This window comes from Pseudomonas sp. SWI36, assembly GCF_002948105.1.
In the GTDB taxonomy this organism is placed as follows: domain Bacteria; phylum Pseudomonadota; class Gammaproteobacteria; order Pseudomonadales; family Pseudomonadaceae; genus Aquipseudomonas; species Aquipseudomonas alloputida.
In genome coordinates, this window is the sequence record NZ_CP026675.1 from 3,836,882 (window position 1) to 4,298,254 (window position 461,373).

371 protein-coding genes, 17 tRNA genes and 7 pseudogenes (2 of these 395 only partly in view) are annotated in these 461,373 nt (G+C 62.0%); 223 read left to right on the forward strand and 172 right to left on the reverse strand.

Translation table 11 applies throughout. The annotated features are described in order from the left end of the window. From C4Q27_RS18390 to nirD, 3 genes are all read left to right on the forward strand, one after another. On the forward strand, window positions 1–3,902 hold the 3' portion of the coding sequence (locus C4Q27_RS18390) for a bifunctional nitrate reductase/sulfite reductase flavoprotein subunit alpha (protein ID WP_104887162.1). It extends 124 nt beyond the left edge of the window; the window shows 3,902 of its 4,026 coding nt (coding positions 125–4,026); its start codon lies off the left edge, out of view; its stop codon occupies window positions 3,900–3,902. A 270-nt stretch (window positions 3,903–4,172) separates the two neighbouring features. Next, window positions 4,173–6,725, forward strand: coding sequence for a nitrite reductase large subunit NirB (gene nirB / locus C4Q27_RS18395; RefSeq protein ID WP_064493499.1), 2,553 nt, complete (start codon window positions 4,173–4,175; stop codon window positions 6,723–6,725). Then, window positions 6,725–7,087, forward strand: a complete 363-nt coding sequence (nirD, locus tag C4Q27_RS18400) for a nitrite reductase small subunit NirD (RefSeq protein ID WP_064493500.1) — start codon at window positions 6,725–6,727, stop codon at window positions 7,085–7,087. Before nirB ends, nirD begins: the two co-directional genes overlap by 1 nt. 127 nt (window positions 7,088–7,214) lie before the next feature. Here nirD and C4Q27_RS18410 read toward each other — a convergent pair whose 3' ends face one another. The 4 genes from C4Q27_RS18410 to C4Q27_RS18425 form a co-directional block, all read right to left on the reverse strand. Continuing rightward, window positions 7,215–8,165, reverse strand: coding sequence for a 2-hydroxyacid dehydrogenase (locus C4Q27_RS18410; RefSeq protein WP_064493501.1), 951 nt, complete (start codon window positions 8,163–8,165; stop codon window positions 7,215–7,217). 24 nt (window positions 8,166–8,189) lie between these two features. After that, the gene (locus C4Q27_RS18415) at window positions 8,190–8,948 is read right to left on the reverse strand and encodes an SDR family oxidoreductase (RefSeq protein ID WP_064493502.1); all 759 of its coding nucleotides are present in this window, start codon (window positions 8,946–8,948) and stop codon (window positions 8,190–8,192) included. 18 nt (window positions 8,949–8,966) lie between these two features. After that, the gene (locus tag C4Q27_RS18420; protein WP_064493503.1) at window positions 8,967–9,677 is read right to left on the reverse strand and encodes a fumarylacetoacetate hydrolase family protein; all 711 of its coding nucleotides are present in this window, start codon (window positions 9,675–9,677) and stop codon (window positions 8,967–8,969) included. Window positions 9,678–9,897: 220 nt separating this feature from the next. Further along, window positions 9,898–11,238, reverse strand: coding sequence for an MFS transporter (locus C4Q27_RS18425; protein ID WP_104887163.1), 1,341 nt, complete (start codon window positions 11,236–11,238; stop codon window positions 9,898–9,900). A gap of 295 nt (window positions 11,239–11,533) precedes the next feature. On the opposite strand from C4Q27_RS18425, the gene C4Q27_RS18430 reads away from it, so the two are divergent. Beyond that, complete coding sequence (locus C4Q27_RS18430) at window positions 11,534–12,463, forward strand: AraC family transcriptional regulator (protein WP_010952762.1); 930 nt, start codon at window positions 11,534–11,536, stop codon at window positions 12,461–12,463. A gap of 608 nt (window positions 12,464–13,071) precedes the next feature. Here the strand turns inward: C4Q27_RS18430 and C4Q27_RS18440 are convergent. Further along, on the reverse strand, window positions 13,072–14,400 hold the full coding sequence (locus C4Q27_RS18440; protein ID WP_231114236.1) for a hypothetical protein: 1,329 nt from the start codon (window positions 14,398–14,400) through the stop codon (window positions 13,072–13,074). A gap of 154 nt (window positions 14,401–14,554) precedes the next feature. On the opposite strand from C4Q27_RS18440, the gene pcaQ reads away from it, so the two are divergent. The 5 genes from pcaQ to C4Q27_RS18465 all read left to right on the forward strand — a co-directional run bounded on the left by pcaQ (window position 14,555) and on the right by C4Q27_RS18465 (window position 18,037). Next, window positions 14,555–15,487, forward strand: coding sequence for a pca operon transcription factor PcaQ (gene pcaQ, locus C4Q27_RS18445; RefSeq protein WP_064491337.1), 933 nt, complete (start codon window positions 14,555–14,557; stop codon window positions 15,485–15,487). A 253-nt stretch (window positions 15,488–15,740) separates the two neighbouring features. Then, window positions 15,741–16,493 (forward strand): FKBP-type peptidyl-prolyl cis-trans isomerase, encoded by a 753-nt coding sequence (locus C4Q27_RS18450; protein ID WP_010952765.1) that lies wholly within the window; start codon window positions 15,741–15,743, stop codon window positions 16,491–16,493. A 288-nt stretch (window positions 16,494–16,781) separates the two neighbouring features. After that, entirely contained in the window at window positions 16,782–17,219 is a 438-nt protein-coding gene (locus C4Q27_RS18455; RefSeq protein ID WP_054888718.1) for a YkvA family protein, read from the forward strand. A gap of 114 nt (window positions 17,220–17,333) precedes the next feature. Further along, the gene (locus C4Q27_RS18460) at window positions 17,334–17,672 is read left to right on the forward strand and encodes a helix-turn-helix transcriptional regulator (RefSeq protein WP_004577645.1); all 339 of its coding nucleotides are present in this window, start codon (window positions 17,334–17,336) and stop codon (window positions 17,670–17,672) included. Beyond that, the gene (locus C4Q27_RS18465; protein ID WP_003252539.1) at window positions 17,669–18,037 is read left to right on the forward strand and encodes a hypothetical protein; all 369 of its coding nucleotides are present in this window, start codon (window positions 17,669–17,671) and stop codon (window positions 18,035–18,037) included. The genes C4Q27_RS18460 and C4Q27_RS18465 overlap by 4 nt, the downstream gene beginning before the upstream one ends. A 280-nt stretch (window positions 18,038–18,317) precedes the next feature. Here the strand turns inward: C4Q27_RS18465 and C4Q27_RS18475 are convergent, their stop codons facing one another. Both C4Q27_RS18475 and C4Q27_RS18480 read right to left on the reverse strand, forming a co-directional pair. Then, window positions 18,318–19,319: an EAL domain-containing protein gene (locus C4Q27_RS18475; RefSeq protein WP_064491336.1), complete on the reverse strand. Its 1,002-nt coding sequence runs from the start codon at window positions 19,317–19,319 to the stop codon at window positions 18,318–18,320. Between the two features lie 117 nt (window positions 19,320–19,436). After that, window positions 19,437–21,518, reverse strand: a complete 2,082-nt coding sequence (locus C4Q27_RS18480; protein ID WP_162497229.1) for a carboxy terminal-processing peptidase — start codon at window positions 21,516–21,518, stop codon at window positions 19,437–19,439. 139 nt (window positions 21,519–21,657) lie between these two features. Between C4Q27_RS18480 and C4Q27_RS18485 the strand changes: the two genes are divergently transcribed. Continuing rightward, window positions 21,658–22,620, forward strand: coding sequence for an NAD(P)H-quinone oxidoreductase (locus C4Q27_RS18485; RefSeq protein ID WP_104887164.1), 963 nt, complete (start codon window positions 21,658–21,660; stop codon window positions 22,618–22,620). A 119-nt stretch (window positions 22,621–22,739) separates the two neighbouring features. Here C4Q27_RS18485 and C4Q27_RS18490 read toward each other — a convergent pair whose 3' ends face one another. The 6 genes from C4Q27_RS18490 to C4Q27_RS18515 all read right to left on the reverse strand — a co-directional run bounded on the left by C4Q27_RS18490 (window position 22,740) and on the right by C4Q27_RS18515 (window position 28,019). Next, window positions 22,740–23,393 (reverse strand): HAD family phosphatase, encoded by a 654-nt coding sequence (locus C4Q27_RS18490; protein WP_104887165.1) that lies wholly within the window; start codon window positions 23,391–23,393, stop codon window positions 22,740–22,742. 14 nt (window positions 23,394–23,407) lie between these two features. After that, window positions 23,408–24,397, reverse strand: a complete 990-nt coding sequence (locus tag C4Q27_RS18495; protein WP_064491332.1) for an ABC transporter ATP-binding protein — start codon at window positions 24,395–24,397, stop codon at window positions 23,408–23,410. Between the two features lies 1 nt (window position 24,398). Beyond that, complete coding sequence (locus tag C4Q27_RS18500; RefSeq protein WP_104887166.1) at window positions 24,399–25,193, reverse strand: ABC transporter permease; 795 nt, start codon at window positions 25,191–25,193, stop codon at window positions 24,399–24,401. Continuing rightward, entirely contained in the window at window positions 25,183–26,022 is an 840-nt protein-coding gene (locus C4Q27_RS18505; protein ID WP_010952772.1) for an ABC transporter permease subunit, read from the reverse strand. Before C4Q27_RS18505 ends, C4Q27_RS18500 begins: the two co-directional genes overlap by 11 nt. After that, on the reverse strand, window positions 26,019–26,825 hold the full coding sequence (locus tag C4Q27_RS18510; RefSeq protein WP_020191060.1) for an alkaline phosphatase family protein: 807 nt from the start codon (window positions 26,823–26,825) through the stop codon (window positions 26,019–26,021). Before C4Q27_RS18510 ends, C4Q27_RS18505 begins: the two co-directional genes overlap by 4 nt. 129 nt (window positions 26,826–26,954) lie before the next feature. After that, the gene (locus tag C4Q27_RS18515) at window positions 26,955–28,019 is read right to left on the reverse strand and encodes an ABC transporter substrate-binding protein (protein WP_064491331.1); all 1,065 of its coding nucleotides are present in this window, start codon (window positions 28,017–28,019) and stop codon (window positions 26,955–26,957) included. A gap of 327 nt (window positions 28,020–28,346) precedes the next feature. Between C4Q27_RS18515 and C4Q27_RS18520 the strand changes: the two genes are divergently transcribed. Further along, window positions 28,347–29,060: a UTRA domain-containing protein gene (locus C4Q27_RS18520; RefSeq protein WP_003252562.1), complete on the forward strand. Its 714-nt coding sequence runs from the start codon at window positions 28,347–28,349 to the stop codon at window positions 29,058–29,060. A 31-nt stretch (window positions 29,061–29,091) separates the two neighbouring features. Here the strand turns inward: C4Q27_RS18520 and C4Q27_RS18525 are convergent, their stop codons facing one another. From C4Q27_RS18525 to minC, 7 genes are all read right to left on the reverse strand, one after another. Continuing rightward, window positions 29,092–31,239, reverse strand: coding sequence for a mechanosensitive ion channel family protein (locus C4Q27_RS18525; RefSeq protein WP_104887868.1), 2,148 nt, complete (start codon window positions 31,237–31,239; stop codon window positions 29,092–29,094). Window positions 31,240–31,283: 44 nt separating this feature from the next. Then, on the reverse strand, window positions 31,284–31,451 hold the full coding sequence (locus C4Q27_RS29450; protein WP_003252566.1) for a hypothetical protein: 168 nt from the start codon (window positions 31,449–31,451) through the stop codon (window positions 31,284–31,286). A gap of 194 nt (window positions 31,452–31,645) precedes the next feature. Next, window positions 31,646–32,935 (reverse strand): M18 family aminopeptidase, encoded by a 1,290-nt coding sequence (locus C4Q27_RS18530; protein ID WP_104887167.1) that lies wholly within the window; start codon window positions 32,933–32,935, stop codon window positions 31,646–31,648. Window positions 32,936–33,104: 169 nt separating this feature from the next. Then, complete coding sequence (locus tag C4Q27_RS18535; RefSeq protein WP_019436776.1) at window positions 33,105–33,740, reverse strand: RluA family pseudouridine synthase; 636 nt, start codon at window positions 33,738–33,740, stop codon at window positions 33,105–33,107. Between the two features lie 151 nt (window positions 33,741–33,891). Next, window positions 33,892–34,146, reverse strand: a complete 255-nt coding sequence (minE, locus tag C4Q27_RS18540; protein WP_003252572.1) for a cell division topological specificity factor MinE — start codon at window positions 34,144–34,146, stop codon at window positions 33,892–33,894. A 3-nt stretch (window positions 34,147–34,149) separates the two neighbouring features. Beyond that, the gene (gene minD, locus C4Q27_RS18545) at window positions 34,150–34,962 is read right to left on the reverse strand and encodes a septum site-determining protein MinD (protein WP_003252574.1); all 813 of its coding nucleotides are present in this window, start codon (window positions 34,960–34,962) and stop codon (window positions 34,150–34,152) included. Between the two features lie 109 nt (window positions 34,963–35,071). Then, window positions 35,072–35,833 (reverse strand): septum site-determining protein MinC, encoded by a 762-nt coding sequence (gene minC, locus C4Q27_RS18550; RefSeq protein WP_020192896.1) that lies wholly within the window; start codon window positions 35,831–35,833, stop codon window positions 35,072–35,074. 111 nt (window positions 35,834–35,944) lie between these two features. On the opposite strand from minC, the gene C4Q27_RS18555 reads away from it, so the two are divergent. Together C4Q27_RS18555 and C4Q27_RS18560 are read left to right on the forward strand one after the other, a co-directional pair. Beyond that, a complete protein-coding gene (locus tag C4Q27_RS18555; RefSeq protein WP_064491552.1) occupies window positions 35,945–36,880 on the forward strand; it encodes a lipid A biosynthesis lauroyl acyltransferase in 936 nt (311 codons plus the stop codon). 27 nt (window positions 36,881–36,907) lie between these two features. Continuing rightward, window positions 36,908–38,056 carry a patatin-like phospholipase family protein gene (locus C4Q27_RS18560; protein ID WP_020193406.1) on the forward strand — a complete coding sequence of 383 codons (1,149 nt, stop codon included), beginning with the start codon at window positions 36,908–36,910 and terminating at the stop codon, window positions 38,054–38,056. An 87-nt stretch (window positions 38,057–38,143) separates the two neighbouring features. On the opposite strand, the gene C4Q27_RS18565 is transcribed toward C4Q27_RS18560, so the two are convergent. Beyond that, the gene (locus tag C4Q27_RS18565) at window positions 38,144–38,890 is read right to left on the reverse strand and encodes a VacJ family lipoprotein (protein WP_050545954.1); all 747 of its coding nucleotides are present in this window, start codon (window positions 38,888–38,890) and stop codon (window positions 38,144–38,146) included. 73 nt (window positions 38,891–38,963) lie between these two features. Next, entirely contained in the window at window positions 38,964–40,262 is a 1,299-nt protein-coding gene (locus tag C4Q27_RS18570) for a serine protein kinase PrkA (protein WP_020193404.1), read from the reverse strand. A gap of 190 nt (window positions 40,263–40,452) precedes the next feature. Between C4Q27_RS18570 and C4Q27_RS18575 the strand changes: the two genes are divergently transcribed. Next, window positions 40,453–40,818 (forward strand): hypothetical protein, encoded by a 366-nt coding sequence (locus C4Q27_RS18575; protein ID WP_014592050.1) that lies wholly within the window; start codon window positions 40,453–40,455, stop codon window positions 40,816–40,818. 179 nt (window positions 40,819–40,997) lie between these two features. On the opposite strand, the gene C4Q27_RS18585 is transcribed toward C4Q27_RS18575, so the two are convergent. After that, the gene (locus C4Q27_RS18585) at window positions 40,998–42,563 is read right to left on the reverse strand and encodes a beta (1-6) glucans synthase (RefSeq protein ID WP_104887168.1); all 1,566 of its coding nucleotides are present in this window, start codon (window positions 42,561–42,563) and stop codon (window positions 40,998–41,000) included. Window positions 42,564–42,760: 197 nt separating this feature from the next. On the opposite strand from C4Q27_RS18585, the gene C4Q27_RS18590 reads away from it, so the two are divergent. From C4Q27_RS18590 to C4Q27_RS18625, 8 genes are all read left to right on the forward strand, one after another. Further along, window positions 42,761–43,621, forward strand: a complete 861-nt coding sequence (locus C4Q27_RS18590; protein ID WP_064491541.1) for a glycine betaine ABC transporter substrate-binding protein — start codon at window positions 42,761–42,763, stop codon at window positions 43,619–43,621. A gap of 204 nt (window positions 43,622–43,825) precedes the next feature. Beyond that, the gene (locus tag C4Q27_RS18595; protein ID WP_010952786.1) at window positions 43,826–44,137 is read left to right on the forward strand and encodes a DUF485 domain-containing protein; all 312 of its coding nucleotides are present in this window, start codon (window positions 43,826–43,828) and stop codon (window positions 44,135–44,137) included. Then, complete coding sequence (locus C4Q27_RS18600; protein ID WP_012053405.1) at window positions 44,134–45,798, forward strand: cation acetate symporter; 1,665 nt, start codon at window positions 44,134–44,136, stop codon at window positions 45,796–45,798. The genes C4Q27_RS18595 and C4Q27_RS18600 overlap by 4 nt, the downstream gene beginning before the upstream one ends. A gap of 155 nt (window positions 45,799–45,953) precedes the next feature. After that, a complete protein-coding gene (locus tag C4Q27_RS18605; protein ID WP_014861130.1) occupies window positions 45,954–46,439 on the forward strand; it encodes a hypothetical protein in 486 nt (161 codons plus the stop codon). 68 nt (window positions 46,440–46,507) lie between these two features. After that, on the forward strand, window positions 46,508–46,999 hold the full coding sequence (locus tag C4Q27_RS18610) for a CS1 type fimbrial major subunit (RefSeq protein ID WP_064491540.1): 492 nt from the start codon (window positions 46,508–46,510) through the stop codon (window positions 46,997–46,999). Between the two features lie 74 nt (window positions 47,000–47,073). Further along, window positions 47,074–49,542, forward strand: coding sequence for a CS1-pili formation C-terminal domain-containing protein (locus tag C4Q27_RS18615; protein WP_104887169.1), 2,469 nt, complete (start codon window positions 47,074–47,076; stop codon window positions 49,540–49,542). A 54-nt stretch (window positions 49,543–49,596) separates the two neighbouring features. Further along, window positions 49,597–50,370 carry a hypothetical protein gene (locus C4Q27_RS18620; protein WP_064491538.1) on the forward strand — a complete coding sequence of 258 codons (774 nt, stop codon included), beginning with the start codon at window positions 49,597–49,599 and terminating at the stop codon, window positions 50,368–50,370. Window positions 50,371–50,381: 11 nt separating this feature from the next. Next, window positions 50,382–51,545 (forward strand): hypothetical protein, encoded by a 1,164-nt coding sequence (locus C4Q27_RS18625; RefSeq protein ID WP_104887170.1) that lies wholly within the window; start codon window positions 50,382–50,384, stop codon window positions 51,543–51,545. Window positions 51,546–51,618: 73 nt separating this feature from the next. On the opposite strand, the gene C4Q27_RS18630 is transcribed toward C4Q27_RS18625, so the two are convergent. Next, window positions 51,619–51,771, reverse strand: a complete 153-nt coding sequence (locus C4Q27_RS18630; RefSeq protein ID WP_003252624.1) for a DUF3309 family protein — start codon at window positions 51,769–51,771, stop codon at window positions 51,619–51,621. 206 nt (window positions 51,772–51,977) lie between these two features. On the opposite strand from C4Q27_RS18630, the gene C4Q27_RS18635 reads away from it, so the two are divergent. Beyond that, window positions 51,978–52,787 (forward strand): SDR family oxidoreductase, encoded by an 810-nt coding sequence (locus C4Q27_RS18635; protein WP_104887171.1) that lies wholly within the window; start codon window positions 51,978–51,980, stop codon window positions 52,785–52,787. 120 nt (window positions 52,788–52,907) lie between these two features. Then, a complete protein-coding gene (gene csrA, locus C4Q27_RS18640) occupies window positions 52,908–53,087 on the forward strand; it encodes a carbon storage regulator CsrA (protein ID WP_004575804.1) in 180 nt (59 codons plus the stop codon). A 14-nt stretch (window positions 53,088–53,101) separates the two neighbouring features. Here csrA and C4Q27_RS18645 read toward each other — a convergent pair whose 3' ends face one another. From C4Q27_RS18645 to mnmC, 5 genes are all read right to left on the reverse strand, one after another. Further along, complete coding sequence (locus C4Q27_RS18645) at window positions 53,102–53,329, reverse strand: YheU family protein (protein WP_004575803.1); 228 nt, start codon at window positions 53,327–53,329, stop codon at window positions 53,102–53,104. A gap of 83 nt (window positions 53,330–53,412) precedes the next feature. Then, on the reverse strand, window positions 53,413–54,597 hold the full coding sequence (locus tag C4Q27_RS18650; RefSeq protein WP_020193055.1) for an osmoprotectant NAGGN system M42 family peptidase: 1,185 nt from the start codon (window positions 54,595–54,597) through the stop codon (window positions 53,413–53,415). Window positions 54,598–54,841: 244 nt separating this feature from the next. Further along, window positions 54,842–56,587, reverse strand: coding sequence for an N-acetylglutaminylglutamine synthetase (gene ngg / locus C4Q27_RS18655; RefSeq protein ID WP_104887172.1), 1,746 nt, complete (start codon window positions 56,585–56,587; stop codon window positions 54,842–54,844). A gap of 3 nt (window positions 56,588–56,590) precedes the next feature. Beyond that, on the reverse strand, window positions 56,591–58,378 hold the full coding sequence (locus C4Q27_RS18660; RefSeq protein ID WP_064492646.1) for an N-acetylglutaminylglutamine amidotransferase: 1,788 nt from the start codon (window positions 58,376–58,378) through the stop codon (window positions 56,591–56,593). Window positions 58,379–58,508: 130 nt separating this feature from the next. Further along, window positions 58,509–60,473: a bifunctional tRNA (5-methylaminomethyl-2-thiouridine)(34)-methyltransferase MnmD/FAD-dependent 5-carboxymethylaminomethyl-2-thiouridine(34) oxidoreductase MnmC gene (gene mnmC, locus C4Q27_RS18665; protein ID WP_064492645.1), complete on the reverse strand. Its 1,965-nt coding sequence runs from the start codon at window positions 60,471–60,473 to the stop codon at window positions 58,509–58,511. A gap of 136 nt (window positions 60,474–60,609) precedes the next feature. On the opposite strand from mnmC, the gene pap reads away from it, so the two are divergent. After that, window positions 60,610–62,103, forward strand: a complete 1,494-nt coding sequence (gene pap / locus C4Q27_RS18670) for a polyphosphate:AMP phosphotransferase (RefSeq protein WP_064492644.1) — start codon at window positions 60,610–60,612, stop codon at window positions 62,101–62,103. 291 nt (window positions 62,104–62,394) lie between these two features. Next, entirely contained in the window at window positions 62,395–63,348 is a 954-nt protein-coding gene (locus tag C4Q27_RS18675; RefSeq protein WP_104887173.1) for a DMT family transporter, read from the forward strand. A 116-nt stretch (window positions 63,349–63,464) separates the two neighbouring features. Here the strand turns inward: C4Q27_RS18675 and C4Q27_RS18680 are convergent, their stop codons facing one another. Beyond that, window positions 63,465–64,859, reverse strand: coding sequence for a class II fumarate hydratase (locus C4Q27_RS18680; protein ID WP_010952795.1), 1,395 nt, complete (start codon window positions 64,857–64,859; stop codon window positions 63,465–63,467). 154 nt (window positions 64,860–65,013) lie between these two features. Between C4Q27_RS18680 and C4Q27_RS18685 the strand changes: the two genes are divergently transcribed. From C4Q27_RS18685 to C4Q27_RS18715, 7 genes are all read left to right on the forward strand, one after another. Further along, window positions 65,014–65,538 carry a DUF2059 domain-containing protein gene (locus C4Q27_RS18685; RefSeq protein WP_010952796.1) on the forward strand — a complete coding sequence of 175 codons (525 nt, stop codon included), beginning with the start codon at window positions 65,014–65,016 and terminating at the stop codon, window positions 65,536–65,538. Window positions 65,539–65,548: 10 nt separating this feature from the next. Next, window positions 65,549–65,845: a BolA family transcriptional regulator gene (locus C4Q27_RS18690; RefSeq protein ID WP_010952797.1), complete on the forward strand. Its 297-nt coding sequence runs from the start codon at window positions 65,549–65,551 to the stop codon at window positions 65,843–65,845. Between the two features lie 227 nt (window positions 65,846–66,072). Then, window positions 66,073–67,005 carry a rhodanese-related sulfurtransferase gene (locus C4Q27_RS18695; protein ID WP_064492641.1) on the forward strand — a complete coding sequence of 311 codons (933 nt, stop codon included), beginning with the start codon at window positions 66,073–66,075 and terminating at the stop codon, window positions 67,003–67,005. A 3-nt stretch (window positions 67,006–67,008) separates the two neighbouring features. Then, on the forward strand, window positions 67,009–67,641 hold the full coding sequence (locus tag C4Q27_RS18700; protein WP_049587258.1) for a DsbA family protein: 633 nt from the start codon (window positions 67,009–67,011) through the stop codon (window positions 67,639–67,641). Next, a complete protein-coding gene (locus C4Q27_RS18705; RefSeq protein WP_104887174.1) occupies window positions 67,634–69,466 on the forward strand; it encodes an ABC transporter ATP-binding protein in 1,833 nt (610 codons plus the stop codon). Before C4Q27_RS18700 ends, C4Q27_RS18705 begins: the two co-directional genes overlap by 8 nt. A gap of 286 nt (window positions 69,467–69,752) precedes the next feature. Then, on the forward strand, window positions 69,753–72,209 hold the full coding sequence (locus C4Q27_RS18710; RefSeq protein ID WP_020192572.1) for an EAL domain-containing protein: 2,457 nt from the start codon (window positions 69,753–69,755) through the stop codon (window positions 72,207–72,209). A gap of 30 nt (window positions 72,210–72,239) precedes the next feature. Beyond that, complete coding sequence (locus C4Q27_RS18715) at window positions 72,240–73,025, forward strand: TenA family transcriptional regulator (RefSeq protein WP_104887175.1); 786 nt, start codon at window positions 72,240–72,242, stop codon at window positions 73,023–73,025. Between the two features lie 118 nt (window positions 73,026–73,143). Here C4Q27_RS18715 and C4Q27_RS18720 read toward each other — a convergent pair whose 3' ends face one another. From C4Q27_RS18720 to ubiG, 3 genes are all read right to left on the reverse strand, one after another. Further along, window positions 73,144–73,884 carry a YciK family oxidoreductase gene (locus C4Q27_RS18720; RefSeq protein ID WP_003252656.1) on the reverse strand — a complete coding sequence of 247 codons (741 nt, stop codon included), beginning with the start codon at window positions 73,882–73,884 and terminating at the stop codon, window positions 73,144–73,146. Between the two features lie 157 nt (window positions 73,885–74,041). Beyond that, entirely contained in the window at window positions 74,042–74,713 is a 672-nt protein-coding gene (gene mupP, locus C4Q27_RS18725; protein WP_010952803.1) for an N-acetylmuramic acid 6-phosphate phosphatase MupP, read from the reverse strand. Between the two features lie 2 nt (window positions 74,714–74,715). Beyond that, complete coding sequence (gene ubiG / locus C4Q27_RS18730) at window positions 74,716–75,414, reverse strand: bifunctional 2-polyprenyl-6-hydroxyphenol methylase/3-demethylubiquinol 3-O-methyltransferase UbiG (protein ID WP_003252662.1); 699 nt, start codon at window positions 75,412–75,414, stop codon at window positions 74,716–74,718. Between the two features lie 110 nt (window positions 75,415–75,524). Here ubiG and mtnA point away from each other — a divergent pair, with 110 nt between their 5' ends. The 27 genes and pseudogenes from mtnA (at window position 75,525) to C4Q27_RS18885 (ending at window position 116,507) form a co-directional block, all read left to right on the forward strand. After that, the gene (mtnA, locus tag C4Q27_RS18735; protein WP_020192573.1) at window positions 75,525–76,601 is read left to right on the forward strand and encodes an S-methyl-5-thioribose-1-phosphate isomerase; all 1,077 of its coding nucleotides are present in this window, start codon (window positions 75,525–75,527) and stop codon (window positions 76,599–76,601) included. A gap of 365 nt (window positions 76,602–76,966) precedes the next feature. Beyond that, entirely contained in the window at window positions 76,967–79,738 is a 2,772-nt protein-coding gene (gene gyrA / locus C4Q27_RS18745; RefSeq protein ID WP_064492639.1) for a DNA gyrase subunit A, read from the forward strand. Between the two features lie 213 nt (window positions 79,739–79,951). Further along, on the forward strand, window positions 79,952–81,037 hold the full coding sequence (gene serC, locus C4Q27_RS18750) for a 3-phosphoserine/phosphohydroxythreonine transaminase (protein WP_010952806.1): 1,086 nt from the start codon (window positions 79,952–79,954) through the stop codon (window positions 81,035–81,037). A gap of 1 nt (window position 81,038) precedes the next feature. Continuing rightward, window positions 81,039–82,133, forward strand: a complete 1,095-nt coding sequence (gene pheA / locus C4Q27_RS18755; protein ID WP_003252669.1) for a prephenate dehydratase — start codon at window positions 81,039–81,041, stop codon at window positions 82,131–82,133. 197 nt (window positions 82,134–82,330) lie between these two features. Beyond that, window positions 82,331–84,538 (forward strand): bifunctional prephenate dehydrogenase/3-phosphoshikimate 1-carboxyvinyltransferase, encoded by a 2,208-nt coding sequence (locus tag C4Q27_RS18760; protein WP_231114300.1) that lies wholly within the window; start codon window positions 82,331–82,333, stop codon window positions 84,536–84,538. 5 nt (window positions 84,539–84,543) lie between these two features. Then, a complete protein-coding gene (cmk, locus tag C4Q27_RS18765; protein ID WP_232968887.1) occupies window positions 84,544–85,221 on the forward strand; it encodes a (d)CMP kinase in 678 nt (225 codons plus the stop codon). 124 nt (window positions 85,222–85,345) lie between these two features. After that, complete coding sequence (gene rpsA / locus C4Q27_RS18770) at window positions 85,346–87,022, forward strand: 30S ribosomal protein S1 (RefSeq protein ID WP_003252673.1); 1,677 nt, start codon at window positions 85,346–85,348, stop codon at window positions 87,020–87,022. A gap of 428 nt (window positions 87,023–87,450) precedes the next feature. Beyond that, a complete protein-coding gene (ihfB, locus tag C4Q27_RS18780; protein ID WP_010952810.1) occupies window positions 87,451–87,753 on the forward strand; it encodes an integration host factor subunit beta in 303 nt (100 codons plus the stop codon). A gap of 19 nt (window positions 87,754–87,772) precedes the next feature. Further along, entirely contained in the window at window positions 87,773–88,036 is a 264-nt protein-coding gene (locus C4Q27_RS18785; RefSeq protein ID WP_003260859.1) for a lipopolysaccharide assembly protein LapA domain-containing protein, read from the forward strand. Window positions 88,037–88,138: 102 nt separating this feature from the next. Next, entirely contained in the window at window positions 88,139–89,572 is a 1,434-nt protein-coding gene (locus C4Q27_RS18790; RefSeq protein ID WP_104887176.1) for an MBL fold metallo-hydrolase RNA specificity domain-containing protein, read from the forward strand. 246 nt (window positions 89,573–89,818) lie between these two features. Further along, window positions 89,819–90,871 carry a Wzz/FepE/Etk N-terminal domain-containing protein gene (locus C4Q27_RS18795; RefSeq protein ID WP_064492635.1) on the forward strand — a complete coding sequence of 351 codons (1,053 nt, stop codon included), beginning with the start codon at window positions 89,819–89,821 and terminating at the stop codon, window positions 90,869–90,871. Between the two features lie 181 nt (window positions 90,872–91,052). After that, on the forward strand, window positions 91,053–92,201 hold the full coding sequence (locus C4Q27_RS18800) for a glycosyltransferase (RefSeq protein ID WP_231114299.1): 1,149 nt from the start codon (window positions 91,053–91,055) through the stop codon (window positions 92,199–92,201). A gap of 10 nt (window positions 92,202–92,211) precedes the next feature. Further along, on the forward strand, window positions 92,212–93,696 hold the full coding sequence (locus C4Q27_RS18805) for an oligosaccharide flippase family protein (RefSeq protein ID WP_064492633.1): 1,485 nt from the start codon (window positions 92,212–92,214) through the stop codon (window positions 93,694–93,696). A 38-nt stretch (window positions 93,697–93,734) separates the two neighbouring features. Beyond that, window positions 93,735–94,592, forward strand: coding sequence for an SDR family oxidoreductase (locus C4Q27_RS18810; protein WP_064492632.1), 858 nt, complete (start codon window positions 93,735–93,737; stop codon window positions 94,590–94,592). Between the two features lie 18 nt (window positions 94,593–94,610). After that, window positions 94,611–95,624 carry a polysaccharide biosynthesis protein gene (locus C4Q27_RS18815; RefSeq protein ID WP_064492631.1) on the forward strand — a complete coding sequence of 338 codons (1,014 nt, stop codon included), beginning with the start codon at window positions 94,611–94,613 and terminating at the stop codon, window positions 95,622–95,624. A gap of 61 nt (window positions 95,625–95,685) precedes the next feature. Beyond that, window positions 95,686–96,477: a glycosyltransferase family 2 protein gene (locus tag C4Q27_RS18820; RefSeq protein ID WP_081273261.1), complete on the forward strand. Its 792-nt coding sequence runs from the start codon at window positions 95,686–95,688 to the stop codon at window positions 96,475–96,477. Next, window positions 96,477–97,529, forward strand: coding sequence for an EpsG family protein (locus C4Q27_RS18825; RefSeq protein ID WP_064492630.1), 1,053 nt, complete (start codon window positions 96,477–96,479; stop codon window positions 97,527–97,529). Before C4Q27_RS18820 ends, C4Q27_RS18825 begins: the two co-directional genes overlap by 1 nt. 34 nt (window positions 97,530–97,563) lie before the next feature. Next, window positions 97,564–98,529: an NAD(P)-dependent oxidoreductase gene (locus tag C4Q27_RS18830; RefSeq protein WP_064492629.1), complete on the forward strand. Its 966-nt coding sequence runs from the start codon at window positions 97,564–97,566 to the stop codon at window positions 98,527–98,529. Between the two features lie 49 nt (window positions 98,530–98,578). Then, window positions 98,579–99,736 (forward strand): glycosyltransferase family 4 protein, encoded by a 1,158-nt coding sequence (locus C4Q27_RS18835; protein ID WP_064492628.1) that lies wholly within the window; start codon window positions 98,579–98,581, stop codon window positions 99,734–99,736. Next, window positions 99,733–100,722 carry an SDR family oxidoreductase gene (locus C4Q27_RS18840; RefSeq protein WP_064492627.1) on the forward strand — a complete coding sequence of 330 codons (990 nt, stop codon included), beginning with the start codon at window positions 99,733–99,735 and terminating at the stop codon, window positions 100,720–100,722. Before C4Q27_RS18835 ends, C4Q27_RS18840 begins: the two co-directional genes overlap by 4 nt. Further along, window positions 100,719–101,731, forward strand: a pseudogene (locus tag C4Q27_RS18845) (glycosyltransferase family 4 protein). The gene C4Q27_RS18840 and the pseudogene C4Q27_RS18845 overlap by 4 nt, the downstream one beginning before the upstream one ends. Before the next feature lie 6 nt (window positions 101,732–101,737). Next, window positions 101,738–103,756, forward strand: a complete 2,019-nt coding sequence (locus tag C4Q27_RS18850; RefSeq protein WP_064492625.1) for a nucleoside-diphosphate sugar epimerase/dehydratase — start codon at window positions 101,738–101,740, stop codon at window positions 103,754–103,756. Between the two features lie 169 nt (window positions 103,757–103,925). After that, on the forward strand, window positions 103,926–104,996 hold the full coding sequence (rfbB, locus tag C4Q27_RS18855; RefSeq protein WP_064492624.1) for a dTDP-glucose 4,6-dehydratase: 1,071 nt from the start codon (window positions 103,926–103,928) through the stop codon (window positions 104,994–104,996). Next, complete coding sequence (rfbD, locus tag C4Q27_RS18860; protein ID WP_064492623.1) at window positions 104,993–105,898, forward strand: dTDP-4-dehydrorhamnose reductase; 906 nt, start codon at window positions 104,993–104,995, stop codon at window positions 105,896–105,898. Before rfbB ends, rfbD begins: the two co-directional genes overlap by 4 nt. Further along, a complete protein-coding gene (rfbA, locus tag C4Q27_RS18865; protein ID WP_014592009.1) occupies window positions 105,895–106,776 on the forward strand; it encodes a glucose-1-phosphate thymidylyltransferase RfbA in 882 nt (293 codons plus the stop codon). The genes rfbD and rfbA overlap by 4 nt, the downstream gene beginning before the upstream one ends. Before the next feature lie 869 nt (window positions 106,777–107,645). Further along, window positions 107,646–115,145, forward strand: coding sequence for a type I polyketide synthase (locus C4Q27_RS18880; RefSeq protein ID WP_104887179.1), 7,500 nt, complete (start codon window positions 107,646–107,648; stop codon window positions 115,143–115,145). Between the two features lie 9 nt (window positions 115,146–115,154). Next, window positions 115,155–116,507 carry an aminotransferase class I/II-fold pyridoxal phosphate-dependent enzyme gene (locus C4Q27_RS18885; protein WP_064492476.1) on the forward strand — a complete coding sequence of 451 codons (1,353 nt, stop codon included), beginning with the start codon at window positions 115,155–115,157 and terminating at the stop codon, window positions 116,505–116,507. Window positions 116,508–116,516: 9 nt separating this feature from the next. Here C4Q27_RS18885 and C4Q27_RS18890 read toward each other — a convergent pair whose 3' ends face one another. The 9 genes from C4Q27_RS18890 to C4Q27_RS18930 form a co-directional block, all read right to left on the reverse strand. Continuing rightward, window positions 116,517–116,972, reverse strand: a complete 456-nt coding sequence (locus tag C4Q27_RS18890; RefSeq protein ID WP_064492477.1) for a transposase — start codon at window positions 116,970–116,972, stop codon at window positions 116,517–116,519. Window positions 116,973–117,315: 343 nt separating this feature from the next. Further along, window positions 117,316–118,359 (reverse strand): phytanoyl-CoA dioxygenase family protein, encoded by a 1,044-nt coding sequence (locus C4Q27_RS18895; protein ID WP_064492478.1) that lies wholly within the window; start codon window positions 118,357–118,359, stop codon window positions 117,316–117,318. Between the two features lie 3 nt (window positions 118,360–118,362). Beyond that, window positions 118,363–120,507 carry a capsular polysaccharide biosynthesis protein gene (locus C4Q27_RS18900; protein ID WP_064492479.1) on the reverse strand — a complete coding sequence of 715 codons (2,145 nt, stop codon included), beginning with the start codon at window positions 120,505–120,507 and terminating at the stop codon, window positions 118,363–118,365. Then, window positions 120,507–121,073, reverse strand: a complete 567-nt coding sequence (locus C4Q27_RS18905) for an N-acetyltransferase (RefSeq protein WP_012053362.1) — start codon at window positions 121,071–121,073, stop codon at window positions 120,507–120,509. Before C4Q27_RS18905 ends, C4Q27_RS18900 begins: the two co-directional genes overlap by 1 nt. 4 nt (window positions 121,074–121,077) lie before the next feature. After that, window positions 121,078–122,613: an LTA synthase family protein gene (locus C4Q27_RS18910; RefSeq protein ID WP_081273245.1), complete on the reverse strand. Its 1,536-nt coding sequence runs from the start codon at window positions 122,611–122,613 to the stop codon at window positions 121,078–121,080. Between the two features lie 7 nt (window positions 122,614–122,620). After that, window positions 122,621–123,397, reverse strand: coding sequence for an SDR family oxidoreductase (locus C4Q27_RS18915; RefSeq protein ID WP_064492481.1), 777 nt, complete (start codon window positions 123,395–123,397; stop codon window positions 122,621–122,623). Next, the gene (locus C4Q27_RS18920; RefSeq protein ID WP_104887180.1) at window positions 123,394–124,713 is read right to left on the reverse strand and encodes a capsule biosynthesis protein; all 1,320 of its coding nucleotides are present in this window, start codon (window positions 124,711–124,713) and stop codon (window positions 123,394–123,396) included. Before C4Q27_RS18920 ends, C4Q27_RS18915 begins: the two co-directional genes overlap by 4 nt. Continuing rightward, on the reverse strand, window positions 124,653–126,674 hold the full coding sequence (locus C4Q27_RS18925) for a capsular polysaccharide biosynthesis protein (RefSeq protein ID WP_104887181.1): 2,022 nt from the start codon (window positions 126,672–126,674) through the stop codon (window positions 124,653–124,655). The genes C4Q27_RS18920 and C4Q27_RS18925 overlap by 61 nt, the downstream gene beginning before the upstream one ends. A gap of 301 nt (window positions 126,675–126,975) precedes the next feature. Beyond that, the gene (locus tag C4Q27_RS18930) at window positions 126,976–128,034 is read right to left on the reverse strand and encodes a phosphotransferase family protein (RefSeq protein WP_177410010.1); all 1,059 of its coding nucleotides are present in this window, start codon (window positions 128,032–128,034) and stop codon (window positions 126,976–126,978) included. A gap of 641 nt (window positions 128,035–128,675) precedes the next feature. Here C4Q27_RS18930 and C4Q27_RS18935 point away from each other — a divergent pair. Both C4Q27_RS18935 and C4Q27_RS18940 read left to right on the forward strand, forming a co-directional pair. Beyond that, window positions 128,676–129,608, forward strand: a complete 933-nt coding sequence (locus tag C4Q27_RS18935; RefSeq protein ID WP_104887182.1) for an SIS domain-containing protein — start codon at window positions 128,676–128,678, stop codon at window positions 129,606–129,608. 262 nt (window positions 129,609–129,870) lie between these two features. After that, window positions 129,871–130,620 (forward strand): alpha/beta fold hydrolase, encoded by a 750-nt coding sequence (locus C4Q27_RS18940; protein WP_104887183.1) that lies wholly within the window; start codon window positions 129,871–129,873, stop codon window positions 130,618–130,620. Between the two features lie 69 nt (window positions 130,621–130,689). Here C4Q27_RS18940 and kdsB (C4Q27_RS18945) read toward each other — a convergent pair whose 3' ends face one another. From kdsB (C4Q27_RS18945) to C4Q27_RS18990, 10 genes are all read right to left on the reverse strand, one after another. After that, the gene (gene kdsB, locus C4Q27_RS18945) at window positions 130,690–131,976 is read right to left on the reverse strand and encodes a 3-deoxy-manno-octulosonate cytidylyltransferase (RefSeq protein WP_104887184.1); all 1,287 of its coding nucleotides are present in this window, start codon (window positions 131,974–131,976) and stop codon (window positions 130,690–130,692) included. Between the two features lie 29 nt (window positions 131,977–132,005). Further along, window positions 132,006–132,848, reverse strand: a complete 843-nt coding sequence (kdsA, locus tag C4Q27_RS18950) for a 3-deoxy-8-phosphooctulonate synthase (RefSeq protein ID WP_070384202.1) — start codon at window positions 132,846–132,848, stop codon at window positions 132,006–132,008. A gap of 15 nt (window positions 132,849–132,863) precedes the next feature. Beyond that, complete coding sequence (locus C4Q27_RS18955; protein WP_104887185.1) at window positions 132,864–133,787, reverse strand: FkbM family methyltransferase; 924 nt, start codon at window positions 133,785–133,787, stop codon at window positions 132,864–132,866. Further along, entirely contained in the window at window positions 133,784–134,464 is a 681-nt protein-coding gene (locus C4Q27_RS18960) for a 6-hydroxymethylpterin diphosphokinase MptE-like protein (protein ID WP_104887186.1), read from the reverse strand. Before C4Q27_RS18960 ends, C4Q27_RS18955 begins: the two co-directional genes overlap by 4 nt. After that, complete coding sequence (locus C4Q27_RS18965; protein WP_104887187.1) at window positions 134,451–135,416, reverse strand: hypothetical protein; 966 nt, start codon at window positions 135,414–135,416, stop codon at window positions 134,451–134,453. Before C4Q27_RS18965 ends, C4Q27_RS18960 begins: the two co-directional genes overlap by 14 nt. Then, on the reverse strand, window positions 135,400–137,538 hold the full coding sequence (locus C4Q27_RS18970; protein ID WP_158666134.1) for a glycosyltransferase: 2,139 nt from the start codon (window positions 137,536–137,538) through the stop codon (window positions 135,400–135,402). The genes C4Q27_RS18965 and C4Q27_RS18970 overlap by 17 nt, the downstream gene beginning before the upstream one ends. Before the next feature lie 81 nt (window positions 137,539–137,619). Beyond that, window positions 137,620–138,708, reverse strand: a complete 1,089-nt coding sequence (locus tag C4Q27_RS18975) for a polysaccharide biosynthesis/export family protein (protein WP_177410011.1) — start codon at window positions 138,706–138,708, stop codon at window positions 137,620–137,622. Further along, the gene (locus tag C4Q27_RS18980; RefSeq protein ID WP_104887189.1) at window positions 138,701–139,807 is read right to left on the reverse strand and encodes an ABC transporter permease; all 1,107 of its coding nucleotides are present in this window, start codon (window positions 139,805–139,807) and stop codon (window positions 138,701–138,703) included. Before C4Q27_RS18980 ends, C4Q27_RS18975 begins: the two co-directional genes overlap by 8 nt. A gap of 54 nt (window positions 139,808–139,861) precedes the next feature. Next, window positions 139,862–140,515, reverse strand: a complete 654-nt coding sequence (locus tag C4Q27_RS18985; protein ID WP_070384196.1) for an ABC transporter ATP-binding protein — start codon at window positions 140,513–140,515, stop codon at window positions 139,862–139,864. 13 nt (window positions 140,516–140,528) lie between these two features. Continuing rightward, window positions 140,529–141,320 carry an ABC transporter permease gene (locus tag C4Q27_RS18990; RefSeq protein ID WP_104887190.1) on the reverse strand — a complete coding sequence of 264 codons (792 nt, stop codon included), beginning with the start codon at window positions 141,318–141,320 and terminating at the stop codon, window positions 140,529–140,531. 547 nt (window positions 141,321–141,867) lie between these two features. Here C4Q27_RS18990 and C4Q27_RS18995 point away from each other — a divergent pair. Then, entirely contained in the window at window positions 141,868–142,671 is an 804-nt protein-coding gene (locus tag C4Q27_RS18995; protein WP_104887191.1) for a hypothetical protein, read from the forward strand. A gap of 196 nt (window positions 142,672–142,867) precedes the next feature. On the opposite strand, the gene C4Q27_RS19000 is transcribed toward C4Q27_RS18995, so the two are convergent. Then, window positions 142,868–143,143, reverse strand: coding sequence for a DUF3077 domain-containing protein (locus C4Q27_RS19000; protein ID WP_020193848.1), 276 nt, complete (start codon window positions 143,141–143,143; stop codon window positions 142,868–142,870). Between the two features lie 670 nt (window positions 143,144–143,813). Continuing rightward, window positions 143,814–144,956: a non-hydrolyzing UDP-N-acetylglucosamine 2-epimerase gene (gene wecB, locus C4Q27_RS19010; protein ID WP_064491736.1), complete on the reverse strand. Its 1,143-nt coding sequence runs from the start codon at window positions 144,954–144,956 to the stop codon at window positions 143,814–143,816. Between the two features lie 428 nt (window positions 144,957–145,384). Between wecB and C4Q27_RS19015 the strand changes: the two genes are divergently transcribed. Further along, entirely contained in the window at window positions 145,385–145,720 is a 336-nt protein-coding gene (locus tag C4Q27_RS19015; protein ID WP_020193049.1) for a helix-hairpin-helix domain-containing protein, read from the forward strand. Window positions 145,721–145,756: 36 nt separating this feature from the next. Here C4Q27_RS19015 and C4Q27_RS19020 read toward each other — a convergent pair whose 3' ends face one another. After that, on the reverse strand, window positions 145,757–145,924 hold the full coding sequence (locus C4Q27_RS19020) for a DUF2897 family protein (RefSeq protein WP_010952850.1): 168 nt from the start codon (window positions 145,922–145,924) through the stop codon (window positions 145,757–145,759). A gap of 183 nt (window positions 145,925–146,107) precedes the next feature. Between C4Q27_RS19020 and pyrF the strand changes: the two genes are divergently transcribed. Then, complete coding sequence (gene pyrF, locus C4Q27_RS19025) at window positions 146,108–146,809, forward strand: orotidine-5'-phosphate decarboxylase (RefSeq protein ID WP_010952851.1); 702 nt, start codon at window positions 146,108–146,110, stop codon at window positions 146,807–146,809. Window positions 146,810–147,774: 965 nt separating this feature from the next. Here the strand turns inward: pyrF and C4Q27_RS19035 are convergent. Further along, window positions 147,775–148,776 (reverse strand): NADP-dependent oxidoreductase, encoded by a 1,002-nt coding sequence (locus tag C4Q27_RS19035; protein WP_014591984.1) that lies wholly within the window; start codon window positions 148,774–148,776, stop codon window positions 147,775–147,777. Window positions 148,777–148,954: 178 nt separating this feature from the next. Between C4Q27_RS19035 and C4Q27_RS19040 the strand changes: the two genes are divergently transcribed. Then, window positions 148,955–149,716 carry an SDR family oxidoreductase gene (locus tag C4Q27_RS19040; RefSeq protein WP_104887194.1) on the forward strand — a complete coding sequence of 254 codons (762 nt, stop codon included), beginning with the start codon at window positions 148,955–148,957 and terminating at the stop codon, window positions 149,714–149,716. Window positions 149,717–149,859: 143 nt separating this feature from the next. Here the strand turns inward: C4Q27_RS19040 and C4Q27_RS19045 are convergent, their stop codons facing one another. Continuing rightward, window positions 149,860–150,603: a hypothetical protein gene (locus tag C4Q27_RS19045; protein ID WP_104887195.1), complete on the reverse strand. Its 744-nt coding sequence runs from the start codon at window positions 150,601–150,603 to the stop codon at window positions 149,860–149,862. Between the two features lie 957 nt (window positions 150,604–151,560). Here C4Q27_RS19045 and C4Q27_RS30055 point away from each other — a divergent pair. Together C4Q27_RS30055 and C4Q27_RS30060 are read left to right on the forward strand one after the other, a co-directional pair. After that, a pseudogene (locus tag C4Q27_RS30055) lies at window positions 151,561–152,040 on the forward strand (methyl-accepting chemotaxis protein); the annotation flags it as partial. A 204-nt stretch (window positions 152,041–152,244) separates the two neighbouring features. Further along, a complete protein-coding gene (locus C4Q27_RS30060) occupies window positions 152,245–152,949 on the forward strand; it encodes a methyl-accepting chemotaxis protein (RefSeq protein WP_370688790.1) in 705 nt (234 codons plus the stop codon). Between the two features lie 96 nt (window positions 152,950–153,045). Here the strand turns inward: C4Q27_RS30060 and C4Q27_RS19055 are convergent, their stop codons facing one another. Then, the gene (locus C4Q27_RS19055) at window positions 153,046–154,236 is read right to left on the reverse strand and encodes a benzoate/H(+) symporter BenE family transporter (RefSeq protein WP_104887196.1); all 1,191 of its coding nucleotides are present in this window, start codon (window positions 154,234–154,236) and stop codon (window positions 153,046–153,048) included. A gap of 144 nt (window positions 154,237–154,380) precedes the next feature. Between C4Q27_RS19055 and C4Q27_RS19060 the strand changes: the two genes are divergently transcribed. Then, window positions 154,381–154,983, forward strand: a complete 603-nt coding sequence (locus tag C4Q27_RS19060) for a glutathione S-transferase family protein (RefSeq protein ID WP_104887197.1) — start codon at window positions 154,381–154,383, stop codon at window positions 154,981–154,983. A 364-nt stretch (window positions 154,984–155,347) separates the two neighbouring features. After that, window positions 155,348–155,413, forward strand: a pseudogene (locus C4Q27_RS19070) (glutathione S-transferase family protein); the annotation flags it as partial. A 125-nt stretch (window positions 155,414–155,538) separates the two neighbouring features. On the opposite strand, the gene C4Q27_RS19080 reads toward C4Q27_RS19070, so the two are convergent. The 5 genes from C4Q27_RS19080 to C4Q27_RS19100 all read right to left on the reverse strand — a co-directional run bounded on the left by C4Q27_RS19080 (window position 155,539) and on the right by C4Q27_RS19100 (window position 158,465). Then, window positions 155,539–155,910 (reverse strand): glutaredoxin, encoded by a 372-nt coding sequence (locus tag C4Q27_RS19080; protein ID WP_010952857.1) that lies wholly within the window; start codon window positions 155,908–155,910, stop codon window positions 155,539–155,541. A gap of 59 nt (window positions 155,911–155,969) precedes the next feature. Next, entirely contained in the window at window positions 155,970–156,515 is a 546-nt protein-coding gene (gene folE, locus C4Q27_RS19085; RefSeq protein WP_003252789.1) for a GTP cyclohydrolase I FolE, read from the reverse strand. Window positions 156,516–156,585: 70 nt separating this feature from the next. Beyond that, entirely contained in the window at window positions 156,586–157,146 is a 561-nt protein-coding gene (locus C4Q27_RS19090) for a Smr/MutS family protein (protein ID WP_104887198.1), read from the reverse strand. Window positions 157,147–157,468: 322 nt separating this feature from the next. Next, the gene (locus C4Q27_RS19095; RefSeq protein ID WP_020190529.1) at window positions 157,469–157,789 is read right to left on the reverse strand and encodes a hypothetical protein; all 321 of its coding nucleotides are present in this window, start codon (window positions 157,787–157,789) and stop codon (window positions 157,469–157,471) included. 85 nt (window positions 157,790–157,874) lie between these two features. Beyond that, complete coding sequence (locus C4Q27_RS19100; RefSeq protein ID WP_003252796.1) at window positions 157,875–158,465, reverse strand: cysteine hydrolase family protein; 591 nt, start codon at window positions 158,463–158,465, stop codon at window positions 157,875–157,877. Between the two features lie 181 nt (window positions 158,466–158,646). Here C4Q27_RS19100 and prmB point away from each other — a divergent pair, with 181 nt between their 5' ends. Further along, window positions 158,647–159,555, forward strand: a complete 909-nt coding sequence (prmB, locus tag C4Q27_RS19105; protein ID WP_020190530.1) for a 50S ribosomal protein L3 N(5)-glutamine methyltransferase — start codon at window positions 158,647–158,649, stop codon at window positions 159,553–159,555. A 213-nt stretch (window positions 159,556–159,768) separates the two neighbouring features. On the opposite strand, the gene C4Q27_RS19110 is transcribed toward prmB, so the two are convergent. Then, complete coding sequence (locus C4Q27_RS19110) at window positions 159,769–160,551, reverse strand: hypothetical protein (protein WP_020193726.1); 783 nt, start codon at window positions 160,549–160,551, stop codon at window positions 159,769–159,771. Window positions 160,552–160,616: 65 nt separating this feature from the next. Beyond that, a complete protein-coding gene (locus tag C4Q27_RS19115; RefSeq protein ID WP_064492980.1) occupies window positions 160,617–161,579 on the reverse strand; it encodes an alpha/beta hydrolase in 963 nt (320 codons plus the stop codon). Window positions 161,580–161,814: 235 nt separating this feature from the next. Between C4Q27_RS19115 and aroC the strand changes: the two genes are divergently transcribed. The 3 genes from aroC to C4Q27_RS19130 all read left to right on the forward strand — a co-directional run bounded on the left by aroC (window position 161,815) and on the right by C4Q27_RS19130 (window position 164,739). After that, window positions 161,815–162,906, forward strand: coding sequence for a chorismate synthase (gene aroC, locus C4Q27_RS19120; RefSeq protein ID WP_003252803.1), 1,092 nt, complete (start codon window positions 161,815–161,817; stop codon window positions 162,904–162,906). 142 nt (window positions 162,907–163,048) lie between these two features. Continuing rightward, a complete protein-coding gene (locus C4Q27_RS19125) occupies window positions 163,049–164,203 on the forward strand; it encodes an MFS transporter (protein WP_104887199.1) in 1,155 nt (384 codons plus the stop codon). Beyond that, window positions 164,203–164,739 carry an oxidase gene (locus C4Q27_RS19130; RefSeq protein WP_104887200.1) on the forward strand — a complete coding sequence of 179 codons (537 nt, stop codon included), beginning with the start codon at window positions 164,203–164,205 and terminating at the stop codon, window positions 164,737–164,739. Before C4Q27_RS19125 ends, C4Q27_RS19130 begins: the two co-directional genes overlap by 1 nt. 126 nt (window positions 164,740–164,865) lie before the next feature. On the opposite strand, the gene C4Q27_RS19135 is transcribed toward C4Q27_RS19130, so the two are convergent. Then, window positions 164,866–165,138 (reverse strand): DUF3509 domain-containing protein, encoded by a 273-nt coding sequence (locus C4Q27_RS19135; RefSeq protein WP_003252809.1) that lies wholly within the window; start codon window positions 165,136–165,138, stop codon window positions 164,866–164,868. A gap of 266 nt (window positions 165,139–165,404) precedes the next feature. Between C4Q27_RS19135 and C4Q27_RS19145 the strand changes: the two genes are divergently transcribed. Beyond that, entirely contained in the window at window positions 165,405–165,929 is a 525-nt protein-coding gene (locus tag C4Q27_RS19145; RefSeq protein WP_104887871.1) for an ankyrin repeat domain-containing protein, read from the forward strand. Between the two features lie 60 nt (window positions 165,930–165,989). Further along, window positions 165,990–166,520, forward strand: a complete 531-nt coding sequence (locus C4Q27_RS19150; protein ID WP_020192208.1) for a hypothetical protein — start codon at window positions 165,990–165,992, stop codon at window positions 166,518–166,520. A gap of 123 nt (window positions 166,521–166,643) precedes the next feature. Here C4Q27_RS19150 and C4Q27_RS19155 read toward each other — a convergent pair whose 3' ends face one another. After that, window positions 166,644–167,582, reverse strand: coding sequence for a ZIP family metal transporter (locus C4Q27_RS19155; RefSeq protein ID WP_064492977.1), 939 nt, complete (start codon window positions 167,580–167,582; stop codon window positions 166,644–166,646). Between the two features lie 126 nt (window positions 167,583–167,708). Between C4Q27_RS19155 and C4Q27_RS19160 the strand changes: the two genes are divergently transcribed. The 4 genes from C4Q27_RS19160 (at window position 167,709) to C4Q27_RS19175 (ending at window position 171,047) form a co-directional block, all read left to right on the forward strand. Next, on the forward strand, window positions 167,709–167,900 hold the full coding sequence (locus tag C4Q27_RS19160) for a PLDc N-terminal domain-containing protein (protein WP_003252818.1): 192 nt from the start codon (window positions 167,709–167,711) through the stop codon (window positions 167,898–167,900). 139 nt (window positions 167,901–168,039) lie between these two features. Next, the gene (locus C4Q27_RS19165; protein ID WP_104887202.1) at window positions 168,040–170,097 is read left to right on the forward strand and encodes an LTA synthase family protein; all 2,058 of its coding nucleotides are present in this window, start codon (window positions 168,040–168,042) and stop codon (window positions 170,095–170,097) included. A 206-nt stretch (window positions 170,098–170,303) separates the two neighbouring features. Next, on the forward strand, window positions 170,304–170,540 hold the full coding sequence (locus C4Q27_RS19170) for a hypothetical protein (RefSeq protein WP_020192211.1): 237 nt from the start codon (window positions 170,304–170,306) through the stop codon (window positions 170,538–170,540). Between the two features lie 174 nt (window positions 170,541–170,714). Next, a complete protein-coding gene (locus C4Q27_RS19175; RefSeq protein WP_003252824.1) occupies window positions 170,715–171,047 on the forward strand; it encodes a ribonuclease E inhibitor RraB in 333 nt (110 codons plus the stop codon). Between the two features lie 264 nt (window positions 171,048–171,311). On the opposite strand, the gene C4Q27_RS19180 is transcribed toward C4Q27_RS19175, so the two are convergent. Beyond that, a complete protein-coding gene (locus C4Q27_RS19180) occupies window positions 171,312–172,112 on the reverse strand; it encodes a cytochrome c (protein ID WP_104887203.1) in 801 nt (266 codons plus the stop codon). Between the two features lie 529 nt (window positions 172,113–172,641). Between C4Q27_RS19180 and C4Q27_RS19185 the strand changes: the two genes are divergently transcribed. Beyond that, window positions 172,642–173,376 (forward strand): amidotransferase, encoded by a 735-nt coding sequence (locus tag C4Q27_RS19185; RefSeq protein WP_010952873.1) that lies wholly within the window; start codon window positions 172,642–172,644, stop codon window positions 173,374–173,376. Between the two features lie 101 nt (window positions 173,377–173,477). Here the strand turns inward: C4Q27_RS19185 and C4Q27_RS19190 are convergent, their stop codons facing one another. From C4Q27_RS19190 to C4Q27_RS19200, 3 genes are all read right to left on the reverse strand, one after another. Further along, entirely contained in the window at window positions 173,478–174,449 is a 972-nt protein-coding gene (locus C4Q27_RS19190) for a magnesium and cobalt transport protein CorA (protein WP_010952874.1), read from the reverse strand. Between the two features lie 68 nt (window positions 174,450–174,517). After that, window positions 174,518–175,231: a 1-acyl-sn-glycerol-3-phosphate acyltransferase gene (locus C4Q27_RS19195; RefSeq protein WP_104887204.1), complete on the reverse strand. Its 714-nt coding sequence runs from the start codon at window positions 175,229–175,231 to the stop codon at window positions 174,518–174,520. Window positions 175,232–175,351: 120 nt separating this feature from the next. Further along, a complete protein-coding gene (locus tag C4Q27_RS19200; protein ID WP_076403568.1) occupies window positions 175,352–176,041 on the reverse strand; it encodes a crotonase/enoyl-CoA hydratase family protein in 690 nt (229 codons plus the stop codon). A 198-nt stretch (window positions 176,042–176,239) separates the two neighbouring features. Between C4Q27_RS19200 and C4Q27_RS19205 the strand changes: the two genes are divergently transcribed. After that, window positions 176,240–176,329, forward strand: a tRNA-Ser gene (locus C4Q27_RS19205). Window positions 176,330–176,530: 201 nt separating this feature from the next. On the opposite strand, the gene C4Q27_RS19215 is transcribed toward C4Q27_RS19205, so the two are convergent. From C4Q27_RS19215 to C4Q27_RS19230, 3 genes are all read right to left on the reverse strand, one after another. Beyond that, entirely contained in the window at window positions 176,531–178,663 is a 2,133-nt protein-coding gene (locus C4Q27_RS19215; RefSeq protein ID WP_104887205.1) for a TonB-dependent siderophore receptor, read from the reverse strand. Window positions 178,664–178,938: 275 nt separating this feature from the next. Continuing rightward, on the reverse strand, window positions 178,939–179,319 hold the full coding sequence (locus C4Q27_RS19220; protein WP_020190956.1) for a hypothetical protein: 381 nt from the start codon (window positions 179,317–179,319) through the stop codon (window positions 178,939–178,941). A gap of 207 nt (window positions 179,320–179,526) precedes the next feature. Beyond that, the gene (locus tag C4Q27_RS19230) at window positions 179,527–180,714 is read right to left on the reverse strand and encodes an MFS transporter (RefSeq protein WP_014754115.1); all 1,188 of its coding nucleotides are present in this window, start codon (window positions 180,712–180,714) and stop codon (window positions 179,527–179,529) included. A gap of 106 nt (window positions 180,715–180,820) precedes the next feature. On the opposite strand from C4Q27_RS19230, the gene C4Q27_RS19235 reads away from it, so the two are divergent. Continuing rightward, window positions 180,821–181,705 (forward strand): LysR family transcriptional regulator, encoded by an 885-nt coding sequence (locus tag C4Q27_RS19235; RefSeq protein ID WP_104887206.1) that lies wholly within the window; start codon window positions 180,821–180,823, stop codon window positions 181,703–181,705. A 39-nt stretch (window positions 181,706–181,744) separates the two neighbouring features. On the opposite strand, the gene C4Q27_RS19240 is transcribed toward C4Q27_RS19235, so the two are convergent. Beyond that, the gene (locus C4Q27_RS19240; protein WP_064490987.1) at window positions 181,745–182,494 is read right to left on the reverse strand and encodes a 3-oxoacyl-ACP reductase family protein; all 750 of its coding nucleotides are present in this window, start codon (window positions 182,492–182,494) and stop codon (window positions 181,745–181,747) included. Between the two features lie 118 nt (window positions 182,495–182,612). On the opposite strand from C4Q27_RS19240, the gene C4Q27_RS19245 reads away from it, so the two are divergent. Beyond that, window positions 182,613–183,551 carry a LysR family transcriptional regulator gene (locus tag C4Q27_RS19245; RefSeq protein ID WP_064490988.1) on the forward strand — a complete coding sequence of 313 codons (939 nt, stop codon included), beginning with the start codon at window positions 182,613–182,615 and terminating at the stop codon, window positions 183,549–183,551. A gap of 110 nt (window positions 183,552–183,661) precedes the next feature. Here C4Q27_RS19245 and C4Q27_RS19250 read toward each other — a convergent pair whose 3' ends face one another. Beyond that, window positions 183,662–184,132: a GreA/GreB family elongation factor gene (locus C4Q27_RS19250; RefSeq protein ID WP_064490989.1), complete on the reverse strand. Its 471-nt coding sequence runs from the start codon at window positions 184,130–184,132 to the stop codon at window positions 183,662–183,664. A 2-nt stretch (window positions 184,133–184,134) separates the two neighbouring features. After that, window positions 184,135–184,533, reverse strand: coding sequence for a hypothetical protein (locus C4Q27_RS19255; protein ID WP_020193656.1), 399 nt, complete (start codon window positions 184,531–184,533; stop codon window positions 184,135–184,137). A 129-nt stretch (window positions 184,534–184,662) separates the two neighbouring features. On the opposite strand from C4Q27_RS19255, the gene earP reads away from it, so the two are divergent. Together earP and efp are read left to right on the forward strand one after the other, a co-directional pair. Continuing rightward, complete coding sequence (gene earP, locus C4Q27_RS19260) at window positions 184,663–185,796, forward strand: elongation factor P maturation arginine rhamnosyltransferase EarP (RefSeq protein ID WP_104887207.1); 1,134 nt, start codon at window positions 184,663–184,665, stop codon at window positions 185,794–185,796. A 48-nt stretch (window positions 185,797–185,844) separates the two neighbouring features. After that, window positions 185,845–186,414, forward strand: a complete 570-nt coding sequence (gene efp / locus C4Q27_RS19265) for an elongation factor P (RefSeq protein WP_003252871.1) — start codon at window positions 185,845–185,847, stop codon at window positions 186,412–186,414. 220 nt (window positions 186,415–186,634) lie between these two features. Here efp and C4Q27_RS19275 read toward each other — a convergent pair whose 3' ends face one another. The 3 genes from C4Q27_RS19275 to C4Q27_RS19285 form a co-directional block, all read right to left on the reverse strand. Continuing rightward, window positions 186,635–187,063 carry an organic hydroperoxide resistance protein gene (locus C4Q27_RS19275; RefSeq protein WP_020192083.1) on the reverse strand — a complete coding sequence of 143 codons (429 nt, stop codon included), beginning with the start codon at window positions 187,061–187,063 and terminating at the stop codon, window positions 186,635–186,637. Between the two features lie 140 nt (window positions 187,064–187,203). Further along, entirely contained in the window at window positions 187,204–187,659 is a 456-nt protein-coding gene (locus C4Q27_RS19280) for a MarR family winged helix-turn-helix transcriptional regulator (RefSeq protein ID WP_020192084.1), read from the reverse strand. Between the two features lie 58 nt (window positions 187,660–187,717). Continuing rightward, window positions 187,718–188,671 carry a LysR family transcriptional regulator gene (locus C4Q27_RS19285; protein ID WP_064490991.1) on the reverse strand — a complete coding sequence of 318 codons (954 nt, stop codon included), beginning with the start codon at window positions 188,669–188,671 and terminating at the stop codon, window positions 187,718–187,720. 113 nt (window positions 188,672–188,784) lie between these two features. On the opposite strand from C4Q27_RS19285, the gene C4Q27_RS19290 reads away from it, so the two are divergent. Further along, a complete protein-coding gene (locus tag C4Q27_RS19290; protein WP_003252877.1) occupies window positions 188,785–189,534 on the forward strand; it encodes a sulfite exporter TauE/SafE family protein in 750 nt (249 codons plus the stop codon). Between the two features lie 28 nt (window positions 189,535–189,562). On the opposite strand, the gene C4Q27_RS19295 is transcribed toward C4Q27_RS19290, so the two are convergent. Next, window positions 189,563–190,414 carry a LysR substrate-binding domain-containing protein gene (locus C4Q27_RS19295; RefSeq protein ID WP_003252879.1) on the reverse strand — a complete coding sequence of 284 codons (852 nt, stop codon included), beginning with the start codon at window positions 190,412–190,414 and terminating at the stop codon, window positions 189,563–189,565. 96 nt (window positions 190,415–190,510) lie between these two features. Here C4Q27_RS19295 and C4Q27_RS19300 point away from each other — a divergent pair, with 96 nt between their 5' ends. Further along, a complete protein-coding gene (locus C4Q27_RS19300) occupies window positions 190,511–190,729 on the forward strand; it encodes a DUF1127 domain-containing protein (protein ID WP_014591954.1) in 219 nt (72 codons plus the stop codon). Between the two features lie 737 nt (window positions 190,730–191,466). On the opposite strand, the gene C4Q27_RS19310 is transcribed toward C4Q27_RS19300, so the two are convergent. Then, the gene (locus tag C4Q27_RS19310; RefSeq protein WP_010952895.1) at window positions 191,467–192,813 is read right to left on the reverse strand and encodes a class II 3-deoxy-7-phosphoheptulonate synthase; all 1,347 of its coding nucleotides are present in this window, start codon (window positions 192,811–192,813) and stop codon (window positions 191,467–191,469) included. A gap of 116 nt (window positions 192,814–192,929) precedes the next feature. On the opposite strand from C4Q27_RS19310, the gene C4Q27_RS19315 reads away from it, so the two are divergent. Next, window positions 192,930–193,685 carry a spermidine synthase gene (locus tag C4Q27_RS19315; RefSeq protein WP_010952896.1) on the forward strand — a complete coding sequence of 252 codons (756 nt, stop codon included), beginning with the start codon at window positions 192,930–192,932 and terminating at the stop codon, window positions 193,683–193,685. Between the two features lie 317 nt (window positions 193,686–194,002). Next, window positions 194,003–195,725, forward strand: a pseudogene (locus C4Q27_RS19320) (DEAD/DEAH box helicase). Window positions 195,726–195,866: 141 nt separating this feature from the next. Here C4Q27_RS19320 and C4Q27_RS19325 read toward each other — a convergent pair. Beyond that, on the reverse strand, window positions 195,867–196,634 hold the full coding sequence (locus tag C4Q27_RS19325; RefSeq protein ID WP_064491742.1) for a class III extradiol ring-cleavage dioxygenase: 768 nt from the start codon (window positions 196,632–196,634) through the stop codon (window positions 195,867–195,869). A 101-nt stretch (window positions 196,635–196,735) separates the two neighbouring features. On the opposite strand from C4Q27_RS19325, the gene C4Q27_RS19330 reads away from it, so the two are divergent. Continuing rightward, window positions 196,736–197,386 (forward strand): thiopurine S-methyltransferase, encoded by a 651-nt coding sequence (locus C4Q27_RS19330; RefSeq protein WP_064491743.1) that lies wholly within the window; start codon window positions 196,736–196,738, stop codon window positions 197,384–197,386. A gap of 95 nt (window positions 197,387–197,481) precedes the next feature. Here the strand turns inward: C4Q27_RS19330 and htpX are convergent, their stop codons facing one another. Both htpX and C4Q27_RS19350 read right to left on the reverse strand, forming a co-directional pair. After that, window positions 197,482–198,369 (reverse strand): protease HtpX, encoded by an 888-nt coding sequence (gene htpX / locus C4Q27_RS19335; protein ID WP_104887210.1) that lies wholly within the window; start codon window positions 198,367–198,369, stop codon window positions 197,482–197,484. Window positions 198,370–198,899: 530 nt separating this feature from the next. Beyond that, a complete protein-coding gene (locus tag C4Q27_RS19350; protein ID WP_012271123.1) occupies window positions 198,900–200,111 on the reverse strand; it encodes a pyridoxal phosphate-dependent aminotransferase in 1,212 nt (403 codons plus the stop codon). A 167-nt stretch (window positions 200,112–200,278) separates the two neighbouring features. Between C4Q27_RS19350 and msrB the strand changes: the two genes are divergently transcribed. Further along, window positions 200,279–200,674: a peptide-methionine (R)-S-oxide reductase MsrB gene (msrB, locus tag C4Q27_RS19355; RefSeq protein WP_010952901.1), complete on the forward strand. Its 396-nt coding sequence runs from the start codon at window positions 200,279–200,281 to the stop codon at window positions 200,672–200,674. 13 nt (window positions 200,675–200,687) lie between these two features. Then, complete coding sequence (locus tag C4Q27_RS19360; RefSeq protein ID WP_064491528.1) at window positions 200,688–201,176, forward strand: glutathione peroxidase; 489 nt, start codon at window positions 200,688–200,690, stop codon at window positions 201,174–201,176. Here C4Q27_RS19360 and C4Q27_RS19365 read toward each other — a convergent pair. Then, window positions 201,166–203,523, reverse strand: coding sequence for an ATP-binding protein (locus tag C4Q27_RS19365; RefSeq protein ID WP_064491527.1), 2,358 nt, complete (start codon window positions 203,521–203,523; stop codon window positions 201,166–201,168). The genes C4Q27_RS19360 and C4Q27_RS19365 overlap by 11 nt on opposite strands. A gap of 200 nt (window positions 203,524–203,723) precedes the next feature. On the opposite strand from C4Q27_RS19365, the gene C4Q27_RS19370 reads away from it, so the two are divergent. After that, window positions 203,724–204,611 (forward strand): ATP-binding protein, encoded by an 888-nt coding sequence (locus C4Q27_RS19370; protein WP_020191217.1) that lies wholly within the window; start codon window positions 203,724–203,726, stop codon window positions 204,609–204,611. Further along, window positions 204,612–205,094 (forward strand): GAF domain-containing protein, encoded by a 483-nt coding sequence (locus C4Q27_RS19375; protein WP_020191218.1) that lies wholly within the window; start codon window positions 204,612–204,614, stop codon window positions 205,092–205,094. It abuts the gene before it with no gap. 561 nt (window positions 205,095–205,655) lie between these two features. Here the strand turns inward: C4Q27_RS19375 and C4Q27_RS19380 are convergent. Then, window positions 205,656–206,423, reverse strand: coding sequence for a hypothetical protein (locus C4Q27_RS19380; RefSeq protein ID WP_020193184.1), 768 nt, complete (start codon window positions 206,421–206,423; stop codon window positions 205,656–205,658). Window positions 206,424–206,756: 333 nt separating this feature from the next. Here C4Q27_RS19380 and C4Q27_RS19390 point away from each other — a divergent pair. The 5 genes from C4Q27_RS19390 to C4Q27_RS19410 all read left to right on the forward strand — a co-directional run bounded on the left by C4Q27_RS19390 (window position 206,757) and on the right by C4Q27_RS19410 (window position 207,318). Further along, window positions 206,757–206,832 (forward strand) — tRNA-Glu (locus C4Q27_RS19390). 2 nt (window positions 206,833–206,834) lie between these two features. Beyond that, a tRNA-Gly gene (locus C4Q27_RS19395) sits at window positions 206,835–206,910 on the forward strand. A 92-nt stretch (window positions 206,911–207,002) separates the two neighbouring features. Continuing rightward, a tRNA-Glu gene (locus C4Q27_RS19400) sits at window positions 207,003–207,078 on the forward strand. Window positions 207,079–207,081: 3 nt separating this feature from the next. Continuing rightward, window positions 207,082–207,157, forward strand: a tRNA-Gly gene (locus C4Q27_RS19405). A gap of 85 nt (window positions 207,158–207,242) precedes the next feature. After that, window positions 207,243–207,318 (forward strand) — tRNA-Gly (locus C4Q27_RS19410). A gap of 230 nt (window positions 207,319–207,548) precedes the next feature. Here C4Q27_RS19410 and C4Q27_RS19415 read toward each other — a convergent pair. From C4Q27_RS19415 to C4Q27_RS19430, 4 genes are all read right to left on the reverse strand, one after another. After that, window positions 207,549–209,015, reverse strand: coding sequence for a hypothetical protein (locus C4Q27_RS19415; protein WP_104887211.1), 1,467 nt, complete (start codon window positions 209,013–209,015; stop codon window positions 207,549–207,551). 81 nt (window positions 209,016–209,096) lie between these two features. Beyond that, a complete protein-coding gene (locus C4Q27_RS19420; protein WP_104887212.1) occupies window positions 209,097–211,271 on the reverse strand; it encodes an autotransporter outer membrane beta-barrel domain-containing protein in 2,175 nt (724 codons plus the stop codon). Between the two features lie 177 nt (window positions 211,272–211,448). Beyond that, complete coding sequence (locus tag C4Q27_RS19425; RefSeq protein ID WP_104887213.1) at window positions 211,449–213,440, reverse strand: hypothetical protein; 1,992 nt, start codon at window positions 213,438–213,440, stop codon at window positions 211,449–211,451. A gap of 284 nt (window positions 213,441–213,724) precedes the next feature. Then, window positions 213,725–218,632 carry an RHS repeat domain-containing protein gene (locus tag C4Q27_RS19430; RefSeq protein ID WP_104887214.1) on the reverse strand — a complete coding sequence of 1,636 codons (4,908 nt, stop codon included), beginning with the start codon at window positions 218,630–218,632 and terminating at the stop codon, window positions 213,725–213,727. 186 nt (window positions 218,633–218,818) lie between these two features. On the opposite strand from C4Q27_RS19430, the gene C4Q27_RS19435 reads away from it, so the two are divergent. The 6 genes from C4Q27_RS19435 to C4Q27_RS19460 all read left to right on the forward strand — a co-directional run bounded on the left by C4Q27_RS19435 (window position 218,819) and on the right by C4Q27_RS19460 (window position 232,956). Then, entirely contained in the window at window positions 218,819–220,663 is a 1,845-nt protein-coding gene (locus C4Q27_RS19435) for a hypothetical protein (RefSeq protein WP_104887215.1), read from the forward strand. Window positions 220,664–220,747: 84 nt separating this feature from the next. Beyond that, window positions 220,748–223,252, forward strand: coding sequence for a hypothetical protein (locus tag C4Q27_RS19440; RefSeq protein ID WP_104887216.1), 2,505 nt, complete (start codon window positions 220,748–220,750; stop codon window positions 223,250–223,252). Between the two features lie 13 nt (window positions 223,253–223,265). Further along, window positions 223,266–225,557: a hypothetical protein gene (locus C4Q27_RS19445; RefSeq protein WP_104887217.1), complete on the forward strand. Its 2,292-nt coding sequence runs from the start codon at window positions 223,266–223,268 to the stop codon at window positions 225,555–225,557. A gap of 30 nt (window positions 225,558–225,587) precedes the next feature. Next, a complete protein-coding gene (locus C4Q27_RS19450) occupies window positions 225,588–228,485 on the forward strand; it encodes a hypothetical protein (protein WP_104887218.1) in 2,898 nt (965 codons plus the stop codon). 58 nt (window positions 228,486–228,543) lie between these two features. Further along, window positions 228,544–229,035 carry a hypothetical protein gene (locus C4Q27_RS19455; RefSeq protein ID WP_104887219.1) on the forward strand — a complete coding sequence of 164 codons (492 nt, stop codon included), beginning with the start codon at window positions 228,544–228,546 and terminating at the stop codon, window positions 229,033–229,035. A 27-nt stretch (window positions 229,036–229,062) separates the two neighbouring features. After that, a complete protein-coding gene (locus C4Q27_RS19460; RefSeq protein WP_104887220.1) occupies window positions 229,063–232,956 on the forward strand; it encodes an RHS repeat domain-containing protein in 3,894 nt (1,297 codons plus the stop codon). A gap of 75 nt (window positions 232,957–233,031) precedes the next feature. Here C4Q27_RS19460 and C4Q27_RS19465 read toward each other — a convergent pair whose 3' ends face one another. From C4Q27_RS19465 to C4Q27_RS19490, 6 genes are all read right to left on the reverse strand, one after another. After that, the gene (locus tag C4Q27_RS19465) at window positions 233,032–234,099 is read right to left on the reverse strand and encodes a fimbrial protein (protein ID WP_177410012.1); all 1,068 of its coding nucleotides are present in this window, start codon (window positions 234,097–234,099) and stop codon (window positions 233,032–233,034) included. 79 nt (window positions 234,100–234,178) lie between these two features. Further along, window positions 234,179–236,677, reverse strand: coding sequence for a fimbria/pilus outer membrane usher protein (locus C4Q27_RS19470; protein WP_104887222.1), 2,499 nt, complete (start codon window positions 236,675–236,677; stop codon window positions 234,179–234,181). 27 nt (window positions 236,678–236,704) lie between these two features. Beyond that, a complete protein-coding gene (locus C4Q27_RS19475; protein ID WP_064491461.1) occupies window positions 236,705–237,442 on the reverse strand; it encodes a molecular chaperone in 738 nt (245 codons plus the stop codon). 61 nt (window positions 237,443–237,503) lie between these two features. Next, a complete protein-coding gene (locus C4Q27_RS19480) occupies window positions 237,504–238,049 on the reverse strand; it encodes a fimbrial protein (RefSeq protein WP_064491462.1) in 546 nt (181 codons plus the stop codon). A gap of 188 nt (window positions 238,050–238,237) precedes the next feature. After that, on the reverse strand, window positions 238,238–238,648 hold the full coding sequence (locus C4Q27_RS19485; protein ID WP_064491463.1) for a PA2817 family protein: 411 nt from the start codon (window positions 238,646–238,648) through the stop codon (window positions 238,238–238,240). 79 nt (window positions 238,649–238,727) lie between these two features. Then, window positions 238,728–241,175 carry an acyl-CoA dehydrogenase gene (locus C4Q27_RS19490; protein ID WP_064491464.1) on the reverse strand — a complete coding sequence of 816 codons (2,448 nt, stop codon included), beginning with the start codon at window positions 241,173–241,175 and terminating at the stop codon, window positions 238,728–238,730. 404 nt (window positions 241,176–241,579) lie between these two features. Between C4Q27_RS19490 and C4Q27_RS19500 the strand changes: the two genes are divergently transcribed. The 3 genes from C4Q27_RS19500 to C4Q27_RS19510 all read left to right on the forward strand — a co-directional run bounded on the left by C4Q27_RS19500 (window position 241,580) and on the right by C4Q27_RS19510 (window position 244,045). Next, window positions 241,580–242,203, forward strand: a complete 624-nt coding sequence (locus tag C4Q27_RS19500; RefSeq protein WP_104887224.1) for a glutathione S-transferase — start codon at window positions 241,580–241,582, stop codon at window positions 242,201–242,203. A gap of 133 nt (window positions 242,204–242,336) precedes the next feature. Next, window positions 242,337–243,269: an ABC transporter ATP-binding protein gene (locus C4Q27_RS19505; protein ID WP_010952922.1), complete on the forward strand. Its 933-nt coding sequence runs from the start codon at window positions 242,337–242,339 to the stop codon at window positions 243,267–243,269. Beyond that, window positions 243,266–244,045, forward strand: coding sequence for an ABC transporter permease (locus C4Q27_RS19510; RefSeq protein ID WP_003247128.1), 780 nt, complete (start codon window positions 243,266–243,268; stop codon window positions 244,043–244,045). The genes C4Q27_RS19505 and C4Q27_RS19510 overlap by 4 nt, the downstream gene beginning before the upstream one ends. A gap of 3 nt (window positions 244,046–244,048) precedes the next feature. Here the strand turns inward: C4Q27_RS19510 and C4Q27_RS19515 are convergent. Then, window positions 244,049–244,561, reverse strand: a pseudogene (locus tag C4Q27_RS19515) (DUF2062 domain-containing protein); the annotation flags it as partial. Window positions 244,562–244,703: 142 nt separating this feature from the next. Here C4Q27_RS19515 and C4Q27_RS19520 point away from each other — a divergent pair. The 8 genes from C4Q27_RS19520 (at window position 244,704) to murB (ending at window position 251,566) form a co-directional block, all read left to right on the forward strand. Next, window positions 244,704–246,917, forward strand: a complete 2,214-nt coding sequence (locus tag C4Q27_RS19520; RefSeq protein ID WP_104887873.1) for a DNA internalization-related competence protein ComEC/Rec2 — start codon at window positions 244,704–244,706, stop codon at window positions 246,915–246,917. Window positions 246,918–247,027: 110 nt separating this feature from the next. Further along, window positions 247,028–247,663 carry a MotA/TolQ/ExbB proton channel family protein gene (locus C4Q27_RS19525; RefSeq protein ID WP_026031862.1) on the forward strand — a complete coding sequence of 212 codons (636 nt, stop codon included), beginning with the start codon at window positions 247,028–247,030 and terminating at the stop codon, window positions 247,661–247,663. After that, the gene (locus tag C4Q27_RS19530) at window positions 247,660–248,094 is read left to right on the forward strand and encodes a biopolymer transporter ExbD (protein WP_104887225.1); all 435 of its coding nucleotides are present in this window, start codon (window positions 247,660–247,662) and stop codon (window positions 248,092–248,094) included. The genes C4Q27_RS19525 and C4Q27_RS19530 overlap by 4 nt, the downstream gene beginning before the upstream one ends. Next, complete coding sequence (lpxK, locus tag C4Q27_RS19535; protein WP_014859650.1) at window positions 248,094–249,095, forward strand: tetraacyldisaccharide 4'-kinase; 1,002 nt, start codon at window positions 248,094–248,096, stop codon at window positions 249,093–249,095. The genes C4Q27_RS19530 and lpxK overlap by 1 nt, the downstream gene beginning before the upstream one ends. A 44-nt stretch (window positions 249,096–249,139) precedes the next feature. After that, window positions 249,140–249,325 (forward strand): Trm112 family protein, encoded by a 186-nt coding sequence (locus C4Q27_RS19540; protein ID WP_003247142.1) that lies wholly within the window; start codon window positions 249,140–249,142, stop codon window positions 249,323–249,325. Next, complete coding sequence (gene kdsB / locus C4Q27_RS19545) at window positions 249,322–250,086, forward strand: 3-deoxy-manno-octulosonate cytidylyltransferase (protein WP_003247143.1); 765 nt, start codon at window positions 249,322–249,324, stop codon at window positions 250,084–250,086. The genes C4Q27_RS19540 and kdsB (C4Q27_RS19545) overlap by 4 nt, the downstream gene beginning before the upstream one ends. Continuing rightward, a complete protein-coding gene (locus C4Q27_RS19550) occupies window positions 250,086–250,550 on the forward strand; it encodes a low molecular weight protein-tyrosine-phosphatase (RefSeq protein ID WP_064491353.1) in 465 nt (154 codons plus the stop codon). Before kdsB (C4Q27_RS19545) ends, C4Q27_RS19550 begins: the two co-directional genes overlap by 1 nt. After that, the gene (gene murB, locus C4Q27_RS19555; protein WP_064491352.1) at window positions 250,547–251,566 is read left to right on the forward strand and encodes a UDP-N-acetylmuramate dehydrogenase; all 1,020 of its coding nucleotides are present in this window, start codon (window positions 250,547–250,549) and stop codon (window positions 251,564–251,566) included. The genes C4Q27_RS19550 and murB overlap by 4 nt, the downstream gene beginning before the upstream one ends. Before the next feature lie 268 nt (window positions 251,567–251,834). Here the strand turns inward: murB and rne are convergent, their stop codons facing one another. Next, entirely contained in the window at window positions 251,835–255,095 is a 3,261-nt protein-coding gene (gene rne, locus C4Q27_RS19560; protein WP_104887226.1) for a ribonuclease E, read from the reverse strand. Window positions 255,096–255,892: 797 nt separating this feature from the next. Here rne and rluC point away from each other — a divergent pair. The 3 genes from rluC to C4Q27_RS19580 are packed head-to-tail and all read left to right on the forward strand — an operon-like array spanning window position 255,893 to window position 258,523. Beyond that, window positions 255,893–256,849, forward strand: coding sequence for a 23S rRNA pseudouridine(955/2504/2580) synthase RluC (gene rluC, locus C4Q27_RS19570; protein ID WP_003247149.1), 957 nt, complete (start codon window positions 255,893–255,895; stop codon window positions 256,847–256,849). Window positions 256,850–256,852: 3 nt separating this feature from the next. Next, window positions 256,853–257,527, forward strand: coding sequence for an HAD family hydrolase (locus tag C4Q27_RS19575; RefSeq protein ID WP_004576623.1), 675 nt, complete (start codon window positions 256,853–256,855; stop codon window positions 257,525–257,527). 6 nt (window positions 257,528–257,533) lie between these two features. Continuing rightward, window positions 257,534–258,523, forward strand: coding sequence for a S49 family peptidase (locus tag C4Q27_RS19580; protein ID WP_010952932.1), 990 nt, complete (start codon window positions 257,534–257,536; stop codon window positions 258,521–258,523). 208 nt (window positions 258,524–258,731) lie between these two features. Here C4Q27_RS19580 and C4Q27_RS19585 read toward each other — a convergent pair whose 3' ends face one another. Next, a complete protein-coding gene (locus tag C4Q27_RS19585; protein ID WP_020192645.1) occupies window positions 258,732–259,310 on the reverse strand; it encodes a nucleoside triphosphate pyrophosphatase in 579 nt (192 codons plus the stop codon). 96 nt (window positions 259,311–259,406) lie between these two features. Between C4Q27_RS19585 and C4Q27_RS19590 the strand changes: the two genes are divergently transcribed. From C4Q27_RS19590 to C4Q27_RS19685, 16 genes are all read left to right on the forward strand, one after another. Further along, window positions 259,407–259,934, forward strand: coding sequence for a YceD family protein (locus C4Q27_RS19590; protein ID WP_010952934.1), 528 nt, complete (start codon window positions 259,407–259,409; stop codon window positions 259,932–259,934). A 13-nt stretch (window positions 259,935–259,947) separates the two neighbouring features. Continuing rightward, window positions 259,948–260,130: a 50S ribosomal protein L32 gene (gene rpmF / locus C4Q27_RS19595; RefSeq protein ID WP_003247154.1), complete on the forward strand. Its 183-nt coding sequence runs from the start codon at window positions 259,948–259,950 to the stop codon at window positions 260,128–260,130. A gap of 3 nt (window positions 260,131–260,133) precedes the next feature. Further along, window positions 260,134–261,144 (forward strand): phosphate acyltransferase PlsX, encoded by a 1,011-nt coding sequence (gene plsX, locus C4Q27_RS19600; RefSeq protein WP_019437406.1) that lies wholly within the window; start codon window positions 260,134–260,136, stop codon window positions 261,142–261,144. A 127-nt stretch (window positions 261,145–261,271) separates the two neighbouring features. Beyond that, complete coding sequence (gene fabD, locus C4Q27_RS19605) at window positions 261,272–262,210, forward strand: ACP S-malonyltransferase (RefSeq protein WP_010952936.1); 939 nt, start codon at window positions 261,272–261,274, stop codon at window positions 262,208–262,210. A 15-nt stretch (window positions 262,211–262,225) separates the two neighbouring features. Then, window positions 262,226–262,966 carry a 3-oxoacyl-ACP reductase FabG gene (gene fabG / locus C4Q27_RS19610; RefSeq protein ID WP_003247160.1) on the forward strand — a complete coding sequence of 247 codons (741 nt, stop codon included), beginning with the start codon at window positions 262,226–262,228 and terminating at the stop codon, window positions 262,964–262,966. A 203-nt stretch (window positions 262,967–263,169) separates the two neighbouring features. Beyond that, entirely contained in the window at window positions 263,170–263,406 is a 237-nt protein-coding gene (acpP, locus tag C4Q27_RS19615; RefSeq protein WP_003247161.1) for an acyl carrier protein, read from the forward strand. 187 nt (window positions 263,407–263,593) lie between these two features. After that, complete coding sequence (fabF, locus tag C4Q27_RS19620; RefSeq protein ID WP_010952938.1) at window positions 263,594–264,838, forward strand: beta-ketoacyl-ACP synthase II; 1,245 nt, start codon at window positions 263,594–263,596, stop codon at window positions 264,836–264,838. Next, window positions 264,838–265,653, forward strand: coding sequence for an aminodeoxychorismate lyase (gene pabC, locus C4Q27_RS19625; protein ID WP_104887227.1), 816 nt, complete (start codon window positions 264,838–264,840; stop codon window positions 265,651–265,653). Before fabF ends, pabC begins: the two co-directional genes overlap by 1 nt. A gap of 4 nt (window positions 265,654–265,657) precedes the next feature. After that, window positions 265,658–266,893 (forward strand): endolytic transglycosylase MltG, encoded by a 1,236-nt coding sequence (mltG, locus tag C4Q27_RS19630; protein WP_104887228.1) that lies wholly within the window; start codon window positions 265,658–265,660, stop codon window positions 266,891–266,893. 9 nt (window positions 266,894–266,902) lie between these two features. After that, entirely contained in the window at window positions 266,903–267,535 is a 633-nt protein-coding gene (tmk, locus tag C4Q27_RS19635) for a dTMP kinase (protein WP_020192642.1), read from the forward strand. Further along, window positions 267,528–268,514, forward strand: coding sequence for a DNA polymerase III subunit delta' (locus tag C4Q27_RS19640; protein ID WP_104887229.1), 987 nt, complete (start codon window positions 267,528–267,530; stop codon window positions 268,512–268,514). Before tmk ends, C4Q27_RS19640 begins: the two co-directional genes overlap by 8 nt. 30 nt (window positions 268,515–268,544) lie before the next feature. Next, entirely contained in the window at window positions 268,545–269,327 is a 783-nt protein-coding gene (locus tag C4Q27_RS19645) for a TatD family hydrolase (RefSeq protein ID WP_064491346.1), read from the forward strand. A gap of 973 nt (window positions 269,328–270,300) precedes the next feature. Next, window positions 270,301–270,936 (forward strand): TetR/AcrR family transcriptional regulator, encoded by a 636-nt coding sequence (locus C4Q27_RS19670; RefSeq protein ID WP_003247170.1) that lies wholly within the window; start codon window positions 270,301–270,303, stop codon window positions 270,934–270,936. Between the two features lie 156 nt (window positions 270,937–271,092). After that, window positions 271,093–272,061 (forward strand): GTP 3',8-cyclase MoaA, encoded by a 969-nt coding sequence (locus C4Q27_RS19675; protein ID WP_104887230.1) that lies wholly within the window; start codon window positions 271,093–271,095, stop codon window positions 272,059–272,061. A gap of 66 nt (window positions 272,062–272,127) precedes the next feature. Further along, complete coding sequence (locus C4Q27_RS19680) at window positions 272,128–272,733, forward strand: DUF4823 domain-containing protein (protein WP_020193440.1); 606 nt, start codon at window positions 272,128–272,130, stop codon at window positions 272,731–272,733. 10 nt (window positions 272,734–272,743) lie between these two features. Beyond that, window positions 272,744–273,304, forward strand: a complete 561-nt coding sequence (locus tag C4Q27_RS19685; protein ID WP_020193441.1) for a DUF1285 domain-containing protein — start codon at window positions 272,744–272,746, stop codon at window positions 273,302–273,304. Window positions 273,305–273,534: 230 nt separating this feature from the next. Here C4Q27_RS19685 and C4Q27_RS19690 read toward each other — a convergent pair. Beyond that, window positions 273,535–273,610: transfer RNA gene (locus tag C4Q27_RS19690), tRNA-Asn, on the reverse strand. 62 nt (window positions 273,611–273,672) lie between these two features. After that, window positions 273,673–274,869 carry an amino acid aminotransferase gene (locus C4Q27_RS19695; RefSeq protein WP_010952990.1) on the reverse strand — a complete coding sequence of 399 codons (1,197 nt, stop codon included), beginning with the start codon at window positions 274,867–274,869 and terminating at the stop codon, window positions 273,673–273,675. 284 nt (window positions 274,870–275,153) lie between these two features. Between C4Q27_RS19695 and uvrB the strand changes: the two genes are divergently transcribed. Next, complete coding sequence (uvrB, locus tag C4Q27_RS19700) at window positions 275,154–277,169, forward strand: excinuclease ABC subunit UvrB (protein WP_010952992.1); 2,016 nt, start codon at window positions 275,154–275,156, stop codon at window positions 277,167–277,169. Window positions 277,170–277,296: 127 nt separating this feature from the next. Here the strand turns inward: uvrB and C4Q27_RS19710 are convergent, their stop codons facing one another. Together C4Q27_RS19710 and C4Q27_RS19715 are read right to left on the reverse strand one after the other, a co-directional pair. Beyond that, a complete protein-coding gene (locus tag C4Q27_RS19710; RefSeq protein ID WP_177410042.1) occupies window positions 277,297–278,787 on the reverse strand; it encodes an MDR family MFS transporter in 1,491 nt (496 codons plus the stop codon). Window positions 278,788–278,836: 49 nt separating this feature from the next. Then, a complete protein-coding gene (locus tag C4Q27_RS19715; protein ID WP_049586797.1) occupies window positions 278,837–279,892 on the reverse strand; it encodes an HlyD family secretion protein in 1,056 nt (351 codons plus the stop codon). Between the two features lie 143 nt (window positions 279,893–280,035). On the opposite strand from C4Q27_RS19715, the gene gltX reads away from it, so the two are divergent. From gltX to C4Q27_RS19785, 12 genes are all read left to right on the forward strand, one after another. Beyond that, a complete protein-coding gene (gltX, locus tag C4Q27_RS19720; RefSeq protein WP_010952995.1) occupies window positions 280,036–281,517 on the forward strand; it encodes a glutamate--tRNA ligase in 1,482 nt (493 codons plus the stop codon). A 280-nt stretch (window positions 281,518–281,797) separates the two neighbouring features. Next, a tRNA-Ala gene (locus tag C4Q27_RS19725) sits at window positions 281,798–281,873 on the forward strand. A 72-nt stretch (window positions 281,874–281,945) separates the two neighbouring features. Further along, window positions 281,946–282,021: transfer RNA gene (locus C4Q27_RS19730), tRNA-Glu, on the forward strand. A gap of 51 nt (window positions 282,022–282,072) precedes the next feature. Continuing rightward, window positions 282,073–282,148: transfer RNA gene (locus C4Q27_RS19735), tRNA-Ala, on the forward strand. A 42-nt stretch (window positions 282,149–282,190) separates the two neighbouring features. Beyond that, window positions 282,191–282,266: transfer RNA gene (locus C4Q27_RS19740), tRNA-Glu, on the forward strand. 61 nt (window positions 282,267–282,327) lie between these two features. Continuing rightward, a tRNA-Ala gene (locus C4Q27_RS19745) sits at window positions 282,328–282,403 on the forward strand. A 42-nt stretch (window positions 282,404–282,445) separates the two neighbouring features. Beyond that, window positions 282,446–282,521 (forward strand) — tRNA-Glu (locus C4Q27_RS19750). A 166-nt stretch (window positions 282,522–282,687) separates the two neighbouring features. Then, window positions 282,688–283,227, forward strand: a complete 540-nt coding sequence (locus C4Q27_RS19755) for a TetR/AcrR family transcriptional regulator (protein ID WP_104887233.1) — start codon at window positions 282,688–282,690, stop codon at window positions 283,225–283,227. A 15-nt stretch (window positions 283,228–283,242) separates the two neighbouring features. Beyond that, entirely contained in the window at window positions 283,243–284,124 is an 882-nt protein-coding gene (locus C4Q27_RS19760) for an alpha/beta fold hydrolase (RefSeq protein WP_020192857.1), read from the forward strand. Window positions 284,125–284,228: 104 nt separating this feature from the next. Further along, complete coding sequence (locus tag C4Q27_RS19765) at window positions 284,229–284,663, forward strand: thioesterase family protein (protein ID WP_003247186.1); 435 nt, start codon at window positions 284,229–284,231, stop codon at window positions 284,661–284,663. A gap of 51 nt (window positions 284,664–284,714) precedes the next feature. After that, window positions 284,715–285,686, forward strand: a complete 972-nt coding sequence (locus tag C4Q27_RS19770; protein WP_104887234.1) for a tRNA-dihydrouridine synthase — start codon at window positions 284,715–284,717, stop codon at window positions 285,684–285,686. Window positions 285,687–287,076: 1,390 nt separating this feature from the next. Next, a complete protein-coding gene (locus C4Q27_RS19785; RefSeq protein WP_064490839.1) occupies window positions 287,077–287,520 on the forward strand; it encodes an Hsp20 family protein in 444 nt (147 codons plus the stop codon). Window positions 287,521–287,597: 77 nt separating this feature from the next. On the opposite strand, the gene C4Q27_RS19790 is transcribed toward C4Q27_RS19785, so the two are convergent. Beyond that, window positions 287,598–290,894 (reverse strand): bifunctional diguanylate cyclase/phosphodiesterase, encoded by a 3,297-nt coding sequence (locus C4Q27_RS19790; protein ID WP_020192543.1) that lies wholly within the window; start codon window positions 290,892–290,894, stop codon window positions 287,598–287,600. A 61-nt stretch (window positions 290,895–290,955) separates the two neighbouring features. After that, window positions 290,956–291,834: a LysR family transcriptional regulator gene (locus C4Q27_RS19795; protein WP_010953001.1), complete on the reverse strand. Its 879-nt coding sequence runs from the start codon at window positions 291,832–291,834 to the stop codon at window positions 290,956–290,958. Between the two features lie 131 nt (window positions 291,835–291,965). Between C4Q27_RS19795 and leuC the strand changes: the two genes are divergently transcribed. The 5 genes from leuC (at window position 291,966) to asd (ending at window position 297,236) form a co-directional block, all read left to right on the forward strand. Beyond that, window positions 291,966–293,399 carry a 3-isopropylmalate dehydratase large subunit gene (leuC, locus tag C4Q27_RS19800; RefSeq protein WP_010953002.1) on the forward strand — a complete coding sequence of 478 codons (1,434 nt, stop codon included), beginning with the start codon at window positions 291,966–291,968 and terminating at the stop codon, window positions 293,397–293,399. Continuing rightward, entirely contained in the window at window positions 293,396–294,040 is a 645-nt protein-coding gene (leuD, locus tag C4Q27_RS19805) for a 3-isopropylmalate dehydratase small subunit (protein WP_020192544.1), read from the forward strand. The genes leuC and leuD overlap by 4 nt, the downstream gene beginning before the upstream one ends. Window positions 294,041–294,158: 118 nt before the next feature. Next, window positions 294,159–294,923, forward strand: coding sequence for a class I SAM-dependent methyltransferase (locus tag C4Q27_RS19810; protein WP_104887237.1), 765 nt, complete (start codon window positions 294,159–294,161; stop codon window positions 294,921–294,923). Window positions 294,924–294,977: 54 nt separating this feature from the next. Next, a complete protein-coding gene (leuB, locus tag C4Q27_RS19815; protein ID WP_020192546.1) occupies window positions 294,978–296,060 on the forward strand; it encodes a 3-isopropylmalate dehydrogenase in 1,083 nt (360 codons plus the stop codon). A 63-nt stretch (window positions 296,061–296,123) separates the two neighbouring features. Further along, window positions 296,124–297,236: an aspartate-semialdehyde dehydrogenase gene (asd, locus tag C4Q27_RS19820; RefSeq protein ID WP_003247195.1), complete on the forward strand. Its 1,113-nt coding sequence runs from the start codon at window positions 296,124–296,126 to the stop codon at window positions 297,234–297,236. Window positions 297,237–298,063: 827 nt separating this feature from the next. Here asd and C4Q27_RS29840 read toward each other — a convergent pair. Further along, window positions 298,064–298,170, reverse strand: a pseudogene (locus tag C4Q27_RS29840) (3-deoxy-7-phosphoheptulonate synthase); the annotation flags it as partial. Window positions 298,171–298,716: 546 nt separating this feature from the next. Here C4Q27_RS29840 and C4Q27_RS19825 point away from each other — a divergent pair. From C4Q27_RS19825 to C4Q27_RS19905, 16 genes are all read left to right on the forward strand, one after another. Continuing rightward, window positions 298,717–299,721 carry an aspartate-semialdehyde dehydrogenase gene (locus C4Q27_RS19825; protein ID WP_010953006.1) on the forward strand — a complete coding sequence of 335 codons (1,005 nt, stop codon included), beginning with the start codon at window positions 298,717–298,719 and terminating at the stop codon, window positions 299,719–299,721. A 71-nt stretch (window positions 299,722–299,792) separates the two neighbouring features. Then, window positions 299,793–302,528 (forward strand): FimV/HubP family polar landmark protein, encoded by a 2,736-nt coding sequence (locus C4Q27_RS19830; RefSeq protein ID WP_104887238.1) that lies wholly within the window; start codon window positions 299,793–299,795, stop codon window positions 302,526–302,528. 193 nt (window positions 302,529–302,721) lie between these two features. After that, window positions 302,722–303,582, forward strand: a complete 861-nt coding sequence (truA, locus tag C4Q27_RS19835) for a tRNA pseudouridine(38-40) synthase TruA (protein ID WP_014754042.1) — start codon at window positions 302,722–302,724, stop codon at window positions 303,580–303,582. A gap of 61 nt (window positions 303,583–303,643) precedes the next feature. Then, a complete protein-coding gene (locus C4Q27_RS19840; RefSeq protein WP_010953008.1) occupies window positions 303,644–304,264 on the forward strand; it encodes a phosphoribosylanthranilate isomerase in 621 nt (206 codons plus the stop codon). A gap of 222 nt (window positions 304,265–304,486) precedes the next feature. Then, window positions 304,487–305,380 carry an acetyl-CoA carboxylase, carboxyltransferase subunit beta gene (gene accD / locus C4Q27_RS19845; RefSeq protein WP_004574892.1) on the forward strand — a complete coding sequence of 298 codons (894 nt, stop codon included), beginning with the start codon at window positions 304,487–304,489 and terminating at the stop codon, window positions 305,378–305,380. Further along, a complete protein-coding gene (gene folC / locus C4Q27_RS19850; protein ID WP_104887239.1) occupies window positions 305,380–306,687 on the forward strand; it encodes a bifunctional tetrahydrofolate synthase/dihydrofolate synthase in 1,308 nt (435 codons plus the stop codon). The genes accD and folC overlap by 1 nt, the downstream gene beginning before the upstream one ends. Then, on the forward strand, window positions 306,671–307,315 hold the full coding sequence (locus C4Q27_RS19855; RefSeq protein WP_104887240.1) for an SPOR domain-containing protein: 645 nt from the start codon (window positions 306,671–306,673) through the stop codon (window positions 307,313–307,315). The genes folC and C4Q27_RS19855 overlap by 17 nt, the downstream gene beginning before the upstream one ends. 196 nt (window positions 307,316–307,511) lie before the next feature. Beyond that, window positions 307,512–308,069 (forward strand): CvpA family protein, encoded by a 558-nt coding sequence (locus C4Q27_RS19860; RefSeq protein WP_010953011.1) that lies wholly within the window; start codon window positions 307,512–307,514, stop codon window positions 308,067–308,069. Between the two features lie 42 nt (window positions 308,070–308,111). Then, window positions 308,112–309,617: an amidophosphoribosyltransferase gene (purF, locus tag C4Q27_RS19865; RefSeq protein WP_003247207.1), complete on the forward strand. Its 1,506-nt coding sequence runs from the start codon at window positions 308,112–308,114 to the stop codon at window positions 309,615–309,617. Window positions 309,618–309,633: 16 nt separating this feature from the next. Continuing rightward, the gene (locus C4Q27_RS19870; protein WP_010953012.1) at window positions 309,634–310,845 is read left to right on the forward strand and encodes an O-succinylhomoserine sulfhydrylase; all 1,212 of its coding nucleotides are present in this window, start codon (window positions 309,634–309,636) and stop codon (window positions 310,843–310,845) included. Continuing rightward, on the forward strand, window positions 310,842–311,615 hold the full coding sequence (locus tag C4Q27_RS19875) for an SDR family oxidoreductase (protein WP_010953013.1): 774 nt from the start codon (window positions 310,842–310,844) through the stop codon (window positions 311,613–311,615). The genes C4Q27_RS19870 and C4Q27_RS19875 overlap by 4 nt, the downstream gene beginning before the upstream one ends. A gap of 219 nt (window positions 311,616–311,834) precedes the next feature. Next, window positions 311,835–311,910, forward strand: a tRNA-Val gene (locus C4Q27_RS19885). A 65-nt stretch (window positions 311,911–311,975) separates the two neighbouring features. Next, a tRNA-Asp gene (locus C4Q27_RS19890) sits at window positions 311,976–312,052 on the forward strand. Window positions 312,053–312,151: 99 nt separating this feature from the next. Then, window positions 312,152–312,228, forward strand: a tRNA-Asp gene (locus tag C4Q27_RS19895). 141 nt (window positions 312,229–312,369) lie between these two features. Then, window positions 312,370–312,446, forward strand: a tRNA-Asp gene (locus tag C4Q27_RS19900). Between the two features lie 200 nt (window positions 312,447–312,646). After that, window positions 312,647–313,465, forward strand: a complete 819-nt coding sequence (locus C4Q27_RS19905) for a DUF2242 domain-containing protein (RefSeq protein WP_104887241.1) — start codon at window positions 312,647–312,649, stop codon at window positions 313,463–313,465. A 290-nt stretch (window positions 313,466–313,755) separates the two neighbouring features. On the opposite strand, the gene C4Q27_RS19910 is transcribed toward C4Q27_RS19905, so the two are convergent. From C4Q27_RS19910 to C4Q27_RS19960, 11 genes are all read right to left on the reverse strand, one after another. Next, a complete protein-coding gene (locus C4Q27_RS19910; protein ID WP_104887242.1) occupies window positions 313,756–314,796 on the reverse strand; it encodes an AraC family transcriptional regulator in 1,041 nt (346 codons plus the stop codon). 4 nt (window positions 314,797–314,800) lie between these two features. After that, complete coding sequence (locus C4Q27_RS19915; protein WP_104887243.1) at window positions 314,801–315,919, reverse strand: nitrilase-related carbon-nitrogen hydrolase; 1,119 nt, start codon at window positions 315,917–315,919, stop codon at window positions 314,801–314,803. Between the two features lie 172 nt (window positions 315,920–316,091). Beyond that, window positions 316,092–318,647, reverse strand: coding sequence for a fimbria/pilus outer membrane usher protein (locus C4Q27_RS19920; protein ID WP_104887244.1), 2,556 nt, complete (start codon window positions 318,645–318,647; stop codon window positions 316,092–316,094). Between the two features lie 83 nt (window positions 318,648–318,730). Beyond that, entirely contained in the window at window positions 318,731–319,477 is a 747-nt protein-coding gene (locus tag C4Q27_RS19925) for a molecular chaperone (RefSeq protein WP_104887245.1), read from the reverse strand. 72 nt (window positions 319,478–319,549) lie between these two features. Then, the gene (locus C4Q27_RS19930; protein WP_012053263.1) at window positions 319,550–320,149 is read right to left on the reverse strand and encodes a fimbrial protein; all 600 of its coding nucleotides are present in this window, start codon (window positions 320,147–320,149) and stop codon (window positions 319,550–319,552) included. A 117-nt stretch (window positions 320,150–320,266) separates the two neighbouring features. Beyond that, a complete protein-coding gene (locus C4Q27_RS19935) occupies window positions 320,267–320,914 on the reverse strand; it encodes a response regulator (protein WP_012053262.1) in 648 nt (215 codons plus the stop codon). A gap of 69 nt (window positions 320,915–320,983) precedes the next feature. Further along, on the reverse strand, window positions 320,984–324,196 hold the full coding sequence (locus C4Q27_RS19940) for a hybrid sensor histidine kinase/response regulator (protein ID WP_104887246.1): 3,213 nt from the start codon (window positions 324,194–324,196) through the stop codon (window positions 320,984–320,986). Window positions 324,197–324,280: 84 nt separating this feature from the next. After that, window positions 324,281–325,474: an EAL domain-containing protein gene (locus C4Q27_RS19945; RefSeq protein ID WP_104887247.1), complete on the reverse strand. Its 1,194-nt coding sequence runs from the start codon at window positions 325,472–325,474 to the stop codon at window positions 324,281–324,283. Beyond that, complete coding sequence (locus C4Q27_RS19950; RefSeq protein WP_104887248.1) at window positions 325,471–328,278, reverse strand: ATP-binding protein; 2,808 nt, start codon at window positions 328,276–328,278, stop codon at window positions 325,471–325,473. Before C4Q27_RS19950 ends, C4Q27_RS19945 begins: the two co-directional genes overlap by 4 nt. 70 nt (window positions 328,279–328,348) lie before the next feature. Beyond that, entirely contained in the window at window positions 328,349–329,338 is a 990-nt protein-coding gene (locus C4Q27_RS19955; RefSeq protein WP_012053258.1) for a fimbrial protein, read from the reverse strand. 25 nt (window positions 329,339–329,363) lie between these two features. Then, the gene (locus C4Q27_RS19960) at window positions 329,364–330,068 is read right to left on the reverse strand and encodes a molecular chaperone (protein ID WP_104887249.1); all 705 of its coding nucleotides are present in this window, start codon (window positions 330,066–330,068) and stop codon (window positions 329,364–329,366) included. 197 nt (window positions 330,069–330,265) lie between these two features. On the opposite strand from C4Q27_RS19960, the gene C4Q27_RS19965 reads away from it, so the two are divergent. After that, the gene (locus C4Q27_RS19965) at window positions 330,266–330,610 is read left to right on the forward strand and encodes a hypothetical protein (protein ID WP_104887250.1); all 345 of its coding nucleotides are present in this window, start codon (window positions 330,266–330,268) and stop codon (window positions 330,608–330,610) included. Window positions 330,611–330,738: 128 nt separating this feature from the next. Here C4Q27_RS19965 and C4Q27_RS19970 read toward each other — a convergent pair whose 3' ends face one another. From C4Q27_RS19970 to C4Q27_RS19980, 3 genes are read right to left on the reverse strand one after another with little or no spacing between them, the layout of a single operon-like run. Beyond that, window positions 330,739–331,578 carry an oxidoreductase gene (locus C4Q27_RS19970; protein ID WP_104887251.1) on the reverse strand — a complete coding sequence of 280 codons (840 nt, stop codon included), beginning with the start codon at window positions 331,576–331,578 and terminating at the stop codon, window positions 330,739–330,741. A 43-nt stretch (window positions 331,579–331,621) separates the two neighbouring features. Then, window positions 331,622–331,909: a putative quinol monooxygenase gene (locus C4Q27_RS19975; RefSeq protein ID WP_012053254.1), complete on the reverse strand. Its 288-nt coding sequence runs from the start codon at window positions 331,907–331,909 to the stop codon at window positions 331,622–331,624. 31 nt (window positions 331,910–331,940) lie between these two features. Beyond that, the gene (locus C4Q27_RS19980; RefSeq protein WP_014859533.1) at window positions 331,941–332,705 is read right to left on the reverse strand and encodes an SDR family NAD(P)-dependent oxidoreductase; all 765 of its coding nucleotides are present in this window, start codon (window positions 332,703–332,705) and stop codon (window positions 331,941–331,943) included. A 297-nt stretch (window positions 332,706–333,002) separates the two neighbouring features. Between C4Q27_RS19980 and C4Q27_RS19985 the strand changes: the two genes are divergently transcribed. Then, entirely contained in the window at window positions 333,003–333,908 is a 906-nt protein-coding gene (locus C4Q27_RS19985; protein WP_014859534.1) for a LysR family transcriptional regulator, read from the forward strand. 310 nt (window positions 333,909–334,218) lie between these two features. Here the strand turns inward: C4Q27_RS19985 and C4Q27_RS19990 are convergent, their stop codons facing one another. The 3 genes from C4Q27_RS19990 to C4Q27_RS20000 all read right to left on the reverse strand — a co-directional run bounded on the left by C4Q27_RS19990 (window position 334,219) and on the right by C4Q27_RS20000 (window position 336,358). Then, window positions 334,219–335,124: an AraC family transcriptional regulator gene (locus C4Q27_RS19990; protein WP_104887252.1), complete on the reverse strand. Its 906-nt coding sequence runs from the start codon at window positions 335,122–335,124 to the stop codon at window positions 334,219–334,221. 212 nt (window positions 335,125–335,336) lie between these two features. Continuing rightward, window positions 335,337–335,591, reverse strand: coding sequence for an Atu4866 domain-containing protein (locus tag C4Q27_RS19995; protein WP_014754027.1), 255 nt, complete (start codon window positions 335,589–335,591; stop codon window positions 335,337–335,339). Between the two features lie 29 nt (window positions 335,592–335,620). Beyond that, window positions 335,621–336,358, reverse strand: a complete 738-nt coding sequence (locus C4Q27_RS20000; protein WP_012053248.1) for an SDR family oxidoreductase — start codon at window positions 336,356–336,358, stop codon at window positions 335,621–335,623. Between the two features lie 511 nt (window positions 336,359–336,869). Here C4Q27_RS20000 and C4Q27_RS20005 point away from each other — a divergent pair. The 5 genes from C4Q27_RS20005 (at window position 336,870) to C4Q27_RS20030 (ending at window position 343,178) form a co-directional block, all read left to right on the forward strand. After that, entirely contained in the window at window positions 336,870–337,793 is a 924-nt protein-coding gene (locus C4Q27_RS20005; RefSeq protein WP_029611774.1) for an NADP-dependent oxidoreductase, read from the forward strand. 347 nt (window positions 337,794–338,140) lie between these two features. Beyond that, complete coding sequence (locus tag C4Q27_RS20010; RefSeq protein WP_371919359.1) at window positions 338,141–338,521, forward strand: hypothetical protein; 381 nt, start codon at window positions 338,141–338,143, stop codon at window positions 338,519–338,521. Window positions 338,522–338,656: 135 nt separating this feature from the next. Next, window positions 338,657–339,565, forward strand: a complete 909-nt coding sequence (locus C4Q27_RS20015; protein WP_019437475.1) for an AraC family transcriptional regulator — start codon at window positions 338,657–338,659, stop codon at window positions 339,563–339,565. Window positions 339,566–339,828: 263 nt separating this feature from the next. Further along, window positions 339,829–341,865, forward strand: a complete 2,037-nt coding sequence (locus C4Q27_RS20020) for an NADPH-dependent 2,4-dienoyl-CoA reductase (protein ID WP_104887254.1) — start codon at window positions 339,829–339,831, stop codon at window positions 341,863–341,865. A gap of 419 nt (window positions 341,866–342,284) precedes the next feature. After that, entirely contained in the window at window positions 342,285–343,178 is an 894-nt protein-coding gene (locus C4Q27_RS20030; protein ID WP_104887255.1) for a 1-aminocyclopropane-1-carboxylate deaminase/D-cysteine desulfhydrase, read from the forward strand. Here the strand turns inward: C4Q27_RS20030 and C4Q27_RS20035 are convergent. Then, window positions 343,169–343,714 (reverse strand): cytochrome b, encoded by a 546-nt coding sequence (locus tag C4Q27_RS20035; RefSeq protein WP_020193552.1) that lies wholly within the window; start codon window positions 343,712–343,714, stop codon window positions 343,169–343,171. The genes C4Q27_RS20030 and C4Q27_RS20035 overlap by 10 nt on opposite strands. Before the next feature lie 226 nt (window positions 343,715–343,940). Beyond that, window positions 343,941–344,963 carry a DUF1853 family protein gene (locus C4Q27_RS20040; RefSeq protein ID WP_104887256.1) on the reverse strand — a complete coding sequence of 341 codons (1,023 nt, stop codon included), beginning with the start codon at window positions 344,961–344,963 and terminating at the stop codon, window positions 343,941–343,943. On the opposite strand from C4Q27_RS20040, the gene C4Q27_RS20045 reads away from it, so the two are divergent. From C4Q27_RS20045 to C4Q27_RS20090, 10 genes are all read left to right on the forward strand, one after another. After that, window positions 344,962–345,852 (forward strand): NAD(+) kinase, encoded by an 891-nt coding sequence (locus tag C4Q27_RS20045; RefSeq protein ID WP_003247220.1) that lies wholly within the window; start codon window positions 344,962–344,964, stop codon window positions 345,850–345,852. The two genes, C4Q27_RS20040 and C4Q27_RS20045, sit on opposite strands and share 2 nt — an antisense overlap. After that, window positions 345,852–346,823 (forward strand): metallophosphoesterase, encoded by a 972-nt coding sequence (locus C4Q27_RS20050; protein WP_010953024.1) that lies wholly within the window; start codon window positions 345,852–345,854, stop codon window positions 346,821–346,823. Before C4Q27_RS20045 ends, C4Q27_RS20050 begins: the two co-directional genes overlap by 1 nt. Further along, window positions 346,820–347,707: a rhomboid family intramembrane serine protease gene (locus C4Q27_RS20055; protein WP_020193768.1), complete on the forward strand. Its 888-nt coding sequence runs from the start codon at window positions 346,820–346,822 to the stop codon at window positions 347,705–347,707. The genes C4Q27_RS20050 and C4Q27_RS20055 overlap by 4 nt, the downstream gene beginning before the upstream one ends. 13 nt (window positions 347,708–347,720) lie before the next feature. Further along, window positions 347,721–347,981, forward strand: coding sequence for a YeaC family protein (locus C4Q27_RS20060; RefSeq protein ID WP_003247224.1), 261 nt, complete (start codon window positions 347,721–347,723; stop codon window positions 347,979–347,981). Continuing rightward, a complete protein-coding gene (locus tag C4Q27_RS20065; RefSeq protein ID WP_064492366.1) occupies window positions 347,978–348,808 on the forward strand; it encodes a DUF2797 domain-containing protein in 831 nt (276 codons plus the stop codon). The genes C4Q27_RS20060 and C4Q27_RS20065 overlap by 4 nt, the downstream gene beginning before the upstream one ends. A 13-nt stretch (window positions 348,809–348,821) precedes the next feature. Beyond that, window positions 348,822–351,479, forward strand: coding sequence for an aminopeptidase N (gene pepN, locus C4Q27_RS20070; RefSeq protein WP_104887257.1), 2,658 nt, complete (start codon window positions 348,822–348,824; stop codon window positions 351,477–351,479). A gap of 272 nt (window positions 351,480–351,751) precedes the next feature. Next, the gene (locus tag C4Q27_RS20075) at window positions 351,752–352,792 is read left to right on the forward strand and encodes a YCF48-related protein (protein WP_104887258.1); all 1,041 of its coding nucleotides are present in this window, start codon (window positions 351,752–351,754) and stop codon (window positions 352,790–352,792) included. Between the two features lie 20 nt (window positions 352,793–352,812). After that, window positions 352,813–355,188 carry an RND family transporter gene (locus C4Q27_RS20080; RefSeq protein WP_104887875.1) on the forward strand — a complete coding sequence of 792 codons (2,376 nt, stop codon included), beginning with the start codon at window positions 352,813–352,815 and terminating at the stop codon, window positions 355,186–355,188. Window positions 355,189–355,250: 62 nt separating this feature from the next. Next, window positions 355,251–355,541 (forward strand): DUF5629 family protein, encoded by a 291-nt coding sequence (locus C4Q27_RS20085; RefSeq protein ID WP_020415640.1) that lies wholly within the window; start codon window positions 355,251–355,253, stop codon window positions 355,539–355,541. Then, window positions 355,507–356,637 (forward strand): lactonase family protein, encoded by a 1,131-nt coding sequence (locus tag C4Q27_RS20090; protein ID WP_256599681.1) that lies wholly within the window; start codon window positions 355,507–355,509, stop codon window positions 356,635–356,637. Before C4Q27_RS20085 ends, C4Q27_RS20090 begins: the two co-directional genes overlap by 35 nt. Before the next feature lie 955 nt (window positions 356,638–357,592). Here C4Q27_RS20090 and C4Q27_RS20115 read toward each other — a convergent pair. The 9 genes from C4Q27_RS20115 to C4Q27_RS20155 form a co-directional block, all read right to left on the reverse strand. Beyond that, entirely contained in the window at window positions 357,593–358,186 is a 594-nt protein-coding gene (locus C4Q27_RS20115; protein ID WP_064492362.1) for a glutathione S-transferase, read from the reverse strand. Then, the gene (locus tag C4Q27_RS20120) at window positions 358,183–361,827 is read right to left on the reverse strand and encodes an AAA family ATPase (RefSeq protein ID WP_104887262.1); all 3,645 of its coding nucleotides are present in this window, start codon (window positions 361,825–361,827) and stop codon (window positions 358,183–358,185) included. The genes C4Q27_RS20115 and C4Q27_RS20120 overlap by 4 nt, the downstream gene beginning before the upstream one ends. Next, complete coding sequence (locus C4Q27_RS20125; RefSeq protein ID WP_012053234.1) at window positions 361,824–363,062, reverse strand: exonuclease SbcCD subunit D C-terminal domain-containing protein; 1,239 nt, start codon at window positions 363,060–363,062, stop codon at window positions 361,824–361,826. Before C4Q27_RS20125 ends, C4Q27_RS20120 begins: the two co-directional genes overlap by 4 nt. Before the next feature lie 162 nt (window positions 363,063–363,224). Next, window positions 363,225–364,856, reverse strand: a complete 1,632-nt coding sequence (locus tag C4Q27_RS20130) for a BatD family protein (protein ID WP_064492360.1) — start codon at window positions 364,854–364,856, stop codon at window positions 363,225–363,227. Continuing rightward, window positions 364,853–366,571, reverse strand: coding sequence for a tetratricopeptide repeat protein (locus C4Q27_RS20135; RefSeq protein WP_104887263.1), 1,719 nt, complete (start codon window positions 366,569–366,571; stop codon window positions 364,853–364,855). The genes C4Q27_RS20130 and C4Q27_RS20135 overlap by 4 nt, the downstream gene beginning before the upstream one ends. Then, a complete protein-coding gene (locus tag C4Q27_RS20140) occupies window positions 366,568–367,644 on the reverse strand; it encodes a VWA domain-containing protein (protein ID WP_010953038.1) in 1,077 nt (358 codons plus the stop codon). Before C4Q27_RS20140 ends, C4Q27_RS20135 begins: the two co-directional genes overlap by 4 nt. Then, the gene (locus C4Q27_RS20145; RefSeq protein WP_010953039.1) at window positions 367,637–368,131 is read right to left on the reverse strand and encodes a DUF4381 domain-containing protein; all 495 of its coding nucleotides are present in this window, start codon (window positions 368,129–368,131) and stop codon (window positions 367,637–367,639) included. The genes C4Q27_RS20140 and C4Q27_RS20145 overlap by 8 nt, the downstream gene beginning before the upstream one ends. Beyond that, the gene (locus C4Q27_RS20150) at window positions 368,128–369,072 is read right to left on the reverse strand and encodes a DUF58 domain-containing protein (protein ID WP_020193144.1); all 945 of its coding nucleotides are present in this window, start codon (window positions 369,070–369,072) and stop codon (window positions 368,128–368,130) included. Before C4Q27_RS20150 ends, C4Q27_RS20145 begins: the two co-directional genes overlap by 4 nt. A 4-nt stretch (window positions 369,073–369,076) precedes the next feature. Next, on the reverse strand, window positions 369,077–370,036 hold the full coding sequence (locus C4Q27_RS20155; RefSeq protein ID WP_003247242.1) for a MoxR family ATPase: 960 nt from the start codon (window positions 370,034–370,036) through the stop codon (window positions 369,077–369,079). A 228-nt stretch (window positions 370,037–370,264) separates the two neighbouring features. Between C4Q27_RS20155 and C4Q27_RS20160 the strand changes: the two genes are divergently transcribed. Further along, entirely contained in the window at window positions 370,265–371,575 is a 1,311-nt protein-coding gene (locus C4Q27_RS20160; RefSeq protein WP_104887264.1) for a DUF2235 domain-containing protein, read from the forward strand. A gap of 35 nt (window positions 371,576–371,610) precedes the next feature. Here the strand turns inward: C4Q27_RS20160 and C4Q27_RS20165 are convergent, their stop codons facing one another. The 4 genes from C4Q27_RS20165 to C4Q27_RS20180 form a co-directional block, all read right to left on the reverse strand. After that, window positions 371,611–372,828, reverse strand: a complete 1,218-nt coding sequence (locus C4Q27_RS20165; protein ID WP_104887265.1) for an MFS transporter — start codon at window positions 372,826–372,828, stop codon at window positions 371,611–371,613. 59 nt (window positions 372,829–372,887) lie between these two features. Continuing rightward, the gene (locus C4Q27_RS20170; protein WP_104887266.1) at window positions 372,888–374,102 is read right to left on the reverse strand and encodes a benzoate/H(+) symporter BenE family transporter; all 1,215 of its coding nucleotides are present in this window, start codon (window positions 374,100–374,102) and stop codon (window positions 372,888–372,890) included. Between the two features lie 149 nt (window positions 374,103–374,251). Then, on the reverse strand, window positions 374,252–375,139 hold the full coding sequence (locus C4Q27_RS20175; protein ID WP_003247248.1) for a dihydrodipicolinate synthase family protein: 888 nt from the start codon (window positions 375,137–375,139) through the stop codon (window positions 374,252–374,254). Between the two features lie 44 nt (window positions 375,140–375,183). Next, window positions 375,184–375,966, reverse strand: a complete 783-nt coding sequence (locus C4Q27_RS20180; protein ID WP_003247249.1) for an aldolase — start codon at window positions 375,964–375,966, stop codon at window positions 375,184–375,186. A 246-nt stretch (window positions 375,967–376,212) separates the two neighbouring features. Between C4Q27_RS20180 and C4Q27_RS20185 the strand changes: the two genes are divergently transcribed. The 3 genes from C4Q27_RS20185 to C4Q27_RS20195 all read left to right on the forward strand — a co-directional run bounded on the left by C4Q27_RS20185 (window position 376,213) and on the right by C4Q27_RS20195 (window position 380,299). After that, window positions 376,213–377,760 (forward strand): AMP-binding protein, encoded by a 1,548-nt coding sequence (locus tag C4Q27_RS20185; RefSeq protein WP_033725201.1) that lies wholly within the window; start codon window positions 376,213–376,215, stop codon window positions 377,758–377,760. 14 nt (window positions 377,761–377,774) lie between these two features. After that, window positions 377,775–378,941, forward strand: coding sequence for an acyl-CoA dehydrogenase family protein (locus C4Q27_RS20190; RefSeq protein WP_020191767.1), 1,167 nt, complete (start codon window positions 377,775–377,777; stop codon window positions 378,939–378,941). A 104-nt stretch (window positions 378,942–379,045) separates the two neighbouring features. Next, window positions 379,046–380,299 (forward strand): MFS transporter, encoded by a 1,254-nt coding sequence (locus tag C4Q27_RS20195; protein WP_104887267.1) that lies wholly within the window; start codon window positions 379,046–379,048, stop codon window positions 380,297–380,299. A gap of 12 nt (window positions 380,300–380,311) precedes the next feature. On the opposite strand, the gene C4Q27_RS20200 is transcribed toward C4Q27_RS20195, so the two are convergent. Continuing rightward, a complete protein-coding gene (locus tag C4Q27_RS20200) occupies window positions 380,312–381,256 on the reverse strand; it encodes a LysR family transcriptional regulator (protein ID WP_003247253.1) in 945 nt (314 codons plus the stop codon). A 215-nt stretch (window positions 381,257–381,471) separates the two neighbouring features. Here C4Q27_RS20200 and C4Q27_RS20205 point away from each other — a divergent pair, with 215 nt between their 5' ends. From C4Q27_RS20205 to C4Q27_RS20220, 4 genes are read left to right on the forward strand one after another with little or no spacing between them, the layout of a single operon-like run. Then, on the forward strand, window positions 381,472–383,325 hold the full coding sequence (locus C4Q27_RS20205) for a DUF1302 domain-containing protein (RefSeq protein WP_064492354.1): 1,854 nt from the start codon (window positions 381,472–381,474) through the stop codon (window positions 383,323–383,325). 22 nt (window positions 383,326–383,347) lie between these two features. Then, entirely contained in the window at window positions 383,348–384,658 is a 1,311-nt protein-coding gene (locus C4Q27_RS20210) for a DUF1329 domain-containing protein (RefSeq protein WP_104887268.1), read from the forward strand. Beyond that, window positions 384,658–385,044, forward strand: a complete 387-nt coding sequence (locus C4Q27_RS20215; RefSeq protein WP_020191763.1) for a YidH family protein — start codon at window positions 384,658–384,660, stop codon at window positions 385,042–385,044. The genes C4Q27_RS20210 and C4Q27_RS20215 overlap by 1 nt, the downstream gene beginning before the upstream one ends. After that, window positions 385,037–385,330: a DUF202 domain-containing protein gene (locus tag C4Q27_RS20220; protein ID WP_049586660.1), complete on the forward strand. Its 294-nt coding sequence runs from the start codon at window positions 385,037–385,039 to the stop codon at window positions 385,328–385,330. Before C4Q27_RS20215 ends, C4Q27_RS20220 begins: the two co-directional genes overlap by 8 nt. 28 nt (window positions 385,331–385,358) lie before the next feature. Here the strand turns inward: C4Q27_RS20220 and C4Q27_RS20225 are convergent, their stop codons facing one another. Beyond that, on the reverse strand, window positions 385,359–387,320 hold the full coding sequence (locus C4Q27_RS20225) for an alkyl/aryl-sulfatase (RefSeq protein WP_064492352.1): 1,962 nt from the start codon (window positions 387,318–387,320) through the stop codon (window positions 385,359–385,361). Window positions 387,321–387,421: 101 nt separating this feature from the next. Beyond that, complete coding sequence (locus C4Q27_RS20230) at window positions 387,422–388,345, reverse strand: LysR family transcriptional regulator (RefSeq protein WP_104887269.1); 924 nt, start codon at window positions 388,343–388,345, stop codon at window positions 387,422–387,424. A gap of 84 nt (window positions 388,346–388,429) precedes the next feature. Here C4Q27_RS20230 and C4Q27_RS20235 point away from each other — a divergent pair, with 84 nt between their 5' ends. From C4Q27_RS20235 to C4Q27_RS20255, 5 genes are read left to right on the forward strand one after another with little or no spacing between them, the layout of a single operon-like run. Continuing rightward, window positions 388,430–389,668 carry a 3-hydroxyacyl-CoA dehydrogenase gene (locus C4Q27_RS20235; RefSeq protein ID WP_104887270.1) on the forward strand — a complete coding sequence of 413 codons (1,239 nt, stop codon included), beginning with the start codon at window positions 388,430–388,432 and terminating at the stop codon, window positions 389,666–389,668. Then, on the forward strand, window positions 389,665–391,440 hold the full coding sequence (locus C4Q27_RS20240; protein WP_104887271.1) for an acyl-CoA dehydrogenase C-terminal domain-containing protein: 1,776 nt from the start codon (window positions 389,665–389,667) through the stop codon (window positions 391,438–391,440). The genes C4Q27_RS20235 and C4Q27_RS20240 overlap by 4 nt, the downstream gene beginning before the upstream one ends. Before the next feature lie 33 nt (window positions 391,441–391,473). Continuing rightward, entirely contained in the window at window positions 391,474–392,637 is a 1,164-nt protein-coding gene (locus C4Q27_RS20245; RefSeq protein WP_020192317.1) for an iron-containing alcohol dehydrogenase, read from the forward strand. Continuing rightward, complete coding sequence (locus C4Q27_RS20250; RefSeq protein ID WP_104887272.1) at window positions 392,637–393,089, forward strand: thioesterase family protein; 453 nt, start codon at window positions 392,637–392,639, stop codon at window positions 393,087–393,089. Before C4Q27_RS20245 ends, C4Q27_RS20250 begins: the two co-directional genes overlap by 1 nt. Further along, window positions 393,086–394,270, forward strand: coding sequence for an acetyl-CoA C-acyltransferase (locus C4Q27_RS20255; protein ID WP_020192319.1), 1,185 nt, complete (start codon window positions 393,086–393,088; stop codon window positions 394,268–394,270). Before C4Q27_RS20250 ends, C4Q27_RS20255 begins: the two co-directional genes overlap by 4 nt. Before the next feature lie 79 nt (window positions 394,271–394,349). On the opposite strand, the gene mtlD is transcribed toward C4Q27_RS20255, so the two are convergent. Continuing rightward, window positions 394,350–396,473, reverse strand: a complete 2,124-nt coding sequence (mtlD, locus tag C4Q27_RS20260) for a bifunctional mannitol-1-phosphate dehydrogenase/phosphatase (RefSeq protein WP_104887273.1) — start codon at window positions 396,471–396,473, stop codon at window positions 394,350–394,352. Between the two features lie 396 nt (window positions 396,474–396,869). On the opposite strand from mtlD, the gene C4Q27_RS20265 reads away from it, so the two are divergent. After that, a complete protein-coding gene (locus tag C4Q27_RS20265) occupies window positions 396,870–397,166 on the forward strand; it encodes a DUF3144 domain-containing protein (RefSeq protein ID WP_020191613.1) in 297 nt (98 codons plus the stop codon). 19 nt (window positions 397,167–397,185) lie between these two features. On the opposite strand, the gene C4Q27_RS20270 is transcribed toward C4Q27_RS20265, so the two are convergent. Beyond that, entirely contained in the window at window positions 397,186–398,079 is an 894-nt protein-coding gene (locus C4Q27_RS20270) for a LysR family transcriptional regulator (protein ID WP_003247268.1), read from the reverse strand. Between the two features lie 146 nt (window positions 398,080–398,225). Here C4Q27_RS20270 and C4Q27_RS20275 point away from each other — a divergent pair, with 146 nt between their 5' ends. From C4Q27_RS20275 to C4Q27_RS20290, 4 genes are all read left to right on the forward strand, one after another. After that, window positions 398,226–399,305 (forward strand): 4-oxalomesaconate tautomerase, encoded by a 1,080-nt coding sequence (locus C4Q27_RS20275; RefSeq protein ID WP_020191614.1) that lies wholly within the window; start codon window positions 398,226–398,228, stop codon window positions 399,303–399,305. Between the two features lie 71 nt (window positions 399,306–399,376). Continuing rightward, a complete protein-coding gene (locus C4Q27_RS20280) occupies window positions 399,377–400,684 on the forward strand; it encodes a dicarboxylate/amino acid:cation symporter (RefSeq protein WP_104887876.1) in 1,308 nt (435 codons plus the stop codon). A 114-nt stretch (window positions 400,685–400,798) separates the two neighbouring features. Next, window positions 400,799–402,103, forward strand: coding sequence for a CitMHS family transporter (locus C4Q27_RS20285; RefSeq protein ID WP_104887274.1), 1,305 nt, complete (start codon window positions 400,799–400,801; stop codon window positions 402,101–402,103). A gap of 63 nt (window positions 402,104–402,166) precedes the next feature. Next, the gene (locus C4Q27_RS20290) at window positions 402,167–403,420 is read left to right on the forward strand and encodes an OprD family porin (RefSeq protein WP_020193320.1); all 1,254 of its coding nucleotides are present in this window, start codon (window positions 402,167–402,169) and stop codon (window positions 403,418–403,420) included. Between the two features lie 52 nt (window positions 403,421–403,472). Here C4Q27_RS20290 and C4Q27_RS20295 read toward each other — a convergent pair whose 3' ends face one another. After that, window positions 403,473–403,721 carry a CsbD family protein gene (locus C4Q27_RS20295; protein WP_003247275.1) on the reverse strand — a complete coding sequence of 83 codons (249 nt, stop codon included), beginning with the start codon at window positions 403,719–403,721 and terminating at the stop codon, window positions 403,473–403,475. Window positions 403,722–403,867: 146 nt separating this feature from the next. After that, the gene (gene soxR / locus C4Q27_RS20300; protein ID WP_003247276.1) at window positions 403,868–404,323 is read right to left on the reverse strand and encodes a redox-sensitive transcriptional activator SoxR; all 456 of its coding nucleotides are present in this window, start codon (window positions 404,321–404,323) and stop codon (window positions 403,868–403,870) included. 84 nt (window positions 404,324–404,407) lie between these two features. On the opposite strand from soxR, the gene C4Q27_RS20305 reads away from it, so the two are divergent. Both C4Q27_RS20305 and C4Q27_RS20310 read left to right on the forward strand, forming a co-directional pair. Further along, window positions 404,408–405,505, forward strand: coding sequence for an efflux RND transporter periplasmic adaptor subunit (locus tag C4Q27_RS20305; protein ID WP_104887275.1), 1,098 nt, complete (start codon window positions 404,408–404,410; stop codon window positions 405,503–405,505). Next, window positions 405,502–408,585, forward strand: a complete 3,084-nt coding sequence (locus C4Q27_RS20310) for a MexW/MexI family multidrug efflux RND transporter permease subunit (protein ID WP_104887276.1) — start codon at window positions 405,502–405,504, stop codon at window positions 408,583–408,585. Before C4Q27_RS20305 ends, C4Q27_RS20310 begins: the two co-directional genes overlap by 4 nt. A 53-nt stretch (window positions 408,586–408,638) precedes the next feature. Here C4Q27_RS20310 and C4Q27_RS20315 read toward each other — a convergent pair whose 3' ends face one another. The 8 genes from C4Q27_RS20315 to C4Q27_RS20355 form a co-directional block, all read right to left on the reverse strand. Further along, entirely contained in the window at window positions 408,639–409,376 is a 738-nt protein-coding gene (locus C4Q27_RS20315; protein ID WP_104887277.1) for a GntR family transcriptional regulator, read from the reverse strand. An 81-nt stretch (window positions 409,377–409,457) separates the two neighbouring features. Further along, a complete protein-coding gene (locus C4Q27_RS20320; protein ID WP_014591831.1) occupies window positions 409,458–410,972 on the reverse strand; it encodes a DHA2 family efflux MFS transporter permease subunit in 1,515 nt (504 codons plus the stop codon). Beyond that, entirely contained in the window at window positions 410,962–412,107 is a 1,146-nt protein-coding gene (locus C4Q27_RS20325; protein WP_104887278.1) for an HlyD family secretion protein, read from the reverse strand. Before C4Q27_RS20325 ends, C4Q27_RS20320 begins: the two co-directional genes overlap by 11 nt. A 206-nt stretch (window positions 412,108–412,313) precedes the next feature. Further along, window positions 412,314–413,732: an efflux transporter outer membrane subunit gene (locus tag C4Q27_RS20335; RefSeq protein ID WP_104887279.1), complete on the reverse strand. Its 1,419-nt coding sequence runs from the start codon at window positions 413,730–413,732 to the stop codon at window positions 412,314–412,316. 103 nt (window positions 413,733–413,835) lie between these two features. After that, window positions 413,836–414,546, reverse strand: coding sequence for a helix-turn-helix transcriptional regulator (locus C4Q27_RS20340; protein WP_064490996.1), 711 nt, complete (start codon window positions 414,544–414,546; stop codon window positions 413,836–413,838). 169 nt (window positions 414,547–414,715) lie between these two features. Then, the gene (locus tag C4Q27_RS20345) at window positions 414,716–415,102 is read right to left on the reverse strand and encodes a cupin domain-containing protein (protein WP_010953073.1); all 387 of its coding nucleotides are present in this window, start codon (window positions 415,100–415,102) and stop codon (window positions 414,716–414,718) included. 108 nt (window positions 415,103–415,210) lie between these two features. Then, window positions 415,211–416,035, reverse strand: coding sequence for an AraC family transcriptional regulator (locus tag C4Q27_RS20350; protein ID WP_104887280.1), 825 nt, complete (start codon window positions 416,033–416,035; stop codon window positions 415,211–415,213). A 19-nt stretch (window positions 416,036–416,054) separates the two neighbouring features. Next, window positions 416,055–416,498: an acetyltransferase gene (locus C4Q27_RS20355; protein WP_064490994.1), complete on the reverse strand. Its 444-nt coding sequence runs from the start codon at window positions 416,496–416,498 to the stop codon at window positions 416,055–416,057. Between the two features lie 224 nt (window positions 416,499–416,722). Here C4Q27_RS20355 and C4Q27_RS20360 point away from each other — a divergent pair, with 224 nt between their 5' ends. Next, window positions 416,723–417,691: a LysR family transcriptional regulator gene (locus tag C4Q27_RS20360; RefSeq protein ID WP_104887281.1), complete on the forward strand. Its 969-nt coding sequence runs from the start codon at window positions 416,723–416,725 to the stop codon at window positions 417,689–417,691. Window positions 417,692–417,770: 79 nt separating this feature from the next. Here C4Q27_RS20360 and C4Q27_RS20365 read toward each other — a convergent pair whose 3' ends face one another. Both C4Q27_RS20365 and C4Q27_RS20370 read right to left on the reverse strand, forming a co-directional pair. Further along, window positions 417,771–418,907: a DUF6708 domain-containing protein gene (locus C4Q27_RS20365; protein ID WP_104887282.1), complete on the reverse strand. Its 1,137-nt coding sequence runs from the start codon at window positions 418,905–418,907 to the stop codon at window positions 417,771–417,773. Next, window positions 418,907–419,224, reverse strand: a pseudogene (locus C4Q27_RS20370) (hypothetical protein); the annotation flags it as partial. The gene C4Q27_RS20365 and the pseudogene C4Q27_RS20370, both read right to left, overlap by 1 nt. Before the next feature lie 34 nt (window positions 419,225–419,258). Here C4Q27_RS20370 and C4Q27_RS20375 point away from each other — a divergent pair. Continuing rightward, on the forward strand, window positions 419,259–420,275 hold the full coding sequence (locus C4Q27_RS20375; protein WP_008435491.1) for an IS30 family transposase: 1,017 nt from the start codon (window positions 419,259–419,261) through the stop codon (window positions 420,273–420,275). Window positions 420,276–420,286: 11 nt separating this feature from the next. Here the strand turns inward: C4Q27_RS20375 and C4Q27_RS20380 are convergent, their stop codons facing one another. The 5 genes from C4Q27_RS20380 to lysA form a co-directional block, all read right to left on the reverse strand. Then, window positions 420,287–422,674, reverse strand: a complete 2,388-nt coding sequence (locus tag C4Q27_RS20380; RefSeq protein WP_256599695.1) for a T6SS effector BTH_I2691 family protein — start codon at window positions 422,672–422,674, stop codon at window positions 420,287–420,289. Between the two features lie 307 nt (window positions 422,675–422,981). Beyond that, window positions 422,982–425,468: a TonB-dependent receptor gene (locus C4Q27_RS20385; protein ID WP_104887283.1), complete on the reverse strand. Its 2,487-nt coding sequence runs from the start codon at window positions 425,466–425,468 to the stop codon at window positions 422,982–422,984. A gap of 110 nt (window positions 425,469–425,578) precedes the next feature. Further along, window positions 425,579–426,514, reverse strand: coding sequence for a FecR domain-containing protein (locus tag C4Q27_RS20390; RefSeq protein WP_014859058.1), 936 nt, complete (start codon window positions 426,512–426,514; stop codon window positions 425,579–425,581). Window positions 426,515–426,519: 5 nt separating this feature from the next. Further along, window positions 426,520–427,020, reverse strand: a complete 501-nt coding sequence (locus C4Q27_RS20395; protein WP_104887284.1) for a sigma-70 family RNA polymerase sigma factor — start codon at window positions 427,018–427,020, stop codon at window positions 426,520–426,522. Between the two features lie 227 nt (window positions 427,021–427,247). Beyond that, entirely contained in the window at window positions 427,248–428,480 is a 1,233-nt protein-coding gene (gene lysA, locus C4Q27_RS20400; protein ID WP_104887285.1) for a diaminopimelate decarboxylase, read from the reverse strand. Between the two features lie 123 nt (window positions 428,481–428,603). Between lysA and C4Q27_RS20405 the strand changes: the two genes are divergently transcribed. Next, on the forward strand, window positions 428,604–429,509 hold the full coding sequence (locus C4Q27_RS20405) for a LysR family transcriptional regulator (RefSeq protein WP_010953080.1): 906 nt from the start codon (window positions 428,604–428,606) through the stop codon (window positions 429,507–429,509). A gap of 156 nt (window positions 429,510–429,665) precedes the next feature. Here the strand turns inward: C4Q27_RS20405 and C4Q27_RS20410 are convergent, their stop codons facing one another. Next, entirely contained in the window at window positions 429,666–430,019 is a 354-nt protein-coding gene (locus tag C4Q27_RS20410) for a hypothetical protein (RefSeq protein WP_020192899.1), read from the reverse strand. Window positions 430,020–430,293: 274 nt separating this feature from the next. On the opposite strand from C4Q27_RS20410, the gene C4Q27_RS20415 reads away from it, so the two are divergent. After that, on the forward strand, window positions 430,294–435,159 hold the full coding sequence (locus C4Q27_RS20415; RefSeq protein ID WP_020192900.1) for an NAD-glutamate dehydrogenase: 4,866 nt from the start codon (window positions 430,294–430,296) through the stop codon (window positions 435,157–435,159). 267 nt (window positions 435,160–435,426) lie between these two features. Next, window positions 435,427–436,485: an IS110-like element ISPpu11 family transposase gene (locus C4Q27_RS20425; protein WP_098316384.1), complete on the forward strand. Its 1,059-nt coding sequence runs from the start codon at window positions 435,427–435,429 to the stop codon at window positions 436,483–436,485. A gap of 372 nt (window positions 436,486–436,857) precedes the next feature. On the opposite strand, the gene C4Q27_RS20430 is transcribed toward C4Q27_RS20425, so the two are convergent. Then, window positions 436,858–437,676, reverse strand: a complete 819-nt coding sequence (locus tag C4Q27_RS20430; protein WP_010953083.1) for a pyruvate, water dikinase regulatory protein — start codon at window positions 437,674–437,676, stop codon at window positions 436,858–436,860. A 191-nt stretch (window positions 437,677–437,867) separates the two neighbouring features. Between C4Q27_RS20430 and ppsA the strand changes: the two genes are divergently transcribed. The 8 genes from ppsA to C4Q27_RS20470 all read left to right on the forward strand — a co-directional run bounded on the left by ppsA (window position 437,868) and on the right by C4Q27_RS20470 (window position 446,137). After that, window positions 437,868–440,243: a phosphoenolpyruvate synthase gene (gene ppsA, locus C4Q27_RS20435; RefSeq protein WP_020193548.1), complete on the forward strand. Its 2,376-nt coding sequence runs from the start codon at window positions 437,868–437,870 to the stop codon at window positions 440,241–440,243. A gap of 101 nt (window positions 440,244–440,344) precedes the next feature. Continuing rightward, the gene (locus C4Q27_RS20440; RefSeq protein ID WP_232968829.1) at window positions 440,345–441,337 is read left to right on the forward strand and encodes an alpha/beta fold hydrolase; all 993 of its coding nucleotides are present in this window, start codon (window positions 440,345–440,347) and stop codon (window positions 441,335–441,337) included. A 272-nt stretch (window positions 441,338–441,609) separates the two neighbouring features. Next, window positions 441,610–442,101, forward strand: a complete 492-nt coding sequence (rraA, locus tag C4Q27_RS20445; protein WP_010953085.1) for a ribonuclease E activity regulator RraA — start codon at window positions 441,610–441,612, stop codon at window positions 442,099–442,101. A gap of 27 nt (window positions 442,102–442,128) precedes the next feature. Further along, on the forward strand, window positions 442,129–443,124 hold the full coding sequence (locus C4Q27_RS20450; protein WP_003248655.1) for a zinc transporter ZntB: 996 nt from the start codon (window positions 442,129–442,131) through the stop codon (window positions 443,122–443,124). A gap of 87 nt (window positions 443,125–443,211) precedes the next feature. Continuing rightward, window positions 443,212–443,484: a hypothetical protein gene (locus C4Q27_RS20455; RefSeq protein WP_014591816.1), complete on the forward strand. Its 273-nt coding sequence runs from the start codon at window positions 443,212–443,214 to the stop codon at window positions 443,482–443,484. Window positions 443,485–443,486: 2 nt separating this feature from the next. Continuing rightward, a complete protein-coding gene (locus tag C4Q27_RS20460; protein ID WP_010953088.1) occupies window positions 443,487–444,311 on the forward strand; it encodes a mechanosensitive ion channel domain-containing protein in 825 nt (274 codons plus the stop codon). A 113-nt stretch (window positions 444,312–444,424) separates the two neighbouring features. After that, window positions 444,425–444,991 carry an RNA polymerase sigma factor SigX gene (sigX, locus tag C4Q27_RS20465; RefSeq protein WP_003248665.1) on the forward strand — a complete coding sequence of 189 codons (567 nt, stop codon included), beginning with the start codon at window positions 444,425–444,427 and terminating at the stop codon, window positions 444,989–444,991. Between the two features lie 111 nt (window positions 444,992–445,102). Then, a complete protein-coding gene (locus C4Q27_RS20470) occupies window positions 445,103–446,137 on the forward strand; it encodes an OmpA family protein (protein WP_010953090.1) in 1,035 nt (344 codons plus the stop codon). A gap of 85 nt (window positions 446,138–446,222) precedes the next feature. Here C4Q27_RS20470 and cobA read toward each other — a convergent pair whose 3' ends face one another. The 5 genes from cobA to C4Q27_RS20495 form a co-directional block, all read right to left on the reverse strand. Further along, window positions 446,223–446,963, reverse strand: a complete 741-nt coding sequence (cobA, locus tag C4Q27_RS20475; protein WP_104887287.1) for a uroporphyrinogen-III C-methyltransferase — start codon at window positions 446,961–446,963, stop codon at window positions 446,223–446,225. A gap of 27 nt (window positions 446,964–446,990) precedes the next feature. Continuing rightward, window positions 446,991–448,661: a bifunctional protein-serine/threonine kinase/phosphatase gene (locus C4Q27_RS20480; RefSeq protein ID WP_104887288.1), complete on the reverse strand. Its 1,671-nt coding sequence runs from the start codon at window positions 448,659–448,661 to the stop codon at window positions 446,991–446,993. Between the two features lie 9 nt (window positions 448,662–448,670). Continuing rightward, window positions 448,671–449,882, reverse strand: a complete 1,212-nt coding sequence (locus C4Q27_RS20485) for a NarK/NasA family nitrate transporter (protein WP_012053187.1) — start codon at window positions 449,880–449,882, stop codon at window positions 448,671–448,673. A 184-nt stretch (window positions 449,883–450,066) separates the two neighbouring features. Beyond that, complete coding sequence (locus C4Q27_RS20490; protein ID WP_003248677.1) at window positions 450,067–450,642, reverse strand: ANTAR domain-containing response regulator; 576 nt, start codon at window positions 450,640–450,642, stop codon at window positions 450,067–450,069. An 11-nt stretch (window positions 450,643–450,653) separates the two neighbouring features. Next, window positions 450,654–451,868, reverse strand: coding sequence for a CmpA/NrtA family ABC transporter substrate-binding protein (locus tag C4Q27_RS20495; protein WP_104887289.1), 1,215 nt, complete (start codon window positions 451,866–451,868; stop codon window positions 450,654–450,656). A gap of 137 nt (window positions 451,869–452,005) precedes the next feature. On the opposite strand from C4Q27_RS20495, the gene C4Q27_RS20500 reads away from it, so the two are divergent. Further along, entirely contained in the window at window positions 452,006–453,028 is a 1,023-nt protein-coding gene (locus C4Q27_RS20500) for a quinone-dependent dihydroorotate dehydrogenase (RefSeq protein WP_064491091.1), read from the forward strand. Between the two features lie 142 nt (window positions 453,029–453,170). Here the strand turns inward: C4Q27_RS20500 and rmf are convergent, their stop codons facing one another. Then, window positions 453,171–453,386 (reverse strand): ribosome modulation factor, encoded by a 216-nt coding sequence (rmf, locus tag C4Q27_RS20505; protein WP_003248687.1) that lies wholly within the window; start codon window positions 453,384–453,386, stop codon window positions 453,171–453,173. A 562-nt stretch (window positions 453,387–453,948) separates the two neighbouring features. Between rmf and rlmKL the strand changes: the two genes are divergently transcribed. Both rlmKL and C4Q27_RS20515 read left to right on the forward strand, forming a co-directional pair. Next, window positions 453,949–456,141 (forward strand): bifunctional 23S rRNA (guanine(2069)-N(7))-methyltransferase RlmK/23S rRNA (guanine(2445)-N(2))-methyltransferase RlmL, encoded by a 2,193-nt coding sequence (gene rlmKL, locus C4Q27_RS20510; RefSeq protein ID WP_012053184.1) that lies wholly within the window; start codon window positions 453,949–453,951, stop codon window positions 456,139–456,141. A 94-nt stretch (window positions 456,142–456,235) separates the two neighbouring features. Continuing rightward, window positions 456,236–458,626, forward strand: coding sequence for a diguanylate cyclase (locus C4Q27_RS20515; protein ID WP_064491092.1), 2,391 nt, complete (start codon window positions 456,236–456,238; stop codon window positions 458,624–458,626). A 130-nt stretch (window positions 458,627–458,756) separates the two neighbouring features. Here the strand turns inward: C4Q27_RS20515 and dacB are convergent, their stop codons facing one another. The 3 genes from dacB to C4Q27_RS20530 form a co-directional block, all read right to left on the reverse strand. Next, entirely contained in the window at window positions 458,757–460,211 is a 1,455-nt protein-coding gene (gene dacB, locus C4Q27_RS20520; protein ID WP_049586694.1) for a D-alanyl-D-alanine carboxypeptidase/D-alanyl-D-alanine-endopeptidase, read from the reverse strand. A gap of 200 nt (window positions 460,212–460,411) precedes the next feature. Beyond that, on the reverse strand, window positions 460,412–460,756 hold the full coding sequence (locus C4Q27_RS20525) for a YggL family protein (RefSeq protein ID WP_003248695.1): 345 nt from the start codon (window positions 460,754–460,756) through the stop codon (window positions 460,412–460,414). Between the two features lie 41 nt (window positions 460,757–460,797). Beyond that, window positions 460,798–461,373, reverse strand: the end of a protein-coding gene (locus C4Q27_RS20530) for an ATP-binding protein (RefSeq protein WP_104887290.1). 3,057 nt of this gene lie beyond the right edge of the window; only the last 576 of its 3,633 coding nucleotides appear in the window; its start codon lies off the right edge, out of view; it ends in the stop codon at window positions 460,798–460,800.

Below are 461,373 nucleotides of genomic sequence, written 5' to 3' on the forward strand. Positions count from 1 at the left end.
GCCGCCTATGCACCAAAGGCCTCACCGCACACCAGCCACTGAGTGCCAGCGGGCGCATGGCCGACGCCTACCTGCGCCAGCAACGCAGCCAGCCGCCAGTGCGCACCAGCATGGACCTAGCCATCGCTGCCACTGCCGAGCGTCTGCGCAGCATCATCGACCAGCACGGCCCGGATGCCGTGGCGCTGTACGTGTCCGGGCAAATGTCGCTGGAGGCTCAGTACCTGGCCAACAAGTTGGCCAAGGGCTTTATCCGTACGCGCCACATCGAGTCCAACTCGCGCCTGTGCATGGCCAGCGCCAGCAGTGGCTACAAGCTGTCGCTTGGCGCCGATGGCCCACCTGGCAGTTACCAGGACTTCGAGCACGCCGACGTATTTCTGGTGATCGGCGCCAACATGGCCGACTGCCACCCGATCTTGTTCCTGCGCCTGCTTGATCGGGTCAAGGCCGGTGCGAAGCTGATCGTCGTCGACCCACGGCGCAGCGCCACCGCCGACAAGGCCGACCTGTTTCTGCAGGTGCGCCCCGGCAGTGACATGGCCTTGCTCAACGGCCTTTTGCACCTGCTGCATCGCAACGGCCACACCAACCCCGATTTCATCGCCCGCCACACTGAAGGCTGGGACGAACTGCCGGCCTTCCTCGACGACTATACCCCCGAGCGCGTCGCCGCCATCACCGGGCTGGCCGAGGCCGATATCATCAAGGCCGCCGAATGGATCGGCAGCGCCAACAACTGGATGAGCTGCTGGACCATGGGCTTGAACCAGAGCATACACGGCACCTGGCACAGCAACGCCATCTGTAACCTGCACTTGGCCACGGGTGCCATCTGCCGCTCCGGTAGCGGCCCGTTCTCGCTGACCGGCCAGCCCAATGCCATGGGCGGCCGCGACATGGGCTACATGGGCCCCGGCTTGCCAGGCCAGCGCTCAGCGTTGGTGGAAGATGACCGCGCGTTCGTCGAACGGCAGTGGCAACTGCCACCCGGCAGCCTGCGCAGCGAGGGCGGCGAGGGTACGGTGGCGCTGTTCGGGCAGATGAAAGCCGGTGAAGTGAAAGCCTGCTGGGTCATCTGCAGCAACCCGGTAGCCAGTGTCGCCAACCGCCAGCAAGTGATCGACGGCCTGCGCAAGGCCGAACTGGTCATTACCCAGGACGCCTTCCTCGACACCGAAACCAACCGCTACGCCGACATCCTGCTGCCGGCCGCGCTGTGGGCCGAAGGCGAGGGTGTGATGATCAACAGCGAGCGCAACCTGACCCTGATGCCACGCGCTGTCGAGCCCCCCGGGCAAAGTCTGCCGGACTGGCAGATCATTGCCCGCGTAGCGTGCGCCATGGGCTATGCCGACGCCTTCGACTACCCCAATGCCGAAGCGGTGTATGAGGAAATACGCCGCTTCCACAACCCTGTTACCGGTTATGACCTGCGCGGTATCGGCTATGCCGAATTGCGTACGCAGCCGCGCCAGTGGCCCTGTGCACCGGGAAGCGAACAGCATCGCAGCCCGCTGCGCTACCTCAACGACGGCAGCAGCCAGGCGCTACTGCTCGATGCCCGGGGTAGGCGGCCGGCACTGGCCTTCCCCACCGCCAGCGGCAAGGCGCGCTTCTTTGCGCGGCCCTGGTTGCCGGCAGCGGAATTGCCGGACGATGACTACCCCATGGTGCTGAATACTGGGCGTGTGCAGCACCAATGGCACACATTGACCAAGACCGGCAAGGTGCCGGCACTGAACAAGCTGGAGCCCGGCCCCTACCTTGAGATTCACCCTGAGGATGCCGCCCGGCTGGGTGTCGCTGAAAAGGACCAGGTAGCCGTTCGCTCACGCCGGGGGCACGCCGTGTTGCCGGCGCGCATCAGTGACCGGGTCATGCCGGGCAACTGCTTTGCGCCGTTTCACTGGAACGACCTGATCGGCGAGCAATTGGCGATCAATGCCGCGACCTGCGATGCGGTCGACCCGCTGTCGCTGCAGCCTGCCTTCAAACACTGTGCCGTAGCCCTGGAGCGGGTCGCAGGCGAGCGCATCGACGCCCTTGATCTGAACACTGCCACTGTAGAGCCTGTCCGCATGCCGACCGCCACCCTGTCCCGTCTGCTTGGCCTGCACACTTTGCCGGTTCCGGTGCTGGCCGAAGAAGAGCGTCATTACCTGCAAGGTTTCCTGCTGGGCCTGGACCAGGCCCGCGCCGAGGGCGTACCCCGCCTGCCGGCCAGTGCGCCGCTGGCTGCCAGCCGTCGTTTGTTTGTCGACGGCTTGCTGGCCGGGCTGTTCGCCCAGCCTGCAACTGCACCCATCGCGGCACAGGCCGCGCCATGGCATCAGGTGCTGTGGGCCTCGCAGACCGGCAATGGTGAGCAGCTGGCGGAACGCTGTGCCGCGCGCCTGCGCGGTGCCGGTCTGAACGTGCAACTCAGCTGCCTGGAGGCGGTCAGCCCAAGCCAGCTGCAGGGTGCTGCCAGTGTGGTGTTGATCGCCAGCACCTTTGGCGATGGCAACGCGCCCGACAGCGGCGCGGCCTTCTGGCAGGCTTTGCAGGGCGAGGAGGGCGCTTACTGCGCCGGGCTGCCCTATGCCGTACTGGCCCTGGGCGACTCCAGTTACGACCAGTTCTGCGGTTTTGGCCGCAAGCTCGACCAGCGCCTGGCCGAGCTGGGAGGGCATCGCCTGCTGCCGCGGGTGGACTGCGAGCCAGACTTCGACGAAGCCTTTACCGGCTGGCTCGAAGCGTTATTGCCTGCACTGGGCACTGCCACAGCGCCGCCTCCGGCGAGTGAACCTGCACCCGTATCGGCCTTCAGCAAGCAGCAACCCTGGATGGCCACCGTACTGGAAAACCGCCTGCTCAATGGCCCCGGCGCCAGCAAGGAAACCCGTCAGCTGGTCTTCGATCTGGGCGGCAGCGGCTTCAGTTACGCTGCCGGCGATGCCCTGGGCGTATGGCCGCGCAACTGCCCGGCCCTGGTAGAAGAGCTGCTGACACTGATGCAGCTCGATGGCCAGGCTATGGTCGAGCTTAAAGGTCATAGCGCCATGCCATTGGCCGAAGCCCTGCAAACACACCTGGAAATTGCCAAGGTCACTGCGCAACAACTGCAGGCATTTGCCAGCAACGCGCCTGACCTGCAGCGCTTGCTGCAGCCTGAATGCAAGGCCGAGCTGCAAGATTGGCTGTGGGGCCGGCAGTTGGTCGATGTGCTGCGCGCCTTCCCCCAGCAGTTGTCGCTGGCCAGCTGGCTGGAATTGCTCAAGCCATTGCAGCCGCGGCTCTATTCGATCAGCTCCAGCCCGCTGGCGCACCCAGGCCAGGTGCATCTGACGGTATCGACGGTGCGTTATGGCGAACGTAAAGGCGTGTGCTCAAGCTTTCTTGCCGACCGTGCGCAGGTGCAAAAGGTGGCGATCTTCCCGCAGGTGTCGAAGCACTTTCGCTTGCCCGAGGACGACAGCGTGCCGGTGATCATGGTGGGCCCTGGTACCGGCATTGCACCGTTCCGTGCGTTCCTCGAGGAGCGAGAGGCACGGGGCGCAAAAGGCGACAACTGGCTGTTCTTCGGCGAGCAGTATGCAGCGACCGATTTCTATTACCAGGAGCAGTTGCAGGCCTGGCAAGCGGCGGGGCATCTGCGGCTGGACACGGCGTTCTCGCGGGACCAGGTCGAGAAGATCTATGTGCAGCAGCGCATGCTCGAGCAGGGTGCGCTGTTGTGGCAATGGCTGGAGGCGGGGGCGTATTTCTATGTGTGTGGCGATGCGCAGCGCATGGCCAGGGATGTGGATGCGGCGTTGCGGGTGATCGTCGCCGAGCATGGCCGGATGGATGCGGCGGCGGCTGCGGCTTATGTCGAAGGCTTGAGCAAGGCCAGGCGTTATCGGCGCGATGTGTACTGAAGTGCTCCAAGATGGGGTGTTGTGCACCTTGAATGTGCATTGGCTGGGCGGGCCCAGCGCAAGTGTAGGAGCGGGTTTACCCGCGAAGAGGCCGACACAGGCAACCCACGCAACCCAGGCAACCCAATTGGCACGCTCCCTGCTTAACCTCGGATACAACAAAGCCCACTGATCAACGGCGATCAACCGGGCCCCCTACCGTGATGAATACAGGCAAAGGCGCCTGGAGCTTCGGCTCCAGGCGCTTTTTTTTTGATCGAGGATCGGCTTATGAAGGCAACAGCGAGCAGCGGGCAACGAGAGCGACTGGTCATCGTCGGCAACGGCATGGTCGGCCACCATTGCGTCGAACAACTGGTCAGTCGCGGCGCCCTGCAGCGCTTCGAGGTGCGGGTATTCGGCGAAGAGCGCCAACGCGCGTATGACCGCGTGCACCTGTCCGAATACTTCGGCGGCAGCTGTGCCGAAACCCTGGCCCTGTGTGAGCACGATTTCTACGAGGCCAATGGCGTGCACCTGCACCTGGGTGAGGCCGTGCTGGAGATCGACCGCGAGCGCCGCGAAGTCGTCACTGCCGAAAGTCGCTATGGCTACGACCAACTGGTGCTGGCCACCGGCTCCTATCCCTTCGTGCCGCCGATCGAAGGCTCCAGCGGCAATGCCCGTCTGGTCTACCGCACCCTGGACGACCTCGATGGCATTCGTGCTGCCGCAGCCGGTGCCCGCCGAGGGGTGGTGGTCGGCGGTGGCCTGCTTGGCCTGGAAGCGGCCAACGCCCTCAAGTCGCTGGGGCTGGAAGCCCACGTGGTGGAATTCGCCCCACGGCTGATGCCGGTACAGCTGGACGGCGAGGGCGGTGCCGCGTTGAAGGCGCAGATCGAAGCACTGGGTGTGGGGGTGCACCTGTCACGCGCCACCCAGTCGGTCAGTGCCGGTGAAACCTACCGCTACCGCATGAACTTCGACGGCGGTGAGCACCTGGAAACCGACCTGATCGTGTTCTCCGCCGGTATCCGCCCACAGGATGCACTGGGCCGGGGTTGCGGCCTGGACATCGCCGCGCGCGGTGGCGTGGTCATCGACAACCACTGCCGCAGCAGCGACCCACGCATCTTCGCCATCGGCGAGTGCGCCTCGTGGAACGGCAGCGTGTTCGGCCTGGTCGCCCCTGGCTACAGCATGGCGCGCAACCTGGCCGGGCTGCTGATGGGCGAGGCGGCAGTGGCGTTCACCGGCGCCGACATGTCGACCAAGCTCAAGCTGCTGGGTGTGGATGTCGGTTCGATCGGCGATGCCCACGGTGCCACGCCGGGCGCGCGCAGCTATCGCTTCATCGATGAAGCCAACAGCGCTTACCGCCGTTTGGTGGTGGATGCCAGCGGCAAGCACGTGCTCGGCGCGGTGCTGGTCGGCGACAACAGCTATTACGACACCCTGTTGCAGTACGCCCAGAACGGCATCGCCCTGCCGGCCGACCCGGCAGCGCTGATCTTGCCGCAAGGCGGTGGTGCGCCGGCCCTGGGCGCCGATGCGCTGCCCGACAGTGCGACCATCTGCTCCTGCCACAACGTCAGCAAGGGTGCGGTGTGCGCCGCGATCGACAGTGGCTGCAGTGACCTCGCTGCGGTCAAGGGCTGCACCAAGGCCGCGACCGGCTGCGGTGGTTGCGCGGCCCTGCTCAAGCAAGTCTTCGAGCACGAGCTGACGGCCCGCGGCGTGGCGGTGGACAAGAGCCTGTGCGAGCACTTTGCCTACACCCGGCAGGAGCTGTACGGGTTGGTGCGGGTGGAGGGTATCCGCACCTTCAGCGAACTGCTCGAACGCCATGGCAAGGGCCATCTGGGTTGTGACATCTGCAAGCCGGCGGTGGGCAACATTCTCGCCTCGTGCTGGAACCAGCCGATCATGGACCCGGCGTTGGTGCCGCTGCAGGACACCAACGACACCTTCATGGCCAACATGCAGAAAAACGGCACCTATTCGGTGGTGCCGCGCATTCCCGGTGGTGAAATAACCCCCGACAAACTCATCGTCATCGGCCAGGTGGCCAAGAAATACGACCTGTACACCAAGATCACCGGTGGCCAGCGCATCGACCTGTTCGGCGCCCAGTTGCACGAGCTGCCGCTGATCTGGGGCGAACTGATCGAGGCCGGTTTCGAAACCGGCCACGCCTACGGCAAGTCGACCCGCACGGTGAAGTCGTGCGTGGGCAGCACCTGGTGCCGTTACGGCGTGCAGGACAGTGTCGCCATGGCCCTGCGCCTGGAAGATCGCTACAAGGGCCTGCGCAGCCCCCACAAGCTCAAGTTCGCGGTATCGGGTTGCACCCGTGAATGCGCCGAGGCGCAGAGCAAGGATATCGGCGTTATCGCCACCGACAAGGGCTGGAACCTGTACGTGTGCGGCAACGGCGGCATGCGCCCGCGGCATGCCGAGTTGTTCGCCACCGACCTGGACGACGAAACCCTGGTACGCCTGATCGACCGCGTGCTGATGTTCTACATCCGCACGGCCGACAAGCTGCAGCGCACCTCAGTGTGGCGTGAAAACCTGGAAGGCGGGCTGGACTACCTGAAGCAGGTGATCATCGACGACAGCCTGGGCCTGGCCAACGAGCTGGAAGCGCAGATGCAGCATGTGGTCGACCAGTATGAATGCGAATGGGCCAATGCCCTCAACGACCCCGAGAAGCTCAAGCGCTTCCGTACCTTCGTCAACGACCGACGCGCCGACCCGGACGTGCACTTCGTGCGCGAACGCGAACAACGCCGGCCCGCTGCACCGCTGCACCTGATCCCAACTGTCGAGGAGGCTGTCTGATGAACCTGGCCAATGTTGCTGTGAACACGCAAGAAAACTGGCAGACGGTGTGCCAGGCGCAAGACCTGGTGGCCGATTCCGGGGTCGTGGTTTGGCTCGATGGGGCCCAGGTGGCGTTGTTCTACCTGCCGGGGCAGGCGCAGCCGTTATACGCGGTGGACAACCGTGACCCGCGCTCCGGCGCCAATATCATCGGCCGTGGGCTGGTGGGCAGTGTGCAGGGCGAGCTGGTGGTGGCGGCGCCGTTGTACAAGCAGCATTTCAGCCTGCTGAGTGGGGAGTGCCTGGAGGATGCCGGGCAGAGGTTGCGGGTGTGGCCGGTGCGGTTGAAGGGGGAGGCGGTGGAGCTGGCGGTGGCCTGATACCCCTTTGCTGCCTGTGCCGGCCTCTTCGCGGGCAAGCCCGCTCCTACGGAATCTGCACCGCCTTCAAATACGGCGCTGCACCTGTGGGAGCGGGCTTGCCCGCGAAGAGGCCAGCACAAGCCGACTAGATAACCAACCCCTGCGGCGTGCGCCCGGCAAACACATCCACCAGGCTGGCCACCACCATCTCGCCCATGCGCGTGCGTGTCTGTACCGTGGCACTGGCGCGATGGGGTTGCAGGACTACATCTTCACGCTCGAACAACGCCTCGGGCGCTCGCGGTTCATCGGCAAACACGTCCAGCGCCGCGCCAGCGATCTCGCCAGCCTGCAGCGCGGCGATCAACGCAGGCTCATCTACCAGCTTGCCGCGTGCGATGTTGATCAGGTACCCCTCGCTGCCCAACGCCCGCAGCACGTCGCGATTGATCAGCGCCTCGCCCTTGTCAGCCGCCGCCGCGAGGATCAGCGCATCGCTGTCCTTGGCCAACTGCAGCAGATCTGCCTCGAACCCGTAGGGCACATCCAGCGCCTGTAGATCGGTGTAGCGGATCGGGCAACCGAAGGCTGCCGCCCGCTGTGCTACCGCCCGACCGACCCGGCCCATGCCGACGATGCCCACGCGCATGCCCGACACCTGCCGGGCCAGTGGCAGCGGTGCCAGGGGCGTGGTGCTGGTGGCCCAACGGCCGGCGCGAACGAAGCGGTCACCGGTGCAGATACCCCGGCACAAGCCGATCAGCAGGCCGATGGCAAGATCGGCGACGTCCTCGGTGAGCGCACCGATGGTCGCCGTCACCTGGATGCCGCGATCGCGGGCATAGGCCAGGTCTACCGCGTCGGTGCCGACGCCATTGACGGCGATCACTTCGAGGTTGGGCAGGCGCGCCATCAGCGCCTGGCTGATGCCGGTGTGGCCGCCGGTGATCACGCCGCGAATATTGCCAGCATGCTGGCTGACGTAGGCCTCCTTGTCGGCCTGTTCGTAGTAGCGGTGTACGGTGAACAGCTGTTCCAGGCGCTCACGGATCTGCGGGATCAGGATAGGGCTCAGTTGCAGGACTTCTGGTTTCATCGGTCACTCCATCATAAACAGGGATCAGCCACGGCCAACGAATGGCATGTTGCTGGCCATCACGGTCATGTTCAGTACGTTGGCGTCGAGCGGCAGCGCTGCGATGTAGCGCACCGCATCGGCCACATGGCGCACGTCGAGCATCGGCTCGGCGGCGATCTCGCCATTGGCCTGGCGCACCCCCCGGGTCATGCGCTCGGACAACTCGGTCAGGGCGTTGCCGATGTCCACCTGGCTGCACACGATGTTGTAAGGCCGACCATCCAGCGCCAGCGCCTTGGTCAGGCCCAGTACCGCATGCTTGCTGGCGGTGTAAGGTGCGGTGAACGGGCGTGGGGTGTGCGCCGAGATCGAGCCGTTGTTGATGATCCGCCCGCCTTGCGGCTGCTGGCGGCGCATCAGGCCGAAGGCGGCGCGGGCGCACAGGAATACACCATCGACGTTGGTGGCGATGACGTTGCGCCAGTTCTCCAGCGGCAGCTCGTCGACGGGTACAGCGGGGGCGTTGATGCCGGCATTGTTGAACATCACGTCGAGGCGGCCATGCACCTCCTCGATGGTGGCGAACAACTGCGCAACGCTTTGCTCATCGCGCACGTCAGTGGGAACGGCCAAGGCCTCACCGCCCGCTGCTTGCGCTTGCTCGACGACGGCTTGTAGCGGTTCGGCGCGGCGCCCGGCGAGGACCAGGCTGAAGTTGTCCTCGAGCAGGGCGAGGGCGACGGCACGGCCGATGCCACTGCCAGCACCGGTGACCAGCGCGACTTTCTTGTTTTGGCTCATCGATAGGCTCCAACAGGTTTAGGCGGCGTTGGCGGTATGCCCGGCAGGGCGAGGACCGACGTGCAGGTGCAGCTCGCCAATACCGTCGATCCCGGCGTGTATCGTGTCGCCCGGGTTCAGCGGGGCCACGCCGGGCGGGCTGCCGGTCATGATCAGGTCGCCCGGGCGCAGTGGCAGTTGGCGAGACAGCCTGCTGATCACTTCGGCCAATGCCCAGGTCTGCTGGCTGAGGTGTGCCCGTTGGCGCTCCTGGCCATTGACCTGCAGCCATAGGGACGCATCCAGCGGCCAGTCGCATTCGCTGGCGGGGACGATGGCGGTCATCGGTGCCGAAGCCTCGAACACCTTGGCGCCTTCCCACGGCAGGCCCTCGGCCTTGGCCTTGCGCTGGTGATCGCGACGGGTCATGTCCAGACCGGCGGCAAAGCCGAACACGTGCTCCAGGGCATGCTCGCTGGCGATGTTGGCGCCGCCTTTGGCGATGGCCGCGACCAGCTCGATTTCATGGCAGAACTCGTCGGTCTGCGGCGGGAAGGGCAGTTCGCCCAGTGCCTCGACCACGTTGCTTGCCGGTTTCATGAAAAACACAGGCTCCTGCGGCGCCGCGCCGTAGGATTCCGGCCACGGGTAGTTGCGGCCGAGGCAGAACACCCGGCCGACCGGGAAGCGCGCATCGCTGCCGCGGATCGGCAGGCTGACGATGGCCGGCGGGTTGAACAGGTAGGTCATGGGTGGATCCTCCGTACTGGAGTGGACAGCGTATCCAGCGGCTGGCCGGCAAAGTTGGACGAAAACGGGGTTGGGTTGGACTATCCAAGGCACCTGTACCGGCCCTTTCGCGGCTAAAGCCGCTCCTACAGGGCTAGCGTCAAACCCAAGGCCAATACCGTCCCCCCGTAGGAGCGGCTTTAGCCGCGAAGAGGCCGGTACCGTCAATACACGCCTTGGCTCAGCCCGCAGTCTTCAGCTCGATGCGATAAAGCTTCCCAAGCAGCAGCGAGTAAGACAGTGTGCCCATCAACGCCACCCCACCGATGAACCAGAACGCCATGGCGAACGAGCCACTGGCGTGCACGATCGCGCCGATCACGATCGGTGTGACGATGCCACCGATGTTCGCCGCCAAACTTGTAATGCCGCCGGTCAGGCCGATCAGCTCTTTTGGCGCCACTTCCGACACGGCAGCCCACGACGACGAGGCGATGCCCTGGGCGAAGAACGCCAGGGTCAGCACGGCGATGCACAGCACATTGGAGTCGGTGAAGTTCACCAGCACGATCGACATCCCCAGCATCGAGCCCACCACCAGCGGCAGCTTGCGGGCAAACGACAGCGAGTAGCCCTTGCGGATCAGCAGGTCGGAGACGATGCCCGCCAGGAGGATGCCGACCGTGGCACCAATGAACGGCATGACCGCGAAGATGCCGACCTTGATCAGCGTCAGCTGGCGTTCTTCGATCAGGTAGGTGGGGAACCAGGTGAGGAAGAAGTACAGCGCCGAAGTGCTGGCGAACTTGCCCAGGCAGATCGCCCAGATCTGGCGATAGCGGAACAGTTCGGCAACCTGGCGCCAGTCGAAGCGGGTACGTTGCTGGCTGCTCTTCACCAGGCCACCGCCGTGCTCGATATAGGCCAGTTCCTCCTTGCTGACCTTCTTGCAGTTCAGCGGGTCGCGGTACATCACCAGCCACACGACGCCGAACAGGATTCCCACCAGACCGGTGCTGTAGAACACGTGGCGCCAGTCATAGGTGGTCGCCAGCCACAGGAGCGCGCCGGTGAACAGCGCGGTGCCCAGGTACTGGCCACATACGTAGATGCTGCTGGCCATGCCGCGCTCGCGAGCGGGGAACCATACCGTAACCGCACGGCTGTTGGCCGGGAAGGCCGGGGCCTCCATGGCGCCGACCGCCAGGCGCAGGCCGAACAGCGAGGCGAAGCCACTGGCCAGGCCCTGGGCCACGGTGACCGCCGACCAGCTGATCAGCGACACGCCATAGGTCAGGCGTGAGCCGAAGCGGTCGGCAATGAAGCCAGCCGGTACCAGGGCCAACGCGTAGGTCCAGGCGAAGGCGGAGAAAATCAGGCCCATCTCGACCTTGTCCAGGCCAAGGTCTTTGGCCATGAACGGCGCTGCGATGGAAATGTTCACCCGGTCGACGTAGTTGATGATGGTCGCCACCAGCAGCAGCGACAGCATGAACCAGCGGCGGCGGGTAGGCAGGCGCTGGGCGGGGGCCGCGTCCAGCGTGTACGACGACGCGGCGGGGGGGGTAGGCGTGCTCGACATGAGTCGACCTCGTTTGTTGTTGTTGGTAGAGGTTGGGCTGCAGTCCCTTTTCTAAGGTGGTCGTACAACGAGGTGAATGCAACGGGGTATTTAGACCGTTTTTTTCATTGGAGGCGGGGCAGTGCTGTGCTGTCCAAGAAATTTCTCAGCCGGGGTTTCGCCTGAAAAATTGGCTGAATAGCGCATTATCAGAGGGCTGCGTGGATTTTCGGTTGCGCAGGTTTTTGCATAAGGGGTTAAATTGCAGAGTTTGGACGTCGTACAACTTAAAGCGCCCGTATCCCGGAGATTGCCCATGCCCCCCAAGCGCGAGGTTCCGACCTATGTCATGCAGCAGCGCAGCGAGCTGATGGATTTCTATATCCGCGATCAGCGCGGGCGTCCCGCCGAGACCGCGCCGCATCGTCATGAGTACTTCCAGATCCAGGTCAATCTCGGCGGCGACACGGTGCAACACATCGGCAGCGTGCAACGCCCATTCAGACGCAACACCCTGGCCTTCATCCTGCCGCACCGGGTGCATGTAATACCGCATCCGGCGGACAGCGACTTCGTGGTGATCAATTTCTCCCAGACGTTCCTGCTGCCGCACCTGGCCTGCGACCCGATGGACCTGGAGGAAGTGTCGATCCTGCAGGCGCCGGAGCTGTCGCCGTTCCGCTTTCAGGAGCATCTCGACTTCCACCTGAGTGACCCGGACTTTGCCGAGGTACGGCAAACCCTCGAGCGCATGCGTGCGCTGGATGCCAACCGCCGTTTCGGCACCCGCGAAATCCTCAAAGGCCTGTTGCTGCAGCTGATCGGCCAAGTCTGTGGCCTGTATGCCGAGCCGCTGCGCGAACTGGCCGACAGCAACGCGGCCCAGCTCAGCCGCCGTGCCGCGCTGGGCCGCATGAGCGACTACCTGCGCCGGCATATCGACGACCCCGACCTGAACCTGCAGAAAGTCGCCGCCGCCACCTACCTGTCGCCGACCTACCTGACCCACTGGCTGCGCAAGGAAATCGGCAAGACCTTCAGCGAGCTGGTGCTGGAGCGGCGCATGCACGCCGCACGCAACTACCTGCTCAACGGCAGCCGCCCGGTGGGCGAGGTGGCGCGGCTTTGTGGCTTTGCGGACGAAGCTTACTTCTCTCGACGTTTCCGCCAGATCCACGGCCTGCCACCTGGCCAGTTCCGCCGCCAGCAACGTGACCCGGATACGCCGCAGGCGGCAATGCTTTAAGCCTGCCCGCTTCTGCCGTGGCGTACTACTGGTCCGGTTTCAGAGAGAGGGCGAGCAGGCAGGGGAGTCGGTAGCCCTGCTGTACGTCTTGCCTGCTCACCAGCATGCGCTGGTTGTCGGTATCGATTACCATCGAGTCGGTGTGAGTGATGAAGCCAAATTCCCCCGAAAACGCTCCAAACTGACCGTAGCCATATGGGGGGGGCAAAGCGAGTGTCCAGTTGGCCGCTTGAGTGGTAGCGCACCGCTATGTTGAAGGCATAGAAACCACCGTAACCGATCAGGCCACCCTCGGCATTCTTGATTCGGACCATGGTATTGAGCTCCACTCACAATAATCGCTGAACACCTATTGAGCGATGCTTCGCCAGGATCGGCTACTGGCAGAAGTGACAGGTGCGTCAACGATCTGGACATGCAGGGCAGCCTGGCCAGGGCGTCCGATATCCTGTCGAGCACTTAAGTCTTGATACTCGTTGATACTGCGTTGAAAACAGCCTCGGAATGTTGATTTACAGTCCGTAACGTCCGCTTCCTCGGCTGTTTTCGCCTTGCCTGAACTTCGCCTCAAGACTTTTATGCAGTCTCTGGTAAAGTGCCAGTTCGTCTCATTTTTGTTGCTTCAATGAGACAGCAATGACACAAGGGGTGGAACCCGTCCGTGCTTCCCGCCCCGCTACGAGGAGACGTTGGCTTTCTGGCATTACCGTTGCGGAATGGCTGTTACCATAGAATCCTGGTTCAGGCACCGTTGCCGTAAAAACACCGTAACCATTCGGCGGCACGAATGTAGTGTCGAGTTGGCCGTCCAGACGGTAACGCACCGCCATGCCGCGAGTGAAAAATGAACCATAACCTACCAGTTTTCCATCGGCCTCTGTCATATAGTCCCAGCCACCCTCAATTGGGAATAATAGGACACGACCCTCGTTGAATTCTTTAGCAGGTTTTCCTGTGTAGTCTAGCCGATAGATCATGGGATTAACGGTCCCTTCGGACCACATCGCGCCGTGGACGGTGATGCGCTGACTGGCGTTATTTAGCGTGAAACCATAAATGATAAGGCCAGGCTCTGGCCAATAGACCCCGTTGTCAGCGAAGCGCTGGTCGAGCTCTCCGGACACTGTCAGTGCTGCGATTCCGTTTACGCTCGCCGAATCGGTGTAATAGCGCGTGTAGATGATGATGCGCACCTTCTCACCAACCTCCAGCATCTTAGGCGCCCCAATGACATATCGGAGGTTCGGAATAAGATCTTGCATCTTGAGGATGCCTAGCTTACCAAAGCTCTCGCGTGGGACACCTTCATGGGTGAGCACGAAAAGGATTGGAGCGTCTTCGAGGGAACCTGAGAAGATATAGTCGTTCTTGTAAATGGTGAATTCGTAGAGCCTGATATCTTTAAAATTGAAAAAATTATTTAGGATGACGTAGCCGTTGTTGCTGCCGAAATCAGTATCTGGCTTTCCGTTTGGCTTAAGCTTCCACAGGTGGGTGAAGCCTTGGGTTAGATCATTCATAGTGAGCAGGATGTGACCCTCCGCATCCTCGGCCATGTGCAGGTAACTATGATAATCAAAAACTGTGCTCAGGTCAGTCAGATAGACAAGACCAGTTTTGTTGAAAGACGTATCCAGCTCGCCATCTTTCAAGGTCCGCGCAATGAAAGGTTTCGTGCCGTTGTGGACGCCTCTCAAGTAAATTCGCTCGGGATAGTAGTTGCTTTCCAGGATTTGCGAAACCTCGTTTCTATGACTCACGATAGGCTCGCCGATGTGAAGGTGACCTTTGTCGGCATAGGTTACGTCAATGGGCGCCTTGAGTTCCTGACTCTCGCCTTGGTAATCACGGGGGGTGTGTTGAGTCTGGGCAAAAAAAACCATATTTGGATGCATGATATGACCTGTCACTTGGGGAAGTGGTTTTTGCGATCTCATTTAATGCGATCCGGATGGTTGCGGGTACTGGCAAAAATGATAGGCGTTGGTGGTCGATGGATAACGATCCGGTCCTGGAGTTTGGGCTGCAACGGGGAGCACGGGGCGGCAGACCTGGATACGCCGCAGGTAGCGATGCGGTAAGCTTGCTGCCATGAACCTCGACACCCGCATCAAATACCGCCACTTGCTGTGCTTCCTGGAGATTGCCCGGCAGGGCAGCCTGGCCAGGGCGGCCGATATCCTGTCGATCAGCCAGCCGGCGATTTCCAAGACCCTCAAGGAGCTTGAGGACCTGCTCGAGGCGCGCCTGTTCGAGCGTAGCCGCCAGGGTGTCGAGCTGACTCCGGCCGGCACCCGCTTCATGCGTTACGCCGGGCCCAGTGTGCAGGCGCTGCGCGATGGCGTCAGCAGCCTGCGCGGTGAAGCGCGGGCGCCGTCGCAGGTGCGCATTGGCGTGCTGTCCACGGTCGAAGGCCTGCTCATGCCCGAGGTACTGTGCCGCCTCCACCAGCGCCATGAAGCGCTGGTGATCAGCGTGGTCACCGGGGTCAGCGCGCAGTTGCTTGGCCAACTTCACCTGGGGGAGCTGGAACTGGTGGTCGGGCGCATGACCGACAGCCCACAGATCCAGGGCCTGTCGTTCGAGCACCTGTACAGCGAGTCGATGAGCCTGGTGGTGCGCCCGGGTCACCCGCTGCTGGCCAGCACGCCCGTGGAGCGAGGGCAGGTGGGGCGTTACCCGCTGGTGCTGCCGCCGGCCGGCACCACCATCCGCCAGCATGCCGACAGCCTGTTCGTGCAATGCGGCATCCAGATGCCGGCCCAGCGCCTGGAAACCCTGTCGCTTGCCCTGAGCCGGCGCTACCTGCTGGGCAGCGATGGCCTGTGGGTGGCGCCGCGTGATGCCGTGCTGCTCGACCTGCGCCGTGGCGAACTGGTCGAGCTTGACCTGGGTGTGCGTGAGCCGGGAGGGTCGGTGGGGATTTGCCGCAATGCCGCCTTGCCGTTGAGTTTGCCGGGGCAGTGGGTGGGTGAGGTGCTGCGGGAGGTGGCGGGGGAATATCGAGAGGGTTGGTATCCTTGAGGTTTCGGGGGGCTGCCTGGCCTGATGTTCCCCTCCTCAGAACCCGCAGAAATAAAAGGCCACAAAAAATCGGCAAACCAGGCACAAAGGGTCAATACTGGCCAATGGCTGTAAAGCTTCGATGAAGAAGCTTTTAATGACTGAACTTCCTTACGAAAACCCGCTCCTATGCCGGTAGCCATTGGTCATGGCCGCCTGATAAGCTCGCGGCTTTACCCTGATTGCCCTCATGGCGCATGAACAAGGAAATAGCATGAAACAGCATCGTTTGGCGGCTGCGGTTGCCCTGGTAGGCCTGGTACTGGCTGGCTGCGATCAACAAGCCAGCAGCCCCGAGCTGAAGACTCCGGCGCAGAAAGCCTCCTACGGTATCGGCCTGAACATGGGCAAGAGCCTGGCTCAGGAAGGCATGGAAGACCTTGATTCGAAAGCAGTCGCCCTCGGTATCGAAGACGCCGTTAGCAAGAAAGAACAACGCATCAAGGACGAAGAGCTGGTAGAAGCTTTCACCGCGTTGCAGAAACGCGCCGAGGAGCGCCTGGCCAAGGCCAGCGAAGAAGCCGCCTCCGCCGGCAAGAAATTCCTCGAAGAAAACGCCAAGAAGCCAGGCGTGGTTACCACTGCCTCGGGCCTGCAGTACGAAGTGGTCAAGAAGGCCGACGGCCCGCAGCCCAAACCGACTGACGTGGTCACTGTCCACTACGAAGGCAAGCTGATCGATGGCAAGGTATTCGACAGCTCCGTCGAGCGTGGCAGCCCGATCGACCTGCCGGTCAGCGGTGTGATCCCAGGTTGGGTCGAAGGTTTGCAGCTGATGCACGTCGGCGAGAAGTACAAGTTGTTCATCCCGGCTGAGCTGGCCTACGGCGCACAAAGCCCAAGCCCGCTGATCCCGGCCAACTCGGTACTGGTGTTCGACCTGGAACTGATTGCCATCAAGGACCCGGCCCAGTTGCAAGGTGCCGAGCCGCAGGCCGAAGCCCCTGAAGAAGCACCTGCCAAGTAACATTGGCTGGTTGTCGGAAACGCCCCACATTGTTGGGGCGTTTTCGTTTGTGCCGATTGGACGAACCTGCAACAGCTGATACTGTCCGAGGAAATGCAGCGTGAAGAAGTAGGATGTTTCTGACGCAAATCGTTTGCGCCGCAGGTAGTCATGGCGTGAAACGACTGTGTAAAAAACGCCCGATCTGACCGGGCCCCTTGCCTGGCAGGCACCTGGGGTCGGAAACGTCGCCCTGTTCACAAGGTTATCCACAATAAATGTGGATAACCTTTTCCTCTCGGAGGCTCCATGAGCGCACCCTGGAATTTCGCCCGTTTCCTGCCATTGGCCGAGCGCCTGCTCAGCCGCGGTCGTTTGCCGGCCTTGTTGTTCGCGGTGGCGCGCAAAGGCCCGCGCCTCGGCCAACTGCGTGAAGATGTGAAGCTGCTGCAGTCGCTGTGCCTGGCCTGGTGGAGGGGTGAGTACCGTGCCATCAGCCCCAAGGCACTGGTCACTGTCGTGGCGGGCCTGCTGTATTTCGTCAGCCCCATCGATGCCATCCCGGACTGGTTGCTGGGGGTGGGTTTCCTCGATGACATCGCGGTGCTGGGCTGGGTGCTGAAAACCGTGGCCGACGAGTTGGCGCGCTTCAAGGCCTGGCGCGATAGCCAGGCACCCGAACGGCTGCGCGTGGTCGAGCGCCTGCCGGCTACCCCGGAAGCGTTGCAGCTGGAGCGCAACAAGTAATGAAACCGGCCTGAATCTCACCTCAACTGCACAGACCTCGGAGTTGGTAATATAATTGGCATAAGGGTTATGCCTACGGATTACATGCTGTAATCCTTTTTAAAGGGGTTTGTAATGGGTATTCAGGTCATCAGCCGGGACGGTCAACCCGAGTACGCCGTCGTTCCCTGGGAGCAATACCAGGCGTTGCTCAGCGCTGCAGGGCAGGCACCAGCCGAGGCGGTTTCCAGTGAGGCGCAGGGCGTTGCTGCCAGCGCGCCCCTGCCAGCCTTCAGCGAAGTCGCCCAGATTCGCCAGGCCAAGGGCATTGCCCCGGAGCAACTGGCGCGCAATGTCGGTGTGAGCCCGGCGTATCTGGCCATGATCGAATCGGGTGAACGCCAGCCAGATGCTGCCATCCGCCGCGCCCTGGCATGGCATCTGGGGGTGGCTGGCTGGAGCGAGCCATCATGAGCCAGGTCAGGATCAGCCGTCAGCACTGGGATAACCTGCTGGGCGAGCTTGACCTGGCCCGTCGTCAACGTCACTTGCTGACATACCGAGCGCTGATCGAGCGCTTGCAGCTACCCAGCCCGGCCATGCAGACGCTGACTGCCGCGCTGGAATACCTGGCGGTGCTGGATGCCCGTGCCGAGCAGCCATTGCGCAGTTCGCTGGTGATCAGCCAAGGCGCCAGCCGTTTGCCGCGTACTGGCTTCTTTGAGTGCGTCGAGCGCCTGGGGCGGTTTACCGGGCCGGTCGATGGCATGGAGGCCGCCTCGTGGCATGCCTCTGAGGTGGTTCGGGTGTTCGAGTACAGCTATCCCGAAACGGCCTGAAGCGTTGCCCGTTCCAGCCTATTCGCTACAGGTGGTGACCCTGAGCGAAAGGGCAGGGCCTGCTGGCCAATTTCCACCCGTCGGTCACCGTTGTCGCCGCTACCGTATTCGCGGGTAAACCCGCTCCTACACGCCTGATCGAGGGTGGACACATGTCTGTGGTTGCGCACAGGCCGCCGTGTAGGAGCGGGTTTACCCGCGAAAGGGCCGGGCCTGCTGGCCATTTACCACCCGCCGTTCACCGTTGTCGCCGCTACCGTATTCGCGGGTAAACCCGCTCTTACACGCCGGATCGGGGGTGGACACAGCTCGGTGGTTTGGCGCAGGCCGCGTGTAGGAGCGGGTTCACCCGCGAATAGGCCGGCACAGGCAGCGCATCCCTGTGAATCAACCCGCACCCCCTGCCATCGGCATCCACCACTTCCAATGCCTCCAGGTGCTGGTATCGGCCAAACAGCTCCAGCAGCTGCCCGATCGTGGCATTCAAGCGCACTGTCGGTTGGTCAGCCAGTGGCACCTGCGTCAGTGCTGGTAAAAGCCCGCTGTCGCGTACTCCCATCTCCTGTGGCCGCCCTAGCAAATAGCCCTGCACCAGGTCCACGCCCATCTCCACCAGCACCGCCAGCTCTTCCGCCAGCTCGATGCCCTCGGCAATCACCTGTGCCTTCGATGCCCGGGCGATCTGCAAGATAGAGCCTACAAACTCGCGCTTGAGCGGGTCACGGTGGATGCCGTCAATGAAGTGCCGGTCGATCTTCACGTACTCGGGGCGCAGCTCCGACCACAGGCGCAGGCTGGAATAGCCCGCGCCCAGATCGTCGATGGCAATCGAAAAGCCCATGTCGCGATAGTGGTGCACGGCATTGGACAGCAGCTGGAAGTCGTCGGTGGGCGTGTGCTCGGTCAACTCGATCACCACCCGGCTGGGCGGCAGGCCAACCTGTTCGAGCAGTTTCAGGGTCAGGCCGGAGGGGTAGTGCGGCTCCAGCAGCGATTCGGGTGAGATGTTGAGAAACAGTTTGCCCTGCAGTTGCTGCTCGCTGAAGCGTCGGCAGGCGCTTTCTCGGCAAGCGGCTTCCAGCTCGGTCAGGCGGCCGGCCTGGCGGGCGATGGTAAACAGGTTGAGCGGTGCATGCAGCGGGCTGTTGGACGGGCCACGGCTCAGCGCCTCATGGCCGAATACCCTGTGTTCACTCAGGCACATGATTGGCTGGAACAGACTGTGAATACTGCGCTGAGCCAGGATGGCACTCAAGGCACTGAGCTGTTCGGCAACGGTCATGATGGATTCCTGAAAAGTAAGGGCCGGGCATCTGCATGCCCGGCCCTCATATTTCACGACAGCACGATGACTGTTTGATGACAGGTCACATTATTCTGCCATCATTGCTGAGGTGCCCTACTTCTTGGCCACCTTGGTGCTGGCACTGAGGTAGTCGATCAGGATGCGACCGGTTTCCGCGAGGTAAGCGTCGTCTTCCGGCTTGGTATTTTCATCCTCGACCGGCAGAGCGTCTTCGTCCTCTTTCTTCAGCTCTTTCAGCGGTTCTTCACCCTTGGCCTTGCGGCGGGTGTTTTCCAGCGCCAGTTGCTTGCTCTCGATGCTGTCGTGGCGTGCGCGGCGTTCCTGCTCGTTGAGGCTGACGGTTTTCTCGTTCATCAGCTTCTGGGTCAGGGCCAGGCGGTCGCGGATGTAGGTGAACTCGGCATCCTTGTCGCTGCGCGCCTCATGTTGCGCCTTGAGCTGGGCCAGGAACGGCCTGAACGGATCGGCCGCAGGCTTGACCACCGGGCGGATGGTGTCCCACGGCATGGCCTCTGGCAGGGCGCTCTCGCCGATTTCCTTGGTGTCGATGATCGATGGGTAGTCGATGTCCGGCAGCACCCCCTGATGCTGGGTACTCTGCCCGGAAACCCGGTAGAACTTGGCCAGGGTCAGCTTCAGCTCGCCATGGTTGAGCGGCTGGATGGTCTGCACGGTGCCTTTGCCGAAGGTCTGGCCACCGATGATCAGCGCGCGGTGGTAGTCCTGCATGGCACCGGCGAAGATCTCCGATGCCGAGGCCGATAGGCGGTTGACCAGCAGTGCCAGCGGGCCCTTGTAGAAGGCCCCCGGATTTTCGTCTTCCAGCACGTCGACGCGGCCGTCGCTGTTGCGCACCAGCACGGTCGGGCCTTTCTCGATGAACAGGCTGGTCAGCTCGGTGGCTTCCTGCAGCGAGCCGCCGCCGTTGTTGCGCAGGTCGATGACCACGCCGTCGACTTTCTCTTTCTGCAGTTCGGTGAGCAGCTTCTTCACGTCACGCGTGGTGCTCTTGTACTCGGGGTCGCCAGCGCGGTAGGCCTTGAAGTCCAGGTAGAAGGCCGGGATCTCGATGATGCCCAGCTTGTAGTCACGCCCGTCCTGCTTGAGCTTGAGCACCGACTTCTTCGCCGCCTGCTCTTCAAGCTTCACCGCTTCACGGGTAATCGACACAATTTTGCTGGTCTGGTCGCTAGGCGCATTGCTGGCCGGGATGATTTCCAGGCGCACCACCGAACCTTTCGGGCCGCGGATCAGCTTGACCACTTCGTCCAGGCGCCAGCCCACCACGTCGACCATTTCCTTGTTGCCCTGGGCCACGCCGATGATCTTGTCAGCCGGGGCCACCTGCTTGGTCTTGGCTGCCGGGCCTGCTGGCACCAGGCGCACGATCTTGACCTGGTCGTTGTCGCTTTGCAGCACTGCACCAATGCCTTCGAGCGACAGGCTCATGTTGATGTCGAAGTTTTCGGCGTTGTCCGGCGACAGGTAGTTGGTGTGTGGGTCGTAGGACTGGGCGAAGGTGTTGATGTAGGCCTGGAAGATGTCCTCGGCACGGGTCTGGTCCAGGCGCGTGAGCTGGTTCTTGTAGCGCTTGATCAGGGTTTCCTGGATCTGCTTGGGTTCCTTGCCGGCGATCTTCTGGCGCAGCACTTCGTCTTTGACGCGTTTGCGCCACAAGTCGTCGAGCTCGGCCTGGTTCTTCATCCACGGCGCGTCCTTGCGGTCGATCAGCAAGGTTTCCCTGGTGGTGAAGTCAATCTTGTCCACGCCCTTGTTCAGCTCGGCCAGGGCGAAGTCCAGGCGTTGCTTGACGCGGTCGAGGTAGCGCTTGTAGATGGTGAAGCCCGGGTCCAGGTTGCCGCTCTTGAGAAAATCGTCGAATTGCGTTTTCCATTTATCGAATTCGGCAATGTCGGCAGCGGTGAAGTAGCTGCGCGCCGGGTCCAGCAGCTTGATGTAGCTGTCGTAGATAATGACCGAACGGGCATCGTCCAGGGGCGGCTTGCTGTAGTGGTGGCGCTTGAGCAATTCCACCACGTTGAGGCTGGCGACGATCTCGTCGCGGTCGGGCTGCAGGCTGTCCCACTTGTTGGCGGCCGCCGCATTGCCGCCGAGCGTGAGGCTGCCCAGGCCGATCATCACAGCCAGTGCGGTGCTTGGAAGGAAATGCTTCATGCTGATTCGACGTGGAGGCAATTGATCACGCATAGTAGGCCGTCTTTTCCGTTGCCGGTTCCATGGAGCCGGGCAAATACTGCAAAAGGCCTGAGGTAAGCGACCTCAGGCCCAGTCATGATTCAACTATGGAGGCACTGTGAAGGCATTGCAAGGCGTTGACGGACATGTGGAGTGGGTCGAGGCCGAACGCCCGACCTGTGACGCGGGCCAAGTGCGCATTCGCGTGGCCGCTGCGGGGCTGAACCGCGCCGACCTGCTGCAGATGAAAGGTTTGTACCCGCCACCACCAGGTGCCAGCCCATACATGGGGCTGGAGTGTTCCGGGGTGGTTGAAGAGGTGGGGGCTGGTGCCGCCTGGCGCGTGGGTGACCGCGTTTGCGCCCTGCTGGCCAGCGGCGCCATGGCCGAGGAAGTGGTGGTCGATGCCCGTCACGTATTGCCGGTACCCGAAGGCCTTGGCCTGCATGAGGCGGCAGCGTTGCCGGAGGTGTATGCCACCGCCTGGCTGAACATCTTCCAGCTCGGTGCAGTTAAGGCTGGCGAGAAGGTGCTGGTGCACGCCGGCGCCAGTGGCGTTGGCTCGGCCGCCATCCAGCTGTGCAAGGCGTTCGGCAGCCCGGTATGGGTCAGCGTCGGTTCGCAGGACCGCCTGGCCTACTGCCAGGCGCTGGGCGCTGCGGGGGGTGTGGTACGTAACGAGAACCTGGACGAGCTGGAAGCTTTCGGCCCGTTCGATGTGATTCTCGACCCGGTGGGCGCCAGCTACGGTGAGCTGAACCTCAAGCTGCTGGCCCGTGACGGGCGCTGGGTGATCATCGGGCTGATGGGCGGACGCAAGTTCGAGCTGGACCTGGCCCAAGTGCTGGGCAAGCGTCTGGAAATTACCGGTTCCACCCTGCGCAACCGTGATGACGGCTTCAAGGCCGAGTTGCTGCGCGAACTGCAGCAGCAAGTATGGCCGCTGTTCGCCGAGGGGCGGTTGTCGCCGCAGCTGGTCGACACCTATCCGGTGGAGTTTGCCCAAGCGGCGTATGCCGAGCTGGAGACCAACCAGGTGTCGGGCAAGCTGGTGATGGTGATCGACCCTAGCCTGGTGTAAGCAGGCCTGGCCCCTTCGCGGGTAAACCCGCTCCTACATCGGGATCGCCATAATTTGAACACTGTGCGATGTAGGAGCGGGTTTACCCGCGAAGGGGCCGGCACAGCCCATAAAAACCTTCAGCTCCAGCTCAGAATCGGCCACCCATTGATCTCGGCATGCTCGCGCAACACCGCATCCGGGTTCACCACATGCGGGTGATCCACTCTCAACAACAACGGCAAGTCATTCCTCGAATCGGAATAGAAACTCGCGCCCTCCAGGTTTTCCTGCTCCTGATCCAGCCACTCCAGCAACCGGGTGATCTTGCCCTCACGATAGGTCAGCACGCCGTGGGTCTTGCCGGTGTACACCCCGTTCACTGCCTCCAGCTCGATGGCCTGGTACTCATCCACGCCCAGTCTCGCGGCAATCGGCCCGACCAGGTGCGTACCCGAAGCGGAAATGATCAAAATGCGATCTCCACGCTTGCGGTGCTCGGCAATGCAGCGGCAGGCGTCACCGTAGATGATCGGTTCGATCACTTCTTCGACCCACGGTGTCACCAGGTGCTCGACTTCTTCCAGGGTACGCCCGGCAATCGGCTCCAGGCTGAAGGCCATGTAGTCCTCCATCTGCAGGTGGCCCCTGCCATAGGCTTCCATCAGTTCATGATCGCGGCGCAGGAAATCCTTGCCGTCGACCCAGCCCAGCCTGGCCATCTGCTCGCTCCACAGTGATGCGCAGTCGCCGTGGATCAGGGTTTCATCCAGATCGAAAATTGCCAGTGCCATTGTATTGAGTCTCCTTAAGCCACTTCCCGCAGCGCAGTGGGGTCGATCGACACGCTTACCCGTTTTCCGTCCGCATGCAAGTCGGCCGGCGAGCGGTTGAGCACATCGACCACCAGCTCCACTTCGCGCACCCGCACCCGGTAGCGGATCACGTTGCCCAGCAGGCTGTGGCTGCGCACCTCGGCGTCCAGCTCGCCGTGCTCGCCAAGGGTGATCGACTCCGGGCGGATCGCCAGGCGGCTGGCCACCGGGCGCTGCAGCAGGCGGCTGGCGCTGTCGGCGTCGAGCAGGTTGTAGTTGCCGATGAAGCCGGCGGCAAACAGGTCCACGGGTGCGGTGTAGAGGGTTTCGGCATCGCCACTCTGAACAATGCGCCCCTGGTTCATCAGGAAGATGCGGTCGGACATGGTCAGCGCTTCCTCCTGATCGTGAGTGACGAAGATGGTGGTCAGCCCCAGTTCGCGCTGGATGGCGCGGATCTGCTCGCGCAGGTGCTTGCGGATACGCGCATCCAGCGCCGACAACGGTTCGTCGAGCAGCAGCAGGCGCGGGCGGGTGACCAGTGAGCGTGCCAGGGCCACGCGCTGGCACTGGCCACCGGAAAGCTGGTGCGGGTAGCGCCCGGCGAACTTGCCCAGCTCCACCAGCTCCAGCACCTCGCGTATCCGCAGCTGGCTTTCATCGGCCTTGACCTTCTGCATGCGCAGGCCGAAGGCGACATTCTGCTCCACGGTCATGTTGGGGAACAGCGCGTAGCTCTGGAACACCATGCCGATGCCACGCTTTTGCGGGCTTAGCGGCACGATGTCGTGGCCGTCGAGCAGTATCTGCCCGCTGTCCACCGAGGTCAGCCCGGCAATGCAGCGCAGCAAGGTGGACTTGCCGCAGCCGGACGGGCCGAGCAGGGTGACGAATTCGCCGCGTTCGATGTGGCAGTCGATGCGCTCGAACACCGGGCTGCCGGCGTAGCTTTTCTGCAGTTTCTGTACGCTGACGAAGCTCATGTCAGGTCTTGTCCTTATTCAGGCGGTAGGCGACCCAGGTCAGTACCAGCACGAAGGCGAAGTAGGAGATGACCAGCGCGCTGTTGAAGTGGCCGCTGCTGTTGCGCATGTTGTTCAGGTACACCTGCAGGGTCTCGTAGCGGGTGCCGACCAGCAGGTTGGCAAACACGAATTCACCGAACAGGAACGAGAACGACAGCAGCACTGCCACCATCAGGCCCTGGCGCAGGTTCGGCAGCACCACCAGCAGTGCGGCCTGCCAGGTGCTGGCGCCGAGCAACTGCGCGGCGTCCATCAGGTCGCGCAGGTTGATGGCCTGCAGGTTGTTGGTGATGGCCCGGTACATGAACGGCAGGGCGATGGTGAAGTAGCAGCCGATCAGGATCCACGGTGTGCCGACCATGGCCATCGGCCCGCTGCCATACAGCTGCAGCAGCCCCACCGACGACACCACCGGCGGCACCGCGAATGGCAGCAGGATGAGGATGTTCATCAGCGCGTCGAGCCGCGGGAAGTGGTAATGCACCACGAACAGCAGTGGCAAGATCAGCACCACCGACAGCAGCAGCGCGCCTACGCACACCAGCAGCGACTGGCCGAAGGCCGCGAGGAAACGCGGCTCGCTCCACAGCGCCGCATACCACTTCAGGGTCAGGCCACTGGGCAGCAGGCTCGCCGACCAGCTGGTGGCCAGCGAGTAGAGGAGGGTGCCGGCCAGGGGCAGCAGCAGGATCAGGAACAGCAGGTAGACCACGAGGCGGTGGTACCAGCCGCCGGAACGGATGTCAGCGCGCATGGTAGCTCCTTTTCAGCAGCCATTGATGCACCACCGTGACCAGCGTCATCAGCCCCACCAGCACCATCGCCAGGGCGCTGGCCAGGTTCGGATCGAGGCTGATGTCGCCCGCCACCAGGCCGGCGATGCGGATCGGCAGTACGTTGAAGTTGCCGGTGGTCAGTGCGTACACCGTGGCGTAGGCGCCCAGGGCGTTGGCCAGCAGGATGACGAAGGTGCCCAGCAGTGCCGGGGCCAGCACCGGCAGGCCGATGTGTCGCCAGAACTGCCAGTGGTTGGCGCCCAGCAGTGCGGCTGACTCGCGCCAGTCTTCGCGCAGGGCGTCGAAGGCGGGGTACAGCAGCAAGACGCCCAGCGGGATCTGGAAGTAGGTGTACACCAGGATCAAGCCGCTTTTGGAATAGATACTGAAGTCTTCCAGCAGGCCGACCTGCTTCAGCAGCAGCGTCAGTGCGCCGTTGAAGCCAAGCAGGATGATGAAGGCAAAGGCCAGCGGTACGCCGGCAAAGTTGCTGGTCATGTTGGCGAAGGCGCTGACGAAGTCGCGCAGCTTCGAGTCCACCTGGCGCAGTGAATAGGCGCCGAGGGTAGCGATGACGATGCCGAACACGCTCGACCAGAAGCTGATTTCCAGGCTGCGTTGCAACGCCTGCCGGTAGAATTTGGAGGCGAACACCTTGCTGAAGTTGTCGATGCCCCAGCCGGCCTCCGATTGCAGGCTGTTGATCGCCACCCAGGCCAGCGGGGCGACCTGGAAGATGACGAAGAACACGGCGAACGGCAGCAGGCAGAGCAGGGCCAGGTAGCGGCCACGTATGCCGCCATTCACTTCAGCAGCTCCCGGCAAACAGTCTTGTCGTGCGCGGCACCCAGCAGCTCGCAGATGGTGCCGCACAGTTCGGTCTGCAGCGGTTGGGCGGCCGGGTCCAGGCTGAAGGCGTCGCCGAAGACGAACAGCGGCACTTCACGTTCTTCCGCCAGCAGGCCGTTGTGCGAGCGGTCGTTGTTCATGCCGTGGTCGGCGGTGACCAATACCTGGTAGCCCTCTTCGAGCCAGCCGGGCAGATAGTCGGCCAGCAGGATGTCGACGCTGCGCGCAGCGTTGCGATACTGGCTGCTGTCCAGGCCGTGGCGGTGACCCACGTCGTCAACGCTCATCGGGTGCACCAACAGGAAGTTGGGCGCGTGGCGGCGGCGCAGGTACTCGCCATCGGCCAGAAGGTGCGAATCGGGGTAACGGTCGTCCCAGTAGAACAGCCCATGCTGGATCGGCAGTTTCGGCGCGTGGGTATGGCGGTCGCGCTGCGGATCGAAGGGCGAGCGGTTGTACAGCTCGCTCATCCAGTGATAGGCCGCCGCCGCAGTGCCCAGGTTGGCCTCGCGGGCGTAGTGAAACACGCTGCGTTGGTTGGACAGGCGGTTGATGTTGTTGTGCACGATGCCGCTGTCGATCGGTGGCACGCCGGTGAGAATGCATTCGTACAGCGGCCGCGACAGCGAGGGCAGCTCGCATTCCACGCGGTACAGCGCGGCGCGGTCGGCCTCGACGTAGGCGTGCAGGTGGCCCATCGCATGATGGGCGACCTGGTAGTTGAGGCCGTCGAGCAGGACCAGGATGACGTTGTGTTGCATGTTTTCTCCAGTCATGAACCGCGTTGGCATCTTCGCGGGTAAACCCGCTCCTACATGTATCGCGTATCCCTGTGTAGGAGCGGGTTTACCCGCGAAAGGGCCGGATCAGGCACTACAAAGCCCAGCCCCTTACTCCATCTCGATGATCACCTGCTCCTGCCACATCTGCGGCAGTTTCTTCGAGGTGGCTTCCCAGGCTTCGGCATTCTTGATCGGCTGGGCGGCAGCGTACTGGTCGTTGGGCAGCAGCTTGGCCTGCACATCCGCCGGCAGCTTCAGGTGCTCGGCCCGGATCGGCCGCGCATGGCCCTTGGCCAGGTTGATCTGCCCGGCGTCGCTGAAGATGTATTCACGGGTCAGCTTGGCCGCGTTGGGGTGCTTGGCGTACTTGTTGATGACCGTGGTATAGCCGGAAATCACCGAGCCGTCCGAGGGGATAAGCACTTCAAAACGTTTTGGGTCGATCTGTTCACGGTAGCTCAGGCCGTTGAAGTCCCACACCACGCCAACTTCCACCTCGCCCTTCTCCAGTGTCTGGATGGTCGGGTTGGCCAGCGACAGGCGCTTCTGCTGCGCCAGCTTGGTGAACAGCTGCAGGCCCGGCGCCACGTTGCTTTCGTCACCCTTGTAGGCGATGGCCGCAGCCAGCACACCGTTGGCGGCCTGGGCGGCGGTGCCGACGTCACCGATGGCGACCTTGTATTTGCCTTTTTCCAGGTCATGCCAGGTTTTCGGCCGTTCCTCTTCCTTGACCAGGTCCTTGTTGATGATGAAAGCGATGGTGCCGGTATAGGCCAGCGCCCAGTGGCCGTCCTTGTCCTTGGCCCATTCCGGCACCTGGTCCCAGGTGCTTGGCTTGTAAGGCTGGCTGACGCCCTTGGTCACCGCGATCGGGCCGAAGGCGGCACCCACGTCACCGATGTCGGCGCTGGCGTTGTCCTTCTCGGCTTCGAACTTGGCCAGTTCCTGGGCCGAGCTCATGTCGGTGTCGCTGTGCTTGAGGCCGTACTTGCTGGCCAGGTCTTCCCAGGTGCCTTTCCAGTTTGCCCAGGCGTCGGGCATGCCCACGCTGTTGACAGTGCCTTCCTTGCGGGCGGCGTCTTCCAGGGCCTTGAGGTCAGTGCCGGCGGCCATGGCCGTGGTGCACAACGCGATGGCCGAACCAAGCAGTGACGCCATGAAGAACTTTTTCATCCGAAGCTCCTTTGGGTGGGTGCCTTTGCGATCGTTGTTCTGGGTAAAGCCGTTGCAAGCCTTTGACTGGCACCTTTGGTCTAGGTCAGCAAACCTTGAGCCAAAGTAGGCCGCTTGCGTGACAGTTTGATGTAGGGAGGGGGCCGGCAAGGGCCCTGAAGCTACAGCGTAGACCAGGTAATCGCCCCGGTTCTGCTGGCTTGGCGCGTTTCTGGCAGTGCCTGGCCCAAGCTTTGTCACAGGATGTTCATCAGCCCTGCCTAGGCTTGCACTATTCTCAACCTGCCCTGTGATGGGGCTGGACTAGTCCAGATAGGTAACCTTTCGATGCAGTCGACGCCCCCGCGTGCGGTAACAGCCATCTGCCATGCCCTGCAGGAGCAGATCGAGCATGGCCTGCTGGCGCCGGGCGGCAAGCTGCCGGCCGAGCGGCGGCTCAGCGAGGTGTTCGACACCACGCGCATTACCCTGCGTGAGGCGTTGGTGCAGCTGGAGGCCCAAGGCTTGATCTACCGAGAAGAGCGCCGAGGCTGGTTCGTTGCGCCGCAGCGCTTGACCTACGACCTGATCGAGCGCAGCCACTTCCATGCCATGGTACGCGATCAGGGGCGGGTGGCCAGTACCGAACTGCTGTCGGCGAGGCTGCAGCCGGCTTCGGCGGCCATCTGTGCACGCTTGCAGCTGCCGGCGTTGTCCAGTGTGGTGCGCGTCTGCCGGTTACGGCGGATTGACGGGCGGGCGGTGCTGTATGCCGAGCATTACCTCAACCCCCGTTACTTTCCAGGCATTCTCGAACACGACCTGGCGCAGTCACTGACCGAGATTTATGGGCGGGTGTATGGCATCGAGTACGGGCAGGTGTGCTTCGAGATCCTGCCGACAGCGTTGCCGGTGGAGGCGGCCAGTGCCTTGAAAGTGTCGGCGGGCAGCCCGGGGTTGCACATTACCCGGGTCAACAGCGACCAGCATGGGCACTTGATCGACTGTGACCTCGAGTATTGGCGGCATGATGCGATCCGCATTCGTGCCCAGGCTGGATGATGTGTTGCCTTCTTCGCGGGTAAACCCGCTCCTACGAGCCGGCCTCGGTCATTCCACCCCCACCGGCTGTCACCACCTGCACCGACAACCGCGGCGTCGCCAGGTCCAGCCCGGCTTCATCCAGCTGCCGCTTCAAGGCCAGGTTGAACGCCCGCGACACCTCCCACTGCTTGATCGGCGCGGTCTTGAACCGCGCCCGCAGGATCGCCGACCCTGACTCGAAGCTCTCCACCCCCTGTAGCTCGAGCGGCGACCAGATATTGCGGCGCATCAGCGGGTCGTTGCGCAGCTTCTGCCCCACTTCGCGAACCAGCGAGATCGCCTGGTCGATGTTCATGCTGTGCGGGATTGCCACGCGGAAGATCGCGTAGCCGAACTCCCGCGAGTAGTTCTTGATGCTCTTGATTTCGCTGAACGGGATGGTATGCACAATGCCGTCGATGTCGCGCAGGCGCACGGTACGAATGGTCAACCCTTCTACCGTGCCCAGGTGGCCGCCGACATCCACGTAATCGTCGATGGCCAGCGAATCTTCGATGATGATGAACAGGCCGGTGATCAGGTCGGCCACCAGCGACTGCGCGCCAAAACCGATGGCCAGGCCGATCACACCGGCACCGGCTAGCAGTGGGGTGACGTTCATGCCCATGTTGGCCAGGGCGACGATGACCGCGATGATGAAGATGACCACGAACATCACGTTGCGAATCAACGGCATCATGGTTTGCGCACGGGCGTTGGCCAGCCCCCGGCGCGAGCGCACCAGGGCATGGTGTACGGCGGTGTCGGCAAGGATCCACACCAGCCAGGCCACGATCAGCGTGCCGGCCAGGCCCAGCAGGCGCAGGCTGATGTCATGGCCGTCGCCCTCGGCGAAGCTGATCATCGACACGCCCCACACGCGCAGGCCCAACTCGATGAACACCAGCCAGATGAACAGGTGCACCAGCAGGTAGCCAAAGTTGCGCAGGCGTTCGGTGTACACCGCCTGGCGCTTGCTGGCCCGCTTGGGGTTGGCGGCATGGCGGCGCACCAGGCCGTTGAGCACCATGCACACCACCACCAGCACGGTGCACATCAGCGACTGGCGCAGGGCGGTGCTGGTGTCGCCGGCGGAGACGAAGGTGGCGAACAGCGAAATGGCCACCAGGATCAGCGCCGGAATGAACCAGAAGCTGCCGAGGATCTCGATGGTATCGCTGAGGGTACGTCGGGTCAGGCGTCGCGACAGTGGCTGGTTGCGGATCAGGTGGGCGATCGGCCGGCGGAAGCGCAGGATGAACAGCCCGGTACACAGTGCCGCAATCACATTGGCCAAGGTAGCCAGGGTGTGGGCCAGGTGGGTACCGAGGGCAACCAGCATGCGTGGATCGCTCATCGCCTCGCCAAACGCGGCGAAGCTGCCAATAAGCCACAACGGGCGAAACGCCTGGCGCCGCAGGATGTGCAGGGCGCGGTGGCGGTGTGGGCCGTCCAGCAAGGAAAAGGCGATGACGCAAATGGCCGAAAAGCAGGTACCGACCACCAGTGCGTAGGCCAGCACCATTGCCAGGGATTTGCCCAGTGATGGCGGCAGCACGAAACTCAGGTACACCGTGAACACCAGCGCCACCAGCCAGGGGCCGAGCTTGCGCAAGGCAAAGCGCACCAGGTCCCAGGTCCGCGGGTGCTGTGGCAGTTCCTCGCTCAGGCCAAAGCGCAGGCGGACCCGATGGCCGACCCAGTTGAAGGCATAGGCCAGCACGCTCCACACGGCAATCACTGCAGCAAAACCGAACAGGATCGCCGGCCACTGGTGCACGGGCACCACCAGTTCCGCCAGTTCGGCCTGGGCCTGTTCGATTTCCGCGGCCCAGCGGTGGAATGGGCTGGCATCGCCGCTGAACTGTTTTTCAAAGTCATGCAGGGCACCGCCGATCAGGCCGAGTACGCCCTGTTCAACGCTGGGTTGCGATTGCCGGGTGGCGTCGCGCAGTTTTTTCAGGTCGGCCAGCAGCTTGGCCCGTTGCTGGTCGTTTTCGAGGTTCTTGATCACCTCGTCCAGCGACTTGCCCAGCGGCTCGGTGGCCTCTGGTTGCGCGGGCGCACTGCCGCCCAGCAGGCTAGGCAAGCCCGCCGCTTGTACCGGGGCAATGAAAAGCAAGAGCAACAGGAACAGGTAACGCAGGAGGGCAGGCACTGGCAAATCTACCTCAGGTCAAACGATTGACCGAGTGTAGAGGTTTATGTCGGCAGTTTCTCGAGGATCTTCCAGCAGGTGAGGCCGAATATACCCAGGGTGCCGACCCACATCATCAGTACACCGATGTTGCGTTCGCGCATGCTGAAGCCGATGGTCAGCAGCATCAGGAACAGGAACACCGGTACGAACAGTGACAGGAACGGGGACATGGACAGCAATCCTTTTGCAGTGGGGCCATGTAACAAGCATAGCGCTTGGCCAACGAGGCGTGATTGACCTTGAGCACGTTTAAGCAGGCGCGGCCTGTTCGCGGCGGTTCGACGCCTCGATGAACCCGCTCCTACGGGGACCGCACAACCCCGTAGGAGCGGGTTCACCCGCGAATAGGCCGCGCCTGCTTACATCACGGCAGCTCGCGGCTACGGTAGAACGCGGTCAGTACCTTCACCAGGTGCGCCAGGTCATGGCTGCCACACAGCTCGCGAATGGAGTGCATGGCAAAGGTCGGCAAACCAATATCCACCGTGCGCACACCCAGGTGGCTGGCGGTGATCGGCCCGATGGTCGAGCCACAGCCCATGTCGCTGCGCACCACAAAGCTCTGCACCGGTACTTCCTCGGCCATGCACAAGTGGCGGAAGAACCCGGCCGTCTCGCTGTTGGTGGCGTAGCGCTGGTTGTTGTTCACTTTGATCACGGGCCCGGCGTTGAGCTTCGGCCCGTGGTTGCCGTCATGCTTGTCGGAGTAGTTGGGGTGCACGCCGTGGGCATTGTCGGCCGACACCATCAGCGAGCGCTGGACGGTGCGCACGTAGGTGTCGCCATCGGGCAGCAGGCGCTGCAGGGTCTGCTCCAGCATCGGGCCATCGGCACCGCAGGCCGAGCAACTGCCGACTTCTTCGTGGTCGTTGCACACCAGCACACAGGTCTCGTCGCTGTCGGCGGCCAGCAGGGCCTGCAAACCGGCGTAGCACGACAGCAGGTTGTCCAGGCGGGCGCCGGCGATGAAGTCGCCATTCAGACCGATCAGCGCGGCGTCCTGCGTGTCATAGAAGCTCAGCTCGTAGTCCAGCACCACGTCGGCGATCAGCTCGTGCTCGCGGGCCAGTTGCTCGGTGAGCAGGGCGCGGAAGTCGATGCGTTCGTCACCGGCCACTTGGGCGAGGATGGGGGGCAGTTCGTTCTGCGGGTTGATCGCCCAGCCTTCGTTGGCGGTGCGGTTCAGGTGGATCGCCAGGTTGGGGATGATCGCGATTGGCAGCTTGAAGTCGATCAGCTGGCTTTCGACCTTGCCGTCACGGCGGTAGGTGACGCGGCCGGCCAGCGACAGGTCGCGGTCGAACCAGGGGGCCAGCAACGCGCCGCCATACACTTCCACGCCCAGTTGCAGGAAGCCCTGGCGCTGCAGCTCGGGCTGAGGCTTGACCCGCAAGCACGGGCTGTCAGTGTGGGCGCCGACCATGCGGATGCCATTGAGCAGCGGCGACTGCTTGCCCAGTTTGATGGCGATGATTGAAGAATCGTTGCGGGTGACGTAGTAGCGGCCGCCAGTCTCGGTGTCCCAACTGTCGCGCTCGTCCAGGCGCTTGTAGCCGGCCGCCTCAAGGCGCTGGACCAGGCTGGCGGTGGCATGGAAGGGCGTGGGGGAGGCCTTGAGAAATTCGATGAGGCCGGTATTCAGTGCGTCGCGCATAGCTCACTCCAGACAGCAGTGGCGCGAGTTTAACGCAGAATGTCGACAATTTGTGTCTGCATCTTCGCGGCTAACGCCGCTCCCACAGGCATTGCACAGCCCCTGAGCGCAGTGCGGCCCTTGTAGGAGCGGTTTTAGCCGCGAAGAGGCCGTTACAGGCCCTGCAAAATCAGAACGGCGCAGGGCACTCGAACTTCAACCGCTGCCCGGACACCGGGTGGGTAAAGCTCAGCATCGAGGCATGCAGGCACAGCCGCTCATGGGCCGCCAGGGCTTGCGGGTTGGCGTACAGGCGATCACCCAGCAGCGGGTGCCCGATCGACAGCATGTGCACGCGCAGCTGGTGCGAACGCCCGGTAATCGGCGTCAGCTCCACCCGACAGTGATCGCCGCAGCGCTCGACGATACGCCAGAAGGTCAGGGCGTGCTTGCCCTGCTCGTGGTCCACCACATGCCGTGGTTTGGTCGGTGGGTCGTAGCGCAGTGGCAGGTCGATGCTGCCGCTGTCCAGCGCCGGCTGGCCCCAGCACAGTGCGGTGTAGGCTTTCTCCGTTTCACGGTCGTGGAACTGGCGCGACAGCTCGCGGTGGCTGTCGGCATCGCGGGCCAGCAGGATGATGCCGGAGGTTTCCCAGTCCAGACGGTGCACGATCAGCGCATCGGGGTAGCCGTTTTCCTGCAGACGGGTGATCAGGCAGTCCTTGTTGTCCTCGGCACGGCCAGGTACCGACAGCAGCAGGGTCGGTTTGTTGATCACCAGGATGGCGGCGTCTTCGAAGAGGATCTGGACATTCGACAGCGGCATTGCAGGTCTCACGAAAATAGCAGTAAACGCTGGGGCCGCTTTGCGGCCCTTCGCGGGCAAGCCCGCTCCTACAAAGGGTATGCGTTCCCCTGTAGGAGCAGGCTTGCCCGCGAAGGGCTGCAAGGCAGCCCCAAATTGTCGACTACGCGGATCAGCGATCCGGCAGGGTGATGTTCAGCTCCAGAATCGAGCAGCTGCCCTGGTTTTCCAGCTCGATATGCACATCATCGTTGCCGATGTTCACATATTTGCGGATCACTTCCAGCAGTTCTTTCTGCAGCGCGGGCAGGTAGTCCGGTTCGCTGCGTTGGCCGCGCTCGTGCGCCACGATGATCTGTAGACGCTCTTTCGCTACCGACGCGCTGGTCTGTTTCTGTCTGCCACGAAAGAAGTCAAAAAGGTTCATGGTTTATTTGCTCCCGAAAATGCGCTCGAAGAATCCCTTCTTCTGTACATCGATGAAGCGCATCGGCTTCTCTTTGCCCAGCAGGCGGTCGACCGCATCACTGTAGGCCTGGCCGGCATCGCTCTGGTCATCGAGAATGACCGGGATACCTTGGTTGGACGCCTTGAGGACGGCCTGCGATTCCGGGATCACACCCTTGAGCTTGATCGACAGGATTTCTTCCACGTCGGCCACGCTCAGCATTTCGCCTTTGACGACGCGCTCAGGGTGGTAGCGGGTGATCAGCAAATGCTCCTTGATCGGCTCTTCACCGTTTTCGGAGCGGCGCGACTTGCTCGACAGAATGCCCAGCATGCGGTCGGAGTCACGTACCGACGAAACTTCCGGGTTGGTCACCACGATGGCTTCGTCAGCGAAGTACATGGCCAGGTGAGCACCTTTTTCGATACCGGCCGGCGAGTCGCAGATGACGTACTCGAAGTCCTTCTTCAGGTCCATCAGTACCTTTTCCACGCCTTCCTGGGTCAGCGCGTCCTTGTCACGGGTCTGGCTGGCGGCCAGCACGTACAGGTTCTCGAGGCGCTTGTCCTTGATCAGGGCCTGTTGCAGGTTGGCTTCGCCGTTGACCACGTTGACGAAGTCGTACACCACGCGGCGTTCGCAGCCCATGATCAGGTCGAGGTTACGCAGGCCCACGTCGAAGTCGACAATGACGGTCTTGTGGCCGCGCAGTGCGAGGCCGGTACCAATGGCGGCGCTGGTAGTGGTCTTGCCCACACCCCCCTTGCCGGAAGTAACCACGAGAATCTTGGCCAAGGTGTTTCACCCCTAAAAATAGTCGGGACACTTGTCCCTGCAAAAAACTGAAATAGCGAAATAAAGGCAACGGTAAAAAAGTTGCTCTAAAAATGCTGGCAAGTATCCGTTAAAGACGGGTGATGTTCAACACGTCACCAGACAGGCTGACTTGCACGCTGGTCCCCCACAGTGGATCCCGGCGCAGGTCTTCGCAGACTTTGTACTGGCCGGCGATCGAGACCATTTCGGCGGTCATCTGCTGGCAGAAGATACGCGCCTTGGTGTTGCCTTTGATGCCAGCCAGGGCGCGGCCGCGCATGGCGCCGTACACATGGATGTTGCCATCGGCCAGAAGTTCCGCACCTGGGCTGACCGAAGCCGTCACAACCAGATCACCTCCCTGAGCATAGATCTGTTGGCCACCGCGTACTGGCGAAGTAATGATGCGGGTCGGGCGCACCTCGGGTTCGGGGGGCGGTGGTGGCGCCGGGGCCGGTTCGGGCTTTTTCACCACCTCGGGCTCGGGCTCCAGCGGCCGTTCGCGGGCCCCCGAGGGCGGCAGCACCGGCAGGTCGATGGCGATGGCGGCGGCGATGTCCTCGATGCGGTTGGCGCGGATGGCCAGGGTACGCAGGCCGTGGTGGCGGCAGATTCGCATCAAGCCGGGCAGGTCGACCGCCCCTTCGTCGGCCGGCAGCTTGTCCAGCGCCAGCACCAGCGGTGTATTGCTGAAGAAGTTCGGGGCCTGGGCGACTTTGGCCGCCAACTGGCGGTCGAGGGCTTCAAGGTCATTGCGTGCCAGTTCCAGTACCGTAATGGCGAGCATGCTGCCCTTGAGCTGGAACACGGAGGCGGTGTCGGATGTGTGGTTTGGGCTCATGGTCTGCATAGACGGCTTGTTGCGAAAAAAGTGCCCTGACTTATAACGAGAACACCGGTTGCCCGCAACATGCGCTGATCCGTTGTAGAATGCGCGGCCTTTGTCTTTCCGGATGCTTCAATGGAACGCCCGCGTTTTCGTCCCTATTTCCTTCACCCCAAGTTCTGGGGCCTGTGGCTGGGCCTGGGCCTGCTGTGGCTGGTGGTTCAGTTGCCGTACCGGGTGCTGCTGAAGATCGGTGCCGCGCTGGGCGCCGTCATGTATTGCTTTGCCGGTGAACGTCGGCGCATCGCCGCGCGCAACCTGGAGCTGTGCTTCCCGGAGCTGTCGGTCGACGAACGGCAGCGTTTGCTCAAGGCCAACTTCGCCTCCACCGGCATCGCCTTCTTCGAAATGGCCATGAGCTGGTGGTGGCCCAAGGCCAGGCTGGCGCGCCTGGCCCATATCGAGGGCCTTGAGCACCTGCAGGCCGCCCAGCAGGCGGGGCAGGGCGCGATCCTCATGGCGGTGCACTTCACTACCCTGGAAATCGGCGCCGCGCTGCTCGGCCAGCAGCACACCATCGACGGCATGTACCGCGAACACGGCAATGCACTGTTCGACTTCATCCAGCGCAGCGGCCGCGAGCGTCACAACCTCGATTCGCTGGCGGTGGAGCGCGAGGACGTACGTGGCATGCTCAAGCTGCTACGTTCGGGCCGGGCTATCTGGTACGCACCGGACCAGGACTACGGTGCCAAGCAGAGCATCTTCGTACCGTTGTTTGGTATCCCCGCGGCGACGGTGACCGCTACCACCAAGTTCGCCCGGTTGGGGAAGGCGCAGGTGATTCCGTTCACCCAGAAGCGCCTGGAGGATGGCAGCGGCTATCGGCTGGTCATCCACCCGCCGCTGACGGATTTCCCCGGGGAAAGCGAAGAGGCCGATTGCCTGCGCATCAACCAATGGGTCGAGAGCGTGTTGCGCGAGTGCCCCGAGCAGTACCTGTGGGCGCACCGCCGGTTCAAGTCGCGCCCCGAGGGTGCGCCGCGGCTGTATGACAAGAAGAAGCGCTGAAAACACATCAACCCCAGGAAGGACGCCATGGCACCACCCCCGGTAACCGGTCTCATCCTGTCTGGCGGCGGCGCCCGCGCCGCCTACCAGGTCGGTGTGCTGGCGGGCATCGCCGAGTTGCTGCCCGCCGGCGCGGACAACCCTTTTCCGGTCATCGTCGGCACCTCCGCCGGGGCCATCAACGCCGTCACCCTGGCCAGTGGTGCGGTGCACTTCAACGACGCCGTGCAGCGGCTCACTGCCTTCTGGCAGAATTTCCGCAGCCATCTGGTCATCCGCAGCGACTGGCCCGGGGTCGTGCGCCAGGCCAGCCGTTTCGTTGGCCACAGCCTGCTGGGGCTGGGTGGTCAGGCCCCTGTGGCGTTGCTCGACAGCAGCCCGTTGCGCAGCCTGCTGCAAACGCACCTGAACCTGGATGGCATCGGCCACGCCTTGGCCGCCGAGCAACTGCGCGCCGTGGCGGTGACCGCCTTTGGCTACGAGTCTGGCCAGGCGGTGACCTTCTACCAGGGCCGCGGCACCATCGAGGCCTGGCTGCGCCACCGGCGTATCGGCGTACCCGCACCGTTGACCATCGACCACTTGCTGGCCAGTGCGGCGATCCCGCTGCTGTTCGCCCCGGTGCAACTGGGCGGCGAGTATTACGGCGACGGTGCAGTGCGCCAGTCGGCACCGATCAGCCCGGCCTTGCACCTGGGCGCCAGCCGGGTGCTGGTGGTCGGGGTCAGCGGAAACCCGCAGCGGCCAGCGCCACCTGTACCGCCCCAGCGTGTGTTCAGCGGGCAGCAGCCGAGCCTGGCGCAGATCGGCGGCCACATGCTCAACAGTACGTTCATTGACAGCCTGGAAGGCGATATCGAACTGCTGCAGCGCCTCAATCACTTGAGCGGGCTGTTGCCGGCGCACCTGGATGCCCGGCGCCTGGGGCTGGCACCGATCGACGTGCTGGTGGTGGCGCCCAGCCAGCCGCTGGATGAGATTGCCGCTCGGCACCGCCGCGAGTTGCCGGCGGCGCTGCGCCTGTTCTTACGGGGGCCGGGGGCAACGCGCACCAGCGGGGCGGGGGTGTTGAGCTATTTGCTGTTCGAGGCCAGCTATTGCAGTGAACTGATCGAGTTGGGGCGGCGCGATGCCCTGGCCAAGAAGCGCGAGCTTTGCGAATTCCTGGGGATTTGATGTTGCCTTTGCGGGCCCTTTCGCGACAAGGGGTTGCGCCAATACCTGTGTAGGAGCGGGTTCACCCGCGAAAGGGCCGCAGCAGGCTTACTCGGCTATCTGCAACTTGCGCGCCTGGGTATACACATACCGCACCTTTTCATACTCGAACGGCGAATTCAGCTGGCCATAGCGGAATTTGGTCGTATAGCGCCTGTCCACCACGCGCAGTGCGAAGATTTCCGGATGATCGGTGCTGGCTTCGGCCACGTTCAGGTAGTTGACCGCCTGCTCTCCCGCATAATCCACCACCAGCCCGGTGGTATCGCGAAGGTTCGATGGGCCTAGCACCGGCAGCATCAGGTACGGCCCATCCGGTACGCCATAGAAGCCCAGGGTCTGGCCAAAGTCCTCGCTCTGGCGCGGCAGGCCCATGCTGGTCGCCGGGTCCCACAGCCCACCCACGCCGATGATCGTGTTGAACATCAGTCGCGCGGTGATTTCTGCCGAGCGCTTGGCTTTGAGCTGCAACACGCTGTTGAACAGGTTCGGCACATCGCCAAGGTTGTTGAAGAAGTTGCTCACCCCCGTGCGCACGAAGCTTGGGGTGACATACTGATAGCCATTCACCAGCGGCAGCAGCACCCATTGGTCCAATCGGTAGTTGAAGTGGTAGATGCGCCGGTTGATCGACTCCAGCGGGTCGTACACGTTCAGCGCCTGCAGGGTTGAGCGCTCGAACTCGCGCTGGTCCAGCCCCGGGTTGAATTTCAGCTCACGCAGCGGGTCGAGGAAGCCATCGGCTTCGGGCACCAGTGGCGCGGTGCCGATCACCTGCGGGTCGGCCTCGACCACACTGGCTCGGGGTGCGGTTTCGGCGGCCAGGGTGTGGCCAGCGGCAAGCAGGGCAGTGGCGAAGAGGAGTTTGTTAACCACGGAAGAACTCCAGCATGGCGTCACTGTTGACGCGGTAGTTGAGGTTGCCGCAATGGCCGCCATGGGGGTAGAGGGTCAGCCGTTCGCCGAACACCTTGCGCAGGAAGCCAATGTCGCCCGGGCCGAGAATGACGTCGTCGGCGTTGTGCATCACGGCGATCTTGTCACTGCTGCGCAGGTAGTCTTCCAGGGCATACAGGCTGACCTGGTTGACCAACTGCAGGATGCTGTTGCCGTCGGTGCGGGCGCGCCACATCGGAATTACCTGTTCGGTCATGTAGCAGTCGAAGTCGCACTGCAGGGCGCGCTTGAAGAACGGCGTGAGGCTGCTGCCTTCAGTGATCGGGAACTTCGGCGGAATGATCAGGCCACGGCGGTTGATCAGGTCGGAAGTGAAGGCGATGTCGGCTGCCGAGAAACGGAACGAGGTGCCGATCAGCATGGCCATCTGTTCGTTGGACAGGTGCTGGCGCGACTGCTGGAAGTCGTACAGCAGGGCGTCGTTCAGGTCGATGTAGCCCTTGTCCTGGAAGTAACGGGTGAGTTTTTCCAGCATCAGCTCGTAGAACGTGGTGCTGCGGTCGATGCCCTTGACCTGGGTCTGCACCAGCTTGTCGAGGTTGTTGATCGAGGTGTAGAGGTTGACCGGTGGGTTGAGCAGCAGTACACGCTTGAAGTTGAAGCTGCGGCGGGTTTCGTCCAGGTGGCTGACGAAGGCTGCGTCGAGCGCGCCCAGGCTGTAACCGGTGAGGTAGAAATCACTGACCGGCAGGCGTGGATGCTGGGCGCGCACGGCCTGCATCACCCGGTACATGTCTTCGGCGTCTTCCTGGCTGATGCCGGGGGTAGCAAAGCGCGAGGCCGCACTCATGAAGTCATAGCTGGTGGGCGATGACAGTTGCACCACGTGGAAGCCGGCCTGGTAGAACAGCTTTTTCAGGTATTCATTGATGCTGCTGCTGTAGGGCGCGCCGGTGCCGGCGATGATGAAGATCAGCGGCGCTTCGCGATCCTGGCGGGCCAGGCGGTACTTGAGCTTCTTCACTGCCCAGAAGTTGTCGGGCAACGTGAACTCGCGTTCCGGGCGCAAGTTCAGGCTGTAGTCGGACTGAGTGATTTCATCGTCGCTGGGCAGGTCAGGGCGCTTGTCCGGCGGCGTGGTGGCGATGGTGGCCTCGAACGGGTTGGTAAGAGGGTAGCCATAGCTGGCAGCGTCGATATCCCGCGCTGAAGCGGCCACAGCCATGAGCAAGCTGCCGAGCAGGGCAGCGAGGCGCAAAGATCGAAGCATGTAATCCCCCAAAAGAACGCAAGGTCGAGCAGTGTGCAGGCTAGGACCACAGCCAGGTGGGCAAAGTTGCCCGCTGCGGTGGCATTTGGCGTACTTGCTATCTGCAACATAGCTGCCGGGGTGTGATTTTGCCTTAGAAACGGGCATAAGCGATCATGGATGCTTTCGATTACCGCTATTGGAGAACAGGATGTCTCGTTCGCTGCCGACGGCGCTGTTGCTGCTGTTCCTGGGGGGTTGGCTCGCGGCCAGTTATGGCGTGCGTTACGGCCTGATGGAGGACGGCCAGTGGGTAGGGCTGTGCGCAGTGCCGACCGCCTATTGGCAGTGCGAGGTGCGTTCGCTGCTGGGGTTGGGCATTCACCATCAAGTCATGGCCTGGGGCGGATTGGGCCTTGCGCTACTGGCCCAGTTCGTTTCCGCGCGTGCCGGCTGGTGGCTGGCAGTGTTGGCACTGGTGTTCGCGGTGCCGGCGCTGGTGCTGTACACCGCCAGCATTGCGGTGTTTGCGCTGGTGCTGGCGGGGTTGCGCCTGGTCAGGCAGCCCCCATTGTAGGCAGCTGCGCGTACCTGTGGGAGAGGGCTTGCCCGCGAAGCCAACACCGTGGTGGATGGCACGGGCTTCGCCCGTGTTCGCGGGCAAGCCCGCTCCCACAGGGATCGCGCCAGCTTTCAGAAATTGAGCAAGACAGTTGCTCCCACAAGGTCCGCGCCGGGCTTGAGGAATATACAGTATCAAGCCTGGCGCATCCGCAGGCTTCGCCACAATGCCGCTGTCATCAGCACACTCACCACTGCCCAGCCCCAGGCCTGCTGGTTCTCCAGCCCTTCCACGAACAACTGCGGCGCCACCCCGGCGCCGACGATGAACGCCAGCAACGCCACCTCCGCCCGCCGTGCCCGCACTGGCCACAGCACATACACCAGCGCCGGCAACGCCAGCGCCGCGCTGGGGAAGCTGCGGTAGCGCGGGTCGAACACCATTGCCAGCATGCTCACCGCCGCAGCGAAGCCTGCCGCCAGCAACAGCCAGCCGGCTCGCTCCTGCAGCCAGGCGAACAAGCGTTCACGCCAGCCGGCCCGCCGCGTCAGCGCCAACAACGCATGGGCCAGTACCAGCAGGTTCAGCCCGGCCAGCATCAGTGCCCACAGCCATTCCCCGGCAAAGCGCGCATGGGTGCGCATCAACTCGCCCCACAGGCCCAGGCAAGCGGCACCAAACGCTGCCAGCAGTGGCAGCAGCAAGGCGGCCATCGGTGTAGCGGGGCGCCCGGCCAGCCCCAGCATGATCACCGTCAGCACGGCGCTGGCCAGCAACCACTGCGGCCAGTCATGCAGGTTGCTCACTGGCCCTTCGAGCACGCCCTTGTCCTGCCGGTCCGCGTCGTATAGCCCCCAGTAACCACCCACTGCGCCCTCATTGGCGCGTTTCCAGGGCTGATCGAAGGCTTCGATCAGGTTGTAGTGCCAGCCATTGCGCTCCGCCATGGCCACGAAGCCACGGATGAAGCGCGCCTCATTGACCCGGCTGGGCACCGCCGTTTCGCGTTGGCGGCCTTCGCTGGGCCAGCCGGTTTCGCCAATCAGAATGTCCTTGGGCGCGAAGCGTGTGCCGAACACCCGGCGCACATCGGCAACGTGGGCCAAGGCATCGTCGATGCCACGCGGGTCGTCCTCCCAGTAGGGCAGCAGATGGATGGTCAGGAAGTCCACTGCCGGGGCCACCTGCGGGTGCTGCAGCCAGAATTCCCAGACATCGGCGTAGGTCACGGGCACCTTGACCTCGCGCTTCACCCGCGCGATCAATTTGGCAAGGTGGGCACCGGTCACCTCCTTGCGCAACAGTGTCTCATTGCCGACGATCACCGCGCTGACCACGTCCGGGTTGGCGTTGGCAGCAGCGATCAGCAGGTTGATTTCCTTCTCGGTGTCGGCCGGGTGGGCGTTCACCCAGGCGCCCAGCATCACCTTCAGCCCATGCTTGCGTGCCAGCGCCGGGATTGCCTCAAGACCGCTCATGGAATAGGTACGGATGCACTGAAACCGCTCGGCCAGTAACGCCAGGTCGGCGTCCATCCGCGCTGGGCGCAGGCGAAACGGCTGGTCGTAAGGCGACTGGTCTTTGTCAAACGGCGTGTACGAAGCGCATTGCAGCTTGTGCGCAGGGCTGGCCGCATCGGGCAGGTGCACAGGCTTGCCCAGCCCGTACCAGAGCCCCCCCAGCCCGAGCAGGGCCAGCAGGCAGGCAAGCAGGTACAACGGCAATAACAGGCGGCTACAACTGGGCATGTGGCGGTCCATCGTCTGGCACAAAAGGTTAGATAGTAGCCCGGCGCCAAACCTTTGGCATGCAAGGATCGCGCAGGCCGAGGCAGGCCGATGGCGCTAATGGCACAGTGCTGTCGCATATGGGGCGGGTGCAGGTCGCAGGTGGATCAGGTCGACTTGTGTTGCAGGAAGATGATGCAATCTCCAAGACCTGACGAGGGGATGCTTTGATGGCAACTTTGAAGAAAATGCGACGTTTCCTGGGTGTGGGCACCGCCCTGGTAATGGCCATGAGCACTGCACAGGCTATGGCCAAAGAAGTAAGCATTGGTTACGTGGATGGTTGGGCCGACAGCGTGGCGACCACCAACGTGGCTGCCGAAGTAATCAAGCAAAAACTCGGCTATGACGTGAAGTTGCAGGCCGTGGCCACGGGGATCATGTGGCAGGGTGTGGCAACTGGCAAGCTCGATGCCATGTTGTCGGCCTGGTTGCCGGTGACCCATGGTGAGTACTGGTCCAAGAACAAGGACAACGTGGTCGACTACGGCCCGAACTTCAAGGACGCCAAGATCGGCCTGATTGTCCCAGAGTACGTCAAGGCAGTGAGCATTGCCGACCTCAAGACCGATAACAGCTTCAAGGACAGGATTGTTGGCATCGACGCAGGCTCCGGTGTGATGCTCAAGACCGACCAGGCGATCAAGGACTATGGCCTGACCAGTTACAAGTTGCAGGCCAGCTCGGGTGCGGCGATGACGGCGGAACTGGGCCGTGCCTATGCCAAGCAGCAGTCGATTGCGGTGACCGGCTGGGTTCCGCACTGGATGTTCGCCAAGTGGAAGCTGAAGTTCCTCGAAGACCCGAAAGGCGTATATGGCGCGGCAGAAACCGTGAACAGCATCGGCAGCAAGGAACTGGCCACCAAGGCACCGGAAGTGGCGGAGTTCCTGAAGAAGTTCAACTGGCAGTCCAAGGACGAGATTGGCGAGGTGATGCTGGCGATCCAGGAAGGGGCCAAGCCTGAAGCGGCCGCCAAGGACTGGGTCGCCAAGCACCCTGATCGTGTGAAGGAGTGGACTGGCAAGTAATAACCTTCCAGGGCCAATAGGGTTTCTTCGCGGGTAAACCCGCTCCTGCAGGAGCGGGTTTACCCGCGAACGGGTCATTACTTTGTTACGCAATCGGTAAAACACCGTTGCATCTAAGACTAAGGTCGTCTGGTTGGCGTCCATCGGCAGCATAAAGTAAGGGTGTGGGTTCCATCCCGTATCTGTGCTGCTAGGACAAAAACAATGAACGACAGCATTTACCTCTCGATACAAAACAGCCCCCGTTTCAAGGAGCTGGTCACCAAACGCGAACGGTTCGCCTGGATTCTCTCGGCGATCATGCTCGGCCTGTACTGCGCCTTCATCCTCCTGATCGCCTACGGTCCTCATGTGCTGGGCGCCAAGCTCAGTCCTGAGTCATCGATTACCTGGGGCATTCCCCTGGGCGTCGGCCTGATCGTTTCGGCATTCGTCCTGACCGCCATCTACGTACGCCGCGCCAACGGCGAATTCGATGAGCTGAACAAGGAAATCCTGAAGGAGGCGCAACAATGATTCGCCAAACCAAAGCCCTGGCCGTACTGGCCTGCGGAGCCTTCGCACCCGCCGTGTGGGCCGCCGATGCCCTGACCGGCGAGGTGCAGAAACAACCGCTGAACGTTTCCGCCATCGCCATGTTCGTGGCCTTCGTCGCCTTCACCCTCGGCATCACCTACTGGGCTTCCAAACGCAACAAGTCGGCATCGGATTACTACGCTGCCGGGGGCAAGATCACCGGCTTCCAGAACGGCCTGGCGATTGCTGGCGACTACATGTCGGCCGCCTCGTTCCTGGGTATTTCCGCGCTGGTGTTCACCTCGGGTTACGACGGCCTGATCTACTCGATCGGCTTCCTGGTTGGCTGGCCGATCATTCTTTTCCTGATTGCCGAACGCTTGCGCAACCTGGGCAAGTACACCTTCGCCGACGTGGCCTCGTACCGCCTCGGGCAAAAGGAAATCCGCACCCTGTCTGCCTCTGGTTCGCTGGTGGTGGTGGCGTTCTACCTGATCGCGCAGATGGTCGGCGCCGGCAAGCTGATCGAGCTGCTGTTCGGCCTGGACTACCATGTGGCGGTGATCCTGGTGGGTATCCTGATGTGCCTGTACGTGCTGTTCGGCGGCATGCTGGCCACCACCTGGGTACAGATCATCAAGGCTGTGCTGCTGCTGTCCGGTGCCAGTTTCATGGCGCTGATGGTCATGAAGCACGTGGGCTTTGACTTCAACACGCTGTTCTCCGAAGCGATCAAGGTACACGCCAAGGGCGAGGCGATCATGAGCCCCGGTGGCCTGGTCAAGGACCCGATCTCGGCATTCTCCCTGGGCCTGGCACTGATGTTCGGTACTGCCGGCCTGCCGCACATCCTGATGCGCTTCTTCACCGTCAGTGACGCCAAGGAAGCGCGCAAGAGCGTGCTGTACGCCACCGGCTTCATCGGCTACTTCTACATCCTCACCTTCATCATTGGCTTTGGCGCGATCCTGCTGGTCAGCACCAACCCGGAATTCAAGGACGCCGCAGGCGCTCTGCTGGGCGGCAACAACATGGCCGCGGTGCACCTGGCCAATGCGGTGGGTGGCAGTGTGTTCCTCGGCTTCATCTCGGCGGTAGCCTTTGCCACCATCCTGGCGGTGGTGGCTGGCCTGACCCTGGCCGGTGCCTCGGCAGTGTCCCACGACCTGTACGCCAGCGTCTGGCGCAAGGGCAAAGCCAACGACAAGGACGAGATCCGCGTATCGAAGATCACCACTGTCGCCTTGGGTGTGCTGGCGATCGGCCTGGGGATTCTGTTCGAGAAGCAGAACATTGCCTTCATGGTCGGCCTGGCGTTCTCCATTGCGGCCAGCTGCAACTTCCCGGTACTGCTGCTTTCGATGTACTGGAAGAAGCTGACCACCCGCGGTGCCATGATCGGCGGCTGGCTGGGCCTGGTGAGTGCGGTGACGCTGATGATCCTTGGCCCGACCATCTGGGTACAGATTCTCGGCCACGAGAAGGCCATCTACCCGTACGAGTACCCGGCGCTGTTCTCGATGGCCATTGCCTTCGTCAGCATCTGGTTCTTCTCGGTCACCGACAAGTCCAAGGCGGCTGAGGATGAGCGCGCGCTGTTCTTCCCGCAGTTCGTGCGTTCGCAGACTGGCCTGGGTGCCAGCGGGGCGGTCTCGCACTAACGTCAATCCCCTGCATTGAAAAACGCCCCGCCTGTCGGGGCGTTTTTTATTTTATGCAGTCAGAAACAGCCTACATACATAGTGAGGCTCTGCCCATAAAGTTCCCTCATGTCGTAAGTGCATCTATAGATGCCGGCACATTTGGGGAATATTCAATGAAGTTACGCTGTTTAATCACCTTCGCTCTCCTTGGCGTGGCGGGCGCTGCAGGGGCAAAGGAAATACCGCAGGACATCAGTGTCCAGGCTGTCGTGTCGGCACCTGAATTTCAGGTGAACTCGGTTGGCAATTGGTGGGAAGACGTACTTCAGGCTGAATATGACCCGGACCGGGGCGTCTTCAAGCAAATCGAAAAAGAGGTGTTTGTAAAAAGCACCTACGGCCCGATTTACGCGAAAACAGATCGTTCGGAGTATCGGTTCACGCGGGTGGGCGGTGCGGTAGCGCCCCGTCGATACCACATCATGTTGAATCGCAAAAAAATGGGCACGGCGCCGGTTGAAATCATCAGTGCTGCTGAAGCTGCTCAGGGAAAAAACATTCAATTCAGGTTCTATCCGATGGCGGAATCGTCGTCGACTCGCATGCCTGGTACTTACACTACGCAAGCCACCTTGATGTTTGAAACAGGGGCGCCCTGATTCGCAATTTCATTCGGGTGCCCCAGGGCGCCCGCTATTTGATGTGCAACCGTTAAAGGAAGTTTGATGTGAAATCCTATGTATTGGCTGTCCCGTTCCTTGCATTGTTTGCCGGTGCCGCTGTCGCGTCCGCCCCTGAGCCGATCACCCAGAGTATTTCAGTGACGGCGATCATTCCCGGGAATGATTTTTCAGTGGCCCCCGTAGGGGACTGGCTGGAGAAAGGCGTGACGCTTGAATATGAGCCGGAGCGCGAAGACTTCAAGGCGGTCAGTGAAAAGTTCTCGGCACAGAGTGATGTCGGCGCTATTCAGGCCCACCTGCTGCACACAGCATCGCTGCAAGACCCACAAACCGACCAGAAGATTGATCTTATCATCACTGTCGGGGATAAAAAGTTGGAGTTGACGCCCGCGGAGGTCATGAGCGCGGAAGATGCTAAAGCTGGCAATGATCTTCCCATTACGTTTAAGGCCATAAAGCCCGACAATGGTTATCTGAAGGGTGAGTATGCCGGGACAGTGAGCGTGTTGTTTGAAACTTCCTCCACCAGCCTTTGATTGAAGCAGTGCCGCCTGCCTCAACTTACTGGATGTCTACCAGTGTAGGGGCAGGTGTTGAAGTGGATTGAATCATGTTCCAGTTTGCTGCACCCGGCCGCGCACTCGCTGTCTGGCTGCTGGGTGCTGCCTGCATCATGCCCCTCGAAGTGTTGGCCGAGCGCGCGTCCAGTGCCATTGACCTGAATACATTCGGGCGTCTGCCAGAAGACTTCGAGGCGCACTTTTTCGATGTGCCGCTTGCCGTGCGAGTGGAGCTTGATCAACGCTACCTCGGTGATGCCATGGTGGTATTGAGCCGTGATAACCGTGTGCAGTTGCTGGCGTTTACCGACACTGAGCAGAGCGCAGAGCCGGCCACGCTCAGGCAGTTATGGCAACAGCGCCTGGAGGGCGGGCGCATGCTGGGCGACTGCCTGCAAAACTGCCCGGACGGGTTGCAGGCTATCCATTACAGCCTGGCCAATTCCCAGTTGTCATTGCTGACCTCCAATGCCGAGAAGCGGGAGCAGGACGCGCTCTTCCACCGCCTCCCGGAGCAGAGTGACGCTGGGTTGCTGCTGCGTAACCAGCTCAACCTGGTCAATGATGGCAATCAGACCACGGGCAGAATCGGCCTGCTCGGTCAGGGCAACCTGCATAACTGGACGACGCTTGCCGATGCACGCGTGGATCGTAGCCCATCTGAGCAAGGCGATATGCGTTACCGCATGAACCAGCTTTACGCGGAGCGCCTGCAGGAAGAGCATTTCTTTCGGCTGGGTTACTTCTCCACTGGCGCACAAGGCCTGGTGCGCCAGCCATCGCTACTCGGGCGCCGCCCTGATAGCACGCTTGGCTTGATGCTGGGCAGCAGTGACAGCCTGCTGGTCGACAATGGCCAAGCCAGCGCCATCCCCGTCTACGTCACGCCGAACCGCCCGGGTATCGTCGAAATCTATCGCAATGGTTCGCTGATCAACAGTCAGCCGGTACAGCCGGGTTTGCAGGCGATCGACACGCGGGTATTGCCCGGCGGCATCTATGATGTGGAGCTGCGTTTGCTCGAAGACGGCCTGGAGACCTCGCGCAGCGAAGTGTCCATCTACAAGCCCAGCCGGTGGCAGAACATGGATAACCGCTGGCGCTACAACCTGTACCTGGGCCAGCAGGTCGAGCTGCTGAGCAACTCGGATGGCAATCGTGAACAGAGCCCGGTGTTCGGTGCCCTTTCCAACTACCTGATGCATCCTGCCGCGGTGCTGGGGTTGTCAGTGCAACAGGTCGATGCTGACCTGCAGTTGGGGACCTCGCTGGACTGGGACGTGCATGAACGGTTCAAGCTTTACGCCAGCCTCAATCAGACTCAGGGCCTGGGCAACGGCGGCGATCTGCAGTTGACCTACACCCACCCTTGGGGCTCGTTGTTGCTGAGCCACAACCAGACCTGGCTGGAGCCTGGCAGTAGCGGTCACGACGATACTTCCCAGCGCCAGGTGCGCAGCCGCACCGCCTTTTCGATCAACCAGCGGGTAACCGCGCGCAGTTCAGCGACGCTGCGTCTGGAACACAGTGCGGGCTCGGCAAGCGGCCTGGGGGCCGACCTCAGCTGGGCGTTCTTCGGGAAACTGCGGGGGCATCAGAGCAGTGTTCGCCTGTCACTTTTCGACAGGCCTGGAACGCGCAGCAGCGCCGGTGTCCGCAGCCGCGGCGTCAACGTTGCTGTAAGCATGAAGCTTGAGCGCGATGGCAGGCAGCTTGGTGTCGATGTGGGTAGCCGCGCCTCGCGTGAGGGGGGCAATGACCCCTACGCTTCGCTGTGGTATCGGCAGAACGTCGACCTGGGCCCCGTGCACAGCCTGGGGGGCAGCGCGACGCTCGACGGCTATGGCACCAGCCTGGCGGCCAATGGGCGATTCCACAGCCAGGCGCTGCAGGGCGATGCCTATGCCCAGAGTTCCTCTTTCAACAATAACCTCAGCGGTGGCCTCAACCTGGAAAGCACCCTGGCGCTGGGCGCCGGGAAGCTGGCCATGGGCGGCAGCAACCTGCCGCTCGAAGCCGGCTTGATCATCGATGTCGAAAGCGATCTGCACGGTGTGAAGCTGCGCGCCAACGATGGCCAGGGCATGAGTGCAGTGCTGCACCCCGGGCGCAATATCGTGCCGGTGACGGCGTTCAAGTCTGGCCATGTGCGCTTCGACTTCGACACGAAGGACGTGCCGCCAGCTCAGATCCAACCCCTCGCTGTGGACTATCACCTCAACCGCGGTGGGGTGGGGTACCACACAGTGAAGGTCATGCGAACGGTCACCGTGTTTGGCCGGCTGCTCGACGGGCAAGGCCAGCCACTGCACGGCGCGCATGTGGTCAATGACGCCGGGCGCACGGTTGTCGAGGTGGATGGCTATTTCAACGTCGAAATGAGTGAGTCACGGCCCACCTTGGAAATTCGCCATGACACGGCAGGTAGCTGCCTTCTGACATTACCGCCGGACAACTTTGATCGCGAGGATGACCTGCTGATCGTGGGTGATCAGCGGTGTGTGCCCAGTGTGGGCTGAGCCGGCTTTCGGCATGACGCTGTAGAGGGCCCGATTCCCGGGTCGATGGATTGGATGTTGAGTAAACAGAGGTTGAAGATGCACAGGTTCACATTTCACTTGTCACCCTTGTTGTTCGTTGCGCTGATGCTGCCGTGGTTTGCCCAGGCCGGGCCACAGCTGGATGTCGGCGCGCTCTATGACTACCTCGAGCCAGGCAAGGGCACCTATGCCAAACGCATCTACAACCGGGGGGACAGTACCGCGTTCGTCAAGGTCAGCGTGCTGGAGCTGGTCTACGACGGCCAGGCCGAACCCCGTGAGGTGGAAGTCGATGAGCTGCCCTTCGACCAGCGCAGCGTTGTTGCCAGCCCTGCGCGGATGATCATCCCGGCACGCGGCATGCAGGCCGTGCGGTTGCTGTATCGCGGTGAACGGAACCAGGAGCGTTACTACCGGCTGCGCTTCGTCCCGGTGGTGCCGGAACAGGATGACAGCTTCGCACTGGACGAAACGGAGCTTGACGCTTACCGCAAGGAACTCAGTGCCGGTGTGCAGTTTCTGGCCGGCTACGGCACCATTTTGATTACCAAGCCTGCTGCCACGCGGTATCAGACCTCGATCGAGCGAGCCGGTGGGAAATGGACCGTGCGCAACGAGGGCAATGCCACGGTGCTGCTCGACAACGTCCAGGTCTGTGTGCTGAACGAGGACGAGTGTGAGCCTCCGGCCAAGCACCATCTTCGTCCTGGACGTACGCGCGAGTTCGTCGAGAAGCCCGGTGTCGAATACCGCTTCGAACAGGTGGAAGGCGATGCGCGCAAAGCCATGAACTTCAAGGCAGAGTGAGAGGTAGGGGCATGTTTCGCAAGTGTGCAATGCTGGTACTGCTGTCTGGCGTGTTCGGCTCATCGTGGGCGCAGGCGGCCGACATTACGCTCAAGCTGCGTTACCGCGGCGAGACCCGGCAATTTGAAAACCTGACACCCCGGTCATCCCCTGTCTGTACTCAGTTGTCGCAGCTTTGTGGCGATCCGCTGCAGGATCTGCTGGATGTGGGGGTCGAATACTCGAAAACAGTCGATGGCGAAGGCACCGATGGCTTCTACCTCTCGGCCCCTGTCCAGCCAACAGCGCTACTGATGGTGCGTGACAAGACCGGCGAGCAGGTCAGCATGGACTTTGCCATTACCCACCTGGGCGGTGCGGTAACTTCGGACGATGGGGCACCTACGCTTGCGGCGCGCACGGGCCTGGACTCGAGTGGTTGCCAGGTTGCGTTGGCGAGCGCGGCGCATCGCCTGTTTCTGTGGTCGCCAGCCAGCAACGGGTGCTGGGCCAACCTCAACGTGGAGAATGCGAGCACTTACCATGTGAGTCACCTTACGCTGGGCTACAGGCTGAAGACGCCTTTGCCGGCGAGCTTGAAGTCGGGCGTGTACCGAGGGCGCGTGGTCTATTCGATAGGCCCCGACAGGGATATTGGCCTGGGTTCGAGCCGAACGGTCGCCGGGCTCACGGCCGATTCAGTGGCGATCAACGTCGAACTGGAGGTGGTGCATGACCTTGAGGTGCGTTTTGAGCCGGGTTCCGAGCAGGTGGTACTGGTGCCGCAGCAGGCGCACGGGCCTGGGAGCCGAGGACGGGGTGTGGCAGAGAAACTGGAAAAAGACGTGGGCTTCAGCCTGACTGCCAGTGGGCCATTCAACGTCTGGGCGCTGTGCAGCACCGGGTTGGATAGCACGTGCAATCTACGGTCGGCCAAGGGCCATGGCATACCGCTGTACCTGGCCATGACCTTGCCAGGGGTTTCCTACAATGGCCGTTCGCTCTATCGGCAGGCAATGACCTTTGGCGGAGCTGAGAACGCCATGAGCCTGGAAGTCCCGCCAGAGGGTGTGACCGGCAGCCAAGGGCAGTTGCATTTTCATGTATACCCTCGCGGCCACACCGAGAAACAGGACATGTTGCCTGGTATCGAGTATCAGGCCGTCGTGACAATGGTGTTCGATGCGAACCTGTAGAATGGCAACCGGGTGGTGTGACCCGCTTGCCATTCACCTCAAGTGACTGTTTGAAGTGGCTATCCGCAGCGCGTCATATCATCCCAAGCAACAGTAATACCAACAGAATCACCAACACCACGCCGATTATGCCGGAAGGGCCATAGCCCCAGCTGCGCGAGTGGGGGAAGACCGGTAAGCCACCGATCAGCAGCAGAATCAGGATGATGATAAGGATCGTGGTCATGTCAAAGTCCTTGCGTGATTAGGGGGCAAGAGCCTGAGATTGCTGGCCTCTCGATAATTCGGACCGGTGCGGGTTGGTAAAGATTCCATCCCCGTGCAGCCGTCTACCCAATCATGCCCGCCTATTCACTGCCCTGATGAATCCTCCCGGATGGCGACGCCTTGATTAGACTCACCGGACTCCCTGTCAGAACAAGGCCTGCGACCATGCAAAAACGCATCATGATCACCGGCGCCGGGTCTGGCCTCGGCCGCGAGATCGCCCTGCGCTGGGCCCGTGAGGGCTGGCGCCTGGCATTGGCCGATGTCAACGAAGCCGGCCTGCGCGAAACGCTGGAGCAGGTTCGCCAGGCCGGTGGCGACGGCTTCGTCCAGCGCTGCGATGTGCGCGACTATAGCCAGCTGACGGCCCTGGCCCAGGCCTGCGAAGCGAAGTTCGGTGGGGTCGATGTGATCGTCAACAACGCCGGCGTCGCTTCGGGCGGGTTCTTCGCCGAACTGACGCTGGAGGACTGGGACTGGCAGATCGCGGTCAATCTGATGGGCGTGGTCAAGGGTTGCAAGGCCTTCCTGCCGCTGCTGGAGCGCAGCAAGGGGCGCATTATCAATGTCGCCTCGATGGCCGCACTGATGCAGGGCCCGGGCATGAGCAACTACAACGTGGCCAAGGCCGGTGTGCTGGCCTTGTCGGAAAGCCTGCTGGTGGAGTTGCGTCAGGTGGAGGTGGCGGTGCACGTGGTGTGCCCGTCGTTCTTCCAGACCAACCTGCTGGACTCGTTCCGCGGGCCGAACCCGGCGATGAAGGCGCAGGTGGGCAAGCTGCTCGAAGGTTCGCCGATCAGTGCGGCGGACATTGCCGACTATATCCATCAGCAGGTCGCTGCAGGCGAGTTCCTCATCCTGCCCCATGAGGCAGGGCGCCAGGCCTGGCAACTGAAACGCCAGGCCCCTGAGCGGCTGTATGACGAGATGGCCGAAATGGCGATGAAAATGCGGGCAAAAGCCCCGTCGCGATGATTGGTCTGTAGGAGAAGTTACTCAAAAGTGTAAGAAGCTTCTGAATCGTAGTGGAGCTATTGAGTAGCTGAATACCTACGGGGCAGGCTCCGGTTTTCCCTTTCGCAGGAGGATCGGAACATGCTGGTAATAGGGCGCGAAGTAGGGGAGGTCATCGTGATTGGCGATGACATCCGGATCATGGTGGTAGAGACCCGGGACGGCGTGGTGCGCTTTGGTGTGGCTGCTCCGCGTGAGGTGCCGGTGCATCGAGCCGAAGTTTACAAGCGCATCAAGGCGTCCAAGCAGAGCAAGGCCTGAAGAGGCCTGGCCTGCTATTCGAGCAGCTCGCGGGGCACATCATGCTTGGCCAGCAACTGGCATTGCTGGCTTTCCAGGTCGAACAGGATGAAAGCCTGGCCTTTGGCCAATGCCTGGCGTACCCGCAGCACGCGGGTTTCCAGCGGTGTGTCGTCGCCATTGTCAGTGCCGTCGCGGGTGACGAAGTCCTCGATCAGGCGGGTCAGGGTTTCGGCTTGCAATTGGTCGTAGGGGATCAGCATGGTCGGGCGGTGTCTGAAATAGGTATGGGCATGCTACGCGAAACATTCGAGGTGTTGGGGCCGCTTTGCAGCCCCAAGTGCGTTTAGCCTTTGTTTCCGACCAGGCTGTCCACGGCCGGTACCCGCGTGTCGCTCTCCATCTGCGCATCATGCTCCAGCTGGTGGCTGAAGCGCTCGAGTGACGTATTGGCCGGCTGCGAGTCGCTGGCAAATACGGGCGGGCTCAGCAGGTAGGCTGACAACAACCGGCTCAGCGCTGCCAGGCTATCGATATGGGTGCGCTCGTAACCATGGGTGGCATCGCAACCAAAGGCCACCAGCGCGGTACGAATATCGTGCCCGGCAGTCACCGCCGAATGGGCATCGCTGAAGTAATAGCGGAACAGGTCGCGCCGCACCGGCAAGTCATGGTCGCCGGCCAGTTTCAGCAGGTGCCGGGACAGGTGGTAGTCGTAAGGCCCCGACGAGTCCTGCATGGCCACACTGACCGCATGCTCGCTGGAAGCCTGCCCGGGCGCCACCGGGGCGATGTCGATGCCGACGAACTCGCTGACGTCCCAGGGCAGGGCGCCGGCTGCACCCGAGCCGGTCTCCTCGGTGATGGTGAACAGCGGGTGGCAGTCGATCAGCGGCTGGCGGCCGCTTTCCACCACGGCCTTCAGTGCCGCCAGCAATGCCGCTACGCCAGCCTTGTCGTCCAGGTGACGGGCACTGATGTGGCCGCTTTCGGTGAATTCGGGCAAGGGGTCGAAGGCCACGAAATCACCAATGCTCACGCCCAGCGCCTCACAGTCGGCGCGCGTGGCGCAGTAGGCATCCAGGCGCACTTCCACGTGGTCCCAGCTGATCGGCATCTGGTCGATCGCCGTGTTGAAGGCATGCCCGCTGGCCATCAGCGGCAGCACGCTGCCACGGAATACCCCGGTATCGGTAAACACGCTAACCCGGCTGCCCTCGGCAAAACGGCTGGACCAGCAGCCGACGGGCGCCAGGGCCAGGCGGCCATTGTCCTGCAACTGACGCACGCTGGCGCCGATGGTATCCAGGTGGGCAGAGACGGCGCGGTCGGGGGTGGCCTGCCGGCCTTTGAGGGTGGCGCGAATGGTGCCGCGGCGGGTCAGCTCGAAGGGGATGCCCAGCTCGTCAAGGCGTTCGGCCACGTAGCGCACGATGGTGTCGGTGAAGCCGGTGGGGCTGGGGATGGCGAGCATTTCCAGCAGCACGCGTTTGAGGTAGTCGAGATCGGGTTCGGGGTGTTGCTCGGACATGGTTGGGGACTCCTTTACTCCTGTGCCGGCCTCTTCGCGGGTAAACCCGCTCCTACAGGTACAGCGCCGTCTTCGCGGGTAAACCCGCTCCTACGGGTACAGCGCCGTCTTCGCGGGTAAACCCGCTCCTACAGGTACAGCGCCGTCTTCGCGGGTAAACCCGCTCCTACAGGTACAGCGCCACCTTCAAGGGCGGTGATATCCCTGTGGGAGCGGGCTTGCCCGCGAAGAGGCCGGCACCGGTTTACGCCAAAGGCCGGCTATGGGGAAACAGCAGGTCGATAAAACGCTCGGCCGTGGGCTGCGGTTCATGGTTGGCCAGGCCAGCACGTTCGTTGGCCTCGATGATCACGTACTCCGGCTGCCCGGCATCGCGCACCATGAAGTCCAGCCCAACCACCGGAATTTCCAGTGCCCGTGCCGCCCGCACGGCAGCATCGGCCAGCACCGGGTGCAGGCGTTCGGTGACGTCTTCCAGGGTGCCGCCGGTGTGCAGGTTGGCCGTACGCCGCACGGCTAGGCGCTGGCCGGCCGGCAACACGTCGTCATAGCCAACGCCCGCTGCGCGCAAGGTGCGCTCGGTTTCGTCGTCCAGCGGAATGCGGCTTTCGCCACCGGTGGCGGCCTGGCGGCGACGGCTCTGGGCTTCGATCAACTGGCGCACGCTGTGCTTACCGTCGCCCAGCACCTGCGCCGGGTGGCGGATGGCGGCGGCCACCACCTCGTAGCCAATCACCACGATGCGCAGGTCGAACCCGGCATGGAAGCTTTCCAGCAGCACGCGGCTGTCGAACTGGCGGGCATGCGCCACGGCACGGGTGATGTCGTCGATGCAGGTCAGGTTCACCGCCACGCCCTGGCCTTGCTCGCCATCGACCGGCTTGACCACCACCGCGCCATGCTCTTCGAGAAACGCCAGGTTGTCATCGGCATTGCCCGCCAGCTGTTGCGCGGGCACCTGCAGCCCGGCGTTGTGCAGGGCGTGCTGGGTCAGGCGTTTGTCCTGGCACAGGGTCATGGTCACGGCACTGGTCAGGTCGCTGAGCGATTCCCGGCAGCGAATTCGCCGCCCGCCAAGGCTCAGGGTGAACAGGCCGCCAGCGGCGTCGTCCACCTGCACCTCGATGCCCCGGCGCAGGGCCTCGTCGACGATGATGCGTGCGTAGGGGTTGAGGTCGGCTTGCGGGCCAGGCCCGAGGAACAGCTGCTCGTTGATACCGTTCTTGCGCTTGACTGCGAAGGTGGGCAGGTTGCGAAAACCCAGTTTCTGATACAGGCGCTTGGCCTGGCGGTTGTCGTGCAGCACCGACAGGTCCAGGTAGGCCAGGCCACGGCTCATGAAATGTTCGATCAGGTGGCGCACCAGCACTTCACCCACGCCGGGGCGGGTGCAGTGTGGGTCCACCGCCAGGCACCACAGGCTGCTGCCATGCTCGGGGTCATCGAACGCCTTGGCGTGGTTCAGGCCCATGACGCTGCCGATAACCGCGCCGCTGTCTTCGTCCTCTGCCAACCAGTACACCGGGCCACCCAAGTGGCGAGGGGTAAGCAGCTCGGCGTCGACGGGGAGCATCCCGCGCGCCTGGTACAGCGTGTTGATCGCCTGCCAGTCGGCAGGGTTCTGTGCCCGGCGCACGCGGAAGCCGCGAAATACCCGCTGCGCCGGGCGGTAATCGGTGAACCACAGGCGCAGGGTGTCGGACGGGTCGAGGAACAGCTGCTGAGGGGCCTGTGCCAGCACCTGCTGCGGGGCGGCAACGTACAGGGCGATGTCGCGTTCGCCCGGGTGCTCGTCGAGCAAATCCTCGGCCAGGGAAACCGGGTCGGGGTAGGTGTGGCCTATCAGCAGCCGGCCCCAGCCGCAGTGCACGGCACGCGGTTGGTCGTGAGGCTGGCTGCCGTCGCCGGCCAGGCGCGCTTGCAGGCGCTCGTAGGACGGCGTCTGGCCGCGCAGCAGGCGCTGACCATAAGCGATTTCATGGGCTTTCATCGGTCAGATTCCTTGTTCGCTCAGCCACAGGTTCAGCGCCGCCAGTTGCCACAGCTTGGAACCGCGCAATGGCGTCAGCTGGCCGTGCGGGTTGCTCAGCAGGCGGTCGAGCATGGTCGGGTTGAACAACCCTCGGTCCTGGCTGGGGTCGGTCAACAGTTCGCGTACCCAGCCCAGGGTGGCACCTTCCAGATGCTTCAGGCCCGGTACCGGGAAGTAACCCTTCTTGCGGTCGATCACCTCATGCGGGATCACCCGTCGCGCCGCCTGCTTGAGCACCTGCTTGCCGCCGTCGGGCAGCTTGAAGCGGGCGGGAATGCGTGCCGACAGTTCCACCAGGCGGTAATCGAGGAACGGCGTACGCGCCTCCAGGCCCCAGGCCATGGTCATGTTGTCCACCCGCTTGACCGGGTCGTCGACCAGCATCACGGTGCTGTCCAGGCGCAGCGCCTTGTCCACGGCAGCCGGTGCGCCGGGGCGCGCGAAGTGTTCGCGCACGAAGTCGCCGGCAGCGTCGGTTTCCAGCAGCCAGGGCGCCTGCACGGTTTCGCGGTATTCGGCATGGCTGCGGTCGAAGAAGGCGTCACGGTAGGCCGCATAGGCATCGTCGGCGCCGTCCACCTGCGGGTACCAGTGGTAACCGGCGAACAGCTCATCGGCACCCTGGCCGCTCTGTACGCCTTTGCAGTGCTTGGCCACTTCCCGCGACAGCAGGTAGAAGGCGATGCAGTCGTGGCTGACCATCGGTTCGCTCATGGCGCGGAACGCGGCCGGCAACTGGTCGATGATTTCGTGTTCGGCAATGCGCAACTGGTGGTGACGGGTGCCGTAGTGTTTGGCGATCAGGTCCGAATACTGGAACTCGTCGCCGCGCTCGCCGCCGGCATCTTCAAAGCCGATGGAGAAGGTCGACAGGTCGTCAACGCCCACTTCGCGCAGCAAGCCGACCAGCAGGCTGGAGTCGACGCCGCCGGACAGCAACACACCCACATCGACGGCTGCCCGTTGGCGGATGGCTACGGCGTCGCGGGTGGCGTCGAGCACGCGGGTGGTCCAGCCTTCCAGGTCCAGTTCACGCTCGTCGGGGTGGGGGCCGTAGTGCAGTTGCCACCAGACTTGGCGTTCCACTTCGCCATGGCGGTCGATGCGCATCCAGGTGCCGGGCTCCAGCTTCTGCACGTTGGCCAGCAGGGTGCGCGGTGCCGGTACCACGGCGTGGAAGTTCAGGTAGTGGTTGAGGGCCACCGGGTCGAGCATCGGGTCGATGTCGCCGCCCTTAAGCAGTGCCGGCAGGGTCGAGGCAAAGCGCAGGCGCTCGCCGTTGCGCGACAGGTACAGGGGTTTGACGCCCAGGCGGTCGCGGGCCAGGAACAGGCGCTGGTTGTCGCGCTCCCAGATGGCCAGGGCAAACATGCCGTTGAGCTTGGGCAGCAGCGCCGCGCCCCAGGCGTGGTAGCCCTTGAGCAGCACCTCGGTGTCGCCGTCGGACCAGAAGGTGTAGCCCAGCGCCTGCAGTTCCTCGCGCAGTTCGGGGAAGTTGTAGATGGCACCGTTGAAGGCCAGCGACAGGCCCAGCGTATTGTCGACCATCGGCTGCGCCGAGCCGTCGGACAGGTCCATGATCTTCAGGCGCCGATGGCCCAGGGCGATCGGGCCCTGGCTATGGAAGCCCCAGGCATCCGGGCCTCGCGGGGCCAGGTGATGGGTAATGCGCTCTACCGCAGCCAGGTCGGCTGGGCGAGGGGCTTGGTCGATGGGGGTGAAACGTAACTCTCCTGCTAATCCGCACATAAGTCCTTACCGGTTTTTCCGTTGGGGAGGTGATGCCCCGGATTAGGGCACCTTAAGGAACTGACCTATGTGCTTTTCGAGAGTTTTAGAATGTTTGGTTATATGTGACCGGGCAGGCAACCCGATGCAATCATTTCCCCCGGATCAACCGGCGCAATCCAAACCGGTTCGGATGGCAAGCCTCCGCCACCGCCCGCGGCAATGGCAGCGGTTCCCCACATACCCAGGCCGCCACCAGCTCGCCACTCAACGGTGCCGTGATCAACCCGCGTGAGCCATGCCCGCTGTTCACATACAACCCGCCCAGCCAAGGGCAGGGCACATCCGGTACTTGCCGCGCATCCCGGCCCAGTACTGCATAGGCTTCGGCAAACGCCTGCGCGTCGGCGATAGGGCCGACGATCGGCAGGTAATCCGGGCTGGTGCAACGAAACGCAGCACGTCCCTGCAATTGCTCGGGGTCCAGTTCAGCCACAGCCAGCCGTTGCGCCAGATCGACGGAAATTTCGTCCAGCAGCGCCAGGTTGCCCTGGTGCTCGGCCACTGTCGGCGCAAGGTCTTCGCTATGGAAGTCAAAACTGGCGCCCAGTGAATGTTCACCCTCGCGCGGCGGTGCCACATAGCCTTCCGCGCACACCACGGTGCGCAGTGCCTGGCTGCTGGCGGTGGCCGGCAAGCGGGTGATCTGCCCGCGGATGCGCTTGAGTGGTAACTGCGCGCAAGGTTCGAAGCGCAGCACATCCGCCGCGCCGGCCAGGACCACCACTGGAGCGCGGGCTAACAGCTGGTCGCCAGCCCAGGCTTGCCACTGTTCATCCACTTTGCGCAGTTCGAGCACTTCCTGGTGCGTCACTAAATGAATACCAGGGTGCTGCAACTGCTGCTGGCACAGCGCCGGCGGGTGCACCCAGCCACCTTCGGGGTAGAACAACCCGCCGCCAGGCAACGCCACGCCGGCGATGGCTTCGGCCTCGGCGCGCGCCAGGCAGTGCAGCAAGCCGTGGTCGAAGGCGGCAGCCAGCTTGCCCTGGCGTTCGGCCTCCTTGCTGTCGAAAGCCAGTTGCAGCACCCCGCAGGCATCCCAGTCACGGCCACGCTGCAAGCGCTGCAGCTGGCGCCGGGTGTAGCCGAACCCGGACAGGATCATCTGCGACAGTGCGGTGCCATGGGCAGACAGCTTGAGGTACAGCACCCCTTGCGGGTTGCCTGAAGCCTCCTGGGCGGGGGCTTCGTGGCGCTCCAGTACAGTAACCTGCCAGCCGCGCCGGGCCAGGCTGGCGGCGCTGCTGCTGCCGGCAAGTCCGGCACCGATCACCAGCGCCTCGCGCGGCCCCTGTGTCACAGCGGGGCGCGCGTACCAAGGCGCGCATGGGCCGGGCAGGGGGCCGACGTAGGCGCCGCTCATCACCTCCCACTTCTTGCCGATGCCTGGCACCTTCTTCATGGCGAAACCGGCTTCGACCAGGCTGCGACGTACCCAGCCGGTGGTGGTGAAGGTACCCAGCACCGTGCCCGGATGCGATAGCCGGGCCAGTTGCGCAAACAGCTCCGGGGTCCACATGTCGGGGTTCTTGGCGGGGGCGAAGCCGTCGAGGAACCACACATCGATTTGCGCATCGAGTTGCGGCAGCTGTTCCAGCACATCGCCTATCAACAGGGTCAGGGTGACCCTGCCACCGGCGAAGGTGAACTGCTGAAAGCCCGGGTGCACCGCCACGTATTGCTCCAGCAGCGGCTCGGTATAGGCGGCCAGTTCAGGCCACAGGCGCACTGCGCGGGCCATGTCGGCGTGGTCGAGGGGGTACTTCTCGACGCTGACGAAGTGCAGGCGCGCGTCGCTGTGTGCGTGCTGGTCGAACAGCTGCCAGGCGCAGAAAAAATTCATGCCGGTGCCAAAACCGGTTTCGCCGATCACCGTGCAGGCGTGCGGCGCCAGGTTGGCAAAACGCTCGGCCAGGCGGGTCTGGCCGAGGAACACGTGCTTGGTTTCTTCGATGCCTTCGTTGACTGCGAAATAGACGTCGTCATAGTGCCGCGAATGGGGGCGGCCCTGGTCGTCCCAGTCGATCTGGGCGTGCTGGAGGAGGGTGGGCATGGTGGGCTCGGTTGCAGCGGATGGCGGGATTTTATGCCATCCGGCTGAGCTGTGGGAGCGCGTTCATTGGTGAAGAGGTCAATACAGGCCGAAATGAAATCCGCTAGTCTTGCTTATCCATTGAAGGAGCCAGTGCATGTTCGAATCTGCCGAAATCGGCCACAGCATCGACAAGGAGGCTTACGACGCCGAGGTACCCGCTTTACGCGAGGCCCTGCTCGAAGCCCAGTACGAACTCAAGCAGCAGGCGCGTTTTCCGGTGATCGTGCTGATCAACGGCATTGAAGGCGCCGGCAAGGGTGAGACGGTAAAACTGCTCAACGAGTGGATGGACCCGCGCATGATCGATGTGCTCACCTTCGACCAGCAGACCGACGAAGAGTTGGCCCGCCCACCCGCCTGGCGCTATTGGCGGGCCTTGCCACCCAAGGGGCGAATGGGTGTGTTCTTTGGTAACTGGTACAGCCAGATGCTGCAGGGGCGGGTGCACGGTGTGTTCAAGGATGCCGTGCTCGATCAGGCCATTACCGGTGCCGAACGCCTGGAGGAGATGCTGTGCGATGAAGGTGCGCTGATCATCAAGTTCTGGTTCCACCTGTCCAAGAAGCAGATGAAGGCACGGCTCAAATCGCTCAAGGACGATCCGCTGCACAGTTGGAAGATCAGCCCGCTGGATTGGCAGCAATCGCAAACCTACGACCGCTTCGTGCGCTTTGGCGAGCGCGTGCTGCGCCGCACCAGCCGCGACTATGCGCCATGGCACATCATCGAAGGGGTAGACCCGAATTACCGCAGCCTGGCGGTGGGGCGCATTCTGCTGGAAAGCCTGCAAGCCGCGCTGGCCAACAATCCCAAGGGCAAGCACCAGGGCAACGTGGCTCCGCTGGGCCGCAGCATCGACGACCGCAGCCTGCTTGGCGCCCTGGATATGACCTTGCGCCTGGACAAGGCCGACTATCAGGAACAGTTGATCACCGAACAGGCGCGTCTGGCCGGCCTGCTGCGTGACAAGCGCATGCGCCGGCACGCCCTGGTGGCGGTGTTCGAAGGCAACGACGCCGCCGGCAAGGGGGGCGCCATCCGCCGCGTGGCGGCGGCGCTGGACCCGCGTCAGTACCGTATCGTGCCGATTGCCGCGCCGACCGAAGAAGAGCGCGCCCAGCCGTACCTGTGGCGGTTCTGGCGGCACATCCCGGCACGGGGCAAGTTCACCATCTTCGACCGTTCCTGGTATGGCCGGGTGCTGGTGGAGCGGGTGGAAGGCTTCTGCAGCCCTGCTGACTGGATGCGTGCCTATAGCGAGATCAACGACTTTGAAGAGCAGTTGGTGGATGCCGGCGTGGTGGTGGTCAAGTTCTGGCTGGCGATCGACCAGCAGACCCAACTGGAGCGCTTCGAAGAGCGTGAGCAGATTCCGTTCAAACGCTACAAGATCACCGAGGATGACTGGCGCAACCGCGACAAGTGGGACGAGTACTCCCAGGCGGTGGGCGACATGGTCGACCGCACCAGCAGCGAGATTGCCCCTTGGACGCTGGTGGAGGCCAATGACAAGCGCTGGGCGCGGGTGAAGGTGGTGCGCACCATCAACCAGGCGCTTGAGGCGGCGTTTGCCAAGCACAAGAAATAGCCGAAGGTGAGGTTGCCTGTTCTGGCCTCTTCGCGGGTAAACCCGCTCCTACCGGGGATCGCGCGCTGAGCTGCGCCCCGGATGTTGGACAAAAAATCCAACACCGGGGCGCAGCTCACGCTCCCGTAGGAGCGGGTTTACCCGCGAAAGGGTCAGCACAGGCAACACCTCCCCCCAGCCATGCTCCAAAAGAATGACCTGATGAATTCTTTTCTCGGCACTCTCCACCGTCTCCGTCCTCCAACCCCGTAGAATTCAACAACCCCCACCACGGGCTTGATCGAGGATTTTATGCACACCACTTCTGGCCGCTGGGGCTATGGGCTGTTCCTGGCACTTCTGACGGCGCTGCTCTGGGGCATCTTGCCGATCAAGCTCAAGCAGGTATTGCAAGTGGTCGACCCGATCACTGTCACCTGGTACCGCCTGCTGGTCTCCGGCAGCCTGTTGTTCGCCTGGCTGGCGGCTAACCGGCGTTTGCCGTCCATACGCAAGCTGGCGCCCAGGGGCAAGGGCCTGGTGCTGGTAGCGGTGCTCGGCCTGATGGGCAACTACGTGCTCTACCTGATCGGTCTCAAACTGCTTAGCCCAGGCACCGCACAACTGGTGGTACAGATCGGCCCGGTGCTGTTGCTGGTGGCCAGCGTGTTCGTGTTCCGCGAGCGCTTCAGTGTGGGGCAGGGCATGGGCCTGTTGGTGCTGCTGGCAGGGTTTGGCCTGTTCTTCAACCAGCGCCTGGAAGAGCTGCTGACTTCGCTGGGTACCTACACCACCGGCGTGTTGACCATCTTGCTGGCGACCAGCATCTGGGTGTTCTACGCCCTGAGCCAGAAGCAGTTGCTGACCGTGTGGCACTCGCAGCAGGTGATGATGGTGATCTACCTCAGCTGCGCTGCGTTGCTGACACCTTGGGTGCACCCGCTGGAGGCCTTGCAACTGACCCCGGTGCAAGGCTGGCTGCTGCTGGCCTGTTGCCTGAACACCCTGGTGGCTTACGGCGCGTTCGCCGAAGCGCTGGCGCACTGGGAGGCGTCGCGGGTAAGTGCCACGCTGGCGCTGACCCCGCTGGTGACCTTTGTTGCGGTAGCGCTGGCAGCATGGGTGTGGCCTGAGTATGTGCATGCCGAGGACATCAATGCCCTTGGCTATTTGGGGGCGGTCACGGTGGTGTTCGGTTCGGCGCTGGTGGCGCTGGGGCCCTCGCTGGTAGCAGGTTGGCGGGCCCGCAGGGCGCGGTTGGCCTAGGTCTGTCGATTGCCTGTACCGGCCCTTTCGCGGGTGAACCCGCTCCTACGATGGATTCGCCTCTCGGCGTAGGAGCGGGTTTACCCGCGAAAGGGCCGGTACAGGCTACAGAGCAGTCAGCCCTTGCCGCCCGGCGCCAGCATGTTCTCCGGCCGCACCCACTGGTCGAACTGCTCATTGGTCAGGTACTTCAACGCCAAGGCCGCCTCGCGCAAGGTCGTGCCCTCGCTGTAAGCCTTCTTGGCAATTTCTGCCGCCTTGTCATAGCCAATATGCGGGTTCAGCGCCGTCACCAGCATCAACCCGCGCTCCAGGTGCGCGGCCATCTGCTCGGCATCCGGCTCGATACCTGCCACGCAATGCTGCTGGAAGTTGCGGCAACCATCGGCCAGCAACTCGATGGATTGCAGCAGGTTATGGATGATCACCGGCTTGAATACATTCAACTGCAAATGCCCCTGGCTGGCGGCAAAGCCGATGGCTGCGTCGTTGCCCAGTACCTGGCAGGCCAGCATCGACAGCGCCTCGCACTGGGTGGGGTTGACCTTGCCCGGCATGATCGAGCTGCCCGGCTCGTTGGCTGGCAGGCGCACCTCGGCAAGCCCGGCGCGAGGGCCGGACCCCAGCAGGCGCAGGTCGTTGGCGATTTTCATCAGGGCCACGGCCAGGGTCTTCAGGGCCCCCGCCAGGCTGGTCAGCGGTTCGTGGCCGGCGAGGGCGGCGAACTTGTTGGGTGCAGTGATGAACGGCAGGCCGGACAGCGCCGCCAGCTCGGCCGCGATGGCCTCGGCAAAACCCTGCGGGGCGTTGAGCCCGGTACCCACGGCAGTGCCGCCCTGGGCCAGTTCGCACACCGCCGGCAGGGTGGCGCGGATAGCGCGCTGGGCGTAATCGAGCTGGGCGACGAAGGCCGACACTTCCTGGCCGAAGGTAATCGGCGTGGCGTCCATCATGTGCGTGCGGCCGGTTTTTACCAGCTTGTGGTGACGCATCGACAGCTCGGCCAGCCCCGAAGACAGTTCAGTGACGGCCGGCAGCAGCTTTTCATGCACCGCCTGGGCTGCCGCAATGTGCATGGCGGTGGGGAAGCAGTCGTTGGAGCTCTGCGAGCGGTTGACGTGGTCATTTGGGTGTACTGGCGCCTTGCCGCCACGGCCTTTGCCGGCCAGTTCGTTGGCGCGTCCGGCGATCACCTCGTTGACGTTCATGTTGCTCTGGGTGCCACTGCCCGTCTGCCAGACGACGAGCGGGAACTGATCGTCGTGCTGGCCATCCAGCACTTCATCGGCGGCCTGTTCGATCAACCGGGCGATGTCGGCCGGCAGGTCGCCATTGCGGTCGTTGACGCGCGCCGCGGCCTTCTTGATCAGTGCCAGGGCGTGCAATACCGCGAGGGGCATGCGTTCCTTGCCAATGGCGAAGTTGATCAGCGAACGCTGGGTCTGCGCACCCCAGTAGGCGTCCTCCGGAACTTCGACCGGGCCCAGGCTGTCTGTCTCGATACGGCTCATTCTGTACTCACTCCTGTGTAGTTCGAAATCGCAGTTTAGGCCCTGATTCGACCGAGCGGTTCCGTCGCTCGTCGTGCCACTTGAGCACATCGCCACCACGGCGCAGAATGCTCTACTCTGAGGTGCCCGCCTCCCCCTCTTTGAAGGAAATGCAATGACCCGTCTCCGTGTCCTTTGTGCCGCCGTTGCCCTGGTTTGCGCCAGCGGCCAGGTACTCGCTGCCACCGCCAGCCACAACGCTGCTGCCGAGAAATTCCTGACCCTGGCCAACGCCGACAAGCTGGGCACCCCGGTGTACATGCAAGTGCAGCAGATGTTCGCCCAGCGTTTCGCCCAGACCAAGGCCCCGGCCGCCAAGCAGCCCGTGCTGGAAAGCTACCAGGCCAAGGCCAATGCCGCGCTGGACAACGCCATCGGCTGGAACAAGCTGAAGCCAAAGATGGTCGACCTGTACACCCGGACCTTTACCGAGCAAGAGCTGAAGGACCTGGTCAAGTTCTACGAATCGCCGCTGGGCAAGAAAGTGCTGCGTGAAATGCCCAAGGTCACCCAGCAGTCGGCACAGTTGACCCAGCAGAGCCTGGAGCCAGCAGTACCGGTGGTGAACAAGCTGCTGGAAGACATGACCAAAGAGCTGGACCCGAACGCAGGCAAGGCCGCCGCCCCAGCGAAGAAGTGAGTACGCCGCAATGACCATGCAACAACGTATCGAACAGCAACTGGCCGCGCTGGCGCCGCAACACCTGGAAGTGCTCAACGAAAGTCACATGCACAGTCGTGGTCAGGAGACCCACTACAAGGCGGTGATCGTCAGCGAGCAGTTCGCCGGGTTGAACAGCGTCAAGCGCCACCAGAAGGTGTACGCCACAATGGGTGAGCTGATGGGCGAGATCCATGCCCTGGCCATCCACACCTACACCGCCGAAGAGTGGGCCAAGGTCGGCGTTGCTCCGGCCTCGCCGGTGTGCGCCGGCGGCGGGCACTGAAACCTTTCTGTTGTTCTGGTAGAATCCTGCAAGATCCGGGGGCCGCTTTGCGGCCCTTTCGCGACACAAGGCCGCTCCCACAGGAACCGCACTAGCCATCGGGTTACGCGGTCCCTGTGGGAGCGGCCTTGTGTCGCGAAAGGGGCACAAAGCGCCCCCCTGCTTTTTCTGTACCTGTCAAACCCGGTCCGCCCCTTACGAGGGCAGCCACCTGGAGATTCCGTTACATGTCTCAAGCCATCGTCGTCGCGGCGCTGTACAAGTTCGTTACCCTGGAAGACTACGTCGAGCTGCGCGAGCCGCTGCTCAAGACCATGCTCGACAACAACGTCAAAGGCACCCTGCTGCTGGCCCAGGAGGGCATCAACGGCACCGTGTCGGGCACCCGGGAAGGCATTGATGGCCTGCTGGCCTGGTTGCGCAGCGACCCGCGTCTGGTCGATATCGATCACAAAGAATCGTACTGCGACGAACAGCCGTTCTACCGCACCAAGGTCAAGCTCAAGAAAGAGATCGTCACCCTCGGCGTGCCGGGCGTAGACCCCAACAAGGCCGTTGGCACCTATGTCGAGCCCAAGGACTGGAACGCCCTGATCAGCGACCCGGAAGTGCTGTTGATCGACACCCGCAACGACTACGAAGTGGCCATCGGTACCTTCAAGGGCGCCATCGACCCGAAGACCGAAACCTTCCGTGAGTTCCCGGAGTACATCAAGGCCAACTTCGACCCGAGCAAGCACAAGAAGGTCGCCATGTTCTGCACCGGCGGCATCCGTTGCGAAAAAGCCTCCAGCTACATGCTCGGTGAAGGCTTCGAGTCGGTCTATCATCTTAAGGGCGGCATCCTGAAATACTTCGAGGAAGTGCCTCAGGAAGAAAGCCTGTGGGACGGCGACTGCTTCGTCTTCGACAACCGGGTCACGGTGCGTCATGACCTGAGCGAAGGCGAGTACGACCAGTGCCACGCCTGCCGCCATCCGATCAATGCAGAGGAGCGCGCGTCCGAGCACTATTCGCCAGGTGTCAGCTGCCCGCATTGCTGGGACAGCCTGAGCGAGAAGACCCGGCGCAGTGCCATCGACCGGCAGAAGCAGATCGAGCTGGCCAAGGCCCGCAACCTGCCGCACCCGATCGGTTACAACTACAAAGCCGAGGCTTGAAGCATGTCTGCACGCCTGATCTATGTGATGGACCCGATGTGCTCCTGGTGCTGGGGTTTTGCGCCAGTGGCCGCGGCCCTGATCGCCCAGGCGCGTGAGGCAGGCGTGCCTGCCCGCTTGGTAACGGGCGGGCTGCGTACCGGCGGCAGCGCCCTGGACAGCTCCACTCGCAAGTACATCCTGGAACACTGGCAGGCGGTGGCTGATGCTACCGGCCAGCCGTTCCGCTTCGAGGGGGCCATGCCGGACGGCTTCGTCTACGACACCGAGCCGGCCTGCCGCGCCCTGGTCACGGCCCGCGAGCTGGATGCCGAGCGCGTCTGGCCGCTGCTGGCGTTGATCCAGCGTTCGTTCTACGAACAGGGCATCGATGTGACCACCGCGCCGCAGCTGGTCGAGCTGGCCTCGCAGTGTGGCTTCGACCGTGCCGCGTTCGCCGAAGCCTTCGCCCGTGCCGATACCCGCGCCGCCACCGCGGCCGACTTCGCCTGGGCCCAGGACCTGGGTATTGCCGGGTTCCCGACCCTGCTGGCCGAGCGCAATGGTCAACTGGCCTTGCTGACCAACGGCTACCAGCCGCTGGAGCGCCTGCAACCCTTGCTCGGCCGCTGGCTGCAGCAGGCCGCCTGTGCTTGATGTACCAGGGTCACCCGACCCGGTACCGGGCAAGCCATACACTGCGGGCGATCGGCTGAGCTGGGCGGAAATCCGCCGCCTGGCCCTGCATCACAAGAAAAACCTCTGGTCCGCCAACCTCATTGCGTTACTGGCGGCGAGTTGCAGTGTGCCCATTCCGCTGCTGCTGCCGCTGTTGGTGGACGAAGTACTGCTCGGCCATGGCGATGCGGCGCTGAAGTGGATGAACCATCTGCTGCCGTCCAGCTGGCAGGTGGCAGCCGGCTACATCGGCCTGATGCTGGCGCTCACCCTGTGCCTGCGCCTGGCTGCGTTGGCCTTCAACGTGATCCAGTCCAAGCTGTTCGCCGGGCTGGCCAAGGACATCGTCTACCGCCTGCGCATCCGCCTGATCGAGCGCCTCAAGCGTATTTCGCTGAAAGAGTACGAAAGCCTGGGCAGCGGCACGGTGACCACCCACCTGGTCACCGACCTGGACACCCTGGACAAGTTCGTTGGCGAAACCCTCAGCCGCTTCCTGGTGGCCATGCTGACACTGACCGGCACGGCGGCCATCCTGATCTGGATGCACTGGCAGCTGGCCTTGCTGATCTTGCTGTTCAACCCGCTGGTGATCTACTTCACCGTGCAGTTGGGCAAGCGCGTCAAGCACCTGAAAAAGCTCGAAAACGACAGCACCGCGCGCTTTACCCAGGCGCTGGCTGAAACCCTCGATGCCATTCAGGAAATCCGCGCCGGCAACCGCCAGGGCTACTTCCTTGGCCGCCTGGGCTTGCGTGCCCGCGAGGTGCGCGATTACGCCGTGGACTCGCAATGGAAAAGCGATGCCAGTGGCCGTGCCAGTGGCCTGCTGTTCCAGTTCGGCATCGACATCTTCCGCGCGGCGGCGATGCTGACCGTGCTGTTTTCCGACCTGTCGATCGGCCAGATGCTGGCGGTGTTCAGCTACCTGTGGTTCATGATCAGTCCGGTGGAGCAACTGCTAAATCTGCAATATGCGTACTACGCCGCAGGCGGTGCGCTGAGCCGCCTCAACGAGCTGCTGGCGCGTGCCGACGAGCCGCAATACCCGGCCGCCAGCGACCCGTTCGCCGGGCGCGAAACGGTGGGCATTGAAGTGCGCGACCTGCGCTTTGCCTATGCCGACGAGCCGGTGCTCGAGCACCTCGACCTGTCCATCGCTGCGGGTGAGAAGGTGGCGATTGTCGGTGCCAGCGGCGGCGGCAAGAGCACGCTGGTGCAGCTACTGCTGGGCCTTTACAGCGCCCAGGCCGGGACCATCCGCTTTGGCGGGGCCAGCCTCCAGGAAATCGGCCTGGAAACCCTGCGCGAGAACGTCGCGGTGGTGTTGCAGCACCCGTCGCTGTTCAACGACAGCGTGCGTGCCAACCTGACCATGGGCCGCGACTGCAGCGATGATGCGTGCTGGCAGGCGCTGCGCATCGCCCAGCTGGATGCCACCATCGCCGCCTTGCCGCAGGGCCTGGACAGTGTGGTAGGGCGTTCAGGCGTGCGCTTGTCCGGTGGCCAGCGCCAGCGCCTGGCCATTGCCCGCATGGTACTGGCTGAGCCCAAGGTGGTGATCCTCGACGAGGCCACCTCAGCCCTGGATGCCGCCACCGAGTACAACCTGCATCAGGCCTTGGCGTGCTTTCTCAGCGGCCGCACCACGCTGATCATCGCCCACCGCTTGTCGGCGGTGAAACAGGCCGACCGGGTGCTGGTGTTCGATGGCGGGCACGTGGCCGAAGACGGCGACCATCAGCAGCTGATTGCCGAGGGTGGGTTATACGCCAAGCTGTATGGGCATCTGCAGCAGAGCTGATTATCTGGCTGCCTTCACCGGGCTTTTGGGAGCAACAGTCTTGCTCAATTTCTAAAAGCTGGTGCGACCCTGTGGGAGCGGGCTTGCCCGCGAACACGGGCGAAGCCCGTGCCATCCACCGCGGTGTCTTCTTCGCGGGTAAACCCGCTCCTACAATGGCCAGCGCGTACGCTGTAAAAATCCCCGATTCCTTGTCATAAAAATCCCCGCCACAGCGATGGCAAATGGCCTACGCTGTGCTTGTCTGGGTCGATTTACGCCTTATCTGCTCTGTGACAGGGACTCCATGAAGGGACATCGCACACTCGAAGCGCCAAAGTTGCTCGGCATCACATGGCCTTTCATCGCCGTCGTGGTCCTTCAGGTGGCGTTGGGCAGCCTCAGCCTTTATACGCTCTCGGCCGTGCGTGCCTATGTCGCGGGCGAAAGCCTGTGGTCCAAGGCGCAGAAAGATGCCATCTACTACCTCAGTCTGTACGGCGAGACGCAGGACGACAGCACCTACCAGCGCTATCGCCAGGCCATTACCGTGCCCCAGGGTGACCATCGTCTGCGCGAGGTGCTCGACCACCCCAGCCCTGATCTGAACGCCGCGCGACAGGCGGTTCTGCAAGGTGGCAACCACCCTGACGATGTCGATCGGATCATCTGGTTCTACCGCAACTTTCGCCATGTCAGCTATATGCAGACAGCCATCGATTACTGGGACATCGGTGACGACTATCTGGCCAAGCTGGATGTACTGGCCGGTGAAATGCGCCAGCGTTTTGCCAATGGCCCGGCGGATCCAGACACTGTCAGCGATTGGAAGGCCCGCATTGTCGCCATCAACGAAGGCGTGACCCCGGCGGCCAAGGCTTTCAGTGATGCCTTGGGCGAAGGCTCGCGCATGTTGCTGCGGGTGCTGCTGATCACCAACCTGCTGACCGCGATGTTCCTGATCGCCATTGCCTGGCGCCGCTCCAGCAAGCTGTTGGCCCAGCGCCAGGCCTTTGCCAGCGCCCTGCAGGAAGAAAAAGAGCGTGCGCAGATTACCCTGCAGGCCATCGGGGATGCGGTGATCACCACCGATGTCGAGGGCAGTATCGGCTATATGAACCCGGCCGCCGAGCAGTTGACCCACTGGCAATCCGGCCAGGCCCAGGGCCTGCCGCTGTCGGCACTGTTCAGCCTGGTGGATGAACACGCCGAGGAGGACGGTCGCAGCTTGGTCGAGCAGGTGCTCAGCGGCAGCCTCAAGGGCGGCTCCGAGCATGCCCGGCTGATCCAGCGCCTGGACGGCAGTACGGTGTCGATCAACCTGGTAGGCTCGCCGATCCTCAATGATGGCCAGGTCAGTGGCATCGTGCTGGTGCTGCACGACATGACCCAGGAACGCCAGTACATCGCCAACCTGTCCTGGCAGGCAACCCACGACGCCCTGACCGGGCTGGCCAACCGCCGCGAGTTCGAATACCGCCTGGAGCAGGCGCTCAACGACCTGGCGCGCCAGGCCGGGCGGCATTCGCTGATGTTCCTCGACCTCGACCAGTTCAAGCTGGTCAACGACACCTGTGGCCACGCTGCCGGCGATGAGTTGCTGCGGCACATCTGCGCGGTGCTGCAATCCGGCCTGCGTGAGGGCGATACGCTGGCGCGGCTGGGCGGCGATGAATTTGGCGTGCTGCTGGAAAACTGCCCGCCCGACCAGGCCGAGCGCATTGGCGAACAATTGCGCCAGATGGTGCAGAGCCTGCACTTCGTATGGAAAGGGCGGCCGTTCGTGACCACGGTCAGTATTGGCCTGGTGCATATGGCCCAGGCCCCCGGTACCCTGGAAGCCTCGCTGCGCGCCGCCGACATGGCCTGCTACATGGCCAAGGAAAAGGGCCGAAACCGTGTGCAGGTGTACCACGCCGACGACAGCGAACTGTCCATGCGTTTTGGCGAAATGGCCTGGATCCAGCGCTTGCATGTGGCCCTGGAAGAAAACCGCTTTTGCCTCTACGCCCAGGAAATCGCCCCGCTCAAAACCTTCGAGGGCCCGGGCCATATCGAAATTCTGTTGCGCCTGCACGACGAAAGCGGCCGCACCATCCTGCCCAGCAGCTTCATCCCGGCGGCCGAGCGCTACGGCCTGATGACTGCGCTGGACCGCTGGGTGGTGCGCAATGTGTTCATGGTCATACGCCAGTGCCTGGAAGAAGGGCGTGAAGGGCCGTTGTCGACCTGTGCCATCAACCTGTCGGGGTCCAGCATTGGCGACGACAAGTTCCTTGAATACCTCCAGCGGTTGTTCGTCGAATACGCCATTCCGCCGCGAATGATCTGCTTTGAAATTACCGAAACCAGCGCCATTGCCAACCTGGGCAGCGCCATTCGCTTCATCAACGAGCTGAAAGGACTGGGTTGCCGTTTCTCGCTCGATGATTTTTGCGCCGGCATGTCCTCGTTCGCTTATCTCAAGCATTTGCCCGTGGACTACCTGAAGATTGACGGCAGTTTCGTCAAGGACATGCTCGACGACCCGGTCAACCGGGCCATGGTCGAGGTCATCAACCATATCGGCCATGTGATGGGTAAGCGCACAATTGCCGAGTTCGTCGAAACACCCTTGATCGAGCAGGCCTTGCAGGAAATAGGCGTGGATTACGCCCAGGGCTACCTGATCGAACGCCCCCAGGTGTTCACCTGTGACAGTCTGCAGCGCCAACGGATCGCCGCCCGGCCTCTGTTGCAGCGAGCACCTGGCACATTTCGCTAGTTGGAAATCACAAGGATCAAGGAGCTGAAAGTGATTGACGCATTCGTTCGTATCGGGCCTTTGATGGACCCCGCCAGTTACCCCCAATGGGCCCAGCAACTGATTGAAGACTGCCGCGAGAGCAAGCGCCGGGTGGTTGAGCATGAGTTTTATGCACGACTACGCGATGGCCAGCTGAAGCAATCGACCATCCGTCAGTACCTGATCGGGGGCTGGCCGGTGGTGGAGCAGTTTTCGTTGTACATGGCGCATAACCTGACCAAGACCCGCTATGGCCGGCATCAGGGCGAGGACATGGCGCGGCGCTGGCTGATGCGCAACATCCGCGTCGAGCTCAACCATGCCGACTACTGGGTGAACTGGTGCCAGGCGCACGGTGTGCACCTGCACGAGTTGCAGGCGCAAGAAGTGCCGCCCGAGCTGAACGGCCTGAACGACTGGTGCTGGCGGGTGTGCGCCACCGAGAACCTGGCCATTTCCATGGCGGCGACCAACTACGCCATCGAAGGCGCGACCGGTGAATGGTCAGCGGTGGTGTGCTCGACCGACACCTATGCGCAGGGGTTCCCTGAAGAAGGGCGCAAGCGGGCGATGAAGTGGCTGAAGATGCATGCCCAGTATGACGATGCGCACCCGTGGGAGGCGCTGGAAATCATCTGTACCCTGGCCGGTGAGAACCCCACCCTGGGGTTGCGGACCGAGCTGCGCAGGGCGATCTGCAAGAGTTACGACTGCATGTTCCTGTTCCTGGAGCGCTGCATGCAGCTGGAAGGGCGCCAGCAAGGCCGTATGCGGCCGGCGTTGGCTGTGGGCTGATCGCTTTCCTGTACCGGCCTCTTCGCGGGCTTGCCCGCTCCCACAGGATCACCGCAACCCTCAAGGACTGCGCCCTACCTGTGGGAGCGGGCAAGCCCGCGAAGAGGCCGATGCAGGTTTATTGGGCGTTGAACGCCTGCCCGTTCACCCCTGTGCTGTCCGGCCCCATCAGGTACAGGTACACCGGCATGATCTCTTCGGGCAGCGGGTTGTTCTGCGGGTTCTCGCCGGGGTAGGCCTGGGCCCGCATCGCCGTGCGCGTGGCGCCTGGGTTGATACTGTTGGCGCGCACCGGCGCCACGCCTTCCAGCTCATCGGCCAGGGTCTGCATCAGGCCTTCGGTGGCGAACTTCGACACACCATAGGCGCCCCAGTAAGCCCGGCCCTTGCGCCCCACGCTGCTGCTGGTGAACACCACCGAAGCGTCTTCCGACAGCTTCAGCAGCGGCAGCAGGGTGCTGGTGAGCATGAAGGTGGCATTGACGTTGATGTGCATCACGCGCATGAAGTTGTCGCCCGACAGCTGTTCCAGCGGCGTGCGCGGGCCGATGATCGACGCATTGTTGAGCAGGCCATCGAGGCGGCCGAACTGGCCTTCGATCATGGCCGCCAGCTCGTCGTACTGGTGTGGCAGGGCGGTTTCCAGGTTGAACGGGATGACCACTGGCTGCGGGTGGCCGGCGGCTTCGATCTGGTCGTAGACCTCGTTCAGGTTGGCCTCGGTCTTGCCCAGCAGCAGCACGGTGGCACCCAGCGCGGCATAGGCCTTGGCAGCCGCGGCACCAATGCCACGGCCGGCACCGGTAACCAGGATGACCCGGCCTTGCAGCAGGTCGGGGCGGGCGGTGTAGTCGAACATGGTTCTGTCCTTCGAGTTCGTGTGGGCGGCCTGGGGCTATTGTAGGAGCGGGTTCACCCGCGAATGCGTCCGATCAGGCGCCAGTGTTGTCCGGGCTGGCACATTCGCGGGTGAACCCGCTCCTACAAAAGGGCGGTGCCCGGTCATCGGTCTGGGTTCAGCACCCGCACAGCGCGCTGTCGATCACTTTGCGCAGTTCCAGCGGGTGGTCCACCACCACGTCGGCACCCCAGTTGTTGGGGTTGTCCTCTGGATGAATATAGCCGTAGCGCACTGCTGCCGTGCGGGTACCTGCGTCGCGGCCAGACTCGATGTCGCGCAGGTCGTCGCCAACGAACAGCACACTGGCCGGGTCCAGGTTCAGCGTTTTGCAGGCCAGGATCAGCGGCTCGGGGTCGGGTTTGCTGTTTTTCACGTGGTCCGGGCAGATCAGCAACGCCGAACGCTCGGCCAGGCCCAGTTGCTGCATGATCGGCTCGGCGAAGCGCACCGGCTTGTTGGTGACGACGCCCCACAGCAGGTTGCCTTTCTCGATGTCGGCCAGCAGCTCGGCCATGCCCTCGAACAGCTTGCTGTGCACCGCGCAGTCGCGCTGGTAACGCTCGAGGAACTCCAGGCGCAGGGCCTCGAAGCCGTCAGCCTCCGGGTCCATGGCGAACGCAGTGGCAACCATGGCGCGGGCGCCACCCGAGATCACGCCACGGATCAGGTTGTCGTCAACGGCCGGCAGCCCGCGTTCGGCGAGCATGGCCTGGCAAATGGCGATGAAGTCCGGCGCCGTGTCCAGCAAGGTGCCGTCCATGTCGAAGAGTACTGCTCGCAAACGCATGCTTATTCCTCGCGCAGGGTCTGGATCATGTAGTTGACGTCGACGTCGCTGTTGAGCTTGTAGTGCTTGGTCAGCGGGTTGTAGGTGAGGCCGATGATGTCCTTCACCTGCAGGCCGGCATCGCGGCTCCAGGCGCCCAGCTCGGACGGGCGGATGAACTTCTTGAAGTCATGGGTGCCGCGCGGCAGCATCTTCAGGATGTACTCGGCGCCGACGATGGCCAGCAGGTAGGCCTTGGGGTTGCGGTTGATGGTGGAGAAGAACACCTGGCCGCCCGGCTTGACCATGCGGTAGCAGGCGCGAATCACCGAAGACGGGTCGGGCACGTGCTCGAGCATTTCCAGGCAGGTGACCACGTCGAACTGTTCAGGCATTTCCTCGGCCAGGGCTTCGGCGGTGATCTGCCGGTATTCTACCTGCACGCCGGACTCCAGCTGGTGCAGCTGAGCCACCGCCAGTGGCGCCTCGCCCATGTCGATACCGGTGACCGTGGCGCCGCGCAGGGCCATGGCTTCGCTGAGGATGCCGCCACCGCAACCCACGTCCAGCACTTTCTTGCCGGCCAGGCTGACGCGCTCGTCGATCCAGTTGACGCGCAGCGGGTTGATTTCGTGCAGCGGCTTGAACTCGCTTTCGCGGTCCCACCAGCGGTGGGCCAGCGCTTCGAACTTGGCGATTTCGGCGCGGTCGACGTTGCTCATTGAACAGTCCTCTGAAACTTCGCAAAATTGCGCCGGAGTATACCCGAGCGCTTGGCCGCGAGGGTCGCTATAATCGCCGGTTTTTGATATCCGAATGACGGGGAGAGGCGATGCGCGAGCGACTTTTGGCGGCGGAGAAGGTGACCGCGATCCGCTGGCAGGGCGGCGCCTTGCACCTGCTCGACCAGCGCCTGCTGCCGTCGGAGGAGCGTTGGCTGGCCTGCGACAATGTTGCGCAGGTGGCCGCAGCCATCCGTGACATGGCAGTGCGCGGCGCCTCGGCGATCGGTATTGCCGCAGCTTACGGCCTGGTACTGGCCCTTGAAGAGCGGCTGGCCGAAGGCGGCGATTGGGAAATGGACCTTGAAGACGACTTTCTCACCCTCGCCGAGGCGCGCCCTACTGCCGCCAACTTGTTCTGGGCGCTGAACCGCATGCGCGAGCGCCTGCAGCGCCTGCGGCCGGAAGAAGACGTTCTGGCAGCGCTGGAGGCCGAAGCGGTGGCCATTCACGACAGCGACCGTGAGGCCAACCTGACCATGGCCCAGCAGGGTATCGAGCTGATCCGTCGCCATCAGGGCAATGCCCAGGCCCTGCTCACCTTCGGCAACGCCGGCGCCCTTGCCAGTGGTGGCTTTGGCACCGCACTGGGGGTGATCCGTGCCGGCTACCTGGAAGGCATGGTCGAGCGGGTTTATGCCGGTGAGACTCGCCCTTGGCTGCAGGGCTCGCGCCTGACCGGCTGGGAGCTGGCCAACGAGGGCATCCCGGTGACCCTTTGTGCCGACTCGGCGCTGGCCCACCTCATGAAGACCAAGGGCATCACCTGGGTGGTGGTGGGGGCGGACTGCATCGCTGCCAATGGCGACATGGCCGGCAAGATCGGCACCTATCAGCTGGCCGTCAGTGCCATGCACCATGGCGTGCGCTTCATGGTCGTGGCGCCGAGCACCAGCATCGACCTGAACCTGGCCACGGGTGAGGATATCCCGCTGGAGGAGCGTGACGCCGACGAGTGGCTGGACTTCGGCGGTACCCGGGTGTCGCCGGGTGTCGAGGTGTTCAACCCGGTGTTCGATGTGACGCCGGCCGACCTGATCGATGTGATCGTGACCGAGCGCGGCATCGTCGAGCGCCCGGATGCTGCCAAGCTGGCTCAGCTGGTTTGCCGCAAGCGCCTGCACTGATTTTGTATCGCCTCACCGGCCTTTTCGCGGGCTTGCCCGCTCCCACAGGGATATCGCATGGCCTTGGGGCTGTGGTGAACCTGTGGGAGCGGGCGAGCCCGCGAAGAGGCCGGTGCAGGCAATACAGAAACCAGGTTTCAAACGCGGCTGAGACCAACTGCCACCTCTCCCCACCGCCCCCGCGTTTGTGATAACATCCGGCAGTTTCCAAGACCGCCCATCACGGCGGCCTTCATTGCGCAGATCCATGGCACAACTCATTGATTTGTCGTAAGTCGTCGCACCCTTATGCGCTGCGGCGGCGAGCTTCGTTCGGCCCTTGATGGAGCTGCGAAGTTTCACCAGAAAAAGGAATCAGGCTTCTCATGGGCGAACTGGCCAAAGAAATCCTCCCGGTCAATATCGAAGACGAACTGAGACAGTCTTACCTCGACTACGCGATGAGCGTGATTGTCGGGCGAGCGCTGCCCGATGCGCGTGACGGCTTGAAGCCCGTGCATCGCCGCGTTCTCTATGCGATGAGCGAACTGGGCAACGACTGGAACAAGCCGTACAAGAAATCCGCCCGTGTGGTCGGTGACGTGATCGGTAAGTACCACCCGCACGGCGACACTGCGGTCTACGACACCATCGTGCGTATGGCCCAGCCGTTCTCGTTGCGCTACCTGCTGGTCGACGGCCAGGGCAACTTCGGTTCGGTGGACGGCGACAACGCTGCCGCCATGCGATACACCGAAGTGCGCATGACCAAACTGGCCCACGAACTGCTGGCGGACCTGCACAAGGAAACCGTCGACTGGGTGCCCAACTACGACGGCACCGAGCAGATCCCGGCGGTCATGCCGACGCGTATTCCCAACCTGCTGGTCAACGGTTCCAGCGGTATTGCCGTGGGCATGGCGACCAACATTCCGCCGCATAACCTCGGCGAGGTCATCGATGGCTGCCTGGCGCTCATCGACAATCCTGAAGTCACCATCGATGAGCTGATGCAGTTCATCCCTGGTCCGGACTTCCCGACTGCCGGCATCATCAACGGTCGCCAGGGCATCATCGAGGCCTATCGCACCGGCCGTGGCCGCATCTACATGCGCGCCCGCTCCGAGATCGAGGACATCGACAAGGTTGGCGGCCGCCAGCAGATCGTGATCACCGAGCTGCCGTACCAGCTGAACAAGGCGCGCCTGATCGAAAAGATCGCCGAGCTGGTCAAAGAGAAGAAGATCGAAGGCATCACCGAGCTGCGCGACGAGTCCGACAAGGACGGCATGCGCATCGTCATCGAGCTGCGTCGCGGCGAGGTGCCGGAGGTGGTGCTGAACAACCTCTACCAGCAAACCCAGCTGCAGAGCGTATTCGGCATCAACGTGGTGGCCCTGGTCGACGGCCGTCCGCGCCTGCTCAACCTCAAGGACCTGCTCGAAGCGTTCGTCCGCCACCGCCGTGAAGTGGTGACCCGCCGTACCGTATTCGAGCTGCGCAAGGCCCGTGAACGTGGCCATATCCTTGAAGGCCAGGCGGTTGCGCTGTCCAACATCGACCCGGTCATTGCCCTGATCAAGGCCTCGCCGACGCCGTCCGAAGCCAAGGAAGCCCTGGTCTCCACGCCGTGGGAATCCAGTGCCGTGCAGGTCATGGTCGAGCGCGCCGGCGCCGATTCCTGCCGCCCTGAGGACCTGCCCGAGCAGTACGGCCTGCATGACGGCAAGTACTTCCTGTCGCCGGAACAGGCCCAGGCCATTCTCGACCTGCGCCTGCACCGCCTGACCGGCCTGGAGCACGAGAAGCTGCTGGCCGAGTACCAGGAAATCCTCGAGCAGATTGGCGAGTTGATCCGCATCCTCAGCAGCGCCGAGCGCCTGATGGAAGTGATTCGCGAGGAGCTGGAGGCCATTCGTGCCGAGTACGGCGATGTGCGCCGCACCGAAATCCTCAATGCCAGCCACGACCTCAACTACGGCGACATGATCCCGGAAGAAGAGCGCGTGGTCACCATCTCCCATGGTGGGTATGCCAAGACCCAGCCATTGTCCGCCTACCAGGCCCAGCGCCGCGGCGGCAAAGGCAAGTCGGCGACCGGCGTGAAGGACGAGGACTACATCGAGCACCTGCTGGTCGCCAACAGCCATGCCACCCTGTTGCTGTTCTCCAGCAAGGGCAAGGTTTACTGGAAGAAGACCTACGAAATCCCCGAAGCGTCCCGCGCTGCCCGCGGTCGTCCGCTGGTCAACCTGCTGCCGCTGGAGGAGGGTGAGCGCATCACCGCCATGCTGCAGATCGACCTCGAAGCACTGCAGCAGAACGCCGACCTCGACGAAGAACTGGACGAGGCTGAAGACACCGTGCTCGAGGGTGAGCTGGTAGAGGCCGAGGAAGTCGACGAAGAAGACGGCGACACCCCGGAGTGGGTTGCAGAGCCGACCGGTGCGTACATCTTCATGGCGACCGCTTCCGGTACCGTCAAGAAGACCCCGCTGGTGCAGTTCGCCCGTCCGCGCTCCAACGGCCTGATCGCCCTGAAGCTGAAGGAAGGGGACACCCTGATTGCCGCGGCCATCACCGATGGCGCCAAGGAAGTCATGATGTTCTCCGACGCTGGCAAGGTCATTCGCTTTGCCGAGAGCGTCGTGCGTGAAATGGGCCGCAACGCCCGTGGTGTGCGCGGCATGAAGCTGGGCAAAGGCCAGCGGATCATTTCGATGCTGATCCCGGAGTCCGGCTCGCAGATCCTCACCGCCTCCGAGCGTGGCTTTGGCAAGCGCACCCCGCTGTCCAAGTTCCCGCGTCGCGGCCGCGGTGGCCAGGGTGTGATCGCCATGGGTACCAAAGGGCGCAACGGCCTGCTGATCGGGGCGATCCAGGTGCAGGAAGGCGAGGAGATCATGCTGATTTCCGACCAGGGCACGCTAGTTCGCACCCGGGTTGGCGAGGTGTCCAGCCTCAGCCGCAACACCCAGGGCGTTACGCTGATCAAGCTGGCGGCCGATGAGACACTGGTGGGCCTGGAGCGTATCCAGGAGCCGTCCGAGGACGAACTCGATGCAGTGATCGAGACGGACGAGGAGGGTGTCGAGGCTGTAGCGCCAGACAATGAAAATGAAGAAGCTGCAGGTGCCGACGAGGCCCCGCAAGAGTAAGCAAGCGTAAACCCGAGCGGGGCGACCAAGGTCGCCCCGTTTGACTGATAACAGCTGGCAAAGCCCGGCCTTGTGGGAGCGGGCATGCCCGCGAAGCAGACACTGCGGTAGATGGCACCGGCTTTGCCGGTGTTCGCGGGCTCGCCCGCTCCCACAGGGTCGCTGCTAACCCATGTGATAGTTTTTGTTCTATTTGGCAGAGCGAGAGTGGATGTGAGCAAACGAGCCTTTAACTTCTGCGCAGGCCCTGCCGCGCTTCCTGACGCTGTCCTGCAGCGCGCACAGGCCGAGATGCTGGACTGGCGTGGCAAGGGGTTGTCGGTGATGGAGATGAGCCATCGCAGCGACGATTACGTGGCCATCGCCGAAAAGGCCGAGCAGGACCTGCGTGACCTGCTGTCCGTCCCCTCCAACTACAAGGTGCTGTTCCTGCAAGGGGGCGCCAGCCAGCAGTTCGCTGAAATCCCGCTGAACCTGCTGCCGGAAAACGGCACGGCCGACTACATCGAAACCGGTATCTGGTCGAAAAAGGCCATCGAGGAAGCGCGCCGTTTCGGCAACGTCAACGTCGCCGCCACTGCCAAGCCTTACGACTACCTGGCCATCCCCGGCCAGAACGAGTGGAACCTGACCAAAAACGCAGCCTACGTGCACTATGCGTCCAACGAGACCATCGGTGGCCTGCAGTTTGACTGGGTGCCGCAAACCGGTGACGTGCCGCTGGTGGTCGATATGTCGTCCGACATCCTCTCGCGCCCGATCGATGTGTCGCAGTTCGGCCTGATCTACGCCGGCGCGCAGAAGAATATCGGCCCAAGCGGCCTGGTGGTGGTGATCGTGCGCGAAGACCTGTTGGGCCATGCCCGCAGCAGCTGCCCGACCATGCTCGACTACAAGGTTTCGGCTGACAACGGCTCGATGTACAACACCCCGGCCACCTACTCCTGGTACCTCTCGGGCCTGGTCTTCGAGTGGCTGAAAGAGCAGGGCGGTGTCGAGGCCATGGAGCAGCGCAACCGTGCCAAGAAAGACCGCCTTTACGGCTTCATCGACCGCAGCGAGTTCTACACCAACCCGATCAGCGTCAACGCCCGTTCGTGGATGAACGTGCCGTTCCGCCTGGCTGACGAGCGCCTGGACAAGGCCTTCCTCGCTGGCGCCGACGCGCGTGGCCTGCTCAACCTCAAGGGCCACCGTTCGGTTGGCGGCATGCGCGCCTCCATCTACAACGCCCTGGGCCTGGAAGCGGTAGAGGCGCTGGTAGGCTACATGGCTGAATTCGAGAAGGAGCATGGCTGACATGTCCGAACAGGAGCTCAAGGCGCTGCGCGTGCGCATCGACAGCCTCGACGAGAAAATCCTCGAGCTGATCAGTGACCGCGCCCGCTGCGCCGAAGAAGTGGCCCGGGTCAAGACGGCCTCGCTGAAAGAAGGCGAGAAGCCAGTGTTCTACCGTCCCGAGCGTGAAGCTGCGGTGCTCAAGCGCGTGATGGAACGCAACAAGGGCCCGCTGGGCAACGAAGAGATGGCGCGGCTGTTCCGCGAAATCATGTCGTCGTGCCTGGCCCTGGAAGAGCCGCTGAAAATCGCCTACCTCGGCCCTGAAGGCACCTTCACCCAGGCGGCGGCCATGAAGCACTTTGGCCATGCGGTGATCAGTCGGCCGATGGCGGCCATCGACGAAGTGTTCCGTGAAGTGGCGGCCGGTGCCGTCAACTTCGGTGTGGTGCCGGTGGAAAACTCCACTGAAGGTGCGGTCAGCCACACCCTGGACAGCTTCCTCGAGCATGACATGGTGATTTGCGGTGAGGTCGAGCTGCGTATCCACCACCACCTGCTGGTGGGCGAGAACACCAAGACCGACAGCATCACCCGCATCTACTCCCACGCCCAGTCGCTGGCCCAGTGCCGAAAGTGGCTGGACGCGCACTACCCGAACGTGGAGCGCGTGGCCGTATCGAGCAATGCCGAAGCGGCCAAGCGGGTCAAGGGTGAGTGGAACTCGGCGGCGATCGCCGGCGATATGGCGGCCAACCTGTACGGCTTGACCCGTCTGGCCGAGAAGATCGAAGACCGCCCGGACAACTCCACGCGCTTCCTGATGATCGGTAACCAGGAAGTACCGCCGACCGGCGACGACAAGACCTCGATCATCGTTTCGATGAGCAACAAGCCAGGTGCGTTGCATGAGTTGCTGGTGCCGTTCTATCAGAACGGCATCGACCTGACCCGTATCGAGACCCGCCCGTCGCGCAGCGGCAAGTGGACCTACGTGTTCTTCATCGACTTCGTCGGCCACCACCGCGACCCGCTGATCAAGGCGGTGCTCGAGCAGATCAGCCAGGAGGCTGTGGCGCTGAAGGTGCTGGGCTCTTATCCGAAGGCGGTGCTTTGATTCAGGGGCCTTGGGGCTGCCTTGCAGCCCTTCGCGGGCTAGCCCGCTCCCACAGTGAGCATGTGATGCCGATCTCTGTGGGAGCGGGCTAGCCCGCGAAGGGCCGCGCCGCGGCCCCAATGGCCCTCACAGGCTACCTAGATTTCAGAACAGGGTTCGCACCAGTGGTAAATGCAGCAAAAACCAAACCCGCGCCCATCATCGACCGCCTGGTCGTGGTCGGTCTCGGCCTGATCGGCGGCTCGTTCGCCAAGGGCCTGCGTGAAAGCGGCCTGTGCCGCGAAGTGGTCGGTGTCGACTTGGATGCCCCCTCGCGCAAGCAGGCCGTGGCCCTGGGCGTGGTCGACCGCTGCGAAGAAGACCTTGCCGCCGCTTGTGTGGGCGCCGATGTCATCCAGCTGGCCGTACCGATCCTGGCCATGGAAAAAGTCCTCGCGCGCCTGGCCCTGCTCGACCTGGGTGATGCGATCATCACCGACGTCGGTAGCGCCAAGGGCAACGTCGTGCGTGAGGCGCGTGCCGTCTTCGGTGCCCGCCTGCCGCGCTTCGTCCCGGGCCACCCCATCGCCGGTTCCGAGCAGAGCGGGGTAGAGGCGTCCAATGCCACCTTGTTCCGTCGGCACAAGGTCATCCTCACGCCGCTGGCCGAAACCGACCCCGCCGCGCTGGCCCTGGTTGACCGCCTGTGGCGTGCGCTGGATGCCGATGTGGAGCACATGTCGGTCGAGCGCCATGACGAAGTACTGGCCGCCACCAGCCATCTGCCACACCTGCTGGCCTTTGGCCTGGTCGACTCACTGGCCAAACGCAATGAAAACCTCGAGATCTTCCGGTACGCTGCGGGTGGGTTCCGCGATTTCACGAGAATCGCCGGCAGCGATCCGACCATGTGGCATGACATCTTCCTCGCCAACCGCGACGCTGTCCTGCGCACGCTTGATACATTTCGCAGTGATCTCGACGCCCTGCGCGACGCGATCGCTGAAGGGGATGGGCACCAGCTGCTGGGTGTATTCACCCGCGCACGGGTTGCCCGCGAGCATTTCAGTAAAATCCTGGCCCGCCGGGCCTATGTGGACGCTATGAACGCCAACGATCTGATTTTCCAGGCCCAACCGGGTGGCCGCCTGAACGGGCGGATCCGTGTACCGGGCGACAAGTCGATTTCCCATCGCTCGATCATGCTCGGCTCGCTGGCCGAAGGTACTACCGAGGTCGAAGGCTTCCTCGAAGGCGAAGATGCGCTGGCGACCCTGCAGGCATTCCGTGACATGGGTGTGGTCATCGAAGGCCCCAACCACGGTCGTGTGACCATTCACGGCGTGGGCCTGCATGGCCTGAAGCCGCCACCAGGGCCGCTGTACGTAGGTAACTCCGGTACTTCGATGCGCCTGCTGTCGGGCCTGCTGGCCGGTCAGCCGTTCGATGTCACCATGACCGGCGACGCCTCGCTGTCCAAGCGCCCGATGAACCGTGTGGCCAACCCGCTGCGCGAAATGGGTGCTGTGGTCGAGACCGGCCCGGACGGCCGCCCGCCGCTGACCATCCGCGGTGGCCACAAGCTCAAAGGGTTGACCTACACGCTGCCGATGGCTAGCGCCCAGGTCAAATCCTGCCTGCTGCTGGCCGGCCTGTACGCCGAAGGCAAGACCACTGTCACCGAGCCTGCGCCTACCCGTGACCACACCGAGCGCATGTTGCGCGGTTTTGGCTATTCGGTCGACAGCAATGGCCCGGTGGCCTCGCTGCAGTCCGGTGGCAAGCTGACCGCTACCCGGATCGAAGTGCCGGCTGACATTTCCTCGGCAGCGTTCTTCCTGGTCGCAGCCTCTATCGCTGAAGGCTCCGAGCTGGTGCTGGAGCATGTCGGCATCAACCCGACCCGTACTGGCGTGATCGACATCCTGCGCCTGATGGGCGGCGACATCACCCTGGAAAACCAGCGTGAAGTGGGTGGCGAACCCGTGGCTGACCTGCGTGTGCGCGGTGCCAAGCTGAAGGGTATCGACATTCCTGAAGCGTTGGTGCCGCTGGCCATCGACGAATTCCCGGTCTTGTTCGTGGCCGCTGCCTGCGCTGAAGGGCGTACCGTGCTGCGTGGCGCCGAAGAGCTGCGGGTGAAGGAGTCCGATCGTATCCAGGTGATGGCCGATGGCCTCACCACCTTGGGCATCAAGTGCGAGCCGACCCCGGACGGCATCATCATCGACGGCGGCCAGATGGGCGGCGGCGAAGTGCATGGGCATGGTGACCACCGCATCGCCATGGCCTTCAGCGTGGCTTCGCTGCGCGCCAGTGCGCCGATTCGCATTCACGACTGCGCCAACGTCGCCACCTCGTTCCCCAACTTCCTGGCGCTGTGCGCCGAAGTGGGGATTCGCGTGGCAGAAGAGGGCAAGTCGTGAATTCAATGGCACCGGTTATCACCATCGACGGGCCAAGCGGCTCGGGCAAGGGCACGGTCGCCGGGCTGATTGCCCGCGAGCTGGGATGGAAGCTGCTGGACTCCGGCGCGCTGTATCGCTTGCTGGCATTCAATGCCAGCAACCACGGCGTCGACCTGACCAACGAAGAGCTGCTGACCAAGCTTGCCGCCCATCTGGATGTGCAGTTCATCGCTGCCGAGCCCGGTAAGCTACAACAGATCATCCTTGAGGGTGAGGACGTCAGCAACGTCATCCGTACCGAAACCGTCGGTGCCGGTGCATCGATGGTGGCCTCGCTGCCGGCAGTGCGTGAAGCGCTGCTGGTCCGTCAGCGTGAGTTCCGCGAAGTGCCGGGGCTGATTGCTGACGGTCGCGACATGGGTACCGTGGTGTTCCCGGATGCGCCATTGAAGGTCTTCCTCACCGCCAGCGCGGAGGAGCGCGCACGTCGCCGCTACCTGCAGTTGAAGGGCAAGGGTGAAGATGTTAGTCTGTCGAGTCTGCTGGATGAGATTCGTGCGCGTGATGAGCGCGACACCCAACGTGCAGTGGCCCCGCTGAAACCAGCGGCCGATGCCATTCAGTTGGACTCTACCGAGTTGTCCATCGAGCAGGTGTTGCAACGTATCAGAAGCGAGATCGCCCAGCGCGACCTTATCTGATAGCCAGGAAAGCAGGCAGGGGCACCAGTCAACGTCCTGCCGGCTTTCCTTTACTTAAAACGAACCCACATTGTCTGGAATGTGGTTATGGGCGTCTGTTTCGCCCGAATCTACAGGAATTAAAATGAGCGAAAGCTTTGCAGAACTCTTTGAAGAAAGCCTGAAAACCCTCAATCTTCAGCCGGGTGCGATCATCACCGGTATCGTTGTCGACATCGACGGCGACTGGGTTACCGTACACGCTGGCCTGAAGTCCGAGGGCGTCATCCCGCTCGAGCAGTTCTACAACGAAGCTGGCGAGCTGACCATCAAGGTCGGTGACGAAGTTCACGTTGCGCTGGACGCGGTCGAAGACGGCTTTGGCGAAACCAAGCTGTCCCGTGAAAAAGCCAAGCGCGCCGAGTGCTGGATTGTTCTGGAAGCAGCTTTCGCCGCCGAAGAAGTGGTCAAGGGCGTTATCAACGGTAAGGTTAAGGGCGGCTTCACTGTCGACGTTAACGGCATCCGTGCGTTCCTGCCGGGCTCCCTGGTTGATGTCCGCCCAGTGCGCGACACCACCCACCTGGAAGGCAAAGAGCTGGAATTCAAGGTCATCAAGCTGGACCAGAAGCGCAACAACGTTGTCGTTTCCCGTCGCAGCGTGCTGGAAGCCGAGAACAGCGCCGAGCGCGAAGCCCTGCTGGAAACCCTGCAGGAAGGCCAGCAAGTCAAAGGTATCGTCAAGAACCTCACCGACTACGGCGCATTCGTGGACCTGGGCGGTATCGACGGCCTGCTGCACATCACCGACATGGCCTGGAAGCGCATCAAGCACCCATCGGAAATCGTTAACGTTGGCGACGAAGTCGACGTACGCGTTCTGAAGTTCGACCGTGAGCGCAACCGCGTTTCGCTGGGTCTGAAGCAGATGGGCGAAGATCCGTGGGTAGCTATCACTGCCCGTTACCCAGAAGGTACTCGCGTACAGGCTCGCGTTACCAACCTGACCGACTACGGCTGCTTCGCTGAGCTGGAAGAAGGCGTTGAAGGTCTGGTACACGTTTCCGAAATGGACTGGACCAACAAGAACATCCACCCGTCGAAAGTCGTTCAGGTTGGCGACGAAGTGGAAGTCATGGTTCTGGACATCGACGAAGAGCGTCGTCGTATCTCCCTGGGCATCAAGCAGTGCAAGTCCAACCCATGGGAAGACTTCTCCGGCCAGTTCAACAAGGGTGACAAGATCACCGGTACCATCAAGTCGATCACCGACTTCGGTATCTTCATTGGTCTGGACGGCGGCATCGACGGTCTGGTTCACCTGTCCGACATCTCCTGGAACGAAACCGGCGAAGAAGCCGTGCGTCGTTTCAAGAAGGGCGACGAGCTGGAAACTGTCATCCTGTCGGTTGACCCAGAGCGCGAGCGCATCTCCCTGGGCATCAAGCAGCTGGAAGACGATCCGTTCTCCAACTTCGTTGCTGTCAATGACAAGGGCGCTATCGTCAAGGGCATCGTGAAAGAAGTTGACGCCAAAGGCGCCATCGTCACCCTGGCCGACGACATCGAAGCCACTCTGAAAGCTTCCGAAATCAGCCGTGACCGCGTTGAAGACGCGCGTAACGTTCTGAAAGAAGGCGAAGAGATCGAAGCCAAGATCATCAGCGTTGACCGCAAGTCCCGCGTTATCAGCCTGTCGATCAAATCGAAAGACGACGCTGAAGAGCGCGAAGCTATCCAGAGCCTGAAAAACGCTCCGGAAGCTGCTGCCGACACCACCATGGCTGCGCTTCTGCGCGAAGCAATGGCCAAGCAGAACTGAGTTCTGTTTGATCGGTAAAAAGGGCGACCCTCGGGTCGCCCTTTTTTTTGCTCCGCAACCAGGTGGCGCGGCGGATGGCACTGCTGGAACACGCCAGCTTCAGGCTGGCGAAGCCCGTTGTAGGAGCGGGTTCACCCGCGAATCAGGCGGCGCGGTGGATGGCACCGGCTTCGCCGGTGTTCGCGGGTAAACCCGCTCCTACACCGATGGCGCTGGATCACACTCGCCTCAGGCCGACACGCCCCGTTGTAGGAGCGGGCTTGCCCGCGAATCAGGCAGCGCTGGCCTGCCTGAGTGGTAGACCATTCTTGAATTACTTCAATCTTGAATTTTTTTATTAAGTCAAGATCCACCCTGTTCAAATCCTTCCCAGCGTGCTACAAACTGGTTAAGCAATGATCTAGCTGCTTGATAACGAAGGGAAAAATATGACGAAGTCGGAGCTGATCGAACGTATTGTCACCCATCAGGGGCTGCTCTCGTCCAAGGATGTGGAGCTGGCCATCAAGACCATGCTTGAGCAGATGTCGCAATGCCTGGCTACCGGCGATCGCATCGAGATCCGCGGTTTTGGCAGCTTCTCGCTGCACTATCGCGCCCCTCGCGTAGGCCGTAACCCGAAGACCGGCCAGTCGGTCAGCCTCGAAGGCAAATTCGTGCCGCACTTCAAGCCCGGCAAAGAGTTGCGTGACCGGGTCAATGAAGACGAGCATGAAGAGGCCCACACCTGATTCCACAAGGAGCAATCTGATGCGTAACCTCAAGCGCGCCCTGGCGGCGGTGTTCGTGCTGCTATTGGCGGCTGTGGTGTTGTTCTTCGTGCTGGAGAACCAGCAAACCGTGTCATTGGTCCTGTTCGGTTGGGCTGCACCCGCCATGCCGGTTGCTGTCCTGGTGTTGGCTGCCTTGGTCATTGGCCTGGCAGTCGGGCCGTTGCTGGGGGCCTACGGCGTGCAGCGCAGCAAGCGCAAGATCAGGGCTTCTGCTCGTCAGGCGGCATTGAACGGCAACTAAGGAAATTTCCTACACCTACTAAAGAAAGGTTCACCTATGCATGCGTCGGCCGTCATGGAGTAATAGTCCACTTCATTTTCGGTCCAGGCGAGTGTGCGCAGCATGGAATATCCCAGCCTTTCCCATCACGGTGGTACCCGGGGTGTCACCGGGTCCTGTCACCAGTTGCACCTCGGCCCATCCACCAGTTTGCTGGTCGACTGCGGGCTGGAACAGGGAAGTGATGCGCCGCCCGGTGCAGAATCCGCCCCCCTCGGTTTTGACATCCAGGGTATTCAGGCCCTGGTCATCACCCATGTCCATCTCGACCATGTTGGGCGCATCCCTGCGCTGCTGGCAGCGGGTTACCGTGGCCCTATCCTGTGCAGCGAGCCCTCGGCCCGGCTGCTGCCGCTGGTGCTGGAAGACGCCTACAAGCTGAGCATCAGCAGCGAGCCTGCGCAGGTGGCGCGCTATCTCGATTTCATCCGTGACCTTATCGTGCCGCTGCCCTTCGAGCAGTGGCACACGGTGGTTGAGTGCCCTGGTCTTGCCTGTCGTATTCGCCTGCAGCGTGCAGGGCATCTGCTGGGTTCCGCTTATGTCGAGTGCGATATGCAGCATGAGCAAACCAACACCCGGTATGTGTTTTCTGGCGATCTGGGCGCTTGTGGCAACCCGCTGCTGCGCCCGGTGCAGCCCCCGGAGCGTGCTGACGTGCTGGTGCTGGAAAGCACCTACGGCGACCGCCTGCACCCGCAGGCAGACGACCGCCGTCAGCGGCTGGAAGACGCCATCGACCGAGCCCTCGCCGACAAGGGCACCCTCCTGATTCCTGCATTCAGTCTTGGTCGCACGCAGGAGCTGTTGTACGAGCTGGAAGACATTCTGCGCCGCAAAGCCCTGCTGAACACTACCGGCCCGGCTCCGGACGGTGAGCCAATCGACTGGTCACAGTTGCCAATCATCCTCGATTCGCCGTTGGCTCAGCGCATCACCCGCGTGTACCGGGAGCTGCACGAATACTGGAATGCTGAAGCCAGGGCGCGTGTTGCAGCAGGGCGCGATCCACTCGGCTTCAGCCAACTGATCTGTGTGGACACCCATGCCCGCCACCAGCAGGTGGTCAATTACCTCAAGAGCACCGGGCGACCGGCGATCGTGATTGCTGGCAATGGCATGTGTTCGGGTGGGCGCATCGTCAATTACCTCAAGGCCATGCTGGGGGATCCGCGGCATGAGGTGATGTTTGTGGGGTACCAGGCTAAGGGGACGCCGGGGGCGGTGATACAGGCGAGTGAGGGGGCGGAGGGTTTTGTGCAGATCGACCTGGATGGGCATATGTACGAGGTGCGGGCTAAGGTCATGACGTTGTCGGGGTACTCGGGGCATGCGGACCAAAAAGGGTTAGTGAGCTTTGCAACACGAGGCCCTAGCTCGGCAGTGAATATCCTCTTAGTGCACGGTGATCCTAATGCAAAAGCTGCGCTGAGCCAGGCCTTGATGTCCGCAAGCTTAGCGTTCAAGCACAGGGTAGAGGTGAGCATTCCTCGATAACGACCTGACAGTCTGAACAGGCCTTGGTGGAACCAGGGAACTACTTTTACGGTCATTGCCTCTCAGGTCACATGTGTGGGGCAGCATTTTTTCCAAGCTTCCTTCGGTCAGGTCCAGGATCAAGCAGAGGCTAATTGCCGCTGCGCTCGATTTTAGTTACCGTAGGAGCGGCCGCTATAGAATTCAGCGCTGCTTGGTATACCAGTAGTCTGTTCAGCTTTTCGGAATCAAGGAAAAATAAAAGAAATGCGCAATGACCTCGAGCGCTTCAAGCAAGAGCGTGAATTTGATATTTTCGATTTGACTGAGGGGGTATGGCGGCAGCGTTGGTTGGTGCTGGTGGTTACTGCAGTGGTGGTCGCGGTCTTCGCTATTTACGCGATTGCAGTGACGCCCGTTTATCAAGCCAAGCTGAATGTTCAGCCTCCGTTAGATAGCGATATCAATCAGCTGAATGTCGGGCGGTCGGATGGCAAAGGGCTTCTTGTGCCAATAACGGCAAAGTTTGTGAATGACGTTTATTTGCGAAACTTGCAGTCAAATGTTTTACGACAGATGTTTTACAAGCGTGTCTATTTGGCGAGTCTTGTTGAAAATGTTGACGGTGAATCGCAAGCAGGGCTTTATGCAAAGTTTAATGCTCAGTTTTTGGTTGGTATCAATCAGTCAGAGCGATATGCCACAGTAACAGTGTTGGCGGAGGATCCTAAACAAGCCGCTGATTGGGCTGTGCGCTATGCGGAGATGGCGGGTGAGCAATCAAAAAAAGAGTTGATGGAAAGGGTGGCGTCTGACTTTAAAGTAGAAGCTGATAACATTCAGCAATCTATAGATTCTGCGCGGGCGAAAGCCAAACTTGAGCGGGATGACCGCATTGCCCAATTGACAGAAGCCTTGAAAATATCAAGGTCGATCGGTTTGGAAAAACCGCCAATTATTGAAAATAATCTTTCGTCTGAAGTTTCTGCAGGTATGAACGGGTCGCTAATGTACATGCGAGGGAGCAAGGCCCTGGAGTCGGAAATTCAGAATCTCCAGACACGCTCATCTGATGATCCATTCGTCAATAACCTCCGCGAGCGTGAAGAGCAGGTGGCCGTCTATCGATCTTTGAAGGTTAGTCCTGATCAATTCTCGGTGTATCGTCAGGATGGTGTCGTCGAGATACCAGAGAGGCCGATTAAACCAAGGAAGGCATTGCTGGTGGCTGTCGGAATATTTGCGGGCTTGTTTCTAGGGATCTTTATTGCTCTTGTTCGTGAGGCTTGGCGTTTCCGTCAAGCGCGTTTGCGCACGTAGCCAGTAGCCGATTGGCCGGTGCAGTAAGTTATCGTATTCCGTAAAGTCAAGAGTCATGGAATGACTCACCAGACTGAAGCAATGATCAAATTTTTTAAGGGTTCGATTGAAAATGAGTGAGCGATATCTAGTCTCAGTGGTAGTGCCAACCCATAACCGCTCAAAGTATGCGATCCCTTGCGTGAAAAGCCTGCTGGAAATTAAAAGCGACCGGCTGCAGATCGTTGTGCACGACACCAGCAATGATGACTGTGCTCTCGCGGCATGGGCGGTCGCTCAGACAGATTCGCGTTTGGTGTACGTACATTGGAAAAATCGTCTGTCCATGACCGAGAATCATGAGCGTGCGATTGAGCTGGCAGAAGGCGAATACGTATGCCTGATCGGTGACGACGACACAGTCTCCGCGAGAATCATCGAAGCAGCCGAGTTCGCGAAATCTGAGGCGATCGAAATGCTGACGCCACAGGTAAAAGCGTTTTACTACTGGCCTGACTTTCGTACCAGGTTCTATGGCGCCGCGCATGCCGGGCGCATTTACTTGGACGATTTTTCCGGTAGATGCACGCAGTATGACGTGAAAGCACGTTTGAATATTGCACTGCATGAGGCTTGTCAGGGAACTGATGCGTTACCCAAGCTTTATCACGGATTGGTCAAGCGCTGCCTTCTGGATGAGCTTCGGCAGCGTAGCGGCAAGATCTTCTATGGAACTAGCCCGGACATGTCAGCATCCATCTCGCTATCTCTGATAGGTAAAACATACTCGCTCATAGACTTTCCCTTTACCATGCCGGGCGGTGGTGGAGGCAGCAATAGCGGGCGCAGTGCTATGGGGAAGCACAAGGGAGATCTTAAAAGCGATCCACACATGAAGCCGTTCACCGATCTACGTTGGCCGCCTGAGTTGCCGATGTTTTTCAGTGTGGAGACTGTCTGGGCCCACGCTGCTTGGGCCACCCTTGATGGCTTAGGTGATAAAACTCGTCAAGCCCAGTTCAATCTGGCTCGGCTTTATGCTTTATGCCTTTTCCATCATCGGGATTATGCAAAGGAGGTGCTCTCGGCGCGGCGTGCTGCTAAGCAAGGCGGATGCACCCAAGTCGGTACTGCCCGGATCGTTTCGGAACTGTTCTCTGTCGCCTGCAAGTATGCGCTTGCCAGGTTTAAACGCGTTTTGAAGCCCAAGGCTAGTAATGGTCGAGAAGTAGTAGCTGTGGTTGAAGACGTGTATCTTGCCCGGCAGGCCTTGGATCAGCGACTGCCTTTGAGCTTGTCAGGCTCAGCACAAAGCGGGTCATCGTCAGTAAGCGCTCAGGGTAGTGAGTGATTGTGCAGCCATGAAGATACCTAACCTATCATCGCTATTGCTTGCCAGTTTTTCTGGAAAATTGATCTATGCGTTGGCGAGCTTGGCTTCCCTGCCTGTGGCAGCACATGTATTGGGGGCCGAAGCGGTGGGGTTGGTCGGTTTCTTCACCACGCTTCTGATGGTACTGATGGTGCTCGAGGGAGGGCTTACCAGTAGTGTAATACAGCGCTTGGCGAGTATCAGAGGCTCACGATTAATCGGGCGCTCACATCGTCCCATTTTCGCGCTCATCAATACCTATTTGCTGGTGTTCACCTTAATGGGATTGGTGGCGGCGTTAGTGATTGTGATGGCTTCACCTATGCTTGTGTCAAGTTGGCTGAAGCTCACCGTGATTGCTGAGCAGCAAGCACTATATTGTTTGTATTGTATGGCTATATTTATTGGATTGAATCTCCCGGTGATGTTGTTGCAGGGGATATTTGTCGGCCATGAGCTACAGCAGTCGTTAAATAAGATTTATATTCCGTACTCTATAATGCGGACGCTGGGCGTGCTTCTGGTTGTTAGCGAGGTTTCGCGTCTTAATAGTGTTGTTGGCTATTTTCTTGTTCAGGTAGTGGTGCAATTTGTTTATGTCGTTTCCTTGCTCTTGGTGTTGAAAAAGCACGGAGTTCTCGGGCGAGCCAGGGTTCACTTTAAATATCTGAAGCACGGAATTGCTTTTAGTCGAGGGGTTTTTCTCATCTCACTGACCTCGCTGATAACGGTGCAATACGATAAGGTATTCATGAGTGGTAAGCTTGGCTTGGAAGAGTATGCCTATTACAGTCTGGCGAGCACGGTCGCTGGATTTCCCTACATATTCTCGACAGCTTTTAATGCTGTTTTGTTTCCGAGGTTTTCAAGTAACTTGCGGCTTGGCCAGTTTGACGTAATAGAAAAAATATTTCGTGCTGCACTGGTTTTGTTCTCCCTTGTCATGACAATTATGTGTAGTGCGGTATTTTGGTTTGCTCAGCCCGTTCTACTTATGCTGTTTGAGCCGTTCCTTGCAAACGGAATGGCGATCGTGTTGCCGTGGTTATTGGTTGGTACAGCATTACAATCTCTCTTAATTATTCCCTTTGCGCTGCAGTTGGCGGCAAGTTGGACTTCACTGTCTTTTCGCTTGAATTTGGTGGCAGTGCCCGTCATGCTGTTGGCGCTACCCACTCTGGTTGCTCACTTTGGAGCGGTCGGCGGAGGGTACACTTGGGTGCTTTACAATTTGTTTTCGCTTGCGTGTACTGCATATTTCACATGCCGTCGCTTTCCTTGGTTAAAGAGCGCATATAGGACCTGTCTGATAGCGGTGCTTTTCACTACCGCACTGGCGAACGGAATTTTTTTCCTATGTTCAATTTGGTTAAGCAGCGGTTTGGCTGTCTTGGTCGTGACGTGTCTTTCTTCGGCAGCGTTGTGCGCAGTAGGCTTGGTAGTTTTTCGACGGCATCTTGCTGGACTCAGATGACGTGACCGTATACGCTTTCCTGATTAGGGAGAATGACAATGAAAATCATGGTGCTCGGTGCGTCCGGGATGTTAGGTAGCGCGGTATTCAGGCATCTGGCGTCTGATCCACGCTACGACGTGTGTGGTACCGTCCGTAGTGCGGGAGTGTTACGATTTTTCTCACCGGCTGAGCAGGTGCGCATTCAGGTGGGTATCGATGTGCTTAACCAGGATGAGATTTTAGCACTGTTTAATCAGCACCGTCCTGACGTAATAATCAATTGCACCGGTTTAATAAAGCAACTGGCATCTGCAAACGATCCGCTTGCTGTACTGCCGATCAATTCTTTGCTACCCCATCGGTTGCAAAAAATAGCCAGTTTGATTGGCGCTCGTCTAGTTCATATTAGTACGGATTGCGTGTACGCCGGAACTCGAGGGATGTACATTGAGTCAGACCCGTCTGATGCAGAGGACCTTTATGGTAAGTCGAAGTATATTGGGGAGGTCACTGATGCGACCAATGCCATTACACTTAGGACTTCCATTATTGGTCATGAGCTGAGCAGCAGCAAATCACTCATTGACTGGTTCTTGTCGCAAACAGGTCCTGTGAAGGGTTATCAGCGAGCGATTTTTTCAGGTTTGCCCACCGTTGAATTAGGTCGGATCATCGGCAATCTCGTCTTGCCTAATGCTGAGTTAAGCGGCCTTTATCACGTGTCAGCTGATGCCATTGATAAGTATTCGCTGTTAAGTAAAGTCGCGAGGATTTATGGTAAGACTATCACTATTACAGCCGATGATGAGGTAGTCATTGACCGGTCTCTCGATTCGACACGTTTCCGAGAAGCTGTCGGATATGTGCCTCCCTGTTGGGATGATTTGATATCTAGTATGCGCGACTTTAAATAGAGTTATCAGGGTAAATATATGTTTAAAAATAAAGTATTGATGATTACCGGTGGCACTGGATCGTTCGGTAATACAGTGCTAAAGCGCTTTCTGGATACTGATGTTAAAGAAATAAGAATATTTAGTCGCGATGAAAAAAAACAAGAAGACATGCGTATCGCCTTGGGTAATGACAAGGTAAAGTTTTATATTGGCGACGTTCGGGATTACGGCAGCCTTATACAGGCCATGGTGGGCGTGGATTATATATTTCACGCAGCAGCACTAAAGCAAGTTCCATCTTGTGAGTTTTTTCCAATGGAGGCCGTGAAAACCAATGTCATGGGGACTGAAAATGTTCTCAATGCGGCGGTTGAGTGTAAAGTCAAGCGCGTCGTTGTTTTGAGTACGGATAAAGCGGTTTATCCCATAAATGCGATGGGTATTTCCAAGGCTCTTGCTGAAAAGTTGGTAATCGCGAAATCTCGGATGATTCCCGATACTTCACCCACTGTTATATGTGCCACTCGTTACGGCAATGTCATGGCGTCCCGCGGGTCAGTGATTCCGCTATTTGTGAATCAGCTTAAGAGCGGGCAGGCGTTGACGGTCACAGACCCCAATATGACCCGTTTTCTGATGTCATTGGAGGACTCGGTCGATCTGGTTTTGCACGCGTTTGAACACTCCCAGCAAGGTGATATTTTTGTTCAGAAAGCACCCGCTTCGACAGTGGGAGATTTGGCGGAAGCGCTCAAGCAGCTCTTTGTATCAAGCAGTGAAGTCAAGGTGATTGGTACACGGCACGGCGAAAAGCTCTACGAATCATTGATATCTCGCGAAGAGATGGCTAAAGCTGAGGACATGGGGCGGTACTATCGGATCCCTGCTGACAATCGCGATCTGAACTATGAGAAGTATGCTTCTGATGGCGAGCAGGAGGTCTCTCAGCTTGATGACTACACCTCTCATAATACAACGCTGCTGTCCATCGAAGAAATCAAGGAGACTTTGTTGAGGTTGGAGTATATTCAGCAAGAGTTGAAGGTTTGACTGCGATGTCTCTGTGGTTGCAGTGCATTATCTTTAATGGTGCTGGAAAAGGTGGTTCGCAGTGACAAAGGCTTCTGTCAGTGTAATTGTTCCTTGCTATCGGAGCAAAGCATCAATTTCGCGTGCGGTCGAATCGGTGTTTACGCAAACCCTAAGACCGATCGAAGTAATTTTGGTTGATGACTGTAGTCCAGATGATACGCTTGAACAACTGTATGCCGAGCAGCAAAAATACCCGGCAGGTTGGATAAAAGTGATTAAACTGCCGCAGAATGGTGGGCCAGGGAACGCACGCAATGCAGGCTGGGCACAGGCGAGCGGCAAGTATGTGGCCTTCTTAGACTCCGATGACTGTTGGCATGCTCGAAAAGTCGAACTTCAGTACAACTGGCTTGAACAGCACCCCGAAGTAACTTTATTAGGACAAAAATTTGCTTCGGGGATGCAGCGAGAGCCGGCTATAGAGGATGTGAGTTGTACTCAGGTAACAAAGCGACAGCTGCTGTTTTCTAATCGATTTACTACATCGTCGGTAATGCTGCAGCATGGCGTGAAAAGTCGATTTAAACAAGGGAAGCGCTACTGTGAGGATTATCAGCTCTGGTCTGATATCCTTTTTAAGGGTGGTGTGTGTTGCAATATGGATTTTCCGTTGGTCAAGACCTTTAAACCTGTTTATGGGGATTCTGGTTTGAGCGGGCAGTTATGGTCTATGGAGTTGGGTGAATTAGGTGTTCATGGCGCACTGTTGCGGGAAAAGAAAATTGGAATCCTGCCATTTTTGTTGGCCGTGTCGTGGTCGATGCTGAAGTTTGCCCGGCGTGTCGTAAACTCATATGTGCGAAGACGTTAATGATTTATATCTTCGGCTGGGCAATGATGCTGTTGGCGCTAGTTGCTTCTGAAATTACCAAGAACAGGAGCCGCATTCCTGTGGCTTTGGTGATTTTGTTTGTTGCGATAGTGGCTGTATTGCGCGGTGCTGTGGGTACGGATACTAACACCTATGAGTGGTTGTTGGGTTTGTCTACCTTGGATCCTTTGGCGGGAGGGGTTGAGCCTGCCTTTACTTTCCTGGGTTGGATTTTCATGGGCGTTACAGGCTCTTCTGTTGGCGCAGTGAGATTATTTGGTCTTTTGCTATTTATTGTTCTTTTTTATTATTTGTTACGTTCCAATGGTAATGAGCGATTTTTTTTGTTGTCCTGTTTCTTGCCTTCCTTTATTTATCAATACAGCATGAACACATTGCGGTTAGGTTTGGCTAGTGTGTTTTTGCTTTTAGCATTCCAATGTGCTCGACGGATTCGTTACTCAAGACGCGTAGGTTTTTCGTTGATCGCTTTGGGGTTTCATTACTCCTCGATTTTTAACGTCGCCTATCTGATGATGTTGCGCGTCCCGTGGGCGCGCTGGAGCAGTGCGATCGCCGTCCTTGGTTTTGCAGTGTGCGTGGCGTTACTGCTGATCCTTAAAAGTGATTATTTCCTGATGAAGCTCAGTGCTTACAGTGCAGTTTCATCGCCTGGAAAGTTTTCTGGCATGAGTAAGGTGGTGGTCATTGCAGTCATGCTCATGGCGGTTGCGGCTTCGCGCATGCCGCGCAGCGACAAAATGAAATTAGTGATTCTTACTACTGTTTTGACAATTGCATTTTTTGCGTTAGCAAGCATTAGTTATGCTGGGTTGCGATTTCTCGATTTGTTGTCGTTCTCGCTGCCGTTAGCTGTTCTGGTGGCGTATAACGATAATGAGCGCTCCTTGGACTGGGCGATAAAAATAGGGCTATCGGCAGTTGGGATCTTGTCAATGGTGGCTAGTTATAGGAACTATCTCCAGGAAATGGGGCAGGGTCCTAGCCCTTTTTTGCCTTATCATTTACTGGATGCACTCGGCGGCCTGTAAGTTGGTGTCGCAAGGTTGCGATAGGAGCGGGAACTTGAAAATCCTAGTATTGGGCGCAAATGGCTTCATTGGGGGACGTTTGATGACGGTCCTCGCCGAGCAAGCGCACTCGATTCGAATGTTGACCCGTAAGCCCGGGAAAGCATCCAGTGAAAAACTGGAAGTGCTAGTGGGTGATCTCACGAGTGATACGCTGGACGTTGAACGTCTTGTAGATGGCTGTGATGTGATCATCAATTGTGCGGGTGAAATCAAGAATGAGCAATTAATGCCCGCTTTGCATGTCAGCGCGGTGAAGCGCCTACTCGATGCCCTTGGCCGCAGGGGCCGGGGAGCGCCTCACGTTCGCTGGGTGCAATTGAGCAGTGTTGGCGCGTATGGACCAGCGGCGGGCAAAAGACGAGTGGTCACCGAGCAGTCCGCACCTAATCCTCAAGGAATGTACGAGATTACCAAGACCGATGCGGACAAGCTGATCATGTCTCATGCTGCATTGCAGGGAGAGTCGGGTGACTGGGTAATACTTCGACCATCCAATGTGTTTGCTTGTGACATGCCCAATGGGTCCATTCGTCAGTTGGCCAGGATCATTGGTAAAAAGATGTTCTTTTACGTAGGGCGCGAAGAAGCGATTGCGACTTACATTCATGCGAATGACGTTGCAGCAGCCCTTGCCTGTTGTTCGAGTGAGCCACGTGCGGCGAGGCAGATCTACAACTTGTCCAATGATTGCGGGCTGAGGGATGTGGTCGAGGCACTTGCAGATTGTCAAGGTGTTAAACCGCCGCAATTGTGGTTGCCGGAACGGCTAGTCAGACTGGCTGTTTGGCTTGCTGGGAACATGATGCGTTTGCCGTTAACACAAAATCGCGTAGACGCTCTGGTAAATAAAACTTCTTATCCTGCAGAGAAAATACGCAACGATTTGAACTTTACGCCTAAGTACAGCGTCCCCTTGCATATATGTGAAGTGATAAAAAATAATGGAAGTATGAATTGAAGGCTATTGGGTAATTTTATCTGTGACTGGCGCATTGGAATCTAACAGTATGTCAATTAAAGGTTTACGGGTGGCACGGATTTCTACGGTCCCGTTTTTTGTGGTTACGCAGCTTAGCGCTCAATTGCGAGCGCTAAATGAAGCGGGAGCAGAGGTCGACGTGATCGCCAGTAACGACGACATGAGTGGAGTGCTTCAGTCAAGGAAGGATTTGAATTTCATACCTGTCGAGATAGCCCGCGAAATCAGCCCGCTGAAGGATTTGCGCAGCCTGATTAAGCTTATCATCTTGTTCAGGAAGCAGGGCTATGACATCGTTCATTCCACGACGCCTAAAGCAGGACTGCTGGCGGCTATTGCTGGTCGGATCGCAGGCGTCAAGATACGTTTGCACACCTTCACAGGCCAGCCTTGGGTAACCATGAATGGGTTTAAAAAGCATCTGCTAAAATTTTGCGACGCGCTCATCGCTAGATTAAATACCCACAACTTCGCCGACAGTGTCAGTCAGCGAGAGTTTCTCGTTCAAGAAGGTGTGATTCCACAAGAGAAAGTGTCAGTGATTGGCTTCGGTTCACTGGCGGGTGTTGATATGGAGCGATTTGACTGTCAGCGTTTTGCACCGGAGGTGATTGCGCAGACCAGAAACGAACTCGAAATTCCTCAGGATGCCAAAGTTCTTCTCTTTGTTGGGAGGGTCACTCCTGAAAAGGGTATAGGTGAACTCATGGAGGCTTTCACCACGCTGAGGGCACTGCATGCTGACCTTTTTCTCGTGCTGGTCGGGCCTTATGAGGCTGAAGGGCGAGAGGTTGTCGAGTCTCATTTTGCAGCGGGGACCGCTTATGTAAAGGTGCTGGGCCTACAGGAAGCGCCTGAAAAATTTATGGCAGCGGCCGATTTGCTCTGTTTGCCAAGCTACCGGGAAGGGTTCGGTACGGTAGTGATCGAAGCGGCAGCGATGGGCCTTCCAACAGTTGGAACGGATATCTATGGCCTCAATGATGCTGTCGTCAATGGCGAAACCGGGCTATTGGTGCCTGTCCGTAACCCCGGGGCTTTATCCGATGCGATTGATGCTCTACTGTCGCACCCCCAGCGGCTGATTAGCATGTCCACAAAGGCAAGAGAGCGCGCGAGAAGGGACTTCGATTCCAGGCACTGCTCAGCGCTTTTAATCCAACAGTATGAAGGATTTTACAAGTGAGTCATTCAGCAGAGCTGTCAGCCGGTGAGCGCATTCTGGTGACGGGATCCACCGGTTTTGTGGGGCGCGCGCTGTTGAACGGGCTTATAGAGGCGGGGCGTTTTGATGTAGTCGCACAGTACCGTGAGAGGCCTGAAGCGATCAGCACTCTGGTAGACGCGGTATGTGTGCCTTCTATCAACGGCGAGACTGATTGGAAGGCTGCGCTGGAAAAGATTGATGTAGTCGTACATTGCGCGGCGCGTGTTCACGTAATGACTGAAACTACGAACGATCCCTTGGCTGCTTTTCGTCGCGTGAATGTTGATGGAACGCTTGCACTCGCCCGCCAGGCCGCGAGTGCTGGTGTCCGTCGATTCATCTACTTGAGCTCCATCAAGGTTAATGGTGAGGAAACGAGCGAAGCTCCTTTCAATGCGCAGGACAACTGTTCACCTACTGATCCCTACGGTATATCCAAGTGGGAGGCTGAGCAGGGTTTGCTGGCCTTGGCAGCCGAGAGCGCAATGGATGTCGTGATTGTTCGACCGCCACTGATCTACGGTCCAGGGGTCAAGGCGAATTTCCTTAAGATGGTCAAATGGATGGATCGAGGTATACCGTTGCCTTTGGCGTCAGTGCACAACAGCAGAAGCCTGGTGGGCTTGAGTAACCTTATTTCCTTCCTGATTCATTGCATTGAACACCCAAATGCTGGAAACCAGATATTTCTGGTGTCAGATGGCCAGGATCTGTCGACGCCAGCTCTGTTATCGAAAGTAGCAGGCGCGCTAGGTAAATCGTCCCGTTTGATACCTTTCCCGGTGTCACTTTTGATGGGGCTGGCAGCGTTGGTTGGGAAAAAGGCAGAATTTCGCCGACTGTGTGGCTCGCTGACGATAGACATTGAAAAAAACAGACGGTTGCTCGGTTGGCAGCCGCAGTCTTCGGTATCCGATGAATTGAAGCGAACTGTCAAAGCCTATCGTGAGCAGGAATCCAAATGAGCCTTTGGTTGCTATTACCCATTACCGCAGTTCTTTCATATTTTTTGACCGCCGCCCTTCGTCGCTATGCGCTCTCGGCGAGCATGATAGATGTGCCGAATGCACGCAGTTCCCACACCGTGCCCACGCCTCGTGGTGGTGGCGTTGCTATTGTGTTGTCGTTCCTTATAGGGTTGGTAGTACTCGGAATCGTGGGAGTTTTGCCTGGCGCTCTGGCAGTAGGGCTTTTCGGGGCAGGTCTGATCGCAGCACTGATAGGGTTTCTTGATGACCATGGTCATGTGCCTGCACGCTGGCGATTGCTCGGGCATTTTTCTGCCGCGGCCTGGGGCTTGTTCTGGATGGCTGGTGCTCCCCCCTCGAGCTCTTTGGAACGGTTTTAGATCTGGGATGGGTGGGAAATGTTCTTGCGACCGTGTATCTGGTCTGGTTACTCAATTTGAACAATTTCATGGATGGAATTGATGGCTTGGCCAGTGGCCAGGCCGTGACGGCATGCATCGGTGGCGCATTGCTCTGTTGGCTGGGCGGACAGGCATCGCAACTGTGGCTTTGCGGCTTGTTGCTGGCCGCAGTGGCAGGTTTCTGGATCTGGAACTTCCCTCCAGCAAAGATTTTCATGGGCGATGCCGGCAGTGGTTTCCTCGGGATCATGATGGGGCTACTGGCCCTGCAGGCTGCTTGGATTTCGCCTGCTTTTTTCTGGAGTTGGCTAATACTGCTAGGAGTATTCGTTGTTGATGCAACCTGGACCCTGATTCGAAGGCTCCTGCGTGGGGAGAAGGTCCACGAGGCACATCGCAGCCACGGCTATCAGTATGCGGCCAGGCACTACAAAAGCCACAGAGTAGTCACTCTCACTGTGTTGTTGATCAATGTACTCTGGCTGACACCACTCGCGTTGCTGGTGGGATCGGGGCTCCTTAACGGAGCTGGCGGTCTACTGATCGCCTATGCGCCGCTATGTGTACTGGCGGCAAAGTTTAACGCCGGACGGCGGGAGGCCTGACTATCTATGAGACCAGGAGGCGATAACAAGATGCGCAGTTGGCTTCTACAGCTTACGCGGCGCCAGAAACGGATGCTGCAATTGTCTACTGATGTGCTGCTGATATGGGTGGCGCTCTGGCTCGCTTTTGTGGTCCGTCTAGGCATTGAAGAGATGGCTAACCCCATAATCGACCATGCGTGGCTGTTCCTCACTGCTCCGTTGGTGTCCATTCCGTTGTTCATTCGCTTCGGTTTGTACCGTGCGGTGATGAGATATTTCGGTAACGACGCCTTGATCGCCATCATCAAGGCCGTGACACTCTCGGCGCTCATTCTCGGCTTCATCATCTACTGGGCTAGCAACCACCAGAATGTTGTGCCACGGTCCATCACCTTCAATTACTGGTGGTTGAGCCTGATCATGATCGGCGGTCTTCGCCTGGCCATGCGGCAGTATTTCTTGGGTGACTGGTTTGCCGCTGCAGTGCAGCATGTTCCTTTTGCCAATAATGGCCGTGGCGACGGCCTGCCGCGGGTCGCCATCTATGGCGCCGGTGGTGCTGGCAATCAGCTTGCTGCCGCCCTGCGCTCTGACAAGGCCCTGCGCCCGGTTGCCTTCATCGACGATGATCCTAGCATCACCGACAGGGTCATTGCCGGCTTGCAGGTGTACCGTCCTGACCAGTTACAAGACATGATCGATGCCACCGGTGCGCAGGAAATCCTACTAGCCATACCGTCCTCTACCCGCACTCGCCGTCGCGAAATCCTCAACTTCCTTGAAGGCTACCCGCTGCACGTGCGCAGTATTCCCAGCTTCCTGGACCTGGCCAGCGGTAAAGTAAAGGTGGACGACATCCAGGAAGTAGATATTGCCGACCTGCTGGGTCGCGACGCCGTTCCCGCACAGGCTGACCTGCTGGAGCGCTGCATTGTCGATCAGATCGTACTGGTAACCGGTGCCGGCGGCTCCATCGGCTCGGAACTGTGCCGGCAGATACTGGGCCAGGGGCCGAAAACCCTGCTGTTGTTCGACCATAGCGAATTCAACCTCTACAGCATCCTCTCCGAGCTGGAGCAGCGTGTTGCCCGTGAATCCCTTACGGTCAGCCTAGTACCCATCCTGGGCTCGGTGCGCAACCAGTCCCAGCTTCTGGACATCATGCGCACCTGGCACGTCGACACTGTCTATCACGCAGCCGCCTATAAGCACGTGCCGATGGTGGAGCACAACATCACCGAAGGCCTGATGAATAATGTCATCGGCACACTGCACACTGCCCAGGCCGCGTTGCAGGCCGGGGTTGCCAACTTCGTGCTGATTTCCACCGACAAGGCCGTGCGCCCGACCAATGTGATGGGCAGCACCAAGCGCTTGGCCGAGATGACCCTGCAGGCGCTGAGCCGTGAAGTGGCGCCGGTGCTGTTTGGCGACAGCAGCAACGTTTCGCAGGTGAACAAGACCCGCTTCACCATGGTGCGCTTCGGTAACGTGCTGGGCTCATCGGGGTCGGTGATTCCGCTGTTCCACAAGCAGATCAAGGCGGGCGGCCCGCTTACCGTCACCCACCCCAAGATCACCCGCTACTTCATGACCATTCCCGAGGCCGCGCAGCTGGTAATTCAGGCTGGTTCCATGGGCAAGGGTGGCGATGTGTTCGTGCTGGACATGGGCGAGCCGGTGAAAATTGTGGAACTGGCCGAGAAGATGATTCACCTGTCTGGCTTCAGTGTGCGCTCCGAGCGTAACCCGATGGGTGATATTGCCATCGAGTTCACCGGGTTGCGCCCGGGGGAAAAGCTGTATGAAGAGTTGCTGATCGGCGATAACGTCATTGCGACCCGTCACCCGATGATCATGAGTGCCAACGAAGACTTCCTGCCCTGGGATACGCTCAAGGAGTTCCTGCGGCAGCTGATGGCGGCAGCGGCGGTTGATGACTTTGTGCGGGTACGGCAGTTACTGCGCGAAACCGTGAGCGGCTATTCGCCGGAAGGCGAGATTGTCGACTGGATTTACCAGCAGCGGCGCCTGGAGCCTTGACCTTGCTTTGCAGGTAAACCTGCTTCCACAGGGCCGCAGCGCGGCCCCTGTATCTCCGCCATTCCAGCCTGAATGTCACGTTGCCATCGTCTTCGCTCTCGAATCAACCGCCGACAGGCTAGAATCCTGAAAGTGGAAGCGCAGACCCTGACAACGGAAGCAGACAAACATGACCATTCTGGTAACCGGCGGTGCAGGCTTTATCGGGGCGAACTTCGTTTTGGACTGGCTGGCCGGCGATGACGAACCCGTGGTCAACCTGGACAAACTCACCTATGCAGGCAACCTGCAGACCCTGAGCAGCCTGCAGGGCGACAAGCGCCATATCTTCGTGCACGGTGACATTGCCGATAGCCGGCTGGTCGCGGAATTACTGAATGCCCATCAGCCCCGCGCCATCATCAACTTTGCCGCCGAGTCTCACGTCGACCGCTCGATCCATGGCCCGCAAGCCTTCATCGAAACCAACGTCGTCGGCACGTTCCAGTTGCTGGAAGCCGCGCGTGCATACTGGGGCAGCCTTGATGAGCCGGCGCGGCAGGCATTCCGCTTCCTGCATGTGTCTACCGACGAAGTGTATGGCTCTCTGACTGCCGATGAACCGGCTTTCACTGAAACCCACCAGTACCAGCCTAACAGCCCGTACTCGGCCAGCAAGGCTGCCAGCGACCACTTGGTGCGTTCGTACTACCACACCTACGGCCTGCCGGTGCTGACCACCAATTGCTCGAACAATTACGGCCCTTATCACTTCCCGGAAAAGCTCATCCCGCTGATGATCGTCAACGCCCTGGCCGGCAAGCCACTGCCGGTGTATGGCGACGGTCAGCAGATTCGCGACTGGTTGTACGTAAAGGACCACTGCAGCGCCATCCGCCGCGTACTGGAGGCCGGCAAAGCCGGTGAGGTGTACAACGTCGGCGGCTGGAATGAAAAGCCCAACCTGGACATCGTCAACCGCGTATGCGCGCTGCTGGACGAACTGCGCCCACGCGCCGACGGCAAGCCCTACGCCGAACAGATCACCTACGTAAGCGACCGTCCAGGTCACGACCGCCGTTACGCCATCGATGCCCGCAAGCTGGAGCAGGAGCTTGGCTGGAAGCCTGCGGAAACGTTCGAAACCGGCATCCGCAAAACCGTGGCCTGGTACCTCGACAACCAGGACTGGGTGCAGAACGTGCAGTCTGGCAGTTACCGCGACTGGGTAGAAAAAAACTACGCAGGGCGTTCTGCATGAAGGTGCTGCTGCTGGGCAAGGACGGTCAGGTAGGATGGGAGCTGCAACGCAGCCTGGCCCCACTGGGGCAGTTGCTGGCGCTGAACGCCCGCAGCCAGGCGTACTGTGGCGACCTGGCCAACTTGCCGGGCCTGGCCGAAACTGTCCGTGTCTACGCCCCCGATGTCATCGTCAATGCGGCGGCCTACACTGCCGTGGACAAGGCCGAGAGTGACCGTGAGCAAGCCTTCAAGGTAAACGCCGACGCCGTCGGCGTGCTGGCCCGCGCTGCCGCCGAATGTGACGCGCTACTGGTACATTACTCCACCGACTACGTGTTCCCGGGGCAGGGCACCCAGCCGTGGCGCGAAGACGATGCTGTTGACCCATTGAATACCTATGGCGCCAGCAAGCTGGCCGGCGAGCAAGCGATCCAGGCTGCCGGTTGCCAGCACCTGATTTTCCGCACCTGTTGGGTGTATGCCGCACGCGGCAACAATTTCGCCAAAACCATGCTGCGCCTGGCTGCGGAGCGTGACAGCCTGGGCGTGATCGATGACCAGCACGGTGCCCCGACGGGGGCCGAACTGATCGCCGACATCACCGCCCACGCCATTGTCGCCACGCGCCGCAACCCATCCCTGGCTGGCCTGTACCACTTGGCCGCTGAGGGTGAAACCACCTGGTGCGGCTATGCCCGTTACGTACTGGAGCAAGCGGCGGTCCATGGCGTGCCGCTGAAAGCTCATGCCGATAACGTCACCCCCTTGACCACAGAGGCTTACCCGACGGCGGCCATGCGGCCGGCCAACTCGCGTCTCGATACCCATAAACTGCAGAAGGCCTTTGCCCTGACCCTGCCAGATTGGCGCCTGGGTGTGGCTCGCATGCTGACGGAAATCCACGAGAAAGGACCACTATGAAGCGTAAAGGCATCATTCTGGCGGGTGGGTCGGGTACCCGCCTGCACCCCGCGACCCTGGCAATTTCCAAGCAACTGTTGCCGGTGTACGACAAGCCGATGATCTATTACCCGCTGACCACACTGATGCTGGCGGGCATTCATGACATCCTGATCATCTCCACCCCGCAAGACACCCCGCGCTTCGAGCAGTTGCTGGGCAACGGCCACCGCTGGGGCATCAACATCACCTACGCCGTGCAGCCATCTCCGGACGGCCTGGCCCAGGCGTTCCTGATTGGCGAAGACTTCCTCGGCAACGCCCCCACCGCGCTGGTGCTGGGTGACAACATCTATTACGGCCACGACTTCCAGCAGTTGCTGCGCAACGCGATGGACCGCCAGGGCAGCGCCAGTGTGTTCGCCTATCACGTGCAAGACCCCGAGCGTTATGGCGTGGTCGAATTCGACGGGCAGGGTAATGCCATCAGCCTGGAAGAGAAACCGGCCAAACCCAAGTCCAACTATGCCGTGACCGGGTTGTACTTCTACGACAACGACGTGATCGAGATTGCCAAAAGCATTCGGCCATCCGCGCGTGGTGAGCTGGAGATTACCGACGTGAACCGCGCGTACCTGGAGCAGCACCGCTTGTCGGTAGAGATCATGGGGCGCGGGTATGCCTGGCTGGATACCGGGACGCATGACTCGTTGCTCGAGGCAAGTGGGTATATCGCGACGATCGAGCGGCGGCAAGGGCTGAAGGTGGCCTGCCCCGAAGAGGTGGCATTCCGGCAGGGGTGGATCGATGCCCAACAGTTGGAAACGCTGGCAGCACCGCTGGCCAAGACCGGTTATGGCCAGTATCTGCTGCGTTTGATTCAAGGCACGGTTTATTGAGGTAACAACCTCGGTGGGGCGGGGCCGCCATTCCACGGGCGGTTCAAGCCCCGAAGGGGCTGGGCCTGCTGGCCAATTTCCATCCGCCGTTCACCGTTGCCGCCGCTACCGTATTCGCGGGTAAACCCGCTCCTACGCAGATTGGTGGTGGACACACCTCGGGGGTTGGGCACGGGCCGTCGTGTAGGAGCGGGTTTACCCGCGAAAGGGCCGGCCCTGCTGGCCAATCCCCACCCGCCATTCACCGTCGCAGCCACCACCGTATTCGCGGGTAAACCCGCTCCTACGCAGATTGGTGATGGACACACCTCGGGGGTTGGACACAGGCCGTCGTGTAGGAGCGGGTTTACCCGCGAAAGGGCCGGGCCTGCTGGCCAATTTCCACCCGCCGTTCACCGTTGCCGCCGCCACCGTATTCGCGGGTAAACCCGCTCCTACGCAGATTGGTGGTGGACACACCTCGGGGTTGGACACAGGCTGGTGGTGGACACAGGTCGGCGGGTGGTCACGGGCCGCCGTAGGAGCGGGTTTACCCGCGAAAGGGCCGCCCCTGCTGGCCAATTCCCATCAGCCATTCACCGTCGCCGCCACCACCGAATTCGCGGGTAAACGCGCTCTAACGCCGTGAACCATCCCTCACCCCAGGGTTTTCCCACCCCCACAACCCGCGTATCATCTGCACACACAAATCTGAACATTCCCACGCCAGTTCCAGACCATGAGTCTTGCGCCCCCTGCGTGCATGGCAGTTTCAGGTACCCAGACAATCATCAGTGACATATAACGAATGGCCAGTTTCGTGGCCAGGCCAGGCATGCCGGCTGTCCGACGGATGGGACGGTGCCCGATGAGATTTGAAGGAATAGGTTTTGATCAAGCGTAGAAAGGTTGCAATCGTTGGTTGTGCGTACCGTTTTCCTGGCTCTTCCAATGCAGGCTTCTGGCAAAACCTGATGGAGGGCCGCGACCTGGTGACCCAGGTTGACCCGTCGCGTTGGAACAAACGCGAGTTCCTGCACCCGGACAAGGCCAGCCCTGCATCCAGCTACACCTTCGCCTCAGGCACCCTGGGTGATATCAGCGCTTTCGACGCTGGCTTCTTCAGCATCTCGCCGCGTGAAGCCGCGATGATGGACCCGCAGCAGCGCATGCTGCTGGAAATGTGCTGGGAAACCTTCGAAAACGCCGGGGTCAAGCCATCCAGCCTGCGTGGCAGCAACTGCGGCGTGTACCTGGGCATCGCCGGTGTCGAGCAGTCCTACCGCCTGCTCGAGGACCTGTCGGCCATCGATGGCGCCACGGCGACCGGCAACACCATGAGCATCGCGGCCAACCGCCTGTCGTTTTTCTACGACCTGCGTGGCCCGAGCATGGCCATCGATACCGCCTGCTCGTCGTCGCTGGTGGCCTTCCACCAGGCGTGCCAGGCCATCCTCAGCGGTGATGTCGACCAAGCCGTAACGGGCGGTATCAGCCTGCACATGCACCCGTTCGGCTTCATGATCTTCGCCAAGGCGACCATGCTGTCGCGTACCGGGCGCTGCCAGTCGTTCGACGAAAACGGCGACGGTTACGCCCGCTCCGAAGGCGGCGGGTTGTTCCTGCTCAAGGACTACGACCAGGCAGTGGCCGATGGAAATACCATTTTGGCGGTGGTGGCGGCCAGTGCAGTGAACACCGACGGGCGCAAGTCCAGCCTGACCCTGCCCAATGCCGAGGCCCAGGCGGCGTTGCTCAAGCGCGCTTACGCCCAGGCCGGCATCGCCCCCGAGCAATTGGACTACCTGGAGGCCCACGGCACCGGTACCGCCGTGGGAGACCCAATCGAAACCCGCGCCATCGGCGAGGCACTGGGCCAGGCGCGCGGCGCCGGCAACCCGCTGCCAATCGGCTCGGTGAAGAGCAACCTCGGGCACCTTGAAGCCGCCTCTGGCGTGGCTGGCCTGATGAAGGCACTGAACTGCCTGGCCGAGCGCACCGTGCCCGCTACCATTGGCGTGCAGGCGCTCAACCCGAACATCGCGTTCGCCGACCTCAACCTGCAGGTGGTCACCGAGCCCCTTCCGCTCAAGGCCGATGGCCAGTTGACCGTGGGGGTGAACTCGTTCGGCTTTGGCGGCGCCAACGCCCATGTCATCCTGCAAAGCCCCGAGCCACAGGCGCCGGCAGCGCAAGCGGGCAGCGCCCGGCGCGTGCCGTTACTGCTCAGTGCCAAGAGCGAGCAAGGCCTGCGCGCAACCGCTGAACGCTTTGCCGCCTACCTGGCCGGGCAGCCCCAGGCCGACTATTACGATGTGGCCTACCAGGCGATGTTCCGCCGCGATGCACACAGCCACCGCCTGCTGCTGGTCTGCGACAACGCGGCCGAAGCCGCCCAGGCGCTGGACGACTATGCCCAGGACCCGACCCTCAGCGAACTGAGTGCAGTGCTGGAGGCCGGCCAGGCTCTGGACGGCGCCTCGGCACCGGTGTTTGTCTATTCCGGCAACGGCTCGCAATGGCAGGGCATGGGCCGGGCGATGCTCGACCAGCCGCTGTTCGCCGCCGCCGTGGATGAAGTGGACGCGTTGTTCCAGCCCTTGGCGGGCTACTCGCTGCGCGCCGAGCTGCTGGGTGACAACGGCGAAGGCCGTTATGCACGTACCGAAATCGCCCAGCCTGCGCTGTTTGCCCTGCAAGTGGCGGTTACCAAAGTGCTGGCTGCCGAAGGCATCCACCCGGTGGCGGTGATCGGCCACAGTGTGGGTGAAGTGGCGGCGGCCTGGGCCAGCGGCGCGTTGAGCCTGGAGGACGCCACCCAGGTCATCTACCACCGCAGCCGCCTGCAGGGCCTGACCCGTGGTACCGGGAAGATGACGGCGGTCGGCCTCTCGGGTGAGGCCACGGCGCACCTGATTGCCGAACTGAAACTGGATGGCCGCCTGGTGGTGGCGGGCGAGAACAGCGCCCGCGGCGCCACTGTGGCTGGTGAGGTCGACGCCCTGGCACTGCTGGAAGCGGCCCTGGAAGAGCGCCAGGTATTCGCCCGTCGCCTGGACCTGGACTACGCCTTCCACTCGCCGGCCATGGACCCGATCAAGCAAGCGGTTATCGACGACCTCGCGCATATCCGCCCGCAGGCTACGAAGATCCCGTTCTACTCCACTGTCGTCGGTGGCCAGTTGAACGGCGAACGCCTGGACAGCCAGTACTGGTGGCAGAACATTCGCTTCCCGGTGCTGTTCCAGGGCGCGCTGGCTGCCTTGGTGCGCAATGGCCTTAACCTGTTCGTCGAAGTGGGCCCGCATGCGATCCTGCGCAGCTACGTCAACGATGTGCTGGTTGAGTGCGAACAACCGGGGCAGGTGATTGGTACCCTCAAGCGCAACGACCACAGCCCGCTGCTGCTGGAACGTACCGTAGCCCGCCTGCAGATTGCCGCCGTCGAGCCACAGTGGCAGGCACGCTTCCCGGTGACCGGGCGCCCGCTGCGCCTGCCTAACTATGCCTGGCAGCACGACCATTTCAGCTTGCCGGTCACTGCCGAGGCCTATGGCCCGCTGAGCCACGAGCGCGTGCACCCGTTGCTGGGTTACCCGGTAACAGACCAGGCGCTGACCTGGGAAAACCGCCTGGATACCCAGCAGTACCCGACCCTGGCCGACCACAAGGTGGGTGAGTCGGTACTGTTCCCGGGTGCAGGCTTTACCGAGCTGGCCCTGGCCGTGGCGCAACTGCACCAGCCGGGCGAGTTCGTCGATGTCGAAGAGCTGGAAATCCACAACCCTCTGCTGCTGAGCAGCGAGGTCATCAAGAAAGTGCGCGTGCAGGTCGAAGAGGCCGACGGCACGTTGCGCATCAGCTCGCGCACGTTGATGCAACGCGAAGACTGGGTACAGCACGTGGTCGCACGCTTGCCGGGCGAAGCGCGCGGTGTGCTGCTGGACTCCCGGGCACCGGCGTTGCCAGCCCGCCCGGCAGACTTCACTGGCGAGCAGCACCTGGCAATGACCAGCGCGGTTGGCCTGAACTACGGCCCCGCTTACCAGACCGTGGCTGCAGCCTGGGTGGAAGGGGAGCGCGTGTTGGCTCAGTTGGTCGTGCCTGCTGCCATCGAACACGAACTGGCCAGCCTGCACCTGCACCCGGCTTTGCTGGATGGTGCCTTCCAGCTGATTACCGAGCTGCTGGCCAGCCGCCAGGGGCATGACGATGGCCTGGCGTTCATCCCCGTCAAGCTTGGGCGCATTGCCTTTACCAATGCCGGCGGTGTGCCGGTGCTGGCCGAGGTGCGCCAGCGCAAGCGCACCGCGCATTCGCTGCTGGTCGACTTCACCCTGTTCGATGCCAGCGGCGCTGCCGTACTGGCGATCAAGGATGCGCGCATGCGTGCCGTGCGCCTGCAGTACGACCGCAGTGGCGACATCAAGCGTATGGGCCATGTGGGGCAGGCCGCGCCAGGCGCGGTTGTGCCTGTGCAGCGTAACGCCGTGGCCTGCTCGCCGCTGGTCGAGGCCTTGCAGTGCCTGGCCGACGAGCCGGCACAGGTGCGTTACCTGAATGAAGTGGAGCCACTGCTGGATGTGCTGTGCAACAGCTTTGTCCTCGATGCGGTGGAACAGGCCGGCGGCCGCATCAGTGCCGAGCAGGTCGCGCAGTGGTCGCAGGGCCAGGGCGACTTCCTGGCGATGCTGTTGCGCCATGCCGAGCACGACGGCAGCCTGCAGCGTAGCGCGGACGGCAGCTGGCAACTGGTCGACCAGGGCGAGCGCCCGACCTCGCAGGCTATCTGGCAAGAGCTGTTCAAGAGCTACCCCGAGTACTTCCAGATTATCCATTCCGTAGGCCGTATCGGCCGGCATCTGTCGGCGTTGCTGGATGGCAGCCAGGCCTTCGACACCCTGCAACCGCGCGAAACCAGCGGTGCCAGCCTGGCGCGCCTGGTGCTGGGTGCAGCAGGGCAGCAGCACCTGCTCAGCGGCATTGGCCAGACCTTGGCCGCGCGCCTGGCGCAACTGCCGCCCGGCCAGCGCCTGCGTGTGCTGGAATTCGGCTTCGGTGGCGCTTCGTTTGCCGAGCTGTTGTACGCCGGCCTGGATTTCGATCGCCTCGATTATGCCTACTGCGTCGCCGAGCCTGAGCTTGAGCAGCGTCTGCGTGACGATTGCCCGGCGCTGGAGGTGCTTGGCCTGGAGCAACTGGCCGACGCCGGTACGTTCGACTGGGTGCTGGTGCCTACCGACTTTGGCCCCCTTGGTACCGTGGGTGACGCCCTGCGCCTGGCCAGTGGCCGGCTCAACCCGCACGGCCAGTTGGCGCTGCTTGGGCAGTACCCGGCGCGCTGGGCCGATTTCGTCTTCGGTGCCCAGCCAGACTGGTGGCTGGCCGGCCCGCAGCAGGCGTTGTCGCGCCAGCAAGGCCCGGCGTTCTGGAGCCATGAGCTGCAGCGACATGGCCTGACCACGCTGCGCACGCTGGAGGCGTTGCCGGGTAACGCCTGTGGTAGCTATCTGTTGCTGGCGGACAAGCCCGCCGGTGCCGACACTGCTGCACCCGTGGCCGTGCAGCGCTGGGCCGTACTCGCCGAAGCCGGGCAGGGCGCTGCCCTGCGCCTGGCAGAGCAACTGCGCGCCCAGGGCCAGCAGGTTGACCTGTTGCAGCCGGGTGACGCCCAGGCGCTGGCAGCTCAGCTTGGCGCCTTTGCCCAGCCCCCTGAGCATGTGCTGCACCTGGCCGGTTTTGACAGCGGCACAGGCCTCGATGGCCAAGCCGAGCGCTGCATGCAAGCGGCCGCGCTGGTGCAGGCCTGTGAGTCGCTGACGATCGCCCCGCAGTGCTGGCTGTTCAGCCGTGGCGCTGCCGAGCACCTGCACAGCGCCGACACCGCCGCTGACGTTGCGGCCATCGGCGACGCGGCGTTGTGGGGCTTTGGCCGTACCCTGGCCAACGAATCCCCGAACTGTCGTATTCGCCTGCTCGATCTGGCCCACGCGGCAGCGGTCGAGCTGGCGGTACCTGCGTTGCTGCACGCCGACAGCGAAACCGAGCTGGCCCTGGACGCCGAAGGCCGTCGCTACGTGCCGCGCCTGCGCGTGCTGGCCGACCAGCCGCGCCGCGCAGTGGGCGATGCGCAGTGGGTGTGCCTGGGCTTCGACCTGCCGGGCCAGCTGCGCAACCTGCGCTGGGAAGTGCGTGAGCCGCGTCAACCGGCGGCGGATGAGCTGGACATTCAGGTGCGCGCGACGGGCCTTAACTTCCGTGACGTGATGTTCGCCCTCGGCCTGCTGTCGGATGAAGCCATCGAAAACGGCTTCTCCGGCCCTACCCTGGGCTTCGAATTTGCCGGTGTGGTGCAGGGCAAAGGCGCCGAGGCAGTGGGCAACTTCGCCCCGGGTGACCGTGTGGTGGGCTTTGGCCCCTGCAGCTTCGCCAACCGCCTGGTCACCAACGCCAACGCCGTTGCACGCATCCCCGAAGGGATGTCGTTCGAGGCGGCGGCGACCATTCCGAGTACCTTCTTCACCGTGTACTACGCGCTGCATCACCTGGCGCGCCTGGAGCCGGGCGAGAAAGTGCTGATCCACGGCGCTGCCGGTGGCGTGGGCATCGCTGCCATCCAGATCGCCAAATGGCTGGGCGCAGAAATTCACGCCACCGCAGGCAGCGACGAGAAGCGCGACTTCCTGCGCCTGCTGGGCGTCAGCCACATCTACGACTCCCGTTCGCTGGCGTATGCCGACCAGGTGCTGGCAGCCACCGGTGGGCGTGGCGTGGACGTGGTGCTCAATTCGCTGGCCGGTGAGGCCATCAACCGCAACCTGCAGGTGCTGAAGCCGTTTGGTCGCTTCCTGGAGCTGGGCAAGCGCGACTTCTACCAGAACACCCGTATCGGCTTGCGCCCGTTCCGCAACAACATCAGCTATTTCGGTATCGACGCTGACCAGCTGATGAGCGAGCGCCCTGCGCTCACCCGCCGCCTGTTCGCCGAAATGATGGAGCTGTTCGAGCAGGGCATCCTGCATCCGTTGCCGTTCCGCGAGTTCGACGCCAACCAGGTGGTCGAAGCCTACCGTTACATGCAGCAGGCGCGGCAGATTGGCAAGGTCGTGGTGACTTACGCCAACCCCATCCAGCAAACCGTCGACACCCGTGTGCAGCCGGTGCGGGCATTGCAGCTTGCCGCCGATGCCAGCTACCTGGTCACCGGCGGCCTGGGTGGCTTTGGCCTGCGTACTGCGCAGTGGCTGATCGACAAAGGTGCCCGTCACCTGGTGTTGCTGGGCCGTCGTGGCCCGGCCAGTGAAGAGGCCCAACCGCAGCTGGCGTTGTGGCACGCCCAAGGTATCGATGTGCAGGCCGTGGCGTGCGACATCACCGACCGTGAGCAACTGCGCGGGGTGTTTGATCGCATTGGCGCCAGCCCATGGCCACTGCGTGGCCTGGTGCATGCCGCGACGGTGATTGACGACAGCCTGATCCGCAACCTTAACGGCGACCAGTTGCGTCGCGTGCTGGAGCCCAAGGCCAAGGGCGCGCAGTACCTGCATGAGCTGACCCAGGGCCTGGCGCTGGACTTCTTCGTGATGTTCTCCTCGGCCACCACCTTGTTCGGCAACCCCGGCCAGGCCAACTACGTGGCGGCCAACCACTGGCTTGAAGCCCTTGCGCGGCACCGTCGTGCTCAGGGCCAGGCAGCCACCGCCGTGCTGTGGGGCGCCATCGACGATGTCGGTTTCCTGGCGCGCAACAGCCAGATCAAGGACGCCCTGCAGAGCCGCATGGGGGGCTCGGCGCTGCGGGCCGAGGCCGCCTTGGCACAGCTTGAGGCCATGCTGTTGCAGGGAGATAACGGCCACGGCGTGCTGGAGCTGGACTTCAAGGCCCTGGCGCGCTTCCTGCCGAGCGCCACTACGCCGCGCTTCAGCGAACTGGCCCGTGCCTATGGCGGCGATCATGAGGATGAAGGTGGCGGTGAAGACATCCAGCGCATGCTGGAGGAGCTTGACGATGGCGAACTGCTCGAACGCTTCGTAGACATGCTCAAGCACGAGGTGTGCGAGATTTTGCGCCTGCCGCCAGCACGCCTGGATGCCCAGCGCCCGCTGCAGGAAATGGGGCTCGATTCGTTGATGAGCGTCGAGTTGGTAGTGGCGCTGGAAGAGCGTTTCGGTATTCGCCTGCCGGTGATGGAGCTGAGTGACAGCTCCAGCATCGACAAGCTTGCCGCACGCTTGCTGGAGCTGCTGCGTGGTGAAGCGGGCAGCGGCGAAGAGCAACTGGCGCAGAATGTGCTTGCCCGCCATGGCAGCGAGCACAGTGCCGAAGAGTTGGCGCAGTTGAACGCAGCCTTGGCCGACAGCAACGCGGCACCCAACCGATTGATTGATTAAGAGTGCCAGATGACAGCCAGAACCCCGACCGGCCTTGGTGGCGATGCCAAGCAACGCCTGATCCAGCAAGCCCTCGCCCGGCGCCGCCATGTGGCTGCCGAGGGCGAGCAGGGCGCCACCCTGGAGCAGGTACAGCAGGCTGCCCTGAAGGTGCCCGAAGCGCACTATCGCTTTGATCTGCACCCGGGGTACCAGCAACTGCGGGTACTCCAGCAAAGCGCCATGCAGTTGGGCGTGAGCAACCCGTTCTTCCGTATGCACCAGGGCACCGCCGGTGCCCAGACGCAGATTGGCGAGCGCGAGTTTCTCAACTTTGCCAGTTACAACTACCTGGGCTACTCCGGCCACCCGACCGTGGCCGAAGCGGCCAAGGCGGCGATCGACCGCTACGGCACCTCGGTGTCGGCCAGCCGCCCGGTGTCTGGCGACCGCCCGCTGCACCGCGAGCTGGAGCGCGAACTGGCGCGCCTGTACGAGGTGGACGATGCGGTGGTGATGGTCAGCGGCCATGCCACCAACGTCACCACCATCGGCTACCTGTTCGGGCCACGCGACCTGGTGGTGCATGACGAGCTGATTCACAACAGCGTGCTGCAGGGTATCCAGCTGTCCGGTGCCCGCCGTCTGAGTTTTGCCCACAACGACTGGCAGGCGCTGGACCGCCTGCTGGGCGAGCAACGCCAGCACTTCGAGCGGGTGCTGGTGGTGGTGGAAGGCATCTACAGCATGGACGGCGACTACCCCGAGCTACCCCGGTTCGTCGAGCTCAAGCATAAGCACAAGGTTTTCCTCATGGTGGATGAAGCTCATTCGCTGGGGGTGATGGGTGCGACGGGCAAAGGTATTCGCGAGCACTATGGGTTGGCTGGCGATGACGTCGACATCTGGATGGGGACCTTGAGCAAGACCCTGGCCAGTTGCGGCGGGTACATTGCGGGCCGCACGGCACTGATCGAGCACCTGAAGTTTCTGGCGCCGGGCTTCTTGTACAGTGTTGGCATGCCGCCGGCGGTCACGGCCTCTGCGTTGGCAGCGTTGAAGCTGCTGGCTGCTGACAGCGAGCGGGTTGCGCAACTGCAGGCGCGAGGGGAGCTGTTCCTGCGCCTGGCGCGTGAAGCTGGGTTGGACACGGCGACCAGTACCGGGTTGGCGGTGATCCCGGTGATTACCGGCAGTTCGTTCAAGGCTGGCCGCTTGTCCAGCGCCCTGTTCGAGCGTGGCATCAATGCCCAGCCGATCCTGTACCCCGCGGTGCCGGAGCATTCGGCGCGGGTGCGGTTTTTTGTGTCTTGCGAGCATACGGAAGAGCAGATCAGGCATACCGTGGCGGTGGTGGCGGAGGAGATGGCGCGGCTGGGGTGAGGGGCACGCCTACAGCCAGATGGCATCCCAGTGTGGGTATTCGCCGACATTGGGTGCCAGGCCGGCCCTGACCGGGTTGGCAATGATGTAGCGAGCGGCGTTGAGCAGGTCATCATCCTTGCGCATGGCGTGATCGCAGTAGCCCGCCTGCCAGATGGGGTTGGTTGTTACGCCAGCCTTGTGCAAGGCAAGGCTGGACCTTGATTTGAAGCGGCGCATCAACGTGGCCAGTGTCACCTGTTTCAGTTCTATCAGCCAATGCACATGGTCGGGCATGACCACCCAGGCCAGCGTGGCGCAGCTGTTTTCCCGGTCTGCCTGGCGCAGGTGATTGACCACCACTCTGGCCAGGTTGAAGTTGTGAAACAGCGGGCGACGCTGGTGGGTGACGGTTGTCAGCATGTACAGCCTGCCGGGGTGTGAAACCCGGTGGCGGCGCAGATGGTGGGCGTGGGCGTAGTGCATGTGGTCATCCTTGAGGCTTCGATCGTTCGAGCCAGCGTAGACGCCCACATGACGCCAGCAGCGATTCAACCATTGCAGAATGTGCCCACTGACCAGGGGGACGGTGTTTGGCCAGGGATATTGGCCAGCAGGCCCGGCCCTTTCGCGGGTGAACCCGCTCCTACGACGGCCTGCGCCCAACCACGGATGCGTTTCCGTGTAGGAGCGGGTTTACCCGCGAATACGGTGGCGGCGGCAACGCTGAATGACCAGGGATATTGGCCCGCAGGCCCGGCCCTTTCGCGGGTAAACCCGCTCCTACGACGGCCTGCGTCCAGCCACCGGGCCGGGGACTGGGCGTGGGTCAGATATGCGGTGCCTCATACGCATTCAACTGCTCCACAAACCGCCAATGGCTCTTCTTGCCAAACCCCATCAACCGCTTCAACCGGATATCCCAACGCATGTGGTGGTTGGCAATCCATGGCAATGCAAACAGGTGCGCCCCGCGCCATGGAATGAACGGGTTACGCCGCAGGCTGGCATAAATCTCGACGCGGTGGCTGGCCTGATGGCTCGCACAGCGGGCATGGAAACCAGACGTGTCCGCCACCACCAGGGTGTTGGCTGGCACCGCAAAGCGACGGGGCGGCGGCAGACCGAGGGCCGCCAGCTCGGGCTCGTCGATGCGGAACGAACCTTCACGGTGCATCTGCTCGCTGGAGCGCGCGGCCCCCAGGCTTTGACGATACTCCCAGGCCAAACGCTCCGGCGTCAGGCGGTGCGACCCCGGCACATAACTGAACGGCCCTTGGTCATCCGCCACATCGTCCAGAAACAACCACGCCTTCGCCGTGGGGTGGAAGGTGTCGGCATGCAGGCGGGTCTGCGGGTCCTGGTCGGCATTGGCGGCGTCGATCACGATCGACTGCAACTGGTAGGTAATGCCACCGGTATTGGACGACGCATAGGCAATCAGGTCGCGCACCCCACGGTCCGACACAAACGCCGCACTGGCCGGGTTTTGCGCCAGCACGTCCTGGTCAAGGCTGACCCGGCGGGTAACCGCGCGGCCCTGGCGCATTTCCCATCCAGTGCTGCGCAATGCACCCAGCTCGGCGCGCAAGGCCGCAAACTGCTCGGCAGGCAGGGCGTTTTCACGAATAAAAAAACCGTTCTGCTCAAAATGCGCGCGCTCACCGGCATCCAGCCGCGAGGCCAGCGCATTGCGACGGTAACCTGCCATGGCCATCGCCAACTGACGACGCTGCACATGCAGGCCCAGGGCATTGAGCCGGGCGCTGCCCAGCACCGGGTTGTTCTCGAACGACTTGGCATGGGTAGCCAACTGCAGGCAATGCCAGGGGAGTGCCGCGTAACGGCCGATGTCCTTGATCGAAACAGGCATGATCTAGTCCTTTGATGGGGCCAATGGCCGGCCACAGCCGAGCATGGTCCGGGTATAGTTGAGCAACGGCGCCACTCGCCGATAGGCCACCGGCGCCGGGTGGGGCGCGCTGAGGCAGGCGAGGGCGTGCCAGGCATCGCAGGGCAGGTCTTGCTGGACGTCGGCATAGCGCGCATAGCGCAACAAGGCGCCGGCTACCAACTGGTCCAGGGTTAAACGCCGGGTGCGGCGGGGCAAGGGCTGATGGTCCTCGGTCAGGCCCCAGCCGGCATAGAACGGCGTGCCATAGGTGACCACCGGCAGCCCGCGCAGCAAGGCTTCGAAACCGGCGGTGGAACTGAGCGTATGCAGTGCATCGACCTGGCCATACAGGCTGGCGATGTCCACACCCGCCAGTACCTGATCGGCCAGCCCCACCAGCTGTGCCGGGGCGATGTGCCCGCGGCGCTTGCCGGCTTCCACGTCGGGGTGCGGCTTGTACAAAATCCAGGCATCCGGCAACCGCGCGCGCACCTGTTGCAGCAGCCGCAGGTTGCACCCGGCACCGCCACCGCTGCACAGCGCCGAGGCGTCATCTTCGACCTGGCCCACCACCAGTACCCGCAGCTGCCCCGGCTGCCCTAGCAGCGCCGGGCGCACATTGCTGCGCAGGTTGAACTTGCTGGTGCCGCTGGCAACGATCTGCGCCCGCAAGCGCGCCGCTTCGGCCAGGCATGAGGCGTCGAATTCGCCATGCTGCAACAGCTGCTCCAGGTCGCTGGCAGACTGCGCATCGTAATGAATGCCACCCCGGTCCAGCACCAGTGACAGCGCCGGGCTGTTGGTAGCCCCCAACCCCGTGGAGCGCAAGAAACCATCCTCGACCCGCCACAGAGGCACCCCCGCCTGGCGCGCACGTTCGGCCAGGCCGGCCGGCTCGCGCGCAGCCCACACCAGCAGCCGGCCCTGTTCGGCCGCTACCTGGCTTATCAGTTGCGGGCTGTCCACGCTGAAGCGCAACTGCCCCCAACGGCTTGCGAAAAAGCGCCGGATGTTGTGCTGCTTGTGCCGCTTCACGCCCAGTACCGTGGTAGGGCCGGCAAACGCAGCATCGCGGGCTTTCTTACTGGCCAACTGGCGGGCAACGGTCAAGGCATCGGTCAATTGGCCGCTCAATGGGTCGACATAACGGCAGTAGCGCACATAGGCCGCCGCCACCAGTTGCACAAGGTCTGGCCGTGCCTGCCGGCGAGCAATGGCCATGCGGTCATCGGTCAGCCCCCAGCCCGCATAGAACGGCAGCCCGAAGCAGGTGACCGGCACACCCTGGATCAACGCCTCCAGCCCGGCCTGGCTGGTCCCCACGTACACCTGCCGGGCACGCCGGGCCAGTGACGCCCAGGCTACCGGCCGCGCCTCCAGCGTTACCCCGCGGGCCCGCGCGGCATCCAGCAGGCAACTGGGCTTTTGCCCGCCCAGGCAGTCCGGGTGAATGCGCACGCGCACGTCGGCATCCGGGTTTTCTGCCAGGGCCTCATCCAGCATTCGCACATAGTCGGCTTCGCATAGCCCGCCGCCCGGGATCGAATAATCCCCGGCAGTTTGGTCCACCACCAGCACCAGCGGCCGCTCGCGGCCCAGCGGGTCGTCGTCGGGCAGGTCCTGGGCGTTGTTGTACTTGCCGATGCCGCTGCTGCGCATCAAGGCAATCAGTTCGCGGGCGCAATTGAGCTCGTATGCGCTGAGCGCCTCGGGCTGCTGCAGGATGTTTTCCAGCAGCGAAGGGCGGTCCGCCAGGTAGTGGATGCCTACCGGGTCGACCACCATGGACATCGGCGTATCGCCCTCGATGCCCAGCGAAGAAGAACGCAAAAAGCCGTCTTCCAGCGCAATGTAGGGCAGCCCCCAGCGCTGGCACAGCACCCGGGCATGGGCCGACGACTGCTTGTAGCCGATACCGGCAATCGCCTTGAGCCCCTTGGGCGCCTTGCGGCCACGGCGCCACAGCCAGAAGGGCGGGCCTTCCGGGCCGAGGAACTGCGGCAGGTGCAGGACCTTCCAGGCCACCCATTGCGACATGATGCCGACCCAGCCGGTGCCGTCTACCAGGGCATCGGGTGGCGAGTAACCTTCGGGCGGGTGGGGTACAAAGGGAGGCGTGTTGTGCATTACACGGCCCGCCACATGTTGCGCACCGGCGGGAACGGCACCCAGCGCTTGCGGCGCAGGGCAAAGCCATTATGCAGGTACAGGTGCTGCGCCCGATGATTGCTCAGCGGCACCTCCAGCTCTACCTGGGTAAAGCCCTGGCCGGCGGCGTGCGCGCAGCACGCCTGCACCAGCGCCGAGCCTACGCCGTGCTGGCGTGCGGCCTTGCTGACCCGCAGCCCGTACAGCAAGAACGGGTAGCGCCATTCGCGCAGTTCGCTCAGGCAGAACCCGATAAACCGCACCCAGCCGCTCAACAGGCCAAACTCACGCACGAACGGCCGCCAGTGCCAGGCAAACGGCCCGCGCCGGCCATGCTTGAATGCGGCAAAGCCCAGTGCCTGCTCGCCGTCGAAGGCCAGCAGCACACGGTCCCAGTGGATAGCCGACCCCAGCAAGCGATAGCGGCAGGCCGTATTGCCAATCAGGAACGCCAGCGACCCCCGCCCCTCGGTCAGCAAGCGGGCCAAGGCAGGGTCTGCGGCACGCTCCGGCGACAGGTCCGATCCCAAAACGATACGCACCACGTTGTCAGGCTACCCCGGCACTGGCCACAGGCGTGTCCTGGCAGGTTGCCGGCGCCAGGGCATGGGCCAGCAATGTGCTGGAAAGCTGCTGCACCGGCATTGGCCTGGCCCCGCAGCCAGGCTGGCGGCGGTTGGACCACACCAGGTAGTCGGTATCACCCGCAGGCGCACCAACAGCCTGGTACACCTCGGGCAGGATCGGCACATGGTCGCCAAAGAAGCACAGCAGCGCCTCGTTCGGCTGGGCCAGCAAGGTGTCGCGCAGCATGCCCAGCATGCGGTCGGCATTGCCGATGTGCCGCAGGTAGGGCGCCAGGTCTTTCATGCCCGGTTGCAGCGGGCGGTCGAACCAGGTGGGCAGCTCGTGCGCGGCTACGCTTTCCAGGTGCAACGGGCCATGGTTTTCCATGGTGACCGCATGGATGAACAGCGGCTGGGTGCGGCCTGGCGCCTGCAGAAGCGCGCGGATTTTGTCTGCCACGGCGCAATCACCAATGAACGGCCCGGCCTTTTGCGAAGCGTTGAACGCCTTCACATCGATGAATTCATCAAAGCCCAATGCCGGCAACACCTTGTTGCGGCCATAGAAACCACCATCGTACGGGTGGATGCAAATGGTCCGGTACCCCAGCGCCTTGAGCCTGGCGGCGATACTGGGCAGGCCTTGGCGGGCCAGCACCCGGTACGGGTTGAAGCGGTGCACGCCCAGCCGGTCGGCAGGGATGCCGGTAAGGTAGGCGAACTCGGTCCGCACCGTATTGGCGCCCCAGGCCGCCACCTGCAGTTTGCCCCGGGCCAGCGCCTGGCTGGCCAGCAGGTCGTACTGGTCGAGCACTTGCGGGCGCACGCCAGGCCACAGCCCACGCACATCGAAGAACGACTCGCTCTGCACCGAGACCAAGTCCGGCAGCGCCCCGGCCTGGGCCACTGGCGGCTGCGAAGAGGCCGACGCCGCCCCACCCGCAAACGGCGAGCCCAGCCCGTCCCGATCCACCGGCGCCCGCGCCGCCCAGAAGTACCGCCACAAGCTGGCCGCCAACCCCCAGCCACGCACATCCTGCTCGGCATCAAAACTCGGCTTCACAGGCCGATGCCCCAGGCGCAGCAAGCCCAGGCCCAGCGCCAACGGCAGCAACGCCTCAAGCCGCGCGCCCGCCACCTCGAAGCTCAACCCCGCCCACAGGTAAACCAGAAAGCCCACCGCCAGCAGCGCGGCCTTGCCAAAGCCAAAGAACGGCAAGTACAACCGCGGGAACTTCACTGCATCGCTGAAATACTCGAAATCTGCACACACAAACGGCTCACGCAGCGAGTGATACTTGGCGTTGCTTACCAGCACGATCAGCAGCCACAGCAGCAACACATTCACGCCACTGAACAACGGCCGCGCCGTCAGTGCATACAACAGCCCGAAGGCCACACACCACAGCCCCGTGTGCAGCAGCCAGCAATCGGCCGGGCGACGCAGGGCAGGGCGGGGAACCAGCAGGCGCTCGACCGCGACGGTCAAGCCCAGGCCGATCAAAGCGACCGGCAACATGGAAACATCAATCACTGTACTTCAACCCACGCAGGATCATCGAAGAAAGCCACTGCGGGATAAGCCCCAGCAGCCAGGTGCCCAGGTTGAGCGGGAACGGAAAGCTGATACGCGCCTGGTTCGCCGCCAGCCCGCGCTTGATACGCCTGGCCGCTTTGTCGGCGGGCCACAGAAAAGGTTTAGGCCCGGGCATTTCGAAGCACATCTTCGACTCCACATACCCCGGCACAATCACATTCACTTTCACCCCTTCCGGCGCCAGCCAGTCGCGGATGGCCTCGCCGTACACCCGGATGGCGGCCTTGCTGGCGCTGTAGGTCGGCGTGACCGGCAAGCCACGCCAGCCCGCCAGCGAGCTGAACAGGGCGATCTGCCCGTCGCCACGGCTGCGCATGGCGGGCAGGGCGGCCTCGACGGTGGCCAGGGCGGCCATCACGTTCACTTCCATCAGGGCGCGGCTCTCGTCCCAGTCTTCCGCTTCGCCATTGGCGCCCACGGCGGTGTTAAGCCCTGCACCGACCAGCACCAGGTCGGGCTGATGCTGCTCGCTCACTCGGCGCACCATGGCCCGCAGGGCGTCCAGGTCGCGCACGTCGAGGGCCTCCAGTAACACCTGGGCACCCAGGGCGCGGCATTGTTCGGCCATTTCGGCCAGGCGGTCCTGGCGCCGGCCTTGCAGGATCAGCGTCACCCCCGGGGCGGCGTAGGCAGGCGCCAACGCGCCACCGATACCGCCTGTGGCGCCGGTGATGAGGATGCAGCGGGGTGAGGCATGCGAACTCATAGGTATTTTTCGATTCTTGAGGTTTTCGCCATCAGCACTTCCAGGCAGTTGGCCACGGCCATGTCCATGCCGCAGGCGGTGTAGAAGCCGCCGTTGACCTGGGTGGTGTGGATGACGGTGTTGCGGAAGCGTTGAAACAGCGTGTTGTCGGGCGCTTCTGGCTGCTGCCAGAAATCATCCAGCCCGCCCTGGTGGGTTAGCCCCGGCATCGCGTAGATCGGCTCGGCCAGCGTGCAGGTAGGGCGGTGGTGCAGCAATGCTGAAGCCCCCGCGGTACTGTTGACGGTGATCATGCCGGTGATGTGCGAGAGCAGCGTAGGCATGTGCCCGCTTTCCATGAAATCGACACGCTCGGCCACGTCGTACTTGCGCGCCAACTGCTCGGTGACCTTGCGGTAGTTGACCAGCCCGGGCGTCAACGGGTGGTTTTTCACCAGCAGGCGCGCATCGAAGGGCGCGTTGAGCGAGAACGAGTCGATCACATGCTCGATCACCTGGGTCATGTTCTGGAACGGCGAGTGGTCGCGGATTTGCGCATCGCTGTCCAGTTGCAAGGGCAGCAAAAACGTGGGGTGCCGTTCGCGGGCCACTTCGGCCACCAGCGCGTCGTCATGCACACGGGCACGCAGCAGGCGCATGCCCTGGCGAATGAAACCGGCGTACTCCACGGCTGCGTTGAACGGGGCATGGGTGCGGTAGCGCGGGAAGCACAGCCGGTTCAGCGCGCCGCCGGCGTGGTACAGCACATCGTGCGTGGCACGTGCGGCGAACGACAGCTTGAACGGGTTGCCATTCTGATAGCGCGGAATGTACTTGCCCACATCGCGGTACCACTGCGGGTCACGTGGCAAACGCGAGTTGTTGTTGACCCCGTCGCGCTCCAGCGTCACCCAATAGGGCCGAAAGTAGCCTTCCTCGAACACGTGCACGCGAATACCCGACAGCCGCGCCAGGGTCACGGCCGGGCGGTGTACCGGGCGGCAGTCGCCGAATAGCACCAGGTCGGTGATATCCAGTTGGCGGAACACCTGTGAATACCAGGCCTCCATGTCTTCCGGGGCATGCGGGCAGGTCAGCTGCGCGCCGCCGGGGCCGTACAGGGCGTCACCGACGTTGAAGCGCACACTGTGCACCCGCTGGCCGATATCCCGCAGCCCCTTGGCAAGGCGGCTGAAGAAGGGCGAACTGACACCCTGAAGCAGCAGAAAATTATGTGACGGGATACGCAGCAGCGGACCACGCGTCGCCCTTGCATTCAGTTGGTCGGGCGCTTCATGCCCAACAAACTGCTCAAGCGTCGTTTCAAGTCCTGCCATCGGGAGGGAGCTCCAGGCTGCGGTAAGGCGTGCCAATTTTGTAGTTCGTATAAGGTTCGTTCGGCGGTGGTGAAGCGGTTGGTCACCAGGCTTACGTAAGTGGGGTAGAGCAGCAGCGTGCCCGCTACCAGCTGGTCCAGCGTCAGTTGTCGGCTGCGCCGTGCCTGCACCGGTGCTTGAAGGTCCATGTCGCGGGTCAGCCCCCAGCCGGCGTAGAACGGCTGGCCATAGGTCGTCACGGGCACACCGCGAAGCAGGGCCTCGAAGCCCGACTGCGAGGTCAGTACATGCAATTCATCGACCACTTCCAGCAATTGCTGCAGTGGCGTATCGCCGATCACTTCATCGCACCAGTGCACGGTTTGCGCTTCGTCGTCACCGCGGGCGCGCGTGCCGGCCAATACCTCTGGGTGGGGTTTGTACAACACCCACGCATCAGGGTTTTGCTCACGCACGGCGCGCAGCAGTTGCAGGTTGCTGCGGATACGGTTGCCGCCAAAGCGGATGGACGCATCGCCCTCCACCTGGCCAGGCACCAGGATCACCCGTTGCGCATGCGAGGGGCGCTGCCAGCTGGCGCCGGGCAAGTTGTACTTGGTCAGCCCCGCCGCGCAGATGGCCAAGCGCAAAGCATGCGCGCGGGCTAACAACTGCGGGTCGAACGGCTCTTCAGCCAGGATGCGCTCCAGGCGCGAAGGCCGGGTGGCGTCGTAGTAAATACCCAGGTCATCGACCACCCACGACAACGGTCGCGCCTTGCCGGCGCCCAGGCCGACCGAGCGCAGAAAGCCGTCTTCCACCCGGTTGACGGGCAGAGGGTGGGCGCTAAGGTGGGTGTCGTGCTTGCAGCCCCAGGACACCACGGGCAAGTCTTGCGCCAGCGGTTGCTCGGGCTTGACGAAGCGAATGGCCGCGCCATTGAAAAACAGGTTTGCCAGCGGTTCTTTCCAGCGGCTGAAACCCAGCATCTGTACGCTGCCTGGCAACACGCTGCGGTGCCGCCGTTGCAGACCCAGCCAGTTGATCAGCACCTCTGGCGTACACGGCTGACCACGTTCTGGGCAGACATAGCGCGGGTAGGCCACCAGGCTGGCATGAATCAGTTGCGCCAACGGCACAGGTTTGCGGCGCGAAGGTGCCGGCAAGCGGTCGTCGGTCAGCCCCCAGCCGGCATAGAACGGCATGCCCCAGGTGTGCACCGGTACGTCCCAAAGCAGGGCATCGAAGCCCAGTTGCGACGTCATCACGAACACTGCACGCATGCGGGGCAGCAAATCGGCCGGGTGAACATTGTGGGCCAGTACCTGCACCCGCGGGTTGCTGGCCAGCGCTGCCAGGTCGAAGTGCCCGGCCTTGCGCCCGGCCACCACGTCGGGGTGCACCTTGAGCACGATGGTGCTATGCGGGTAGCGGGCCAATGCCGCCTCCAGCATGGCCCGGAAGTCGCCGGCCCCTGCACCTTGCAACGAGGCATCGCCACAGGTCTGGTCGGCCACCAGCACGCAGTCGGCCGGCAACGCTGGCAGCTCGATGCGTGCGTCGTTGTACTTCGACACCCGTTGTTGCTGCCACAGGCCACGTAGCGCCAGGGCACGTTGGGTTTGCTCGGCGTCGAGGGACGTGGCGATCAACTGTTCGAGGCGGGACGGCTGGGAAGCGTCGTAGTACACGCCCACGTCATCGACGATCAGCGACAGGGGCGGCTCGTCGGCGCCCAGGCCCACGGAACGGATGAAGCCGTCTTCCAGCGTGAGAACGGGCTTGCCAGCCTTGTGCGCCTCGGCCATTGCCTTGATGGCGCTTGGCTTGCGGCCCCAGGCCATTACCCAATCAGCGAGCTCGATATCGCGCACAGCACCGCTTTGCAGCGCGAATTCGGGCAGCAAGGCAGGCAACGTACTGATGCGCTGAGCTCCTTTTGACAGGATCAGCAGGCGAGGGCGGGGCGAAGCGTCGTCCATATACGTGGAGCGGCATCCATTCAGCAAAGGGGCGGCATGGGCCTATAGCCCTGCGGGTCCGGTGGAAACAAAGGATGGCGAATCTTAATACAAATTCACATTTGTAGGCGTGCCGCTGAGCAAAAATCGCGAAAAGAAATTAGACGATATGTGCAGATGATGACCTATGGAATCAAAATGACATCTGATTCCGGCAAACTCCCCGAAACCGCGGCGTACCACACCGCTGGGGAACGTAACGCACGCCTGTAGGAGCGGGTTTACCCGCGAAGCTTTTTCCCCGGTGGGTACAAAAGCTCATTTACTCCTGATCCAGCATCCCCAGCAAATAGTTGTATTTCTCCAGCAGCAACGCCATCCGGTCGCGCTCCTTGTACTCAGCGACCGTTTCTGGACGCAAGCAATGGAACAGCGCCGTGAGGAGAAACACGTAGCGCAAGTTCCTTAGCGCCCGTTCCACATCGAAGCGCTCCGGCAGGGCAGCTCGGTAAGCCTCTATGAACTCTGCCTGTGCTGCCAGGAATACCTTCATGTCTTTGCGCCGGAACAGGCTGCCCAGGTAGGCCCCGCCGTCAAAGCCTATGCGCCCAACCTTTACCTCGCTCCAGTCGATCAGGTGCAATTGGCTCTTGTCGACGAAGAGATTTTTTTGCAGGTAATCCATGTGGCTGATGCAGCGCTCGCTGCGCCGTGCTTTGGCTGCCATTTTTCGGGTCAACGGCACAAATGCCTTGAAGCGCTCGGCAAGTCCAGCAAACCTTTCGTCTTCGAGCCCAAGCTTCACCAATCCAGGCAAACACCGGGAGAAATTGAAGCGTGGGCGAAGTTGGAACCAAGGCCTGAAGAAATCCATGCTCCAAAGCAGAGGTACCTTTACAAGTGGCTGCGCTTGTAGATAGTCATGGCTTAACGTCTCCAGTTCTGCAATACCTAGCGCCAGCGGTTTGCCGATCTTGTGCATTCGTGGGGGCTTGCCGCGTACGAACTCGGTGAAGATCAAGCTTTCCCATGGTGTTTCAATAACCCCCAGGCAGGCGGGGTAGTGAAAATGTATGCTGCCGGTCAGCATGCCATCTGCGCGGTGAAAGCGCGCCTCCTGGCTGCCGATAAACGCTATTTTGCGAATCGATTTTTCCACGACCTCTACAGGTTGACCGGTACAAGGGTCCTGTAGCCGATGGTGGCGTACGTAGTTCACGAACGAAGCATTACCGCCCAGCACCTCGGTCGTAATCTCCAGCGTCTTTCCTTCCCATTGTGGGACTAGAGCGTGAAGATGACTTTCGAGAGAGGCGCTTTGCCAGCGGTAGTGTGTTTTGCTGGCTACGTGCCGGCGTGTAGGAGGATTCATAACATCCATGTTGCCACTGCCATACGTCCAATTTGAAGCTGAGAAAGGGGGGTATGCTGCTGTATGAGCGGCCTGTGTACAACGAAAAGTTACAACAAGATATTGATTTGGAGGGGGGGGGAGGGCTGAACGCCTTGTGGTTCAAGGGTTGCCGCTGGGGGTGGGGTTTGTGCAAGGCCAAGCGATGCATCCCACTTTTTTGTTGTCGTTGCGCGGGAGTAGCTCCACCAGTATTTATCTGCCGGCGCGCCGAACAGGCCGAGGGTCTGCATAGGCAACAAGCCTTCATCGATCGTCCGAGAGTTGTGGTATCCACGTCTAATCACTTAATGATTTGCGTCAGAACGAGTCCAATGGCTAGGGCGTTCACGGGCAATCAGGCCGAGTTGGCACCGTGTATAAGGCACTCCTACGAAGTTAGTTAACTGGTTGCCGGGTGTAAAAGCCTGCTGAGGCTGGGGTGTGAAGAAACAGATTAAATTTGATATCTCAATGCCATCATTGGCGCAAAGTCGGTGCTTAGTTCTCTGTTCTGTTGGCGTCGCCGTCAGTCAGATTGCTCTGAGACTGGGGCTTCCGCACTATGCTTCCAGCTGTAAAAACCTTAACATTCGCGCCTTCGTATACATTCGCTGTCGTCAGGGACGAAAATGAATCACCTCAGCATCGCCAAAGAAGCCCTTATCGCTCAAGCTCAAGCCGTGACTCAGTTGGCCGACCGCCTGGATGGCGAGTTCCAGAGCGCCGTTGAACTGATCCTTGGTTGCCAGGGGCGTACCGTGGTGTGCGGCATGGGTAAATCTGGCCTGATCGGCCAGAAGATGGTCGCCACCTTCGCATCCACTGGCACCCCCAGCTTTTTCCTGCACCCGGCCGAAGCCTTCCACGGCGACCTGGGCATGCTCAAGCCAATCGATGTGCTGATCCTGATCAGCTACAGCGGCGAGACCGAAGAGCTGATCAAGCTGATTCCTAGCCTGAAGTCTTTCGGTAACAAGATCATCGCCATGACTGGGAACGGCAAATCTACACTGGCCAAGCATGCAGACATCTGGCTCGACATTTCGGTTGAGCGTGAAGTCTGCCCGAACAATCTGGCCCCCACCACTTCGACGCTGGCGACTATGGCCATGGGTGATGCACTGGCAGTGGCGCTGATTGAGGCTATCCAGTTCAAGCCAATGGACTTCGCCCGCTACCATCCCGGTGGCAGCCTGGGTCGCAAGCTGCTGACCCGTGTTTGTGACGTCATGCACTCCCCGGCACCTGTTGTTTCACCGTCTACCAGCTTCCATGATTGCTTGCTGGTCATGACTCGTAGCCGCTTGGGCATGACGGTGGTGATGGATAACGACAAGCTGGTCGGTATCGTTACGGACGGCGACCTGCGTCGGGCGCTTCTGGAGGACGAGAGCGTTATTCAAGCCTCGGTTGAGCAGTTCATGACCGCCAGCCCACACACTATTCGCGAGGATTCTCAGCTTTCTGAGGCTGAGGCCTACATGCTGGACAACAAAATTCGGGCGTTGGCTGTAACTGACGGTGAAGGCGCTGTTGTGGGGGTTGTTGAGATTTTTGACTGATCGGTCTTAGACCTTGTAGGCGGTCTTGTTTGTCTTGGCAGCGTGCGCTCTGGTGCGCTGCCTGGGCATTTCCCCTTCCCCCCCCCACCCCTCCGGAAATGCTGGCTTTGTCGGCACTCCTCCACGCTCATTTCTCACTCCCTGCTTTTCCACGCTCGAATAATGATCTATATTCGAGTGGAGTGAAGTGGTGGTTGCATTAAGGATGCTGAGATCCGCTTTCAATAATGCTGTTTTAAGTTGATCTGTATAGAGATGAGACATGATGAACGCCGTTGAATCGCCAAATAATACGAATATAAAGCAGGCGGAATTATCCAAAGTTGATATTTTGAAATATGAAATTCAGCGGAATGGTGTTGAAGCTTTGGTGATGTCTGGGGCTAATCCCAAACGAGCAGTAATTTCGTTTTCGAGCATGAATCCCGGTAAGTATGAGCGTTGGTCATGGTTTTTTGAGCGTCATGCGGGAGGCTGCGAAGATCTATACATGATTTTCAAGGATGACTCGCAGCATTACTACCTGGGGGATAGTACGTCCTCTATGTATATTAGGCATATTAAGTTTATTAATGAGCAGCTAGAGTCGCGCGGGCTTAAAGCGTCCGATGTATATATGATCGGCTCTTCTATGGGCGGATATGCTGCGCTTTATTTTGGGTTTACGCTTGGTGTTGCAGGTGTAGTCTCCATAAATCCCCAAATTGATTATGCAAGTACCCGTCGTCACTCCTTGCAAAACTGGGAGAGGCAAATTCGGGCGATTGGAGATACTTGGGTTGATTTAAATGACTTTGTTTATCGTTTTGACGTTAAGCCAAAGATACATATTGAGCATGGCGATTATCCCGCAGATGTGGCGGCTGTTAACAAGCTCATTGGATCGCTTACAGATTTAAAAATTTGCTACAGTCGAGAGTTCACTGGCGGTGGGCATAGCGAGACCACTATCAATAAACACCGGCTATTCGACATTATTGATTTCTGGGCAAAAGGGCGTGCTGTAAGCTAGGCCAACTCTAGTATTGGCTTCCTTTGAAAAGCATGGGGAAAGTAGAATTACTCTCCCTCATGCGCCTTGTTATTGAGCCATAGCGCTCATTACCTTGGCATAACCTAATGCTGTGCTGAGCACACTTTCTTTATCTTGGGCGCATAGAATGGCATCGGCCACCTCACGGAAAGCCCCTGTTCCCCCGCTGGCCAGTAGCGTTTGAGTCGCTGCTGCCTTCACGTAAATAGGGGCATCCGCTACAGCGAAAGAAATGCCGCAAGCTGAGAAGGCTGGTAGGTCAATACTGTCATCACCAATGCATGCTGTTTGCGCAGATGTTACACCTGCTTCATCCATCAATTGCATGCAGGCACTGTGCTTATCTTTAACCCCAAATTGGCACAGACTGATACCTAAGTCAGACACGCGTTTTCGTAAGGTAGCAGAGTCACGACCCGACAGCACTGCAACTCGTACACCGTTCTCTTCTAGCATGCGCATTCCCAGTCCGTCACGCACATGGAAGCGTTTAATGCATTCTCCCGTAGCATCATAGTAGATGCCACCATCAGTTAGAACACCATCAACGTCGGTGATGACTAAACGGATATCTTTGAGAGTCGGTTTGGGTGTAGGTTGTTGGCCGGTGATGATAGCTCTGACGTGTTCTAAGCACTCTGGCGTATCTACGCCAGGTCCTGTCGGTTCGACTATATAGGCTCGAATGCAATATCCAGCAGCCATTAGACGAAGTTGCTCAAGCTTCTCAGCATGCTCCATCATTGGTTGGGGTAGTGTAGAATACTGCGCAACTACATCACGCCTATACGCATAGACACCAACGTGCTTCAAATAAGAAGTCGCTTCTTTGTCTCGCGGGTAAGGGATTGGCGAGCGACTGAAATACAATGCGTTACCGTTAGTGGCAAGCACAACCTTCACGGTGTTGGGGTTTCTAGCCTCCTGTTCGTCGATCGGGTGACAAAGCGTTCCAACGCTCACTCCAGCGTCGGCAAGCATGCCTGCGGCTAGGGACTCAATATCAGCCGGACGTACTAGCGGTTCATCCCCCTGGAGATTAATGTAGATATCTGCATCAACCTCACGCATCACTTCTGCTAGTCGATCAGTACCAGAAGGGTGATCCGGTGAAGTCATAACGTATTTTCCGCCGAATGCGCGTACCGCTTCTGCGACACGTTCATCGTCGGTAGCGATGACTACATCATTTGCGTTAGCAACCTGAAGAGCACGCTCGTAAACGTGCTGTACCATTGGCTTTCCTGCAATATCGGCCAGCGGTTTACCTGGCAAGCGTGTTGAGCCGAATCGGGCTGGGATAACGATCGCGATCCGTTGTTCAGAGCTTGGCATGTTCACAATCCTTGCTACCTAAGATCTGCTTACGAGATTTGCAGGGGTGGGAATGATTTAACCAGATCATCAAGTGCTTTAATCTGCATCAGGAATGGTTCCAGCTTATCTAGCGGCAGGGCGCTTGGTCCGTCACATTTGGCTTGGTCTGGGTTGGGATGGGCCTCAAGGAAAAGTCCCGCAAGACCGACGCCCATGCCCGCGCGTGCAAGGTCTACTACTTGGTCGCGGCGACCACCCGATGCGGCACCAGATGGGTCGCGGTTCTGGAGTGCGTGGGTGACGTCAAAAATGATTGGCAGATTGTCACAGGTGCGCTTCATCACACCGAACCCAAGCATGTCGACTACCAAGTTGTCGTAGCCCATGCACGAACCACGATCGCAAAGAATTAATTGATCGTTGCCTGCTTCTTTGAACTTATGCACGATGTTCTGCATTTGTGACGGGCTCAAGAACTGAGGCTTCTTGATGTTCACCGGCTTCCCTGTCTTGGCCAAAGCGAGGACCAAGTCGGTCTGGCGAGCCAAGAACGCTGGGAGTTGAAGGATGTCTACAACTTCTGCAACAGGAGCAGCTTGATAAATCTCGTGAACGTCAGTAATGATAGGTACGCCGAACTCAGATTTTACCTTCTCGAAAATTCGCAGGCCTTCTTCCATGCCTGGCCCGCGATAGGAATGGATGGAGGACCGGTTAGCCTTGTCAAAGCTGGCTTTGAAAACATATGGAATGCCAAGCTTTTCTGTGACACGTACATATTCAGCGCAAGCAGTCAGGGCGAGGTCTTCGGACTCCAATACGTTGATGCCTCCGAAGAGGACAAATGGGCTGTCGTTAGAGCATTTGATATGTTGAGAAATTTGGATCATGTTTAGGGTCGCCCGTTAATCTAGGTGTTCGAAAGTCAAAAATGGAAGTGCCTGCTCTAATTCCGATGCGCTCATGGTGGTCATCAGAATATTGAAGTCTGGTGGCTCAATCGACGCTGGAGGAGTCTGAGTTTCAGTCAGGATTAGAGATGACTCCGATATTCTATAATATCTGTAGCCATGTGGCTTCAGTGAGGCATGAATCGTTTCAGTTAGAGATGTGGGTAGTAGCTCGCATATAATATCAGGCTTAGATGCTCCGATAATGTTCTGCGCGCTGCTAAGGATAAGGTGCTCAGCACCCTCCGCATCAATTTTCAGAAGCTCGATTCTGGGGATGTTTTGATCCTGCACAAATTTATCAAGGCTGGTGGCCCGGACAATACGGCTTTCTACTGGTGAGCGATCAGTTACTTCTGAAACTGTAGTCGAGCCAGAAACGAGAATGTCTTCACCAGAGTAAATGAATAGCTCTACTTCTGGACTGCCATCCGTAATGGCTATATTGAAGCACTTGAGGTTGGATGCCCCATTGGCACGCTTATTGGCGAGCAGGCGGGAGTAAACCCGGTCTAAAGCCTCTATAGCAAAGACTTTAGACTTAGGGTTGCTTTTCGCTGCAGCTAGGGAGTAGACGCCGGTGTAGGAGCCAATGTCGATGACATGTGACGACAACTTGGCGAGCGTAGTCCAAAGCCTAAGGCTTGTGGATTCGTACGCATTTTTTCCATGCCAGAAATAAGTGCGAGCAACGAAGTCATCATTGTTGCTGAACATGGAGAATAAGATATCATCAATCTCAATGTCGACGAATCCAAAGTATGAAGTTTTCTCCATTAAAGATTCAAATTGAGCTTGGTCGATTCTTGTGTTGGCTTTAAGTTGGTATAGTCTTCTTAGCGCCAGCGAAGCTTCGTTCTTATTCTCCATGAACTTCATGCGGCTACCACCCGTTTCCCGAACAGTGAAGAGAATTCCTCGTAATCTAGATAGGGGCGCAAGAAAGACGCTTTGCTGCAGTTGACTATGCGTTTCCCCTCTTTGTTCATGATGGCATTAGCGTTTGCAATATTCCAGATCTGAATACTGGTGAAGCTATCTTCCAGTTGCGGGTTGCTTTCTTTGTAAAAACGGGGCGACTCAGCCGAGTACTTGAGGTCGCAGCCGAGTAGATAAATGTCTTTGATGCCGAGATAGTAGGCGAACTGAATGGCAAGCATAGTCGTCGTGCAGCCAAAGAAATAGCCGGCGCGAATATCTCTTGAAAAACCGTCCCGCTGGAGAGCTGGGACGTAGTAGCTCTTGTTCGGAAGTGTTCTATCATCAACTTCACGAAGCTCTTCGCGAAGGATTCGAATCGTCTTGGGGTCGAGGTCGGTAGTGCCGAAATGGCTTTTCTCGGGGTGCGTCAAGAAGCGCTTGTCCGAGAGCACATAATAGTCAGTGGTGAAACCATGCTGCTCTTCCAGCATGGTGGAGGCATTCATGCCAATGGTCACTTCTCCTTTCAGAAGAGAAAGGTCTTCTGAAAGAATAGAAGGGCCATTTGCCAAGATAAAGGCACGTTTGCCTTTCTCGCGATTTTTCAGAGACGAAATAGATTTAAAAATTTTCATAAGCGTTATCGAACACCCTAGCCATTTTTTCTGGGGTCAAGTAGGACTTGAAGTAGTCCAGGCTTGCTTCTTGAAGTTCAGCGGTCTTCTTCCAGTCATTCGCTAATTCATGAAGCGTGTCAGCGATCGACTCACCTGTGGCATAGAAAAATGGAGGCTTGTTGCCGTCGGCGAATGTCGAAAATACTGCCTTACTGAAGTAGTCCGCCCTGTTAATTGTGACGTTGCCAGCTGCTAGACCTTCAATTGATACCTGGTGGAATCCGCCAGTGGCAATCTCATCAATAGTAACGTGGCACGTCTTTCGTACTGCCATCAAAACTTTTGGAGAAACAGGTTTGTCAGGTACCACAGCTTCGATCTTGCCGAGGCTAACAAGCGAGTTCATCGCTGTTTCAAGCTCTGCCACATACTTGTTGTTCCAGCGGCCAGGCCTTAAGTGAGTTGGGCTGAAGATAACTCGAAGCTTCTCACCTTTTTGCCTGATGCTCGCCATGGGCGTGTCGTGAATGATGTTTGGGACAAAAATATGATTGTTATGGATCCTGGGCTGGAATTGTCCCACTACAAAATTGGCCAGGAATGGTAGATTGATATCATTCTGGCGTGGCACATAAAGCGGCCCTTCTCTCAGGGGAGAGTGGACTTGGTAAAAGTATTTTGCTGCTTGGTTGGCGTGAATCAGGCGCTCAGCCCAAGCGGGGGGTAGATCGTTGTGAATTTGAATAATATCCGCTTCGCGAATAGCAGCATCAATCAGTGGCTTGGTGAACTCGGTTTCAACGATGTAATCTTCAATAAATTTTTGAAAGAGTGGGCCGTTGTTGGGGTAATCGTTCAGCGCAATGGCGATGGAGTCATGACCAATCAGACGCTGGGCGAGCGCGACTTTCGCGGGGGCAGCCACCAGCGGAGTCTGAGAGATATGGACTATCTTATACTTCCTGGACATCAATCATCACTCCATCTTTCAAGCAGGCTTTAATGAGGTTGAGAGGCGAACCACCTTGTTCGACGGCCTCGCATTGTGAGCGATACCTCATATAAACCGATTCCAGTAATGCAAAGCCAACTGTCGACTTAGCAAGGTCTTCATAAATCTCGATCATATTGGTTGATGCGGCATGATCAACCGGGCGTATTTTCATTACACCTTGGTAGTAGCGATGATCAAAATTGAAAAACTCCGATCTATCGAATTTCGCCTCTTCGTTCATAAGGACTGGCAGTAGCATGTCTTTCTTACGAGGGAAACCTTCCTGCAGGGCTCGTCGGATGGCTACAGGGATGTCGTCAATCGCTTCTAGAGTGATTAAACGACTCAGGCTAGTGGCTTCTTCCTCGGGGAAGAGAGTGATAACAACATCCACTGCCTCAGGATTAACTACCAAATCTTCCTCAGTTTTGATCAGAATGATTCTCTGGTCAGTTCCTGAGTATCTCAGGGCGTAGCACAGGTTGGCAGGGGCGTTTAGCATAATCAAAAAATTGATTTCTGCCAGGTTGCCTTTGTTTTTTGCGTCAATCCTGTTGATTATGGAAAGTGGCGACTGATCTTCTGAGATGTCAAAGGTACCCAGCTGCATTCTCTCCGTATTCACATACATGAAATCATCATACGTGTTCAGCTTATCGAGAATGGATAGAACCAGCTCGGGGTCGACATCGCTTTGGTGAAGAAAAGCTGTCCCATATCCCTTGGGTTTGGCGGGGCGTACTTTAAACTCAATACGACCTTCATCGCTAATTGAAGTGATGTAATTTTCCAAAATTGCCTTTTTTTGCTTCGGTTGGGCGTTGTCCACTATGGCTTTCACTGTAGGGGATTTCACTATGACGGTAACGGGAGCCGCAGGTTTTTCTGCGATTATTGGGTGATCTTTGAACTCAATCTTTAGGTGCGTCAATTGCTTCAATCGACGCTCCTGAAGTTTCCTCCTGATGTACTTCGCTTCTGTGGAGTCGCGAAAAAAATCGATAGGATGCAGAAATAGCTTTTTAGTTTTTTTTACAAAGGGGGACTGTTTTTTCTTCATGATATTTTTTAGTTGGCTTTTGACCAAGGTTTTTAGATGTTTTTCAATGCGCTTTTCGGGCCTGGTGGTCAGAGAAACCTTCTTTCCCCCTTTGAGTGTCTCTGTGAGACCATTTCTGAACGCTAGGTTTATTTGAGCGGTAAGGCCAAAGTTCTCAACTGTCCTAGGTAATTTGTAGGTTTTCGAGATTTTGTCCGAAAACTTCTGGATGTCACCGGGCTTGACAGGGATAAGCTCTGCCAAGTTGGAAAAGTACTCGACCACCCCAAGGTGTTGCCAAAGTACTACGTGACACCCGCGTGTTAGCGCTTCGATGGCGACCATTGACGATGTTTCGAACAGGCTTGGAATAATTACTACGTTTGAGAGCGCGTAAATTTCATCCTTGTCCATAGAGGTGCCATCTAAAAAAGCCATATTGTTGGCTGCTGGAGCCGCATCGATTGGCGGGCATACGATGGCGAATTTTAGGTCGGGAAGATTGCTGGCAAGTTGCTCCAGAGTGGAAGTGCCTTTGAGCTTCTGGTAGCGCCCAACGAACGTAACGTCATATTTTTTTTGCGCTAACTGTGGTTTAGCATTCGAGGCGGCAGGATTTGGGAAAACGTTTGGAGTTTTCTTGAATCCAAATAGCTCTTTGCTGGCAATAAATGACGCCCAGGACGGAGAGCTTAAGAAATTCGAGCGTTCAATCTCGATTTTCTCGAAATGGACTTCCTCTTTGCTAAATGGTAAGCCTTGAACAACTGCGCCCAAACTCCTGGAACAATGAAGTCTGATGTGTAGCGGAATATTATTAGCAACAAAGCGCGTGCTGCTAAGGGACTCCGGTGCCTCGACGCACAAGATGTTGGGAGTTTGCTCTACTTCATCGCGCACACGAAGGCGAAAAGCCTCGAGTGTCTCTTCCAGTCCCTTTTCGATGACCTTGACTGTCAATCCAAGGATTGCTAACTGCTCGGATGCATAGCGGGTATATGTGGTGACACCACTGTCTTTTCGGTTGAACGGGTCAACTAGTATGTAGATTCCATTCATCGCGGGGTCCATGCATCCCTTACTGGAGCGGTCAGCAAATTTGCAATCCGGCAGCTGGGCTGCCGGAAATAATATTAATTTTTACTGGTACGCACCAACGGAGCGCCCAAGAATCATCGTTTGAACTATAGGCGAAATAACTTTTTGCCACTCATAAACTGCAGCGTTGGTTACGTAGATCGTATCGTCTGGTTTGATCATAACCTGGCGGGCATAGAAAATGGCGGCCGGATCGCGCATGTTCAACCGTAAGACAGTTGGCTTGCTTGCACCGCTTGCCATGCGGAAGACGAAAACACCCTCAGGGTTTGCATTGGCTTCTCGCAGGCCGCCAACACTTCCCAGTGCATCCAGCAGGGTTGTATGCTGGCTGGGCAAATCCTTCAGTCCAGGTTCAGTGACAGCCCCCATGGCTACGAAGCGCTGACGAGCTCTGTCGAGCACTACTTCAGAATTTGGTCGCAAAACCATGTTGTTGCCAGCAAGCACGTCCTCGTAGTTGAACTGCTGAACTTGGCTTCCGGTACGCACAGTGACGTTGACCAAGTGTGGTTCGATAACAGGGCCGCCAGCTTGGTTGATTGCATCTAGCAAAGTCAACGGACCCTGCAGGGTGCTGAAACGTCCTGGGCTTTTTACTGCGCCTGCCACCAATACAGAGCCAGATAGGTCACCAACAAGCTCTACATGTGTCTGGACATCTGTAGTTATGCCTTTCAATTGGCGTCGAATCATGTCCTCAACCTGGTTGAGCGTCATCCCTCCGACGAACTGCCGGCCTACATATGGCAGGGAGAGCATACCTTGAGTGTCAATTCGCGATTTCAACTGGGTTCCACCGCTCGCGAGAGGAGCAAACAGGGCGGATCCCTCCGGAGCCGTATCGGCAATCAATACGTTCAGAGTATCTCCAGGCATTAGGCGAACCTCTGGTGAAACAGGCTTGCTAACTGTTGCCAGAGGAGGAGGCTCAACACCGCGCATATAAGGGGAAATCGTATTTGCATTAATGTCGACGAGATTGTACGCCTCATTTTTGCTTTCGATTTCACCTTTGTATGGGCCGGCCCCCGATATGGCACCGCCGCAACCGGCAAGACCAACGGTCGCCAAGGCCAGTGCCGCCAGTTTCAGGTTAAATATCTTGGACACAGGCTGAAGTTTAATCACGATGATCCTCGATGGAAGCCAGGATGAAGCGGGTAATACCGTATAGCATCAGTAGACCGAGCAAGATGGTTGCCAGGTTGTACAGGCGTTCGGGATACAGTGCCAATTGAGGGGTGTTTGGGCTCACTACAGTAACGAGTGTCCGAATTTTTTTACTCGCTTCGATCCGGGCGTTGTCCAGCGCAGCTACAGCACTTTTGTAGGTCTCTTCTGCAATCCCGGCGTCTAGCGTCAGTTGTTGAAAGCGCGATGCTACTACGTTCAACTGCGAGCCTTGCGGAGAAGATACAAGTAGACGCTTCTCTTTAACGAGCTGCTGGGTAATCGCTTCTACTTTTTGCTTCTGCTGTCGCACCTGCGGAGCGTCACCGCGAAGCTTGAAGGTCATTTCGGTGAGCACTGCTTGCTCTTTAGTGTACTGGCTCTCCAACTCAGCGATAATAGTGGCACGATTTTGGGCAGTGTTGCCTCCGTCGAGAACCTTGTTATCGTTCTGGAAATTAAGTAGTTGCGTTTTTCGTTTTGTGTAATTTACTCGAGCAGTTTCCAGTTCGCCTTGCGCGAACTTCATTTGCTCGCGAGCAATATTGTGGCTCACTTCGTTTACAAAGTGTTCGCTTGCTTGAAGAATAGTACGCAACATCTTCTCCGAAAGCTCTGGAGTGAAGGCCTGAACTTCAACCCGGAGCAACCCAGTTGTTTCGTCGTAGTGCGCAGATACTAGGCGTTGGTAGTACTTTAGCAGGTCCTCGCGAGGAGCATCGCTGTCAAGCCAAAAGAATATATCGCTTCTCTGGGCTGCGTAGGCTTCAACCCATTGAACTTCTTGCTCTAGGAGTAGCATCATATCCATGGAAGTGATGTACTCGCGCAAATAGAGGGTTTCTTCTCGCGAGGCGGGATTAGTGCCGGTAAGCAGGGTGGCTAAGCCAGGAACCTGAGCACCTTGGTTGTTGCCATCTTGGCGCACTACCACTTGGGCGGTGCTCACATAGCGGTCTACGGCGAAAACGCTGTAATAAACGGCCGCTAGGACCATGGGCAGGACTACCATGGCGATCGCCAGTCCCCAGCCTTTCTTGTTGCCCGAACTGCTCATAGTTGGATGCATCCTTGATATGTAGCGGTGTTGCAAAGTTAAGTAAAGGGTTGGTCAGCTGTTATAGGCTTGGATGCCTTCATCGACATCGTCGTAAACGTGGATTCCCCCGCCGCGAACCAATAGTACGATATCGCATAATTTCTTGATTTCCGGCATCGAGTGCGAGACCAAGACAACGTTGGATTTCTTTAATCTATCTTCGAATACTTCGGCGCATTTTCGTTTGAACTGTGCGTCGCCGACCGACATGACTTCATCGATCAAATAATAGTCAAAATCGAAAGCCATGCTGAGCCCGAATGCGACTCTGGAGCGCATGCCGGATGAGTACGTTTTGATTGGCTCGTCGATCCAGTCGCCAATCTCTGCAAACTCCTGTACAAAGCGAATTTTTTCACGCATTGACTCGCCCTCGGCGCCGTAAATGCGACACACAAACTTTATATTGTCACGACCGGTCATGCTGCCTTGAAATCCGCCAGTCAAGCCTACAGGCCAAGAAATACTTCGGTCGGTCACAATGCTTCCAGAGTCTGGTACATCAGCCCCGCCGAGTAGGCGCATTAGTGTTGATTTGCCTGCCCCATTTCGGCCGATTAGACCAATGTTTTTACCTGGTGGAATGGCTAGCGAAAGATTACGAAATACGTATCTGCGCCCATTGGGTGTCAGGTAAGACTTGGTTACGTTTCTAAGCTCGAACACGTTTGACCCGTACTCAACCGTTCTTAGTGGAAATGAGGTGCATCCTGCGAGCGCGATAGGCGCCAAGCGACAGGAACATTAGTACTACTGTGACTGTGACAACATAAGCTTCGGAAACGCCGTCAACCGGAATATAATTCGGCAGAACTTCCGCTCGAATAAGCTCCAGCAGGTGCAGAAATGGGTTTAGTAAAAGTGCAGGCATCATCGCTGGTGGTAGGTAGGCCGGTGGAATTAACACGCCTGAGATAAAATACAGCGGGAAGAATGCCATTCTGATAATTATTTTAATGCTTGGGAGTGCATGTGTGATCATCGCGAAAAACATGCCCAAGCCAAACGCGAAGAAAAGCCCTAGGGCGAGTGTCGTTATCCATTCTAGGGGGCTGTGTACGGACATGTTAAAGCCGAACCAGGCAAAGCCAAATACCAAAATGGCGTAGACAGTTGCACTAATGCATGTTTCAACTATCACTCGCGCGACATAAGTGTCAAGCGGTTTAATTTGTTTGTATCCGAATAGCGAACGGTTTTCGCGCAGACTATCCATCAAGCGCAATGCCGTATTTCGGTAAAGCAAAAACGGAGCCATACCAACTAAAACGAATACAGGGTATTCGACGTCAGCGACAGTGCGGGCGCGGAGCATCGCAAACAGGATGGAGAAGATAAGCAGGTGGCATACTGGTTCGAGCAGCAGCCACAAGGCTCCCAGGCGACTATCGCCAACACGAGACCGTGCCTCGCGAAGCACGAGGGCGAAGATGACCGATTTCTGGATCTGCAGAGACGAACGAGCTTTCAAGATGGCGACCGCAAAGCAATGCAGCGCGCCTAGGCACGCCGGAATTCATCTTCAGGAAAGGTTCGCCCTGAGGCGATTTCAGACGGATCTTCCGGACACTTCCCTGTTCTAAGGGGCGGAAGGGTAAGCGCGAGAGGGCGTAAGCGTCAAGCAAGACGCTGCAAATGCAATCGAAAGTTCTAATCCTTTAGCCGCATTCGAGACGAATGGCGTAGATGGATGGTGGCATATTGATATCGTTTTGGGAAGTCTTGAGCCTACAGATTTTTGTTTCCGACATTGCTTCACAGCTTACGCTGGACGGACAGTTTTGGAAGTGAATGGGTTCACACTATGCAGTCAAGGCGTAGGGTTTCGATGGTCAGTCACTGACTGTAAGGTTTGCCACCCAAAAATGCACCGGACCCGCAGATTTTTGCAGCGATAATTGAGGGGTAGCGGTGCCTTCCGAAGGCGGAGGTAGCTTTAGAAAGCGTAAGTCCAAGCGCAAGCGGAGCTGCGACATTGGCCGCGAAACCCATGTATTTACAGCAAAATCTGCAAAATTATGGCAATCTGCCAGACCTCGCTAGCCTTCTGGCTCGACTTGTACCCGTACCGTGGCATCCGCCCGGCACGCCTGCCTGACCGTGAAACGATGAACATCCCTAACTTCAAGAAGTTGTTTATGCCTGATATTTCAGCAGACGCAGCCAGCCTTATCCATGCCATAGCCTCTGCCACTGCGGTAATCGCAGCGCTGATCGCCGCCAGTGCGATGATCATTGCCCATATGACCTCGGATGTAAAAAACCAGCAAGCCGAAGTGCCCGTTTCCCGTGGGGCGCAGACGGTCACTGTCGTCCACGAGTCGGACGTGCAGGCCAGGCTGGAGATCGAGCAACTCATTGAGCAGAACGATGCGCTCAGGGCCGAACTGGAGCGCGAGAAGGCCGAGCGGTTGAAGCTGGAGGCCAGCCTGAAGCCCAGAGCGCTGACGCCGCAGGCGCATGATGCGTTCAAGGCATTGGCGGGCGAGCTGAAGGCTAAGACGCTGGCGCCGGTGGTGTTGCTGAATATCCATAAGGATGACAAGGAAGCCGTGCGCTTTGCCAAGGAAATTGCCGTTGCGCTGACCAAGGCGGGTGTGCAGGTTCAGATCAAGCAGCTGCCTCTGCAAAAGCACAATACCGGTACCCAGGTGGTCGTTTATGCCGGGGTGGGCGGTGACGAGCTTGAGCAGGCATTCAAGACCGCTGATTTTGCCTCGGATATCAAACGCTCGGGGCAGAGCCCGCGGGTGAAGGTGGATGATGGGGATGCAATTGCCATTTCGGCGTTTATCAGTGTTTATCCGCGCAGTGAGATTTGAGCGGCGGGTGGGGGCTGTGATCCTGTAGGCATGGGGTGGATGGCACCGGCGGTGCCGGTGTTCGCGGGCGCGCCCGCTCCCACAGTGTGGGGGCTTGGCCAATGCAGTGGTTTGCCCTCGTCACGACTGGCCTGATGAAGCCCATTTCTTCGACTGCAAGCGAGGCGTAGCCTCGCCTGGTCTCGCGTCATTCCCTTCAGTGGTGCCTGTTTTTCGCAATCTCGATGTCGTTCATCAGGGCTTTTGCGGTGGCCAGCAGGTAATCCGCTGCGCCCAGCATCTTGTGGTCGTCTTCCATGTCACCTTCGCGTACCAAGTGCTTGCAGTAGCCCAGCAGGACGGAGACGTGTTCATAGGCGTCATCGACGGGGATGCCGGGTTGGACGCGCAGCAGGTCCAGGGTGGGGTTGCCGGCTTCGAGGAAGGTTTCGATGCCTGCGGTGAGGAGGGGGGATTGGTTGTTGTTTTTCATGGTAGTTGCTCCTGATAGGTGGAACTGCCACGCAGATCTTTCTCACGGACCAGGGCGGCAGTCGTACACGGGGTGAGAAACCGAGGGAGCTACAAAGCTCGGCCAGACCGAAGTCTGCCCGCGTACGACTGCCATGACAGGCAAGTCAGGTAGCTCGCATCAGGTTCTCACACCCGGTCACCAACATGGCGACCCGGTGACGTTATCCCTGAGACATTTCCCCGACAATTCAGCTGCTTCTGACTGGCGCGTAGGATAGTTCGCTTGGTTGCCCGAGCTGAAGAGGTGGGGCGGGGTTTCAGGAAAGTCTGACGTGCGGAATGTGCATTCCAAGGCAAATATCTACGCGGTGATTGTTGACCGTTGTTGGGGCGGGTTTACACGCGGAAGGGGGGCTGCTGGCCAGTTTTTACTGGGAGTTCAGCGGTGCTGCAGCTACCGTATTCGCGGGTGAACCCGCTCCTACGCCGAGCGGGGGTGGGCTCAGGTCGGGGTGGGGCTGCTGGCCAGTTTTTACTGGGGGTTTAGCGGGGCTGCGGATATCGTATTCGCGGGTGAACCCGCTCCTACGTCGAGCGGGGGTGGGCTCAGGTCGGGGTGGGGCTGCTGGCCAGTTTTTACTGGGGGTTTAGCGGGGCTGCGGATATCGTATTCGCGGGTGAACCCGCTCCTACATTGAGCGGTGGGGGCTGGTCCAGGTGGCCAGGGCTTCGCGTATGCGCGCGCAGGCCTTGCCATCGCCATAGGGGTTATGGGCGAAGCTCATTTCGCGATACGCCGCCTCATCGGTCAGCAAGGTACTCAACGCCCGTACAATCGATGCCACTTCGGTGCCCACCAGCTTGACCGTACCTGCCGCCACGGCTTCCGGGCGCTCGGTAGTGTCGCGCATCACCAGCACCGGTTTGCCCAGGGCCGGTGCTTCCTCTTGAATGCCACCCGAGTCGGTCAGAATCACATAGGCCCGGGTCATGAGGTAAACGAACGGCAGGTAATCCAGCGGTTCGACAAGGTGGATGTTGCTTACATCCCCCAACAGCCGGTTGACCGGCTCGCGCACGTTGGGGTTGAGGTGGACCGGGTACACCACGTCCAACTCGGGGAATTGCCGCGCAATCTGCACCAGGGCCTGGCAGATGCGCTCGAAGCCGCCACCAAAGTTCTCGCGCCGGTGGCCGGTGACCAGCAACAGCCGGCGTTCGGCTGCCAGGTAGCTGAAGTGGCTGGCGAAACGGGCCTTCAGCGCGGGGCTTTGCAGCTTTTGCTCCACCTCCAGCAAGGCGTCGATCACGGTGTTGCCGGTGGTGAAGATGTGCGCCGGGTCGGTGCCTTCGCGCAACAGGTTGTCGCGCGAGGTGGCGGTGGGCGCGAAGTGCAGCGCGGCAAGGGCCCCGGTCAGGCGCCGGTTGCCTTCTTCGGGCCAGGGTGAATACAGGTTGTTGGTGCGCAGGCCGGCCTCTACATGGGCAATGGGGATTTGCTGGTAGTAAGCCGCCAGAGTGGTGGCAAAGGTGGTGGCGGTGTCGCCGTGCACCAGCACCACGTCGGGCTTGAACGCGGCCAGCACCGGTCGGATGCCTTGCAAGATGGCAGTGGTCACACCGGTCAGGTCCTGGCCGGCTTTCATGATGTTCAAGTCGTAATCGGGGCTGATGCCGAACAGCTCCAGCACCTGGTCGAGCATTTGCCGGTGCTGGCCGGTGACGCACACGCGGGCTTCGAAGCGGCTGTCCTGGGCCAGTTGCAGGGCTAACGGGGCCATCTTGATGGCTTCTGGGCGGGTACCGAAAACAGTCAGGGTCTTGAGGGGCACGGCAGTGATCCTCTTGCTCGGGTCCTTGAAGCAGGCCGGTTTCCATTGCTCAACAATCTAGCAGGCGGGCAATGGCGTGCCAGTTTGCCGGGGGGAAGCTTACCGACTGGGGAAGGGCGGTTTACCGGGCGGGCCTTGTTCGGCGGGCGTTGTAGGAGAATGGCCGGGCAATGGTGGGCAGCGGGTATCGGACAAACGGGGATTTGGCTACAGCTACAAGGCCAGGGCCTTGTGCGTTCAGGGCCGGGCCGAGCGGGGCGTAAACGGCCACGGTTGATGGGTGGGCGAAGTTGACCGTTTTGCTGACCGATTCGGTAACCATTCGCCGGGGTAGTTGGGTATTGTGCGGCCGGGTTACCCGCTAGGGTTGGTTGCGCAGCCGAAGGAAAGCGGTTGCTGGAAAATGACCAACCCAAGGAGTGTTGACCATGCGCAATAACGTTCTGTCGTACCTGCTGCTGCCGCTGTTCGCCAGTCTATCGTTCTCCCTGAGCGCCGCCCCGGCCAGCACCATGGCTGTGCCCGAACCGGTGCCAGTGGTGGCCCAGGCCCAGGCACAGCAGGCGCCAAGGCTGGACTTGAACACGGCGGATGCACTCACCCTGCAAAAGGAGCTGAACGGCATTGGCAAGGCCAAGGCGGAGGCTATCGTGGCCTACCGCGAGGCCAATGGGCCGTTTGCTTCGGTGGATGAGCTGCTGGAGATAAAGGGGATAGGCAATGCGTTGCTGGAGCGCAACCGGGACAAGGTGATGGTGGAGTAAGCGGGCAGGGGCCGGGGTGATGCCCTGGCCCGGCCTTTAGCGGTCCTGCGCGTCCTTGGCATCCGCTTCGGCATTACGCTCATGTACCTTGCGCAGTTGTTCTTCGGTCAGCGGCAGTTTCTTGGCCGTGTCGCGCAGCAGCATCAACCCGCCGACAATCGAGCCGAGGGCTATGATGAGTATCAGCCAGGCATACCAGGGCATTGTCGTTCTCCTTAGATCGGGCCGTGGGCAACGGTTACATGAATTTTGAGCAATTGCCCGTTCCGTTGGTTCAATTATAGGTGCCAGGCCTTGTTGGGCCAATTCCGTGACCTGCGGGCCCCAAAGCCTGCGCCACTTCGTTTACAATGCGCGCCGTTTTCGACTTGCCAAGAGACCCTGCCCATGTCCGCCTGCCAGACGCCCCTGATCGTCGCCCTGGATTTCCCTACCCGTGAGGCCGCCCTGAAGCTGGCTGACCAGCTTGACCCTGCGCTGTGCCGGGTGAAGGTTGGCAAGGAGCTGTTCACCAGCAGCGCTTCGGGCATTGTCGAAACCCTGTGTGACAAGGGCTTCGAAGTGTTCCTGGACCTCAAGTTCCACGACATTCCCAACACCACCGCCATGGCGGTAAAGGCTGCCGCCGAGATGGGCGTGTGGATGGTCAACGTGCATTGCTCCGGTGGCCTGCGCATGATGGCGGCCTGCCGTGAAGAACTGGCCAAGCGCAGCGGCCCGCAGCCGTTGCTGATTGGCGTGACCGTGCTGACCAGCATGGAGCGTGAAGACCTGGCCGGCATTGGCCTGGATGTCGACCCCCAGGAGCAAGTGCTGCGTTTGGCGGCGCTGGCGGAAAAAGCGGGTATGGACGGTTTGGTGTGCTCGGCGCTCGAGGCCCCGGCACTGAAGGCGGCGCACCCCTCGCTGCAATTGGTGACCCCGGGCATTCGCCCGGCGGGCAGCGCGCAGGATGACCAGCGCCGCATCCTCACCCCGCGTCAGGCACTGGATGCCGGTTCGGACTACCTGGTAATCGGCCGGCCGATCAGCCAGGCTGCAGACCCTGCGCAAGCGTTGGCAGCGGTCGTGGCGGAGATCCGTGGGTAATTAACCTGCGGCTGTCCAGCAAGGGCCTGTGCCGAACCACCGATGCCTGTGTCGAACCCCTGATGTGGCTGCACCCCCGATCCGTGTGTAGGAGCGGGTTTACCCGCGAATACGGTAGCGGCGGCAACGGTGAACGGCCGGTGGAAATTGGCCGGCAGGCCCGGCCCTTTCGCGGGTGAACCCGCTCCTACGACGGGCTGTGCCGGGCCATCGAGGTGTGTCTCCCGCGAATACGGGAGCGGTGGCAACGGTGGACGGCTGGTGGAAATTGGTCGGCAGGCCTGGCCCTTTCGCGGGTGAACCCGCTCCTACGACGAGCTGTGTCGAGCTATCGATGTGTGTCACCGCGAACACGGTAGCTGCGGCAACGGTGAACGGCTGGTGGAAATTGGCCGGCAGGGCTGGCCCTTTCGCGGGTGAACCCGCTCCTACGACGGGCTGTGCCGAGCCTCGATGTGTGTGTCCGGGAATGCGGGGGCGGCGGCAACGGTGGACGGCCGGTGGAAATTGGTCGGCAGGGCTGGCCCTTTCGCGGGTGAACCCGCTCCTACGACGGGCTGTGCCGAGCCATCGATGTGTGTCCCCCGCGAATACGGGGGCGGGGGCAACGGTGGACGGTTGGTGGAAATTGGTCGGCAGGGCTGGCCCTTTCGCGGGTGAACCCGCTCCTACGACGGGCTGTGCCCAGCCACCGATGTGTGTCACCGCGAACACGGTGGCGGCGGCAACGGTGGATAGCCGGTGGAAATTGGCCGGCAGGCCTGGCCCTTTCGGTCCACCGATGCCTGTGTCGAACCATTGATGTGGCTGCGCCCCCGATCCGTGTAGGAGCGGGTTTACCCGCGAATACGGTGGCGGCGGCAACGGTGGGCGGCCGGTGGAAATTGGCCGGCAGGCCCGGCCCTTTCGCGGGTGAACCCGATTACAAGGGCATGTGCCGGGCCATCGGTGCCGTGCAGGGGCGTTTAAACCTTCAACACCAACTTGCCAAAATTCTCCCCGCTGAACAGCTTCAACAAGGTCTCCGGGAAGGTTTCCAGCCCTTCCACCACATCCTCTTTGCTCTTCACCTGACCACTGGCCAACCAGCCGGCAATTTCCTGCGCGGCCTTGCCGTAGTCCTTGGTGTAATCCATCACCACAAAACCTTCCATGCGCGCGCGGTTCACCAGCAGCGACAGGTAGTTGGCCGGGCCTTTCACCGCTTCTTTGTTGTTGTACTGGCTGATCGCGCCGCAAATCACGATGCGTGCCTTGAAGTTGATGCGCGTCAGCACGGCATCGAGGATGTCGCCGCCCACGTTGTCGAAGTACACGTCCACGCCTTTGGGGCATTCGCGCTTCAGGCCGGCCAGCACGTCTTCGGCCTTGTAGTCGATCACGCCATCAAAGCCCAGCTCGTCCTTCAGGTACTGGCACTTTTCGGCACCGCCGGCAATGCCGACCACGCGGCAGCCTTTGATCTTGGCAATCTGCCCGACAATGCTGCCCACCGCACCGGCCGCGCCGGAAATGACCACGGTGTCGCCAGCTTTGGGTTGGCCGACCTCAAGCAGGGCGAAGTAGGCGGTCATGCCGGTCATGCCCAAGGCTGACAGGTAACGGGGCAGGGGGGCCAGCTTGGGGTCGATCTTGTGCAGGCCCTGGGGCTCGCCGGTGAAGTAGTCCTGCACACCGAGGGCGCCGCTCACGTGGTCGCCGGGCTGATAACCGGGGTGATTGGAGGCAACCACCTCACCGACGCCCAGCGCACGCATTACCTGGCCCAGGGCCACGGGCGGGATGTAGGACTTGCCTTCGTTCATCCAGCCACGCATGGCCGGATCCAGCGACAGGTACAGGTTGCGCACCAGTACCTGGCCTTCGCCGGGTTGTTCGGCGGGTACGGTCTCGAAGCTGAAGTCGTCACGGCGCACGGCGCCGACCGGGCGTTTGGCAAGCAGGAAGCGGCGGTTGGTCTGGGTCATGGCGGGTCCTTGTGGGCGGTGGAGGGCGTAAGGCGTTCAATCTACCTTGTTGATGAAGACGGTTCCTTAAAATCACTGACAAGCATGGTAGCCCAACCGTTGCTGTGATGATGCTGCCCGGCCGAGTGGTGGCTGACTATGCTCTGAACCCCACCCCAAACCCTCACAGGAGCACGCGATGAGCATGACGTTTTCTGGCCAGGTAGCCCTGGTGACCGGCGCGGGTGCCGGCATCGGCCGGGCAACCGCCCTGGCGTTCGCCCACGAGGGCATGAAAGTGGTGGTGGCCGACCTCGACCCGGTCGGCGGCGAGGCCACCGTGGCGCAGATCCACGCGGCGGGAGGCGAAGCGCTGTTCATTGCCTGCGACGTGACCCGCGACGCCGACGTGCGCCAGTTGCATGAGCGCCTGATTGCCGCATATGGCCGGCTGGACTACGCCTTCAACAACGCCGGGATCGAGATCGAGCAGCACCGCCTGGCCGAAGGCAGCGAAGCGGAGTTCGATGCCATCATGGGCGTGAACGTGAAGGGCGTGTGGTTGTGCATGAAGTATCAGTTGCCCTTGTTGCTGGCCCAAGGCGGTGGGGCCATCGTCAATACCGCGTCGGTGGCGGGGCTTGGGGCGGCGCCGAAGATGAGCATCTACAGTGCCAGCAAGCATGCGGTTATCGGCCTGACCAAATCGGCGGCCATCGAGTACGCCAAGAAGGGCATCCGCGTGAACGCTGTGTGCCCGGCCGTGATCGACACCGACATGTTCCGCCGCGCCTACCAGGCCGACCCGCGCAAGGCCGAGTTCGCCGCAGCCATGCACCCGGTAGGGCGCATTGGCAAGGTCGAGGAAATCGCCAGCGCGGTGCTGTACCTGTGCAGTGATGGCGCGGCGTTTACCACCGGGCATTGCCTGACGGTGGATGGTGGGGCTACGGCGATCTGAGTGGATGCCGTGCGGGCTGCTTCGCGGGCAAGCCCGCCCCTGACAAATGCGATCACCAGGCCGAAGCCTACGATGTCGCGCATGGACAGGAGGGGCGTGCCCAGGCCGTTCTGAGCAAGCCGGGCAGCCAGCCGGTCACCCGGCTAAAAGCTGACGCCTATTTTCAGGCCATACTCGTCACGGGTTTGTTCGTCCGAGTCGGTCATCAGGAACTGCCCGTCCAGTTCATAGTTGTAGCGGCTGAAGTAAAGCGAAGCGTATACCGGCACAGTACCGTGTTGGTTGAACAGCACGCTAAGTTCGGCAAAGGGGTTGGTGGTATCTTTCAAATCAACCTCTTCGTTGCTGATGCCATGTATTTTCAATTGCGAATCGCCATTGATAACCTGGCGTATGCCCGCTTCGAAACGCAAGGTGGCATTATTGAAGCGGTAATTGTACCCCGCCGCCAGTTTGGCGAACGGCGTGCGGTTGGTAAGGTCGATATCATGGCGGCTGGTATTGGGTTCCAACCGGTTCCATTTGTAACCGGCGCCCAGCAGCAGGTCGACTGAATGCCGTTCGGCCAGCGCCAAGCGCCAGCCCAGGTCCAGGTCGGCCTGGCCGTCCTTGAGCTTCTGGTCATGCTGTTTCGAGTACATGCCACTGGCCTCGGCCTGGTAGACAAGGCCTTGCGTGGCCGTCATCTTGTTGCCGAAGTTGATGAATAAGCCACCTTCGGGCATATCTTCGGTTTCATTATTACGGCCGTTGAGTTCCAGTTGGGTGTAGCTCCCTTGTAGGCCAAGGGTGAACAACGGGGCGGTGGAAGTTTCGGCATAGCCAACGGTTGGCACAGTAAACAGTAGCAACGGGGTGACCACAGCAGTAAACATGGCTGTTTTCATTGCAAACTCCAGGGTGCACTGCAGGTCCGGAGAACGGGCCAGTTACCGATCACGATAGCGACGTTTTTATTGTGTGCAGGGGTGTTTAAAAAAATTTCAATACCCCACTTTTGGCGCAAATTTAATGGCGTCAATAGTGTTCGATAAAGTGTGGATTGGAATAAATGAATGTTTTACTTGCGTCGATTTAATATGGGTAGGTGCCGTCGCAGGTTGAGGGACGGGCTATCATTGATGGCCTAGTGATATCTTTTACAGCTGGCACTGAAAGCGACCCTTTTGCAGCCAAAAACGACAAGACATAGCTATTTGACACTATTTTGACGCCAGGCCCTTGTTCATTGGCAGATAACGTTGCCACCCTTAGCCTTCGGGATAACCTCACTGGCTGAAAGGGGATCGGTGATGGGCACGAGCAAGCACGGTGTGCTGGCCAACCTGGGCATGGCCCGCAAACTTGGCCTGGGCTTTGCCTTGGTGCTGCTGCTGACGCTGGCGGTGGCGGCCATCGGCGTCGTGGCGTTGCAAAGCGTTGGCCAGCGCTTCGACAGCTTGCGTCAGCTGGCCCAGTTCAATACCGACTTGCTGCGCTTGCGCGAGCATGAGCAGGCGTTTGCCCTGCGCTCCGACATGCAGCAGGCCGACGCTTTGCGTGGCGGCCTGCAGGGTTTGGTCGAACGCGCCCGAGGCCTGCCGGCGCTGGCGGCGGCGCAAACCGATCTTGCCGCCTATGGCCAGGCATTCGAAGCCTTTGTCGAGGCCGTGCAAGCCAAGGAGCTGGCGCTGGACATGGCCAGCTGGTCGGTTTCCAACGTGTCCAACAACCTTGATGTGCTGCAGGCCGGCCTGGCCGATGACGGCGTGTACACCCTCAAGCAGTCCCAGGGCCAGCAGGGTGGCGAGTTTCTTGAGCAAGCCGCGCAGGTGGCCCAGGTGTCGCGGCTGATGCTGCAGGCCATGGACGAAGCACGGGTACGCCTGGAAAAAAGCCGCAAGGGCGAGGAGGGTGTGAGCCAGGAGCGTATTGCCCAGACGGTGGAGGCCGCTGGCCTGGTCAGCCAGTTGCAAGGCGCGGTTGGCGATGCCGGTTACCAGAGTGTGTTGGGCGAAGTGGCGGGGCACATTGGCAGTTTCTCGGAAAAACTCAACGAATACACCGACCAGCTGGCCCGCGAGCAGGGGCTAAAGGCGCAGTTGCAAGCCAGCGCCGAGCGGGTTACCGGTCGTGTCGACCAAGCCTATCTTGGGCAGGAGCAGGCCCTGCAAGGCGAGCTGCAGCGCAATGCCATCGCCATCGGCCTGGCCACGGCGCTGGCGTTGCTTGTCGGCGTGCTGGCGGCTTGGCTGATTACCCGGGCTGTGGTCGGCCCGTTGAAGCATGTGATCGCCCGCGCCCAGCGCATTGCGGCGGGTGAACTGGGCTTCGACGCCCAGGCGCCGCGCCGGGATGAGGTGGGGCAACTGATGCAGGCCATGCAGCAGATGGCGGCGGGGCTCTCGGGCATTGTCAGTGGCTTGCAGCAGGGTATCGAACAATTGGCCGGCAGCGCCCAGGCGTTGTCGACGGTGACTGAGCAGACCAACCGCGAGGTGGGCAGCCAGAAGGAGGAAACCGAACAGGTGGCGACCGCCATGCAGCAGATGACTGCCACCGTGCACGATGTGGCGCGCAATGCCGAGGAGGCGGCGCAGGCGGCCCAGGCCGCGGACGAGAAGGTCGACACCGGCCAGCAGGTGGTGCGCCAGAGCATGCAGCGCATCGAGCAGCTGGCGTCGGCGGCAGAAGCTGCCAGTGCCGGCATCGACAGCCTCAGTGCCGAAATCCACACCATTGGTGACGTGTTGGAAGTGATCAAGAGCGTGGCCGAGCAAACCAACCTGCTGGCGTTGAATGCCGCCATCGAGGCTGCCCGCGCCGGCGAACAGGGGCGCGGCTTTGCCGTGGTGGCCGATGAAGTGCGCGCCTTGGCGCGGCGCACCCGGCAATCCACCGAGCAGATCGAGACCTTGGTGGCCAGCCTGCGCGGCAATGCCCAACAGTCAGTGGCGCAGATCCGCGGCAGTACCGAGCTGGTACGGCTGGCCGTGGCTGATGCACTGCAGACTGAAAGTGCGCTGGGCAGCATTGCCGCAGCGGTGTCATTGATTCAGCAGATGAACCAGCAGATTGCCGCAGCCGCCGAGCAGCAGAGTTCGGTGGCGGAAGAGATCAGCCGCAGTGTCACGCAGATTCGCGGCAGTGCGGACCAGGCGGCATTGGCGATGCAGGACAATGCCCGGTCCAGTGTCGAGCTGGCGCAGCTGGGCACTGATTTGAAGGGCATGGTGGGGCATTTCAGGTTGTAATCTCGTTGTCTGTGCCGGCCCATTCGCGGGTTTTGTGATTTCCCGTCGTAGGAGCGGGTTTACCCGCGAAGAGGCCACCACAGGCAACAAATACCCTCACCCCCTACGCGGGTTAAGAATCACCAAAGCCAACACCCCCGCCACAATCCCCCAGAACGCCGAACCAATCGAGAACAAGGTCAGCCCCGAAGCGGTCACCATAAAGGTGATCACTGCTGCCTCCCGCTCGCGCGCCTCGTTCATGGCCACGGTCAAACCGTTCATGATCGAACCAAACAGCGCCAGTGCCGCAATCGACAGCACCAGTTCTTTCGGCAATGCCGCGAACAGTGCCGCCAAGGTGGCCCCGAATACCCCGGCAATGCCGTAGAAAATCCCGCACCACACCGCCGCGGTGTAGCGTTTGCCCGGGTCTTCATGGGCATGCGGCCCGGTGCAGATCGCCGCGCTGATCGCCGCCAGGTTGACCCCGTGCGAGCCGAACGGCGCCAGCAGCAGCGAGGCAAAGCCAGTGGCCGAAATCAGCGGCGAGGCCGGTACCTGGTAGCCGTCGGCACGCAGGACGGCCACGCCGGGCATGTTCTGTGAGGTCATGGCCACCACGAACAGCGGAATGCCGATGCTGATGGTTGCCGCCAGCGAGAAGCTTGGGGTGGTCCACACCGGCTTGGCCACTTCCAGGTGGAAGCCGCTGAAGTCCAGCAGGCCCAACGCGCCGGACAATGCCGTGCCCACCAGCAGCGCGGCCAGCACGCAATAACGCGGCGACAGGCGCTTGACCAGCAGATAGCTGAAGAACATGCCCAGCACCAGCAGCGTGCGGTGCTGCGCTGCCACGAAGATTTCGCTGCCGATCTTGAACAGGATGCCCGCCAGCAGTGCCGAGGCCAGCGAGGCCGGGATGCGTTTGACCAGGCGCTCGAAGCTGCCGGTCAGGCCGCACACCAGCACTAGCAAGGCGCAGGTGATGTAGGCGCCAATGGCTTCGCCATAGCTGACCCCACCCAGGCTGGTGATCAGCAGCGCCGCGCCGGGGGTGGACCAGGCGACGGTGATCGGTGTGCGGTAGCGTAGCGACAGGCCGATGCTGCATACCGCCATGCCGATCGACAGCGCCCAGATCCAGGACGAGATCTGCGCGGTGGTCAGCCCGGCCGCCTGGCCGGCCTGGAACATCAGCACCAGCGAACTGGTATAGCCGGTGAGCATGGCAATGAAGCCGGCGACCACCGCCGAGGGGGAGGTGTCTGCCAGGGGCCGCAGGCGTGCGGAAGTGGCATCGGTCATGAACAAAATCCTTGTAAAGGTGTAAGCAGTTTTTTCAGACTACAGCGAGCAAGGTTGATCCTTGCCATACAGCGGCCATTGCTTTTAGCCGTACAGTCGCCAAATATTGGGCGCAATTGCGAAACTGCTTTGCAGGGAGGGTCGATGTACAAGGTTTATGGCGACTACCAGTCGGGTAACTGTTACAAGGTCAAGCTCATGTTGAGCCTGCTGGGCCGGCCGTATGAATGGCACCCGGTGGACATTCTCAAGGGTGAGACCGAAACGCCCGAGTTTCTGGCGATGAACCCTAACGGCAAGGTACCGGTGCTGGAACTGGAAGACGGTAGCTACCTGTGGGAGTCCAACGCCATTCTCAACTACCTGGCCGATGGCAGCGAGTTCCTGCCCAGCGAGCCGCGCCTACGTACCCAGGTGCTGCAGTGGCAGTTTTTCGAGCAGTACAGCCATGAGCCTTACATTGCCGTGGCGCGGTTCATCCAGTTCTACCTGGGGCTGCCGGACGAGCGCCTGGACGAGTACCGCAAGTTGCACAAGGGCGGTTACAAGGCGCTGAAGGTGATGGAGCGACAGTTGCAGATGACGCCTTACCTGGTGGGTGAGCAGTACTCGATTGCCGATGTGGCGTTGTATGCCTACACCCATGTGGCGCAGCAGGGCGGGTTCGACCTGGCAGAGTATCCGGCGGTAAGGGCCTGGCTTGAGCGGGTCAGCAGCCACCCGCGGCATGTGCCGATGGTGGGCTGAAAACCGACCTGTTTTCCAGGCTTGTGGGAGCGGGCGTGCCCGCGAACACGGGCGCAGCCCTTGCCAACCACCGCGGTGCCTGCTTCGCGGGCTCGCCCGCTCCCACAAGGGATCTGCGGCGTCAGTCAGATGGCAGCAAACCGCTTATTCCGGCGGTTAGGGTCTGGCTTGAGCGGGTCAGCAGCCACCCGCGGCATGTGCCGATGGTGGGCTGAAAACCGACCTGTTTTCCAGGCTTGTGGGAGCGGGCGTGCCCGCGAACACGGGCGCAGCCCGTGCCAACCACCGCGGTGCCTGCTTCGCGGGCTCGCCCGCTCCCACAAGGGATCTGCAGCGTCAGGCAGATGGCGGCAAACCGCTTATTCCGGTGGTAAGGGCCTGGCTTGAGCGGGTCAGCAGCCACCCGCGGCATGTGCCGATGGTGGGCTGAAAACCGACCTGTTTTCCAGGCTTGTGGGAGCGGGCGTGCCCGCGAACACGGGCGCAGCCCGTGCCAACCACCGCGGTGCCTGCTTCGCGGGCTCGCCCGCTCCCACAAGGGATCTGCAGCGTCAGTCAGATGGCGGCAAACCGCTCATCCAGGTAAGCGATGATTGCCTTGGACTCATACATCCAGGTCACCTTGCCGGCTTCTTCAATGCGCAGGCATGGCACTTTCACCCGGCCGCCACCTTCTTGCAGGGCCTGGCGGTGCACCGGGTCGTTCTTGGCGTCGCGCAGCGCCACCGGCACGTTCAACCTGTGCAGGGTGCGGCGGGTTTTGACGCAGAACGGGCAGGCGTGGAACTGGTACAGCGCCAGCCCCTTGGCCGCTTGCTCGATGCGGGCCTGGGCGGCGGCGTCGCGTTTGCGCTTGGCCGGGCGGCTGATCCAGTCACCGAAGACGATGAGCTGGCCGAGGCCAACCCGCAGGGCTTTGACGATCATGGGCAACTCCTGAAATGCAAAAGCCGACCTTGAAGGGTCGGCTCGGGGTCAGCAACCAATCACTTGATCAGGCTGAGGAACTCGCTACGGGTGGCGGCGTTGTCGCGGAACTCACCCAGCATCACCGAGGTGATCATGGTCGAATTCTGCTTCTCGACACCGCGCATCATCATGCACATGTGCTTGGCTTCGACCACCACGGCTACACCCGCGGCACCGGTTACCTGCTGCACGGCTTCGGCGATCTGGCGGCTGAGGTTTTCCTGGATCTGCAGGCGGCGGGCGTACATGTCGACGATACGTGCCACCTTGGACAGGCCCAGTACCTTGCCCTTCGGCAGGTAGGCAACGTGTGCCTTGCCAATGAACGGCAGCATGTGGTGTTCGCACATCGAATACAGCTCGATGTCCCGGACCAGCACCATTTCGCTGTTGTCAGAGCTGAACAAAGCGTTGTTGGTGACTTCTTCCAGTGTTTGCTCATAACCGCGGCAAAGGTACTTCATCGCCTTTGCAGCCCGCTTGGGCGTGTCGAGCAGGCCCTCACGGGAGACGTCCTCGCCAATCTGGCTGAGGATCTCGGTGTAGTTCTGTTCCAGGGACATGGATCTACCTGTGGGAAAAAATCGCAAAAACGAAGGGTACGGCGGTGAGGGCGGCGCTGCAAGCGCGGCGTTACTCGTCGCGGCCTTCGAGCATGGTTCGCTTCAGCATCACATACACCGCGCCGGTGCCGCCGTGGCGGGCACTGCACGAGGCAAAACCGAGCACTTGCGGGTGCTGGCGTAGCCAGGTGTTGACGTGGCTTTTGATCATCGGGCGCTTGCCGTCCAGGCGCGCGGCCTTGCCGTGGGTCACCCGCACGCAGCGCACCTCCAGTCTGGTGGCTTCGGCGATGAAGTCCCACAAGGTTTCGCGGGCCTTTTCCACCGTCATGCCGTGCAGGTCGAGGCTGCCCTCGAACGGAATCTGCCCCAGCTTCAGCTTGCGCAGCTGGCCTTCCTGCACGCCATCGCGGCGCCACATCAGCTCGTCTTCGGCGCCTACGTCGATGACGAACTGGTCGGACATGCCATCGATGACCAAAGCCTTGTCACTGCGCACGGTCGCCGCCTGGCGCAGGCCGGCCAGCTTCTGGCGGTCGGCCTTGGGCTTGCCGACGTCGGCACGGTCGTGGCGGATCGGCTTTACGCCGCGCACTTCGGCCTTGAACAGGGAAAAATCGTCGTCTTGCATGATGCCTCCACGTAGGCGGCGTAGTTTACGCGACTGTGGGGCCGTGTGCAGCCTGTGCGGGCCTCTTCGCGGGTGAACCCGCTCCTACGGGGATTGCACATGGCTTCAGGCCGATGCGATCGGGGTGGGCCTTGTGTCGCGAAAGGGGTGCGCAGCGCCCCCGAGGATTTCAGCTTCACTGCATGAGTTGCCGGGGCAGCCTGTGCGGGCCTCTTCGCGGGTGAACCCGCTCCTACCGGGATGTCACAGAGCCTGAAGGCGGCGGGGTACCTGTAGGAGCGGGTTTACCCGCGAAGAGGCCCGCACAGGTTACGCAAAACCATCAATCGTGCTTCTTCATCAGGTGCGGCGACAGGTTAAGCTCCCGCCCGCGGCGCAAGCGGATACGGCTGCGCCGCCAGAAGCGCACACCCAGCCATAGCAATACCAGGCCCGCCACGGTCAGGGTGCCGGACAACGGTTTGTTGGCATTCAATTCCTGCAGGGCAGGGTAGTTGCCCAGCAGCCCGGCGACGCCGGCCATGGCCAGCAATACGCCCAGCGTCGCCAGCAGGGCCGACAGGCCGGCCGCCAGGCGGGCGCCCCAGTTACGCGGTTCGCGCGGGCGCAGGCGCTTGGCGTCGAAACTGCCTTTAAGCTTCATTCCGCTCTCCTCGGTGGATATCCGGAATTCGACCTGCTGCTGCCCATCGGGTTCCGCCCGGCTGCCGGGCGGTCCTGCAAGCCGCTCAGATCAGGCTGGCGGTGGGGGCCACGCAAGCGAAGTTGTCAGCCATCACGGCCATTTCGCACTGGTGAATCTGCGCGGCCGGAATGACGCCGTCCTTGAATGCCAGGTCGCGGGTGGCCGACGCGTCTTCTACCAGGGTGCACCGATAACCATAGTCCTTGGCGCGGCGAACGGTGGTGCTGACGCTGGAATGGCTCATGAAACCACAGACGATCAGGTCTAGGTGGCCCAGCTCCTGCAATGTTTCGTGCAGCTTGGTGTTCTTGAACGCATTGGGCATGCGCTTTTCGATGACGATTTCACCTTCCAGCGGCTCCAGCCCCGGAATGAACTGGCCAGCCGGCCCTTGGGGATCGAAACGGCCACCAACAGTGCCCAGGTGGCGAACATGGATGATCGGACGGCCGCTTTTACGGGCGGCGTCGAGCAACCTGGCGATGTTGGCCACGGCCTCGTCCATGCCCGACAGCTTCAGGGGACCACTGAGGTACTCCTTTTGTGCATCGATGATGATCAGGCTGGCGTGGCTCAGCTTGGCCGGCGGATAGTCGCGGCCAGTGAGGCGAAACATCGTGGTTGGAACGGACATCAAGGGCTCCTTGGATAGGGCTTTTGTATACCTATTCTCCCCTGCCTTGGCGCCAATGGGAATGGTTGACAACGCAAGCGGCGTGGTTACTGGCCTGTGGCTAGCCTTTGGGCAACGCAAAGGAACAAATGTGCGGGTGGGGCTGTTAGACTTTTGTCCGGTCTGAAAATAGGAGTACCCCGTGATCACATCCCGTCTGCGCACGCTGCGCGACTACATCCGCTGGGCGGTCAGCCGCTTCCACGAGCATGATCTGTTCTTCGGTCACGGTGCCGACAACGCCTGGGACGAAGCCCGCCTGCTGGTGCTGGGTGCGGTGCACCTGCCATGGGAGGTGGCCGACAGCTACCTGGACTGCATGCTCGAGGACGATGAGCGGGTACGCCTTCAGCACCTGCTCAAACGCCGTATCGAAGAACGTGTACCGGCCGCCTACCTACTGGGCGAGGCCTGGTTCTGCGGCATGTCGTTTATCGTCGACGAGCGGGTGCTGGTACCGCGTTCGCCCATTGGTGAGCTGATCGAAAAACGTTTCGAGCCGTGGCTGGCCAGCGAGCCGGCGCGCATTCTGGACCTGTGCACGGGGTCGGGTTGCATCGGCATCGTCGCCGCCGACGTGTTCCCCGAGGCCGAGGTGGTGTTGGCCGACCTGTCGTTCCAGGCCCTTGAAGTGGCCAACCAGAACATCGAGCGCCATGGCCTGGACGGGCGCGTGTACACTGTGCAGGGCGATGGCTTTGGCGGTTTGCCGGGGCAGCGTTTCGACCTGATCCTGTCCAACCCGCCGTATGTCGATGCCGAAGACTTCGACGACATGCCGGCCGAGTACCACCATGAGCCCGAGCTGGGCCTGGCCTGCGGCAGCGACGGCCTGGACCTGGTACGGCGGATGCTGGCCGAAGCGGCTGACCACCTGACCGAGAAGGGATTGCTGATTGTCGAAGTGGGCAACAGCCAGGTGCATGTCGAGGCGTTGTACCCCGAGGTGGACTTTGCCTGGCTGGAATTCGAGCGTGGCGGGCATGGGGTGTTCATGCTCACCGCTGAGCAGTGCCGCCAGCATCAGGAATTGTTCAAGGCCCGCGTTTAGGCTGTTTGGGGCTGCTATGCAGCCCATCGCGACACAAGCGTTATCCGTGTGGGTTTACCCGCGAAGAATACACCGCGGTGGATGGCACGGGCTTCGCCCGTGTTCGCGGGCAAGCCCGCTCCCACACGAATCGTGCCAACTTTTAGAAATTGAGCAAGACACAAGCGGCCTTGTGTCGCGAAGCGGCCCCAATCTCCACCGGCTGATGCGGTCTTAGCGAGTTGCAATCCAGATCAACAGCCCTGCCTGGAACACGGCAAACGCCACCAGGCAGGTAATGGTGAAACGCAATCCGCCGTCTTCGCGCTGGTATTTGGCCACGCGCTCATCCCGCTCGCGCAGTTGCCCTTCCTTTTCCTGCAGTTGCTGGTCAGCCTGCTGCAGCAGGTTGGCGGCATCCAGAATCTCCACCCGCTGCAGGCGCTCGCTGCTCCAGGCGGCCTTCAGCTGGCCCACTGTCATATCCGCGATACGGCCCTTCAGGTGCTGGCTGTCCTCGTACTGCACCTCGATACCCACCCCGCGCAAGCACTGGTCACGGCGCAGGCGTGAGTCCTCGTTCAGGGCGTCCTTGCTCGGCAGCGCCATGCCTTCCACCCGGTAGTGCGACCACTTGCGCTGCAACCACTGAGCGGCCTGGGCCAGCATGAAACGGCCGATGCCACGGTTCACCGGTTCCAGTTGCAGGCCATGTTCATTGCCAATGCGCACCAGGCGCTCGGCATGGTCGACGCGGATGTCCAGGCGGTTCTGCTCTTTGTGCACTTTCTGCCCAGGCAACTGGATTTCCATGCGCAGCAGGCTGTGTGCCTTGTCATGGCGCTCGGCATAGCCGAACTGCACAAAACGCAGCGGCCGCGCGCCGGTGCTGCGGTCGGTAGGCAGTGCTGCCAGGCGTAGCAGCTGGAAATGTTCGGCGGTCAGCTCGGCCCAGGGCAGGGCGGGGATTTCCTGGGGTTCTTCGGCCGGCTCGACGGCGGTGGGGGAGGTGGTCATCAGGGCTTGTCCTCAGCTATGCCTGCTGTATCGGCAGGCATGGCTGAGACCTGAGCCTGTTTGACTTACGCCGAAGGCAAATGCTGGATGAACGTCACAATTCGCTCGCCCAGCTCACGCGCCAGCGGCAGCTCGGGGTTGAGGTAGCTGTCGCGCTGCTGGCTCATGCCCTTGGGGCTGATGCGCAGCATGTGGTTCATGCCATCGATCAGGACCAGTTGTGCATCTGGCTTGGCCGCTTTCAGCCGTTGGGCGTCGGCCACGTCCACCTGCACGTCGTTGCGCCCCTGCACGATCAGCGCGGGCATGGGCAGGCGGGCAAAGGCGGCTGCCGGGTTTTGCTGGAACAGCGAAATCAGGTACGGCTGCACGCTGGGGCGAAACACCTGGCGCAACGGCGCTGGCACATCCAGGCTGGTCTGCCCGGCCTGCAGGCGGTCGAGCAGGGCACTGCCACCGGCCAGTTGCGCGGGCGGCAGGCGCTGGGCCAGTTGTTCGTGCAGTACCTCGGCCAGCGGCCGGCCGCTGCCGGCCAGGGTGATGACTGCGCTGGCGCCAGCCTGCTCGGCGGCCAGGCTGGCAATCAGTGCGCCTTCGCTGTGGCCAATCAGGATCAGCGGGCCGAAGCGCGGGTCGGCTTTGAGCTTGTGGCTCCAGGCGACCACATCGGCCACGTAGCGCTCCACGCTGAGGTCACGCTCGTCAGGCGTGGCCGGCTGGCTGGCGGCCACCCCGCGTTTGTCGTAACGCACGCTGGCAATGTGTTCGTTGGCCAGCAGCAGGGCCAGGCGCTTCAGGTTGTCGACCCGGCCCGACGCCGGGTTGTTGCCGTCGCGGTCGGTGGGACCGGAGCCGGCGATGATCAGCACCACTGGCGGCGGGGTGGCCTGTTGCGGCAGCAGCAGGCTGCCGTGCAGCACGCCCTGGCCGGTGTCCAGGTCGATCGGGCGTTGCAGTACAGTGGGGGCGGCGGCCTGGGCCAGGCCGGTGCACAGCAGGAAGAGCAAGGCGACGAGGCGCGACATCATGCGGTACTACATGGGGAGATGTGGGTTTGACCCACTGTTGGCGGGAAGGTTCTGGGAAGCGAATGGCAGGTTTGGCCCTTTCGCGGGCACGCCCGCTCCCACAGGTATTTCACAGCATTTGGATCTGTGGTGATCCTGTGGGAGCGGGCATGCCCGCGAAGAGGCCCGCACAGGCGATCAAACCATCTGTATACTGCTGCTTTCGTCCATTTCAGGCAGAACTCGCGGAGCGTCCATGTCCGGCAATACCTACGGCAAGCTGTTCACTGTCACCACCGCTGGCGAGAGCCATGGCCCGGCGTTGGTCGCCATTGTCGATGGATGCCCACCGGGCCTGGAAATTTCCCTCGCCGACCTGCAGCACGACCTTGACCGGCGCAAGCCCGGCACCAGCCGGCACACCACCCAGCGCCAGGAAGCCGACGAGGTGGAAATCCTTTCCGGCGTGTTCGAAGGCCGCACCACCGGTTGCTCGATCGGCCTGCTGATCCGCAACACCGATCAGAAGTCCAAGGACTACTCGGCCATCAAGGACCTGTTCCGCCCGGCCCACGCCGACTACACCTACCACCACAAGTACGGTATCCGCGACTACCGCGGTGGTGGCCGCAGCTCGGCCCGTGAAACCGCCATGCGCGTGGCCGCCGGTGCTATCGCCAAGAAGTTCCTGGCCACCCAGGGCATCACCGTGCGTGGCTACATGAGCCAGCTGGGCCCGATCGAAATCCCGTTCAAGACCTGGGAGTCGGTGGAGCAGAACGCCTTCTTCAGCCCCGATCCGGACAAAGTACCTGAGCTGGAGGCCTACATGGACCAGCTGCGCCGAGACCAGGATTCGGTGGGCGCCAAGATCACCGTGGTCGCAGAAGGCGTGATGCCCGGGCTGGGCGAGCCGATCTTCGACCGCCTGGATGCAGAGCTGGCCCATGCGCTGATGAGCATCAACGCGGTCAAGGGCGTGGAAATCGGCGCCGGTTTCGCCAGTGTGGCCCAGCGCGGCACCGAGCACCGGGACGAGCTGACCCCGGAAGGCTTCCTCAGCAACAACGCGGGCGGCATTCTGGGCGGTATTTCCTCGGGCCAGCCGATCGTTGCCCACCTGGCACTGAAGCCCACTTCCAGCATCACCACCCCGGGCCGCTCGATCGATGTCGATGGCAACCCGGTGGACGTCATCACCAAGGGCCGCCACGACCCGTGCGTGGGCATCCGTGCCACGCCGATTGCCGAGGCGATGATGGCCATCGCGTTGATGGACCACCTGCTGCGCCACCGTGCGCAGAATGCCGATGTGCAAGTGAATACCCCGGTGCTGGGCCAGCGCTGATCCAACTGCACCGGCCTCTTCGCGGGTAAACCCGCTCCTACATTGGGATATCACTGCCCTCAGGTGCAGTGACAGGGTGAAATCCGCGTAGGAGCGGGTTCACCCGCGAAGAGGCCGGCCCAGGTCCCCACAAGGCCACCCCATGCAACCCATCCCCTACTGGCGCCTGTCCAGCTTCTACCTGTTCTACTTCGCCCTGCTGGGCTCCACCGCACCGTTCCTGGCGCTGTACTTCGACCACCTGGGCTTTTCCCCGGCGCGCATCGGCGAGCTGGTGGCCATCCCCATGCTGATGCGCTGCGTGGCCCCCAACCTGTGGGGCTGGCTGGGCGATCGCACGGGCCAGCGCCTGTTGATCGTCCGCCTTGGCGCGCTGTGCACCCTGGCCACCTTCGCCCTGATCTTCTTCGGCAAAAGCTACGTCTGGCTGGCGCTGGTGATGGCCCTGCATGCGTTTTTCTGGCATGCGGTGCTGCCGCAGTTCGAGGTCATCACCCTGGCCCACCTGCATGGGCAGACGTCGCGCTACAGCCAGGTACGTCTGTGGGGTTCGATCGGTTTCATCCTCACCGTGGTTGGCCTGGGCCGCTTGTTCGAATGGTTGAGCCTGGACATCTACCCGGTGGCGCTGGTCACGATCATGGCCGGCATCGTCGCCGCCAGCCTGTGGGTGCCCAATGCCCAGCCGGTGGAGCAGGGCGGGCGCAGCGGCACGGGGGGCTTCCTGCAGCAGTTGCGTGCCCCGGGGGTGATCGCGTTCTACGTGTGCGTGGCCCTGATGCAGCTCAGCCACGGGCCGTACTACACCTTCCTTACCCTGCACCTGGAGCACTTGGGCTACACGCGCGGTGCCATCGGCCTTCTATGGGCGCTTGGGGTGGTGGCCGAGGTGCTGATGTTCATGGTCATGAGCCGCCTGTTCGCTCGTTTCAGCGTGCAGCGCGTGTTGTTGGTCAGCTTCCTGCTGGCGGCATTGCGCTGGCTGCTGCTGGGTAACCTGGCCCACGAGCCGGCAGTACTGATCTTCGCCCAGCTGCTGCACGCGGCCACCTTCGGCTGCTTCCATGCCGCCAGCATCGCTTTCGTCCAGGCCAGCTTCGGCGCCCGCCAGCAGGGCCAGGGCCAGGCGCTTTACGCAGCGCTGTCGGGGACCGGCGGTGCGCTGGGGGCGCTGTACTCAGGCTACAGCTGGAAGCTGCTGGGCCCCACCTTCACCTTTGGTATGGCCAGTGCCGCAGCCTTGGCCGCAGCCGTTATCATTGCCCTTTGTTCGCAACCGACCAGGACCCGCCCCTGATGAGCATTCTCAGCGTTTTCCACCCCGCCAGCCCGGCACTGCCGAACAAGGTGCTGACTCACCACGACGACATCGCCGCTACGTTGGCCGAGCAGGGCGTGCGCTTTGTGCATGCCGAACCTGGCCTGCGGGTGCGCCCGGGCACGGCCCAGGACGAGGTGCTGGAGGTTTGCCGCGCGTATCTGGATGAGTTGATGACGGCGCATGGCAGCAAGGCCTTCGCGCTGCTCAACCGTGACGGTGAAGACCCGGCACAGGTCGACGTGCGTGATGAACATGTGCATGATACCGACGAGCTGTTTGCCGTGGTCAGCGGGCGGGCGCAGGTTGGCCTGCGGCTGGGGGACTGGGTGTATTCAGTGCTGTGCGAGAAGGGTGACCAGCTGCTGGTGCCGGCCGGGACGCGGCGTTGGGTTGAGTTGGGTGATACACCGTTTTGCCTGGCGTTGCGCTTGTATGGCAGCGAGCAGGGCATGCAGGCGCGGTTTACCGGGGATGTAACGGCACGGGCGTTTCTGGGGATCGACGAGTTGTAATGGCATTGCCGGCCTCTTCGCGGGTGAACCCGCTCCTACATTGACTGCGCGATGCCAAGGGCGGCGCAACCGTCGGTCGTAGGAGCGGGTTTACCCGCGAAGAGGCCAGGTCAGGCGACACAAATCTCAACGATAGGTCGGCAGTGCAAACCGCTGCTGGCTTTGCAGCATCGAGATCACCGGCAATTCACTGGCCTCTTCAGCCAGGTCACGACGGATGGCACTGATCGCCCAGGACAGCTGCTCGGCACTGTGCAGTTGCCCATAGGTCAGCACCCGGCGGGTAACCTTGCCATCCGCTGCGCGCAGGGTAAGCAGTACACCGCCATCGGGCCGGGCTTTGGTATTCACCTGATAGGCCGAAAATACCGATGCGAACTTTTGCTGGATGAGGTCCATATCAACTCCTGGCTGTTGTGTGGCAGACATGAGTTGATGGTTGCAGTGACCGTGCCAGAATCCTGTTTAGCGAAAAACCTAGTAAATACAGGCGGTTACGGGGGATTTGCAGAAGCGGCATCGTGCAGGCTGCACGGTCGTGCATTTTGCACAGTGCATTTTGCACGGGTCAGGGTTTGCCTATCGGCTTCATAGAATCTGAACCTTTGACCGCAATGGCATGCCTGACGAACACTTGGGCCATCAATTATGCCAGGAGGTTCCCTATGTCCAGCCAAGCCGCACCCGCCACCATGACCGATGACGAAACCGCTGTGTTCGCCGAGCAGGTGTTCGAACGTGCCCGCCAGGGCGACGCCGACATGCTCGGGCGCCTGCTTGCCAGCGGCCTGCCGGCCAACCTGCGTAACCACAAGGGCGATACCCTGCTGATGCTGGCCAGCTACCACGGCCACCACGAGGCGGTGCGCGTGCTGCTGGCGCAAGGTGCCGATCCGCTGATTGCCAACGACAATGGCCAGCTGCCGATTGCCGGTGCCGCATTCAAAGGGGACCTGGCGATGATTCGCCTGCTGGTGGAGCATGGCGTGCCGGTGGATGCCGCCGCGCAGGACGGTCGCACCGCGCTGATGTTGGCGGCCATGTTCAACCGCAGCGAAATCCTCGACTACCTGCTGGCACAAGGGGCCAACCCGGCGCACCAGGATGCCCGCGGTATCACCGCCCTGATGGCGGCGCAAACCATGGGCGCAGCAGACACCGCCGCGCGCCTGCAAGTGCTGGCCGGCTAACCGCCTGGGGGCATTTGCGGCTATCCTTGGCGACTTTTCACCCGTCGCAGGCCCCCTTTCATGAAAACTCAGTTGCTCGAATTCATCAGCCTCATTGGCGCCGGCTGCATGCGTGAGGCAGACATCGAGCGTATCGCCGACGAGGCCGCCCAGGCCTACGCCGACCCTGTCGCCTTCCTGGCCGCCAACCCCGACATCAACTACGACGACACTTTCCCGATTCCCCTGGGCGAATGGGTGGTGCTGGGCAGCCTGCCGGATACCGTGGTGTTCCAGGCCGACAGCTATCAGGAGCTGTTCCAGCAGATCAGTGATTCGTTCGACAACAGCGTGCCGTTTACCCTCAAGCCCAAGCAACTGGCCCGTACCGAGCCACTGACTGCGCTCAACCGTATCCAGGTGCAGATGGGCGCGCTGAACAAGGAGGCGGGTGGTTATGTGCTGCTCAACTTCAGCCAGTTGCTGGATGACGAGCTGCAGATGGTCATGGTGGGGCAGCAGGACCTGGCGCGGGTAATGGAGTTGGGAGCAGAGCTGGGCATCAAGGTCGAGCCGGCGCTGGAGGCTTTGAAAGTCGCCGTCCACATCTGATACCAGTGATTGCTTGTTCGCGGGCATGCCCGCTCCCTCAGGTACTCCAGCGCATCAGGCCCTGTGATAACCCTGTGGGAGCGGGCGAGCCCGCGAAGAGGCCGGCTCACGAAACATCAATCTTCAGCCCAGCGCAGTGTCGAGAAACATCATCACCGCAAACCCGCCCATCAACCCCAGGGTCGCCGCTGTCTGGTGCCCGTTGCGGTGGGTTTCGGGGATCACCTCGTGGCTGACCACAAAGATCATCGCCCCTGCCGCCAGCCCCATGCTGATCGGGTAGGCGAGGGCAAAGCCGGTAGAAATCCCCAGCCCGATCACCGCCCCTAGCGGCTCCATCAGGCCCGACCCTATCGCCACCAACGCGGCCTTCAGGTTGGAAAGCCCTGTGGCGCGCAAGGCCAGTGCCACGGCCAGCCCCTCGGGGATGTCCTGGATGGCGATGGCACTGGTCAGCGGCAGGCCGATGTTCATGTCGCCATTGGCAAAGCTCACGCCAATCGCCATGCCTTCAGGCAGGTTGTGCAGGGTAATCGCCAGCACAAACAGCCACACCCGGCTGATGCGCTCGGCTTCGGGCCCGCACGGGCCGGTGCTTTCGTGTTCATGCGGGGTGAAGCGGTCCAGGCCCAGCATCAGCAGCACACCCAGGCCCATGCCCAGCACCACGGTAAACGCGGCGGCCGGGCCGTTGCCCGTGATCTCGCGGGCAGCCTCCAGGCCCGGCAGAATCAGCGAAAACGAACTGGCTGCCAGCATCATGCCGGCAGCAAAGCCCAGCATCACATCCTGGGTGCGTGCATTGACATCGCGCAGCACCACCGCCAGCACGGCGCCCAGTGCGGTGGCGCCAAAGCCCGACAACCCGCCCAGCATGGCCAGGTGCAGGTTTTCGGCATGGTCGCCGTTCACCGCGTTCCAGAGGCTGGCGGCCAGCAGCACGCACACCGCCAGCAGGCTCAGCCCCAGGCCGGCACTGAGCCAAGGGGTATCGATGGCCTGTTGGCGCCAGGCCTGCAGCAGTGAAGGTGGGGCGGCGCTTTGGCTATGGGTAGGTGGCATACGAACCTCGAATCAGTGAATGCAATCAGTCTACCGAGGGACCTGCGACATCCGCCAAGGATTCCCTTCTATTGGCGCGATAGCTGACTATGCTGTGCAGCAAAGCCTCTGGACAGGAATTCAGACATGGGATCTACCTTTAACAGCCTGGTCGGGCTGATCATTCTGGCGCTGGATATCTGGGCCATTCTCAACGTGATCAAGAGTGGCAGCGAGGTGGGCATCAAGGTGTTGTGGATCTTGTTGATCGCCTTGCTGCCGGTGGTGGGGCTGGTGATCTGGGCGATTGCCGGGCCGCGGGGGAATGTGCGGCTCTAAGCGCGGTACTGACATAGCCAGTAATAGGGCCGTGACAAAATTTTCACATTGGTTTAAACAGAATCCGCACCCGCATAATGCTGCGTTGGCCTAGCGCCATCGCCTCTTCGCAAACCGCAATCCTAGGACCTTCCCATTCATGGCTAACACGGACGCCTTGAAGCAACAGGGCGCGCGAACGTCATTTTCGCCGACCTTGAAATCCCACCTGGCCTACACGCTGCTCAGTGGCCTGGTGATCATGCTGATGCTCAGCCTCGTGCGCCTGGCGCTGCTGGCCTACAACAACGACATGGTCGGCGATACCCCTTATTCGACGGTCGCCGAAGGCTTCCTCAACGGCTTGCGCTTCGACCTGCGGGTGGTGGTTTACATCAGTATTCCGCTGCTGCTGGCCATCCTCAGCCCCTGGGCCATGGCCCGGCGTGGCGTGTTCCGTTTCTGGCTGACCCTCGCTTCGAGCGTGGTGATGTTCCTCGGCCTGATGGAAATGGACTTCTACCGCGAGTTCCACCAGCGCCTCAACGGCCTGGTTTTCCAATACATCAAGGAAGACCCGAAAACCGTCATGAGCATGCTCTGGTACGGTTTCCCGGTGGTCCGCTACCTGCTGGCCTGGGCCTTCGGGACCTGGCTGCTGAGCCTGCTGTTCAAAGGTATCGATCGCGCCACCCGTGCCGAAGGCCTGTACCGCGTTGCCCCGTGGTACAAGCGCCTGGCGGTATTCATGGTGATCTTGCTGGTGGCCGTGGTCGCTGCCCGTGGCACCCTGCGCCAGGGCCCGCCGATGCGCTGGGGTGATGCCTTCACCACGGACTCCAACTTCGTCAACCAGCTGGGCCTGAACGGCACCCTGACCCTGATCGACGCTGCCAAGAGCCGTTTTGGCGAGGACCGTGCCAACATCTGGAAGCCAGTCCTGCAGCAGGACGTGGCCACGCAAAGTGTGCGTGAGCAACTGCTGACCGCCCACGACACGCTGGTCGACGCCGACGAAGCCGCTATCCGCCGCGACTTTGTGCCGCCGGCTGACCGTACCCTGCCGATCAAGAACGTGGTGGTGATCCTGATGGAAAGCTTCGCCGGCCACTCGGTAGGCGCGCTTGGCAGCCCCAACAACATCACCCCGTACTTCGACAAGCTGGCCAAAGAAGGCCTGCTGTTCGACCGCTTCTTCTCCAACGGCACCCATACCCACCAGGGCATGTTCGCCACCATGGCCTGCTTCCCCAACCTGCCAGGTTTCGAATACCTGATGCAGACCCCGGAAGGCGGCCATAAGCTGTCGGGCCTGCCGGCCCTGCTCAGCGCCCGTGACTACGACGACGTGTACGTCTACAACGGCGACTTTGCCTGGGACAACCAGTCCGGGTTCTTCGGCAACCAGGGGATGACCACCTTCATCGGCCGTAATGACTTCGTCAACCCGGTGTTCTCCGACCCGACCTGGGGGGTTTCCGACCAGGACATGTTCGACCGGGGCAACGAAGAGCTGGCCAAGCACGATGGCAAGAAGCCGATCTACGCGCTGCTTCAGACGCTGTCCAACCACACGCCGTATGCCCTGCCGAAGGACTTGCCGGTTGAGAAGGTTACCGGCCAGGGCCGTCTGGACGAGCACCTGACCGCCATGCGTTATTCGGACTGGGCGCTGGGCCAGTTCTTCGAGAAGGCGCGTAAGGAGCCTTACTTCAAGGAAACCCTGTTCGTCATCGTCGGTGACCATGGCTTTGGCAACCACCAGCAGGTTACCGAGCTGGACCTGGGCCGCTTCAACGTACCGCTGCTGCTGATTGCCCCGGGCATTCAGGAGAAGTTCGGTGCGGTGAACCACACCGTGGGTACCCAGGTCGACATCGTGCCGACCATCATGGGCCGCCTGGGTGGCAAGGCTCGCCACCAGTGCTGGGGGCGTGACCTGCTCAACCTGCCCGAGGGTGACCAGGGCGTGGGCATGATCAAGCCGTCGGGCAGCGAGCAGATTGTCGGGCTGGTGCAGGGTGACCGTATCCTGATCGAGTCCAAGGACATGAGCCCGCGGATGTACCGCTACCAGTTGGGCAGCGAGTTCAAGGCCGAACTGATCGAAAGCCCGGACCAGCCGGAAATGCTCAAGAAGCTGGAAGCGTATATCCAGACGGCGACCAAGAGCCTGCTGGATAACACCGCTGGCGTGGTGCACGGCACACCGAAGTAAACCGGGGCCGCGTTGCGGCCCATTCGCGGGCTTGCCCGCTCCCACAGGCATTGCACAGGGTTCGAACCTTGTGCTGGCCCTGTGGGAGCGGGCAAGCCCGCGAATGGGCCCCGCACATTTTTCCCGGACTGAACATTATCCCTGCCCCAAGGTCAGTTATTCAGGCATCACACACCTGGTGTTCGTTGACTGAGAGGGTCCGTTCAATGAAAGAGTGGGAAGTCATTTTTGCCGACCAGAAGGGCGAACCGTCCGCATTGCTGTTGCATGCCGAGCATTGCCCCAGCGAGGAAGACGCTGCACGGGCCATCCGCTCACACCTGTTTCCGGTGATGGACGAGCTGGACCTCAACGACTTTCAGGACCGTATCATCTCCCCGACCGCACGCTGGCTCAAAGAGCATAGTGGTGTGACTATCACCAGTATTCACGAAGTACCCTGAACCACACGTTTGCGTGGTGCCTTGGCAGGCACTACGCTGGAGAAGGGCCTGCCTGTTCTGCGGGTTGGCGCCGCTTCAATTCGCGTCTTGCATCAGCTCGAACTGCCCGGCCTTTGCCGGCAGGTGCGTAGTGCACGGAAAGTCTATCCATTGCTTTATTCAGGAGGACGATTCATGAGCAGCCAGAACGACGATATCAGCAGCAACGTCCTGCGTCAGATGAAGGCAGGCGGTTTCGACTTCACCCAGATCCACCCCATCGAGTTCTATGCCGTATTCCCAGACGAAGCAGGGGCCCGTCGTGCAGCCGGGCAGTTTCGCGGGGAATCGCTCAATGCCCAGGTGAAGGAGCTGGGCGACGGTGCCTGGCACCTGGAACTGAGCAAGGTCATGTACGCCACCCATGGCGGGATTGGCGACTTTGAAGAGGCCTTCGAGCAGTTGGTGACACCGTATGGGGGTGAGGTGGAAGGGTGGGGCGTCAAGCACGAGCGGCTCACGGCCTGACAGTTTTGTGTTGGCCCGTTCGCGGGTTAACCCGCGCCTACACATTGATGGATGGTGGACACCACCTGCCGTTGTAGGAGCGGGTTCACCCGCGAATACGGTGGCGGCAGCAACGGTGAACGACCAGGGATATTGGCCAGCAGGCCCGGCCCTTTCGCGGGTGAACCCGCTCCTACGACGGTCTGTGTCCGACCCCAGGTGTGTGTCCAACCCCCGGTGTGCGTCCACCACCGTGTAGGAGCGGGTTTACCCGCGAAGAGGCCCTCAAGGCTTACGCGTTGCCATGTGCCCCAAATAGGCCAACAGCGCATCCAGTTCCTGTTCACTCAACACACTTTCGGCAAACCCCGGCATCTTCGCCTGCGGCCACCGCCGCAGGCCTTGCGGGTCGCGTATCAACTTGCGTAAATAAACCGGCTGAAAATACTCGGTCGGGTTATACGGCACATTCAAGTCCGGCCCCACCTGCCCATCCCCCGCACCGTTCAACCGGTGGCACACCAGGCAATTCTGCTGGAACAGGGCAAAGCCCTGACGCACCGGGCTGTCGGCCGGCAGCTTCGGGTCGGGTAGCAGTGCAGGAAACCGCTGGTCCACCGGGGTCAGCTTGCGAAGGGTGGCAATCTGGAATGGCCACTGTTCAGGGCGGATGCCGCTGGCCTGCGGCGCAGTCCACACCAGGTAGAACGGCCCGGCACTTGGCTTGCCTTGACCCAGTGGCGGCCACGGCTTGCCTGGGTCTTCCACGGCCAGCCAGGCCCGTGCTGGCCCTGGCTGCAGCAATGCCGCAGCGGGCATTTCGGCGGCAAAGCCATCCAGCGCCACGGCCTGCAGGTGATCGCGGGCGCTCACGCCTTCCAGCAGCGTGGCCAGCGGCACCGCCCGATAGTGCATGGGGCGTTTGTAGGATACGTCCTGCTCGATACTGATGTCCTGGGCCTCAGGGTGGCCAAGCAGTTCGGCGCTGCTCCACTGGCGCGGTGTCGCGCCCAGTTCAAGGTGCAGTTGCGCCGCCGACAATGGCAGGCTCAGGAGCAACGCTAGCAGGGCAAGGCAGTGGCGCATAGGCAATCTCCGACCATCAAGGCCAGCAGGTTACCTGTGCGTTGCCCGTTGGCGCCACCGCTGCCGTCAGCCAAACAAACGTGTCAGGTTCGGCAAGATCAATAGCAACGTGGTGGCAAATAAAATGAGCCCGGCTTGGCGAATTTTCGATTGTCTGAACATGGCGGACCGCCTTCTTGTTGTTATTCCTGAATACCCGTTGGCTTCCTTGTCGTCGCGCTTCGGGTCGATCGCAGTGGCGTTGCATGGCGCCGGACTGCTTGCCTCTTGAAAGTGGATATACCTTCAACAGTAGGGTGTGCGTTATCCATATTTGAGAACCCTTTGTTCTAACCGTGCACTAAAACCATTCCTCTGGCTATGAGGCCAAGTGCTATCTAGCTGGCACGCTCTATCTAGACAGTGGCGCAACTACCCGGCACGCGCCGACGAAATGTGACCGTTCGTCAGTGCAGCCTACTTGCTTGTACGTGCCTTTCGCGGCAGTCTCTACAGCAGATTCCCACCCATGTCGTTCAGGACTACCCCTATGTCGTTACGCATCTGCATCCTTGAAACCGATGTCCTGCGACCGGAGTTGACGGCGCAATATCAGGGCTACGGCAGGATGTTCGAGCAGCTCTTCTCGCGTCAGCCGATTGCCGCCGAATTTTGTGTGTACAACGTGATGCACGGCGACTATCCCGCCGACAGTGAAAAGTTCGATGCCTACCTTGTGACGGGCAGCAAGGCCGATTCGTTCGGTACCGACCCGTGGATCCAGACGCTAAAGGCCTACCTGCTCAAGCTGTACGAGCGCGGTGAAAAGCTGCTGGGCGTGTGTTTTGGCCACCAGTTGCTGGCCTTGACCCTGGGTGGCAAGGCCGAGCGGGCTGAGCAAGGCTGGGGCGTGGGTATTCATCGCTACTCGTTGGCGGCGCATGCGCCGTGGATGGACCCGGAGGTGTCGGAACTGACCTTGCTGATCAGTCACCAGGACCAGGTGACCGAACTGCCGGAAGGCGCTACGGTGATCGCCTCCAGCGATTTCTGCCCGAATGCCGCGTATCACATTCGCGACCAGGTGCTGTGCTTCCAGGGACACCCGGAATTCGTGCATGACTACTCCCGCGCACTGCTCGATGCGCGCCAGGAATACCTGGGTGACGAGGTGTACCACAAGGCCGTCGCCAGCCTGGCCACCGAGCACCAGGGTGATTTGGTAGGGGAGTGGATGTTGCGCTTTATCCAGCAGCCGTCAAAGGCCGGCGACAGCGCCGCGTAATCGGTGGCAACCCTTCGCGGGCACGCCCGCTCCCACAGGTGATGCACAATTTCCAGCATTGTGTGCGACCTGTGGGAGCGGGCGCGCCCGCGAAGAGGCCATCAAAGCCAACCCGATTTCTTGAAGCTGGCATACAACCCGGCACACCCCGTCGCAATCACCCCCAGTACCGCGAAGTAACCGTAGTGCCAACTCAGCTCCGGCATGTTCTGGAAGTTCATCCCGTAAACCCCGGCAATCGCCGTAGGGAATGCCAGAATCGCCGCCCAGGCCGCGAATTTGCGCTGCACGATGCTTTGCCGTGACGACTCCAGCAGCATGCCGATCTCGATCGTCTGGCTGGCAATGTCGCGTATACCGGCCAAGTCCTCCATCTGCCGCGTCACGTGAATCTGCACATCACGAAAGTACGGGCGCATGTTCTTGTCGATGAACGGGAAGCTCAGGCGCTGCAGTTCTTCGCTCACTTCAACCAGGGGTGCCACGTAGCGGCGCAGGCGCAGGATGTCTCGGCGCAGGCTGTGCAGGCGGCGGATGTCGTCTTCCCGCAGCGAGCCGCCCAGTACGCTTTCCTCCAGCGCTTCGATCTCGCCATGAATGGCCTCGCTGACCGGTTGGTAGTTCTCGGTGACGAAGTCGAGCAGGGCGTACAGCACGAAGTCTTCGCCATGTTCCAGCAGCAGGGGCCGAGCCTCGCAGCGCTGGCGGACCATGGCGTAGGATTTGGAGTGGCCGTTGCGGCAGGTGATGATGTAGCCGTTGCCCGCGAAGATATGGGTTTCGATGAATTCCAGCTTGCCTTCGTGGCGCACTGGCGAATAGGTGACGATGAACAACGCGTCACCGAAGGTTTCCAGCTTGGGCCGGCTGTGTTTTTCCAGGGCATCTTCGATGGCCAGTTCGTGCAGGTTGAACTGCGACTGCAGGTTGGCCAGCTCTTCGGCATTGGGCTCTTCCAGGCCGATCCACACGAAATGCCCCGGCTTGCGCGCCCACTCGCTGCCTTCGTCGATGCTGATGTTGGTGACCTTTCTGCCGGCGCTGTACACCGCCGATGCCACGACTCGACCCATGGTTGTCCGCTTATTCGTTTGAACACGGATACAGCTTGGGCTGTACCCGGCTCCAGAGCAACCCCGGATCAGGCCAGTTCTTTTTCCATGCGGTCAATGCACTGCTGCATTTGCCCACGGCATTGCTCGATCAGCGCTGGCAGGTCCTGCAGCGTCATGCCCGTCGTGGCAATGGGCGGCAGCGAGCGCACGATTACCGTGCGCTGGCGCCAGCTGTTCAGGCTCAGGCGCCTGGCATAGCGGCTGACGCAGACCGGCACGATCGGCACACCGGCCTCGATGGCCATGTGAAATGCGCCTTTCTTGAAGGCCAGCAGATGCTCGCCGGGATTGCGGGTGCCTTCGGGGAAAATCCAGATCGAGGTGTCGTCCTGCAGAACCCGGGTGGTCTTCTGTATGGCCCTGCGCGCCTGATAAGCATTCTTGCGGTCGACCAGCACGTTGCCGCCCAGCCAGAACAGTTGGCCGAACAGCGGGATCCAGCCCAGGCTCTTCTTGCCGATGGCGACGGTGCGCTGCGGCACCACTTGGCCCAGCACGAACAGATCGAAGTTGGACTGGTGGTTGGCCACGATCACGCAGCCGGGCGGGTGGTCCCACAATGGGCCGACTTCGGCCTTGACCTTGATGCGCATCAGCCAGGTGGCCGGCAAGCTGTAGAGCCGGGCGAAAACGCGGCTGTTGTCAGGGTTGAAGGGGCGGCACAGGCCAATGAGCAGGCCCACGGTGCCAACGGCAAGAAAATGCAGCCCCAGCAGGAACATACGCAATGAATAAAGCATGGTACGACTCACACCAGACGGTCGCGGGGCAGTGTACGGGTGTGCACTGGCTGGGGCAAACCTTGGTGCAGGCCTGTTCCGGCCCTTTCGCGGGCAAGCCCGCGAAAAGGGCCCGTGCGGCTAGCCCATGTGCTGCTGATCCAGCTCGATCGCCTTGTCCAGCGCCTCCAGCAGCCCTTTGCGCACTTTCAGCTTGGTGTTCTTGTGCGCCAGCATGTTCAGCTTCTTCAGCTCCCGCGCTGCGGTCATTGCCGCTTCCTGCAACTGCTCGGCCGGCACCACCTTGTCGAGGAAGCCGGCATCCACGGCACCCTGCGGGTCAAACACTTCGGCATTGATCACCGAGCGGTGGAAGGCCGAGCGGCGCAGGCGGTCGCGGGCCAGTTCAATGCCGGCGTGGTGCATGGTCATGCCGATCTGCACTTCGTTCAGGCATACCTTGTACGGCCCTTCGACGCCGATGCGGTAGTCGGCCGACAGCAGCAGGAAGGCGCCCTTGGCCACGGCATTGCCGGGGCAGGCGACCACCACCGGGAACGGGTGCGACAGCAGCCGGCGGGCGAGGGTGGAACCGGCGGTGACCAGGCTGATGGCCTCTTGGGGGCCGCGGGTCATCACCTTGAGGTCGTAACCGCCTGACAGAATGCCCGGCTGCCCGGTGATGATCACTACTGCACGCTCCTCGGTAGCGCGGTCCAGCGCTGCATTGAAGGCAGTGATGACGTCCGGCGAGATGGCATTGACCTTGCCGTTGTTCAGGGTAAGGGTGGCGATGCCGTCTTCGGCGTGGTAGGTAATCAGCTCGCTCATGGCAGAGTCCTTTTGTTGGCGTGGCGACGACGTTACCCAGCGCCAAGGGCGAGGTAAAGCAGCAAGGCTGACTGGTCGGTCAGTGCTCACGGCAGCCCAAGTGCAAATACATGAAAAAATTGAAAAAAATGCTTGCCAAAGGGAAAGTCTTTCACTAAATTAGCGCACCTCGACGGGCTGCAAGGCTTGAAGAGAAACGGTGAAGTGTCCGAGTGGTCGAAGGAGCACGCCTGGAAAGTGTGTATACGAGAAATCGTATCAAGGGTTCAAATCCCTTCTTCACCGCCACATTCTACGAAAAGCCCCCGCGCTGAAAAGTACGGGGGCTTTTTGTTTTCAGGGCCATTGGGGCTGCTGTGCAGCCCATCGCGACACAAGCGGGCTTGCCCGCGAAGCCAACACCGTGGTGGATGGCACGGGCTTCGCCCGTGTTCGCGGGCAAGCCCGCTCCCACAGGTCGCGAAAGGGCCGCAGAGCGGCCCCGGCAATCTAGAAGCTGATCGAAGCCGAAAGCCGAGCGGTACGCGGTGCCCCCTGGAACAGGTAGTTATCCCCCAGGTAATCCCCCACATCGCGCCAGTAACGCTTGTCCAGCACGTTATCCACCGTCAGCCGCAGCACCGTGTCATACCCGGCAACACGGGTACTGTAGCGGCTGCCAAGGTCGAACACGGTATACCCGCCAACCTCCACATTGCCCGCCTGGCTCGCATACTTGCTGGCGCTATACCGCGCACCGCCCAGCAGCGCGAGCCCCGGAACCGGCAGGGTATATTCCGCATGCAGCGCCGCCCGGAATTTAGGCACGTTGATCGCCTGGTGCCCTTCATAGGCTTCGGTACCGCTGTTCTGCACCCGCGCCCGAATGGCTGCCGCACTGGCCTGTACCTGCAGGTTCGGGGTCACCCGGCCGCTGGCGCCCAGTTCCAGGCCGGTATTCTTCTGCTGGCCTTGCTGCACGTAGGTGAAGTTGCCGGTGCCGTCCGGGCGCGCGTACTGGTAAGCCTGGCGGATCTGGAACAGGGCGGCACTCAGGCTCAGGCCTTGCCAGTCGTGCTTGACGCCCAGTTCCAATTGGCGGGAGGTGGTGGGTGCAAGGATCTCAGCTGCATTGCTGGCGAACCAGGGGGCCGTGCCTCCGGCAGACAGGCCCTTGGCGTAGCTGGCGTATACCGTGGTGTTCGGCTGCGGTTTGTAGATAAGCGCAGCGTTGGGCAGCAGCTCGTATTGGCGAGTATGGCGCCCGGCTACGCCGTTCTCGTCCCAGGTCTTTTCATCCAGGCGCACTTCACGGGCGCCCAGCACGGTCTGCCATTGCTCGTTGAAGCTGATGCGGTCGCTGACGAACAAGCCGTACTGGCGGCTGTCCAGCCGGCGTTCGCTGGCGCCGACGGGTTTGTCGGACGGATCGAGGTCTGGGGCGCCGGTATGGATGTTGCCGGTCCCAAGCCACTCGTTGTAGTACGGGCGCTGATCCAGTGTGCGTCGCTGCGCACTGGTACCCACAGTCAGCTCGTGCCCCACCCCCAGCGCATCGAAGTGCCCGTTGAGCATGGCCTGCGCCTCGTCGGTTCGGCGGGTATCGTCGGGGCTGCGGAAGTCATAGATGTCGTAGTCACCATTGCTGCCGAAAAACGCCCCCTCGCTCGAACCCCAGGCAAACGCGCTGTAGTCGTCGATCACCACTTTGCTGCGGGAGGCGCTCACGGTGCCGGTCCAGGTATCGTTGAAGCGGTATTCGAAGCGCCCGCCCAGGTTCAGCGAGTCGTTCTGCACGGGCTTTGCCCAATGCTGGTAGGCCAGGCGGTCTTCCGGGTCGATGCCGTGGGGCACTTCAGTGCCTCCGAGCAGTTGGTAACCCGGCACCGACGCCTGTTCGCGATGCTGGTACTCGGCATCCAGCTGCAGGGTGGCATCCGGGTTGATCTGCCAGTCGAATGCCAGCGAGGCGAAGTCGCGCTTGCCGTCAGCGTGGTCGACGTAGGTGCGGATGTCTTCATGGGCCAGGTTGGCGCGCAGGCCGAACTGCTTTTCGCTGCCGAACCAGCCGCCAAGGTCGGTGGCCAGATAGCGTTCGCCCTGTTCGTTGGTCGATACCGTGACGCTGCGTATGTCTTCGGCGCGCTTGGTCACATAGTTGATCAAGCCGCCCGGCTCCGACACGCCGGTCTGCAGCCCGGACAGGCCCTTGAGCAATTCCACCTGCTGCTTGTTTTCCAGGGCTACGTTCTGCTCTCCGGCAATGGTCTGGCCATTGATGCGGTAGCTACTGGCGGCGTTCAGCTCGAAGCCGCGCACATTGAAGTTTTCGTAGTAGCCGATGGGTGCATAGCTTTCGCCGACCGAGGCATCGCTTTGCAACACTTCGCTAAGCTTGCGTACCTGGCGGTCTTCCAGCAACTGCTGGCTGAACACGCTGACAGAGGCGGGGGTGTCGAGCAGGGGCGCGGGCTGGAAGCCGCCCACAGCGGCCTGGCGTGCCTGGTAGCCATCATTGGCGTAGGTGTCGGAGACCTGCAACGGGGCCAGCATCACGCTGTCTTCGGCAAACACAGAGGGGCACTGCAGGGCCAGGCCCAGGCTGAGCAGGCTCAGGGGCAGGCGGGGGTGATGCGGGGGCATGCGGTGGGGCTCCTGGATGCGCGATACCTGTGCCGGCCCTTTCGCGGGTAAACCCGCTCCTACACCGGGTGGTGATGCACCGGTTGGTGATACACCGGGTGGTGATACACCGGGTGGTGGTACATCGGTTTATGATGTACCGGTTGGTGATACACCAGGTGGTGATACCCCTGTAGGAGCGGGTTTACCCGCGAAGAGGCCGGCACAGGCCATGAAAAAGGCGGCATCTTACCAGCCGCCTTCCACATAAAACGATCCGGGCCCGGTGTATTCAGTCAGCCAGTCCTGATCGGCCGCTTGTGCTGCCGCCAGTTGTCATCGATCTTCGACCAGGTCTTGCCATCGGTAATGGCCATCAGCTTGCGTCCATCCTTGAAGGTGGCCAGAAAGGTCGCTTCTTCTTCCTTGCCACCCAACCACAGCCCGGCCAGCAGCCCTACTGGCCCTGCCACCAGGGCGCCGGCCACGCCCCAGCCCAAGGCGCTGCCAAGGTTGCGGTTGGTTTCCAGGCTGGCCAGCCGCAAGTCGCTGATGCGTGCCAGGGAAATCCGTTCACCGGGTGAGGGGCTGCGCGCGGTCTTGAGTGTGAGCGATCCATTGCGATACTCGCCTTCACCTTGCAAGAAATCGCCGGACTGTACCGTGAGTCTTGTCATAAATTCATCCTGTCAGGGAAAGGGCATTCCAGCGCTTACTGAGCGCTGCCCCGGCAGGCAAGTCAACGGCATTGCGACGGAGGGTAGTGCGGTACTTTGTCGCCATGGCTGGCCTCTTCGCGGGCATGCCCGTACCCACCACTGCCCTGAGTTTTGTGAGGCACCTGTGGGAGCGGGCGTGCCCGCGAAGAATCCAGCACGCATTTTTCAGGCCACCTGCAAGGCATTCTTGCGCTTGCGTTCGGCCCATCCCCAGGCCAGCAACGCCAGCCCACCAATCACCAGCCCCGCCACCACGATCCCCATCCAGCCCTGGCGCTGGAACAGCTGCGTGCCCAGCAACGACCCAAGCGCCCCGCCAATGAAGTAGCAGGTGATATAACCGGCATTCAGCCGCGTACGTGCCTCGGGCCGCAGGGCGATCACTGCGTTCTGGTTGCTCACATGCACCAGTTGTACCGCCAGGTCGAGCATCAGCACGCCCAGCAGCAAGGCGAGCAGGGACTGTTCGGCAAACCCCAGCGGCACCCACGACAGCAGCAACACCACCAGGCCCACGGTGGTACCCAGCGCGCCCTTGCCGCGGTCTGCCAGGCGCCCGGCCCAGTTGGCCGACAATGCACCCGCCGCACCGGCCAGGCCGAACAGGCCGATCACTGCATCCGAATAGTGGTAGGGGCCTTTTGCCAACAGAAACGCCAGGGGTGTCCAGAACAGGGCGAACAGGCTGAATGCCAACAGACCGAGCAGCGAGCGCAGGCGCAGCACGGGCTCTTCGATGAACAGACGGAACACGGAGCCGATCAGCGCCGGGTATTTCAGCCCGGCGTGGCTGTGGTGCTGTGGCAGGCTGCGGTACAGCGCCACGGCGGTAACTGCCATCAGCACTGCGGCCAGCACGTAGATACTGCGCCAGCCACCCAGCTCGGCCATGAAGCCGGCAGCAGTGCGCGCCAGCAGGATGCCCAGCAGCAGGCCGCTCATCAGTGTGCCGACCGCGCGCCCACGCTGATGGGGCTCGCTCAGGGTCGCTGCCATCGGCACGAGGATCTGTGCCACCACCGAGAACAGCCCGGTCAGCGCCGTGCCGAGCAGCAGCCAGGGCAGGCTGGGTGCACAGGCGCTGATGACCAGGCCCAGGGTGGAGACAACGGTCATCACGGTAATCAGCCGGCGCTGCTCGAACAGGTCGCCCAGCGGTGCCAGCAGCAACAGGCCGGCGCCATAGCTGAGCTGCGCGGCAATCACGATGCTGCCGGCGCTGGCGGTGCTCAAGCCAAACTGCTGGGCGATGCTGTGCAGCAGCGGTTGGGCGTAATAGTTGCTGGCCACGGCCAGGCCTGTGGCGGTAGCCATCAGCAGGATCAAGGCGCGGCTGAGAGTGGGGGTGTGCATGCAATTCTCGTGGGGGCAGTGGTGTGTGGTGATGATTATCAGGAAGTGTCAGGCATGACACCAATGTATAGTTTTCAACCTATTCATCTTGAAAGCAGATAGATCGATGAACCTCAAGCAGCTCGAATATGCCCTTGCCGTGGCCGACACCGGCAGTTTTACCCGCGCGGCGGAGCGCTGCCATGTGGTGCAGTCGGCCCTTAGCCATCAGGTGGCGCGGCTGGAGGCGCAGCTGGGGGTGAGCCTGTTCGAGCGTAGTTCGCGACGGGTGCGCCTGACACCTGCGGGGGAGGCCTTTGTGCTCAGTGCACGGCCCGCGGTGGAGGCGGCCCGGCGCATTGCCGATGACGTGGCAGCGGCCTGCGGCCAGGTGCGCGGGCGGCTGGCGATTGGTGAAATCAGCTCGCTCACCGCGCTGGACCTGGTCGACCTGTTGGCGGTGTTTCACGGTCGTTTCCCGGATGTGGATGTACGCTGGCTCACGGCCAAGAGCGAATTGCTGATTGCTGATGTGCTCGAGCGGCGCCTGGACGTCGGCTTTATCGGGCTGTGGCAGGGCGAAGTAGTGCAGGGGGTGCAGCATCGGTTGCTGGCCCGGGAAGAACTGGTGGCGGTGTTGCCGTTGGGGCACCGCTTGGCGGGTAGGGCACAACTGGCGCTGGCTGACCTGGCAGGCGAAGTGTTGGTGGACTTCCCCGAAGGCACCGGGGCGCGACGACAGACCGACGAGGCGTTTCAGGCGGTGGGGTTGCAGCGCAGGGTGCAGTTCGAGATCGGGCATGTTCGTCTGGTAGAGAAATTCGTGCAGCGGGGCATGGCCGTCGGCCTGGTGCCCGAGCGGGTGGCTCAAGGCATCGAAGGTGTAGCAGTGGCGCGGTTGGTGGATGCGCCGGTGCGGCACTTGTATGCGGTGTGGTCGTCCAGCCCCACACCGGCTGCCCGGGCTTTTCTGGACGTGATGGAACAGTGCCTGGGGGCAAAGAAAGGCTAAGCCTGTGCCGGCGCTGTCGCGGCACAGGCAACCTTTGAATCAGGCTGCAAACCCACCATCTACAGTCAGGCTGGCCCCGGTGATATACCCGGCTTCAGGCCCTGCCAGGTAAGCCACGAAGCTGGCAATCTCCTCCGGCTCGCCATATCGCCCAATGGCCATGAGCGGAATCAGGCTCTCGGCAAACTCGCCACTGGCCGGGTTCATGTCGGTGTCCACCGGGCCGGGCTGCACATTGTTCACGGTAATGCCCTGCGGCCCGAGGTCGCGTGCCATGCCGCGGGTCAGGCCAACCAGTGCCGACTTGCTCATGGCGTACGGTGCACCACCGGCAAACGGCATGCGCTCGGCGTTGGTGCTGCCAATGTTGATGATACGACCGCCCTGGCCCATATAGCGTGCCGCGGCCTGGCTGGCGACGAACACGCTGCGTACGTTCACGGCCAGCATGTGATCGAAGTCGGCCAGGTCGAACTCTGTCACTGGGGCCACTGCCAGCACACCGGCGTTGTTGACCAGGATATCCAGCCGGCCCAAGGCCTTCACGGTGTCATCCACCGCCAGCTGCACGGCCGCGGCATCAGCGCTGTCAGCCCGCAGGGCCAAGGCTTTGCCGCCGTTCTCGGTAATTTCCCGGGCCAGTTCTTCGGCCGGGCCGGCAGAGCTGACATAGGTGAAGGCCACTTGCGCGCCTTCGCGGGCCAGGCGCCGTACGATGGCTGCGCCAATGCCTCGGGAACCGCCCTGAACCAGGGCCACTTTGCCTTCGAGTGTAAGTTGCTTGGACATGCTGTTCTCCTGCTGGAAGCCAGGCCGAAATGCCTTGGATGGGCACAGTATCGGCGCTCGATTGCCTACTGATAAGATGGTAATCACTATCAGCAGAGTAAACCTTTGGTTGCTAATCATGGCCATGGAATCATTCAGCGCGTTGGAATGCTTCATCCGCAGTGCCGAGGTCGGCAGTTTTGCCGAAGCCGCCAGGCGCCTGAGCCTTACCCCGGCTGCCGTGGGCAAGCACGTTGCGCAGCTGGAAGCGCGCCTGGGTGTGCGGTTGTTCCAGCGTAGTACCCGCAAGCTGACCTTGACCGAAGCGGGGCAGCGTTTTCTCGGCGAGGTCAGTGACAGCTTTCGCACCATTCAGTACGCCGTGGCCAACCTGGCCAGTGCAGAAGGCCAGCCGGCCGGGTCGTTACGGGTGAGCATGGGCACGGTGTTCGGGCGTTTGTATGTGCTGCCGTTGCTGGGGGAATTCTTGCGCCGATACCCGGCGATTACCCCGGATTGGCATTTCGACAACCGCCAGGTCGACCTGATCGGCCAGGGCTTCGATGCAGCGATTGGCGGTGGTTTCGAACTGCCGCCAGGGGTGGTGGCGCGCAAGCTGACCCCGGCGCACCGGGTGTTGGTGGCGGCGCCGGCCTATCTGCAGCGGCACGCGCCGATAGAAGACCCGCAGGTGCTGCAACGCCATGACGGCATCCTGGTGCGGTCACCGCAGACCGGGCGGGTGCGCTCGTGGCCGTTGACCAGCCGTTGGCAGGCGCAGCAGCCGCTGCAATTGCGCCAGGCGATGACCATGAGCGATTCGGACGCGGCGTGCGCGGTGGCCGAGCAGGGGCTGGGCATTGCCCTGGTGAGCCTGCCGTTTGCCGTGCCCTACTTGCTGGCCGGGCGGCTGCTGCGGGTGTTGCCGGACTGGTATGTGGACGATGGGCATATCAGCCTGTATTTCGCCGAGCACAAGCTGTTGCCGGGCAAGACCCGGGCGTTCATCGATTTTGTGGTGGAGCAGTTTGCCGAGCAGGGGCTGGCGGGGCGGTTCGATGCCCTGCAGGCCCTTTAGAGAATTATTGCCTGTGCCGGCCCTTTCGCAGGCCCGCCCGCGCCCACAGGGATATCACAGCCCTGAAGACAGTGGGGTCCTTGTGCGGGCGTGCCCGCGAAGAGGCCGGTTCAGACAACATCGACAATGAACGATACCTGCGCCCCCAGGCTCACCTCGTCATCCACCCGCTTGCCCAGCAACAGCTGCCCCAGCGGCGAACGCGGGGTAATCACCGTCACCAGCCCGTCACCCTCGCCAATCTTCAACCCCGCTGCCTCAGGCCCGAGAAACAGCCGGCGCTGCCCGCCATCTTCATTTTTCAGGGTCACCAGGTTGCTTACCTGCACACCGCGCGCCGGGTCGTAATCACGCAGCAGCAACTGCTGGTAGATCACCAGCGCCTGGCGGATCTCGGCACTGCGGCGGGCCTGGCCAGTGGCCAGGTACGAGGCCTCCAGGCCCAGCGTGTCGTACTTGTTCTCGGCGATGTTCTCTTCGGCGGTGGCAGCCTCGTAGGCGGTTTGCGCCGCGCGGGTCAGCACGTCCAGGTCATGCTCGAGGGTGGCGACAATCAGCGCCAGCAGGTGGGGCTTGTCCATGGTCAGTAACAGAACTCCAGCACGTTGGCCTGGCTTTTTTCGGTGGGCGCGGTACGGTTTTGCTGCAGCCAGAACTGGCACTTGGGGCTGTTGAGGTTGCGCGGGTTGCCTTGGGCGGCATCGGCGGCCTGTTGCAGCTCCTGTTTGTGCAGGATGTCCTTGTAGCGTTCGAACATCTCGGCCTGGGCATCCTGGGCAGTGGCCGGTGCAGGCGTTGCAACGGGGCGGTCTGCATGCGGGGCTACAACCTGGGCCAGAGGTTGCACCTGCTGTGGCCACAACTGCTGGGCCAGCCACAGGCTCGCGGCAATGGCCATGGCGCCTAGCCACAGGCCCAAGGCAACGCACATGATCAACGGCAACGGCTTGAGGGTGATCTTCAATTCACGGTGGCGCGGCATGGCAGCTTCCTGGCAACGTGGTAGGGGGGCATTGTCGCATGCGCTTGGGCATTTTTCTGCGCAGATGCTTTTGTCAGCGCCAATTTATGCGCAGAATTCGCGGTTTTTGCACCAGCACGGGAGGGGCGCATGAAAGCCACCTGGGACATCTTCTGCAGCGTCGTCGACAACTACGGCGATATCGGCGTTACCTGGCGCCTGGCCCGGCAGTTGGTGGCCGAGCACGGCCTGGCGGTGCGCCTGTGGGTGGATGACCTCAACGCTTTCACGCCCATGTGCCCTGGCGCCGATGCCACGGCGGCGCAACAGTGGCAGCACGGTGTGGATGTACGCCACTGGCCGGCAGCGTGGTTGCCGGTGGCGCCGGCCGATGTGGTGATCGGCGCGTTCGCCTGCCAGTTGCCCGTGGCGTATGTGGAGGCCATGCGCGCCCGTCCGCAGCCGCCGCTCTGGCTCAACCTCGAGTACCTGAGTGCCGAGGAATGGGTGGAGGGTTGCCATGGGTTGCCTTCGCCGCAGCCCAACGGTTTGCGCAAGGTATTCTTTTTCCCGGGCTTTACCGACAAAACGGGCGGTTTGCTGCGCGAAGGCTCGCTGCTGGCCCGGCGTGATGCGTTCCAGCAGTCGGCGGAGGCGCGCCGTGCGTTTTTGCAGGGGCTTTGTGTAGACCTAGTGCCGGGTGCGCTGCTGATTTCGCTGTTCGCCTATGAAAACCCACAGCTGGGCAACTGGCTTGATGCCCTGGCCACGGCTGACCAGGCCTGCCACCTGCTGGTCCCGCAAGGGCGCGTTGTCGCGGGGCTCAGCCAGTGGTTGGGCGAGGGGCCGCTGCACGTGGGTGATGTGCGCACCCGTGGGGCGCTGACCGTTCAGGTGCTGCCTTTCGTCAGCCAGGACGACTTCGACCGGCTGTTATGGTGCTGTGATTTCAATGCCGTGCGTGGCGAAGACTCATTCGTGCGTGCGCAGTGGGCGGGGCAGCCGATGCTGTGGCACATCTATGTGCAGGACGAGAATGCCCATTGGGAAAAGCTCGAAGCGTTCCTCGCGCATTATCGCTGCGGCCTGTCAGACGATGCCGATGCAGCCCTGCTGGGCCTGTGGCGTGCCTGGAACATGGATTTCGACATGGGCCAGGCCTGGCGGGCGGCCCGCCAGCATTGGCCGGAACTGCAGCAGCATGCTCGCCTTTGGGGGGCGCGACAGGCCGCTCAGCCGGACCTTGCCACAGCGCTAGTACACTTTTACCGAAATTCGCTATGATACGCGGCCTCGATTTTTATAAATCCATCCAGATTCGGATACTTCGTAATGAAAACTGGTAAAGAACTGAAACCCGGTACCGTCCTGCGGATCGACAACGACCCGTGGCTGGTTCAAAAAGCTGAGTTCACCAAGTCGGGCCGTAACAGCGCGATCATGAAGACCAAGCTGAAGAACCTGCTGACCGGCTACAAGACCGAAACCGTATACGGTGCGGACGACAAGCTGGACGACGTGATCCTGGATCGCAAAGAAGCGACCCTGTCGTTCATCAATGGTGACGAGTACACCTTCATGGACACCACCGACTACACCATGTACGAGCTGAACGCCGAAGACATCGAAGCCGTTCTGCCGTACATCGAAGAAGGCATGGAAGACGTCTGCGAAGCCGTGTTCTTCGAAGGCCGTCTGGTGTCGGTTGAGCTGCCGACCACCATCAGCCGTAAAGTTGTCTACACCGAGAACGCTGCTCGCGGTGACACCTCCGGCAAAGTCATGAAGCCTGCCAAGCTGGCGAACGGTACCGAGATCTCGGTTGCCGACTTCATCCAGATCGACGAGTGGATCGACATCGACACTCGCGACAACAGCTTCAAAGGCCGTTCCAAGAAGTAATGCTTCTTGCGAGACGCAAAAAACCCGGCGCAAGCCGGGTTTTTTATGCCTGTGTGCTCGTGCTTTGTGGGTGCAACTGTCGTGCTCAATTTCTAAAAGCTGGCGCAGATCCGTGTGGGAGCGGGCTTGCCCGCGAACACGGGCGAAGCCCGTGCCATCCACCGCGGCGTATTCTTCGCGGGTAAACCCACCCACAGAGGATCGCGCAAGCCTTTGCGTCTTAGACGGTTACGTGCAGGCGCACATCCACATTACCCCGGGTGGCATTGGAGTACGGGCACACCTGGTGCGCCTTTTCCACCAGCCCTTCGGCATCGGCCTGGGCCAGGCCCGGCAGGTTGATGTGCAGGTCGATGTCCAGGCCGAAACCGCCCGGGATCTGGCCGATGCCCACCTTGGCGGTGATCGAGGTATCTGCCGGCAGGGCTTTCTTCTCTTGCCCGGCCACGAATTTCAAGGCGCCGATGAAGCAGGCCGAGTAACCGGCGGCGAACATCTGCTCGGGGTTGGTGCCGTCACCGCCCGCGCCGCCCAGTTCTTTGGGGGTGCTGAGCTTGACTTCCAGCTTGCCATCGCTGGAGCGGGATTTGCCGTCGCGCCCACCGGTGGAGGTTGCTTCTGCGATGTACAGCGGAGTGACCTTTTGCATCTTGAGCCTCGCTAATGTGCTGTGCACTCCCGTTTGCAGGAGGGCGGGGGTTGGTGTGGGATTTAAATTAGCGCGCAATTAGTTAGCGCGCAAGATAAATAATCACCGTTCATCGGAACGGCCATTTCACAGCATAGCGCTCAGAGGTTTTTTTGCAGGTTGTCGCGCAGGATCAGCAGGTCGGCTTGCAGTTGCTGCAGCTGCTCCAGGCTGCGCCCGCTGGCCTTGAGAATGCATTGCGGCACCTCTTTGGCCTGCTGTTGCAGGGCGCGGCCCTTGTCGGTCAGTTGCACCATCACTACCCGTTCATCTTCGCGGCTGCGGTTGCGCTGCAACAGGCCTTCGCTTTCCAGGCGCTTGAGCAGCGGGGTCAGCGAGCCTGGGTCGGTCAGCAGGTGCTGGCTGATTTCGCCCACGGTCAGGCCGTCACGCTCCCACAGCACGAGCATGGCAAGGTATTGCGGGTAGGTCAGGCCTAGCGCCTGCAGCAGCGGCTTGTAGACCTTGGTCATCAGCAACGAGGTGGAGTGCAGGGCGAAACAGACCTGGTTGTCCAGCAGCAGCTCGTCACAGGAGGCTTGGGTGTCGGCGTTCATGCAGGTCCTTGAAAGTCATCAATGGAAAATTCTGGCACGCTGATCATCAGTGCGCGAATTAATCGCGCAATTCACTGCGCAAGGCCAGGTCCCAGGGTGGAATCGGGCTGAAGCGGCTCTTGAGGAATTCGAGCAGCAAACGGCTGCGAGAGTTCGTTTCATGTGCCAGGCGTAGCGCGTAAATGCCGCTGGTCTCGGCTTCAGGCAAGCCGCCGTCGCAGAACAACGGGATCAGCTCGCCGCGCAGCAGGTATTCACTGATCAGCCAAGTGGGAAGGTGGGCTATCCCCAGGCCGGCGAGGGCGCCGAACAGCAGGGTTTCGGCATTGTTGGCGGCCATGCGCATGCGCGCGGGGCGATACAGGCGGGTTTGCCCGGCCACACTGAAGCGCCAGGCGAACGGCGGCGCCAGGCCATCCCAGTCCAGCCCGTCATGCCCGGGCAGTTCGCTGGGGCAGGTGGGGATGCCGCGGCTGGCCAGGTAGGCGGGGCTGGCGCAGGCGATGCGTACCATGTAGGCGAGCGGTGTGGCGACCAGGCGGGTGTCGGCCAAGGGGCCGGCGCGCAACACCAGGTCGACCTCGCCCAGGTGGCTGCCCTGCAGGTCGACAAAGCTGTCGATCAACCGCAGTTGCACGTCCAGGCCCGGGTAGGCCACCAGGAAGTCGGCAATGGCCGGGGCCAGGTGGCGGCGGCCAAACGCGGCAGGGGCGTCGATGCGGATCAGGCCTTCCGGGGCATTGCTCAGTGACACCGCTTCAGCCCGGGCCAGGCGCAACTCCTCGATGATGCGCCTGGCCCGCTCGGCAAAGGCGTTGCCTGCAGGCGTGGCCCGCACCGCGTGGGTGCTGCGGGTGAACAGGCGGCTGCCGACGGCGCTTTCCAGGTTGTCGATGCGCCGTGCTACCGCAGACGGGGTCAGCGGGTGGCGACGGGCGGCGGCAGAAAAGCTGCCGGTTTCCAGCACATCGAGGAACAGGCTCAATTGGTCGGTCAGGATATCGGGGCTCATGGCTGCCTTGCTTTTGCGAAAAACGCACAGCCATTGTGCGCTGCTGTGCGTTTCCCCGCCAGCGCACAATCGTTAGCATGCTCGCATTATTGGTACAGGCGGACGAGGCCCTGATGATCGAGTGGTTGTTGTATATCGTGCTGGGCGCTGCCCTGGGCACCATGGGGGGCTTGTTTGGCATAGGCGGCGGGCTGATTGCGATTCCGGCGCTGGGCGTGCTTTTTGGCCTGGACCAGCAGTTGGCGCAGGGGACCGCGTTGGTGATGGTGGTGCCGAACGTGCTGCTGGCGCTGTGGCGGTATCACCAGCGCAACCGCATCGCGTTGCGCCATGCGTTGCCGCTGTCGGCGTGCAGCTTCCTGTTCGCCTGGTTGGGGTCGATCTGGGCGGTGGGGCTTGATGCGCATTCCATGCGCCTGGGTTTTGTCGGCTTCCTGGTAGCGTTGGCGGTGTGGAACGTGGTGCGGATGTTCATGAAGGTGTCGCCGCCGAGTGCCGAGCTGCGTCATGCCTGGCCGTGGCTGGGTGTGCTGGGCAGCTTTGCCGGCACCATGGGCGGCTTGTTCGGGGTGGGTGGGGCCGTGGTGGCCACGCCGATCCTGACCAGTGTGTTCGGCGCTACTCAGGTGGTGGCGCAGGGGCTGTCACTGGCGCTGGCGGCGCCGAGTACCTTGGTCACGCTGGTGACCTATGGCGTGCACCATAGCGTTGACTGGGGGGTTGGGATTCCCTTGGCAGTGGGTGGCTTGCTCAGCATCAGCTGGGGCGTGAAGCTGGCCCACGCGTTGCCGGAGAAGGTATTGCGGGCGATGTTCTGTGTGTTCCTGGTGGTCTGTGCGGTGATGCTGGGGTTTGAGCTTTGAGATTGTGGGGCCGCTTTACGGCCCCCGATCACTTGAAACCCTCAACGATGTAGTCGGCCATGCAGTCGGTGATTGGCGAGGGGGTCTGCGTACTGCGCACCAGCATTACATTGGCCATGGGCAACTGTGGCAGTCCTTCGCTCTCACCCAGAATGCGGATGTTGCCCCCGATCAGGCTCTGCAGCTGCGCGGTCACTGCCAGCCCGGCGGTGACGATGGCAAAGATCGCCGCCAGGCTTGGGCTGGTGTAGGCAATACGGTAATCGATGCCCTGTGCCTCCAGCGCATTGCAGGTCCAGGCGCGACAGAAGCAGTCGGTGTTGAACAGCGCCACCGGCATCGGCCGCTGTTCATGCGGGCAAAAGCCTTCTGCCGCGGCCCACACCAGGCGTTCCTGGCGCAGCAACTGGCCAATCTCGTTACCGGGCTCGCGGGTGACGATGGTCAGGTCCAGATCTTGGCGCAGCATCAACTGCTTGGACGAATCGCAATGCACTTCCACCTGCACCAGCGGGTAGGCCTGGGCAAAGCTCGACAAGATGGTCGGCAGGAAGCGCATGGCGTAGTCGTCTGGTGTGCCGATGCGCACCAGCCCCACCATGTGCGGCATGCGCAGGGTGTTGAACACTTCGCCATGCAACTTGAGAATGCGCCGGGCATACCCCAGCAGTACCTGGCCTTCGGCGGTCAGCCGCACCTGACGGCCATCACGTTCGAATAGCTGGCGCTGCAGAATGTCTTCTTCCAGGCGTTTCATCTGCATGCTGACCGCTGACTGGGTGCGGTTGACCACTTCGCCTGCGCGGGTAAAGCCGCCTTGCTCGGCAATGGCGACGAAGGTGCGCAGGACGTCCGCGTCGAGGCTCTGGTACTGGGACATTGCATCAATCTCCGAGATGCATCGCATCAGAAACATTCGTTGGATTGATCTTAAGCCTGGCGTGAGACTGAGGCCATCAACACGGAGGGCTTCACGATGAAAGGTCATGTCAGCAGCATCCAGCAACCTGCCTTTTCCCTGAGCTACCTGTGGCATGCGGCCTTGCAGCGTCCGGCGCGCTGGCTGGAGTTGTACCGTCAGCGTCAGGAACTGGCCAGCCTCAGTGATGCAACCTTGCGCGACTTGGGGTTGAGTCGGGCGGATATCCAGCAAGAGGCCGAGCGGCATTTCTGGGATGATCCACTGAGGAAGTGATGCCATGCGTGGCAGTCGCTTCAGCTCCAGCTCCAGCTCTTGCTTTGGCTTTTGCTTCTAAGCGCGCGGTAGTTCAGGCGATGCAGATTGCGACTTCAGGAGGCCGAGCGCAGGGCTTGCGGAGGGAGGTGACGGGCATGGATGCCCGTCAAGCGCTGGGCCCCAGGATGGGGCCTGCAGCGCGGTCCTCCCGGGAGCAAGCCCGGAGCGAGGGGACCCCGGAGCGTAGCGTAGGGGCCGGATGATGGGAGCCGACGGTTTTGGTTACTTTGGCCACGACCAAAGTAACCCGCCGGAAGGGCGGAAGGGTGAATAGGCGCCTCCATCGTGAATGAATGTCTACTTGATGTGAAAGCGCACAACCCAAAGGCCCAAAAGCTCAAAGCTTAAGCGCTGGTTCTGATCGAGCGTACAGTCCGTTTGCGATGGCGACGCCAACTCACCTTTCCGCCCTTACGGCGGGTCCCTTTTTGTCGTGGCAAAAAGGGACCAAAAACCGTCGGCTCCCATCATCCGGCCCCTACGCTGCGCTCCGGGGTCCCCTCGCTCCGGCCTTGCTCCCGGGAGCACGCGCTGCAGGCCCCATCCATGGGGCCTCAGCGCTTGACGGGCATCCATGCCCGTCATCTCCCTCCGCAAGGCCTCCACTCGGCCTCCTGAAGTCGCAATCTGCGTCGCCTGGACTACCGCGCGCTTAGAAGCAAGATCAAAAGCGAAAAGCGAAAAGCGAAAAGCGCTCAGCGCCGCACTTGCTTGAGGGTTTCGGCAATCAGGAATGCCAACTCCAGCGACTGATCAGCATTCATCCGCGGATCACAATGGGTGTGATACCGGTCAGACAACGCATCCTCGGTGATCGGCCGGGCACCGCCGATGCATTCGGTGACGTTCTGCCCAGTCATCTCGATATGGATACCGCCAGCATGGCTGCCCTCGGCCTGGTGTACCTGGAAGAACTGCTTCACCTCATCCAGAATCTGCGCAAAATCGCGGGTCTTGTAACCGCTGCTGGCCTTGATGGTGTTGCCGTGCATCGGATCGGAACTCCACAGCACCTTGCGCCCCTCGCGCTCGACAGTGCGGATCAGCCCCGGCAAGTGGTCGCCAACCTTGCCCGCGCCCATGCGCACGATCAGGTTCAGACGCCCCGGGTCGTTCGCCGGGTTGAGCGTGTCGATCAGGCGGATCAGCTCTTCGGGGTTCATGCTCGGGCCAACCTTGACCCCAATCGGGTTGTGCACGCCACGCAGGAACTCCACATGAGCCCCATCGAGCTGGCGGGTGCGGTCGCCAATCCACAGCATGTGCGCCGAGCAGTCGTAGTAGTCGCCAGTCAGGCTGTCCTGGCGCACGAAGGCTTCTTCATAGTTCAGCAGCAGCGCTTCGTGAGCCGTGAAGAAGCTGGTTTCGCGCAGTTGCGGCGCACTGTCCAGGCCACAGGCACGCATGAACGCCAGGGTTTCATCGATGCGATTGGCCAATTGGTGGTACTTGTCGGCCAGCGCCGAGTTGGCGATGAAGTCCAGGTTCCACTTGTGCACCTGATGCAGGTCGGCAAACCCGCCCTGGGCGAACGCACGCAGCAGGTTGAGGCTGGCGGTGGCCTGGTGGTAGGCCTGCAGCAGGCGTTCCGGGTCCGGAATGCGGCTTTTGGCGTCGAAGCCGATGCCGTTGACGATGTCGCCACGGTAGGCGGGGAGGGTGACGTCGCCGATGGTTTCATCGCCAGATGAGCGCGGTTTGGCGAACTGCCCGGCCATACGCCCCACTTTCACCACCGGGCAGCCGGCGGCAAAGGTCATGACAATGGCCATTTGCAGCAGCACCTTGAAGGTGTCACGGATTTTTGCAGCCGAGAACTCCGCGAAGCTCTCGGCGCAATCGCCGCCCTGAAGCAGGAAGGCACGGCCTTCGGTGACCTCGGCGAACTGCCGGCGCAGCTCGCGCGCCTCACCCGCGAACACCAGCGGCGGGTAGCTGGCCAGGGTCTGTTCAACCTTCAGCAGGTGCGCGGCATCGGGGTAGGTCGGTTGCTGCTGGATCGGCAGGGCGCGCCAGCTGTCGGGGCTCCACGGTTGGTTCATCTTGGGCTCGGTCTTGTCGGTTGTAGGCTATGAGCCATGGTAACAGTTGGCGCTGCGCTTGTTGCATCAAGGGTGTTGGCGGACAATGCGCGTTTTTGCGCAGGTGGGTGGTGGACATGACGGCGGAACGGCAAGAGCGGCTGCTGGCACGGGTGGAGGATGCGTTTGGCGTCATCAGCGTGTACGAAGTAGACGACTACCGCTTTCTGGAATTCGGCGATGCGATCGAGCAAAGCTGCGTGTTCACCGCCGACCCCAGCTGGCTGGAGTACGACTATACCCGCGCCATGCTGGTGGGGGCGCTGTGCCACGAATCGCCGGAGAGCGCACTGTTTCTGGGCCTGGGCGCCGGCACGCTGACCCAGGCCTGCATGAAGTTCCTGCCGCTGGAAGACATCGAGGCCATCGAACTGCGCCCGGATGTGCCGCGCCTGGCCATGGATTACCTGGGCCTGGATGACGACCCGCGGCTGTATGTGCGCATCGGCGATGCCCTGGAGCTGCTGCCCACGGCAGAGAAGGCCGACCTGCTGTTCGTTGACTTGTACACCGACCATGGTCCTGGGGTCGGGCACCTGGCGTGGAACTTCCTGGAGAACTGCCAGCAGCACCTGAACCCGGGCGGCTGGCTGGTGATCAACCAGTGGGCCACCGATGATGGCAGGCCGCTGGGCGCGGCGTTGCTGCGCGGGTTGTACCACCGGCATTACTGGGAGCTGCCTGTGAAGGAGGGCAATGTGATTCTGCTGGTGCCGGCAGACCTGGAGCAGTCGCTGGACCTGGACGGTTTGAGAGCCCGGGCCGAGGCGCTGGCGCCGCGTTTGGGGTACAGCCTCGATGGGCTGATCCGCGAGATTCGGCCGGCTACGTGAGTGGCTGACGCGCGCCGACACCGAGCGCGTAAGGCTTCAGGGGATTATCGATTCAGCCTGTCGTGCGCGATGGCCCGATACTGGCCCTGCCTCCATGAAAATTTTCCTCACGTACGCGACTATTTCAGGTATAGTACGCGCCGGTCTTTTAGCGGACCTCAAAATCAGGTGGTGCAAATCCTCCGAGTCCAGCTTCGGCTGCGCGTCCGCTAGGCGGACCTTCCCAAGTTTTCTTTTTCAATCGTTTTCGCAAATCCCCGCCGCCAAAGCTGCCTGGGTGACCTGACGGTCTTTCAAGGCATGTGCAGCTTTGGAGCATGGGTCTTTGCGGATGCACCTAGAGGCAGACCCATGACCCAGGAAACCGGCGGCTTCGCCGCTCTCGATCTTAACCCGAACATTGTTGCTGCCGTTGTGGCTACCGGCTACGAAGAGCCGTCCGCCATTCAGCAACAATCGATCCCGATCATCCTCGCCGGTCACGACATGATCGGCCAGGCGCAGACTGGCACCGGCAAAACCGCTGCCTTCGCCCTGCCGATCCTGAACAAGATCGATGTGAGCAAGCGCGAACCGCAAGCCCTGATCCTGGCGCCAACCCGTGAGTTGGCGCTGCAAGTTGCTACCGCTTTCGAAACCTACGCCAAGCAGATGCCGGGCGTGAACGTTGTCGCCGTCTACGGTGGTGCCCCGATGGGCCCACAGCTGCGTGCGATCCGCAACGGCGCGCAAATCGTCGTGGCCACCCCGGGCCGTCTGTGCGACCACCTGCGTCGTGACGAAAAAGTCTTGTCGACTGTACAGTACCTGGTACTGGACGAAGCCGACGAGATGCTGAAGCTGGGCTTCATGGACGACCTCGAAGTGATCTTCGACGCAATCCCGGCTACCCGTCAGACCGTACTGTTCTCCGCAACCCTGCCGTCTTCGATCCGTTCGATCGCCGAGCGTCACCTGCGTGAACCCAAGCACGTCAAGATCCAGACCAAGACCCAGACCGTTACCGCGATCGAGCAGGCCCACCTGATGGTCCACGCGGACCAGAAGATCCCGGCTGTGCTGCGTCTGCTGGAAGTGGAAGAGTTCGACGCGCTGATCGCCTTCGTGCGTACCAAGCAAGCCACCCTGGACCTGGCCGCCGCGCTTGAAGCCAAAGGCTACAAGGCTGCTGCACTGAACGGCGATATCGCTCAGAACCAGCGTGAGCGCGTGATCGACTCGCTCAAGGATGGCCGCCTGGACATCGTCGTCGCCACCGACGTCGCTGCCCGAGGCCTGGACGTACCGCGCATCACTCACGTGTTCAACGTTGACATGCCGTACGACCCGGAGTCCTACGTACACCGTATCGGCCGTACTGGCCGTGCCGGTCGCGATGGCCGTGCACTGTTGCTGGTTACCCCGCGTGAGCGCCGCATGCTGCAGGTGATCGAGCGTGTTACCGGGCAGAAGGTTGCCGAAGCGCGCCTGCCGAATGCCCAGGCCGTGCTGGATGCCCGCATCAAGAAGCTGACCTCGAGCCTGGCGCCGCTGGTAGCCGAAGCAGAAGCCACCCACGGCGAGCTGTTCGACCGCCTGACCACCGACCTGGGTTGCAGCGCGCGTGCCCTGGCTTCGGCCCTGCTGCGCAAGGCCACCAATGGCCAGGCGCTGGACCTGGCGGCGGTAGAGCGTGAGCAGCCGCTGGTGCCGAGCTTCGCCCCGCGTGGTGAGCGTACCGAGCGCGGTGAGCGTGGCGAGCGTCCTGACCGTGGTGACCGTGGTGACCGTGAGCGCCGTGCACCGCTGCCGTTGGCCGAAGGCCGCGTGCGTTGCCGTACCGCCCTGGGTGCCCGTGATGGCATCGCTGCCAAGAACCTGCTGGGTGCGATCCTCAACGAAGGTGGCCTGGCGCGTGACGCTATCGGCCGCATCCAGGTGCGCGACAGCTTCAGCCTGGTCGAGCTGCCGGAAGACGGCCTCGAGAAGCTGCTGTCCAAGCTCAAGGACACCCGCGTGGCTGGCAAGCAGCTGAAGCTGCGTCGCTACCGCGAGGATTGATCCTGGCGTAACGGAAAAATCCCCGGCTTAGGTCGGGGATTTTTTTTGCCTGTACCGGCCCTTTCGCGGGCTTGCCCGCTCCCACAGGTACTGAAATCTGTGGGGTACCTGTGGGAGCGGGCAAGCCCGCGAAAGGGCCCTTCAGTCGAACCGATAGATGTCCATCCCCAGCGCGCCCAGGGTAAACCCCTGATGCACCACGCCGAACTTGCTCCCGGCCCCGAGGGCAAAGAACAGCGGCAGCAAATGCTCATCACTGGGATGGTTGCGCACCGCAAACGGCGCCTGCTGCCGGTAATCCAGCAACGCCGCCTGGTCATCCTCCTGCAGCCGGTCTACCACCCAATCCCTGAACGCCAGCGCCCACGGCTCGATCACATCCGGCCCTGCATGCCAGTCCAGCTCACCCAGGTTGTGGGTAATGCTGCCCGAACCTATCAGCAGTACATCCTCGGCACGCAACCCCGCCAGTGCCTGGCCCACCTTCAGCTGCAGCGCCGGCCCCATGTGGCTGGGCAGGGAAACCTGCACCACGGGAATGCTGGCATCCGGGTACATCAGCGACAGCGGCACCCAGGCGCCATGGTCGAATGGGCGTTGCATGTCCAGCCGCGCGGGTAACCCCGCAGCCTTCAACCGCTCACTGACCTGACCAGCAAGCCCGGGCTCGCCCGGCGCCGGGTACTGCACCGCATACAGGGCCGGTGGGAAGCCGTAGAAGTCATGCCAGGTTTCGGGCTGTTCGCTGCCGGTGACCAGCAGCTCGCGGCTTTCCCAGTGTGCCGACACCACCACGATCGCTTTCGGCCGGGGCAGCGCGTTGGCCAACCCGGACAGTGCCGGCCCGCTGGCGCCGGGTTGCAGGGCAAGCATGGGGGAACCATGGGAAATGAACAGGCTGGGCAGCATGGCGGGGTCCTGAAGGTTAAGATGCAACCATCATCGATTAACTACAGATCGAAATCCAAACCAAGTTTTACCGACAAATCATCTAAAAATCGGGAGTAATCATGGAACCAGCGTTCTGGCAGCAGCGGTGGGCCGACAACCAGATCGGCTTTCACCAGGCGCAGGTGAACCCCTATCTGCAGACGTATTGGCCACAGTTGCAGTTGGCGCCCGGCAGCCGCGTGCTGGTGCCGTTGTGCGGCAAGAGCCTGGACTTGGCCTGGCTGGCAGGGCAGGGCCATCGCGTATTGGGTGTGGAGCTGTCGCGGCGGGCGGTGGAGGATTTTTTCCGTGAGCACGGGCTTGAGGCCGAAGTGCGGCAGCAGGGCGCATTCGAGGTTTGGCGCAGTGGGGATGTACAGCTGTGGTGTGGCGACTTCTTTGCCTTGCGGGCAGAGGATGTGGCTGACTGCGTGGGGCTGTATGACCGGGCGGCGGTGATTGCGCTGCCGGTGCAGATGCGTGCGCGGTATATGCAGCTGTTGTCGGGTTTGCTGCCGGCGAATTGCCGTGGGTTGGTGGTGACGCTGGAGTATGACCAGTCGTTGTTGGCCGGGCCGCCGTTTTCGGTCAGGGATGAAGAGCTGAGACAGGGGTTTGCGGGGTGGCAGGTGGAGCAGCTGGAGGCTGTGGAGGTGATTGAGGACAGCCCGAAGTTTGTGCAGGCCGGGGCGTCGAGTTTGTTGGAGCGGGTGTACCGGCTCAGCCGGTAAGCAGGTAGGGCAGGCTGACCCGCTCCCACAGAAGGCTGCGTAAGGCCGGGAATAAAAAAGGGCGACCGAAGTCGCCCTTTGTTTTCTCAGGTGAATCAGCCGCGCTGACGCAGGGCCTCGATGCGGTCTTCCAGCGGTGGGTGGCTCATCAGCAACCCGGCCAGGCCGTGCTTGAGGCCGCCATTGATGCCGAAAGCCTTCATGGTGTCCGGCATGTGCACTGGCAGGCCTTGTTCCACGCGCAGGCGCTGCAGGGCGCCGATCATTGCCGCGTTACCGGCCAACTGCGCACCGGCTTCGTCGGCGCGGAATTCGCGGCGGCGCGAGAACCACATCACGATCATGCTGGCCAGGATGCCAAGGATCAGCTCGGCAACAATGGTCGCCACATAGTAGGCAATGCCTTGGCCCTCTTCATTCTTGAAGATGACCTTGTCCACAAAGTTGCCGATGATGCGCGCAAAGAACATCACGAAGGTGTTCACCACGCCCTGCACTAGCGCCAGGGTGACCATGTCGCCGTTGGCAACGTGGCCGATTTCGTGGGCCAGTACCGCGCGCACTTCATCGGGCGAGAAGCGCTCCAGCAGGCCCTGGGACACCGCGACCAGCGCGTCGTTGCGGTTCCAGCCGGTGGCGAAGGCGTTGGCCTCGTAAGCCGGGAAGATACCCACCTCAGGCATTTTGATGCCCGCTTCGCGGGACAGCTCTTCGACCGTTTGCAGCAGCCACTGCTCGTGGCGGGTGCGCGGCTGGCTGATGATCTGGGTGCCGGTGGTCATCTTCGCCATCCACTTGGAGATGAACAGCGAGACGAGGGAGCCGGCAAAGCCGAACACGGCGCAGAACACCAGCAGGCTGCTGAGGTTCAGGTCGACCCCGTTGGCGGCCATGAACCCGTTGAAACCGAACAGGCTCAGGGTAATGCTTGCAACCAGCACCACCGCGAGGTTGGTGGCTACAAACAACAGAATGCGCATCATGGTTGTTACGTTCTCCTGACGGATGAGTTGTCGCTTACTGCGGGGTATATAAGGGGCCTGCCGCGCCGATTCAATCGGGGGACTATTTCAAACTGTGTACGGCGGAGTATGGCAGAGGATGGCGTGGGGGCTGTGGGATAGAGCGTTGCAGGATGTAAGAAACATTCGGCTTGGGGCTGCGTCAAGGCCGCTGGGGGTTTGCCGCAAGTGGTGTGGCGCCTGTGAGATCGAGCGCCGCCCGCGCGGCGCTTCGCGGGTAAACCCGCTCCTACGTTTGTTTCGGGCCAATTATGCCTGTGGGATTTGCGCGCGAACGCCCTGGCGCATGCCTCGATATCGCGTCGTACAAACAAGGCGATCGCGCGCGCCTGGCACAGGATGGACTGGCCCGAAACAAACGTAGGAGCGGGTTTACCCGCGAAGCGCCGCGCGGGCGGCGCTCGATCTACGCCCCACCACCAACCCCGCGTCGAACCTCTCGTCGCCCCCGGCGCCCCCCGGCGCCCCCCGGCGCCCCCCCCCGTCGAACCCTACTGCGAATAACCCTTCAGGAAATTGCCGATCCGGCCAATTGCCGCTTCCAGGTCATCCACCCGCGGCAAGGTCACCACGCGGAAGTGGTCCGGCCAGGGCCAGTTGAACGCCGTTCCTTGTACGATCAGCAGCTTCTCCGACAGTAGCAGGTCAAGGGCGAACTTCTCGTCGTTGAGGATCGGGCAAACCTTCGGGTCGATCCGCGGGAACGCATACAGCGCACCCATCGGCTTCACGCAGCTGACGCCAGGGATGTCGTTGAGCAGTTCGTAGGTGCGGTTGCGTTGCTCCAGCAGGCGGCCTGGCGGCAGCACCAGGTCGTTGATGCTCTGGTAGCCGCCCAGCGCGGTCTGGATGGCATGCTGGGCCGGCACGTTGGCGCACAGGCGCATGTTGGCCAGCATGTCGATGCCTTCGATGTAGCTTTGTGCGTGGTGCTTGGGCCCGGAGATGATCAGCCAGCCGGAGCGGAAACCCGCCACCCGGTACGACTTGGACAAGCCGTTGAAGGTCAGGCACAGCAGGTCCGGGGCCAGCGAGGCGGTGCTGATGTGCACGGCTTCGTCGTACAGGATCTTGTCGTAGATCTCGTCGGAGAACACCACCAGGTTGTGCTGGCGCGCCAGCTCCAGCATGCCCAGCAGCAGCTCCTTGGAGTAGACCGCGCCGGTCGGGTTGTTCGGGTTGATGATCACCAGCGCCTTGGTGTTCGGGGTGATCTTGGCCTTGATGTCCTCAAGGTCCGGGAACCAGTCGGCCTGCTCGTCGCACAGGTAGTGCACCGGCTTGCCGCCGGCCAGGCTCACGGCGGCTGTCCACAGTGGGTAGTCGGGGGCCGGGATCAGCACTTCGTCGCCGTTGTTGAGCAGCGCCTGCATCGACATGACGATCAGCTCGGACACACCATTACCCAGGTAGATGTCCTCGATGGTGACGCCTTCGATTTCTTTCTGCTGGCAGTACTGCATCACCGCCTTGCGTGCGCTGAACAGGCCTTTGGAGTCGCTGTAGCCCTGTGCGGTGGGCAGGTTGCGGATCACATCCTGAAGGATTTCATCAGGCGCCTCGAAGCCAAACGGCGCCGGGTTGCCGATGTTCAGCTTGAGGATGCGGTGACCTTCCTCCTCCAGGCGTTTGGCGTGCTTGAGCACTGGGCCGCGAATGTCGTAGCAGACATTGGCGAGCTTGTTCGATTTGCTGAACTGCATGATGGGATCCCGATTGAGAAAACGCGCTACGCCCCGCCGAAAGGTTTGAAAGGGCAGGAAGCGGGTGCCAGACTGAACGCCTGGCACACGAAGCCAACTAATATACGTGCCACCCGCGCCCCGGAAAAGACGGTGCGGGGTGAAATTCAGCCTGCCGAGGTCCCTACATGAAAAAGATCGAAAAAACCCTGGACGAATGGCGGTCGATGCTCGACCCCGAGCAGTACCAGGTCTGCCGCCTCAAGGGCACCGAACGGCCATTCAGCGGCAAGTACAACAGCGAGCGCCGCGACGGCATCTACCACTGCATCTGTTGCGGCCTGCCGCTGTTCGATGCGCAGACCAAGTTCGACGCCGGCTGCGGCTGGCCGAGCTTCTACGCGCCGATCGAGGACAGCGCGATGATCGAGATCCGCGACACGTCCCACGGCATGATCCGCACCGAGGTCACCTGCGCCCGTTGTGACGCGCACCTGGGGCATGTGTTCCCTGATGGCCCGCCACCGACCGGCCTGCGCTACTGCATCAACTCGGTGTGCATCGACCTTCGTCCGCGCGACTGACCGGAGCCCGACCATGGCTGCAACGATGCTGAACATTCCCTGCGTGACCCTGGGCGGCGAGCACAAGACGCTCGGCGACTTCCCGGGCAAGGTGCTGTTGGTGGTCAATACCGCCAGCCAGTGCGGTTTTACCCCGCAGTACAAGGGCCTGGAGCAACTGTGGCAGGCCTACCGCGACCGTGGCCTGATGGTACTGGGTTTCCCGTGCAACCAGTTCGGCAAGCAGGAACCTGGCGATGCGCGGGAAATTGCGCAGTTCTGTGAGCGTAATTTCGGCGTGAGTTTTCCGCTGTTTCGCAAGGTCGAGGTCAACGGCCCGGGCGCTCACCCTCTGTTCGTCGAACTCAAGCAGCGCGCGCCGGGTATTTTGGGTAGCCAGAAGATCAAGTGGAACTTCACCAAGTTTCTGGTCGACCCGGCCAGTGGCCAGGTCAAGCGCTATGCCCCCACCACCAAGCCACAGGCCCTGGAGGCGGACATCGAGCGTTTGCTCAGCCGCTGAAGGGCACCCAATGGTCGACCAGGGCCATTAGCTCTTCGCGGCGGAATGGCTTGGCCAGGTAGTCGTTCATGCCCGCCGCCCGGCAGCGTTCGCGTTCTTCGGGCATGGCGTTGGCGGTGAGGGCGACGATGGGCAACTCGGGCCAGCGGCCGCTTTGGCGGATACGCCGGCTGGCCTCGTAGCCGTCCATCACCGGCATGTTGCAGTCCATCAGCACCAGGTCGAATTCCTCACGCGCCAGCAGCTCAAGGGCCTCCGCGCCCTGGGTGGCCAGTTGCACCTGGCAGCCGAGCTTGGCCAGCATGCCCTTGGCCACCAGCTGGTTCACCGGGTTGTCCTCTACCAGCAGGATCCTCGCACGGCCTTGTTCCTGGGTAATGGCCGGGATGGCCAGCGGGTGTTCGGGCTCATGGCCTTGCAAGGTGCGGCGCAGGGTCTGGTACAGGGCGTTGCGTGCCAATGGTCGGGCCAACTGGTGCAGCGGGGCCAAAGCCAGGGACTGCTCGTTGGGCAGGAAGTTGCCGTAGGCAGTCACCAGCAGAATCGGGGTTTTCAATGCCGGGCGCAGTTCGAACAGGTGCTCGACGTCGTCGGTGATCAACAGGTCGATCACTGCCGCATCCAGCGTGGTGCAACTGTCATGGCGCTGGTAGGTCAGGCCCCAGGCGGGCAACAAGTGCTGCAACAGTTCATTGAGCCCGCTGCCGGCTGCGCTCAGTGCGGCCACGCGGCCATGCAAGGGCACTGGCGGGATGGCTTCGGTGTGCACGGTCAGTGGCAACTCGGCGGTAAAACAGCTGCCAAAGCCCGGCTCGGAGCGAATGTGCAGGTGGCCCTGCATGGCCTTGCACAGGTTGCGCGTCAGCGCCAGGCCCAGGCCGGTGCCACCGTACTGGCGGGTGATGCCGGCGCCGGCCTGGGTGAAAGGCTGGAAGATGCGCGCCTGGGCGTCTTCGGGGATGCCGATGCCGGTATCCCGTACCTCCAGACGCACACCACCGACAATGGCCGCCAGGCGCACGTCGACGCGGCCGAAGCGGGTGAATTTCAGCGCGTTGGACAGCAGGTTGCTGACGATCTGCCGCACACGCGTGGGGTCGCCAAGCACGCTGCTGGGGAAGTCGCTGTCGATCAGGCAGGTCAGCTCCACGCTTTGCGCGGTGTTCTGCGACAGCAGGTTGGCGGTGTCTTCCACCATCGAGCCCATGTCGAACGCAATGCGTTCCAGCTCCAGCTGGCCGGCATCGAACTTGGACAAGTCGAGAATATCGTTCAGCAGCTCTACCAGCACCTTGCCCGAGTCATGGGCGATAGCCAGTTGCTGGCGTTGCTCGCTGGGCAGCGGGTTGTCCAGCGCCAGGGCGATCATGCCGAGCATGCCGTTGAGCGGGGTGCGGATTTCGTGGCTCATGTTGGCCAGGAAGGCGGCGCGTGCCTGGGCCATGTCCAGCGCTCGGCTGCGGGCTTGTTCCAGCTCCTGGTTGGACAGGCTCAGGCTGCTGTTGCTGGCCTTGAGCTCGTTGGTGCGCGCCGACACGATGTCTTCCAGCTCGTTCAGGTACTGGGTCAGGCGGTTTTCCGCGGTGCGCCGCTGTTCGATCTCGGTGGCCATGCTGACGAACTGCTGGTTGGCGACCTTCACCAGCACGCCGATTTCGTCATGCTCGTGTCCGTGTGGGCATTCCAGGCGAGTTTGCCGGGGTTTGCGCGGATCGCTGCCGCTGAGTGCGCCAATCACCGTCACCAGCGGCTTGGTCAGCATCATGTAGAACAGCGCCAGCAGGAGGCCGGTGAGCACCAGGCTGCGGGCAAAGCCATTGAGCAGGGTGATGCCGGCACGGTCGAGAAAGCGGCTGCCGAAGGCGAAGGTGTCGATGTCCAGGTACAGGGTGCCCAGGTATTCCTCTGGCATGTGGGTCAGGTACAGGCGCTCCTTGAACTGGCGTTGCTCGCCGAACAGGAAGTCGCTGAGTGGCCGGGAGCGGTCCTGCAGTTTTGGCCGCTCGACATCGGCCAGCACCGTTTCGTTGTTGTCGATCAGCCGCGCGCGGATGACGGCCGGCGACTGCAGCAGGCCGCGGGTCAGCTCCAGCGCCAGTTCCGAGTCGATGTTGTAGGCGATGCGCGAGGCCGGGTTGTGGCTGATTTGCAGCAACGCGTTCACTTCACGGTTGATGGACGCGTCTTCGCTGGCATAATCGATGCCGATCTGGATGAGACTGAGCAATGTTCCCAGGATGAAGCCGACCAGGACTGTCAACCGGGCTTGCTTGTATGACAGGCGATTGGTGAACTTGATATCCATGAGTCCCGAGCCGGTTTCCCGTTCCTTGCGCTGCGCAAGCATAGCCGAATAGCCCTGGCTGCTGGTGGGTCTGTCTGTTCATTTCAGTTGATCGCCAAGCGGGGGTCGCTTGGCGCCCCTTCGCGGGCTTGCCCGCTCCCACAGGTACAGCTTAGCCCCAGGCTGCAAGCCCTGTGGGAGCGGGCAAGCCCGCGAAGGGGCGCGCAGCGGCCCCCAAAAAACTGAAATTGTTAGGAGTCGTCATGGACGCTCGCTTGATCGCTTTTCTGGACCGCGCCGAATCGGTACTGGCGCGCCTTGAACCCCTGTTGCCGGCACAACGCCCGCACATCGACTGGGGCACCACACTGGCCGCGCGCTGGCAGCGTGATGGCCGCAGCGGCTACCTGCTGCCGCTGGACGTCAGCCTGGACATCCGCCTGACCGACCTGATCGGCGTCGACAAACAGCGCGACCAGCTGGGCCGCAACACCCACCAGTTCATCAACGGCCTGCCAGCCAACCACGCGTTGCTGTGGGGCTCGCGTGGTACCGGCAAGTCGTCGCTGGTACGTGCCCTGCTGGCCGAGCACGCCAGCGCCGGCCTGCGCCTGATCGAAATTGAACGTGACCACCTGGCCGACCTGCCACGGGTGGTCGAGCAGCTGCAGAAGCTGCCGCAACGCTTCATCCTGTTCTGCGACGACCTGTCGTTCGAAGCCGGGGAGGGTGACTACCGGGTGCTCAAGAGCGTGCTCGACGGCTCGCTGGAGCAGGCCCCGGACAATGTGCTGCTGTACGCCACCTCCAACCGCCGCCACCTGGTGCCCGAGAAGGAAAGCGACAACGAGAACTGGAAGCGTGTCGACGGCGAACTGCACCCCAGCGAAGCGGTGGAGGACAAGATTGCCCTGTCTGACCGTTTTGGCCTGTGGCTGTCGTTCTACCCGTTCACCCAGGACCACTTCCTGAACGTTGTCGAGCACTGGATTGGCCAGTTGGCACAACCTGCGGGCCTTGTGTGGCAGCGCACCGAAGAACTCGACATCCTCGCCGTGCGCTGGGCCACCGGCCGCGGTAACCGTAATGGCCGTTGTGCCTATCAGTTCGCCCGCTACTGGGTCGGGCTGCAATTGCTGGAGCAAAAGTAAATGATCGACCTCAATGCCAGTGGCGCCGGCCTCGACGGCTATAACCTGCTGGCGGCGCAAGTGCAGGCGCTGTTCGCCGACGAGCGTGACTTCATCGCCAACGCCGCGCAGTTTTCCGCGTTTCTGTATAACCAGGTGGACGACCTGAACTGGGCGGGGTTCTACCTCAACCGCAACGAAGAGCTGGTACTGGGCCCGTTCCAGGGCCAGGTGGCGTGTGTGCGTATTCCGTTCAGTAAAGGTGTGTGCGGGGCTGCGGCGGCAACGCGGCAGACCCAGCGGGTCGAGGATGTTCATGCATTCCCGGGCCACATTGCCTGTGACAGCGCTTCCAACAGCGAGCTGGTGATCCCGTTGGTGAAGGACGGCAGGTTGATTGGCGTGCTGGACCTGGACAGCCCGACGGTCGGGCGGTTCAGCGAGGCGGATCAGGTGGGGCTGGAGCGTTTGGCAGCGATCTTTCTGACGTTGACTGACTGCTGATCGATGTTGCCTGTGCCGGCCTCTTCGCTTGTAGGAGCGGGTTTACTCGCGAATACGGTGGCGGCGGCAACGATGAATGACCAGGGATATTGGCCAGCAGCCCCGGCCCTTTCGCGGGTAAACCCGCTCCTACGACGGCCTGCGCCCAACACCCGATGTGGGTCCACCGCCGTGTAGGAGCGGGTTTACCCGCGAATACGGTGGCGGCGGCAACGATGAATGACCAGGGATATTGGCCAGCAGCCCCGGCCCTTTCGCGGGTAAACCCGCTCCTACGACGGCCTGCGCCCAACACCCGATGTGGGTACACCGCCGTGTAGGAGCGGGTTTACCCGCGAATACGGTGGCGGCGGCAACGATGAATGACCAGGGATATTGGCCAGCAGCCCCGGCCCTTTCGCGGGTAAACCCGCTCCTACGACGGCCTGCGCCCAACACCCGATGTGGGTACACCGCCGTGTAGGAGCGGGTTTACCCGCGAATACGGTGGCGGCGTCAACGATGAATGACCAGGGATATAGGCCAGCAGCCCCGGCCCTTTCGCGGGTACAGGTTAACCAATCAGTCGTAGATCACCTTCTTCTTCCAGGTTTCTTCCTCATCGGTCTTGAGCCCATCGGTCAATTCGTTGTGCTCGTCCTCCGCCGGTGCCATGCGGTCCAGCACCTGGGCATTGGCCCGGGCCAACAGTTTCTCAAGATACGTCAGCTGCTCTTCATACACCTTCGGCTCCGGCTGCTTGCGCAAATACTGCACGCCGCGCTCGAAGGCCAGGCGCGCCTGGCCGGGTTGGCCTTTTTGCAGGGCCTGTTGGCCGAGGTTGTTGAAGAACTCTATATGCAGCAGCACCAGGATATGACGGATTTCCTTGACCCAATGCTTGGCCTCGACGGCGGGCAAGAAGCCCTCATGGGCAGCGCGGGTCACCTGGTTGTGCAGCGCCTCCAGCAAGAAGCGTACGTCCTTGGCCTTGATCTCGGTGTGGATCGGGTTAGGTGGGTTGTTGACCGGGATCTTGTCACCCAGGGCAATCAGCCCTTCCAGTTCGGCGATGCGCGCCTTGAATTCGGCATTGCGCTTGTCCACCGCCAGCAGGCGCTGGTTGAGGTTCAGCTCCAGGCGGGTCAGCAGCAACTTGAGGGCCGGGGTCATGAACTGGCCGGGGAACGTCTCGGTGATCTCGCCACAGCGACGCAGGCGGTCGGCGAGCTCGATCTTCATCCGGGCGCGCTCAAGCTTGCCATTCTCGACCACATTGTTGAGGTAGCCGATCACGATCAGCAACGCGATGCCCGCCACGATGAGCAGGGTGATCAGAAGTGGTGTCACCGTTAATGCCTCATGAATAGGTTTGCATGATTGAGTGTAGGAGCGAGCGTGCTCGCGAGAGGCCCTGACAGCCATTCTCTTTTTCTATCGGCAAACTGTGCCATGACTGGATGCTGGCACATTAATGCTGACTTGACGCCAGAAAATCAACGCCAAACCCCAGCAGGCTTGCCAAAACAGCGCTGGGTGTACCCGGAAGTCATTGATTTAAATAAATTTCTACAAAGGGGTTGACGCCTTCCCGAACCATCCATAGAATGCGCGCCACTTGCAGCGTAAAGCACACAGCGAAACGCGGCAGGGAGTGAAAGCAGGCAGTAATGCCAGCAGCGTGTCCCCTTCGTCTAGTGGCCTAGGACACCGCCCTTTCACGGCGGTAACAGGGGTTCGAGTCCCCTAGGGGACGCCAATGCGGGAATAGCTCAGTTGGTAGAGCACGACCTTGCCAAGGTCGGGGTCGCGAGTTCGAGTCTCGTTTCCCGCTCCAGTTTCTCCGGCACTGCTTAACGGCGGGGCAGGAAAAGAAAATCCAGGCTGAATCGTGAGGTTCATGTTCTGGTGCACTGAAAAGTGTTGTGTGTCCCCTTCGTCTAGTGGCCTAGGACACCGCCCTTTCACGGCGGTAACAGGGGTTCGAGTCCCCTAGGGGACGCCAAATGCGGGAATAGCTCAGTTGGTAGAGCACGACCTTGCCAAGGTCGGGGTCGCGAGTTCGAGTCTCGTTTCCCGCTCCAGTTTAAATACTGTGGCGTCTATGCGGTGCAGTGGTGGTGAAGGCTGTAAAGGCGCTTCACGCCGAACGTGGTAATGCTTCAAATTGCGGGAATAGCTCAGTTGGTAGAGCACGACCTTGCCAAGGTCGGGGTCGCGAGTTCGAGTCTCGTTTCCCGCTCCAAATCAAGATCTACAGAGTCGCATGAGATTCTGTAAGTCCTCGAAAAAAGACGCTTCGGCGTCTTTTTTCGTTTCAGCGCAGTTTGCCTGAATCCATCATCAGCCTTGAAATTCAAAGTGCCACTGCTAGGCGCCCTTCCCACAGACGAACAGTGCAAAGCCTGCGGGGGCTATGAGGGCGTGGTTCCTTGTCGAAGCCGGTTTCCTTGAGCAGCCAAGGGAGTGGTTTTGTCAATCCACCAGTTTCACGGGTACGTGAGGGAACGGGATCCAGGTGAGTTTGTTGTCCACGCTGAAATAGCACAGGATGTCGATCTGAAGAGAGACCGTGAACACGCCCAGCGCTGCCGGGGTTACCGAACCTACCGTCATGATCCCTGTTGCCGACGTTACCGGGGTCGCGTCTGTGACCACGACAGGACCGTTGCCTCCATCGTTACGCTTGCCGGTGATGTGCAGCCTGACGAACTGACTGGTATCCCTGAGTGGCCAGATGTTGAGGGTAAAGGTGGCTTGGGCTCCCATCCCAGTCAGGCTCAGTTCACCGCCCTGGATCGCCTCACACTGAGGTGCGGGCAGATTGTTGGGGGCTCGTACCGTCAGCGTGTGAAGCCCGGATGTATGAGTTGTGCCGCGACGGGTTACCGTGTAATACAGCGCAAGGCTACTGCCCATGCGTGCCGCAACGTTGGTTCTGGGGATGGGGCAGGCAATGTCGCCGGTAGCCACCTCGACGGGTGCGTCATAGGCGCCGTGTTCCCCCGGGTTTGCCCAGTAAACCCTCACGCTGTCAGCGGGCTCGAAGGGGTTACCCGCTTTTATGATGACGGTTGCGCCATTCGAGGCCCGAACCGGGTCCAGCGTGCTGCTGCTTCCCGTACTGCCCGTTTCCTTCAGGTAGGGTGTGGAGAAGTTCACGGGTAACGGAGTGGGTTTGGCGTCCAGCAGCACAATTTGCGACTGCAGCTCTGGCGTGCCCACATAATCCTGAACCGTGTACCGCGCATAGCGCAGGCCGTCAGCCATATCACGGATGTGCTTGCCTGGAATGATCACCTTCAGCGGTTTGTTGATGTCTTCCTGTGTTACGGGCCTGCTCCCCGCCTGGTGCATGCCGGAGGGGGAGGTGGACCAATACCAGGTCAGCACATCACCTACACGGATACCTGAATAAAGCGGCACAGTGGCCTCCAGTTCTTCATTGTGCTCCACCAGATAGGCGTCGGTGACACCGTTTTGGACCACCTCAGGGTCGAACACCAGCATGTTGTCCGCCGGTAGTTGAGGGGGCGTTCGGTCGATGGTGATGTGAAAGGGTAGTGAAGACGAATGGTTGCCGTTGTAGAGCTCCACATCATGAAACAAGGTATGTCTCCCCTCGCTGAGCAGCAGGTGTTGCGGTACATGGAGGAACAGGTCGTCCTCGGGTACCGGCGCTGTCCATGACTTTTGAGCGACTGCTGTATCGTCCCAGTACAGCGTCAGCGTTTCCTCATCCATTGCGGGATTGGAGTTCTTCCACATCTTGAACCTGACCTCAAGCGGCTGATGGGTTGCGCTGAAGCGCAGCAAGTGGGTTTCGCCACCCTCTAGGTCTGGTAGCAGCGCCGCGATCTCGGGTGGATCGAGTGGGTCTGCCTGAGTGGTCCGCCCCTTGAGCGAGGACCAGAGTGAACGGATCAGGGTAATCAATGGCATGGCTTGGTCTCCTGTCAAGGACAAGCATTGAGTGCTGATTTGTGCCCTGCGTGCGCCGGACGGCGCCGCAGGGTGCTGCAATCACCAGTTGTAACGGACGCCCACGCTCACCCCCCAAGGCTGTTCGAGCTGCTCGCCGTTGGCATAGTCGAACTCCGCATGTACCTGCCATTGCTGGTCCCAGGCTGCCACCACACCGGCGCCCAGTTCGGCGCGCGAGCCCGCCAGGTCATTGTCGAGGCTGTTGCCGTTCACCTTCACGCGGTTGTTGTTGACGAACTCGTGAGCCCCGGCAACCCGTACATAAGGCTGAATCATGCGGCCCTGGCCGTAGTCGAAGGTGCGCCCGGCAGTTGTACCCAGCTTGCCCTGCAGCGAGCGGGTGTCGTCACCGCTGGCCTGCAAGCCATTGGCCAGGTGATACGACTGACCTTCGATGGTCATGGCTGCCAGTTGGGCATAAGGCTCGATGAAGTAACCATCCTCCAGCTTGATATGCCGACCGGCCTCCAGTGACACCCCGATGCCGTGATTGCTGTAGTCGCCTTTGGTCTTGCTGCCATCACTCAACTGCACATCGGCACGGTTCTGGTAGCGGTTGACTTTTACAACGCCATCGAAGTAGTAGCCGTTTTGCGAGTCGAGCCAAGTGGTGTAGGCCCCCATGTGGTAGCTGTCGACCTTGCCCGAGCTGCCGCCCTGCAAGTTGAGGTCTGAGTTGCTGTAGCCCGCTGTGACCCCGACCAGCCAGTTGCCATCGCCGATTGGCAGGCGACCGTCGGCACCGAACGACAGCCCTTGTTGCTGCTGCTTGTAGCCGAAGCCGGAGGTAGAAGCGTTGAACTGGTTGCCATAGCTGCGCATCCAGCCACCCGCTGCGCCGTCGTTACGGCGTACCTCACCCATGCGGCTGCGCAAGGTGGTAAGTTCGCCATACCAGACGGTAGGGGCGGTATTGGCCAGTGCCAGGATGGTCTTGGTGCCATTACTGAGCGAGCGCATCGAGGCGTCCAGGTACCAGTCATTGCCGCGCTGGGTCAGGCCATAGGCGAAGGTGCCCAGGTCAACCGGGCCGCCCGCCAGCGAGAAGCTCGCATCGCCTGCGGCGGTATGCACCAGATGCAGTTCGGTGTCGGCCAGCGGGTCTTTGCCTGTGCTGGTCACGCGGATCTCATGGTTGCCGGTGGCGGTACCCGTCACCTCGAGCAGGTCGCTTTTGCCGTCGGCAAAGTCGGCGTTCATGATGAAGGTGCCGCTACCTTCCAGGTTGGCCACCTGCAAGGTGTAGAACTCGCCATTATCACCAAACGCCACTGCACCGCCGTCCAGCGCCAGGTCCTTGAGCTGTGCGTCGCCAGTCATGGTCCATTGGCCACCACTGTTCAAGGCCAGCAGGTCAAGGTTTTCCAGGCGGCCTTTGAGGGTTGCCTGGTTGGCCAAGGTCAGCTTGCCGCTGCCGCCTTCGGCGACGACGATATCGCCCTCCAGGGCGCTGGCGCTCACCACGATGTCGGCGGTGCCGACGGCGCCGACTTCCACCAGTGTGCCATTACCGGCCTTGAGGGTGGAGCCGTTCAATACCTTGATACTGGCACTCGCCGGTGCGTTCCCCGCCGTGGCGACGGCAATGGCAGAACCGTTCAGGCCCTCTACGTGGCTGGCATCCAGTACCACTGTGCTGGTTCCGGCGGGCTGGCCGCTGTCGCCACGCACGCGGAGGCCATCCTGGTCGCCGACGATGCGGCTGCCTGCAGTGGCCTGCAGGTTGCCATCGAACAGGTTGATCCCGGCACTGTTGGTGTTGGTACCAGTGACGTGGCTGGCTGACAGCGTCAGCAGGCTATTGTTGATGACTGCGCCCACCGCGCCGCCGCTGATGGTGCTGTCAAACGCGTCAACCTGTGCGCCGCTGCCTATGGACAGGCCCTGGAAGGCAGATGTCACGCGGCTGTTGCTGATAGTGGCCCCGGCCGCGCTGATGCGCAGGCCTGCGGCGTTGCCAGTGGCGTTTACCTGGCTACCATTGAGCACCAGCCTTGAGCCCTCCAGCACCCTGATGTCACGGGTAATGGCGCCGTTGGCCGTGAGGGTGGCGCCGTCCATTACCGTGTAGTTGTCAAGTGCTGCGCTGCCATCGATCGTTGTGTCATTCTTGATCGGTGTCTGGGCCCAGCTGTCCGGGCTGAGCAGGAGCGCAGGGGCGAATGTGGCTGCGCGCAGAACCTGGCGTAGGGGCAAGGGGGAGAATGCTGACATGCGAATACCTGTGTCTTGTCCAAGTCGGAACCGGCCAGCGCCTGTTGCAGGCTGGCCATTGGTGCCGAAGTCTATGGATTTAGCGGACATTTCCTGTAGGAAAAGCCTGATTAGGCTTGCGGCTTTTCCTATATATGAGCGCGGGCTACCTTGCCAGCCCGTCCATGGGCGCCCCGTTCATGGAATCGGACAGGTGCCTGATCCTGTGCCCAGGCTGACCACTGCTTCGGCTGTTTTCGATGTGACGGTTTCTCCCCCGTGCTGGAAGCTGTACTGCACGCGGCCGCGACCATCCGCACCAAGACCAGCGGGGTCATAGATACTGAGGATGTGGGGATCGTAGGGTTTGACTTCCCAATAAAAGCCCGCAGCCGCTTCTGCTGCGCTGATTGTGCGGGGATGGGTCAATCTGGCTGCCGGGATCTCATTATCCCCGGTGTAGCCACCCCATCCAGTCCATGTCAGGGTTACCTCACCGCCATTGGGCAGGTACTGATTCAGCGGTGGCACGAACACCTTGAACGCAGGGTCGCCAGTTGGGTTCAGTGGGTCTTCCCAAAGGGATTCACAGTTGAGGAATCTACTATTGTAAAGGCGTTGAAACTCGGGAGCCTCCGGCTCGATGACAACGGCGTTGGCATTGACCACTGCAGTAGGCGAATTTTGCTCGTTACCTGCCCCGGTCGCTTTGCGGATGGTGTAGTGCACCGGTAGCGTGGGGTTATTGCTGGCATTAAGTATGTAGGTCCAGGGAAGCGGTCGCTCGATATCTGCAGGGTCGCTTAAATCGACATCGTACCTGGCCTCGGTGACCAGCGTGCCGGCCCAATAGAATTCCATGATGTCAGTATCTTTGGCATCGTCATGACGTTTGACCTTGAATGTGGCCTCCTCGCCGGTATCACTCCGATCCAGCACGTTTTCCTGTTGGGAGTTCTTGCCCCAGACCGCGGGGGCGTCGAGTTTGCTGTTGATGGGGTCTGGCCAAGTGGGGTCGGGGTCGGGACGCTCGGGGCCTGCGACAGAGAAATCAACCTTGAGCTGGGTGCTTTCTGGGCCATAGGGAACGCCATGGCGCAGTACACGATAACTGACATCGGTCTCTAGTTCGGTATCTGCGGCGCCATAGGCTTCACGCAGGCGATCGTGGGGGACACTGATGGAAAGCGGCAGCTCACGCGAGCCGATCTCTTCGGTGAAAGGTTTGGAGGTGCCCCAGGTGACCTCGACAATGTCGCTTCTTCGGTAGTTGGTATAGTCGACTTCAACCGTGACGCCTGCCTGCGCATCGGCCAGGTCGATCAAGCCATCACCTTGGGCGAGGGGTACTACTGGCGCTTGCAGCGCGGTGGGTAATGACCCAAGGTTTACATAAACCTCCGCGATCTTGGAGATGCGGCTGCGGTTGGTGGCTTTATCCAACAGGATATAAACAATGTAGAAGTGACCGTCACTCAGCCTTTCTATGTCGGCCTTGGTTATTAGTAGTTCCCGGTTCGCGGGTAGTGGGCCATAACCAATGGCGGGTGGTATTTGCCCCTCAACCGGAACGGTGTCAGAGTAATAAAGTGCGTAAGTATCCTTTACGTCCTGGTCAGTATAAGGCGGTAATGTTACTGTCAGGCCGGTTGGGTTGGTGCCGAAAAAAGCGTCTGTCACCACGTTTCCATTGAGTGCCGCTGCTTCAGGTTCAACAGCATCCCACGGCGGTGTTTTATCGAATATCAGATCGATTGCGGGAGAGTATTCTGGCGTAGGCGTATTGTACCTGTCGATTCTATAGCGCAGTTGGCGCTTGCCGTCATGGGGGTAATCAGCTTTGGGTATCTGCAGCGTCGTAGGGAATACACTGTCCTTATCGTATTGGGCGCTGGCGCCAACTTCCAGAAAGTCACCGACACCCTGCCCGTCAACGATAGCCATTTCCAGTTGCAATGTGTCCTTGTCACCCAGGATTGGGTCGGGCAGGTTTAGCCATTCCTGTATGACCACATCAAGGTCCGCATCGAGGACGTCCTTGTTCAAGGTCCCGTCCGCTGGGTCGACTATCCCTTGAACTTCAGGGGGCGCCAGGGCATCGACCTGCTGCGCCGCCAACCTGGCAACACGCTGCTTTTGATAGTCAAGACGTGCCTTTGCTGCAAGTAGACGTGCCGAGTCATTACTCATGCGAAGTGCTCCCATACACATCACGATAAGGAGGGGCCGGGTTGGCCTGCTACCGGTTGTTGGTGAGAGAAGGCTAGCGTGGAGTGGAAGTTGTGGATACTGGTAAAAATGCTAGGTGGGGCGATGAGAAGAATAAGAAAATAAAAAGCCAGCCCAGTTTAGGCTGCAGCCCAGGATTAGGGTTGCAGGTACTTGCTGGGCCGGCGTTTTAGGTGGTATCTATTTGTGATTTAAGATGGAGTTGTTTTAGTTTTAAACAAGCACTAGTGGATCGTATCGCTCGGTCAGCGGTGAGGCATGCGAGAAAAACGATTAAAAATTGGGTATCTGGCTATAAAGTTCTTACGTAAAAACTGAGTATTATAAGCACCAGTTGCACCACCAGTTGCACCACCAGCAGCGTCGTCTACATTCTCAGCTACCTCCTGCACTACCCCCAGTGGTGATACATTAACCGCTTTGCTGCCAGAGAAAGCCAACTTGCCCACACTGTATGTCACTCGTGCAATTGCCGTGGAGGCAGCTGCTATACCCAGAATCATTGCCGCCGTTCCCGCAGCCTCATCGTTGTTGATGACTGAAACTGCCTGCGCTGCGGTACCGCCAAGGGACAGCCCTGCAAAGAGGGTGTTCATGAGCGCTGCTTTAATGGAGGTAGCTGCAACCTTGACCAGTACTTTTTGCAGGAAGCTGGCGGTACCTGCTCTGACGGCCAGGGTAGCAGCGCTCATCCCGGCTTTCGCGGCAGCGCCGAGTGCCCCTACCGCAGCCAGTGACGCACCTGCGGTAAAAACTGCTGCGACGGTAAGCACTACCCCAAGGCCCAACATGATCCAGTTCAATGTGCCGCCACCAGGCTTCCTGCGCCCCAGCCAGTTCGGGTCATCTTCGTCAGGGCGCCGCGGTCTGCCACCGTCGCCCGTGGCAGTCAAGCCGCTGGGGTCGCGCAAGGCGATCGGGTTGTTCAGGCAGTAGGTATAGGGGTTCAGTTCACCGGTGTCGAACACGCTACGCGGATCGGGGCTGTTGAAGCGCCTAAGCCCCGGATTATAGGCGCGCACGCCCCGCCCCAGCAGGTACCAGTCACTGCCTTCATCCAGTGCCTCACCGTTGAAGCCCAAGTTGCTGTGGACAGGCACCGTGACGTGCCGCTGACCGTAGGCGCTATAGCGTATGTCGCGAACCGCGCCAGCTTCGCATTCGGCGATGACACTGTGGCTGGAATCGGTTTGCAGCAACAACGTTCTGGCGGGGGCATCGCTTTGCTGGGCCAGTGGTATATCGGCATGGAAGCTAAATCGTGTGTAGTTGCCGTCCTGGATGGCCAGACTCAGCCGGTTCTCGTCGAACCACAGTTGCCTTGGCGAGCCACTGGCTGCCTGGCTGGTCAGTAGTTGCCCTTCACCGTCGTATTGATATTGGCTTTGGCCTCTGATTTGCAACAACTGGCTTTCTTCGTCGTACTCCAGCACGCGGCCATGCTGGTCGACCGTCAGGTTACCATTGGCATCATGGGAGAATGTGAAGGTTTCTGGCGTACTGCCGCTCGTGGAGAGCGTCAACGATTTCAGCAGGAAACGGTCGTCTTTGTTGTATTCATACGTCGCAATCTCACTGGTGCCGTCATCAAAGCGGGTGATGCAAACACGAATATTGTCAATGCTGTCGTAATCGAATGCCTGTTGGCGGGGCGTGCGGCCTGCCTCGTCTTTGGGGATCTCGCGGCCGCTGTATTCGACCGTGCTCAGTCGCCCCAGCCGGTCGTAGCGGAATGCTTCCTCGAGCACAACATCATCAGGCCCGGGCCCGTCGCGCAATACGCGGCTTTCGAGCAAATTGTCCTTGCCCCACACCTGAGTCAACGTAGGCAAAGGCCTTGTGTCTAGCTGCTGGGTGCGCTTGATTTCACGCCCGTGGTCGTCGTACTCAAGAGATGTGGTCAGTGTGCTGTTGCTAACTGTGTCGGTGCTGGTTAGGGATATCAGTCTGCCCAGGCCGTTGTAGCCGAAGGATGCCAGCAGGTTGCCTTGGCGTGTTGCCGTGATGAGCCCTTTCTCGTCGTATTCATGGACGGCAGTCATGCCCCCGGCATCTTTGCTCGATGTCAGGCGGTTGTGGAAGGTGCTGACATACTCGGCCGTGCGCGGCACATCGCCTGCCGTTTCGAGGGTTTCGCCGGTCAACTGATCATGCGCATTGTAGTGATAGACCCGTTTGCCGTTGGCACCGCGCGACTCCTTCATCCTGGCTGTGATCGGGTCATAAATGTACTCGTCGCCTTTTTCGTCAGCATTCACGCGCATTTGGGTAGGAAAAGGGGAGAGCGCCAGGTCGTACTCGTAGCTGATGGTATCGCGTGCGCCGGTGATCATGGCCGCTGGTTTCGATTGGCCGGGTTTGTACCGCAACTCCTCGGTGCGCTTGCCAATGGTGCGCGAAGTCACCTTGCCTACCCCGTTATAGCACTGGCTGCCCACCTCGAAGGGAGGGTCGGACTCGCGGTTGGAAAAGGCGGTGATACTGGTCGACCATTCGGCGTCCGTGTGGTGGGCATAACGATGCTCGATACGCGTTTCGGTTGGCCGCGTGCTGGCACTCAAGCGGCCGAACGGGTCGTATTCGAATGTTGTCTCATACTGGCGTTCATCGATTTTGCTCACGCATCGGCCAAGGCCGTCGTAGTGCATCACCTGTTCCGCCTCGATCATATCGTCAGGGCTCAGGCGTTCTATCCGTACCTCCTTCTCGAACGCATTGCTCCAGGTCCTGACCTTCTCGCTTTTCTCCGTTTGCTGCGCCACCTGCAACCATGTGGTCTTGCACACGTTCCTGTTTTGATCTTCCACGGTGGGGTCGAAAAGCGTGTGTTCCTGAACGTTGTCGTGGCGGATCACCACACTGCGCCCTTCCCAGTTGTCGTACAGGTATCGCTGGGCCAGGAACGGCACGTCGGCAGGGAAGGGTTTGCCCTCCAGCCAGTCGTACTGCCTGTCTTCAATTTCGCGTCCCCAGGCGTCGTGCACCAGTTCCTGGACCTGGAACAAAGCGTTGGGCCTTGTCGGGTCTATATGGCTCGCCAGCACCTGGTGCACGCGGCCCAAACCATCGAACCGCGTTTCAGTGATCACGGATGTAGGTGAGGTATAGCGCTGGCTCGCCTGCTCACCCTCTTCGGCACAAAGCGCATACTCATTACTGCGCACGGCTTCGCTGGCGCCACCCCCTGCCACGACTTCAAAGATCTTGCGGTGCAGTTTGTCGGTGACGATGCGTCTCTCTACCCTGTCCTCGTCGGTGCTCAGCACCAGTTCGCCAGAGAACAGTGAGTGCCCTTCGCTGGTCTGCATGCTGGCCTGGTCATGCCCCACGGTGTCATGCACCGTTTTCAGCACGGTAATTGGAGCCAAATCATGCAAACGCTCGTCGCGCATCTTGTCCCAATCGAGCGTCTCGAACTGGTAGGCATAGTCAACAGTGCTTTCCAGCATTTCAGGCTGGCCCGGCTCGCCAAAGGCGGGGTTCGGGAAGCCCGTGGTGCGTTTTTGCAGGCGACCATGTTGCAATGGCTCTGCCTGTTGCACTTCTTCATTTTCCTGCTCGTGATAGTCATAGGCCGTGACTTTCAGTGTGCGATCGTTGTGGCTCAGTGTTTCGCTATGAAGGGCACACCAGCTTTCCTGCCCGGTCGCTTCGCTGCTGCTGGCCAGTACTTTGATTTGATTGTACGTATGCGTCGTGACCAGTGTTGGGGCGTTTCCACCGTGCCCAGCCGCCGGTGTCACGGTTTTCGTGTGTAGGTCGCACACAAAGTTTTCAGCATTGCCTGGGTAACCCGCATCCCCATTCCGGTACCAACGGTTTGTCTCCACGACGCCGGTCGCTGCTTGCTGCATCAACACATTTCCGTGATCGTCGTACTCGGCCCTGATGGTTTCCACGTGTTGACGGCCGCTATCGCGCAGCCGCCAACGGGTTTCGATCTTGATCGGGTACTGACAGGCGTTCACTTGCTCCTCGAAGCGCCCGGGCTTCAGGTTATACGTCGTGATTTTCTCTTCAATGAAATTGCCGATGACTTCAGTGTTGTCGGCGTTCAGCTTGGTGCCCCGATACACAGCTTCACGGGTGTTCAGGTGAAACTTGTTGAACTCTCGGACGGTGCTGCGTACGGGCCTTTCATCCACCCAGAGTGTCTCTGTGGTGGCATAGTCATAGTCGATATCCTTGCGGAACAGGTTGTCCAGGCCATCGTCTATCCACTCCAGTGGTGCATTGCCACCCAGGAAGTTGTGACCGTTGCTGGAATAGGTGTAACGCGTGTCGATCGGGGGTTGCTTATTGCCTGGGTGCTGCACATGCCGGGTTACTCGAGGCAGCGGGTCCAGGCCCGAACCGATCGGGAACTCGTGGCCGTAATCATCGTATTTCAGTTCTTCGAAACCGCCCGCAGGGGTGTACACCGTGCTGATGCAATCGACATTCCTGACGCGGATATAGGAAAAACGCCAGCTCGCCTGGTTGTCGGTGGGCAATTCGATGCGGGTTACCCGGTTGTCGGTGCCCAACACCATGGTATAGGTGGCGTTTCCCGTGTCAGTTGGCATCCTCAACTGCACATCTCTGTTGCGAACGGCCTCCAGCAGCGTGACGCCGCGCATGTCGGTGATCTTGGTCAACATCGGGAAGCCGTTATGGGTGCCGTATTCCAGGTTCAGCCAATGCCCCTGGCGGCTGAAGATGCGGGTCGGCACCGCCCTGCCATTCGCGCTTGAACCTTTTCGCTCGAGCACTTCCACCATGCCGGAGCGGTGCACCACCCGCCAGCGGTCTTCAGCGTCCTCGTAAAGGTGGAACGTGTCGATCTTTTTCTCCGACATCGTCAACTGGTTGGTAGTGCCAACACGGCCGTCGGCTTTGAACGTTTCGCCATTGGCCAGAGAAATGATCCTGCGTTTCTGGGCAGGGTCGAACTCGGTGGTGGGCAGGCTCCAGCCCCTGCCAAAGCCGCGGTCCTGCGTGTTCAGTTGGCTGTAGCGTAGGTTCAATTCGATTTCAGGCGCCAACAGGTCACTGCCGTAAAACGCGGACAGGGCGATTTGAAAGGAATAAAGGCCCGTTCGCGAGTCAACACCGCTCTGCATGTGATTGAAAAAATTGAAGGCATTGGAATTGATACTGGATTCGGTGGCCATGATGAAGAGCGCTCCGGGTGAGAGGTACGGGATGCATAAGCACGGACACTAGCAAACGGCATAACCGTTGCCACCTGTTAAAAGTGCTAGTTTCGGCAAGTCAGGCCAAGGTGTAAAAAATCCCCATCGAGATCAGCAGTTAAAACCAGTGCTGATCAAAGCAATTAATACGGTGGGGATTAGTGAATGAAACTTCGCAAGCGGCATGGCGAGCAATCAGAGGGCTTATTGGCTTCAACTGCGGCGCTGCCGCGCCCCGAGATTCCGTTATTGAAGGGTGATTCGCTGAGCCTTGAGGACTTAGGGGCTGAAGCGCTGAAAACGTACATCAAGTACCCAGGAATAGACCTGGGGCATTTCGTCGCTCCGCGCTTTTTCGGGTGTGGCGCACTGGGGGAAATTCACGACCGTGACCCAAACCCGCTACCTGTGACTGATCTGGAGCCTGATGGCAGTTTCTTGATTGAAATAGATAATGGCCTGCTGCAAGGCCTGAACAAGGGCTATGCGTTCTATTCATACGCGCGAACCGATATTCGGGGTAACGTCATACCAGGCCCTGCCCTGGAAGAGTCATCCAGCCGGCTGTTTTTTTACATCAACAAGCAAGTTGAGCCTGCTCTGATGTTGCCGCCGCCGCACTTCATGGACAGTGACGGTCTTGTAATTGACCTCGCACGCTTGAAGGGGGATGGCCGTGTTGTGACCACCCATTATCCCTTCATGACAGCGGGTGATAACGTTGTGCTTTCATGGCGCGACGAATTAGGTAATTCCGAAGAATACACCAAAGAGTTGGCTGAGGGTTCTGATGAGCCATTGCTTTGGGTAATTGACGAAATCAAGTTTTTAATAGCCGGTGGGTGGTGCGAGCTGAGCTATACCGTCAACTATAAAGACGGTGGAAAAAGCCAGTCTCCGGTCCAGCGCTTCACCATCAAGCAAAACGCGGGGCAGTCGCCAAGTTTGCCCCCCCCGGTAATACCGGGGCACAGTGACGACTGGCTTGACCCGGCCAAGTATGGGGACGGCTTACCGGTTGAAGTGGATGATTACGGCATTCGACACGGTGATGAACTGCTGCTTACGGCTGTGAGCAAGAAGGTTAGCCGACACATGCTGCGTATAGACCGTTCAATTCTGGACAGCAAGCGTTTGCGTTTTCTTGTGCCGGCGCAATGGTTGCAAGAACACATCGGTGAAGCGGTAAAGCTGACTTGGCAATGGGCCAGGGTGGGCGGGGCGGCCGACTCCACACCCTTGGACCTTATCTTGAAGAAGCCGTTGGTTCTTAAACCACCGTTCAACCCGGATGCTACACAGCAAGAACCTGATCCGGGCGAGGAAGTTGATCCAGAGATGGTTTCATTCGCTTACATCAGCCCGAGTCTTTTGACGTTGGGGACAAAAATCCGGGTGCCGCAGGAGTCGGAGACCAATGATGGCAAGATAACCATGTACTGGGAGGGGTTTGGTACTACAGGTAAGTACCAAACCGATACACCGACCATAGGTAATCCCTGGGAGTTCCAGATTCCCCGTGCTGTGGTACCTGCCAATTTTGGCAAGCGGGTCAAAGTGTTTTATACCGTTAAAGATGCTGATGATGGCGAGCAGCGCTCACCTGCCTATGGCTTGAAAATTCAACCACTGACATCCGATGCTTTTCAAGCGGTTCAGTGCCCGGACTTTGCGACCTCGGACATTCCAGTGTCGCAGGTCATCGATAGTGTGACTTTTACTTTGAACAGTAATAGCTGGCATTTCTTCGCGCAGGGCCAGATTGTACGCGTTTATGTTACGGGGAAGTCAAAGCCGGGTGAGCCTTCCTTGCCAGATGAAGTGATACGCGATGACAAGCCGGTCTCTGCGGATGAATGGAAAGAGGGGTTGTTGCGAATGAGCCTGAGCAAGGAATATCTGTTGAAGCTCGAGGCGAATACCCCTTTCCATGTGTACGTAAAAGTCAGTTTCGATGAAGGTACAAGCTTTGTCCAAGGCCAGACTGCCGAGTTTAAGGTGGTGCCTTGAGTTCGAGGTCATATGGCAAGTTTTGGTTGCGAAGAGTCGTGATTGATAAGTATCAACGATCTGAGTTTTTATGAGGATAGAACCATGGCTGAATATAACTTTGAGCAACTGTATGCGTGGCTGAAAGAGGAGGAGCGCAGCCTGAACTGGGGAATGATTTCTTTCATGGACAGAGAGAAACTGAATCGTCTGCTGCTGCAGGTTTACATTCGTCGGTTCAAAACAGACTCTTACCTCAAGCCCTTGACCGGAAGTATCGAGAATGGCGCGGACCGGCGTTTTGCACTGAACCAGTTTACCCTGGATTGGCCGCGATTGGGCTTCCTGGGTGGTCACGCCAACGATTCCACCGCGCGCTTGACCACACAGATCATGTCGGGAACACAGTTGGGTCTGCGTAACGCAGCCGGGGAGTGGGAAGTTCGGGAAATACGCGAAACCAGTCCGCTGCTGGGGCCGGAACTTCACCTGAAACTGCTGTTGGCCAACGTGCCCGGTGTGGTGGGTGAAGAGGGGCGCGTGCGACTTGATTTGAAAGAAAGCTCCGATTTTAGCATCAACGTGTCAGACGATCCCGGTGAGCAACGGCTGGTGGGTGAGTGGTTCAAGCAAAAGTTTGACGGGCTGGAGGCCCCAGAACGTGTATTTACGCTTGGCCAGATAGAAGCAGGCGGTGATCCGTTACTGCGCGCCAAATCGTTTGCCTTGCGCACGCAGGCACGCATGCGGGACGCAGACGATGACGAAGGCGCGGTACTGGCCATGGTGCGCTTTGAAGGGGATGAAGAAGGGCACATCCCTGGCAATGATTTTCGCTACCTCCTTCCCAGCGACAGGCCCTATGACGCGACGGTGTTGTTTGGACCCACTCGAATCATGTTGGCGCAGTTGGTGCAGTCCCTGAAAACGATCGTGAGTAACGTCGAGTTTGATCTTCGTCACGACGAAGAGGGCAGGCTGATAGGGGCAGTTGCCAAGAATGGAGAAATGATCATTGAGGAGCAGACTCTAACGCACATGTTCTGGTCAGAGCCCATCCAGGGGATACCCCTGCTGGTGACCTTCATAGCTTACGTGCCGAAAATTGTTCTGAAACTTGGGCAAGAATTCGAGGTTTCGATAAATGGAAATAAGGTGGAAATCAAGTGGAAAATCGAGGGTGTACTAGGCATGATACCAGCTTACTTCAACGATCAAACGAATTTCATAAAGCGGATGCTGGACTCTGGATTCTTTGATTCTTCGGAGTTTTTTAGGTATACCGAGGATGATTTTAGCTACACATTTACAAGCACCTATGAGCTCGAGGATGTGGATGGAGGGCGCTTGAAGTTCGTTTCTCTGGAGGTGCTAGAACACAAGGCTGCAGCGCCTGTGCTCGGAGAAATTAAAGTAATAAAGCGGCCGCCAGTTGACTCGGAGGAAGCGTACTTTTTAGCCTTGCTGGATTTAATGCTTGCTCCGATAATTACCGTAATGTGGGCTTTGTTTCACAATTTCTTTAAGGGAATAGATGTCGAAGTTCCCAGTGTCGAGGGCATCTTGCGTGAGGCTTTCGAGAAAAACTTTAAGTTCACCAGCAACCTGCGGGAATTGGTCGATCAGACCATCAAGCTCAATTTTGGCAATGCCCTCATCGGTCAAGACCAATTCGCGCCACGTGATATCGCTTTCTTTGGCGCTGTCAATCCCACCGTAACCGCGTTCGCCATCGATCCCATGCAACATACCCTGGTGGCGGGAAGCGCGCCCTTGCAGTTCAACACGGTCCCGGCACACCCCGGCCTGATTCGCTGGACGTGCGAGCCTGTACTGGATTCTGTTTCCAACGGGCAGATCGGTTCGATCGATGAACATACCGGCTTGTACACACCGCCGGCTGCCTCGGACTTCGATGGCGACTTTGTACGGCTGCGTGTCAATGCGCGACACATAGACACCGACTTCAGCAGTTCGGCACTGATGACTGTCTTGAGGTCGGGTTTGCACATCAGTCCGCTCCTCTATGTGACACAGGTCAACAGCACGCCCCCCACGGTCAACTTGCGAGCCGGCTACCTGGGTGATGTCACGAACCTGAAGTGGGAGCCGCCTCAATACGGCCAGTTGACCGCCGACGGTAAGACTGCAGTTTATACCCCCCCTGCAGTGATGCCCCCCCTGGATGACTACCCTGACGAGTCTGCCTCTTTCGCGCTCGATAAAATTACGCTGAGTGATTCCACTGATGGGGAGACCGCGCGCGTCGCATTGGTAATCACCGAAGGCAATGCGGGGCTGCCAATGAAAATTACGCGTGAAGTGGATGTTGCGGCTGGAACTGTGCAATTGAAAGCCAAGGTGGGTAACGTTGAATTAACTCCGGATCAAGCCCAATGGAAAGTAGTGTACGGCTCGGGTGTCATCGACCCCATTACCGGTATCTATACCCATGATGCGTCCAGCAGTGATCCATTTGCTGTGATAACAGCAACGCATGATACGGTTTATTACGGAGTTTCCCACCAGTATGTGGTGCAAACTTTGCCCCCGGCGAGGCTGGAGGAGGCTGTGCGCGGCGTAGGTGCTTTCCAACTGCCCAAAGTATAAAGGAAGACTCGTCATGAGCATGAACAAACCGTCATTGCTGGGTGATTGGTTGGTCGATAACCCGGACCTGATGAAATGGGACAGTATTACGGGCGTGTGCCTGACCGCAGGCAATACCGCGCTTCGGCAAACCCATGCCACCCATCTAAGCCAGGGACACGAAATTGCAGGTTTATCTGGCCAGCTTGAAATTGACATGAGCGATATCGTTTACCACTTTGCAGGGTACCAGTTGTCAGGGCCACAAGTGGGTATTAAGCGCGCGAGTTACGAGAGCACCCGGTTGGAAATGGTGGCCAACTTGCATGGTGGAACCCTTGTCATGACCGAAGGCGGCAATAAAGTGCTCAGCCTATCCGAGCATGATGCGCTACAAGGCCTTGAGCTTAAACAACAAGCCAGCGCAGATTTCAAGAATGGCGCATTGGTGCTGGATGTGTCCAAAGGCGAAGACATGCGCCTTGCAGTGAGTGAGTACGACAGCGAACAACTGTTGGCGGGTGCCTGGTTGCGTCAGCAATTGCCAGTAGAGGCCGAAAAACTTGAGTACCCGCTGGTCAAGGGGTTGCAGGGGCAACCGGAGCTTGAATTGAGGGTTGCCCAGCTTGCCACACAGGCGGATGCCCAGGACAAGGGTGACACCTTGGTCGTGTTTGCTTCTTCGCAATATGGCAGTGCGGGGGACTTGCCCAATATCAATGGCGATTTCCCACGTCTGCTGCCAGACCCGCCTGGGCCAGAAGATGCGGTGCAGTTGCTCAGTTCACGTGTGCTACACCGTAATGCCTTCCTCGCTGGTTTCACCCAGCTGTTGGACGGGGGGCGTTTCAGCCACCGCAGTGAAGACGGGCGGCTTGTCGAGGTGGTTGCTGAAGCGGGCACCTTGCAGATACCGCCTACGAATTATGAGTCCCAAGGATATATCTTTGCCGCCAAGCCCTTCCAAATAGGGGCGGCAGGTGGGGTTGCAGCCACTTTCGAGCTGGACCTGATCACCTTGCAGTGGCATGGCGAGGCTACGATTGACTTCAGCTGCCTAGCCAAGGGTGAAGAGGTCCCTTCGGAGTTCAAGGCGGATTTTGCCCTGTCACTGCGACACCGTTTCTATTTGCTACCCAACATTGAAAACGATCAGGGCTTGCTGGAGGGGCAGTTTTTCTCCCCCTGGCCGGAAGCACAGGAAGCCCATGCCCGGCGCGGCCTTCCCGAGGGTGATGAATACGAGGAACTGCGCTTGCAGGCAGGGGACTTTGCGGCCTACGCGGTGAAGCGGGCAATCCTGCTGGCGATTGCGAAAAAACTCAACCCTGCAGCCCCGGAGCAGTGGATGGAAGCGCTGACAATCGGGGGTGGCCATACCATAAAGTTCAACCCTGCCGACCTGGCGTTTCCCGGTGCGCTGTTGGCTTCGGGTTCGCTGAGCCACGATGCTGCGTTTCGCATTCGCGATGACGATGTGAATGTGCTCGCGGGCGGCTTTCATGAATTCATAGTGGATAACCCGCAAAACGAGGCGCTGACCTGGACATTGGAAACCCTCCCTGGCGGGCCTTCCGACCCTGGCAGCTTCGTCGATGGCAAATTCCGGGCACCTCCTGCGCACACCTTGCAGAGGCGCTCGGGGCAAGTGCTGGTGATCGCCTCCAACGCGGCTGGCCAGAGAAGCGTTGCCGTCGTTACGGTGCTGCGCCAGCCACTGACGGTCAACCCCTTCATCACCGTGATGCAAGCCGGCACACAGCGCCTTTTGAATGCAGGGGTGCTGGACGAAGCGTCCCTCGACACCAAACCGCTGAAATGGACGATGGTCAATCCTGACCCTAAGTACAGCGGCGAGAAGGTGGAAGAAGACCAGGGGCGTCGTTGCCGCTACACGGCCAAGGCAGCCGATTCGAACGAAGAACAAACCTATTGGGTGGAATCGTTTGAGGTGGAGCTCGAAGAGCCCGCCGGCAAGCAGGCCGTACATGCGCTGGTCACCCTGCGGCAGCCCATGCTCAGGGTGACGTTGGCCACTGCACCCCAGCGCGATGGCAGCATGCAATTTGAGGCTTATGTAGGTTCGAACAAAGACCCGGTGGCCGCACAGTGGCGCCTGGCAGTGGGGACGGGGCAAATCGACCCTGACACCGGCCTGTACGTGCCCGCGCAGAGTGGGCCGCAATCCCCCGGCATTGTGGTGATTGCCTCCCATGAATCAGAGGGGTACGGGCTCTTTGAAGGGCACCTGGTCATGCCCTCGCAGCCCAGCCGCTTTACTGGCTTGTGCCAACAGATGCTGGCATCGAAGACGCGCTCGGTATGACCCACTCGCGTTCACTGACAGGAGAATGACATGTCAAACCCCATTTCCTATGTGTTGCAGCGGATGGACAAGCACAACATCACAGAAGGTTGGGGTGCCGTTGCGGCGTTCAGCCGCGCGCGCCTTAACGACGTGCTGCTCGAGCAATACAAACAGCGTTTTAGTGCGTTGAGTTTCGTTCCGCTGTTCAATGCAGATGTCGACCATGAAGACCATATCCGCACACGAAGTGTGTTGCGCAAGATCGAATTTGGCCCGCCGCTGCTTTCATTTGCCAATGCGTCGCTGGAGAACTCCACAGCACAGCTGACCTTCCCTATCCTGGCCGGGGTCTACAGGCGTCAATCGCCATTGGCAGAGAACCTGCAGACGCGCTTCATCATCGATGCGTCCATGGGTTATTCGCTGGTGATGAACGTCGACCTCAAGCTGGTGACCGGCGAGATCGACCGGCGCGGGAGGGTCTCGCTAGACCTGGCGGAGGCGTCCAGTTTCAGCTGCAACCTGGGGGGTGAAGACGAGCACCTCAATGGCCTGATCACTGCCGCCATGCAGGATTGGTTCAAACGGTTACCCGCGCACCAAGGCCAGTTCGAACTGGGCATGATTGACTTCTCAGGCTACTCGGCTTTGTCGCCCGTCAACTTCACTATCCTGACTCAGCCGGCGCCAGGCGCCAACGTCTTGGGGGCGGACAATTATGGCGACGGTGCGGTACTCACCTTCATTCAGTTGCGGGCAAATACGCAGCCAGGCCAGATACCAAAGTTGTTTCCCTACCTGATTCCCGATGACCTGGACGAAGACGGAAGCGAGCTTTATTCGGCAACCATCGTTGTGGACAAAGCCCTGCTAGGCCATGTGCGTGACGACAACCTGGATGTTCTGGCATCGATACTGTTCGGGACGTTGCACAAGTTCGAGGAGCGCGAACGGCATACCCCGCACGACCTCGCAGTATTTGGCAATATTGTCGCTGTACCCCCGTTATATACCATCGACTCGCCCACCACTACCGTGCCTGCGGGCGGATCAGTCAAGTTTACCCTGCGCGATCAGGCTGGGGAGGAGGTGCAAGCCAGCCAATGGTATGCCCGCAGCCGCCAGAGCCATTTGGCGGTGGGCGATGGTGAAATCGGCCCTGATGGTTTCTACCAGGCTGTTGGGCTTGAGGATATTGGCCATCACAGCCTGACAATCTTGATTACAGCCGAGCTTGATTCTGACGATGGTAAGAAAACGCATCGCGTGACCACCCAACTGATCGTGCAGTTCGAGCAGGTGCAGATCGCGCCGCGGGTGGGTGTGTTTGCAGCGCGCACGCCGATTGCACTGAGCGCGGCCATGCCGGGGGGCAATATCGAGTGGTCGCTGCTCGGAGAGCCGCGCGGTCAGCTTGCGCAGACCAACGGCCACCGAAATTCCTATACCGCCGAAAAGGCCGCCAGCCGGCGCCAGCTGACTGTCCAGCAAGTGCAAGCCACAGGCAGCCAGCAGCGTATGTCGACACTGGTCATGCTCAATGGTTTGCAATCGATGGTCATCGACCCTGTACGTGCAACCGGCCTGAAGCCAGGTGAGGTCGTGCCGCTGATAGAGCGAGACCCGGAATTACTGCCAGACGCACGTCGGCGCTGGAAACTGATCGGCCCGGGTACCCTGGATGGCGAAGGTAACTATATCGCCCCTTCAGGTGAAGAACAGGGCGCCAGTGTCGTGACCTGCGAGTTGGTGGAGAATGGCGTGGTGCTGGCGTCAGGCTACAGCTTGCTCGAATTTGGCGAAGCGCAATTGGTGGAAGAAGGCTCCTGGGTCAGGTTGACGAGCTATACCATCACCGTACCGGGAGGGACCGAGCAAGGTGCCAAGGGCGAACTGCTGAGGAACGGGTTCCAGTCTTTACGGCTGCAGGTAGTTATCGAAACCGAGCCTGTGGATGGCCAATACTACAAATTGACTGAAGACGAACGCGCCACCATCGGCTTGACCATCAAGCAAGATAAACAGGAAGTGGCTTCGCTGCCTGATCACAACAACCCCAGTGGCGGCTTGGATGCAGCTGACAAGAGGGAATGGGGTACCCGTCGCGTGGCTAACCGTTTTGATTTGGTGTATTCGCAATTGGCCGAGGCACTTCCTGCCAGAAACGAAGAGACGACAACCCGGCAGGATCTCTACCTTCATACCAAGGCGAGGGCGGGGCAGGCCACCACCTTCTACAGCATGTTCATGGCCGACACGGGGGGGACCTATAAATCCGATGATAACAGCGGCAGCGTGGGGGCCACGATTGAAGTAACGCCAAAATTACCTCCTGACTTCGGGGAACAACACTATTCTTGGACGCGCGTGCGCGTAGAAGGCAGTACGGGTCTCCCGAACGAACCCGGTGACCCGGCGTTCGATTATAATTTGGTTACGCAGGATTACTGGATACTCAAGTTGATTAACAGCCGCTTCGAAACCATCGAGTTTCTGGCGCGTAACGAATCAGACCCCCATATCAGCACTTCCATGATTCGTTGGGAGTCCCAAAACAAAAACGAGGTAATGTTAAGTTTTACCGGTTCTATCTTCCGGGACAGCGAAGCCAAGGACGCCGATAAATGGAAGTCGGGGGTGCCTAATAGCGTCCCGATCGACTTTGATGAGAACTTGTCAAAGCTCATGTCCGGCCGAGAGGAACTGAAAAGCACGGTATTTGACGATGCTTTTGAACAGGGCACTTTGGTAATCACTAATCATCGGGTGATGGATTTCCTCTACGTCGGGGGAGAGAACGCTACGCGTGATCAGCTTTCGAGATCCATAGTGGTTTTGCTACGGGATCGACAGGGTAATGCCCATTATCGGCGCTTCGCCTACAGAGGCGCCACTACGCTCGGTCATCGAAACTACATCGAACATACTTTGTTCACACCAGTTTAAGCGGATGGGCCACCTGTTGCGCGGGCGGCCTGTTCAATATATAGAAAGGAGTGAAATCATGAGATTCTGCCAGTCTGCGTGGCGTGTCGTTATGCTCTCAGCTTTGCTTTCAGTGGCCGCAGGTGTTTATGCACTTGACAAGCCTTCTGAGACGAAAGGCACGGCACAACTGTATTTAGCGGGAGGTAAGGATGAGCCTGATTCTGGAAATACCTGCTCAATCGAAATCAAACCGGATGGACCTCATGAATATGATTTTCCGGATGAGGGTTGTAAAAACGACGATATGTATTGGTATCGAATCGAGAACGCCCCGTCGGGTACATTGATTACACTGTACTCCGAGGCTGATTGCCGCAATGAAAAGTCGTGGTGGTTCAAAATTAGAACATATATACAGCCGACAACGACCACATGGCGAAAGATTGCAGATTTGGCGCCGGCCCCAGTAAATTCTATTATTACGGCCGGTATTCTTCTTGATTTAAAGAAGTATGAAGATGATCAACAAGTGGGCGGTAAACTCTCTTGCGTCAAAATCGACCTCTAATCCCGAGCTACTCCAAGGAGAACGATGATGTCCGATGAACGTTCGGTGCATTCCAACGCCTTCAATTTCATGAGCCACTTGACGGGCGGCGTCGATTCACGCACAGGCTTGTACACTTTCACCGCCAAGCTTCGCAGCATTTCGGGCAACGACCAGTCGGGGCCCGAGTTTGACGTGACGTTGCGCTATAGCCCGCTCAGTCTTGCCGACAGTGGTTTTGGTACAGGCTGGAACCTGCGCACCACCGAATTCGACCCTGCCCAGAACCGCCGGATCATTTCCCTGGCCAATGGCGAAACGTTCAAAGCCGATGGCCGTGCCGGCACTACCAACCAGTTGACGATGTCCGAGAAAAAGATCGACACGTTCCACCTTTATGAGGACGCTGAAGACCGCTGGCGGGTGGTGCACCGCTCCGGCGTGGTGGAAGTGCTCGAGCTAAAAGGTTCGAGCCCGAACGTCAGGGCAGTGCCGACCCGCATCTTCAGTCGCCAGGGCCATTGGCTGAACCTGGAATACGGCACTCATAACGGCTTCCCGATGTTGACCAAGATTACCGACATGCGCAATGACACGTTGTTGGAAGTCGTTCGCAATGACAACGTGCAGTTGACGATGCCAACAGATACGGGTATCGCCACCTATACTCTGGTGCTGGGTACCGGCAACCGGGTGGACCGCATCGAGCTGCCCATCGACAACCCGGAGGGCGGCGCCGGGCTGCGCACTGTAAAACCGCCGAGGTGGCACTTTACGTATAGCCGCATCAGAAATATCGATTGCATCAGCACGGTCTACACCCCTTCGGACGGTAAGGATGAACTCACTTATGGTGATGGCGGCCACCAGTTCCCGATCGGTTCGGGCCTGGACCCGTTGCCTCGGGTAACCCGGCATGTGCAGCACCCAGGCCATGAGCAACCCTCGATCGACACGCGTTATACCTATTCCAGCAACGGTTACAATTTCCTGGGTGGCAATGCACCGCTGACCTGGGTAAACGATGGCCTGGACAATCTGTTCCGCCAGGTCATCGACTATGACTATGCCACCACAGAGACACTCTGGGTTGATGATAAGCCCGTACGCAGCACCGTCCGCGAGTTCAACAAGTTCCACCTGCTTACCAGGGAAACGACCTATGTAGGCGAGGCGCTGAATGCCGACGAAACCGAAGTTATCGGCAACCAGATCAAGGAAGTCCAGACGGGGTATAACCTCAAGCCTGGCGCCCTGTTCAAGGAGCAGCCCAAGTATTGTCAATTGGTCCACAGCATCGATACGTCCTGGTGGTTGAAGGACGACCCGTCCGCCAGGTTCAGGCTGGCGGAAGCCAGCACCTACGACGATCACGGCAACCTGAAGACGCATAGGGCCGTCACTGGTATTGAAGAGACTTACACTTGGTATGAGGCAGAAGAGCCGGGCTTCCCAGGCCATGCAGAAGGCTTCGTTACCTACCTTAAAGAAAAAATCCAGAAGCCGGCAGCCGGCTATCCCGGCAGTGCTCCGGTACGCACCACGCATTACACCTATCAGCAGTTGCCAACGCTGACCAGTGCCCAACCGCATACCCAGCAGCAGGACTGGCTGGAAGTGCAGGTGGAAACCTATACCAGTGGCAATGAAACAAAAGCTACACACCATGCTTTTGAGCAGGCTAAGGATGAAACGGGCAATGAGGCTGATAAACCATTGCAACATGGCCGCCTCAAGAGCCAGCAAACGCGCTACCCGAACCCGAAAAAGGGTGAACCGAACGAACCGGACACGCTCGACACCCTGATGGCGCACACTTACACCTTCGAAACACTCAGCTGGGATGCTGCCAGGGGTCGGGGCCCCTTGGTCAAGGGGACCATGAAAGTGCTGCAGGACAAGCAGCTACTGACCGGCTACGACGGCACCAGCAAGGAAATCAGAGTACAGCGCTCCCTGGCATCGGGAGAAACGGTGCTCAGCCGTGATGAAACCAATACGGAAATCATGACCGTATGGGACGCACTTCTGCGCGTCGAGCGGGAGATCGTCAGCCCGGGCAAGGAAGAAGAGGCATTTAAACGCTACGAATACCAACTGAGCAACGACGAGGGCGTTCAGGCCACCCAGACACAATACGATGTGAAGGGTGTGATGACTGTGGCCTATTTCGATGGTGCTCATCGCACGATCAGGGAAGAACGGGAAGACCCGGACAATGGTCTGCCCAAAGGAAATACCAAACCCATCTACACGGCCCGTTTCGACGCATGGGGCAGGTTGCTGGAAGAGACTGAAATTGACTGGCTCAAGGGCCGTGACCTGCCTTTGAAAAGCCGCTACAAGTACGATGCCTGGGGTGAGCAATTATGTGTCATCGGCCCTGATGGCGTCGGCGAGTTCGCGCAAACCAACCCGATCGGCGATGGAGAAACCGGCCCGATCAAACGCGAGTGGCGGCAGAAGGTGCTGGACGATGAGGGGAACGAACTGGAAAACGGCGCCAAGACCGGGGTCACTGAAACCCAGCTGAACCGCTTTGAGTTGCCTGTGCAGGTTCGACGGTGGGTGAAGGAGAAGCCGACTGATGAACAGGAAACCGTACTCAAGAGCGAAACGCTGACCCAATACGATGGATTGGGTCGCAAACATCAGGAAGAGTCAGGGCTGGGTAACGCGGAGCAAAAGCAGAGAGAAAAATTCACCTACGATGGTTTCGATCGCCTGCTGGCTCATGAACTACGTAAGGATGAGGTTGTTTACAGAACCTTTGCGGCACACACCGACAAGGATTTACCCATCACCATTCGGGTGAATGACCTTGAGCTGCTGGGTGAGCAACACTTCAACGGCCTGGACCTGATGGATTGGTCGAAAACCGGTGGCCGTTTACAGGAATATGAATACAAGACGGGTGAGCTCAAACCCAACAAGGTAAGCACGCCATTGGGTGTTATCGAATACGATTATCGTCCCTACCTGACAGAAGAGCCTGTGCTACGAAGACTGGGGGGCAAAGAAGCCAATTATGTATTCGACAAGCAGAACGCACGCCTGGAAAGTTGTGTCGAGGCCCAAGGGCAATCGATTTCGCGCACGTACTACAGCACGGGTGAAGTACGCGTTGAAACGCGTGGTAATTACGACATGGAGTATGGCTACAGCTACAGGGGGCGAATGGAATCGTACCGGGATGTGCTGAACCAGACCCAGATCAATGAATACGATAATGTGGGTCGACTTGATACCACCACGCTGGGAGACCTGTCGAGCCAATTCGCATACGACGAGCTAGGGCGTACAGCGAGCTATGCAACCACCGATGCATCAAGCGAACCGGTCAATACGCTTAAAACGACGTTGGAATATGATGATCTGGAGCGCGAGCGTTCGCGAACGTTCACCTTCAGCCAAGGGCCCGAGCAAGTACTGACCCAGGAATATGACGAATTTGACCGCATCATTGAGCGCGTTCTTGCAGAAGGCCCTGCGACACCGCCCACCGTATTGCGGAAAGAAACGTACAGGTATGATTTGCGCGGTCGGCTGGTCGATTATAACTGCGAGGGCGACCTGTGCCCAATTGACCCTCATGGCAAGAAGATAGCCCGCCAGGTGTTTGGCTTTGACGCGGTGGATAACATTCGTCAGGTGGTGACGCAATATGACGGCGGTGGGCGTAATCTGGCGATCTACCATTTCAAAAACCCTGCGGATCCTGCTCAGCTTTCAGGCATTGAAAACAGAGTCGACGATCTTGAGCCCACCTATACAGAGCTTCATTACGATGAAAATGGCAACCTGACACACGACGAAGCTGGTCGTATTCTGGAATATGATGCGCTCAACCGTCTGATCAAGGTGACAGACCCTGAAAAAGGGGAGTGCCTGTACGGTTATGACCCGCAGAATATTCTGAGTTCGACCGAGAGTGAGGCTTGATACTGCAACCTGAACCTGGATCAATCCGGCGCCCAAGTTCTTAACGGACATTGGGCGCCGTTTTGTCCGCTCGGTTCAACGGTAGCGAAGGGTGAAGTTCAAAGCGCCGAACGCGTCGCCGGCAACGACTGCGCTGGCCTCGTCAGTCTGGTAGAAGCGTGCGCCAAAATTCAGCACGGTGGTGTTTTCCTGGATCGGCTGGAGGTGCTCTTCCCGTTGCAGCGGTAGGGGGGTGCCATCATCTTTCAGCACCTGGATGCCAACCCCTTCCGCCGTGGAGTCAGTGGTGAGCGTGAATACGCCGTCCAGCCCCGGTACGGGGGTCGACCCCTTGGTGGGGTCGAGTTCGATGGTTGCCATGGTCAGTCCCCCTGGGTCTGTCTTGCAGTTGCTCAGGGTAATTGAAAACGGCACGGTCGCTGTTGTGGTGCCTTTGCCGACGAAATGCGATTTGTCCCATGTCTGCAGCTCTACGGGGGTGTCGCTTATCGGGTCGCCGATGAGGGCGCATTGGGTTTGCAACACCTGGGCCTGTAACCGATAGCGCAGTACCAGGCCCAAGCCTGTGGCATCGAAATGCCCGGTGAACAATTCGGTGTCGACCGTATGCTGGCCGGGGGCAATATCCCCCGTTTTGACCAGGGTGACCTCGCTCGTGATACCGCTGAGCTTGAAGCCCCCAAGCTGGTTGTTGGCCTGCATGGTCGACCGCATCGGGATGAAAGGGTTGTGTGGGCCACCCTCTGGCATGAAGAAAGTGGGGACTGCGCCGTTGAAAGGTGCACGTAGCCGGATGCGCGCGCCGACCCCGTCGATGTTGGTTTTCAGGATATAGCCATCGGAGGGCTCACCTTCAACGGGGGGGAGCGGGTCGGGAAATACATCCCTGGCGTTCATGTCGAAACGCCAGAGTACGTCGCCATCGTTGAAGCAGAGCAGTTCCGATCGTGGCATGGACTGGGTATACGAGGACAGGTTGGGTGTGCCGATGGCGCTGCCTGGCTCGGCGTTCGCAGGGACATGCATCACGCCGCTGAGTATGCGGGTTATGGTCATTGGCTGGCTGCCAGTGTTCCAATTGCAGCGGTCGGCGGCGTGGGCTTGATAGCTGCTGAGCAGCGCTATGGGCAGCGCCCAAGGCATGAGGCGTTTCATTCGCGGTTCCTGGTGTTGAGCGGCCGTTCTGGGCACGAGTTGCATGGCGAGAAGGGCGCGGGTGAAGTCATTCACATGTCAGCGATAGCACGCGATAGCCTTGCTGTTGAGCAATGGTCTGCGGGTCCAGCGCGAAGCTGCAGCGGTTTTCGGACGCTTCGCCCCAGCGGGCTTCGAGGCGCTGCAGGCCGTCGGCAACAGACACCATCACGCGGCCTGCCGGGCCGACCATGCCCAACACGTTTTCATTGGCGTCGTGGAGCTGGCTGCCAAAGGGCAAAGGCTGCTGGTCTTTGGTGGCAAGGGTCAGCACCACACGGTTGGCGCGACGGGCCTGGAACTGGGTTTTGATGACTGCGCCGCGGCGAGGTATGGCATTGGCGATGCCATTGCTGATCTCGACCTCCGGGTTCAGCCGGTCGGTGTCGAGCACGAACTGGTTCAGCCGGTAGGGACGCAAATGGGGAACCAGGGCATAGCCTTTGGTGTTGGTGCGCACGGCGCCGTGGCTCTGTAACCCCACGTCAGCGGTATCGGGGACATGCAACAGACCAATGGTTTCGCCCAGGTAGGGCCCGAATTCCAAACCATCAGCGTGCAGCAATGCCGCGCCACTCATGTTCAGCGACAGGCTGCTGTAGTCATCCGATACTGACAGGCCGGCGCCGAGGGTTGCCTGAGGTGCCTGGTAGGCCACGGACAGGCCGGCGCTTTGTTGCCGCTGTTCGCTGGATGCGACTGTGGCATTGTAGCTTACGCGGTCCACTTGGCCGTTCAACGCTGCCCGCTGCGAAGTACCGTGGGCAGAGTTTTGCAAGTCGAGGCTTAAACTGCTGCTGCGGCCGAACTCCAGCGGCAGCGATATGCTCAGGCCGAACTGACGGTCACTGCCCGAACTGTTTTGCGTCAGTGATTGCGACCCGTAGAGGTTGTAGCTGACGCCGTTGTGCGAGGTGTTGAAATTGAGCTGGAACTGACGCTGGCTATCGCTGCGTTGCCAGTAATCCTGCTGCGAAAGCGTAAGGCTGAGTGTGCTGCGCTCGCCCACACGCTGGTTGATCGAGCCCTCTATTCGGCTACGCCGGCTGCCCAGGAACAATCGGTCGCTGCTGCGCTGGCTGACCCACTCGTCGAAGTCTCGATAGCCTTGGGTGGAATAGCGGTACCCGGCAAAGCGCAAGTGTGTGCCGTTGTTGAAGGCTTTGCTGTATCTGGCACCATAGCTCATGCCTTGCAGGGAACGATGTTCCATGGGGGCGATATCGCTGCGTGCATGGGTGATATCGAAGGAAAGCGCCCCGATTGCCCCCAGGTCCCGGGCGATGCCGATGGCGCCGGCGGTGTAGCCTTGGCTGGCCATCAAGCCGCCATACAGGGTGGCATTCCAGACCATGCCCAATGCCATTGTTCCTTGCCACAGCAGCGGGTCATCATGGCTTTGGGCCGGGTTGTAGCGGCCCAGCGTGGTGCTGTAGCGCCAGACCCCGGGACGAAGCAGGTTGGTAATGCTGGCATAGGGCTGGATGAACCGCCGCACCTGGCCATCGGCTTCGGTCAGTACCACCTCCAGCTCGCCCGTGGCGCCCACGTTCAGGTCGTCGATAGCGTACGGGCCAGGGCTGACATACGTTGAGTAGATCGGGTAGCCGTTCTGCCACACTTCGAGTTTGGCGCGCGATTGCGCCACGCCGCGCAGGGTGGGGGCATAACTGCGCACCGCGTCAGGCAGCATGTCGAAATCGGAGGCAAGCCGCACGCCGGTGACTGGCACGCTGCGGAATATGTCGCTGCTGGTGAAGGTTTCGCCCAGCGTGATGTTGCCCCAACTGCCTGGCAGGTCGTGCTGGGCGTAGGTGTAGGAACGGTCCCAGGTTTGCCGGCCCTGCTCGTCGCGGCGCCAGGACTGGTTGCTGCGCAAACGCCAGCCGGCAAGGTTGATGCCGCTGTTCAGGAACAAATCCTGGCTGTTCTGGCTGCCGCGTCCGCGGCTTTGGCTTTGCTGCGTGGCCGCCTGGTAACTGACGAAGGCGGCCGGTATGCCATCTTCCCAGCGCGCCGGGTCTACCTGGCCTGCCATATCGCGCTGCAGTGCGATTTGCGGTATGGAAATAGCCAGTTGCAATAGGCTGGCATCGAAGTCGACGCGTGCGCCCGGCACCAGCCTGGGCAGGTCGAGGCAGGCGTTTTCAAGTGTGGTGGGGTCAGAAATGGCATCCAGTCGCAGCCCCAGTTCGGCCATCAGGCCGGGGGGCAGGCACGGCTGCAATTGCCCATCCCCAGCTGGCGGCTCGAACACAAGTTCATGCACGCCGGCGGGGCTCAGGTTGACCAGCACTTGCACGGGATAGCGCCCGGGCGGCAACTCTTGCTGTTCGGACAGCGCGTGCAGGGCCTGAGCGGCGTTCGTCCTGGGCTGCCCAGGGGACAGGTACAGAAAGCTTGCCTCGAACTCGGCGCCTACCGGTGGTGTGGGTGTTGCCAGCACCTTGCCGGACGCCAGGCAGAGAACCATTGGGCAAACGTGGCGCAGGCGAATACGCCTGCACCCGTGGGGTTGCAGGATCATTGTGGTTCCTTCAGGAGTAGCCGGATGTCAGGGGGTGTCGTGCACCGGAAGCGTCAGCGGTTTGCTGATGCCGCCGTAGTCATTGATCACCGCTACGATGGCCTGCAAGCCAGGGCCTTCCAGACTGGGTGGCAGCAGGTAGCTGAGCTCGGACATGGGGGGCACCATGTCTACACCCGGCAGGGCTTCCTGTTGCTTGCCCTTGACCAGGTCCAGCCGGTTGAAGGTGTAGTGATAGGGCGTGGGGTTGTGCAAAGTCAGGTGTGGGCGGCCGTCGCGCAGGGTTCTGACCAGGCGTAGCTCCTTGAGCCTGTGCACCGGATTACCTTGAACCTGCGTCGGGCGGTAGAACAATTTAATCCGCGTGCGCAGGGCAATGTTCAGGGTGTTCTGTTTACCGTCGATGGCCTGGGGAATTTCTTGCAGGTTGAAAAAGAACAACGATTCGCGGTCCTGGGGCAGGTCGTTTGGCAGGCCGCTGATCTGAACCGACTGGTCCTTGCCTGCAGCCAGCCTGAACAAGGCCGGGGCGGTCATGAGCGGTACGGCCGTGGTGGTGTCATCGGCCTGGGTATTGACCCAGGTCTGGGCGGCGAAGGGGCGTTGGCTGGGGTTGGCAACTACCACCGAAGCGCTGCGTTGACTGCTTTCGTAGATGATGCGCGTGCTGCTGATGGTAAGGGCGGCCTGGGCGCTGTTCAGCAAGCTGGCCAGAAGCAGCAGGCAACCGCCCAGCATCGTCGAAGTGCGGGTGACGGGGAGCATGGAAAATGACCGATTTTGAGTGACAGTGGGATCCAGGTGCGCGAAGGCACCTGGCAGGGCATCAAGGCAGCGTGATACTGAAGTTCACATCTGCGTTGGCATCACCATCGGTCACTGTGCCGGTCTTCAAGTACGAAGCGTAGAACTTGAGGTCCGTTACGCCTGTGGATGCAATGTCGTAGTCCTTGGATGGCGTTCGCGGAGCGATATTTGTGAACGTATCATCCTTGATGGTCAACGCCAGGCCCTGCGCTAATCCACCGCCGCTGCGAATGGCATAGTGAGCATTTCCCGGGCCTGCATCGCCGTGGTGAGAGTTGAATGTGACTTGGCTTTTGTAAGGATTTGGAATATTGCAGCTGCCTACATCTGCATCAACGCGTAACGCGAATGGGATGTCGGGGGTGACGGTGTTGGTGTCGAAGTATTTGACCGCGTAGTTTCCAAGCTCAACGGCGCCAATTGCGCCCGAGCCCGGTATGACAATCTCGATCGGGCAAGTACCGCCGCCGTTGATATGCCCTTTGAAAAGGATTTGGCCCCTTTCATCGGCAAAAGCCGTGGTACTTGCCAGGCCCAAGGCTAGCGTCATGAAGATCTTGTTCATGGTTCAATCCGTACGTTGATAGGTTGGCTGGCTGCGTGAAAGGCACGCAGCGTCTCAGGGTTGCCAGGGCATCCTTGAAACGAGCGACAGCGTACGGGCGGGGGGGCGAAGCGGATGTAGGGCGGAGTGCGACCAGCGTGTTGAAATGTCGACAAGCACCCGGCTAGAGCGCCGGGTGCATGGAAAGATCAGTGACGGGAGGCTGGGCCGGTTGGGCTCAATAGCTGTTTTTCAGCATGCCAGTCGAAGGGTTCGTCATTCTGCTCTGCCTCGTAGCGGCGCTCCTCCAGTTGCTGGTAAACGGACAGTTCTTCATCGGGCATGTAGTGCAGGCAGTCGCCCCCGAAGAACCACAGCAGGTCCCGTGGCACCAAGTGGGCGATTTGCGGGTAGCGCTGAATCACCTGGCATATCAGGTCCTGGCCCAGGTATTGGCTTTCCAGTGGGTTTTGCGGCAGCAGGGTCAGCAGTTCGTCGAAGCGTTCGAGGAACAGGGCGTGGCTTTCCTCCGGCACCTGCTCGGCTTCACCCAGGGCCACCAATATGGTGCGCAGGTGGTTCAGCAGTTGCAGGTGATATTCCAGGTGGGGGTTAGCCATTGGGGTGGTCCTCGAGGTGGTTGAAACGGGGCGCGGAGTATACGCCGGTTGGGGAAGGGGCCGCAAAACGGCCCCTGTTTCAGCGTATCTTGCCTTGCTCCGGCAGCAGCTGTGCCTTGTCGAAGGCATCCACGTCGATCACCGCACGGCGCGCTTGCTCGGCTGCATGCAGGCGTTGCGCCTGATCAGGCTGAAGTACACCACTGTCGACTGCCGCATCGATCACCGACTGCCCGGGCGCCGGTCGTACCTTGCCTTCCTTGATTGCCTGATGCAGCGCGTTGTGCAGCGGCGTCGACGCCTCCAGCAGGTCGCAGGCCCGTTGCAGGGCTGCCACCGGGTCGCCGTCGGCTTGCGGCCTGAAGCAACCGGCAAGCAGCTCTTCCAGCGCAGGGTCGCCTTTGCTGCGTCCGATCAGCGCTGCTACCTCGGCGTCCAGTTCATCGCTCGGCCCGGTGTGACGGCGGCCGAAGGGGAACACCAGCACCCGTAGCGCGCAGCCGACGAAGCGGTTGGGGAAGTTGTCGAGCAACCGGTCCAGGGCGTGCTCCGCCTGGCCCAGGCTTTCTTCCATGGCCCAGCGCAGCAGGGGCTGCATGTGCTCGGGCGAACCGAGATCGTGGTAGCGCTTGAGTGCGGCACTGGACAGGTACAGGTAGCTGAGTACATCGCCCAGCCGCGCACTCAGGCGCTCCCGGCGCTTGAGCGCCCCGCCCAGCAGCATCATCGACAGGTCGGCCAGCAGGGCAAAGGCGGCGGCCTGGCGGTTGAGGGCCCGGAAGTAGCCTTGGCTCAGCGTGTCCCCCGGTACTTTCTCGAAAAGCCCCAGCCCCAGGTTGAACACCAAAGTGCTGGCCGCATTGCCGGCGGCGAACAGGATGTGTTTCATCAGCAGGTCATCGAATTCCTGAAGCGCCTGATCGTGGTCTTCACGCCCGGCCAATGCCATTTCCTTGAGCACGAACGGATGGCAGCGAATGGCGCCCTGGCCGAAGATCATCAGGTTGCGCGAAAGGATGTTGGCGCCTTCGACCGTGATGAAGATCGGCGCCCCTTGCCAGTTGCGGCCCAGGTAGTTGTTCGGGCCCATGATGATGCCCTTGCCACCGTGCACGTCCATGGCGTGCTGGATGCATTCGCGGCCACGCTCGGTGAGGTGGTACTTGAGTATCGCCGACAGCACCGAGGGTTTCTCGCCCAGGTCCACGGCCTTGGCGGTCAGCAGGCGGGCACTGTCCATCAGCCAGGCGTTGCCACCGATGCGTGCCAGTGATTCCTGGATACCTTCGAAGGCTGCCAGTGGCACGTTGAACTGCTCGCGGATATTGGCGTACTGGCCGGTCACCAGGCTGGTGTACTTGGCGGCCCCTGTACCCACGGCAGGCAGTGAGATGGAGCGACCTACCGACAGGCAGTTCATCAGCATCATCCAGCCTTTGCCGAGCATGGCTTGGCCGCCAATGAGGAAGTCCAGGGGGACGAACACGTCCTTGCCGCTGTTGGGGCCATTCATGAACGCGGCGCCCAGTGGCAGGTGGCGTTTACCGATTTCCACCCCGGGGGTATCGGTGGGGATCAGTGCCAGGCTGATGCCTAGTTCTTCCTCATCGCCCAGCAGGTGGTCCGGGTCGTAGGCCTTGAATGCCAGGCCCAGCAGGGTGGCGACTGGGCCGAGGGTGATGTAGCGCTTTTCCCAGTTCAGGCGCAGGCCGATCACTTCTTCGCCTTGCCACTGGCCTTTGCAGATGATGCCGGTGTCGGGCATGGCGCCAGCGTCGGAGCCGGCCAGTGGGCCGGTGAGAGCGAAGCAGGGGATTTCCTCGCCTCGGGCCAGGCGCGGCAGGTAGTGATTGCGTTGTTCGTCGGTGCCGTAGTGCAGCAGCAGTTCGGCAGGGCCCAGGGAGTTGGGCACCATCACTGTGGAGGCCAGGTCACCGCTGCGGGTGGCCAGCTTCATCGCCACCTGGGAGTGGGCGTAGGCGGAGAAGCCCTTGCCGCCGTATTCCTTGGGGATGATCAAGGCGAAAAAGCCATGCTGCTTGATATGTGCCCAGGCTTCGGGCGGCAGGTCCAGGTCCTGGCCGATCTGCCAGTCGCTGACCATGGCGCACAGCGCTTCGGTAGGGCCATCGATGAAGGCTTGCTCTTCTTCAGTCAGCTTTGGTGCCGGGTAGGCCAGCAAAGTCCGCCAGTCGGGGCGGCCACTGAACAGTTCGCCGTCCCACCACACGGTGCCGGCGTCGATGGCTTCGCGCTCGGTCTGCGACATGGGTGGCAGAGTGCGCTGGAACCAGCGGAATACCGGGGCGGTAAAGACTTTGCGTCGCCACTGCGGGAGCGCAACCAGGGCGATCTTCAGGGCCAGCACCACCCAGATCAGCGCCAGCAGCCAGCCGGGGGCACTGCTGAAAATGCCCATCAACAGCACATAGGCCGCCACGATGCCGAGAATCTGCAAGGGCGCCAGGCGCCGGTGCGTGAGGTACGCCGCGCCGATCACCAGCACCACCAACCACAACAGCAACATAATCGGTCCTCCTTGGAACCAAGGGCTTGAGCCATTCCAGACAGCTTAGACGCAATGCTGTGAACGGCATGTTCAGAACAGTGACAGGGTGTGGCGGGGGGAGTTTCAGTTCATTTGTTCGCTTGTACCGGCCTCTTCGCGGGTAAACCCGCTCCTACGACGGTGTGGCGAGCCCCCGATCGATGTGGGAGCGGGCTTGCCCGCGAATGCGATGGTGCTGCGACGGTGAATGATCTGGGATATTGGCTGGCAGGTCCGGCCCTTTCGCGGGTGAACCCGCTCCTACGACGGTATGTGGCAACATTACAGAGCGATGTAGGGGCGGCTTGCCCGCGAAGAGGCCCGTACAGGCGGCGAAGGTCTGGAGTAGACTGTGCCACCTCCGCACTCAAAAGGATGTTGCCATGCTGAAGATCTGGGGCCGCAAGAATTCGAGCAATGTGCGCAAGGCGCTGTGGATCGCCCACGAGCTGGGCCTGGACTTCGAATCCATCGACGCCGGCGGCGCCTTCGGCGTGGTCAACGAGCCGCACTACCGCGCCCGCAACCCCAACGGCCTGGTGCCGATGCTCGAAGACGGCGACCTGACCTTGTGGGAATCCAACACCATCGTCCGCTACCTGTGCGCGGAGTACGGTACGGAGCAGGGCTGGTATCTGGCAGACCCACGCCAGCGCGCCCTGGCCGACAAATGGATGGACTGGACCACATCGTCCTTCGCTACCCCATTCCGGCCCCTGTTCTGGGGCCTGCTGCGCACGCCGGAAGACCAGCGCGACTGGGTGGCGATCAACGCCGCGCACAAGCAGTGCGCGCAATTGCTGGCCATTGCCGACGAAACCCTGGCCAGTCAGCCATACCTGTCCGGTGACCAGATCGGCATGGGCGACATCCCACTGGGTAGCTTAATCTATGCCTGGTTCGAACTGCCCATCGAGCGCCCGGACATGTACCACCTTCAAGCCTGGTATGAACGCCTGAAGCAACGCCCGGCCTACCAGGCCGCCGTGATGACCGCGCTCACTTGAACCCGCTTCGATAGTCATTATCAATAGATGTGACTGTACTTGTGCAGCCTGGCCTTGCACCATGGCTGCACTCACTGCGCCAGTGACTTTACCTGGCGTGTCCTGCACCTTTTTCTTCGGTAAGTGACCCGCTATGAGTTCCGCCCTGTCCATCCGACAGCTGACCAAGACCTACGGCAATGGCTTTCAGGCCCTCAAAGGCATCGACCTTGATGTTGCCGAAGGCGACTTCTTCGCCTTGCTCGGCCCCAACGGCGCCGGCAAATCCACCACCATTGGCATTCTCTCGACCCTGGTGAACAAGACCAGCGGCACAGTGAACGTGTTCGGTCACGACCTGGACCGCGAGCCCTCCGCGCTCAAGCGTTGCCTGGGCGTGGTGCCGCAAGAGTTCAACTTCAACCAGTTCGAAAAGACCTTCGACATCGTCGTGACCCAGGCCGGGTACTACGGCATCCCGCCCAAGCTGGCCAAGGAGCGCGCCGAGCAGTACCTGACCCAGCTGGGCCTGTGGGACAAACGTGATGTGCAGTCGCGTTCGTTGTCCGGCGGCATGAAGCGGCGCCTGATGATTGCCCGTGCATTGATCCACGAACCGCGCCTGCTGATCCTGGACGAACCCACCGCCGGGGTGGATATCGAGCTGCGCCGCTCGATGTGGAGCTTCCTCACCGAGCTGAACCAGAAGGGCATCACCATCATCCTCACCACCCACTACCTGGAAGAGGCTGAGCAGCTGTGCCGTAACATCGGCATCATCGACCATGGCACCATCGTCGAGAACACCAGCATGCGCCAGTTGCTGGGCAAGCTGCATGTCGAAACCTTCGTGCTCGACCTCAAGCAGGACCTGGCCGCGGCGCCGGTACTGCAGGGCTACCCGTGCCGGCTGCTGACCCCGCATACCCTGGAAGTGCAGGTGGAGAAGGACATCGGCATCACCGCGCTGTTCGGCCAGCTGGCGCTGCAGAACATCGAGGTGCAGAGCCTGCGCAACAAGACCAACCGACTTGAGGAGCTGTTCGTGTCCCTGGTGGAAAAAAACCTGTCGAAGGTGGCCGTATGAGTGTGGAACTGCGCACCAACTGGGTCGCCCTGAACACCATCGTCTACCGCGAAGTGCGGCGCTTCCTGCGCATCTGGCCGCAGACGTTGCTGCCACCAGCGATCACCATGGTCCTGTACTTCGTCATCTTCGGTAACCTGATTGGCCGGCAGATCGGCGACATGGGTGGCTTCACCTACATGCAGTACATCGTGCCGGGGCTGATCATGATGTCGGTGATCACCAACTCCTACGGCAACGTGGTGTCGAGCTTTTTCGGCAGCAAGTTCCAGCGCTCGATCGAAGAACTGATGGTGTCGCCGGTGTCGCCGCACACCATTCTCGTCGGCTATGTGCTGGGTGGGGTGCTGCGTGGTTTGGCGGTGGGTGTGATCGTGACCATCCTGTCGATGTTCTTCACCGACCTGCAGGTGCACCACCTGGGCGTGACCGTGGTGGTGGTGCTGCTGACAGCCACCATCTTTTCGCTGCTTGGCTTCGTCAACGCAGTGTTCGCGCGCAACTTCGACGACATCTCGATCATCCCGACCTTCGTGCTGACGCCGCTGACCTACCTGGGCGGCGTGTTCTACTCGATCAACCTGCTGCCGCCGTTCTGGCAGACCGTGTCGTTGGCCAACCCGGTGCTGCACATGGTCAACTCGTTCCGCTACGGCATTCTAGGGGTGTCGGATATCAGCATTGGCACGGCGATCACCTTCATGCTGGTGGCCACTGCGGTGCTCTACGTTGTTTGCGTTCGCTTGCTGGTCAGCGGCCGCGGCATGCGTGCCTGAAGCCCTGCACCGGCATTGGCGACGACGCCACTGCCGGCCCACCCACCAGCGCCAGTAGAACATGGTGGAGAAGTAGGCAAGGATGCCCAGCACCACGCCGCACACCACCGAGCCGAGCAGGAAGGGTTGCCACAGCGTCGACAGCTGGTCGGTGATCCACTGGAAGGTCAGCTCGTCGGGCAGGGTGCGCGGCGGTACCTGCATCAGCCAGGCACCGGTCATGTAGGTGACGAAGAACACCGGCGGCATGGTCAACGGGTTGGTCAGCCACACCAGGCTGACGGCGACCGGCAGGTTGCCGCGCACCGGGATCGCCAGGGCCGCCGCCAGCAGCATCTGCATCGGGATGGGAATAAGCGCCGCGAACAGGCCCACACCCATGGCTCTGGCCACCGAATGGCGGTTCAGGTGCCAGAGGTTGGGATCGTGCAGCAACTTGCCGAAAAAGCGTAAGGATTTGTGTTCCCGAATGCTGGTCGGGTCCGGCATGTAGCGTTTGAAAAGTCGGCGCGGCATGTAGGCTCCCGGAGCGTTGACCCTGGCAGTATGCCCTTAATCCTGCTCCGACTCGTTTAGAGTTTGTGACAATTGTTGAGCAAGCGTTGCCGGCAATTGGGCTATGCCTCAGGAGGTGATTCGCCTTCTGGAGCTCTACCTCATGCGCACAGGGATGTTTGCGCTCGCGCTCGGGCTGTTGTGCCTGGGCTTTCTGCCCGCATTGCCATCGGTCGGATGGTTGATAACCCTGGCAGCCTGCGCTGTCGGCAGCCTGTTTACCCGCGTCTGGCCGCTGGGTTGGTTTCTGCTGGGCTTGTGTTGGGCGTGCGGGTCTGCTCAGCAGGCCCTTGATGATCGTCTGGCTGCCGGCCTGGAGGGGCGCACCTTGTGGCTGGAGGGGCGGGTGGCGGGTTTGCCGGCCCGTACTGCACACGGTGTGCGTTTCGAGCTGGAAGCGCCACGCTCGCGGCGGGCCGAACTGCCTCAGCGCCTGCAACTGAGCTGGTTCGACGGCCCGCCGCTGCGGGCGGGCGAGCAGTGGCGGCTGGCCGTGACCTTGCAGCGCCCGGACGGGCTGCTGAACCCGCATGGGCCCGACCGTGAAGCGCAGTTGCTGGCGCGACGGGTGGGCGCTACGGGTACGGTCAAGGCGGGGCAGTTGCTGGCGCCAGTCGCCGGTGGTTGGCGCGATGCACTGCGTCAGCGCTTGCTGATGGTCGAAGCCAATGGCCGACAGGCAGCGCTGGTGGCCTTGGTGCTTGGCGATGGTGCGGGCCTGGCCCGGGAGGACTGGCAGACGTTGCAGGCCACCGGCACGGTGCACCTGCTGGTGATTTCCGGCCAGCACATCGGCCTGGTCGCCGGTTTGCTCTATGGCCTGGTCGCCGGGCTGGCGCGTTGGGGGCTATGGCCGGCAAGGCTACCGTGGTTGCCCTGGGCCTGCGGCCTGGCCATGGCCGCAGCGCTGGCCTACGGGTGGCTGGCTGGCGGTGGGGTGCCAGTACAGCGGGCCTGCCTGATGCTGGCCGTGGTGTTGCTCTGGCGTCTGCGCTTTCGCCACCTTGGCGCGTTTTTTCCGTTGCTGCTTGCACTGGTCGCCGTGCTTGTCTTCGAGCCACTGGCGGCGTTGCTGCCTGGGTTCTGGCTGTCGTTCGCCGCCGTGGCCACGCTCATCTACTGCTTCAGTGCCCGGTTGGGTGGTTGGCGGCCCTGGCAGGCCTGGACACGAGCGCAATGGGTGATCGCTGTCGGCTTGCTGCCGGTGTTGCTGGCCACCGGCTTGCCGGTGAGCCTCAGTGCGCCGCTGGCCAACCTTGTGGCGGTGCCGTGGGTCAGCCTGGCGGTCTTGCCGTTGGCGTTGCTGGGCACGCTGATGTTGCCGCTGGGGGGTGTTGGCGAGGCGTTGCTCTGGCTGGCAGGTGGCCTGCTGGATGTGCTGTTCCGTGGGCTGGCGCTGGTGGCGCAGCAGCGCCCGGCATGGGTCCCGCCGGCCCTGCCGTTGTGGGCCTGGCTGCTGGTATGTCTGGGTGTGCTGTTGGTTTTGCTGCCCCGTGGTGTGCCGCTGCGCGGGTTGGGAGGGGTGATGCTGCTGGCGCTGTGGGTGCCCCGGGAGCCGGTGCCGTTCGGCCAGGTCGAGGTCTGGCAGCTGGATGTTGGCCAGGGGCTGGCGGTGCTATTGCGTACGCGGCATCACAGCCTGCTCTACGATGCCGGGCCGGCCAGGGGGGAAAGCGACCTGGGGGAACGCGTGGTGCTGCCAACCTTGCGCAAGTTGGGGGTGGGCGGCCTTGACGTGATGGTGATCAGCCATGCGCACGCCGATCATGCGGGCGGGGCCGGAGCCATTGCGCGTGGTTTGCCGATCAAGCGGATAATCGGTGGGGAAGCGCTGGTTGATGTTCCGTTGCAGCCTTGTGCCAGTGGTGAGCAATGGGATTGGGATGGCGTGCGCTTTTCGCTGTGGCGCTGGGTGGACGGGCAGAGCAGTAATGACCGTTCCTGTGTCTTGTTGGTGGAAGCGCAGGGCGAGCGCTTGCTGCTGGCGGGGGATATGGAAGCTGCTGCCGAAAGGGCCTGGCTGGCGGACACTGAAATGCCGCGTATCGACTGGCTGCAGGCGCCGCATCATGGCAGCCGCAGCTCGTCCACCGAGGCGTTCGTCCGGGCTACCGCACCGCGCGGGGTATTGATTTCGCGGGGGCGCAACAACAGCTTCGGGCACCCGCACGTGCAGGTGGTCGAACGGTATGGGCGGCATGGGGTGGTGATGCATGATACGGCGGTGGAGGGGGCATTGCGGTTGGTGCTGGGGCGGCATGGGGTAGTCGAGGGGGTTAGGGGGCAGCGGCGGTTCTGGCGGGTTCGAGGGGAGTGAGGCAGAGGCAGGCATCTGCCAGCCCAGACCCCAATTCCCTGACCTCCGGCAGATGAGCCCTCGGCGCGCCTATGGTAGAGTGGCGGCCTTTTTCCGAAGGGGCGTTTATTGTGTGGGAATTGGTCAAGTCCGGTGGTTGGATGATGCTGCCGATCATTCTGAGCTCCATCGCTGCCATGGCTATCGTCGTCGAACGCCTGTGGACCTTGCGCGCCAGTCGCGTCACCCCGCCGCACCTGCTGGGCCAGGTATGGATGTGGATCAAGGACAAGCAACTGACCAGTGACAAGCTCAAGGCCCTGCGTGCCGATTCGCCACTGGGTGAAATCCTCGCGGCGGGCCTGGCCAATTCGCGTCACGGTCGGGAGATCATGAAAGAGTGCATCGAGGAGGCCGCCTCGCGCGTCATCCATGAACTGGAGCGCTACATCAGCACCCTCGGCACCATCGCCGCCATGGCGCCTCTGCTGGGCCTGCTGGGCACCGTGCTGGGCATGATCGACATTTTCAGCGCCTTCATGGGCTCGCAGATGACCGCCAACGCCGCCGTGCTGGCCAGTGGTATCTCCAAGGCCCTGGTCACCACTGCGGCTGGCCTGATGGTCGGTATCCCGGCAGTGTTCTTCCACCGTTTCCTGCTGCGCCGCATCGATGAACTGGTGATCGGCATGGAGCAGGAGGCGATCAAGCTGGTGGAAGTGATCCAGGGTGACCGTGAAGTGGAAGTGGCCGGAGGCAAGGCGTGAAGTTCCGGCGCAATCGCCAGCGGGAGAACGTCGACATCAACCTGGCGTCGCTGATCGACGTGGTGTTCGTCCTGCTGCTGTTCTTCGTGGTTACCACCACTTTCACCCGCGAAACGCAACTGCGCGTCGAGTTGCCCGAAGCCACCAGCGCCGAGCCGGCGCCGGCCGACACGGGCAAGCTGGTGGAAATCACCATCAGCGCCGAAGGCGTGTATTCGGTGAACAACCACCTGCTGCCCAAAAGCGACCTGGCCACCCTGAGCGAGGCCATAGCGCGCGAGTCGGGCGGCGACAACACGCTGCCGCTGGCCATCAGCGCCGACGGCAAGACCCCGCACCAGGCTGTGGTCACCGCAATGGATGCTGCCGGCAAGCTCGGTTTCAGCCAGTTGCGCATGACCACCGTCGAGGCGGCCCAGGGCACGCCTTGATGGCGTTCGCCGACCGCTTGCTCGCTGCCTGGTACGCCGGGCATCCGGCGCTGGCGCTGCTGCGTCCGCTGGAGGCCTTGTATCGCCGCGTGGTCACGCGCAAGCGCGCGCGTTTTCTAAGGGGTGACAGTGCCAGCTACCGGGCACCGGTACCGGTCATTGTGGTGGGCAACATCACCGTCGGTGGCACCGGCAAGACGCCGATGATTCTCTGGTTGATCGAACACTGTCGCCAGCAAGGGCTGAAGGTGGGCGTAGTCAGCCGCGGTTATGGTGCCAGGCCTCCACGGCTGCCCTGGCGGGTGCAGGCCGATCAGCCGGCCGATGAGGCGGGCGACGAGCCGCTGCTGATCGTGCAACGCACCGGCGTGCCACTGATGATCGACCCGGATCGCGCCCGGGCCGTGCAGGCATTGCTGGCCAGCGAACCCCTCGACCTGATCCTGTGCGACGACGGTATGCAACATTACCGCCTGGCCCGTGACCTGGAACTGGTGCTGATCGACGCTGCCCGCGGCCTGGGCAATGGCCGCTGCCTGCCGGCGGGGCCGTTGCGTGAGCCGGCCGACCGCTTGCGTGAGGCTGACGCGGTGCTGTTCAACGGCGCCAGCGAAGACCGCACCGAGGGTTTTGGTTTCCGCCTGCAGCCGTCGGCCCTGGTCAACGTGCGCACTGGCGAGCGCCGTGCGCTCGACCATTTCCCCGCCGGCCAGCGCCTGCATGCGGTGGCCGGTATCGGCAACCCGCAACGTTTCTTCAACACCCTGCTGGGGCTAAACTGGCAGCCGGTGCCGCATCCCTTCGCCGACCATGCGCAGTTCAGTGCCCGGAGCCTGGTTTTCAGCCCGCCACTGCCGCTGGTCATGACCGAGAAGGACGCGGTGAAATGCCGGGCCTTTGCCGCTGACGACTGGTGGTACCTGGCCGTCGAAGCGCAGCCTACGCCGGCTTTCAGCGCCTGGTTCGACAACCAGCTGCAACGCTTGTTGCGCAAACCCTGAGCCCGTTTTCAATTTCCGGCCACCTGGCCTAAAGGAAGCCTCCAATGGACACCAAACTGCTTGATATCCTGGCCTGCCCGATCACCAAGGGCCCGCTCAAGCTGAGCGCCGACAAGACCGAGCTGATCAGCAAAGGCGCTGGCCTGGCCTACCCGATTCGCGACGGTATCCCGGTCATGCTGGAAAGCGAGGCACGCACCCTGACCGACGACGAGCGTCTTGACAAATGAGCCTGGAATTTACGGTAGTAATCCCCGCCCGGCTGCGCTCCACCCGCCTGCCAGGCAAACCGCTGCTGCTGATTGCCGGCAAGCCAATGGTGCAACATGTGTGGGAGCAGGCCCGCAAGAGCGGTGCCAGCCGTGTGGTCATCGCCACCGACGACACCAGCATCCTTGAAGCCTGCCAGGCCTTCGGCGCCGAAGTGCTGATGACCCGTGCCGATCATGAATCGGGCACTGACCGCCTGGCCGAAGTGGCCGCGTACCTCGGCTTGCCGGCTGACGCCATCGTGGTCAACGTGCAGGGCGACGAGCCGCTGATCCCGCCGGTGATCATCGACCAGGTGGCGGCCAACCTGGCTGCGCATCCGGAAGCGGGCATCGCCACCTTGGCCGAGCCTATCCATGAGCCGGAAACCGTGTTCAACCCTAACGCGGTCAAGGTGGTGAGTGACAAGAACGGCCTGGCTCTGACGTTCAGCCGGGCGCCGCTGCCCTGGGCCCGCGATACCTTCGCCAAGGCCCGCGACGTGCTGCCGGAAGGAGTGCCATATCGCCGCCATATTGGCATGTACGCTTACCGTGTCGGCTTCCTGCACGACTTCGTCAGCTGGGGCCCATGCTGGCTCGAGCAGGCTGAAGCGCTGGAGCAGCTGCGTGCCCTGTGGCACGGCGTACGCATTCACATCGAGGACGCCATCGAGGCGCCTGCCGTGGGTGTCGACACCCCTGAGGATCTGGAGCGCGTACGGCGCTTGCTGGAGGCCTGATGCGCGTCCTGTTCGTGTGCCTGGGCAACATCTGCCGCTCGCCCACTGCCGAAGGCGTGCTACGCCATCAATTGCAGGCCGCCGGGCTCGCCGACAAGGTGCAGGTGGCTTCTGCCGGCACCGGCGATTGGCATGTCGGCAAGGCGCCAGACAGCCGCACCTGCAAGGCGGCGCTGGCGCGTGGTTACGACCTGTCGCAGCAACGCGCCCAACAGGTCAAGGCATCGCACTTCGCCGAATACGACCTGGTGTTGGCCATGGATGAGCACAACCTGCGCGATCTGCGGGCCTTGCGCCCGTCCACGGCAGTGGGCGAACTCGACCTGTTCCTGCGCCGCTACGGTGCAGCCCTGGATGAAGTGCCAGACCCGTACTACGGTGGCGCCGACGGCTTCGAGCAGGTGCTGGATCTGGTGGAAGCGGCTTGCCAGGCGCTGGTACTGGAAATCAAGGGGCGTCTATGACAGTGCAGTGGCAGGAGCAGGTATCGCTCAAGCCTTACAATACCTTCGGCATCGACGTGAAGGCGCGCTATTTCAGTCAGGTGCAGGACGACCAGCAGGTGCGCCAGGCATTGGACCAGGCACAGCAAAGGGGCCTGCCGGTACTGGTGATCGGGGGTGGCAGCAACCTGCTGCTGACCCGCGATATCGATGCACTGGTGCTGCACATGGCCAGCCGCGGTCGGCGTGTGCTCAGTGACGATGGCGAGCGTATCGTGGTCGAGGCCGAGGCCGGTGAGCCGTGGCACGCGTTTGTGCAGTGGGCGCTGGCGCAGGGCTATTGCGGGTTGGAGAACCTCAGCCTGATCCCCGGCACCGTCGGTGCTGCGCCGATGCAGAACGTGGGCGCATACGGGGTGGAGATCAAGGACGTATTCGCCGGGCTGACAGCCCTGGACCGTGAGACGGGCGAGCTGCGTGACTTCGGTTTGGCAGAATGCGCTTTCGCCTATCGCGACAGCCTTTTCAAGCGCAACCCTGGCCGCTGGTTGATCCTGCGGGTGCGCTTTGCCCTGACCCGCACCCTGCACGCTCATCTGGATTACGGCCCGGTGCGCCAACGCCTGTCTGAGCGGGGTGTGACCGAGCTGACCGCGCAAGCGATCAGTGATGCAATCTGCAGCATTCGCCGCGAGAAGCTGCCAGATCCGGCAGAGCTGGGCAATGCCGGGAGCTTCTTCAAGAACCCGGTGGTAACGGCTGATCTGGTCGAGCGTATTCGCGCGCAGTATCCCGGTGTCGTGGCATACCCACAGGCTGATGGCCAGGTGAAACTGGCGGCGGGCTGGTTGATCGAGCAGGCGGGCTGGAAGGGCCATCGTGAGGGTGATGCTGGCGTGCATCGCTTGCAGTCGCTGGTGCTGGTCAACTATGGCCAGGCGAGCGGGGCGCAGATGCATGCGCTGGCGCGCAAAATTCAGGCGGATATCTTCGAGCGGTTTGGGGTTGAGCTGGAGATGGAGCCTAATCTTTACTGATTTGCCGGCTGTGAACCCCCGTAGGAGCGGGTTTACCCGCGAAAGGGCCGGGCCTGGTGGCCAATTTCCACCTGCTGTTCACCGTTGCCGCCGCTACCGTATTCGCGGGTAAACCCGCTCCTACACGGTGATCGGTGGTGGACACACATCGGGGGTTGGACACATGCCATTGTAGGAGCGGGTTTACCCGCGAAGAGGCCAGTCAGGCAAACCAAAAAAAAGCCCCGCCAGTTCGCACTGGCGGGGCTTTTTCATTCAGCTCTGGCTATCAGCCGTGATGAGGTTTGTGTTCATCGGCGGTTTCCAAGGCTGGTTCCTGGGAGGCTGCAGCAGCTTCCTGTGCGGCTTTGGCAGCAGCCTCGGCCTCGCGCTTACGGCGACGCACTTCACGTGGGTCGTTCGGTGCGCGGCCGTTGGCCAGCATGACAGTGGCAGGTTCGACCACTGCCGGTGCCGGTGCAGGCTCGGCCACTACTTCTGGCTGGGCTTCGACAACCGGGGCAGGCTGCACGGCAACCGGAGCGACTTCGACCACGGCCGGGGCCTGTTCGATTTCACCGGCTTCTACCGCTGGGGCTTCTGCCGGGGTTTCAGTGACCACGGTTTCTGCAACCACGACCGGCTCAACAGCAGGTGCATCTTCAGCGACAGGCTGCGGGGCCATTTCGACCACAGGCTCGGCAGTTGCCTCGGCTGCGGCCACTGGCTCGGTGACCGGCTGCTCGACCGCTGGGGCCACGGACGCTTCTTCAGCTTTGGTGGCCGCTTCGACCTGCTCGACCGGTTGGGCGGCTTCGCTGTTGTCGGTTTCTGCAGCGGCAGCGACTTCGGCGGTAGCACGCTCGGCCTGCTGGTTAGCCTGGGCTTCTGCGTCCGAGCTGATGTTGCTGCTGGCAACAGCAGCCGTCACGGCAAGGCCGGCAGCCAGTTCGGCACCCAGCTCGGTGGCCTGGTGCTGTTGTGGCTGCTCTTCGCTGCCTTCTTCTTCACTGCCGTCGATCAACTCGCCATTGGCATTGCGCTGACGCTCACGACGGTTGCTGCGACGACGCTGGCCACGGGAGCGGCGGCGCGGGCGCTCGCCATCGGTGCCTTCCTGCTCGTCTTGCAGCAGCTCTTCGCCTGGCAGTTGCTCTTCGGCCAGCTCGGCTGCCTGTTCGGTTGCTTCTTCGGCAGCGCGTGGTTGGCGCTCTTCGCGTGGTGGGCGCGGGGCGCGTTCTTCGCGTGGAGCACGCTCTTCGCGCGGTGCGCGTTCCTCACGTGGAGCACGTTCTTCGCGAGGGGCGCGTTCTTCACGTGGAGCACGCTCTTCGCGAGGGGGGCGTTCTTCACGCGGTGCGCGTTCTTCACGTGGAGCACGCTCTTCACGCGGTGCGCGCTCTTCACGTGGCGCTCGCTCTTCGCGGGCTACACGTTCTTCACGCGGCTGGCGCTCTTCGCGTTCGGCTGGCGGGGTAGCGTCCAGCGGCTCGCGCAGTTCGCGAACGCGCTCTTCGCCGCGGTTGCCACGGCGGTCTTCGCGTGGTTGGCGCGGCGCACGTTCTTCACGCGGTGCACGCTCTTCACGTGGGGCGCGTTCCTCACGCGGCGCACGCTCTTCGCGTGGGGCGCGTTCCTCGCGCGGTGCACGCTCTTCACGCGGTGCGCGCTCGGCACGCTCTTCACGCGGTTTACGTTCTTCGTCGCGGCGGCCGTTGCGGTTGCGGCTTTGCTGGCGGCCGTTGCGGCGTTCTTCGTTACGCGGGCTGCGCTCGGCAGCCGGTTTTTCGGCGGCGGGAGCCACTGGCGCGGCGGCAGGCTCGTCCTTGCCGGCGAACAGGCTCACCAGCGACTTCACCAGGCCTTTGAACAGGCTTGGCTCCGGAACGCTCGGGGCAGGGGCTACCGGCGCGGCAGCCTGGGGCTCTTCAGCGGCGGCCGGTACCGGTGCGTTGGCGCGGGCCGGGGCCGTTTTCACTGCGGCTTCCTGGCGTACCAGGGTGCGGGTGGCGGTCGGTTGCGGCGCTTCTTCGGCTTCGGCGGCGGCGATTTCGTAGCTGGACTGGTTGTTCAGCACTTCAGGGTTGTCGTCGCGCAGGCGCTGGACTTCGAAGTGCGGGGTCTCCAGGTGGTCGTTCGGCAGGATGATGATGCGCGCACGGGTGCGCAGCTCGATCTTGGTGATCGAGTTACGCTTTTCGTTCAGCAGGAACGCGGCTACCGGGATCGGCACTTGAGCACGTACTTCGGCGGTGCGGTCCTTCAGGGCTTCTTCTTCGATCAGGCGCAGGATGGCCAGCGACAGCGATTCGACGTCACGGATGATGCCGGTGCCGGAGCAGCGTGGGCAGACGATGCCGCTGCTTTCGCCCAGCGATGGGCGCAGGCGCTGACGGGACATTTCCAGCAGGCCGAAGCGCGAGATGCGGCCTACCTGGACGCGGGCGCGGTCGGCTTCCAGGCATTCACGCACGCGCTCTTCAACGGCGCGCTGGTTCTTCGCCGGGGTCATGTCGATGAAGTCGATGACGATCAGGCCGCCGATGTCACGCAGGCGCAGCTGGCGGGCGATTTCCTCGGCCGCTTCCAGGTTGGTCTGCAGGGCGGTTTCTTCGATGTCGCTGCCTTTGGTGGCGCGCGCCGAGTTGATGTCGATGGACACCAGGGCTTCGGTCGGGTCGATCACGATCGAACCGCCGGACGGCAGGTCGACCACGCGCTGGAAGGCGGTCTCGATCTGGCTTTCGATCTGGAAGCGGTTGAACAGCGGTACGCTGTCTTCGTACAGCTTGACCTTGCTGGCGTACTGCGGCATCACCTGGCGGATGAAGGTCAGCGCTTCTTCCTGGGCATCGATGCTGTCGATCAGCACTTCGCCGATGTCCTGGCGCAGGTAGTCGCGGATGGCGCGGATGATGACGTTGCTTTCCTGGTAGATCAGGAATGGCGCGGCGCGGTCCAGGGACGCTTCCTTGATGGCGGTCCACAGCTGCAGCAGGTAATCCAGGTCCCACTGCATTTCTTCGCTGCTGCGGCCAAGGCCGGCCGTTCGCACGATCAGGCCCATGTCACCCGGTACGGTCAGGCCGTTCAGGGCTTCGCGCAGTTCGTTGCGCTCTTCGCCTTCGATGCGGCGCGAGATGCCACCGGCACGCGGGTTGTTGGGCATCAGCACCAGATAGCGGCCGGCCAGGCTGATGAAGGTGGTGAGGGCGGCGCCTTTGTTGCCGCGCTCTTCTTTCTCGACCTGAACGATGACTTCCTGGCCTTCGCTGAGCACTTCCTTGATGTTGACCCGGCCTTCAGGGGCCTTCTTGAAGTACTCGCGGGAGATTTCTTTCAGCGGCAGGAAGCCGTGACGTTCGGAACCGAAGTCGACGAAGGCGGCTTCGAGGCTGGGTTCGATGCGGGTGATCTTGCCTTTGTAGATGTTGGCCTTTTTCTGCTCGCGCGCGCCGGACTCGATGTCCAGGTCGTAGAGACGTTGGCCGTCCACCAGGGCTACACGCAACTCTTCGGGTTGAGTCGCGTTAATCAGCATTCTTTTCATGTTGTACCGTCGGTTTCCGGGCTGCCGGAAACGGCGTTCGGCACACACGACGTCTCATGGTCGGTGCCAAGGTGCGCAAAGGGTGGCCGGGCCACCCCCGTGTCGAGCGACGTTCGGCACCAGCCGGTTGCCCAGCCTGCCGTTGTCGCGACGACGCGTCCTGTTTGCTGCGGTGCCAACAAGGCCCCGGTGGCTTCGAATAGGTATCCGAATCAACCAAGCGGGCCTTGTGCACTCAGTCAGGAGGAGGAATCAACCGTCAGCCGTGGACGCCCGGAGGGCATCTGTTCAGGACCTTATCCGCTCACCAGCCGTCAGTGGGCTGGTGGCCGGACGCGGTGCTACACGGTCCGAGGGCTGTGCATCTCCACCCTGCACGTATCCCTGATAATTCGGGTGCTGCCGCGCGCTGAATCCGCAACGGGTTGCATTTTTCGCCAGCGCTGGTTCTGCGCTGGCGCCATTCATGTCCAAGGCAGGTATTTCCGAAGCATTCGCCGGGCGATGCGTGGAAGCGACTCGCGGGCAGAGGTGCAGCGAAAAGAATCGGGTAAGCAGGTGAAACACCGCACTTGTCGTTTTTTTTCGGTCTTCTCTACACGGCGCTGGTGGCGATTCCAGGCATTTCGGTAAACTGGCGAAAACCCCGTAGGACGGCCTCGCGTCCTGGAGAATTGCGAAGGTCAGGGACCGGCAAAGAGCCTGGTGCCGCTGGCCTGCCGCTTTTGGCGGCGTTCGCGACTATAGCAGCAATGATTAAGTGCTTCAATTCCATAAAAAATTGTTATGATCCCGTAATGACGACCAATACCCCTCCGACTTCCGGCGTTCAGCTGATCGAAGTCGCGCCGGAGCTTGCCGGCCAACGCATCGATAATTTCCTCATCACGGCCCTCAAGGGCGTGCCCAAGACACTGGTGTACCGCATCCTGCGCAAGGGTGAGGTGAGGGTCAACAAGGGCCGCGTCAAGCCGGAGTACAAGATCCAGGCCGGCGACATCGTGCGGGTTCCGCCCGTCCGCTTGCCGGAACGAGACGAACCGGCGCCGGTGGCCCAAGGCCTGCTGCAGCGTCTGGAAGCCGCCATTGTCTACGAGGACAAAGCGCTTATCGTGATGAACAAGCCGGCCGGCATTGCCGTGCACGGCGGCAGTGGCCTGAGCTTCGGGGTGATCGAGGCGCTGCGCCAGTTGCGCCCGGACGCCAAGGAGCTGGAGCTGGTGCACCGCCTGGATCGCGACACGTCTGGCCTGTTGATGATCGCCAAGAAGCGCAGCATGCTGCGCCACCTGCATGCCGCCCTGCGCGGCGATGGTGTCGACAAGCGCTATATGGCGCTGGTGCGCGGCCATTGGCCAACCTCGAAAAAGCAGGTCAACGCGCCGTTGCTCAAGAGCAACCTGCGTTCCGGCGAGCGCATGGTCGAAGTGAACGATGAAGGCAAGGAGGCGCTGACCCTGTTTCGCGTCCTGCGCCGTTTTGGTGACTTTGCCACCATTGTCGAGGCGCGCCCGATCACCGGTCGTACCCATCAGATCCGCGTGCACACCCTGCATGCCGGGCACATGATCGCTGGCGACAGCAAATACGGCGACGAAGACTTCAGCCGGGAAATTCGCGAGTTGGGCGGCAAGCGCCTGTTCCTGCATGCCTACGCGTTGACTGTACCGCTGCCGGACGGTGGTGAATTGAAGCTCGAGGCGCCTGTGGATGAGGTCTGGGCGAAAACCGTTGAACGTCTGAGTGCGTCCTGATCCATGAAAAAAGGCTATGAGCTACTGATCTTCGACTGGGATGGCACCCTGGCCGATTCCATTGGTCGTATCGTCGAGGCCATGAATGTCGCTGCAGAGCGTGCCGGCGAGGCACAGAGCAGTGACGATGCGGTCAAGGGTATCATCGGCCTGGCCTTGGACGAGGCGATCCACACCTTGTACCCGCACCTGGTGCCCGCAGAGGTTGCCAGCTTCCGCCAGCACTATGCCGATGTCTACGTCGCACTGGATCAGCAACCTTCGCCGTTGTTCGATGGCGTGGTCGAGTCGCTGGATGCCTTTCGCGCCGAGGGTTACCGCCTGGCGGTGGCCACCGGCAAGGCCCGTCGCGGGCTGGATCGGGTGCTCAAGGCCAATGGCTGGGAGCGGTTCTTCGACATCACCCGCGCGGCTGACGAGACCCGTGGCAAGCCACACCCGCTGATGCTTGAGGAAATCCTCGGGCATTGTGGCGTCGAACCGTCGCGTGCGCTGATGGTCGGAGATTCGGCATTCGACCTGCAGATGGCCAGCAATGCCGGCATGCATTCGGTGGCGGTTGGCTATGGTGCCATGTCGCTGCAGGCGCTGGCCGAGTTTGGCCCGCAGGTGTGCATCGATCACTTTTCCCAGTTGCGCGAGTGGCTGGGTGGTTCCGCAATTCCACTTCCAAGGTAGGTAAGCATGGCAGACGAATGGAAAGCCCCTGAGGCCGAGCCCGGGGAGCGCGAAGAGCGCAACAGCTGGAAGCTGCTGGAAAAGACCTTGCTGGCCAGCGTGCAGGAGCAGCGACGGTCGCGGCGCTGGGGGATCTTCTTCAAGCTGCTGACCTTCGTCTACCTGTTCGGCATTCTGGCGTTGTTCTCGCCGCTGATGGACATGGACAAGGCCGCTTCGCGCAGTGCCAGCCATACCGCGCTGGTCGAGGTGCGCGGGGTGATTGCCGATCAGGAGGCTGCCAGCGCCGATAACATCGTCAAGAGCCTGCGCGAAGCGTTCAAGGACGACAAGACCAAGGCTGTGGTGATGCGCATCAATAGCCCGGGTGGCAGCCCGGTGCAGGCAGGTTACGTGTATGACGAAATCCGTCGCCTGCGTGCCGAATATCCCGCCATCAAGCTGTATGCGGTGATCGCTGACCTTGGTGCTTCCGGTGCCTATTACATCGCCAGTGCGGCGGACGAGATCTATGCCGACAAGGCCAGCCTGGTGGGTTCCATTGGGGTGACGGCGGCGGGTTATGGCTTTGTTGGCACCATGGAGAAGCTAGGGGTCGAGCGCCGTGCCTATACATCGGGTGAGCACAAGGCGTTCCTTGATCCGTTTTCGCCGGAAAAACCAGAAGAGACCCGGTTCTGGCAGGGTGTGCTGGATACCACGCACCGGCAATTCATCGCCATGGTCAAGCAGGGGCGGGGTGAGCGCCTGAAGGATAAGGAGCACCCGGAGTTGTTCAGCGGCCTGATCTGGTCGGGTGAGCAGGCCAAGGCGCTGGGGCTGGTGGATGGCTTGGGCAGTGCCAGCTATGTGGCGCGTGAGATCGTGGGCGAGAAGGAGTTGGTTGACTTCACTGTTCAGGAGTCGCCTTTCGATCGCTTCTCCAAGCGCGTGGGTGCCAGCGTGGCTGAGCACCTGGCGATGTGGATGGGGTTCCAGGGGCCGCAGTTGCGTTGAGTTCGTCGCAGTTCTTGTGGTGTTTGGCAGATCAAGCGCCGCCCGCGCGGCGCGTTGCGCGCAGGTTCGCTCATCGATCAGGGTGCCCAGCGGTGCGTTGTAGGAGCGGGTTTACCCGCGAATAGGCCGGACCCGCCGTCCAATATCCCCGATCGTCCACCCTCCCGGGCGGCGCTCGATCTGCCGGGCGCCCAAATCCCCAGCCAGGTTACGGAACCATCACCCCTTCCTTGGTCAGCATATCCACCAGCCGAATCAGCGGCAGCCCTATCAGGCTGGTCGCGTCGCACCCGTGCGTGCTCTGGAACAAGCTCACCCCCAGCCCCTCCGCCTTGAAACTCCCTGCGCAATCCAGCGGCTGTTCTGCTGCCACGTAACGCTCGACCTGCTCCCTGCTCAGTTCACGCAGTGTCACGGTAAAAGGCACGCAATCCACCTGGCAGTGCCCGGTGGTGCTGTTCAGCAGCGCCAGTCCGGTCAGGAAGCTCACCTGTTGCCCGCTGCACTCCAGTAGTTGCTCGCAGGCGCGCTCGAACGTATGCGGCTTGCCCAGCACCTGCTCGCCCAATACCGCAACCTGGTCCGAGCCTATGATCAGGTGTCGGGGGTGGCTGCCTGCCAATGCCTCGGCCTTTTGCCTGGCCAGCCGGCGCACCAGCTCTACGGGCGGTTCGCCATCCAGGCGTTGCTCGTCTATATCGGGGCTTGCCCAGGTGAAGGGCAGGTGCAGGCGTGCGAGCAGTTCGCGGCGATAGGCAGAGCTGGAAGCCAGTAACAAAGGAAGCATGGTAGACTCCGGGTTCGGTTGAACCAATTCTATCACGCACGATGCCGCCTAATTTCCTTTGACAGGGGCGGGGGGCATCCCTAGAATGCTGCGCCTATGTTGAATGACCCGATTCCACCTCACGTTGACCCGCGCAAATTAGCCGATCGTGGCGTAACCCTTAACGGTTCGCTGCAACTCGCTGATTTGGAAAGACTCTGCGACCCGCTTTCCGACAATGTCGGTACGGTGCAGGCGAAGTTCGATTTTGAACGAGATGAACAGCACGTGGTGGTTATCCACAGCGAGCTGGACGTCGAAGTCAAGATGGTTTGCCAGCGTTGTCTTGAGCTGGTCACCCTACCGATCCACAGCGAATGTACATACGCCGTGGTGAAGGAGGGTGCGAATACCCAGTCGTTGCCGAAAGGCTATGACGTGCTGGAACTGGGCGAAGATCCTTTGGATCTGCAGGCATTGGTCGAGGAGGAGCTTTTGCTCGCCTTGCCAATCGTGCCTGCTCATCATCCGGAAGAATGCCAGCAGCCGGCGGGCGCAGACGAGCCCGAATCGAGCAAGGACGAGGTATCGCGGTCCAACCCGTTCAGTGTTTTGGCGCAGTTAAAGCGTGACCCAAACGTTTAGGAGTTAATCAATTATGGCTGTTCAGCAGAACAAAAAATCCCGCTCTGCCCGTGACATGCGCCGTTCGCACGACGCCCTGTCGGAAAACGCGCTGTCGGTAGAGAAAACCACCGGTGAAGTTCACCTGCGTCACCACGTTTCGCCAGAAGGCGTATACCGTGGTCGTAAAGTGGTCGACAAGGGCGCTGACGAGTAATCCTTGTCCGCTCAGGTCATCGCGATCGACGCAATGGGCGGGGACTTCGGTCCCCGCAGCATTGTCCAGGCTAGCATTGCCTGCCTTTCGGCTACCCCCTCGCTTCATCTGACCCTCGTCGGTCAACCCTCCCTCCTTGAAGATCTCGTCAGCGGCCTGCCAGCTGCGGATCGCGCGCGCCTGCAGATTGTCGCCGCCAGTGAGGTAGTCGGCATGGACGAGCGGCCATCCCAGGCGTTGCGTGGCAAGCCGGATTCGTCGATGCGCATCGCCCTCGAACTGGTGCGCGACGGAAAAGCCCAGGCCTGTGTCAGTGCCGGTAATACCGGGGCGCTGATGGCGTTGTCGCGCTTCGTGCTCAAGACCCTGCCGGGTATCGACCGGCCGGCCATGGTGGCGGCGATCCCGACCCAGACGGGTTACTGCCAACTGCTCGATCTGGGCGCGAATGTCGACTGCAGTGCCGAAAACCTCTACCAGTTCGCGGTAATGGGCTCGGTGGCCGCTCAGGCCCTGGGTGTGCATCGGCCACGCGTGGCGCTGTTGAATATCGGTACCGAGGACATCAAGGGTAACCAGCAGGTCAAGCTGGCTGCCACGCTGTTGCAGAACGCCCGCGGCCTCAACTACGTCGGTTTCGTCGAAGGGGATGGCCTGTACCGGGGTGAGGCAGACGTGGTGGTGTGCGACGGTTTTGTCGGCAACATACTGCTCAAGTCCAGCGAGGGCCTGGCGACGATGATCGGTGCGCGCATCGAAAAACTGTTCAAGGGCGGTGCTTTTGCCCGCATTGCCGGGGCTGTTGCCATGCCGCTGCTCAAGCGTCTGCAGGCCGACCTGGCGCCGGCGCGGCATAATGGGGCGAGCTTCCTGGGGCTGCAGGGCATCGTCATCAAGAGTCATGGCTCGGCGGGTGTGCAGGGCTTTCAGAGTGCCATCCAGCGGGCGCTGATCGAAATTCAGGAGAACCTGCCGCAGCGGCTGCACGGCCGCCTTGAAGACCTGTTGCCTTAGGCATTTCGCCGATGAAGTGCTTAAATGTGACCGCTTGGTCTATGTTTCCATCCAAGTTTTCAGATTCCGCGCCTGGCTTCGGCCCTGGCGCACACTATCCGACGACAAGATCATAAGGGCTTGTTCAATGTCTGCATCCCTCGCATTCGTCTTTCCCGGTCAAGGTTCCCAGTCGCTGGGCATGCTCGCCGAGCTCGGCGCCGAGAAGCCAGTGATCATCGAAACCTTCAAGGAAGCGTCCGAAGCGCTCGGCTACGACCTGTGGAAGCTGGTCCAGGACGGCCCGGAAGAGCAACTCAACCAGACCGACAAGACCCAGCCGGCAATCCTTACTGCGTCCATCGCACTGTGGCGCCTGTGGCTGGAAGAGGGCGGTGCCAAGCCTGCCTTCGTTTCCGGGCACAGCCTGGGTGAATACAGCGCCCTGGTCGCCGCTGGCAGCATCAGCCTGAAAGATGCCGTTCGCCTGGTCGAGCGCCGCGGTCAGCTGATGCAGGAAGCCGTACCGGCCGGTCACGGCGCCATGGCTGCCATTCTCGGCCTGGACGATGCTGTGGTCGTGGAACTCTGCGCCGAAGCCGCTGAAGATGAAGTGGTCAGCGCCGTGAACTTCAACTCGCCTGGTCAGGTGGTCATCGCCGGTAACAAGGCGGCGGTAGACCGCGCCATGGAGCTGTGCAAGGCCAAAGGTGCCAAGCGCGCCCTGCCACTGGCGGTGAGCGTCCCGTCGCACTGCGCCCTGATGAAGCCCGCCGCCGAGCGCTTTGCCGAATCGGTCAATGCCATCGAATGGAAGGCCCCGCAGATTCCGGTGGTGCAGAACGTCACCGCCGCCGTCGCTGCCGACCTCGATGCTCTCAAGCACGACCTGCTGGCACAGCTGTACCAGCCGGTACGCTGGGTCGAGTGCGTGCAGACCCTGGCCGCCAACGGTGCGGTCAACCTGGTCGAGTGTGGCCCGGGCAAGGTCCTGGCTGGCCTTAACAAGCGTTGCGCCGACGGCGTGACCACCTACAACCTCAACACCCCTGACGCCGTTGCTGCCACCCGCGCGGCACTGGCCTGATTTGGAGAAGCTTGCATGAGCCTGCAAGGTAAAGTTGCACTGGTTACCGGCGCCAGCCGTGGCATTGGCCAGGCCATCGCCCTCGAGCTGGGCCGCCAGGGCGCGACCGTGATCGGTACCGCCACTTCGGCGTCCGGCGCCGAGCGTATCGCTGCCACCCTGAAAGAACACGGCATCACCGGCACCGGCATGGAGCTGAACGTGACCAGCGCCGAATCGGTTGAAGCCGTGCTGGCCGCCATTGGCGAGCAGTTCGGTGCGCCGGCCATCCTGGTCAACAACGCCGGTATCACCCGCGACAACCTGATGCTGCGCATGAAAGACGACGAGTGGTTCGATGTCATCGACACCAACCTCAACAGCCTCTACCGTCTGTCCAAGGGCGTGCTGCGTGGCATGACCAAGGCGCGTTGGGGTCGTATCATCAGCATCGGCTCGGTCGTCGGTGCCATGGGTAACGCGGGTCAGGCCAACTACGCGGCGGCCAAGGCCGGTCTGGAAGGCTTCAGTCGCGCCCTGGCGCGTGAAGTGGGTTCGCGTGGCATCACCGTCAACTCGGTGACCCCGGGCTTCATCGATACCGACATGACCCGCGAGCTGCCGGAAGCTCAGCGCGAAGCCCTGCAGACCCAGATTCCGCTGGGCCGCCTGGGCCAGGCTGACGAAATTGCCAAGGTGGTTTCGTTCCTGGCGTCCGACGGCGCCGCCTACGTGACCGGCGCTACCGTGCCGGTCAACGGCGGGATGTACATGTAATACTGCAACTCAATGTGACGGGTTTCGTAAAAAAAGAGTCATACTGCGAGCCTAAAATCCGTTATAAAGCTGCAACCAGATTCCAGGCAGCGGGTGTGGTGACTAGCCTGAAGGTGCGTTTAGCTTGAAAAGCGAACGTCTTTCTATAAAATTAGCCACCGGCCAGCTGCCTGACATATATCCATTAGGAGTGAAAACTAGGTATGAGCACCATCGAAGAACGCGTCAAGAAAATCGTCGCCGAGCAACTGGGCGTCAAGGAAGAAGAAGTGACTGAGACTAAGTCCTTCGTCGATGACCTGGGTGCCGATTCGCTTGACACCGTTGAACTGGTGATGGCTCTGGAAGAGGAATTCGAGACCGAAATCCCTGACGAAGAAGCCGAGAAGATCACTACCGTTCAAGCCGCCATCGACTACGTCAAAGCCCACCAGGCCTAAGACGCGACAGTCGACGTTTCTTGTCGGGGAAAACCGCACTGCCTTCGCCGGCGTGCGGTTTTTTCTTTGCGAGCGCCTCGCATTTATCAGGCGGCTTCGTTCACCGCGCACCAAGAGCTTGTTGCCATTTCATTCCAGCACTTGAATGCAATGGCAAGAGACTCTGTTATTAGAAAAGGAGAGTACTGTGTCGCGTAGACGCGTCGTGGTCACCGGTATGGGTATGCTGTCGCCACTGGGTACCGATGTACCGAGCACCTGGCAGGGCATTCTGGCTGGCCGCAGTGGCATCGGTCCGATCGAACACACGGACCTGTCTGCCTACTCCACCCGTTTTGGCGGCTCGGTGAAAGGCTTCGAGGTTGAGCAGTACTTGTCGGCCAAAGAGGCCCGCAAGCTCGACCTGTTCATCCAGTACGGCCTGGCGGCTGGTTTCCAGGCCGTGCGTAATGCCGGCCTGGAGGTCACCGATGCCAACCGCGAGCGTATTGGCGTGGCCATGGGCTCGGGTATCGGTGGTCTGACCAACATCGAAGAAACCAGCCGCACCCTGCACGATTCAGGGCCGCGCCGCATTTCGCCGTTCTTCGTGCCGGGTTCGATCATCAACATGATCTCCGGTTTCCTGTCGATCCACCTGGGTCTGCAAGGGCCGAACTATGCCATCGCCACTGCGTGCACCACTGGCACCCATTGCATCGGCATGGCCGCGCGCAATATCGCCTACGGTGAAGCTGACGTGATGATCGCAGGTGGCGCCGAGATGGCCGCTTGTGGTCTGGGCATGGGCGGTTTTGGCGCTTCGCGCGCACTGTCTACCCGCAACGATGAACCAAGCCGGGCCAGTCGCCCGTGGGACAAGGGCCGTGACGGCTTTGTACTGTCCGACGGTGCCGGAGCCCTGGTGCTCGAGGAGCTGGAGCACGCCAAGGCCCGCGGTGCGACTATCTATGCCGAGCTGGTTGGCTTTGGCATGAGCGGCGACGCCTACCACATGACCTCGCCACCCGACTCTGGCGAGGGCGCTGCCCGCTGCATGGCCAACGCTTTGCGCGATGCCGGTATCCAGCCGGAAGAAGTCAGCTACATCAACGCCCACGGCACTTCTACCCCGGCGGGCGATGTGGCCGAAGTGGCGGCGATCAAGCGCGTGTTCGGCGAGCATGCCTACAAGCTGGCGGTCAGCTCGACCAAGTCGATGACCGGTCACTTGCTGGGCGCCGCGGGCGCGGTGGAGGCGATCTTCAGCGTGCTGGCCATCAATAGCCAGATGGCCCCGCCGACCATCAACCTGGACGAGCCGGACGAGGGGTGTGACCTCGACTTCGTTCCCCACCAGGCGCGCAGCATGCCGATCGACGTGGTGCTGTCCAACTCGTTCGGCTTTGGCGGCACCAACGGCTCGCTGGTATTCCGCCGGTTTGCCGGCTGATGCACAGCTGGATCGACGGCCAGCCGGCGACTGCACTGAACCTGCAGAACCGCGGCCTGGCCTACGGCGATGGCCTGTTCGAAACCATCGCTGTGCGAGGCGCCCGGCCCAGCTTGCTGGACGGCCACCTCGCACGCCTGGCACTGGGCTGCCAGCGCCTGGCGATCAACGCCGATCTGGCGCTGGTACGCGACGAGCTGCTGCGCTACGCCAGCCAGTTGGGTGAGGGTGTCGTCAAACTCATCCTTACCCGTGGCGATAGCCAGCGTGGCTATGCGCCAGCTGTCGATGCAGCGCCGCGGCGTATCCTGCAAGGCAGCCCATTACCCCGTTATCCTGTCGAGCATGCCGAGCATGGCGTACGTTTGTTCCCTTGCCAGACCCGGCTTGGGGAACAACCACTGCTGGCCGGCCTCAAACACCTTAACCGCCTGGAGCAGGTGCTGGCCCGTGCCGAATGGCAGGACAGCGACCATGCCGAAGGCCTGATGCGTGACGCGCAGGGCAGGGTGATCGAAGGGGTATACAGCAATCTGTTTCTGGTGCGCGATGGCGTGCTGCTTACCGCCGACCTTGGCCGTTGTGGCGTGGCGGGCGTGATGCGTGCCGCACTGCTGGAACAGGCCCCGCTGCTGGGTATTGCGGTACAGGTCTGCGACCTGTCGTTCGAGGCGCTGGAGCAAGCGGATGAAGTATTTGTTTGCAATAGCGTTTACGGCATTTGGCCCGTGCGTGGCGTAGCCGCGCTAAACTGGTCGCCGGGCCCGCTCACTCGTAAACTGCAGGCCGTTGCCCGTACGTTACTGGAAACCTGAATTCGTGAGACGTAAATTCCTGCTGTTGCTGGAAATGGGCTTGATCCTTGCCGGCCTGGCGTTTGGCTGGTCGGCCTGGAAGGTCAACTCGGTCCTGGAGCAGCCCCTGCACATCACGCAGGAACGCCTGCTGGATGTGCCCAATGGCACTAACCCCAACCGCATGTTCTACAGCATGCAACGAGAAGGGTTGCTCGACGATGCCGTCTGGTTGCGTTTGTACTGGCGCTTCAACATGGCCGGCACCCCCCTGCACACCGGTGAGTACCGTCTTACCCCTGGCATGACCGTCGAGCAGTTGTTCGACGCCTGGCGCCGTGCCGACGTGGTACAGTACAACCTCACCCTGGTCGAAGGCTGGACCTTCCGCCAGGTGCGTGCGGCCGTGGCCAAGCATGAAAAGATCAAGCATACCCTGGACGGCTTGTCGGATGCCGAGGTCATGGACAAGCTCGGCCATACCGGTGTGTTCCCCGAAGGCCGCTTCTTCCCCGACACTTACCGCTTTGTGCGGGGTATGACCGATGTCGAGTTGCTGCAGCAGGCCTACATGCGTCTGGACGAAGTGCTGGCCAAGGAGTGGGCCGAGCGCTCCACCGACCTGCCGTATCGTGACCCGTACCAGGCGCTGATCATGGCCTCCCTGGTCGAAAAGGAAACCGGCATTCCGCAGGAGCGCGGGCAGATCGCCGGTGTGTTCGTGCGGCGCATGCGCCTGGGTATGATGCTGCAGACCGACCCGACGGTTATCTATGGCATGGGTGAACGCTACAACGGCAAGATCACCCGCGCCGACCTGCGCGAGCCAACGCCCTACAACACTTACACCATGACTGGGCTGCCACCGACCCCGATCGCCATGGTCGGCCGCGAGGCGATTCACGCGGCGCTGAACCCGTCCAATGGCACCAGCCTTTACTTCGTCGCCCGCGGCGATGGCAGCCATGTGTTTTCCGACGACCTCGACGACCACAATTCGGCAGTGCGCGAGTTCCAGCTCAAGCGCCGGTCGGACTACCGCTCCAGCCCCGCGCCGCAGCAAGAGGCCAAGCCAGGTGCCGATGATGCCGAACAGGCATCGGGCGCCGACGATGCGCAGCGCCCTGAGCCCCCAGCAGCGGACCCGTCAGCAGCGGACGAGCCAACTGCGCAGCCAGCCCCCGATGAAGCGCCCGCGCAGGATGCCCCTGCCGGCGGTGCGCAAGCGGCCGAGCGGCCGACGCCTGACGAACAACATTAAGGACTGCCTGTGAGCGGCTTGTTTATTACTTTGGAAGGCCCCGAAGGCGCGGGCAAGAGCACCAATCGCGACTACCTGGCCGCGCGCCTGCGCGAGCACGGCCTGGACGTGGTGCTGACCCGTGAGCCAGGCGGTACGCCGCTGGCGGAAAAGGTGCGTGAACTGTTGCTGACACCCAGTGACGAAGGCATGGCGGCCGACACCGAGCTGTTGCTGGTGTTCGCCGCTCGCGCCCAGCACCTGGCGCAGGTCATCCGCCCGGCGCTGGCCCGCGGGGCTGTTGTACTGTGTGATCGTTTCACGGACGCCACCTATGCCTATCAGGGTGGCGGGCGTGGTCTGTCGGTCGAGCGTATCGCGGTTCTGGAACAATTCGTCCAGGGCGACCTGCGCCCGGACCTGACCCTGGTCTTCGACCTGCCGGTGGAAGTGGGCCTTGCCCGCGCCGCCGCCCGTGGCCGCCTGGACCGATTCGAGCAGGAAGGGCAGGCGTTCTTCGAAGCGGTGCGCCAGGCGTACCTGCAGCGCGCCCAAGGCGCGCCACAGCGCTACAGCCTGCTTGATGCGGCACAATCCCTGGAGGCGGTGCAGCGTGACATCGACGTACTGCTGCCAGGCATTCTGGAGCGTTGCCGTGGCTGAGGCCTACCCTTGGCAGCAGGCGCTGTGGCAGCAACTGGCCGGTCGCAGCCGCCACGCCCACGCTTACCTGCTGCATGGGCCGCAGGGTATTGGCAAGCGGGCCATGGCCGAGCGTCTGATGGCGCGCCTGTTGTGCCAGCAGCCGCAGGGCCTGGACGCTTGTGGGGCGTGTAAGTCGTGCCTGTTGCTCAAGGCCGGCAGCCACCCGGACAACTTCGTCCTCGAGCCGGAGGAGGCTGACAAGCCGATCAAGGTCGACCAGGTACGCGAGCTGGTGGCCTTTGTGGTGCAGACCGCGCAGTTGGGCGGGCGCAAGGTGGTGTTGATCGAGCCGGTGGAGGCGATGAATGTCAACGCCTCCAACGCCCTGCTCAAAAGCCTTGAAGAACCTTCCGGTGATACCGTGTTGTTGCTGGTGACGCACCAGCCCAGCCGTCTGTTGCCGACGATCAAGAGCCGCTGCCAGCAGGTGGCCTGTCCGCAGCCCAGTCTGGCCCAGAGCCAGGCATGGCTGACTGGCGCGTTACCCGACTGCGACGAGGTCGAGCGCGATGAGCTGCTGACGCTGGCGGCAGGTTCGCCATTGATGGCGGTCAGCCTGCAGGCGCAGGGTGTGCGCGAGCAACGCGCGCTGGTGGCCGATGGGGTGAAGAAGCTGCTCAAGCAGCAGCAATCGCCGAGCCAGCTGGCCGATGCCTGGAGCGGTGTGCCGTTGTTGCTGCTGTTCGACTGGTTCTGCGATTGGTCGCACCTGATCCTGCGCTATCAGTTGACCCAGGACGAGGAAGGGTTAGGCTTGGCCGATATGCGCAAGGTCGTGCAATACCTGGCGCAGAAGAGCCGCCAGGCCAAGGTGCTGGAGGTGCAGGCATGGATCCTCGAACAGCGCCAGAAGGTACTGGGCAAGGCCAACCTCAACCGCGCCTTGTTGCTTGAATCGCTGCTGGCTCACTGGCTGCAACTGCCGGGTGCCCGCTGATTTTCCATTTTTCATGTGTGCCGTTATCCCATGCTCGTAGATTCCCATTGCCACCTCGACCGTCTTGACCTCACTGCTCACCAGGGCTCCCTCGATGCTGCCCTGCAGGCGGCGCGTGAGCGTGGGGTCGGGCATTTCCTGTGCATTGGCGTCAGTGCCGAGAATGCGGGTGCAGTGAAGGCGCTGAGCGAGCAGTACGCTGACGTCGACTGCTCGGTGGGCGTGCACCCGCTGGACCTGGCCCCTGGCGAAACCCCGGCGTTGGAATGGCTGTTGCGCGAATTGGCCCACCCGCATGTGGTGGCGATTGGTGAAACCGGGCTGGATTACCACTACGAGCCGGAGGCGGCAGAGCTGCAGCAGGCCTCGTTCCGCCTGCACCTGGAGGCCTCCAGGCAGACCGGCAAGCCGGTGATCGTGCATACCCGGGCGGCGCGTGCCGATACCCTGGCGCTGCTGCGTGAGGCCAACCTGCCGCAGGCTGGCGTACTGCACTGCTTTACCGAGGACTGGGACATGGCCAAGGCCGCGCTGGACCTGGGTTATTACATCTCGCTGTCGGGCATCGTGACCTTCCGCAATGCCGAAGCGTTGCGTGAAGTGGCGCGGCAGGTGCCTGTCGATCGCTTGCTGGTGGAGACCGATTCGCCGTACCTGGCGCCGATTCCGCATCGGGGCAAGCCGAACCTGCCGCAGTATGTGCGGGAGGTGGCGGAGTATGTGGCTTCGTTGCGTGGGGCCAGTTATGAGCAGTTGGCCGAGCAGACCACGGCCAACTTCAAGCGATTGTTCCCATTGGCGCGGGTGGCTTGAATTACCGGGTTTTAAGATTGTGTGAGGGGCACAAGGTGCCAGCCTCAACCCTTGCAGCGTCTGTCAGATCGAGCGCCGCCCGCGCGGCGCTTCGCGGGTAAACCCGCTCCTACGTTTGTTTCGGGCCAGTCCGTCCTGTGCCAGGCGCGCGCGACCGCCTTGTTTGTACGACGCGATATCGAGGCGTGCGCCAAGGCGTTCGCACGCAAATCCCACAGGCCTAATTGGCCCGAAACAAGCGTAGGAGCGGATTTACCCGCGAAGCGCCGCGCGGGCGGCGCTCTTCTGTGCCAGGCGCGCGCGACCGCCTTGTTTGTACGAAGCGATATCGAGGCGTGCGCCAAGGCGTTCGCGCGCAAATCTCACAGGCCTAATTGGCCCGAAACAAGCGTAGGAGCGGGTTTACCCGCGAAGCGCCGCGCGGGCGGCGCTCTTCTGTGCCAGGCGCGCGCGACCGCCTTGTTTGTACGACGCGATATCGAGGCGTGCGCCAAGGCGTTCGCGCGCAAATCTCACAGGCCTAATTGGCCCGAAACAAGCGTAGGAGCGGGTTTACCCGCGAAGCGCCGCGCGGGCGGCGCTCGATTCCACAGGCGCTGAAAATCTTGCGGCACGCACCTGACAGCCGTCACACCATTCTCCCCACAAAAACACAAAAAAAACCCGGGTTCTGGGGGAGGAATCCGGGTTAAGACCATTAGGAGTAAAACAAAGGTACGCGGTCCCTGAGCACCTTTATCGGCGCGCCACTGGGGGGGATGCGCCGCGCCAACACTTCAAGTATTGGTCAGGTTTGGCGCAGTGCCAGTGCATATTGGACGTTTTTTAAACAGATTTGGAATACGTCAACGTTTCGTTCCTCCCGCAGCGCATGGCCGTATGCATCGTGAAACATAGACATGCGTGGATGATCCGTGCAATTTCCCGCAAGTTAGGCATAATAAACCGCTTCGATTGTCATCCAGTCCTTCCCATGCAGAAAGAACCTCGTAAGGTCCGTGAGTTTCGCCGTCGCGAACAGGAAATCCTCGATACCGCGCTCAAGCTGTTTCTCGAGCAAGGTGAAGACAGCGTCACCGTCGAGATGATCGCCGACGCCGTGGGCATCGGCAAAGGCACGATCTACAAGCACTTCAAGTCCAAGGCGGAGATCTACCTGCGCCTGATGCTCGATTACGAGCGTGACCTGAACGAGCTGTTGCACTCGGCCGACGTCGACCGTGACAAGGAAGCGCTGTCGCGCGCCTACTTCGAGTTCCGCATGCGCGACCCGCAACGCTACCGGCTGTTCGACCGCCTTGAAGAAAAGGTGGTCAAGGGCAATCAGGTGCCGGAAATGGTCGAGCAGCTGCACAGCATCCGTGCCTCCAACTTCGACCGCCTGACCCAGCTGATCAAGGGCCGTATCAGCGAAGGCAAGCTCGAAGACGTGCCGCCGTATTTCCACTACTGCGCTGCCTGGGCGCTGGTGCACGGCGCTGTGGCGCTGTACCACTCGCCGTTCTGGAGCAACGTGCTGGAAGATCAGGAAGGCTTCTTCCAGTTCCTGATGGACATTGGCGTGCGTATGGGCAACAAGCGCAAGCGCGACCCGGAACCCTCGAACTGAGCATTTAGCGAAACGGCGTCGTGCGTCCTCTGCGCGGCAGTGCAGCCCGAAGCGTTTGGCTATCGTTTGGAAATTCGGCATTGCGCATTGGGGCTTGCAAAAACCTGATTTATGAGTCAGGTTTTGCCGGCCCCTTCATCCATGCCGGAGTCATTCATGATTGTCGATCGTCAAGGCAGGCGCTTTCGCAACCTGCGCGTCAGCCTGACGGCTGCCTGCAACTACGCCTGTACCTACTGCGTACCTGACGGAAAGCGGCTGGTGGCGGCGCAGGACGAGCTGTCGGCGGATGCCTTGGCCCGTGGCGTGGCCTATCTGATCGAAGCCGCCGGCATCGAGCGCCTGCGGATTACTGGCGGTGAGCCACTGGTCAGCCCGCGCCTGGATGCCTTTCTGGCTGCCGTGGCCAAACTCGACCTTGATGACGTCTCGCTGACCACCAACGGCCAGTTGCTGGCGCGCAAGTTGCCGCAACTGCAGGCGGCTGGGATTCGTCGGCTGAACGTTTCCCTCGACACCCTCGACCCGCTGGCTTTCCGCCAGATTGCCCGTGGCGGCGACCTGGGCACTGTGCTGGATGGAATGGAGCAGGCCAGCGCCCTGGGTATGCGAATCAAGGTCAACATGGTGCCGATGCGCGGGAAAAACCTTGATCAGGTACTGCCCCTGCTGGATTACTGCCTCGCGCGCGGCTTCGAGCTGCGCTTCATCGAACTGATGCGCATGGGCCACCTCTCTCACGATCGCAACGCCTTCCTCCAGCAGTTTGTAGGCCTCGACCAGCTGCTTGCGCTGATCGGCGGCCAGCATACCTACGCCCAGGTGAGTGCGCCGCTGGACGCCACTGCCATGCGTTACCACATCCCCGGCAGGGGCCACTTCGGCGTCATTGCCAACGAAAGCGTGCCGTTTTGCCGTACCTGCTCGCGGTTGCGCCTGTCTTCTACGGGCTGGCTGCATGGCTGCCTGTCGTCAGGTAACCGGCACTTCGTCGGCGACCTGCTGGAAAAACCGCGTCATCAGGCGCTGCCGGCCTTGCAGAGGTTGTTGGTCAAGGCTTTGGCTGACAAGCAGGACGTGGCCTTTTCCGGCGGCGTGACCGTCATGAAGGTGATCGGTGGCTGAAGCTGGCGCAAAAGCTGCATCCGCCGGCTATTCGCCGGTTTTTCGTCGCCGGCCACTGGAGGAAAGATGCGTAGCCTGGTCTTGCTGCTGGCGCTGATGGCGCTGGGCGGCTGCATGAATGTCAGCGATATGGGCGAAGGCGTCCGCTATCACATGAGCGATGCCGGTCTGCTGGACCACAGCGAAACCCGTCGCTCCTTGTCGATCCGCCTGCAGCCTGATTCGTTCATCTTCATTGGCCAGGGTGCATTCGTGCCGCCGGGCGAGGGGCCGGTGCCTCGGCAGAATGCAGTGGCCCAGCAGGCCTTCAAGAGCTTCGTCGAATACTTCCCGATGGTACGTCGCGCCCAGGGCCCGCTGGGCCTCGAAGAGGCCATCGCCCAGGCGCGCGCGGTGGGTGCGGACTACGTGTTGTACACGCGCTTCGCTCGTACCGACGATCGCATCGGCAATGGTGACGAGTGGTATGACGAGCAGGCCGTCGACCGCTTGGGCTGGGACACTGGCGTGGTGCAGATGATGCTGATCGAAACCAGTACCCGCTACCTGATCGACACTGCACGCATCAAGAGCCGTGGCGGTTTGTTGACGTTCCACGACAACACCCCGGAGGATTTGCTTGGTGCGCCGATGCGCGAGTACGCTCGTAGCCTTCTGGGCATGAGTGAATGAGGCAAGCGTGATGAGCGACTCCGGCAAGGCCAATGACCTTCTGGCGCAGATCCCCAAGGCCAAGGGGCTGCCGCCGGTGCACCTATGGAACCCGGAATTCTGTGGTGACATCGACATGCGCATTGCCCGCGATGGCACCTGGTACTACCTGGGCACGCCGATCGGGCGCAAGCCGATGGTGCGGCTGTTCTCTACCATCATTCGCCGCGACGGCGATGACTACTTCCTGATTACCCCGGTAGAGAAGGTCGGCATTCGTGTTGACGATGCGCCGTTCGTGGCCGTGTTGCTGGAAGTGCAGGGCGAAGGCGAGCAGCAGGTGCTGCGTTTTACCAGCAATGTCGAGGACCAGGTCGAGGCGGGGCCGGATAACCCCCTGCGGGTGGTGATCGACCCGCTGACGCAGGAGCCATCACCGTATGTGCTGATGCGCAGCAACCTGGAGGCGCTGATACATCGCAATGTGTTTTATCAACTGGTGGAGCTGGCGGTGCCGCATGTGATCGACGGGGAGGAATGGCTTGGGGTGTGGAGCCGGGGGGCGTTTTACCCGATTGGGCGCAGTGATTGAGGCCTCTGTTGGCGATGCCGGCTTCTTCGCGGGTAAACCCGCTCCTACGCCGGATCGGTGGTGGACACACATCGGTGGTTGAACACAGGCCGTCGTAGGAGCGGGTTTACCCGCGAAAGGGCCGGGCCTGCTGGCCAATCTCCGCCCGCCGTTCACCGTTGCTGGCCAATAATTCCAGCGCAACGAAAAAGCCCCCGGTTGCTTGCGCATCCGGGGGCTTCTTCAATGTCTGGCTCCGCGACCTGGACTCGAACCAGGGACCCAATGATTAACAGTCATTTGCTCTACCGACTGAGCTATCGCGGAATCTGCGCGTATCTTACTGATTGCCCGGGAGAAGTCAACCCACCCCCAGGCAAAACAATGAGTTACAGCACTTCCACGATCGCTTTGGTCACCACGTGGATGTTGCTCTGGTTCAGCGCGGCCACCGCGATACGGCCGGTGTCCAGGGCATAGATGCCGAAGTCGTTCTTCAGGCGGGTGACCTGTTCAACGGTCAGGCCCGAGTAGGAGAACATGCCGACCTGGCGGCCAACGAAGCTGAAGTCGCGGTTGGCACCGTATTCGGCCAGCAGCGATACCATCTGCTTGCGCATGCCGTGGATGCGCTCGCGCATTTCGGCCAGTTCGGTTTCCCACATCTGGCGCAGTTCTGCGCTGTTCAGCACGGTGGCAACAATGGTTGCGCCGTGGGTTGGCGGGTTGGAGTAGGTGGTGCGGATCACGCGCTTGACCTGCGACAGCACGCGGGTGCTCTCGTCCTTGGAGGCGGTGACGATCGACAGTGCGCCGACGCGCTCGCCGTACAGCGAGAACGATTTGGAGAACGAGCTGGAAACAAAGAACTCCAGGCCCGACTCGGCGAACAGGCGCACGGCGAAGGCGTCTTCGGCGATACCGTCACCAAAGCCCTGGTAGGCCATGTCGAGGAACGGCACGTGGCCCTTGGCCTTGACCACTTCCAGAACGTTCTTCCAGTCGTCCAGGTTCAGGTCGACGCCGGTCGGGTTGTGGCAGCAGGCGTGCAGCACCACGATCGAACCGGATGGCAGGGCGTTGAGGTCTTCGAGCATGCCCGCGCGGTTGACGTCGTTGGTCGGCGCATCGTAGTAGCGGTAGGTCTGCACCGGGAAGCCGGCCGATTCGAACAGCGCACGGTGGTTTTCCCAGCTAGGGTCGCTGATGGCAACCACGGCATTGGGCGAGAGGCGCTTGAGGAAGTCGGCACCGATTTTCAGCGCGCCGGTACCACCGACGGCCTGCACGGTGACCACGCGGCCGGCGGCCAGCAGTGGCGACTCGGCGCCGAACAGCAGCTTCTGCACAGCCTGGTCGTAGGTGGCGATGCCGTCGATCGGCAGGTAGCCGCGCGAAGCGTGCTGGGCGGCACGCTGGGTTTCGGCTTCGATCACGGCGCGCAGCAGCGGAATGCGGCCTTCCTCATTGCAATACACGCCTACGCCCAGGTTGACCTTGTCGGTACGTGGGTCGGCGTTGAATGCTTCGTTGAGGCCCAGAATAGGGTCGCGGGGTGCCAGCTCGACAGCGGAAAACAGGCTCATTGTTACCTTGGCTCTGATTGGAGTGTGATAGGGCGTACACGCTCCAGCCGAATGCACTGAAGCGGTGCACAAACGGGGAGTCAGTATAGTGATACCGATCGGTCACCGCGACACTCTGGCGCAGCTTTTGGGGCTATTTGCGCAAATATTTTTCGACCATTGGTCTAAATGCCGTGTCCACCGTTGCATGCGCCCACACCTGTGCCTTGAAAGCGCCCCCGAACGGGCGCATTTGGGTATAGACTACTGGCTAAATTTACAGCTGCTGCACCGCGAGGTCCTTCATGTCCGAGTTCCAGCTCGTCACACGTTTCCAGCCGGCTGGCGACCAGCCCGAGGCTATCCGCCAGTTGGTCGAAGGCATAGAGGCGGGGCTGTCGCACCAGACGTTGCTCGGGGTGACCGGTTCGGGCAAGACCTTCAGCATTGCCAACGTCATCCAGCAAGTGCAGCGCCCGACGCTGGTGCTGGCGCCCAACAAGACGCTGGCCGCCCAGTTGTACGGGGAGTTCAAGGCATTCTTCCCCAACAACGCGGTGGAGTACTTCGTTTCCTATTACGACTACTACCAGCCGGAAGCCTACGTGCCGTCGTCGGACACCTTCATCGAGAAGGACGCCTCGATCAACGACCACATCGAGCAGATGCGCCTGTCGGCGACCAAGGCGCTGCTGGAGCGGCGTGACGCGATCATCGTGACCACTGTGTCGTGCATCTACGGCCTGGGCAGCCCCGAGACCTACCTGAAAATGGTCCTGCACGTTGACCGTGGCGACAAGCTCGACCAGCGCGCGCTGCTGCGCCGCCTGGCCGACCTGCAGTACACCCGCAACGAAATGGACTTTGCCCGCGCCACCTTCCGGGTACGCGGCGACGTGATCGACATCTTCCCGGCCGAATCGGATCTGGAGGCCATCCGCATCGAGCTGTTCGATGATGAAGTGGAGAACATCGCCGCCTTCGATCCGTTGACCGGCGAGGTTTTCCGCAAGCTGCCACGTTTCACGTTCTACCCCAAGAGCCACTACGTGACCCCGCGGGAAACCCTGCTGGAAGCGGTGGAGGGCATCAAGGAAGAACTGAAGGAGCGTCTGGAATACCTGCACAAGGCCAACAAGCTGGTCGAAGCGCAGCGTCTGGAGCAACGCACCCGCTTCGATCTGGAGATGATCCTCGAGCTTGGCTACTGCAACGGCATCGAAAACTACTCGCGTTACCTGTCCGGGCGCCCGGCCGGGGCGCCGCCGCCTACCCTGTACGATTACCTGCCGCCCGATGCGCTGCTGGTGATCGATGAATCACACGTCAGCGTTCCGCAGGTCGGCGCCATGTACAAGGGCGACCGTTCACGCAAGGAGACACTGGTCGAGTACGGCTTCCGCATGCCTTCCGCGCTGGACAACCGGCCGATGCGTTTCGACGAGTGGGAGGATGTCAGCCCGCAGACCATTTTCGTTTCGGCCACTCCGGGCCCCTACGAGGCTGAGCATGCCGGGCGCGTGGTGGAGCAGGTGGTGCGCCCGACCGGGCTGGTCGACCCGCAGGTAGAGGTGCGCCCGGCGCTGACCCAGGTCGACGACCTGCTGTCCGAGATCCGCAAGCGTGTCGCGGCAGGCGAGCGAGTGCTGGCGACCACGTTGACCAAACGCATGGCCGAGGACCTCAGCGATTACCTGGCCGACCACGACGTGCGGGTACGCTACCTGCACTCGGACATCGATACGGTGGAGCGGGTGGAGATTATCCGCGACCTGCGCCTGGGCACCTTCGACGTGCTGGTGGGCATCAACCTGCTGCGCGAGGGCCTGGACATGCCCGAGGTGTCGCTGGTGGCCATCCTCGATGCGGACAAGGAAGGTTTTCTGCGTTCCGAGCGCTCCCTGATCCAGACCATTGGCCGCGCGGCACGTAACCTCAATGGCCGGGCCATTCTGTACGCCGATAACGTAACAGGCTCCATGCAGCGAGCCATCGACGAAACCGAGCGCCGCCGCGAGAAGCAGATCGCCTTCAACGAAGCCAACGGCATCGTGCCCAAGGGCGTGGTCAAGGACATCACCGACATCATGGAAGGTGCCACCGTGCCCGGTGCGCGCAGCAAGAAGCGCAAGGGCATGGCCAAGGCGGCGGAGGAGAGCGCCCGTTACGAGGCCGAACTGCGTACGCCGGGAGAGATCACCAAGCGCATCAAGCAGCTGGAAGAGAAAATGATGCAGTTCGCCCGCGACCTGGAGTTCGAAGCTGCGGCGCAGTTGCGTGACGAGATTGCGCAACTGAGGGAGCGGTTGATTAGCAGCTGAAGCCGGGCGCGGGCCCTGTGGGAGCGGGCGTGCCCGCGAAGAATTCAACGCGGTGGCTGGCACCGGCTGCGCCGGTGTTCGCGGGCATGCCCGCTCCCACAGGGACCGCATCTAATCTGTAATAGCCTCAATGGGCTTCCCCAGCCTTCAACCCTTCCGGCAACTTGCGGGTCATCAACACCGCCACCATGCTCACCGCCAACCCGATCCCGACAAAGTGGAAGGCATCGTTGTAAGCCATGATCAGCGCCTGCTGGTGGGTAATCTCGCTAAGTTTGCCCAGCGCCGCATTGTCATTGCCCAAGCGCTCCGCCAATTGCGCCAGCCGCTCAGCCACCTGTGGGTTGCTCGGCACCACCGATTCGCGCAGGTAGTCGAAGTACACCTTGGTGCGCGCATCCAGCAGGGTGGCCAGCAAGGCAATACCAATCGCGCCACCGAGGTTACGCAGAATATTGAACAGGCTCGACGCGGACCCTGCATCCTGTTGTTGGATATACGCGGTGGCAATCAGCGAGATGGTCACCATGATCATCGGCTGGCCCAGGGCGCGGATGATCTGGATATGGTTGAACTGCGGCCCGGCAAAGTCCGGGTTGAGCACCCCCGAACCGAAACTGGCAGCGCCGAACAGGCAAAACCCCAGCGCGCATAGTACCTTGGGCGATATCACCTTCATCAGTTGCGGCACCAGCGGGATCAGGAACAACTGCGGAATACCCATCCACATGATCACCTCGCCAATCTGCAAGGCGTTGTAACCCTGTACCTGCGCCAGGTACAGCGGTAGCAGATAGATCGAACCGTACAGGCCCACACCCATGCCCAGGCTGGCGATGCTCGACAGGCCAAAGTTGCGGTTGCCGAGGATACGCAGGTTGATCAGCGGGTGTGGCTTGGAAAACTGCAGGATGACGAAGGTGATCAGGCTGACCAGGGCAACGCTGCCCAGGCCGACGATCAGGTGCGACTCCAGCCAGTCCTTGCGATGGCCTTCCTCGAGAAACACCTGCAGGCAGCCCAACCCAAGGCCGAGCGTGACGATGCCGGCGTAATCGGTACTTTTCAGCAGCTCCCAGTGCGCCTCCTTCTTCTCAAGCCCGTATAACAAGCCGGCGATCATTAGCAGGCCCGGTGGGATATTGATGTAGAAGATGTATTCCCAGCCCCAGTTCTCGGTCAGCCAGCCGCCCAGGGTGGGGCCGATGGAGGGGGCAAAAGTGGCGGTCATGGCGAACATCGCCATGCCTTTGGCGCGGTGGTGCTCGGGCAGCTTGATCAGGGTCAGGGTGAAGGCCAGCGGGATCAGCGCGCCGCCGGTGAAACCCTGCAAGGCACGGAACAGGATCATGCTCTCCAGGTTCCAGGCCATCGAGCACAGCAGCGACGACAGCAGGAAACCGCCGGATACCCACACCGCCAGGCGCCGCGCCGACAACAGCTGCACCAGCCAAGCCGTCAGCGGGATCATGATGATTTCCGCCACCAGGTACGAGGTGGAAATCCATGAGCCTTCTTCCAGGGTCGCCGACAGAGCGCCCTGGATGTCCTTCAACGAGGAGTTGGTGATCTGGATATCCAGCACTGCCATGAAGGCGCCGAGCATCACGCTCATCACCGCGATCCAGTCGCGTCGGGTTGGCTCCGCCGTAGGGCGCAGCAGCTGGTCACCGGCCATTGTGGCCTTCGTCTTCGCTGCGCAGGTCGACGGTGGCGGTCACCGACATGCCGGGGCGAATACGCCCATGCAATGGGTTGTCGGCGTGGAACGTGAGTTTTATCGGGATACGCTGCACAACTTTGGTGAAGTTGCCGGTGGCGTTGTCCGGTGGCAGCAGGCTGAACTGCGCACCGGACGCGGCGAACAGGCTGTCCACCCGGCCTTCGATCGGTGTGTCGGGGTAGCTGTCGAACAACAGCTCCGCGCGCTGGCCGGGGTGCATGCGCCCGATCTGGGTTTCCTTGAAGTTGGCCTGCACCCAGATGTCTTCATCCGGCACGATCGACAGCAGGTAGGCGCCGGCCTGCACCACCTGGCCATTGCGCGCATTGCGCTGGCCGATGGTGCCGCTGATCGGTGCATGGATTTCGCAGCGGGTCAGGTTCAGTTCGGCCTGGGCCAGGTCGGTGCGGGCATTGGCGATTTGCGCATCGAGGCGCTTGAGCTCGGCGTTCAGGGCGGTGACCTGTTGGCGCTGGCTTTGCAGGTCGGCGCGGGCCTTGTCGACCTGGGAACCGGCGACATGGCTGTCCGCCGACAGGGTAGTGACCCGCTCTTCAGAGACAAAACCCGGTTTGCGCAGCTTCTCGGCGCGGCTCAGGTCCAGCCGCGAACGGTCGAACGTGGCCTGGGTCGCCGCCAATTGGGCCTGGCCGGCGGCAATCAGGCTGCCTTGCTGGGTGAGGCGGCTTTGCGCTTGTGCGTACTCGGCTTCGCGGGTGGCCAGGGCGGCACGGGCGCGTTCGACCGCCAGCTCGAAGTCGGCGGCTTCCAGGCGCACCAGCAGGTCGCCCTTGCTGACGTGCTGGTTGTCCTCGACCGGCACCGTTTCGATACGTGCGCCAAGCTGGCTGGAGATACGGGTGATCTCACCCTGCACGTAAGCGTTGTCGGTGCTCTCGTAGAAGCGGCCCTTGAAGTACCAGTGGCCCAGGAAGGCGAGGGCGATGATGGCCACCAGGGCGAAGAAGAGCGTCAGGCGGCGTTTGAGTTGGGCAGGCATGAGGACTATCGTTCCAGAAATGTAAACAAATTTAACAGCGGCACAGGGCCCGTCGACAAGTGACGTTCGCGCCATTGCTGGAGCCCGGTGCCCGCCTCCTGCTAACATCCCGCCTTTGTTTCATCTTTCGTTCGAGACTCTCCATGACCACCGTACGCACGCGTATTGCGCCATCGCCTACCGGCGACCCCCATGTCGGCACTGCCTACATCGCCCTGTTCAACTACTGCTTTGCCAAGCAGCACGGCGGTGAGTTCATCCTGCGCATCGAAGACACCGATCAGCTGCGCTCCACGCGCGAGTCGGAGCAACAGATCTTCGACGCTCTGCGCTGGCTTGGCATCGAATGGAACGAAGGCCCGGATGTCGGCGGCCCACATGGCCCTTACCGGCAGAGCGAGCGTGGCGAAATCTACGCCAAATACGCCAAGGAACTGGTAGACGCCGGCCACGCCTTCTACTGCTTCTGCACCGCCGAAGAGCTGGAACAGATGCGTGCCGAACAGCAGGCCCGCGGCGAAACCCCGCGCTACGATGGCCGTGCGTTGCTGATGAGCGCCGAAGAAGTGCAGCGCCGCCTGGACGCTGGCGAGCCGCACGTGATCCGCATGAAGGTGCCGAGCGAAGGGATCTGCGTGGTGCCGGACATGCTGCGCGGCGATGTCGAGATCCCGTGGGACCGCATGGACATGCAGGTGCTGATGAAGAACGACGGCCTGCCGACGTACTTCCTGGCCAACGTGGTCGACGACCACCTGATGGGCATCACCCACGTGCTGCGTGGGGAAGAGTGGCTGCCATCGGCGCCCAAGCTGATCAAGCTGTACGAGTACTTCGGCTGGGAGCAGCCCAAGCTGTGCTACATGCCGCTGCTGCGCAACCCGGACAAATCGAAACTGTCCAAGCGCAAGAACCCGACCTCGGTCACCTTCTACGAGCGCATGGGCTTCATGCCTGAAGCGATGCTCAACTACCTTGGCCGCATGGGCTGGTCGATGCCTGACGAGCGCGAGAAGTTCTCGCTGGCCGAAATGGTCGAGCACTTCGACCTGTCACGTATCTCGCTGGGCGGCCCGATCTTCGACATCGAGAAGCTGTCCTGGCTCAACGGCCAGTGGCTGCGCGAGCTGCCGGTAGAGGAGTTTGCCGCACGCCTGCAGAAGTGGGCGTTCAACAGCGACTACATGATGAAGATTGCCCCGCACGTGCAAGGCAGGGTCGAAACCTTCAGCCAGGTTGCCCCGTTGGGCGGGTTCTTCTTCGAAGGCGCGCTCAAGCTGGACGCCAAGCTGTTCGAAAGCAAGAAACTGTCGGCCGACCAGGTGCGCCAGGTGATCCAGCTGATCCTGTGGAAGCTTGAAAGCCTGCGTCAGTGGGAAAAAGAGCGCATCACCGGTTGCATACAGGCCGTGGTCGAAGCGCTGGAGCTGAAGCTGCGTGACGCCATGCCGCTGATGTTCGCCGCCATCACGGGCCAGGCCAGCTCGGTTTCGGTGCTGGACGCCATGGAAATCCTCGGCCCCGACCTGACGCGCTACCGCCTGCGCCAGGCCCTGGACCTGCTGGGTGGGGTGTCGAAGAAAGAAAACAAAGAGTGGGAAAAGCTGTTGGCTTCCATCGCCTGATTCAGCTTTGCACCTAACTTGTGGGAGCGGGCGTGCCCGCGAATGCAATGGTAAATTCAATACCGCATTCGCGGGCACGCCCGCTCCCACAGGCCAACTAAGCCCCAAAAAACCGAGGTAGGGCGGTAAGTGATTGTTATCTGTGAAAAAATTTTTGAATATTTTTCAAAATTAGTTTGACAGCCCTGCAATCCGAACTTAATATGCGCCCCGTCCACAGCGATGAACGAAAACGAAACGCCAGGCACCCAGCCAGCGATTCAGTTCAAAGCGACATTGTGGGGCTATAGCTCAGCTGGGAGAGCGCCTGCATGGCATGCAGGAGGTCAGCGGTTCGATCCCGCTTAGCTCCACCAAATTCCGCTTAGCAGCCAAGGCTGGTAAGCAAGACCGGGTCCAGCAACCGGGTCTTGAAGGTAAGAAGGTTCGTCCCCTTCGTCTAGTGGCCTAGGACACCGCCCTTTCACGGCGGTAACAGGGGTTCGAGTCCCCTAGGGGACGCCAGTTTTACACAAGCGATGTTTTTATGTCGCTGGGCCGCGAGGCTAGAAATCCGGGGCTATAGCTCAGCTGGGAGAGCGCCTGCATGGCATGCAGGAGGTCAGCGGTTCGATCCCGCTTAGCTCCACCAATTTTGCCGCGGTTCGCGTTAGCGGATCGGCACGAAGGTTACGTCCCCTTCGTCTAGTGGCCTAGGACACCGCCCTTTCACGGCGGTAACAGGGGTTCGAGTCCCCTAGGGGACGCCACTTTTCCTGCGTTTTGCAGGGCTTAAAAAGGCTCGTCGATTATTGATGAGCCTTTTGTTTCGGGGCTATAGCTCAGCTGGGAGAGCGCCTGCATGGCATGCAGGAGGTCAGCGGTTCGATCCCGCTTAGCTCCACCATTTCTGCCAGGGTTCACGCAAGTGGATCTTCGCGAAGGTTACGTCCCCTTCGTCTAGTGGCCTAGGACACCGCCCTTTCACGGCGGTAACAGGGGTTCGAGTCCCCTAGGGGACGCCACGTTTACCCGCGTTTTGCGGGACTTTAAAGGCTCATTCGCTTATTGAATGGGCCTTTTGTTTTTTCCCTCCAGCATTTTCCCCGACAAGCGGCCGCAGATTTTGCTTGCCAAAAAATATGATGAGAATAATATTTCGATCATCATATTTTGTTTGGTGCGTGCCAGATGAGCGACAAGAAGAGCAGAACCCGCGAACGCATTCTGGAGGCGGCGCGTAGTGCGCTGATCCAGCACGGCCCGGCCGAGCCCAGCGTCAGTCAGGTGATGGGCGCGGCAGGCCTGACCGTCGGCGGCTTCTATGCGCACTTCGACAGCAAGGACGAGCTGATGCTCGAAGCGTTCCGCCAGTTGTTGGGTGAGCGCCGTGCCTTGCTCGCCCAGATCGACCCCAATCTCGATGGCGCCGGGCGGCGAGCGCTGGCCGGGGCCTTCTACCTCTCGCGCAAGCACCGGGACTGCGAAGTACATGCTTGCCCGCTGCCTAACGCGTTGGGCGAAATGCAGCGCCTGCCGGAGGTCTTCCGCGAGGTGCTGGCCGAGCATATCGAGTTGATGACTGCCGCGATGGTCGACCGCCCTGAGGATGCCGACAAAGCGCTGGCCGACCTGGCCCTGATGGTTGGGGGGCTGGCGCTGGCCCGGGCCTTGGGGACCAGTGACCTGTCTGACCGTATTCTGCGCGCCGCCAAATCGGCGGTGCTTTAACCCTGGAGCATGGCGATGACCACCCTGAGCTGGATTCGCGGTGTCAATGGCACCTTGGGCCGCCTGGCCCCCGAGCATGTCGCGGGCAAGATGCGCCGTGCCTTCATGACCCCGCGCAACCTGCCGCCGCGGGATTGGGAGCTGCCTGTGCTGGCCAGCGCCGAGCGCATTACACTGCGCTTCGGGCTGTCTGCCTTGCGCTGGGGGCAAGGGCCGACCGTGCTGCTGATGCACGGTTGGGAAGGGCGCCCGACGCAGTTTGCCGCCTTGATCGAGACCTTGGTTCAGGCGGGGCATACGGTGGTGTCGCTGGAAGGGCCTGGGCATGGTCGTTCGCCTGGCGAGCAAGCGAATGTGGTGCTGTTTGCCCGGGCGCTGCTTGAGGCTGCGGCTGAGTTGCCGCCCTTGCGTGCAGTCATTGGCCATTCCATGGGTGGGGCGAGCGTGCTGCTGGCTTTGCAGATGGGGCTGCGTACAGAGGCGGCTGTCAGCATTGCAGCGCCGGCGCGGTTGCTCGGTGTGTTGCGTGGTTTTGCCCATCGCCTGGGGCTGCCAGCCCGGGCACGGGCAGCGTTCATTCGCCAGATCGAGCGCGATGTGGGCATGCAGATTGCGCGGCTGGATGTCACGGGTTACCAGCTGGAGCTGCCGGGGCTGGTGGTGCATGCTGCCGATGATGCTCTCGTGCCCGCAGATGAGGCACATGTCATCCACAAGTCCTGGTTCGACAGCCGGCTGATGCTGCTGGAAGAGGGTGGTCACCAGCGAGTGCTGGCCGACCCGCGGCTGAGTGAAGCCGTGCTCGAATTGCTGGCTCGGGCTGAAGCGGTTAGTGTCGGGGCGGCTTCAGCCGCGAACATCGGTATCGCCGCCGGTGCCATCCGCCGCGGTGTCTGATTCGCGGGCAAGCCCGCCCCTATAACGACTGCCTCAGGCCCACAGGGGCTGGACATTGCCCCGCAGATCGCTGCTAAATCGCCTTTTGCGCCAAGGAAGCGAAAATGAGCTGGGACCTGGCAACACCCTTCGTCATCGACCTGCGCGTCGGCAGCGAGGACATCGACGGCCTTGGCCATGCCAACAATGCCGTCTACGTCACCTGGCTTGAGCGCTGCGCCTGGCGCCACTCCCAGCGTCTGGGGCTGGACCTGGCCGAGTACCGGCGCCTTGACCGGGCGATGGCTGTGGTGCGCCACGAAATCGACTACCTGGCCGCCGCGTATGAAGACGACGAGCTGCAACTGGCCACCTGGATCATTGACTGGGACCAGCGCCTGCGCATGACGCGGCGGTTTCAGCTCAAGCGTCCGCGCGATGGTGTGACGCTGCTGCGCGCGCAAACCACCTTTGCCTGCATCGAGCTGTCCAGCGGCAAGCCCAGGCGCATGCCGGCGGAATTCGTCGAAGGTTACGGTCCGGCGCTGATCGGCGCCTGAGTGGCCGGCATTTTTTGTTAAACTGCCGGCTTTTTCCGCTGAGACCCCGACATGCAAATTGCCCTGGCCCCCATGGAGGGGCTGGTCGACAACATCCTGCGCGACGTATTGACCCGTGTGGGCGGTATCGACTGGTGCGTCACCGAGTTCATTCGCGTGTGCGACCGCCTGCTGCCGGCGTCCTCGTTCGACAAGCTGGCGCCTGAACTGCGTCAGGGCGCGCGCACGGCTGCCGGTGTGCCCATGCGCGTGCAATTGCTGGGTTCTGACCCGGTATGCCTGGCGGAAAACGCCGCACTGGCTTGCGAGCTTGGGGCGCCGGTGATCGACTTGAACTTCGGTTGCCCGGCAAAGACGGTGAACAAGTCGCGTGGTGGTGCGGTACTGCTCAAAGAGCCGGAGTTGCTGCACGCCATTGTGCGTGAAGTGCGGCGGGCGGTGCCGGCGAACATCCCGGTGACCTCGAAGATGCGCCTGGGCTTCGACAGCCCCGACGGGGCACTGGAGTGCGCCACGGCTTTGGCCGAAGGCGGTTCGGCACACCTTGTGGTGCACGCCCGGACCAAGGTTGAGGGCTACAAGCCGCCAGCGCACTGGGAGTGGGTGGCGCGGGTACAGGATGTGGTCAAGGTGCCGGTGTTCGCCAATGGTGAGATCTGGACGGTCGATGACTGGCGGCGTTGCCGCGAGGTCAGTGGCGCTGAAGACATCATGCTCGGGCGTGGGCTGGTATCGCGCCCGGACCTGGGCCTGCAGATTGCGGCGGCGCGGGACGGGCGCGACTATCAGCCGATGAGCTGGCAGGACTTGTTGCCCCTGTTGCGTGAGTTCTGGCGCCAGGCCCAGGCCAAATTGTCGCCGCGTTATGCGCCGGGGCGGATGAAGCAGTGGCTGGCGATGCTGACTCGCAGTTACCCTGAAGCGGTGGTGTTGTTTGCCGAGTTGCGCCGGGAAGATGACTGCGCGCGGATCAGCCGGTTGCTGGGGGTAGAGGCTCAAGCCTTGGAGGCTTGCGTCGCCTGAGCAGGTCGCTGGTACTGCACCTGTAGGAGCGGGTTTACCCGCGAAAGGGCCGGCCCTGCTGGCCAATCCCCACCCGCCGTTCACTGTTGCCGCCGCTACCGTATTCGCGGGTAAACCCGCTCCTACGCAGATTGGTGGTGGACACACCTCGGGGGTTGGACACAGGCCGCCGTAGGACCGGGTTTACCCGCGAAGAGGCCGGGCCTGCTGGCCAATTACCACCCGCCATTCACCGTTGCCGCCGCTACCGCATTCGCGGGTAAACCCGCTCCTACGCCTGATCGAGGATGGACACAGGTCGGTGGCTGGGCACAGGCCGCCGTGTAGGAGCGGGTTTACCCGCGAAAGGGCCGGGCCTGCTGGCCAATTTCAACCATCCGTTCACCGTTGCCGCCGCTACCGTATTCGCGGGTAAACCCGCTCCTACGCCGGATCGAGGGTGGACACAGGTCGGTGGTTGGGCACAGGCCGCCGTGTAGGAGCGGGTTCACCCGCGAAAGGGCCGGGCCTGCTGGCCAATTTCCACCCGTCGTTTACCGTTGCTGCCGCTACCGTATTCGCGGGTAAACCTGCTCCTACGCCGGATCGGTGGTGGACACAGGTCGGTGGTTGGGCACAGGCCGCCGTGTAGGAGCGGGTTCACCCGCGAAAGGGCCGGCCCTGCTGGCCAATTACCCCCGCCGTTCACCGTTGCCGCCACTACCGTATTCGCGGGTAAACCCGCTCCTACGCCTGATCGAGGATGGACACAGGTCGGTGGCTGTGCACAGGCCGTGTAGGAGCGGGTTTACCCGCGAAAGGGCCGGCCCTGCTGGCCAATCCCCACCCGCCGTTCACTGTTGCCGCCGCTACCGTATTCGCGGGTAAACCCGCTCCTACGCCTGATCGAGGATGGACACAGGTCGGTGGCTGTGCACAGGCCGTGTAGGAGCGGGTTTACCCGCGAAAGGGCCGGCCCTGCTGGCCAATCCCCACCCGCCGTTCACTGTTGCCGCCGCTACCGTATTCGCGGGTAAACCCGCTCCTACGCCGGATCGGTGGTGGACACAGGTCGGTGGTTGGGCACAGGCCCCGGTAGGAGCGGGTTTACCCGCGAAGAGGCCGGCCCTGCTGGCCAATTACCACCCGCCGTTCACCGTTGCCGCCGCTACCGTATTCGCGGGTAAACCCGCTCCTACGCCGGATCGGTGGTGGACACAGGTCGGTGGCTGGGCACAGGCCGTGTAGGAGCGGGTTCACCCGCGAAGAGGCCATCAAACCCCGTGCAAAAAAATCAAATTTTTTCTGTTTGCCCCTTGAAAGCGTTTCCCTCGGCCATATCTTTTGAGTACGCGATGCCGAAGCCGGGTCGCGTAATGACTTACTTGCTGAATCTCAGGAGTTTATGACCATGACTACTGCTTTCTCTCTTGCTCCACTGTTCCGTCATTCCGTTGGTTTCGACCGTTTCAACGACCTGTTCGAATCCGCGGCACGTAACGAGGCCGGTAGCAGCTACCCGCCCTATAACGTGGAAAAGCATGGCGATGACCACTACCGCATCGTGGTTGCTGCAGCCGGTTTCCAGGAAGAGGACCTCGACCTGCAGGTCGAAAAAGGTGTCCTGACCGTGACCGGTGGCAAGCGCGACAATAACGCCGCTGAAGTGACCTACCTGCACCAGGGTATCGCACAACGCGCCTTCAAGCTGTCGTTCCGCCTGGCAGATCACATCGAAGTGAAGGCTGCCGGCTTGGCCAATGGCCTGCTCAGCATCGACCTGCTGCGCATCGTGCCTGAAGAAGCCAAGGCCAAGCGCATTCCGATCAATGGTGAAAAACCAGCGCTGAACTGATCGAGCTGCAATGAAAAAAGGGCACCTCCAGAGGTGCCCTTTTTCGTGCTTCTCACGCGTGCGCGGCCGTCATGCGATCAGTAATCTGCCGGCGCCTCCAGCAACATCTGCCGAAACTCCGGTAACGGTAATGGCCGGCTGTGCAGATAACCCTGGTAAAGATGGCACCCCAGCCGCTCGAGAAACGCCAGCTGTTCGGTCAGTTCTACCCCTTCGGCAATCACCGCCAGGTCCAGGCTGCGCGCCATGGCGACAATGGCGCGGACAATTTCTGCGTCGTTGGGGTCGACCGGTGCATCGCGTACGAAGCTCTGGTCGATCTTCAGCGCATCGACCGGCAGGCGCTTCAGGTAAGTCAGCGAGGAATAGCCGGTGCCGAAGTCATCCATGGCAAAACTCACCCCGTAGCGCTTCAGCTCGCGCATCTTGCTGATGGTGTCTTCCAGGTTCTGTATGACGATGCCTTCTGTGATTTCCAGCGTCAGCATCTGCCGCGGCAGGCGGTAATCGTCCAGGCTGCGCAGCACCCGCCCGACAAAGTCGTTCTGGCGGAACTGTCGCGGGCTTATGTTCACGCACAGGTTGAAATCATCAGCGTCGATCAGCCCGTCGGTCAGCATGCGGGCGCAGGCGTCGCAGGCTTCGTCGAGAATCCAGCTGCCAACTTCAAGGATCAGGCCACTTTCTTCCAGTACCTGGATGAACTGCGAGGGCGGTTGCTGACCCAGTTGCGGGTGGTGCCAGCGCAACAGTACTTCGGCACCGACGATGCGGTTGTCGCGGGCATCCACCTGCGGCTGGAAGTGCAGTGCCAGCTCGCCACGGGCCAGGGCCAGGCGCAGGTCGTTTTCCATGCGCAGGCGCTCGCTGGCGGCCTTCTGCATGGTGGTGTGGAACAGCTGGGTGGTGTTGCGACCAGAGTCCTTGGCCCGGTACAGGGCGATATCGGCACGCTTGAGCAGGTCGGCCGGTGTGGTGCCGTGGTCGGGGATCAGCGCCACGCCGATGCTGGGCGTTACCTGCAGGCGCTGGCCATCCAGTGACATTGGCTCGGCCAGCAGTTCGCGCAGGGTGTCGGCCAGCTCGCGCACTTTCTCTTCCACGTGTTCGCGGCTCCCTTCCAGGCCACTGAGCAGCACCACGAATTCGTCGCCCCCCAGACGCGCCACGGTGTCCTCCAGGCGCACGCTGGCCTCAAGGCGGGCGGTGATGATCTTCAGCACGGTGTCGCCCACCGGGTGGCCCAGCGAGTCGTTGATGTGCTTGAAGTGGTCGAGGTCGAGGAACAGCAGGGCGCCACGCAGGTTATGGCGCTTGAGCAGGGCGATCTGCTGGCTCAGGCGGTCCATCAGCAAGGCGCGGTTGGGCAGGTTGGTCAGCGGGTCGTGATAGGCCAGGTGGCGTATCTGCGCCTGGGCGTTCTTCAGCTGGCTGACGTCGCGGGCGGTCAGCAGCAGGCAATCCACTTCGTTGAGGGTGATCGGTTCCACCGAAACCTCGACCGTGAGGATATCGCCACGCTTGTTGCGCCCGAGCATCTCGCGGTGGTGTACCCGGCCGCGCTCGCGCAACTCGGCCAGCAGCGCGCTGCGCTGCTTGTCGTCGGCCCAGATGCCGATCTCATACACCGTGTGGCCGATCACTTCATCAGTGCTGTAGCCGGTCAGGCGGCAGAAGCCGTCGTTGACCTCCAGGTAGCGGCCGCTGTGGCGTTCGGTGATGGTGATGGCGTCGGGGCTGGAGTGGAAGGCCTTGGCGAACTTCTCCTCGCTGGACTTCAGCGCGGCTTCGGCGCGTTGTTGCTGGGTGATGTCGCGCAGGGTGGTCACGCTGCAGGGCTGGTCGTCGACGGTGATCAGGCGGCTGGAAATCACACAGGTCAGCGGGTCGCCATTGCGGTGGTTGAGTACCACGGCGACGTTGCTCAAGGCCTGTTCGCGGATCACCTGCTCGATACGTTTCGCGCGCTCGACGGACTCGGCCCACAGGCCGATTTCCTCGGCGGTACGCCCAAGCACCTGCGCGCTGCTCCAGCCGAAGGTCTGGGTGAACGCCGGATTGATCTCGATGAACTGGCCAGTGTCCTGGCGGGTGACGCAGATCGGGTCGGGGCTGACCTGGAACAGGCTGGCAAACTTCTCTTCCGAGGCGCTCAGGCGCTGTTCGCGCTCCACCTGATCGGTGATGTCGAGCAAGGTGCCCGCCATGCGCAGGGGGATGCCCTGGTCGTCGCGGTACAGCCGCGCGCGGCTTTCGATGTAGCGTGAAGTGCCGTTTTCCAGCTGCACCCGGTAGGTGATCTGATAGTTTCCGGCGGGCCCTTCGCGCAGGCTACGGTAGGCTTGTCGCATCGAGTTGCGCTCGTGCTCCGGCACGCCCTCGAAGAACGCATCGAACGATTCATGAAAGGGGATGGGCGGCAAGCCATGCAGCTGCGCGGCGCGGGCCGAGCCGTAGAGCATGCCGCTTGGGATGTGCCAGTCCCAGGTGCCAAGTTGCGCCGAGTCCAGGGCCAGGTCCAGGCGCTCCTGGCTGTCCTTCAGGGCCTGCTCGGCGCGCTTGCGTTCGGTGGTGTCGACGAATGTACTGATCAGGAAGGTCACGCCTTCCAGCTCGATGCCCTGGGTGCACAGGATGCCGTCATGCACCTTGCCGCTGGTTGCGCGGAATTGCACCTCCATGATCAGCGGGCCGCCGTTGGCGCGGGTCGACTCCACTATCTGGTGGCGCTGTTCGGGGTTGACCCACAGGCCCAGTTCCAGGCTGGTCTTGCCGATCACCTGGCTGCCGGGCCAGCCGAACATGTCTTCGAAGTGCTGGTTGACCTCGAAGATCATGCCGTCGTGGCGGCGGGTCAGCAAAATGGCGTTGGGGCTCAGGTGAAACAGCGTGGCGAAGCGCTTTTCCGAATTGATCAGCGCCGTTTCCCGCTCGCGCTGGCGGGTGATCTCGCGGATCACACCGATCATCTGCGGTCGGCCGTGCGGGTCGCGGGTCAGGCTGCCGTTGATCTCCAGCCAGTGCAGGCTGCCGTCCGGCCAGCGGATACGGTGGCGCATGGCCTGCTCCACCGGCTCGCCGTTGAACACTGCCTGGAACATCTGGCGCGTGCGGGCGCGATCCTCCTCGGGCAGCAGGTCGAGGTAATCGATATCGGCGGGCAGTGGCCGCTGTGGATCGAAACCGAACAGGGCCTGGGTACCCCGCGACCAACTGACCCTGCCGCTTTCGATATCCCATAGCCAGGCACCCAGGTGCGCACCGTTGAGCGCTGCCAGCAGTTGCGGGGCGTTCTGCCAGGCCTGCTCGGACTCCTGGGGATCAGCTGCGGGTATTCGCGGCAGGCGCAAAAAGCGGTTTGCTGATTTGGGCATTGGTACCAGACCTGTGGCGTATGACGTGTCCTTGGAATACGAATAGCTGGCTGACAGCCGGTCAGGTGGGCCCTGAGTGGCTGTCGAGCAGGGCCATGAATGCCCTGGCCGCATTCGATAGCGTACGCTCCGTGTGCAGAATGTAGCCTAGCTGGCGCGACAGCTGTATGCCGGGTAAAGCGATGGGTGCAACCTGTTCGTCGAGCATGGTGCGTGGCAGCACGCTCCAGGCCAGGCCGATCGACACCATCATCTTGATGGTTTCCAGGTAGTTGGTGCTCATGGCGATGTTCGGCGTCAAGCCCTGGCTTTCGAACAGGCGCTGGACAATATGGTGGGTAAAGGTATTGCCGCCGGGAAATACCGCCGGGTGGCGGGCGATGTCAGCCAGGCTGACCGACTGGTTGTTGGCCAGCGGGTGCTCGGGGGCGGCGACGAAGTCCAGGGCGTCGTCCCACACCGGCACGGCCTTGACCAAATGGTGCGGCTCGGGCGCCAGGGTGATAACGGCGATTTCGGCGCGGCCATGCAGAATCTCGTCGTAGGCCTGTTCCGAATCCATGAACTGAATATCCAGTGCCACTGCCGGGTACTGGCGGGTGAAAACCCGTAACAACGGGGGCAGGCGGTGCAGGCCGATGTGGTGGCTGGTGGCCAGGGTCAGGCGACCGCTCACGGCCCCGGTCAGATTGGTCAGCGCCCGTCGGGTATCATCCAGGACGTTGAGGATCTGGTACGCCCGCGGCAGCAGTGCGCGCCCGGCTTCAGTCAGGGTCACCTCGCGGCCCAGGCGGTCGAACAGGCGTACGTCCAGTTGCTGCTCCAGGCCGGCGATGCGTTTGCTGATGGCCGGCTGGGTCAGGAACAGGCGTTCGGCTGCGCCGGAAAAGCTGCCGGTTTCGGCAATGGCGATGAAGGCACTGAGGTTGGCCAGGTCCATGGTGTCGTATTCCTTTGGGTTATCCAAAGCATAAAAATTATGAATTTGAGTTATTCAATCTAACCCCCTAGCATCGTCCGTACAAGCCAAGGGGTCTTTGGCATAGAAAGACGCTGATGAGGAACAGTCTGATGGCTGGCAAAACGCTCTACGACAAACTCTGGGAAGCCCATGAGGTCAAGCGCCGTGATGACGGCTCGTCCTTGATCTACATCGACCGCCACATCATCCACGAAGTGACGTCGCCCCAGGCCTTCGAAGGCCTGCGCCTGGCCAACCGCAAGCCATGGCGTATCGACGCCAACATCGCCACGCCCGACCACAACGTGCCGACCACGCCAGAGCGCAAGGGCGGTATCGAGGCGATCGTCGACCAGGTGTCGCGCCTGCAGGTGCAGACCCTCGACGAAAACTGTGACGAATACGGCATCGTCGAATTCAAGATGAACGACGAGCGCCAGGGCATCGTCCACGTCATCAGCCCGGAGCAGGGCGCCACCTTGCCGGGCATGACCGTGGTCTGCGGTGACTCGCACACCTCCACCCACGGCGCCTTCGGTGCCTTGGCCCATGGCATCGGCACTTCCGAGGTCGAGCACGTGCTCGCCACCCAGTGCCTGGTCGCCAAGAAGATGAAGAACATGCTGGTGCGCGTGGAAGGCCAATTGCCGGCCGGCGTTACCGCCAAGGACATCGTGCTGGCCGTGATCGGCAAGATCGGCACCGCCGGTGGCAACGGTCACGCCATGGAATTCGCAGGCAGCGCCATTCGCGAATTGTCGATGGAAGGCCGCATGACCATCTGCAACATGTCCATCGAAGCCGGTGCCCGCGTGGGCCTGGTGGCAACCGATGCCACTACCGTTGCCTACGTCGAAGGGCGCCCGTACGCGCCGAAGGGCGAGCAGTGGAAGCAAGCGGTCGAGTCGTGGAAAGACCTGGTGTCGGATGACGATGCCGTATTCGACACCGTGGTCGAGCTGGATGCCAGCCAGATCAAGCCACAGGTCAGCTGGGGCACTTCGCCCGAGATGGTCCTGGCCGTCGACCAGCGTGTACCAGACCCGGCTGCCGAAACCGACCTGGTCAAGCGTGGTTCGATCGAGCGTGCCTTGAAGTACATGGGGCTGACCGCCAACCAGGCGATCACCGATATCAAGCTCGACCGTGTGTTCATCGGCTCGTGCACCAACTCGCGAATCGAGGACCTGCGCGCGGCGGCGGAAATCGCCAAGGGCCGCAAGGTGGCCGCCAGCGTCAAGCAAGCCATCGTCGTGCCAGGTTCCGGTCTGGTCAAGGCTCAGGCCGAGCGTGAAGGCCTGGACAAGATCTTCCTCGAAGCCGGTTTCGAATGGCGTGAACCAGGCTGCTCGATGTGCCTGGCGATGAACCCGGACCGCCTTGAAAGCGGCGAGCACTGTGCGTCCACCTCCAACCGCAACTTCGAAGGCCGTCAGGGCGCCGGTGGCCGTACCCACCTGGTCAGTCCGGCCATGGCCGCCGCTGCTGCTGTAGCGGGCCACTTCATCGATGTCCGCGAGTTGATCCAAGGGAGCGCAGCATGAAAGCCTTTACCCAGCACACTGGCCTCGTCGCACCGTTGGACCGTGCCAACGTCGACACCGACCAGATCATCCCCAAGCAGTTCTTGAAGTCGATCAAGCGCACCGGCTTTGGCCCGAACCTGTTCGACGAGTGGCGTTACCTGGACGTGGGTCAGCCCTACCAGGACAACAGCAAGCGCCCGCTCAACGAAGAGTTCGTGCTCAACCACGCGCGCTACCAGGGTGCCAGCGTGTTGCTGGCGCGGGAAAACTTTGGTTGCGGCTCCAGCCGTGAGCATGCCCCCTGGGCGCTGGACGAGTACGGCTTCCGCAGCATCATTGCGCCGAGCTTTGCCGACATTTTCTTCAACAACAGCTTCAAGAACGGCTTGCTGCCGATCATTCTCAGCGATGAGGAAGTCGACGAGCTGTTCAAACAGGTCGAAGCCAACCCGGGCTACCAGCTGACCATCGACCTGCAGGCGCAGGCGGTGACCCGCCCGGATGGCAAGGTGCTGCACTTCGAAATCGATGCGTTCCGCAAGCACTGCCTGCTCAACGGCCTGGACGATATCGGCCTGACCCTGCAGGACAGCGATGCGATCAAGGCCTTCGAAGCCAAGCACCGTGCCAGCCAGCCTTGGCTGTTCCGTGATGCCTGAAGTTCGTAGGTGACAGTACGGGCCTCTTCGCTCCTACAGAAAGTTACGCGGTCGCTGTAGGAGCGGGTTTACCCGCGAAGAGGCCGGCACAGGCAACAAAAATCTAAAGGAACGAGACATGACCAGCACCCAGCACATCGATGTGGTCCAACGCCAGTTCGGCGAACAGGCCAGCGCCTACCTCAGCAGCGCCGTGCACGCCCAAGGCAGTGAATTCGCCCTGCTGCAGGCTGAGCTGGCAGGGCAGGCCCATGCCCGCGTGCTGGACCTGGGCTGCGGTGCCGGTCATGTCAGCTTCCACGTCGCTCCGCTGGTTACCGAAGTGGTCGCCTACGACCTCTCGCAGTCCATGCTCGACGTGGTCGCCAGCGCCGCCGCCGAACGCGGCCTGGCCAATATCACGACCGAACGCGGCGCTGCCGAACGCCTGCCGTTCGCCGACGCTTCGTTCGACTTTGTCTTCAGCCGTTATTCGGCCCACCACTGGAGTGACCTGGGCCTGGCCCTGCGCGAGGTGCGCCGGGTGCTCAAGCCAGGTGGTGTGGCGGCGTTCATCGACGTGATGTCGCCGGGCAGCCCGCTGCTCGACACTTACCTGCAAACGGTCGAAGTGCTGCGCGACACCAGCCACGTGCGCGACTACTCCGCCGCCGAGTGGCAACGCCAGGTCAGCGAAGCCGGCCTGCACGTGCGCAGCCACACCCGCCAACCGTTGCGCCTGGAGTGGAGCACCTGGGTTGAGCGCATGCGCACCCCCGAGCCGATGCGCGTGGCCATCCGCCAATTGCAGCAAGCCATGGGTGAAGAAGTACGGCAGTATTACCAGATCGAGGCCGACGGCTCGTTCAGCACCGATGTGCTGGTGTTGTGGGCCGAGCGTTAAGCACTTTTCGGTGGGGCCCGCTTGGCCACGCCGCGTGAATGGATAGAGGAAAGCATGAGCAAGCAGATTCTGATTCTCCCAGGTGACGGTATCGGCCCGGAAATCATGGCCGAGGCAGTCAAGGTACTGGAGCTGGCCAACGACAAGTTCCAGCTCGGCTTCAGCCTGGCGCACGACTTGATTGGCGGTGCCGCCATCGACAAGCACGGCGTGCCGCTGGCCGACGAAACCCTGGAGCGTGCGCGCAAGGCCGATGCGGTGCTGCTGGGGGCTGTGGGCGGGCCGAAGTGGGACAAGATCGAGCGAGACATTCGCCCCGAGCGCGGCCTGCTGAAGATCCGCTCGCAACTGGGTCTGTTCGCCAACCTGCGCCCAGCCATCCTTTACCCACAACTGGCCGATGCTTCGTCGCTGAAGCCGGAAATCGTATCGGGCCTGGACATCCTCATCGTTCGTGAGCTGACCGGCGGCATCTACTTCGGTGCCCCGCGTGGCCAGCGCGAGCTGGAAGGTGGCGAACGCCAGGCCTACGACACCCTGCCGTACAGCGAAAGCGAAGTGCGCCGCATTGCCCGTGTCGGCTTCGACATGGCCCGCGTGCGCGGCAAGAAGCTGTGCTCGGTGGACAAGGCCAACGTTCTGGCCTCCAGCCAGCTGTGGCGTGAAGTGGTCGAAGACGTGGCCAAGGACTACCCGGACGTGGAGCTCAGCCACATGTACGTCGACAACGCTGCCATGCAGCTGGTGCGTGCACCCAAACAGTTCGACGTGATGGTGACCGACAACATGTTCGGTGACATTCTGTCGGATGAAGCTTCCATGTTGACCGGTTCCATCGGCATGCTGCCGTCGGCGTCCCTGGATGCCGACAACAAGGGCATGTACGAGCCGTGCCACGGCTCGGCACCGGACATCGCCGGCCTTGGTATCGCCAACCCACTGGCGACCATCCTGTCGGTGTCGATGATGTTGCGTTACAGCTTCAATCAGTCGGCTGCCGCCGAGGCGATCGAGAAGGCCGTGAGCCTGGTTCTGGACCAGGGGCTGCGTACCGGCGACATCTTCTCGGAAGGCTGCCGCAAAGTTGGTACGCAGGAAATGGGCGACGCAGTAGTCGCAGCGCTGCGGAATCTGTAATCTCTCTGGCCCGCCCCCCAAAATTCCCGGTGGCGGCCCACTTTTAGCAAAGGTGTAGTTGCGATGAAACGTGTAGGTCTGATCGGTTGGCGCGGTATGGTCGGTTCCGTGCTCATGCAGCGGATGCTGGAGGAGCAGGATTTCGACCTTATCGAGCCGGTGTTCTTCACTACCTCCAATGTTGGTGGCCAGGGTCCGAACGTGGGCAAGGATACAGCGCCCCTCAAGGACGCTTATTCGATTGAAGAACTCAAGACCCTCGACGTGATCCTGACCTGCCAGGGTGGCGACTACACCAACGAGGTCTTCCCCAAGCTGCGTGAAGCCGGCTGGCAGGGTTACTGGATCGACGCCGCTTCGTCCCTGCGCATGCAGGATGACGCGGTGATCATCCTCGACCCGGTCAACCGCAAGGTCATCGACCAGCAGCTGGACGCCGGTACCAAGAACTACATCGGTGGCAACTGCACCGTCAGCCTGATGCTGATGGGCCTGGGTGGCCTGTTCGAGGCCGGTCTGGTCGAGTGGATGAGCGCCATGACCTACCAGGCGGCTTCGGGTGCCGGCGCGCAGAACATGCGCGAGCTGATCAAGCAGATGGGTGCTACCCACGCGGCAGTGGCCGATGACCTGGCCAACCCGGCCAGCGCCATTCTCGATATCGACCGCAAGGTTGCCGAGACCATGCGCAGCGAAGCGTTCCCGACCGAGAACTTCGGCGTGCCGCTGGCGGGCAGCCTGATCCCGTGGATCGACAAGGAACTGCCGAACGGTCAGAGCCGTGAAGAGTGGAAGGCCCAGGCCGAAACCAACAAGATCCTCGGTCGCTTCAAGAGCCCGATCCCGGTCGACGGCATCTGCGTGCGCATTGGCGCCATGCGCTGCCACAGCCAGGCGCTGACCATCAAGCTGAACAAGGACGTGCCGATCGCCGACATCGAAGGCATGATCAGCCAGCACAACCCTTGGGTGAAGCTGGTGCCGAACCAGCGTGAAATCAGCATGCAGGAACTGACCCCGACCAAGGTCACCGGCACCCTGAACATCCCGGTTGGCCGTCTGCGCAAGCTGAACATGGGTTCGCAGTACCTGGGCGCGTTCACCGTGGGTGACCAGCTGCTGTGGGGCGCCGCCGAACCGCTGCGCCGCATGTTGCGGATTCTGCTGGAGCGTTGATCGTTCAGGCTTCACCTGAAAAATACCGCACTGGTGACAGTGCGGTATTTTTTTATGCCTGAAAGTATGCATTTGGGTCGCGGGCCTAATCGCCGGATAATTCATGCCGCTGTTTAATGGCGAAATGTCTGCTCTGACAGCCCCTTGCTCTTGCTCTTGCCGTTGCTTTTGCTTCTAAGTGCGCGGTAGTTCAGGCGACGCAGATTGCGACTTCAGGAGGCCGAGCGCAGGGCTTGCGGAGGGAGGTGACGGGCATGGATGCCCGTCAAGCGCTGGGCCCCAGGATGGGGCCTGCAGCGCGGTCCTCCCGGGAGCAAGCCCGGAGCGAGGGGACCCCGGAGCGCAGCGTAGGGGCCGGATGATGGGAGCCGACGGTTTTGGTTACTTTGGCCACGACCAAAGTAACCCGCCGGAAGGGCGGAACGGTGAATAGGCGCCAACATCGTGAATGAATATCTGCTTGATGTGTAAGCGTGTAACCCAAAAGCTCAAAAGCTTAAGCGCCGGTTTTGATCGGGCGTACAGTCCGTTTGCGATGGCGACGCCAACTCACCTTTCCGCCCTTACGGCGGGTCCCTTTTTGTCGTGGCAAAAAGGGACCAAAAACCGTCGGCTCCCATCATCCGGCCCCTACGCTGCGCTCCGGGGTCCCCTCGCTCCGGCCTTGCTCCCGGGAGCACGCGCTGCAGGCCCCATCCATGGGGCCTCAGCGCTTGACGGGCATCCATGCCCGTCATCTCCCTCCGCAATGCCTACGCTCGGCCTCCTGAAGTCGCAATCTGCGTTGCCTGAACTACCGCGCGCTTAGAAGCAAGATCAAAAGCGAACTCGGTGATCGGTCGGTACCGCCGACGCATTCGGTGAGGTTCTGCCCGGACATCTGGATAAGGATATCGCCGGCATGGCTGCCCTCGGCCTGGTGTACCTGGAGGAACGCCGTTGCTCTTGCTCTTGCTCTTGCTTTGGCTTTTGCTTCTAAGCGCGCGGTAGTTCAGGCGACGCAGATTGCGACTTCAGGAGGCCGAGCGCAGGGCTTGCGGAGGGAGGTGACGGGCATGGATGCCCGTCAAGCGCTGGGCCCCAGGATGGGGCCTGCAGCGCGGTCCTCCCGGGAGCAAGCCCGGAGCGAGGGGACCCCGGAGCGCAGCGCAGGGGCCGGATGATGGGAGCCGACGGCTTTGGTTACTTTGGCCACGACCAAAGTAACCCGCCGGAAGGGCGGAAAGGTGAATAGGCGCCAACATCGTGAATGAATGTCTGCTTGATGTGAAAGCGCACAACCCAAAGCCCCAAAAGCTCAAGCGCCGGTTTTGATCGGGCGTACAGTCCGTTTGCGATGCGCCACCTGCGCGAATGAATACCTACTCGGTATGAGTGCCCACATCCAAGAAGCAATAGTCAACGCCGGGGGGGCACAGACAAAACCCTACAATCCGAGTAAAGTGCCGCCCCCGCCGTCTACAGCAAAAGGATCCCTTCCATGACACACCCTTTGGATATCGCCGTCGTCGGCGCCACCGGCAGCGTCGGTGAAGCCTTGGTGCAGATCCTCGAGGAACTGGCATTCCCGGTTGCCACCCTGCACCTGCTGGCCAGCATGGAATCGGCGGGCAGCAGCGTGATGTTCGCTGGCAAGAAGCTGAAGGTGCGCGAAGTCGACAGCTTCGACTTCGCCCAGGTCAAGCTGGCCTTCTTCGCCACCGGCGCCGCCGTCAGCCGCAGCTTTGCCGGCAAGGCGCTGCAGGCGGGCTGCACGGTCATCGACCTGTCCGGCGGCCTGGACGACGCCCTGGCCCTGGTGCCGGAAGCCAACGCCGAACGCCTGGCCAGCCTGTCGTTGCCAGCGCGTATCGTCAGCCCATGCTCGGCCGCAGTAGCCCTGGCCGTCGCGCTGGCGCCGCTCAAAGGCCTGCTGGACATCGAGCGGGTGCAAGTGATGGCCGCATTGGCGGTGTCTGCGCAAGGCCGTGAAGCGGTCAGCGAGCTCGCCCGGCAAACCGCCGAACTGCTCAATGCCCGCCCGCTGGAGCCGCGTTTCTTCGACCGCCAGGTGGCATTCAACCTGCTGGCCCAGGTCGGTGCTGCCGACGAGCAGGGCCATACCGCGCTGGAGCGCCGCCTGGTCAGCGAACTGCGCGTGCTGCTGGGCCTGCCTGAACTGAAGATTTCCGTGAGCTGTGTTCAAGTCCCGGTGTTTTTCGGCGATAGCTTCAGTGTGGCCGTGCAAAGCCGTCGCCCGGTAGACCTGGCAGCGGTCAACCAGGCCCTGGAGGCAGCCGACAGCATCGAACGGGTGGAAAACGATGATTATCCGACCCCGGTAGGTGACGCAGTGGGCCAAGACGTGGTCTATGTTGGACGTGTACGTCACGGTGTTGATGAAGACCAGCAACTCAACCTCTGGCTAACCACCGACAACGTGCGCAAAGGCGCCGCGCTCAATGCCGTGCAAGTGGCGCAATTGTTGATTAAACACATGCCGTAAAAGATACTGGCGAGCACTTTTGTCCTGCTCCGCATGCAGGTTCCGGGACGATTCATACAAGGGAAGAGGTCATGCTTCGAATTCGCAAACTGGTTCTGGCCATGGCTGCAGCATCCGCGCTGTCGTCTGGCATGGCGAATGCGCTGGGCCTGGGGGAGCTGACCCTGAAGTCGGCACAGAATCAGCCGCTGGACGCCGAGATCGAATTGCTCGACGTGCGCGACCTCAAAGCCGCCGAAGTGGCGCCGAGCCTGGCGCCACCGGAAGAGTTCAGCAAGGCCGGGGTGGCGTTTCCAACCTACCTCGAAGACCTGACCTTCACACCGGTGATCAACCCCAACGGCAAAAGTGTGCTGCGCGTGACCTCCAGTCAGCCGCTGCCAGGTCCGGTGGTCAAGTTCCTGGTGCAGGTGATGTGGCCGCAGGGCCGCCTGCTGCGTGACTATAGCGTGCTGCTCGACCAGGCCAAGGCACAGGGCGACCAGCCGGCGGCAGGCAATGTCACACCGGCCATCACCGGTGCCAGCAGCTACACCACCCAGCGTCGCGACACCTTGTGGCAGATTGCCGCGCGTAACACCCAGGGTGGATCGATCCAGCAGACCATGATCGCGATCCAGGCTTTGAACCCGGACGCCTTCATCGGCAACAACATCAACCAGCTGAAGGTTGGCCAGGTACTGCGCCTGCCCGACCAGCAGCAGATCCAGAGCATCGCCCAGGGCGAGGCGAACCGCGAGGTGGCCGAGCAGTATGCGGCCTGGCGTGAAGGCCGTCGCCTGGGGCCGCGTGCCCGCCAGCTGGATGCCACCCGCCGTGGCGCCGCCGAGGCTGCACCGTCGCGTATCGCCCAGGGCGACAACCTGCGCCTGGTCAGCCCGGGCAAGCAGGCCGGTGCAGGCCAGGCCAAGGCGTTGAATGACGAGCTGGCCATGGCCCAGGAAAGCCTGGACACCAGCCGTCGCGACAACGAAGAACTGAAAAGCCGCATGGCCGACCTGCAGAGCCAGCTGGACAAGCTGCAGCGCCTGATCGAGCTGAAGAACAACCAGTTGGCACGCCTGGAAGGCCAGGGCGCAGCCGCGTCGGCTGCGGCTGCCGATACCCCGGAGCAGCCCGTGGTCAATCCGGCACCTGCTGCTGCCGATACCGCACCCCAGCCTGTGCCGGACACCCAGCCAGCACCCGCCAGCCAGCCGAAGGGTGCGCTCGACTCGGTCCTGGGCAACCCCTGGCTTCTGGGGGTGATTGCCGGTTCCAGCATCCTGGTGCTGGCACTGCTGCTGTGGCTGCTGGCGCGCAAACGCAAGGCCCAGCAAGAAGCCGAGAAGCACCTGCGCATGGCGCGGGCGCTGGAAGAAGAGCAGGGCGCAGGTTTCGACAGCGATACCGAGAGCTTCGACGGCGTCGAAGCCCGGGAGCCTGGCGTAACCCTGTCGCCGGCTGTGGTTGCCGCTTCGGCTGCAGCTGCCGTCGCTGCGGAAAAAGTGGCAGAGCCGGTCGCCGAGGCAGCACCCGAGCCTGAACCACAAGCAGACCCGCACGCCGCGCTGCTGGCGCAAGTCGACCAATGCCTGGCCGAAGGCCGCCTTAATCGTGCCACCGAGCTGCTGGAGCCCGCCGTGGCCGCCGCGCCGGAGCGTGACGACCTGCGCCTGAAACTGATGGACGTGTACGCCCGTCAGGGTGACCAGAGCGCGTTCGCCGAACAGGAGCGTCAGTTGCCGGCCAGCGAGCAGAACGTTGCTGAAGTCGCCGGCCTGAAAGAGCGTTACCCCGCCATGCTCGGCCTGGCCGCTGCCGGCCTGGGTGCGGCGGCGCTGGCTGCCGAAATGGATGAGCAGTACGTGCAAGAGCTGCTGCACGATGAGCCCGAAGCGCCAGTGGTTGCCGATGTGGTGCCTGACGAGTTGTCCGGGTTCGAGCCGCAAGAGCAGGCTGAGCCAGAGGTTGTCGCGCAGGCAGCGCCTGACGCTGAGCTGGCCGCCTTCGATGATGTGCCAACGCTCGATGCAACGGACCTGGCCGAGCAGGATCTGGACAGCGCCTTCGACCTGAGCCTGGGTGAAGACCTGGCCGATCAAGACCCTCTGGCCGCGTCCGTACTGGACGAGCCGATGGCACAGGGGGGCGTACCCGACGAACTGGTAATCGCTGAGCCTGTGCTGGATGAGCCCGTACAGGAAGAAGCTCAGCCAGACGAGCAACCCTTTGCCGTGGATGCCGAGCTGCAAGCCGACGCCGACGCTGATTTCGAGGCCATGCTGGCTCAGGCCGAGCCTCAGCCTGCCGTGGACCTGTCTGATTTCGATCTCGACGTCAGCGAGCCGGTTGCCCCGGCTGCCCCTGAGGCGCTGGAGCAAGATCCGCTGGATGTCACCGCCGAACTGGCTGCCTTCGACAGCGAACCGGAGTTTGATCCGGTCTCCGAGTTCGACTTGCCGTCGGACTTCGACCTGTCCCTGTCGCTGGAGGATGATTCGCCGGCAGCCAAGAGCTTTGCCTCGGAGCTCAATGACGTCAACGCCGAGCTGGACAAGCTGTCGCAGAGCCTCGAAACGCCATCGCTGGAGCCGCACTTCACCAGCGAAGACGCGGTGGCGCAACCAGAGCCCGAGCCTTTGGACGACCTGGACTTCGACTTCTTCTCCGGCAGTGACGAAGTTGCCACCAAGCTCGACCTGGCCCGTGCCTATATCGACATGGGTGACAGCCAGGGCGCGCGCGACATCCTGGATGAAGTGGTCAAGGATGGTGACGACAGCCAGCGTCAGGAAGCCGAGGACATGCTCTCCCGGCTGGTCTGATGCAAGCAGGGCAGGCCTCTTGCCGTGCTGGCCGCGCCCACAGGATCTCCACAAATGTTCGACCTTGTGAGTGACCTGTGGGGGCGGGCGTGCCCGCGAAGAGTCCCGCAAATACAGTGCGCATCCATCGGCAGCCCTACGAGGCTGCCGTTGTCGTTATAATCCCCGCCATTCCGTACACCCCACAGGTTTCATGCTCTTGGACATCATCGACACCGCTACCGCCGAATCCGCGGCCGAAGGCTACTCCCGCATCGCCCTGGGCGTGGAATACAAAGGCGCGCGCTACCGCGGCTGGCAACGTCAGGCCAGCGGCGTGCCGAGTGTCCAGCAAGCCCTGGAGCAAGCGCTGTCCAAGGTCGCCAACGAGCCGATTTCGGTGGTCTGCGCCGGGCGTACCGACGCCGGCGTTCACGGCTGCGGGCAGGTCGTGCACTTCGATACCCGTGCCGTGCGTGACGAGCGCGCCTGGACCATGGGTACCAACTTCAACCTGCCGCACGACATCAGTGTGGTCTGGTCGCGGCCCATGCCGGCCGATTTTCATGCCCGCTTCAAGGCCTGCGCCCGGCGTTACCGCTATGTCATCTACAACGACCCGATTCGCCCGGCGCACCTGGCCGAAGAAGTGACCTGGAACCACCGTCCGCTGGACGTCGATCGCATGGCCGAGGCGGCGCAGTACCTGCTCGGTACCCACGACTTCAGCGCCTTCCGTGCCAGCCAGTGTCAGGCCAAGTCACCGATCAAGCACATCTACCACCTGCGTGTTACCCGCCATGGCCAGATGATCGTGCTGGACGTGCGTGCCACCGCCTTCCTGCACCACATGGTGCGTAACATTGCCGGTGTGCTGATGGCCATCGGCGCCGGCGAGCGTCCGGTTGCCTGGGCACGCGAGGTGCTGGAAGGGCGCAACCGCCGTGAAGGTGGGGTAACGGCCCACCCATACGGGCTTTACCTGGTGCAGGTGGAGTACCCCGAAGCGTTTGCGTTGCCCAAGCGTTACATCGGCCCACACTTTTTGAGTGGTTACGAGGCGTTGGCAGACTGACGAGCGAAAAGCCATTTGCTAACATCCGCTCTTTCGCCGCAGCAATCAGGGTTCTTGTTCCATGAGCAATGTTCGCAGCAAGATCTGCGGGATTACCCGCATCGAAGACGCACTGGCCGCTGCCGAAGCGGGGGCCGATGCCATCGGCTTCGTCTTCTATGCCAAGAGCCCGCGGGCGGTGGACGTGCGCCAGGCGCGGGCGATCATTGCCGAGTTGCCACCCTTCGTGACCACGGTCGGGTTGTTCGTCAATGCCTCGCGCTGCGAGCTGAACGAGATCCTCGAAGTGGTCCCGCTGGACCTGCTACAGTTTCACGGCGATGAAACCCCGCAGGACTGTGAAGGCTACCACCGCCCCTGGATCAAGGCCCTGCGTGTGCGCCCTGGCGATGACCTGGAGGCGGCCTGTCGGCTTTACGCGGGTGCCCGCGGCATTTTGCTGGACACCTATGTGCCGGGCGTGCCAGGGGGAACCGGCGAGGCGTTCGACTGGTCATTGGTACCGGCGCGTCTTGGCAAGCCGATCATCCTTGCGGGCGGGCTGTCGGCCGATAACGTTGGCCAGGCCATTGCCCAGGTAAAGCCTTATGCGGTGGATGTCAGCGGTGGCGTCGAACAGGCCAAGGGCATCAAGGATGCGGCGAAGATCGAGGCCTTCATGCGTGCGGTGAAACAGGCTTGATGGCAGATGTGACGGCTGGCTGCGCGCCATCGTCCATAGCTTTCGCAGCCCTGCGGGCCGCATGCCAGCACCTGTGGCGGCAAAAAAACACATTAGCGGTGGAGTGGCGCGCTGGAAGCCCCGGCGGCCGGTTCACCATCGTTTCATAAAAGATTTTGAGCTCAAGGGCAGGGCAGGGCCGGTGACGCCGTCCCCCGCCTGCCAATACTGGAGAAAGAAAGCATGAGCAACTGGTTAGTCGACAAACTGATCCCTTCGATCATGCGTTCCGAGGTGAAAAAGAGCTCGGTGCCTGAGGGCCTGTGGCACAAGTGCCCGTCCTGCGAGGCCGTGCTGTATCGTCCGGAGCTGGAAAAGACCCTGGATGTCTGCCCCAAGTGCAACCACCACATGCGCATCGGCGCACGTGCGCGCATCGACATCTTCCTTGACGCCGAAGGCCGGGCCGAACTGGGCGCTGACCTGGAGCCGGTCGACCGCCTGAAGTTCCGTGATGGCAAGAAGTACAAGGACCGCCTGACCGCTGCGCAGAAGCAGACCGGCGAAAAGGACGCGCTGATCTCCATGAGCGGCACCCTGATGGGCATGCCGATCGTGGTTAGTGCCTTCGAGTTCTCGTTCATGGGCGGCTCCATGGGTGCCATCGTCGGCGAGCGCTTCGTGCGCGCGGCCAACTATGCCCTGGAAAACCGCTGCCCAATGGTTTGCTTCTCCGCTTCGGGCGGTGCGCGCATGCAGGAAGCGCTGATCTCGCTTATGCAGATGGCCAAGACCTCTGCCGTGCTGGCGCGCCTGCGCGAAGAAGGCATCCCGTTCATCTCGGTCCTGACCGACCCGGTGTATGGCGGTGTTTCCGCCAGCCTGGCGATGCTCGGCGACGTCATCGTCGGTGAGCCGAAGGCCCTGATCGGTTTCGCCGGCCCACGCGTGATCGAGCAGACCGTACGCGAGAAGCTGCCTGAAGGCTTCCAGCGCAGCGAGTTCCTGCTGGAGCACGGTGCCATCGACCTGATCATCTCCCGGGGCGAATTGCGCCCGCGTCTGGCCCGCCTGCTGGCGCAGATGACCGGTCAGCAAACGCCGGAAGAAGCGCGTGAGGCGGCTGCCGTCGCGTGATGAAACAACGATCCCTGGGCGAATGGCTCGCCTACCTCGAGCAGTTGCACCCCTCGGCCATCGACATGGGCCTGGAGCGGTCGCAGAAGGTGCTTGCCCGCTTGGCGCTGGGCAAGCTGGCGCCGCGCGTGGTGACGGTAACCGGCACCAACGGCAAGGGTTCGACCTGCGCCTTCGTGGCGTCGTTGCTGCGTGCCCAGGGGCTCAAGGTCGGTGTGTACAGTTCGCCGCACCTGCTACGTTACAACGAGCGGGTGGTGATCGATGGCCAAGAGGCCAGCGATGAGCGCCTGTGCGAAGCCTTCGCCGCCGTCGAGGCGGCGCGGGGCGATATTTCCCTGACCTACTTCGAGATGGGGACGTTGGCCGCGTTCTGGTTGTTCTACCAGTCGCAGCTGGATGCGGTGGTGCTGGAGGTGGGCCTGGGTGGCCGCCTGGATACCGTCAACGTAGTGGATGCCGACTTCGCCCTGGTGACCAGCATCGGTGTCGACCATGTTGATTACCTGGGTGATACCCGCGAGCTGGTGGCCTTCGAGAAGGCGGGCATCTTCCGCCCGGGCAAGCCGGCCCTGTGCGGTGATCTGGATCCGCCCGGGCCGTTGCTGGACAAGGCCGCCGAACTGGCCGCGCCACTGTTCCTGCGCGGTCGGGAATTCGACCTGGCCAGCGCCGATGGCTGCTGGAACTGGCGTGGTACTGCCGCCGATGGTGCGCAGGTCGAGCTGCATGACCTGCCTTTGCTTGACCTGCCCATGGAAAACGCCACGCTGGCCTTGCAGGCTTACCTGCTGATGGGGCTGCAGTGGGACGCGGCGCAAGTTCGCCAGGCGCTGCTGGATACCCGTATCACTGGGCGTCTCGACCTCCGTAACTTGAACTGGCACGGCAAACCGGTAGCGTTGCTGCTGGATGTCGGGCACAACCCGCATGCGGCGCAGTACCTGGCCAGGCGCCTGGCGGCCCGGCCGCTGAAGGGGCGCCGCCTCGCGGTATTTGGCCTGCTCGCCGACAAGGATCTGGAGGGCGTTATCGCGCCGCTGCAGGGCCTCATCGACGACTGGGCGGTGGCGCCGCTGGATACCCCGCGCAGTCGCCCGGCCGCAGAGCTGGCCTCGTCCTTGGCGAACCTCGGTGCCACGGTGAAGTCTTATGCCAGCGTCGACGCCGCCCTTGAAGGGCAATGTGCGCAGGCGACGGCGGATGATCAGATCCTGCTGTTCGGTTCGTTTTTCTGTGTCGCCCAGGCGCTGGAATGGCTGGAGCGGCACGCCCTGGAGGGTGGAATAGATGGCTGTGCTGGATAAAGGGATGAAACAGCGCATGGTGGGTGCGCTGGTGCTGGTGGCGCTGGCGGTTATCTTCCTGCCGATGCTGTTTACCCGCCAGGACGAGATGCGCCAGGTGCACGTTGAAGCCCCGCAGGCACCGGCCATGCCCAGCCTGCCGGAAGTGAAGGTGGAGCCGGTTGCCGTGCCGGAGCCACAGGTTATTGCGCAGGAGGCGCAGCAGGCGCCGGTGGTGATCGACGAGGCCACTGCGCCGGCGAGTACACCCAGCCAGCCAATCACCCCGTCGCCACAGACCCAGGTGCAGGTTCAGCCACCCAAGCCCCAGGCGCCCGCGCCCAAGGTGGAGGCCAAAGCCGCTGCAACACCCGCGCCTGCCGCGCCATCGAAGATCGACGCCAATGGCCTGCCCGTCAGTTGGTCGATCCAGCTGGCCAGTCTGTCCAACCGCGCTGGAGCCGAAAAGCTGCAGCAAACCCTGCGTAGCCAGGGTTACAACGCCTATATCCGTACGGCGGGTGGCATGAACCGCGTGTACGTGGGGCCGTTGATCGAGCGCGCCGAGGCCGAGCGCGTGCGTGACGCCATCAACCGTCAGAACAGCCTCAAGGGCTTTGTGGTGCGCTTCCAGCCTGAGCGCAGCTGATTCCCCGGGGCGGCTAGGCCGCCCATTCGCGGGTGAGCCCGCGCCTGCAGGTGCTGTGCCGCTGCAAGGCTTACCCAGAAGCTGTCGGGGCGGGTTTGCCTGCCAATGGCCCAACACCAATCCAGCTGACATTCCGCTTACTCCCGGCCCTCTGCTCTGGTAAAATGCGCCGCCTCAAACGTCTGCAGGCAACACCGTGGCATTTACCTTGGTTGATTGGGCGATCATCGCGATCATCGCCGTCTCCACACTGATCAGTCTCAAGCGCGGCTTCGTCAAGGAGGCCTTGTCCTTGCTCATCTGGATCATTGCCGGTGCGGTTGCCTGGATGTTCGGCGGTTCGCTCTCGGTGTATCTTGAGAGCTATATCCAGACGCCATCGATGCGCATCATCGCTGGCTGCGCCATTCTTTTCGTCGCCACCTTGCTGGTGGGGGCCATGGTCAACTTCCTTGTCGGTGAGCTGATCCGCGTGACCGGGCTGTCCGGCACCGATCGTTTCCTGGGCATGGCCTTTGGCGCTGCGCGCGGGGCCTTGCTGGTAGTGGTGGCCATAGGCCTGATCAGCCTGGGGCCGGTTCAACAAGACACTTGGTGGCAGGAATCACGCCTGATACCACAATTTCTCTTGGTCGCCGACTGGTCGAAAAACCTGATTCTGGGTTTCACCGACCAATGGACGCCCAGTGGGCTGATCAGCACTCCGGCTGATCTTCCGTTCAAGGAACAGTTGCTCGGGCCGTCCAAGCCCTGAGCGCTATTCACTCAAGTTTCATCAAAGTAGGGGTTGCGTCGCATGTGTGGCATCGTCGGTATCGTCGGTAAGTCGAACGTCAATCAGGCGCTGTATGACGCGCTTACGGTCCTCCAGCACCGCGGCCAGGACGCTGCCGGTATCGTGACCAGCCATGACGGCCGGTTGTTCCTGCGCAAGGATAATGGCCTGGTGCGCGACGTGTTCCAGCAGCGCCACATGCAGCGCCTGGTTGGCAACATCGGCATCGGCCACGTGCGCTACCCGACTGCGGGCAGCTCGACCTCGGCCGAGGCCCAGCCGTTCTACGTCAACTCGCCTTACGGCATCACCCTGGCTCACAACGGCAACCTGACCAACGTCGAGCAGTTGGCCAAGGAGATCTACGAGTCCGACCTGCGCCACGTCAACACCAACTCCGACTCGGAAGTGCTGCTGAACGTGTTCGCCCATGAGCTGGCAGTGCGCGGCAAGCTGCAGCCGACCGAAGAAGACGTGTTCGCTGCGGTCTCCCATGTGCACAGCCGCTGCGTTGGCGGTTACGCTGTGGTGGCGATGATCACCGGCTACGGCATCGTCGGTTTCCGCGACCCCCATGGCATTCGCCCGGTGGTGTTCGGTCAGCGTCACACCGACGAAGGTGTGGAATACATGATCGCCTCGGAAAGCGTCGCCCTGGACGTGCTCGGCTTCACCCTGATCCGCGACCTGGCGCCGGGCGAAGCGGTGTACATCACCGAAGAAGGCCAGTTGTTCACCAAGCAGTGCGCCGAATCGCCAAAGTTGCAGCCGTGCATCTTCGAGCACGTCTACCTGGCGCGCCCGGACTCGATCATCGATGGGGTCTCGGTGTACAAGGCGCGTCTGCGCATGGGTGAAAAGCTGGCCGACAAGATCATGCGCGAGCGCCCCGATCATGATATCGACGTGGTCATCCCGATCCCGGATACCAGTCGTACTGCCGCGCTGGAACTGGCCAACCGGTTGGGCGTCAAGTTCCGCGAAGGTTTCGTCAAGAACCGTTACATCGGCCGTACCTTCATCATGCCCGGCCAGGCCGCGCGCAAGAAGTCGGTGCGTCAGAAGCTCAACGCCATCGAGCTGGAGTTCCGCGGCAAGAATGTGATGCTGGTGGACGACTCGATCGTGCGCGGCACTACCTGCAAGCAGATCATCCAGATGGCCCGCGAAGCCGGCGCGAAGAATGTCTACTTCTGCTCCGCGGCCCCTGCAGTACGCTACCCCAACGTCTACGGCATCGACATGCCGAGTGTTCACGAACTGATCGCCCACAACCGCACCACCGAGCAGGTGGGTGAGTTGATTGGCGCCGATTGGCTGGTCTATCAGGACCTGCCAGACCTGATCGACTCGGTCGGCGGCGGCAAGATCAAGATCGAGCAGTTCGATTGCGCGGTGTTCAACGGCGAGTACGTCACTGGCGATATCGACGAAGCCTACCTCGACCGCATCGAGCAGGCCCGTAACGACTTGGCCAAGGTCAAGAACCAGGCCGTCAGCGCGATCATCGACCTTTACAACAACTGATTTTGGGAGCGACGGCATGACGGATCAATGGGATGCCGGGCGACTGGACAGTGACCTCGAGGGTGTCGGTTTCGACACCCTGGCGGTACGCGCTGGCCAAAACCGTACCCCGGAAGGCGAGCACAGCGAAGCGCTGTTCCTGACCTCCAGCTATGTGTTCCGCACGGCAGCCGATGCTGCTGCGCGCTTTGCCGGCGAAACGCCGGGCAACGTCTACTCGCGCTACACCAACCCGTCGGTGCGTGCCTTCGAGGAGCGCCTGGCGGCCATGGAAGGTGCCGAACAGGCCGTGGGTACGTCCACCGGCATGGCGGCGATCCTGGCCGTGGTCATGTCGCTGTGCAGCGCCGGTGACCATGTGCTGGTGTCGCAGAGCGTATTCGGCTCAACCATCAGCCTGTTCGAGAAGTACTTCAAGCGCTTTGGTGTAGAAGTGGACTACGTGCCACTGGTCGACCTCACCGGTTGGGAAAAGGCCATCAAGGCCAACACCAAGCTGCTGATCGTCGAATCGCCCTCCAACCCGCTGGCCGAGTTGGTCGATATCACCGCGCTCAGCGAAATCGCCCATGCTCAGGGTGCCATGCTGGTGGTGGACAACTGTTTCAGTACCCCGGCGTTGCAGCAGCCGCTGAAGCTGGGTGCCGACATTGTGTTCCACTCGGCCACCAAGTTCATCGACGGCCAGGGCCGCTGCATGGGCGGTGTGGTTGCCGGCCGTACCGAGCAAATGAAGGAAGTGGTCGGTTTCCTGCGTACCGCAGGTCCAACCCTCAGCCCGTTCAACGCCTGGATCTTCACCAAGGGCCTGGAAACGCTGCGCCTGCGTATGCGAGCGCACTGCGAAAGCGCTCAGGCCCTGGCCGAATGGCTGGAGCAGCAGGACGGCGTGGAGAAGGTGCATTACGCCGGCCTGCCCAGCCACCCGCAGCACGAACTGGCCAAGCGCCAGATGAGCGGTTTTGGTGCAGTGGTCAGCTTTGAGGTCAAGGGTGGCAAAGAGGGCGCGTGGCGTTTCATCGACGCTACCCGTGTGATTTCCATCACTACCAACCTGGGTGACAGCAAAACCACCATCGCGCATCCGGCGACCACCTCACACGGTCGTCTGTCGCCGCAGGAGCGTGAAGCGGCGGGTATCCGCGACAGCCTGATCCGCGTTGCCGTGGGCCTGGAAGACGTGGCCGACCTGCAGGCTGACCTGGCGCGTGGGCTGGCAGCATTGTGATCGAAATCAGCGGCAGCACCCCGGGCCACAATGGCCGGGTAGCCTTGGTCACGGGCGCCGCCCGCGGCATCGGTCTGGGCATTGCCGCATGGCTGATCTGCGAAGGCTGGCAAGTGGTGCTGAGTGATCTGGACCGCCAGCGTGGTACCAAAGTGGCCAAGGCGTTGGGCGACAACGCCTGGTTCATCACCATGGACGTTGCCGACGAGGCCCAGGTCAGTGCCGGAGTGTCCGAAGTGCTCGGGCAGTTCGGCCGGCTGGACGCGCTGGTGTGCAATGCGGCCATTGCCAACCCGCACAACCAGACGCTGGAAAGCCTGAGCCTGGCACAATGGAACCGGGTGCTGGGGGTCAACCTCAGCGGCCCCATGCTGCTGGCCAAGCATTGTGCGCCGTACCTGCGTGCGCACAATGGGGCGATCGTCAACCTGACCTCTACCCGTGCTCGGCAGTCCGAACCCGACACCGAGGCTTACGCGGCAAGCAAGGGCGGCCTGGTGGCTTTGACCCATGCCCTGGCCATGAGCCTGGGCCCGGAGATTCGCGTCAATGCGGTGAGCCCGGGCTGGATCGATGCCCGTGATCCGTCGCAGCGCCGTGCCGAGCCGTTGAGCGAAGCTGACCATGCCCAGCACCCAACGGGCAGGGTAGGGACCGTGGAAGATGTCGCGGCCATGGTTGCCTGGTTGCTGTCACGCCAGGCGGCATTTGTCACCGGCCAGGAGTTTGTGGTCGATGGCGGCATGACCCGCAAGATGATTTATACCTGAGCACCTTGTTTAAACTGCGCCGGCCTCTTCGCGGGTAAACCCGCTCCTACAACGGTTAATGTCCGACTGTAGGAGCGGGTTTACCCGCGAAGAGGCCGGCACAGGCAATCACATCACGTTGCCTTTTTGAAAAAAATTCAATGGGGCTATTGACTTAGCTTCGCCACCTGCGTAAATTTCGCGGCCTCAGCGAAGCAAACGCAACAAGCAACATCGCGAGGGTGATTAGCTCAGCCGGGAGAGCATCTGCCTTACAAGCAGAGGGTCGGCGGTTCGATCCCGTCATCACCCACCACTTCCTGAGATGTTCCTGGAGCTTCGGGTTCGCAAGAAGCCGATAGCCAGAGAGGAACGCACTGCGCAGCGGTAGTTCAGTCGGTTAGAATACCGGCCTGTCACGCCGGGGGTCGCGGGTTCGAGTCCCGTCCGCTGCGCCATTTTTCAGTAACAGATGGGTGCCTGGCACCGGTCTGAAGCCACAAGGCACACGCCTTGGGCTGATCCCAGTTTCAATCGGGCGCAAGCCTGAACGATACGCAGCGGTAGTTCAGTCGGTTAGAATACCGGCCTGTCACGCCGGGGGTCGCGGGTTCGAGTCCCGTCCGCTGCGCCATCTTCGCTTCAAGGTCCCTAGAACACCTTGAAGCAAACACAAGAGAAGCGATCGCGTTATCGCTTTTTTTGTGCCTGCCCTGAGGCCATCGCGCCGGAAGGGTAGACCCAGGTTTCAATCGGGCGCAAGCCTGAATGATACGCAGCGGTAGTTCAGTCGGTTAGAATACCGGCCTGTCACGCCGGGGGTCGCGGGTTCGAGTCCCGTCCGCTGCGCCATCTTCGCTTCAAGGCCCCATGAACGCCTTGAAGCAACGTTAAAGCGACCTTCGGGTCGCTTTTTTCGTTAGTGCGCCTGGTAAGTGCCTGCCTTTACCCAGATTTACACCAACCTGACAGATTCTTCACCGACCAGCGGTTCCTGTGCCTGCCTGCTGTGTTGCACAATAGGCACTTTCCCGACATACCCGGAATCCGCAATGACCAGATCTTCCGTCTTTGGTGCGCTCGGGCTGGCCCTGGTGCTGGCGGGCGTGACCGGTTGTTCCTCGAAAAAAGCGGCCGTCTACGAGCACGAGAACTTCGATGACTCGGGTACCTTCTCGCGCAGCTTTCCGGTGAGCGATGCTGGCTCTTGCGAGGCCGCCCGGCGTGCTTTGCTCAGCCAGGGTTACATCATCACCAGCAGCGGCGCCAACCAGGTGGTGGGTAACAAGAGCTTTCAGCAAAACAGCGAGAACCACCTGCAGATCAGCTTCAATGTCACCTGTGCGCCGGACGTGAGCGACGATCAGCACTCGACCATGTTCGCCAACGCCCTCCAGGACCGCTATGCGCTGAAAAAGTCCAACACCTCCGCCAGCCTGGGCGTGGGGGTGCTGGGTTCGGTGTCGATGCCGATCGGCTCCAGTGACGACTCGATGGTCAAGGTGGCCAGTGAGACGGTGACCGCGGCGCAGTTCTATGACCGTTATTTCGCCTTGGTGGAGAGCTACCTGCCCAAGCCGAAGAAGGTCGAAAAGGCCAAGGTCGAGGCGCCCAAGGTGGAAAAGCCGGCGGTGGACCTGGGGCTTCCGGAGCAGGCGGCGGCGAACCCGGTGGCGCCGGCCCCGGCAGTTGCACCTTTGGTTGAAGCGACGCCTGCACCTGCGGGGGTAGCCCCGGCCAGCGAGGCGGCAGCGGCACCGGTGGTGGATGACAGCCAGGGTTCGCAGCCGGTCGCCCCGCCGGCGGAAGCTGCACCCATTCAGGTGCAGCAGGATGCCCAGCCAGCCGAGGCCGCCGCCCCCTCCCTTTGATGTGTCGCCTGAACCGGCTCTTTCGCCGGCAGCCCGCGAAAGGGCCGGTTCAGGCTGTAAACATCCCCTGTTACAGACGCCCCGCGATAACTTTCTGAACACCTGCTACGTTTACCACTCATAAGCTTGTCATCATCCCTTCATCCCACCTGCTTAGGCTGAAGGCGATACCTACAAAGGCAAAATGAGCAAAGAGGACGCAGGGCAATGGATGAATACCAGGAAGAACTACTCGAAACCCAGGCTTACGAACTGGACACCCCGGAACCGGCCGACGACGCCACCGAACTCTAGCCCGGCTGCCGCTGGCTGCGGCGGAACTCCCCCGGCGTGAGGCCCGTCCAGCGCTTGAATGCGCGCTGGAAGGCCTCGGCTGAAGCAAACCCCAACAGATAGGCAATCTCGCCAAAGGCCAGCGCCGTGTCACGGATGTAGGTCTCGGCCAGGTCGCGCCGGGTTTCGTTGAGCAGGTCGCGAAAGCGCGTGCCTTCCTCGGCGAGCTTGCGGCGCAAGGTCCAGCTTGGTAGCTGCAAGTGCAGCGCCACTTCTTCCAGGTCCGGTTCACGGCCGCCATTGAGCAGCGGGCCCAGCAGGTGGGTGATGCGCTCACCCAGGCTGCGCACCCGCGTGCGCTGCAGCAGCTCTGCTTCGCACAACTGCAACAGGTGCTGCCAGGTACTCGGGCAATGCCCGGGGTTGGCCAGTTGCAAGGTAGCGCGGCTCAGACGCAGCTGATTGCCGTCGGCGGCGAACTGCACAGGCGTGCTGCAAAGCGGTTGATAGCGCGCGGCATAGGAGGGCGCGGCAAACTCGATCTCCAGGCGTTCGGCCTGCACCGGGGTGCCGGCAAGGTCGGCCAACTGGGCCAGCCAGCCGGCCAGCAGTGAGTCGACCACAAAGCGGTTGTAGTCGTTGTAGGGGCTGATGGAGTAGAAGCGCAGCCAGGCGCCCTGGGCATCTTCCTCAAAGCTGGAATGGCCGCGGTAGTTGGCCGCGTAAAGCGGCTCGAAACGCAGCAGCGTACGCGCGGCTTCACCCAGGGTGGGGGCCTGGGCCGCAGTGACCCCGGCCAGGCCCGTATGCGCCAGCCGGCTGAGGCGCCCCATATGCAGACCTAAAGCGGCCTCACCGCTCATTTCGATGGCTGCGTGGCCCAGGTGCATGTAGCGGGGTATGGACAGGCGTGCGCCGGCTTCGCCCAGGCGGGTCGCGTCCAGGCCGTAGCGGCGCAGCAATGGTTCAGGGTCGTGGCCCAGCTCGCGCAGGGCTTCGCTCAAAGGCTGGACAAAACCAACCGACAGTTCGCCCAGGCGCACGCGGGGGCGGGCCATGGGCTTACAACCACACATTCAACAGGCGGGCGCCTGGGCTGGGGGGGCCGGCGAGCAACGCGCCCGACTGGCGGGCAAAGCCCTGGCCATCGCTGCCCTGTTCCCAGAACTGCCCGCGCATGAATACGCTCATGCTGCTGATGTCGGTTCCGGCCACTTCGGTCAGGCGTTGCCAAGCCGTCTGTTCACTGACTTCGCCGCGCTGCAAGGCTAGCCCGGCGCTGGCATCCTGATGGCGATTTCCCCGCCAGGGTGCTTGCCAGCTGCCCTTGCCACTGAGAAACGCCGGGTTGGCGACCAGTTGTACGGCTTGTTCAGTCAGTTGCTGGTGGTTTTCCGGGTACCAGCTGTCACTGCCCACCAGTATCCCGAGGCGCCCGGCCGGGGTCTGCACGACCTGCAGCGGGTGCTGGCGGCCGTGGTGGACGTAGCGGCGCATTTCACTGTCGGGATATTGCTGGCGCTGGGGCTGCCCCAGTAGCGAGCCGTCTCCGGCAAACACCACACTGCTGTTGAACAGCGGGCCACGGCCGGTATGCAGTACGCCTTGTTTCACATAAGGTTCGGGCAGCACGATCGAACCGGCCACCAAGGTCACGCCAAATTCCTTGGCCAGGCCGCCGAACAGCTGCTGGTAGTCTGCGGCCATCTGCTCGGCCTTCATGCGCAAGTGCGCATCGGCGCGCCAGTCGTCGCCGTCAGCGCCAAGAACCGCGAGGCCATAACGCAGCGGGTTGCTCAGTTCCAGCCATTGTTGGGCTTCGTGGCTCTGGGTGACTTGATACAGCTCGTTCTTCTCTCCGCGCGCCCACAGCCAGGTACCGATGTGTTCCGGCAGCACCACCACCGTGCGTGGGTTCACCAGGCCTTGGGCGCGGGCTTGCTCCAGATAGGCTGCGAGCTTGCGGTGCAGGCGTTGCAGGTTCTGATAGTCGCCCGGGTACAGCAGTGGTTCGACACCGAGCAGGTTGCCTTGCTCGCCCGGCACGCCATGGTTAAGCGCCAGTTCGATGCGCAGGTCGGACAGGTAGTGGCCTTCCGGGCGCTGTTGGGTCCAGAAGCCATAGCCGCAGAGGGCGGCGATCATCACCAGCGCCAGGGCGCTTGCCAGGAGTTTTCGCATCAAGCGTGGGTATTCGCTAAAAATGGAGTGGCCATGCAGGAAATCAAGGACATGGTGCGGCCTTATTCATCAGCATCGGAATCCTTGTTGCGCTGCCTTCTTGCAGAGTCGTGTTTGATCATACCAAAGCTACCGCGCGCTTATGAGCATTCTCTGCAGACAAGAGCGGGTGTCACGGCCGGCAAGCCAGGCGCTGACGTTCATAGTTAACTGCCTTGTCCCGTTCCGGAAGGTTGTAAGGTGCCGAACACTGGCGCTCACCCCACTTGATGGTCAGGCTGCCCTGGTCCTGTTCCAGGAGTAACAATGCCTTGCCGCTCGGGTCGGAAATTGCCAGTTGCTGGCCCGCAGCGTCCTCGACCGAGGCCCCGAACGGTATCAGTTGACCGCGCTCGTCGAACAGCTCGAACTGCACCCGACGCCCGCTCTTGCCGGTATAGCGGGCAAGCACCACGGCACCGCGGCGAGGCACCAACTGCTGGGTGGCATTGTCGATTTCGATGTCGCCCCCCAGGTCACTGGTGTCCAGGCTGATCCAGTTGACGCGATAGGGCTGGGCGCTTGGGATCACCGCATAGCCATTGCGCCCGGTCTCTACACCGCTATAGCTGCTGATCTTTGCGCCCTTCACACCCGGCACTTCGGCCAGGGCGAAGGTCTCACTGAGCGACTGGCCGAGGTTGATGCCGCCCTGGTGGGCAACCACGGCGCCGGCAATGTTCAGGTTCTGCGAGTCGTAGCCGCGCCCTTGGCTATAGCCCAGGCTGATGTCGGCGACCGAAGTGCGGGTGTTCAGGTTGGCCGATGCCGAGCTGCCGCTGGTGCGGCTGTGGCCGCCCTGGATCGAGTAGAAGGTGTCGCTGGTCTCCGACAGGTAGCCGTTGATGCCGGCCTGGGTGGTGTCGTTGCCCTTCTGTGTGCTGGTGGTGACGAACGCCCTCGGTGCGCGGGCGCGGCTGCCGAGTGGGAACGATACCGACAGGTTGAGCTGGGTATCTTGCCCCGAAGGGCCTGAGTTCCCCAGCTCCTTGGTGCGGCTGACGTCCAGGTTGTAGGAGATCTCGCCCCAGTTGTTGCTGTATCCGGCGGTCAGGCTCTGCGAACCGCCGCGGTTCCAGTAGCGCTGGTCGGTGGCCGTCAGGTACAGGCTGCCGAACGCGCGGTTGCGGCCCAGGCTCTGGTTGATGGTCAGGTCGGTGCGGGTCTTGGAGTTGCCACTGCGCTTGATCGCGTTGGCGCTCAGGTCCTCGACATGCTGGGTGAGGGTACGGAAGCCCTCGGTGGAATAGCGGTAGGCCGCGAGGGTAAAGTTGGTGTCGGTACCGGTGAACGTCTTGGCGTATAGCGCCCGCAAGCTGTTGCCCTGGGTGGTCTGGCCCTGGGCCTTGCTCGAGGAGTGGGTGACATCGAGCGAGAAGGCGCCCAGCAGTGTGTTCAGGCCGCTGCCCACGGCCATTGCCTTATAGTCTTGCGTGGCTTGCAGGCCAACGACGCCGGTCACGTTGTTGGTCAGACCGTAAGCCAGCGTCGTACTGAGCATCTGCGGTGTGGCCAGGCCCTCCGTGTTGCTGTTGTAGCGTCCAGCGGACAGGCTGTACTTGACCTGACCGCCACGGACCATGAGCGGCAGGCTGGAGAAGGCCTGCACGGTGACCCGCCGACGGCCGTCGGCCTCGATGATGGTGACTTCCAGGTCGCCATTGGAGCCGCTGGGGTAGATGTCGCTGATCTCGAACGGGCCGGGCGGCACGTTGGCGGTGTAGAGCACGTAGTTGTTCTGGCGAATCTCGACCCTGGCGCTGGTCTGCGCCACGCCACGCACCACAGGTGCGTAGCCGCGCTCGCTGTCGGCGCGCATGCCTTCGTCCGAAGCCAGCTTCAGGCCCCGGTAGCGCACGCTGTCGAACAGGTCGGTGTCGCTGAAAATGTCACCGGCGCTGAACTGGCCTTTGAGCGCGGTCACGTCGTGCTGCATATAGCTGCGGTTGCTTTTGAAAGTGTCCGGCTGCCCGGTGCCGCTGCTGAAGTTCGACTCGTTGCGCAAGCGCCAGCTGCCCAGGTTGATGCCGTTGCGCAGGCTCAGGTTGTTGGCGATGCGGGTCTCGGCATCGCCGGCGCTGCGGCTGGTGTTGAACTGATAGTTCACGAACGCAGCAGACACCCCTGCGTCCCACAGTTGCGGGTCGACGTAGCCGCGCAGGCCGCGTTTCATGGCGACCTGCGGGATGCTGGCGGACAGGCGCAGGTGACCCGAGTCGTAGCTCAGGCTGGCCTGGTCGATCAGTGCGGCCAGGTCGTGGCAGGCCAGGGCGGTATCCAAGCGCCCCTGTGCCTTGAGCTTGTCCATGTCGATACCCAGTTGCTCGAGCAGTTCCAGGGTCAGGCAGGGTTCCACCCGCCCAGTCTGTGGGTGGCGGTTGAATTCGATGTCACGCCGGCCTACCAGCACTTCGTTGCTGTACAGGTCTACCCGGTAGTTGCCCGGCAGCACGCTGTTGGCCGACAGCAGCAGTTGCAGGTCGACCGCCGATTGCGCGCCCTGCAGAAAGGTGGTGTTGAAGCCCTGCAGGTGGGCGGCGTCCTGCGCCGATGCAAGGCTGGGCAGTGCGGTGCAGATGACCAATGACAGGGCGTTGAGCTTCCAGGCCGGACGAAGCGTGCCGCCACTGAACGCGTGCGCGCCTGCATCGGCTCCCTCGACAGGGTGGGGGGCGATGGACAGAGACATACCAGAAACCTATTTCATATCGCGGCACGGGCGGGGCACGGGGAGGCCGCACGCGACCAGGGCACAAGGTGGGGGCTACGATTTCACAAGGTGATGGCGGGTTCGGCAGGCTTGGCGCTACCCGGCTGGGCAGTGTTCAAACGCAAGAAATATCCATGTTGGGCGCCATAGTCGTTGATGCTCTTGAACGTCAGCGTCAACGGTCCGTCTACCTGGGAAAATACCGAGGTGAATGTTTTTTGTTCGCCAGGGGCGATCATGGTCGAATCGGCGCTGAGCACGGTTTGTTTCCCGCTCTTAAGTTCGATATCGGCCATCGACACGTGATACAGGCTGGGGTTGTTCACGGTCAGTTGTGGCTTCCCGGCGCGCCGGGTCAATTGCCAGACCAGTTGTTCGGGCGCCAGCAGGGCGTTGCCGGGCAAGTTGGCCGGGCGGAAGAAAATCTTGATACGTTGGCGCACCGCCAACTGCAAGGTATTGGCCTTGGTACTGGCTTGCGGAATTTCCTGGACATTGAGCCAGACCACCGACTCGCGATCGGTCGGCAGGCCTTGGCCTTCATAGAGAATGCGCAGCAGTTGTTCCTGCTTGGGCAATACCCTGGCCAACGGTGGAGTAATGGCGAACGGCGCCTGCGCGCTGTCGCCGGCATCCACCCAGGACTGCACCAGGACTTCCTGGTTGCCATTGCGCACGATGACATTGGCTTCTTTGTGCGCACCGTCGAACACGACGCGCGTAGCGCTCAGGGAGATGCTGGCAGTTGCCTGGGCGGCGACGAGCATGCCCAGCAACCCGAGAACGGGATACAGAGAACGACGCAACATGGTTGGGTACCTTGCGGGGGCGAAGAAGTGGCGAGGCTGTTCAGCCTCGCGCAGGGAGCAGCGCCGAAGTGATTACTCGTACTGCAGGATGAATGGCAGGGTGGCGTCACCACGACCGGCGGTGGCAGTGCCGGCGGCGCCAGTGGTCACGTACGCCGCAGAGAAGCTCAGGGTAGCGTCGCCGCCCTCGGCGCCAGTGCCGTGTACATCGCTCTGGATCTTGGCGGTGGCGGCCGAGCTCAGGTCGATCAGGTTGCCATTAGGGTCGAGCAGGGCAATGCCAACGTTGGCAGCAGTGCCGGTGCCTTTGGTCAGGGCCAGGACCTTCTTGCCGGTCACCAGGCCCGAGCCGCCGCTGTTGGCATCGAAGATCATCGCCACCTTGGTGCCGAGGTTGCAGTTGACGTTGAGGTTGAAGTCCTTGCCGGTCACGCGGCCAGCCGTCGGGTTTTCGGCGGTGCCCATGTCCTTGATCGAGACGCTGCCCATGTCTACGGCGATCACGCGGTCGGCGTTGGCGCCATCGACCGAGCAGGCGTCATTGTTGATCACGCCAGTGAAGGAAATCTTGCCGCTGCCGCCGTTGACTGGCCCGGTGGCCTCGACGGCCAGTGCGCCTGCCGAAGCGGTCAGGAGCGAGAGGGTCAGGGCGGCCAGGGAGAATTTATTCATATTGATGTCCACATGAGAGTGAGTAAGTGCTGCAACTTAATGCCCGCTCACAATAAGTCAGGTGGTTTCTCTGGCCCATCAGACGAATCTTAATGGTGGAACAATGACGCTCGCTAGTTAATTAAAGATATGACTCGCCAGGCAATAGGCCAACAATTCCTGATCGCTGTTCACTTCAAGTTTGCGCATCGCGGAAACTTTCTGTGCACTAATGGTCTTGGTACTTCGATGTTGGCTGCGGGCGATCTCACTGACACTTTGTCCGGCAACAAACAGGCGCAGTATTTCGAATTCCTTGGGTGACAGGTTTTCCACCCGTTGATCGATGGCGGTGTTACAGGCGATCACCGATTGCCTTGCCGGTGCCGGCGCCCGGTAGGTGCTGTTGCGGGCGACGGCATTGAGGGCCTTTTCGATTTCGCCATGCAACTGGCTCTTCTGGATCACGCCGTCCACGCCCAGTTCCTGCAGCCGTGTCAGGATCAGCGGGTTGGAAATCATCGTCAGCACGAGGATGCGGACGGCGGGATAGTGACGTTTGAGGTAGTCGATCAGTTTCAGGCCGTCACCGTAGGGTGAGTCTGCCGGCATGTTGTAGTCGGAGATGACCATGTCCACGGGTTGGCGTTCGAGCAGTTCGATCAGCCCTTGCGAACAGACGGCTTCGCCGACCACGCTAAAGCGTGGGTCGCGTTCGACCAGTTCCCGGACGCCGAGCAGCACGATGGGGTGATCGTCGGCGATGATGACCTTGAGTTTTTCCATAAAAGACGACCCGTTAGCCGGTGCGGATGGGAGGGTTGTTTCCATGCGCTATCAGCGCTGAAGTTGATTCTATGCGAGGGCATCGAGTATTGCTGACAGCCTGTCCAGCACCCCCCCCAGCTTATCGGCCAGGGCCGCGTCGAGCGGCGACTCGGCCAGCGCGGACTCCAGTGCACAGCACTGCTCGGCCAGGGACCTGGCCTGTACCGCGCCCAGGGCGCCGGCGATGCTGTGCAGGCGCTCGCCAAGGCGCCGCTGGTCGCCTTGCTCAAGGGCCAGGCGCAACTGCTGCATATCCTCGCGCAGGGTGGTGATGAACAGCGCGCGCATGGCGTCGGAAACTTGCACGGTATCGGTGGCTGCAGGGGAGGGGGAGGCGTTGAGGCTGTCCGCTTGCGCACGGCTGGGCGCTTCGGCCAGTGCTGGCCGACACAGACGGACCAAATGGCTGCGCAACGCCTGCAGGCTCAAAGGTTTTACCATCCAGGCATTCATGCCCACCTCGAGGCAGCGCTGGCCTTCTTCTCGCAGTGCATTGGCGGTGACGCCGATGATCGGCAACCGGGCGTCGTGCTGGCGCAGGGTCCTGGCCAGTTCGTAGCCATTCATCAACGGCATGTTTACGTCGGTCAGGACCAGGTCGAACAGGCCTGGCTGCCAGCGTTGCATGGCCTGTTCGCCGTTGGCCGCGACCACCGTGGTACAGCCCAGCGCCTCGAGTTGCTCCTGCAGGATCGCCTGGTTGATCGGATTGTCCTCGGCCACCAGGATATGCAGGCGCAGAGCGGCGCGTTGCTGATGCGCGGTGTTCTGGTCAGCGGGCGACCCGCCCTGGCGCACGACCGCGATGAGCTGGGCGATGGCCCGCACGTCATGCAGATCCACCCGCCAGCAGCCGTCGATGAACGCGCCGGGGGCAGGGCCGTCGCTGCTGGCGCAGATCCGCTGGCCATGCCAGGTGGCAGCGTCCGGGCAGTCGAGCAGGTCTACCAGCAGGGCCTGGTGGTTGTCCTTCTCCAGGGGGGGAATCGTCAGGGTCGCGGCGATACCCAGACGCTGCAGCCAGTCAACGCCATGCTGGGCAAGCTCCGGTATCGGCGCACGCACATACACCGGGGTCGGGTCGGGCACTACGCTTGGGCAGTCGCTCAGCTCCCCCTGGGCCAGTGGCAGGCTGATGTTGAGGGAAAAGCTGCTGCCCAGGCCCGGCTCACTGACCACCTTGATCTGGCCACCCATCATGTCGGCCAGCCAGCCGCAGATCGGCAGGCCGAGGCCCGCACCGCCCTCGCTGGAGGCGTCGGCGACCTGGTAGAACAGCTCGAAGAGCCTGGCCTGCTGCGCCTGGGAAATGCCAATGCCGCTATCGGCAACCTGCCATTGCAGGCGCACGTGGGTGTCGTCGAGCGCCAGCACGCGGGTGCGCAGTACCACCCGGCCGGTGTCCGTGAACTTGATGGCGTTGCTCAGCAGGTTGTTGAGGATCTGGCGGATGCGTATCGGATCGCCCACCACCTGCGCCGGCAGGCGGGCGTCATGGCAGGCATAGAGCAACAGGCCCTTGCGCTCGGCGAAGGCGCGATAGGTGCGCACGGTGTCTTCGAGCATGTCCAGCGGGCAGAACGGCACGGGTTCGAGCGCCATCTGCCCGGATTCGATCTTGGTCACGTCGAGCACGTCACTGATCAGCTGGAACAGGGTTGCCGAGGAGCGCTGGATAGTGTGCAGGTAGCCTTGCTGGCGTGCATCCAGGTGCGTCAGGCCGAGCAGCTCGAGGGTGCCCAGCACGCCGTACAGTGGGGTGCGGATCTCGTGGCTCATGGTGGCCAGGAACAGGGTCTTGGCGGTGTTGGCGGCGTCGGCGGCGCGCCGGGCTTCGTCGAGCGCCTGGGCGTCCTCGACATGGCGGGTGACGTCGTTGAATGCGTAAAGGCGCACGTCTTCGCCGTGGTAGCGGGTGGATACGAAACCGACCTGCAGGTGGCGGCCTTCGACCTGCAGATAGTGCTCGCCACTGCGGGTGCTGCCCACTGCCGAGGCGAGGGTGCTGACCAGCTCGCGGGTGCCCTGCCATTGCTGCGCCCGCTGGTTCTCCAGCAGCACCTCGTTGTCGGCGCTGCGGACCACGCACAGGCCGGTCGGGGCGGTGTCGATGACCACCCGGCTGAAGGCCTCGCTCTCGGTGATGATCTCGTGAGCCGCGCGCGCAGGCAGGATGACCTGGCGCTGATACCAACGGATGACCACCCGGCCCAGCCCGATGAGGACCAGGAACGTGGCGGCGATGCCGGCCAGCGACCAGAACGCGTAACGGAAGAAGTGCCGGTAGGTCACGGTGTAGATCGCACTCCAGCCACCGTTGGCCTGTTCGTGGAGTCGGAACACCAGGCCTTCGGGCTTGATGTTGAGACCTTCATGCACCCCCTTCAGGGGCGCGGGCGCGCCGATCAGCACCTCGCCGGATGGGGTGATGAGGTTAAAGTGGTCATACACGGTCCAGTCCATGATGCGTTCGAAATCATCGATCTGGGCCAGGTCCACCAGCGATGCAACTTGCGTGGCTTGGCCCTCTGCCTTGCCCGAGCGCAGGGGGACGTTGGCGTAGGCCAGCACGCGTGGCGGGGAGGCCTGGTCCGGCTGCTCGACATAGCTGCGCCAGACGATCCTGCTGCCTGGGCCCCAGTCCTTGTCCTGAGGCTGGCGCACAATGACCTGCCTGATCACATCGATGAACGGTTCATTCTCCAGCTTGCCCCGCCCGCGTCCTGCGGCGGGAACCGTGATGTCGTAACGGGCATCCGGCGAGAACAGGAACACCTGTGGCGAACGGTACGGAGAGGCCGACCAGAACATGCTGTAGAAGCTGGCCAGGTTCGCCCCCAGGGTGAAGATGTCCGATACTTCGCGGTCAGCCAGGTTGCGTGGGTCGAATTTGAGGCTGAACGGCATGGAAAATGGAAAGATCTGGCCCTTGTAGATGTCCGGCCCTTCCTCGGGCATGGGTGCCAGCGCCGGCTCGAGCGCACGTGGGTAGTCGAGCAACTCCCCCTTGGCGCTGCGTTGCACGAGGGCCTCAAGGAAGGTTTCCTGCTCCTGTACATTCTCCATCAGCCGGGCGAAGTGGATGCTGACCGTGTCGCTGTGTTCGTCGATCAGGCGCTCGAGCGACCAGAGACTGAAGCCGGCCAGCAGCAGCGCCAGGCCCAGCAGGACGGTCATGCCTTTGTTCAGGCGCAGAGAGCTGCGGGCCAGGTTTTCCAGCAGGGCGTTGTACTGTTTCATGCAAGGGTCCGCAAGGGCGTGGGGGCATCGATACCCAACGAATATTACCTTTGATGCCCGGCCGGCGCTGAGAGTTACAGCCGGTCAGTAGGCTGACGGGGGACCGTCGTTGTGCAGCAGGCGCTGGAACTGTTCCGCCGACACGGCATGGGAGATCAAAAAGCCCTGCACCTGGTTGCAGTCGACCTTGCGCAGCATTTCGAGCTCCTGAGGCGTCTCGACCCCTTCGGCGACCACGGTGAGCCCGAGCTTGCGACCCAGGGCAACGATGCTGGCCAAGGCCGAGGCCAGGCTCTCGCTTTCATCGCAACGCTGCACCAGCGCCCGGTCTATCTTCAGTTCGGTGAAGGGCGTCGAGACCAGGCTCATGTACGAGCTGTAGCCTTTGCCGAAGTCGTCCTGGGACAGGCCGAAACCTTTCATGCGCAAGCGGCAGGCGCCTGCATAGAAGTTGCTCAGCTCTTCGGGAATGGAGCATTCCATCAGCTCGAAGCACAGCTTGCCGGGCACGCCTTGGTGGTGCAGGACGAATTCCAGCAGCCGGTCGGCCAGGTCATGGCTGTTCAGCAGGTGGGTCGGCAGGTTGATCGAAACCGGGATGTCATAGCCCCGTTCGCGCCAGCGCGCCTGGGCATCCATGGCTTGCTTGAGCATCACCCACAGCAGCCTTTCCTCCAGGCCAAAGGCATTGATCGTTGGCAGGAAGGTGCCTGGCAGCAACACCCCTTGCTCCGGGTGCATCCAGCGCACCAAGGCCTCTGCCGCGACGATGCGACCATTGTGCAAGGACTTCTTGGGTTGGAACCAGGCCTGAAAAGCTCGGTTGTTCAAGGCATCGACCAAGGTCTGGCGATCGAACTCGGGCGCGGCCGGTACCGCCTGGGCCGGTGCCTGATGGTGCAACTGCAATTGGTCGATCAGGCTGCGCAGCGCGGCGGGTTCGACCGGCTTGGAGATCAGCCCGAGCACGTCCACGCCGAGGTTCTTGGCCACCAGGCTCGCCGCCATGAGCATGCGCCGCGAGGCCACGCTCATGATCGCCAGGCCTGGCTTGTGGCGCAGGCCGGCAAGGTGCTGGATGAATTGCACACCGTCCATGCCGGGCATCAGCAGGTCGGTCAGCACCAGGTCGAAGTCACGCTGGCGCAGGCGCTCCAGCGCTTCCTGGCCATCCCGGGCTGCTTCCAGGTTGAAGCTGCCAAGCTCGCTGAACAAGTGTTGCAGGTACATATGCTGGAAGGGGTGGTCTTCGACGATCAGGATGTTAAAGGTCTTCAAGGGCTACCTCGATACGGGGCCAGGCAGTTGAACAGGACTTGCAGGTTGAAGGGCTTGATCAGGCAGCGATCCATGCCGGCGGCCAGGCACAGTTCTTCCTCGCCGCGCAGGGCATTGGCAGTGGCGCCGACGATGGGGCGGGTGCAGCCCAACTGGCGCAGGGCCCGGGTCAGTTCGTAGCCGTTCGTGCCGGGCATGTTGACGTCGGTCAGCAGCAGGTCGAAATGCTCGCGCTGCCAGGTTTGCAAGGCCTGCTCGCCATCGCTGACCAAGGTCACGCTGCAGCCGAGCTCCTCGAGCTGGTCGCGCAGGATCAACTGGTTGATGACATTGTCCTCGGCAACCAGCACGTGCAGCCCGAGCGGCTCGGTCAAGGGGGCCGGCGCGGCGGGGTCCCTGGGACGGCGCAGGCCCTGGGCCTGGCCGACAGCATGGTGCAGGGCGCCCAGGTCGTTGAGGTTGACCTGCCAGTGACCGGCCTCGTGCCGCGCCTCCCAGCAGTCCTGGGCGCTGGCCAGGATTCGCGGGCCGGGCCATTCGGCGACCAGCCAGCGTTCGACAGTGCCGGGATGCAGCTCGACCAGCAGTTCGCCGGGCAGGGCGCTGCCTGGCGCCGGCGCGCCGACCTGCGCACGCGCCCCCCAGCGGCAGAGCCAACCACTGATGGCTTCAGCCAGTTCGTGTACGGGCGATACCACGTGAATGCGTTCACCCAGCAGGTTGAACGGGGCGCTGGTGCGGCCTGACGCCACTTCCAGGGGTAAGGTCAGGCTGAAGCTGCTGCCCAGGCCCAGCTCGCTGACCAGGCGCAGCTGGCCATTCATCAATTGCGTCAGGCGCTGGCAGATCGGCAGGCCGAGCCCGGTGCCGGGAATGACTTGGCTATGGCCTTCGGTCTGGTAGAAAGGCTCGAAGATGAACGGCTGGTCCTGTTCAGCGATGCCCTTGCCCGTGTCCGAGACCTGCCACAACAGGCAGGAGCGTTCGCCGTCGCGGTTGAGCAGCCTGGCCCGCAGCACCACGCGGCCGCAATCGGTGAACTTGACCGCATTGCTCAGCAGGTTGTTAAGGATCTGGCGGATCCGGTTGACGTCGCCGATCAGGTGTTCCGGCAGGCGTGGGTCCAGGCAGCTGTAGAGCTGCAGCCCCTTGCTCCTGGCTGCCGCGCTGTAGCCCTGGACCACCTCGCGGACCAGGTCCGGGGCACTGAACTCGCTGAGTTCGAGGGCCAGCTGACCGGCCTCGATCTTGGACACGTCCAGCACGTCGCAGATCAACTGCAGCAAGGTTGACGAGGAGCCTTCGATTGCCCGCAGGTAATCGCGCTGCTGGGCGTCGAGCACGGTGCGCGACAGCAGCTCCAGGGTACCCAACACGCCGTACAACGGTGTGCGGATTTCGTGGCTCATGGTCGCCAGGAACTGGGTCTTTGCTTCGTTGGCGGTGTCGGCCGCGCGCCGGGCGTCCTCCAGCGCGGCCTCGATCTGCTTGCGTGCGCTGATGTCGCTGAACGCGCAAAGCAGCACCGGCTCGCCCTTGTAGCGGGTTGGCGAGCAGCTCAGGTACAGGTGGCGCCCTTCGGCACTCTCGAAATAGTCGCTGCACTGGCCTTCGGGTCGCTCGAAAGCCTGCTCGATCCATTGCGCGCTGCGCGCGCCGCGTGCCGGGTCCTGGCCCAGCCACTGCTGGGCCAGGTGGTTCTCCAGCACCACCTGGCCATCGCTACGGCGCAACACGCACAGGGCGACGGGGGCGGTTTCGATGACGTCACGGCTGAATATCTCGCTTTCCACCAGTGCACGGATGCGTTCGACCGTAGGGGTGAACAAGCGCTGGTCGAACCGCTGGATCAACACCCGTATCAAGGTGATGCTGAGCACGCAGAACAGCAGGGCACCGAGCAGTTGCTGCCACAGACCGGCAAGGATCGCGGACAGGTCGATCGCGTAAACCAGTTGCCAGTCCGAGGACATCAACGGCTTGCTGATGACCAGGTACTCCGGCAGGAGCCCCTGGCCGGCGAAGCCGAAGAAGTTGTTACCCACGGGATGGCGCAGCGAACGGTCCAGCGTCGGGCCTGGGGTGTTGGTGAACACCAGCATGCCGTCGGCATTGAACATCATGAATTTACCCGCGCTGGCATCCTCGAGCGACGGCGACACTGCCTGGCTGTCGATTTCCAGGCCTAGCCAGCCAGAGTCCGGGTCGCGTGCGTCCAGGCGCAGGAAGATGAACAGGCGCGAACCTTGGGCGCCCTGGTCGGCCAGCCACAGTTCCCGAGGGGCCGTGGCCCGCAGTTCCGCAGCGCGCAACTGCTCCAGCAGGGCGGGCGAAGGCAGCGAGGCCTGGGCGTCAGCGTTGTACAACCAGCGCATGGGGGCCTGAGCCGCTGTGTCGACATACAGCAGGTTGACCCGCCGGGCCTCTAGGTAGGCACACATGCGCTGGGTCAGCCACAGGCTCCAGCGTTTGCCCGGCTGGCTGCCCAGTTGCAGGTGCACTTCCTCGCCCGGTGCCAGGGGCAGCCAGTCGACACCCGGCGCCGTTTGACGCACGGCTGCCAGGCTCAGGCTCTCCAGCAGCGCCTCGCGGTTGGTGAAGAAGGTATGGGCCTCGGCGATCGCGCTGCTCATGGCACCATGGCGCCGAGCGATATCGGTGTTGAAGGTAAAGGACAGGAAATTGTAGGCCGCGCCGAGAATGCCGGCCGATAGCACGATCGCCAGCAACCGAAGCAGGCGGCGTGCTGCCTCGGGGTTGGAGAGCAGGGGGTTGATCTGTTGCAGGTAGGCTTTGAGTCGCATCCCGCAAATTTAGGCAGGCCGCTGGCAACTGGACATCAGACGATCCTTAAAGGCCGCCTGGCCGAAGGTTTTACTGGTAGTACAGGTCGACCAGCGCCGTGGCTTCGAACGGACCGGAAATGGGCGCCGAGCGCCAGATCAGGTCGGCGCGGAACGGGTTGTGGATCACGCCCGGCGCAGCCAGGTCGGCCAGCTTGAACCAGGTGGCGAAAGGCACCGGCTGGTTGCTGTCCTGCTGGGTCAGGGCAATGCCGACGGAGGTGTTGTTGGCGGGCACCAGCAGCTTGTCGATGACGCTGGCGCTGCCAGCGACCGGGGTGAAGCGGGCGCTGACGGTGTAGGGCGTGTCGCAGGATCTGGTCAGGTCGAGGCTGAAACTGGCCGAGCTGGCGACCTGGCCGACCTGTGCCGAGCTGGCCAGGGCCCGGCGGAAATTGACCACCGAAGGCAAGATGGTCAACTCGGGAGAGCAAGGCACGAAGCGGATGTTGTTCATGCCGGTGACGACATAGTTGAGGTTGCTGTCGGGTTTGGGGTTGAGCATGTACCCGCCGTCCAGCTGGAATACCCGGTATTCGCTGAGCGTGCTGGCTTGTCCGTTGGTTGGCGTTGCGCCGTACTTTTCGATGAACACCGTAAAATTCAGGGTGAAGCGGGCCTTGTACCAGCCTGTACAGTTCGCCCAGTCGCAACCATGAAACGAGTTGTAGCCAGTGGTGACGGCGCCCGAAGTCTGAGTGATTTTCTGCGAGCCGTAGCGAATCCCGACCCGTATGCCCTTGCCTATACTGGCTTTGGCCGGGTTGACATAGAAATAGACATCTTCCTTGATGCCGGTTTCATAGTCGTCGGCGCAGATGACCGGAAGCGAGTGTGGTGCCGACTCCCAGATGATCGTGCCGTCAGGCGCGTCGGCCGGTACCGCCAGTGCAGTGCCCAGTGCCTCCTTGAATACCGTCGCCATGGACGGGTCCAGCTTGCAGGACAGCGCGTAGCTGGTGGCGGGGCAGCTGGCGGCGACGAAAAGCAGGCCAAGCAAGTGTTTCCGGATCAGGTTCATGAGTGGGTATCCTGTGGCGGTGTGTTCACGGCAGCGCGATGTGGTGGCGCTTCTGCAGGCCGATATCGGTGAGTTCGCTGAACGCCACGCGACTTTGCGCGGGCAGGGGCGAGGGCGCCTCGAGGGTCAGCGATGCCCCCGGGCGCAGGAGGACGTAGTCCGCAAGCTGGCGCGACTGCCCGGGGCTGTCGAGCTGGAGGTTGACCAGCGAAACATGAAAGGCACTCGGGTTGCTGACTTCGATCAGGCCAGGCTGACGTGCGCGCCATGCCAGGCCCTCGACCGCCTCGCTGGCCGAGCCTGGCAGGCCGGCAGGGCGGTAGAACAGCTTCAGGCGCTGGCGAACGGCGAATTGCAGGGTATTGGCCTGTTCGGGTTTGCGCGGGATCTCGAGGATGTTCAGCCAGAACAGTGACTCCCTGTCCTCGGGCAGGCCCTTGCCGGCGTACAGCACTCGCAGCATGTGCCGGCCGTTGGGCGGTATCAATGCCAACGGTTGGACGATGGCGAAGGGCGCATCGGCGCTTTCGTCGGTACTGCTGACCCAGCTTTGCATGACGGTGTCGAGGTCGCTGCGATTGACCACGCTGATGCTTGCTTCCTTGTTCGAGCCTGGGTAAATGAGGCGTGTGCCCTCGACTTTGAGCTGGCCCCAGGCACCGGACGCCAGGCCCAGCAGGACCAGCGCCGCCATGGCTGGGCGCGAGAGGGTATGAAGCAAGCGCGACATGGTCAGGGCAGGGCTCCGGTGAGGGTGACTGGGAAGGGCCTGGGCATCCTAGACAGCTGGGCCGCCCCCGGCTTTGAGACGTTTCTTAAATTGCCGCGTGGTTTAAATGCCTGCTTTGTGAACTGCCTCACGCGCGCAGACGGCCCGGTCCCTGCTCATCCGATAGGCTCAAACGTGGGTATCGGGGAGTGGAAACCATGAGCGGCAAGCGATTCGCATTGAGTGTTGCAATGAGTCTGGCCCTGGTCGGTCAGGCCCAGGCAGGCGCCGTCGTCGCCTCGGGCATGCTGCAGTTCACTGGCAGCATCGTCGAGCCGTCCTGCACGACTACCGTGGGCAGTGCCGGTTGGCGCATGGATGACTGTCCGGCGCTGGCGCGTGACAGCCTCATCGGCATTGAGGGCGTGGACGGCCAGGCACTGCCGGTGCAGGCGGTACGCGTCGATCAGGGGGCCACGGTCGACCAGGCCTACAGGCTGGTCGACGGGCGCGGCGAGCCGCTGACCCAAGGCCATTACGTGGTGATCCTGACCTCACCTTGAGGGCGGGCAGCCGCTCGCTCGCGCTTTGGAGAACATCTTCAGCTTCAGCGCTCAACACAACATGAATTGCCGTACAGGCAATCCGCCAGTTCGTTTGGATGGCGGCTCGGGAAGCGAGCCGCTGGTTCTCAAACCTGGGACGCTGGAAAATCGACGCCGCGAGCGGTGGCTTCCCAGAGGCTGAACTCCGTACGCATGGCGGACAGCTTGGCCATCGCCACATCGAATGCTCTGTTGCCCAGCAGCAGGCGGTGTGGTGGCTGAGGCGAAGTAACCGCAGTATGAATCGCCGCAGCTGCACGGGCCGGGTCCCCCTCCTGCTTGCCGACCGAAGCGTGGTAGGCACGGCGCGCCTTACCTGCGGTAACCTCGTAATCCGCTATCGGTTCCGGCACTTCACCCGATGAGCCTGCCCATTCGGTGCGAAATGCGCTGGGCTCGACCGTCATGACACCGATCCCCAGGGGCTCAAGCTCAGCACGCAAGGTTTCCGATAACCCCTCGACAGCGAACTTGCTCGCGCAGTAGTAGCCTACTGCGGGGAAGCCCGCGAGCCCACCTATGGAGGTCAGGTTCACGATCATGCCCTGACGCCGCTGGCGCATGCCGGGCAGCACTGCCTGGATCATATGGGAGGTGCCGAAGAAGTTAACGTCGAACAGGCGGCGCGCCGCCTGCGGGTCTGTTTCCTCGACAGCGGCGAAGTAACCGATACCGGCGTTGTTGACCAGTACATCCACCCTGCCGAATACGCGTTCAGCTTCAGCCACCACGGCCTTGGCCTGTTCGGCATCGGTTACATCCAGTGGCAGTACCAGCGATTGGCCGAGGCTGGCGAGATCCTGCACCTGTTCGGTCTTGCGTGCGGTGACAACCACGCGCTCGCCTTGCTTGAGCAAATGGGCTGCAATGTGGCGGCCAAAACCGGTGGAACAGCCGGTTACCAGCCAGGTGTTCTGTGTACTCATGGGAGGGTCCTCCTGCAAGTGGTCGGGTTCAGTGCTTGATCGTCTAGGCGCGCCGCTCGAACGTATGGACCTTGGGGACCTCGCTGCAGAACGTGTCGAGTTCGGTCATGAAGGCCTGCACATAAGGTGTCTGCAGATGTCCGTCAAAGGCCTCGGACGAGTGCCAGTCCTCGTAAACGAGCCAACCCTCGACCGAGTCGCCCGATTGGTAGATGTCGTAACGGACGCAGCCAGGCTCCTGCCGTGTGGGGCCGACCAGCGCCAACAGGCGCTGGCCGAGGGCACCGCTTTGCCCGGGGCGTGCGGTGAAGAACGCGAGCTTTGTGAGCATGCTATGGGCTCCTTTATGGGTGATAGACCGATCAACCGGCGGTCACGGTCATGCCGCCGTCGGCCATGACAACCGAACCGACCATGAAGCTGGCCCGTTCGGACGCGAGAAACGCGACGAGCTCGGCAATTTCTTCCGGCTGTGCGGCACGGCCGATGGGGGCCGCTTCGCCGTGCTTGGCAAGAAAGCCAGGACCGTCTTCGACCACGTCATTGAGGATGTTGGTGACCACGTCGCCGACGCCGATGGCATTGACGCGGATACCGTACTCGATGGCTTCGAGTGCCAGCGTACGGGTCAGCTGTGCCAGCGCACCCTTGGAGGCGGTGTAGGCCGCGATGGTTGGAAAGGCGAAGTAGGCGGCATAGGAGGCGATATTGACGATTGCGCCGGACTTGTTAGGCATCATTGCCTTGACTGCCTCGCGGCAATGCAGAAAGGCCGCGGTGGTATTAACCGCCTGGATGCGCTCCCAGTCTTCGCGGGTCATGTCGATGACCAGTTTGTTGATGATGATCCCGGCGTTATTCACCAGGATGTCCAGCCGGCCGAACCGCTCGACGGCAAGGCCGACGGCACGTTCTGCAGCGCCATCTTCGCTGATGTCCGCCACCAGTGGGACCAGCCCTGGACGTGCGAGGTCTTCTACGGCAGGGTCGATATCTTCGGCAACGACCTTGGCGCCACGTGCATGCAGCAAAAGCGCAATTGCCTTGCCGATGCCACTGGCGGCGCCGGTGACCAGCGCGACTTTGCCTTCGACTTCATGGGGAATGTTGGGCGTGATAGTAGTCATGATGCTCTCCTGCGTTGTGAGCCGAGGAGACATTCGCCGGCTCTAGCCTGTAAGGGACGGCTTTACTGTCGCGCAACGCGCAGAGAGAGGCTTTCGTAAGCTTGCCGAGGCTGTCGGGATTTTGCGCCGATATGCAGTCCCTCGGTCCGTAAGCGCGAATCATGCTTTGAATCGCCAGCCAACCCCGCCATCGAGGAGCGGAGTAAACACAGGGGCACCTGGCTCATCGGGGCTTTGACCCGCTGGCTTACCTGCAAACCTCAGATAATATGAGTCGGAACGTTCGAGAGAAGAGCAATGATTTCAGACCCGGGTACCCCAACGCTCGATCAACTGCGGGTATTTCTTGCAGTAGTCGATGTCGGCAGTTTTGCTGGAGCAGCGCGCAAGTTGCATCGCGCCACTTCAGTGGTGAGCTACTCCATTGCCAACCTGGAACTGCAGCTGGGCGTCAGCCTTTTTGATCGCAAAACCACCCGTAAGCCGCAATTGACCGACGCCGGCCGGACAGTGCTGGCCGAGGCGCGCACCATCTACAGCAGCATTGACGGGCTGCGCGCCAAGGTTCGCGGTTTGCTGCATGGCCTTGAAGCCGAAGTGCATCTCGTGCTTGACGTAATGTTGCCTCGCGAGCGTATGGTCGATGCGCTGAAAGCCTTCCGAGTAACGTTTCCAACCGTATCCCTACACCTGCATATAGAGGCGCTTGGCGCAGTGACCCAACGGGTGCTCGACCGTGGCGCCACGTTGGGTGTGAGTGGCCCTCTGTCCACAAGCATTGATGGCATTGAACGTATCGGCGTAGGTAAGGTGGCGCTGGTTCCGGTGGCCGCGCCTGACCATCCGTTGGCGCAACCGGGCCCACACCCGCCGGGCTCAGGTCGCGCACATGTCCAACTGGTCCTGACAGATCGCTCACGGCTCACTGAAGATCAGGAATTCGCGGTGGTCGGCACACGCACGTGGCGCCTGGCGGATTTGGGCGCCAAGCACATGCTGCTTCGCGAAGGCATCGGCTGGGGCAACATGCCGATAGACATGGTTCGCGATGACCTGGCCACCGGACGCCTCGTGCAAGTCGAACTGCCCGACTGCTTTGGCGGCGATTACGCGTTCGATGTTATTTACCGCACCGACACGCCTCCCGGCCCGGCCTCGAAATGGCTGATCGAACGGTTTAAGGCTCAGGCCCGATCCTCCTGACCATTCGAAAAAGTCGAACCTGACGCCCGGCGCATCTATGAACAGGAGTATGTGCTCTTCGTGCGTGTCAAGGACGGCAAGCTTGCCTTTATCCGTGAGTACTTCGACCCGGTCCGGGCTGCCGTTGCACTGAATGCGCCGTTTCCTGCGTTGGCCAGTTAAGGTGTCGCTCGCGCTTACGCAACGCCGCTGCACGGTTGCCGCTTCGCTGAGCCCCTGGCTGTCGGCTGGAGGGATCTTGAAGGCACACTGGGCGGTCGGTAACAAAAACCGATGCGTTCGCCGAGCTTCTATACGGCATCATGTTCCCCTATTGGCGGTATTGCGTGGGCGTTACGCCCACCTCGCGTTTGAACACCTGTGAGAAATGGCTGTGACTGCTATACCCAACCTCCAGGCCTACATCGATGATGCTCTGATCGGTCTCGAGGAGAAGCTGCCGGGCCCGAGCCATCCTCAACCTGATGAAGAACTGCAAGGGTGAATATCCGGCGGCTTTTTTGAACATTCGGCTGAAGTGGCATTCACTCATCCCGGCAACCTCGGCCAACTGCCTTAAATTGAAGTCCCTTGCCAGATCGGCTTCCATGGCCGCCAGCACGCGCCGAAACTTGTACGCAGGGAGAGCGTTGCGGCGTGGGCGATCGTCCGCTGAGCTATCCAGGTAATTGCGGGCAAGGTAGACGGCGATGCATTGGGCCAGACCCTGCAAATACAGCGGGCTCGCGCCACGTCCCATGAGTTCCAGCCGAACCTGCTCCAGCAGTACCGACAGTCCTTCGTCACGCCCGCCTGACACTTCCCGCAGGCGAACGGCCTCGACAGGCCCGCCCAGTATTTCATGGATGGCTTTTTCCAGGAGCGGGACACCGAGATAGATGTGCATGACTTCAAAGTCGTCTGCGCTGGAGACGTTCCAACGCATCTCATACGGTTGCGCCGAAGTGGTCAAAAAGAAATCGCCTTTAGCAACTTCGCTGGTTTCCCATTGGCCCCCAAGCTCACGTTCCTGTACGGCAGCGTTTCCCGAAATGATCCAGACCAGCAAGGGTTCGGCCACCGCTGGGACGATGAAGTTACCTTCCTCACGTTCCCGGTTGAAAATCTGCACCAAGATGTCCCGGTCGGCCAGCACGTCCGAAGCGGCAATTCGCTTGCCCCGGATGTGTGCCTCCAAACCATGGGCAGAAGTCCGCTCTGTCACATCCATGGTCATATTGTCCTCCCTCTTTTTTGGCGAGTGCGCAGGATAAAAGCTGCCTCGCTTCCTGGGTGCCGTACTGACAGGTACAGGTTCAAGGCGGACAGAGTGCGGTGTATTTCACCTGATCTGGTCACGGCAGTGAGAACACACTCTGGACGCAACGGCAGGGCTTTCAGGGTTCAGAGTCACGACAAAGCCGGAATGTCTCCATTCCGGCTTGCGCTTCAACGTTCGGGGTATAAAACCATCCCGGCGTGGTACAACACATTGTTGCGAAACTCACCATCAGCGGTAAATCCAGTGTCATCGACATACTCGATGTGATCACCCTCCAACCAATAGCGGCCTTGGTAAGCACTTGCTTGCCGACCGCGTGCTTCGTCGTAGCGGCCCCCGGGCAAGAGTTCATGGCGGATCCGACCGTCAGCCGTCACCCACATGCCAACGTATGTGTTCTGGTTTCCATATGGCTTGCCCATCTCTGTTCCTCGCTATCGTCAATAGAGCATCAGAATGGACTCGCGGTTGGACGCACGATCAGCTCGCTGACGTCGACATCCGCTGGCTGCTCGACCGCGTAGGCAATCGCACGGGCAATGGCCGCAGCGGGAATCGCGATCTTGCGGAACTCCCTCATCTCCGTGCGTCCGCCTTCATCCGAAATGCTGTCGGCCAGCTCCGATTCGGTAACGCCTGGTGCAATCACCGTGACTCGAATATCACCCCCGACCTCTTGACGCAGACCTTCGGAAATTGCCCGGACGGCATATTTGGTGGCGCAGTACACCGCAGCGGTAGGGCTCACGGCGTAGGCACCAATTGAGGCGATATTGATGATCTGGCCAGCACGCTGCTGTTGCATGAGCGGCAGCGTTGCAGCAATACCGTGTAGTACGCCGCGAATGTTCACGTCGATCATCCGGTTCCACTCATTGACCTTCAACGCTTCCAGTTTCGAGAGTGGCATTACGCCGGCATTGTTGATGAGTACGTCGACGCGACCATGCAATTCGACAGCGAAATCGATGAAGGACTGCATGTCGTCCAGGCTGGTGACGTCCAGTGCCAGCACGTCAGCGGTACCGCCTGCTGAACGAATGTCATCGGCCAGGGCTTCAAGGCGGTCGGTACGGCGGGCCCCCAGAACGACGCGAGCGCCTTTGCTGGCGAGCAGGCGGGCTGTGGCTTCGCCGATACCACTGCTGGCGCCTGTAATCACGATGACTTTGTGTTCGATGCCGTGCATTTTTCTCACTCCTGTTCCTGGTTTCAGAGGCACCTGCTGAACGGCAGGTGTTAAGGCAAGAGTAAGAATCCTGGGGGGAACAGCGTTATGTGATTCCTGCGACGGTCATGCACGATCCTGCATGATTGATCTGCGACTTATGTCAGCCCTTTGCCCGATCCTGGACTGTCTGAGGGCTGCACGAACCGGATACAACTTTTCTATTTATTCGAACATAAATGCCGAAACTAACCGGCTATTAAGCAAAGGCGTATGGAGCCACACTCTCACCCGAACTGCTGCAGTCGTACTGGCGTTGTTCAGTGTTCTCACCGCAGCGATTTTCCACAGCGCGCTGGCCGACCAGGCCCAGTTCATCCATTTCTTCAAGAACATCGCGATGGCCGGTGGCTTGCTGCAGACCGTGGCTTTTTTGGTGCAGGCCGCTTCAGCTTGGACGCCCGTCGTCAGTAGTCGAAGTGCAGCACCACAGAGCATCTGGGGCATCATCACCTTACCAATGGGAAAAACTATGAAAGCTATCCAAGTGGCACAGTACGGTCAGGTTCAGGGGTTGGAACTCAAAGATGTCCCAGATTTGGTGCCCAATGACGACCAGGTTTTAATCAATGTCGCGGGGAGTGGAGTCAACCCGATTGACTGGAAGATCCTCTCAGGGGCAATGAAGCAATTCATCCCATTGTCTTTGCCCTATACGCCGGGGGTCGAGGTTGCCGGTACCGTTGCAGCGGTTGGCAAAAATGTCCACGGGTTTGTTGTGGGGGATGAGGTATTCGGTTTCATAGGCATAGTCGGTGGCTACGCGACTCAGGCCGTGGTAGCCGCCGACAGGCTTGCGCATAAGCCCGCCGGCCTGCCGCTCCTCCACGCCAGTGGCATTCCTGCTGCAGCGCTTACCGCCTGGCAAGCACTGCATGAACACGCCAACCTACAGTCGGGTCAAACAGTGTTGATTCACGGGGCTGCGGGAGGTGTAGGAAGTTTCGCCGTACAGCTGGCTCGCCTGGCCGGTGCCTATGTATTGACAACGGCCTCGGCCGGCAACCGAGACTACCTGTTTTCACTCGGGGCGCAGCAGGTCATTGACTATACCGCGCAACGGTTCGAAGACGTGGCTGAAGAGATCGATGTTGTTCTCGACCTGGTAGGAGGAGAAACGCAAGACCGTTCGTGGACGATTGTCAAACGAGGAGGTGTACTTGTATCTACCGTCAGCCCACCCGACCCGCAGAAGGCGCTTGAACACGACGCTGTCGGCAAACATTTCGCTACCCGTTCGGACGGGCGCCAGTTAGCACAGATCGCGCAATTGATTGCTGAGGAGAAGTTGCGCGTCGAGGTTGAGGTGATGCCACTTTCCAAGGTGACCGACGCTATAACGCTGAGCTCAGGGGGGCATACCCGCGGCAAGCGTGTCCTGGATGTCAATCGTTGAACAGCGGTTAACTGTATTAGGCTCTTTATGCAAAGCCTGGGAAAGGGATGCCTGCTCCTGCCTGAAGCCTGAGCCCCGAGATGCCTCGCCGCAGGAATGTGCAAAATCATCGCAGGAAACCCATAACGGGTTCATTACCGCCGCCTTAATCTGAGCCCAAGCAGCAAGCGAACCCACTGCTGCTGCCGGCCATCAGAGCGACCAAGCCTAGAAGCATACAGGCATCAACGTCACGCATTGCACTGACAACCGGCAACGAATCCATCGCTAATTTCGGAGTCGCTGTCATGAAAAATGTTAACAAAATGATGATTGGAGTCGCCTTAACTGTTCTGAGCGCAAGTTCGATGGCGCTTCCAGCCAAAGAGCAAGGCAACTGGACCCATAAACCTTGCAAATACCTGTGTGCACCAATCCTGGTCGAGGACGGTGCAGACCGACTCAATGGCCGTCGGGTTGCCGAGGACGGTGCAGACCGACTCAATGGCCGTCGGGTTGCCGAGGACGGTGCAGACCGACTCAATGGCCGTCGGGTTGCCGAGGACGGTGCAGATCGACTCAATGGCCGTCGGGTCGCCGAGGACGGTGCAGACCGACTCAATGGCCGTCGGGTTGCCGAGGACGGTGCAGACCGACTCAATGGCCGTCGGGTCGCCGAGGACGGTGCAGACCGACTCAACGACCGGCGTGTAGCCGAGGACGGTTCGGACCGAGTCATCAATGCCTGATGTGCCTGGGCTGCGCCAAAAGCCCGGAAAAACCGGGCTTTTGGCAGATCAAATGATCCATTCGGCATCTACCCAAATGGATGCGAACCCACCTATCCTCTGCAATCGGGACAGCCGAACGGGGAGGTAACGGTAGTGAGTGATCTGGACGATGAGCTGACACGCCTCAGGGCCGAACTGGCATCAGCGATGCAACGTTTTGCTCCGACATACGGCGTCTATCAAACGGCGATTGATCCGTTGCATTTCATACGCAGCGACACGCCAACAGACGTCATCCATACGGTTCATAAACCGGGATTGTGCATAATTGTACAGGGCCGGAAACAGATCCAGTTGTGGGATGAAAGCTATACCTACGATCAACTGAACTATCTGGTTGTCTCTGTGACACTGCCTCTGGCTGGGCAAGTGATCGAGGCCTCTCCACAGAGGCCCTACTTCTGCATTCGCCTGGATATCGACCCGGCAGAAATCGCTCAGCTGATTGCCGATGTCAGCCCGATCGGCGTACCCAGCCAGCCATCTCGCCGCGGCCTCTATCTGGACAGGATTGATACCCCATTGCTTGATGCCATGTTGCGACTGGTACGTCTGTTGGATGTGCCCTCCGATATCCCGGCATTGGCTCCGCTAGCCCTCAGGGAAATATTCTACCGGTTGCTCAAAGGCCAGCAGGGCCAGCGATTACATGAGATAGCCATCAACGACAGTCAGACCCATCGAGTGACAAGAGCTATCGAATGGTTGAACAACAACTATGCGCAGCCGTTGCACATCGATGAGTTGGCGAGCTATGTCAATTTGAGTAATTCCACGCTTCACCACCGATTCAAGGCAATCACCGCGATGAGCCCGTTGCAGTACCAGAAACAACTGCGCTTGCAGCACGCACGAAGGTTGATGATTTCAGAAGGGCTGGATGTTTCCACGGCCGGGTTCACGGTGGGCTATGAGAGCCCGTCACAGTTCAGCAGAGAATACAGCCGGATGTTCGGAGCCCCTCCAAGCAAGGACATCGCCAAGATTCGATCGATGGGATGAGTTGCAAGGTGGAACGGGCATGCAAAGAGGCTCCCCCTATGCCCCGCAAGCAAGTAAAGGGGGGCAGTGTAGGGGTATTGATACCGGTCGGGCCTATGCGTCAGCCCTCAGCAGTCTCGCTGTGCGCCAGGATCAATAACTTGTCAGTTTCGATCATTGAGCCCGTTCAAACGGCTGTTTAATGTCGCAGGCAGACAAACGACGGGGCCCGCCACCCAGTGAGGTGCCCGCATTCCGTGATCACGCCATCAGGGGACCTTTCCATGGCCGCCGACCGCTACCCGCACCTGCTTGCTCCGCTGGACCTGGGCTTTACCACCTTGCGCAACCGCACCCTGATGGGCTCGATGCACACCGGCCTCGAAGAGCGCCCAGGCGGCTTCGAGCGCATGGCCGCGTACTTTGCCGAGCGCGCCCGGGGCGGCGTTGGCCTGATGGTCACGGGCGGCATCGCGCCCAATGATGAAGGCGGGGTGTATTCCGGTGCGGCAAAGCTCAGCACCGAGGAAGAGGCCGACAAGCACCGCATCGTCACCGAGGCGGTGCACGCCGCTGGTGGCAAGATCTGCCTGCAGATCCTGCACGCCGGGCGCTACGCCTACAGCCCACGGCAGGTGGCACCTAGCGCGATCCAGGCGCCGATCAACCCGTTCAAGCCCAAAGAGCTGGATGAGGCGGGCATCGAGAAGCAGATCGCCGACTTCGTCAACTGCGCGGTACTGGCTCAGCGTGCCGGTTACGACGGCGTCGAAATCATGGGTTCGGAAGGTTACTTCATCAACCAGTTCCTCGCCGCGCACACCAACCACCGCACCGACCGCTGGGGCGGCAGTTATGAAAACCGCATGCGCCTGGCAGTGGAAATCGTCAGCCGGGTACGCGGTGCGGTAGGGCCTAACTTCATCATCATCTTCCGCCTGTCGATGCTCGACCTGGTCGAGGGGGGCAGCACCTGGGACGAGATCGAGCTGCTGGCCAAGGCCATCGAGCAGGCCGGCGCGACCTTGATCAACACCGGAATCGGCTGGCACGAGGCGCGCATTCCGACCATCGCCACCAAGGTGCCGCGTGCGGCCTTCAGCAAAGTCACCGCCAAGTTGCGCGGCGTGGTGAGCATTCCGCTGATCACCACCAACCGCATCAACACCCCGGAAGTGGCCGAGGCGGTGCTGGCCGAGGGCGATGCGGACATGGTCTCGATGGCCCGACCGTTTCTCGCCGACCCGGACTTCGTCAACAAGGCCGCTGCCGGTCGCGCGGATGAAATCAACACCTGCATCGGCTGCAACCAGGCCTGCCTGGATCATACCTTCGGCGGCAAGCTGACCAGTTGCCTGGTCAACCCGCGGGCCTGCCACGAGACCGAACTCAACTACCTGCCTGTACGTACGGTGAAGCGCATTGCCGTGGTTGGCGCTGGCCCGGCTGGCCTGGCGGCGGCCACCGTAGCGGCCGAGCGGGGCCACGCGGTGACCCTGTTTGACGCCGCCAGCGAAATCGGCGGCCAGTTCAACGTGGCCAAGCGGGTGCCGGGCAAGGAAGAATTCTTTGAAACGCTGCGTTACTTCCGCAACAAGGTCAAAAGCACGGGCGTCGACCTGCGCCTGAATACCCGCGTGGATGTGCAGGCACTGGTGGGCGGCGGCTTTGATGAAGTCATCCTGGCTACCGGCATCGCCCCGCGTACCCCGGACATCGCGGGCGTGGAGCATGCCAAGGTGCTCAGCTACCTGGACGTGCTGCTCGAGCGCAAGCCTGTGGGCAAGTCGGTGGCCGTGATTGGCGCGGGAGGTATCGGCTTCGATGTGTCCGAGTACCTGGTACATGAGGGCGTGGCCACCAGCCAGGACCGAGCGGCATTCTGGAAAGAGTGGGGCATCGATACCCACCTTCAGGCGCGAGGTGGTGTGGCCGGGATCAAGGCCGAGCCGCATGCCCCGGCGCGGCAGGTGTACCTGTTGCAGCGCAAGAAATCCAAGGTGGGCGACGGTCTCGGCAAGACGACCGGCTGGATTCACCGCACCGGGTTGAAGAACAAGGGGGTGCAGATGCTTAACAGTGTCGAGTATCTGGGTATCGACGATGCCGGCCTGCACATTCGTGTGGACGGCGGCGAGCCGCAGGTGCTGGCGGTGGATAACGTGGTGATCTGTGCCGGGCAAGATCCGCTGCGCGAGCTGCAGGAAGGGCTGGTGGCGGCGGGGCAGTCGGTGCACCTGATTGGTGGCGCGGATGTGGCGGCCGAGCTGGATGCCAAGCGGGCGATCAACCAAGGCTCGCGGTTGGCGGCTGAACTCTGAGGGCGTCGGGGCTGCGTGAGCCCGATACCTGCACGTGTGTGTGCGGGCATGCCCGCGAAACAGGTGACGCGGTGGATGGCACCGGCTTTGCCGGTGTTCGCGGGTGAACCCGCTCCTACGACGGCCTGTGCCGGGGCATCGATGCCTGTGTCGAACCACTGGTGCGTATCCACCCCCGGTCCATGTAGGAGCGGGTTTACCCGCGAATACGGTGGCGGCGGCAACGGTGAACGGCCGGTGGAGATTGGCCAGCAGGCCCGGCCCTTTCGCGGGTGAACCCGCTCCTACGACGGTCTATACCGGGCCGTCGATGCATGTGTCGAACCACTGATGCGCGTCCACCCTGGCACTGTGATGCCTCGGCGGGGGCAGGTCATCGATTACAAGCGCGTGCGGGATTACCCTGTAAACTGCGATCCATGCATGTATTCGACCTCCCCCAAGCACCGCTGCAATTTCTGAACTTGCCCTGGCTGGAACAAGCCCAGGTCCAGGCCGCCATTCTGCGCCTGGACCTGATCGACCCGCTGATCAGCGGCAACAAGTGGTTCAAACTACGCCACCACCTGCAACAGGCCGGCGCCAGCAATGCTCCAGGCCTGATCAGCCTCGGCGGTAACCATTCCAACCATCTGCACGCCTTGGCCGCTGCCGGCAAGCGTTTCGGCTTCGCCACCGTCGGCCTGTTACGCGGCCATGCCCAGGACACGCCAACCGTGCGTGACCTGCAGGCGCTGGGCATGGAACTGCATTGGCTAGGCTACGGCGGCTACCGTGCGCGCAACGAGCCAGGATTCTGGGCCCCCTGGCAGGCCCGCTACCCAGGCTGGCACTGTATCCCCGAAGGGGGCGGCGGGCTGGCCGGTGCGCAGGGCTGCGCGCTGATCATGCAGCAGGCGCGCGCGCAGATCGCGGGATTGGGCTGGTCGGACCATGACGCCTGGTGGCTGGCTGCCGGAACGGGGACTACCTTGGCCGGCCTTGTACTGGCCGAGGCGGGTGCACATGCCGTACATGGCGCGCTGGCAGTGCCCAGGGATCATGGGGTGCCGGAGACGGTGGCAGCACTGGCCGGCACGCACGGCTACCAGCTACACGACGCCTGCCGTGGCGGTTTCGGGAAGTTCGACGATGAGCTACTGACGTTCATCGCCGACTGCGAGCAGCGCACTGGCGTGCCGCTCGAAGCCCTCTATACCGGCAAGGCTCTGCTGGCCTTGCGTGATCAGGTCGCTGCCGGGCTGTTCAAGCCCGGCAGCCGCCTGATCTTCGTACACACGGGTGGCCTGCAGGGGCGACGCGGTTACTTGTAGGGCAGCATGCGCAACAGCGTGTTGTCGCGCTGCACATAGTGGTGGTAAAGCCCGGCCAGTGCATGCAGGCCGATCAGCCAGTAGCCCCAGCTGCCAATACGCTCATGCCAGCCTTTGATGAACTTGGCCTGGTCCGGGTTCGGGCCGATCAGATGGGGCAGCTCCAGGCCAAAGAACGGCACCGGTTTGTCGGCGGCACTGAGGATCAGCCAGCCGGCCAGCGGCAGGCCGATCATCATCAGGTACAGTGCCAGGTGCATCAGGTGCGCCAGGCCGGTCTGCCAGGCCGGTGGTTTGGGCACGATGGGCGGAGTCGGGCGGCTCAGGCGCATGGCCAGGCGCAGCCAGACCAGCACGAACACGCTGAGCCCGAGCATGAAGTGCAGGTCCTTCATCAGGTTGCGTTCGGCGCTGTCCTTGGGGAACAGGCCACGCAGTTCGATGAGGGCATAGACAGCGGCCAGCAGCACCAGCATCAGCCAATGCAGGGCGATGGACAGGCGCGCGTAATGGGTGGTGGTGGGGGATGAAACCATGATTGGTCCTCGTCATCAGGTCTGAATGGCGCTCTTGCTGGCGCTCAGGAGTCATTTTAATGGCTACCGGAAACAGATCTTTGCGCCAGGTCTGTGAAAAATGTGTTGCCAGCCACCGGCCCCTTCGCGGGCCCGCCCGCTCCCACAGGTACTGCACAGTCTTGGAAGCCTGTGCAGTTGGACTGTGGGAGCGGGCGTGCCCGCGAAGGGGCCGGAACAGGCGACATCAGTTACCGGGCAGATACGGCCAGTCATCACCCACCAGAAACACCCGCTCTGCCTCCTGCCAGGCACCATCGGCATCAGGCACCAGTCGTACCAGCAAGTGCGCCGGTGCCTGCTGCTCCAGCACATGCAGCCAGGCTGCAAACTGCTCCGCCTGCCAGCACTCACCTGACTCCACCCTTGCCGGCGCCAGCCAGGCATGCCGCTGCAGCGGCTGCCAACGCTCGCCCTCGGCCATCACCCAGTCCCGCCGACGAAGCCAGCGCCCACGCAAATGTTGCGGGTTGGCGCCCTGCGGCGCCTCGGCATGCCCAGGCCGTGGATAGAACAGGTAACCACCCAGCCACATTTGCGCCTGCACCTGCTCCACCCCTAGCTGCGCCAGCGCCTGACGGCTGTGCGCCCCCTTGGACATGGGCAACTGGTGCCCCGCCAGGTGCGCAAGCTTGGTCCCCAGCCGGTCATGGCAACCTGGCCCCAGCCAGGCATGGGGATCGTGCCCGGCGTCTTCCGGGCCCAGGTACAGCTTGATCGCCAGTTCCAGGTGGTGCACGCCGTCGCGGTCGCGCAGCACCACGTCGAGCTCGCCCAGGGTGTGCCCGCCGTCGCGAATCGCCAGGTTGGCGGCCAGCAGCTCGATGCCTGGCGCCTGGCCCAGGGCAAATTGCCACAGGCGTTCGTAGTAATGCCCCAGGCGCCGGCTGCCCAATTGCGCCAGCCAGGCGCGCAACGGTCGGTCATCGGCATCCAGGGCCCGCAACCATTGTTCAAGGCGTTGCGGCTGCTGCGCCCACAGGCTGCCCGCCAGCGGGTGTCGCTGGGGGCAGGGTGGGGCGCTGAGCAGGGGCGGCGACAACAAGGCCCATGCCAGGTCACGCACGGTGGAGTGCTGCAGTTGTCGGGGCAGGTCGTGAAGCTGGGCGAATGGCGTCATCCTGCGAGCATAGCCGGTTTGCCGCTGCCCGGTGGTTTCGCCCATAATCGGCGCATCGTCACCCGCCGCAGAGCCTTGCAGGAGCCCCATGGAGCAATTTCGCAATATCGGTATCATCGGTCGCCTTGGCAGCTCGCAGGTGCTCGACACCATTCGCCGACTGAAAAAATTCCTCCTCGATCGCCACCTGCACGTGATCCTCGAGGACACCATTGCCGAAGTGCTGCCCGGCCATGGCTTGCAGACGTCCACCCGCAAGCTGCTGGGCGAGGTCTGCGACCTGGTCATCGTGGTCGGCGGCGACGGCAGCCTGCTGGGTGCTGCCCGTGCGCTGGCCCGGCACAACATTCCGGTGCTGGGTATCAACCGTGGCAACCTGGGTTTTCTCACCGACATCCGTCCCGACGAGCTGGAACAGAAGGTCGCCGAAGTGCTCGACGGCCACTACCTGGTAGAAAACCGTTTCCTGCTGCAGGCCGAGGTGCGTCGCCACCACGAGGCCATCGGCCAGGGCGATGCGCTGAACGACGTGGTGCTGCACCCGGGCAAGTCCACGCGCATGATCGAGTTCGAGATCTACATCGACGGCCAGTTCGTCTGCAGCCAGAAGGCCGACGGCCTGATCGTCGCCACCCCCACCGGCTCCACCGCCTATGCGCTGTCGGCCGGTGGCCCGATCATGCACCCCAAGCTCGATGCCATCGTCATCGTGCCGATGTACCCGCACACCTTGTCGGGCCGGCCGATCGTAGTCGACGGCAACAGCGAGCTGAAGATCGTGGTGTCCAAGGACCTGCAGATCTACCCGCAGGTGTCCTGTGACGGTCAGAACCACTTCACCTGTGCCCCCGGCGACACCATCACGGTCAGCAAGAAGCCGCAGAAGCTGCGCCTGATCCACCCGCTGGACCACAATTACTACGAGGTCTGCCGCACCAAACTGGGTTGGGGCAGCCGCCTGGGGAGCAGTGACGACTGATGCTCGATCCGGCGCGAAGTTTTGACATCATCGGCGACGTGCACGGCTGTGCACTGACCCTTGAACGCCTGCTCGACGCCCTCGGATACAAGCGCGTGGCCGGCGTGTGGCGCCACCCGCGACGTCAGGCGCTGTTCCTTGGCGATATCGTCGACCGCGGGCCACGCATTCGCGAGGCGCTGCACATCGTCCACGACATGGTCGAAGCCGGCCAGGCGTTCTGCATCATGGGCAACCACGAATACAATGCCCTGGGCTGGGTCACCCCGGCGCTGCCTGGCAGCGGCAAGGCCTATGTCCGCGAACACACGCCGCGGCATGCCCGGCTGATCGACGAAACCCTGACCCAGTTTGCCCAGCACCCCGGCGATTGGCACGATTTCGTCAACTGGTTCTACCAGCTGCCGTTGTTCATCGACGCCGGACGCTTCCGTCTGGTGCACGCCTGCTGGGACCCGCGGCTGATCGAGCCGCTGCGCCAGCAATACCCCGACGGCCGCATCGATGAACACTTCATCCAGGCCTCGGCGGTCAGTGGCAGTTTTGCCGACACAGTGTGCAACCGCCTGTTGCGCGGTACCGACATGCGCCTGCCGGACGGGCTGACGCTGACCGGCGGCGACGGCCTGACCCGCGCGTTCTTCCGCACCAAGTTCTGGGAAGAAGACCCGAAAACCTACGGTGACATCGTGTTCCAGCCCGATGCCCTGCCCGAGGAAGTGGCCAGCACCCCGCTCAGCCACAGCCAGAAGAACGCCTTGCTGCGCTATGACGAAGACCAGCCGATGCTGTTCGTCGGGCATTACTGGCGCAGCGGCCGGCCGGCACCGATCCGCGCCAACCTGGCCTGCCTGGACTACAGCGCCGTGCTCTACGGCAAGCTGGTCGCCTACCGGCTGGATGATGAAACCCGTATCGACCCACACAAGTTCGTCTGGGTCGACGTCGACCGCCCACAGGCCAACCAATGAACATTATCGAAGTGATGCGCCTGCCGCTGTCGGTCGACCTCAGCGGCTTCGTCCACCTGTTGCAACGCCTGCAGGTGCCGCACCGGGTCAGCGAGGAGGGTGATGCCCAAGTCCTCTGGGCCCCCGACACCCTGGCCGAAGATGTGCTGCAGCTCTACCAGCGCTACCCCGACGGCAATGCCGACCTGCCGGCCACCGCCGACCCTGTAGGGGCGGGGTCACCGGCGAATGCCCCCACACAACCTTCCCTGGCAGCCCAGGCCAAGGCCTGCAAGATCACCACCCTGACCCTGCTGCTGTGCTTCATCGTCGCCGGCCTCACGGGCCTTGGCGACAACTTCACCACCATCAGCTGGTTCACCTTCCTCGACTTCCGTGTCCAGGGCGACTACCTGTACTTCAGCCCGTTGGCGCAAAGCCTGGATGAAGGCCAGTGGTGGCGCCTGGTATCGCCCATGCTACTGCATTTCGGTGTGCTGCACCTGGCCATGAACAGCCTGTGGTACTGGGAGCTGGGCAAACGCATCGAACTGCGCCAGGGCCCGTGGGCGTTGCTGGGCCTGACCCTGCTGTTCAGCCTAGTGTCCAACCTGGCCCAGCACTACACCAGCGGGCCGAGCCTGTTTGGCGGCCTGTCCGGCGTGCTGTACGGCCTGCTCGGGCATATCTGGCTGTACCAGTGGCTGGCGCCCGACCGTTACTTCAACCTGCCCAAGGGCGTACTGGTGATGATGCTGATCTGGCTGGTGGTATGCCTGACCGGCGTGGTCGGTACGCTCGGCCTTGGCCAGATCGCCAATGCCGCCCACGTCGGCGGGCTGCTCATCGGATGCCTGACCGGGCTCTTGGGTGGGGCGCTGGCCCGGCGTAAACTGTCGGCTTGAATCAGGAGACACTATGTCCACTTTCGCGCAAATGATTGAAAACATCACCCCGGAAATCTACCAGAGCCTGAAACTGGCGGTGGAAATCGGCAAATGGTCCGACGGCCGCAAGCTCACCGCCGAGCAGAAAGAGCTGTCGCTGCAGGCGGTCATCGCCTGGGAGATGAAGAACCTGCCCGAAGACCAGCGCACCGGCTACATGGGCCCACAGGAATGTGCGTCGAAGTCCGCGCCCATCGCCAACATTCTGTTCAAGTCGGACTCGGTACATTGATCGAACTCGCACGTGGCTCGTTGAGCAAGATGGCCGTAAGCCTGCAGGCACCGGTGGTGCAGTACAGCTTTCGCCTGGATGACACCCAGGTGCCGGTCAACCCCATGATCGGCCAGCGCCTGCGCCTGGAATACCTCGGCGCCATTCATTGCAGCCATTGCGGCAAGCGCACCAAGACCAGCTTCAGCCAGGGTTACTGCTACCCGTGCATGACCAAGCTGGCCCAGTGCGACGTGTGCATCATGGCCCCGGAAAAATGCCACTACGACGCCGGCACCTGCCGCGAACCGTCGTGGGGCGAACAGTTCTGCATGACCGACCACGTCGTCTACCTGGCCAATTCGTCGGGGATCAAGGTCGGCATCACCCGTGCAACCCAGCTGCCCACCCGCTGGCTCGACCAGGGCGCCAGCCAGGCGTTGCCGATCATGCGCGTGGCCACCCGGCAGCAATCGGGCCTGGTTGAAGACGTGTTGCGCAGCCAGGTGCCGGACCGGACCAACTGGCGCGCGCTGCTCAAGGGCGATGCCGAGGTGCTCGACCTGCCGGCCATCCGGGAGCAGGTCTTCGAAGCCTGCGCCGACGGCCTGCGCGAGCTGCAGGGGCGCTTTGGCCTGCAGGCGATCCAGCCGCTGCCGGACGCCGAAGTGGTGCAGATGAACTACCCGGTCGAGGCGTACCCGAAGAAGATTACCAGCTTCAACCTCGACAAGGACCCGGTGGCCGAGGGCACGCTGCTGGGCATCAAGGGCCAGTACCTGATCTTCGACACCGGTGTGATCAATATTCGCAAGTACACGGCCTACCAGTTGGCCGTGCTCCAGTAAAAAGGACCTGCACATGCGTACCGAACAACCGCAAGTGATCTACCTCAAGGATTACCAGGCGCCGGAGTACCTGATCGACGAGACGCACCTGACCTTCGAGCTGTTCGAGGACCACACGCTGGTTCACGCGCAACTGGTCATGCGCCGCAACCCGGCACGCGGTGCCGGCCTGCCGCCACTGGAACTCGATGGCCAGCAGCTGGAACTGCTGCGCGCCTCGCTGGATGACCAGGAACTGCAGCCAGGCGACTACCGGCTCGACGCCGACAGCCTGACCGTGCAGCCCAAGGCCGAGCGCTTCACCCTCGACACCAGCGTCAAGATCCACCCGGAAAGCAACACCGCCCTGGAAGGCCTGTACAAGTCGGGCAAGATGTTCTGCACCCAGTGCGAGGCCGAGGGCTTCCGCAAGATCACCTACTACCTCGACCGCCCGGACGTGATGAGCACCTTCACCACCACGGTCATCGCCGAGCAGCATCGCTACCCGGTCTTGCTGTCGAACGGCAACCCGATCGGCAGCGGGCCGGCCGAAGACGGCCGCCACTGGGCGACCTGGGAAGACCCGTTCATGAAGCCGGCCTACCTGTTCGCCCTGGTGGCCGGTGACCTGTGGTGCGTTGAAGACAGCTTCACCCGCCAGTCCGGCCGTGAGGTGACCCTGCGCATCTACGTCGAGCCCGAGAACATCGACAAGTGCGACCACGCCATGGTCAGCCTGAAAAAGTCCATGCGCTGGGACGAAGAAGTCTATGGCCGCGAGTACGACCTGGACATCTTCATGATTGTTGCGGTCAATGACTTCAACATGGGCGCCATGGAAAACAAGGGCCTGAACATCTTCAACTCCAGCTGTGTGCTGGCCCGCGCCGAAACCGCTACCGATGCTGCGCACCAGCGCGTCGAAGGGGTGGTCGCCCACGAGTACTTCCACAACTGGTCGGGCAACCGTGTCACCTGCCGTGACTGGTTCCAGCTGTCGCTGAAGGAAGGCTTCACGGTATTCCGCGATGCCGAGTTCAGTGCCGACATGAACTCGCGCACGGTCAAGCGCATCGAAGACGTCGCCTACCTGCGCACCCACCAGTTCGCCGAAGACGCGGGCCCCATGGCCCACCCGGTGCGCCCGGAAAGCTTCATCGAAATCTCCAACTTCTACACCCTGACCGTCTACGAGAAGGGCGCCGAAGTGGTGCGCATGGTCCGTACCCTGTTGGGTAGCGAAGGCTTCCGTAAGGGCAGCGACCTGTACTTTAAACGTCACGATGGCCAGGCGGTAACCACCGACGACTTCATCAAGGCCATGGAAGACGCCAACGGCGTCGACTTTACCCAGTTCAAGCGCTGGTACAGCCAGGCGGGCACCCCACGCCTGGAGGTCAGCGAGGCGTATGACGCCGCCGCGCAGACCTACAGCCTGACGTTCCGCCAGAGCTGCCCGCAGACCCCGGACAAGGCCGAGAAACTGCCGTTCGTGATCCCGGTGGAGCTGGGCCTGCTGGATGCCGACGGCAACGACCTGCCGCTGCAACTGGCTGGCGAAGACGGTGCTCAAGGAACCAGCCGCGTGCTGTCGGTAACCGATGCCGAGCAAACCTTCACCTTCCAGGGCATCCAGGCCAAGCCGCTGCCGTCGCTGTTGCGTGGCTTCAGCGCCCCGGTGAAGCTGAGCTTCCCGTATGACCGCGACCAGCTGATGTTCCTGATGCAGCACGACAGCGACGGCTTCAACCGATGGGAAGCGGGCCAGCAGCTGTCGGTGCAGGTACTGCAGGAACTGATCGGCCAGCATCAACGCGGCGAAGCCCTGAAGCTCGACCAGCGCCTGATCACCGCCCTGGGCACTGTGCTGGGCAATGTATCGCTGGACCCGGCCATGGTGGCCGAAATGCTCTCGCTGCCAGGTGAGGCGTACCTTACCGAGATCAGCCAGGTGGCCGACGTCGACGCCATCCACGCCGCCCGCGAGTTCGCACGCCAGCAGATCGCCGAACACCTGTTCGACGCCCTGTGGGCGCGTTACCAGGCCCACCGTGAAGAGTCGCGCAGCACTGCCTATGTGGCCTCGGCCGAGCACTTTGCCCGCCGCAGCCTGCAGAACATCGCCCTGTCGTACCTGATGCAGAGTGGCAAGCAACAGGTGCTGGAGGCGACCCTGGAGCAGTTCGAGCACTGCGACAACATGACCGAGCGCCTTACCGCGCTGGCGGTACTGGTCAACTCGCCGTTCGAGGCCGAGCGCGCCAAAGCGCTGGAGGCGTTTGCCGAGCACTTCAAGGACAACCCGCTGGTCATGGACCAATGGTTCAGCGTGCAGGCGGCCAGCACGCTGCCGGGCGGGCTGGCGCGGGTCAAGGCGTTGATGCAGCACCCGGCCTTCACCCTGAAGAACCCGAACAAGGTGCGTGCGCTGATCGGTGCCTTTGCCGGGCAGAACCTGGTCAACTTCCATGCTGCCGATGGCTCCGGGTATCGCTTCCTGGCGGACCTGGTGATCGAGCTGAATGCGCTGAATCCGCAGATTGCCTCGCGGCAACTGGCGCCGCTGACACGCTGGCGCAAGTATGACGATGCGCGTCAGGCGCTGATGAAGGGTGAGCTGGAGCGCATTCTGGCTTCGGGTGAGTTGTCCAGTGATGTGTATGAGGTTGTGAGCAAGAGTCTGGCGTAATTCTTGTGAATTGGGGCTGCTTTGCAGCCCTTCGCGGGTGAACCCGCTCCTACAGGGGGATGTAAACTTTGTCGGGCGGGTTTACCCGCGAAGGGCCGCCCAGCGGCCCCGGCTTTCCCCGGCCGACAACAAAACATAACACCCCGCCCGTTGTACTCCCGCAAACATCCCCGCTACGATCTCCTCAAGCTATTGCAGGCCTCTAGATCAGGCTTTTTGCAAAGCCTGCAATGCATTGACCCACCAAAAAAGAACACAACAAGGGGGCAGTCATGAGGGAACAGTTACGTACGTCAGCCAGGCGTGGTGCCTGGCCATGGGCAGCCAGCGCGATGCTGGCACTGGCATTGGGGGTGTGGGCCGACAGCGCCCAGGCCGCAGCAGCCGACCAATACTCCACCGAATCGGCCAAGGCCAGCCAAAGCCTGTTGATCGACGCCACCCATGCCGGCAAGCGCCTGGTGGTGGTGGGTGATCGCGGCCACATTCTGTTCTCCGACGACCAGGGCAGTACCTGGACCCAGGCTCGGGTACCCACCCGGCAATTGCTCACTGCCGTGTTTTTCCTCGACGACAAGCGTGGCTGGGCCGTCGGCCATGACGCGCAGATCCTCGCCAGCACCGACGGCGGCGCCACCTGGAGCAAGCAGTTCGAAGACCTCGCCCGTGAAGCACCCTTGCTCGATGTCACCTTCCTCGACGCCCAGCACGGCTTTGCCGTGGGGGCCTATGGTGCCTTGCTGGAAACCACCGATGGTGGGCAGCACTGGCAGGATGTGGCCGAGCGGCTGGACAACCCGGACCAGCTGCACCTGAACGGTATCGCCCAAGTGCGCGATGCCGGCCTGTTCATCGTGGGTGAGCAGGGCGGCATGTTCCGCTCCACCGACAACGGCCAGACCTGGGCCAAGGTCGAGGGCCCCTACGAGGGCTCGCTGTTCGGCGTGATCGGCACCGCCAGGCCGCAGACCCTGCTGGCCTACGGCCTTCGCGGCAACCTGTTCCGCTCCAGCGACTTCGGTGACAGCTGGCAGCCGATCGAACTCAAGGCCGCGCGCGGTACCCTGGAGTTCGGCCTGGCAGGCGCTACGCTTGTCGATGATGGCAGCCTGGTGCTGGTCGGCAATGGTGGCAGCGTGCTGCGCAGCACGGACGACGGCCAGACCTTCAGCGTGTACAACCGCGCCGACCGCCTGGCCCTGGCCGGCGTCAGTGGCCTGGCCAACGGCGGCCTGCTGCTGGTGGGGCAGGGTGGTGTGCACCTGGCCAGCGCCGAAGGGGCTGATCAGCCTGCTCCGGAGGTGCGCCCATGACCAGCAGGGAGAGCATTACCATGCACCCGCATCACCAGGATAAAGCCACGCTGCTCGAACGCCTGATCTTCAACAACCGCCCAGTGGTCATCGCCCTGTGCGTGCTGGTCAGCATTTTCCTGTTCTGGCAGGCCACGCAGATTCGCCCGTCCACCAGCTTCGAGAAGATGATCCCGCTGCAGCACCCGTTCATCGAGCAGATGATGGAGCACCGCAACGACCTGGCCAACCTCGGCAACACCGTGCGCATCTCGGTGGAGGCGGTGAACGGTGACATCTTCGACAAGGACTACATGGAGACCCTGCGTCAGATCCATGACGAGGTGTTCTACATCCCCGGTGTCGACCGGGCCGGGCTGAAGTCACTGTGGAGCCCCAGCGTGCGCTGGAGCGAGGTCACCGAAGAGGGTTTTTCCGGTGGCGAGGTCATCCCTAACACCTACAACGGGTCGCAGGACAGCCTCGATACCCTGCGCGACAACGTGCTCAAGTCAGGCCAGGTGGGGCGCCTGGTAGGCAACAACTTCAAGTCCAGCATCGTCGACGTGCCGCTGCTGGAAAGCTACCCCGACCCGCAGGACCCGGGCAAACAGGTGAAGCTGGACTACCAGCAGTTCTCTCACCTGCTGGAAGAGAAGATCCGTGACAAGTTCCAGGCGCAGAACCCCAATGTAAAAATCCACATCGTCGGCTTTGCCAAGAAGGTCGGTGACCTGATCGATGGCCTGGTGATGGTGGCGATGTTCTTCGGCGTCGCCCTGGTGATCACCTTGGTGTTGTTGTACTGGTTCACCTGGTGCATCCGCAGCACTGTCGCCGTGCTCATTACCACGCTGGTGGCGGTGGTCTGGCAACTGGGGCTGATGCATGCGGTGGGCTTTGGCCTGGACCCGTACTCGATGCTGGTGCCGTTCCTGATCTTCGCCATCGGCATTTCCCACGGGGTGCAGAAGATCAACGGCATCGCCCTGCAGTCGAGTGATGCCGACAACGCCCTTACCGCTGCCCGGCGCACATTCCGTCAGTTGTTCCTGCCGGGAATGATCGCCATTCTTGCCGACGCAGTGGGCTTCATTACCCTGCTGATCATCGACATCGGGGTGATTCGCGAACTGGCCATTGGCGCTTCCATCGGCGTGGCAGTGATCGTGTTCACCAACCTGATCCTGCTGCCGGTGGCCATCTCCTATGTTGGCATCAGCAAGAAGGCCATCGAGCGCAGCAAGAAAGACGCGACCCGCGAGCACCCGTTCTGGCGCCTGTTGTCGAATTTCGCCAGTGCCAAGGTGGCGCCGGTGTCGGTGGTGCTGGCGCTGCTTGCCTTCGGCGGTGGCCTGTGGTACAGCCAGAACCTGAAGATCGGCGACCTCGACCAGGGCGCACCGGAGCTGCGCCCCGACTCGCGCTACAACCAGGACAACAACTTCATCATCAGCAACTACTCGACCAGTTCCGATGTGCTGGTGATCATGGTCAAGACACCGTCGGAGAAGTGCTCGGTCCATTCGACCATGGCGCCGATCGACGAGCTGATGTGGACCATGGAAAACACCCCTGGCGTGCAGTCGGCGATTTCCTTGGTCACCGTTTCCAAACAGGTGATCAAGGGCATGAACGAGGGCAGCCTGAAATGGGAAACCCTGTCGCGTAACCCGGACATCCTCAACAACTCCATCGCCCGGGCCGACGGCCTTTACAACGGCGACTGCTCATTGGCACCCGTGCTGGTGTTCCTCAATGACCACAAGGCTGAAACGCTGGAGCGCGTCACCGCCGTGGCCAAGGCATTTGCCGACAGCCATGACAAGGAAGGCCTGCAGTTCCTGCTGGCGGCGGGCAACGCCGGTATCGAGGCTGCGACCAACGAAGTGATCAAGTCGGCCGAGCTGACCATCCTGATCCTGGTGTACATCTGCGTGGCAGTGATGTGCCTGATCACCTTCCGCTCGTTCGCCGCCACGCTGTGCATCGTGCTGCCGCTGGTGCTGACCTCGGTGCTGGGCAACGCGCTGATGGCCTACATGGGTATCGGGGTGAAAGTGGCGACCTTGCCGGTGGTGGCGTTGGGGGTGGGCATTGGCGTGGACTATGGCATCTATATCTACAGCCGCCTGGAAAGCTTCCTGCGTGCCGGTTTGCCGTTGCAGGAGGCGTATTACCAGACCCTGCGCTCGACCGGCAAGGCGGTGCTGTTCACCGGGCTGTGCCTGGCCATTGGCGTATGCACCTGGATCTTCTCGGCGATCAAGTTCCAGGCGGACATGGGCCTGATGCTGACCTTCATGCTGCTTTGGAACATGTTTGGTGCGCTGTGGCTGCTACCGGCATTGGCGCGGTTCCTGATCAAGCCTGAGAAGATGGTGGGCAAGGAGGGTGGGTCGATCTTCGCCCATTGATTGAGGGGGCCGCATTGCGGCCCCCCGGTTATACTGCCAGCTCATTTCAGATGGGTACCCCTATGTCCCCCCTCGCTACCGCCCTGCAGTCCTGCGATATGCTTTTGATCGACGGCCTGCACGCCTTCGATTTCACCGTTGATGAAGCCGGCCTCACTGTCGAATGCATGGACGGCCGCCAATTGCGTCGCTGGTCGTTCACCCCTGAGCAAATCGCTGCCGCCATCGCCACCGGAGACGAGTGGCAACTCGACGATGCCAACGGCGCGCATCGGCTAGTCTGTATGAGTGCCTTTCGCGCCCCGGATGATGACCAAGATGAACCGGACCTGGACGACCCTGCTGACCGCTAGCCTGATGAGCCTGACTATCCACGCCCACGCCTCGACGTTGCTGGTGGGCAGCTACACCGATGGCGCCAGCCAGGGTATCTACCGCTACCTGTTCGATGACAAGGCCGGCCGCATCGAGCCCACACCGCAACAAGTGGTCAAGAGTGTCAATCCTTCCTGGCTTGTGCTGTCGGCCGACCAGCGCCAGCTGTTCGTGGTCAATGAAACCCCGGGTGGCCATGCCAGCAGTTTCAGCGTCAGCACCAAGGGCGAAATCAAGCCGCTCAACCAGGTGGCCACCCAAGGTGACGAACCGACTCACGCCAGCCTCAGTCGTGACCAGCGTTATCTGTTCGTGGCCAACTACGCGGTCACGCCTGACCCCGGCGGCAGCCTGGTGGTAATCCCGGTGGCCAGGGACGGCAAGCTCAAGGCCGTGGTGCAACAGGCCCGGCACAAGGCGAGCGGGGTCAACCCTGAGCGTCAGGCCGGTGCCCATGTGCATGCACTGGTGCTGTCGCCCGATGGCCAGCATGTCTATGCCTGCGACTTGGGCGCAGACAAGGTATTCATCTACCGCTACGACGGCGCCAGTGTGGACAAACCGTTGAGCCCGGCAATCCCGGCATCGGTGGCCTTGCCGCCAGGCAGTGGTCCCCGTCACCTGCTGTTCGACGCCAAGGGCCAGCACGCCTACCTGACGTTGGAAATGAGTGGCGAAGTGGTGATGTTCGACGTCGAGGACGCTGCTTTGCTTGAGCGTCAACGCCTACCGCTGACCGAGCAGCAGGATGCAGCGGCCAAGGCGGCAGGAGGCTTGCACCTGTCGGCGGACGGCCGTTTCCTGTACGTGAGCAACCGTGGTACGGCGAATGAAATCCTGGTGTTTGCGGTTGGCAAGAATGACGGCCAGTTGACGTTCGTGCAGCGCCGCTCCGTGGAAGGCGACCACCCCCGCGAGTTTGCCCTGGACCCTAGCGGCAATTTCCTGCTGGTGGCCAACCAGAAGAGCAACCAGATCGTGGTCATGCGCCGTGATCTCTTGACTGGCGAGTTGGGGGAGACCGTGCAGACCATGGCGCAGGACGCGCCTTCGGACCTGAAGTTCATCGATTGAGGGGTTGGGAGGGTTCGCCCATAGGCGAACTGGCCAGACACACACTGCAAGAAGTGGATTTATCCGCGAAAGGGCCGGTCCTGCTGGCCAATCTCCCCCAGCCGTTCACCGCCGCAGCCGCCACCGTATTCGCGGGTAAACCCGCTCCTACATGTGCATCGATGGTGGACACAGGCCGTCGTAGGAGCGGGTTCACCCGCGAAAGGGCCGGCCCTGCTGGCCAAATTTCCACCCGCCGTTCACCGTTGCTGCCGCCACCGTATTCGCGGGTAAACCCGCTCCTACACACGCATCGGTGGTGGACACAGGCCGTCGTAGGAGCGGGTTCACCCGCGAAAGGGCCGGGCCTGCAGGCCAATCTCCCCCAGCCGTTCACCGCCGCAGCCGCCACCGTATTCGCGGGTAAACCCGCTCCTACACGCGCTCGTTGGTTGAACACAGGCCGTCGTAGGAGCGGGTTCACCCGCGAAAGGGCCGGCCCTGCTGGCCAATCTCCACCCGCCGTTCACCGTTGCCGCCGCCACCGTATTCGCGGGTAAACCCGCTCCTACACGCGCTCGGTGGTTGAACACAGGCCGTCGTAGGAGCGGGTTCACCCGCGAAAGGGCCGGTCCTGCTGGCCAATCTCCCCCAGCCGTTCATCGCCGCAGCCGCCACCGTATTCGCGGGTAAACCCGCTCCTACATGCGCTCGGTGGTTGAACACAGGCCGTCGTAGGAGCGGGTTCACCCGCGAAAGGGCCGGGCCTGCCGGCCAATCTCCACCCGCCGTTCACCGTTGCCGCGCCACCGTATTCGCGGGTAAACCCGCTCCTACACACGCATCGGTGGTGGACACAGGCCGTCGTAGGAGCGGGTTTACCCGCGAAGCAGGCGACGCGTTGCATGGCACCGGCTGCGCCGGTGTTCGCGGGTGAACCCGTGCCTACGGCCCCCATTTGTAGCCAAGTGTCTGTTCAGCGAATCATGATCGCTTTGAACAGCTCCGAAGCCAGCCACCCCTCCAGCCAGCGCCGCACGCGCGGATAAGCCGCCTCGGCGAACCACTGCGGTTCCACTCCGGCAAACTGGCGCATCAGGGGCAGCAACGCGGCATCGGCCATGCTCGGGTGGTCGGCCAGCAGGTAAGCCCGCCCCGCCAGCAAGCCTTCGAGCTCCGCCAGCCAGACCTCGGCCTGCTGGCGGTAATGCTCGCGGGAATGCTCCGGGTAACGTTCAGCATACTTGTACAGGTTCACGTGCGCCTTGAACGTGGTGTCATTGCGCGCAATCAGCGTTTCAGCCTGCTGCGCAGCCGCAGGGTTGGCCTGTAGCCGCCAGTCCTGCGGGTCGTTCTGCGTCAGCGCCCAGCGCATGATGTCCAGGCTCTCTTCCAGTACCTCGGCACCGGTGTCCAGCACCGGTACCGTGCCCTTGGGCGACAAGGCCAGCAACTCTGCCGGCTTGTTCTTCATCGCCACTTCGCAGATCTCCACCTCGCAGCCGGCATAGCGCAGGGCCAGGCGCGCACGCATGGCCCACGGGCAGCGGCGGAACGAGTAGAGGATCACCCGCACACCTCCACGTCACTGAGGCCATTACCCTGGCGCCGCACCTGGATCTGCACCGGGATGCGCTCGTGCATTTCCTGTACGTGGGAAATCACCGCCACTTTGCGACCCTGGGCTTGCAAGCCGTCGAGGGCGTCCATTGCCAGTTGCAGCGACTCGGGGTCGAGGCTGCCGAAACCTTCGTCGATGAACAGCGACTCGATACGCAAGGTGCTGGACGCCATCGACGCCAGGCCCAGGGCCAGGGCCAGCGACACCAGGAAGGTTTCCCCGCCCGACAGCGAGTGCACCGAACGCAGCTCGTCGCCCATCTCGGTGTCCAGCACCAGCAGGCCAAGGGCGCTGCCGCCGCGCTTGAGGCGGTAGCGACGGGCCAGCTGACGTAGCTGGGCGTTGGCGTGGTGCAGCAGCAGGTCAAGGTTGTAGCCTTGGGCGATCTTGCGGAACACATCACCGGAGGCCGAACCGATCAGGGCATTGAGGCGGGCCCAGCGTTGCCACTGCTGGTGGGCCTGTTCGATTTCTGCCGCCAGCGCCTGGTGGGCCTGCTGGCGGCGCTGGTCGTCGGCCTGTTGTGCACGCAATTCGGCGCATTGCTGCTCGTGGCTTGCCAGGCGTTCGCGCAGTTCGGCCAAGGCTTGCTCCAGGGCCTGGACCGTGGTTTCCACGGTCATCTGCGCAGCGTGGTGCTGCAGGCGCTGTTCGCGCTCCTGCAGCAGGACGCGGCCCTGCTCGATGGCTTTTTCCGCGCCTTGCAAACGCTGGCGCAATTCATTGACTTGCGCGTCATCCATGGCCAGCAGGCGATCGAGGCCGGCATCGTCCAGTTCAGGATGCTCGCTGCGCCACTGGGCGATCTGGGCCTGCAACTGTTGGCATTCGGCATCCAGTGCCTGTTGTTGCTGGGTATTGGCCTTGAGCTCGCTGGCCAGTTGCACGCCTTGGGTGCGCAGATCTTGCAGGCGCTGGGCGGTGTCGGCATCGAGGGCGCGGGCTTGTTCCAGCGTGGCTTCCATATGCTGCTGCCAGGCTTCGGCACTGGCATGTTCGCCAAGCAGCTCGCCGAGCGACGCCTGGGCCTGCTGGCGCTGTTCGTCGAGGGCAGCGAGCTTGTGTTGCAACTGCTGCAGGCCTTGCACGCGCGCCTGTTGCTGATCGCGCAGTTTGTCCAGCTGGGCTTGCCGGGCTTGCTGTTCTTCCTGTTCGTCCTTGCGCTGTTCCAGTTGCTGCAGGCGCTGGGCAATCTGTTGGTCGAGGGCGAGGAAGGCATTGGCCGGGTCGTCGTTGAGGGCCTTGAGCGCTTCCTCTGGTAGTACGCCGGCCAGGTCGTTCAGGCCTTGCTGCAACAGCTGCTCGTCGTTGGCCAGGGCCTGGTGCTGTTGCTCCAGGTGGCGCTGGGCCTGTTGTTGGGCGTCGTGGGCAGCCTGCAATTGCTGGTTGAGGCGGGCCGCGTCCCGTTGCAGGGCGAGCAGGGCGCTCTGGCGTTTCTCGTCCTGGCTGATTTCTTCATCCAGGCGACGCAGCTGGCTGTCGAGCCAGGCGCTACGGGCTTTGTCGTCCTGCGGGGCGAGGGCTGGCCACAGGCTGTGTGCCTGTACCTGAGCCACCAGCGGTTGCAACTGTTCGCCCAGTTGCTGCTGCTGTTGCTGGAAGTCCTTGAGCTGGGCATTGACCACACCCAGCTGGGTACGCAGCTCCACCAGCTTGCTGTTGAGCGTTTCGACCTGCTTCTGCGCGGCGTGCTCTTCGGCCTGGTCATGGCGGCCAAGGCTCTGCAGCAGCGCTTCTGGCTGATGGAACGGGTGTTCGGCGCTGCCACAGACCGGGCAGGGTTCGCCGTCACGCAGTTGGTTACGCAGTTCTTCGACGCTGGTGTTGCGTGCCAGGCGTTGGCGTTCCAGCAGTTGACGGGTGAGCATCAACGCCTGTTCGGCGGCCTCCAGCTCGGCCTTGGCGGCAGTGCCTTCGGTAATCAGTTGCTGGCGTTGCAGCATGGCCTGCTGCTGGCGTTCGCGCAGGGCATCCAGCTGCTGACGCAGCTCCTGTTCACGGCCGTGCAGGCGTGACATTTCCTCTACGGCGCGCTGCTGTTTGCGGTTGTCCTGCAGCATGCCGCCGAGCAGGTCGATCTGCTCGGCCAGGGCCTGGGGTTCGGCCTTGGCTTCACGGAACAACAGGTCGTAGGCGTCGCGCTCGGCCTGCAAGTGCGCATTGGCCTGGCTGGCCTGGGCCTGCAAGCCGGGTAGCTCTTCTCGGCCCTTGGTCAGGCGGCCACCGATCAGCATCACCTGTTTCAATTGCGGCAGGTAGGCGTGCCAGGCATTGGCCAGGCCCGCCAGGTGCTGGCTGTCGGCAAGCGCGGTGTCGATCAGCGCCAGTTGTTGCACGCTGCGCTGCTGGTTGTCTTCCAGCTGCTGCAGTTGCTGCTGGCCGTCAGCGACCTGCTGTTGCGCCTGCTGGTTGATGCTGCGCTGGGCGGCCAGCTCCTGGTCCAGGCGTGCCAGCGTATCCTGGGCGGCAAAGGCCTGGCGCAGGCGCGGCGCGTTCTCGCCGTGCTCGGCCTGGCGGTCGGCAAGCGCTTGGCGCGCAGTGTCCAGCGCCTGTTCGAGTTCGCGGGTGCGCACCTGCAGTTCGGCTTGCTGCTGTTGCTGTTCGGTAATTTTCGCGGCCACTGGCGCCAGCTGTGCGCTCAGGTCCTGTCGGCGGTGGAACTGGTGACGCTGTGGGGCCAGGCGCTCCAGGCGTGCCAGGTCCAGGCGTGGTTCGGCCAGCTGTTGCCATTCCAGTTCGGCGGCCTGCAGCGCGGTGCTGGCTTCGGTGTGTTGGGCCTGTAGCTGGTGTTGTTCATTCAGCCAGTTGCGTTGCTGCTCCAGCTGGCGCTCGCCGGCCTGGTCGGCCTTGAACTGCTGTTGCGCCTGCTCCAGGCGCTGGTCGAGCTCGGCACGGGCCTCGGCAGCCATCGGCAGCAGATGGCTGGCGCGTTCTTTCAAGGCGTTGTGTGCCTCGCCGGTTTCGCGTGCCTTGCTGAAGGCACGCTGGCCCAGACGGGTGTAGATCGCGGTGTTGGTGAGCTTTTCCAGCAACTCGCTGCGGTCTTTGTCGTCGGCCTTGAGAAACGCGCCGAACTCGCTCTGGGCCAGCATCACCGCACGGGTGAACTGCTCGAAGTTCAGGCCCAGGCGGGCTTCGACCAGTTGCTTGTATTCGTTCTTGCCACTGCCGAGCACTTGCTCGCTGTCGAGGTCGTAGAAGCTCTGACGGCTGTGTTGCAGTTTGCCGTTGGCCTTGTCGCGGGCGCGGTTGGCTTCCCAGCGGGCGCGGTAGCGGCGGCCATCGATACCGACGAAATCGACCTCGGCAAAACCGCTGCCGGTGCCACGGCGCAGCAGGTTGCGCGGGTCGGAGGTGGGGATGTCGCCGTCGGCATCCGGCACCTTGGCCTCACGGCCAATGGCATTGAGGCGTGGCACGGTGCCGAACAGCGCCAGGCACAGGGCGTCAAGCAGGGTGCTCTTGCCGGCACCGGTAGGCCCGGTGATGGCGAACAGGCCAGCGCTGGCCAAGGGTTCTGCGGTGAAATCGATGTCGATCGGGCCGGCCAGCGATGCCAGGTTCTTCAGGCGGATGGCGAGAATCTTCATGGCTGTTCCTCTTCCTGCTGCACGTCCTGCAACAGCAGGGCGAAGTCGGCCAGCGCCTGCTCGTCGGCGGGGTTGCCATAGGCTTGCTCCCAGGCGCGGCTGAACAGGTCTTGCGGGGTCATCTGGGCCAGTTCGACAAAGGCCAGGTCATCGTCTTCGGCGTTGTTGCGGCCGGCGTACTCGGCGCTGATGCGGATCAGCCGTACCGCCTTGCCTTCAAGCGCGGTTTCAATCTGCTGGCGCAGGTCGGGTTGCGGCTCGTCGAGCATCACCCGCACCTCCAGCCAGGGCTGGCGGTTGGGGTCTTCAAGCAGGTCGATCACTGGCAGGTCGGCCAGTTGCTGCAACAGCTCGCCCAGCGGTGCCGGGCCCACCCGTTGCAGGGCCACGGCGCGTGGTACGGGGCGTGGCTCGACGCTGACCAGGCCGTTGCCGTCCAACTCCACTTCCAGGACCTGGTGCGGGTAGTTGATTTCGGCGAACGACAGCGGGATTGGCGAGCCGCTGTAGCGGATGCGCTCTTCGCGGTTGACCTTCTGCGGCTTGTGCAGATGGCCCAGGGCGACGTAGCTGATAGCCTTGTCGAACAGCTTGGCCGGCAGCGCCTCGGCGTTGCCGATGATCAGGCTGCGTTCGGAGTCTTCCGACACCGCGCCACCGGCCATGTGCGCGTGGCTGATGGCGATCAGCGCCTGGTCTTTCTTGCGTTTCTTCAGTGCGGCGGCGATCAGTTGCTGGTGCACCTGGGTGATGCCTTGCAGGTAGTCGTCACCCAGCTGCGGGCCGGTCACTTCGGCCGGGCGCAGGAACGGCAGGGCCAGGCACCAGGCGGCCACCTTGCCACGGCCGTTGGTCAGCGGAATCAACAGGCGTTCGGCATCCAGCTGGCCCTCGTCCAGCCAGTGCACACGGCCCAACGCATGGGTGCGCAGGCGGCGCATGAGTGCGGCCGGCAGCTCGATGCGCGAACCGGAGTCGTGGTTGCCGGCGATCATTACGATGTCCAGCTTGGGTTGTTGCTCGTGGGCCTGGACGATGAAGTCGTAGAGGCGTTCCTGGGCTTTGACGGGCGGGTTGACGGTGTCGAAGATGTCGCCCGCAATCAGCAGCGCATCCGGCTGGCGCAGGCGCAGCTGGCCGAGCAGCCAGTCGAGGAAGCAGGCGTGTTCGAAGTCGCGTTCCTGGCCGTGCAGGCTTTGGCCCAGGTGCCAGTCGGAGGTATGAAACAGACGCATGGATGACCTGTTGGTGTCGAGTCGGGCAAGCGGGGAAAGGGCGGTATGGTAACCCAAGCGGGATTCGGGGTGCAGGGCGAGGGATTGGGGGGCAGATGTTCGTCCCAAGAATTTCAGCGCCTGTGACAGGCGCTGAAAACCTTATGGCGAACACCTGCTGGCCTACTTGGGATAGAGCGGCGGCAAGCTGCCGCTCTCGCCCGTCGGCAGCAACACCTGCTCAGCTGGCGGAATGGTACCAATCGCCCGCCACAAATCCTCCCCCTGCCAATACTGCCCGCTCTCGCTATACAACGCCCCGTTCAAACCATCCAGCGCATCCGACAACGGCACGAAGCGCGCCGCCATCTCGGCCAGGGTTTCCGGTTGCTGCCGGGCCCAGGCATCCAGCGCCTGGCGCGTAGCCTGGGGGTCGTTGGCCTGGCATGCGCGCTTGAGGTCGTCCAGCAAGGTGCGTGGGCTTGGCCCGTTCTGCGCCGTGCGCAGCACCGCTGGCCGCGAACGGGCGCGCCACCACAGGGCAAAGCCCAGCACGGTGGTCAGGGCAAACACCAGTGTGGACAGCTGCCAGGGCCACAGCAGGGTGCTGGCGCTGCTGTTGTCGCCCACCGGGGTGTCGGCGCTCAGTGCCGGGTTGTCCAGCACGTTCAGCGTGCGCGCCGGCAGGCTGCTGTGTTCCAGGTGGTCTTCGCGGGTGTTCCACCAGGCCACTTCCAGCGCCGGCAAGGCCAGCGTGCCGCTGTGGGTCGGCACCAGGGCCTCGCGCTCTTCGCGGTTGGCGGTCATGCCCCGTTCGCTGATTTCGTTGCGCAGCAGCGGCTGGTCAGGGTAGCGGCGCAGGCCGATGATCTCCGTAGCCGGCAGCGGCGGCAGTTGGGTGCTGGACAAGCCTTCGGCACGCAAGGTGATGTTGCGCGTCAGCGAGTCGCCAATCTGTACCTGCTGGCTGCCCGGGTCGGGGCTCCAGTGCTCTTCCAGGGTCAGGCTGCTGGCTGGCAACCACGGCAAGTCAGCCGGCCAGGCTGCCGGAATCGGCCGTACCGTGAGGCGCAAGGGCAGCGAGCTGACCTGCACCTGGTGGCCGGCGCGGGCCGTGCCATTGGCCTGCGCTGCTTCGTCGCTGCTGGCAGCTGCCGTGGCGGTGAACGTCAGTGACGGGATGTCGAGGGTGCCACTTTGCTGGGCATACACCGCATAGCGGGTTTCGATCACGCCATGACGCACGCCGTTGATTTCCTTTTCATACGTGCGCGACTCGCCCAACGGCTCGACCTTGGCGTTCTCCAGTTGCAGGGGGCTGAGGCTGCTGTCGTCGTACAGCGCTACCGAGTGGTAGATGCGCAGGGTCAGCACGGCTTGGGCCTGGACATAGACGTCTTGGCTGTCGAGGGTCGCTTCGATGAATACCTGAGCGTTGTCCTGGCGGCTGGCATCGGCCTGCAGCACTTGCAGTTCGATGGCCTGGCTGTGCGACTGGCCCAGCCGCAGCTCGGGGATGCGCAGGGTACCGCTGCGCCGTGGCAGCAGGGTAATGATCCAGCGGGTGCTGGCGCGGGTTTCGCCGTCCAGGGTGTGCAGGCTGTTCAGCTGTCGCGTGCCGCGCACTTCGAAGTCACCTTCCAGGGCGCGCAGGTCGGGCTTGCCGAACTGGGTGACGTCCTGGCTTTCCAGGGTCAGTTCCAGGCTTTCGCCAGCTTCCAGGCGGGTGCGGTCGACGCTGGCCTGCAGCAGCGGTTCGGCCTGTGCCAGCACGGCCCACAGCAGGGTGAGGAGAAGGACGCCGAAGCGACTCATCGTGATTTTTCCTGATGCAATTGCTGTTCATACCAGAATTTGCGTCGTAGCAGCTCTGCCGGGTTGTCGGGGATTTCCCGCAGCCATTGCTCCAGGGCTTGGCGCTGTTCGCCGTCGAGGCTGGTCGACACCGGGCGCTGTGGCGGCTGGATGACACTGTCGTCGCTCCCGGCCTGGTTGCCGGGTGCGGCCTGGCTGTTGCTGCTGCTTTCGCCGGGTTGTTCGGAGCTGGCCTGTTGGTCGTCGCCGGGTGTGCCTTGGGCCGGGCTGCTGGCCGAGCTGCTGTTGCCTTCGGTTTCACTGCCGGGCGTGTCTTGGGCATCGCTGCCGGGTGGTTGTTCCTCGGCCTTGGCTTCACGTTGTTGCAGCAGTTGCTGCACCAGCGCCTGGTTGTCCAGCGCGGCCTGCAGGTCGGGCTGACGCTCCAGGGCTTGCTCGTAGGCATCCAGGGCGGCTTCCAGCTCGCCACTGCGGGCCAGGGCATTGCCTCGATTGTAGTGGGCTGCTGCAGTGTCGCCTTGGGAAAATGCCTCGGCGGCACCGGCATAGTCGCCGGCCTGGTACAGGGCCATGCCGCGCCATTGCGGGTTCTGGAAGTGACGCGCAGCGCTGGCCGGGCGGTTTTGCTCCAGCAGCATCTGGCCTTGCTGGTCGGGACGCAGCCACAGGTCGTTGAGCTCGAAAGCATGGCCAGGCTGCGGCAAGGCCAGCAGCAGCGGCAGGCAGAACAGCCAGCCGCGCCGGCCGGCGCAGGCGGCCAGCAGCAACAACGGAATCAGCAGCCAGTACCCTTGGTCGGCCCAGCTGTCCAGTTGCAGGGTCTGGCCGTCATTGCGCCCGCTCCGCGGGTTGTCGAACAGGCCCAGGCCACGCAGGTCGAGGTCGTCGATGCGGGCGTGCCGGTAGCGCCCGCCCGTGCCGCTGATAAATCCCTTCAGGCTGGCGCTGTCCAGGCGAGGCAAGAGGATGCCGCCCTGGTCGTCTTTAAGGTATTCGCCATTGACCTGGCGCACCGGGGCGCCTTCGCGGCTGCCGATGCCCAGCATCAGCAGGCTTGGGCCCTGGCGGCCGAGGGCCTGGGTGATGCCCTGGCGCTCGGCGGCGCTGAGCGCCGAGCCTACCAGCAGCAGGCGGCCTTGGCCGAGGCCGCTCTGGGCCAGGAGCGCCAGGCCTTTTTGCACGGCCAGGTCGGCACGCTGGCCGGGTTTTGGCATGATCGACGGGTCGATGGCCTCGAGCAAATTGCGGGTGGTGGCCAGGTCGTCGGACAGCGGCACCAGGGTGTGCGCGGAGCCGGCATACACCACCAGCGCCGTCTGGCTGTCGCGGCGGTGTTCAAGCAGGTCGAGGATCTTGCGCCGGGCCTGTTCCAGGCGGTTGGGCGGGCTGTCCTCGGCGAGCATTTGCGGGGTCAGTTCGAGCAGGATCACCAAGGGGTCGGCCGGGCGCTGACGGCTTTCTTCCAGCCGCTGCCAGCTGGGCCCGAGCAGCGCCAGGATCACCAGTAACCAGGCAAGGCCCAGCGCCACCCACGGCAGTTTGCTGGTGCTGCCGCTGCCGCCACCCAGCAGTACACCGTGGAAGGCTGGCGGCAGAATCATCTGCCAGCGCCCGGCGCGCTTGCGCCGGTGCCACAGCTTGTACAGCAGCCAGCCGAGCACGGGAACCGCCAGCAGCCAGAGCGGGCGCAGCCATTGGGGCCACAAGTCGATCATCGCCGCCTCCTTAAACGCAGGCGCTTCAAGCGCTGGCGCCATTCCGGGTGCGGCTGCAGGAAGCGCGGCTTGCGCAGCAGGCGCTGCAACAGGTTGTCGGGCCACTGCACGGCCACCACCAGCAGCACGCTGAGCAGCAGCGCCAGCGCCAGGGGCCAGGCGTACAGGGCTTGGGCTGTGCGCGCCTGGGTCGGTTGCTGGGCCACTGGCTCCAGTTGGTCGAGGGTATCGCCGATAGCGTCCAGTTCGGCGCCGTCATGGGCGCGGAAGTAGGCACCGTGGGTGATGTCGGCAATTTCCTTTAGCGCGGCTTCGTCCAGGTCCAGGCTCGGGTTGAGGCCGAGCAGGCCTGGGGTGCCACTGGCTTCGGGGTTGGCGCCGATACCGATGGTGTAGATGCGCACGCCTTCCTGGGCCGCCAGGCGGGCGGCTGTCAGCGGGTGAATCTGCCCGCCGTTGTTGGCGCCGTCCGTGATCAGCACCAGCACCCGGCTTTGTGCCGGGCGTTCGCGCAGGCGTTTGACCGCCAGGCCAATGGCGTCGCCGATGGCGGTGTTCTTGCCTGCGATGCCGATTTGCGCCTCGATGAGGAAGGTGCGCACGGTGCGCCGGTCAAAGGTGAGCGGCGCCTGCAGGTAGGCCTGGCTGCCGAACAGGATCAGGCCCACGCGGTCGCCTTCACGGTCTTGCAGGAAGTCGCCCATCAGCGCCTTGACCAGGTCGAGGCGGCTGATGTCCTCGTTCTGCCACTGCATGTCGGGGAAGTCCATCGACCCGGACACGTCCACCGCCACCAGCAGGTCGCGGCCGCTGGCGGCGATCGGCACGGGTTCGCCCAGCCATTGCGGGCGCGCGGCGGCGCACAGCAGCAACAGCCAGATGACGACGAACGGTGCCTGCTGGCGCCAGGTGGGCAGGTTGAGCCGCGCGCGGCGCCCGGCCAGGCCTTCCAGTTCGTTGAGGAAACCCACCTTGAGCACCGGTTCACCACTGTCGGCTGCGGGCAGCAGCAGGCGCGCCAGCCATGGCAGCGGCAACAGGGCGAAGACCCACGGCCAGGCCAGTTCAAACATGCTTGCGGATCCAGATTTCGACGGCTTGGCTGAGCCCGGCGATGGCCTTGTCGTCGAGCTTGCACTCGGGTTTATAGGCGCCTTCTACCAGTACCATCCAGCGGGTCAGGCCGGCGGCCGGGCAGCGGTTATCCAGAAAGGCCAGCCACTCGCGGCCGTTGAGGGTGTGGCTGTTGGCGCCTGGGTAGTGGTTGCGGCACAGGCGTTTGAGCAGGGCGTTGATCTGTTGCAGCCAGGCGCCGGCCGGGGCGCCGTCATACGGGCGTGGCAGGCGGGCCAGCTCGGCCAAGGCCTCCAGGCGCACCGGGTCCAGGGGTTGTTCGGCGCGCACGATGCGGCGTTTGCCCGGGCGCCAGCGGCGCAGCCGCCACAGGCCCCAGCCCAGGAGTGGCAGGACGGCCAGCAGCAGCCACCAACCCGGTGCGGGTGGCCACAGGCTGACCGGTGCCGGGGCGATCAGTGGGTGCAACTGGTCGAGCGGGTTCATGACGCGCTCCGTGGCCGCTGGGCGTTCAGGTACTCGCGCAGTTGTTCGACCATTTCACTTTGCGTGCTCAGTGGCATCAGCACCACCCTCAGCTTTTGCGCCATCAGCTCCCAGCGCTCGATGCGGGCTTCGGCCTGCTGGCGGTAGGCCTGGCGCAGGTTGGCGTCGAGAGTATCGAGCTCCAGCTGGGCACTGCGCTGGGCGAAGCGCAGCAGGCCGGCGGCGGGCAACGCGTGGTCGAGCGGGTCGGATACTGGCAGCAACAGCAGGTCGCAATGCCGTGAGAGCATGGCCAGGTGCTGTTCCACCTGGGCGCTGAGCGAGCGTTCATCGCAGATCACGATGGCCAGGCTGCCGGGGCGCAGCACTTCGCGGGCGCGGCGCAGGGCCAGGCCGAGGCTGTCGGCCCCGGGTATGGCTTCGGTGTGCAGTGACTGGTTGACCTTTGCCAAGCGGTTGAGCAGTTGCAGCAGGCTCTGCTTGCTGCGTCGGGGCTTGATTTCGTGGTGTTCGTTGTCGCCGAACACCAGGCCGCCGATGCGGTCGTTGTGGCCCAGCGCTGCCCAGCCGAACAGCGCCGCAGCCTGGGCCGCCAGCACGGACTTGAACATCAGCCCTGAGCCGAAGAAAAGCCGTTGGCTTTGCTCGACGAGGATGAAGATCGGCCGCTCGCGTTCTTCGTGGAACAGCTTGGTGTGCGGCTCCTGGGTACGCGCAGTGACACGCCAGTCGATGTTGCGCACATCATCGCCGGCCTGGTAAACGCGCACCTGGTCGAAGTCCACGCCGCGCCCACGCAGCTTGGAATGGTGCAGGCCCACGAGTGGGCTGCGCTGGCCGGGCTTGGAAAACAGCTGGATTTCGCGCACGCGGTGGCGCATGTCGATCAGCTCGGCAAGGCCAATGCGGATGCCGTGTTCGGCCAGCTGCGCAGTGGGCATGGGGTCAGGCAACGGCGACGACGTCGAGGATGCGCTGGACCACGCGGTCCTGGTCGATCCCTGCCGCCTCGGCCTCGAACGAGAGGATGATGCGGTGGCGCAGGACGTCGAACAGCACGGCCTGGATGTCTTCGGGGCTGACGAAGTCGCGCCCGGCCAGCCAGGCGTGGGCACGCGCGCAGCGGTCCAGCGAGATGGAGCCACGCGGGCTGGCGCCGTAGGCGATCCAGTCGGCCAGCTCGGTGTCGAACTTGGCCGGGGTGCGGGTGGCCATGACCAGCTGCACCAGGTATTCCTCCACTGCGTCGGCCATGTACAGGCCAAGGATTTCCTTGCGCGCGGCGAAGATGGCCTGCTGGCTGACCCGGCGCTCAGGCTTGGTCTCGCCGCCGAGGGCTTCACCCCGGGCCTGCGCCAGGATACGCCGCTCTACGGCGGCGTCGGGGAAGCCGATTTTTACATGCATCAAGAAGCGGTCGAGCTGGGCTTCGGGCAGCGGGTAGGTGCCTTCCTGCTCGATCGGGTTCTGTGTGGCCATGACCAGAAACAGCGGCGACAGGTCATAGGTGCTGCGGCCCACGCTGACCTGGCGCTCGGCCATGGCTTCGAGCAGCGCCGACTGCACCTTGGCCGGTGCGCGGTTGATTTCGTCGGCCAGCACCAGGTTATGGAAGATAGGCCCCTGCTGGAACACGAAGCTGCCGGTTTCCGGGCGGTAAATCTCCGTGCCGGTGATGTCGGCCGGGAGCAGGTCGGGGGTGAACTGGATGCGATGGAACTGCGCTTCGATGCCTTCTGCGAGTTCTTTGATGGCTTTGGTCTTGGCCAGGCCCGGTGCCCCTTCGACCAGCATGTGGCCGTCGGCCAGCAGCACGATCAACAGCCGTTCGACCAGTTTTTCCTGGCCTAGGATCTGGGTAGAAAGAAAAGTGCGCAGCGCGATCAGCGCTTCACGGTGTTCCATCGGCGACGGTTCCTGGTAGGGGGCCTGAGGCGGCGTGAGGCAGCAGCCTTGGCAAGGGGGGATACTTTAATCTATCCGGGGGGGCGACCACCAATGGCGGCGGGTAAATTTATCGTTGCAGACGGGCCTGCGGGCAAAGAAATGTCCCACGCATGGCTGGCCTTTGCCTGATGGTCCGTGACGGCGTGCTGGCGCCTGCTTGTGCTTTTCGGACAAGCAGGAGGCACGATGATGAAAATGAGCAGCGCCAGCACGGCAAACCTTACGCCGGTCACCCTGCGTTTTGGCGTGTTCTTCGATGGCACCGGAAACAACCTGCACAATGCGACGGCGGAGGGTGAGCAGGGTGACAAGGGCGGCAGCTATGGCAACGCCTTGAGCAATGTGGCCCTGTTGCATGCGTTGTATCCGGCTGATGCGGTCTATGCCGACGGGCCGCAGGCGTTCTTGAAGCGCTATGTGGAAGGCGTGGGCACGCTGGCGGGTGAAGCCGACCATGTCTACGCCTCGGCCACCGGGCATGGGCGCACAGGGGCCGAGGCCCGGGTTGCCGAGGCGTTGCAGGGAATGGCCGAGCAACTGCAGGCATGGCGCCAGGCGCATCCGCAGGCGACGCTGGAAGGGGTCGAGTTCGATCTTTTCGGTTTCAGCCGCGGCGCGGCAGCGGTGCGGCATCTGGCCAACCTGCTGCACGAGGGCGCGGGCGGGCTGTTGTCGTTGGCGTGCAAAACCTCGATCAACTTTATCGGCCTGTTCGACACCGTGGCGGCGATCATCGCGCCCTTACAGGGTGACTTCGACCCTGCAGACGGCCGCCACGGTGGCCTGCGCCTGGGCCTGGGTGCGGATATTGCCCGGCACGTGGTGCAGCTGGTGGCCGAGGACGAGCGGCGGCATAACTTCTCCCTGGTGCGCAGTGGCCACGACATCGTGCTGCCGGGCGTGCACTCGAATATTGGGGGTGGTTACCCGGAGACCCTTCTGGAGCAGGTGCTGCTGTGCAAGCCGCAGTCCCAGTGCGTGCCTGCCGGCACGCGTGTCGAGCAGTGCCGCGTACATGCCAAGGTGAGTGCCTTGCTGGCTTCGACGTTTGCCGATATGGGCGAACCCAGGCCGCAAGTGATGACCTGGGAGGAGCCGATTGCGGGCGGGCGGCGGGACGAGGCGCAAAAGCAGGTCTATGCGGCGGTGTACCGGGAGCGGCACGTGGCGGGGCACTTGTCCCGGGTGTACTTGAGCGTGATGCGGGCGTTGGCGGTGCGCGCTGGCGTGCCGTTTGCCCCGTTGGGGGCGCAGGCAGAGCATCGGCTGCCGGATGAGTTGTCGGGCATCAGCCGCAAATTGCATGCGTTCGCCTTGGGGGAAACTGGCCAGGTGGGGTTGAGCGAGGAAGAACAGCGGCTGCTGCGCGACAGATACGTGCATGCGTCAGCGAACTGGAACGCCCTGAAGGGCTTGCGCAACAGTGTGCTTGATGTGCTGTTCGTCAATCGGCCGGGGGCAGGCGGGCGCGTGGTGCATGCCAACCCGGCGCAATGAATGACTGATCCTGGCCTGGCAATGCTGCACCGGGCCTACAGGGCGCGCGCCAGCTGTTCAGTCGCGCGCCTTCTGGCTGAATACATCTCCTGTGCCAGGGTCAGCAGCACCGTCAGCAGCATGAACACCACCGATGCGATGAAAATCCCGTTGGGCAGGCGCTGATCGAGCATCCAGCCGAATGCCACCGGCCCGATGGCACCGCCGACGTTGAACCCGGTCGACACCAGGCCGAAGGTTTTGCCCTCGGCCCCGGGTGGCGCCGCCGCCTTGACCAGCATGTCCCGTGATGGGGCGATGACCCCGGTGAGCAAGCCGATGGCACCCAGTACGACCACCAATGCCCAGCCCTGCAGCAGCCCCAGCGCCACCAGTGCAGTCAGCGCAGCCGCCAGCGCGAAGGCCAGTGCCGCCACCAGGCCATGGCGCCGGGTACGGTCGGCCAAAGCGCCCCCGCACAGCACGCCGGCTGCGCTGCTCAGCAGGAAAGCGGTGAGCGCGGCGTTGGCCCAGGCCAGTGTCAGGCCTTGGCCCTGGACCAGGGCGGCTACGGAGAACTTCTCGATGGCACTGGTGCTCAGGTTGAGCAGGATGAACAGCACCGTCAGCACGCCGATCATGGGTGTGAACAAGCGTACCCGGCCTGTTGCTGCGGCCGGGCCTGCGCCTTGTGGGTTGGCAGGCCTGGCGACCCGGTACACGCCGCTGCCGGGTATCGATATCAGCAGCAACGCGGCTACCCCGAATACCGCGCCCGCCGCCAGGGCTGCCCGCGTGCCGAACGCTGCGGCGATGCCGAGAAATACGGCTGGGGTAACGGCCGAACCGAGGAAACCGGCAAAGGTATGAATAGAGAACGACCGCCCCAGGCGTGCGGGCTCGATGCCGTTGGCCAGCAGCGCATAGTCGGCCGGGTGGTACACACCATTGGCCAGGCCAGCCATGGCCATCGCCACCAGCAATACCGCATACCCGGGGCTGGCCGCCAGCAGCACGAAGCTGAGGCTGCCCAGCAACAGCCCGGCCTTGAGCACTTTACGTGCACCATAGTGGTCGACGGCATAACCCAGCGGGGCCTGTACCAGCGCGGAGACGATGTTGAACACCGCCAGGGCTACGCCCAGCTCTACGAAGCCCACGCCCAGCAGGCTGGGCAGCACGGGCAGTAGCGCCGGGATCAGCATGATGTGCACGTGGCTGACGAAGTGCACGGCAGCAATTTGGGTCAGCAGCTTGGGGCCAGCGTGGGGCATGTCGATACCTGTTGAACAGCGTGCGCCCCTGGCGCACGGCAAGGTGGTGGAAAGCTCGCTTAGCGGGAGGCGCCGCGCAAACCGGGCAGGCGACCGTTCAGGACAACATGGGCCAGCAGACCAATGACCAGGCCCCAGAAAGCCCCGCCAATGCCCAACAGGCTGATGTTGGCCGCCGCCGCCAGGAAGGTGATCAGTGCTGACTCGCGTGAACGGGCATCGGCCAGGGCGCTGGCCAGGCTGGCGCCGATGGTGCCCAGCAGGGCAAGGCCCGCCAGGGTGGTGATAAAGGTGCCCGGCAGGGCCATGAAGACACTCGCCAGCGTGACCCCGAACACCCCGACGAGGATGTAGCAGACACCGGCAGCGATACCCGCCACCCAACGCTTGTCCGGGTTTTCATGGGCTTCCTTGCCGGTGCAGATGGCCGCGGTGATGGCCGCGATGTTGAACGCGTGTGAACCGAAGGGCGCCATCAGCAACGAGCCCATGCCGGTGACGGCGACAATAGGGTTGGCGCTGGTCTTGAAACCATCGTTGCGCAGCACCAGCATGCCGGGCATGTACTGGCCGGTGAGGGTGATCAGGAACAATGGCAGGGCCACGCTGAGGGCCGCGTTGAGGGAGAAGGTGGGCGCGGTGAAAACCGGTGAGGCAAATTCCAGCCGCAACGTGGTCAGGCCCACTTGCCCCTGCAGCAACAGGTACCCCAGGCCCAGCAGCAGTATCGCGACCACGGCGTAACGGGCGGTGAAGCGTTTGAAGGTCACATACGCTGCAATCAGCAACCCGGCTAGGGTGGGGTCGACCGACAGGCTGGCAAAGGCACCGATGCCGAACTGCAGCAGGATGCCGGCCAGCAGGCCGGCGGCAATGCCGCCGGGCACGACGCGCACCAGCCGCTCGAAGCACCCGCTCAGCCCCAGCACCACGAAGCCGGCGGCCGACAGCAGGTAGGCACCTATGGCCTCGCTGTAGGGCACGCTGGCCAGGGCGGTGACCAGGAACGCGGCGGCTGGCGTGGACCAGGCTGTGATGACCGGCTCGCGGCTGTACCAGGACAATGCCAGGCCGCTGAGGCCGACGCCGATCGACACCGCCCAGACCCACGATGATGTCAGCTCCGGGCTCAGCCCGGCCACTTTGGCCGCCTGGAACACCAGGATGAACGTGCCGCCGTAGTTGACGATCACCGAAACGAGTCCGGCAATCACCGGGTGAAGGATGTCTGTCAGCCTGAGCGGGGTTGCAGAGCTTTGAGCAGGCGCGTCCATGGTTGCCTCTGGTAATGGTCAGATGAGGAGCAGTTTTGTGCGGCGAAGGGGTAATCCGACTGCAGCGTCATTGGCCCGTTCGCAGCCCAAGGCTGTTCCTGAAGAAAAAGGCTGCCCGACAGCGACAGGCTGCCGGGCAGGTTTGGGCATCAGTTGGTCAGCGCCACCAGCAGGTTTTTCAGGTGGTTGCTGCCTTGCGCATCCAGCGGCTGCAGGGGCAGGCGTGGGGCGCCGACATCCTGGCCGAGCATTTTCAGGCCGGCCTTGATGGTGGTCGGCAGGCCACGGCGGGTGATGTACTCCAGCAGCTCGTACTGGCGGTAGAACAGCGCACGGGCTTCAGCCAGATCGCCTTGTTGTACGGCGTCCCACAGCGCCAGGTTGAGTGCCGGGATCAGGTTGGGCGCGGCGGTACACCAGCCCGTGGCGCCGGCCACCAAGGCTTCCAGGGTCAGCGGGTTGCAACCGTTGTAGAACGCCACCTGCCCATCTGTAGCCGTGAACAGGCGGTGCATGCGCTGGATGTCACCGGTGCTTTCCTTGACCATGGTCACATTGGGCACTTCGCCGAGGATACGCAGGATCAGCTCCACCGACAGGTCGGTGCCGCTGGTGCCCGGGTTGTTGTAGAGCATGATCGGAATGTCGATGGCGGCGCCGACCGCCTTGTAGTGGGCGACCACTTCGGCTTCGGTGAGCTTCCAGTAAGAGATGGGCAGCACCATCACTGCCGTAGCACCGCAGGCCTGTGCCAGGCGGGCACGCTGCACGGTGCGGGCGGTGGTCAGGTCGGAGACGCTGACCACGCTGGGTACGCGCCCGGCAATGCGTGCCTGGCTGAAGCGCACCACGGTTTCCCATTCGCTGTCGGACAGGTAAGCCCCTTCGCCGGTGCTGCCCAGCGGCGCGATGGCGTGCACGCCGTCTGCGATCAGGCTATCGATGGACGTGCCCAAGGCATCCAGGTCGAGTGTGCCGTCTGCGGTGAAGGGAGTGATGGTGTAGCCGATAACGCCGCGAATTACAGGTGTAGACATGACCAGGCACCTTTGCCGTTGTTGAGGAAAGAGTACAGCTTCGATCAGCCCAGGCAGTCGCCATGGGCACGCAAGGCACGGCGCGCGTAGTAGCTGAAGGCAGCACCGTGACGTTTAGGGGTGGAAATCCAGTCGTGGGCCTCTTTGCCCAGTGCTTCGGGGATGGGGCGGATGTCACCGGCGCCCATGGCCAGCAGTTGCATCTTTGCTGCGCGCTCGAACAGCAGGGCGAGCACGCAGGCTTCCTCGATCGAACGCCCAGCGATCAGCAGGCCATGATGGGAAAGCAGGATTGCGCGCTTGTCGCCAATCGCGTTCGCGATGATTTCGCCTTCTTCGTTGCCCACCGGTACACCGGGCCATTCCTTGAGGAATGCACAGTCGTCGAACAGGGGGCACAGGTCCATGTGCGAGATGGCCAGCGGAACTTCCAGCATCGACAAGGCGGCGCTGTGCAGCGGGTGGGTGTGGATGATGCAGTTGACGTCGGGGCGGGCGCGGTACAGCCAGCTGTGGAAGCGGTTGGCCGGGTTGGCCATGCCATGGCCTTGCAGCACCGTCAGGTCTTCGTCCACCACCAGCAGGTTGGAAGCGGCGATTTCGTCGAAGCCAAGCCCCAGTTGTTGGGTGTAGTAGGTGCCAGGTTCCTGCGCACGCGCAGTGATCTGCCCGGCCAGGCCAGAGTCGTGGCCGCCGTCGAACAGGATACGGCAGGTGAGGGCGAGCTTTTGTCGCACGGTGTAGGTGTTGTCGGTCAGCGCCGTCAGCATCTGTTGCTGGGCGAGTTTGACAAGCTGGTCCTTGGGGGTGTGCATGGTGGTCGTCATGGGCGGTACCTGCAGGGGGTTGAGACTAGGGATGGCTGATCGGCGTGGAGGCGACGCCAGGACACGGCGTTGATCATAATGACACAAAGTGTCATATGCAAGCGATGTGTCATCCTTGCCTCAGGGGCGTCAACCCATCAGTGCCAGCGCAATCTGTTATGGCGTGCATACGCAACTGGTATTACTTGCCCCGGCTTCACGCTGTTTAGCATCGATCGGGTCTTAACCGTCGACGAGAACAACAACGTGAACCTTGGAACCCTATCCAGTCGAAGTGCCAGATACTGGCCTGAACGTCTGGCGGTGATCGACCGCCACACCCGGCTGACCTTCGCTCAGCTCGAACAGCGGGCCAACCAGCTGGCCTCGGCCTTGCTGGCACAGGGCATCGCCACGGGCGAGCATGTCGCCATCCTGGCGCCCAACCGCGCCGAACTGGTGGAAGCAGAGGTGGCTTTCTACAAGGCCGGCCTGGTCAAGGTACCGGTCAATGCGCGCCTGGCACCGGATGAAGTGATTCAGGTGCTCAACGACGCCTGCAGTGTCGCGCTGATCGCCGATGCGCAACTCGCCCAGGCGTTGCTGGCCCGCAGGCAGGAGGTACCTGCGTTACGCTTGATCGTGACCTTGGGTGAGCGGGGCGGTGACATCACCTATGCCGCACTGCTGGCCCAAGGCAGTAGCCAGCCAATCAGCTGCGACCTGCCTGACGATGCCCTCGCCGTTTTGCATTACACCTCTGGCAGCTCTGGTGTGCTCAAGGCTGCGATGCTCAGCGTGGGCAACCGCAAGGCGCTTATCCGCAAGAGCCTCGCCAGCCCTACCCGTCGCGCCGCCCCGGGCGATGTCATGGCCCACGTCGGCCCTATCACCCATGCCAGCGGCATGCAGCTGATGCCACTGCTGGCGGTCGGTGCCTGCAACCTGCTGCTGGAGCGCTACGACGACCAGCTGTTGCTCGAGACCATCCAGCGCGAAGGCGTAACCCGCTTGTTCCTGGTACCTGCCATGATCAATCGCCTGGTCAACTTCCCCGATGTCGAGCGCTACGATCTGAGCAGCTTGCGCCTGGTGATGTACGGTGCCGCGCCGATGGCACCAGCGCTGGTGAAGCGGGCCATCGAGGTATTCGGGCCGATCCTGGCCCAGGGTTACGGTGCTGGCGAGACCTGCTCGCTGGTAACCGTCCTGACCGAACAGGACCATTTGTGCGAGGGCGGCGACTACCGGCGCCTGGCCTCATGCGGGCGTTGCTACTTCGAGACCGACCTGCGCGTGGTGAACGACCACTTCCAGGACGTCCAGCCGGGAGAGGTGGGCGAAATCGTAGTCAAGGGCCCGGACATCATGCAGGGCTACTGGCGCGCACCCCACCTCACCGCCGAGGTGATGCGCGACGGCTACTACCTGACTGGCGACCTGGCCACGGTGGATGAGCAGGGGTATGTGTTCATCGTCGACCGCAAGAAAGAAATGATCATTTCCGGTGGTTTCAACATTTACCCCAGCGAGGTCGAGCAGGTGCTCTACAGCATGCCGCAGGTGTTCGAGGCGGCGGTGGTGGGGGTGCCTGACGAGCAGTGGGGCGAAGCGGTGCGGGCGGTGATCGTGCTCAAGCCGGGGATGGCGCTGCAGGAGCAGGACGTCATCGAACATTGTGCCCAGGCCCTGGCCGGTTTCAAGAAACCACGCGCCGTGGATTTCGTCAGCGAGCTGCCGAAAAACCCCAACGGCAAGGTGGTGCGCCGGTTGATCCGTGACGCCTACTGGCAAAACAGCGAACGCCGTATCTGACACGAGGAACGACCATGTATCAGCCAAGCGAAAAGGCCCAGCAGATCATCGAGGCCATCAGTGGCTTCGTGCGCAACGAAATCCTGCCCCTGGAACAGCAAGCCGGTCTCAGTTGGGCAGAGCCGCACCCGCGGGCGGTGCTGCAGCAGGTATGGCAGCGCTCGTGCGAGCAGGGCTTCTACAACATCATGCTGCCCGAGGCGATAGGTGGCGCCGGGTTGAGCGTGTCAGACCTGTGTGCGGTCAAGGAAGCCACGGTGCTCACCGGCTCGATGCTGGCGCCGCATATTCTCGGCGAGCTTTCCGGGCCGCCCCGTATCGGCCATCTGTTCAAGGTGGCGAGCCCGACACAGATCGAGGCGTTCCTGCAGCCGGTGTGCCGTGCCGAAAAGGCCGTGTGCTTCGCCCTGACTGAAAGCGAAGCCGGCTCTGATGCAACGGCGATCAAGACCTCCGCACGGCGGGAAGGTGAACACTATGTGCTCAATGGCGCCAAGCGCTACATTTCAGGGGCGCCCTATGCCGACATCGCCGTGCTGCTTGCGGTGACGGATCCCGGGCGCGGTGCCCAGGGGATTTCGGCATTCTTCGTCGACCTGAGCGCACCGGGGGTAAGGGTTGAAAGCGATTATTCGGTCATGTCAGGCGGTGGTGCGCATGGCGACATCATCCTTGAGGACGTACGGGTGCCGGCGGCCAACCGCATCGGTGAGCAAGGGCAGGGTTTCAAGCTGGCGATGGGGCGCATCACCCTCAATCGCCTGCTGCATTGCCCCACCTTGCTGGGGCTGGCCGGCCTGGCCCTGAACCTCTCGATCGACTATGCCCGCACGCGCAAGCAGTTCGGCCAGCCTATCGCCATGTTCCAGTCGATCAACCACATGATCGCCGACATGGCCACCGAGCTGCATGCTGCACGCAGCATGGTCTACGCCACGGCAGCGGTGAATGACGCCGGCGGCAATATCCGCACCCAGGCCCCGATGTGCAAGCTGTTCGTTTCGGAGACGGCCTTCCGCATCGCCGATCGCGCCGTGCAGATACACGGCGGTGCCGGGCTGCTGCGTGGCAACCCGGTGGAGTGGATATTCCGTGCGACACGTATGATGCGCATTCTCACCGGAACCAGCGAGATCCAGCGCAACACCATCGCCAAGGGCGTGCTCATGCCTGAGCAATGACGCGGTATGCCCGGCCCGTGGCGGCCGGGCTCTCCAGACAATAACAAGAACGAGAGATCATCATGACTCATACTGACACCCCCGCACGTGCAGGCACGGCCTGGATGATTGCGGTACTGCTGGCGCTGTTGATGCTGGTGAACTTCCTGGACAAGGTGGTCATCGGCCTAGTGGCGGTGCCGATGTCCAGGGAACTGGGCTTGTCCCCTGCCGAGTTCGGCCTGGTAGGGGGCGCACTGCACTGGTTCTTCGCCATCTCGGCGGTGATAGGCGGCTTCATGGCCAATCGCCGGCCAACCCGCACCCTGCTGCTGGGCATGGGCGCGTTCTGGGCGCTTATCCAGTTGCCCATGTTGTTCGTCAGCTCGCTGTGGGCGATCGTCGCCTGCCGGGTGCTGCTGGGTATTGGCGAAGGGCCGGCCTCACCGGTGGCTACACATGCCTTGTACAAGTGGTTCCCCAACGACCGTCGCAACCTTCCCGTGGCGCTGTTGCATACCGGCAGTGCGCTGGGGCTGCTGGTAGCCGGTGCCATGATCCCATGGATCAGTGTGCACTACGGCTGGCGCATGAACTTCATTGTGCTGGCGGTGATCGGCGCGGTGTGGTGCTTGCTGTGGTGGCGGCTGGGCAGCGAGGGCAACCTCGACCGCATTCGCCCGGGCCAGCTTGAAGAAGGGCAGGCCCCTGTTCCCTATCGACGGCTGCTCGGTGACCGCACGGTATTGGGCAACTACTTGTGCCACTTCGCCGCCAATTGGTCCCTGGCATTGACCCTGACCTGGGTACCGAGCTACCTGGAAACCGGGCTGGGTATCGACCCGATCATGACCGGCCAGGTGTTCGTCCTGTTCGTGGTGGTTACCACGCCGCTGAGCCTGTTCATGGCCTGGCTGTCCCAGCGCATGATGCGTGCCGGGGTTGCCACACGCTGGTCGCGCGGTGCGTTCGTTTCCGTGTGCCTGATCGCCAGCGGGCTGCTGTCGGCGGCATTGTTTCTGCCGGGTCTGAGCAACGTCGAGCGGATCGTCAGCCTCACGTTCAGCGGCGGGCTGGCGCTGGTGATGTACTCCGTGGGGCCTGCCATGCTGGCGGAGTTCACGCCCAGCGGGCAGCGCGGCGGCATTCTGGCGATCGGCAACGGTATCGCCTCGTTGGCCGGGCTGTCGGCACCGGTGGTCACCGGTTTGCTGGTGCAGGGCGCCGGGGCCGGGCACACGGCAGGGTTTGGCCAGGGTTTTCTGGTGTGCGGCGCGGTGCTGGTGATTGCCGGGCTGATCGGGCTGGCCTGGATGGACCCGCAGAAAACCCGGCAACGTCTGGTGCAGGTTGGCACGGCTGCGCCAGCCCAGGCGTGATGTTCACAGCGCTCAGAGGCTCTGCTCCGCCAGGGCCTCGCGCTCGATCAAGGTGCCTTTCCAGCGCTCGCTGCGCACCGCATCCACCAGCAGTGCGCGCACCAGGTCGCGCATGCAGGCGGCGGCGAACGACAGCGGCTTGTGCTGCGAGTGGGCCAAGGCGATGGTGCGGGTGATGCGCGGCTCCACTATCAGCCGCGCGCTGGCAGGCGCGGCCAGATCCAGCAGCGGCGGCCAGTTGCTGATGGTGGCCGCCAGGCCAGCACGGACCAGGCTGGTGATACCGGGGGCAGACTGCTGTTCGTAGCTGGAGTCCAGTGTCACACCGGTTTCCATGGCAGCCTGCTCGATGCGCCTGCGCAAGTGCAGGCTACGGGGTGGCATTACCAGGCGGCTCGCTGCGGCCTCAGCCAAGGTGATGGGCGACTCGTCAGGGCCGTGCCCAGGCAGGCCGACCCAGTACAGGTCTTCGGAAAACACGGGCTCGGCGACCACATGGACAAGCTCTTCGGCGTTGGGCACCACGCCGAAATCCACCTTGCCCAGCTCGATCGCCTGGCCACCTTCGCGGCTCAGGCCATCCCATACGGTGAGCTTGATCCCCGGGAAGCGTGCCTGGGCCTGGGTAATGATGGCCGGCAACAACAGTGCGGAGGCAGTGGCGGGAATCGAGATGGCCACGTGCCCCTTGGGGTTGCCGCGGCTGGATTTCAGCTCGTCCTTCACCGAATCGAGCTGCTGCACGACCGATCGTGCCACTTCGTACAACTGCCGCCCGGCATCGGTCAGTTCGATACCGTCATGCTGGCGCGCCAGCAGTTGCATTTCCAGTTCGCTCTCCAGCAGGCCTATCTGTCGGCTCAAGGCCGGTTGGGCGATGAACGCCTGGCGTGCGGCATTGGAAAAACTGCCGGCTTCGACAATGGCGATCAAATAACGCAGCTGTTTCAAAGTCATCGTGATTCTCAGGCTATGCCGAAGTGATATGGCAACCATCGGGAGACGCTATTTGTTTCAGCCCCGGTGGCCTACTTAGTATCGGTAAGCAGCAAAACGAGGATAACAGAAACGTTCGAATAATTACCCAAGCCCTTGCCTGCAGGCCTTTGCGCCGTACTTAAGCATTAACTCGCAATTCACTCTCTAATAAACACAATAAGAGGTTAAGAGTGATGGCATCTCGTATTTCCGGTCGCTCGGGACCGTTGTCGGTACTTGCCTCATCAGTACTTTTTTCTGCATCTGCCGGTGCCGCTCAGTTTCACTGGGGTGAACTTGAGGGGCAATTCGACTCGGCGCTTTCCTTTGGTACCAGCATTGCGACTGTCAACCCTGACCCGGCCCTGCACAACAGCGCCAACAGCGATGACGGCCGCCTGAACTTTGCCTCCGGCGATGTGTTTTCAGCGGTGTTCAAAGGCACCCATGACCTGGAGCTCAAGCACGACAACCTGGGGGTGTTCCTTCGCGGTACCTACTGGTACGACACGGCCCTGCGTGATCACGATCAGCGCTTCAAGCAGGTCGAGGACAACAACCGCAAGCGCTCAGCCAAGACCGCAGGCAGCCAGCTGCTCGATGCCTTCGGTTACTACCTTTACGACATCGACGGCCAACCGGGTTCGCTCAGGCTGGGCAAGCAGGTGGTCAACTGGGGTGAGAGCACCTTCATCCAGGGCGGACTGAACGTCATCAACCCCTTCAACCTGGCGGCCTTGCGCCGCCCCGGCTCGGAAGTGAAGGACGCGCTGGTGCCGGTGAACCTGTTCTACTTCACCCAGAACCTCACCGAAGCGCTGTCGGTCGACGGTTTCTATCAGCTGGACTGGGAACAGACCCAGCTCGACAACTGTGGCACGTTCTTTTCGAACAACGACTTTTTGCCCGATGGGTGCGATGGCCTCGACGTGGGCGCCAAATTGCTCGGCAACCCCACAGCCGTGGCGGGGCTTGCGCCGTTCGGTGTGAACCTCACCAGCGAAGGCGTGCGCATACCTCGCGGCAGCGACCAGGATGCCCGCAACAGCGGGCAGTGGGGCGTTTCGCTGCGCTGGTACGTGGCGGCGCTGGACACCGAGTTTGGCGCTTACGCGGCGAACTACCACAGCCGCACGCCTTACCTGGGTACGGTCAGCAGCCCGTATTTCGACAACCGCCGTTTCGCCCCGCAGTTGTGCGCCAACCTCGCTATCGGGCTTGCAGACTGTGCCGCTTTTCTGGGTTCCAGCGCAGGCCAGTCGCTGGTCGGCGCGCTACGCCTGGGTACCTCGCAGTACCGGGTGCAATACCCCGAGGACATTCGCCTCTACGGCCTTTCGTTCTCCACCACCCTGCGCACCGGCACGGCGCTGCAGGGGGAGCTGAGCTACCGGCCGAACATGCCCATGCAGCTCAACGGTACCGACATCATCCAGTCGCTGTTGAACGTCGATGGCCGCTCGCCATTGCTGGGTGACGGCCTGCGGCCAGACAGCGCCAGTACGTTGTTCGACGGCTACCGCCGTAAAGAGATGACCCAGTTGCAGGTAACCGCTGTTCACGCTTTCAGCCAGGTGATGGGGGCCAACCAGTTGCTGTTGATAGGCGAGGCGGGCGCCACCTACGTCGGCGGTCTGGAGGGCGCCTATGGCCCCCGTTACGGGCGCTCGGGCACGTTCAACAGCGGCGAACTGGCGGACAACAGCGTGTGCGTGGCCATTTCCAAAACCCCTGAGCATTGCAACGACGAAGGCTTCATGACCCCGTTTTCCTGGGGCTACCGGCTGCGCGCCACCTGGGCCTACCCCAACGTGATTGCCGGCTTCGACCTGCGGCCGAACCTGTCCTGGGCACATGACGTGCACGGCACCGGCCCGGTGGAGGGGTCGGCGTTCAGCGAAGGCTCCAGGGCCATCAGTGTCGGGTTGGATGCGACGCTCGCCAGCACCTACAGCCTGAGTGTGTCGTACACCGACTTTATCGACGGCGACTATGGCACCCGCGGCGACCGGGACTTCATCTCGCTGAGCCTGGGCGTCACTTTCTGAGGGCATGACAATGAAAATGCGCATGGTGATGATCGGTCTGTTCTGGGTCAGCGGCGCGCTGGCGGCAGCCGGCCTGCCCGACAACCTGACCCCGGTGGGGGCCGAGCGTGCTGCCAGCCCCGACGGGCGCATCCCGGCCTGGCAAGGTGGGTTGAGCGCGGCCCAGCAACGCCTGGGCGACAACGGCACGCCGCTGGACCCGTTTGCCGATGAGCAGGCTCTGTACCGGATCACGGCCGCCAACTACCGGCAGTACCGAGGTCAGCTTACCGACGGCCAGGTGGCCTTGCTCAAACGCTTCCCAGCCAGCCTGAGCTTGCCGGTGTATCCCACCCACCGCAGTGTTGCGGTTCCCGACGCGGTCGCGGCATCGGCGGCACGCAACGCCGAGCAGGCGCAGCTGGATGACCAGGGCAACGGTGTGCGAGGTTTCACGGGTGTCATCGCCTTTCCGCGGCCAACCAACGGCCTGGAGGTGATCTGGAACCACCTGACCCGGCATCGCAACGTGAGTTACAGCCTGAGCTCCGACAGCGTCACGCCGCTGAAGAATGGCCGCTTCGTGCTGATGAGCGCGCGTCAGGAAGTGGCCCGGCCCGAAGGTTTGGCCCGCCTGGGGGAGGGCAATGTACTTTATTACTTCACCTACCGCATGACGGCGCCCTCGCGGCTTGCCGGTGATGCGATGGTGGTGCACGAGACACTGGACCAGGTCGCCGAGCCGCGCTTGTCCTGGGTGTACAGTGCCAGCCAGCGGCGGGTACGGCGGGCGCCGAACATCGCCTATGACACCACCGGCCCAGGCACCGCCGGCCTGCGGACCGCCGACAGCCGCGACATGTTCAATGGCGCGCCGGACCGGTACGACTGGAAGCTGCTGGGCAAGCAGACACTGCACGTGCCCTACAACAGTTACCGCTTGGCATCGCCCGAGCTGCGCTATGCCGACCTGATCAAGCCAGGCCACATCGACCCGGCACCGACCCGCTACGAACTGCACCGGGTATGGGTCGTGGAGGCGACGTTGAAGCCCGGGGCGCAGCATATCTACGCCAAGCGCCGGTTCTACCTGGATGAAGACACCTGGGCCATTCTCGAAACAGACAGCTACGACGCGCGTGGCGAGCTGTGGCGCACCTCACAGGCCCATGGTTTCTTTCACCCCGGCGGCCAGGTGGCAGTCAACGCCATGGAGGTCACCTACGACCTCAAGAGCGGACGCTACCATGCATCGGGCTTGATCAACGAGCAGCGTCGGCCCTTTGCTTTCAATGTGCGCACCAGCCTTTCGTACTTCTCGCCCGGCGCCCTGCGCAGCTTTGGTGTGCGCTGATGGGCGTGCCTGAACCACGGCCTGACTGGTCGCGGCGGCTGTTGGGGCAGGGTGAAGCGCCTGATCCGCGCTTCACGCTGGCCAACGAACGTACCTTCCTGGCCTGGGTCCGGACCGCGCTGGCGCTGCTGGGTGGCGCAATCGCCATCGAAACCTTCGCCGGCCACGTCCTCGAGACACCCCTGCGGCTGTGGCTGGTCGCTGGCCTGATGCTGCTGAGTGCATTGCTGAGCGCTGGCGCCTGCCTGCGCTGGCTGCGGGTAGAGCGGGCATTGCGTCAGCGACGTCCGTTGCCGTTGCCGGCACTGGTGCCCTTGTTGGCGCTGGGCTGCCTGGTCGCCGTACTGCTGGCAGGTCTGGTCCTGTGGCCACGCTGGCATGGGTGATCCGGGCCTGCAGGCAGAACGCACCGAGTTGGCCTGGCGGCGCACTGTGCTGGCGCTGGTGGTGGTGGCGGGGTTGGCCTGTCGTCAGGGCGATGTGTACGTGCTGACATTGGCGGGCGTGGCCGCGCTGGCGCTGCTGACTCGCCAGGGACGGCGTTACGAGCGGGGCCTGGCGATGTTGCAGGCCGAGCGCGGTCAGCCTGCGCCCTGGGGAGTGCTGGCACTGGGCAGCGTGGTGTGGCTGATGGCACTGGCAGGCTTGTGCCGGTTGGCGAAGGGCGGCTGAGCACAGTGCCGGCGCCGCCCGCTGCCGCTCAGGGCGTGACGATATTGAAGCGCGAATCAGCCTCTTCCAGCCCCCCCATGAATTGCAGGAACTTCACCCGCTCGCCTTTGATTTCGATTGCCCCTGCTGTGGCTTCCTTGAGAAAGCCTGTCTGCTTCAAGGCAATGCTGTCCAGTGTCTGTTTGCGCATGATGACCTCTACATCGGCCTTGGCGTGGCGCGCCAGGTCGCGGTGGGTGAGGACGCCGTTGCGCAGGGTGAGGGCGTAGTCTTCGTCCAGGTCGGAAAACCGCCAGTTGATGGTCAGGTCGCTATCGGCAGCCTTGTAGGCATTCACCCGCACGCCCAGGTAGTCGAAAAACAGGCTGGGTGTCAGGGCCCGCACCATGTCATCGGCATTGCCGCCACTACCCGCACCGGCGGCCACGCCTGAGCGCAATTCCTGCGCGCCACTGAGGTAGGCATTGCGCCAGGTGGTGTTCTCACTCTGGTAACCCAGCTGCTCGAGCGCGTCGGCCTGCAATTCGCGGGCCTCGGTGTTGTCCGGCTCGGCGAATACCAGATGGTTGACCAATTGCGCCACCCAGCGATAGTCGCCCTCGGCGAAGGCCTGGCGGGCCTGGGTCAGCACCTGATCGGCACCTCCCATGGCCGCCACGTAACGCTTGCCGGCCGCTTGCGGTGGCAATGGGTCGAGGTTGGCCGGGTTGCCGTCGTAGAACCCCATGTAGCGTTGATAGACGGCCCTGACGTTATGGCTGAGCGAACCGTAGTAGTCGCGGCTGTACCATTTGCTTGCCAGGCGCGGCGGCAGATTGGCCAGGGTCTGGGCAATTTCCATGGGTGTCTGGCCTTGATTGATCAGGCGCAAGGTCTGGCTGTCGAGGAAGGCGTACATATCACGCTGGTCAGCCAGGTAGTCGCGGATGGCCGCTTTGCCCCAAGTGGGCCAGTGATGCTGGGCGAACACCACCTCGGCCTGGTCGCCATAGCGCACCAGCGACTGGTCCAGGTAATGGGCCCACACTTTCGGATCGCGCACCAGTGCCCCGCGCAGCGTCAGGACGTTGTGCTGCACGTGGGTGGCGTTCTCGGCCATGCACAGTGCCTTGAACGCCGGGAAATAGATGTTCATTTCCGCCGGCGCCTCGGTGCCCGGGGTCAGTTGGAACTCCACCTCCACGCCGCTCAGGGTCATGCGTTGCAGCGGTTGGCTGATTTCGAGCGTCGGCGCGATGAGGCTGATGGTGGCATTGGCCGGGACGCCCTTGCCCAGTCCGGCATCCACCTGGCCTCGCGGCCCGCGAGGCAGGGGGGCGCCGTACATGTACTGGGCGCGGCGCTTCATGGCCGGACCGGCCAGCACGTTCTCACCGATGGCATGTTCGAAGAACCCCTCGGGCGCGATGACCTGGACTTTGCCAGCCTTGACGTCCGCCTCGTTGATCACCCCGCGCACGCCGCCGAAATGGTCGACGTGCGGGTGGGTGTAGATCACCGTGGTCACCGGCTTGCGCGGACGGTGCTTGAAGTACAGTTCCAGGCCCGCTTTGGCGGTCTCCACGGCAAGCAGCGGGTCGATCACGATCAGCCCGTCCTGCCCCTCGACGATGGTCATGTTGGCCAGGTCCAGGCCGCGAAGCTGGTAGATGCCCTCGGTGACCTTGAACAGCCCGGCGATGTTGTTCAACTGAGCGAGTCGCCACAAGCTCGGGTTTACCGTGGCAGGGGAGTGCGCCGGCGCCAGAAAAGCATACTGGGCCAGGTTCCACACGGTCTTGCCATCGGCCGTCGCGACTGGCCCGTCGAACCGCTCGACCAGCCCACGCCGGGCTGTTTCGTAATCGACGCGATCCTCGAAGGGCAACCGTTGCAGCCACTGCTGGTTGCTGGCCTGTGTGGCCGGGGTGGCATCCTTGGCCGCTGTTGCGGCCAGGCTCGGAAGGGGGGCCAGCAGGGCAAGCGCCAGCATCGACAGTGAAAAGCGCATGGGATGTCCTTGTTGTTATTGGGGCAGAACACTCTAGGGGAGGGGCTTGCGCACCAGCCAATACCAGAGCGGCATGGCCGCTATCGCGTTTCCTGATGGCTTCAGGCGGGGGGGAGCGTGAGGATCTGTTCGACCAGCCAGGCCAGGGCGGGGTCGTGCTGACGGTGGCTCAGGTGCACCACTTCCAATTCGAAAGGCTCCAGGGCAAATGGCAGTTCGTACACCGCCAATGGCAGCAGGTGCGCAAACTGCTGCGCCAGTTGCCGCGGCAGCACCACACACATGTCGGTGGCTGCGGCCAGATGGGCGGCCTGCAGGTAGTTGGGCGTGGTATAGGCGATTTGCCGGGTCAGGCCTTGCTCGGCCAGCCACTGGTCGACCATGCCCCGGGTCTGGCCGCCGTGCACCCAGATGTGCCGCAAGCCCAGGAACGCGTCGAGGTCCAGTGCCTGGCCCGGCACCAGGTGCGGGTGCTGCTGGCGCAGCGCGATCTGCAGGGTTTCACGGCGCCAGGGGTGGCGGGTGAAGCGCGCCGGCACCTCGTCGAAACGGCCCAGTACCAGGTCGAGGTCGCCCCGGTCCAGCGCCTCGGCCGGCAGGTTGGGGGCCAGGTGCACCACGTCGATGCGCACGTTGGGTGCCAGTAGCTCCAGCCGCGCCAGGAGTGGCGGCATGCACAGCTGTTCGACGAAATCGGTGAGGGCGATGCGCAACTGGCGATGGCTGCGCTGAGGCTCGAAGCCATCGCCGGTGCCCAACGTCTGCTCGATCTGCTGTAACGCCGCACGTATTGGCCCCTCCAGTGCCAAGGCCCGTGGCGTCGGGCGCATGCGCCGGCCCACGCGGACCAGCAGCGGGTCGCCCAGCTGGTCACGCAGGCGCGCCAGGGCATTGCTCACGGTCGGCTGGGTGAGGGCCAGACGCTCGGCTGCCCGCGATACGTTCTGTTCACGCAGCAACATGTCGAAGACGCGCAGCAGGTTCAGGTCGAAGTTCGAAATATTCATGCTGAAAATATATGGCATACGAAATGGAAATTTCAAAAATACCTTCGGCCTGCTTAGGGTGATCACAGTCCTCATACCTACAAGAAAGCAGGAGCGTTGCGCGTGAATACTCCCTTCCCGATCAATCAGGTGGCTGTGATAGGTGCAGGCACCATGGGCCGCGGCATCGTCATCAGCCTGGCCAACGCCGGGCTGTCGGTGCTGTGGCTGGACTGCAACGCGGCAGCGCTCGAAGCCGGGCTGGGCATGGTCAGCCAGGCCTGGGCCCAGCAGGTGGACAAGCAGCGCATCACCCCGGCCCAGGCCGACGCTTGCCTGGCGCGTGTGCAGGCAGTGGACGGCTATCCGGCGTTGGCGGAGGCCGACCTGGTGATTGAAGCGGTGTATGAAAACCTGGCGCTCAAGCAGGAAATCTTCCGTGCACTGGATGCACACCTCAAGCCACGTGCGATCCTGGCCAGCAACACCTCGGCGCTGGACATCGATGCGATTGCCGCCGTCACCCAGCGGCCGTCCCTGGTCCTGGGGCTGCACTTCTTCAGCCCTGCGCATGTCATGAAGCTGCTCGAAATCGTGCGTGGGACGCACACCGATCAGAAGGTGCTCGATGCCGCCAAAGCGCTGGGCGAGCGCATGGGCAAGGTGGCGATAGTGGCAGGCAACTGCCCTGGTTTCATTGGCAATCGCATGTTGCGCAGCTATGTGGGCGAAGCGCGCAAGTTGCTGCTTGAAGGGGCGTTGCCACATCAGGTGGATGCGGTACTGCAGCAGTTCGGCTTCGCCATGGGGCCGTTCCGCATGTACGACGTGGTGGGCATCGACCTGGAGTGGCGCGCCCGGCAGTTGGCCGGGCAAGGCATGCACGACCCGCTGGTGCAGGTCGATAATGCACTGTGCGAGCTCGGCCGCCTTGGGCAGAAGACCGGGCAGGGCTATTACCGCTATGCCCCCGGCAGCCGGCAGGCCGAGCATGACCCGCAGGTCGACGCGTTGGTGCTGCAGGTGTCTCAGAACCTTGGCTACCGACGTCGGGGCATCAGTGCCGAGGAAATCCTCGAACGGTGCCTGCTGGCACTGGTCAACGAAGGGGCGAAGGTTCTCCAGGAAGGTATCGCCGCCAGCAGCAGCGACATCGACCGGGTCTGGCTCCACGGCTATGGCTTCCCGGCTGCCACTGGCGGGCCCATGCGCTGGGCTGACGAGCAGGGGGCGCCGTTTATCCTGGCCCGGCTGGAATACCTGCAGGGCGTGCTTGGCGAGCATTGGCGCCCGGCAGGGCTGCTCTACTCACTCGTGGCCGGTGGCAAGCGTTTCGAACCGCGCGGGGAGGTTCAGGCATGAACTACCAGGCGCCCCTTCGCGACATGCGTTTCGTGCTGCATGAACTGTTCGACCTGAGCGGACATTGCCAGCAACTCGGTATCGAACTGGACCGCGACACCCTCGACGGCATCCTTGAGGAGGCCGCACGCTTCACTGGCCAAATCATCGCACCACTCAATCGCAACAGTGACGAACAGGGCTGCCAGTGGGTGGGCGGCGAGGTCACCACCCCGGACGGCATGCGGGACGCCTATCGGCAATACGTCGAACATGGCTGGGCCAGTATGACCGGGCCGCAGGCCTACGGTGGCCAGGGTTTGCCGCAGATGGCATCGGCCAGCTTCCATGAAATGCTGATGGCAGCGTCGTTGTCGTTCCGCATCTACTCCGGCCTGACCGAGGGCGCGGTCCTGGCGTTGCATCGCCATGGCAGCGAGCCACTCAAGCAGGCCTACCTGAGCCGGATGGTCAGTGGCGAGTGGGCCGGCACCATGTGCCTGACCGAGCCGCAGGCCGGCACCGACCTGGCGTTGCTGCGTACCCGCGCCCAGCCGGAAGCGGACGGCAGCTATCGCATTACCGGCAGCAAGATATTCATCAGTGGTGGCGAGCAGGACCTGACCGACAACATCGTTCATCTGGTACTCGCGCGCCTGCCTGATGCGCCGGCCGGTGTCAGGGGCATCAGCCTGTTCCTGGTGCCCAAGCTGTTGCCCGGTGGCGAGCGCAATGCGCTGGGCTGCGGGGCGCTGGAGCACAAGATGGGCATCAAGGGGGCATCGACCTGCGTGATGAACTTCGACGGTGCCCAGGGCTGGCTGGTGGGGGAGGCCAACCAGGGCCTGGCCTGCATGTTCACCATGATGAACGATGCCCGCTTCCAGGTCGGCCTGCAGGGGCTTGGTATTGCCGAGGCCGCTTTTCAGGGAGGGCTGGCCTATGCCCGGGAGCGTCTGCAGTCGCGCTCGCTTGCCGGGCCGGTGGCAGCGGAAAAGCCTGCCGATCCGATCATCGTCCATCCAGACGTGCGGCGCATGCTGCTGACCCAGAAGACCCTTACCGAGGGCTGTCGCATGCTGGGCATCTACACCGCTCGGCAACTGGACCTGGAGCATGCTGCGAAAAGTGCACCGGCGCGCCAGGCCGCAGCTCGGCGGGCGGCGTTGCTGATCCCTATCGTCAAGGCGTTCTTCACCGACGTCGGTCAGGAAGTCGCCAGTCTTGGGGTGCAGGTGTATGGCGGTCACGGCTACATCCGCGAGTGGGGCATGGAGCAGTTGATGCGCGATAGCCGCATCACCCAGCTTTATGAAGGCACCAACGGCATACAGGCCCTTGACCTGATACGCCGCAAGGTCCTGGGGGACGGCGGGGCCGAGCTCAATCTGCTGATCGACGAAATGGCGCTGCACGTCAGGGCTGCCAATGCGCTCGGCGGCCTGCAGGCCATGGCGACGGCCGTGGGGCAACGTTTGGAGGAGTGGCGCGCCTTGTCCGCCCACGTGGTCGAGGCCTGTGAACGTGACCCTCAGGAGTCAGGGGCAGTGTCGGTTGATTTCCTTGCCTACTCGGCCTACGTGCTGTTGGCGGCGATGTGGTTGCAAGCGGCTGTGCGCGCTCAGGCAACGCTTGCCGCCGGCAGCGCGGAAACAGCCTTCTACAGGGCCAAGCTTGACGCCGCAACGTTCTACTGGCGGCGGATCCTGCCCCGCGCCACTGCTCACCGCGAGGCCCTGCTGGGTGGCGCGGATTGCCTGATGGCGCTACCGGCGAGCGATTTCGCGTTCTAGCGCACGGCAAACCACACGAACAAGGAGAGTGCGATGCAGCCTTTCAGCTTTGCCACCACTGCGCAGATCCTCTGCGAACCCGGCGCGGTGCAGCGCCTTGCAGGTCTGTGCCGTGAGCGCGGTGCCAAGCGTGTATTGATCGTCAGTGACCCGGGTATCGCCCGCCTTGGCATGCTCGATGACCTGCTGCCGGGGTTCACGGCAGCCAAGGTCGGTGTGGCGATCTTCAGTGAGGTTACGGCCGACCCCAGCGAGGCATGCGTGCTGGCGGCCGCCCAGCGCGCCCGGCATATCGGCGCCGATCTGGTGGTGGGGTTCGGCGGCGGCAGCTCGATGGATGTGGCCAAGCTGGTTGCGCTGCTGGCCCACCGCGACTGTTCGCAGCCCATCGCCGAGCTGTACGGCATCGACAGGGCCAAGGGCCGCCGGCTGCCGTTGATCCAGGTGCCCACCACGGCAGGTACCGGTTCGGAGGTGACGCCGATCGCCATCGTCACCACCGGTGCCACCACCAAGATGGGCATTGTTTCGCCGCTGCTGTTGCCAGACCTGGCAGTGCTCGACGCCGTCTGCACCCTCGGCCTGCCATCGGCGGTGACTGCTGCTACCGGTATCGACGCCATGGTGCATGCCATCGAAGCCTATACCAGCCGCCTCAAACGTAACCCGCTATCCAGCCTGCTGGCCCGTGAGGCGCTGCGGCTGCTGGCGGATAACCTTGACCAGGCTGTGCACAATGGCGGCAACCTGCAGGCCCGCCAGGCCATGCTGCTGGGGGCTTGCCTGGCCGGCCAGGCCTTTGCCAATGCACCGGTGGCGGCGGTGCATGCCCTGGCCTATCCGCTGGGTGGGCACTTTCATGTTCCCCATGGCCTGGCCAACGCGCTGGTGCTGCCGCATGTGCTGCGCTTCAACCTGCCGGTGGCGGCAGTGGACTACGCCGAATTGGCCGTGCCGCTGTTGGGGGCCCGTTTGCAGCCCGGTGATCAGCGCCAGCAGGCAGAACAATTCGTGGCCGAGCTGGCCGCGCTGAGCAGCCGCTGCGGGTTACCTGACCGCCTGCGCGACGCCGATGTACCGCGTCATCGGCTTGGCCAGCTGGCCGAGGACGCGATGCAACAGCAGCGCCTTTTGGTCAATAACCCGCGTGAAGTCACCCAGGCCGATGCGCTGGCCATCTACGAGGCGGCCTACTGATGAGCTACCTCCGGCAACGTGAACACTATCGGCACTTCACGCCTATAACCACCCGGTGGCAGGACAACGATGTCTATGGCCATGTGAACAATGTGGTCTATTACAGCTTTTTCGACAGCGCCGTGAACCGCCTGCTGCTGCGGGAGGGCGGATTGGATATCGACCAGGGGAGGGTGATCGCGCTGGTGGTCAGCTCCGCCTGCGACTACCAGGCGCCGGTGGCCTTCCCGCATGACATCGAAGTGGGCCTTGCGGTGGGCCGGTTGGGCAACACCTCGGTGCACTATCAGTTGGCCGTGTTCCTTGCCGGTCAGCCATTGGCCTGCGCCACCGGCCGCTTCGTCCATGTATTCGTCGACCGCGAAGGGCGGCGTCCGGTGCCGGTACCTGAATGCCTGCGGCGCGTGTTGAGCGAACTGCAGCCCCAATCCCCTGAGGAAGATCCATCATGAAAGACGCCGTGATCGTCGCCACTGCTCGCACACCTATCGGCAAAGCCATGCGTGGTGCCTTCAACGACCTGAAAACCCCCAGCATGACGGCTGTCGCTATCCGCGCCGCGGTAGAGCGGGCCGGTATCGAACCGGCGCAGGTCGATGACCTGGTGCTGGGGACTGCCATGCAGAGCGGCACTGCGGCGATCAACCCGGGTCGGCTGTCGGCGCTGGCCGCCGGCCTGCCCCAATCGGTCAGCGGACAAACCGTCGACCGCCAGTGCGCTTCAGGCCTGATGGCCATTGCCACGGCGGCGAAGCAGATCATGGTTGATGGCATGCAGGTGACCATTGGCGCAGGCCAGGAGCAGATCAGCCTGGTGCAGCAGGTGCACAACCAGCTGGCCAGTGAGGCTTATGACCCCGCAGTGTTGCGCATGAGCGAGCACGCCTACATGCCGATGCTGCAAACGGCCGAACGGGTGGCCCGGCGTTATGGCATAAGCCGCGAAGCACAGGATGTCTACGCCCTGCAGTCTCAGCAGCGCACGGCGGCGGCGCAGGCGGCAGGGCTGTTCGCCGCTGAAATCGTGCCGGTGATCGCACGCAAGAAGGTGGTTGACAAGCTGACAGGTGTCGTCAGCCATGAAGAGGTGCGCTTGACCCAGGACGAAGGGAACCGGCCGGCGACGACCCTGGCCGATCTGCAGGGGCTCAAGCCCGTGGTCGAAGGCGGTTGTGTCACGGCCGGCAATGCCAGTCAGCTGTCCGATGGCGCCAGTGCCTGCGTGCTGATGGAGGGTGCGCTGGCGGCGCGCTCGGGCATCGCGGCCCTGGGGCTTTACCGCGGTATCGCCGTGGCTGGCCTGGCCCCCGAGGAAATGGGCATCGGCCCGGTATTGGCGGTGCCCAGGCTACTGCGCCAGCAGGGCCTGACGGTAGACGATATCGGGCTATGGGAGCTGAACGAGGCGTTTGCCTGCCAGGTGCTGTATTGCGCCCAGCAGTTGCAGATCGACCCGGCGAAACTGAACGTCAACGGCGGCGCCATTGCTATCGGCCACCCCTATGGCATGAGCGGCGCGCGGATGGTCGGCCATGCGCTGCTGGAGGGCAAGCGTCGTCAGGTGAAGTACGTGGTCGTGACGATGTGCGTGGGCGGCGGCATGGGCGCAGCGGGCTTGTTCGAGGTGCTTTAGGCCCGTACCCAGGGCCAGCCCATGGCGCTGACCGGGACGCAGGCGCAACCCGCGCCCACAGTGTCCCGGCCAGGGCTGGTTATGAGCCTACAGCAACCGCGTGGCGCGAAGCCGGCTGTGGCAATTGGCGGAAGCCTTCACGGATGGCAGCGATCAGTTCCGCTTCCTTGACGGGGCACAAGCCGGGGAACGGTTTTTTGGCATGGGTGAGCACGGCTTCGACGCTTGCCTGGTTATCGCGGTAAACCTGCCTGATTGCCTGGCTTTCCAGGTCCTTGCTGTTGCTGCAGTTCAGCGCATGGTGAATGGCGAGCCCGGCGCCAAACGCCAGGGCCGGGGTTGCAATACCGTGCTTGCGGGCCAGGTCGATGCTGCTGAGGATGCGTTCGTTGCGTTGCAGCTTGCGCAAGGGGTCGCGGCCTACCCGGGCGCAGGGGTCTTTGAACGAGGTTTTGCAGCGCTCGAGAAATGCCTCGGCAAAGCGGCTGACCACCTCGGCCATCTGTGGGTATTCGGCCACCAGTGCGGGCGCGACCTCCTGGCGAATCAGGCGCTCGGCCAGTTCACTCACCCGCGCATCGCCCATGCCCTGGCCGACCCAGGCATGGCCCAGCAGGCTGGCGTACCAGGCCACGATGGCATGCGGGCCGTTCCACAGGCGGTTCTTGATGATCTGGATCTGGGCGATGTCTGGCACTGTCTTCACCTGGCGCAGGCGTTCGAGCAGATCGCTGCCGCGTTCGGCGTAAAGCGGCATGTCAGCTTCGCTGTTGAACAGCACCAGATGCAGTTGGCTCATGGCGCTGCTGGGCTGTGCAAAGGGCCTGAAGTGGCCGATCAGCCGTTCGTACTCTGGTAGCGGCGTTGAAGGTTTGCGTGTGCTTGCGGGCTCGTCTTCCAGGCTGTTCTGGAACATCTGCGACTTGATGCGCAGCTGCCGTACCAGCGCGTCATTGCCCAGTTTGGACACGATGCGGCTGACCACCGTTTCGGCGAAATGGGTCTTCTGCAAAACCTGCTCGCTGATCGCAGGCGGGCACAGTAGCGACAGCTCGGCTTGCACATGACGCCGCACGAACGCCGCACCGCCAACCTTGTTCAGCACGATCAGCAGGGTCAGCTCCCGGCCTCGGCGCTCGAAGCGTTGCAGCAGGCCTTGGGCGATCACTTTGGCCTGGCTTCTGATGGCCTGCTCGGGCAGGCTCAGGCCGATGATTTCGGCAGTGGTGTACATGCCGATGACGGCGTCGTCGTCATCCATGTCGATCATGCGCACGTTGTCGATGGTCTGGTCGAACGACGTGGCACCGTAGCGCACGCTGTAGCGGCCGAAGGCGCTGACGCTTTCGCGCAGCATGCGCGAGCGGGTTGCGGCAATGATTTCACGCGGTCGGGTGTAGCCGTCCCAATGGGAAAATACCTGCGTCAGGTAACCGCCGCCGATGGCGCCGAAACCATGAATGCCCACGCTGAACTGGTTCATCGAGGCCGGGAACGGCTCGCTCAATGCAGGCATACCCAGGTCGGGTACGCACTCGCTCAGGTCGGCGAGAAATTCATGCATGCTGCGGTAGGCTTTGAGCGCGCCTGCCTTGATTTCCGGCGCAGGCGGCTTGATGTCCTCGATCAGGATCGCCTGCCCTTCGGCGCGCATCGCTGACAGCATGCCGTTTTCCGAGTCCTCGACCATGAAGCACTGGCCTGGCTCGCAATTGAGCGCGCGGGCGGCTTTCAGGAAAATCTCGGGGTGGGGTTTGCCTTGGCTGACTTCATCGCCACAAACGGTGATGTCGAAGTACTTCAGCACGTTGGCGTTGATCAGGTATTCCTCGGCGATGGCACGGCGGCTGGAGGTGGCCACCGCCATGGTCAGGCCCGACTTGCGCAGGCGCTCCAGCACCTCCAGCAGGCCGGCCTTGATCGGTACGCCGTGATTGCGCACATACTCCAGTTCAAGTTCATCCGCGCGTTGGCGGATTTGTGCGTACGGGAAGTCTTCGCCGTTATGCGCCTTGGCGAGGGCTTCGGCCTTCTTTGCGCTCAGGCCCAGCGAGCCAATCAGGGTCTGCTCGCTCAGCGCTTTGCCGAAGATTTCCAGAGAAGCTTGCTTGAGTGTCTTGAAGCGCAGGCGCTCGGTGTCGAAGAGGGTGCCATCCATATCGAAGATGGCGCTGAAAATCTGTTTACCGTGAAAGAAAAGCATTGGCTGTTGCCCCTTGTCGTTGCGTCAGGCACTCCGCCTACAACAGGCGAGTACGGTGTGTGAGCTGCAGAGGAGGCAGTCAGGTCGGGGGCACACGTTCGACAGGGGGACGCTCAGGAGTGACGCAGAGGTAAGGCGGGGCGGAGCGGGGCGTGCAGAGGAGGTTGGCAACCGTTGAGGCGAGGCGGGTGGCGCGTTTGGCCTTGAGGTCACGCCCACTGGCTGCAGTCGGTTTCGCAGGCAGTGGGCGCAAATAGCGATGGATACGTGTGATTCCAGGCATGAGGTGCTTTGCTTCCTTTTCGTCATGGGTGATCCTTTTTCAGCCTTGCACGTATGCGCCGCGACATGCAAGGCTTGGCCTCCCGCTCGCATTGCGCAACAAGGTGAACCCCAATGACCCAAGCTACCGACCAGGCCTTTTACGATCGCGCCGATGCGCACATCGAACTGGCGAACCAGCAGATCGAAAAGTTCGAGGACCTGGGCAAGGTAAGCGCCTCGCTGACCTTCGGTGCCGCGCGCTTCAGCGCCTGGATGAGCGCCCGCAGCTTCAAGAGCGGCGCGGAGCTGGGTGCGGCACGGGAAGAGATTCTGAAGTACTTCTGTGATCAGTACCGGATGATGCTCGAGGACAACCTCGATGAGCATGTCGAGCATTTTGACCGGTACATGCTGGGCAAGAACGACTAAGCCAGGTGCGCCGCTTCCCTCAGCGATTTGGCCATTTCTGCAGCAGGATCGAAACGAATTTCTCCGCAGCCGGCGACAGCGATGCGCCGCGCCGGTACACCAGCCCTAGCGTGCGGGTGACTTGCGGCTCGATCAACGGCACGCTCACCAGCGTGGGGTGGTCGGCATTGGGCATGGCCAGGCTGGGCATGGCCGACACACCCAGCCCGGCCTCGACCATGCCCAGTGACGTGGACAGGTGTTGCACTTCGTAGAACCACTTGGGCCGCAGGTTGAGCCCGGACAACGCATGGTCCAGCAGCATGCGGTTGCCACTCAGGCGGCCGACGCCGATCAGGCGGTAATCAGCCAGCTCTGTCCAGGTAACGGAGGCGCGATTCGCCAGTGGGTGGTCACGCCGGCAGGCCAGTACAAAGTGCTCCTGCACCAGCGAGACAAACTCGATGTCCGGGTGCTGGCCGCTCATCATGTTGATGCCGAAGTCGGCCTCGCCGCGCAGTACGGCTTCGAGCCCGTCGTTGGCGCTAAGGTCCAGCAGGCGAATGCGGATTTTCGGGTATTGCTCGTTGTAATCGCGAATCACCGACGGCAGGAAGTAGAACGCTGCGGTAGGGATGCAGGCGAGGGTAACCTGACCGGTCTGGCGCTCGGCCAGTTCGCGGATGCTGAGGATCGAGTCTTCAAAATCATCCAGCAGGCGCCTGGCCTTGGGCAGGAAGTCGCGGCCCACGCTGGTCAGGCTGACCCGGCGAGTGGTGCGTTCCAGTAGCGAGGTGCCCAGGCCTTCCTCCAGTTTCTTGATCCGCCGGCTCAGGGCCGGTTGGGACAGGTGAAGCGCTTCGGCGGCCTCATGAAAACTGCCAAGTTCGGCGATTTTCACGAAAGATCTGATGTCTTGCAGCTCATATTCCATAAGAAACCTTCGACTGGCCTGGCGCTATATTGATGTTTGAATCGCAATAATAGCTACGATATTTGCATTGGATTGATTTATCCATCCCTGTCACTCTTTTGCTCACAGCATCAATGATGTCCATTGATCAACAAGAGTGCGAAATCATGCAACGAATTCCTTGCGTACTCATGCGCGGCGGTACCTCCAAAGGGCCGTTCTTCCACGCCTGGGACCTGCCTGCCAATGTGGTCGAGCGCGACGAGTTGCTGATCAACCTCATGGGCTCTGGCCATGAGCTGGAAATCGACGGCATCGGTGGCGGCAGCCCGCAGACCAGCAAGGTGGCGATCATCAGCCCGTCACTGCACGCCGACGCCGACGTCGACTACCTGTTCGTGCAGGTCATGGTCGCACAGCGCCGGGTCGATACCGCCCCCAACTGCGGCAACATGCTGTGTGCGGTTGGGCCGTTCGCCATCGAACAGGGGTTGGTAAAAGGCCAGGAAGGCAAGACCTTGGTGCGCATTCGCAACCTCAACACCGGCACCTTCGTCAATTCGCTGGTCGAAACGCCCGGCGGTATCGTGCGCTACGAAGGCCGCACGGCGATCGATGGGGTACCGGGCACTGCCGCCCCGGTGCACCTGACCTTCCTCGACGCGGTCGGCAGCAAGACCGGCAAGCTGTTCCCCACGGGCAAGGCCCAGGACGTGATTGATGGCGTGCCGGTGACCTGCATCGACATGGCCATGCCGATGATGGTGGTAGAGGCCAGCCAGCTGGGGGTCAGCGGCTCGGAAACCCCTGCTCAGCTAGACGCCAACAGCGCGCTGCTCGAACGCCTGGAAGCGTTGCGGCTGAAGGCCGGAAAGGCCATGGGCCTGGGCGATGTCAGTGGCATGGTCATCCCCAAGCCAGTGCTGGTGTCCAAGCCGCGCTACGACGGCACGCTGCAGGTTCGCTATTTCATGCCACACAACTGCCATCGTGCCTTGGCGATCACTGGAGCCGTGGGGCTGGCGACTGCCTGCGTCAGCCCTGGCACCGTGATTGCCGACCTGTTGGGCGAAGGCGCGCAGCAACTGGCCGAGGTCCGCCTGGAGCACCCAAGTGGCGGCATCGATGTTGCGCTGACGCGCAGCGGTGCCGATGGCCAGACCATCCAGGCTTCGGTGGTGCGAACCGCCCGGCGGCTCTTCTCAGGGTTCGTCTACGCCCCTACATTCCGCAGGTTGGCCGGGTAGTTCCAGGCACCGATCCAGACCTGCACATTCGTAACAAGCGCATCCGCACAATTTCAACAATGGGTGATGCCATGAGACTCGCCAAATCGCTGTATTTCCAGATTCTCTGCGCCGTCCTGCTGGGCGTGGTGGTCGGACACTTCTGGGCGCAACAGGCCGTGGCCCTCAAGCCGCTGGGTGATGCGTTCATCAAGCTGATCAAGATGATGATCGCGCCGGTGGTGTTCTGCACCATCGTCACCGGCATCGCCGGCATGACCGACAAGCGTTCCCTGGGCCGCTTGATGAGCAAGACCCTGCTGCTGTTCCTGGGTCTGACGGTGGTCAGCCTGGTGATCGGACTGGCGGCGGTCTATCTGTTCAAGCCAGGTGCCGGCATGAACATCGATCCTGCCACCTTGAGCACGGCGGGCCTGAGCCAGTACACCGCGTCGGCTGCCAAGCTGAGCGTGGTGGACTTCTTCATGCACATCATCCCGGACACCTTCATCGGTGCCTTCAACAAGGGTGAGGTCTTGCCGGTCCTGTTCATCGCCGTACTCAGCGGTTTCGCCCTCTCGTCGATGGGCGAAAAGGGCAAGCCGGTACTGGACGTGCTGGAGTCGGCCTCGACCATGGTGTTTCGCATCTTCGGCTACCTGATGCGCTTTGCCCCGGTCGGCGCTTTCGGCGCACTGGCATTCACCGTGGGCCAGTACGGGATTACGTCCCTTGGTGCGCTGGCCAAGCTGGTGGGGACGTTGTACATCGCCTGCGCCTTCTTCGTGCTGGTGGTGCTCGGTGGCATCTGCCGCGCCCATGGCTTCAGCCTGTGGAAGTTGCTGCGCTATTTCCGCGAAGAGTTCCTCGTGGTGCTGGGTACTTCCTCAACCGAGCCGGTGCTGCCGCGCATGCTCGAGAAACTCGAGAAGCTTGGGTGCAAGAAAGGCGTAGTTGGCCTGGTGCTGCCCACTGGCTACTCGTTCAACCTGGACGGTACTGCCATCTATCTGTCGTTGGCAGCCGTGTTCATCGCGCAGGCTTGCAACATCGACCTGAGCCTGGGCCAGGTGGTCACTATGCTGGCGATCATGCTGCTGTCCTCCAAGGGTGCGGCAGGTGTCACCGGCAGCGGTTTCGTGGCCTTGGCCTCGACCCTTACCGTGATCCACGACATTCCCCTGGCCGGCCTGGCCCTGTTGATCGGGGTCGACCGCTTCATGTCGGAAGCCCGTGCGCTGACGAGTCTTGCCAGCAACGCAGTGGCTACGGTGGTAGTTTCGCTGTCGGAAAACGCCTGTGACCGCCAGACGCTGCACAGCCGCCTGAATGGCGAGCCGGTGGTCAGCCCCGTCGCTGAAACAGCCGGCTGGGTCGCCGAACCACACCGCCACGGCTGAGCCTCGACACCCTCAAGCTTTTTGCAGGCCCCCACCAGGCGTTGCCGGGTGGGGGTCAGGGGGCCGTCTGCGCTGCAGGTGGCCACGTAGACAATAAAAACAAGAGAACAAACCATGCTCGCACTTCTGGGCCTGATCATGGTGGTGACCTTCACCTACCTGATCATGAGTAAACGCCTGTCCCCGATCGTCGCGCTGACCATCGTGCCGATTGTTTTCGCCCTTGTTGGCGGTTTCGCGCCAGACCTGGGCAAGATGATGCTCGATGGGCTGAAAATGGTCGCACCGTCTGCCGCGCTGCTGCTGTTCGCCATCCTGTTTTTCGGCCTGATGATCGACGCCGGCCTGTTCGACCCGCTGATCCGCAAGATTCTCAAGCGGGTGAATGGCGACCCGATAAAGATCGCCATCGGCACCGCCTTGCTATCGCTGCTGGTGGCGCTGGACGGTGACGGCACCACGACCTACATGATTACCTGCGCCGCCATGCTGCCGCTGTACAAGCGCATCGGCATGAACCCGATGATCCTGGCGACCGTATCGATGCTGTCATTGAGCATCATGAGCGGCATGAGCCCGTGGGGTGGTCCCGCCACCCGTGCCATTGCAGCGCTCGGCCTGGATGCGACCGAATACTTCATTCCGATGTTGCCCACCGTCATCGGTGGGGCGGCATGGGTCGTGTTCACCGCCTACCTGCTGGGCCGTGCCGAGCGCCGGCGTATCGGCAATATTGCCCTGGAGTCCGGTGGCGGCAACTGCTACATCAAGGAAATCCTCGGCGACAATCCGCACAAGCGCCCGCGCCTTGCCTATGTGAACCTGGTGCTGGTGATCGCCGTGATGACCGCGCTGGTGCTGGGGCTGATGCACGCGGCCATCCTGTTCATGATCGGTTTCGTCGCCGCACTGATGATCAACTACCCGCAGCTGGACCTGCAGAAAGAGCGCATTCTCGCCCATTCGGGCAACGCCATGACCGTGGTGCTGCTGGTGTTCGCCGCGGGCATCTTTGCCGGTATTTTCTCGGGTACCAAGATGGTCGATGCATTGGCCCAGACGCTGGTGGACTGGATTCCGGAAGCGTGGAGCCACTGGTTCCCGCTGGTGGTGGCGCTGACCAGCATGCCGCTGACCTTCGTGCTGTCCAACGACGCGTACTACTTCGGCGTTGTGCCGATCCTGGCCAATGCCGCGGCCGCGTACGGCATCGACCCGGTGGAAATCGCCCGCGCCTCGGTGCTTGGCCAGCCGGTTCACCTGATGAGCCCGCTGGTGGCCTCGACCCTGCTGCTGGTGGGCATGGTCGACCGCGATATCGGTGATTTCCAGAAAGCCACCTTCAAGTGGGCCGTGCTCACTTCTCTGGTGATCACTGCGCTGGCACTGCTGACGGGCGCCTTGTCCTTCATGGTTTGAAGCACCCAGGGCGCCGCTCGGCGCCCCGCTGACTCACCCAAGAACAACAACAGAGTAACCATCATGTCCCGATTTCTTTTCCGTGGGGCCACTTGTGGCCTGCTGTGCGGCTGGCTGCCTGTGGCCGGTGCCGCCGGTTTCATCGAAGACAGCAAGCTCAAGCTGCAGTTGCGCAACGTGTACTTCAACGAGAATTTCCGTGACGAGCAGGGTATGAGCGCCCGCGCCGCCGCCACTGCCAAAAGCGAGCGGGTGGAATGGGCTCAAGGCTTTCTGCTCGATTACCAGTCCGGGTTCACCCAAGGCACCCTCGGCCTGGGTCTCGACGCCTTGGGCCTGGTCGGCTTCAAGCTCGACTCCGGCCGTGGGCGCAGCGGCACCGGGTTGCTGCCAGTGCATGACGATGGCCGCGCGGCCGACGAATTCGCCAGCGCCGGTATCACGGCCAAGGCCCGCCTGGGCAGCACCGTGGTCAAGCATGGCACCTTGCTGCCCAAGACGCCGGTACTGGTGTACAACGATGCACGCCTGCTGCCGCAGACTTACCAGGGAACCCAGCTGACCAGCACCGACATCGACAACCTCACCCTTACCGCCGGCCACCTGGATCGCTTCAAACAGCGCGACTCATCCGATAGCACCGGGTTGTACCTGGACGGGTATGGCGGCCCAGCGTCTGGCGACTTCAGCTTCGCCGGTGCTGACTACGCCGTCAGCAAGCAACTGCGCCTGAGTTATTTCCATGGCGAGCTCGAGCATTTCTACCGCCAGGACTTCGCCGGGCTGGTGCACGATCTGCCGCTGGGCGGCGGTGTGCTGACCACCGACCTGCGTTACTTCAAAAGCCGCGACAGCGGTACGGCGTATGGCGGTGGCATCGACAACGACATGTTCAGCGGCCAACTGTCGTACGCCCACTCCGGGCATACCGTCGGCGCAGGTTACCAGGTGCTCGACGGTGAAGCGGGGCTGCCGTATATCAGTGGGGCAACGGTCTATTCGTTCAGCAACGTCGGCATCGGCAAGTTCATCGAGGAAGAAGAGAAGACCTGGATGGCCAGCTATGCCTACAACTTCGCTGCCGCCGGGGTACCGGGGCTGACCTTCATGACGCGCTACCTGAGTGGCGACAATGGCCGTTCAGGTAGCGAGGGCATCAAAGAATGGGAGCGTGACGCCGAGATTGCCTACGTGGTGCAGGGCGGGCCGCTGAAAGGGCTGGGCGTAAAGCTGCGAAACTACGTGTATCGATCAGATTTCGCCCGCGGCCGAGACAGCAATCGCCTTTACCTGACCTACGATATCGCCATCTGGTGATGGCGCAGGCCGGACAAGATATCCGGCCCTGAACCGCCTGAGGCGCCGTGGTTCAGCGGCGCAGGAGGCGAGAGACCACCAGTGTGACGGCGGCGGTGATGGCCAGTGCGGCGAAGGGCTTTTCCTTGACGAACGAGGACACCGTGTCCAGGGTGTCGCCGTAGGTCTTGGTCACCTGGCCTGCGGCCTGACGCGCATCGCCTTCGGCTTCCAGCGCCGGGTCTTCGACCAGGCGACCTACGGCGCTTTGCGCCTTGCCAGCCAGGTCTTCTGCTACACCTTCGATCTGTTCGCGTTTCATGATGGCTTAGTTCCTTCCTGTGAGCGGCTTTGGGTTAACAGCACAGGGTTAGGGCGGTGAATCGTCGCAATGGTTCAAAGCGACTGTTTGTCACCTGCAGGTCATGCGCGCCGGCATAGAGTCGCACCTGGCATGAGCGCGCGAGGTTAGCGCGCCTTCTTTTCGAGGATCCGCGCCCCGGTCCCTTCCTTGCCCAGCACATCCTCGGGGTTGCGCAGCGGGCAGTCCTCCAGCGACAGGCAACCGCAGCCAATGCAGTTGTCGAGGCTGTCGCGCAGTGCTTCCAGTGTGCGAATGCGGGCATTCAGGTCTTCGCGCCAGGCCGTGGACATCTCGCTCCATTGTGCTGCTGTGAGCTTGCTGTTGGGGGCATAACGGCTGAAGGCCTGTTTGATTTCCTCAAGCGGAATTCCCGTGCGCTGGGCTACCTTGATGATCGCCAGGGTACGCAGCACCAGCGAGGGATAGCGGCGCTGGTTGCCTGCCGTGCGGACGCTGGCGATCAGCCCCTTGGTTTCGTAGAAGTGCAGCGCAGATACCGCCACGCCGCTGCGCTTGGCCACTTCACCCACTGTGAGCATCCGTGTGTTGTCCGCTGCCATGCCTGTTGACCTCAAGTAAAGTTGAGCTCTTATAGTCCTGCCCGATCTTCCCTGCAACCGCTTTCCCTGTGATCGGAGCTGTGCATGAACAAACGGACGTTACTGGCCTGGGCCGGCGCTGTTGCCGGTGCGCTGGCCGCTGCCTATGCGCTGGTGGGAAGCGGCTCGGCGCCGCCCGCTGCGGCGGTGTGGCCGGCGACCAAGGTGGCGCTTGCCACGGCCGAGCAGGTACAACTGGCGCGGCAGCGCTTTGCTTCGGGGGAGTTGGAGGCGGTCAACCAGGTGCAGGTGGCGGCCGAGATGGCAGGGCGTATTACCCGCATCGCCTTCGAATCGGGTCAGACAGTAGCAGCCGGGCAGTTGCTGGTGCAGCTCAACGACGCGCCCGAGCAGGCCCTGCGCGTGCAGTTGCAGGCCAGGTTGCGTAACGCTGACGTGGTGCTGCAGCGCAGCCGCAAACTGCGCGCGATGAATGCCGTGTCGCAAGAGCTGCTGGACAACGCCGCCACTGCCGTGGACGTGGCCCGTGGTGAGCTGCAGCATGTCGAGGCGCTGATCGCGCAGAAGGCCATTCGCGCACCGTTTGCCGGCAAGCTCGGCATCCGCCGTGTGCATCAGGGCCAGTACCTGGGCGCTGGCGAGACCATCGTCAGCCTGGCCGACATCAGCCAGTTGCATGTGAACTTCGCCTTGGGCGAGCAGGCCGCCCCCGAAGTGCACGCCGGGCAAGTGCTGGCACTGACGGTGGACGCGGTGCGTGGGCAAGACTTCCAGGCGCGGGTGGTGGCGGTCGACCCGGTGGTCAGCAAAGCACGCCTTGTGCAGGTACAGGCGGCCTTGCCGAACCCGCAAGGGCAGTTGCAGCCGGGTATGTACGCCGGCGTGCGGCTGGATGCCGCGCAGCCGTCGACCGTGCTGGCCGTGCCGGAAACCGCGATCACCTACACCGCCTACGGGCAGACGGTGTTTGTCGCGACCCAGGACCCGCAGCATGGCACCCGGGTGAGCCGGGTGCAGGTAACCACCGGTGAGCGCTGGCAGGGGCGGGTGGAAATCACCTCCGGCCTGACGCCCGGTGACCGTGTGGTGGTTTCCGGCCAGCTGAAACTGAGTGATGGCATGCCGGTCGAGCCAGTGGCGCAGGACAGCCTGCAGGCCAGCCAGGGAGGGCGGCAGTCGTGAGGTTTACCGACGTCTTCGTGCGCCGCCCGGTGCTGGCGCTGGTGGTCAGCAGCCTGATCATCCTGATGGGGCTGTTTGCCATGGGCAAGTTGCCGATCCGCCAGTACCCGTTGCTGGAAAGCTCGACCATTACCATCAGCACCGAGTACCCCGGTGCCTCCGCCGAGTTGATGCAGGGTTTCGTGACGCAGCCGATCACCCAGGCGGTGTCGTCGGTCGAGGGCATCGACTACCTGTCCTCGTCGTCGCAGCAGGGGCGCAGCCTGATCACCTTGCGCATGGTGCTCAACCGCGATTCGACCCAGGCGCTGGCCGAAACCATGGCCAAGGTCAACCAGGTGCGCTATCGCCTGCCGGAAAAAGCCTACGACCCGGTGGTGGAGCTGTCGGCAGGCGACTCCACTGCCGTGGCCTATGTGGGGTTTGCCAGCGACAGCCTGTCGATACCGGAACTGAGCGATTACCTGTCGCGGGTGGTGGAACCGCAGTTCTCCGGTATCGACGGCGTGGCCAAGGTGCAGTCGTTCGGCGGGCAGCGCCTGGCCATGCGCCTGTGGCTGGACAGTGAACAGATGGCCGGGCGCGGGGTGACGGCGGCGGACGTGGCGCAGGCGGTACGTGCCAACAACTACCAGGCAACGCCGGGCCAGGTGCGCGGGCAGTACGTGCTGGCCGATATCCAGGTGGACACCGACCTGACCCGGGTCGAAGACTTCCGTGAGCTGATCATCCGCAACGATGGCACCGACCTGGTGCGCCTGCGCGATATCGGCACTGTCGAGCTGAGTGCGGCGGCCACGCAGACCAGCGCCACCATGGACGGCAAACCTGCCGTGCACCTGGGGCTGTTCCCTACGCCCAGCGGCAACCCTCTGGTGATCGTCGAGGGTATTCGCCAACTGCTGCCACAGATCCAGCAGACCTTGCCGCCTGGCGTGAACGTGGCGCTGGCCTATGAAACCGCACGCTTCATCGATGCGTCGATCCATGAAGTGCTGCGCACCTTGGTGGAGGCGATGCTGATCGTGGTGTTGGTGATCTGGCTGTGCCTGGGTTCGCTGCGCAGCGTGCTGATCGCGGTGGTGGCCATTCCGCTGTCGATGCTGGGGGCCGCGGGCCTGATGTTGATGTTCGGTTTCAGCCTCAACCTGCTGACCTTGCTGGCGATGGTGCTGGCCATCGGCCTGGTGGTGGACGATGCCATTGTGGTGGTGGAAAACGTGCACCGGCATATCGAGGAGGGCAAGTCGCCGGTCGCGGCAGCATTGACCGGGGCGCGGGAAATTGCCGGGCCGGTGATCGCCATGACCCTGACCCTGGCGGCGGTGTATGCGCCCATTGGCTTGATGGGCGGACTGACCGGCACGCTGTTCCGTGAGTTTGCCTTGACCCTGGCGGGGGCGGTGATCGTGTCCGGCATTGTGGCGCTGACCTTGTCGCCGGTGATGAGCTCGCTGTTGCTGCAACCCGGTCGGCAGCATGGCGCAATGGCCGCTATCGCCGATCGGTTGTTTGGTACGCTGAGCGGGGCCTATGGACGGGTGCTGGCCTACACACTGGCACACCGCTGGATCAGTGGCGGCGTGGCGTTGCTGGTGTGTCTGAGCCTGCCCTGGCTGTACCTGCTGCCACAGCGCGAGCTGGCGCCGCCCGAGGACCAGGCGGCGGTGCTGACCGCCATCAAGTCGCCGCAGCATGCCAGCCTCGAATACGCAGAACGCTTTGCGCTGAAGCTCGACCAGGTGATGAAGTCCATTGCCGAAACCACCGACACCTGGATCATCAACGGCACCGACGGCCCGGCCGCCAGTTTCGGTGGCATCAACCTCAGCGCCTGGCAGGCGCGCGAGCGTTCCGCCGCACAGGTGCAGGCGCAGTTGCAGCAGGCCGTTGCGGATATCGAGGGCAGCAGCATCTTCGCCTTCCAGGTCGCGTCGCTGCCGGGCTCCAGCGGTGGCCTGCCGGTGCAGATGGTGCTGCGCAGCGCCCAGGATTACCCCGAGCTGTTCCAGACCATGGAAGTGCTCAAGCAACGCGCCCGCGACAGCGGCCTGTTCGCCGTGGTGGACAGCGACCTCGACTACAACAACCCGGTGGTCAAGGTACGCGTGGACCGGGCCAAGGCGGCGAGCCTGGGCATCAGCATGCAGGCCATTGGTGAGTCGCTGGGCGTACTGGTGGGCGAGCAGTACCTCAACCGCTTCGCCCTGTTCGGGCGTTCTTATGACGTGATCCCGCAGAGTATCCAGGACCAACGCCTGACGCCTGCGGCGCTGAGCCGCCAGTATGTGCGCGCCGAGGATGGCAGCCTGGTGCCGCTGGCCACGTTGGTGCGCCTGGATATCGAAGTGGCACCCAACCGCCTGTTGCAGTTCGATCAGCAGAACGCCAGTACCCTGCAGGCGATCCCGGCCCCGGGTGTATCGATGGGCAACGCCGTGGCATTTCTGGAACAGCTCACCGCCGAGCTGCCACCGGGCTTCAGCCACGACTGGCAATCGGAATCGCGCCAGTATGTGCAGGAGGGCTTTGCCTTGATGTGGGCATTTCTCGCCGCCCTGGTGGTGATCTACCTGGTGCTGGCGGCGCAGTACGAAAGCCTGGTCGACCCCCTGATCATTCTGGTGACCGTGCCGCTGTCGATCTGCGGTGCGCTGCTGCCGCTGGCGCTGGGCTGGGCCACGCTGAACATCTACACGCAGATTGGCCTGGTGACGCTGATCGGCCTGATCAGCAAGCATGGCATCCTGATGGTGGCGTTCGCCAACGAGATCCAGGTGCGCGACAACCTCGATCGTGCCGCCGCCATTGTTCGCGCGGCGCAAATACGCTTGCGGCCAGTGCTGATGACCACGGCGGCGATGACGTTTGGCGTGCTGCCACTGCTGTTCGCCAGCGGCGCCGGCGCCAACAGCCGTTTCGGGTTGGGGGTAGTGATTGTGTGCGGGATGCTGGTGGGGACCTTGTTCACTTTGTTCGTGCTACCGACGATCTACGCCTGGCTGGCACGCGATCACCGGGTGAGCACGGCGCGGGCGAGGCAGTTGGTCGAAGCTGAAAGGCAACTGGGGGCGCTTTAGGGGCAACGGTCTGTTCATTGGCTGAAAGTTGCACCATCCCTGTACGAGCGGGTTCAGGCGGGGGAGCGGTCGCGGCGCATCTGGGTGACCAAGGTAAAGCGGTCATCCGGGTGCACGGTCTCGGAAACCGCCATCAAATCACCATTTTCCTCGCGGTAGTGGCGGATGATCTTCAGCCCCGGCGAGCCCGCCTCGGCCTTCAGCACCTGGGCCATTTCCGCTGTCAGCAACACCGCGCGCACCTGCTGGTCGACCACTGCGATTGCCCGGCCATAGTGCTGTTCGATCAAGCCGGCAATCAGCTGGTCAGGGTGCTCGCGGGCCAGCTCGATGACCGCGGTGTAGTCGCGCTGTGCATACACGTCGGTCCAGCACAGCGGCGCGCCATCGTGCTGCCGGTCGACGCGGATGCTCGACACGCAGAAGTAATGCTCCCCCGGCACCAGCCCCAGCCTCGCCGCCTCGCTCAGGTCGGCGACAAAGTGGCGCACGCCCTGGATTTCCCGCTGCTGGGTGTCTGCCAGGTGCGCCAGCTCAGCCACGCTGGCCAACGACTGCGAATAGCCGCCGCGTGGGCTGCTGGCCTCCACCCGGGTGCCCACGCGCTTGCGCCGCGACACCAGCCCTTGGGTGAGCAACTGGTCGATAGCGGCACGCACCGTGTGCCGGCTCACATTGTAAAGGTCGCACAGCTCGAACTCGGTCGGCAGCAGGCTGCCCACCGGGTAGCGGCCGCTGGCAATCGCTTGCATCAAGTCCTTTGCCACGGTGGAGTAGCGCGTTGGGTTCATACCTTTGCTCGGGCTCGCCAGTTTCATCGGTTGACAGTGTAACAGCGGCCGAATGCCGAACGCTCCGGCCGCCCACAGAGGTCAATGCTGCTGCCTGGCCCGGAGCAGCAGCGCTGCCAGGGCACACCCGACCAATGCCAGGCACGCCAGGTAGAACGCATCACTGTAGGCCATCAGGTAAGCCTCTCGCCGAATGGTCGCCGCCAACGCTTCCAGCATTTGCTGCTGATGCGGCAGCCAGCTTTGCACCGTCTGGTTGATGCGCGCCTGCACGCTTGGCTCGAACAGCGTCACCTGCTCGTGAATGCGCTCACTGTGAAAGCGTTCACGGGTCGCCACGAGTTGCGTCAACCCGGCCGTGCCGATGGCGCCACCCAGGTTGCGCAACATCGAGAACACCGCCGAGGCTGAGCCGGCTTCACGCTTGTCCAGCCCGGCCACCGCCAGCACCGATAACGCAACCATGATGAAAGGCTGGCCAATACCACGCACCACCGTGGACGGGATGATCACGTTGTCGGCACTGTCGGCGCTCAGGCTAGCCCCCAGCCAGCAGCCCAGCGCCATGATCAAAAAGCCGCTGGCGACCATGAACTTGGCACTGGTCCAGCCCATCAGCCGGGGCATCAACGGCGCCAGCAGCAACTGCACCACGCCATAGGCGATCAGCGCCACGCCCACGTCGTGCGCGCTGAACCCCTGCAACTGCGAGAGGTAGTTGGGCACCAGGAACACCAGGCCGAACGTGGCAGCGCCAAAGATGAACATCGCCACGCTGGCAACGCCGAAGTTGTAGTGCCCCAGCAAGCGCAGGTTGATGAACGCGCGCTGGCCGAACAGCTGGGTCACCACGAACACCACCAACGCAATGGCGGCGACCACGCTCATGCCGACGATGAGCGGCGAGCCGAACCAGTCCAGCCGGCCGCCTTCTTCCAGCACGATCTGCAAGCCGCCCAGGCCGATCACCATGGCCGCGATACCCAGCCAATCACCTTTGCGTAACAGTTCGAGCTTCATCGGCTTGGCCTCGATCGACCAGGCGATGGCCAACAGCAGCGCAATGCCGGGGAAAAGTTGCAGATAGAAGATCCAGCGCCACGAATAGGCATCGGTCAGCCAGCCGCCAATCGACGGCCCAGCGGCCTGCGCCACGCTGTTGGCCAGGCTGAACAGTGCCATGCCCATGGCCATCTTGCTGGCCGGCAGTTCGGTGATGATCAGCTGGAACGACAGGGGAATCAGCACCGCGCCCGCAGCCCCCTGGATCACCCGGATTACAATCATCGCCTCCAGGTTGGGCGCCCATGAGCAGGCCACCGAGGCGATCAGAAAGATGAGCGAGCCGGTCCACATGACCCGGCGCAGCGAGAACACGTCCACCAACCAGGCCGTCAGCGGAATCATCACGATTTCCGCCACCAGGTAGGCGGTGGAGATCCATGAGCCTTCCTCGAAGCTGGCACCCAGCGAGCCGCGGATTTCCGGCAGTGCGGCGCTGGTGACATGCACGTTCATGCCCGCCATGAAGCAGCCGAACAGGCCGCCAAGCACCGCTACCCAGGCACGCAGCGAGACCGTTTGCTCAGTGCGCATCGGCAACCTCTGCGGGGCGTGTGTCGACTGTACTGACCACCGACATGCCGGGCAGTACCTGCGGGCCATCCAGCGGTTTGTCGAGCAGAATGCGCACCGGGAAACGCTGGACGATCTTGGTGAAGTTGCCGGTGGCGTTGTCCGACGGCAGCAAGGCGAAGACATTGCCCGAGGCTGGCGAAAAACTGGCCACATGGCCATGCAGTGGCTGGCTGGCGAAGCTGTCGACACGTATTTCTACCGGTTGCCCGGGGCGCATGCGGGCCAGTTGGGTTTCCTTGTAGTTGGCCACCACATAGGCTTGCTGCAGGGGCACCACAGCCAGCAGCGGCTGGCCCGGCACCACGTACTGGCCGGTGCGCACGCGGCGCTGGCCGACCACGCCAGTGATCGGCGCGCGGATCACGGTGTCCTGTTCGTCCTGCTCGGCGAGCTGCTGGTGGGCCTGGGCGCGTGCCAGGGCCGCTGCCCGTTGTTGCAGTTCGGCCTCGGCCTGGGCTGACCGGGCCTTGGCCATGGCCAGTTGTGAGCGTTGCTGGCGCAGCGCGGCCTGGGCACCTTGCAGCGCGGCTTGTGCCTGGCTGGCATGGGCACTGGCAGTTTCCAGGCGCTGCACGGTCGCTGCGTCGTCACGCACCAGGCCACGGTAGCGTTGGACATCCAGTTCACTGCGACGCTGTTCGGCGGTGGCGCTGCGCACGACGGCCTCGGCCTGCAGGATGGCTTGCTGTTGCTGGTCGATGCGCTCGGTCGCTACCTGTTGGCTGGCCTGGGCGGCGGCCAGTGCCGCCTGTGCCTCGGTCACACCAGCCCGGGCCTGGTCGAGGCGGGCGCGGTAGTCGCGGTTTTGCAGGCGCACCAGCACATCGCCGGCTTTCACCGGCTGGTCGTCAGCCACCTCGACCTCGGCTACGTAACCCGCCACGCGTGGGCTCAGGGCCACCCAGTCGGCGCGGACATAGGCATCGTCGGTGGTTTCCAGATAGCGGCCGGTGCTGAACCAGTAGCTGGTGAAGGCCAGCAGGGTGATTGCGGCCAGGCTGCCGCTGGCGATGACTGCCAGGCGGCGACGGGTTTTAGCGCTCGGCCGCTGTTCAGTTTCGGCGGGTGAGGGTTTGTCTACGGCAACATTCATGGTTGGTTTCCAATCTCGAATTGGGCCTGCTGGCTGTCGGTTGTGGGAGCCACTGTCTTGCTCAATTTCTAAAAGCTGGCGCGATCCGTGTGGGAGCGGGCTTGCCCGCGAACACGGGCGAAGCCCGTGCCATCCACCGCGGTGTATTCTTCGCGGGTAACCCCGCTCCTACAGTGGGCGGTGCTCGCTGCTGGTCTTGCTTCTCGCTACCACCGCCCGCCCAGCGCGCGGAACAGGTTTACCTGCGCTTGCGCCAGGCGCCCTCGGGCTTCTGTGTGGTTGGCCCGCAGGCTGATCATTTCGCGCTCGCTGTCGAGCAGGGCCAGCCCGTCTACGGTGCCGGCACGGTAGTTACCCTGGGCTAGGGCAAAGCTGTGCTGGCTGTGCGCCAGGGCTGCGTCCAGCGCCTGCAACCGTTGTCGCTCGCCGTCGTAGCGGGCCAGTGCCTGGCGCACGTCTTTCAGCGCGCTCAGCGCTACGCCGCGGTAACGGGCGACCTGCGCCCGCTGCAATGCCTCGGCCTTGCTCACCCGTGCGCGGTTGGCTTTCAGGTTGGGAAATTCCCAGCGGATCAGCGGGCCAATGCCGAACATCACCGCGCGGCTGGCGCCGAGGTTGGCAAGGTGATGGTCCGAAGACGTCAACGAAGCGCCGAAGCTGACCTTTGGGTAAAGGTCGGCCCGCACGATGTCGGTCTCCAGGGTGGCCGCCTGCAGTTCCCGTTCGGCCTGGCGCACATCTGGCCGGCGTTCGAGCAAATGCCAGCCATCGCCAGCCGGCAGCGGCACCGACAGCGTGGGGATGGCTACGCAGGTCGTGGGTTCGTCCACCGAGGCCTGGCCACTGAGCATGCTCAGTTCGTAAAGCGCCATCTGCCGCCGGGCTGAGAGCATCGGCAGTTGCGCACGCACCTGTTCCCGCAAGCCCAACAGGCGCTCGCTGTCGAGGGCAGTGGCCACACCGGCCTGGCGCTGGCGCTGGCTAAGTTGCACGCTGTGGTCGAGGGTTTGCAAGGCCTGCTTCGCTGCCTCCAGGCGAGCCGCGTAGGTGCACTGGTCGATGTAGGCGCGGGTGGTCTGGGCGACGACCTGCAGGCGTACCAGGTCTAGTGCCGCAGCGCTGGCTTCGGCTTGCACCCTGGCACGTTGGATGGCGGCGCGTACCTGGCCCCAGATATCCACCTGATAGGCCAGTTCGATGCCCGGGTTGAATTGCCATTGCGACGGCGCGTTGCTGTCGGTCGCCTCGGCCAGCGTCTGGTCATCGGCGCTTCTTCCATAGGTAGCGGCAACGCCCATCGCGGTAGACGGCCAGCGCCTGGCGTCGAACTCGCCGATGCCGGCCAGCATGGCCTGCACGTTGGCCTCGGCCTGTGCCAGGCCTTGGTTGTGCGCCAGGGCTTGCTGTACCCAGCGGTTGAGTTGGGGGTCTTGATACAGTGCCCACCAGCGTTCGGGCAGGGGCTGTTTGCTGACGCTGGCCGGCATGTTCGCCAGCGGGTCTGCCAGCAGCGCTAGAGGTGGTTCGGCAGGCGTGGGTTGGTGGCCGCACGCCGCGAGTGCAGCAAGCATGCCGAGGGCTGTGGCAAGCCGGGCAGGGCCGGGAAATGAGTGCAGTAAGGGCATCACGATTGTCGCTCAAGGGTCGTGATACGAGGTTAACGAGGGTTGCATGGGCGTCGCTGTCGCAAGCGGGACAACCCTGCGCGCAAGCGGGACAACCTGAGGCTCAGTACTCGCGCGCGGTACCGTTTTGCCAATCACTCGGCGCATGGCCGAGGATGCGCTTGAACATGGCAGTAAAGGCGCTGGCGCTCTGGTAGCCGTGCTCCAGCGCAACGTTCAGGATCGGCTTGCCATTGGCCAGGCACTGCTGGCTGAGCATCACCCGGGCACGGGCGCGCCATTGGCCATACGACATGCCCACCTCGCGCTGGAACAGCCTGGCCACACTGCGGGCACTCATGTTCAGTTGTGCGCCGCATTGCTCCAGGGTCAGGTCCTGGGCCGGGTCCTGCAGGAAGCGCTCGCACCAGGCACGCAGGCGTGCGTGCTGCGGCGTCGGGACAAAGGCATCGATGCGCCGGGCGGCGGCGAGCTCGTACAGGATCAGCGCCCGAGCATGCGCGCCGTCGCGCAGGTTCAGCACCCGTGACGCCGCCAGGATCAGTTCGCGCAGCAGGCCGGACACGACGATGACCTGGCAGCGTTCGATGTGGGCATCGAGCAGCAAGGTGCGCATGCAGACCACACCTTCCATGCGGATGGCATGGCTGACCCCGGCGGGCATCCACAAGGCATGCCCGCCGGGGATCACCCAGCTGCCGCCTTCGCTGCTGACCCGCATCACGCCGCTGGCGGCGTAGATCAGCTGGTCTTCGGCGTGGCAGTGGCTGGCCACTTCATCGCCGTGTCCGTAGTCCCTTTCCAGTGCTTGCATGCAGGCCATCCTCGTTATTGGATCCAATTATATCGAGGCGACCCTGTGCCGGGTTGCGAAGTGTGGGCTACGAGCGAATTGCCATGATTAGAAATGGCTGTAAGGCGATTTTTTATGGTTAATTATTGCTGTGAAGTCAGCGACTACAGCTTGAAAGTTGTGAGTGTTGTTAAATCCAGACATCGCTCTCTGCTGTGCGGTTACCCCCTTCATGACCGGTATTCAGAATGCCCCGCGGTTCGATCATCATCAGTTTCGCTTCGCCTTGCGCAGCGGTCCGGTGCTCGACGCCGCGGGGCACAACATAGAGTTCCCCGGGGTTCACATGCACGCAGCCATCCGGCAGGTCGATACGCAGGGTGCCTTCCAGCACCAGGAATGCTTCGTCGGTCTCCGGGTGCGCGTGCCAGATGAATTCGCCTTCGATGCGCACGACCTTGAACTGGTAATCGTTCATCTCGGCAACGACCCTGGGGCTCCATTGCTGTTCGATAAGCGCTGCCTTGTGGACCAGGTTCACTGGCAGGGAGGGATGTGGGTGACGGGACTCAGGCATGACAGTTCCTCGGAAAGTGGAGTGTTCAGCCTATCGCTCCGGGCGAGTCCGGTTCTTGTACGATCCTGCAAGCCTGTTCTCACGGGGTGCGCGGGCGCCTGCGGTAACTCAGCGTGACGCTCGCAAACGCTCCAGCCAGCGTAAGGGCGGTACGCCGTAGCAGCGGCTGAAGTGCCGGGTCATGTGGCTCTGGTCATGAAAGCCTGCGGCAAGGGCGGCGTCGACCAAGGTGAAGCCGTCCAGGATCATTCGGCGCAAGCAGTCGAGGCGGCGCAGGGTGACAAAGCGATAGGGGCTGGTGCCGTACAGCGTGCGAAAGTCCCGCGACAGGCTCCAGCGTTCGCGGCCACTGGCCTGTTCCAGCATGTCCAGTGTTATGCCCACATGCAGGTGTTCCATGATGAAGGCTCGGGCGCGTTCGGCTGCCTGGTAATCCAGGCGCTTGCGCCCGCGCGGCTTGCCGCCGACGGCCCGCAAGGCGATCGCCAGGTCATACAGGGCGTCCTGTTCTTCCAATGGTTCCAGCGCGTGGTCCACTGCCTGTACGAACGCTTCGCTGGCGTGGTACAGACGCGGGTCGCTGGACAGCCCGCCAGCGATGAAGGGCAAAGGCTGACCACCCAGCACGTTCTGGATCAGTGCCGGGTCGACGTAGGCCATGCGGTAGCGAAAGCCTGCGTCGGTGCCGGCCATGCCGTCATGCAGTTCGTCCGGGTGCAGCACCAGCGTGTTGCCCGGTATGCCGTGGCGCAGCGAACCCTTGTAGTGGAAGCTTTGCACGCCGGCCAGCGTACGGCCGATCGAATAGGTATCGTGGCGATGCGGGTCGTAGCCGTGGCTACCGAACCAGGCTTCGATACGCTCGATACCGCCCGGTTGGGCACTACGGATGACCCAGTCGGACGGCGGTAGGGGCTTCGCTTTGCGGGCCATCGCGGTCAGTGCCTCCTGCTCACGCCCGGGTGGACAGGCTCATGTGCAGCAAGGGGAACGGGCGACCTTCGCCATCCAGTGGTGAACGGCCAGTCTGGACGAAGCCATAGTTCTGGTAGAACGCTGTTGCCTGTGGGTTCTGCTCGTTGACATCGACACTCATCGCACTGCGTGACTGGCGGCCGAAATCCAGCAATGCACGGCCAATGCCCTGGCGGTGGCGCGCTGGATCGACGAAGAGCATTTCCACATGGTTTTCATTGAAGCCGATAAAGCCCAGTGGCTGGTCATCGGTGTCTACCGCAACCCACAGCTCGACGGCCGGGAAGTACACGTCGCGCAGCTGTGGCAACAGTGCGTCGATGTCGGAGGGTTGCAGGAAGTGGTGCGTCGCGCGAACAGCGCGCAGCCAGATGTCGAGCAGCTGCGGGTAGTCTGCAGCGATGCCTTGGCGAATGATCATGGTGTCATCCTGAGTGTATTGATGGCGGATGGGCGCGCCAGTGAGCGGCGGCCATGCAAGTGTCGGCATCATGAATGCCCGCTTCGCGAGTCAACGCCTGGGCGGTGCACGGCAGGGGAGGCCGGAAGGGAAGAGAGCGGAAGATTACCCCGGTCGCTCAGTAGGGGGCAATGGCGATTGCATAGGGTGCAGTGCAGGTTTCGACTCGGCTAGGATGCATGTCGATGCTGGTATTGAACCCTAACAACATGCACGGCCCGGGAGCGCCCATGAACCGCAACGAACTGCGCAAAGCCGATATCAACCTGATGGTGGTGTTCGAAGCGCTGATGCAGGAGCGCAACCTCACCCGTGCCGCGGAGAAGCTGTTCGTCGCCCAGCCCACGGTCAGCGCCGCGCTGGCCAGGTTGCGTGCGATGTTCAACGACCCATTGCTGGTTCGAGTGGGCAACCGCATGGAGCCCTCGGCCAGGGCCGAAGAGGTGATCAAGTACCTCACGCCAGCCTTGGATGCGATGTCCGTCGCCCTCAGCATGACCCATGATTTCGACCCGCTGACCAGCAAGATGACCTTCCGCATCGGCTTGTCCGATGATGTCGAGTCGGGCCTGTTGCCGCCGCTGTTGCGGGCGCTGCGGGTGGAGGCGCCAAACGTGGTGGTGGTCGTGCAGCATGTGGACTACTGGCGCATTCCGGACCTGCTGGCGGCGGGCGACGTGACGGTGGGTATCAGCCAGACCAAGGGCCTGCCTGCCAATGCCAAACGCAAGGTGCTACGCACCCTGCAAGCCAGGGTAGTGCGGGCCGACAAGTCCAGCACGCCGCTTTCACTGGATGAGTTTTGCCAACGTCCGCATGTCCAGGTTTCGCCAACCGCCAACACCCAGGGTGTGGTCGATGACTGGTTGAAAGACATCGGCCGTGAACGCAAGGTGGTGTTGTCGGTGCCGCAGTTCAGTTCGCTGCCGGCGATTCTGGCCGGTACCGACCTGCTGGCCTGTTGCCCGGACTATGCCGCACAGGGTATGGAACGCTGGGGCAACCTGCAGGCCGAGACGTTGCCGTTCGAGACTGCTGCACTGGAGCTGGCCATGGTCTGGTTGAGCACAACCGACAGCGACCCGGCCGAGCGTTGGCTGCGTAGTCGCCTGGAGCACTACATGGGCGGACTACGGGAAGCGGTCATGGGATGATGGCTTTGCATCGTGCTGCAACTGGCTGCCGATGAAGTGAAAGTGTCGCAGATGTACCAGCGCGCCGGGTGCAGTTTGATCAGTCACTTTCGTTGGCCTGTTGATGTGTAGAGCGCTTGCGTGGTTTTTTCGCCGGCCGCTTGCCGGGCTTGAGCTGCCAGCGGTCGGCGTTGGCGAGCAGGCGTGCCTGGATTGCGGGTGGATAGTCGCTCAGGGTTGTCACGGGTGGGACTGGCTTGCCGGGCAGGCCGGCCTCGCGGATGACCTTCGGCCAGCGCGGTCGCCAGCACAGCAGCAGGCTGAGCCAGTGGCCGGTGCCGATGATGACGAAAGCGGGCCAGACAAACAGCAGCGCAACTTTGAACAGCCAACTGCTTTTGCGGAAGAAACGCCCAAGGCCTTCGAACTGGGCGCTGAATGCCTGGATGGGTGAGGGTAGCTGGGTGCTCAGGCGGGGGCGGGGGACGGCGTGTGGGCCTTCTTCCATGTAACGACGGATGAATTCCCACTCATCACGCAGTTCGCTGCCGCCTTGGCCTTGTTTGCCGAGCAGGGCCATTTCCATGTGGGGCAGGCCGGTGCGGCTGGGGTGCCAGATTAGACCAAGTCGTACTCCAACGCTTAGCGAATCATCTTCTGGGCGAATGCCCGTGCTGCCGGTCGTTTTCCATGGGAAGGTGACGATGCCACCACAGTAGCTGGGGCGGTGGAGGTGGACCTGTTGAGTTATTCGATTGAAGCGAATGAGCAGATGCCGACTGGTCAGCATTTCCAGTCGGGTCAAGCTTACTCCATACTTTGTGTAAAAAAATATCGTAGCACCTGATACGAGTGCCATCATGAATGTCAGTGCCACCATCAGAAGTGATCGAGCCTCATGGTCTGCTATGTCTTCCCAGAGAAAATACAATGTGGAGATTGTCGTAACACCTATAATGGGCATGATTCCGCATAGCGTTGCAATGGTTATGAGTCCGCGCTTTTCCTCTGAGCCACCACATCGCATTTCAATAAATGTTTCGTTGAAAGCGAAAATCGGTCCGCGTGTGTGGGGTTTTTCGCTAACAGTTTGGAAGTGTATGTCCTCTTCCAAATCCCCTTCGTAAAATTCCTGGGCGGCACGCTTCTCAGCAGGTGTTAACTCAGCTTCGTACGCTTTTCGTTCGGTCTCTGACTCGGTTGCCATTTGCCAGAATCCCCATTCAATCAAATACATTACAGAACCTCGCTGAATGCGGCATGTAGTGCCACCAATTCTTCTTGCTCTTTGTAAGGCTCCGAATTTTTCCCCACGCGGAAGCTGCTGCGTTTGCACCACTTTTCCAAAGCGTCATCTTCAAAGATGTAAATGATCACCGTCAAAACGAGCCCTATCCAGAACGCGCCGAGAACTAAACGAACGAGCAGTAGCCTCGCTGCCTGTGTACCCAGTCTTTTTGCGAGTCCTGACATTGATTGACTAAGAAGTCTTACTATTTTGTTAGCGCTGGAGTTTGCAAGGTGATCGAATAAAGGGGCGGCGGCAAAAACTGAGTGCAACACCTGACCTTTCCGGTAGGGTGTTGCCATGTCTTATCACGAACTCAGCGTTGAAGAACGCTCCGATATCCAGGTCAGTCTGCTGCGTGGCATGAGCCAGCGCGCCATTGCCCGAATGCTCAACCGCAGCCCCTCAACGATCAGTCGCGAGATCCGTCGCAATCGTGATGCCCGGGGTGAGTACACCACCCAGCATGCCCAACAAGCCATGCGCGATCGTCGATTGCCCTGCCGGCCCCGGCAAAAGCTGGTGCCCGGCAACGAATTGTTCGAGCTGGTCGCCCACCTGCTGCGACAGCGCTTTTCTCCCGAGCAGATTGCCGGCAAGCTGCGAACCATGAAATCCCCAAGCTTCGAAGACGCCTACGTCTGCCGCGAGACGATCTACAACGCGATCTATGCCCTGCCGGTCGGCGAACTGCGCAAGGAGCTGATCATCTGCCTGCGGCAAGGCAAAACCTCCCGCCGTCCGCGTTCTGGCGGCGTAGATCGCCGTGGCCAGATCCCGGACATGGTCAGCATCCATGTGCGTCCGCCGGAGATCGAGGATCGCGTGATGCCGGGACATTGGGAGGGCGACTTGATCAAGGGCAAAGCCAACGCATCGGCCGTGGGTACGCTAGTCGAACGCACCAGCGGCTACCTGATGCTGGTGAAGATGCAAGACGCGACGGCGACCTCGGCCGTGGAAGGCTTCAGTTCGGCGCTGAACCATATGCCGCTGGCGGCCCGCAAGAGCATGACCTACGACCAAGGGCGGGAGATGGCGCGTCACGCGGAAATCACCCAGAAGACCGGGGTGGCAATTTACTTCTGCGACCCGCACAGCCCCTGGCAGCGCGGCAGCAATGAGAACATCAACGGACTGATCCGCCAGTACCTGCCCAAGGGCACGGATCTGTCGGTGTGCAGCCAAGAGCAGTTGGATGCGATTGCCTACGAGTTGAACATCCGACCGCGTAAGCGCTTCGGTTTCAAGTGCCCCATCGAGGTCATGACCGAGCTGATGGCCAAGCATCACGAGGCTCCCGCCTCAATCCAGTAACTGTGTTGCACTCAGCTCCTGCAACCGCCAGGCTTTGCGATGGCGATGGCGGTTCCAAGTTCACCCAATGATAACGTTATGGTAGCTACTCCTCGGAGCGCGTAAGCAGTAGCCAAAATTCTCGATTTCCTCTTGCCCTGCTTCGTGGTTGGATCGCTTCGGAGATGTTGAAGCCAGTCAGTAAAGTCCCACCATGCCAGCATTCCGCCCCCGATCCCCGCCAGGCTAGCGCCCCACAGCTTCAACCTCCCCAATGTTACGGCCGCCCCTTTTCCGGTCACACTGTTTGCGCCGTACCGCGCGACCACCTGGTCCACATAACTGGCTCCAACTTCGAAGCCCGCCGCAGCCGTGGTCATCGCGGCCGCCAGGAGTTCGGTCTTCACCCGCGCATCACCGTCAGGCAATTCGCGCGCTTTGAAGGCCATCAGCATCCCCTCCAGCAGGCACACCAGCCCGGAAACACGCACTTTGTAGAAGTCACTGTTCCGGGCCTGCATCAACCCTTCAGCCCAGGCCTGGTCGAGGTACCTTGATACCTGGCCTGCACTGCGTTGTGGGTTGATGGGCTGCCCGCTACGTGCAGCTTCACTCAGGCGAATATCGACAGCAGTTTCATGCACCGAAGCGAACAAGGTCAGCCGCAAACCCTGGTGCAGCGCGCGGTCCATGCTGTTGGGTGTCGCGGTGCGCAGCACTTGCCGCCCCAACGCGACGTACCAGGCATACAGGCCGATGCTGGCCGTGCTGCTCTGTGCCTGCATCTGTTCGTACAGGGTGTTGATGCGCCCAAAGGCATTGGCAGCGGCATGGGCTTGCCTGGCAAGCGCTTCCGGCAGGGCGAAGGATGACGCTGACGGCGGTTCGGCCTTGGCGGCTTCCAGCAGCGCCGCCAGTTCTTCCCGCAGGTCCTCCTGGTTGTAGGTGATGCCGCGTATTGCCAGGTTGCCCCGGTCTGCCACGTCACTGCGCCACCAGTGGTCCAGCACCTTCGTGCCCCCTTCACTCAACTCCATGCCGATCACGCACTGGCCGGTCTGTTCGGCAAAGGCCAGGCCGTTGATGAGGTCGGCGTTGTCGTAGCGGTCCAGTGCCTGCAACAACCGTTCGCTGACCACCCAGCGGGCATGATCCTTGGCGCGGTCTTCGGCGGCTTGCTGGGCGTGTTGCATGGCCTGCTCGAAACCGTCGAGCTGATCGTGCATGGCCTGGCGGTCGACCAGGTGGCCGTATTTCTGGTCGAACCGCTTGCGGAACTCGCCGGCATCCTGGCGGGCCTGGACTTTGCTGCGGACGCCGCGCTCGAACTGCGCCATGTGCGGCTTCATGCGTTCATCATGGGCATCGGCCTGTTGCCTGGCCCGTTCGGAGAACAAGTAGATCTCGGGATGCAGGTGGAGCTGGTTGCGGACTTTTTCGGCCATGACTTCGCGCTTGACGATCTGCTCGGCCACCATCTGCGGGTAGAGTTTTTCGATTTCCAGGAACGACTGCGCGACCAGCAGCTTGCGTTCGTTGTCGACCCCGGGTTCCACGGTGCGCGCCAGCCACTGGGTCTTCACATCCTCGACAGCGGCGTTGCGCCAGGCGTTGAGCTCCTGGGTGATGCCGATGGCGTCTTCGATGACGATGGCGGCGCCACGGGGTTTGCTGTGGTTCACCAGCGGTGCCAGCGCTTGGCGTGATGCGTGCGGCGAGACGATCTGGTCGTTGTTGAACGGCTGCAGGTCCAGTAGCGCCTGCAGGTCTGCATCGTCCTGGGCCTTGAAGTCGGCCACCCAGTTCAGTTGGTCATGCTTGAGGACGTGGGGCTGTGGCGGGGCGTCGGAAGGCTGGATGAAGCGGGCGATATCGATCGTGGGCAGGCTGCTGCGGTATTCGTCGTCGAGCAGGCGGTAGTTGTCGAGCATGCGCGGGGTCAGCGGGGAAGGGCTGAACAATGGGCGCAGCTCCTGGATGTCATCCAGGTCGTAGAGGGTGATGGTCCAGCCGAAACCGCGAAGGATCTCATCCAGATTGCCGGCGCTGGGGGCAGGCTCCCAGGGGGCGTCGCTGCTGATGTACAGCAGCGAGCCATTGGGCGCCACGCGGTACTGGCTGTGCCATTCGTAGGCCGGCGCGCTATGGCGCTTGATCAGCAGGTAGAGAAAGCCCTCGCGCAAAGGGCGGATGGCGTAGCTGGAATGGGTCAGCTCGCCGACCTCCTGGAACGGGCTGAGATAGCCCGGCAATTTGGGCAGGCGGGCACGTTGTGCCGGGTTGCCGCCGACGGCGGCGTAGCGCAGGGGCAGCAGTTCGAAGCGGCGGGTGCAGTCGGCGACGGGGCTGTTGCGCAGGGCCGGGCGGTAGCCGGAGGTGATGCGCCTGCACAGTTCGAGGGTTTCTTTCAACGAGTCCATGTATAGCTCCAGCGAGCAGGGATAATCATCAAATGCATGCAAGCGTTGCATTCGACCCAGGGCTGGACACTAGCGAGGAATCACTTCTCAAAGGAGCGTTGCGCTTCCGATAGGTGCGTAGGAAATTTCTGATTAAGCGGTATCGTTGACGTTACCAGGGTTTTCATCGCCTTTCACGTCAACCCGTCCGCTGTCACGGGGCAGGCCCATCGTTACTGGGTGGAGGCGCCACCCTGGTCGCTATTTTAAATACGGTCCGCATCCAGACAGGGCCGCAAAGCGGCCCGATCGTTCCCCGGAAAGTACTTCAGAACGCCCCTTGCAATGTCACCATGAAATTGCGCGGTTCACCATAGAAGTTGCCCCACGCCGGCGCGCCGATGGTGGCGTAGTACTTCTTGTCGAACAGGTTGTTGCCGTTGAGCGCGACAGTCCAGTTCGGGTCGAGGCGGTACTGCACACGGCCGTTCCACACGGTGTAGCCCGCCTGCTCGACACGGGTAGTGCCGGTGGTACGGAAGTTCTCGCTCTGGCTGTTCAGGCCTGCGCCGAGGGTCCAGCGCTCCAGAGCACCGCCCAGCTGGTAGTCACCCAATACCTTGAGCATGTGCCGTGGGATGAAGCTGGAGGTGAAGGTCAGTTCGGTCGGGTCAGTGTCTTCGATGGTACTCAGGTACTTCGTCTGGGTGTAGGTGTAGCCCGCCAACAGCTGCAACCGCTCGATCGGCGAGCCGCTGATCTCGGCTTCGAACCCCTGTGCGCGTACCTTGCCGCTGTCGTTGTAGCAATACCCGTCGCCTGAGGGGCAGGTATCGACGTAGTCCGTTTCTGCGCGGTGATTCTCGACAGTGCGGAACAGGTTGAAGGAGGTGTTCAACGCGCCGTCGAGCAGCTCGCCCTTGATGCCGACTTCATAGTTGGCGCCGGTCTTTGGCTGTAACGCCTGCCGCTCGGCATTCACCTTGTCGCTTTGTGGCTGGAAGATGTCGGCGTAGCTGGCATAGGCGGTCCACTGCTCGTTCAGGTCGTACAGCACGGCGGCAAACGGCGTGACCTGACCGTTTTCCTGGCTGCGATTATGCACCCAGTAATCGTAGAACTGGGTATAGGAGTCGCTCTTGTTACGGTACCAGCTGACCCGCGCGCCCAGCACCAAGGTCAGTGGCTCTGCCAGTTTCAGGCGCAGGTTGGCGTAAGTGCCGTACTGGGTGGTAGTGGTATCGGTTGGCACACTGCCACCGCGGCTCGGGTTGACCAGGTAATCGGCCTTGGACGGGTGTGTGAAGTTCGCGGATGGGTTGAACGGGTCCTGCTTGCCGTCCAGCAGCATCAGCGCGAAGTAATCATGGGTTTTCTGTCGGCTGGCGTTGACACCCATGATCAGCTCATGCTGCAGGCCGAACGCCTCGAACTTGCCATCGACATAGCTATCGAAGCCGTAGTCGTCCTGGTCGTAGTCGAAACGGCCGGCCCGGACGTTCATGCTGGCGGTGCTGGCGCCGACGGGTACCGTGCCTTCGGAATAAGCGTATTCGATGTCCTGGGTGTTGTGGGTGTAGATCGAGGCGAAGTTCAGGGTCCAGTCATCGTTGAAGCGGTGCTTGAGGTCGGCAAAGCCGGTAATACGCTGGCTTTGCATGTCGTTCCAGCTGGCCCCCAGGCAGGTGGAGCGCGACAGCTTCAGGTCACTGCCATCGGCGTAGCGTGGCAGGCCGGCGTAGCAAGGGGTGGCATCGACATCCTCGTAAGCCAGGCCAGCGCCCACGGTGGTGTCGGCCGTGACGTCCCAGTCGATGGCGCCGTACAGTATCTGGTCCTGGCGCTTGGCCGTGTCATAGAAGTACTGGCGGTCCTGCAGCGTCGCCACGGCGCGCCCCCGCACGGTGCCCGACGCGTTCAGCGGGCCGCCCACGTCCACTTGCCCGCGGTAGTTGTCCCAGCTGCCGGCTGATAGGGTGACGGTGGTGGCGGCTTTTTCCTGCCCCCGTTTGCGCACGAAGTTGACGCCCCCGGCGGAGGAGCCAGAGCCTTTCATCATGCCGGCCGCACCTTTAAGCACCTCGACGCGGTCATAGAACGCCATGTCGCTGGAAAAGCTGTTGGCCTGCACGTAGTTGCCGCCCACGTCCAAGGGCACGCCGTCGTACTGGTACTGGCCATCCAGGTTGAAACCACGGGAATAGAAATACTTGCCGCCCATGGGCGAGTCATACACGGTGATGCCCGGGGTCTTGTCCAGTACCTGCTCCAGTGTGTTGAGGTTCTGGTCGTCGAGCATCTTGCGGGTCATCACGGTGACCGACTGCGGGGTTTCTTTCAGCGTGTGTACGCCCTTGCCGATGGTGATGGCACGGGCGGCGTAGGACTGGGTGCCTTCGCTGGTCGCATCCAGGCGGTTGGCGTCGATGTTCATCGGCGCCAGTTCCATGGCCGAGCCGTTTTGCGCAGCGACCAGCACATAGCCACCATTACCCTGACGCTGCGCCTGCAGGCCACTGTTGCCCAGCAGCCGCGCCAGACCTTCCTCGACACTGAAGCTGCCTTCCAGGCCCGCGCTGTCGAGGTTGCGCGTCTGTGCGGTGTCGAACGAAATGGTCACACCCGCCTGTACGCCAAACTGGGTGATGGCGTTGCCCAGTGAGCCAGCGGGGACATGGTAGGTGGCCTGGCTTTGGGCCATTGCCTGGGCAGGCATCAGCAACAGGCCGGGCGCGCTGGCCAGGGACATGCCGAACAGCACCAGGCGGACGGCCTGGCTGAGCTTGGTTGCTGGGGTAGGGTGCAGGTGTGGCATTTCGTGGTCCTTCCGAGTCATGGCAGAAAGTCGCTGTCGTCGCGGCTTGTGTCAGGGACGGACGAGAATAGAAATCAGCAAGATTGCGGCGAAAGTTTTTCCGCAGTTGCTCAGGCGGGCTCCACACTCACCCAGTAGCGGCTTAAGTAGCGCACTTTCACGGGCAAGGTTTTCGGCAGGTTGGCCAGGGCGATATCGGTGTCGTCAATGCGGAACGCACCGGAAATGCTCATGGCCTGGATCGACGAGGCACAGCGCAGCACACCTGGACGATAGCGCCCCAGTTCTTCGAGGAAATCGCCAAGGCGCCAGTCGTTCACGCTGAGCATGCCTTGCAACCAGGCCGTGGAATCGGCGGGGAGGGCATGGGCGTCGAGGACGACATCCTGATCAAAACTCACTTGCTGGCCAGCGTGCAGTTGCAGCACTCGATCAGGGTGGCGCAGGGGGCGAACTTCGACGCTGGCCTCAAGCACACCCACGCGGGTCTGCTGCGCCAGTTTGCGGACGCTGAACGCGGTACTGCGGGCCAGTACGCTGCCGTCATCGGTGTGCACGATAAACGGGCGCTGCTGACGATCGCTGACCGGACGCACCAGAATTTCCCCCTGATACAGCTGAATCGCCCTCACCTTTGTGGCGTAGCGCACATCCAGCGCGGTATTCACGTTCAGTTCCAGCTGTGAACCATCCTCCAGGTGCAGGGCGCGGCGCTCGCTGCTGCGGGTACTGTGCTGGGCCAGCAAGGCACGATAGGGCACCTGCTCGGCCGCCAGCCAGCTGCCGCCCCCCATGGCCATCAGCAGGCCCAGCACTTTCAGCACGTCACGCCGCTGCGCCTGGGCCGCGCCAAGGCCGGACAGCGCCGCCTGCGGCGGCACCATGGCCCATTGCTGCTGCAGCTTTTCTACCCGCGCCCAGGCGGCTGCGTGCAGGGGGCTGGCCTGCAGCCACTGTCGCCAGGCCTGGGTGCGGGCCTCGCTATTGGCGCCGTCGTTGAGCTGAACATACCAGGTGGCAGCGGCTTCGAGTGTCTTGAGATCCATGGGCGTCAGCCTTCGACTGCCAGCAGGCAGCGAGTCATGGCCTTGATCAGGTGATTCTTCACGGTGGTGATCGACACGCCGAAGCGCTCGGCCGCAGCGCCGTAGGTCAGGCCTTCGAGTTGAACGGCAAGGAAGATGGCGCGGGTCTTGGCGCCGAGTTCGTCGAGCAGGCTGTCCACGGCCACCAGCATCTCTATGATGGACAAGCGCACCTCCGGCGACACCTCTACCGGTTCCGGACGCAGGGCCAGCGCCTGCAGGTAAGCTTTTTCGATGATGCGACGGCGAGCTTTGTCTATCAGAAGGGCGCGGGCGATAGCGCTGAGGTAGCTGCGCGGCTCACGGATCGGCAACGGGTTACGCGCGGTCATTACCCGCAAGAACGTGTCGTGCGCCAGGTCGGAAGCGTCGGCGGCGTTGCCCAGGCGGACGCGCAGCCAGCCCTTCAGCCAGCTGTTGTTTTCGCTGTACAGCTGGTGCAGGGCCTGGGGATCGAGCGTTGCCATGGCGTCAAGATCGCAATATTAATGGGAATTGATCGCATTGTCGCGAGAGGCGGGGCTTATTGCAAGGACCGCGAGCACACACCCTGTGGGAGCGGCCTTGCGTCGCGATTGGGCCGCAAAGCGGCCCGGGTTTCGGCATCGCGGCTACATTTGTGGGGCTGCTGTGCAGCCCTATCGCGACGCAAGGCCGCTCCCACAAAGAGTCGTGCAGGCTTGCAGGGCAGTGGTTAGAACCCGGCCTCCAGGCTCAGCAGGTCCTGCACCGTCTGCCGCCGGCGGATCATCCGCAGGGCACCGTTCTCGATCAGGAACTCCGGCAGCAGCGGCCGGCTGTTGTAGTTCGACGACATCGACGCGCCATAGGCCCCGGCATCGTGGATCACCAGCAGGTCGCCCACCTGTGCCTGGGGCAGGTCCTGCGGGGTCAGTGCCTGGTCATCCTGAGTGAACACGTCACCCGATTCACACAATGGCCCGGCCACCACGGTCGGCTGGCGCGGGCGATCTACTGCCTGGCCATCGGCATCGAGCAGGGTCATGCCGTGGTAAGCGCCGTACATCGCCGGGCGCATCAGGTCGTTGAAGCCGGCGTCGATCATGACGAAGGTATTGCGCCCCACCTGTTTCACGGCACGGACTTCGGCCACCAGGTAGCCCGACTCCGCCACCAGGAAGCGTCCGGGTTCGATCTCCATGCGCACCGGGTGGCCGAGCATCGTTTCGATCTCCTTGCGCGCCACCGCCCAGGTCTGCGCATAACGCTGCAGGTCGACCGGTTTGTCGGTGCTGCGGTAAGGGGTGGAAAGCCCGCCGCCGATGGAGAACGCCTCGATGTCCACGCCCAGACGGCCGATCAGCTCGATCATCGAGCGGGCCACCTGTTCCAGGTGCTGGTAGTCCACCCCGGAACCAATGTGCATGTGCACGCCCACCAAGTGCAGGCCATGGGCCTTGATGCACGCCAGCGCCTCGTCCAGCTCCTCGTGCCAGATGCCATGCTTGCTGTTTTCGCCGCCGGTATTGGTCTTGCGGCTGTGGCCATGGCCGAAGCCCGGGTTGATGCGGATCCACACGCGGTGGCCGGGCGAGCGTTCGCCCAGTTGGCGCAGCATGTCGATGGAGCCGGCGTTGACTTCGATCTTCGACGCCACCACGCGTTCCAGGGTGGGGCGGTCCAGCGCGTCGCAGGTCAGCACCACGCCGGCAGGGTCACCGTCAACGCTCGCGCCGGCGGCGAAGGCCCGTTCCATCTCACCCAGCGACACGGCGTCCAGCACCAGGCCATGGGCGCGCATCAGGCGTAGCACATGCAGGTTGGGGTTGGCTTTCTGGGCGAAGCGCACGGTGTCGAATACGTTCAACTGCTCGACACGCTCGGCGATGGTGCTGGCGTCGTACGCCCAAAGCGGCGAGCCGTGCTGGCGAACCGCCTCGGCCAGAAGGGTGAAGGGTGCGGTCATGGTGGCGCTACTCGTATTAGGAAGGCCACGAGGATGAATCAAAGCGGGAATTCAGAAAAATAGCTATTTTTCTGCTGGTCATTCATATCTGATATACCAATTGTCGACTCACCGGGTGCTGCCGTGAAACTGTCCGTCCGCCACATCGAAGTGTTCCGCGCCATCATGGCCGCTGGCAGTGTCACGGGGGCGGCGCGCCTGCTGTTCACCTCGCAGCCGACCGTCAGCCGCGAACTGGCGCGGCTGGAGCAGGTGACTGGCCTGAACCTGTTCGAGCGCGAGGGCGGGCGCCTGGTGGCGACGGCCCAGGCGCTGCTGTTGATCGAAGAGGTCGAGCGGGCCTACGTCGGGCTGGAGCGGATCGATCGCTTTGCCCAGGCCATCCGCAACTTCGAGCAGGGCCGGCTGGCCATCACCTGCCTGCCGCTGTTCTCGCAAACCTTGTTGCCCAAGGCTTGCCAGCGCTTTCACCAGCAGCACAGTGGCGTGAGCGTGAGCATTCTGGCGCAGGAGTCGCCGTTGCTGGAGGAGTCACTGGTTGCCCAGCAGCATGACCTTGGCCTGACTGAAGTCGAACAGATACCGCGCGGCGCGTATGGTGAATTGCTGTTCAGTGCCAACATGGTGTGCGTGTTGCCCGAGCATCACCCGCTGCAGGTGAAGGCTGAACTGGAGCTGAGTGATTTCCATGAGGTCGATTTCATCAACCTGGCCAGCCTGGATACCTACCGCCAGCGTCTGGATCAGCACTTTCGTGCGGCCGGGGTTAACCGCCGCACGGTCATCGAGACCACCAGTGCCGCTTCGGTGTGCGCCATGGTCAGGCAAGGCCTGGGGGTGGCGATCATCAACCCGCTGAGCGGGCTGGAGGCGGCGCAAGGCGGGTTGCCGATCCGCAGGTTACGGGTTTCGGTGCCCTATCAGGTAATGCTGATACGCCCGGACCATCGGCCAGCATCGGCAGCGGTGGAGCCGTTTTGCGAGGCGTTGCGGGTGCAGGCCAAAGAGATGCAGCAGGCGCTGGCCTGATCATTGTGGGGGCGGCCTTGCGTCGCGATAGGGGCGCGAAGCGGCCCCAGGTCTTCAGCTCCGCCGCAAAGATTGTCAGGGCCGCTTTGCGGCCCGATCGCGACGCAAGGCCGCTCCCACAGGGTGGACCGCGTTCCCACTAGGCAGGGGCAGGGTTCAAAGCTCGCAGACCAAGGTTCCAGTACCGGCCAGGATGTTCTCCAGGGTTTCCTTCACTTCATCCATGTCACTCAAATCGCTGGTCAGGTTGATTTCCAGTACTTCATCCCCCTTCAGCGCGTCCCGGTCGCCGGCCGCCACTTCGATCAGCAGGCGCTTGGCGCTCAGGGTCACTTTAAGGCCATCCAGCGTCGACGGCTCGTCATCCAGCGTCAGGTCGACGGTGTCCTCGTCCGGGTAACGGGTAAGCAGGAACATCTGACCCTTGTCGCTGTGGCAGCACAGGGTCGCCATGTTGTCTTCCTCGTCATCGCAAGGGGTGGCGAACAGCAGGGCGGTGTTGATTTGCATGAGCAGGCTCGGGTCAAAGGAAACGGAAGGGAATTCTGACAGTCTTGCGTACAGGCATAAACGTAAAGTTACCGCCCCTTGACCGAAATTGTCGCAGCGCTGCAAGCGTAGATGACCGATCAGTCGTTAAGCTTCGGCGAGCCCTGGGCGTGCCTGCGCACGTTCAACGTCTGGTTTTTACCGTCCGTCATGCCACGGGTTGGCTATCGTTGATCCGTACACGGCGCACGCAGCGACGCTTCAATTATTACAAAGCCCAAGCGGAGTACCACAGATGGCGTTCTTCACCGCAGCCAGCAAAGCCGACTTCCAGCACCAACTGCAAGCGGCCCTGGCGCAGCACATCAGCGAGCAGTCCCTGCCACAAGTGGCGCTGTTCGCCGAGCAGTTCTTCGGCATCATCTCTCTGGACGAACTCACCCAGCGCAGGCTTTCCGACCTGGCCGGCTGCACCCTGTCAGCCTGGCGCATCATCGAGCGTTTCGACCCCGAATACCCGCAAGTGCGGGTGTACAACCCTGATTACGAACGCAATGGCTGGCAGTCGACCCATACCGTGGTCGAAGTGTTGCACCATGACTTGCCGTTCCTGGTCGACTCGGTGCGCACCGAGCTCAACCGCCGTGGCTACAGCATCCACACCCTGCAAACCACCGTGCTCAGTGTGCGCCGTGGCGCCAAGGGCGAGCTGTTGGAGCTGCTGCCCAAGGGAACCCAGGGCGAGGGCGTGCGCTACGAGTCATTGATGTACCTGGAGATCGACCGCTGCGCCAATGCCGCCGAGCTGACGGTGCTGACCCGCGAGATCGAGCAGGTGCTGGCCGAGGTACGGGTGGTGGTGGCCGACTTCGAACCGATGAAGGCCAAGCTGCGTGAAGTGGTAGCGCAGGTGGAGCAAACCGCCTTCGGCCCCGCCCAAAACGAGAAGGGCGAAGTCAAGGCCTTCCTCGAATGGCTGCTGGATAACCACTTCACCTTTCTGGGCTATGAAGAATTCACCGTCAAGGGCGGCGCCGATGGCGGCCAGATGGTCTACGACGAGCAGTCGTTCCTCGGCCTGCCGCGCCGCCTGCGCGTGGGCTTGACGGCAGAAGAGCTGCGCATCGAAGACTACGCTGTGGCCTACCTCAACGAGCCGCTGCTGCTTTCGTTCGCCAAGGCCGCGCTGCCCAGCCGCGTGCACCGCCCGGCCTACCCGGACTACGTGTCGATCCGCCAGCTGGACGCCGACGGCAAGGTCATCAAGGAGCACCGCTTCATGGGGCTGTACACCTCGTCGGTGTATGGCGAAAGCGTGCATGCCATTCCGTACATCCGCGTGAAGGTGGCCGAAGTCGAGCGCCGTTCGGGCTTTGATCCCAAGGCCCACCTGGGCAAGGAACTGGCCCAGGTGCTGGAAGTGCTGCCGCGCGACGACCTGTTCCAGACGCCGATCGACGAGTTGTTCAGCACGGTCATGGCAATCGTGCAGATCCAGGAGCGCAACAAGATCCGCGTGTTCCTGCGTAAAGACCCGTACGGCCGCTTCTGCTACTGCCTGGCCTACGTCCCGCGGGAAATCTATTCCACCGAAGTGCGGCAGAAGATCCAGCAGGTGCTGATGGAGCGCCTGAAGGCCAGCGACTGCGAGTTCTGGACCTTCTTCTCCGAATCGGTACTGGCCCGTGTGCAACTGATCCTGCGGGTCGACCCCAAGAACCGTATCGACATCGACCCGCAGCAGCTGGAACGCGAAGTCATCCAGGCCTGCCGCTCGTGGCATGACGACTACTCGGCACTGGTGGTGGAGAACTTCGGCGAAGCCCAGGGCACCAACATCCTCGCCGATTTCCCCAAAGGCTTCCCGGCCGGTTACCGCGAACGCTTCGCCGCGCACTCGGCGGTGGTCGACCTGCAGCATGTGCTGAACCTGTCGGAAAGCAAGCCGCTGGCCATGAGCTTCTACCAGCCGTTGACTCAGGTGGGCGAGCGCATCCTGCACTGCAAGCTGTACCACGCCGACACCCCGCTGGCGCTGTCCGACGTGCTGCCGATTCTGGAAAACCTCGGCCTGCGCGTGCTCGGCGAGTTCCCGTATCGCCTGCGCCATGCCAATGGCCGCGAATACTGGATCCACGACTTCGCCTTCACCTACAGCGAAGGCCTGAGCCTGGATATCCAGCAGCTCAACGATACCCTGCAGGACGCTTTCATCCACATCGTCCGGGGTGACGCCGAGAACGACGCCTTCAACCGCCTGGTGCTCACCGCCGGCCTGCCGTGGCGCGACGTGGCCTTGCTGCGTGCCTACGCCCGTTACCTGAAACAGATCCGTCTGGGCTTCGATCTGGGCTACATCGCCAGCACCCTGAACAACCACACCGACATCGCTCGCGAGCTGACCCGGTTGTTCAAGACCCGCTTCTACCTGGCGCGCAAGCTCACCCAGGACGACCTTGACGACAAGCAGCAGCGCCTGGAACAGGCCATTCTGACTGCGCTGGACGACGTGCAAGTGCTCAACGAAGACCGCATCCTGCGGCGCTACCTGGACCTGATCAAGGCCACCCTGCGTACCAACTTCTACCAGCCCGACGCAAACGGCCAGAACAAGTCCTACTTCAGCTTCAAGTTCAACCCCAAGCTGATCCCCGAACTGCCCAAACCGGTGCCAAAGTTCGAGATATTCGTCTATTCGCCTCGGGTCGAGGGCGTGCACCTGCGCTTTGGCAACGTTGCCCGTGGTGGCCTGCGCTGGTCCGACCGCGAAGAGGACTTCCGTACCGAAGTGCTGGGGCTGGTGAAAGCCCAGCAGGTGAAGAACTCGGTCATCGTGCCGGTCGGCGCCAAGGGTGGTTTCCTGCCGCGTCGCCTGCCGCTGGGCGGCAGCCGTGACGAGATCGCCGCCGAAGGCGTGGCGTGCTACCGCATCTTCATTTCCGGCCTGCTCGACATCACCGACAACCTCAAGGACGGTGGCGTGGTGCCGCCGGCCAACGTGGTGCGCCATGACGATGACGACCCGTACCTGGTGGTAGCGGCCGACAAAGGCACCGCGACCTTCTCCGACATCGCCAACGGCATTGCCATCGACTACGGCTTCTGGCTTGGCGATGCCTTTGCCTCGGGCGGCTCGGCCGGTTACGACCACAAGAAGATGGGCATTACCGCGCGCGGCGCCTGGGTGGGCGTGCAGCGTCACTTCCGCGAGCGTGGCATCAACGTGCAGGAAGACCCGATCACCGTCATTGGTGTGGGCGATATGGCCGGTGACGTGTTCGGCAATGGCCTGCTGATGTCCGACAAGCTGCAACTGGTGGCCGCGTTCAACCACCTGCATATCTTCATCGACCCCAACCCCGACCCTGCCACCAGCTTTGCCGAGCGCAAGCGCCTGTTCGACCTGCCGCGTTCGGCCTGGAGCGACTACGACACCAGCATCATGTCCGAAGGCGGCGGGATCTTCCCGCGCAGTGCCAAGAGCATCGCCATCAGCCCGCAGATGAAAGAGCGCTTCGCCATCGAAGCCGACCGCCTGACCCCGACCGAGCTGCTTAACGCGCTGCTCAAGGCCCCGGTGGACTTGCTGTGGAACGGCGGTATCGGTACCTACGTGAAGGCCAGCACTGAAAGCCACGCCGATGTCGGCGACAAGGCCAACGATGCGCTGCGGGTCAACGGTAACGAACTGCGCTGCAAGGTAGTGGGCGAGGGCGGCAACCTGGGCATGACCCAGCTCGGCCGCGTCGAGTTCGGCCTGAACGGCGGCGCCACCAACACCGACTTCATCGACAACGCCGGCGGCGTGGACTGCTCCGACCACGAGGTCAACATCAAGATCCTGCTCAACGAAGTGGTGCAGGGTGGCGACATGACCGAGAAGCAGCGCAACCAGCTGCTGGGCAGCATGACCGACGAAGTGGCCAGCCTGGTGCTGGGCAACAACTACAAGCAGACCCAGGCGCTGTCGCTGGCCGCCCGCCGCGCCCGCGAGCGGATTGCCGAGTACAAGCGCCTGATGGCCGATCTCGAGGCGCGGGGCAAGCTGGACCGTGCCATCGAATTCCTGCCGTCCGAAGAGCAGTTGGCCGAACGCCTGGCTGCCGGCCAGGGCCTGACCCGCGCCGAGCTGTCGGTGCTGATCTCGTACAGCAAGATCGACCTCAAGGAGCAACTGCTCAAGTCGCTGGTACCGGACGATGACTACCTGACCCGTGACATGGACACCGCTTTCCCGCCGTCCCTGGTCAGCAAGTTCGCCGAGGCCATGCGCCGCCACCGCCTGAAGCGCGAAATCGTCAGCACCCAGATCGCCAACGACCTGGTCAACAACATGGGTATCACCTTCGTCCAGCGCCTGAAGGAGTCGACCGGCATGAGCCCGGCCAACGTGGCCGGCGCTTACGTGATCGTGCGCGACATCTTCCACCTGCCGCACTGGTTCCGCCAGATCGAGGCGCTGGACTATCAGGTGCCGGCGGAAATCCAGCTTACCCTGATGGACGAGCTGATGCGCCTGGGCCGCCGTGCCACCCGCTGGTTCCTGCGAAGCCGCCGTAACGAACAGGACGCCGGGCGCGATACCGCGCACTTCGGGCCGAAGATCGCGCAGCTGGGTCTGAAGCTGGATGAGCTGCTCGAAGGCCCTACCCGCGAACGCTGGATGGTCCGCTACCAGGGCTTTGTCGACGCCGGTGTGCCGGAGTTGCTGGCGCGTATGGTGGCGGGTACCAGCCACCTGTACACCCTGCTGCCGATCATTGAAGCGGCCGACGTGACTGGCCATGAGCCTGCGCAGGTGGCCAAGGCATTCTTCGCCGTGGGCAGCGCGCTGGACCTGACCTGGTACTTGCAGGAAATCAGCAACCTGCCGGTGGAAAACAACTGGCAGGCGCTGGCCCGCGAGGCATTCCGCGATGATATCGACTTGCAGCAGCGGGCGATCACCATTTCGGTCCTGCAGATGGTCGATGCACCGGAAGACATGGATGCCCGCGTGGCGTTGTGGTCAGAGCAGCATCGGGGAATGGTGGAGCGCTGGCGCGCCATGCTCGACGACCTGCGCAATGCCACGGGCACTGACTATGCGATGTACGCGGTGGCCAACCGCGAGCTGGTCGACCTGGCCATGAGCGGGCAGGCGGCGGTGGTGCCGTCCTGAGCCTTGTGGTGAGGTAAAACAAAGCCCCGGCAGTGATGCCGGGGCTTTTTTGTATTCCTGGGGTGGCCCTTTCGCGGGTGAACCCGCTCCTACACCGATTGGTGGTGGACACACATCGGGGGTTGGACACAGCCCGTCGTGTAATCGATGGACTCGCCCCCGCCGAGGCATCACAGTGCCACGGTGGTGTTCGAAGAAGCCAACGGCAGCGAGGGCGAGACCATGAAAAAGCATAGTTCGAAACACGATTCCCTGTCTTCCACTGATGTGGAGCTTTGCACAACCATCTGCGTAGACCTGGCCAAACAGGTCTTCCAATTAGCAGGCGAGGACGCTACTGGTCGGGTGATCTACGAAGATCGCATCAAATCCCGCCAAGCGTTCCACGATTTCCTGCTCAGGCTGCCAACGACCGTGGCCGTCTTGATGGAGTGCGGTCCAGGTGCACAAGCCTGGGCCAGACTGCTGCAGGCCAAAGGTAATCCGGTTCGCATCCTGCCGGCGCAACGTGTCGCCGAACATCGCAGCGGTGCTAAGAACGATCGTAACGACTGCTATGCCATTTTGCGTGCCGGTCGCGATACGAGCATCGCTTCGATACCGATCAAGAGCACCACAGCACTGGCTATTCAAGCGCTGCACCGTATCCGGCGCGGTAACATCAAGCGACATACCGCGCTGGGTAATCAGATCCGTGGTTTGCTACTCGAGCATGGCGTATCCATGCCCCAGGGCGATGCCGCGATCAATAAGCATGTGCCTCAGGCGCTTGAGGATGCTTCCTTGCCTCTACCCGACCTGTTGCGCGAGTTGCTCGATGAGTTGCTGATGGACTGGTTGTCTCTAGGTGAACGCATAGCGGCGCTGAGCCGCCGGCTCGAAGCGACTGCCCAAGAGGATAAAGTCGCTCAGCGACTGATCACCATTCGTGGCGTCGGCCCTATCATTGCCACGGCGATCGTGGCGAAACAGACCGACCCCAGCCGCTTCGCCAGTGGCCGAATGTATTCCGCCTTCTTCGGTATCGTGCCCGATCAGCACAGCAGCGGAAACAAAATCAGATTGGGCAAGATGAGCAAGCGCGGTGACGGCTACATACGCAGCCTGATGATCCAGGGCGCGCATGCTGTCTTGAGTCAGTTAAGGCCTGATTCCGATCAGCCAGATGATCGCCGCCTCTTGCGCTGGCTATCCCGCCTTGGGCGCAAGGAGGCGGCGATCAGGCTGGCTAATCGAAATCTGCGGATTATCTGGGCCCTGTTACAGAGCGATCAGGTTTACCAACGCAAACCGAACGAAAAACCGGAGGCGGCTATGAGCCTCTGACCAACCGGGTAATGCCACCGGGGCGCTAGGCGCTCCAACCCCTGCTAGTGAACATTGACCCTAGGTAAGACCGTCGCAGACCGATGCCTCCGCTCCTACAGGCCTGATAGTGGCCTCCATGTAAACGGCACACTGCGAGCTCACCACGATGTTGGCCAGAAGCAAAAAGCTTCCTCGAACAGGCCTGATACATAGATGCAACCGGGTTCCTATGTTCAAAAAAGCAGCTAGACAGTGTGGGCGAGTCCATACATAGGAGCGGGTTCACCCGCGAAGAGGCCGGCCCTGCTGGCCAATTTCCACCCGCCGTTCACTGTCGCTGCCGCCACCGTATTCGCGGGTAAACCCGCTCCTACAGGGGGGGCGGGGGCGTTACTTGAACCGCCTCTCCACGCCTTTTTCGACCAGAATCTTGGCGGAAATCTCTTCCACCGAAAAATGCGTGGAATTGATATTGGGAATGTTCTCCCTGCGGAACAGGCTTTCCACTTCACGCACTTCGAATTCGCACTGGGCAAAGCTGGAATAGCGGCTGTTGGGCTTGCGTTCGTGGCGGATGGCGGTGAGGCGGTCGGGGTCGATGGTCAGGCCGAACAGCTTGCTGTGGTGCTTTTTCAGCACCGCCGGCAGCTGCAGGCGCTCCATGTCGTCCTCGGTCAGCGGGTAATTGGCGGCACGGATGCCGAACTGCATGGCCATGTACAGGCAGGTTGGGGTTTTGCCGCAACGCGACACGCCAACCAGAATCAGGTCGGCTTTGTCGTAGTAGTGGGTGCGTGCACCATCGTCGTTATCCAGGGCGAAATTCACCGCCTCGATGCGTTCCATGTAGTTGGAATTGCCGCCGATCGAGTGAGATTTGCCCACGGAATACGACGAATGGGCGATCAATTCCTGCTCAAGTGGGGATAAAAACGAAGAAAAGATGTCGATCATGAAGCCATTCGACGTCGCCAGGATCTCGCGGATGTCTTGGTTGACAATGGTGTCGAAGATGATCGGGCGTACCCCATCCCGCTCGGCCGCAGCGTTGATTTGCTGGACCATGACCCGCGCTTTGTCCGGCGAATCGATGTAAGGGCGGGTGAATTTGTTGAAGGGAATGCTCTCGAATTGCGCGAGCAAACTCTGGCCCAGGGTTTCGGCAGTGATACCGGTGCCGTCGGAGATGAAGAACGCGGTTCGTTTCATTTGCGATCTGGGCCTTAAGCTGATGGCGATTCTTGGATATGATAAGTTCGGTTTGCCGAATGCGGCTGTCGACATTCTGCCACATTTGCAGCGCCTATTTTCCAGGTACAGGCCACAAACGCCCGGCCAAGTCATAGAAGACAGGCGGGCGCCTTTTGAGCTTTTCCAACACAGTTAGTGGAGAGATCACCTTGGTAGAGTACGTAGTTTCCCTCGATAAGCTCGGCGTCCATGATGTGGAGCATGTGGGGGGCAAGAACGCATCCCTGGGCGAGATGATCAGTAACCTCGCCGGTGCCGGCGTGTCGGTGCCGGGCGGCTTTGCCACTACGGCTCAGGCGTACCGTGACTTTCTCGAGCAGAGTGGGCTGAACGACCGCATTCACGCCGCGCTCGACGCGCTGGACGTTGACGACATCAATGCCCTGACCAAGACCGGCGCGCAGATTCGCCAGTGGGTCATGGAAGCCGAATTCCCGCCACGCCTGGATTCGGAAATCCGTACGGCCTTCGCCGAAATGGCCGCCGGCAACGACAACATGGCCGTTGCCGTGCGTTCCTCGGCTACCGCTGAAGACCTGCCGGACGCCTCGTTCGCCGGCCAGCAGGAAACCTTCCTCAACATTCGCGGCGTCGATAACGTGATCCGCGCGGCCAAGGAAGTGTTCGCTTCGCTGTTCAACGACCGCGCCATCGCCTACCGCGTGCACCAGGGCTTCGATCACAAGCTGGTTGCCTTGTCTGCCGGTGTGCAGCGCATGGTCCGCTCGGAAACCGGCACTGCCGGGGTGATGTTCACCCTCGACACCGAGTCGGGCTTCCGCGACGTGGTATTCATCACTGGCGCCTATGGCCTGGGCGAAACCGTCGTACAGGGTGCGGTCAACCCTGACGAATTCTACGTGCACAAGAACACACTGCAGGCCGGCCGCCCGGCCATCCTGCGCCGCAACCTGGGCAGCAAGGCGATCAAGATGGTCTATGGCGACGAAGCCAAGGCCGGCCGTTCGGTCAAGACCGTCGAAGTCGACCGCGCCGAGCGCGCACGCTTCTGCCTGACCGATGCCGAGGTCAGCGAGCTGGCCAAGCAGGCCATGATCATCGAGCAGCACTACCAGCGCCCGATGGACATCGAGTGGGCCAAGGACGGTGACGACGGCAAGCTGTACATCGTCCAGGCCCGCCCGGAAACGGTGAAGAGCCGTTCCAGCGCCAACGTCATGGAACGCTACCTGCTCAAAGAGAAAGGCACCGTGCTGGTCGAAGGCCGTGCCATTGGCCAGCGTATCGGCGCCGGCAAGGTTCGCGTCATCAACGACGTATCGGAAATGGACAAGGTCCAGCCGGGCGACGTGCTGGTCTCCGACATGACCGACCCTGACTGGGAACCGGTGATGAAGCGCGCCAGTGCCATCGTCACCAACCGCGGTGGCCGTACCTGCCACGCGGCGATCATCGCCCGTGAGCTGGGTATCCCGGCGGTAGTCGGTTGCGGCAACGCTACTCAGGTACTGAAAGATGGCCAGGGCGTGACCGTTTCCTGTGCCGAAGGCGATACTGGCTTCATCTTCGAAGGTGAGCTGGGCTTCGACATCAAGCAGAACTCGGTCGATGCCATGCCGGAACTGCCGTTCAAGATCATGATGAACGTCGGCAACCCGGACCGCGCCTTCGACTTCGCCCAGCTGCCCAACGCCGGTGTCGGTCTGGCACGCCTGGAGTTCATCATCAACCGCATGATCGGCGTGCACCCCAAGGCGCTGCTGAACTATGCGGGCCTGCCTGCCGACCTGAAAGAAAGCGTCGACAAGCGCATCGCCGGCTACAACGACCCGGTCGGCTTCTACGTCGAGAAGCTGGTGGAAGGCATCAGCACCCTGGCGGCGGCCTTCTACCCGAAAAAGGTCATCGTGCGCCTGTCGGACTTCAAGTCCAACGAGTACGCCAACCTGATCGGTGGCAAGCTGTACGAGCCGGAAGAAGAAAACCCGATGCTGGGCTTCCGCGGTGCTTCGCGTTACATCAGTGAATCGTTCCGTGACTGCTTCGAGCTCGAGTGCCGTGCACTGAAGCGTGTGCGCAACGAGATGGGCCTGACCAACGTCGAGATCATGGTGCCGTTCGTGCGTACCTTGGGCGAAGCCAGCCAGGTCGTCGACCTGCTCGCCGAAAACGGCCTGGCCCGCGGCGACAATGGCCTGCGCGTGATCATGATGTGCGAACTGCCGTCCAACGCCATCCTCGCCGAAGAGTTCCTGGAATACTTCGACGGCTTCTCGATCGGCTCCAACGACCTGACCCAGCTGACCCTGGGCCTGGACCGTGACTCGGGCATCATTGCCCACCTGTTCGACGAGCGTAACCCTGCGGTGAAGAAGCTGCTGGCCAACGCCATTGCCGCCTGCAACAAGGCTGGCAAGTACATCGGCATCTGCGGCCAAGGCCCATCGGACCACCCGGACCTGGCCAAGTGGCTGATGGAGCAGGGCATCGAAAGCGTGTCGCTGAACCCGGACTCGGTACTCGAGACCTGGTTCTTCCTGGCCGAAGGCCAAGGCGCGGCCTGATGCAGTAAACGCGGGGGGGCGTCTGGCGCCCTCCTGCCTGGTTTTTTCCAGGGCGAGCTCCAGCAATGGACCCCGCCCTTTTTTGTGCACCAAGCAACCTTATGCAAAGCAGCAGCACTTTATTCCCCGTGGCCCTGCTCAGTGCCGAGCGCCGCGGCGATCTCAGCGAAGACGTGTATCGGATCAAGGCCGGTAATGGCCCGGACCCCAGCGTCGAGCTCGCCATCACCCGTCTGGGGCTGGCCGACCAGGTTCAGGCCCAAGGCGTGCCGGTCATTCTCCTGCACGGCAGTTTTTCCAATCGGCGCTTCTGGTATTCGCCCAAAGGGGTTGGCCTGGGTGCCTACCTTGCGCGCGCCGGTTTCGATGTCTGGATCCCGGAAATGCGAGGCCACGGCCTGTCGCCGCGTAACCATGACTGGAAACACAACAGCGTTGCCGCCTACGCCCGTGATGACCTGCCGTTGATCAACGCGTTCGTGCGCGAGCAGTCGGGCCAGGCGCCGCACTGGGTGGGCCATTCGCTGGGTGGTACGACATTGGCGGCAGCACTGGGTGGCGGCTTCCTGGAGCCCGGGCAAATCGCCAGCGTGGCGCTGTTCGGTACCCAGATCAGCCGTGTCTATTGGCCGTTGAAAGTGCCGCCGCTGGCTTGGGGCGCGAAGCTGGTGCTCAAGCGTTGGGGGCAGATATCCGGGCCACGTTTCAAGCGTGGGCCTGAAGACGAGCCGATAGGCCTCGCCCTGGAGAGCATGCGCTGGCACGGCCTGTTCGGGCGCTTTGGCGACAAGAAGCACGATTGGTGGGCAGGGCTGGCTGAAGTGGATGTACCGCTGCTGGCGGTGGCCGGTGCCGGGGACTTCCAGGACCCGGTGTGGGCCTGTCGCAAGCTGTTCGAGCAGTTGGGCGGCGAGCGCAAGCAGTTCCTGCGGCTGGGTCGTGAAGAAGGTTTCGAGGCCTTCGGGCATGTCGATATGCTGGTGAGCAAGGCCGCGCAGGTGCAGGTGTGGCCGCTGGTGGAGCGCTGGCTGCGCAACCCGCTGCTGCCGGTGCATGCGTCCACTGTCGTTGCGGAACCTGTGCCTGCCAGCTGAGTTTGCTGGCCGCGTGTAGGAGCGGGTTTACCCGCGAAAGGGCCGGGCCTGCTGGCCAATCTCCACCCGCCGTTCACCGTTGACGCCGCCACCGTATTCGCGGGTAAACCCGCTCCTACACAGCGGCGCGTTCCTGTGCAGGAACGGGTCACGCGTGGAAGGGCCAATACAGGATGAATACAAATGACTGCCCGGTCCCGGATGACTGCGACAGCCTCCAAGGTGTAGCCTTGGCCGATACCCGCTTTCGTTGTGACTGACAGGAGCTTCCCATGCAGCATTACGTAACGCCCGACCTGTGTGACGCCTACCCGGACCTGGTACAAGTGCTGGAGCCGATGTTCAGCAATTTTGGTGGCCGCGATTCGTTCGGTGGCCAGATCGTTACCATCAAGTGTTTCGAGGACAATTCGCTGGTCAAGGAGCAGGTCGAACTCGACGGCAAGGGCAAAGTGCTGGTGGTCGATGGCGGGGGGTCGCTGCGCCGTGCGCTGCTCGGCGACATGCTCGCCGAAAAAGCCGCAAAAAACGGTTGGGAAGGCTTGGTGATCTACGGCTGCGTGCGTGATGTCGACGTGCTGATCCAGACCGACGTTGGTGTGCAGGCACTGGCCAGCCACCCGATGAAGACCGACAAGCGGGGTATTGGCGATCTCAACGTGGTGGTGACCTTCGCCGGGGTAACCTTCCGCCCGGGTGAGTATGTGTATGCCGACAACAATGGCGTGCTGGTCTCGCCGAAACCGCTGAAAATGCCGGAGTAATGCGCCGCACGCGCTGATGGAGCTTTGATGTTCGAGGAAGACAACGCGCAGTGGGGGCTGGTGCATGCCCTGGTGCTCGATGGCAAAGGTGGCGCGCGCTCGATTGCCCGTACCGAATTGGACGACCTGCAGTTGCAACCGGAGCAGAGCCTGTGGCTGCACTGGGACCGCAGCCATCCGCAAACCCGTTCCTGGCTGCTGCACGACAGCGGCCTGAGCGAGTTCGCCTGCGAGCTGCTGCTGGAAGAAAACACCCGGCCGCGCCTGCTGCCCATGGCGGACGAACAGCTGTTGCTGTTCCTGCGGGGGGTCAACCTCAACCCGGGTGCCGAGCCCGAAGACATGGTTTCGGTACGCATCTTCGCCGAGGCGCAGCGGGTTATTTCGCTGCGCCTGCGGCCGTTGCGCGCCAGCGATGAAATTCTCCAGCTGCTGGAACAGGGCAGGGGGCCGAAATCGGCCTCGGAACTGTTGCTGTTGATGGGCGAGTTGCTGACCGAAAAGGTCCAGGGCCTGGTCAGCGACCTGGCCGAGCTCGTCGACCTGGAGGAAGAAAAGGTCGAATCCGACGAGCGGTATGCCCCGGAGCAGGGCAGCCTGCAGCAGATCCGCCGCCGTGCCGCTGGCTTGCGCCGCTTTCTCGCCCCGCAACGGGAAATCTACGCGCAGTTGTCGCGCAGCAAATGGAGCTGGTTCGCCAATGCCGACGCCGATTACTGGAATGAACTCAACAACAGCCTGATCCGCTACCTCGAAGAGCTGGAACTGGCCCGCGAACGCGCTGCGCTGGTGCTGGAAAGCGAGGACCGGCGGCGTAGCGAGCGGATGAACCGCACCATGTACCGCTTTGGCATCATCACCTGCATCTTCCTGCCCATGAGCTTTGTCACCGGGCTACTGGGCATCAATGTCGGCGGCATCCCCGGGGCGGAAAACCCTTTGGGCTTCCTGTTCGCCTGCATCGTCGTGCTGGGGTTGGCCGTGGGGCAGTGGTGGCTGTTCCGGCGGTTGCGGTGGGTATAGCTGTGCAATTTGAAACCTTCGTGCCAACAGGATGTGTGACCCGTCGCCCGGCCATCTCGTCTCTTGCTGACACTGCGCGAGGTGCCCATGCACGATCCGTTTGAAGAATCCCTGCGCGACCTGCTCAAGGCGTCACCCTCCGGCAATGACCGGGACGACCGGGACGACGCCGCTTGCCTGGGTCGCGTGCTGAAAACCGCCAACCGCCAGGTTGGCGCGGGTGATCTGTTCAGCCTGCTTGGCCGCTGGAGCCAGGCGCTGCTGATTGCCGTGAACAATGGCTCGGCGCATGTTGCGCCGGTGCGTCGACACTCTTCCCGCAACGCTGCCACTGGCAGCAAAGCAGATAAGGCCGATTGAATATGGAACTCGATCTCTGGACCCAGAGCCTGGTCACCGCGATGACTGCCCTTTGGACCAAGGTAGCGAACTTCATCCCCAACCTGTTCGGCGCGCTGGTCGTGGTGCTGCTCGGTTTCGTGGTGGCCAAGCTGCTCGACACGCTGCTGTCCAAACTGTTGGCCAAATTTGGCCTGGACCGCCTGATGGCCGGCACCGGCCTCACCAAAATGCTCGGTCGCGGCGGTATCCAGGTGCCGATCTCGACCCTGATCGGCAAGATCGTCTATTGGTTCGTGCTGCTCATCTTCCTGGTCTCGGCTGCCGAATCGCTGGGCCTTGAGCGGGTTTCGGCAACCCTCGACATGCTCGCCCTGTACTTGCCCAAGGTGTTCGGCGCGGCCCTGGTGCTGCTGGCCGGCGTACTGCTGGCGCAGGTGGCCAACGGCCTGGTGCGTGGCGCTGCCGAAGGTATCGGCCTGGAATACTCGGCGGGTCTGGGGCGTATTACCCAAGGCCTTGTGATCATCATCAGCATCTCGGTGGCCATCAGCCAGCTTGAAGTGAAAACCGACCTGCTGAACCACGTCATCGTTATCGGGCTGATTACCGTTGGTCTGGCCGTTGCCTTGGCCATGGGCCTTGGCAGTCGCGAAATTGCCGGGCAGATCCTGGCCGGCATCTACGTGCGCGAGCTGTACCAAGTCGGCCAGCAGGTGCGGATTGGAGAGGTCGAAGGGCATATCGAGGAGATCGGTACGGTGAAGACGACGCTGCTGACCGATGATGGCGAACTGGTGTCACTGGCTAACCGCGAGCTGCTTGAACAGCGCGTCAATAGCCGCTAACCGCACAAAAGCTGTTAATGTATGCCGCCGCGAAATTCGACCCACGGGGTCGCGCGGCGACATTGACCTGACTGTCGGCCAGATCCGTTTTGAATAAAGTTCATTCGCCGCCCATGCGCTATGACCCCCGCGAGCTCACAGACGAAGAGTTGGTGGCGCGTTCGCATGAGGAGCTGTACCACGTTACCCGCGCCTATGAAGAGCTCATGCGGCGCTACCAACGGACCCTGTTCAACGTCTGTGCGCGTTATCTGGGGAACGACCGTGACGCGGACGATGTCTGTCAGGAAGTGATGCTGAAAGTGCTGTACGGGCTGAAAAACTTCGAGGGTAAGTCGAAGTTCAAGACCTGGCTCTACAGCATCACCTACAACGAGTGCATTACCCAGTACCGCAAGGAGCGCCGCAAACGTCGGTTGATGGATGCCTTGAGTCTGGACCCTGTTGAAGAGGCGTCCGAAGACAAGGCTCCAAAGCCGGAAGAAAAAGGCGGGCTGGACAAGTGGCTGGTGCATGTGAACCCGATTGACCGGGAGATTCTGGTGCTGCGTTTTGTCGCAGAGCTGGAATTTCAGGAAATTGCCGACATCATGCACATGGGCCTGAGCGCGACGAAAATGCGTTACAAGCGCGCGCTAGACAAGCTTCGGGAGAAATTTGCCGGCCTTGATGAAACTTAGTGGCGTGCAAATATCTCTAACGAACCGGCGAGTTCTGCTAGACTCGCCGTCGAGTTGTCCCTCTTGTTTGTGGTGGGACTGCTTAACTATCACCAGATGGGGATTTAACGGATGAAATTGAAAAACACCTTGGGCTTGGCCATTGGTTCGCTTGTAGCCGCCACTTCGATTGGCGCTATGGCACAAGGTCAAGGCGCCGTCGAGACTGAAATCTTCTACAAGAAAGAATTCTTCGACAGCCAGCGCGACTTCAAGAACGACGGCAACCTGTTCGGCGGCTCGATCGGTTACTTCCTGACCGACGACGTTGAGCTGCGTCTGGGCTACGACGAAGTACACAACGCTCGTGGCGAAGACGGCAAGAACATCAAGGGCTCGAACACTGCCCTGGACGCCGTTTACCACTTCAACAACCCGTACGACGCCATCCGTCCGTACGTTTCCGCTGGTTTCTCGCACCAGTCGCTGGGCCAGACCGGCCGTGGCGGTCGTGACCACTCCACCTTCGCCAACGTTGGCGCTGGCGCCAAGTGGTACATCACCGACATGTTCTATGCCCGTGCCGGCGTAGAAGCTCAGTACAACATCGACCAGGGCGACACCGAGTGGGCCCCGAGCGTTGGTGTTGGCCTGAACTTCGGCGGTAGCCCGAAGCAAGCTGAAGCTGCTCCTGCTCCAGTTGCTGAAGTCTGCTCCGACTCCGACAACGACGGCGTGTGCGACAACGTCGACAAGTGCCCAGACACCCCGGCCAACGTTACCGTTGACGCCGACGGCTGCCCGGCTGTTGCCGAAGTCGTTCGCGTTGAGCTGGACGTCAAGTTCGACTTCGACAAGTCGGTCGTCAAGCCTAACAGCTACGGCGACATCAAAAACCTGGCTGACTTCATGAAGCAGTACCCACAAACCACCACCGTGGTTGAAGGTCACACTGACTCCGTGGGTCCAGACGCTTACAACCAGAAGCTGTCCGAGCGTCGTGCCAACGCTGTCAAGCAAGTGCTGACCCAGCAGTACGGCGTAGAATCCAGCCGTGTTGACTCGGTTGGCTACGGCGAAACCCGTCCGGTTGCTGACAACGCCACCGAAGAAGGCCGTGCTGTCAACCGTCGCGTTGAAGCTCAGGTAGAAGCCCAGGCCAAGTAATTGGTTTGAAGCTTCATGAAAAACCCGGCCTCGGCCGGGTTTTTCTTTGCCTGGGTTTAACCGGCCTCGAAGGCCGCTCCTGCAGTCAGCCTGCGATTGCGATCCGCCCCACAGCCTGCTGCTCCCCAACCACCTCCCCAATCACCAGGATTGCCGGGCTACGCAGGCCAAACGCCCGCGCAGCTTCCACCATTCCCTGCACATCGCTTCTGCACTCCCGCTGCTGCGGCAACGAGGCATTTTCGATCATCGCCACCGGCATTCCCGGCGGCATGCCCCCCGCCAGCAATCCCTGGCGCACTTGTTCCAGCCGCGCCACCCCCATGTAGACCACCAGCGTTGTCCCGCCCTGAGCCAAGGCCGCCCAGTTCAGCTCGCTATCGTCCTGGGTGTGCGCCGTCACCAGCGTCACCCCTCGGCTCACGCCCCGTGAAGTCAGGGGAATCCCGCATTGGGTGGCCCCGGCCAGGCCGGCGGTGATGCCATTGATCACCTCCACTTCGATGCCATGGCCCTGCAGCCACAGTGCCTCCTCACCGCCACGGCCGAAGATGCAAGGGTCGCCGCCCTTGAGCCGCACCACGCAACGGCCCTGTCGCGCGTGGCGCAGCATCAGGCGCTGAATGAACGCTTGCGGTGTAGAGCGGCAGCCGCCGCGCTTGCCCACGGTCATTATCCGGGCCTGCGGGCAATGCTCGAGCACTGCCGGGTTGACGAGGTCGTCGACCATGACCACGGCGGCTTGCTGCAACGCACGCACTGCCTTGAGGGTGAGCAGTTCAGGGTCACCAGGGCCGGCACCGACCAGCCATACTTTTGCATTCATCAACGTTTCCTCATCGGCAAGGTGCGTTCAGCCCTTGAGCAGGGTGAACAGCAGTATCAGATTGATCAGCAACGACAACAGGGCCAGGGTGCGCCACACCTTCAGCGGCTCGCGTTCCAGCAGCGGCCGGGGTCGGCAGGGCAGTTCCTGGCGGTCGCCGCGCTCGAGCAGCAGCAACCAGTGTTCGGCGGTTTCGAAGCGCTGCGCCGGGTCGCTCGCCACGGCCTGCAGCAGGTTGTGCTGCAGCCATTCCGGCAGGTCGGGTCGGTAGCGCGCGGCGTTGACCGGCTGGCCGAAGCGCGGGCGCTGGAAGGCCTCTACCTCGCCGTACGGGTAGTGTCCGGTCAGCAGGTGGAACAGGGTCACGCCCACTGCATACAAGTCCTGACGCGGGCTGGGCGGGTGGCCATCGAATGCTTCAGGGGCGATGTACGAGGGCGTGCCGGGCAGCTCGTGCAGCGGGTCTTCGGACAGGCCCGGGCAATAAGCCAGGCCGAAGTCCAGCAGGCGCAGCTGGCCATCACGGCCCAGGTGCAGGTTGTCTGGCTTGATATCGCGGTGCAGCAAGTTGCGCCGATGCAGCACACCGACTGCCTGCAGCAGTTGCCGGGCGACTTCCAGCCATTGCGGCAGGGGCAGCGGGCCCTGTTCGGCCAGCAACGCCGCCAGGTTCTGGCCGGGATATTCGCGCATCACGTAGTACAGGTGCTGGCGCTGACTGGCGGCGTGTAGCTCGGGGAAGTGCCGGCCGGCGATGCGGCGCAGAAACCACTCTTCCAGCAGCAGCCCTTGCGCCGCCCCCGGTTCCTGTTCGCGTGCAGTGGGCAGGGTCTTGAGCAGCCAAGGCTGGTTCTGGCTATCGCGCACTTTGTACAGCAAGGACTGGCGGCTGTGCGCATGCAGTGTTTCGACCTGCCAGCCGTCGATCACCTGGCCTTCGCGCAGCGGGCCGGGCACTGGCCATTGTTGCAGTTGCGCCAGGGTATCGCCCAGGGTGGCCGTGCCCAGTTGTTCGACTTGCACGAGCAAGGCGCTGGCGTTGTCCTTGCTGCCGTTGAGGTGGGCACTGGCCACCAGGGTGTCGGCGGCCAGTTGCAGGTCAGTTTGCTCGCGCAGCACGGCCTGGATGTGCTGTTCGCCCAGGCTGGCCCAGACCCCGTCGCTGAGCAGCAGAAAACATTCGCCCGGTTGCAGCTCGCCTTCCAGGTAATCCACCAGCAGGTGCTGGTCCAGGCCCAGCGCCCGTTTCAGTACATGCTGCATGCCCGGTTGGTCCCAGACATGGTCTTCGCTCAGGCATTGCAGGTTCCCCTCGTGCCAGCGGTACACCCGGCAGTCGCCTACATGGGCCAAGGTAAAGCGCCGGCCGCGCAACACCAGCGCGCTAAGCGTGGTCAGCAACGGCTGGCCACTGCCCTGGGCGCGCAACCAGCGGTTTTGCGCCAGCAGCAGGCGGTCGAGGGCCTGGGCCACGCTCCAGGTGGCCGGCGTGGCGTAGTAATCCAGGGCCAGTGCCTGCAGGCTGGCGCGCGCCGCCAGGCCGCCGTCGGCACATTGGCTGACGCCGTCGGCCAGGGCGAACAGGTAGCCTTTGCTGGCGGCCAGTTCTGGTGCCGGCGTGACCAGGCGCAGGGCGTCCTGGTTTTCCGCGCGCGGCCCGGTGGCGCTGGCCTGGGCAAAGCTCAGTTGCAGGCTCATCGGCGTGCCTCAGACCCGTGCTGCAGTGACTGCAGCCGAGCCCCAGGTGGTGCGCCAGCGCTGTTTCACCCCGTGCAGGCCGAACCAGGCCAGCAGGCCCAGGCTGGCGAACAGCCACAGCCCCAGTTGGTAATCGCCAGTGTGCTGCTTGATGGTGCCAAGCCCGGCCGCCAGCAGGAAGCCGCCGATGCCCCCGGCCATGCCGATCAGGCCGGTCATTACCCCGATCTCTTGGCGGAAGCGTTGTGGCACCAGTTGGAACACTGCGCCATTGCCGGCACCCAGGCCGAGCATGGCGCTGACGAACAGCGCCAGTGCGGCCGCGGCAGAGGGCAGGTTGAAGCCGACTGCGGCAATGCAGATGGCGGCCACGCCGTACATGCCCAGCAGGGTGCGGATGCCGCCAAAACGGTCAGCCAGGGCGCCGCCGAGCGGGCGCATCAGGCTGCCGGCGAACACGCAAGCGGCGGTGTAGTAGCCGGCGGTGACCGGGCTCAGGCCGTATTGGTCGCTGAAGTAGCCGGGCAGGGCGCTGGCCAGGCCGATGAAGCCGCCGAAGGTCACGCTGTAGAAAAACATGAACCACCAGCTGTCACGGTCGCCCAGTGCCTTGAGGTAGTCGGCCATGGCTTTCGGCTTGGGCCGTTGCGGGGCATTGCGCGCCAACAGGGCGAACACCACCAGCGCCAGTGACAGCGGGATCAGCGCAAAGCCGAACACATTGTTCCAGCCAAAGCCGGCTGCCAGTGCCGGTGCCAGCAAGGCCGCGAACACCGTGCCGGAGTTGCCGGCGCCAGCGATGCCCATGGCCTTGCCCTGGTGCTGTGGCGGGTACCACTGTGAGGCCAGCGGCAGCGAGACGGCGAATGACGCACCGGCAAAGCCCAGGAACACGCCTAGCAGCAGGGCCTGTTCATAGCTGTGCACGCCAAGGTACCAGGCTGCGGCCAGGGCGACGATGACCACCACCTGGCCGATCAGGCCAGCCGTCTTGGGCGACAGGCGGTCGACCAGAACGCCCATGGCAAAGCGCAGGATTGCCCCGGCCAGGATCGGCGTGGCCACCATCAGGCCCCGTTGCTGTGCGCTCAGTTGCAGGTCGGCAGCAATCTGCACCGCCAACGGGCCCAGCAGGTACCAGACCATGAAGCTGAGGTCGAAGTACAGAAACGCGGCGAACAGCGTGGGCACATGCCCGGATTTCCAGAAGCTGGCACTCATCGAACACCTCACTCGGTAGTACAACGGAACGAAAAAGACGCCGCTACCCGCTCCATGGGTGTGGAGGGGAGAGCGACGTCTTTGTCGGGATTCAAGTGGGGTAACCGCCGTTGGCTACCGGTGAGATTTGTTCAGCAAGAGATGGGCCAACTTCCGGGGCGGCTTGCTCGGATTTTTCAGCACATCAGCCGAGCATCTCATGCATGGCAATGATCTGTTCGGCCACCTGGATCAGCTTCTGCTGCCGGCTCATGGCCTGGCGACGCATCAGGGTGTAGGCCTGCTCTTCGTTGCAGTCCTTCATTTTCATCAGCAAGCCTTTGGCCTGCTCGATGCGCTTGCGTTCGGCCAATTGCTGGTCGCGCGCCAGCAGCTGCGCCTTTAGTGCCTGGTCGCTTTCGAAGCGGGCCATGGCCACGTCCAGGATCGGCTGCAGCCGCGCAGCATGGATACCTTCGACGATATAGGCACTGACCCCTGCCTGGATCGCCTGGCGCATCATCCCGGGGTCGTGCTCGTCGGTGAACAACACGATGGGCCGCGGCTGGTCACGGCTGACCAGCACTACCTGTTCCATCACATCGCGGTCTGGCGAGTCGGTATCGATCAGCACCACGTCCGGGCGCACCGTTTCGACGCAGGCGGGCAGGTCGATGGTCAGGTCTGGGGCTTCGATGATCTCGAAGCCGGCCTCACTCAACGCAGCCCTCAGGCGACCGAGCTTGCTCTGGGTGTCGTCGATCAGCAGGATGCGCAACATGTTCGTCCCCCTCACGCGCCGACACGGGCATCGGGCAACTCGCCCAAGGCATGCAAGCTGAAACTGCGGGCATAGCCGAAGGGGTCGCTGCCGTCCCAGCGGGAGCCATCGATCAGCAGGCTGCTACGCATCGGTTGGCCTGGGCAAGCGATGCCCAGGCTCTGTGCGGCCTCGCTGTACAACTGCAGTTGCTGGACCTGCCGGGCCACGCCGAGGTAGTCGGGGTCTTCGCGCAGCAGGCCCCAGCGGCGGAACTGGGTCATGAACCACATGCCGTCGGACAGATAGGGCAGGTTGGCCCGGCCTTGGTCGAACAGGCGCAGGGCGTGTGGGTCTTGCCACTGGTTGCCCAGGCCATCCTCATAATGGCCGAGCAGGCGGGGGGCTATGCTGTCCAGCGGGGTGTCCAGGTAGGCGCTTGCGCTGAGCAGTTGCGCGGTGCTGCGGCGGTTTTCCGGGCTTTGCTCGATGAACCGGCTGGCGGTGAGGATCGCCTTGACCAGCGCACGGGCGCTGTTGGGGTATTGCTCGGCAAAGATGCGGGCGCAGGCCAGGACCTTTTCCGGGTGATCCGGCCAGATCGACTGGCTGGTGGCCAGGGTGAAGCCTTGGCCTTTGTTCACGGCGTCGGCGGCCCAGGGCTCGCCGACGCAGAAGCCGTCAATGCGCCCGGCCTGGAGGTGTGCAGCCATCTGCGCCGGTGGCACCACTACGCTGTCGACGTCGCGCAGCGGGTGAATGCCCTGGCTGGCCAGCCAGTAATACAGCCACATGGCGTGGGTGCCGGTGGGGAAGGTCTGGGCGAACGTCAGGCGTGCGCCATGCTGGTGCACCAGACGCGCCAGTGCCTCAGGGTTGGTCACGCCCTTGCGCTGCAGGGCAGGGGACAGGTTGATAGCCTGGGCGTTCTGGTTCAGCCCCATGAGCACGGCCATGTCGCTGGCAGGTACGCCGCCGATGCCCAGGTGCACTGCGTAGACCAGGCCATACAGGCAATGGGCGGCGTCCAGTTCGCCGCTGACCAGCTTGTCGCGCAGCCCGGCCCACGAGCCCTGGCGCTGGAGGTTGAGGGTAAGGCCGTGCTGCTGGGCGAAGCCCTGGGTGGCGGCGACCACGACCGAGGCGCAGTCGGTCAGGGCCATGTAGCCGATGTTCAGGCTGGTTTTTTCCGGCGCGTCGCTGCCGTTGACCCAGGCCAGGGGCGTTGCTCGGGGTACAGTGTTCACAAGAGTCCTCGCCCTTACTGATAAGGCTGTGGGCTGAACGGGTGCAACCGATGTGCCAAGCGCTCCACGATTTGCTGTCCTGTCAGCCCCGCGCTGGCTATAATCGCCCCCTCACTCACCCTGAGCCTTGCCCGCCCATGTATACCCTGGCCCGCCAGCTGCTGTTCAAGCTTTCCCCGGAAACTTCCCACGACCTGTCCCTGGACCTGATCGGCGCCGGTGGCCGTTTGGGCCTCAACGGCATGCTGTGCAAGCAACCGGCGTCATTGCCGGTTTCGGTCATGGGCTTGAACTTCGCCAACCCGGTGGGGCTGGCAGCTGGCCTGGACAAGAACGGCGCGGCCATCGACGGCTTCGCCCAGCTGGGCTTCGGTTTTGTCGAAATCGGCACTGTCACCCCGCGTCCGCAGCCTGGCAACCCCAAGCCACGGTTGTTCCGCCTGCCGGAAGCCACGGCCATCATCAACCGCATGGGCTTCAACAACCTGGGCGTTGATCACCTGCTGGGGCGCGTACGCGCCTCGCGCTACAAGGGGGTGCTGGGAATCAACATCGGCAAGAACTTCGATACCCCGGTCGAACGTGCCGTCGATGACTACCTGATTTGCCTGGACAAGGTCTACACCGCCGCCAGCTACATCACGGTCAACGTCAGCTCGCCCAATACCCCGGGCCTGCGCAGCCTGCAGTTCGGCGACTCGCTCAAGCAGTTGCTCGACGCCCTGGCCGAGCGCCGCGAACGACTGGCCGGTGCACATGGCAAGCGCGTGCCCCTGGCAATCAAGATCGCGCCGGACATGAGCGACGAAGAAACGGCGCTGGTGGCCGCCGCGCTGATGGAGTCGGGCATGGATGCGGTGATCGCCACCAACACCACGCTGGGCCGTGAAGGTGTCGAAGCATTGCCGTACGGTGGCGAGGCGGGCGGCCTGTCGGGCGCACCGGTGCTGGAGAAGAGCACCCATATCGTCAAGGTGCTGGCAGGTGAGCTGGGCGGCAAGTTGCCGATCATTGCCGCCGGGGGCATTACCGAAGGCCGCCATGCTGCCGAGAAGATCGCGGCCGGGGCGAGCCTGGTGCAGATCTACTCGGGCTTCATCTACAAAGGGCCGGCGCTGATTCGCGAAGCGGTGGATGCTATCGCGGCAATGCCGCGGTGACCAGCCCGCCCCTGCAGGGGGCGGGTGGGTGCAGCTGATGAGGTTTGCCAAGGCATAAAAAAGGGCCCCTTCAAGGGGCCCCTGGGCCTTCGCCCGCCGCCCGGATGGGGCGTGCATGGTAAATCGAATTCAGTGTCCTCGTTCAGCCAACGGCGTGATTTTCGTTGAGTCTATGGATGCCAGCGGTGCCAGTCATTCCGTCCCAGTTATCACCGCGACCTTCACGCCAGCCGTTGATCCAGGCTTGGCGAACAGAAGGAAGATTGAAGGGGCAAAGTTCGCGGGATTTGCCGGTGACCCCGTATTGGTAGCCACGTGAATATGCTCTTTCCAACGGATCACGCTTAAGTCTTCTCATAGGGTGTTGCCCTCACTTGTTGACTGTAATGTCCCGTCGGCCTCTCCGAGGCCGGGCAGAGTCGTTCTGCCGGTTTGCGCTCGCTGCCGGCGTGGCGAGCTGAAAGTGCCGCCTCGTTGCGAAGCGGCCTAAGACCAGTTCTATCGAATGCGAGTCACGGTGTGAATGACCGATTTGTCATAAGCACGTAACCTTTCCAAGGGTGAGGGGATAAGTAAATAAATGCGACTCAACCTTGTTTGGTGTTTAGCCCTGCAATGATCGGGGTTTGCCGATCTTTGACGTCATTTCGCCAGCGTTGTTTGCGGATGACAGAAATAATTTGAAATGCGACGAAGGGTCACATTGGCCCGGAGATCGCCAGAATTACGCGTACTGCCTGATGATCTAAGCTGTCCTTGCCACTGGGCCAGGCACGGATCGGTCAGGCGGCCCGGCTTTTCTGCAGCACGTTGTGTGTCGCAGAAGGCCACCCGCACGCCTGCTGGAAAGGTGTACGGGCAAACATCGCGGGGCGATGCGTCGCCCCGTCAGTCAAATAGCCCAAGGCGCTGGAATACTCATGTCGGACCGTTTCGAACTTTACCTTACCTGTCCCAAAGGCCTTGAAAGCCTGCTCGCCGAAGAGGCCAAGGGCCTCGGCCTTGACGAGGTGCGCGAGCACACCTCGGCCATTCGCGGCGCCGCCGACATGGAAACTGCTTACCGCCTGTGTGTCTGGTCACGTCTGGCCAACCGCGTATTGCTGGTGCTCAAGCGCTTCTCGATGAAGAACGCCGACGACCTTTACGACGGCGTGCACGCGGTCGACTGGGCCGACCACCTGGCAGCCGACGGCACCCTGGCTGTGGAGTTCAGCGGCCATGGCTCTGGCATCGACAATACCCACTTCGGTGCGCTGAAGGTCAAGGATGCGATCGTCGACAAGCTGCGTAACCGCGAAGGCCTGCGCCCGTCCGTGGAAAAGATCGACCCTGACGTGCGTGTGCATCTGCGCCTGGACCGCGGGGAGGCCATTTTGTCCCTCGACCTGTCCGGGCACAGCCTGCACCAGCGTGGCTACCGCCTGCAGCAAGGCGCCGCGCCGCTGAAGGAAAACCTGGCGGCAGCGGTGCTGATCCGTGCTGGCTGGCCGCGTATCGCTGCCGAAGGTGGTGCGCTGGCCGACCCGATGTGCGGTGTGGGTACCTTCCTGGTCGAGGCCGCGATGATCGCCGCCGATATCGCCCCCAACCTCAAGCGCGAACGCTGGGGCTTCAGTGCCTGGCTCGGCCATGTGCCGGCGCTGTGGCGCAAGGTGCATGACGAAGCGCAGGCGCGCGCGCAGGCCGGCCTGGCCAAGCCACCGCTGTGGATCCGTGGCTATGAGGCTGACCCGCGGCTGATCCAGCCGGGCCGCAACAACGTCGAGCGTGCCGGCCTGGGCGACTGGGTGAAGATCTACCAGGGCGAAGTGAGCACCTTCGAGCCACGCCCGGACCAGAACCAGAAAGGCCTGGTCATCAGCAACCCGCCCTACGGTGAGCGTCTGGGTGACGAAGCCAGCCTGCTGTACCTCTATCAGAATCTGGGTGAGCGCCTGCGCCAGGCCTGCATGGGCTGGGAAGCAGCGGTATTCACCGGTGCGCCGCAACTGGGCAAGCGCATGGGCATTCGTAGCCACAAGCAGTACGCGTTCTGGAACGGCGCATTGCCGTGCAAGCTGCTGCTGTTCAAGGTGCAGCCGGACCAGTTCGTCACCGGTGAACGCCGCGAAGCGCAGCCTGAAGGCACCGAAGCCCGACAGCAGGTGCCGCAGGCCAGCGAGCCCGCGCGGCTCTCGGAAGGGGCGCAGATGTTTGCCAACCGCCTGCAGAAGAACCTCAAGCAACTGGGCAAGTGGGCCCGTCGCGAGCAGATCGACTGCTACCGGCTGTACGATGCCGACATGCCCGAATATGCCCTCGCGGTCGACCTGTATCAGGACTGGGTACACGTGCAGGAATACGCCGCGCCACGTTCAGTCGACCCGGACAAGGCTCAGGCCCGTCTGCTCGACGCACTGGCTGCCATCCCGCAGGCGCTGGGCATTTCGCCGCAGCGTGTAGTGCTCAAGCGTCGCGAGCGGCAGAGCGGCACGCGCCAGTATGAACGCCAGGCTACCGAGGGCCGCTTCCAGGAGGTGAACGAAGGTGGCGTCAAGCTGCTGGTCAACCTCACCGACTACCTGGATACCGGGCTGTTCCTCGACCACCGCCCGATGCGTATGCGCATCCAGCGCGAGGCTGCCGGCAAGCGCTTCCTCAACCTCTTCTGCTACACCGCCACGGCCACTGTGCATGCGGCCAAGGGTGGTGCGCGCAGCACTACCAGCGTCGACCTGTCGAAAACCTACCTGGACTGGGCACGGCGTAACCTGGCGCTCAATGGCTATTCCGAGCGCAACCGCCTGGAGCAGAGCGATGTAATGGCCTGGCTGGAAGGCAACCGTGACAGCTACGACCTGATCTTCATCGACCCGCCAACCTTCTCCAACTCCAAGCGTATGGAAGGCGTATTCGACGTGCAGCGTGACCATGTGCAGCTGTTGGACCTGGCCATGGCCCGTCTGGCGCCGGGGGGCGTGCTGTATTTCTCCAACAACTTCCGCAAGTTCCAGCTGGACGAGCACCTGATGGCGCGTTACGTGGTGGAAGAAATCAGCGCCCAGACCCTGGACCCGGACTTCGCCCGTAACAACCGTATCCACCGCGCCTGGCGTTTGCAGCTTCGTTGAGGCGACGAGGTACATTGCGCGGCTAATGGCCAATAGCTATAACTGAGGGCAGGGCAAGATAATCCGCAGGACGCTGACGTGACGAGATGGGTGTATGTCAAAGTGTGGCGTGCGTGCGCGGTTGCTTGGCTTGTGCACAGAGAGGGCGTCCGCCTGGGCGATGGCGCTGATTGCACTGGTGGCGGGCGGCTTGTTGACCGCTGCCTTGGCATTTGCCGCGCACACCTTCTACAAACAGCAGCTGCGCCAGCGCTTCGAGCTACTGGCCAGCGAGCGCGCCAGCCGTATTGCCGAGCGCTTTGACGAACAGCAGCAGCGCCTGGACGGGCTGCGGCGGTTCTTCAGTTTTTCCAGCGAGATCACCCCGCGCGAATTCGACGGCTATGCCCGACCACTGCTGCAACGCACCTTGGCCTATGCCTGGGCGCCGCGCGTCGAGGCTGCGCAACGCGCCGAATTCGAGCGCCTGGCCAGTGCCCATACCGGCCCAGGTTATGTGATCCGTGACCAGGACGCGCAAGGCCAATGGCGCCCGGCTTCGCAGCGCGACCATTACTTCCCGGTGCTCTATACCCAATCGAGCGAGCGGCCCGGGTTGCCTTACGGCCTGGACCTCGCTGGTCAAAGCGAGCCCCAGGCGGCCCTGGCGCGGGCGCTGGCGCCGGGCAGCATGGCGGTGTCCGAGCCATTGGCCCTGTTCGATACCCACTCGGCAGAGCGCGGCCTGCTGATGGTGGCGCCGGTATTTTCCGATGCCGATCCCCGCGGTGCGGCAGTGGGCTATGTGATGGCGTTGCTGAGCATGCGCGAGCTGGTCAGCGACGGTCGACCGGTAGCGGTTGATGACAACCTGGTCGTGCGCATCACGGACCCGTCCGGGTTACAAGGCCCCGTCGTGTTGTTCGACTCGCAAAATCCGGTCGCGCCCTTGGCTCTGGCCAGCAATCAGTTGTTGCGCCTGGCCGATCACCATTTCCAGCTGAGCATTCAGCCAAGCCAGGCCTTCGCGCAGGCGAACCGCTCCTCGGCGGTGATGGCGGTCGGTTTGTTGGGCGGACTGTTGAGCCTGTTGCTCAGCGTGCTGCTCTACAGCCTGTTCAGCCAGCGTCAGCGCGCCCTGGCCCTGGTCGCTCAGCGTACTGCCGAGTTGCAGGTCAGCGAGCAGTCGTTGCGTGGCACCCACAACCAACTGCGCAGTGTGCTGGATGCCGCGACCCAGGTGGCGATCATCGCCACCAACCTCAAGGGGGTGGTCAGCACGTTCAACGCCGGTGCCGAACGCATGCTCGGTTACGCGGCCAGAGAAGCGATCGGCCGCTTGCGCCTTGAAGACCTGGTACTGCCGGAGGAGCTGAACCTGCGTGCCCAGGCCTTGAGCTTGCGTTTTGGCCGCGCCATTGCTGGCGGCCAGGCGATGTTCGCTGAAACGGTGCAGGAGCACGGGGCCGAGCCTGGCGAGTGGACCTTGCTACGGGCCGATGGCAGCCAGCTGGTCGCCAACATGCTGGTGACTGCCATGCTCGACGAACAGGGGTTGTGGGTTGGCTACCTGGCCATCTGCATTGACGTGACCGAGCGGCGCCGGGTGCATGAGGCGTTGGCAGCGCGTGACCGGTTGCTGGAAAAGCTCAGTGCCGAGGTGCCGGGCGGCATCTACCAATATCGCCTGGATGCCAACGGCCATTCGTGTTTTCCATACGCCAGCATGGGCCTGTATGACATTTATGAGATCGACCTGATGCAGTTGCGTGAGGATGCCTCGGGGGTGTTCGAACGTATCCACCCCGATGACCTGGAACGCGTGCGCCGCTCGGTGCGCTATTCGGCCGAACACCTGTCACCCTGGCGCGAGGAGTATCGGGTCTGCCTGCCACGGGCCGGACTGCGCTGGGTGCGTGGCGAGGCGACCCCGGAAGTGGGCGAGCAGGGCTGCACCCTGTGGCATGGCTACCTGACTGACATCTCCGACCTGAAGGGCGTGGAGGAAGAGTTGCGGGCGCTGTCGGTCACCGACTCGCTGACCGGTATCCATAACCGTCGCTATTTCCAGGAGCGGCTCAAGATCGAACTGGAAAGGGCCCAGCGCGATGGCTTGCCGCTGGCGGTGATCATGCTCGACATCGATCACTTCAAGCGCATCAACGACCGCTTCGGCCATGCCGTCGGCGACCGGGTGCTACGTAGCCTGTGCCAGCGCATCGCTCAGCGTTTGCGGCGTACCGATGTGTTCTGCCGCTTGGGCGGGGAAGAGTTCATGGTGCTTTGCCCGGGCAGCGATGCCGATCAGGCCCGGCTGCTGGCGCTGGAGTTATGGCAAGGGGTGCGCAATGTGCCGGTGGAAGGCGTGGGCCAGGTGACTGCAAGCTTCGGTGTGGCGGGCTGGCGGTCGGGCGAAGGCGCCGATGCCTTGCTGTTGCGCGCCGATGCCGGCGTGTATGCGGCCAAACAGGCCGGGCGGGACCGGGTGGAGGGGGAGTCGGCCTAAGCGCTGTCGGTTGCCGGTACCGAGCCTTTCGCGGCGAAAACCGCTCCTACAGGTTGCACAGGTTTGGTAAGCCGTGCTCACCCCTGTAGGAGCGGGTTCACCCGCGAAAAGGCCAATACAGGCTAACCAATCAATTAGCTGCTGTACTGCCAGCCAGCTTCGGCTGGCGATACAGGTCAAGCAACACCTGATCCAGCACCTGCGAGGCACCCCACGGTTTCGGGTCGTTGAGAATCGCCGCTACCGCCCAGGTATGGCCGTTGCTGTCGCGGCTGAAGCCGGCAATCGCCCGCACAGTGTTCAGTGTGCCGGTCTTGATGTGCCCTTCGCCGGCCATCGCGGTGCGCTTGAGACGCTTGCGCATCGTGCCGTCCATGCCCACCAGCGGCATCGAGCTCATGAACTCGGCAGCGTAAGGGCTCTTCCAGGCGGCTTTCAGCATCTCGGCCATTTCCCGGGTACTGACCCGTTCGGCACGCGACAGGCCAGAGCCGTTTTCCATCACCAGATGCGGCGCGGTGATGCCCTTTTTCGCCAGCCATTGGCGTACCACGCGCTGGGCAGCACGGGCGTCGTCGCCATCGGCATCGGTGCGGAACTGCGCGCCAAGGCTCAGGAACAGCTGCTGGGCCATGGTGTTGTTGCTGTACTTGTTGATGTCGCGGATCACTTCCACCAGGTCTGGCGAGAAGGCGCGGGCCAGCAGGCGAGCACTCTTGGGCACATTCTCGATGCGGTCGCCACCCTGGATGTTGCCACCCAGTTCGTTCCAGATTGCGCGCACGGCACCGGCGGCGTAGGTGGAATGGTCGAGCAGCGACAGGTAGGTTTGCGAGTTGCAGCCGTCACCCAGTTGGCCGCTGACCGTGACACTGATGCCGTCGGCCTGGGGCACCGGGTTGTAGCGCACATCACCGGTGCATTTCTTCGAGGCTACCGGCTTGACCTGGTTGTCAATGCGGATGCGGGCAATCGGCGGCTCGACTGCAACGGTGACCTTGCCACCATCATTGCGCGCCACGAAGCGCAGGGCCTTGAGGTTGACCAGCAGCGAGTCGGGCTTGACCAGGAACGGCTTGTTTTCATCACCGCCGTCGTCGTTGAACTGCGGCAGGTTGGGTTGCACGAAGTGGCTGCGGTCCAGCACCAGGTCACCGGTGACGGTGCGCACGCCATTGGCGCGCAGGTCACGCATCAGCAGCCACAGCTTTTCCATGTTCAGTTTGGGGTCACCGCCACCTTTAAGGTAGAGGTTACCGTTAAGCACTCCGTTGCTCAGGGTGCCGTCGGTGTAGAACTCGGTTTTCCACTGGAAGGTCGGGCCAAGCAGTTCGAGGGCGGCGTAGGTGGTGACCAGTTTCATGGTCGACGCCGGGTTCACCGACACATCGGCATTGAACACGGTCGGGGTGCCGGGGCCGTCCAGCGGCAGCATCACCAGCGACAGTGCGGTGTCCTGCAGCTTGTTGGCCTTGAGCGCCTGCTGCACTTTGGCAGGCAGGGTGGTATTGACGGCGGCGTGGCTGGGCAAGGCAAGTGGCAACAGCAGGCCGGCAAGTATGAGGGGACGAAGCGTTTTGATCATAGCGAGTGAATACCCTGCGGCGAGGGAAAAGGGCTTTGGGGCTGTAAGAGATGATGGCCCCACGACGTAAACAGTACGCATTATGCCCCAAGCGCAGCCGCGATGCGTCACGTTCGACGGAAAAGCATCGCCAATAAAAAGGCCACCCGAATGGGGTGGCCTTTTCAGCAATCAACCTTTCAGCCCGAAGCTGACAAGTATCACTCAGCCTTGTTGATAGGCTTTTCCGGGTACCAGGCATCCAGCAGCGGGCTGACTTCGATCTTGGTCAGTTCGCTGCGGCCTTTGAGCCAGGCTTCAACGGCAGCGCGCTGTTCTTCGCTGACCGAGCCGCGTTTGACCGAGCACACCAGGCCGAAATCGTCACCGCCTACATAATCCAGGCCGTTGGCGTCCATGGCTTCTTCCAGGAACGCGTCGAGGAAAGCATCGATTGCCTGGTCATCCAGATCTTCCTTGAATTCCAGGTTCAGCTCGAAGCCCAATTCCTGAAACTCGTCGACACACAGCTTCTTGCGCAGACGACGGGAGCGGTTTGTGGCCATGAAACAATCCTCTTAGGTAATAACGCCGCGCAGTCTACCAGTTAACACGTGTGGTTGCCTGCCTGAGTATCCGTGCTTGTGGCCAATTCCTTGGCCAGGGCACGTTCCACTCGGCACATATGCCGTGCCAGTGCCTGGCGCCGCAGGCGCACCTGGGCAATGGGCAAGTCGCTGGCCTCGAGGGCTTCACACGCCGCCATCAGGTCAGGGGCTTCCAGCATGCGCGCGGCGCTGAGCACCTTGTGGGCCTGCTCGGCAATGGCGCCGCTGTCGTGTTGCGGGTGAAGCGCCATCAGGCTGGCCAGGTCGGCCTGAAGGCTCTGATGCAAGGTTACCAGGAAGCGCTGACGGTCAACCGGGTCAGGCCCGACCACGGCGGCCAGGCCGTCCAGCTGGTACAGCTTGCGTCGGGGGCGTTGCTGGCGGCGCGGGCGAATGCCAGCCAGGCGCTGGCTGAGGGTGCTCAGGCTGATGGGCTTGAGCAGACAGTCGTCCATGCCGGCGGTCAGGCACTTGCGGCGTACTTCCGGCTGTGCGTTGGCGGTATAGCCGAGGATGGTGCAGGGTGGTCGCTTGCCATGGCGTTCTTCGGCACGCACGGCAGTCGCCAGCTGGTA

What these genes read in the sequence shown, in the direction of transcription:
- gltX (WP_010952995.1), top strand. Translation starts at nt 280,036, where the DNA reads ATGACCACCGTACGCACGCGTATTGCGCCATCGCCTACCGGCGACCCC.
- C4Q27_RS19170 (WP_020192211.1), top strand. Translation starts at nt 170,304, where the DNA reads ATGAAAGAGTGGGAAGTCATTTTTGCCGACCAGAAGGGCGAACCGTCC.
- leuB (WP_020192546.1), top strand. Translation starts at nt 294,978, where the DNA reads ATGAGCAAGCAGATTCTGATTCTCCCAGGTGACGGTATCGGCCCGGAA.
- C4Q27_RS20215 (WP_020191763.1), top strand. Translation starts at nt 384,658, where the DNA reads ATGGGCGTGCCTGAACCACGGCCTGACTGGTCGCGGCGGCTGTTGGGG.
- C4Q27_RS19960 (WP_104887249.1), bottom strand. Translation starts at nt 330,068, where the DNA reads ATGTCGCGCTTGCTTCATACCCTCTCGCGCCCAGCCATGGCGGCGCTG.
- C4Q27_RS19250 (WP_064490989.1), bottom strand. Translation starts at nt 184,132, where the DNA reads ATGGACAAGCCCCACCTGCTGGCGCTGATTGTCGCCACCCTCGAGCAT.
- rpmF (WP_003247154.1), top strand. Translation starts at nt 259,948, where the DNA reads ATGGCTGTTCAGCAGAACAAAAAATCCCGCTCTGCCCGTGACATGCGC.
- C4Q27_RS19970 (WP_104887251.1), bottom strand. Translation starts at nt 331,578, where the DNA reads ATGAGTACACAGAACACCTGGCTGGTAACCGGCTGTTCCACCGGTTTT.
- C4Q27_RS20060 (WP_003247224.1), top strand. Translation starts at nt 347,721, where the DNA reads ATGTCCACTTTCGCGCAAATGATTGAAAACATCACCCCGGAAATCTAC.
- C4Q27_RS20125 (WP_012053234.1), bottom strand. Translation starts at nt 363,062, where the DNA reads ATGCGTCTGTTTCATACCTCCGACTGGCACCTGGGCCAAAGCCTGCAC.
- C4Q27_RS20440 (WP_232968829.1), top strand. Translation starts at nt 440,345, where the DNA reads ATGCAAAGCAGCAGCACTTTATTCCCCGTGGCCCTGCTCAGTGCCGAG.
- C4Q27_RS20195 (WP_104887267.1), top strand. Translation starts at nt 379,046, where the DNA reads ATGATTGCGGTACTGCTGGCGCTGTTGATGCTGGTGAACTTCCTGGAC.
- C4Q27_RS19990 (WP_104887252.1), bottom strand. Translation starts at nt 335,124, where the DNA reads ATGACCATGGATGTGACAGAGCGGACTTCTGCCCATGGTTTGGAGGCA.
- C4Q27_RS18625 (WP_104887170.1), top strand. Translation starts at nt 50,382, where the DNA reads ATGTTTCGCAAGTGTGCAATGCTGGTACTGCTGTCTGGCGTGTTCGGC.
- C4Q27_RS19575 (WP_004576623.1), top strand. Translation starts at nt 256,853, where the DNA reads ATGAAAAAAGGCTATGAGCTACTGATCTTCGACTGGGATGGCACCCTG.
- rpsA (WP_003252673.1), top strand. Translation starts at nt 85,346, where the DNA reads ATGAGCGAAAGCTTTGCAGAACTCTTTGAAGAAAGCCTGAAAACCCTC.
- rfbB (WP_064492624.1), top strand. Translation starts at nt 103,926, where the DNA reads ATGACCATTCTGGTAACCGGCGGTGCAGGCTTTATCGGGGCGAACTTC.
- kdsA (WP_070384202.1), bottom strand. Translation starts at nt 132,848, where the DNA reads ATGATCCAAATTTCTCAACATATCAAATGCTCTAACGACAGCCCATTT.
- C4Q27_RS19470 (WP_104887222.1), bottom strand. Translation starts at nt 236,677, where the DNA reads ATGATCCTGCAACCCCACGGGTGCAGGCGTATTCGCCTGCGCCACGTT.
- C4Q27_RS19230 (WP_014754115.1), bottom strand. Translation starts at nt 180,714, where the DNA reads ATGCACACCCCCACTCTCAGCCGCGCCTTGATCCTGCTGATGGCTACC.
- folE (WP_003252789.1), bottom strand. Translation starts at nt 156,515, where the DNA reads ATGTCCCTGGAACAGAACTACACCGAGATCCTCAGCCAGATTGGCGAG.
- C4Q27_RS18590 (WP_064491541.1), top strand. Translation starts at nt 42,761, where the DNA reads ATGGCAACTTTGAAGAAAATGCGACGTTTCCTGGGTGTGGGCACCGCC.
- C4Q27_RS19995 (WP_014754027.1), bottom strand. Translation starts at nt 335,591, where the DNA reads ATGGGCAAGCCATATGGAAACCAGAACACATACGTTGGCATGTGGGTG.
- C4Q27_RS19910 (WP_104887242.1), bottom strand. Translation starts at nt 314,796, where the DNA reads ATGGCCCGCCCCCGCGTGCGCCTGGGCGAACTGTCGGTTGGTTTTGTC.
- rfbA (WP_014592009.1), top strand. Translation starts at nt 105,895, where the DNA reads ATGAAGCGTAAAGGCATCATTCTGGCGGGTGGGTCGGGTACCCGCCTG.
- C4Q27_RS19370 (WP_020191217.1), top strand. Translation starts at nt 203,724, where the DNA reads ATGGACGCTCGCTTGATCGCTTTTCTGGACCGCGCCGAATCGGTACTG.
- C4Q27_RS18890 (WP_064492477.1), bottom strand. Translation starts at nt 116,972, where the DNA reads ATGCACTACGCCCACGCCCACCATCTGCGCCGCCACCGGGTTTCACAC.
- C4Q27_RS19490 (WP_064491464.1), bottom strand. Translation starts at nt 241,175, where the DNA reads ATGTTGCTGTTGTGGTTGGTGGTGCTGGTGATCGGCGCGGCGTACCTC.
- C4Q27_RS20140 (WP_010953038.1), bottom strand. Translation starts at nt 367,644, where the DNA reads ATGTTTGAACTGGCCTGGCCGTGGGTCTTCGCCCTGTTGCCGCTGCCA.
- C4Q27_RS20205 (WP_064492354.1), top strand. Translation starts at nt 381,472, where the DNA reads ATGGCATCTCGTATTTCCGGTCGCTCGGGACCGTTGTCGGTACTTGCC.
- C4Q27_RS20030 (WP_104887255.1), top strand. Translation starts at nt 342,285, where the DNA reads ATGCATGTATTCGACCTCCCCCAAGCACCGCTGCAATTTCTGAACTTG.
- C4Q27_RS18465 (WP_003252539.1), top strand. Translation starts at nt 17,669, where the DNA reads ATGAGCCAGGTCAGGATCAGCCGTCAGCACTGGGATAACCTGCTGGGC.
- rne (WP_104887226.1), bottom strand. Translation starts at nt 255,095, where the DNA reads ATGAAAAGAATGCTGATTAACGCGACTCAACCCGAAGAGTTGCGTGTA.
- C4Q27_RS18680 (WP_010952795.1), bottom strand. Translation starts at nt 64,859, where the DNA reads ATGAGCCGTATCGAGACAGACAGCCTGGGCCCGGTCGAAGTTCCGGAG.
- C4Q27_RS19360 (WP_064491528.1), top strand. Translation starts at nt 200,688, where the DNA reads ATGGCTGCAACGATGCTGAACATTCCCTGCGTGACCCTGGGCGGCGAG.
- C4Q27_RS19420 (WP_104887212.1), bottom strand. Translation starts at nt 211,271, where the DNA reads ATGTCAGCATTCTCCCCCTTGCCCCTACGCCAGGTTCTGCGCGCAGCC.
- C4Q27_RS19055 (WP_104887196.1), bottom strand. Translation starts at nt 154,236, where the DNA reads ATGACCGATGCCACTTCCGCACGCCTGCGGCCCCTGGCAGACACCTCC.
- ihfB (WP_010952810.1), top strand. Translation starts at nt 87,451, where the DNA reads ATGACGAAGTCGGAGCTGATCGAACGTATTGTCACCCATCAGGGGCTG.
- C4Q27_RS19180 (WP_104887203.1), bottom strand. Translation starts at nt 172,112, where the DNA reads ATGCGCCACTGCCTTGCCCTGCTAGCGTTGCTCCTGAGCCTGCCATTG.
- C4Q27_RS18620 (WP_064491538.1), top strand. Translation starts at nt 49,597, where the DNA reads ATGTTGAGTAAACAGAGGTTGAAGATGCACAGGTTCACATTTCACTTG.
- C4Q27_RS18605 (WP_014861130.1), top strand. Translation starts at nt 45,954, where the DNA reads ATGAAGTTACGCTGTTTAATCACCTTCGCTCTCCTTGGCGTGGCGGGC.
- C4Q27_RS19330 (WP_064491743.1), top strand. Translation starts at nt 196,736, where the DNA reads ATGGAACCAGCGTTCTGGCAGCAGCGGTGGGCCGACAACCAGATCGGC.
- C4Q27_RS20455 (WP_014591816.1), top strand. Translation starts at nt 443,212, where the DNA reads ATGCACGATCCGTTTGAAGAATCCCTGCGCGACCTGCTCAAGGCGTCA.
- C4Q27_RS19135 (WP_003252809.1), bottom strand. Translation starts at nt 165,138, where the DNA reads ATGGACCTCATCCAGCAAAAGTTCGCATCGGTATTTTCGGCCTATCAG.
- C4Q27_RS20375 (WP_008435491.1), top strand. Translation starts at nt 419,259, where the DNA reads ATGTCTTATCACGAACTCAGCGTTGAAGAACGCTCCGATATCCAGGTC.
- C4Q27_RS20335 (WP_104887279.1), bottom strand. Translation starts at nt 413,732, where the DNA reads ATGCCCTTACTGCACTCATTTCCCGGCCCTGCCCGGCTTGCCACAGCC.
- C4Q27_RS20010 (WP_371919359.1), top strand. Translation starts at nt 338,141, where the DNA reads ATGGCGCTTCCAGCCAAAGAGCAAGGCAACTGGACCCATAAACCTTGC.
- C4Q27_RS19940 (WP_104887246.1), bottom strand. Translation starts at nt 324,196, where the DNA reads ATGAAACAGTACAACGCCCTGCTGGAAAACCTGGCCCGCAGCTCTCTG.
- C4Q27_RS18925 (WP_104887181.1), bottom strand. Translation starts at nt 126,674, where the DNA reads ATGGACGACGCTTCGCCCCGCCCTCGCCTGCTGATCCTGTCAAAAGGA.
- C4Q27_RS20365 (WP_104887282.1), bottom strand. Translation starts at nt 418,907, where the DNA reads ATGTATTTGATTGAATGGGGATTCTGGCAAATGGCAACCGAGTCAGAG.
- earP (WP_104887207.1), top strand. Translation starts at nt 184,663, where the DNA reads ATGAAAGCCACCTGGGACATCTTCTGCAGCGTCGTCGACAACTACGGC.
- C4Q27_RS20275 (WP_020191614.1), top strand. Translation starts at nt 398,226, where the DNA reads ATGCAACGAATTCCTTGCGTACTCATGCGCGGCGGTACCTCCAAAGGG.
- ubiG (WP_003252662.1), bottom strand. Translation starts at nt 75,414, where the DNA reads ATGAGCAACGTCGACCGCGCCGAAATCGCCAAGTTCGAAGCGCTGGCC.
- C4Q27_RS20040 (WP_104887256.1), bottom strand. Translation starts at nt 344,963, where the DNA reads ATGGGGCTCCTGCAAGGCTCTGCGGCGGGTGACGATGCGCCGATTATG.
- C4Q27_RS18690 (WP_010952797.1), top strand. Translation starts at nt 65,549, where the DNA reads ATGACCATGCAACAACGTATCGAACAGCAACTGGCCGCGCTGGCGCCG.
- C4Q27_RS20160 (WP_104887264.1), top strand. Translation starts at nt 370,265, where the DNA reads ATGATGAAAATGAGCAGCGCCAGCACGGCAAACCTTACGCCGGTCACC.
- C4Q27_RS19300 (WP_014591954.1), top strand. Translation starts at nt 190,511, where the DNA reads ATGAAAGGTCATGTCAGCAGCATCCAGCAACCTGCCTTTTCCCTGAGC.
- C4Q27_RS19455 (WP_104887219.1), top strand. Translation starts at nt 228,544, where the DNA reads ATGAGATTCTGCCAGTCTGCGTGGCGTGTCGTTATGCTCTCAGCTTTG.
- pepN (WP_104887257.1), top strand. Translation starts at nt 348,822, where the DNA reads ATGCGTACCGAACAACCGCAAGTGATCTACCTCAAGGATTACCAGGCG.
- C4Q27_RS19015 (WP_020193049.1), top strand. Translation starts at nt 145,385, where the DNA reads ATGCGCAATAACGTTCTGTCGTACCTGCTGCTGCCGCTGTTCGCCAGT.
- C4Q27_RS18440 (WP_231114236.1), bottom strand. Translation starts at nt 14,400, where the DNA reads ATGAGATCGCAAAAACCACTTCCCCAAGTGACAGGTCATATCATGCAT.
- C4Q27_RS19220 (WP_020190956.1), bottom strand. Translation starts at nt 179,319, where the DNA reads ATGACAAGACTCACGGTACAGTCCGGCGATTTCTTGCAAGGTGAAGGC.
- C4Q27_RS18615 (WP_104887169.1), top strand. Translation starts at nt 47,074, where the DNA reads ATGTTCCAGTTTGCTGCACCCGGCCGCGCACTCGCTGTCTGGCTGCTG.
- C4Q27_RS18630 (WP_003252624.1), bottom strand. Translation starts at nt 51,771, where the DNA reads ATGACCACGATCCTTATCATCATCCTGATTCTGCTGCTGATCGGTGGC.
- C4Q27_RS20200 (WP_003247253.1), bottom strand. Translation starts at nt 381,256, where the DNA reads ATGACTTTGAAACAGCTGCGTTATTTGATCGCCATTGTCGAAGCCGGC.
- C4Q27_RS19795 (WP_010953001.1), bottom strand. Translation starts at nt 291,834, where the DNA reads ATGGACCTGGCCAACCTCAGTGCCTTCATCGCCATTGCCGAAACCGGC.
- C4Q27_RS20170 (WP_104887266.1), bottom strand. Translation starts at nt 374,102, where the DNA reads ATGGACGCGCCTGCTCAAAGCTCTGCAACCCCGCTCAGGCTGACAGAC.
- minC (WP_020192896.1), bottom strand. Translation starts at nt 35,833, where the DNA reads ATGCAGACCATGAGCCCAAACCACACATCCGACACCGCCTCCGTGTTC.
- C4Q27_RS19375 (WP_020191218.1), top strand. Translation starts at nt 204,612, where the DNA reads ATGATCGACCTCAATGCCAGTGGCGCCGGCCTCGACGGCTATAACCTG.
- C4Q27_RS19280 (WP_020192084.1), bottom strand. Translation starts at nt 187,659, where the DNA reads ATGAACGCCGACACCCAAGCCTCCTGTGACGAGCTGCTGCTGGACAAC.
- minE (WP_003252572.1), bottom strand. Translation starts at nt 34,146, where the DNA reads ATGAACCTTTTTGACTTCTTTCGTGGCAGACAGAAACAGACCAGCGCG.
- C4Q27_RS19255 (WP_020193656.1), bottom strand. Translation starts at nt 184,533, where the DNA reads ATGCCGCGCCACCGTGAATTGAAGATCACCCTCAAGCCGTTGCCGTTG.
- C4Q27_RS19685 (WP_020193441.1), top strand. Translation starts at nt 272,744, where the DNA reads ATGAGCGACTCCGGCAAGGCCAATGACCTTCTGGCGCAGATCCCCAAG.
- C4Q27_RS20120 (WP_104887262.1), bottom strand. Translation starts at nt 361,827, where the DNA reads ATGAAGATTCTCGCCATCCGCCTGAAGAACCTGGCATCGCTGGCCGGC.
- C4Q27_RS18510 (WP_020191060.1), bottom strand. Translation starts at nt 26,825, where the DNA reads ATGCAACACAACGTCATCCTGGTCCTGCTCGACGGCCTCAACTACCAG.
- C4Q27_RS19520 (WP_104887873.1), top strand. Translation starts at nt 244,704, where the DNA reads ATGCGCACAGGGATGTTTGCGCTCGCGCTCGGGCTGTTGTGCCTGGGC.
- C4Q27_RS19540 (WP_003247142.1), top strand. Translation starts at nt 249,140, where the DNA reads ATGGACACCAAACTGCTTGATATCCTGGCCTGCCCGATCACCAAGGGC.
- C4Q27_RS19830 (WP_104887238.1), top strand. Translation starts at nt 299,793, where the DNA reads ATGCTTCGAATTCGCAAACTGGTTCTGGCCATGGCTGCAGCATCCGCG.
- C4Q27_RS19765 (WP_003247186.1), top strand. Translation starts at nt 284,229, where the DNA reads ATGAGCTGGGACCTGGCAACACCCTTCGTCATCGACCTGCGCGTCGGC.
- C4Q27_RS19580 (WP_010952932.1), top strand. Translation starts at nt 257,534, where the DNA reads ATGGCAGACGAATGGAAAGCCCCTGAGGCCGAGCCCGGGGAGCGCGAA.
- C4Q27_RS19450 (WP_104887218.1), top strand. Translation starts at nt 225,588, where the DNA reads ATGTCAAACCCCATTTCCTATGTGTTGCAGCGGATGGACAAGCACAAC.
- rmf (WP_003248687.1), bottom strand. Translation starts at nt 453,386, where the DNA reads ATGAGAAGACTTAAGCGTGATCCGTTGGAAAGAGCATATTCACGTGGC.
- C4Q27_RS19415 (WP_104887211.1), bottom strand. Translation starts at nt 209,015, where the DNA reads ATGCCATTGATTACCCTGATCCGTTCACTCTGGTCCTCGCTCAAGGGG.
- C4Q27_RS19550 (WP_064491353.1), top strand. Translation starts at nt 250,086, where the DNA reads ATGCGCGTCCTGTTCGTGTGCCTGGGCAACATCTGCCGCTCGCCCACT.
- C4Q27_RS20075 (WP_104887258.1), top strand. Translation starts at nt 351,752, where the DNA reads ATGAGGGAACAGTTACGTACGTCAGCCAGGCGTGGTGCCTGGCCATGG.
- C4Q27_RS18850 (WP_064492625.1), top strand. Translation starts at nt 101,738, where the DNA reads ATGAGACCAGGAGGCGATAACAAGATGCGCAGTTGGCTTCTACAGCTT.
- C4Q27_RS19965 (WP_104887250.1), top strand. Translation starts at nt 330,266, where the DNA reads ATGAGCGGCAAGCGATTCGCATTGAGTGTTGCAATGAGTCTGGCCCTG.
- C4Q27_RS19695 (WP_010952990.1), bottom strand. Translation starts at nt 274,869, where the DNA reads ATGAGCCTGTTTTCCGCTGTCGAGCTGGCACCCCGCGACCCTATTCTG.
- C4Q27_RS20395 (WP_104887284.1), bottom strand. Translation starts at nt 427,020, where the DNA reads ATGGCAACGCTCGATCCCCAGGCCCTGCACCAGCTGTACAGCGAAAAC.
- C4Q27_RS20240 (WP_104887271.1), top strand. Translation starts at nt 389,665, where the DNA reads ATGAACTACCAGGCGCCCCTTCGCGACATGCGTTTCGTGCTGCATGAA.
- purF (WP_003247207.1), top strand. Translation starts at nt 308,112, where the DNA reads ATGTGTGGCATCGTCGGTATCGTCGGTAAGTCGAACGTCAATCAGGCG.
- C4Q27_RS20340 (WP_064490996.1), bottom strand. Translation starts at nt 414,546, where the DNA reads ATGCAAGCACTGGAAAGGGACTACGGACACGGCGATGAAGTGGCCAGC.
- C4Q27_RS18430 (WP_010952762.1), top strand. Translation starts at nt 11,534, where the DNA reads ATGCCCCCCAAGCGCGAGGTTCCGACCTATGTCATGCAGCAGCGCAGC.
- C4Q27_RS18455 (WP_054888718.1), top strand. Translation starts at nt 16,782, where the DNA reads ATGAGCGCACCCTGGAATTTCGCCCGTTTCCTGCCATTGGCCGAGCGC.
- C4Q27_RS19150 (WP_020192208.1), top strand. Translation starts at nt 165,990, where the DNA reads ATGAAAACTCAGTTGCTCGAATTCATCAGCCTCATTGGCGCCGGCTGC.
- mnmC (WP_064492645.1), bottom strand. Translation starts at nt 60,473, where the DNA reads ATGCCCACCCTCCTCCAGCACGCCCAGATCGACTGGGACGACCAGGGC.
- C4Q27_RS19975 (WP_012053254.1), bottom strand. Translation starts at nt 331,909, where the DNA reads ATGCTCACAAAGCTCGCGTTCTTCACCGCACGCCCCGGGCAAAGCGGT.
- C4Q27_RS18595 (WP_010952786.1), top strand. Translation starts at nt 43,826, where the DNA reads ATGAACGACAGCATTTACCTCTCGATACAAAACAGCCCCCGTTTCAAG.
- C4Q27_RS29450 (WP_003252566.1), bottom strand. Translation starts at nt 31,451, where the DNA reads ATGTCCCCGTTCCTGTCACTGTTCGTACCGGTGTTCCTGTTCCTGATG.
- C4Q27_RS20005 (WP_029611774.1), top strand. Translation starts at nt 336,870, where the DNA reads ATGAAAGCTATCCAAGTGGCACAGTACGGTCAGGTTCAGGGGTTGGAA.
- C4Q27_RS19200 (WP_076403568.1), bottom strand. Translation starts at nt 176,041, where the DNA reads ATGAGCGAGCTGATTACCTACCACGCCGAAGACGGCATCGCCACCCTT.
- fabD (WP_010952936.1), top strand. Translation starts at nt 261,272, where the DNA reads ATGTCTGCATCCCTCGCATTCGTCTTTCCCGGTCAAGGTTCCCAGTCG.
- C4Q27_RS18815 (WP_064492631.1), top strand. Translation starts at nt 94,611, where the DNA reads ATGTTTAAAAATAAAGTATTGATGATTACCGGTGGCACTGGATCGTTC.
- C4Q27_RS18940 (WP_104887183.1), top strand. Translation starts at nt 129,871, where the DNA reads ATGATGAACGCCGTTGAATCGCCAAATAATACGAATATAAAGCAGGCG.
- C4Q27_RS18955 (WP_104887185.1), bottom strand. Translation starts at nt 133,787, where the DNA reads ATGAAGTTCATGGAGAATAAGAACGAAGCTTCGCTGGCGCTAAGAAGA.
- C4Q27_RS18965 (WP_104887187.1), bottom strand. Translation starts at nt 135,416, where the DNA reads ATGTCCAGGAAGTATAAGATAGTCCATATCTCTCAGACTCCGCTGGTG.
- C4Q27_RS19675 (WP_104887230.1), top strand. Translation starts at nt 271,093, where the DNA reads ATGATTGTCGATCGTCAAGGCAGGCGCTTTCGCAACCTGCGCGTCAGC.
- C4Q27_RS20525 (WP_003248695.1), bottom strand. Translation starts at nt 460,756, where the DNA reads ATGGCCACAAACCGCTCCCGTCGTCTGCGCAAGAAGCTGTGTGTCGAC.
- C4Q27_RS19905 (WP_104887241.1), top strand. Translation starts at nt 312,647, where the DNA reads ATGACCAGATCTTCCGTCTTTGGTGCGCTCGGGCTGGCCCTGGTGCTG.
- C4Q27_RS18710 (WP_020192572.1), top strand. Translation starts at nt 69,753, where the DNA reads ATGAAGGGACATCGCACACTCGAAGCGCCAAAGTTGCTCGGCATCACA.
- C4Q27_RS18635 (WP_104887171.1), top strand. Translation starts at nt 51,978, where the DNA reads ATGCAAAAACGCATCATGATCACCGGCGCCGGGTCTGGCCTCGGCCGC.
- C4Q27_RS19430 (WP_104887214.1), bottom strand. Translation starts at nt 218,632, where the DNA reads ATGGCCACCGAATCCAGTATCAATTCCAATGCCTTCAATTTTTTCAAT.
- C4Q27_RS19035 (WP_014591984.1), bottom strand. Translation starts at nt 148,776, where the DNA reads ATGACCCAGACCAACCGCCGCTTCCTGCTTGCCAAACGCCCGGTCGGC.
- C4Q27_RS18420 (WP_064493503.1), bottom strand. Translation starts at nt 9,677, where the DNA reads ATGACCTACCTGTTCAACCCGCCGGCCATCGTCAGCCTGCCGATCCGC.
- C4Q27_RS20480 (WP_104887288.1), bottom strand. Translation starts at nt 448,661, where the DNA reads ATGAGCCTGCAACTGAGCTTTGCCCAGGCCAGCGCCACCGGGCCGCGC.
- C4Q27_RS19000 (WP_020193848.1), bottom strand. Translation starts at nt 143,143, where the DNA reads ATGAAAAACAACAACCAATCCCCCCTCCTCACCGCAGGCATCGAAACC.
- C4Q27_RS19645 (WP_064491346.1), top strand. Translation starts at nt 268,545, where the DNA reads ATGCTCGTAGATTCCCATTGCCACCTCGACCGTCTTGACCTCACTGCT.
- mtlD (WP_104887273.1), bottom strand. Translation starts at nt 396,473, where the DNA reads ATGCTTTTCTTTCACGGTAAACAGATTTTCAGCGCCATCTTCGATATG.
- C4Q27_RS19950 (WP_104887248.1), bottom strand. Translation starts at nt 328,278, where the DNA reads ATGCGACTCAAAGCCTACCTGCAACAGATCAACCCCCTGCTCTCCAAC.
- C4Q27_RS18415 (WP_064493502.1), bottom strand. Translation starts at nt 8,948, where the DNA reads ATGAGCCAAAACAAGAAAGTCGCGCTGGTCACCGGTGCTGGCAGTGGC.
- C4Q27_RS20265 (WP_020191613.1), top strand. Translation starts at nt 396,870, where the DNA reads ATGACCCAAGCTACCGACCAGGCCTTTTACGATCGCGCCGATGCGCAC.
- C4Q27_RS18675 (WP_104887173.1), top strand. Translation starts at nt 62,395, where the DNA reads ATGCACACCACTTCTGGCCGCTGGGGCTATGGGCTGTTCCTGGCACTT.
- C4Q27_RS18495 (WP_064491332.1), bottom strand. Translation starts at nt 24,397, where the DNA reads ATGAGCTTCGTCAGCGTACAGAAACTGCAGAAAAGCTACGCCGGCAGC.
- C4Q27_RS19275 (WP_020192083.1), bottom strand. Translation starts at nt 187,063, where the DNA reads ATGCAAAAGGTCACTCCGCTGTACATCGCAGAAGCAACCTCCACCGGT.
- dacB (WP_049586694.1), bottom strand. Translation starts at nt 460,211, where the DNA reads ATGATCAAAACGCTTCGTCCCCTCATACTTGCCGGCCTGCTGTTGCCA.
- C4Q27_RS20150 (WP_020193144.1), bottom strand. Translation starts at nt 369,072, where the DNA reads ATGCCCACTGCGCAGCTGGCCGAACACGGCATCCGCATTGGCCTTGCC.
- msrB (WP_010952901.1), top strand. Translation starts at nt 200,279, where the DNA reads ATGAAAAAGATCGAAAAAACCCTGGACGAATGGCGGTCGATGCTCGAC.
- pheA (WP_003252669.1), top strand. Translation starts at nt 81,039, where the DNA reads ATGTCCGAACAGGAGCTCAAGGCGCTGCGCGTGCGCATCGACAGCCTC.
- C4Q27_RS19760 (WP_020192857.1), top strand. Translation starts at nt 283,243, where the DNA reads ATGACCACCCTGAGCTGGATTCGCGGTGTCAATGGCACCTTGGGCCGC.
- C4Q27_RS18980 (WP_104887189.1), bottom strand. Translation starts at nt 139,807, where the DNA reads ATGAGCAGTTCGGGCAACAAGAAAGGCTGGGGACTGGCGATCGCCATG.
- C4Q27_RS20245 (WP_020192317.1), top strand. Translation starts at nt 391,474, where the DNA reads ATGCAGCCTTTCAGCTTTGCCACCACTGCGCAGATCCTCTGCGAACCC.
- C4Q27_RS18795 (WP_064492635.1), top strand. Translation starts at nt 89,819, where the DNA reads ATGCGCAATGACCTCGAGCGCTTCAAGCAAGAGCGTGAATTTGATATT.
- C4Q27_RS19090 (WP_104887198.1), bottom strand. Translation starts at nt 157,146, where the DNA reads ATGCAAGACGACGATTTTTCCCTGTTCAAGGCCGAAGTGCGCGGCGTA.
- C4Q27_RS18920 (WP_104887180.1), bottom strand. Translation starts at nt 124,713, where the DNA reads ATGGCAGGACTTGAAACGACGCTTGAGCAGTTTGTTGGGCATGAAGCG.
- C4Q27_RS19465 (WP_177410012.1), bottom strand. Translation starts at nt 234,099, where the DNA reads ATGCCTTGGGCGCTGCCCATAGCGCTGCTCAGCAGCTATCAAGCCCAC.
- C4Q27_RS19930 (WP_012053263.1), bottom strand. Translation starts at nt 320,149, where the DNA reads ATGAATAAATTCTCCCTGGCCGCCCTGACCCTCTCGCTCCTGACCGCT.
- C4Q27_RS19445 (WP_104887217.1), top strand. Translation starts at nt 223,266, where the DNA reads ATGAGCATGAACAAACCGTCATTGCTGGGTGATTGGTTGGTCGATAAC.
- C4Q27_RS19045 (WP_104887195.1), bottom strand. Translation starts at nt 150,603, where the DNA reads ATGAAAACAGCCATGTTTACTGCTGTGGTCACCCCGTTGCTACTGTTT.
- C4Q27_RS18835 (WP_064492628.1), top strand. Translation starts at nt 98,579, where the DNA reads ATGTCAATTAAAGGTTTACGGGTGGCACGGATTTCTACGGTCCCGTTT.
- C4Q27_RS20085 (WP_020415640.1), top strand. Translation starts at nt 355,251, where the DNA reads ATGTCCCCCCTCGCTACCGCCCTGCAGTCCTGCGATATGCTTTTGATC.
- C4Q27_RS20450 (WP_003248655.1), top strand. Translation starts at nt 442,129, where the DNA reads ATGTTCGAGGAAGACAACGCGCAGTGGGGGCTGGTGCATGCCCTGGTG.
- C4Q27_RS20285 (WP_104887274.1), top strand. Translation starts at nt 400,799, where the DNA reads ATGCTCGCACTTCTGGGCCTGATCATGGTGGTGACCTTCACCTACCTG.
- C4Q27_RS20145 (WP_010953039.1), bottom strand. Translation starts at nt 368,131, where the DNA reads ATGAACCCGCTCGACCAGTTGCACCCACTGATCGCCCCGGCACCGGTC.
- C4Q27_RS19770 (WP_104887234.1), top strand. Translation starts at nt 284,715, where the DNA reads ATGCAAATTGCCCTGGCCCCCATGGAGGGGCTGGTCGACAACATCCTG.
- ngg (WP_104887172.1), bottom strand. Translation starts at nt 56,587, where the DNA reads ATGAAAGCCCATGAAATCGCTTATGGTCAGCGCCTGCTGCGCGGCCAG.
- nirB (WP_064493499.1), top strand. Translation starts at nt 4,173, where the DNA reads ATGAAGGCAACAGCGAGCAGCGGGCAACGAGAGCGACTGGTCATCGTC.
- C4Q27_RS19020 (WP_010952850.1), bottom strand. Translation starts at nt 145,924, where the DNA reads ATGCCCTGGTATGCCTGGCTGATACTCATCATAGCCCTCGGCTCGATT.
- C4Q27_RS20485 (WP_012053187.1), bottom strand. Translation starts at nt 449,882, where the DNA reads ATGAGTGCCAGCTTCTGGAAATCCGGGCATGTGCCCACGCTGTTCGCC.
- C4Q27_RS19245 (WP_064490988.1), top strand. Translation starts at nt 182,613, where the DNA reads ATGGCCATGGAATCATTCAGCGCGTTGGAATGCTTCATCCGCAGTGCC.
- rlmKL (WP_012053184.1), top strand. Translation starts at nt 453,949, where the DNA reads ATGTCGGACCGTTTCGAACTTTACCTTACCTGTCCCAAAGGCCTTGAA.
- C4Q27_RS20225 (WP_064492352.1), bottom strand. Translation starts at nt 387,320, where the DNA reads ATGCGCTTTTCACTGTCGATGCTGGCGCTTGCCCTGCTGGCCCCCCTT.
- C4Q27_RS18410 (WP_064493501.1), bottom strand. Translation starts at nt 8,165, where the DNA reads ATGAAACCAGAAGTCCTGCAACTGAGCCCTATCCTGATCCCGCAGATC.
- C4Q27_RS19365 (WP_064491527.1), bottom strand. Translation starts at nt 203,523, where the DNA reads ATGCTTGCGCAGCGCAAGGAACGGGAAACCGGCTCGGGACTCATGGAT.
- C4Q27_RS19915 (WP_104887243.1), bottom strand. Translation starts at nt 315,919, where the DNA reads ATGCGAAAACTCCTGGCAAGCGCCCTGGCGCTGGTGATGATCGCCGCC.
- C4Q27_RS19145 (WP_104887871.1), top strand. Translation starts at nt 165,405, where the DNA reads ATGTCCAGCCAAGCCGCACCCGCCACCATGACCGATGACGAAACCGCT.
- C4Q27_RS19460 (WP_104887220.1), top strand. Translation starts at nt 229,063, where the DNA reads ATGTCCGATGAACGTTCGGTGCATTCCAACGCCTTCAATTTCATGAGC.
- C4Q27_RS19825 (WP_010953006.1), top strand. Translation starts at nt 298,717, where the DNA reads ATGACACACCCTTTGGATATCGCCGTCGTCGGCGCCACCGGCAGCGTC.
- C4Q27_RS18895 (WP_064492478.1), bottom strand. Translation starts at nt 118,359, where the DNA reads ATGCCTGTTTCGATCAAGGACATCGGCCGTTACGCGGCACTCCCCTGG.
- C4Q27_RS20190 (WP_020191767.1), top strand. Translation starts at nt 377,775, where the DNA reads ATGTATCAGCCAAGCGAAAAGGCCCAGCAGATCATCGAGGCCATCAGT.
- C4Q27_RS18515 (WP_064491331.1), bottom strand. Translation starts at nt 28,019, where the DNA reads ATGAAAAAGTTCTTCATGGCGTCACTGCTTGGTTCGGCCATCGCGTTG.
- C4Q27_RS19925 (WP_104887245.1), bottom strand. Translation starts at nt 319,477, where the DNA reads ATGTTGCGTCGTTCTCTGTATCCCGTTCTCGGGTTGCTGGGCATGCTC.
- C4Q27_RS19980 (WP_014859533.1), bottom strand. Translation starts at nt 332,705, where the DNA reads ATGACTACTATCACGCCCAACATTCCCCATGAAGTCGAAGGCAAAGTC.
- C4Q27_RS18585 (WP_104887168.1), bottom strand. Translation starts at nt 42,563, where the DNA reads ATGGACCGCCACATGCCCAGTTGTAGCCGCCTGTTATTGCCGTTGTAC.
- C4Q27_RS19790 (WP_020192543.1), bottom strand. Translation starts at nt 290,894, where the DNA reads ATGCCCAAATCAGCAAACCGCTTTTTGCGCCTGCCGCGAATACCCGCA.
- C4Q27_RS20460 (WP_010953088.1), top strand. Translation starts at nt 443,487, where the DNA reads ATGGAACTCGATCTCTGGACCCAGAGCCTGGTCACCGCGATGACTGCC.
- C4Q27_RS18530 (WP_104887167.1), bottom strand. Translation starts at nt 32,935, where the DNA reads ATGCGCGACGCACTGAATACCGGCCTCATCGAATTTCTCAAGGCCTCC.
- C4Q27_RS18995 (WP_104887191.1), top strand. Translation starts at nt 141,868, where the DNA reads ATGGCAATCTGCCAGACCTCGCTAGCCTTCTGGCTCGACTTGTACCCG.
- aroC (WP_003252803.1), top strand. Translation starts at nt 161,815, where the DNA reads ATGTCCGGCAATACCTACGGCAAGCTGTTCACTGTCACCACCGCTGGC.
- C4Q27_RS19500 (WP_104887224.1), top strand. Translation starts at nt 241,580, where the DNA reads ATGCTGAAGATCTGGGGCCGCAAGAATTCGAGCAATGTGCGCAAGGCG.
- C4Q27_RS19130 (WP_104887200.1), top strand. Translation starts at nt 164,203, where the DNA reads ATGAGCATTCTCAGCGTTTTCCACCCCGCCAGCCCGGCACTGCCGAAC.
- C4Q27_RS18520 (WP_003252562.1), top strand. Translation starts at nt 28,347, where the DNA reads ATGCAGTCGACGCCCCCGCGTGCGGTAACAGCCATCTGCCATGCCCTG.
- kdsB (WP_003247143.1), top strand. Translation starts at nt 249,322, where the DNA reads ATGAGCCTGGAATTTACGGTAGTAATCCCCGCCCGGCTGCGCTCCACC.
- C4Q27_RS19955 (WP_012053258.1), bottom strand. Translation starts at nt 329,338, where the DNA reads ATGAACCTGATCCGGAAACACTTGCTTGGCCTGCTTTTCGTCGCCGCC.
- C4Q27_RS20320 (WP_014591831.1), bottom strand. Translation starts at nt 410,972, where the DNA reads ATGCGCACTGAGCAAACGGTCTCGCTGCGTGCCTGGGTAGCGGTGCTT.
- C4Q27_RS19840 (WP_010953008.1), top strand. Translation starts at nt 303,644, where the DNA reads ATGAGCAATGTTCGCAGCAAGATCTGCGGGATTACCCGCATCGAAGAC.
- C4Q27_RS20045 (WP_003247220.1), top strand. Translation starts at nt 344,962, where the DNA reads ATGGAGCAATTTCGCAATATCGGTATCATCGGTCGCCTTGGCAGCTCG.
- pap (WP_064492644.1), top strand. Translation starts at nt 60,610, where the DNA reads ATGTTCGAATCTGCCGAAATCGGCCACAGCATCGACAAGGAGGCTTAC.
- C4Q27_RS19155 (WP_064492977.1), bottom strand. Translation starts at nt 167,582, where the DNA reads ATGCCACCTACCCATAGCCAAAGCGCCGCCCCACCTTCACTGCTGCAG.
- C4Q27_RS19505 (WP_010952922.1), top strand. Translation starts at nt 242,337, where the DNA reads ATGAGTTCCGCCCTGTCCATCCGACAGCTGACCAAGACCTACGGCAAT.
- csrA (WP_004575804.1), top strand. Translation starts at nt 52,908, where the DNA reads ATGCTGGTAATAGGGCGCGAAGTAGGGGAGGTCATCGTGATTGGCGAT.
- kdsB (WP_104887184.1), bottom strand. Translation starts at nt 131,976, where the DNA reads ATGCCAAGCTCTGAACAACGGATCGCGATCGTTATCCCAGCCCGATTC.
- C4Q27_RS20020 (WP_104887254.1), top strand. Translation starts at nt 339,829, where the DNA reads ATGGCCGCCGACCGCTACCCGCACCTGCTTGCTCCGCTGGACCTGGGC.
- C4Q27_RS19285 (WP_064490991.1), bottom strand. Translation starts at nt 188,671, where the DNA reads ATGAGCCCCGATATCCTGACCGACCAATTGAGCCTGTTCCTCGATGTG.
- C4Q27_RS19185 (WP_010952873.1), top strand. Translation starts at nt 172,642, where the DNA reads ATGTCGTTACGCATCTGCATCCTTGAAACCGATGTCCTGCGACCGGAG.
- C4Q27_RS18500 (WP_104887166.1), bottom strand. Translation starts at nt 25,193, where the DNA reads ATGCGCGCTGACATCCGTTCCGGCGGCTGGTACCACCGCCTCGTGGTC.
- C4Q27_RS18695 (WP_064492641.1), top strand. Translation starts at nt 66,073, where the DNA reads ATGTCTCAAGCCATCGTCGTCGCGGCGCTGTACAAGTTCGTTACCCTG.
- C4Q27_RS20345 (WP_010953073.1), bottom strand. Translation starts at nt 415,102, where the DNA reads ATGCCTGAGTCCCGTCACCCACATCCCTCCCTGCCAGTGAACCTGGTC.
- C4Q27_RS20175 (WP_003247248.1), bottom strand. Translation starts at nt 375,139, where the DNA reads ATGTCTACACCTGTAATTCGCGGCGTTATCGGCTACACCATCACTCCC.
- gyrA (WP_064492639.1), top strand. Translation starts at nt 76,967, where the DNA reads ATGGGCGAACTGGCCAAAGAAATCCTCCCGGTCAATATCGAAGACGAA.
- C4Q27_RS20515 (WP_064491092.1), top strand. Translation starts at nt 456,236, where the DNA reads ATGTCAAAGTGTGGCGTGCGTGCGCGGTTGCTTGGCTTGTGCACAGAG.
- pyrF (WP_010952851.1), top strand. Translation starts at nt 146,108, where the DNA reads ATGTCCGCCTGCCAGACGCCCCTGATCGTCGCCCTGGATTTCCCTACC.
- rluC (WP_003247149.1), top strand. Translation starts at nt 255,893, where the DNA reads ATGACGACCAATACCCCTCCGACTTCCGGCGTTCAGCTGATCGAAGTC.
- uvrB (WP_010952992.1), top strand. Translation starts at nt 275,154, where the DNA reads ATGTCCGAGTTCCAGCTCGTCACACGTTTCCAGCCGGCTGGCGACCAG.
- C4Q27_RS19325 (WP_064491742.1), bottom strand. Translation starts at nt 196,634, where the DNA reads ATGCTGCCCAGCCTGTTCATTTCCCATGGTTCCCCCATGCTTGCCCTG.
- C4Q27_RS30060 (WP_370688790.1), top strand. Translation starts at nt 152,245, where the DNA reads ATGACTGCCACCGTGCACGATGTGGCGCGCAATGCCGAGGAGGCGGCG.
- C4Q27_RS19425 (WP_104887213.1), bottom strand. Translation starts at nt 213,440, where the DNA reads ATGAGTAATGACTCGGCACGTCTACTTGCAGCAAAGGCACGTCTTGAC.
- C4Q27_RS19435 (WP_104887215.1), top strand. Translation starts at nt 218,819, where the DNA reads ATGAAACTTCGCAAGCGGCATGGCGAGCAATCAGAGGGCTTATTGGCT.
- efp (WP_003252871.1), top strand. Translation starts at nt 185,845, where the DNA reads ATGAAAACTGGTAAAGAACTGAAACCCGGTACCGTCCTGCGGATCGAC.
- C4Q27_RS20000 (WP_012053248.1), bottom strand. Translation starts at nt 336,358, where the DNA reads ATGCACGGCATCGAACACAAAGTCATCGTGATTACAGGCGCCAGCAGT.
- C4Q27_RS19510 (WP_003247128.1), top strand. Translation starts at nt 243,266, where the DNA reads ATGAGTGTGGAACTGCGCACCAACTGGGTCGCCCTGAACACCATCGTC.
- C4Q27_RS18645 (WP_004575803.1), bottom strand. Translation starts at nt 53,329, where the DNA reads ATGCTGATCCCCTACGACCAATTGCAAGCCGAAACCCTGACCCGCCTG.
- C4Q27_RS19310 (WP_010952895.1), bottom strand. Translation starts at nt 192,813, where the DNA reads ATGAACCAACCGTGGAGCCCCGACAGCTGGCGCGCCCTGCCGATCCAG.
- C4Q27_RS20135 (WP_104887263.1), bottom strand. Translation starts at nt 366,571, where the DNA reads ATGATCGACTTGTGGCCCCAATGGCTGCGCCCGCTCTGGCTGCTGGCG.
- sigX (WP_003248665.1), top strand. Translation starts at nt 444,425, where the DNA reads ATGCGCTATGACCCCCGCGAGCTCACAGACGAAGAGTTGGTGGCGCGT.
- C4Q27_RS19315 (WP_010952896.1), top strand. Translation starts at nt 192,930, where the DNA reads ATGACGGCGGAACGGCAAGAGCGGCTGCTGGCACGGGTGGAGGATGCG.
- C4Q27_RS18555 (WP_064491552.1), top strand. Translation starts at nt 35,945, where the DNA reads ATGGAACGCCCGCGTTTTCGTCCCTATTTCCTTCACCCCAAGTTCTGG.
- C4Q27_RS19590 (WP_010952934.1), top strand. Translation starts at nt 259,407, where the DNA reads ATGTTGAATGACCCGATTCCACCTCACGTTGACCCGCGCAAATTAGCC.
- C4Q27_RS18900 (WP_064492479.1), bottom strand. Translation starts at nt 120,507, where the DNA reads ATGCACAACACGCCTCCCTTTGTACCCCACCCGCCCGAAGGTTACTCG.
- C4Q27_RS19935 (WP_012053262.1), bottom strand. Translation starts at nt 320,914, where the DNA reads ATGGAAAAACTCAAGGTCATCATCGCCGACGATCACCCCATCGTGCTG.
- leuD (WP_020192544.1), top strand. Translation starts at nt 293,396, where the DNA reads ATGAAAGCCTTTACCCAGCACACTGGCCTCGTCGCACCGTTGGACCGT.
- C4Q27_RS20090 (WP_256599681.1), top strand. Translation starts at nt 355,507, where the DNA reads ATGAACCGGACCTGGACGACCCTGCTGACCGCTAGCCTGATGAGCCTG.
- C4Q27_RS18790 (WP_104887176.1), top strand. Translation starts at nt 88,139, where the DNA reads ATGGAATATCCCAGCCTTTCCCATCACGGTGGTACCCGGGGTGTCACC.
- lpxK (WP_014859650.1), top strand. Translation starts at nt 248,094, where the DNA reads ATGGCGTTCGCCGACCGCTTGCTCGCTGCCTGGTACGCCGGGCATCCG.
- C4Q27_RS18425 (WP_104887163.1), bottom strand. Translation starts at nt 11,238, where the DNA reads ATGTCGAGCACGCCTACCCCCCCCGCCGCGTCGTCGTACACGCTGGAC.
- C4Q27_RS18480 (WP_162497229.1), bottom strand. Translation starts at nt 21,518, where the DNA reads ATGAAGCATTTCCTTCCAAGCACCGCACTGGCTGTGATGATCGGCCTG.
- rraA (WP_010953085.1), top strand. Translation starts at nt 441,610, where the DNA reads ATGCAGCATTACGTAACGCCCGACCTGTGTGACGCCTACCCGGACCTG.
- C4Q27_RS18720 (WP_003252656.1), bottom strand. Translation starts at nt 73,884, where the DNA reads ATGTTCGACTACACCGCCCGCCCCGACCTGCTGCAAGGCCGGGTCATC.
- C4Q27_RS18475 (WP_064491336.1), bottom strand. Translation starts at nt 19,319, where the DNA reads ATGACCGTTGCCGAACAGCTCAGTGCCTTGAGTGCCATCCTGGCTCAG.
- C4Q27_RS20295 (WP_003247275.1), bottom strand. Translation starts at nt 403,721, where the DNA reads ATGAAACGCGAACAGATCGAAGGTGTAGCAGAAGACCTGGCTGGCAAG.
- C4Q27_RS20315 (WP_104887277.1), bottom strand. Translation starts at nt 409,376, where the DNA reads ATGAACCCAACGCGCTACTCCACCGTGGCAAAGGACTTGATGCAAGCG.
- pcaQ (WP_064491337.1), top strand. Translation starts at nt 14,555, where the DNA reads ATGAACCTCGACACCCGCATCAAATACCGCCACTTGCTGTGCTTCCTG.
- C4Q27_RS18450 (WP_010952765.1), top strand. Translation starts at nt 15,741, where the DNA reads ATGAAACAGCATCGTTTGGCGGCTGCGGTTGCCCTGGTAGGCCTGGTA.
- C4Q27_RS19110 (WP_020193726.1), bottom strand. Translation starts at nt 160,551, where the DNA reads ATGACCACCTCCCCCACCGCCGTCGAGCCGGCCGAAGAACCCCAGGAA.
- C4Q27_RS19480 (WP_064491462.1), bottom strand. Translation starts at nt 238,049, where the DNA reads ATGAACAAGATCTTCATGACGCTAGCCTTGGGCCTGGCAAGTACCACG.
- lysA (WP_104887285.1), bottom strand. Translation starts at nt 428,480, where the DNA reads ATGACCGCACCCTTCACCCTTCTGGCCGAGGCGGTTCGCCAGCACGGC.
- C4Q27_RS19040 (WP_104887194.1), top strand. Translation starts at nt 148,955, where the DNA reads ATGAGCATGACGTTTTCTGGCCAGGTAGCCCTGGTGACCGGCGCGGGT.
- C4Q27_RS18825 (WP_064492630.1), top strand. Translation starts at nt 96,477, where the DNA reads ATGATTTATATCTTCGGCTGGGCAATGATGCTGTTGGCGCTAGTTGCT.
- C4Q27_RS19290 (WP_003252877.1), top strand. Translation starts at nt 188,785, where the DNA reads ATGATCGAGTGGTTGTTGTATATCGTGCTGGGCGCTGCCCTGGGCACC.
- C4Q27_RS19485 (WP_064491463.1), bottom strand. Translation starts at nt 238,648, where the DNA reads ATGGCTAACCCCCACCTGGAATATCACCTGCAACTGCTGAACCACCTG.
- C4Q27_RS18970 (WP_158666134.1), bottom strand. Translation starts at nt 137,538, where the DNA reads ATGAATGGAATCTACATACTAGTTGACCCGTTCAACCGAAAAGACAGT.
- C4Q27_RS18935 (WP_104887182.1), top strand. Translation starts at nt 128,676, where the DNA reads ATGAATCACCTCAGCATCGCCAAAGAAGCCCTTATCGCTCAAGCTCAA.
- C4Q27_RS19755 (WP_104887233.1), top strand. Translation starts at nt 282,688, where the DNA reads ATGAGCGACAAGAAGAGCAGAACCCGCGAACGCATTCTGGAGGCGGCG.
- C4Q27_RS18700 (WP_049587258.1), top strand. Translation starts at nt 67,009, where the DNA reads ATGTCTGCACGCCTGATCTATGTGATGGACCCGATGTGCTCCTGGTGC.
- C4Q27_RS20055 (WP_020193768.1), top strand. Translation starts at nt 346,820, where the DNA reads ATGAACATTATCGAAGTGATGCGCCTGCCGCTGTCGGTCGACCTCAGC.
- C4Q27_RS20380 (WP_256599695.1), bottom strand. Translation starts at nt 422,674, where the DNA reads ATGGACTCGTTGAAAGAAACCCTCGAACTGTGCAGGCGCATCACCTCC.
- pabC (WP_104887227.1), top strand. Translation starts at nt 264,838, where the DNA reads ATGCACAGCTGGATCGACGGCCAGCCGGCGACTGCACTGAACCTGCAG.
- C4Q27_RS18685 (WP_010952796.1), top strand. Translation starts at nt 65,014, where the DNA reads ATGACCCGTCTCCGTGTCCTTTGTGCCGCCGTTGCCCTGGTTTGCGCC.
- C4Q27_RS18805 (WP_064492633.1), top strand. Translation starts at nt 92,212, where the DNA reads ATGAAGATACCTAACCTATCATCGCTATTGCTTGCCAGTTTTTCTGGA.
- C4Q27_RS18810 (WP_064492632.1), top strand. Translation starts at nt 93,735, where the DNA reads ATGAAAATCATGGTGCTCGGTGCGTCCGGGATGTTAGGTAGCGCGGTA.
- C4Q27_RS20035 (WP_020193552.1), bottom strand. Translation starts at nt 343,714, where the DNA reads ATGGTTTCATCCCCCACCACCACCCATTACGCGCGCCTGTCCATCGCC.
- C4Q27_RS20255 (WP_020192319.1), top strand. Translation starts at nt 393,086, where the DNA reads ATGAAAGACGCCGTGATCGTCGCCACTGCTCGCACACCTATCGGCAAA.
- nirD (WP_064493500.1), top strand. Translation starts at nt 6,725, where the DNA reads ATGAACCTGGCCAATGTTGCTGTGAACACGCAAGAAAACTGGCAGACG.
- C4Q27_RS19475 (WP_064491461.1), bottom strand. Translation starts at nt 237,442, where the DNA reads ATGCTCCCCGTCACCCGCACTTCGACGATGCTGGGCGGTTGCCTGCTG.
- C4Q27_RS20130 (WP_064492360.1), bottom strand. Translation starts at nt 364,856, where the DNA reads ATGAGTCGCTTCGGCGTCCTTCTCCTCACCCTGCTGTGGGCCGTGCTG.
- htpX (WP_104887210.1), bottom strand. Translation starts at nt 198,369, where the DNA reads ATGATGCGCATTCTGTTGTTTGTAGCCACCAACCTCGCGGTGGTGCTG.
- C4Q27_RS20500 (WP_064491091.1), top strand. Translation starts at nt 452,006, where the DNA reads ATGTATACCCTGGCCCGCCAGCTGCTGTTCAAGCTTTCCCCGGAAACT.
- C4Q27_RS18930 (WP_177410010.1), bottom strand. Translation starts at nt 128,034, where the DNA reads ATGGATGTTATGAATCCTCCTACACGCCGGCACGTAGCCAGCAAAACA.
- accD (WP_004574892.1), top strand. Translation starts at nt 304,487, where the DNA reads ATGAGCAACTGGTTAGTCGACAAACTGATCCCTTCGATCATGCGTTCC.
- cmk (WP_232968887.1), top strand. Translation starts at nt 84,544, where the DNA reads ATGGCACCGGTTATCACCATCGACGGGCCAAGCGGCTCGGGCAAGGGC.
- C4Q27_RS20325 (WP_104887278.1), bottom strand. Translation starts at nt 412,107, where the DNA reads ATGAATGTTGCCGTAGACAAACCCTCACCCGCCGAAACTGAACAGCGG.
- C4Q27_RS19165 (WP_104887202.1), top strand. Translation starts at nt 168,040, where the DNA reads ATGGCTAACACGGACGCCTTGAAGCAACAGGGCGCGCGAACGTCATTT.
- truA (WP_014754042.1), top strand. Translation starts at nt 302,722, where the DNA reads ATGCTCTTGGACATCATCGACACCGCTACCGCCGAATCCGCGGCCGAA.
- C4Q27_RS19100 (WP_003252796.1), bottom strand. Translation starts at nt 158,465, where the DNA reads ATGTCCGTTCCAACCACGATGTTTCGCCTCACTGGCCGCGACTATCCG.
- C4Q27_RS20180 (WP_003247249.1), bottom strand. Translation starts at nt 375,966, where the DNA reads ATGACGACCACCATGCACACCCCCAAGGACCAGCTTGTCAAACTCGCC.
- C4Q27_RS20050 (WP_010953024.1), top strand. Translation starts at nt 345,852, where the DNA reads ATGCTCGATCCGGCGCGAAGTTTTGACATCATCGGCGACGTGCACGGC.
- cobA (WP_104887287.1), bottom strand. Translation starts at nt 446,963, where the DNA reads ATGAATGCAAAAGTATGGCTGGTCGGTGCCGGCCCTGGTGACCCTGAA.
- murB (WP_064491352.1), top strand. Translation starts at nt 250,547, where the DNA reads ATGACAGTGCAGTGGCAGGAGCAGGTATCGCTCAAGCCTTACAATACC.
- C4Q27_RS19785 (WP_064490839.1), top strand. Translation starts at nt 287,077, where the DNA reads ATGACTACTGCTTTCTCTCTTGCTCCACTGTTCCGTCATTCCGTTGGT.
- leuC (WP_010953002.1), top strand. Translation starts at nt 291,966, where the DNA reads ATGGCTGGCAAAACGCTCTACGACAAACTCTGGGAAGCCCATGAGGTC.
- C4Q27_RS20080 (WP_104887875.1), top strand. Translation starts at nt 352,813, where the DNA reads ATGCACCCGCATCACCAGGATAAAGCCACGCTGCTCGAACGCCTGATC.
- C4Q27_RS20210 (WP_104887268.1), top strand. Translation starts at nt 383,348, where the DNA reads ATGGTGATGATCGGTCTGTTCTGGGTCAGCGGCGCGCTGGCGGCAGCC.
- folC (WP_104887239.1), top strand. Translation starts at nt 305,380, where the DNA reads ATGAAACAACGATCCCTGGGCGAATGGCTCGCCTACCTCGAGCAGTTG.
- fabG (WP_003247160.1), top strand. Translation starts at nt 262,226, where the DNA reads ATGAGCCTGCAAGGTAAAGTTGCACTGGTTACCGGCGCCAGCCGTGGC.
- C4Q27_RS20430 (WP_010953083.1), bottom strand. Translation starts at nt 437,676, where the DNA reads ATGAAACGAACCGCGTTCTTCATCTCCGACGGCACCGGTATCACTGCC.
- mupP (WP_010952803.1), bottom strand. Translation starts at nt 74,713, where the DNA reads ATGCGTTTGCGAGCAGTACTCTTCGACATGGACGGCACCTTGCTGGAC.
- C4Q27_RS19870 (WP_010953012.1), top strand. Translation starts at nt 309,634, where the DNA reads ATGACGGATCAATGGGATGCCGGGCGACTGGACAGTGACCTCGAGGGT.
- C4Q27_RS19095 (WP_020190529.1), bottom strand. Translation starts at nt 157,789, where the DNA reads ATGAAGCTTAAAGGCAGTTTCGACGCCAAGCGCCTGCGCCCGCGCGAA.
- C4Q27_RS18535 (WP_019436776.1), bottom strand. Translation starts at nt 33,740, where the DNA reads ATGCCGCTGTCGAATGTCCAGATCCTCTTCGAAGACGCCGCCATCCTG.
- C4Q27_RS18785 (WP_003260859.1), top strand. Translation starts at nt 87,773, where the DNA reads ATGCGTAACCTCAAGCGCGCCCTGGCGGCGGTGTTCGTGCTGCTATTG.
- asd (WP_003247195.1), top strand. Translation starts at nt 296,124, where the DNA reads ATGAAACGTGTAGGTCTGATCGGTTGGCGCGGTATGGTCGGTTCCGTG.
- C4Q27_RS20385 (WP_104887283.1), bottom strand. Translation starts at nt 425,468, where the DNA reads ATGCCACACCTGCACCCTACCCCAGCAACCAAGCTCAGCCAGGCCGTC.
- C4Q27_RS19080 (WP_010952857.1), bottom strand. Translation starts at nt 155,910, where the DNA reads ATGATCGTCAAAGCCCTGCGGGTTGGCCTCGGCCAGCTCATCGTCTTC.
- acpP (WP_003247161.1), top strand. Translation starts at nt 263,170, where the DNA reads ATGAGCACCATCGAAGAACGCGTCAAGAAAATCGTCGCCGAGCAACTG.
- C4Q27_RS18575 (WP_014592050.1), top strand. Translation starts at nt 40,453, where the DNA reads ATGTCTCGTTCGCTGCCGACGGCGCTGTTGCTGCTGTTCCTGGGGGGT.
- C4Q27_RS18570 (WP_020193404.1), bottom strand. Translation starts at nt 40,262, where the DNA reads ATGCTTCGATCTTTGCGCCTCGCTGCCCTGCTCGGCAGCTTGCTCATG.
- C4Q27_RS18885 (WP_064492476.1), top strand. Translation starts at nt 115,155, where the DNA reads ATGACAGCCAGAACCCCGACCGGCCTTGGTGGCGATGCCAAGCAACGC.
- C4Q27_RS20280 (WP_104887876.1), top strand. Translation starts at nt 399,377, where the DNA reads ATGAGACTCGCCAAATCGCTGTATTTCCAGATTCTCTGCGCCGTCCTG.
- soxR (WP_003247276.1), bottom strand. Translation starts at nt 404,323, where the DNA reads ATGGCAGCGGACAACACACGGATGCTCACAGTGGGTGAAGTGGCCAAG.
- C4Q27_RS19115 (WP_064492980.1), bottom strand. Translation starts at nt 161,579, where the DNA reads ATGATGTCGCGCCTCGTCGCCTTGCTCTTCCTGCTGTGCACCGGCCTG.
- C4Q27_RS18910 (WP_081273245.1), bottom strand. Translation starts at nt 122,613, where the DNA reads ATGTTGCCGGTCGCTTTGATCGGCCTGGGCTTGACCGTCGCGGTCGAG.
- C4Q27_RS20220 (WP_049586660.1), top strand. Translation starts at nt 385,037, where the DNA reads ATGGGTGATCCGGGCCTGCAGGCAGAACGCACCGAGTTGGCCTGGCGG.
- C4Q27_RS19295 (WP_003252879.1), bottom strand. Translation starts at nt 190,414, where the DNA reads ATGTCCCAGTACCAGAGCCTCGACGCGGACGTCCTGCGCACCTTCGTC.
- C4Q27_RS20410 (WP_020192899.1), bottom strand. Translation starts at nt 430,019, where the DNA reads ATGCAAATCAACACCGCCCTGCTGTTCGCCACCCCTTGCGATGACGAG.
- C4Q27_RS18460 (WP_004577645.1), top strand. Translation starts at nt 17,334, where the DNA reads ATGGGTATTCAGGTCATCAGCCGGGACGGTCAACCCGAGTACGCCGTC.
- C4Q27_RS19585 (WP_020192645.1), bottom strand. Translation starts at nt 259,310, where the DNA reads ATGCTTCCTTTGTTACTGGCTTCCAGCTCTGCCTATCGCCGCGAACTG.
- C4Q27_RS19195 (WP_104887204.1), bottom strand. Translation starts at nt 175,231, where the DNA reads ATGCTTTATTCATTGCGTATGTTCCTGCTGGGGCTGCATTTTCTTGCC.
- C4Q27_RS20305 (WP_104887275.1), top strand. Translation starts at nt 404,408, where the DNA reads ATGAACAAACGGACGTTACTGGCCTGGGCCGGCGCTGTTGCCGGTGCG.
- C4Q27_RS20490 (WP_003248677.1), bottom strand. Translation starts at nt 450,642, where the DNA reads ATGTTGCGCATCCTGCTGATCGACGACACCCAGAGCAAGCTCGGTCGC.
- C4Q27_RS19060 (WP_104887197.1), top strand. Translation starts at nt 154,381, where the DNA reads ATGTACAAGGTTTATGGCGACTACCAGTCGGGTAACTGTTACAAGGTC.
- C4Q27_RS19350 (WP_012271123.1), bottom strand. Translation starts at nt 200,111, where the DNA reads ATGCAGTTCAGCAAATCGAACAAGCTCGCCAATGTCTGCTACGACATT.
- C4Q27_RS19985 (WP_014859534.1), top strand. Translation starts at nt 333,003, where the DNA reads ATGATTTCAGACCCGGGTACCCCAACGCTCGATCAACTGCGGGTATTT.
- C4Q27_RS20390 (WP_014859058.1), bottom strand. Translation starts at nt 426,514, where the DNA reads ATGGATCTCAAGACACTCGAAGCCGCTGCCACCTGGTATGTTCAGCTC.
- C4Q27_RS19920 (WP_104887244.1), bottom strand. Translation starts at nt 318,647, where the DNA reads ATGTCTCTGTCCATCGCCCCCCACCCTGTCGAGGGAGCCGATGCAGGC.
- C4Q27_RS20290 (WP_020193320.1), top strand. Translation starts at nt 402,167, where the DNA reads ATGTCCCGATTTCTTTTCCGTGGGGCCACTTGTGGCCTGCTGTGCGGC.
- C4Q27_RS19215 (WP_104887205.1), bottom strand. Translation starts at nt 178,663, where the DNA reads ATGCCCCCGCATCACCCCCGCCTGCCCCTGAGCCTGCTCAGCCTGGGC.
- C4Q27_RS19855 (WP_104887240.1), top strand. Translation starts at nt 306,671, where the DNA reads ATGGCTGTGCTGGATAAAGGGATGAAACAGCGCATGGTGGGTGCGCTG.
- C4Q27_RS19235 (WP_104887206.1), top strand. Translation starts at nt 180,821, where the DNA reads ATGAACCTCAAGCAGCTCGAATATGCCCTTGCCGTGGCCGACACCGGC.
- C4Q27_RS20270 (WP_003247268.1), bottom strand. Translation starts at nt 398,079, where the DNA reads ATGGAATATGAGCTGCAAGACATCAGATCTTTCGTGAAAATCGCCGAA.
- C4Q27_RS20470 (WP_010953090.1), top strand. Translation starts at nt 445,103, where the DNA reads ATGAAATTGAAAAACACCTTGGGCTTGGCCATTGGTTCGCTTGTAGCC.
- C4Q27_RS20355 (WP_064490994.1), bottom strand. Translation starts at nt 416,498, where the DNA reads ATGATCATTCGCCAAGGCATCGCTGCAGACTACCCGCAGCTGCTCGAC.
- C4Q27_RS19160 (WP_003252818.1), top strand. Translation starts at nt 167,709, where the DNA reads ATGGGATCTACCTTTAACAGCCTGGTCGGGCTGATCATTCTGGCGCTG.
- C4Q27_RS20155 (WP_003247242.1), bottom strand. Translation starts at nt 370,036, where the DNA reads ATGGAACACCGTGAAGCGCTGATCGCGCTGCGCACTTTTCTTTCTACC.
- C4Q27_RS20165 (WP_104887265.1), bottom strand. Translation starts at nt 372,828, where the DNA reads ATGCCCCACGCTGGCCCCAAGCTGCTGACCCAAATTGCTGCCGTGCAC.
- C4Q27_RS19670 (WP_003247170.1), top strand. Translation starts at nt 270,301, where the DNA reads ATGCAGAAAGAACCTCGTAAGGTCCGTGAGTTTCGCCGTCGCGAACAG.
- rfbD (WP_064492623.1), top strand. Translation starts at nt 104,993, where the DNA reads ATGAAGGTGCTGCTGCTGGGCAAGGACGGTCAGGTAGGATGGGAGCTG.
- C4Q27_RS19125 (WP_104887199.1), top strand. Translation starts at nt 163,049, where the DNA reads ATGCAACCCATCCCCTACTGGCGCCTGTCCAGCTTCTACCTGTTCTAC.
- C4Q27_RS18915 (WP_064492481.1), bottom strand. Translation starts at nt 123,397, where the DNA reads ATGAGTTCGCATGCCTCACCCCGCTGCATCCTCATCACCGGCGCCACA.
- C4Q27_RS18960 (WP_104887186.1), bottom strand. Translation starts at nt 134,464, where the DNA reads ATGAAAATTTTTAAATCTATTTCGTCTCTGAAAAATCGCGAGAAAGGC.
- C4Q27_RS18600 (WP_012053405.1), top strand. Translation starts at nt 44,134, where the DNA reads ATGATTCGCCAAACCAAAGCCCTGGCCGTACTGGCCTGCGGAGCCTTC.
- C4Q27_RS19175 (WP_003252824.1), top strand. Translation starts at nt 170,715, where the DNA reads ATGAGCAGCCAGAACGACGATATCAGCAGCAACGTCCTGCGTCAGATG.
- C4Q27_RS20415 (WP_020192900.1), top strand. Translation starts at nt 430,294, where the DNA reads ATGGCGTTCTTCACCGCAGCCAGCAAAGCCGACTTCCAGCACCAACTG.
- C4Q27_RS19715 (WP_049586797.1), bottom strand. Translation starts at nt 279,892, where the DNA reads ATGCCTGCCCAACTCAAACGCCGCCTGACGCTCTTCTTCGCCCTGGTG.
- C4Q27_RS20230 (WP_104887269.1), bottom strand. Translation starts at nt 388,345, where the DNA reads ATGCCATATATTTTCAGCATGAATATTTCGAACTTCGACCTGAACCTG.
- mtnA (WP_020192573.1), top strand. Translation starts at nt 75,525, where the DNA reads ATGCGCGAGCGACTTTTGGCGGCGGAGAAGGTGACCGCGATCCGCTGG.
- C4Q27_RS18560 (WP_020193406.1), top strand. Translation starts at nt 36,908, where the DNA reads ATGGCACCACCCCCGGTAACCGGTCTCATCCTGTCTGGCGGCGGCGCC.
- C4Q27_RS20250 (WP_104887272.1), top strand. Translation starts at nt 392,637, where the DNA reads ATGAGCTACCTCCGGCAACGTGAACACTATCGGCACTTCACGCCTATA.
- C4Q27_RS19190 (WP_010952874.1), bottom strand. Translation starts at nt 174,449, where the DNA reads ATGGGTCGAGTCGTGGCATCGGCGGTGTACAGCGCCGGCAGAAAGGTC.
- C4Q27_RS20350 (WP_104887280.1), bottom strand. Translation starts at nt 416,035, where the DNA reads ATGGCCCGCAAAGCGAAGCCCCTACCGCCGTCCGACTGGGTCATCCGT.
- C4Q27_RS18490 (WP_104887165.1), bottom strand. Translation starts at nt 23,393, where the DNA reads ATGGCACTGGCAATTTTCGATCTGGATGAAACCCTGATCCACGGCGAC.
- C4Q27_RS18650 (WP_020193055.1), bottom strand. Translation starts at nt 54,597, where the DNA reads ATGTCCGAGCAACACCCCGAACCCGATCTCGACTACCTCAAACGCGTG.
- C4Q27_RS18660 (WP_064492646.1), bottom strand. Translation starts at nt 58,378, where the DNA reads ATGTGCGGATTAGCAGGAGAGTTACGTTTCACCCCCATCGACCAAGCC.
- C4Q27_RS19810 (WP_104887237.1), top strand. Translation starts at nt 294,159, where the DNA reads ATGACCAGCACCCAGCACATCGATGTGGTCCAACGCCAGTTCGGCGAA.
- C4Q27_RS19680 (WP_020193440.1), top strand. Translation starts at nt 272,128, where the DNA reads ATGCGTAGCCTGGTCTTGCTGCTGGCGCTGATGGCGCTGGGCGGCTGC.
- C4Q27_RS19240 (WP_064490987.1), bottom strand. Translation starts at nt 182,494, where the DNA reads ATGTCCAAGCAACTTACACTCGAAGGCAAAGTGGCCCTGGTTCAGGGC.
- C4Q27_RS19440 (WP_104887216.1), top strand. Translation starts at nt 220,748, where the DNA reads ATGGCTGAATATAACTTTGAGCAACTGTATGCGTGGCTGAAAGAGGAG.
- C4Q27_RS20360 (WP_104887281.1), top strand. Translation starts at nt 416,723, where the DNA reads ATGCTGGTATTGAACCCTAACAACATGCACGGCCCGGGAGCGCCCATG.